Annotated in this window: 408 protein-coding genes, 1 tRNA gene, 4 pseudogenes and 1 riboswitch (2 of these 414 cut by a window edge); of the genes and pseudogenes, 112 read left to right on the top strand and 301 right to left on the bottom strand. The window is 51.4% G+C overall.

The genetic code is table 11. The features are described from left to right. Together K2F33_RS13020 and K2F33_RS13015 are read left to right on the top strand one after the other, a co-directional pair. Positions 1-22: the end of a hypothetical protein gene (locus K2F33_RS13020; protein ID WP_263881927.1), read on the top strand. The gene continues 413 nt to the left of window position 1, outside the view; the window shows 22 of its 435 coding nt (coding positions 414-435); its start codon lies off the left edge, out of view; the stop codon is at positions 20-22. Between the two features lie 38 nt (positions 23-60). Beyond that, the gene (locus tag K2F33_RS13015) at positions 61-192 is read left to right on the top strand and encodes a hypothetical protein (protein ID WP_263881926.1); all 132 of its coding nucleotides are present in this window, start codon (positions 61-63) and stop codon (positions 190-192) included. Positions 193-329: 137 nt separating this feature from the next. On the opposite strand, the gene K2F33_RS13010 is transcribed toward K2F33_RS13015, so the two are convergent. Then, a complete protein-coding gene (locus K2F33_RS13010) occupies positions 330-1,892 on the bottom strand; it encodes a sigma-70 family RNA polymerase sigma factor (protein WP_263881925.1) in 1,563 nt (520 codons plus the stop codon). Positions 1,893-2,163: 271 nt separating this feature from the next. Between K2F33_RS13010 and K2F33_RS13005 the strand changes: the two genes are divergently transcribed. Then, positions 2,164-2,790 carry a DUF3298 and DUF4163 domain-containing protein gene (locus tag K2F33_RS13005; RefSeq protein WP_263881924.1) on the top strand — a complete coding sequence of 209 codons (627 nt, stop codon included), beginning with the start codon at positions 2,164-2,166 and terminating at the stop codon, positions 2,788-2,790. 210 nt (positions 2,791-3,000) lie between these two features. Here K2F33_RS13005 and K2F33_RS13000 read toward each other — a convergent pair whose 3' ends face one another. The 8 genes from K2F33_RS13000 to K2F33_RS12965 form a co-directional block, all read right to left on the bottom strand. After that, positions 3,001-3,861, bottom strand: a complete 861-nt coding sequence (locus K2F33_RS13000; protein ID WP_084204199.1) for a carbohydrate ABC transporter permease — start codon at positions 3,859-3,861, stop codon at positions 3,001-3,003. Positions 3,862-3,966: 105 nt separating this feature from the next. After that, positions 3,967-4,839: a carbohydrate ABC transporter permease gene (locus K2F33_RS12995; RefSeq protein WP_089548644.1), complete on the bottom strand. Its 873-nt coding sequence runs from the start codon at positions 4,837-4,839 to the stop codon at positions 3,967-3,969. Between the two features lies 1 nt (position 4,840). After that, the gene (locus tag K2F33_RS12990; protein WP_263881923.1) at positions 4,841-5,923 is read right to left on the bottom strand and encodes an ABC transporter ATP-binding protein; all 1,083 of its coding nucleotides are present in this window, start codon (positions 5,921-5,923) and stop codon (positions 4,841-4,843) included. Positions 5,924-5,977: 54 nt separating this feature from the next. Beyond that, on the bottom strand, positions 5,978-7,294 hold the full coding sequence (locus tag K2F33_RS12985) for an ABC transporter substrate-binding protein (RefSeq protein ID WP_076175633.1): 1,317 nt from the start codon (positions 7,292-7,294) through the stop codon (positions 5,978-5,980). A 219-nt stretch (positions 7,295-7,513) separates the two neighbouring features. Beyond that, positions 7,514-8,110, bottom strand: coding sequence for a glycerol-3-phosphate responsive antiterminator (locus K2F33_RS12980; RefSeq protein WP_084204193.1), 597 nt, complete (start codon positions 8,108-8,110; stop codon positions 7,514-7,516). A 44-nt stretch (positions 8,111-8,154) separates the two neighbouring features. After that, positions 8,155-8,994 carry a metallophosphoesterase family protein gene (locus K2F33_RS12975; RefSeq protein WP_076175630.1) on the bottom strand — a complete coding sequence of 280 codons (840 nt, stop codon included), beginning with the start codon at positions 8,992-8,994 and terminating at the stop codon, positions 8,155-8,157. A 106-nt stretch (positions 8,995-9,100) separates the two neighbouring features. After that, on the bottom strand, positions 9,101-9,775 hold the full coding sequence (locus K2F33_RS12970) for a hypothetical protein (RefSeq protein WP_212985195.1): 675 nt from the start codon (positions 9,773-9,775) through the stop codon (positions 9,101-9,103). After that, entirely contained in the window at positions 9,748-10,755 is a 1,008-nt protein-coding gene (locus tag K2F33_RS12965) for an ROK family protein (protein ID WP_263881922.1), read from the bottom strand. Before K2F33_RS12965 ends, K2F33_RS12970 begins: the two co-directional genes overlap by 28 nt. 304 nt (positions 10,756-11,059) lie before the next feature. Between K2F33_RS12965 and K2F33_RS12960 the strand changes: the two genes are divergently transcribed. From K2F33_RS12960 to K2F33_RS12950, 3 genes are all read left to right on the top strand, one after another. Next, positions 11,060-12,193 carry a CobW family GTP-binding protein gene (locus tag K2F33_RS12960; RefSeq protein WP_263881921.1) on the top strand — a complete coding sequence of 378 codons (1,134 nt, stop codon included), beginning with the start codon at positions 11,060-11,062 and terminating at the stop codon, positions 12,191-12,193. 35 nt (positions 12,194-12,228) lie between these two features. Further along, positions 12,229-13,221: a permease gene (locus K2F33_RS12955; RefSeq protein WP_212971154.1), complete on the top strand. Its 993-nt coding sequence runs from the start codon at positions 12,229-12,231 to the stop codon at positions 13,219-13,221. A gap of 108 nt (positions 13,222-13,329) precedes the next feature. Next, positions 13,330-14,271, top strand: coding sequence for a TIGR03943 family putative permease subunit (locus K2F33_RS12950; protein WP_263881920.1), 942 nt, complete (start codon positions 13,330-13,332; stop codon positions 14,269-14,271). Positions 14,272-14,397: 126 nt separating this feature from the next. Here the strand turns inward: K2F33_RS12950 and K2F33_RS12945 are convergent, their stop codons facing one another. Together K2F33_RS12945 and K2F33_RS12940 are read right to left on the bottom strand one after the other, a co-directional pair. Next, positions 14,398-15,252, bottom strand: coding sequence for an NAD-dependent epimerase/dehydratase family protein (locus tag K2F33_RS12945; RefSeq protein ID WP_263881918.1), 855 nt, complete (start codon positions 15,250-15,252; stop codon positions 14,398-14,400). 57 nt (positions 15,253-15,309) lie between these two features. Further along, on the bottom strand, positions 15,310-16,248 hold the full coding sequence (locus K2F33_RS12940; RefSeq protein ID WP_089548652.1) for an aldo/keto reductase family protein: 939 nt from the start codon (positions 16,246-16,248) through the stop codon (positions 15,310-15,312). Positions 16,249-16,394: 146 nt separating this feature from the next. Between K2F33_RS12940 and K2F33_RS12935 the strand changes: the two genes are divergently transcribed. Then, positions 16,395-16,739 (top strand): winged helix-turn-helix transcriptional regulator, encoded by a 345-nt coding sequence (locus K2F33_RS12935; RefSeq protein WP_076175611.1) that lies wholly within the window; start codon positions 16,395-16,397, stop codon positions 16,737-16,739. Between the two features lie 43 nt (positions 16,740-16,782). Here K2F33_RS12935 and K2F33_RS12930 read toward each other — a convergent pair whose 3' ends face one another. Together K2F33_RS12930 and K2F33_RS12925 are read right to left on the bottom strand one after the other, a co-directional pair. Further along, a complete protein-coding gene (locus K2F33_RS12930; RefSeq protein ID WP_263881917.1) occupies positions 16,783-18,288 on the bottom strand; it encodes a serine hydrolase domain-containing protein in 1,506 nt (501 codons plus the stop codon). A gap of 187 nt (positions 18,289-18,475) precedes the next feature. Then, the gene (locus tag K2F33_RS12925) at positions 18,476-18,769 is read right to left on the bottom strand and encodes a hypothetical protein (protein WP_076175606.1); all 294 of its coding nucleotides are present in this window, start codon (positions 18,767-18,769) and stop codon (positions 18,476-18,478) included. 224 nt (positions 18,770-18,993) lie between these two features. Between K2F33_RS12925 and K2F33_RS12920 the strand changes: the two genes are divergently transcribed. Both K2F33_RS12920 and K2F33_RS12915 read left to right on the top strand, forming a co-directional pair. Continuing rightward, entirely contained in the window at positions 18,994-19,572 is a 579-nt protein-coding gene (locus tag K2F33_RS12920) for a TetR/AcrR family transcriptional regulator (RefSeq protein ID WP_089548654.1), read from the top strand. A gap of 281 nt (positions 19,573-19,853) precedes the next feature. Further along, a complete protein-coding gene (locus K2F33_RS12915) occupies positions 19,854-20,978 on the top strand; it encodes a cytochrome P450 (RefSeq protein ID WP_212985202.1) in 1,125 nt (374 codons plus the stop codon). 206 nt (positions 20,979-21,184) lie between these two features. On the opposite strand, the gene K2F33_RS12910 is transcribed toward K2F33_RS12915, so the two are convergent. Continuing rightward, positions 21,185-22,132, bottom strand: a complete 948-nt coding sequence (locus K2F33_RS12910; RefSeq protein ID WP_263881916.1) for an aldose epimerase family protein — start codon at positions 22,130-22,132, stop codon at positions 21,185-21,187. Between the two features lie 30 nt (positions 22,133-22,162). Next, a complete protein-coding gene (locus K2F33_RS12905) occupies positions 22,163-25,504 on the bottom strand; it encodes a DUF5107 domain-containing protein (RefSeq protein ID WP_263881915.1) in 3,342 nt (1,113 codons plus the stop codon). Positions 25,505-25,695: 191 nt separating this feature from the next. Here K2F33_RS12905 and K2F33_RS12900 point away from each other — a divergent pair, with 191 nt between their 5' ends. Further along, positions 25,696-26,826 (top strand): helix-turn-helix domain-containing protein, encoded by a 1,131-nt coding sequence (locus K2F33_RS12900; RefSeq protein WP_412973980.1) that lies wholly within the window; start codon positions 25,696-25,698, stop codon positions 26,824-26,826. Between the two features lie 252 nt (positions 26,827-27,078). Here the strand turns inward: K2F33_RS12900 and K2F33_RS12895 are convergent, their stop codons facing one another. From K2F33_RS12895 to K2F33_RS12880, 4 genes are all read right to left on the bottom strand, one after another. Further along, positions 27,079-29,205 (bottom strand): alpha-galactosidase, encoded by a 2,127-nt coding sequence (locus tag K2F33_RS12895; protein WP_412973979.1) that lies wholly within the window; start codon positions 29,203-29,205, stop codon positions 27,079-27,081. A gap of 131 nt (positions 29,206-29,336) precedes the next feature. After that, positions 29,337-30,962, bottom strand: a complete 1,626-nt coding sequence (locus K2F33_RS12890; protein ID WP_089548660.1) for an ABC transporter substrate-binding protein — start codon at positions 30,960-30,962, stop codon at positions 29,337-29,339. A gap of 139 nt (positions 30,963-31,101) precedes the next feature. Further along, the gene (locus K2F33_RS12885; protein WP_263881914.1) at positions 31,102-32,916 is read right to left on the bottom strand and encodes a cache domain-containing sensor histidine kinase; all 1,815 of its coding nucleotides are present in this window, start codon (positions 32,914-32,916) and stop codon (positions 31,102-31,104) included. Next, positions 32,885-34,432 (bottom strand): response regulator, encoded by a 1,548-nt coding sequence (locus K2F33_RS12880; RefSeq protein ID WP_263881913.1) that lies wholly within the window; start codon positions 34,430-34,432, stop codon positions 32,885-32,887. The genes K2F33_RS12885 and K2F33_RS12880 overlap by 32 nt, the downstream gene beginning before the upstream one ends. A gap of 265 nt (positions 34,433-34,697) precedes the next feature. Between K2F33_RS12880 and K2F33_RS12875 the strand changes: the two genes are divergently transcribed. From K2F33_RS12875 to K2F33_RS12860, 4 genes are all read left to right on the top strand, one after another. Further along, positions 34,698-35,669 carry an ABC transporter permease gene (locus K2F33_RS12875; protein ID WP_263881912.1) on the top strand — a complete coding sequence of 324 codons (972 nt, stop codon included), beginning with the start codon at positions 34,698-34,700 and terminating at the stop codon, positions 35,667-35,669. Between the two features lie 21 nt (positions 35,670-35,690). Continuing rightward, the gene (locus K2F33_RS12870) at positions 35,691-36,584 is read left to right on the top strand and encodes a carbohydrate ABC transporter permease (protein ID WP_076175584.1); all 894 of its coding nucleotides are present in this window, start codon (positions 35,691-35,693) and stop codon (positions 36,582-36,584) included. A gap of 1,554 nt (positions 36,585-38,138) precedes the next feature. Beyond that, positions 38,139-38,585, top strand: a complete 447-nt coding sequence (locus K2F33_RS12865; RefSeq protein WP_263881911.1) for an ATP-dependent metallopeptidase FtsH/Yme1/Tma family protein — start codon at positions 38,139-38,141, stop codon at positions 38,583-38,585. Positions 38,586-39,294: 709 nt separating this feature from the next. Further along, positions 39,295-40,194 (top strand): aminoglycoside 6-adenylyltransferase, encoded by a 900-nt coding sequence (locus K2F33_RS12860; protein ID WP_263881910.1) that lies wholly within the window; start codon positions 39,295-39,297, stop codon positions 40,192-40,194. A gap of 157 nt (positions 40,195-40,351) precedes the next feature. On the opposite strand, the gene K2F33_RS12855 is transcribed toward K2F33_RS12860, so the two are convergent. From K2F33_RS12855 to K2F33_RS12820, 8 genes are all read right to left on the bottom strand, one after another. After that, on the bottom strand, positions 40,352-41,521 hold the full coding sequence (locus tag K2F33_RS12855) for an SGNH/GDSL hydrolase family protein (protein ID WP_263881908.1): 1,170 nt from the start codon (positions 41,519-41,521) through the stop codon (positions 40,352-40,354). Continuing rightward, positions 41,508-42,152, bottom strand: a complete 645-nt coding sequence (locus tag K2F33_RS12850) for an HAD family hydrolase (protein ID WP_263881907.1) — start codon at positions 42,150-42,152, stop codon at positions 41,508-41,510. The genes K2F33_RS12855 and K2F33_RS12850 overlap by 14 nt, the downstream gene beginning before the upstream one ends. A 17-nt stretch (positions 42,153-42,169) precedes the next feature. Further along, positions 42,170-43,945 (bottom strand): right-handed parallel beta-helix repeat-containing protein, encoded by a 1,776-nt coding sequence (locus K2F33_RS12845; RefSeq protein WP_263881905.1) that lies wholly within the window; start codon positions 43,943-43,945, stop codon positions 42,170-42,172. A gap of 172 nt (positions 43,946-44,117) precedes the next feature. Continuing rightward, positions 44,118-45,785, bottom strand: coding sequence for an extracellular solute-binding protein (locus K2F33_RS12840; RefSeq protein WP_076175567.1), 1,668 nt, complete (start codon positions 45,783-45,785; stop codon positions 44,118-44,120). A 128-nt stretch (positions 45,786-45,913) separates the two neighbouring features. Next, positions 45,914-46,822 (bottom strand): carbohydrate ABC transporter permease, encoded by a 909-nt coding sequence (locus tag K2F33_RS12835; RefSeq protein WP_076175564.1) that lies wholly within the window; start codon positions 46,820-46,822, stop codon positions 45,914-45,916. A gap of 15 nt (positions 46,823-46,837) precedes the next feature. Continuing rightward, positions 46,838-47,779 (bottom strand): ABC transporter permease, encoded by a 942-nt coding sequence (locus K2F33_RS12830; protein WP_244169437.1) that lies wholly within the window; start codon positions 47,777-47,779, stop codon positions 46,838-46,840. 266 nt (positions 47,780-48,045) lie between these two features. After that, positions 48,046-50,337: a helix-turn-helix domain-containing protein gene (locus K2F33_RS12825; RefSeq protein WP_263881902.1), complete on the bottom strand. Its 2,292-nt coding sequence runs from the start codon at positions 50,335-50,337 to the stop codon at positions 48,046-48,048. A 273-nt stretch (positions 50,338-50,610) separates the two neighbouring features. Continuing rightward, on the bottom strand, positions 50,611-52,950 hold the full coding sequence (locus K2F33_RS12820; RefSeq protein ID WP_263881901.1) for a glycoside hydrolase family 95 protein: 2,340 nt from the start codon (positions 52,948-52,950) through the stop codon (positions 50,611-50,613). Between the two features lie 201 nt (positions 52,951-53,151). Between K2F33_RS12820 and K2F33_RS12815 the strand changes: the two genes are divergently transcribed. Continuing rightward, the gene (locus K2F33_RS12815) at positions 53,152-54,018 is read left to right on the top strand and encodes a helix-turn-helix domain-containing protein (RefSeq protein WP_263881900.1); all 867 of its coding nucleotides are present in this window, start codon (positions 53,152-53,154) and stop codon (positions 54,016-54,018) included. 87 nt (positions 54,019-54,105) lie between these two features. On the opposite strand, the gene K2F33_RS12810 is transcribed toward K2F33_RS12815, so the two are convergent. From K2F33_RS12810 to K2F33_RS12760, 11 genes are all read right to left on the bottom strand, one after another. Further along, on the bottom strand, positions 54,106-54,933 hold the full coding sequence (locus tag K2F33_RS12810) for an aldo/keto reductase (RefSeq protein ID WP_089548673.1): 828 nt from the start codon (positions 54,931-54,933) through the stop codon (positions 54,106-54,108). Between the two features lie 96 nt (positions 54,934-55,029). Next, on the bottom strand, positions 55,030-57,633 hold the full coding sequence (locus K2F33_RS12805) for a carbohydrate-binding protein (protein ID WP_263881899.1): 2,604 nt from the start codon (positions 57,631-57,633) through the stop codon (positions 55,030-55,032). 25 nt (positions 57,634-57,658) lie between these two features. After that, the gene (locus tag K2F33_RS12800; RefSeq protein ID WP_263881898.1) at positions 57,659-59,719 is read right to left on the bottom strand and encodes an alpha-galactosidase; all 2,061 of its coding nucleotides are present in this window, start codon (positions 59,717-59,719) and stop codon (positions 57,659-57,661) included. Positions 59,720-60,472: 753 nt separating this feature from the next. Next, complete coding sequence (locus tag K2F33_RS12795) at positions 60,473-61,144, bottom strand: ThuA domain-containing protein (protein WP_263881897.1); 672 nt, start codon at positions 61,142-61,144, stop codon at positions 60,473-60,475. A 53-nt stretch (positions 61,145-61,197) separates the two neighbouring features. Further along, positions 61,198-61,899, bottom strand: a complete 702-nt coding sequence (locus K2F33_RS12790) for an SDR family oxidoreductase (protein WP_263881896.1) — start codon at positions 61,897-61,899, stop codon at positions 61,198-61,200. A gap of 28 nt (positions 61,900-61,927) precedes the next feature. Next, on the bottom strand, positions 61,928-62,380 hold the full coding sequence (locus K2F33_RS12785) for a VOC family protein (protein WP_076175540.1): 453 nt from the start codon (positions 62,378-62,380) through the stop codon (positions 61,928-61,930). A 131-nt stretch (positions 62,381-62,511) separates the two neighbouring features. Then, the gene (locus tag K2F33_RS12780; RefSeq protein ID WP_263881895.1) at positions 62,512-63,549 is read right to left on the bottom strand and encodes a LacI family DNA-binding transcriptional regulator; all 1,038 of its coding nucleotides are present in this window, start codon (positions 63,547-63,549) and stop codon (positions 62,512-62,514) included. A gap of 354 nt (positions 63,550-63,903) precedes the next feature. Further along, complete coding sequence (locus K2F33_RS12775) at positions 63,904-65,637, bottom strand: allophanate hydrolase (RefSeq protein ID WP_263881894.1); 1,734 nt, start codon at positions 65,635-65,637, stop codon at positions 63,904-63,906. Continuing rightward, the gene (uca, locus tag K2F33_RS12770; protein WP_263881893.1) at positions 65,634-69,266 is read right to left on the bottom strand and encodes an urea carboxylase; all 3,633 of its coding nucleotides are present in this window, start codon (positions 69,264-69,266) and stop codon (positions 65,634-65,636) included. Before uca ends, K2F33_RS12775 begins: the two co-directional genes overlap by 4 nt. After that, positions 69,259-69,927 (bottom strand): urea amidolyase associated protein UAAP2, encoded by a 669-nt coding sequence (locus K2F33_RS12765; protein ID WP_212985225.1) that lies wholly within the window; start codon positions 69,925-69,927, stop codon positions 69,259-69,261. Before K2F33_RS12765 ends, uca begins: the two co-directional genes overlap by 8 nt. Positions 69,928-69,929: 2 nt before the next feature. Then, a complete protein-coding gene (locus K2F33_RS12760) occupies positions 69,930-70,652 on the bottom strand; it encodes an urea amidolyase associated protein UAAP1 (RefSeq protein WP_263881892.1) in 723 nt (240 codons plus the stop codon). A gap of 120 nt (positions 70,653-70,772) precedes the next feature. Then, positions 70,773-70,881: riboswitch (guanidine-I (ykkC/yxkD leader) on the bottom strand. A 260-nt stretch (positions 70,882-71,141) separates the two neighbouring features. On the opposite strand from K2F33_RS12760, the gene K2F33_RS12755 reads away from it, so the two are divergent. Then, positions 71,142-72,473 carry an APC family permease gene (locus K2F33_RS12755; RefSeq protein ID WP_263881891.1) on the top strand — a complete coding sequence of 444 codons (1,332 nt, stop codon included), beginning with the start codon at positions 71,142-71,144 and terminating at the stop codon, positions 72,471-72,473. A 132-nt stretch (positions 72,474-72,605) separates the two neighbouring features. On the opposite strand, the gene K2F33_RS12750 is transcribed toward K2F33_RS12755, so the two are convergent. The 14 genes from K2F33_RS12750 to K2F33_RS12685 all read right to left on the bottom strand — a co-directional run bounded on the left by K2F33_RS12750 (position 72,606) and on the right by K2F33_RS12685 (position 87,937). Then, positions 72,606-73,214, bottom strand: a complete 609-nt coding sequence (locus tag K2F33_RS12750; RefSeq protein WP_263881890.1) for a YdcF family protein — start codon at positions 73,212-73,214, stop codon at positions 72,606-72,608. Between the two features lie 154 nt (positions 73,215-73,368). After that, positions 73,369-73,442, bottom strand: a tRNA-Pro gene (locus K2F33_RS12745). 388 nt (positions 73,443-73,830) lie between these two features. Further along, entirely contained in the window at positions 73,831-74,322 is a 492-nt protein-coding gene (locus tag K2F33_RS12740) for a hypothetical protein (protein WP_263881889.1), read from the bottom strand. Positions 74,323-74,408: 86 nt separating this feature from the next. After that, positions 74,409-74,918, bottom strand: coding sequence for a metallophosphoesterase family protein (locus K2F33_RS12735; protein WP_263881888.1), 510 nt, complete (start codon positions 74,916-74,918; stop codon positions 74,409-74,411). A gap of 363 nt (positions 74,919-75,281) precedes the next feature. Beyond that, entirely contained in the window at positions 75,282-75,599 is a 318-nt protein-coding gene (locus K2F33_RS12730; protein ID WP_076175515.1) for a cupin domain-containing protein, read from the bottom strand. A 38-nt stretch (positions 75,600-75,637) separates the two neighbouring features. After that, positions 75,638-77,953 carry a DUF4962 domain-containing protein gene (locus K2F33_RS12725; RefSeq protein ID WP_263881887.1) on the bottom strand — a complete coding sequence of 772 codons (2,316 nt, stop codon included), beginning with the start codon at positions 77,951-77,953 and terminating at the stop codon, positions 75,638-75,640. Positions 77,954-78,155: 202 nt separating this feature from the next. After that, positions 78,156-78,923: an SDR family NAD(P)-dependent oxidoreductase gene (locus tag K2F33_RS12720; RefSeq protein WP_263881886.1), complete on the bottom strand. Its 768-nt coding sequence runs from the start codon at positions 78,921-78,923 to the stop codon at positions 78,156-78,158. After that, complete coding sequence (locus K2F33_RS12715; protein WP_263881885.1) at positions 78,920-80,773, bottom strand: sensor histidine kinase; 1,854 nt, start codon at positions 80,771-80,773, stop codon at positions 78,920-78,922. Before K2F33_RS12715 ends, K2F33_RS12720 begins: the two co-directional genes overlap by 4 nt. Position 80,774: 1 nt before the next feature. Next, a complete protein-coding gene (locus K2F33_RS12710) occupies positions 80,775-81,815 on the bottom strand; it encodes a response regulator transcription factor (RefSeq protein ID WP_076175506.1) in 1,041 nt (346 codons plus the stop codon). 106 nt (positions 81,816-81,921) lie between these two features. Beyond that, a complete protein-coding gene (locus K2F33_RS12705; RefSeq protein WP_263881884.1) occupies positions 81,922-83,493 on the bottom strand; it encodes an extracellular solute-binding protein in 1,572 nt (523 codons plus the stop codon). Positions 83,494-83,617: 124 nt separating this feature from the next. Continuing rightward, positions 83,618-84,490: a carbohydrate ABC transporter permease gene (locus K2F33_RS12700; RefSeq protein WP_263882349.1), complete on the bottom strand. Its 873-nt coding sequence runs from the start codon at positions 84,488-84,490 to the stop codon at positions 83,618-83,620. Between the two features lie 25 nt (positions 84,491-84,515). Continuing rightward, a complete protein-coding gene (locus tag K2F33_RS12695) occupies positions 84,516-85,442 on the bottom strand; it encodes an ABC transporter permease (protein ID WP_145141447.1) in 927 nt (308 codons plus the stop codon). Positions 85,443-86,471: 1,029 nt separating this feature from the next. Then, positions 86,472-87,284, bottom strand: coding sequence for an SDR family oxidoreductase (locus K2F33_RS12690; RefSeq protein ID WP_263881883.1), 813 nt, complete (start codon positions 87,282-87,284; stop codon positions 86,472-86,474). A 245-nt stretch (positions 87,285-87,529) separates the two neighbouring features. Further along, entirely contained in the window at positions 87,530-87,937 is a 408-nt protein-coding gene (locus K2F33_RS12685; protein ID WP_076173763.1) for a MerR family transcriptional regulator, read from the bottom strand. A gap of 183 nt (positions 87,938-88,120) precedes the next feature. Here K2F33_RS12685 and K2F33_RS12680 point away from each other — a divergent pair, with 183 nt between their 5' ends. The 5 genes from K2F33_RS12680 to K2F33_RS12660 all read left to right on the top strand — a co-directional run bounded on the left by K2F33_RS12680 (position 88,121) and on the right by K2F33_RS12660 (position 91,091). Beyond that, a complete protein-coding gene (locus K2F33_RS12680; protein WP_263881882.1) occupies positions 88,121-88,501 on the top strand; it encodes a carboxymuconolactone decarboxylase family protein in 381 nt (126 codons plus the stop codon). A gap of 146 nt (positions 88,502-88,647) precedes the next feature. Beyond that, the gene (locus K2F33_RS12675) at positions 88,648-89,406 is read left to right on the top strand and encodes a YheC/YheD family protein (RefSeq protein ID WP_263881881.1); all 759 of its coding nucleotides are present in this window, start codon (positions 88,648-88,650) and stop codon (positions 89,404-89,406) included. Between the two features lie 174 nt (positions 89,407-89,580). Further along, a complete protein-coding gene (locus tag K2F33_RS12670; RefSeq protein ID WP_263881880.1) occupies positions 89,581-90,063 on the top strand; it encodes a DUF2975 domain-containing protein in 483 nt (160 codons plus the stop codon). A gap of 10 nt (positions 90,064-90,073) precedes the next feature. Beyond that, entirely contained in the window at positions 90,074-90,298 is a 225-nt protein-coding gene (locus tag K2F33_RS12665; protein WP_076173767.1) for a helix-turn-helix domain-containing protein, read from the top strand. Between the two features lie 22 nt (positions 90,299-90,320). Continuing rightward, a complete protein-coding gene (locus tag K2F33_RS12660) occupies positions 90,321-91,091 on the top strand; it encodes a DUF817 domain-containing protein (protein ID WP_263882348.1) in 771 nt (256 codons plus the stop codon). A 122-nt stretch (positions 91,092-91,213) separates the two neighbouring features. Here the strand turns inward: K2F33_RS12660 and K2F33_RS12655 are convergent, their stop codons facing one another. The 10 genes and pseudogenes from K2F33_RS12655 to K2F33_RS12615 all read right to left on the bottom strand — a co-directional run bounded on the left by K2F33_RS12655 (position 91,214) and on the right by K2F33_RS12615 (position 105,319). After that, complete coding sequence (locus K2F33_RS12655; RefSeq protein ID WP_089548695.1) at positions 91,214-91,627, bottom strand: DUF6508 domain-containing protein; 414 nt, start codon at positions 91,625-91,627, stop codon at positions 91,214-91,216. Between the two features lie 208 nt (positions 91,628-91,835). Further along, the gene (locus K2F33_RS12650) at positions 91,836-97,112 is read right to left on the bottom strand and encodes a tandem-95 repeat protein (protein WP_263881879.1); all 5,277 of its coding nucleotides are present in this window, start codon (positions 97,110-97,112) and stop codon (positions 91,836-91,838) included. Between the two features lie 99 nt (positions 97,113-97,211). Further along, positions 97,212-97,745 (bottom strand): annotated as a pseudogene (locus K2F33_RS33715) (DNRLRE domain-containing protein); the annotation flags it as partial. 112 nt (positions 97,746-97,857) lie between these two features. Beyond that, a complete protein-coding gene (locus K2F33_RS12645; protein ID WP_212985242.1) occupies positions 97,858-98,385 on the bottom strand; it encodes a phage tail protein in 528 nt (175 codons plus the stop codon). Between the two features lie 26 nt (positions 98,386-98,411). Next, the gene (locus K2F33_RS12640; protein ID WP_212985243.1) at positions 98,412-98,906 is read right to left on the bottom strand and encodes a phage tail protein; all 495 of its coding nucleotides are present in this window, start codon (positions 98,904-98,906) and stop codon (positions 98,412-98,414) included. A 34-nt stretch (positions 98,907-98,940) separates the two neighbouring features. Then, a complete protein-coding gene (locus tag K2F33_RS12635; RefSeq protein ID WP_145140817.1) occupies positions 98,941-99,459 on the bottom strand; it encodes a phage tail protein in 519 nt (172 codons plus the stop codon). Then, a complete protein-coding gene (locus K2F33_RS12630; RefSeq protein WP_212985244.1) occupies positions 99,456-99,956 on the bottom strand; it encodes a GNAT family N-acetyltransferase in 501 nt (166 codons plus the stop codon). The genes K2F33_RS12635 and K2F33_RS12630 overlap by 4 nt, the downstream gene beginning before the upstream one ends. 255 nt (positions 99,957-100,211) lie before the next feature. Further along, positions 100,212-101,345 carry a response regulator gene (locus tag K2F33_RS12625; protein ID WP_212985245.1) on the bottom strand — a complete coding sequence of 378 codons (1,134 nt, stop codon included), beginning with the start codon at positions 101,343-101,345 and terminating at the stop codon, positions 100,212-100,214. After that, the gene (locus K2F33_RS12620) at positions 101,323-104,472 is read right to left on the bottom strand and encodes an ATP-binding protein (RefSeq protein ID WP_263881878.1); all 3,150 of its coding nucleotides are present in this window, start codon (positions 104,470-104,472) and stop codon (positions 101,323-101,325) included. The genes K2F33_RS12625 and K2F33_RS12620 overlap by 23 nt, the downstream gene beginning before the upstream one ends. A 346-nt stretch (positions 104,473-104,818) precedes the next feature. Next, a complete protein-coding gene (locus tag K2F33_RS12615; RefSeq protein WP_212985247.1) occupies positions 104,819-105,319 on the bottom strand; it encodes a CYTH domain-containing protein in 501 nt (166 codons plus the stop codon). A gap of 377 nt (positions 105,320-105,696) precedes the next feature. On the opposite strand from K2F33_RS12615, the gene K2F33_RS12610 reads away from it, so the two are divergent. Beyond that, a complete protein-coding gene (locus tag K2F33_RS12610) occupies positions 105,697-106,446 on the top strand; it encodes a class I SAM-dependent methyltransferase (RefSeq protein ID WP_263881877.1) in 750 nt (249 codons plus the stop codon). Between the two features lie 6 nt (positions 106,447-106,452). On the opposite strand, the gene K2F33_RS12605 is transcribed toward K2F33_RS12610, so the two are convergent. Both K2F33_RS12605 and K2F33_RS12600 read right to left on the bottom strand, forming a co-directional pair. Further along, the gene (locus K2F33_RS12605; protein WP_263881875.1) at positions 106,453-106,725 is read right to left on the bottom strand and encodes a hypothetical protein; all 273 of its coding nucleotides are present in this window, start codon (positions 106,723-106,725) and stop codon (positions 106,453-106,455) included. 97 nt (positions 106,726-106,822) lie between these two features. Beyond that, positions 106,823-107,416: a TetR/AcrR family transcriptional regulator gene (locus tag K2F33_RS12600; RefSeq protein WP_076173772.1), complete on the bottom strand. Its 594-nt coding sequence runs from the start codon at positions 107,414-107,416 to the stop codon at positions 106,823-106,825. A gap of 221 nt (positions 107,417-107,637) precedes the next feature. Here K2F33_RS12600 and K2F33_RS12595 point away from each other — a divergent pair, with 221 nt between their 5' ends. Beyond that, positions 107,638-108,513: an NmrA family NAD(P)-binding protein gene (locus tag K2F33_RS12595; RefSeq protein ID WP_263881874.1), complete on the top strand. Its 876-nt coding sequence runs from the start codon at positions 107,638-107,640 to the stop codon at positions 108,511-108,513. 295 nt (positions 108,514-108,808) lie between these two features. Beyond that, positions 108,809-109,786, top strand: a complete 978-nt coding sequence (locus tag K2F33_RS12590; protein WP_076173774.1) for a ring-cleaving dioxygenase — start codon at positions 108,809-108,811, stop codon at positions 109,784-109,786. Positions 109,787-109,822: 36 nt separating this feature from the next. Here the strand turns inward: K2F33_RS12590 and K2F33_RS12585 are convergent, their stop codons facing one another. After that, entirely contained in the window at positions 109,823-111,316 is a 1,494-nt protein-coding gene (locus K2F33_RS12585; protein ID WP_263881873.1) for an FGGY-family carbohydrate kinase, read from the bottom strand. 186 nt (positions 111,317-111,502) lie between these two features. Beyond that, on the bottom strand, positions 111,503-112,381 hold the full coding sequence (locus K2F33_RS12580; RefSeq protein WP_076173776.1) for a hypothetical protein: 879 nt from the start codon (positions 112,379-112,381) through the stop codon (positions 111,503-111,505). A 430-nt stretch (positions 112,382-112,811) separates the two neighbouring features. Between K2F33_RS12580 and K2F33_RS33630 the strand changes: the two genes are divergently transcribed. Further along, entirely contained in the window at positions 112,812-113,237 is a 426-nt protein-coding gene (locus K2F33_RS33630; RefSeq protein ID WP_318672441.1) for an exosporium protein C, read from the top strand. Between the two features lie 91 nt (positions 113,238-113,328). On the opposite strand, the gene K2F33_RS12575 is transcribed toward K2F33_RS33630, so the two are convergent. From K2F33_RS12575 to K2F33_RS12500, 16 genes are all read right to left on the bottom strand, one after another. Continuing rightward, positions 113,329-115,500 (bottom strand): Sip1-related alpha-galactosidase, encoded by a 2,172-nt coding sequence (locus K2F33_RS12575; RefSeq protein ID WP_263881872.1) that lies wholly within the window; start codon positions 115,498-115,500, stop codon positions 113,329-113,331. Positions 115,501-115,680: 180 nt separating this feature from the next. Then, complete coding sequence (locus tag K2F33_RS12570) at positions 115,681-116,694, bottom strand: ROK family protein (RefSeq protein ID WP_076173778.1); 1,014 nt, start codon at positions 116,692-116,694, stop codon at positions 115,681-115,683. Beyond that, positions 116,691-117,320: a D-sedoheptulose-7-phosphate isomerase gene (locus tag K2F33_RS12565; RefSeq protein ID WP_263881870.1), complete on the bottom strand. Its 630-nt coding sequence runs from the start codon at positions 117,318-117,320 to the stop codon at positions 116,691-116,693. The genes K2F33_RS12570 and K2F33_RS12565 overlap by 4 nt, the downstream gene beginning before the upstream one ends. Further along, positions 117,304-117,858, bottom strand: coding sequence for a nucleotide-binding domain containing protein (locus K2F33_RS12560; protein WP_263881869.1), 555 nt, complete (start codon positions 117,856-117,858; stop codon positions 117,304-117,306). The genes K2F33_RS12565 and K2F33_RS12560 overlap by 17 nt, the downstream gene beginning before the upstream one ends. Further along, positions 117,858-118,832, bottom strand: coding sequence for a four-carbon acid sugar kinase family protein (locus K2F33_RS12555; protein ID WP_263881867.1), 975 nt, complete (start codon positions 118,830-118,832; stop codon positions 117,858-117,860). Before K2F33_RS12555 ends, K2F33_RS12560 begins: the two co-directional genes overlap by 1 nt. Next, positions 118,829-119,494: a class II aldolase/adducin family protein gene (locus K2F33_RS12550; RefSeq protein ID WP_263881866.1), complete on the bottom strand. Its 666-nt coding sequence runs from the start codon at positions 119,492-119,494 to the stop codon at positions 118,829-118,831. Before K2F33_RS12550 ends, K2F33_RS12555 begins: the two co-directional genes overlap by 4 nt. 1 nt (position 119,495) lies before the next feature. Further along, the gene (locus K2F33_RS12545) at positions 119,496-121,925 is read right to left on the bottom strand and encodes an alpha-mannosidase (RefSeq protein WP_263881865.1); all 2,430 of its coding nucleotides are present in this window, start codon (positions 121,923-121,925) and stop codon (positions 119,496-119,498) included. 51 nt (positions 121,926-121,976) lie between these two features. After that, on the bottom strand, positions 121,977-122,906 hold the full coding sequence (locus tag K2F33_RS12540; RefSeq protein ID WP_263881864.1) for a class II fructose-bisphosphate aldolase: 930 nt from the start codon (positions 122,904-122,906) through the stop codon (positions 121,977-121,979). A 154-nt stretch (positions 122,907-123,060) separates the two neighbouring features. Continuing rightward, entirely contained in the window at positions 123,061-123,783 is a 723-nt protein-coding gene (locus K2F33_RS12535) for an aspartate/glutamate racemase family protein (RefSeq protein ID WP_263881863.1), read from the bottom strand. 7 nt (positions 123,784-123,790) lie between these two features. Next, the gene (locus tag K2F33_RS12530; protein WP_263881862.1) at positions 123,791-125,179 is read right to left on the bottom strand and encodes a sedoheptulokinase; all 1,389 of its coding nucleotides are present in this window, start codon (positions 125,177-125,179) and stop codon (positions 123,791-123,793) included. Positions 125,180-125,517: 338 nt separating this feature from the next. Then, a complete protein-coding gene (locus tag K2F33_RS12525) occupies positions 125,518-127,569 on the bottom strand; it encodes a YyaL domain-containing protein (RefSeq protein WP_263881861.1) in 2,052 nt (683 codons plus the stop codon). A gap of 54 nt (positions 127,570-127,623) precedes the next feature. Further along, complete coding sequence (locus K2F33_RS12520) at positions 127,624-128,877, bottom strand: amidohydrolase family protein (protein WP_089548713.1); 1,254 nt, start codon at positions 128,875-128,877, stop codon at positions 127,624-127,626. A gap of 98 nt (positions 128,878-128,975) precedes the next feature. Beyond that, positions 128,976-130,283 carry an ABC transporter substrate-binding protein gene (locus K2F33_RS12515; protein WP_076173786.1) on the bottom strand — a complete coding sequence of 436 codons (1,308 nt, stop codon included), beginning with the start codon at positions 130,281-130,283 and terminating at the stop codon, positions 128,976-128,978. A gap of 188 nt (positions 130,284-130,471) precedes the next feature. Beyond that, on the bottom strand, positions 130,472-131,293 hold the full coding sequence (locus K2F33_RS12510; protein WP_076173787.1) for a carbohydrate ABC transporter permease: 822 nt from the start codon (positions 131,291-131,293) through the stop codon (positions 130,472-130,474). Between the two features lie 14 nt (positions 131,294-131,307). Beyond that, positions 131,308-132,180, bottom strand: a complete 873-nt coding sequence (locus tag K2F33_RS12505) for a carbohydrate ABC transporter permease (protein WP_076173788.1) — start codon at positions 132,178-132,180, stop codon at positions 131,308-131,310. A gap of 22 nt (positions 132,181-132,202) precedes the next feature. Further along, positions 132,203-133,225: a LacI family DNA-binding transcriptional regulator gene (locus K2F33_RS12500; RefSeq protein WP_212985261.1), complete on the bottom strand. Its 1,023-nt coding sequence runs from the start codon at positions 133,223-133,225 to the stop codon at positions 132,203-132,205. A gap of 635 nt (positions 133,226-133,860) precedes the next feature. Between K2F33_RS12500 and K2F33_RS12495 the strand changes: the two genes are divergently transcribed. Continuing rightward, on the top strand, positions 133,861-134,295 hold the full coding sequence (locus K2F33_RS12495) for a ferritin-like domain-containing protein (RefSeq protein ID WP_263881860.1): 435 nt from the start codon (positions 133,861-133,863) through the stop codon (positions 134,293-134,295). A 241-nt stretch (positions 134,296-134,536) separates the two neighbouring features. On the opposite strand, the gene K2F33_RS12490 is transcribed toward K2F33_RS12495, so the two are convergent. The 3 genes from K2F33_RS12490 to K2F33_RS12480 form a co-directional block, all read right to left on the bottom strand. After that, entirely contained in the window at positions 134,537-135,310 is a 774-nt protein-coding gene (locus K2F33_RS12490; protein ID WP_263881859.1) for an SDR family NAD(P)-dependent oxidoreductase, read from the bottom strand. A gap of 260 nt (positions 135,311-135,570) precedes the next feature. Further along, positions 135,571-136,293, bottom strand: a complete 723-nt coding sequence (locus K2F33_RS12485) for an SDR family oxidoreductase (RefSeq protein WP_212985263.1) — start codon at positions 136,291-136,293, stop codon at positions 135,571-135,573. Next, the gene (locus K2F33_RS12480; protein WP_306433702.1) at positions 136,290-136,670 is read right to left on the bottom strand and encodes a MerR family transcriptional regulator; all 381 of its coding nucleotides are present in this window, start codon (positions 136,668-136,670) and stop codon (positions 136,290-136,292) included. The genes K2F33_RS12485 and K2F33_RS12480 overlap by 4 nt, the downstream gene beginning before the upstream one ends. Before the next feature lie 270 nt (positions 136,671-136,940). Here K2F33_RS12480 and K2F33_RS12475 point away from each other — a divergent pair, with 270 nt between their 5' ends. Both K2F33_RS12475 and K2F33_RS12470 read left to right on the top strand, forming a co-directional pair. Continuing rightward, complete coding sequence (locus K2F33_RS12475) at positions 136,941-137,873, top strand: copper amine oxidase N-terminal domain-containing protein (protein ID WP_263881858.1); 933 nt, start codon at positions 136,941-136,943, stop codon at positions 137,871-137,873. 98 nt (positions 137,874-137,971) lie between these two features. Then, on the top strand, positions 137,972-138,538 hold the full coding sequence (locus tag K2F33_RS12470; protein ID WP_263881857.1) for an AAA family ATPase: 567 nt from the start codon (positions 137,972-137,974) through the stop codon (positions 138,536-138,538). A 30-nt stretch (positions 138,539-138,568) separates the two neighbouring features. On the opposite strand, the gene K2F33_RS12465 is transcribed toward K2F33_RS12470, so the two are convergent. From K2F33_RS12465 to K2F33_RS12455, 3 genes are all read right to left on the bottom strand, one after another. Next, entirely contained in the window at positions 138,569-138,937 is a 369-nt protein-coding gene (locus K2F33_RS12465; RefSeq protein WP_076173796.1) for a sensory rhodopsin transducer, read from the bottom strand. A 162-nt stretch (positions 138,938-139,099) separates the two neighbouring features. Next, the gene (locus K2F33_RS12460; protein ID WP_263881856.1) at positions 139,100-140,260 is read right to left on the bottom strand and encodes an MFS transporter; all 1,161 of its coding nucleotides are present in this window, start codon (positions 140,258-140,260) and stop codon (positions 139,100-139,102) included. 122 nt (positions 140,261-140,382) lie between these two features. Further along, positions 140,383-140,934: a PadR family transcriptional regulator gene (locus tag K2F33_RS12455; protein ID WP_263881855.1), complete on the bottom strand. Its 552-nt coding sequence runs from the start codon at positions 140,932-140,934 to the stop codon at positions 140,383-140,385. A 317-nt stretch (positions 140,935-141,251) separates the two neighbouring features. Between K2F33_RS12455 and K2F33_RS12450 the strand changes: the two genes are divergently transcribed. From K2F33_RS12450 to K2F33_RS12430, 5 genes are all read left to right on the top strand, one after another. Beyond that, the gene (locus tag K2F33_RS12450) at positions 141,252-143,009 is read left to right on the top strand and encodes a cache domain-containing sensor histidine kinase (RefSeq protein ID WP_263881854.1); all 1,758 of its coding nucleotides are present in this window, start codon (positions 141,252-141,254) and stop codon (positions 143,007-143,009) included. Next, on the top strand, positions 143,002-144,567 hold the full coding sequence (locus K2F33_RS12445) for a response regulator (protein ID WP_263881853.1): 1,566 nt from the start codon (positions 143,002-143,004) through the stop codon (positions 144,565-144,567). Before K2F33_RS12450 ends, K2F33_RS12445 begins: the two co-directional genes overlap by 8 nt. Positions 144,568-144,685: 118 nt before the next feature. Continuing rightward, positions 144,686-146,026, top strand: coding sequence for an ABC transporter substrate-binding protein (locus K2F33_RS12440; protein WP_263881851.1), 1,341 nt, complete (start codon positions 144,686-144,688; stop codon positions 146,024-146,026). A 197-nt stretch (positions 146,027-146,223) separates the two neighbouring features. Next, on the top strand, positions 146,224-147,123 hold the full coding sequence (locus tag K2F33_RS12435) for a carbohydrate ABC transporter permease (protein WP_076173801.1): 900 nt from the start codon (positions 146,224-146,226) through the stop codon (positions 147,121-147,123). Between the two features lie 5 nt (positions 147,124-147,128). Continuing rightward, complete coding sequence (locus K2F33_RS12430; protein ID WP_373309615.1) at positions 147,129-147,968, top strand: carbohydrate ABC transporter permease; 840 nt, start codon at positions 147,129-147,131, stop codon at positions 147,966-147,968. Between the two features lie 90 nt (positions 147,969-148,058). Here the strand turns inward: K2F33_RS12430 and K2F33_RS12425 are convergent, their stop codons facing one another. After that, complete coding sequence (locus K2F33_RS12425; protein ID WP_076173802.1) at positions 148,059-148,493, bottom strand: Rrf2 family transcriptional regulator; 435 nt, start codon at positions 148,491-148,493, stop codon at positions 148,059-148,061. A gap of 154 nt (positions 148,494-148,647) precedes the next feature. On the opposite strand from K2F33_RS12425, the gene K2F33_RS12420 reads away from it, so the two are divergent. After that, positions 148,648-149,436: an alpha/beta fold hydrolase gene (locus K2F33_RS12420; protein WP_263881850.1), complete on the top strand. Its 789-nt coding sequence runs from the start codon at positions 148,648-148,650 to the stop codon at positions 149,434-149,436. Positions 149,437-149,577: 141 nt separating this feature from the next. Here the strand turns inward: K2F33_RS12420 and K2F33_RS12415 are convergent, their stop codons facing one another. After that, positions 149,578-149,955 carry a hypothetical protein gene (locus K2F33_RS12415; RefSeq protein WP_084204087.1) on the bottom strand — a complete coding sequence of 126 codons (378 nt, stop codon included), beginning with the start codon at positions 149,953-149,955 and terminating at the stop codon, positions 149,578-149,580. A 400-nt stretch (positions 149,956-150,355) separates the two neighbouring features. Further along, entirely contained in the window at positions 150,356-150,955 is a 600-nt protein-coding gene (locus K2F33_RS12410; protein WP_084204088.1) for a hypothetical protein, read from the bottom strand. 337 nt (positions 150,956-151,292) lie between these two features. Between K2F33_RS12410 and K2F33_RS12405 the strand changes: the two genes are divergently transcribed. Further along, a complete protein-coding gene (locus K2F33_RS12405) occupies positions 151,293-151,739 on the top strand; it encodes a DUF6843 domain-containing protein (RefSeq protein WP_263881849.1) in 447 nt (148 codons plus the stop codon). A gap of 213 nt (positions 151,740-151,952) precedes the next feature. On the opposite strand, the gene K2F33_RS12400 is transcribed toward K2F33_RS12405, so the two are convergent. Both K2F33_RS12400 and K2F33_RS12395 read right to left on the bottom strand, forming a co-directional pair. Beyond that, positions 151,953-153,449 carry a DEAD/DEAH box helicase gene (locus K2F33_RS12400; RefSeq protein ID WP_263881848.1) on the bottom strand — a complete coding sequence of 499 codons (1,497 nt, stop codon included), beginning with the start codon at positions 153,447-153,449 and terminating at the stop codon, positions 151,953-151,955. 365 nt (positions 153,450-153,814) lie between these two features. Continuing rightward, entirely contained in the window at positions 153,815-159,991 is a 6,177-nt protein-coding gene (locus tag K2F33_RS12395) for an S-layer homology domain-containing protein (RefSeq protein WP_263881847.1), read from the bottom strand. Between the two features lie 927 nt (positions 159,992-160,918). Here K2F33_RS12395 and K2F33_RS12390 point away from each other — a divergent pair. The 5 genes from K2F33_RS12390 (at position 160,919) to K2F33_RS12370 (ending at position 169,055) form a co-directional block, all read left to right on the top strand. Next, positions 160,919-161,818 (top strand): carbohydrate ABC transporter permease, encoded by a 900-nt coding sequence (locus tag K2F33_RS12390; protein ID WP_076173809.1) that lies wholly within the window; start codon positions 160,919-160,921, stop codon positions 161,816-161,818. A gap of 15 nt (positions 161,819-161,833) precedes the next feature. Further along, positions 161,834-162,709 (top strand): carbohydrate ABC transporter permease, encoded by an 876-nt coding sequence (locus K2F33_RS12385; protein ID WP_263881846.1) that lies wholly within the window; start codon positions 161,834-161,836, stop codon positions 162,707-162,709. Positions 162,710-162,824: 115 nt separating this feature from the next. Next, positions 162,825-164,177, top strand: coding sequence for an ABC transporter substrate-binding protein (locus K2F33_RS12380; protein WP_163881096.1), 1,353 nt, complete (start codon positions 162,825-162,827; stop codon positions 164,175-164,177). A 156-nt stretch (positions 164,178-164,333) separates the two neighbouring features. Then, positions 164,334-167,591: a carbohydrate-binding protein gene (locus tag K2F33_RS12375; RefSeq protein WP_263881845.1), complete on the top strand. Its 3,258-nt coding sequence runs from the start codon at positions 164,334-164,336 to the stop codon at positions 167,589-167,591. 306 nt (positions 167,592-167,897) lie between these two features. Next, on the top strand, positions 167,898-169,055 hold the full coding sequence (locus K2F33_RS12370; RefSeq protein ID WP_089548730.1) for an epoxide hydrolase family protein: 1,158 nt from the start codon (positions 167,898-167,900) through the stop codon (positions 169,053-169,055). Positions 169,056-169,186: 131 nt separating this feature from the next. Here the strand turns inward: K2F33_RS12370 and msrA are convergent, their stop codons facing one another. Continuing rightward, positions 169,187-170,161, bottom strand: a complete 975-nt coding sequence (msrA, locus tag K2F33_RS12365; RefSeq protein ID WP_263881844.1) for a peptide-methionine (S)-S-oxide reductase MsrA — start codon at positions 170,159-170,161, stop codon at positions 169,187-169,189. A gap of 156 nt (positions 170,162-170,317) precedes the next feature. Between msrA and K2F33_RS12360 the strand changes: the two genes are divergently transcribed. Beyond that, the gene (locus K2F33_RS12360) at positions 170,318-170,989 is read left to right on the top strand and encodes a YitT family protein (RefSeq protein WP_244879431.1); all 672 of its coding nucleotides are present in this window, start codon (positions 170,318-170,320) and stop codon (positions 170,987-170,989) included. Between the two features lie 66 nt (positions 170,990-171,055). Here the strand turns inward: K2F33_RS12360 and K2F33_RS12355 are convergent, their stop codons facing one another. Further along, on the bottom strand, positions 171,056-172,357 hold the full coding sequence (locus K2F33_RS12355; protein WP_263881843.1) for an MFS transporter: 1,302 nt from the start codon (positions 172,355-172,357) through the stop codon (positions 171,056-171,058). Positions 172,358-172,551: 194 nt separating this feature from the next. Between K2F33_RS12355 and K2F33_RS12350 the strand changes: the two genes are divergently transcribed. Further along, entirely contained in the window at positions 172,552-172,830 is a 279-nt protein-coding gene (locus K2F33_RS12350; RefSeq protein ID WP_076173815.1) for a hypothetical protein, read from the top strand. Between the two features lie 64 nt (positions 172,831-172,894). Next, positions 172,895-173,350: a LytR/AlgR family response regulator transcription factor gene (locus tag K2F33_RS12345; RefSeq protein WP_076173816.1), complete on the top strand. Its 456-nt coding sequence runs from the start codon at positions 172,895-172,897 to the stop codon at positions 173,348-173,350. A gap of 59 nt (positions 173,351-173,409) precedes the next feature. Here the strand turns inward: K2F33_RS12345 and K2F33_RS12340 are convergent, their stop codons facing one another. From K2F33_RS12340 to K2F33_RS12325, 4 genes are all read right to left on the bottom strand, one after another. Continuing rightward, the gene (locus K2F33_RS12340) at positions 173,410-176,574 is read right to left on the bottom strand and encodes an ATP-binding protein (RefSeq protein ID WP_318672440.1); all 3,165 of its coding nucleotides are present in this window, start codon (positions 176,572-176,574) and stop codon (positions 173,410-173,412) included. A gap of 178 nt (positions 176,575-176,752) precedes the next feature. Next, the gene (locus K2F33_RS12335) at positions 176,753-178,600 is read right to left on the bottom strand and encodes a family 43 glycosylhydrolase (protein WP_263881842.1); all 1,848 of its coding nucleotides are present in this window, start codon (positions 178,598-178,600) and stop codon (positions 176,753-176,755) included. Between the two features lie 310 nt (positions 178,601-178,910). Further along, the gene (locus tag K2F33_RS12330; RefSeq protein WP_263881841.1) at positions 178,911-180,308 is read right to left on the bottom strand and encodes a family 43 glycosylhydrolase; all 1,398 of its coding nucleotides are present in this window, start codon (positions 180,306-180,308) and stop codon (positions 178,911-178,913) included. Between the two features lie 57 nt (positions 180,309-180,365). Further along, entirely contained in the window at positions 180,366-182,117 is a 1,752-nt protein-coding gene (locus tag K2F33_RS12325; RefSeq protein WP_263881840.1) for a glycoside hydrolase family 2 protein, read from the bottom strand. 175 nt (positions 182,118-182,292) lie between these two features. Between K2F33_RS12325 and K2F33_RS12320 the strand changes: the two genes are divergently transcribed. Then, positions 182,293-183,207 (top strand): ArsR/SmtB family transcription factor, encoded by a 915-nt coding sequence (locus tag K2F33_RS12320; RefSeq protein WP_263881839.1) that lies wholly within the window; start codon positions 182,293-182,295, stop codon positions 183,205-183,207. A 96-nt stretch (positions 183,208-183,303) separates the two neighbouring features. On the opposite strand, the gene K2F33_RS12315 is transcribed toward K2F33_RS12320, so the two are convergent. The 9 genes from K2F33_RS12315 to K2F33_RS12275 form a co-directional block, all read right to left on the bottom strand. Continuing rightward, positions 183,304-184,263 (bottom strand): glycoside hydrolase family 43 protein, encoded by a 960-nt coding sequence (locus K2F33_RS12315; protein WP_263881838.1) that lies wholly within the window; start codon positions 184,261-184,263, stop codon positions 183,304-183,306. A gap of 175 nt (positions 184,264-184,438) precedes the next feature. Next, a complete protein-coding gene (locus K2F33_RS12310; protein WP_263882346.1) occupies positions 184,439-185,239 on the bottom strand; it encodes a helix-turn-helix transcriptional regulator in 801 nt (266 codons plus the stop codon). 287 nt (positions 185,240-185,526) lie between these two features. Beyond that, entirely contained in the window at positions 185,527-187,083 is a 1,557-nt protein-coding gene (gene spoVB, locus K2F33_RS12305; protein WP_263881836.1) for a stage V sporulation protein B, read from the bottom strand. Between the two features lie 286 nt (positions 187,084-187,369). Next, entirely contained in the window at positions 187,370-188,011 is a 642-nt protein-coding gene (locus tag K2F33_RS12300; protein WP_263881835.1) for a TetR/AcrR family transcriptional regulator, read from the bottom strand. Between the two features lie 215 nt (positions 188,012-188,226). Next, positions 188,227-189,060: a MurR/RpiR family transcriptional regulator gene (locus K2F33_RS12295; protein WP_089548746.1), complete on the bottom strand. Its 834-nt coding sequence runs from the start codon at positions 189,058-189,060 to the stop codon at positions 188,227-188,229. A gap of 72 nt (positions 189,061-189,132) precedes the next feature. After that, positions 189,133-189,897 carry a PHP-associated domain-containing protein gene (locus K2F33_RS12290; protein ID WP_089548747.1) on the bottom strand — a complete coding sequence of 255 codons (765 nt, stop codon included), beginning with the start codon at positions 189,895-189,897 and terminating at the stop codon, positions 189,133-189,135. After that, positions 189,894-191,042, bottom strand: a complete 1,149-nt coding sequence (locus K2F33_RS12285) for an ABC transporter ATP-binding protein (protein ID WP_263881831.1) — start codon at positions 191,040-191,042, stop codon at positions 189,894-189,896. The genes K2F33_RS12290 and K2F33_RS12285 overlap by 4 nt, the downstream gene beginning before the upstream one ends. Further along, a complete protein-coding gene (locus tag K2F33_RS12280) occupies positions 191,043-192,869 on the bottom strand; it encodes an ABC transporter permease (protein WP_089548748.1) in 1,827 nt (608 codons plus the stop codon). A gap of 42 nt (positions 192,870-192,911) precedes the next feature. After that, on the bottom strand, positions 192,912-194,210 hold the full coding sequence (locus K2F33_RS12275) for an ABC transporter substrate-binding protein (protein ID WP_256992968.1): 1,299 nt from the start codon (positions 194,208-194,210) through the stop codon (positions 192,912-192,914). Positions 194,211-194,648: 438 nt separating this feature from the next. On the opposite strand from K2F33_RS12275, the gene K2F33_RS12270 reads away from it, so the two are divergent. From K2F33_RS12270 to K2F33_RS12240, 7 genes are all read left to right on the top strand, one after another. Next, positions 194,649-195,443, top strand: a complete 795-nt coding sequence (locus tag K2F33_RS12270) for a DUF6492 family protein (protein ID WP_263881828.1) — start codon at positions 194,649-194,651, stop codon at positions 195,441-195,443. Continuing rightward, positions 195,440-196,558: a glycosyltransferase family 4 protein gene (locus K2F33_RS12265; protein WP_089548750.1), complete on the top strand. Its 1,119-nt coding sequence runs from the start codon at positions 195,440-195,442 to the stop codon at positions 196,556-196,558. The genes K2F33_RS12270 and K2F33_RS12265 overlap by 4 nt, the downstream gene beginning before the upstream one ends. A gap of 36 nt (positions 196,559-196,594) precedes the next feature. Continuing rightward, positions 196,595-197,935, top strand: a complete 1,341-nt coding sequence (locus K2F33_RS12260) for a sugar phosphate nucleotidyltransferase (RefSeq protein ID WP_179232051.1) — start codon at positions 196,595-196,597, stop codon at positions 197,933-197,935. A 110-nt stretch (positions 197,936-198,045) separates the two neighbouring features. Next, positions 198,046-198,504: a GyrI-like domain-containing protein gene (locus tag K2F33_RS12255; RefSeq protein WP_089548752.1), complete on the top strand. Its 459-nt coding sequence runs from the start codon at positions 198,046-198,048 to the stop codon at positions 198,502-198,504. A gap of 190 nt (positions 198,505-198,694) precedes the next feature. Continuing rightward, entirely contained in the window at positions 198,695-199,870 is a 1,176-nt protein-coding gene (locus K2F33_RS12250; RefSeq protein ID WP_179232052.1) for a sensor histidine kinase, read from the top strand. Then, the gene (locus tag K2F33_RS12245) at positions 199,857-200,501 is read left to right on the top strand and encodes a response regulator transcription factor (RefSeq protein WP_089548753.1); all 645 of its coding nucleotides are present in this window, start codon (positions 199,857-199,859) and stop codon (positions 200,499-200,501) included. The genes K2F33_RS12250 and K2F33_RS12245 overlap by 14 nt, the downstream gene beginning before the upstream one ends. Before the next feature lie 83 nt (positions 200,502-200,584). Then, positions 200,585-201,427 carry a CPBP family intramembrane glutamic endopeptidase gene (locus tag K2F33_RS12240; protein WP_089548754.1) on the top strand — a complete coding sequence of 281 codons (843 nt, stop codon included), beginning with the start codon at positions 200,585-200,587 and terminating at the stop codon, positions 201,425-201,427. Between the two features lie 78 nt (positions 201,428-201,505). Here the strand turns inward: K2F33_RS12240 and K2F33_RS12235 are convergent, their stop codons facing one another. The 6 genes from K2F33_RS12235 to K2F33_RS12210 all read right to left on the bottom strand — a co-directional run bounded on the left by K2F33_RS12235 (position 201,506) and on the right by K2F33_RS12210 (position 205,169). Continuing rightward, positions 201,506-202,075: a YdeI/OmpD-associated family protein gene (locus tag K2F33_RS12235; protein WP_089548755.1), complete on the bottom strand. Its 570-nt coding sequence runs from the start codon at positions 202,073-202,075 to the stop codon at positions 201,506-201,508. A gap of 49 nt (positions 202,076-202,124) precedes the next feature. After that, entirely contained in the window at positions 202,125-202,589 is a 465-nt protein-coding gene (locus tag K2F33_RS12230) for a VOC family protein (RefSeq protein ID WP_089548756.1), read from the bottom strand. Between the two features lie 226 nt (positions 202,590-202,815). Continuing rightward, positions 202,816-203,184, bottom strand: a complete 369-nt coding sequence (locus tag K2F33_RS12225) for a DoxX family protein (protein WP_089548757.1) — start codon at positions 203,182-203,184, stop codon at positions 202,816-202,818. 37 nt (positions 203,185-203,221) lie between these two features. Continuing rightward, complete coding sequence (locus tag K2F33_RS12220) at positions 203,222-203,623, bottom strand: SRPBCC family protein (protein ID WP_089548758.1); 402 nt, start codon at positions 203,621-203,623, stop codon at positions 203,222-203,224. After that, positions 203,620-203,949, bottom strand: a complete 330-nt coding sequence (locus K2F33_RS12215; protein ID WP_089550379.1) for an ArsR/SmtB family transcription factor — start codon at positions 203,947-203,949, stop codon at positions 203,620-203,622. Before K2F33_RS12215 ends, K2F33_RS12220 begins: the two co-directional genes overlap by 4 nt. A 266-nt stretch (positions 203,950-204,215) precedes the next feature. Further along, positions 204,216-205,169: an alpha/beta hydrolase gene (locus K2F33_RS12210; RefSeq protein ID WP_089548759.1), complete on the bottom strand. Its 954-nt coding sequence runs from the start codon at positions 205,167-205,169 to the stop codon at positions 204,216-204,218. Positions 205,170-205,355: 186 nt separating this feature from the next. On the opposite strand from K2F33_RS12210, the gene K2F33_RS12205 reads away from it, so the two are divergent. From K2F33_RS12205 to K2F33_RS12195, 3 genes are all read left to right on the top strand, one after another. After that, a complete protein-coding gene (locus K2F33_RS12205; protein WP_275541923.1) occupies positions 205,356-205,709 on the top strand; it encodes a winged helix-turn-helix transcriptional regulator in 354 nt (117 codons plus the stop codon). A 254-nt stretch (positions 205,710-205,963) separates the two neighbouring features. Continuing rightward, on the top strand, positions 205,964-206,326 hold the full coding sequence (locus K2F33_RS12200) for a MerR family transcriptional regulator (protein ID WP_089548761.1): 363 nt from the start codon (positions 205,964-205,966) through the stop codon (positions 206,324-206,326). Positions 206,327-206,349: 23 nt separating this feature from the next. Continuing rightward, entirely contained in the window at positions 206,350-207,333 is a 984-nt protein-coding gene (locus K2F33_RS12195) for an SDR family NAD(P)-dependent oxidoreductase (protein ID WP_089550380.1), read from the top strand. A 161-nt stretch (positions 207,334-207,494) separates the two neighbouring features. On the opposite strand, the gene K2F33_RS12190 is transcribed toward K2F33_RS12195, so the two are convergent. Then, positions 207,495-211,097, bottom strand: coding sequence for an Ig-like domain-containing protein (locus K2F33_RS12190; RefSeq protein ID WP_263881825.1), 3,603 nt, complete (start codon positions 211,095-211,097; stop codon positions 207,495-207,497). 339 nt (positions 211,098-211,436) lie between these two features. Further along, entirely contained in the window at positions 211,437-212,285 is an 849-nt protein-coding gene (locus K2F33_RS12185; RefSeq protein ID WP_263881824.1) for a copper amine oxidase N-terminal domain-containing protein, read from the bottom strand. Between the two features lie 202 nt (positions 212,286-212,487). On the opposite strand from K2F33_RS12185, the gene K2F33_RS12180 reads away from it, so the two are divergent. Next, positions 212,488-213,051, top strand: coding sequence for a GNAT family N-acetyltransferase (locus K2F33_RS12180; RefSeq protein WP_089548765.1), 564 nt, complete (start codon positions 212,488-212,490; stop codon positions 213,049-213,051). 87 nt (positions 213,052-213,138) lie between these two features. Here the strand turns inward: K2F33_RS12180 and K2F33_RS12175 are convergent, their stop codons facing one another. Further along, positions 213,139-213,771 carry a histidinol-phosphatase HisJ family protein gene (locus K2F33_RS12175; RefSeq protein ID WP_263881823.1) on the bottom strand — a complete coding sequence of 211 codons (633 nt, stop codon included), beginning with the start codon at positions 213,769-213,771 and terminating at the stop codon, positions 213,139-213,141. A 172-nt stretch (positions 213,772-213,943) separates the two neighbouring features. Here K2F33_RS12175 and K2F33_RS12170 point away from each other — a divergent pair, with 172 nt between their 5' ends. Next, entirely contained in the window at positions 213,944-214,531 is a 588-nt protein-coding gene (locus tag K2F33_RS12170; protein WP_076173848.1) for a dihydrofolate reductase family protein, read from the top strand. Positions 214,532-214,846: 315 nt separating this feature from the next. Here K2F33_RS12170 and K2F33_RS12165 read toward each other — a convergent pair whose 3' ends face one another. Beyond that, complete coding sequence (locus tag K2F33_RS12165) at positions 214,847-215,770, bottom strand: GNAT family N-acetyltransferase (RefSeq protein ID WP_263881822.1); 924 nt, start codon at positions 215,768-215,770, stop codon at positions 214,847-214,849. Between the two features lie 266 nt (positions 215,771-216,036). Beyond that, positions 216,037-217,191, bottom strand: a complete 1,155-nt coding sequence (locus K2F33_RS12160) for an MFS transporter (protein WP_263881821.1) — start codon at positions 217,189-217,191, stop codon at positions 216,037-216,039. Positions 217,192-217,310: 119 nt separating this feature from the next. Here K2F33_RS12160 and K2F33_RS12155 point away from each other — a divergent pair, with 119 nt between their 5' ends. From K2F33_RS12155 to K2F33_RS12145, 3 genes are all read left to right on the top strand, one after another. Continuing rightward, positions 217,311-218,219 carry a LysR family transcriptional regulator gene (locus tag K2F33_RS12155; protein WP_263881820.1) on the top strand — a complete coding sequence of 303 codons (909 nt, stop codon included), beginning with the start codon at positions 217,311-217,313 and terminating at the stop codon, positions 218,217-218,219. Positions 218,220-218,311: 92 nt separating this feature from the next. After that, the gene (locus K2F33_RS12150; protein WP_263881819.1) at positions 218,312-218,725 is read left to right on the top strand and encodes an RrF2 family transcriptional regulator; all 414 of its coding nucleotides are present in this window, start codon (positions 218,312-218,314) and stop codon (positions 218,723-218,725) included. Beyond that, positions 218,694-220,073, top strand: coding sequence for an MFS transporter (locus K2F33_RS12145; protein ID WP_263881818.1), 1,380 nt, complete (start codon positions 218,694-218,696; stop codon positions 220,071-220,073). Before K2F33_RS12150 ends, K2F33_RS12145 begins: the two co-directional genes overlap by 32 nt. A 113-nt stretch (positions 220,074-220,186) precedes the next feature. On the opposite strand, the gene K2F33_RS12140 is transcribed toward K2F33_RS12145, so the two are convergent. Beyond that, positions 220,187-220,348 carry a hypothetical protein gene (locus K2F33_RS12140; protein WP_263881817.1) on the bottom strand — a complete coding sequence of 54 codons (162 nt, stop codon included), beginning with the start codon at positions 220,346-220,348 and terminating at the stop codon, positions 220,187-220,189. Between the two features lie 47 nt (positions 220,349-220,395). Further along, a complete protein-coding gene (locus K2F33_RS12135) occupies positions 220,396-220,710 on the bottom strand; it encodes a hypothetical protein (RefSeq protein ID WP_263882345.1) in 315 nt (104 codons plus the stop codon). A 132-nt stretch (positions 220,711-220,842) separates the two neighbouring features. Here K2F33_RS12135 and K2F33_RS12130 point away from each other — a divergent pair, with 132 nt between their 5' ends. Continuing rightward, entirely contained in the window at positions 220,843-221,352 is a 510-nt protein-coding gene (locus tag K2F33_RS12130; protein WP_263881816.1) for a tetratricopeptide repeat protein, read from the top strand. Between the two features lie 142 nt (positions 221,353-221,494). Here the strand turns inward: K2F33_RS12130 and K2F33_RS12125 are convergent, their stop codons facing one another. Further along, positions 221,495-222,208 (bottom strand): class I SAM-dependent methyltransferase, encoded by a 714-nt coding sequence (locus tag K2F33_RS12125; RefSeq protein WP_263881815.1) that lies wholly within the window; start codon positions 222,206-222,208, stop codon positions 221,495-221,497. A gap of 181 nt (positions 222,209-222,389) precedes the next feature. On the opposite strand from K2F33_RS12125, the gene K2F33_RS12120 reads away from it, so the two are divergent. Beyond that, positions 222,390-222,563, top strand: a complete 174-nt coding sequence (locus K2F33_RS12120) for a hypothetical protein (protein WP_167372913.1) — start codon at positions 222,390-222,392, stop codon at positions 222,561-222,563. Between the two features lie 135 nt (positions 222,564-222,698). On the opposite strand, the gene K2F33_RS12115 is transcribed toward K2F33_RS12120, so the two are convergent. Next, a complete protein-coding gene (locus K2F33_RS12115; RefSeq protein ID WP_263881814.1) occupies positions 222,699-223,514 on the bottom strand; it encodes an alpha/beta fold hydrolase in 816 nt (271 codons plus the stop codon). A 26-nt stretch (positions 223,515-223,540) separates the two neighbouring features. Beyond that, positions 223,541-224,782 (bottom strand): YbfB/YjiJ family MFS transporter, encoded by a 1,242-nt coding sequence (locus tag K2F33_RS12110; protein WP_263881813.1) that lies wholly within the window; start codon positions 224,780-224,782, stop codon positions 223,541-223,543. Positions 224,783-224,897: 115 nt separating this feature from the next. Here K2F33_RS12110 and K2F33_RS12105 point away from each other — a divergent pair, with 115 nt between their 5' ends. Then, a complete protein-coding gene (locus K2F33_RS12105) occupies positions 224,898-225,770 on the top strand; it encodes a LysR family transcriptional regulator (protein ID WP_263881812.1) in 873 nt (290 codons plus the stop codon). A 77-nt stretch (positions 225,771-225,847) separates the two neighbouring features. On the opposite strand, the gene K2F33_RS12100 is transcribed toward K2F33_RS12105, so the two are convergent. Continuing rightward, positions 225,848-226,603, bottom strand: a complete 756-nt coding sequence (locus tag K2F33_RS12100) for a hypothetical protein (protein WP_263881811.1) — start codon at positions 226,601-226,603, stop codon at positions 225,848-225,850. A 195-nt stretch (positions 226,604-226,798) separates the two neighbouring features. On the opposite strand from K2F33_RS12100, the gene K2F33_RS12095 reads away from it, so the two are divergent. Beyond that, on the top strand, positions 226,799-227,593 hold the full coding sequence (locus K2F33_RS12095; RefSeq protein WP_263881810.1) for an SDR family NAD(P)-dependent oxidoreductase: 795 nt from the start codon (positions 226,799-226,801) through the stop codon (positions 227,591-227,593). Positions 227,594-227,734: 141 nt separating this feature from the next. Here K2F33_RS12095 and K2F33_RS12090 read toward each other — a convergent pair whose 3' ends face one another. Then, positions 227,735-228,526 (bottom strand): AraC family transcriptional regulator, encoded by a 792-nt coding sequence (locus K2F33_RS12090; protein WP_263881809.1) that lies wholly within the window; start codon positions 228,524-228,526, stop codon positions 227,735-227,737. A gap of 102 nt (positions 228,527-228,628) precedes the next feature. On the opposite strand from K2F33_RS12090, the gene K2F33_RS12085 reads away from it, so the two are divergent. Beyond that, positions 228,629-229,078: an SRPBCC domain-containing protein gene (locus K2F33_RS12085; protein ID WP_212985316.1), complete on the top strand. Its 450-nt coding sequence runs from the start codon at positions 228,629-228,631 to the stop codon at positions 229,076-229,078. Positions 229,079-229,163: 85 nt separating this feature from the next. Here K2F33_RS12085 and K2F33_RS12080 read toward each other — a convergent pair whose 3' ends face one another. Continuing rightward, the gene (locus K2F33_RS12080; protein WP_089548784.1) at positions 229,164-229,592 is read right to left on the bottom strand and encodes a MarR family winged helix-turn-helix transcriptional regulator; all 429 of its coding nucleotides are present in this window, start codon (positions 229,590-229,592) and stop codon (positions 229,164-229,166) included. A 161-nt stretch (positions 229,593-229,753) separates the two neighbouring features. Here K2F33_RS12080 and K2F33_RS12075 point away from each other — a divergent pair, with 161 nt between their 5' ends. Beyond that, a complete protein-coding gene (locus tag K2F33_RS12075; protein ID WP_263881808.1) occupies positions 229,754-231,049 on the top strand; it encodes an amidohydrolase family protein in 1,296 nt (431 codons plus the stop codon). Positions 231,050-231,141: 92 nt separating this feature from the next. Here the strand turns inward: K2F33_RS12075 and K2F33_RS12070 are convergent, their stop codons facing one another. The 6 genes from K2F33_RS12070 to K2F33_RS12045 form a co-directional block, all read right to left on the bottom strand. Then, positions 231,142-232,566 (bottom strand): hypothetical protein, encoded by a 1,425-nt coding sequence (locus K2F33_RS12070; RefSeq protein WP_263881807.1) that lies wholly within the window; start codon positions 232,564-232,566, stop codon positions 231,142-231,144. 120 nt (positions 232,567-232,686) lie between these two features. Further along, positions 232,687-233,859, bottom strand: a complete 1,173-nt coding sequence (locus K2F33_RS12065) for an MFS transporter (protein WP_263881806.1) — start codon at positions 233,857-233,859, stop codon at positions 232,687-232,689. Positions 233,860-234,088: 229 nt separating this feature from the next. Further along, the gene (locus tag K2F33_RS12060) at positions 234,089-234,367 is read right to left on the bottom strand and encodes an ArsR/SmtB family transcription factor (protein ID WP_263881805.1); all 279 of its coding nucleotides are present in this window, start codon (positions 234,365-234,367) and stop codon (positions 234,089-234,091) included. Positions 234,368-234,638: 271 nt separating this feature from the next. Next, positions 234,639-235,181 (bottom strand): DinB family protein, encoded by a 543-nt coding sequence (locus K2F33_RS12055; protein WP_263881804.1) that lies wholly within the window; start codon positions 235,179-235,181, stop codon positions 234,639-234,641. A gap of 66 nt (positions 235,182-235,247) precedes the next feature. Next, positions 235,248-236,195: a helix-turn-helix transcriptional regulator gene (locus tag K2F33_RS12050; RefSeq protein ID WP_212985321.1), complete on the bottom strand. Its 948-nt coding sequence runs from the start codon at positions 236,193-236,195 to the stop codon at positions 235,248-235,250. 43 nt (positions 236,196-236,238) lie between these two features. Further along, positions 236,239-236,853, bottom strand: a complete 615-nt coding sequence (locus K2F33_RS12045; protein WP_076173867.1) for a TetR/AcrR family transcriptional regulator — start codon at positions 236,851-236,853, stop codon at positions 236,239-236,241. Positions 236,854-236,989: 136 nt separating this feature from the next. On the opposite strand from K2F33_RS12045, the gene K2F33_RS12040 reads away from it, so the two are divergent. Both K2F33_RS12040 and K2F33_RS12035 read left to right on the top strand, forming a co-directional pair. After that, a complete protein-coding gene (locus K2F33_RS12040) occupies positions 236,990-238,186 on the top strand; it encodes an MFS transporter (protein ID WP_263882344.1) in 1,197 nt (398 codons plus the stop codon). 40 nt (positions 238,187-238,226) lie between these two features. Then, positions 238,227-239,186 (top strand): aldo/keto reductase, encoded by a 960-nt coding sequence (locus K2F33_RS12035; protein ID WP_263881803.1) that lies wholly within the window; start codon positions 238,227-238,229, stop codon positions 239,184-239,186. A gap of 111 nt (positions 239,187-239,297) precedes the next feature. Here K2F33_RS12035 and K2F33_RS12030 read toward each other — a convergent pair whose 3' ends face one another. Then, positions 239,298-239,948 (bottom strand): SDR family NAD(P)-dependent oxidoreductase, encoded by a 651-nt coding sequence (locus K2F33_RS12030; RefSeq protein ID WP_263881802.1) that lies wholly within the window; start codon positions 239,946-239,948, stop codon positions 239,298-239,300. A gap of 189 nt (positions 239,949-240,137) precedes the next feature. On the opposite strand from K2F33_RS12030, the gene K2F33_RS12025 reads away from it, so the two are divergent. Next, a complete protein-coding gene (locus tag K2F33_RS12025; RefSeq protein WP_256992972.1) occupies positions 240,138-240,998 on the top strand; it encodes a helix-turn-helix transcriptional regulator in 861 nt (286 codons plus the stop codon). Positions 240,999-241,146: 148 nt separating this feature from the next. Continuing rightward, entirely contained in the window at positions 241,147-242,019 is an 873-nt protein-coding gene (locus K2F33_RS12020) for an SDR family oxidoreductase (RefSeq protein ID WP_263881801.1), read from the top strand. A gap of 51 nt (positions 242,020-242,070) precedes the next feature. On the opposite strand, the gene K2F33_RS12015 is transcribed toward K2F33_RS12020, so the two are convergent. From K2F33_RS12015 to K2F33_RS11970, 10 genes are all read right to left on the bottom strand, one after another. Continuing rightward, positions 242,071-242,475 carry a pentapeptide repeat-containing protein gene (locus K2F33_RS12015; RefSeq protein ID WP_145141083.1) on the bottom strand — a complete coding sequence of 135 codons (405 nt, stop codon included), beginning with the start codon at positions 242,473-242,475 and terminating at the stop codon, positions 242,071-242,073. A 93-nt stretch (positions 242,476-242,568) separates the two neighbouring features. Beyond that, positions 242,569-243,504, bottom strand: coding sequence for a sigma-70 family RNA polymerase sigma factor (locus K2F33_RS12010; protein ID WP_263881799.1), 936 nt, complete (start codon positions 243,502-243,504; stop codon positions 242,569-242,571). 80 nt (positions 243,505-243,584) lie between these two features. Next, entirely contained in the window at positions 243,585-244,253 is a 669-nt protein-coding gene (locus K2F33_RS12005) for an FMN-dependent NADH-azoreductase (RefSeq protein WP_263881798.1), read from the bottom strand. Between the two features lie 150 nt (positions 244,254-244,403). Continuing rightward, on the bottom strand, positions 244,404-245,543 hold the full coding sequence (locus K2F33_RS12000; RefSeq protein WP_076173875.1) for a toxic anion resistance protein: 1,140 nt from the start codon (positions 245,541-245,543) through the stop codon (positions 244,404-244,406). Between the two features lie 28 nt (positions 245,544-245,571). Then, entirely contained in the window at positions 245,572-247,257 is a 1,686-nt protein-coding gene (locus K2F33_RS11995; RefSeq protein WP_212985328.1) for a vWA domain-containing protein, read from the bottom strand. A gap of 10 nt (positions 247,258-247,267) precedes the next feature. Beyond that, a complete protein-coding gene (locus tag K2F33_RS11990; RefSeq protein ID WP_076174015.1) occupies positions 247,268-247,996 on the bottom strand; it encodes a hypothetical protein in 729 nt (242 codons plus the stop codon). A gap of 505 nt (positions 247,997-248,501) precedes the next feature. Beyond that, entirely contained in the window at positions 248,502-249,650 is a 1,149-nt protein-coding gene (locus K2F33_RS11985) for an MFS transporter (protein ID WP_263881797.1), read from the bottom strand. Positions 249,651-249,754: 104 nt separating this feature from the next. Next, entirely contained in the window at positions 249,755-250,831 is a 1,077-nt protein-coding gene (locus K2F33_RS11980; protein WP_263881796.1) for an LLM class flavin-dependent oxidoreductase, read from the bottom strand. 93 nt (positions 250,832-250,924) lie between these two features. Continuing rightward, a complete protein-coding gene (locus K2F33_RS11975) occupies positions 250,925-251,203 on the bottom strand; it encodes an ArsR/SmtB family transcription factor (protein ID WP_076173879.1) in 279 nt (92 codons plus the stop codon). Positions 251,204-251,389: 186 nt separating this feature from the next. After that, positions 251,390-251,893, bottom strand: a complete 504-nt coding sequence (locus K2F33_RS11970; RefSeq protein WP_163880989.1) for a GNAT family N-acetyltransferase — start codon at positions 251,891-251,893, stop codon at positions 251,390-251,392. Positions 251,894-252,204: 311 nt separating this feature from the next. On the opposite strand from K2F33_RS11970, the gene K2F33_RS11965 reads away from it, so the two are divergent. From K2F33_RS11965 to K2F33_RS11955, 3 genes are all read left to right on the top strand, one after another. Beyond that, the gene (locus tag K2F33_RS11965) at positions 252,205-252,792 is read left to right on the top strand and encodes a GNAT family N-acetyltransferase (RefSeq protein WP_244879436.1); all 588 of its coding nucleotides are present in this window, start codon (positions 252,205-252,207) and stop codon (positions 252,790-252,792) included. A 225-nt stretch (positions 252,793-253,017) separates the two neighbouring features. Then, positions 253,018-253,602 (top strand): helix-turn-helix domain-containing protein, encoded by a 585-nt coding sequence (locus K2F33_RS11960; RefSeq protein ID WP_212985332.1) that lies wholly within the window; start codon positions 253,018-253,020, stop codon positions 253,600-253,602. Between the two features lie 21 nt (positions 253,603-253,623). Beyond that, positions 253,624-254,073: a VOC family protein gene (locus K2F33_RS11955; RefSeq protein WP_212985333.1), complete on the top strand. Its 450-nt coding sequence runs from the start codon at positions 253,624-253,626 to the stop codon at positions 254,071-254,073. 37 nt (positions 254,074-254,110) lie between these two features. Here the strand turns inward: K2F33_RS11955 and K2F33_RS11950 are convergent, their stop codons facing one another. Further along, on the bottom strand, positions 254,111-254,575 hold the full coding sequence (locus K2F33_RS11950; protein ID WP_263882343.1) for an EVE domain-containing protein: 465 nt from the start codon (positions 254,573-254,575) through the stop codon (positions 254,111-254,113). 316 nt (positions 254,576-254,891) lie between these two features. Here K2F33_RS11950 and K2F33_RS11945 point away from each other — a divergent pair, with 316 nt between their 5' ends. Next, positions 254,892-255,395, top strand: a complete 504-nt coding sequence (locus K2F33_RS11945) for a hypothetical protein (RefSeq protein ID WP_263881794.1) — start codon at positions 254,892-254,894, stop codon at positions 255,393-255,395. Positions 255,396-255,609: 214 nt separating this feature from the next. Here the strand turns inward: K2F33_RS11945 and K2F33_RS11940 are convergent, their stop codons facing one another. Continuing rightward, positions 255,610-256,026: a hypothetical protein gene (locus tag K2F33_RS11940; protein WP_263881793.1), complete on the bottom strand. Its 417-nt coding sequence runs from the start codon at positions 256,024-256,026 to the stop codon at positions 255,610-255,612. A gap of 170 nt (positions 256,027-256,196) precedes the next feature. Here K2F33_RS11940 and K2F33_RS11935 point away from each other — a divergent pair, with 170 nt between their 5' ends. From K2F33_RS11935 to K2F33_RS11920, 4 genes are all read left to right on the top strand, one after another. Continuing rightward, positions 256,197-257,018, top strand: a complete 822-nt coding sequence (locus tag K2F33_RS11935) for a helix-turn-helix transcriptional regulator (protein WP_263881792.1) — start codon at positions 256,197-256,199, stop codon at positions 257,016-257,018. A 107-nt stretch (positions 257,019-257,125) separates the two neighbouring features. Continuing rightward, positions 257,126-258,076 (top strand): aldo/keto reductase, encoded by a 951-nt coding sequence (locus K2F33_RS11930; RefSeq protein WP_263881791.1) that lies wholly within the window; start codon positions 257,126-257,128, stop codon positions 258,074-258,076. Between the two features lie 107 nt (positions 258,077-258,183). Continuing rightward, positions 258,184-259,611 (top strand): peptidase M56, encoded by a 1,428-nt coding sequence (locus K2F33_RS11925; RefSeq protein WP_263881790.1) that lies wholly within the window; start codon positions 258,184-258,186, stop codon positions 259,609-259,611. 264 nt (positions 259,612-259,875) lie between these two features. Next, the gene (locus K2F33_RS11920; RefSeq protein WP_263881789.1) at positions 259,876-264,405 is read left to right on the top strand and encodes a glycosyl hydrolase; all 4,530 of its coding nucleotides are present in this window, start codon (positions 259,876-259,878) and stop codon (positions 264,403-264,405) included. An 86-nt stretch (positions 264,406-264,491) separates the two neighbouring features. Here K2F33_RS11920 and K2F33_RS11915 read toward each other — a convergent pair whose 3' ends face one another. Further along, a complete protein-coding gene (locus K2F33_RS11915; protein WP_263881788.1) occupies positions 264,492-265,619 on the bottom strand; it encodes a beta-ketoacyl-ACP synthase III in 1,128 nt (375 codons plus the stop codon). A gap of 453 nt (positions 265,620-266,072) precedes the next feature. Here K2F33_RS11915 and K2F33_RS11910 point away from each other — a divergent pair, with 453 nt between their 5' ends. Continuing rightward, positions 266,073-266,567 (top strand): DUF1036 domain-containing protein, encoded by a 495-nt coding sequence (locus tag K2F33_RS11910; RefSeq protein WP_076174019.1) that lies wholly within the window; start codon positions 266,073-266,075, stop codon positions 266,565-266,567. Between the two features lie 186 nt (positions 266,568-266,753). Continuing rightward, entirely contained in the window at positions 266,754-267,284 is a 531-nt protein-coding gene (locus K2F33_RS11905) for a GNAT family N-acetyltransferase (RefSeq protein WP_263881787.1), read from the top strand. A 319-nt stretch (positions 267,285-267,603) separates the two neighbouring features. Here the strand turns inward: K2F33_RS11905 and K2F33_RS11900 are convergent, their stop codons facing one another. Next, a complete protein-coding gene (locus tag K2F33_RS11900) occupies positions 267,604-269,022 on the bottom strand; it encodes an N-acetylmuramoyl-L-alanine amidase family protein (protein WP_263881786.1) in 1,419 nt (472 codons plus the stop codon). 222 nt (positions 269,023-269,244) lie between these two features. After that, a complete protein-coding gene (locus K2F33_RS11895) occupies positions 269,245-269,760 on the bottom strand; it encodes a DUF4241 domain-containing protein (RefSeq protein WP_263881785.1) in 516 nt (171 codons plus the stop codon). A 138-nt stretch (positions 269,761-269,898) separates the two neighbouring features. Between K2F33_RS11895 and K2F33_RS11890 the strand changes: the two genes are divergently transcribed. Then, complete coding sequence (locus K2F33_RS11890) at positions 269,899-270,360, top strand: copper amine oxidase N-terminal domain-containing protein (protein ID WP_263881783.1); 462 nt, start codon at positions 269,899-269,901, stop codon at positions 270,358-270,360. Between the two features lie 190 nt (positions 270,361-270,550). On the opposite strand, the gene K2F33_RS11885 is transcribed toward K2F33_RS11890, so the two are convergent. From K2F33_RS11885 to K2F33_RS11875, 3 genes are all read right to left on the bottom strand, one after another. Further along, positions 270,551-270,730, bottom strand: a complete 180-nt coding sequence (locus K2F33_RS11885; protein ID WP_076173899.1) for a hypothetical protein — start codon at positions 270,728-270,730, stop codon at positions 270,551-270,553. Positions 270,731-270,965: 235 nt separating this feature from the next. Continuing rightward, positions 270,966-271,850 (bottom strand): SDR family oxidoreductase, encoded by an 885-nt coding sequence (locus K2F33_RS11880; protein ID WP_263882342.1) that lies wholly within the window; start codon positions 271,848-271,850, stop codon positions 270,966-270,968. Positions 271,851-271,939: 89 nt separating this feature from the next. Then, positions 271,940-272,182: an SDR family NAD(P)-dependent oxidoreductase gene (locus K2F33_RS11875; protein ID WP_263881782.1), complete on the bottom strand. Its 243-nt coding sequence runs from the start codon at positions 272,180-272,182 to the stop codon at positions 271,940-271,942. Between the two features lie 185 nt (positions 272,183-272,367). Between K2F33_RS11875 and K2F33_RS11870 the strand changes: the two genes are divergently transcribed. Next, positions 272,368-273,006: a TetR/AcrR family transcriptional regulator gene (locus tag K2F33_RS11870; RefSeq protein WP_263881781.1), complete on the top strand. Its 639-nt coding sequence runs from the start codon at positions 272,368-272,370 to the stop codon at positions 273,004-273,006. A 159-nt stretch (positions 273,007-273,165) separates the two neighbouring features. On the opposite strand, the gene sigJ is transcribed toward K2F33_RS11870, so the two are convergent. The 8 genes from sigJ to K2F33_RS11830 form a co-directional block, all read right to left on the bottom strand. Further along, positions 273,166-274,071: an RNA polymerase sigma factor SigJ gene (gene sigJ, locus K2F33_RS11865; protein WP_263881780.1), complete on the bottom strand. Its 906-nt coding sequence runs from the start codon at positions 274,069-274,071 to the stop codon at positions 273,166-273,168. Beyond that, entirely contained in the window at positions 274,049-275,356 is a 1,308-nt protein-coding gene (locus K2F33_RS11860; RefSeq protein WP_263881779.1) for a phytoene desaturase family protein, read from the bottom strand. The genes sigJ and K2F33_RS11860 overlap by 23 nt, the downstream gene beginning before the upstream one ends. Positions 275,357-275,559: 203 nt before the next feature. Further along, positions 275,560-276,252, bottom strand: coding sequence for an aspartate/glutamate racemase family protein (locus K2F33_RS11855; protein WP_263881778.1), 693 nt, complete (start codon positions 276,250-276,252; stop codon positions 275,560-275,562). Positions 276,253-276,450: 198 nt separating this feature from the next. Further along, positions 276,451-278,175 carry an outer membrane protein assembly factor BamB family protein gene (locus tag K2F33_RS11850; protein WP_263881776.1) on the bottom strand — a complete coding sequence of 575 codons (1,725 nt, stop codon included), beginning with the start codon at positions 278,173-278,175 and terminating at the stop codon, positions 276,451-276,453. Positions 278,176-278,346: 171 nt separating this feature from the next. Then, entirely contained in the window at positions 278,347-279,180 is an 834-nt protein-coding gene (locus K2F33_RS11845) for a carbohydrate ABC transporter permease (protein WP_089548820.1), read from the bottom strand. Positions 279,181-279,183: 3 nt separating this feature from the next. Next, positions 279,184-280,134 carry a carbohydrate ABC transporter permease gene (locus K2F33_RS11840; protein ID WP_076173906.1) on the bottom strand — a complete coding sequence of 317 codons (951 nt, stop codon included), beginning with the start codon at positions 280,132-280,134 and terminating at the stop codon, positions 279,184-279,186. Positions 280,135-280,210: 76 nt separating this feature from the next. Beyond that, the gene (locus tag K2F33_RS11835) at positions 280,211-281,524 is read right to left on the bottom strand and encodes an ABC transporter substrate-binding protein (protein ID WP_263881774.1); all 1,314 of its coding nucleotides are present in this window, start codon (positions 281,522-281,524) and stop codon (positions 280,211-280,213) included. A 134-nt stretch (positions 281,525-281,658) separates the two neighbouring features. Further along, positions 281,659-282,585, bottom strand: a complete 927-nt coding sequence (locus tag K2F33_RS11830) for a helix-turn-helix transcriptional regulator (protein ID WP_263881773.1) — start codon at positions 282,583-282,585, stop codon at positions 281,659-281,661. A gap of 96 nt (positions 282,586-282,681) precedes the next feature. Between K2F33_RS11830 and K2F33_RS11825 the strand changes: the two genes are divergently transcribed. After that, positions 282,682-283,878 carry an acyltransferase family protein gene (locus tag K2F33_RS11825; RefSeq protein WP_263881772.1) on the top strand — a complete coding sequence of 399 codons (1,197 nt, stop codon included), beginning with the start codon at positions 282,682-282,684 and terminating at the stop codon, positions 283,876-283,878. 414 nt (positions 283,879-284,292) lie between these two features. On the opposite strand, the gene K2F33_RS11820 is transcribed toward K2F33_RS11825, so the two are convergent. The 7 genes from K2F33_RS11820 to K2F33_RS11790 all read right to left on the bottom strand — a co-directional run bounded on the left by K2F33_RS11820 (position 284,293) and on the right by K2F33_RS11790 (position 288,563). Continuing rightward, positions 284,293-285,138 (bottom strand): Gfo/Idh/MocA family oxidoreductase, encoded by an 846-nt coding sequence (locus K2F33_RS11820; protein ID WP_263881771.1) that lies wholly within the window; start codon positions 285,136-285,138, stop codon positions 284,293-284,295. Beyond that, entirely contained in the window at positions 285,135-286,217 is a 1,083-nt protein-coding gene (locus K2F33_RS11815) for a Gfo/Idh/MocA family protein (RefSeq protein ID WP_263881770.1), read from the bottom strand. The genes K2F33_RS11820 and K2F33_RS11815 overlap by 4 nt, the downstream gene beginning before the upstream one ends. 216 nt (positions 286,218-286,433) lie before the next feature. After that, positions 286,434-286,817 carry a DUF302 domain-containing protein gene (locus K2F33_RS11810; protein ID WP_089548826.1) on the bottom strand — a complete coding sequence of 128 codons (384 nt, stop codon included), beginning with the start codon at positions 286,815-286,817 and terminating at the stop codon, positions 286,434-286,436. A 64-nt stretch (positions 286,818-286,881) separates the two neighbouring features. Next, the gene (locus K2F33_RS11805; protein WP_263881769.1) at positions 286,882-287,280 is read right to left on the bottom strand and encodes a rhodanese-like domain-containing protein; all 399 of its coding nucleotides are present in this window, start codon (positions 287,278-287,280) and stop codon (positions 286,882-286,884) included. A gap of 108 nt (positions 287,281-287,388) precedes the next feature. Further along, positions 287,389-287,700, bottom strand: a complete 312-nt coding sequence (locus tag K2F33_RS11800; RefSeq protein ID WP_263881768.1) for a rhodanese-like domain-containing protein — start codon at positions 287,698-287,700, stop codon at positions 287,389-287,391. Between the two features lie 297 nt (positions 287,701-287,997). Continuing rightward, on the bottom strand, positions 287,998-288,300 hold the full coding sequence (locus K2F33_RS11795; RefSeq protein WP_263881767.1) for a type II toxin-antitoxin system PemK/MazF family toxin: 303 nt from the start codon (positions 288,298-288,300) through the stop codon (positions 287,998-288,000). A gap of 32 nt (positions 288,301-288,332) precedes the next feature. Then, positions 288,333-288,563, bottom strand: a complete 231-nt coding sequence (locus K2F33_RS11790) for an AbrB/MazE/SpoVT family DNA-binding domain-containing protein (RefSeq protein WP_263881766.1) — start codon at positions 288,561-288,563, stop codon at positions 288,333-288,335. 183 nt (positions 288,564-288,746) lie between these two features. On the opposite strand from K2F33_RS11790, the gene K2F33_RS11785 reads away from it, so the two are divergent. Further along, positions 288,747-289,592 carry an alpha/beta hydrolase gene (locus K2F33_RS11785; protein WP_263881765.1) on the top strand — a complete coding sequence of 282 codons (846 nt, stop codon included), beginning with the start codon at positions 288,747-288,749 and terminating at the stop codon, positions 289,590-289,592. Between the two features lie 162 nt (positions 289,593-289,754). On the opposite strand, the gene K2F33_RS11780 is transcribed toward K2F33_RS11785, so the two are convergent. The 5 genes from K2F33_RS11780 to K2F33_RS11760 all read right to left on the bottom strand — a co-directional run bounded on the left by K2F33_RS11780 (position 289,755) and on the right by K2F33_RS11760 (position 292,695). Next, a complete protein-coding gene (locus tag K2F33_RS11780) occupies positions 289,755-290,300 on the bottom strand; it encodes an HAD-IIIA family hydrolase (RefSeq protein WP_263881764.1) in 546 nt (181 codons plus the stop codon). A 65-nt stretch (positions 290,301-290,365) separates the two neighbouring features. After that, positions 290,366-290,893 carry a GNAT family N-acetyltransferase gene (locus K2F33_RS11775; RefSeq protein ID WP_212985358.1) on the bottom strand — a complete coding sequence of 176 codons (528 nt, stop codon included), beginning with the start codon at positions 290,891-290,893 and terminating at the stop codon, positions 290,366-290,368. A 227-nt stretch (positions 290,894-291,120) separates the two neighbouring features. Then, on the bottom strand, positions 291,121-291,423 hold the full coding sequence (locus K2F33_RS11770) for a hypothetical protein (RefSeq protein ID WP_212985359.1): 303 nt from the start codon (positions 291,421-291,423) through the stop codon (positions 291,121-291,123). A gap of 83 nt (positions 291,424-291,506) precedes the next feature. Continuing rightward, positions 291,507-291,677: a hypothetical protein gene (locus K2F33_RS11765; RefSeq protein ID WP_263881762.1), complete on the bottom strand. Its 171-nt coding sequence runs from the start codon at positions 291,675-291,677 to the stop codon at positions 291,507-291,509. A gap of 40 nt (positions 291,678-291,717) precedes the next feature. After that, the gene (locus tag K2F33_RS11760) at positions 291,718-292,695 is read right to left on the bottom strand and encodes an AraC family transcriptional regulator (RefSeq protein WP_244879440.1); all 978 of its coding nucleotides are present in this window, start codon (positions 292,693-292,695) and stop codon (positions 291,718-291,720) included. Positions 292,696-292,901: 206 nt separating this feature from the next. On the opposite strand from K2F33_RS11760, the gene K2F33_RS11755 reads away from it, so the two are divergent. After that, positions 292,902-293,855 (top strand): SDR family NAD(P)-dependent oxidoreductase, encoded by a 954-nt coding sequence (locus tag K2F33_RS11755; protein ID WP_263881761.1) that lies wholly within the window; start codon positions 292,902-292,904, stop codon positions 293,853-293,855. Between the two features lie 73 nt (positions 293,856-293,928). On the opposite strand, the gene K2F33_RS11750 is transcribed toward K2F33_RS11755, so the two are convergent. The 7 genes from K2F33_RS11750 to K2F33_RS11720 form a co-directional block, all read right to left on the bottom strand. Continuing rightward, complete coding sequence (locus K2F33_RS11750) at positions 293,929-294,831, bottom strand: AraC family transcriptional regulator (RefSeq protein WP_263881760.1); 903 nt, start codon at positions 294,829-294,831, stop codon at positions 293,929-293,931. A 192-nt stretch (positions 294,832-295,023) separates the two neighbouring features. Further along, positions 295,024-295,899: an AraC family transcriptional regulator gene (locus K2F33_RS11745; protein ID WP_263881759.1), complete on the bottom strand. Its 876-nt coding sequence runs from the start codon at positions 295,897-295,899 to the stop codon at positions 295,024-295,026. Positions 295,900-296,194: 295 nt separating this feature from the next. Then, complete coding sequence (locus K2F33_RS11740; RefSeq protein ID WP_263881758.1) at positions 296,195-297,418, bottom strand: multidrug effflux MFS transporter; 1,224 nt, start codon at positions 297,416-297,418, stop codon at positions 296,195-296,197. Positions 297,419-297,616: 198 nt separating this feature from the next. After that, the gene (locus K2F33_RS11735; RefSeq protein WP_263881757.1) at positions 297,617-297,991 is read right to left on the bottom strand and encodes a hypothetical protein; all 375 of its coding nucleotides are present in this window, start codon (positions 297,989-297,991) and stop codon (positions 297,617-297,619) included. A 215-nt stretch (positions 297,992-298,206) separates the two neighbouring features. Next, complete coding sequence (locus K2F33_RS11730; protein WP_263881756.1) at positions 298,207-298,782, bottom strand: dihydrofolate reductase family protein; 576 nt, start codon at positions 298,780-298,782, stop codon at positions 298,207-298,209. A gap of 123 nt (positions 298,783-298,905) precedes the next feature. Beyond that, a complete protein-coding gene (locus K2F33_RS11725) occupies positions 298,906-299,829 on the bottom strand; it encodes a GNAT family N-acetyltransferase (RefSeq protein WP_263881754.1) in 924 nt (307 codons plus the stop codon). Positions 299,830-299,907: 78 nt separating this feature from the next. Beyond that, on the bottom strand, positions 299,908-300,252 hold the full coding sequence (locus tag K2F33_RS11720) for a winged helix-turn-helix transcriptional regulator (protein ID WP_145028534.1): 345 nt from the start codon (positions 300,250-300,252) through the stop codon (positions 299,908-299,910). Positions 300,253-300,357: 105 nt separating this feature from the next. Here K2F33_RS11720 and K2F33_RS11715 point away from each other — a divergent pair, with 105 nt between their 5' ends. Beyond that, on the top strand, positions 300,358-300,750 hold the full coding sequence (locus K2F33_RS11715; RefSeq protein ID WP_263881753.1) for a RidA family protein: 393 nt from the start codon (positions 300,358-300,360) through the stop codon (positions 300,748-300,750). A 245-nt stretch (positions 300,751-300,995) separates the two neighbouring features. Here the strand turns inward: K2F33_RS11715 and K2F33_RS11710 are convergent, their stop codons facing one another. The 17 genes from K2F33_RS11710 to K2F33_RS11630 form a co-directional block, all read right to left on the bottom strand. Beyond that, the gene (locus K2F33_RS11710; protein WP_263881752.1) at positions 300,996-302,060 is read right to left on the bottom strand and encodes an N-acetylglucosamine kinase; all 1,065 of its coding nucleotides are present in this window, start codon (positions 302,058-302,060) and stop codon (positions 300,996-300,998) included. Next, positions 302,057-303,568, bottom strand: a complete 1,512-nt coding sequence (gene argH / locus K2F33_RS11705) for an argininosuccinate lyase (RefSeq protein WP_263881751.1) — start codon at positions 303,566-303,568, stop codon at positions 302,057-302,059. The genes K2F33_RS11710 and argH overlap by 4 nt, the downstream gene beginning before the upstream one ends. Positions 303,569-303,725: 157 nt before the next feature. Continuing rightward, positions 303,726-306,272, bottom strand: coding sequence for an NEW3 domain-containing protein (locus K2F33_RS11700; RefSeq protein WP_412973999.1), 2,547 nt, complete (start codon positions 306,270-306,272; stop codon positions 303,726-303,728). 199 nt (positions 306,273-306,471) lie between these two features. Next, complete coding sequence (locus K2F33_RS11695; RefSeq protein WP_263881750.1) at positions 306,472-308,214, bottom strand: ABC transporter permease; 1,743 nt, start codon at positions 308,212-308,214, stop codon at positions 306,472-306,474. Between the two features lie 16 nt (positions 308,215-308,230). Next, positions 308,231-309,313 (bottom strand): ABC transporter ATP-binding protein, encoded by a 1,083-nt coding sequence (locus K2F33_RS11690; RefSeq protein WP_212985528.1) that lies wholly within the window; start codon positions 309,311-309,313, stop codon positions 308,231-308,233. Between the two features lie 334 nt (positions 309,314-309,647). After that, positions 309,648-310,727 carry an extracellular solute-binding protein gene (locus tag K2F33_RS11685; RefSeq protein WP_263881749.1) on the bottom strand — a complete coding sequence of 360 codons (1,080 nt, stop codon included), beginning with the start codon at positions 310,725-310,727 and terminating at the stop codon, positions 309,648-309,650. Positions 310,728-310,762: 35 nt separating this feature from the next. Beyond that, entirely contained in the window at positions 310,763-311,932 is a 1,170-nt protein-coding gene (locus tag K2F33_RS11680) for an ROK family transcriptional regulator (RefSeq protein WP_263881748.1), read from the bottom strand. A 528-nt stretch (positions 311,933-312,460) separates the two neighbouring features. Then, a complete protein-coding gene (locus K2F33_RS11675) occupies positions 312,461-315,574 on the bottom strand; it encodes an Ig-like domain-containing protein (RefSeq protein WP_263881747.1) in 3,114 nt (1,037 codons plus the stop codon). Between the two features lie 234 nt (positions 315,575-315,808). Next, positions 315,809-316,240, bottom strand: a complete 432-nt coding sequence (locus tag K2F33_RS11670; RefSeq protein WP_263881746.1) for a universal stress protein — start codon at positions 316,238-316,240, stop codon at positions 315,809-315,811. A 5-nt stretch (positions 316,241-316,245) separates the two neighbouring features. After that, the gene (locus tag K2F33_RS11665) at positions 316,246-317,475 is read right to left on the bottom strand and encodes a CynX/NimT family MFS transporter (RefSeq protein WP_145141189.1); all 1,230 of its coding nucleotides are present in this window, start codon (positions 317,473-317,475) and stop codon (positions 316,246-316,248) included. Between the two features lie 212 nt (positions 317,476-317,687). Then, positions 317,688-318,248, bottom strand: coding sequence for a helix-turn-helix domain-containing protein (locus tag K2F33_RS11660; RefSeq protein WP_094597087.1), 561 nt, complete (start codon positions 318,246-318,248; stop codon positions 317,688-317,690). 215 nt (positions 318,249-318,463) lie between these two features. Next, positions 318,464-319,627, bottom strand: coding sequence for an epoxide hydrolase family protein (locus tag K2F33_RS11655; RefSeq protein ID WP_263881745.1), 1,164 nt, complete (start codon positions 319,625-319,627; stop codon positions 318,464-318,466). Positions 319,628-319,804: 177 nt separating this feature from the next. Next, positions 319,805-321,736, bottom strand: coding sequence for a fructose-1,6-bisphosphatase (locus K2F33_RS11650; protein ID WP_263881744.1), 1,932 nt, complete (start codon positions 321,734-321,736; stop codon positions 319,805-319,807). Positions 321,737-322,009: 273 nt separating this feature from the next. Then, positions 322,010-322,900 (bottom strand): alpha/beta fold hydrolase, encoded by an 891-nt coding sequence (locus K2F33_RS11645; RefSeq protein ID WP_318672622.1) that lies wholly within the window; start codon positions 322,898-322,900, stop codon positions 322,010-322,012. 32 nt (positions 322,901-322,932) lie between these two features. Beyond that, entirely contained in the window at positions 322,933-323,547 is a 615-nt protein-coding gene (locus tag K2F33_RS11640; RefSeq protein WP_263881742.1) for a DUF2239 family protein, read from the bottom strand. Positions 323,548-323,716: 169 nt separating this feature from the next. Continuing rightward, the gene (locus K2F33_RS11635; protein ID WP_263881741.1) at positions 323,717-324,016 is read right to left on the bottom strand and encodes a hypothetical protein; all 300 of its coding nucleotides are present in this window, start codon (positions 324,014-324,016) and stop codon (positions 323,717-323,719) included. Positions 324,017-324,025: 9 nt separating this feature from the next. Then, positions 324,026-324,475, bottom strand: coding sequence for a MerR family transcriptional regulator (locus K2F33_RS11630; RefSeq protein ID WP_263881740.1), 450 nt, complete (start codon positions 324,473-324,475; stop codon positions 324,026-324,028). 172 nt (positions 324,476-324,647) lie between these two features. Here K2F33_RS11630 and K2F33_RS11625 point away from each other — a divergent pair, with 172 nt between their 5' ends. Then, on the top strand, positions 324,648-325,499 hold the full coding sequence (locus K2F33_RS11625; protein WP_263881738.1) for an aldo/keto reductase: 852 nt from the start codon (positions 324,648-324,650) through the stop codon (positions 325,497-325,499). 117 nt (positions 325,500-325,616) lie between these two features. On the opposite strand, the gene K2F33_RS11620 is transcribed toward K2F33_RS11625, so the two are convergent. Beyond that, positions 325,617-326,540 carry a DMT family transporter gene (locus K2F33_RS11620; protein ID WP_263881737.1) on the bottom strand — a complete coding sequence of 308 codons (924 nt, stop codon included), beginning with the start codon at positions 326,538-326,540 and terminating at the stop codon, positions 325,617-325,619. A gap of 117 nt (positions 326,541-326,657) precedes the next feature. On the opposite strand from K2F33_RS11620, the gene K2F33_RS11615 reads away from it, so the two are divergent. Then, on the top strand, positions 326,658-327,557 hold the full coding sequence (locus K2F33_RS11615) for a LysR family transcriptional regulator (protein ID WP_263881736.1): 900 nt from the start codon (positions 326,658-326,660) through the stop codon (positions 327,555-327,557). 125 nt (positions 327,558-327,682) lie between these two features. On the opposite strand, the gene K2F33_RS11610 is transcribed toward K2F33_RS11615, so the two are convergent. The 5 genes from K2F33_RS11610 to K2F33_RS11590 all read right to left on the bottom strand — a co-directional run bounded on the left by K2F33_RS11610 (position 327,683) and on the right by K2F33_RS11590 (position 334,525). After that, on the bottom strand, positions 327,683-329,992 hold the full coding sequence (locus tag K2F33_RS11610; RefSeq protein WP_263881735.1) for a helix-turn-helix domain-containing protein: 2,310 nt from the start codon (positions 329,990-329,992) through the stop codon (positions 327,683-327,685). A gap of 163 nt (positions 329,993-330,155) precedes the next feature. After that, positions 330,156-331,766, bottom strand: a complete 1,611-nt coding sequence (locus K2F33_RS11605; protein ID WP_263881734.1) for a type 2 periplasmic-binding domain-containing protein — start codon at positions 331,764-331,766, stop codon at positions 330,156-330,158. A 38-nt stretch (positions 331,767-331,804) separates the two neighbouring features. After that, positions 331,805-332,689 carry a carbohydrate ABC transporter permease gene (locus tag K2F33_RS11600; RefSeq protein WP_089548865.1) on the bottom strand — a complete coding sequence of 295 codons (885 nt, stop codon included), beginning with the start codon at positions 332,687-332,689 and terminating at the stop codon, positions 331,805-331,807. Then, entirely contained in the window at positions 332,683-333,681 is a 999-nt protein-coding gene (locus K2F33_RS11595) for an ABC transporter permease (protein ID WP_412973978.1), read from the bottom strand. Before K2F33_RS11595 ends, K2F33_RS11600 begins: the two co-directional genes overlap by 7 nt. 298 nt (positions 333,682-333,979) lie before the next feature. After that, entirely contained in the window at positions 333,980-334,525 is a 546-nt protein-coding gene (locus K2F33_RS11590; RefSeq protein ID WP_263881733.1) for a TetR/AcrR family transcriptional regulator, read from the bottom strand. 119 nt (positions 334,526-334,644) lie between these two features. Here K2F33_RS11590 and K2F33_RS11585 point away from each other — a divergent pair, with 119 nt between their 5' ends. From K2F33_RS11585 to K2F33_RS11580, 3 genes are all read left to right on the top strand, one after another. After that, positions 334,645-335,655 (top strand): NADP-dependent oxidoreductase, encoded by a 1,011-nt coding sequence (locus K2F33_RS11585; RefSeq protein ID WP_263881732.1) that lies wholly within the window; start codon positions 334,645-334,647, stop codon positions 335,653-335,655. 2 nt (positions 335,656-335,657) lie between these two features. Continuing rightward, a complete protein-coding gene (locus K2F33_RS33710) occupies positions 335,658-335,957 on the top strand; it encodes a putative quinol monooxygenase (protein WP_412973977.1) in 300 nt (99 codons plus the stop codon). Positions 335,958-336,157: 200 nt separating this feature from the next. After that, positions 336,158-336,562: a VOC family protein gene (locus tag K2F33_RS11580; protein WP_200632467.1), complete on the top strand. Its 405-nt coding sequence runs from the start codon at positions 336,158-336,160 to the stop codon at positions 336,560-336,562. A 75-nt stretch (positions 336,563-336,637) separates the two neighbouring features. Here the strand turns inward: K2F33_RS11580 and K2F33_RS11575 are convergent, their stop codons facing one another. The 4 genes from K2F33_RS11575 to K2F33_RS11560 all read right to left on the bottom strand — a co-directional run bounded on the left by K2F33_RS11575 (position 336,638) and on the right by K2F33_RS11560 (position 342,501). Continuing rightward, complete coding sequence (locus K2F33_RS11575; protein WP_263881731.1) at positions 336,638-338,878, bottom strand: helix-turn-helix transcriptional regulator; 2,241 nt, start codon at positions 338,876-338,878, stop codon at positions 336,638-336,640. Between the two features lie 103 nt (positions 338,879-338,981). Beyond that, entirely contained in the window at positions 338,982-340,616 is a 1,635-nt protein-coding gene (locus K2F33_RS11570) for an extracellular solute-binding protein (RefSeq protein WP_263881730.1), read from the bottom strand. 29 nt (positions 340,617-340,645) lie between these two features. Continuing rightward, positions 340,646-341,557: a carbohydrate ABC transporter permease gene (locus K2F33_RS11565; protein WP_076176628.1), complete on the bottom strand. Its 912-nt coding sequence runs from the start codon at positions 341,555-341,557 to the stop codon at positions 340,646-340,648. A gap of 11 nt (positions 341,558-341,568) precedes the next feature. Continuing rightward, on the bottom strand, positions 341,569-342,501 hold the full coding sequence (locus K2F33_RS11560) for an ABC transporter permease (RefSeq protein ID WP_076176627.1): 933 nt from the start codon (positions 342,499-342,501) through the stop codon (positions 341,569-341,571). A gap of 938 nt (positions 342,502-343,439) precedes the next feature. Between K2F33_RS11560 and K2F33_RS11555 the strand changes: the two genes are divergently transcribed. Both K2F33_RS11555 and K2F33_RS11550 read left to right on the top strand, forming a co-directional pair. Beyond that, positions 343,440-344,048 carry a hypothetical protein gene (locus K2F33_RS11555; RefSeq protein WP_212970968.1) on the top strand — a complete coding sequence of 203 codons (609 nt, stop codon included), beginning with the start codon at positions 343,440-343,442 and terminating at the stop codon, positions 344,046-344,048. A gap of 85 nt (positions 344,049-344,133) precedes the next feature. Then, the gene (locus K2F33_RS11550; protein WP_212970967.1) at positions 344,134-344,763 is read left to right on the top strand and encodes a hypothetical protein; all 630 of its coding nucleotides are present in this window, start codon (positions 344,134-344,136) and stop codon (positions 344,761-344,763) included. 265 nt (positions 344,764-345,028) lie between these two features. Here K2F33_RS11550 and K2F33_RS33705 read toward each other — a convergent pair whose 3' ends face one another. From K2F33_RS33705 to K2F33_RS11540, 3 genes are all read right to left on the bottom strand, one after another. Next, positions 345,029-345,175 carry a YolD-like family protein gene (locus K2F33_RS33705; RefSeq protein WP_373319056.1) on the bottom strand — a complete coding sequence of 49 codons (147 nt, stop codon included), beginning with the start codon at positions 345,173-345,175 and terminating at the stop codon, positions 345,029-345,031. 168 nt (positions 345,176-345,343) lie between these two features. Further along, positions 345,344-346,027, bottom strand: a complete 684-nt coding sequence (locus tag K2F33_RS11545; protein ID WP_263881728.1) for a hypothetical protein — start codon at positions 346,025-346,027, stop codon at positions 345,344-345,346. A gap of 29 nt (positions 346,028-346,056) precedes the next feature. Then, the gene (locus tag K2F33_RS11540) at positions 346,057-347,136 is read right to left on the bottom strand and encodes an endonuclease NucS domain-containing protein (RefSeq protein WP_212970965.1); all 1,080 of its coding nucleotides are present in this window, start codon (positions 347,134-347,136) and stop codon (positions 346,057-346,059) included. Positions 347,137-347,298: 162 nt separating this feature from the next. Here K2F33_RS11540 and K2F33_RS11535 point away from each other — a divergent pair, with 162 nt between their 5' ends. Beyond that, entirely contained in the window at positions 347,299-348,087 is a 789-nt protein-coding gene (locus K2F33_RS11535; RefSeq protein ID WP_212970964.1) for a hypothetical protein, read from the top strand. Positions 348,088-348,516: 429 nt separating this feature from the next. On the opposite strand, the pseudogene K2F33_RS33700 reads toward K2F33_RS11535, so the two are convergent. Further along, positions 348,517-348,678, bottom strand: a pseudogene (locus tag K2F33_RS33700) (helicase-related protein); the annotation flags it as partial. Between the two features lie 110 nt (positions 348,679-348,788). On the opposite strand from K2F33_RS33700, the gene K2F33_RS11530 reads away from it, so the two are divergent. Beyond that, entirely contained in the window at positions 348,789-348,923 is a 135-nt protein-coding gene (locus K2F33_RS11530) for a putative holin-like toxin (protein ID WP_244867736.1), read from the top strand. A gap of 254 nt (positions 348,924-349,177) precedes the next feature. Here the strand turns inward: K2F33_RS11530 and K2F33_RS11525 are convergent, their stop codons facing one another. From K2F33_RS11525 to K2F33_RS11500, 6 genes are all read right to left on the bottom strand, one after another. After that, the gene (locus K2F33_RS11525) at positions 349,178-349,639 is read right to left on the bottom strand and encodes an MEKHLA domain-containing protein (protein ID WP_263881727.1); all 462 of its coding nucleotides are present in this window, start codon (positions 349,637-349,639) and stop codon (positions 349,178-349,180) included. 900 nt (positions 349,640-350,539) lie between these two features. Then, positions 350,540-351,460: a hypothetical protein gene (locus K2F33_RS11520; RefSeq protein WP_212970961.1), complete on the bottom strand. Its 921-nt coding sequence runs from the start codon at positions 351,458-351,460 to the stop codon at positions 350,540-350,542. A 5-nt stretch (positions 351,461-351,465) separates the two neighbouring features. Next, positions 351,466-352,122 (bottom strand): TauD/TfdA dioxygenase family protein, encoded by a 657-nt coding sequence (locus K2F33_RS11515; RefSeq protein WP_263881725.1) that lies wholly within the window; start codon positions 352,120-352,122, stop codon positions 351,466-351,468. 906 nt (positions 352,123-353,028) lie between these two features. Further along, the gene (locus tag K2F33_RS11510) at positions 353,029-353,850 is read right to left on the bottom strand and encodes a hypothetical protein (RefSeq protein ID WP_263881724.1); all 822 of its coding nucleotides are present in this window, start codon (positions 353,848-353,850) and stop codon (positions 353,029-353,031) included. A gap of 442 nt (positions 353,851-354,292) precedes the next feature. After that, positions 354,293-355,090: a hypothetical protein gene (locus K2F33_RS11505; protein WP_212970957.1), complete on the bottom strand. Its 798-nt coding sequence runs from the start codon at positions 355,088-355,090 to the stop codon at positions 354,293-354,295. 300 nt (positions 355,091-355,390) lie between these two features. Then, positions 355,391-355,888, bottom strand: coding sequence for a hypothetical protein (locus tag K2F33_RS11500; protein WP_263881723.1), 498 nt, complete (start codon positions 355,886-355,888; stop codon positions 355,391-355,393). A gap of 202 nt (positions 355,889-356,090) precedes the next feature. On the opposite strand from K2F33_RS11500, the gene K2F33_RS11495 reads away from it, so the two are divergent. After that, positions 356,091-356,432, top strand: coding sequence for a helix-turn-helix domain-containing protein (locus K2F33_RS11495; protein WP_212971195.1), 342 nt, complete (start codon positions 356,091-356,093; stop codon positions 356,430-356,432). A 161-nt stretch (positions 356,433-356,593) separates the two neighbouring features. Here the strand turns inward: K2F33_RS11495 and K2F33_RS11490 are convergent, their stop codons facing one another. The 26 genes and pseudogenes from K2F33_RS11490 to K2F33_RS11370 all read right to left on the bottom strand — a co-directional run. Continuing rightward, positions 356,594-357,427, bottom strand: coding sequence for a hypothetical protein (locus tag K2F33_RS11490; RefSeq protein ID WP_263881722.1), 834 nt, complete (start codon positions 357,425-357,427; stop codon positions 356,594-356,596). A 213-nt stretch (positions 357,428-357,640) separates the two neighbouring features. Beyond that, positions 357,641-358,216, bottom strand: coding sequence for a hypothetical protein (locus K2F33_RS11485; protein WP_212970954.1), 576 nt, complete (start codon positions 358,214-358,216; stop codon positions 357,641-357,643). 211 nt (positions 358,217-358,427) lie between these two features. After that, the gene (locus K2F33_RS11480; protein WP_212970953.1) at positions 358,428-359,201 is read right to left on the bottom strand and encodes a hypothetical protein; all 774 of its coding nucleotides are present in this window, start codon (positions 359,199-359,201) and stop codon (positions 358,428-358,430) included. Positions 359,202-359,440: 239 nt separating this feature from the next. Continuing rightward, positions 359,441-360,586, bottom strand: a complete 1,146-nt coding sequence (locus K2F33_RS11475) for a TIGR02391 family protein (protein WP_212970952.1) — start codon at positions 360,584-360,586, stop codon at positions 359,441-359,443. A gap of 231 nt (positions 360,587-360,817) precedes the next feature. Then, positions 360,818-363,271: a restriction endonuclease-like protein gene (locus K2F33_RS11470; RefSeq protein ID WP_263881721.1), complete on the bottom strand. Its 2,454-nt coding sequence runs from the start codon at positions 363,269-363,271 to the stop codon at positions 360,818-360,820. Further along, the gene (locus K2F33_RS11465; RefSeq protein ID WP_263881720.1) at positions 363,243-365,393 is read right to left on the bottom strand and encodes an McrB family protein; all 2,151 of its coding nucleotides are present in this window, start codon (positions 365,391-365,393) and stop codon (positions 363,243-363,245) included. Before K2F33_RS11465 ends, K2F33_RS11470 begins: the two co-directional genes overlap by 29 nt. 91 nt (positions 365,394-365,484) lie before the next feature. Beyond that, positions 365,485-366,342 carry a restriction endonuclease gene (locus K2F33_RS11460; RefSeq protein ID WP_263881719.1) on the bottom strand — a complete coding sequence of 286 codons (858 nt, stop codon included), beginning with the start codon at positions 366,340-366,342 and terminating at the stop codon, positions 365,485-365,487. A gap of 211 nt (positions 366,343-366,553) precedes the next feature. Then, a complete protein-coding gene (locus tag K2F33_RS11455; protein WP_263881718.1) occupies positions 366,554-368,467 on the bottom strand; it encodes a DUF2075 domain-containing protein in 1,914 nt (637 codons plus the stop codon). Positions 368,468-368,478: 11 nt separating this feature from the next. Continuing rightward, positions 368,479-368,797: pseudogene (locus K2F33_RS11450) on the bottom strand (nucleotide pyrophosphohydrolase). A gap of 517 nt (positions 368,798-369,314) precedes the next feature. After that, a complete protein-coding gene (locus K2F33_RS11445) occupies positions 369,315-371,333 on the bottom strand; it encodes an AAA family ATPase (RefSeq protein ID WP_263881717.1) in 2,019 nt (672 codons plus the stop codon). Positions 371,334-371,435: 102 nt separating this feature from the next. Further along, complete coding sequence (locus K2F33_RS11440; protein ID WP_263881716.1) at positions 371,436-373,049, bottom strand: DUF2326 domain-containing protein; 1,614 nt, start codon at positions 373,047-373,049, stop codon at positions 371,436-371,438. Then, the gene (locus K2F33_RS33625) at positions 373,027-373,266 is read right to left on the bottom strand and encodes an ABC-three component system middle component 7 (RefSeq protein WP_318672408.1); all 240 of its coding nucleotides are present in this window, start codon (positions 373,264-373,266) and stop codon (positions 373,027-373,029) included. Before K2F33_RS33625 ends, K2F33_RS11440 begins: the two co-directional genes overlap by 23 nt. After that, complete coding sequence (locus K2F33_RS11435; protein WP_263881714.1) at positions 373,263-374,018, bottom strand: ABC-three component system protein; 756 nt, start codon at positions 374,016-374,018, stop codon at positions 373,263-373,265. Before K2F33_RS11435 ends, K2F33_RS33625 begins: the two co-directional genes overlap by 4 nt. Before the next feature lie 1,042 nt (positions 374,019-375,060). Beyond that, entirely contained in the window at positions 375,061-375,273 is a 213-nt protein-coding gene (locus tag K2F33_RS33695) for a hypothetical protein (protein WP_412974031.1), read from the bottom strand. 541 nt (positions 375,274-375,814) lie between these two features. After that, entirely contained in the window at positions 375,815-377,089 is a 1,275-nt protein-coding gene (locus K2F33_RS11425) for an alpha-L-fucosidase (protein ID WP_263881713.1), read from the bottom strand. Positions 377,090-377,129: 40 nt separating this feature from the next. Further along, on the bottom strand, positions 377,130-378,227 hold the full coding sequence (locus tag K2F33_RS11420; protein WP_263881712.1) for a mandelate racemase/muconate lactonizing enzyme family protein: 1,098 nt from the start codon (positions 378,225-378,227) through the stop codon (positions 377,130-377,132). Positions 378,228-378,257: 30 nt separating this feature from the next. Beyond that, the gene (locus K2F33_RS11415) at positions 378,258-379,019 is read right to left on the bottom strand and encodes an SDR family NAD(P)-dependent oxidoreductase (RefSeq protein ID WP_263881711.1); all 762 of its coding nucleotides are present in this window, start codon (positions 379,017-379,019) and stop codon (positions 378,258-378,260) included. 45 nt (positions 379,020-379,064) lie between these two features. After that, a complete protein-coding gene (locus K2F33_RS11410) occupies positions 379,065-380,234 on the bottom strand; it encodes an ABC transporter substrate-binding protein (protein WP_263881710.1) in 1,170 nt (389 codons plus the stop codon). Positions 380,235-380,256: 22 nt separating this feature from the next. Beyond that, the gene (locus tag K2F33_RS11405) at positions 380,257-381,927 is read right to left on the bottom strand and encodes a type 2 periplasmic-binding domain-containing protein (protein ID WP_263881709.1); all 1,671 of its coding nucleotides are present in this window, start codon (positions 381,925-381,927) and stop codon (positions 380,257-380,259) included. 51 nt (positions 381,928-381,978) lie between these two features. Further along, on the bottom strand, positions 381,979-382,881 hold the full coding sequence (locus K2F33_RS11400; protein ID WP_263881708.1) for a carbohydrate ABC transporter permease: 903 nt from the start codon (positions 382,879-382,881) through the stop codon (positions 381,979-381,981). Positions 382,882-382,895: 14 nt separating this feature from the next. Further along, positions 382,896-383,819, bottom strand: coding sequence for an ABC transporter permease (locus K2F33_RS11395; RefSeq protein ID WP_094597065.1), 924 nt, complete (start codon positions 383,817-383,819; stop codon positions 382,896-382,898). A gap of 110 nt (positions 383,820-383,929) precedes the next feature. Beyond that, positions 383,930-384,583 carry a GntR family transcriptional regulator gene (locus K2F33_RS11390; protein ID WP_263881707.1) on the bottom strand — a complete coding sequence of 218 codons (654 nt, stop codon included), beginning with the start codon at positions 384,581-384,583 and terminating at the stop codon, positions 383,930-383,932. A gap of 176 nt (positions 384,584-384,759) precedes the next feature. Then, a complete protein-coding gene (locus K2F33_RS11385; RefSeq protein WP_263881706.1) occupies positions 384,760-385,665 on the bottom strand; it encodes a fumarylacetoacetate hydrolase family protein in 906 nt (301 codons plus the stop codon). 23 nt (positions 385,666-385,688) lie between these two features. Further along, positions 385,689-386,462, bottom strand: coding sequence for an SDR family NAD(P)-dependent oxidoreductase (locus tag K2F33_RS11380; protein WP_263881705.1), 774 nt, complete (start codon positions 386,460-386,462; stop codon positions 385,689-385,691). 29 nt (positions 386,463-386,491) lie between these two features. Beyond that, complete coding sequence (locus tag K2F33_RS11375) at positions 386,492-386,767, bottom strand: hypothetical protein (protein WP_263881704.1); 276 nt, start codon at positions 386,765-386,767, stop codon at positions 386,492-386,494. A 109-nt stretch (positions 386,768-386,876) separates the two neighbouring features. Next, a pseudogene (locus K2F33_RS11370) lies at positions 386,877-387,044 on the bottom strand (DUF4317 family protein); the annotation flags it as partial. Positions 387,045-387,261: 217 nt separating this feature from the next. Here K2F33_RS11370 and K2F33_RS11365 point away from each other — a divergent pair. The 3 genes from K2F33_RS11365 to K2F33_RS11355 all read left to right on the top strand — a co-directional run bounded on the left by K2F33_RS11365 (position 387,262) and on the right by K2F33_RS11355 (position 388,608). Then, positions 387,262-388,011, top strand: coding sequence for a hypothetical protein (locus K2F33_RS11365; RefSeq protein WP_263881703.1), 750 nt, complete (start codon positions 387,262-387,264; stop codon positions 388,009-388,011). Positions 388,012-388,073: 62 nt separating this feature from the next. After that, positions 388,074-388,433 carry a PCYCGC motif-containing (lipo)protein gene (locus tag K2F33_RS11360; protein ID WP_263881702.1) on the top strand — a complete coding sequence of 120 codons (360 nt, stop codon included), beginning with the start codon at positions 388,074-388,076 and terminating at the stop codon, positions 388,431-388,433. A gap of 10 nt (positions 388,434-388,443) precedes the next feature. Then, the gene (locus tag K2F33_RS11355; protein ID WP_263881700.1) at positions 388,444-388,608 is read left to right on the top strand and encodes a hypothetical protein; all 165 of its coding nucleotides are present in this window, start codon (positions 388,444-388,446) and stop codon (positions 388,606-388,608) included. Between the two features lie 437 nt (positions 388,609-389,045). Here the strand turns inward: K2F33_RS11355 and K2F33_RS11350 are convergent, their stop codons facing one another. Together K2F33_RS11350 and K2F33_RS11345 are read right to left on the bottom strand one after the other, a co-directional pair. Continuing rightward, positions 389,046-390,227 carry a DUF4317 domain-containing protein gene (locus tag K2F33_RS11350; protein ID WP_263881699.1) on the bottom strand — a complete coding sequence of 394 codons (1,182 nt, stop codon included), beginning with the start codon at positions 390,225-390,227 and terminating at the stop codon, positions 389,046-389,048. A 196-nt stretch (positions 390,228-390,423) separates the two neighbouring features. Next, complete coding sequence (locus K2F33_RS11345; RefSeq protein WP_263881698.1) at positions 390,424-390,993, bottom strand: SF0329 family protein; 570 nt, start codon at positions 390,991-390,993, stop codon at positions 390,424-390,426. A gap of 475 nt (positions 390,994-391,468) precedes the next feature. Here K2F33_RS11345 and hcp point away from each other — a divergent pair, with 475 nt between their 5' ends. Beyond that, positions 391,469-393,157, top strand: coding sequence for a hydroxylamine reductase (gene hcp, locus K2F33_RS11340; protein WP_263881697.1), 1,689 nt, complete (start codon positions 391,469-391,471; stop codon positions 393,155-393,157). Between the two features lie 68 nt (positions 393,158-393,225). Here the strand turns inward: hcp and K2F33_RS11335 are convergent, their stop codons facing one another. The 6 genes from K2F33_RS11335 to K2F33_RS11310 all read right to left on the bottom strand — a co-directional run bounded on the left by K2F33_RS11335 (position 393,226) and on the right by K2F33_RS11310 (position 400,915). Continuing rightward, positions 393,226-395,262, bottom strand: coding sequence for a DUF5054 domain-containing protein (locus K2F33_RS11335; RefSeq protein WP_263881696.1), 2,037 nt, complete (start codon positions 395,260-395,262; stop codon positions 393,226-393,228). A gap of 479 nt (positions 395,263-395,741) precedes the next feature. After that, the gene (locus K2F33_RS11330) at positions 395,742-396,611 is read right to left on the bottom strand and encodes an aminoglycoside phosphotransferase family protein (protein WP_251678614.1); all 870 of its coding nucleotides are present in this window, start codon (positions 396,609-396,611) and stop codon (positions 395,742-395,744) included. A gap of 327 nt (positions 396,612-396,938) precedes the next feature. Beyond that, a complete protein-coding gene (locus tag K2F33_RS11325; protein WP_263881695.1) occupies positions 396,939-397,475 on the bottom strand; it encodes a hypothetical protein in 537 nt (178 codons plus the stop codon). Between the two features lie 660 nt (positions 397,476-398,135). After that, positions 398,136-398,561, bottom strand: coding sequence for a hypothetical protein (locus K2F33_RS11320; RefSeq protein WP_263881694.1), 426 nt, complete (start codon positions 398,559-398,561; stop codon positions 398,136-398,138). A gap of 234 nt (positions 398,562-398,795) precedes the next feature. After that, positions 398,796-399,734, bottom strand: coding sequence for a phosphotransferase family protein (locus K2F33_RS11315; protein WP_263881693.1), 939 nt, complete (start codon positions 399,732-399,734; stop codon positions 398,796-398,798). Positions 399,735-399,934: 200 nt separating this feature from the next. Then, on the bottom strand, positions 399,935-400,915 hold the full coding sequence (locus K2F33_RS11310; RefSeq protein WP_212985435.1) for an aldo/keto reductase: 981 nt from the start codon (positions 400,913-400,915) through the stop codon (positions 399,935-399,937). Between the two features lie 193 nt (positions 400,916-401,108). On the opposite strand from K2F33_RS11310, the gene K2F33_RS11305 reads away from it, so the two are divergent. From K2F33_RS11305 to K2F33_RS11295, 3 genes are all read left to right on the top strand, one after another. Beyond that, entirely contained in the window at positions 401,109-401,732 is a 624-nt protein-coding gene (locus K2F33_RS11305; protein WP_263881692.1) for a CGNR zinc finger domain-containing protein, read from the top strand. Positions 401,733-401,863: 131 nt separating this feature from the next. Further along, positions 401,864-402,784: a pyridoxamine 5'-phosphate oxidase family protein gene (locus tag K2F33_RS11300; protein WP_263881691.1), complete on the top strand. Its 921-nt coding sequence runs from the start codon at positions 401,864-401,866 to the stop codon at positions 402,782-402,784. A 23-nt stretch (positions 402,785-402,807) separates the two neighbouring features. Continuing rightward, positions 402,808-403,176: a hypothetical protein gene (locus K2F33_RS11295; protein WP_076176581.1), complete on the top strand. Its 369-nt coding sequence runs from the start codon at positions 402,808-402,810 to the stop codon at positions 403,174-403,176. Positions 403,177-403,303: 127 nt separating this feature from the next. Here K2F33_RS11295 and K2F33_RS11290 read toward each other — a convergent pair whose 3' ends face one another. The 4 genes from K2F33_RS11290 to K2F33_RS11275 all read right to left on the bottom strand — a co-directional run bounded on the left by K2F33_RS11290 (position 403,304) and on the right by K2F33_RS11275 (position 407,134). Next, a complete protein-coding gene (locus K2F33_RS11290; RefSeq protein ID WP_263881690.1) occupies positions 403,304-403,600 on the bottom strand; it encodes a hypothetical protein in 297 nt (98 codons plus the stop codon). 328 nt (positions 403,601-403,928) lie between these two features. Next, positions 403,929-404,468: a GNAT family N-acetyltransferase gene (locus K2F33_RS11285; RefSeq protein ID WP_263881689.1), complete on the bottom strand. Its 540-nt coding sequence runs from the start codon at positions 404,466-404,468 to the stop codon at positions 403,929-403,931. 384 nt (positions 404,469-404,852) lie between these two features. Then, entirely contained in the window at positions 404,853-405,953 is a 1,101-nt protein-coding gene (locus tag K2F33_RS11280; RefSeq protein ID WP_263881688.1) for a WG repeat-containing protein, read from the bottom strand. A gap of 281 nt (positions 405,954-406,234) precedes the next feature. Beyond that, positions 406,235-407,134 (bottom strand): LysR family transcriptional regulator, encoded by a 900-nt coding sequence (locus K2F33_RS11275; protein ID WP_263881687.1) that lies wholly within the window; start codon positions 407,132-407,134, stop codon positions 406,235-406,237. 195 nt (positions 407,135-407,329) lie between these two features. Here K2F33_RS11275 and K2F33_RS11270 point away from each other — a divergent pair, with 195 nt between their 5' ends. Next, positions 407,330-407,797 carry a DinB family protein gene (locus tag K2F33_RS11270; protein ID WP_263881686.1) on the top strand — a complete coding sequence of 156 codons (468 nt, stop codon included), beginning with the start codon at positions 407,330-407,332 and terminating at the stop codon, positions 407,795-407,797. Positions 407,798-408,081: 284 nt separating this feature from the next. Here the strand turns inward: K2F33_RS11270 and K2F33_RS11265 are convergent, their stop codons facing one another. The 10 genes from K2F33_RS11265 to K2F33_RS11220 form a co-directional block, all read right to left on the bottom strand. Continuing rightward, positions 408,082-408,618, bottom strand: a complete 537-nt coding sequence (locus K2F33_RS11265; RefSeq protein WP_263881685.1) for a dihydrofolate reductase family protein — start codon at positions 408,616-408,618, stop codon at positions 408,082-408,084. Positions 408,619-408,793: 175 nt separating this feature from the next. Then, entirely contained in the window at positions 408,794-409,462 is a 669-nt protein-coding gene (locus tag K2F33_RS11260; RefSeq protein WP_263881684.1) for a Type 1 glutamine amidotransferase-like domain-containing protein, read from the bottom strand. A 24-nt stretch (positions 409,463-409,486) separates the two neighbouring features. Beyond that, positions 409,487-410,128, bottom strand: coding sequence for a dihydrofolate reductase family protein (locus K2F33_RS11255; protein ID WP_263881683.1), 642 nt, complete (start codon positions 410,126-410,128; stop codon positions 409,487-409,489). A gap of 190 nt (positions 410,129-410,318) precedes the next feature. After that, positions 410,319-410,933: a YdcF family protein gene (locus K2F33_RS11250; protein ID WP_263881682.1), complete on the bottom strand. Its 615-nt coding sequence runs from the start codon at positions 410,931-410,933 to the stop codon at positions 410,319-410,321. A gap of 146 nt (positions 410,934-411,079) precedes the next feature. Beyond that, a complete protein-coding gene (locus K2F33_RS11245) occupies positions 411,080-411,520 on the bottom strand; it encodes a C2 domain-containing protein (RefSeq protein ID WP_089548909.1) in 441 nt (146 codons plus the stop codon). A gap of 151 nt (positions 411,521-411,671) precedes the next feature. Then, a complete protein-coding gene (locus K2F33_RS11240) occupies positions 411,672-412,127 on the bottom strand; it encodes a ParB N-terminal domain-containing protein (RefSeq protein WP_263881681.1) in 456 nt (151 codons plus the stop codon). Between the two features lie 106 nt (positions 412,128-412,233). Continuing rightward, entirely contained in the window at positions 412,234-412,731 is a 498-nt protein-coding gene (locus tag K2F33_RS11235) for an AAA family ATPase (protein ID WP_263881680.1), read from the bottom strand. Positions 412,732-413,075: 344 nt separating this feature from the next. Then, positions 413,076-414,068, bottom strand: coding sequence for an NADP-dependent oxidoreductase (locus K2F33_RS11230; protein WP_263881679.1), 993 nt, complete (start codon positions 414,066-414,068; stop codon positions 413,076-413,078). 39 nt (positions 414,069-414,107) lie between these two features. Next, complete coding sequence (locus tag K2F33_RS11225; RefSeq protein ID WP_263881678.1) at positions 414,108-415,007, bottom strand: oxidoreductase; 900 nt, start codon at positions 415,005-415,007, stop codon at positions 414,108-414,110. Positions 415,008-415,099: 92 nt separating this feature from the next. Next, positions 415,100-415,858 carry an SDR family oxidoreductase gene (locus K2F33_RS11220; RefSeq protein ID WP_263881677.1) on the bottom strand — a complete coding sequence of 253 codons (759 nt, stop codon included), beginning with the start codon at positions 415,856-415,858 and terminating at the stop codon, positions 415,100-415,102. Between the two features lie 259 nt (positions 415,859-416,117). On the opposite strand from K2F33_RS11220, the gene K2F33_RS11215 reads away from it, so the two are divergent. Further along, complete coding sequence (locus tag K2F33_RS11215) at positions 416,118-416,702, top strand: TetR/AcrR family transcriptional regulator (RefSeq protein WP_076176557.1); 585 nt, start codon at positions 416,118-416,120, stop codon at positions 416,700-416,702. 251 nt (positions 416,703-416,953) lie between these two features. Here the strand turns inward: K2F33_RS11215 and K2F33_RS11210 are convergent, their stop codons facing one another. The 13 genes from K2F33_RS11210 to K2F33_RS11150 form a co-directional block, all read right to left on the bottom strand. After that, positions 416,954-417,754, bottom strand: a complete 801-nt coding sequence (locus K2F33_RS11210; protein ID WP_263881676.1) for an SDR family NAD(P)-dependent oxidoreductase — start codon at positions 417,752-417,754, stop codon at positions 416,954-416,956. A 101-nt stretch (positions 417,755-417,855) separates the two neighbouring features. Continuing rightward, positions 417,856-418,188: a chaperone CsaA gene (csaA, locus tag K2F33_RS11205; RefSeq protein WP_263881675.1), complete on the bottom strand. Its 333-nt coding sequence runs from the start codon at positions 418,186-418,188 to the stop codon at positions 417,856-417,858. A gap of 45 nt (positions 418,189-418,233) precedes the next feature. Next, entirely contained in the window at positions 418,234-418,557 is a 324-nt protein-coding gene (locus K2F33_RS11200) for a putative quinol monooxygenase (protein ID WP_076177137.1), read from the bottom strand. A 116-nt stretch (positions 418,558-418,673) separates the two neighbouring features. Beyond that, a complete protein-coding gene (locus K2F33_RS11195) occupies positions 418,674-419,762 on the bottom strand; it encodes an FAD-dependent monooxygenase (RefSeq protein ID WP_089548917.1) in 1,089 nt (362 codons plus the stop codon). A 14-nt stretch (positions 419,763-419,776) separates the two neighbouring features. Continuing rightward, on the bottom strand, positions 419,777-420,628 hold the full coding sequence (locus K2F33_RS11190) for an SDR family NAD(P)-dependent oxidoreductase (RefSeq protein ID WP_116233630.1): 852 nt from the start codon (positions 420,626-420,628) through the stop codon (positions 419,777-419,779). A 273-nt stretch (positions 420,629-420,901) separates the two neighbouring features. Then, positions 420,902-421,477, bottom strand: coding sequence for a TetR/AcrR family transcriptional regulator (locus K2F33_RS11185; RefSeq protein ID WP_089548919.1), 576 nt, complete (start codon positions 421,475-421,477; stop codon positions 420,902-420,904). A gap of 279 nt (positions 421,478-421,756) precedes the next feature. Continuing rightward, entirely contained in the window at positions 421,757-422,119 is a 363-nt protein-coding gene (locus tag K2F33_RS11180; RefSeq protein WP_105444790.1) for a Rieske (2Fe-2S) protein, read from the bottom strand. Beyond that, the gene (locus tag K2F33_RS11175) at positions 422,116-423,210 is read right to left on the bottom strand and encodes an amidohydrolase family protein (RefSeq protein ID WP_263881674.1); all 1,095 of its coding nucleotides are present in this window, start codon (positions 423,208-423,210) and stop codon (positions 422,116-422,118) included. Before K2F33_RS11175 ends, K2F33_RS11180 begins: the two co-directional genes overlap by 4 nt. A gap of 32 nt (positions 423,211-423,242) precedes the next feature. Then, positions 423,243-424,805 (bottom strand): extracellular solute-binding protein, encoded by a 1,563-nt coding sequence (locus K2F33_RS11170; protein WP_263881673.1) that lies wholly within the window; start codon positions 424,803-424,805, stop codon positions 423,243-423,245. A gap of 65 nt (positions 424,806-424,870) precedes the next feature. Then, the gene (locus tag K2F33_RS11165; protein WP_145141318.1) at positions 424,871-425,731 is read right to left on the bottom strand and encodes a carbohydrate ABC transporter permease; all 861 of its coding nucleotides are present in this window, start codon (positions 425,729-425,731) and stop codon (positions 424,871-424,873) included. Between the two features lie 13 nt (positions 425,732-425,744). Then, positions 425,745-426,602, bottom strand: a complete 858-nt coding sequence (locus tag K2F33_RS11160; protein WP_263882338.1) for an ABC transporter permease — start codon at positions 426,600-426,602, stop codon at positions 425,745-425,747. A gap of 295 nt (positions 426,603-426,897) precedes the next feature. Beyond that, positions 426,898-429,219, bottom strand: a complete 2,322-nt coding sequence (locus tag K2F33_RS11155; RefSeq protein ID WP_263881672.1) for a helix-turn-helix domain-containing protein — start codon at positions 429,217-429,219, stop codon at positions 426,898-426,900. 249 nt (positions 429,220-429,468) lie between these two features. After that, the gene (locus tag K2F33_RS11150; protein WP_263881671.1) at positions 429,469-430,083 is read right to left on the bottom strand and encodes a TetR/AcrR family transcriptional regulator; all 615 of its coding nucleotides are present in this window, start codon (positions 430,081-430,083) and stop codon (positions 429,469-429,471) included. A gap of 147 nt (positions 430,084-430,230) precedes the next feature. On the opposite strand from K2F33_RS11150, the gene K2F33_RS11145 reads away from it, so the two are divergent. Further along, positions 430,231-431,523: an FAD-dependent oxidoreductase gene (locus K2F33_RS11145; RefSeq protein ID WP_263881670.1), complete on the top strand. Its 1,293-nt coding sequence runs from the start codon at positions 430,231-430,233 to the stop codon at positions 431,521-431,523. 171 nt (positions 431,524-431,694) lie between these two features. Here the strand turns inward: K2F33_RS11145 and K2F33_RS11140 are convergent, their stop codons facing one another. From K2F33_RS11140 to K2F33_RS11125, 4 genes are all read right to left on the bottom strand, one after another. Then, a complete protein-coding gene (locus K2F33_RS11140) occupies positions 431,695-432,519 on the bottom strand; it encodes a copper amine oxidase N-terminal domain-containing protein (RefSeq protein WP_212985465.1) in 825 nt (274 codons plus the stop codon). Between the two features lie 140 nt (positions 432,520-432,659). Beyond that, a complete protein-coding gene (locus K2F33_RS11135; protein ID WP_263881669.1) occupies positions 432,660-433,628 on the bottom strand; it encodes an SDR family oxidoreductase in 969 nt (322 codons plus the stop codon). 216 nt (positions 433,629-433,844) lie between these two features. Beyond that, the gene (locus tag K2F33_RS11130) at positions 433,845-434,783 is read right to left on the bottom strand and encodes an AraC family transcriptional regulator (RefSeq protein WP_263881668.1); all 939 of its coding nucleotides are present in this window, start codon (positions 434,781-434,783) and stop codon (positions 433,845-433,847) included. Between the two features lie 133 nt (positions 434,784-434,916). Next, the gene (locus K2F33_RS11125; protein ID WP_263881667.1) at positions 434,917-435,375 is read right to left on the bottom strand and encodes a hypothetical protein; all 459 of its coding nucleotides are present in this window, start codon (positions 435,373-435,375) and stop codon (positions 434,917-434,919) included. Positions 435,376-435,461: 86 nt separating this feature from the next. Between K2F33_RS11125 and K2F33_RS11120 the strand changes: the two genes are divergently transcribed. Beyond that, on the top strand, positions 435,462-435,635 hold the full coding sequence (locus K2F33_RS11120; RefSeq protein ID WP_167372965.1) for a hypothetical protein: 174 nt from the start codon (positions 435,462-435,464) through the stop codon (positions 435,633-435,635). Positions 435,636-435,824: 189 nt separating this feature from the next. Here the strand turns inward: K2F33_RS11120 and K2F33_RS11115 are convergent, their stop codons facing one another. After that, the gene (locus K2F33_RS11115; RefSeq protein ID WP_089548934.1) at positions 435,825-436,676 is read right to left on the bottom strand and encodes a helix-turn-helix transcriptional regulator; all 852 of its coding nucleotides are present in this window, start codon (positions 436,674-436,676) and stop codon (positions 435,825-435,827) included. A gap of 149 nt (positions 436,677-436,825) precedes the next feature. Here K2F33_RS11115 and K2F33_RS11110 point away from each other — a divergent pair, with 149 nt between their 5' ends. Beyond that, the gene (locus K2F33_RS11110) at positions 436,826-437,620 is read left to right on the top strand and encodes an SDR family NAD(P)-dependent oxidoreductase (RefSeq protein WP_263881666.1); all 795 of its coding nucleotides are present in this window, start codon (positions 436,826-436,828) and stop codon (positions 437,618-437,620) included. 354 nt (positions 437,621-437,974) lie between these two features. Here K2F33_RS11110 and K2F33_RS11105 read toward each other — a convergent pair whose 3' ends face one another. Further along, entirely contained in the window at positions 437,975-438,844 is an 870-nt protein-coding gene (locus K2F33_RS11105) for an aminoglycoside phosphotransferase family protein (RefSeq protein ID WP_263881665.1), read from the bottom strand. A gap of 357 nt (positions 438,845-439,201) precedes the next feature. Beyond that, positions 439,202-440,215 carry a membrane protein insertase YidC gene (yidC, locus tag K2F33_RS11100; protein ID WP_263881664.1) on the bottom strand — a complete coding sequence of 338 codons (1,014 nt, stop codon included), beginning with the start codon at positions 440,213-440,215 and terminating at the stop codon, positions 439,202-439,204. Between the two features lie 573 nt (positions 440,216-440,788). On the opposite strand from yidC, the gene K2F33_RS11095 reads away from it, so the two are divergent. From K2F33_RS11095 to K2F33_RS11085, 3 genes are all read left to right on the top strand, one after another. Further along, positions 440,789-441,592 carry an AraC family transcriptional regulator gene (locus tag K2F33_RS11095; protein ID WP_263881663.1) on the top strand — a complete coding sequence of 268 codons (804 nt, stop codon included), beginning with the start codon at positions 440,789-440,791 and terminating at the stop codon, positions 441,590-441,592. Further along, complete coding sequence (locus tag K2F33_RS11090) at positions 441,526-441,735, top strand: helix-turn-helix domain-containing protein (protein ID WP_263882337.1); 210 nt, start codon at positions 441,526-441,528, stop codon at positions 441,733-441,735. The genes K2F33_RS11095 and K2F33_RS11090 overlap by 67 nt, the downstream gene beginning before the upstream one ends. A gap of 205 nt (positions 441,736-441,940) precedes the next feature. Next, positions 441,941-442,891, top strand: a complete 951-nt coding sequence (locus K2F33_RS11085) for an aldo/keto reductase (protein WP_263881662.1) — start codon at positions 441,941-441,943, stop codon at positions 442,889-442,891. Positions 442,892-442,949: 58 nt separating this feature from the next. Here the strand turns inward: K2F33_RS11085 and K2F33_RS11080 are convergent, their stop codons facing one another. From K2F33_RS11080 to K2F33_RS11065, 4 genes are all read right to left on the bottom strand, one after another. After that, the gene (locus K2F33_RS11080; protein ID WP_263881661.1) at positions 442,950-443,591 is read right to left on the bottom strand and encodes an HAD family hydrolase; all 642 of its coding nucleotides are present in this window, start codon (positions 443,589-443,591) and stop codon (positions 442,950-442,952) included. A 325-nt stretch (positions 443,592-443,916) separates the two neighbouring features. After that, positions 443,917-445,101 carry a serine hydrolase domain-containing protein gene (locus K2F33_RS11075; protein ID WP_263881660.1) on the bottom strand — a complete coding sequence of 395 codons (1,185 nt, stop codon included), beginning with the start codon at positions 445,099-445,101 and terminating at the stop codon, positions 443,917-443,919. Positions 445,102-445,310: 209 nt separating this feature from the next. Continuing rightward, positions 445,311-445,988: a pentapeptide repeat-containing protein gene (locus tag K2F33_RS11070; protein WP_263881659.1), complete on the bottom strand. Its 678-nt coding sequence runs from the start codon at positions 445,986-445,988 to the stop codon at positions 445,311-445,313. Between the two features lie 114 nt (positions 445,989-446,102). Continuing rightward, on the bottom strand, positions 446,103-446,768 hold the full coding sequence (locus K2F33_RS11065; RefSeq protein WP_089548946.1) for a TetR/AcrR family transcriptional regulator: 666 nt from the start codon (positions 446,766-446,768) through the stop codon (positions 446,103-446,105). Between the two features lie 353 nt (positions 446,769-447,121). Here K2F33_RS11065 and K2F33_RS11060 point away from each other — a divergent pair, with 353 nt between their 5' ends. Continuing rightward, positions 447,122-448,483: a DJ-1/PfpI family protein gene (locus K2F33_RS11060; protein ID WP_212985474.1), complete on the top strand. Its 1,362-nt coding sequence runs from the start codon at positions 447,122-447,124 to the stop codon at positions 448,481-448,483. Positions 448,484-448,707: 224 nt separating this feature from the next. Here K2F33_RS11060 and K2F33_RS11055 read toward each other — a convergent pair whose 3' ends face one another. The 13 genes from K2F33_RS11055 to K2F33_RS10995 all read right to left on the bottom strand — a co-directional run bounded on the left by K2F33_RS11055 (position 448,708) and on the right by K2F33_RS10995 (position 460,684). Next, positions 448,708-449,304, bottom strand: a complete 597-nt coding sequence (locus K2F33_RS11055) for a chloramphenicol phosphotransferase CPT family protein (RefSeq protein WP_263881658.1) — start codon at positions 449,302-449,304, stop codon at positions 448,708-448,710. Positions 449,305-449,487: 183 nt separating this feature from the next. Next, positions 449,488-450,021: a GNAT family N-acetyltransferase gene (locus tag K2F33_RS11050; RefSeq protein WP_263881657.1), complete on the bottom strand. Its 534-nt coding sequence runs from the start codon at positions 450,019-450,021 to the stop codon at positions 449,488-449,490. Between the two features lie 102 nt (positions 450,022-450,123). Then, positions 450,124-450,867 (bottom strand): nucleotidyltransferase domain-containing protein, encoded by a 744-nt coding sequence (locus K2F33_RS11045; RefSeq protein WP_263881656.1) that lies wholly within the window; start codon positions 450,865-450,867, stop codon positions 450,124-450,126. 68 nt (positions 450,868-450,935) lie between these two features. Continuing rightward, on the bottom strand, positions 450,936-451,211 hold the full coding sequence (locus K2F33_RS11040) for a hypothetical protein (protein WP_076177101.1): 276 nt from the start codon (positions 451,209-451,211) through the stop codon (positions 450,936-450,938). A 153-nt stretch (positions 451,212-451,364) separates the two neighbouring features. After that, the gene (locus K2F33_RS11035; RefSeq protein ID WP_263881655.1) at positions 451,365-452,348 is read right to left on the bottom strand and encodes a tRNA dihydrouridine synthase; all 984 of its coding nucleotides are present in this window, start codon (positions 452,346-452,348) and stop codon (positions 451,365-451,367) included. 738 nt (positions 452,349-453,086) lie between these two features. Continuing rightward, positions 453,087-453,728 carry a peroxiredoxin-like family protein gene (locus tag K2F33_RS11030; RefSeq protein ID WP_263881654.1) on the bottom strand — a complete coding sequence of 214 codons (642 nt, stop codon included), beginning with the start codon at positions 453,726-453,728 and terminating at the stop codon, positions 453,087-453,089. 100 nt (positions 453,729-453,828) lie between these two features. Then, complete coding sequence (locus K2F33_RS11025) at positions 453,829-454,347, bottom strand: hypothetical protein (RefSeq protein ID WP_263881653.1); 519 nt, start codon at positions 454,345-454,347, stop codon at positions 453,829-453,831. Between the two features lie 509 nt (positions 454,348-454,856). Continuing rightward, the gene (locus tag K2F33_RS11020) at positions 454,857-455,435 is read right to left on the bottom strand and encodes a TetR/AcrR family transcriptional regulator (RefSeq protein ID WP_263881652.1); all 579 of its coding nucleotides are present in this window, start codon (positions 455,433-455,435) and stop codon (positions 454,857-454,859) included. A gap of 322 nt (positions 455,436-455,757) precedes the next feature. Then, on the bottom strand, positions 455,758-457,293 hold the full coding sequence (gene rlmD / locus K2F33_RS11015) for a 23S rRNA (uracil(1939)-C(5))-methyltransferase RlmD (RefSeq protein WP_263881651.1): 1,536 nt from the start codon (positions 457,291-457,293) through the stop codon (positions 455,758-455,760). A 466-nt stretch (positions 457,294-457,759) separates the two neighbouring features. Beyond that, on the bottom strand, positions 457,760-458,641 hold the full coding sequence (locus K2F33_RS11010; protein WP_076176778.1) for a diacylglycerol kinase: 882 nt from the start codon (positions 458,639-458,641) through the stop codon (positions 457,760-457,762). 48 nt (positions 458,642-458,689) lie between these two features. Further along, positions 458,690-459,469 (bottom strand): sirohydrochlorin chelatase, encoded by a 780-nt coding sequence (locus tag K2F33_RS11005; protein WP_263881650.1) that lies wholly within the window; start codon positions 459,467-459,469, stop codon positions 458,690-458,692. A gap of 1 nt (position 459,470) precedes the next feature. Continuing rightward, on the bottom strand, positions 459,471-459,761 hold the full coding sequence (locus K2F33_RS11000; RefSeq protein ID WP_076176780.1) for a YerC/YecD family TrpR-related protein: 291 nt from the start codon (positions 459,759-459,761) through the stop codon (positions 459,471-459,473). A 686-nt stretch (positions 459,762-460,447) separates the two neighbouring features. After that, a complete protein-coding gene (locus K2F33_RS10995; protein ID WP_263881649.1) occupies positions 460,448-460,684 on the bottom strand; it encodes a hypothetical protein in 237 nt (78 codons plus the stop codon). Between the two features lie 237 nt (positions 460,685-460,921). Between K2F33_RS10995 and K2F33_RS10990 the strand changes: the two genes are divergently transcribed. Beyond that, positions 460,922-461,373 carry the 5' portion of a hypothetical protein gene (locus tag K2F33_RS10990; RefSeq protein WP_089548960.1) on the top strand. 142 nt of this gene lie beyond the right edge of the window, so 452 of the gene's 594 nt are visible here — the first part of the coding sequence; its start codon is at positions 460,922-460,924; its stop codon lies beyond the right edge, outside the window.

The raw sequence follows: 461,373 nt of genomic DNA, 5'->3' as shown, positions 1-461,373 counted from the left end.
CAAGATAAGGAATACAGTGTAGGGCGCAACGGTTCCCGCGGTGGTGGTGGAATCAGCTCCATGTCCTTTCTCGTCGAACCGCGCCTGCCGGAGCAGCTGGACACCGTTCACTTTGCGCTGATCCCGTTTGAGGAGCCTATGGATTTTAGCCGCAAGGAGATCTTTCTGGATCAGGAGGTTCGTTTCGAGTAAGCCGCTGTGGATGAGCAACAAAGGAAAGGGTCAGGCTCTAGAAAGAACCGAAACAAAGAAGCAGGCAAAATGCCTGCTTCTTCGTCATGATCTGAACCTATGGCCGGTAATACGGCGTCTGCCTCCGATGGCCGTTCCTACTCACTGCATTCCACCAGCCTTCTCCGATCCTGATCCCAACGCCACACAGGCTGGTCACCGCGCAAATGAACGCCTCCGTACCACCGGTCTATACCGCACCGTTCCAGGTAATCCTCACCGCGTAAAACCCGGGTCCCCCATTCCGTGATCTGGACCTTGCTGTCCCGAAAAGACGGAGAAGGTCCCGCATAGCCGGGAAAAGCTTCCGCCCCCTCCAGCGTCAGCAGCGGACTTGGGCCCTGACACAGGCTGCGCAGAACATCCCAGTACTGCAGGTCGCCCATGCCCAACCCGTGCAGCCGGTCGCCGATCTGCCTGAACAGGTCCAGTGGCGAGTGAATCCCTTCGCTTACCTTTTCCAAAGTCATCTGCTCCACGATCCCCAGTCCGTTATAAACGGAAGGATAACGGGACAGATGCAGCTCAAATGCCTCCCGCACGAACGGAAGCGCCGAGGTATCCTCCTCCAATAGCTGCTGGAGCTTCATCGGATCAGGTGAGGTGTATGCCTCCCAAACCCTGCTGCCCAGCTTCAGCTCTTCCGCTCCGATATGATGCCACGTTCCGGACAATGTCTTCAGCTGGCTGGCCGTTAACTGACCGAGTCCACGGAACAGGCCGACTCCCGGATAATCTCCGATACAGAGCAGATTCAGCTTCGTCCCGCCAAGGGACTGCCGTCCAAACCAGTGCAGCAGATAAGACAGCATCGTTTGGTCAAACAGGTCATGCTCGAACCACAGCACGATTTCGTCATACTGCCGGAATCCGGCCAGTTTTTGCTCCTGCTCTTCGCAGTTCCGGATATATTCATCAGCCGGGATGCCCATGTCTTTCTCAAGGTATCCCGCGCGGACCGCACGGCTCTCCGATTCCGCCGGCTCCAGAAACACCGGGCCTTCCGAATATACCTCGCGCCATACGAGGATATCCCCCTGAACGACTCCCTGCTTGAGCGTCTCGGCGACCGTATCGCCGTTAACAATATGCAGCACGCGTTTTCCTCCTTCGTGTAAATGCTTGAATACATGCGCGAAATCAGCGACCGGCAGCGAGCCCTTCAGCTTGCGGCGTGCGTCGAACAGCCGCTTTTTCAGCGTCGTCACCGGCGTTCCCGCAAACTCCGAAATTTCCTGCAGACTATAGCCGTGAAAATAAAACAGCTGGACCGCCTCCCGCATGCCGGGCGATAAGGCCTGGACCGAATCGTGAAGCATCCGGTACAGCTCCTGCCGCGCCACGACCTCTCCGATATCCGGCTGGTCGGGTGCAGTCACTTCCCCTTCCTCCAGCGCGGAAGTCTGCGGCTTTCTGCGAATCAAGCGATAACACTGGCGATGCACAATCGTCCGCAGCCACCCCGGAAAGGCGTCTGCCTGCTGCAGCCGGCTAAGGTGGACGAATGCTTCCGCAAACGCCTCCTGCACCGCTTCCTCCGCCAAATCGTGATCCTGCAGCTTTCCGTATGCGGCCGTATGCGCCATCGCATAATACTGCCGGAAGAGACGGTTTAGCGCATCCCCGTCTCCCTGCCGGGCTTGTTCAATGATCTGCCGCACACCCACTCTCCTCCCTTTGATCATGGTTTCAACCCTATAGTGCAATATCAGATCCGTAAGGTTACATGAGCCTCGGAATATTTTTTAAATATGCTGAGCCTTTTCAGACAAATCGCCTTAACGCGGCGTGACTGCTGCTCTCGTATTTACATTATATCGATTAGATCGGCTGACCTCAGGTGGAAGTAAGCTCCCGTGCTCCATTCCCGTCACCGAACGCCCAGGCCCGGAATAGGCTGGTGTATACCATTCAACGATTGGAGCGAACCGCATGCCTCAATACGTACCGCCGGTCACCATCCATACCGTCACCTTTACGGCCCCCGGCACGGTGATCCACTATCCGCAGGTAACCGGGCTCGCCGACAAAACGGCCGAAAACAAAATCAACCACACGATCATCCGTACGATCCAGGACATGCAGCGCGCCCAGCAGGCGGTCCAGACGGGAAGTCAGCCGGAAACGACCGGAAATTTCGAGATCAAAACGAACGAGCGCGGCATTCTCAGCCTCGTGCTGAGCAATTACACCTATTCCACACCGATGGCGCATGGATACACGATCGCCAAGGGATTGACCTTTTCCAAGCAAACGGGGAACACCTATACCTTGTCCAGCCTGTTCAAACCGGGCTCCCCTTACCAAGCGGTCCTGACCGCCGCCGTCAAGAAGCAGGTGCAGGAGCGGAATCTTCCGGTACTGGATGCGGGGAGCATCACGGTCGCGCCTAACCAGGAATTCTACCTCGCCGACAAGGCGTTGGTGCTCTTTTACCCATTGTACGCGATCACACCCTATTATGTCGGTATTCCGATGTTCCCGATTTCGGTCTATGATCTGCAGGACATCGCCGCCGAAGACGGCCCGCTTACAACACTTGCCGCAGACGTCGTGTAAAGCGGCGCCCCAGGTGACAGGAGCTGAGCGGCCGGCCGTGATCCATTTTCGCAGCCTAAAGTCACCCCTATCTATAGACTGGATAACTCCAAAAAAAGCAAAGAGCTGCATCCATATCGTCTGAGAGACGAAGGAGCAGCTCTTATACACGTAAGCCTGCGAACATGGTCACTGTGGTACACGTGGTACACGTGGCACACAGCATACCTCTTACTTGACACCGTTGTACACAAACGCTTTGATGATATGCTTTTGCGCCAGGAAAAAGGCGGCCAGAATCGGCGCGACCAAAATGACGTTGCCGGCCATCAGGATGTTCCAGGTGCCGCCGCCCTCAACCTCGCGGATTTTGGCGATTCCTATCGGCAGCGTCCGCGCGGTTTCGTTCGTCGTCATGACGAGCGGCCAGAAATAATCGTTCCAGTGCGCGATGAAGCTGAACAGGGCAAACGTCACAAGCACCGGCTTCACCATAGGCACCATGATGCGGACGATGATTTTCCATTCCTTGGCCTGATCCAGGCGGGAAGCTTCCACCAGCTCCTCCGGGATCTGCCGGAACGCCTGCCGGAGCAGGAAGATGCCGAACGCGCTGGACGCGAACGGGAGGATCAGCCCGAGATGGGTGTTCAGCAGCTTGAAGGCGCTCAGCTCCAAATATACCGGCAGAAAGATGAGCTGGGTCGGGATCATGAGCGTCACCATGACCAGGCTGAACAAAAAGCCGGAGCCGACAAACCGGTATCTGGCAAATGCGTACGCAGCCGGAATGATCGTCAGCATCTGCAGCAGCAAAATGCTCACCGAAATGACGGCGCTGTTCGTGATGTAATGCAGGAACGGCCCGGTTTGCCACGCGGAGGCGTAATTGCTCCATACCGGATTCCGGGGAATCCATTCCGGCGGGAAGATCATCGTCTCCGGCAGTGTTTTGAGGGATGTCGAGAGCATCCAGACAAACGGCATGGCAAAGATGAGGACCAGCAGCAGCAGCGCCGCCACATTCAGCGCCTTCAGCAGCAGGACGGCCGCGGAGCGCAGAAGGGCAGGTCTGCCCGGTGTTTCCAGCATGCGTCCTCCGGGAACGGCGACGGTATGCCCGTCAAAGGCACGGTTTGCGGGTTCCACTCGGTTTTCCCCCTTTTTTAAGATCATAGAAGCAGAAGTTGTTACCGGTTAACGGTAATGAACGCGGCTGGACAGCAGCCTGAAATAGACGATGGTCAGGATGCCGACGATGAACAGCAGGATCACGCCGGCCGCCGAGGCATACCCGATTTTGAAGAAGCGGAAGCCGGCCTCGTAGATGTAATACACCAGCGTATTGGTCGAGTTGACCGGACCGCCCTGCGTCATGATTGCGATCGTCTCGAACACCTGGAACGACCCGATCAAATTGATGATGACGAGGAAAAAGATCGTCGGCGACAGCATCGGCAGAATCAGCCGCGTGAACGTCGTCCACGGCCTGGAGCGGTCCAGGGAAGCCGCTTCGTATATATCCTGCGGGATGCTCTGCAGCCCCGCGATAAACACGAGCGTGTTATAGCCGAGCCCTTTCCACACGGCCACGATCACCAGGGAGATCAGCGAGGTGCTCGGATGGGACAGCCATTCCAGCTTGCCGAAGCCGAACAGGCCGATCACCCAGTTCAAGAGCCCGTATTCGGGGTCCATCAGCCAGCTCCACAAGAGCGAAATCGATACGAGCGAGATGATATGGGGGCTGAAGATCGCCCCCTGCACCAGGCCGTAGAAGAAGCCGCTGCGGTTCAGCCAGATCGCCATGAACAGGGAGAGTCCGGTCGTCAGCGTAACCGTCAGCACCGTATAAAGGGTCGTGTTCGACAGCACCTGGCGAAAATCGGGCTCCGACAGCAGATCGACGAAGTTCTGGATGCCGACGAACGTTTTTGTCGGGCTGACGAAGTTCCAGTCGAACAGGCTTAAGTACATCATGTAAAAAATCGGGTAGATAAAAAACATGGCAAAGACGACAATTGCCGGCGCGACCATGCTGTACGGGCGCAGCCGTTCCCAGACGGTCATGCTACACCCCTCCCGCTATCAGCTGCCGCGAGGAGGTCTTCTCATTCGCCGCTCCCGCTGTCTGCACCCGGCTGCCGTTGAGGCTGAAATAATAGAGATGCCCGTTCGGTACGGCGATGCTTACGCGCTCCGCCGTCACCAGCGGCTTCAGAAATGTTTTGACAAAGAACACGCCCGCCTTGGAACGGATCTGATAGATATGCTCCGCCCCCAGGCTCTCCCGCGTCAAGATGTCTCCTTCGAGCACAAGCCCTTCCACCGGGGCGTCCGGATTGATCTGTGCATGCTCCGGTCGGAAACCAACATGGTAGGCTCCGGACTCGGGCTGGACGCGCAGCCCCTTGATGTCGCCGACCTTCATGATGTTCATCGCCGGCGTGCCGATAAACTGGGCGGTGAACAGGTTGGCAGGCTGCTCGTACAGCTTCATCGGCGAGTCCGCCTGCTGGACCGCCCCTTCGTTCATGACGACGATCTCGTCGCCCATGGACATGGCTTCGACCTGATCATGCGTCACGTAGACGAAGGTCGTGCCAAGGCGTTCGTGCAGCTGGATCAGCTCCGTCCGCATCTGGTTCCGCAGCTTCGCGTCCAGGTTGGACAGCGGTTCGTCAAGGATAAACACCTTCGGCTGCTTCACCATCGCCCGGGCGAGCGCCACGCGCTGGCGCTGGCCGCCGGAGAGATTCTGCGGCTTCTTGTCGAGGTATGGCCCAAGTCCGACGATTTCCGAAATGTCGGAGACCAGGCGCTCCCGCTCCTTGCGGGAGACGCCGCGGTTCTTGAGACCGAACTCGATATTGCCCCGGACCGTCATGGTCGGGTACAGCGCGTAATTCTGGAACACCATCGCCACGTCCCGCAGGCCGGGCGGCGTGTCGTTCACGCGCTGGCCGTCGATGAGAATATCTCCTGCGGTCTGTCTTTCCAGACCGGCCACCATGCGCAGCGTCGTCGATTTGCCGCAGCCGGACGGCCCGACCAGGACGGTAAACGAACCGTCCCGGATCGTCAGGTTAAGGTCCTGAATTACGGTTTCTTCCTTGTATTTCTTGCAAATGCCGATCAGCTCGATTTGGGCCATGCCGAATGCCTCCTTGTTTGGCGGGTCTGTTTCATTGCCTGACAGGCGCTAAGCTTACTTGCCAAGCAGCTTATCCGACTTGGCCGCGGCTTCGTCCAGCGCCTGCTGCGGCGTCGTCTTCGGATCGATAATCGCCTTCTGGATCGCATCGCGGACGATCTTGGCGACTTCCGGATATCCGTTCTCCATCGGGCGCGGTCTCGCGTATTTCAGCTGGTCGACAGCGACTTTATACTGCGGATACTGGGTAAAATGCTCCTTGAGCTCTTCGCTTTCCACCGCCGACGTGCGGGTCGGCAGGTATCCGACATGCTTATGCTGGTAAATCGTGTTTTCCTGGGAGGTCATCCATTTCATGAATTCCCAGGCCGCCGCCTTCTCCTCGGCGCTGCTCTTCGACGTCATGACGAGCTGGCATCCGCCTGTCGGCACGCCGTAATCCTTGTTGGCCGGCATGAAGGCCGTCTCCAGCTCAAAGCCGTTGCCTTTGGCGATTTCCAGGCTTTGCGACACGCCGGCCGTCGAGGCGAACTTAAACGCGGAAATTTGGTTCGCCCAATCCTTGTCCGCCGTATCCCCGGCTTCGTCGCCGACCGGCATTTTGATCAGGCCTTCGTTCACCAGCCGCTTCCAGAAGTCCACCGGCGCCACGCCGGCCGCGTTGTTGAAGGTTGCCTTTTTGCCGTCCTCGCTCAGCATCGTGCCGCCGCTTTGGGCCACCAGCGCCTCATAGAACCAAATATCGACCGGCACGGTCATGCCGAGCTTGCCTTTCTCTTTGAGCACTTTGGAGTACTGCTCAAACTCATCCCACGTTTTAGGCCCGGACGGATCCAGCCCGGCATCCTTCAGCATCGTCACGTTCTTGTACATAATCGGAGTACTGCGCATGAAAGGCAGCCCGTACAGCTTGTCGTCCACGTAGGCGTTCCCCATCAGTCCGGGGATAAAATCGTCCAGCTTCAGCTGATCCTTGTCCTTCTCGGCGTATGAGGTCAGGTCTTCGAGCATGCCGGAATGGGCGAACACGCCCGTGGAGGCAATTTCCAGATCCGTGACCGCCGGGGCGTCCCCAGCCGCAAAAGCCGCCTGGACCTTCGCATGAAGATCATCGTAATTCCCCTGATGCTCGGCGACCACCTCGATCTTGTCTTGGGACTCATTGAACGTTTGGACCATATGCTGCTTGGCTTCCTCGATCTTGTCGCCGAAGGCGTACCAGTACTTGATGACGATTTTTTTATCCGGCTTGGCCGCTGCTGCCTCCGCTGTCTCGCTGCCGGCCGCCTTCTCGGCTCCGCCGCCGCATCCGGCCAGCATGCCCGTCATTACCGCGGACAGTGTAAGCAGTGCGATCTTTTTCTTGAACATCGATTGATTCCTCCACCCTTGAATTTGGTTTATGTCTGCTGTACAACGACGGCTGCAGCCAAAAAAATAAAGAAACCCGAATACCGCCGAGCAGGAACGCTGGCTTAGCGCTCTCTCGACAGATCAGGTTTCTCCATAACTCCAACCGTTCTATTTACTTGTCGATTTCATCATAAGGGACAACTATTAACGCGGTTTATGCGGAATATTAACGGGACATCAAATGATCTTTCTTCTCCACAGCTCGGGACGGGAAGCGGAAATGGCGGTCGCTCCCTGGTCCAGGCACTCCTGTGCGTGGCTGTGCTCATACAGCAGGCCGCCGGTGATGATCGGGAGTTCCGTAAAACTCTTCACCCTGCGGATCATGTCCGGAATGCGGGCAGGCATCAGCTCGATGATGTCCGGCTCGGCCTGGGACAGGCTCTTCGCGATGTTCTCCAGCCCTTCGCTGTCGACGAGAAAGAAACGCTGCACCGTGAGCAGCCCCATTTTTTTGGCGGTTTTGATGACGCTGGTTTTGGTCGAAATGATGCCGACCGGGCGGATGCTCTTGGCCAAATAATCCAGGCCGTAATGGTCCGTGCTGAGCCCGCCGATTTTTTCCAAATGCATGAACACCGGCAGACCGTGCTCCCGGAATACGTTCACATAGCCTTTGGCGACACCGATATGGCCCATCAAGAGAAAGACGCCGCTCAGCTCATCCCGGTGCTTCAAGGCGATTTCAATATGGCGGGGGTCTTTGATGGAGGCAATCCGTTTATGCTTGGCGAGACCTTTGAAAAAATGCTCCCGGGTCATAACGTCATTCATGCGTGTACAGCCTCCCTTTCACGAAGGTCGTGATTACTCTATATTCAGATTTGCGGCGCAATCGGCAGCGGAACGAGGAGAGCCCGGTCGTCCTCCATCCCTCTGGCATCCGGATTCGGGCTGAAATGCTTCATATGCTGGTGAAGGAGCGCCATGTGATCCGGCAGCGTCGGGTCCATCACTTCGACCGGTGTGATGCGGATCGCGTCCTCCGCGATATCGACGATCCGGAAGCCCGGCTGATCCAGGCAGGCAGACAGCTGCACGAACGACCAGTCCTGCCGGTGCGCGATCGAGTCCATATGCGTATGGCCGTTGAAATAGATGCCAATGCCCTGCTTTTGGTTCAAAATGCTCCACATGTCGATAATGGGATGAATCGAACCCTTATCCTTCTCCGAACCCGCCGTCGTATTGTACACGGGGTGATGGCCGAAGACGAGGAGCGGCTTGTCGCCTGACAGTCCTACCTGCTCCTCAAGCCAGCCCAACTGTTCGGGATCGAGCCAGCCGCCCCAGTCCTTAAAATCCATTTCCTTGGCCGTGTCGAGAAACACGAGCATCGCTTGATCCGTGTCGATGGCATGGTACCTCTCCTGGCCCGTCATCTCCAGCACCTCGGCTCTGCGCTGCGCATACAAGTCATGATTGCCCAGCACGTGTATGAACGTCTTGTCCTGGCGGCGAAGCAGGTCGTACACTTCGCGAAGCTCGGAGGCCGTGCCGAAGTTGGTGAGATCCCCCAGCGAAATATACAGGTCCGCTTCCTGCTCCAAAAACTGCTCCAGCACCGTTTGATAGAATGCACGCCGTGCTTCCTTCAGACCCGGTACCGACTCGTCGATTTCGTGGTAATGCAAATCACCCAACAGCGCCAATCTCATTATTTCTCTCCTCCCGGCTTGTTCGAATTGGATTTTTCCTCCTTCATCTTATCGATGGATTGTTTCCGATCCGTTAATTGGGAAGGCTGATTATGTAAAATTACGATTAATCGATTCGTGTCGTCCCCGTGTTGTTGGGGTTAGCCTCGTCCTGAGTCACCTGCTGGATGATGTTTCCGCTCTGGTCGTAGCCCGTAATTTCGAACTTCGTACCCTGTGACGCATCCAAAAACACGTAAAACAATTTGAAGTTTTGCTCGATGGGAATGATCTGCGCCTGCTTCTCATAGCCGGTAGGGTCCTTGACCACGATGCGGCTGATGTCGGGATGCAGAGCGATGCCATAATACATGGGAAAGGGAGAGCTGCCGAATTCCGTACCCTCCGTCCCGGGTAAGTACACGGCATAGAAGCCCTCCTTCCGAGCTTCGGCGTCGGAAAGTCCGGGGTGATAGTTGGAGGCTCCGAAGCTTCCCCCATAGCCCCACTTCCAGCCTTTTTCGAATTTCCTTACATATTCTGCAGCGATGGTGTACCCACCACTGGGTGTCTTCCGTAGGAAAAATGCCACCTCCCCGTCAGCAACCGGACGCTCATCGATCATATAGGACACGTACTCCTCGCCCCGGATCTTCTCAATCGCCTCCACAACCGTCGGGCTCCCTTCCGCTTTCCTGTCTTGAAGGCCGAACAACTTTCCCTCGAAAGCGTAAATAACGACCAGGATGACCGCAGCCAGCACCAGCAGCATAATCAGCCTGTTAGCCCATTGTCTGACCATGAATTCCCTCCTTTCAAGCGTCCGTCTGCGTACACAGCGGCGCCCAGCATCCCTGCCCTGTCCCCAAGCTCGGCCTGTACGATGCGGCAGACCCCGGCGGACAGCTGCAGCGCATGGCGGGCTACCGTCTCGCGCACCGGGCGCAAGAGCCGCTCCCCGGCCGCGGCCATGCCGCCGCCTACAATGATCAGCTCGGGATTCAGCAGATTGATCGCGTTCGCTAGTCCATACCCGAGAAGCTCTCCCGTCTCGTGCATGACTTCAATAGCGAGCGCGTCCTGCAGGTCATAGGCGTCCGAAATGAGCTGTGCCGTCATTTGCGAGGAGTCGTTGCCCGTCCATTCCTGAATGACGCTCTTCCGTCCTTCCACTAACTTTTCCGCAAACGTTCGGACCATACCCACCGCGGACACGTAGCGGCCGAGGCAGCCCGAGCTGCCGCAGCGGCACGGCCGCCCTTCCCTGTACATGTTCATGTGGCCGATCTCGCCTGCGCTCGAAGACGTGCCGTAGACAACCTTCCCCTCATAAATCATTCCCGAACCCAGTCCGGTTCCCAAAGTAATGAGCATCAGGTTCCTGCAGCCCCTGCCGGCGCCAAACCGCCACTCCCCGTACATGTTGACGCGCACATCATTATCGATGAAAACCGGAAAAGCGAACTCCTCCCGCATCCGGTTTACGACGTGGATATTTTCCCATTCCGGAAAGTTGGGAGACAAAATCGACAGCCCTTCGCGCGGATCCAGGAGCCCCGGAATGCCCATCCCCATGCAGCTCACGTCCATCGGCCCGATCCCCGCTTCCTTCTTCAGTTCATGAACAATCCGCTTCATCCGGTTCAGCACATGCTCCGGTCCCTTGTCCGCTTCGGTGGCGTCCATTCTTTCCGCGGCAATCCTCCAACCGGCATCCGCGTCAAATACCGCCGATTTGATCCGGGTTCCGCCGAGGTCCATGCCAATGACAAATTTGCTCATGCCTTCCTTTTCCTCCTCCGGAAATCCTTGGTCGCTGACATAAACCTATCATAAACGACTTCGCTCCGGATATGAATGGATCTATAGCATTCTTTTCCAGATTTCTCCTCAGCAGGCTGCCCGGTAATGGCATCAATCGCCGCGGTTCTGAATCTATCAGCACCTTCCGGACCGCCATATTCATAGGCATTAAATCGTAATCTTTACGTATAGATAAAATGGGAGAAAAATTCACGCTTGGTACAGGCCGTATCGCTGGGCCTGCTCTATATTCGACAACGAGGATAAAGGAGATGAATCGCGTATGAAAACGCCAGTCATCATATTAAGCGGATTTTTGGGAAGCGGCAAAACGACGCTGCTACTGTCCTTGCTCAAGGAGTGCTCGGCCCGGGGGCTGACCCCCGGCATCCTGATGAACGAGCTGGGCAAACGGGATGTAGACGGAACGATTCTCGAGGAGCAAGCAGGGGTTCAGGTGCAGAAGCTGTTGGACGGGTGTGTCTGCTGCAGCCGGAAAAGCGAGCTGCCGCAGGGTCTATCCACCCTGCTGGAACGTTCGCCGGACGTAATCGTCATCGAGCTCACCGGCGTGGCCGATCCGGAAGAAATCCGCCGCACCCTTCAGGAGCCGGGGCTTGCCGGCCGGTTACGGCACCATTATACGGTGACGATGCTCGACGCGGAGAACGTGCTGGAGTTCAACAGCCGCTTCTCCGCCGACAAAGAGCTCGTCCGCACGCTGCGCAAGCAGATCGAAAGCGCCGATCTGGTCGCGGTCAACAAGCAGGACCTGGCCGCCCCGGGCACGATCGGCAAGATCGAAAGCATGATCCGTAAGCATAATCCCGAGGCGGCGATCGTATACACAGAATATAGCCGGATTGACCTGTCCAGCCTGCTGGACGGGGTTAACCGCCGCCAAGGGTCCAAGGCCGCTGCTGTCCGGGCTGGTGCACAGACCCCGGCGCAGGAGGCGCTGAGCAGCCAGGCGCAGCACAGGTTCGGTGGAGCTGTTGACCCAGCCGCTTCGCATGCTCGCCACCTTGCCCATAACGGTCACGGTGGGGGATCTACGGCCACGGCCCACACTCATGAAGGGCATGGCGGCCACGGCGGGCATGAACATCATGACGAGGCGGCCTCTTTTTCCAAAGTCAGCACCGTCACGCTGACCTTTCCCCCGGCGGAGCAAAGCCAGGCTTCCCTGTCCAGGGAGCGGCTGGAGGCGTTCTTCCGTGAGTGCGGAGACGCGCTTCTTCGTGCCAAGGGGCATGTGGCGCTCGCCCGCCATGAACCGGTCCAGCTCGTCCAGTATGCCGGGACACGCACATTCTGGGAAACCTCCCGTTACCCCGGCGCACCCTATCTCGTCATGATCGGCCTGAATTTGAACGAGGCAAGGCTGAAGGAACGCTGGTCCGAACTGTTTCGTTAAGCTTCATCATTTCTGTGGAAGGAGCTGTTCCCGCCATGACCACCCTCTCCCCTTTTAAAATCATCCCGCTGCTTCTTCCCGCCGCCTTTCTGATCATCCTGCTCGTCCTGTGGCTGCCGGAGCGCATCGAGCTGCTGGATAACGTCTATATGGACACGTTCAAAACCAGCTTTGTCGGCATTCTGCTGGAGGCGCTGCCGTTCGTGCTGGCCGGGGCGCTGCTCTCATCGCTGCTGCAGGTGTTTGTGCCGGACGAGGTTCTGTCGCGCTGGATTCCGAAGAAGCCGGTTCCGGCCATCCTGTTCGCCTGTCTCCTCGGCGTAATCTTCCCGGTGTGCGAGTGCGGCATGATCCCGCTCGTCCGCCGGCTCATTCATAAGGGCATGCCCGTTTATGTCGCGATTGTGTTCATTTTATCCGGACCGATCATCAATCCGGTTGTCTACGGAGCCACCTTCATGGCGTTCCGCAGCCACCCGGATCTCGCATACGCCCGGATGGGACTGGCCTTCGCCGTCGCTTTCCTGATCGGGCTCATCGTCTACGTTACGGTAAAAAAATCGCCGGTGAGATGGTCGATGGAGCGGGAAACCGGCGGGAATGCTCATCTCCATGCCGCACGCGGCGGCCGGCTGGCGTCGGTATTCGTCCATACGTCGGACGAGTTTTTCGACATGGGCAAATATTTGATCATCGGCTGCCTGCTGACGGCGGGCATTCAGACGTTTATGGTCCGGGAAAGCCTCTCCGCCATCGGCGGCCATCCGCTGGGCTCGTATCTGTTCATGATGGGGCTCGCCTTTGCGCTCTCCCTGTGCTCCACGTCGGACGCTTTTGTCGCATCCACCTTCCTGCACACCTTTCCCGCCGGCTCGCTGATCGCGTTCATGGTGCTGGGCCCGATGCTGGATTTCAAAAACGCCATGATGCTGATGGCGCTGTTCAAAACCAAGTTCGCCCTCTATCTGTTCTTCCTGATCGCCGCCTGCGTCTTTGTCGGTTCGGTTCTGATTTCGGTCTGGCTGTAAACTTTTTGGCGGATGTAACATTCGATCTGGCTGTGAACGCCCATGCCAGGAACACGCCCGCGCAAGATGCGAGAACCCAACACATAATCCGACTGGAGGTAGAGCCAAGTGAACGACTCCCGCAGCATCCGGCTGCATTACCTGTTCCGGGCGGCCGTGCTGGCGGCTTTCGCCCTCTATATTCTGCACCTGATGCAGCAGGACGCGCTGCATTATTACGTCGCGCCCGCCTTGGCGAGATGGATCCGGCTGTGCCCGGTTCCGCTGGGCCTGATGGCGCTCAGCCTGGTGATCCAGGCGCTGCTCGGACGCAGCCAGGTGCTGTGCAACTGCGATCACCGCCTGCCTGCCGGCTTCTTGAAAAGTACCGGCCTGTACGGCTTGTTCGTGCTCCCGCTGCTGCTCGGGTTCCTCCTTCCGGATAAGGCCCTCGGCAGCATCGCCGCCGCCAAGAAGGGCATCTCCCTCTCCTATTCGGCGATGGAGCCGGAGAAGGCTATTTCCAGCGCATCCACAGGGCCGAACAAGTCAATTACCCGCGCTCCCACAGATCCGGATACCGCCGTCACCTTCGAGACCTCCGATCCGTATGCCAAGGAATTCGCCGAGCTCGCCAAACTGCTGTACGCCCAGCCCGTCATCCCGGTCTACCCGGCGATTTACTCCGAAACGTTCGGGGCGATCGAGATGTTCAAGGAGCAGTTTGAAGGCAAGGAAATCGCCGTATCCGGCTTCGTCTATCGCGATCAGACGGGCGGAGCAAGCGGCCCCTTTGCGGTCAGCCGCTTTCTGGTGCAGTGCTGCACGGCAGACGCCACCCCTTTCGGCATTATGGTCGATCCGCAGCAGAAGCTGGCCCTGCCGGCCGATTCCTGGGTCAAGGTACAGGGTAAACTGAAGATCGTGTCCCAAGGGGGCAAGAATCTGATCGAGATCGAGGCTTCGCAAATCACGCCGATTGCCCAGCCCCAGACCCCTTACATCTATACGAGCGCCGACTCGGTCGCCGCCTGGAAAGAGCTGCAGAAGGACGCCGCCAAGGCAAAATAGCAGGAAATGACCGACAAAAAAACCAAGAAGACTCCGGAACGATGCCCGGGTCTTCTTGGTCTGGAGTTTGCATAGGAGTATCTCTTTCTAAGGTCCATGCTTCTTGTCGGGTACTCCCAGCTGCGTTCAGCGAAGCTTTGCAACCTCGTCGCGCCAGCGGTGCTGCGGCTGCCAGCCGAGCAGGCGCTTCGCCTTCTCGTTGCTGAGCAGGGTCTCATGCCCCGCCAGCGGCGCGCGGATGTCCGTCACGCCGGGATACCTGGCGGCCAGCAGTTCGCGGCTCGGAACCGCCATGCTGGAATCGTCGGCGGCCACGTTAAGGGCCACCGCACCGAGCCCGTCCGCCTCGACGGCCAGCCGGATGGCCGAAGCAGCGTCGCGGGTGTCGATGTAGCTCCACAGAATGCGGTCCCGTTCTTCGGGCTTGTCGATGAATGAGGGAAAACGCTCATACCATTCCGGAGGGATGACATTCCCGAGGCGAATGGAGACGACCTGCATGCCGGTGCGCCGGTGGAACATGTCGGCCGTCAATTCATTGACCACCTTGGATAGTCCGTAGCTGTCCTCGGGCAGCTGCGGATGCGCCTCGTCCACGGGCACGTATTGCGGGCTTAAGGGACTGACTGCAAATACGATGCCGTAGGACGATTCGCTGGATGCGATCACTGCTTTGCGGATTCCGAGACCTGCGGCGGCCTCCAGCACGTTGTACGTCGACATGACGTTGTTCCGGAACGTAACTTCCGACGTGCGGATATGCGCCGCCGGGATCGCCGCCAAATGAACGACGGCATCCGCCCCGGCCAGCGCGCCGTAGGTCTCTCCCAAATCCTCAAGATTCGCAATCAGCGTAGGGCAGAGGTTCTCGTCGGGACGCCGGAAGTCCACGTTCAGCACCTCATACCCCTGCTCGATAAAATGACGCACGACCCACTGTCCAAGCATGCCGCTTCCGCCTGTAATGACGACTTTGGCCACAAGTAACGCCTCCTCTTCGCTTCAGTTCAAACCTGGCCGAACCCTTGGCCGGTCCGATTATTTCAGAATGTCTTCGATCCGCTCCTGCACGTCTTCGCTCAGGACGATGCCCGAAGCCTTGGCATTCTCCGTCACCTGCTCCGGACGGCTTGCGCCGACCAGCGCGCTGGCCACGTTGTCTTTGCGCAGAATCCACGCAAGGGCCAGGTTGCCGACGGAAATGCCGAGCTCTTTGGCGACGCCTTCAAGCTGCTGCACTTTGGCGATCTTTTCTTCGGTGATGCCTTTACGCATCCAATCGAGCTTCGCCGCGCGGCTGTCCTGTGGAATGTCGGAAGCCGACGTGTATTTGCCTGTCAACAGGCCTTGAGCCAGCGGGGAGAACACCACTTGTCCGATCCCTACGCGTTCACTGAGCGGCATGACTTCCTTCTCGATGTAGCGCTCAAACATGTTGTAAATCGGCTGGTTGACCACAATGCGGTCCAGCAGATAACGGTCGGCCACGCCGATCGCTTCGGCGATCTGCGATGCCTGCCATTCGCTCACGCCGACGTACAGCACTTTGCCCTGGCGAACCAGGTCGTCGATCGCGCGCAGCGTTTCTTCCAAAGGCGTCTCCGGATCATGGCGGTGGCAGTAGAAAATGTCCACATAGTCATGTCCAAGCCGCTTCAGGCTGGCATTCGCCTGCTCCGTAATATGCTTTCGCGACAAGCCGCGGTCATTCGGGCCTTCGCCCATCGGCCAGAACGCCTTGGTCGCCAGCACGTAAGATTCGCGCGGATACGCTTTCAGCGCTTTGCCGACAAGCTCTTCCGCCGCGCCTTTTTCATAGACATTCGCCGTATCGAAAAAGTTAATGCCCAAATCGTATGCCGTTTTGATCGAATTCACCGCATTTTCGCGTTCTACGTAACCGCCATATGTAAGCCAGCTGCCCAAGCTGATTTCGCTGACTTTAAGCCCGCTTCTTCCCAGTCTCCGGTATTTCATTCCATCTACCTCCTTGTTGTCCTGTTACCCTTTTCATTCTATAAAAGTTCATATATGATTTAAAGAAGTGAAATGTTTTTCACTTAATTATATCAAGGGTAGATACTATATAGAGTATAGTTATATACATATAAGGAGGAGAGTCTATGGAAACAGTCAAAAAAGCGAGCAGTTACATTCCGAAAAACCCGACGCATATCGAATGCAACATTGAGAAAACACTGGATGTGCTGGGCGGAAAATGGGCCTTTCTCGTCATCCGCGAGCTGTTCTGCGGCACTCTTCGCTTTGGTGAGCTGCAGCGCCGTATCCCCAGCGTAAGCCCCCGTGCCCTGACCAGTACGCTGCGCCATTTGGAGGAGCAGGGCGTGCTGGAAAGGGAAGTATTCCCTACCGTACCGGTGACGGTGGAATACTCGCTCACGCCTAAGGGACAGGACCTGCATGTCATCTGCCATGAAATGAAGCTGTGGGCGGCCCGCTGGACTTAAGCAGCTCACGATCCGGAAATGTCATCAAAAAAAAGCTCAGGCACTAGGCCTGGGCTTTTTGGTGTTCCCGTAATATCGCAACCATGCAGAGGGCCTTGCGGACGAAGCTGATCGCGCCAAACGCCGACAGAAGTGCCAGCCAAATCACGACGCTCGGCATCAGCAGGAAAATTTGCTCCCATTTCAGCACTCTCCCGCCGCCAACGAAGGTCAGGATCTGCGGCAGGCTGATGAAAATCGCAAGCGGGATCAAGGTGGCGAGCATCCGCAGCGAAATCAGCCAAACGCGGCGCTGCCGGGCCTTGTGTTCCCACCGATTCCAGCGGAAAAAGAATCCACGCACCCACAGCAGGACGGTCAGCAGCGTCAGCAGCGCGATCCCCGCTTCGATCATGCCTACGGAGATCGCTGACTTTGGCGGCTCCTCCCCGTTCAAAATGTCGGCAATGCCTGAAGCAAAGGTGCCATAGTTAACCAGCGCATTCAACCCGCTGCCAAACAGGATGACGATCCCGTAGCCGCTCTCCGGCATCAGCAGCTGATCCGCCTGATACGTCCACAAAATACCGTTATGACTCAACCTTGCACCGTCCACTGTCCATCCCATACCGTAACGGCTCTCCACACCAGCGGGAACCTCGCGCATTGCCGCAATACCCTCCGGGCTGAGCAGGCGTGTTCCCCCATAAGTCCCCCCGCCAAGCTGCAGCATCAGCCACCGCGCCATATCGTTTGCGGTCGAGACATTCCCTGCCGCTCCCTCCACGAACCAATCCGGTTCCTTCAAAGCGACCGGCTGGCCATAGAGCAGCATGTGGCCCGGTTCTTTAAAGGAACTGGTCAACGCGGCGTCCGTCGTACGGTCCATGTGCATCGGAGCAAAGATGTGCTTTTGCAAATAGTCCGGAAAAGGCTCCTTGCTCACCGTCTCCACGATCAGCGCGAGCAGCTGATAATTGGTGTTATGGTAATGAAACGCCGTTCCCGGGTCGCTGGCGAGCTTGACCCCCTTCAACCGGGCGATCGACTCGCCGAGCGAAGCGGGCTGCGCCGAAAACGCCATTTCCGGAAACACGGTATCGGCCAGACCGCTAGTCTGGTTCAGCAGCTGCCGCACCGTGATCTCCTTCCCCCTCGGATCGTCCATCCGAAAGGTTGGGAGAAGGTCCACCGCCTTGTCTTCCAGCCGGATCTTCCCCGCTTCAACCAGCTGCATGACGGCCAGCGCCGTGATCGACTTGCTCAGGGAAGCGACCGGAAACGGCGTGTCCGGCGTGACGGCTGCTCCGCTTCCGGTTTCCCCGTACCCTTTTGAATATACAATTTCGCCGTCGTGGACAATCGCGACAGACAATCCGGGAATCCGGTTCTGATGCATGCGGGTCTCGATGAACCGGTCAATCTGATCCTCCCGGCCTGTCTCAAGCTTGGGAGCCGCTGACGCCAGGCTGGTGTAAGCTCCTGAGAAGACGGCTGCCAGGAGCAGCACGAGTATCATTTTTCGGGATATGAAGGCTATGGACCTCCGCTTTTCTTTACTCTTCATCATGAATTGAATTCCTCCTCTTGTATCGTAAGCCCAGTTTAGGAGCCAAAACGAAAGAGAAGTTAAAGACAATCCTTAAGAAAGAGTTAAGTTGAACACGACGAAGCTGCATGCTGGAATACCCACAAAAAAGAGGAGCAAGCGCAAAGCTTGATCCTCTCTTGATCTATCCACGCGAACGCAGGATAGGCTACCCGTTATTCGCGGCATAATCCGCATTCGCTTGTTCCAGCATGGTTTTCCAATCCTTAAAGTCGGTCTGCCGGGACACATGCCGATCCAGCAGCTCATCCGGTATTTTATTCAACTCTTCTTGGGTTTCCGCTTGAAAATTGCCATTTTCCAAAAAATCCTGAAAGCTGGCAAACGACGAATGCTTGCGCATAAACGAGCCGTTTAAAAGCTTGTCGAGGGCAATGCGGCCGGATTCTTCCTGCGCCGACTTTTGGCCTTTCAATTCCATCAGCAGATCGTCAAAGGACATGGATTTATTCTTTCTCAGAAGATCACTCCTAAATTGAATTTGTGCTCAGTATAACATATCAGGTTTCATTCTATCTCATACCTTTAAAAATCGGGCGTTTCCCCACCCATCGATGCGGGTCCGGTTGACTAAATATTCCCAGCATGTTATGTTGTTTTTGAACTGACCAGTCAGATTAATCCCGTCCAACCGACGAATGAGATGGAAAGGACCGATACACCACCGTGAGCAAAGAAAAGATTCTGCACGCAGCCACCCGCGTCTTCTCCGAATACGGCTACCACCGGGCCAGCATGGATGAGATCGCCCAGCAGGCGCAGGTCGCCAAAGGCACCTTGTACTACAACTTTCCGGGAAAGTCCCAGCTGTTCAAAGCCGTGGTAAAAGCCGGATTCGAGGACATCATGGAGCGGACGAAAACCGACCTTAGCTCCGCGCTTCCGATCAAAGAGCAGATTCTGCGGGTTCTCCGCCACCATCTGGACTTGTTCCTCGACTCCCGCCATTTTGCCCATATCGTGTTCAACGAAATTTCCAACGGCATTGAGCCCGATGTGCTGGATGAACTGAAGCAGCTCCGGCGCGAGCATTTAAGCTTTCTGGCCGGCATTCTTAGAGAAGCCCAATGCGAGGGCGGCATTATGCGCGACGTTGACGCGGACCTGGCTGCAGCCAGTACGATCGGCATGCTGGAAAGCACATGCAATTATTATTTGAGCCACCAGGAGGAGTACAGCCGCGAGGACTTGGAAAGCTTCGTATTCACGGTCGTCGCCGAAGGTCTGTTTAAGTCGCTTGATTAAGCAGGACCTTTTTTTGCCCACATCAAACTGACCAGTCAGTTCAAAAGACAGCAGCGTGTTAAACAGAAGAACTTTATTAGGAAACAGAGAGAGACCTAGACACAGAACCTATTTTCAGAAATTCATCCCATCTAGAAAAAGATCAGCTCTAGCAGACAAACCTCGTTTACTTGTAGACAGACCTCATGGATCGGAAGTTCTCCAGCGTAATGATCGATAAGCCGGCTTTGCCCAAAATTCAGGTTGTTCTCATCTAAAAAAGAAAGCGACGGTGTTGCTTCATGGAATGGAATGCAAATGGACTGCTGCCTTTGGAATGGTATAAAAAGATGCGCCGGGATTCCCCCGTTGTCCAGTCCAACGACGGGCAAGTTTGGGACGTATACGGATATGACGATGTAAAGACGGTATTTACGAATCACGACATTTTTTCCTCGTCGGCCTTCCCTGACTCCGAGGACCCGCTCGAGCACAGCATTCTGCGGCAGGATCCGCCCAAGCACCGGCAGCTGCGCCGGCTGGTGACCCAGGCGTTCACGCCGCGCGTTATCGAGTCGCTGGCTCCCAAAATCCAGTCGATCACCACCTCGCTATTGGACGAAGCGGAGAAAAAGGGGCGGATGGACGCCATCGCTGACTTTGCCAGCCCACTGCCGATCGTCGTCATCGCCGAGATGCTGGGCGTGTCGCTGGACCACCGCGAACAATTCAAAGCCTGGTCCGACGCCCTGGTCGGAGACAGCGGCGAAGATTTCTATCAGTGCCAGCGCGAGATGAGCGAATACTTCTCCGAAATTGCCGAGGACCGCAGACGCCATCCGCAGGACGATCTGGTCACCAAGCTGGTCGAGGCTCGAATCGACAATGAGCATCTGACGGACCTCGAGATCATCGGCTTCTGCATCCTGCTCCTCGTGGCTGGCAACGAAACGACGACCAACCTGATCTCCTCGGCGATGCTCGGCATCGACACCCTGCCGGACGTCCGTGCGCAGCTGCTTGCTGACCGCAGCCTCATTCCCGGCGCGCTGGAGGAAGTGTTCCGCTATTTCTCGCCGGTGCAGGTCATGTTCCGCCGCGTGAAGCAGGATACCGTCCTTGGCGGCCAGGAGATGAAAGTAGGTCAATTCGTCCATATCTGGATGGCGTCGGCCAACCATGACGAGAAGGTGTTCGAACGTCCGGAGGAATTTAATATCCACCGCAATCCGAACCCGCACCTGGGACTGGGCAGCGGCATCCATTACTGCCTCGGCTCCCAGCTTGCCCGCCTTGAGTCCAAAATCGCGATCGAAACGCTGCTTGCCCGTTTTCCCGAATACCGCCGCGACCGTTCCGCTGAGCTGGCGCGAATGGACAGCATGATGATGTTCGCGCTGAAGGAACTGCCGATTATTTTGACATAGACTTTGGGCCATAAAAAAAATCCTGCATCCCTGGAGTGGGTGCAGGATTTTTGTCAGATGATGCAACGGACTCGCGGATCGGGAATTCACAGCCCTCGTCTGGAACCTGCTGCTCCCCGGCGCGGGGTTTTCGTAGGTTGAACGCCCTGCCGCAATGGTCCGGATTTCGATCGGCTTGTCGTTCAGCCACCCGGTTTCGTTTCATCTCACTGCTTGGCTTCCATCCAGCTCACTTCCAAATGCCACGCATACGTTCGGAAGCCCTCTACGACAGCAGCGGCATCCCGCTTCATGGCATGCGCCAAGTCGTCCAGGAAACCCGTGGCCGGCTCCAGTGCCAGATGATACTGCCCCTGGTAGCCGCCGTAATTCGCCCACACCGACAGGTAAGGCACCTTCTCATTCGGAAAGGTAAAGGTGATTCCTTCCTGCTTGACCGGATCATAAACGGAAGCCTTTCCTTCCGGCAGCTCACCCGTAAAGTAAAATTTCTCGGCCGTCCGCTCCTCACGGCGTCCCGTGCGATCCAGGCGGCATTCCGGTTGGTTCGAAAAGGGCTGCGGCCACGCCCGCAGATCCCCCCTTTTTCCAAGCCTGTCACGTTCCGAATAGGAGATTGCAATCTCGCTCAACCCTTCCGGCACGATGATCTGCATCCCTTCCCTGATTTGCAGCAGCGGATGGGCCGCCCACAGGAACGCAAACGGGAACGGGCTGAGATTGGTCACCTGATAGTCGATCCGGAGCCGGTCCTCTGCGGCAAAAGAATACGTCTTCTCGAGCCGGTATGGCATCCTCACGCCGTGCACGCTGCACGAAAGGAGATCTCCATGTCCCTCAGCCTTCCAGGGAATGGACCAGACCTCACCGTGATCCGGAAGCTCCGTCCCTCTCCAGGGGTGCTCCGGATATCGGCATACGTTGATGGTCGGGAACATTTCATCCCAGCCGCTTCCGTCGCTGTCCGCGAAGGAACTGGCGTAGCCCCCGTTCCCCAGCGGTCCGTCCGCCGGCGCGAGCCATTCCCGGCCGGTCAGACGGTTGCGGAGGGAGACCATTTTGCTGCCGAGCTCCGGCAGCAGCGTGACCTCCATGGCGGAGGTCCTTCCCGTCCAGGCGTTAAAGCCGTTAATTTGGTGCGGTGTCCAGCTCATCTTTGGCCCCCTTTCCATCGGCCTGAGCCGTCATATTCCCGTCCGGCATAATTCAAGGTGCTGCGCGGCTCCCTGATGATGCGGCTCCAGCGCCAGCGCCTGCCGGAAATGCTCCTCAGCTTCCCGGATTCGGCCCAGACCCAGCTGCCCAAGTCCCATCATGTAATGGCAGTGGATTTCGTTGCGCTGGTGCAGATCGTCCTCAAACACGAGGAAGTCGGGAAGCGACACGGCGAAATAATCGATTTGCGGCCGGTCGAACAGATGCTTTTCCCCGTAGTCGACCAGCTTGTTGAAGCGGCTCCGCGCTTCCGCTTCCCGCCCCAGCCTGCGCAGGGCCGCGCCCTGGTAGAAAATCATGTGCGGCGGCTGGTCGTTGTAGTACATGGCGCTGGCCGGCTCCTCCAGCCCTTGCGATGCCTGAAGCAGCGCATTTTGCGCTTCCTCCTGCCGGCCGAGCAGGCCGTACGCAACGCCGAGGTAATAGTCAATGTTGTTCTCCTGGGCGCCTTCCAGCTTGCCCTCGCCGATGTTCAGCGGGTACTGCTTCGCGAGCAGCAGCTGCTCGGCGGCCTCCTCCGCCCGGCCTTCGTTCAGCAGCCTTTTGGCGATTTCAACACGGGCGGTCACGTATTGTGCCGGCACTTTGCCTTCCCCGCCTTCCCATGGATGGAAGTTGCGGGCGAGAATAAGGCTGAGCGCCTCCTCATGGCGGTTCAATGTATTGTGCAGCGTTAAGTATTCGAGGTACAGGTCATCCCGAAACTCTACCAGCTCACGGTGCGCTTCCAATGCCTGCAGCCGTTGTTCAGGCGAGCGGCCGGTTTTTTTGTACAGCTGGTCCAGCTCGTAAAAGACGCGTGCGTCCGCCGGGTTCAACCGGAACGCCGTCTCCAGCGCCGCTTGCGCGTCGTCCGGGCGGTTCAGCTTGTTGTAGTAGGCGAGCGCCAAGTTGCGGTAAGGCGTCGCAAAGCTGCCGTCCAGCGCCACCGAAGCTTCCCAGCACGCGGCCGCCTCGGCATGACGCTTTTTGTCATAGAGCAGGTTGCCCAAGTAGTACCTTGCCTTAGCGTCTTCTGGGTGCAGCGCCGCCGCTTCTTGGAGCACGGCGTAATCGTGCAGCGTGTTCGGGAAGCAGTACGCCGGGTCCGCCGCCGCAGCCAGTCTATCATAAGCGGCAGCCTGCTCATCCTGTCCGTTCTTCCGGCTCCAACTCGCCTGGTAATAGCGGACCATCGGATAGACGTCCGGCTGTTCCGGTGCTGCGATGCGGCCCAGGACCTCCAGCGCGTCCGCGTATTGGCCGGCTTCGGCGTAATCCTGAGCCAAGGCGATGTAATTGTGCGCATCGCCGCGCATGAGGCCCGCCAGGCTGTCCAGCGCCTCCTGCGCCTCAGCCGTCCGGCCGGTATCGCGGTAGACGGCGATCAGCTCGTTACGGGCCGCGAATTCCACCGGATCGATGCGGATCGTCTCCCGTACGAGCGTCTCGGCCTCCGCGGCGCGGCCCAGTCTCCGCAGGATGACGCTTTTGAGATGACGGGCCTTGTAATGGCGGTATTGGACGTTCAGGGAACGGTCCACCAGCTCGAGCGCCTCGTCGTACTGCCCCTGCCCGCAGGCGATCTGCGCGAGGGCAAAGTATCCCGCCGCCTGCCACGCTCCCGTCCACACGCTCTTGTAGAAGGCGGCGTATGCCTCTTCGAGCCGGCCCTGCCATTTGAGCGTTTGGCCGAGATGATAGAACGGCTCGCTGTCATACGGCCTTGCGTTGTGGCGCGTCAGGGTGTCGATCGCTTTTCGGAAATACACTTCGCTCTCCTCAAAGCATCCCCTCCGCAGCAGCAGCAGTCCGTAAGCGTTGTTCAGCCGGATGTCGCCGGGATCCCGCTTCAGTCCCTCCAAATAATAAGCTTCCGGCTCACGGGTTGAGTGCCGGTACTGCTCCAGATGCAGTCCCGCCAAATATAGCGCTTCGGTGTTTGGCAGCAGCTCCGGCGCCTCGATGGCTTTGGCCGGGTCGGGAATCTGCTCGATTTTCTTCGGCATCGGCCGGTAGGAGACCAGCTCCCTTCCCTCCGCGTCCAGTACGATGACCCGCAGCTCCTCTTCCCGGACTTCGGCGCCAATACTCACCTCCGCCTGGAACACGTCGCTCGGCGACAGCCTCACCGTTTTGTCCAGAACGATCTGTCCGGCGCTCTTCAGCAGTATGCGCGCTTGTTCAAATACCGAGGTGGCGTAGACCTGAACTAATGCCTGCCCGTCCGCCGTCTCCAGGTTTACGGCCGCGTCGATGGAGGCGTTCTTCACCAGACCGATCTTTTTATACGGCATAAAATACTGCTTGAAGCTCTTCTCCTCGTACGGCGCGAGCCAGCTGAAGTCCGGCTGGTTGTCGGTGTAGACGCCGGTCATAAGCTCGATGTACGGACCGTCCTCGTCCGTCAGATTGCGGTCCCATGCCTGGCCGAACTCCCCGTGTCCCCAGGTCCACTGCTTTTTCCCTGGCGACACATGCCTGTTCGCAACATGCAGCAGCCCTGCGCCGACGCCGTGGTCGTAACCGCCGACAAAATTATAGTCCGAGTGATAGGCCATGTAGGAGGTGGGCACGGGAATGTTGCTGTATTTGGAAATGTCCACACCGGCGGAGTAGTCCATTTTATAATACGTGCCCGTGGCGATCGGAAACTTGGACACGTCGCGCTTGCCGTGGTCGAACACCGCATGCACGTCCGGCGGAAACACAGACTGCGTGTGGTCGTTGACCGCGACCGCCGGGTTGGCCCACCACAGAAACGTCTGCGGCGCCGCTGTCCGGTTGTACAGCTGGGCCTGAATTTCGAGGTAAGCCTTGCCCGGATGCAGGGTGAAGCCGGTCGTCACCTTGGTGCCGTACATGCGGTCGATTTCCCCGACCCATACCGTCGCGCTCCCGTCCGGATTGCGTTCGATTGTATACTCCACCTCGCCGAACGTGTTCGGGCGGTGATGCTGCGGCCAGTTGAACTCGATCCCCCCGGAAATCCACGGTCCGGCCAGGCCCACCAGTGCCGGCTTGATCACCTGGTTATGGTAGACAAAATCATATCCGTTCGTCTTGTCGACCGCCCGGTAAATCCGTCCGCCGATCTCCGGCATGACCTGGATTTGCACGTATTCATTTTCCAAAAAGATGATACGGTACGATTTCAGAACTTTTTCGTCATAAATCTTATCGATGACCGGCAGCGGATAAACCCGTCCCGAGCTTCCTTGGTACACGCGCTTCTCCAAAAACATCGGGTTCGGATCGGGCTTGCCTGCCTCGTAAGTCGGGATTTCCACCCGCTCCTCCCATACCTTTACTTCTTCAGGCGCTTTGGCCATGCTGACTCATCCTTTCTTTCGCTTGCCGCTTGTATCATTGGCAATGGCGATGTCTGCATTCGGAACCTTTCAAAACTCTATCCTCATCTTAAAAGGAAGCGGCGACGCCCTCCATTCACGATCTCATGGGAATGATGGATTATATTATGATTTTTCAGTGTTGATAGGGATTGTTGAGACGGAAGTTTCCATTGACAAAGGACACGGCCCAAACCATAGTAAATACTATGGAAAAGATACGAAAACCCGACGGATTCAAATCCGAGAAACTCATCGTCCTGCCGGATCATATTCTGATGGAGGCGTCGTCGCATCCGCTGGTCCGTCCCCTCTACGTGACCGATACCGGATACTTCCCGCGCGCCCTGCATCATTACCGGGAGCGGCCCGAAGGCAGCGAAGCGGTCATCGTCATATTTTGCATGGAAGGAGAAGGCTGGTACCGCTTGGGAAGCGGCCGGGCGCAGCCGGTCGGCCAGGGCCAGGCCATCGTGATTCCCGCGCGGACTCCCCACGCCTATGGCTCGTCGGAGGAGCATCCGTGGAGCATTTACTGGTGGCATTTCAAGGGGGAGCAGACGGAGGCGTTTTTTGAGGGATTTGGTCTGGGACCCGGTCCAGGGCACGAGTCAGGACACGAGTCCGGGCATGAGCCAGGACACAAGTCAGGGCACGGGCCAGAGGCCGAGGAAGCCAGTATGCATGTTAGCGGGTCCGATGAATGGAATAATATCGGTGCGGGTGCACCGGGAACCTCGGACAGCGGGGACCTGACAGAGCCGCCTTCCCGTCCGGTTAAAACCGCCGCCGCATCCCTTTCCGTCACCCTGCCTCCGGACAAAGCGCGCCAGCTGACGGAGCTGTTCCAGGAAGGGTATGCGCTGCTGGAGCAGGGCTATACGCTGAACCATATCATTTATGTGTCGCAGCTGGCGCATCACCTCGCGGCGATTTTGAGACTGTGCCGGCTGCAGCCGCAGGATGGGATTTTCCGCCACAGCCAGCACGATATCACGCAAACGGTGCGGTATATGATGGACCGCCTGGAGGGCACCGTCACACTGAAGCAGCTTGCGGCCCAGGCGCGCGTGTCGGTTCCGCATTTTACCCAGCGCTTCAAGGAGGCGACCGGCTATTCGCCGATCGACTACTACCTGCGTCTGAAGGTCCAGCTGGCCTGCAGGCACCTGGACCTCACCGGGCAAAGCGTAAAGGAAATCAGCCATCGTCTCGGGTTCCAGGACCCGTATTACTTCTCGCGCTTGTTCAAAAAAATTATGGGCAAGTCGCCCTCCGAGTACCGGGGGACGCGGAAGGGGTAAAGTAGGGGGGCCAGGTGTCTTCTTTGTCTAAAGTAACTTGGCCGGTACTACGTCCCTCCCCTTTAAGAAAAAGACGCCCCCGGGCAATTTCCCCGGGAGCGTCCTTTTACGTCCACTCTTTTCAGTTCGTGCGGCTGAATGGGTCATCGCCTTTTGACCCGGAACCGCCTCGCAATCTACCGCCGGTGAGCTTTATCAGCTGGGGCGGCCTACAGCCTGCCGGCCATCTCCCGGCCACCAGCCACCATCCGCCTACTCCACCGCCGTCACCCGGTACAGCAGGCTGTCAAAATCGCCCCGCAGCGGCAGCTCAATCCCGATGTTCATCAGCGCGCGTCCGCTCCAGCTGCCGGGCAGCCCCTCGATGGCGTACGCCTGGTCCGCCTGCAGCCCCTGCAGACGCAGCCGCGGCAGCGGTTCGCCGAGGCGCTGCGAATGCAGGAAGGCAAACACGGCGCTGTCCGTGCCGGCTTCATCGACGTACTGCACGGCGGTGACGCCTTTGTGCTGGAGATCGGCCAGCCGGTACTGGCGGCCGAACTGCACAAGCGGGCGGATCGCCTTGTACTGGCGGATGAATTCGCCGGACTGCTCGATCAGCTCGTCGCTCCACTCGTTCAGGTTGGAGCCGATGCCGAGCGTGCCCATCATCGCGCTGTGGAACCGGTACTTCAGCGACACATTCCGCTTGTTCATGCCTGTCGGCGATTCTGTCACCCAGCAGGTCATCATCCGCGGCGCATACGTGTACGAGAAGCCCTCCTGGATGCTTAAGCGGTCGAACGCGTCGGTGTTGTCGCTCGGCCAGGACTGGTCGGCATACCGGAAGATGCCGAGGTCGATCCGCGCGCCGCCGCCCGCGCACGTCTCGAATTCCACATGCGGGAACCGGCGCCGCAGCTCGGCCCAAATCTCGTACAGGCTGCGGACATGGCGGATCCACAGCTCCTTGTGCCGGTGCAGCGGATGGTCCTTCATCCCCGGCTCGGTGACCGTGCGGTTCATGTCCCACTTGATGAACTTGATGCGGTGGTTCTGCAGCAGCTCGGTCATGAACTGAAGGATGTACGCCTTAACCTCCGGCTTCGAAATGTTCAGCAGCAGCTGGTTGCGCAGCTCCGTCCGCGGCCGCGTCTCAAAATGGTACACCCAATCCGGGTGGGCCCGGTACAAGTCACTGTCCGGATTGACCGCCTCCGGCTCGACCCAGATGCCGAACTCCATGCCAAGCTCGTGAACCTTGCCGATCAGCTCGCCCAAACCGTTCGGAAACTTCTCCTTATTCACGTACCAGTCGCCAAGCCCGGCCCGGTCGTTGTTCCGCTGGCCGAACCAGCCGTCGTCGACGACAAATAGCTCGACGCCCATCCGCGCCGCCCGCTCGGCCAGAGCCATCTGGTCTGCGGCGTTCACGTTGAAATACGTCGCCTCCCAGGAGTTGTACAGCACCTTGCGCGGCTCAGAGCTTGGCAGCACGTACGCGTGCTGGTACTGATGCAGATTCCGGCTCATGCCTCCGAAGCCGCCGGCCGTGTACCCGCCGACAAACCACGGCGCATCGAACGACTCGCCGGCTCCCAGCACCCACTCGCTGTCGAAATCGTTGATCCCGCCGGTCACCCGGACATGATTGAACACCGTTTTCTCCGTGGTAATCTTCCAGTTGCCGCTCCAGGCGAGCGCCCCGAACCAGACGCGGCCGTCCGTTTCCGTCGCCTGGCCTTCATCGACGGCAAACCACGGGTTAGCGTGGCTGTCGGTAAAGCCTCTGCGCGACTCCAGCACCTTTTTCCCCTCGCTCAGCACGTTGCGGCGGAGCTGGAATTCGCCCGACCATTTGCCGGTCACATGCGTCAATCGGTAATCCCGCAGGTCCGGCAGGCTCCAGGCGGCCGACTGGACGCTCTCGAGGACGATGTCATCCCCGCCGGTATTGACGATACGTGCGGAACGCTCAATCAGGTCATATTCCGGGATGACCCGATACAGCAGATGGGCTTCCAGCGGGTAAACCCGGTCCTTCAGCACAATGACCAGCGTCTGCCGGCCGTCCTCCTCGCGGATTTCATGACGCACATAGCCGGCCAAAAGGTCCCGGACGCCGTCCGGCATGCGCACCCTCAGGGAAGGCTCGTCATAGTTGACCCCGCCCCAGAAGCTGTACTCTTCGGCCTCCATATCCACTTCGGCGTCAAAGGAGCTGTGCGACCGCCCTCGCAGCAGCGGCGCGCAGTCGTCGATCGTGACAGGCTCGCCCCAATACAGATGCTGCAGCCGGTCCCGTTCATTGATCCCGAACACGTAGGAACTGCGCTGCGTATGAATCGCAAAGATCCGGCTTTTTTCCTCAAACTCAAACTGCATGTCTACATTTCCCATCGTCCCTCATCCTTTACCGTTTGAAAATGGATCGTTTCCCGCTAACTTCGGGCGTGCAAGCCATCACAGCCTGCGCCCCGGCAAAAAAGGGAGGCCAAAGACAAAGGCCGTCTTCTCCTCCCCCGCTTGCGTTATTTAGACTCCGTCCACAGCTGCTGGCGCTTCTTATAGTTCTCGGTGTAGATTTTCTCCAGTTTGGAGAGGCCAGCCGCCTCGACTTCCTTCATCATTTGGTTGTACTGTTCGGTCACCTGTTCTTCGGTCGGAGCCAGGGCCATCTTCAGGAAATATTTGTTGATCGTATCGTTGACCTTCGTATCCATGATCGCTTCCGGCGTACCGCCCGCAGGTCCCAAATTATCGTATGGGGCTGTGTCAAAAGAGGTATCGGCCAGGTTTTTAATCGCCAGATCGGTCACCGGATCGGACTGGAAGCGGCCGATCAGGTCGTAAGGCGTGCCGTCGGAGCCCGGTCCGTTCTTGATCATCCACGTCCATTTGCGGATGCCCGTCGTCCGGGATGCCTCATCCCAGTTTTTCTTGAACGCATCGAGCACTTCCGGACGCGGCACATGCTTGCCGTCCTTCATGTCCCAGTCCTTGCCTTCCACGCCCCACATCAGGAGGTACTGTCCCTCCTCGCTGGCCAGGAAGTCCAGCAGCTTCATCGTACGCTCCGGATCCTTGTTCGAGCGGGTGATCGCTACGCCGTCCCAGCCCAGGGAGCTTTTCGGACCGTACGTCGTCTGGTCGGCGCTCACGCCCGGAGCCAGCACTTTATATTGATAGAACTGGCGCTCGTCGGCTTTGGCCGGATCGGGCGCTTCCGATTTCAGCAGCGAGTTGGGGTTGCCCACGTTCCACAGCGCTTCGGCTGTAGCGAACACGTTGCCGCCCGCCAGCTTCTGCTCGAACTGCTTCGTTTTCATCGTCGCCCATTCCTTGTCGAGCAGTCCTTTACGGTACAAGGAGTTCAGGAATTTCACCATCTCCAGGTAACGCGGATCGCGGATGTCCTTCTTCAGCTCGCCGTTCGTTTCATAATACGGCATCATGCCAAACATGCCTTTGAAGGTGCCGGATACACTGCCGATATTTTCACCGTTCAGCGTCATCGGGATCGATTCCTTGCCGTCGATCGTCGGATACTTCTCCTTGAACTTCACCAGGAGGTTCTCGAACTCTTCCGCCGTAAACGGCTCACCGTTGTTCACTTTGTCCCCGACGCCGAGCTCCTTCATAATGTCCATGCGCATCATAAAGCCGAAGACCGGGTATTTCTCCAGACCGTACCAGTTGGCAAAATAATAGTTTTTGCCGTCATCGTTTTTCGTTTTGGCCAGGGTGTCGCCGTACATTTCTTTAATATGCGGACCGTACTTGTCGATCAGATCGTTCAGCGGGATAATCGCGCCCGATGAAATATATTTGTTCATGATGTCGCTGCCGCGGTCCAGCATGACGACGTCCGGCAAGTCGCCGCTCGCCAGCATCAGGTTCAGCTTCTCCACCGGGTTGCCGGTCGGCTGCTGAATTTCGACCGTGACCCCGGTCTTTTCCGTAATCGCTTTGGCCACCGGGTTGTTGAACGCATCCCCCGTATTTTTATCGAACCACGTCAGCGTGATCGGCGCATTGCTGTCCGCGGCCGCGCCCTTGTCATCGCCGGATGCCGCTTTCCCGCCTCCTCCGCCGCCACAGCCAGTAAGCGCTGTCATAACGAGGGCTGCCGCGAGAATCCCTTTGATCGTTTTCATTGCCTGAACCCCTTTCTGAAGTCGTCATATTCTTGTTCCCGAATACATGTCTAATTGTAAAAACGGGGAGTTCAATTAGCTATAACGCAATATTACAATTCATAATGGAAAACGTCTTTCATCGTTTCAAGGCAGCTCCTCATCCTGGTGCTTTTGCGGCAGATGGAGGCGGATCGAGCGGTATCCGGATCGTGACGGCGGTGCCGATGCCCGGTTTGCTGAACATGGACACTCCGTATTCCCCGCCATAAGTGAGCTTGATGCGGTCATCCACGTTTTTGATACCATATCCGGAAGCTCCGGAAGGACTGTCGCTCTTCTGCATCGCCTGGTCCAGCTGCTCCGCCGTCATACCGGCGCCATCGTCAATGACTTGGAGCAGCATGTCATGCCCGTCCCGCTTCAGCTTGACGTTAATGTTAACGCCCGACTCGTCCCACATCGCGTGGTTGATGCAGTTCTCGATAAAAGGCTGCAAAATCAGCTTGATCGTCGTCCGCTGGAACAGCTCTTCATCGAGGTCGTAGTGCATATGCAGCTTGTCCCGGAAGCGGATGTCCTGAATCGCCACGTAATTTTTGACGAGATTGATTTCCTGCTCCACCAGAATGATCCGCTTTCCCTTGTTCAGCGACACCCGGTAGTACTTGGCCAAATAGTTGACCATGCGATAGACCTGCCCCGCCCCCTCTTTCAAGGCCAGCGAAGAAATCGACGACAGCGTATTATACAGAAAATGCGGATTGATCTGCGCCTGCAGCGTGTTCAGCTCCGATTCCTTCATGGCGATTTCCTTCACGTACACATCCTGAATCAGATTCTGGATCGTTGAGGCCATTTTATTGAAGGCAAAAGACAGCTGGCCGATCTCGTCATGCCCCATCGGTTTGATGGAGAGGCGGAAGTCGCCCCGTTCCACCTTGCGGATCTGCTGCAGCAGCACCTCGATCCGTTTGGTCAGCACCTTGGTGGTAAAATACAGCAGCAGAATGGCGATGCTGATCGTGATCGCGGAGAACCAGATGATTTTTCCCGTAGCCTTGTTCGTGTTGGACAGCAGCTCGTCATACGGCACGGTAATGACCGTACTCCAGCCGTTGCTCAGCTTGTTATAGGTGAAAAAGCGCTCCTGCCCGTTCATTTTCAAGTCAAAATGACCCGATTTCCCGCTCAGCTCCTTTTGAATGGGATAGAGGTCGTACAGCAGGCTGGAAGCCAGGTTCTGATCCCCCGTGCTGATGATCCTTCCGTTTTCGTCGATAATGTAGACGCTTTTGTTGTTGTTTTCCATCTTAATGAGGGAATACAGCTCGTTGTCGCTAATGTCCAGCGTTAAAATCCCGTAGGGATGCTGGAGGCTGAAATAGCTCAGCGAACGGGCCAGCGTAAAATGCGCATCCGGCGCCGTGTAGTCGTCCGTATGGGTATACACGGTGCTTCCGGCGGCTTTCAGCGCCTTTTCTTTGATTTCGGCCGGCAGCTCCTCCATATATTTCACGTACTGGCCGTCGGAGTACAGCGTTTTGTTGCCGGTAAAGATCGTGATGTTCTGAATGTTGGAATTCAGCGTCATCAGCGAGGGCAGCGTGCGGTTGATGTATTGAAAAGCGTCCAAATAATAAAACGCCTGCTCGTAATCCGTCGATAAATAATTGCGCAGCTGGGCATCCATGTACAAAATGTTCGACAGCTGGTTATAGTAATCCAGCCGCTTCTCCACGTTGGTGTTGATCTGGGCCAATGTCACATTAAGCGCGGTATACGTCTGCTTCGTAATCGTGCTGCGGGTCGACGTATACGAATAGTAGATCAGAATGGAGAACGGCAGAATAATGACGATCAGAAAGATGAAGAAAAATTTGTGCCGCAGGCGCGGGCGGGCAAGCCTGCCTGTCCGGGTGAACGGAATGCGCGCGGCGATTTTATCCCAGAAGGAGATGTTTTCGGTATTCATTCGGCGTGACTCCTTGGTTTTTCACGAATAAGGAAATAAAGTAGGACGTGCTCTCGTAACCCACCATCTGGGCGATGTCCTGCACCTTCAGCGATTCGTCAGCCAAGTAAGCCCTGGCCTTGTCGAGGCGGATTTGGGTCAGGTAGTCGTGAATCGTCATCCCCGTTTTCTCTTTAAAAATGGACCGCAGGTAGTTCGGCGACAGATACACCTGATCCGACAGGCTGTTAATCGTAATCGGCTGATGGAAGTTCTGGTCGATCATCGTCCGCACCTGATGCACCAGCTTGGCGTTCTTGTCCGCAAACCGCTGCCGGACCGAATCCGCCGCCTGCTTGGCGTAGTCCATCACCAGCGCTTCAATCTCGTAAATGGTTTGACAGCCGTACACGGTATGGTACAGCTCGGCACGCTTATGGCTTTCCGCAATCGGCTCGTGAATGTGCTCCAGCAGGTGCTCGATCCAGCCGATGGCCGCGCCGCACACCTCGTTTTTCGCAACCCTAAGCGCCACCAGCTTGGCGATTTGCTCACTTAAAATCTCACCCGCCCGTTCCAGATCATGCCCGTCCAGCGCTTCGATCCACTCCTTCTCCGCAAGCGCGGGCGTCTCCCCACCCTTGGACTGCTGAACGTCCTCCGGCCCGATGACTTTTCCCTTTCCCGTGTAAAATAGCTCCGCTAATATGACCCTTGTTTGCCGGTACAGCGCCTGAATTCCCGTCAACGATTCCTCCTGCGGTGCCGTGGCGACCGTTACCGTACAATGCAGCGATTGCCGGATACGCTCCAGCAGATCGTTCCAACCATACTCACCCGGCTTGGCCGCAGCGTCCATAAATAGGCCCATCTCGCCTTCCTTGAACAGGACGATGTCGGCGTCTAGCCGTTTCTCGGCCAGCCATTCCCCGATCAGCTCGGACACCTGGTCGCGTCCGTCTTCCACGGATACGCTTTCTGCCTCAGCGCTGATCCCGTCCAGCTGCAGCAGGGCCAGCGCATACTTCTGCCCCTCCGGGTGGCGCGACAGCCGGCGAAAGCTGGCGGCCAGATTTCCGGTGCGCTCCGCATCGGATTCATGGACGAGCTCCTTCAAAATATGGGAGCGGGTCACGCGGATCGAACGGTTCTTCATCCGCACTTCCTCGCATTGATGCTTTACTTTTTCGATAACGCTTACAATTTCGCTGAGATCGAGCGGTTTCAGCAAATAACCGACGGCCCCCACGTTCAAGGCCGATTTGACGTAATCAAATTCGTCGTGCCCCGTCAGGAACACGAGCTGCATCCAGTCATAACGCTCCCTTATATGCCGCGCCAGGTCCAGGCCGTTCATCAGCGGCATTTGCACGTCGGTCAGCACGATGTCGGGCTGGATCGCCTCGATCTTCTCCACGGCATCCCGTCCATTGACAGCCGTGCCTGCAACATAGAGCCCCATTTCTTCCCAGCGAATATAATCCCTCATCATCTCAAGCTCCAGCTCTTCGTCGTCCACGAGAAAAATGCTGTACATGGTCTACCCCTCCAGTCCCCTTTTGCTTAACGTTATATAGAAATGAACTAAAGAAAGTCCTTTTCTGACACGGAATGCCCCGTGAATCAAGTGATAACGATAGAAAACTTTAGTTCATTCTATATTATAGTGGTTTCCCGTTACTTAACTAAGGGTCCTCACAAATGTAAGTCATTTTCAAGCATCTTTCGTTACAATGGCGTATCGACACTCATTTTTTGCGGGTTTTATAATTTGAGTTAACTTAAGATGCGAGGTGCCCCCTATGAAAACCGAACTGGCTTTACAGAAAAGATCGGAGCTCCCGATCCCCCGGCGCAAGCTGTGGGTGACCGTCAAACAACAGAAGTATCTGTTCCTCATGATGCTGCCCGCGATCGTCTGGGCGCTCATCTTCGCTTATACGCCCATGGTGGGGCTGTACATGTCCTTTGTCAATTACCAGCCGACGCTGGGCGGCTTCTGGCATACGCTGTTTCACAGTGAATTTGTTGGATTCAAGTGGTTCCAGTACTTTTTCAACAACGGCGACTTTCTCATCGTCATGCGCAACACGCTGGCGTCGACTTTAATTACACTGCTGTTCTCATTTCCGATGCCGATCCTCATTGCCATCGCCATCAACGAAATCCGGAGTGTTCGCTTTAAAAAGACGGTGCAGACCGCATCGTATCTGCCATACTTTATTTCCTGGGTTATCGCGGCCAATATTATCGTGACGCTGCTGTCCTCGGACGGCGCCATCAACGGTATATTGAAGTTTCTGCATATTACGCGTGAGAGCGTTTTATTCCTGCAGCACGGCTCCTACTTCTGGTGGATCGTCGCGATCGGCAACACGTGGAAGGACATGGGCTACAACTCGATCATGTATCTGGCCGCCATCTCCTCCATTAACCAGGAGCTGTACGAAGCCGCCAAGGTCGACGGTGCCAGCCGCTTCAAGCAGATCCGTTACATCACGCTGCCGCACCTGAAGCCGACGATCGTCATTTTGCTGATCCTTGCCCTCGGCGGCATTCTAAATGCCGGCTTTGACCAGCACTTCCTGCTCGGCAACGATTTGACGCGCGACTACTCCGATGTGCTGTCGACCTATTCGTTCCGCTACGGTATTCAGAACGGCATGTTCTCTTACGCCTCGGCCGTCGGTATGTTCAGCTCCGTCGTCGCTTTTATCATCGTCATCATCGTCAACAACATCGCCAAGCGGCTCAACGGCCAGTCTTTATTCTAATCGACCCGGGAGGTTTACGATATGAAAAACAGCAAAACGGTCCCCGAGCATCTGTTCGATGCCTCACTGTACGTCTTTTTGGCCATCATCTTCCTGGCGACGTTCTATCCGTTCTGGAACATCTTCGTCATTTCCCTGAACGACGCGACGGACACGTTAAAAGGAGGGCTGTATTTCTGGCCGCGCGTGCCGACCTTTGAGAGCTACATGACCATCTTCCGTAACCCGGAAATTTGGAGCGCCATTAAAATCACCGTGCTGCGAACGGTCGTCGGCACCGCCGTGTCCATCTTCTGCATCTCCATGCTGGCCTACGCGCTCAGCAAACGGAACCTGATCGGCTGGAAGTACTTCTCCTTCTTTTTCGTGTTCACGATGTATTTCGGCGGCGGCCTGATTCCGACCTATATGGTCATCAAATCCGTCGGGCTGATCGATTCGTTCTGGGTGTATATTTTCCCCGGCCTGATCGGCGTATTTCTGATGATTCTGGTCCGGACCTTTATCGAGCAAATCCCCGGCGAAATCGAGGAATCGTCCAAAATCGACGGTGCGAACGACCTGCAAATCTTTTTCCGTATCATCATGCCGCTCTGCGTTCCCGTGCTGGCCACCATCGGGCTGTTTCTGGCCATCGGCCACTGGAACTCGTGGTACGATTCCTACGTGTACACCTACAAGCCAGAACTGAAGACGCTGCAGGCCGTGCTGGTCAAAATCCTGAACCAGTTCCAGACGGCCAGCATGATGTCCGACGCCCAGCAGCTGGCCCAAAGCTCCAAGCGCATCCCGGTATCGAGCGAGAGCATCCGGATGGCGGTGACCATGGTCGCCACCCTGCCGATCATTCTCGTATATCCCTTCGTGCAGCGGTATTTTGTGAAGGGGATCATGATGGGGGCGATCAAGAGCTGAGGAAGGACTGAGTGTATGGGGATGGCAAAACGGAATGTGGTGTGTCGACGAAGCGTGTATTTGTGAGTGGCTTGGCTATGGCCAAGCTGTCTAGATGACTGGCGAAATCCAGACGTTTGGCGCGTGGGGTAAGTGCGAGGGGTGATTGGAGGAAACCCATACGTATGCGCGTGGGAGGGGCGGGATTGGGGTTTCAGCCGCTGTTGAGACCGGGTTCCTTGGAATCGATAAAGTGGTTGGAACCCGGTCTCAAAGGCGGCACGTAGACTTTCCACCCCAATTCCCGCCTCCTCTTGGTGCCACTTTTCCGGTGACTTCCACGTTTGTGAGGCCTTTCCCCATCTCTTGATGGGGAAGGAACAGGCTCGTTCCGGACGGCTTTGGCCGGGAACTCGCCTGAGAATAATCAGACATCAGCGCCTGGCCTTGGCCAGGCTGCTTCGATTTGGAGAACCCTCCTAAGTTTTGGCGTGGAGTTAGTGGAGGCAACCCAGACGTTTGTGCGTGGGAGGGGCGGGATTGGGGTTTCAGACGCTGTTGAGACCGGGTTCCTTGGAATCGATAAGGTGGTTGGAACCCGGTCTCAAAGGCGGCACGTAGACTTTCCACCCCAATTCCCGCCTCCTCTTGGTGCCACTTTTCCGGTGACTTCCACGTTTGTGAGGCCCTTCCCCATCTCTTGATGGGAAGTAATAGGCTCGTTCCGGACGGCTTTAGCCGGGAACTCGCCTGAGAATAATCAGACATCAGCGCCTGGCCTTGGCCAGGCTGCTTTATGTTTGGTACGGCGAACTTGGCTGGACTCGGAAACCACAAGTCCGGAGGTTGATTGGCGAAACCCAGACGTTTGGAGAGTGGGATAGCCCTCTTCCCCATCTCTCAATGGGAAAGGAATAGGCTCGTTCCGGGTGGCTTTGGCCGCCGTGAACTCGCCTCAGACATCAGCGCCTGGCCTTTGGCCAGGCTGCTTTGATTTGCTTAAAGCCATTGTTTTATTGCATCCATGTATAAAGCCAAGTTTGAAAGATATCATGTCATCTTGGATTCGCTCCCTTTGGTTTAAAATCACCGGCCCGTTAGGCTTGCCACCTGGAACATGCGGATCATATCGATCACCTTCTCGATCATACTTCCCCTGTTAGTTCAACTGGAGGCTCCGCCAGGCGCACCGCGCCGCCGGAGTAGTTGAACTATCCGAACAAGGAGGAACGCCAGCGGCAAATCCTTGTTCGGATATCAGGGTATGATAGGCTTGTGTAGGGGGGCATGTTCAACCCCAGGGCCGGGATTTCGGAGTAGCCGAAATCAACCATGCCTTTAAAAAAGCCAATGGCTGCAGGCTTTTCTTATTGAATGTTTCCCCGAAACAGATACGGCTCAATTAGGCGTTCCGTTGGTAGCCCTAGGCAACCTGACTTATATTGAAGCAATTTATAAATTTTGATTATCGCTTGATTTATGCCTCTCGTTATTTATAGAATTGGGAGTAAAAGTAAATTTTCTAATCCGCAGCATACTTTACATGAGTTAGTCAGAACGAAGGGGGATGAAGTGATGAAACGACTAATATACCTTGCGGCCGCCGTCCTCATCGTGATCGGCTTGGGGATTTTCTACTTTTCACCAAAAAACTTTACTTTCAAAGAAGCTGTACTGGATAAGCTCGATACCAACAATGTTGCATCCATTGAAATCATCAAACGCGATCAGCAGGGTGAGCACACCAAAAATGTAACGAATTCGGAAGAAATCCATGAAATATTGAACTCACTTTCTGCGGCGAATTTAAAAAAGTCCGGACCATCAGACATTCAATTTACCGAATCCTACTGGATAACTGTGAAGACAAACGACGAAGGGAGAGCGTACGGAATCACTCTCTATGATAGCGACTATATGCATACCTTTGAATACGATGCAGCAGCACCTAAAAATGCATCCAGGTCATACAAAATTACGAACGACTTCGATGCTGCGGCTATTCGGAATGTATTTAAATAACTGTTGTTTGCAAGTCTGGTTTCTTTTGTGAAAAGCATTCGCCTACTGGCCACCTCACAGTCAGCACAAAACCTGTCCTTCCACAACGGACAATTTCATACTTTGTCTTACAAAAGAAGGACTCGATATACTATATTCTCCTGCAGGCGGATCGGCTCTAAAGTCCCTGTATCTAGTAGTAATCCTAATATTTTTTACTATATATAGATCTCAACAGTTTTGGAAAAGATATGTTCTTCTGTCCACTATTTAAAAGACAAAACTTCAATTTGTTCATCATATGTAGACACTCTAAAATAACTGTGAACTCGCTTTATCACAGACCATCAGCTATCCCCTGTATAATCCAGACTGATTTTTGAACCATCCGTTGACCACCCCCGACGGTCCGGTCATCCAACGGAATGTTACCGATATTTGCTTCAAGAAAATTCACCTAAGTTGAGCAGTACGCTTTCCCGCCCTCCCCCAACTTGTGGTAAGATGTCAGTAATTATGGTATGGGCGGATACCGCCTGTCATGATCCTTACAATTCCGTTCTGCAGATGATGCACCCACCACTAAAAAGGAGGACAATCATCATGAAGAAGCTGCTTGACCACTTGTAACGTGAACTCGTCGTTCGCTGGAGTATCCGAATTCGTGGACCGCCTCTTGTAAGCATGACCCCATTCCAAATGAATATAAAACAGGGAGGCTGTACCCGGGATGAGAAGCGAACGAGAAATGTTGGATTTGATATTAAATGTAGCCAAAAGCGACGAGCGTATCCGGGCCGCTGGGATGAACGGCTCGCGGACGAATCCGAATGCGCCGAAGGATGTTTTTCAGGATTACGATATTGTGTATGTCGTGACTGACGTGGGGTCTTTTATCCAGGATCCCGACTGGGTTAACGTATTCGGCGACCGGATCGTCATGCAAAAACCGGAGGAGATGAAGCTCGTTCCTCCGGCTATGGACGGATTTTATCCGTATCTCATGCTGTTCACGGATGGCAATCGGATTGACCTGACCCTTTGCCCGATCGATAAAAAGGATGACTGGAACGGCGGTGACCGCTTGGCCGTGGTGCTGCTGGACAAAGACCAAAGCCTGCCACAGCTGGTAGAGCCTACGGATCAGGGGTATTGGGTACAGCAGCCGACCGCCAAACTATTTGCCGACTGCTGCAACGAGTTTTGGTGGGTCTCGCCTTACGTCGCCAAAGGCTTGTGGAGACAGGAGATCCTGTACGCGCTCGACCATTTGAACATCATCCGGGAGATGCTGGTCAAGATGCTCGAATGGCAGGCCGGCGTCCTTACCGGGTTCTCGGTGAGCACCGGCAAAAACGGGAAGTACTTAAAGGGATACATTCCTGAATCGAGCTGGGAACAGCTTTTGGCCACCTATCCAAAAGGCCAATACGAAGATGCTTGGAACGCGCTGTTTACTATGACCAACTTATTCCGCAGCACGGCGCAAGAAGTGGCGGCGAAATTCGGCTTTGCCTATCCTAATCAAGATGACCGCCGAGTGACGGCTTACCTGGAGCGTGTCCGAACACTAGAACCCGGGGCCGCTGAAATATTCCCGCCAGGTCGTGAGCCAGGTAATGAAGCGTAGGTACAGCACATACTAACGTTTTCCCGTAACGGTCGTGAATAACACCAAAACCAGCCGGAACCCTGAAGGGGGCCTGGCTGGTTTTTCTTAGTGAATAGTGGTCTTTGGCCCAAGTGTTACGATTGTTACGACCAGAGCGAGACATGCTATCCCCTTTTTAATGGCTCAGGATTCGCAGCACCTGCAGTCGCGTTCCCAGACTCTCCATGTCTTTTCGTCCGGTGTTTCTGACCTCCACCTGCATTTCGGCCGGTTCGGAACCGCTGGCCAACACGATGATCACGGGTCTGTAAGCCAGCTTGCACCAATCGTCGAAAAGGTTCACCTCTTGAAAAGGGCCCCCGTTCACGGCGTATTCCAGAATGCCGGAGTCGGGGCCCATGAACAGGCAGAGTCCCGTTCCGCGGCCGGTCACGATATAACTGAGGCTTGCTCCTTCGTTCAGCGCCTCCAAGTGTCCGTCATCGTACCGCCAGTTCATAACAGGCCTATGCTGAAGCCCGTTGTAGTCAAATCCTCTTTGGCTTAAAATGCTGTCCGCCCGGATCATCCGTCCGTACTCGTAATTCCCCGCTTCCAAAGGCGGGAGGGAAAGGACATCCCTCCCCATGCTGGTGACATGACCGGCTTCAGCTATCGCATCCAGTCCTGTCTCTAAGAAAGGCTCCAGGAATTCCCGGGCAAAGCGGGCATACAGCGCGTGTCCCTCGTCATTCGGATGGACGCCATCCGGCGCGAGTTCTCTCCATGTCCAGCGCCCCTCCTCGACGCCCTGCTGAATGGCGGAGGCGTAGTTGACGGAAGGGATACCATAATACGCAGCGACCTCCTCGTGTACGGCAATGTTGAACGGGACGCCCGGTCCCAAATTTTTGTCCGCTGCGGTATAGACAAAGCAAAGGTCCGTCTGCGGCGAGCGCCGCTTGCAGCCGCGGACGATCCCCTCCATGCCGCGGATCGACTCGCTGCGGTCCGTCCCGTCGTTGACGCTGAATTCGACGAACAGAAGATCGACCGGCCCGTGCTCCAGAACATGCTCCTGCAGCCGGTGTGCGCCGAAGGTCGAGTCGGTGCCGCCGACGCCGGCGTTGATGCAGGCCACCCGGCCGGCGCCGTGCCGATCCTCGAGCCAGGCCTGCGTCAGTCCCCGCCAGCTGGTCTTATCTGCGTCCGAAGCTCCCGCTCCCTCCGTGATGGACCCGCCAAGAAAAGCAACGGTTACGGGCAGTCCCTTACGTATCTTATCCTGAAATGCGGGTAGACCGCTCCGGGTATGGATGATGGGCTGGGGATACGCATGCGCATGAATCGGCTTAGAATCCGACATGGTCCCCGGCCCCCTTTGCTTGGCGTTCCTGCCGCTCCTGCCGCTCTTGTCGTACTTTCCGGGGTTCGGAACTCTCGCCTTCCGTTTCCGCTGCCCCAAGCTCCATTTCCAGCCGATTGACAAGTTCGATGAGCTGCATCGGTTCGCTGATCGTATAAGCGGGCTGCTCGGATTCGTCTGCCGGCGTATGGGGGTACCTTGGCGTCCAGCTTTGAAAAACGCTGATGATGCCGAGGGCGTTCGCGCCTTTAATATCCCTGCTCAAATTGTTGCCGACCATGACGGTGCGGGCAAAATCCGCTTCGGACCCGTTCAGCGCGCCGATCGCTGCTTTAAACATCCGCGGGCTCGGCTTGGTGGCCTTGATCAGCTCGGAAATGATGAGCGCATCGAAATAATCGTGCAGGCGGTGCTGACTCAGCACGTTTTTGAAGGATTGTGCATCGCCGTCGGCCACGAGCGCAAGCGTAAAGCCAAGCGAATGCAGCGTCTTCACCATCTCCGCGGCCCCCGGAATCAGGTCGGCGCTGACCACGATTCCGTCTTCGTCACGAACCTCGGTAGACTCGTCCACGAGCGTATCCCCGCTGTCCAAAAATACGATCAGTCTTTTCTTGTCGATGACGTCCATCTCCTTTATTCCTCGTTCTATTCGTCTGTCGGAGCCACCATGAATCCGACCGAATTGTCGGCCATTGTAACTCCGCTGCAGCGTTCCAGCTTAAAAAGTCCGTCAGGGTATTGCCTATGAAAGACCCCGCCCGAATACAGGCCATCTTTGCTGCCAGCCTTCACTGCAAGCAAAATATCGTTACGGCAAAAGGCCAGCCCTTCCGTGCTTCGCGCCGACAGCAGCATGGCATGAGCCGTTCTGAACCGGTTATCCTCGATCCGGATGTTGCGGTGGACTGGTACGTCCGGCACTTCCAGCACGGAAGACTCATTCTCGGGAGCGATCCGGATCACGGGATGCTCCTCTCCGCCGCAGTCGATAAATTGGTTGCCCGAAATGCGCACATCCGTGACAGCGCCTGATTCGTACCAGGAATTCGCGTCGCCCGCAACCAGAACGGCACTCATGTTCATGCGTTCAAACCTGTTGCCTTCTATGACTGTCTTCCGCAGCGACGACACCAGTATGCCCCGGGTCGGTATTCTGGCAAAATGGTTCCTCGCAATCAGGACCTCCGGTGTCCACGTCACGTTCTCGATGACATCGTAATCCCCTATCGATGCTGGGGCCGGCTGCTCCAATGTCAGAAGCAGCTCGCGGGGATCGAACATCTTCACGGTGGCGATCCGCCCGAAAGCATAGGACGCAAGACTGCGGGCATCGACAAAGGCTATTTCGTCCCCCGGAAAGAAAGCGCGAAATCCATACGTTTGCGGATGCATGAATCGAACCCGCACTTGATCGGGCGCCGGCTGGCCGACGATGCGGAGGTACGTTCCGTGAACGTTGACCGCATCGTCATGGGCTCCGGCAAACCGGCTGTCCGTGATCGAAACGCGGCCCCGGCACCCTGAACAATGGATAAAATCGGCGAAGCCCGCCACCGTTCTCCCCGTCTCAGGGCGCGGCGTTACATCCAGATCGGCGAAGGTCAAATCCGCGCTAAACTGGCCGACGATGCCCAGCCCATGCATAAAATGAAGCCCCATGCCGATCAGACGGATCCTCTCGCATTCCAGGATCAGCACGCCGACCTGGTCACGAACACCGTCTCTCATTTGTACGGTCATTCCAGGCGAAACATGCGGAACGGGTTCCTCCCCAAAATGAAACCGCAGCCGCCGGCTGCCGATTTCCTCAATGCGTTCAGCCCGTGACGGCCAATCTTCCATACGCCAGGTGGCATTTTGGACCAAGTCGCAGTGCTGTACCGGCCCTTCCCGGAGCCTCCATCCTTCGCCGACCCAAGTGAGACGTCCGTCTTCCAGTTCATAATGTGAATCCGGATGCACGCAAACGTCGAGCTCATGCTCTCCGCGCCGCTCCACGGTCATCTCGGTCACAGTCGGCACCGCATAGTCGAAGTGCAGGTTGCGGATTTCGATATCCGCGCAGCCATCCAGCAGCAGCATCGTTTGCTTGCCGTGGATCACAAAAAGGGAACCGTTCCCCTCCAGCGTCAGCCGGCGAAGCCCCTTCAGCAGCAGCGCGACCGTTTTCGTAACATCCTGGTTTTCCTCCTCGCTGGCCGTATTGGTAATATGATAAGCCGCCCGGACGGCATGCTCCGGATAAAAATGATACGTTCCAAGTGGGATGTCCAATACGACAGGGCCATCATGCGAACCGGCTGCCTCTAGCGCAAGCCGCATGGCCGCCCCTGCATTGGCCTGTAAGCCCTCAGCGTCGCCAAAGTCCGCCAATGATATCAATTTGAACAGCGCCGGACCCGGATTTCCAGAATCAGTCATGCCTTGCTCCTTTCGATGCGTTGTCTGCTCCGTTCACTGATTAACTGATTTTACAAATCGCCCTTGTTCTTAAAATGAACGGAAATGCCGAAGATGCCAGTCTGTTATAGAACCGGCATCCCGCAAAGGAACCAGCAGGCTTTGCCGGCCGCCGGTTCCTTGTTATATCGTATTATTTTGCTAACTTATCATAAGCCGTCTGCAAAATTTCCAGGTAACGGTCCAGCTGCAGGTCCTTCAAGCCTTTCACGTAAGCGTCCCAATCTTTGTCCAGGTCTTTGTTGCCGGTCACGAACTGCAGTTCATTTTGCTCAATGTAATTTTTCAGGTTGGTCTGCAGCATGCTGGCTTCGTCGATTTCGGTTGGATCGATCCAGACGGACCAAATCGGGAAGATTTCTTTAGGCTCATGTCCTTGGTACAGAAGCGTAGCGTTGTACAGTCTGCGCTCATAGCCGTCCGAAGCGTAAATATCGGTGCCCTGTACCCAGGTGTCGCGGTATTCTTTCGGCATGTAGAAATGCCCCATTCCGCTCCATCCCGCATTGTGCGGCTGCTCGCCTTCCTTCGTCGGAATCGTTTTGACCATCGGCTTGACGCCTTCACCAAGCGCTTTGTCTCCCGGCTCCGGATCCGTCCAATCGATGCCCTTCATACCGGTTCCGGCATTGGTTTGCCCTTCGGGCGTGAACATATAATCCACCATTTTAATTAATGCGATCTGCGCTTCTTTGCTTGCTTTATTCGTAATCACGAATTTGGCTCCGGAAGTGACGCCCCCGGCATCATGCGTGGCATACGAGATGCCGTTCGGACCAGTCAATGGCGGCAGCGGGTTGTAGTGTGCGGAACGGGTGTTGCCCGGGTCGATATTGACAAAGATGGCCGGGTGCATGCCTGCTCCTGCGCCAAGAATTTCAGCACCGGCATTTTCGCCGACTTTTTTGAAGGCCTCAGCATTTTGCGTAAATGCGCCCGGGTCGATCAGTCCTTCATCATAGAGGGACTTAACGTATTTCAATCCTTCCTTCCACTCCGGCGTAATAGCGGCGGACTGCACCTTGCCGCTGCTCATCGTCAAATAGTTCCGGTCATCGTCATAGATAAAGCTGTTCATCAGATAAGGAATGATGCGGACGCCGAAGTCCTCTGTCGAACCGCTGAGCGGAACTTCGTCGGCTTTGCCGTTGCCGTTGGGATCCTTCGTTTTAAAAGCCTTCAGAACCTCTCTGAATTCCTCCGTGGTCTTCGGCTCTTGAAGATTGAGCTTTTTCAGCCATTCGGTATTGAGCCACATTTTGTTCGGATAGGAACAGTGGAAGCATTCGGTGTAGGCTCCAAGCCCATAGATATTGCCGTCAGGGGCCGTGACAAGAGCTTTCATTTCAGGACTCTCTTCCATCGCCTTCTTGATGTTGGGCCCATACTGGTCGATCAGATCGTTCAGAGGAATCAGCACCCCCTGCTGCCCGTATTTCAGGACGTCAGCCTGTGAAAATTCATCGATGTAGGCTGTCAGCAGATAAGCATCGGGGTAATCGCCGCTTGCCAGCGAAATCTGGCGTTTCTCCTTAGCTCCGTCGGAAGGGTTAATCTGCCATTTAAACTGAATGTTAAATTTGTCCTCGACGAATTTGGTAAACTTGTTCGTCGGAATGTCGATTCCCGATTCCTGGACAGCGAACACGCTGACCTGTACGGGCTTCGACGATCCTCCGTCGGCTGCGGTACCGCCTCCCTGTGCGCTGTCCGGGCTATCTGTCTTTTTGCCGGAGCAACCGCTGATGACGACGAAGGTAGCCATCAGCAGGATAAACATTCGTATTAGGCTCTTTTTCAATCGAATCGCTCCCTTTTTAATAGTTCTTCAGCAAGCTTCTTATGCCTTCCTCATCTCAAAAAAGGGCACCACCTCCATTTGAAATGGAATAAGAATCAGGATGGCGTGCCAAAATCAGCACCTCAAGGTTATCCTTTGACCGATCCGACCAGCATCCCCTGCACGAAATAGCGCTGCACGAACGGGTAAATGACAAGCACCGGAAGGGTCGCCACCACGATCAGCGCATATTTTAACAATTCGGCCAGCTGCTGCTTCTGCACCATCGCCATAGCGTCCATCGTTCCGCCCGAGCTGTTGTTCTGGATAATAATACTCCGAAGGACTAGCTGCAGCGGGAACAGGTCTGCGCTTCTGAGATAGATCAACGCATCGAAATAGGCATTCCACTGCCCAACGGCGTACATCAGCACCAGAACGGCAATGATTGGCTTGGACAGTGGCAGCACGACGCTGCGGATAAACCGGATATCGCTGCAGCCGTCGATCTCGCTGGCCTCCAGCAGTTCCCCCGGAATCGACGATTGAAAAAAGGAGCGGGCGATAATCACCTGCCATACCCAGATGGCGTTAGGAATGAGCAGCGCCCACCTTGTGTCGATCAAGTGCAGCTCTTTCACCACCATATAGGTGGGAATTAACCCGCCGCTGAAAATCATCGTAAACGTGATGATCATCATGAATACGTTGCGCCCGAAGAGGGACCTCCGGGACAAAGGGTAGGCAATCATGACCGTCAGCGTGACGCTGATCAGGGTGCCTGCCGCCGTATAAATAATTGAGTTTAAATAGCCCGTCATAATTTCCTGCCTGCTGAAAAGCACGCGGAAGCCCTCAAACGAAATGTCGACCGGCCACAGCCATACCTTTCCGGAGGTAACCGCCGCCGGACTGCTGATGGAGCTGCTTAAAATGTAGACGAGCGGATACAGAACCGCCAGGACGACCAAGATCAAAATGGTGTAGACGATGCCTAAAAACAGGCGGTCGCCCTTCGACTCCTTGATTGCTTTTCTTCCTGCAAGTTGAATGGTCATACCTTTGCTCCTTCCTTACCAAATGCTGTTGTTCGTCAGCCTCTTCGCCAATCCATTTACGGTCAGCAGCAGGATGAGGTTGATGACGGAATTGAACAGGCCGACGGCTGTGGCAAAGCTGTAGTTTGCGTTCAGCAATCCGATCCGGTACACATAGGTTGCGATAATTTCCGAATTCACCTGATTCAGCGGATTTTGCAAAAGATATACTTTTTCAAAACCGATCGCCATGACGTTGCCGACATTCAAAATCAGAATGATGACGATGGTCGGAACGATGCCCGGCAAATCGACATGCCAGATTTTCTGGAACCGCGAAGCGCCGTCCACCTTTGCCGCTTCGTACAAGGTCGGGTCGATGCCCGCCAGCGCCGCCAGATAGATGACCGCACTGTAGCCGGCCGTCTGCCAAATGTCGGACCAGACATAGATGGAGCGGAACATGCCCGGGTCGCCCAGAAAATTCACGGATTCAAGCCCGAAATAATTCAGAACGACGTTGGCGAAACCCAGCCTTGGGGACAGGAACAGCATGACGATCGACACCATAACCACCGTGGAAATAAAATAAGGGGCAAAGGTGACCATCTGCACGAATTTCTTAAATCTCTTCCCGCGCAATTCGTTAATCATCAGCGCCAGGATAATCGGAATCGGAAATCCGGCAAGGATCAAATAACCGCTCAGCAGCAGCGTGTTTTTGAGCAATGTCCAAAACAGCGGATTTTTAAAGAACAGCTCAAAATGCTTGAAGCCTACCCATGGACTGCCCCAAATCCCCTTAATGACGTTATAATCCTTGAATGCAAGGACTGCGTTAAGCATCGGGTAGTATTTGAAAATAAGGAAAAATAACAGCGGAGGAATCACGAGCAGATAGAGCTGCCAATGCTTCTTCATGCTTTTACCGGCAATTTGCCAGTAACTGACCTTGCGCGTACTGCTGTTGCGCTTCATTGGAATTGCGGCTTGCTTGTTCAGAATAATAATCCCCCCTATGCCATCAGCGTGGATGCGTGATGAAATGACAGCGTTTTCTTTCTTGCTTGAGCATAGTGGATCAAACGGGCGCTTGAACAGGTACACTTCGGTCGTTTTGCATCCAATTTCCCTTTTTTCGGGGGTCCATCGCTCTAAGCGCTGTACATATTTCCGCTTCGGCTTCCGCACGCACAAAAGCCGCATCGTCCTCAAACGGATCCTGCGGCTTACAAGAGCTGGTGCTATTCGTCGAGCGTTTGCCTGTAAACGCTCGGCGTCACGCCGATCAATCGCTTGAACGCCCGGCGGAACGAATGGGAGCTGTTGTACCCCACCTGGGCGGCGATATCGTCGACCGTATGATTGCTTTCTTTGAGCAGTTCAGCAGCTTTCTCCATGCGCACCTTAATCAGATGGTCCGAGTAATTGACCCCGGTCACTTCTTTAAATAACTGGGAAATGTATTTTTCCGGACGTTCCACATATTCGGCCACCCGGTACAGGGTCAAATCGGGATTGGCGTACATCTCCTCCGTGTACTGGTACATTCGCTGAACCAGTTTGGCATGGGAGTCCTTTTTCTTGTTGGCGATATAACTGCACAGCGTGGCGGTAATGCTCTTGATTTCGGCCTGAACGGAATCCAGCGGCTCGGCGGGGCCGATGTCGATGACCCTCCGCTTCACAGTTTCCAGCATGTTCGACTCCTGGAAAACCTTCTGATCGAGCAGCTTGAGGAAAGTTCCTTTGATCTCGCCGACGAGCTGATGCCTCATCTCGACAGACAACTCGCGCCTTGCGATATTTTGCTCGAAAATGCCGTCGATGATCTTGCCGGCCTCCTCCTCTTCCCCGGCCCGGATCGTACTTGCGAGGCGCTGCTCCGCGTCGAGCGGGTAATAATACGTCGTGTTTTCGATGCGGGCTTCATGATTCCACAGCATGCCCTTGGAGTTCACAAACACGGCATATTCCAGCGCCTGCTTGGCCTGCTCGAACGATTGGCTCACATCCATCAGCGTCTCAAAGCCCTCGCCGAAACCAGCCTGGATGGAAACCTTGTATTCCTGGAACAGATGCTGGATCAGCTCTTCCATCAGCGCGGTTATCCGCTCCTCCTCGTCCTGCCCGGGTTCCCGGTTCTCGTGCGAGAAAAACAAGACGACAAGCTTATCGGATCCAAGGTCGGATACCGGCAGCGGACCCGCGATTTCCAGCAGCGCTTGTTTCACAAGGAGGCGTGTGGCGCTGAGCTCATTCAAAATTTCCACGCTGTCCATACCCGAGTATCCGTTAATGCAGAGAATGCCTGCATAACCGCTCTCCTTTTCGAGCGAAATGTTGGCCTGTTTGGCCGCCGCCACGATGACATCGTGCGATTCGAATTCGCCTGCAATGAGGCGCTTAATGAAAGCGTCGCGGACCAGCGGAAGCTGAAGGGTCAGCTCGCCTTCGAGCTGTTTGTTAGTCTTGATCATATTGGCGATATTGCCGCTAAGAAAATCATACGCATTCCTTTTCTCCAGCTCGTCCCGGCCGAACTGTTCTTTGATAATACCGATCATGCTTTGGATCGGAACGCTGTGACGACGCGCCAGCAGCAGCCCGACCAGCAGGCCGATCAGCATCGTCCCTCCGGTAAGGATAAAGGTTGCGCGCTTGATCTTGTTGGCGTTCTCCATGAGGGTGGTCCGCGGAATGCCGGCCTGGTACACCCAACCGTTCTTGTCCGAACGGGTTGTGATGACCAGGTCATCCTTATAAAATTGGCTCGTTTTATTGGCATCAAAAGCCGGGTCATCCTTCAATCTGTCCACATACGACGGAACGCTCCCTTGGAGCGCAAGCGTATTTCCTTGACTGTCATAGATATGCACCCATCCGCCAAATCCTTTGGTCAGACCTGACAGCAAACCGGTAATGGTTTTTTCGTCGATCATGACCACCACGCTCGCCGGCGAGGAATCGTTGAAGCTGTCGAGCGGCAAGGACTGCATAAACGTAATGACGGAAGTACCCATTCCCCTCTCCGTATAGGCCGTCAACGGCTTGATTTCGCTGCGGTGGGTCTTTAGCAGCACTTGGGTCTTCCATTCGTCAAACGACATATCGTCATAATGAAAATATTCATAATAATGCTCCGGCCGAAAAGTGGAGCCTGAAGTCAGGATCAAATCATAATTGGCCAAATAAATGAAATAGTTTTGAAGAAAATCGTTGGTTTGTCCAAAGGTCAGCACGTTCCGCATCGCCTTCCACAAACCGTACACATCCTGCACTTGATGGCGGTCGTTCATCAGCATATTCACTTCCTGGCTGATGGCGATTTGCCGGGTCATGCCTTCCACCTCCGCCATCCGGTGCTCCAGCAGCTCCTGGCTCTTTTCCAGCTGAATCAAGCTGTTGTCGATCGAGATGGACTGTGTAACGGATATCGAGGTGAGGTAAGAAATGTAACCGCCCACACAGGGGATCAGAAGAATGACGATATAAGAAATCAGAAAATTTCGAAAAACGCTGGAACGTTTCAGCATGATATCCCCCTTATTTTGATAGCGCTATCATTTTGTGGGTTGAAAGATGTATGGCCTGCTCATGCAGCGTACATTCCATAATAAAGCCTTGATCGCAAATTTGTATAGGTACACTCCAGCCAAAAGGTACATTTTTCCCTGTTTTGCGGTTAGAATGCAGGATTACCGGTACTGAGGAGGCCGTAAATCATGATTTGTATATAGAAAAGGCAACCGCAGCCCGAACGGCAGCAATTGCCTTTATGCCTAAAGTTCACCGAAGCTCGTCGCGGCTCAGCTTGTTCGTCCGGCAGCCGTATTCGCGGCGAGCGCTCCGTCCAGCGTATGCACCTCGCCGGCGGTTAAATTCAGCGTCACGCTACGATCCCCGCAGTATACCTGAACGGTTCCGCCCGACAAGGCCTGTATCCGGGCCTGGACAAGCTTGCCGTGCTTCCACGTCAAGTCGACTTCCATGTTTCCTTTGGCCCGAAGCCCACGAACTTCCCCGTCCGGCCAGCTGTCCGGCAGCGCCGGCAGCAGATGAATTTCCCCCGCATGGCTCTGCAGCAGCATCTCCGCGATCGCGGCCGTCCCGCCGAAGTTGCCATCGATTACGAAAATATTCGTCTCGGCCCCGGCGATCCCCGACTTGGAATAGGTCAGCATGTTGTCCAGGCACAGCTCGCCGATCAAATGGGCGATATGATGCTCAGCCCGGTCCGCGTCGTGCAGTCTGGCGAAGAAGAGACCGAATAAGGCGGCGGTAAATTCCACGTCCTCAAGATCGATGCGCTCCATGCGGTTTTGCAGCGTTACCCGCGCCGCCTCCGCCAATGCTGGCGTATGATGCGGCGTAATCTGGCTGCCGGGATACAGGGCAAACAGATGGGCCAAATGGCGGTGCTCCGGCTGCGCTTCGCCGTAGTCCTTCAGCCACTCCTGCAGCTGGCCGCGCCGGCCGACCTGCAATGGAGGCAGCAGTGAGATGGCGTGCTCCCACTTCCGCTGCAGCTCGGCGTCCACGTCCAGTTTTCGGGCTGCATTCAGGCAGAACGTGAAGAGATCCCGAACCAATACCTGGTCCATCGTCGGACCCATGGAGAGCTGCTGCGCTCCTTCCTCCGGAGACCCGGGATAGAAGCTGTTCTCCGGCGAGTTGGAAGGCCCGGTCACCAGCCAGCCGAATTCCGGATGCACGGTCATGTAGTCCAGGAAAAAGGCCGCGGCTGCTTTGAGCACCGGGTACGCCTCTTCCGCCAAGAACTTGTCGTTAATGCCGTATTCGTAGTGCTCCATCATATGGGTCGCAAGCCAGAGGCCGCCCGTCACGTTCAGGCCCCACGACGTCTCCCATCCGGGCGAACAGAAGCCCCAGACGTTGGAGAACACGTGGGCCACCCAGCCTTCTGCGCCGTAATACTGCCGCGCGGCCGACCGGCCGGCCTGGGCCAGCTCCCGGACGTAGCGCATCAGCGGCTCGTGGGAATCGCCGAGATTGGCAATTTCCGCCGGAAAATAGTTCATCTGCGTGTTAATGTCCAGATGATAGTCGCAGCTCCAGCCCATCCGGCACGCTTCACCGTCATTCCAGATGCCCTGCAGGTGCAGCGGCAGCGGTGAGTCTTGGCGTGATCCGGCGATCATCAGATAGCGGCCGTACTGGAAGAAGAGCGCGAACAGCGCCGGATCATCCGTCTGGCCCGCGCGGAATCGGCGCATCCGCTCATCGGTCGGCAGGCCGGCCGCCGCTGACGTGCCGAGATCCAGCTGCACCCGCTCCAGCAGCGGCCGGTAATCGGCGGCATGGTCCGCCTTGAGCCGGTCATAGCCTTTGCCCAGCGCCTGCTCCAGCTGGCCGAAGCCCGCTTCCTTCCATGCATCGTCCTGCTGGCGATAATCCGTGTGGACAGCGGTGTACACCCACACTTCTTCCGCCTGCTCCACCCGGATCGTTCCGGACGAGGCCAGCACGCTGCCGCCGCGGGCCTGGACACGTACCGCTCCGCTGCAGGACACCCCGCATGTTCCGTCGCTGTGCACGGTTTCGACCGCTTTGCCAGCGAAGGCAAGCATGTCCGGCTCCCGGGTTTCGCTGCCGAACTCTTCCGTGCGGCCCTCGAGCCGGAGCGTGAACGTTAGCCCGGCCGGGTCCTCGGTCCACAGCCGGGACACCATCAGATCGTCCGCATGGGAAATGAACGTCTCCCGTTCAAACCGGTATCCGTTCATTATACCGGCGGAGCGCGCCTCCGCCTGCAGCAAATCCAGCTCCCGGCGCATTTCCGCTCCCCCTTCCGAGGCTGCCGCAGGCCACTCCAGGATGATGTCGCACAGGCTCAAATTCGTGCCGAAGTTGCGCTTCGGCGGCTGCAAATGCTCCTTCGCCAGCTTGTCGCCAGCGGCATAATCGCCCGCAAAAAATCGCTCACGCATCCGCTCCAAATCCTGCTTCGTATTGGAGCGGCCGTGGCAGGGCTCCGCTTGTCCCGACCAATATGTGACCTCGGTCAGGCTCCAAACTTCCTTGTGCGGAGCCGATATAATCACGCCGCCCATTCTGCCGTTTCCAAGCGGCAGCCCCTGTGCCCAGCCTGCCGCAGGGCCCTCGTACCAGAGCTTCAAGTCATTCATCCGATATCCTCCACCAAAAAATTTATTTGCGAATTCATCCGCTTTTCTTACTGAATTCTATTCCGGTACCGTTGATTTTATCGTATCATTTTGATGTATAATCCGTCTTTGTTAACGCATCCATTGATTTATCAATTCATCCGCCAATCTATCGTTTTGAATCTGCAGACATACACCTTCTAAATGCGGGGGAGACATGATATGAACAAAAGCTTATCCGAGATAACTCCATTCGTAGGCGACTCCATGAGTTATCTGTACGACGGCAGCAGCAACGAGCATCTGCGCGCAGGCAGCGTGTATGCCCTTCACTTGTTTAATGAAGGCCCCGGGGAAATGGAGGTCGAAGGGGTCAAATATCCGATCGAGCGCGGAACGCTCATTTTTTTGCGTCCGGGCCAGCCGCATGCTTTTCACATCCGCCCGTCCCATCCGCTGCCTTCGTATAATCTGTATTTCGATTTATGGGATGACGCCAACCCGCTCTCTCCGAGCCGGTCTTTCATCCATGCGCCCGAGCCTTTCGTTTTTGAACAATTGTCTATCGAACTGCCTTGCGATGAACTGGACCGGCTTCCGAGCGTCTTCTCCCTGCGCGCCCATCCCCATTTGTATGATGGAATCGCCATGATCGCCAGGATGTACAGCGAATCCAAGTTTTACCGCAGCGAAACGGTGAACAGCTTTCTGTACGGCTGGATGCTGTCCTGGCACAACGCCGTGAACGTGCAGCACCCGAGCGATTACCGCATCGTCCGCCTGCTGGAGTATTTGAACAGCCGTCCGGAGCATGGACAGTCGGTTGAAGCCTGGTCCCGGTTCTGCGGTCTGAAACGCACTTATTTCCATGAACTGTTTCTGCGCGAAACGGGGATGACCCCGAAGGCCTACCATCATCAGCTCGTGATGAAGCGGGCGGCCCATATGCTCGTCGAAACCGACCTGAGTATTACGGCGATTGCGGAAAAGCTGGGATACCCGTCCATCCACCCGTTTTCCCGGCACTTCAGCAGCTTTCACGGCACGACTCCCAGCCAGTACCGGCTGAATCCGCTGCACCGGATATGAGTCCGGGGAAGGAATAAAAAATCGCGCATCCGCTGGTCAGCCGGAATACGCGATTGGGTTGGTCATACTTGCTCTGATAGATGCTGCTCAGAAATTAAAATTGTCCGGGTCCCCGCCGGTCCGTTGGTTCCGGTTCAACCCGTCGATCTGCTGCATTTCGTCCGCCGTCAATTCGAAGTCGAACACATCGGCATTTTCGATGATCCGGTGCTCCTTGACCGATTTCGGAATCGTCACGATCTCGTGCTGAAGATCCCAGCGGATGATGACCTGCGCGGTGGATTTACCATATTTGGCGCCGATGCCTGCCAGCACTTCATTGTCCAGCAGCTGGCCCGCAGCCAGCGGCGACCAGGCTTCAATCTGAATGCCCTGCGATTTGCAGTAGCTGCGCAGTTCCGTTTGGGAGAGCAGCGGGTGCAGCTCCACCTGATTGACGGCCGGTTTCACCTCGGCATCCTGCATCAGATCTTCCAAATGATGAACGTGGAAGTTGGATACGCCGATAGTACGGACCCTGCCGTCCTTTTGCAGCTTTTCCAGCGCACGCCATGTATCCTTGTATTTGCCTTTGACCGGCCAGTGAATCAAGTACAGATCCACATAGTCCAGGCCTAGCTTGCTTATACTTTGTTCAAACGCCTTCAGGGTAGAGTCATAACCTTGATCCGAATTCCAAACTTTGGTGGTAATGAACAGCTCCTCACGCGGAACGCCGGATTCCCGGACCGCCTTGCCGACACCTTCTTCGTTACCGTACAGCGCAGCCGTGTCAATACTGCGGTAGCCGTGCGCAATGGCCGCTTTCACCGCGCTAACGACCTCATTGCCTTCCTGTGCCTTGTAGACGCCCAGCCCGAGCCATGGCATGGCATATCCGCTGGACAAGGTTGTGGTGGACTGCAGATTGTTCATGAGTAAGACGCCTCCTTCGAATCAGGTAAATGTCGTGGATGACTGAAAACCACCCATCCTGTCCCAAGATAAACCAGCCTATGGGCAAAGTCAAATTCATGGACTAATTTGGTACAGCTTGGATTCGGCGCTTTTCAGCGTAACGTCCAGCGTTGCACCTGCAGTTACCTTTTCCCCGGTCCACAAATCGGTCACTTGAACGGAAGCCCCCGCTTGGACAGGAATGCCGGCACGCTTCAGGTCGATCTGGCGCTGCTCCGGATTTTGCGTGTAATTGAATACGGCCAAGTAATACGTGCCTTGGTCTTCAAGCACAAACAGGTCCGCCGCTTTCGTTCCGGTATTTCCTTCCACCGGCTTAAAGGCTTTGCCCTTCACCGCCAGCGCGTTCACTTCCGGGTTGGTGAGCAGGCTCTCCATGTATTGGCGCGCCGCCGGGTCGTTCACATCGTCGGAGTTCAGGAAGACCGTACCCGAAATGGCCGCCGCATTGACACGGGTCTGCGCTCCTTCATACGAGCCGCCCTTCACCAGCGTCATATAGTCCGGGTCGGTGTAATGATAAATCGTCCCGTTCTGCCACCAGCCGTAAGTCAAGTTGTTCAGCTGGTATTCCGTGCTACCCAGGCTTCCGTCCACGTCGCAGGAAATGCGGCGGCTGTGCGCATATTGGCTCGGGAACAGCGGAGCGATTGATTCGCTGATGAACATCGTACCGCCGATAGCCTGATCGAGGTACGCCATTCCCTGATTGTACGCCTGAATGCCGGTTTGCACTTTCGAATCATAATGCCGGCCTTCCAAAGAGCCATGGGACAGGAAGTCTACCTTAATATACTCAAAACCTTCCTTTTTGAAACGGTTCATATAGTAGTCGATCCGGGCTTTCACCGCCGGATGGGTCGGGTCCACGGCATAAGCGCCGTCCAGCTTCGGCAGAACGTTGCCGGATGCATCCCTCAGCACGATATCCCCGTATTTGTACTTGCCGTCGGTCCCTTCAACTACCTGGTCCATGTTGTCCCCCCAATAAACGAACGGGGAGTAGTAGATGCCTGCCTTCTGGCCGTTGCCGTGAATCAGCTTCACGAGATCGGTCAGCTGCTGGTCGGTCATGTTGTCCCAATACGAATCGAGGTTAATATACACGTTCCCGTTGTTCTCGAAAGAGTTGTTCTGCAGATGCTCCTTCACATAATTGGAGACGGCTGCCGCGTTGTCGTAGCTGAGATGATCGGCATAAGCGCCCCAGCTGTTCCAGCCGACCGGTACGCCTTCAGGGATGTTTTGGCCAAAAGCAAGCGGCGGCGCAATCGCGGCATTCACCTGGCCGTAACCCTCCATGCCTTTGCGGTAGTCGTCGTACAAACCGATGAACACCTTCGGCGAAGTCACGCTCTTTCCGGACACGCTTCCGTGCGGCAGGCTGTCATGCGTGGAAGCCTGGGAAGTAAAGCCCCCGTACACGCGCAGCTCGTTCAGCTTATTGTCTGTGCCGCTCCAGTGGATTCCCGTTTTCCATGTGTCATGCGTAACGGAACCGACCACCAGACCTTTTCGGCTTGTATTGTCATAAATGGCTGTTAGTTCGGAACTGACATAGTTATCCGTATTTAACCGGGTATTGATACTTTTCGCCTGATACCGGGACCAGCTGTCGTTATCAAAAGGCGTCACGAGCACCCGGTTGTCGCCGTAGCTGCCGATATCGATTCCTCCCCGGGCCTCCACAGCCAGCGGCGTAATTTGGTTCGTCGTCAGCCCGGCGGCTTGGGAAGCCGTCACTTCCGCCAACACATACGGTCCATTGTTATAAATGTAAAAGACCTGGCTCAGATCCGGCAGCCCTTTTTGCTCGCTGCGGACCGTAACCTTGATGCCTTCGCCCGTGGCGTCACGGAAGGGAGTCACACCGTTCTTGGCTTTAAACGTATGCTTGCCGTAATCCTTGCTCGCCACGGTTTTGTCGAGCTGGATTTCGCTATAGGCACCCTTGATCACCGGCTTATGGTTCCAGTTGTACTGGGACAGGCCGGTTGAAGTGTTGTACAGCAGTTCATACGACGGATTGGCTACACTAAATCCGCGCTGATACTCAGTCAGCGTAATGGGGCCGTACTTCGTGACATAGAGCTGTTTGCCCAGTTCGCCAATGCTGCCGTCATGGTCCGGCACGCCGTCGCCGGCCGATGCCAGCCGCAGCTCGATCAGGTCGATATCCGGCGAGTATCCGCCGCCATCGTCGAAGAGGATCGTATTGCTGCCCTGCTTCAAGTCGATCTGGATATCGTAGGTGCCGACCGTATTCCAGTCCGCCGTTTTGGGAAAGTTGAAATTTTCCCCTTCCGCCCCGTTGACCGAAATGACGGCGGCGCGGGGGTCGCCGGAAATGTAGTGCACCGTCATCGTATAGACGCCGGCCTGATCCGCGGTGACGCCGTTAAACTGCAGGGTGGAGCCGCCGTACAGGTTGCCGGCTTTTTTGCCGCCCGAGCAGGTTCCGCAGTCCGCAGGACCCGCATTACCCGTAAACGTGTTGGCGCCAGCTTCCGCCTCGTACGAAGCTGCTGCTGCATTGGCTCCCGTTCCGGCAGCCGTTTCAGAAGTTGCGGCCCAGGAAGCCCCGGGCCAGGACAGGGCCAGCAGCCCCGCCCATACCATCAGCAATATTTTCGGGATAAACCGGGTTCGTGTACTCATCGGTAATCCTCAATCCTCCTTGAAATTAGGGTTGGATGCATAACTTCAAAATGGTGGACGCCGCCGGGTCAAGACTTAAGCGGACTTCCCCGCTGGCCTCGCTCTCGGTCCCTTCCCACAGGTCGGTTACGCGGTAAGCTGCGAGCGGGTCGAGTCCCAAGCGGTCCAGAGGGACTGTCTTGTCCGCCGCCTGTTTGCCGTCGAAGTTGAACACAGCCAGGTAGACCGTCCCCTCCTCGTCCGGATCAGCCAGCATAAAGACGTCCGCCGCACGGCCGCCCTGGGCGCTTTCCACCGGAACGAACGTTGTGCCCTTCCGTGCAAGCCCCATGATGCTGCCGTTCCGCAGCCAAGCCTTGGCGCGGGAGGCTGCTTCTTCTTGTCTGAAATCGTCTCCGAGCAGCAGCACCGTCCCCGCGATCACGGATGCCGTCAGCCGGCTCCTCCCCTCATGGCGTGTGGTGGCCTCCTGGTTAAAGCTCTTGTATAGCACGGAGTGGTCGGGGTCGTTGAACCGGTACAGCGTATTGTTCATCCACCAGCCGTAAGTAAGCGAATTGAGCAGGTACTCGGTATCCCCGATCATGCCGAACACGTCGCAGGAAATTCTCCGGCTGTGTGCAAAGGCATACGGGAACAGCGGCGCGATCGACAGGTTGATGAAGATCGGCTTTCCGGCGGCTTCCGGAGACAGCTTTTTCGCCAAATAAGACAGCCCATAATGATAGGCAGCAATACCTGTCGTGATTTCAGGGCGGTAATGCTGCCCCTCCAGCGCACCGTGCGCCATAAAATCGAGCTTGATGTACTCGAAGCCCTCCCGGATGATTTTGTCCGTAAACCAATCGATGCGCTTCAGCGCCCCCGGATGGGTCGGATCGATCGCCAGGCCGCCGGCGATGTCCGGCAGGATTTCGCCTTCAGCGTCCCGCAGCAAAATGTCGCTGTACGTGAACTCGCCATCCGTTCCCTCCACGGGCTTGTCGAATTGGGACGGACTGCCCCAGAAGGCAAACGGCGTCCAGTACGTCCCCGGCTTATGGCCGTTTTGCCGCACCCGGTTCAGCGCATCCTCCATCTCTTCATCCGTCAGACGGTCCCAGAACGCGTCGAAGTTGATGTACAGCGTGTCGTTATTTTGAAAACCATCCGCCTGGACTTCGCGCTTCAAAAAATCACTCGTCGATGTGTACAGATCGTAATCCAGCGTACTCATGGCGGCAGACCAGCTGTTCCAGCCAACGGGGACCCCGCCTTCCCATGGAAGCGCCGGCGACAGGGCAGCATTAGCCCGTCCGTAAGCCTCCAGGCCGCGGCGGTAATCGTCGTACCCGCCGACGAATACGACCGGCGACGCCACGCGCGTCCCATGGACGTAACCGTGCGGCTGAAAATCCCGGGTCATTTCCCCGGCAGCGCCGGCGTACAGCTCCAGCTCATCCAGTGTTCCCGGCTGTTCGCCCTGGATTTTGATGCCGGTTTTCCAGACGTCATGACTCAGTGAACCGGCAACGATCCCTTGCCGTCTGTGCGGCCGGAACAAGGCCGTAACCTCGTAGCTCTCGGTGCGCAGCGGCGCCGTCTGTGTCTCATAGCGCACCCACTTGTCGTTGTCGTAGGGAACGCGGAGCACCATAAGCTCGTCTTCCTTGTCCATGGTCGGCCCAAAGGACAGCTGCCCGCACCGCAGCACCGTCATCCGGTTCAGCCGGATGCGCGTCTTATGGACGGCCACCAGCTGCGTCAGGTAAAACGGCGCACCTTCATAAATCCAGAAATGCTGCTCCAGCGTCGGGAGCATGTCGGATTCATGCACCAGCGTTAAGTGAAAGCCGGACCCGAAGGCATCCTCGATGCTCTCCGGCTCCCCACTCATGCTGTGGCGGTCGTAGCTGCCCGTATGGTATTCGCGCCCGTTCCACCGGATAGCGCTGCGGATTTCTTTCCAGTCCCACAGCGTACCGCCGGCAGCGCTGTAATGGCCCTGTTCCAGGTCGATCTCCAGCGTCATCCGATCCGTGGATACGCGGATCAGGGAGCCGGTTTGCCGGACCTGGACCGCGTCCGTTTGGCTGTTAGTGATCATTCGCCTCATTTTCCTCCTGTCTCTGCAAGTCTCTGGCTGCACGGGCAAAAGTCAGTAATGCTTGGCATCCGCTTCCGCCCCAGCCGTATGATTTCATTATAGAAAGCGCTTTATCGGCTTGCTATAGAGCGATCTACCGATTGATAGCGGGAATTAACGCTTCTGGATGATGGGCGGGCTGTTAAAATGCGGCATGGGGATGGCCGATATTGAACGTTGTGCTGCGATGGACGCTCCGTGTACGAAACATTCCTCCAATCGCTGTTGCCCCCGAATTTTCGCGGATTAGATAGAAGGATAAAATTCGGGGACAGCCTGGGCTTCCGAAGTGAGCTTTCCTGCGGAAAGCTTTCAGGCGACCGCTCCGCTTCTCCGGAATTGTTTCGTCCCCTCCGCTGCGTTGTGCTGGGAGGGCATGCGGTGCAGGGCAACTCAAATCAAGGGCGGAAACTCCACGATTCTCAAATCACAAACACCAACAGACATGGCAGGCATTAACCATGCTCCTATGGCGGATTGCATCGCTTGCAAACCTCGCCATACCAATCGATTGTCAAACAAAAAAGGCAGACGCATCCGTCTGCCTTTTCCAACTTCCTTTTCATCTCTTCCCCAACCAATTTGGTCTCAACATCTCTGCCGACTCTACATGCCAAGAGAATCCTCAGTCACTCAGGCATCTAGGCCTCTACAAGCTCGTATGCCCCGCCCTCGTCCTCAGAACCGACTTCTCCTCAGGACCACTTTTCTTCCCTACGCATCCACCGGCTCGAGCTCCAGGCTCCATGCAATCACCCGCTGCATCAGCCGGATGAACCCTTCGTCCAGCAATCCCTCAGGCAGATGTGCCGGCGTCACGCAGGCTACCCGTCCCTCGCCGTAAGGATGCAGCCAGCCGGCAATGGATTCGCCGTCCCGCGATGATGAGCGCAGGAACACCTCGGTCTCCGGCTCGGAGCAGGCGACAAAGTAGTGTTCGTCCTTAAACCGGAACGTACCGTCCAGCTCGCCCAAGGCTGATCCGCCGACCGGTGTATAGGTCACCTCACTGTGCTCCTTCGGATGGGATAAAAAATATCCCCGCAGCATGTTCACATACGCGCCGTGCTCGGGATACGACGCCAGCCCGGAATGCCATGCCAGCCAGGCACCGCCGTCACTTACGTAAGCTTCGATCTGCCGGCCGATGTCCTCGGTCATCCAGGCTGCCTCCGGGTCGCTTTGCGGCTCAAGGCGGTTCTCTGCAAATAAAATAACGAGGTCCGGCTTCTGACCAAGCTGCCCGGCGGCGAGATCGGAAACTTCCTTGTACAGCAGCCCAATTTGTCCATTCGCCAGGAAGGACTCTAAAACTTGTTCAAGAGACTTTTTCGCCGGCTCGGCTTCATGATAAAAGTCGCCGACAACCGCCCAAATCGTTTTCATGTGGCATCCTCCTTATTGTCGAATGCAATACGGTGGTCCAAAGATCGCGACCGTTAAAAAGGCATCGCTTCCCCGCGATGATTCACCATCCAGGCATTCGGGTCAGGAATGACGGTTCGTTCCACGATGCGCAGCAAGCCCTGCGCGGTATCCGCCGGGTCGCCCGGCGCTTGGTCGCCGCCCATTGGAGTCCGGATCCAGCCGGGGTGCAACGCATAAACCGCAAAATTCTGAGGAGTCAGCTCCTTGCGGAGCTGCGCGGTAAAGTAGTTCAGCCCGCTTTTGGATATCGCGTAGGGATAATCCCCGCCGTAGGCCCCGGTAAAGCTTCCGGCCTCCGAGCTGATGTTGAGGATGCACGGCTGGGCGCTCCTGCGCAGCAGCGGAAGGAAATGCTTCACGGCCTTCATCGGTCCGTACAGGTTCGCCAGCATGGACCGTTCCATATCGGCAAAATCCAGCTCCTCCAGCTTATGCTCGCGGCCGATCAGCACGCCTGCGTTGTTAATCAAGGCATCGAGCACATCCGTATGCTCCAGCACGGCCGATTTGGCGCTTTTCACGCTCTCTTCGTCAGTGACATCCATTGCGATCAGCGTGAGCCGGTCCGGATGGACTGCACGCAACGCACGAAGCGGCTCGGTATGCCGCTCCATATCCCGCACGCCTGCAAACACGGTATGCCCAAGCGCAAGCGCCGCTTTGACCGTTTCAAAGCCAAGCCCCCGGGCCGATCCCGTAATCAAAATATTCATATCTTCAGCACCTCACCTGCTTATCAGATTAATCGTTTTCCAGCAGCTCGATCAGAACTTTCAGCTCGTTGCTGCTGTCGATGTATGCGTAGCGCCCGCCGGTGTATTCGCCTTTTTGAATCAGCGGCATGTGACGGCCTTCCAGTACGGCGATCTTGTCCTTCATTCCTTGAATCCCAAATGCGATATGATGCACGCCTTCACCATGCTCATCCAAAAATTCGCGCCAGGTCGACGGATGCTCATCCGGCTCGATCAGCTCGATCTGCAGCTGCCCGCAGTCAAAAAAGGCCAGCTTCGCACGCGCCTCCGAAGGCTGCCCGTTAAACTCCGTCTGGGCGACATCCACGGTGTCGGTCCAGGACCATTTCGGCCGCTCCACCCCCAAAAAATCCGCATAGCTCTGCGAAACAGTATCGATGTCTTTCACGACAATCCCGATTTGTGTAACCAGCTTAGTTCCTAATGCGCCTGCCGTCATATAAAAATCCTCCTTAACAGTGCTGAATTGGAAAAGCATTTTTCACTTCGAACCCCAAGCAGCCAATAGATTCCCTCTTCTGTTCCCGCCAAACACTTAATCCGACGCACATTTCATCCTTACTGTTTAAATCACACTTTCCGGCACGAGTCCCGGATGACCAGCTCCGCGGTCCCTACGTATTTTTTGAACATCTGTGTCTCGTCCTCAACGGTCTCGATGACCTGCCGCGTCAGCATGTCGATCATTTCAGAAAAGTTCACGCGTATCGTGGTTAGCGCCGGCTGTATTCGGGAGCTTAAGAGATGATCGTCAAACCCCATCAGGGAGATGTCTTCAGGTACCCGTAGTCCGGCCTCGTTCAAGGCCCGAAGCGCCCCGAATGCCACGCTGTCGTTACAGGCGAAGATGGCTGTCGGCAGGTCAGAGATGCTTTGAAGCCAGCGCGCGGTCGACTGGTATCCGCTTCGTTCGGAGAAATCCGATGGCAGGACCCAGTCCGGGTTCACCTTTAGTCCGTGAGTCGCCATTGCATCCTGAAAAGCCTCCATTCTCTCGGGACCGGAGCAGCGAAGCGGATCCCCTGCAATGAACGCAATGTTCCGGTGTCCCAGGCCTACCAGGTAATCAACTCCCTGCTTCATGCCCAGCTTGTTGTCAAAATTGCAGATCACCCGGTTCGGCTCCATCCGCCCCTCCAGATGCTGGTCCACGATTCCCGCCACAAATCCTTTTGCAATGAGCTCCTCGATAAACGGTTCATGATTCGCCGCACCGATAAATATGCCGCCGTCAATCCGCCGCTGATAAAACGTATCCTTCACCTTGCGGACAGTCTCCGTGTCCCCTGTGCTCCGGATAATGTGGGTCAGGACGTAGTAGCCGCGACTGGACGCGCTCTCGATCACATCGCCGATCAGCGCGTGGGTCAGCGTGTCGTGAATCGCCTCCGGCGAAATCAGGAACAGACCAATGGTAAGCGTTTTCATACCAGTCATGATGCGTGCCGAGAAATTAGGAGAATAGCCGTACCTCTCGATGACCTGCATGACCTTCTCCCGCGTAGCCTGCGGCACGTTTGGGTAATTGTTGATCACCCGGCTGACGGTGCTTCGCGAGACGCCTGCGATTCTGGCGATTTCGATGCTGTTGATGTCGTTCTTCCTCATCCTGCACACTCCAAATTCATTAACACGTGTTCACAAAAGGCGGCGCAGCTGCAGTATCCGTGAGCTCCGCTTCACCATGCCCTGTATGTACAATCACGAATCCGGCATTCGCCATCCATAAAATAACGCCTTTAGGCATAAACACGTGTTTATGAGTTCAATCTATCCCCTCTTCCACATGTTGTCAATACATTTTCGAGGAGGCGGAGGAGCATGCGTTAATCGTGCTCGCAATTTGAGCCGTATGGGAAAAAGAGTTGAAGTATGCTCGTAACAATCTCTCAGTTTTTGTTGCCATAAAAAAAGGCCAGAACCGGTTGAGACCGGACTGGCTGGCTTTCTATCATAAAAAAATTATACTTCGGCCATCGCGTTTCTCCAGCCACCGGACACGGTGATGTCCAGCGCCCCTTCTGCGGCGTACGCCTCGCAGACAAAACCCGGGACGCTCCGCCCGTCCGCTAGCTCCACCCGACCGATCCCGAGCGGCGCGGGAATCGAGGCTGTGAACCTGCCGAAAGACTCCACCGGCATATCCCACAGCTCCACCGCGATCGGCGCCCCGCCTAGAGGCGTCCGTACCAGCCCAGGCTTCGGCGGATCGGTCTCCAGTTTGTACAGCCGGTACACCGGGGCGGTTTGCGCCTCTTCCGCAAATACCGCGCCGAGCCCGGTCATCTGCGGTTCCAGCGGCATGCCGCGCATATGCAGCCCGCAGACGCCGACGCGGATGGTGTCCTGCACCCGAAGCAGGAAGCGCGCGGCTTCAGTCAGGTTCGCTTCTTCTTCAGGAAGCGCAAACAGCGTCACGCCGAAGGGGAGCTCCGGCCCCGCCTGCCCGGCCGGAATCGCCAGCGCGCTGAGATCCAGCAGGTTGCAGTGGTTCGTATAGAGGCCCATCTTGCTGTTCGTTCCGATAGGGTCGGCTCCGACCTGCTCCCTCGTCCACGTGCCGCCGCAGGTCGGCAGCACCAGAACAGCTTGCCGCAGCCAGGTACGGACAGCCCTGCGAATCTCAGCCAAACGATGCTGGGCGCGGAAGAGGGCTGCCGCCGTATGCTCGGCCTGGGCCCCCGAGCGCAGAATCGTTTCCGTCACCGGAAACGTCGACCCGGGATGCGCCTCGATGAAGCCGGCGAGCGCGCTCCAGCGCTCGGCCACGAGCGGCCCCTCGTACAGCAGGGCCGCCGCTTCCTGCAGCAGGGACACATCCACCTGCTGCACGCGGACCCCGGACCGGGCGATCGTCTCCTTCGCCCGCTCCCAGGCCGCCTCGTATTCGGCCGCAAACGGGCCGAAAAACTCGGGGCGGCCCTGCGGGAGCAGCCACGTCTTCGGCTGCTCGCCGCGGTGCAGCGGACGGTCCGCGGAGTACGGATCGTCCGCGCACCACCCGCGTGCGGCCGCATCCACGGCGACCGCGTCGTCCACGTGACGGGCGAACACCGTCACGCAGTCGATGCTGCGGCAGGCGGGAACGACGCCCGCCGCAGGCCAGGCGCCGACGGCCGGCTTGTAGCCGACCAGGCCGTTCAGCGCCGCGGGCACCCGGCCCGAGCCGGCCGTGTCGGTGCCGAGGGCGAACGCAGCCTGCCCGCGGGCGACGCTGACGGCCGAGCCGGAGCTCGAGCCGCCGCTGATCAGCTCCGGACGGAGCGCATTATGCGTCTCGCCGTAGGGGCTGCGCGTGCCGACAAGGCCGGTGGCGAACTGGTCCAGGTTCGTCTTGCCCACCGGAATCGCTCCGGCTCGGATGAGCCGCTCTACCACCGGCGCGTGCCGTTCCGGCACATACGCATAGTCGGGGCAAGCCGCGGTGACCGGCCAGCCGGCCACGTCGATGTTGTCCTTCACCGCAAACGGGATGCCCCATAACGGACAGACCGCCGGATCCAGCCACTTCAGCCCTTCGAGATAAGGAGCAATTCGTTCCTCCTCCGGCGGCATGATCCAAATATTCATCCCGCTGTCCCGTTCCGCACGCCCGATAATGGCCGCGATCACCTCTTGCGGCGTAAAGCTGCCGCTCCGGTAACCCTGCTGGAGGGCATGGATGCTCAGTTCAAAAGGAACCGCCTGAATGCTCATGACGCCGCCTCCTTTTCCAACGGAAAGATCGCTGCGATGCAGTCGCCTGCCCGCACCTGATCGCCGGACGCCACAAAGACGGAGGCAATGATGCCATCGAACGGGGCAGGCTGGGAAAACTCCATTTTCATACTTTCTTCTATTATAATAGTCTCGCCCTTACGGACCTCCTGGCCCGGCTCTACGAGCACCTTCCAGACGCTGCCCGACATCGAGCTGTTCACGCCGAGGCTTCCTTCCGGAAGCGCCCCCTGCTCTTGGGTCGCGGCTGCCTCCGGTTCGGATACATGCTCCGCGATGCCAAGCTCCTTCCAGTACGCCCGCTCCTGCTGAAACGCGGCCTGCCGGGACGTCCGGAACACCGCTGATTCCTCCTGGATCGTGCCCAGCCAGGCCAGGTACTCGCCGAGATTAAACGTCGTTTCTTCGACGTCGACGGTAAACTCCCCGCGCGGGAAGTCCTCCCGCATTCGCAGCAGTTCCTCCTCCGACACCGGATAGAAGCGGATCTGGTCAAAAAAGCGCAGCAGCCACGGCTTCCCCTGCTCAAAGTTAACCGTCCGGCGGAATTTGTTCCACATCTGTACCGTTCGCCCCACGAACTGGTAGCCCCCTGGCCCTTCCATGCCGTATACGCACAAGTAGGCTCCGCCAATGCCGACGGCATTCTCCGGCGTCCAGGTGCGGGCCGGATTGTATTTGGTCGTCACCAGCCGATGGCGGGGGTCCAGCGGAACCGCAACCGGCGCTCCCAGGTATACATCCCCGAGCCCCATGACCAGATAGGAAGCGTTAAAAACGATTTCCGCCACCTCCTCGATCGAGCCCAGCCCGTTCATGCGGCGAATAAACTCCAGGTTGCTCGGGCACCAAGGCGCATCCGGACGCACGTTTTGCTGATAGCGCTCGATCGCCAGCCTTGTGGCCGGATCGTCCCATGATAAAGGCAGCTTGACGATCCTGGAAGGGACCTCGATGGAATCAAGCGGCGGCAGTGTCCGGTCGATCTCCATCACTTTCGCCGCCGCCTCCTTTACAGACATGCGGGAGGCATCGATATGAATTTGCAGGGAACGGATGCCCGGCGTCATTTCGATATACGGGATGCTTCCGCTGTCCGTGACCGCCTGCATCAGGACATACACCTGAAAGCGGTACAACAGGTCGAGTTCGCGTTCCCCGTATTCCACCAAAATATTTTCGTCCCCGGAGCAGCGCACCGCAATCGGAAAGCGCCGCCCTTCTTCCTCGTATGCGAGCAGCGGCATGTAGTCGCCGCGGGATGTATGTGGAAGCTCAGGCAGCATCGGCACGGACGCTCCGCCGGAGAGCTCACGCAGAAATGCTTCCTGGGCTGCTCTCAGCTCTTCGGCTTCCTCTACGGTGATCAGCCGGAAACGGACCTGATCACCCGGGCGGAGCTGCCCGATCTTCCAGAGCTCCGCCGTCGCGGTCGTGACCGGGCACACGAACCCGCCGAGACTCGGCCCGTCCGGTCCAAGCAGAATCGGCATGTCACCCGTCAGGTCCAGGGCGCCGACGGCATAGGCATTGTCGTGGATGTTCGACGGATGCAGCCCGGCGTCGCCTCCATCCTCCCGGGCCCACAGCGGCGCAGGGCCGATCAGGCGAACGCCGGTGCGCGAGCTGTTGAAATGCACCTCCCACACCGTGGAGGTCAGCTGGTCCAAATACGCCGGAAGCAGGTATTCGGCGGTACAATGCGGTCCGGGAATGACGCCGAGGGTCCATTCCCGCGTCAGCGCCGGCTGCGATGCCGGTGCAAGGAAGCTTAGAGACTCGGACTGGCGGTCCGGCGAGTCGCTGCGGACCCGGAGCACCGCCCCCGGCCGCAGCGCGCTGCCGGTATGGCCGCCGAAGCCGCCGAGCGTAAACGTCGAGGCGCTGCCCAGCGTCAGCGGCATATCCAGCCCGCCAGCGACGAGCAGGTAAGCCCGCATCCCGGCGACGGCTTCGCCCAGGGTCAGCACCGAGCCGGCGGACGCCGTCACCGGGGTATACGCCGGCACCGGTTCGCCGTCCAGCTCCGCCTGCATATCGGCCCCGGTCAGGCAGAACCGCATAGCGCCGCGGAAGCGGTAGCTTCCTCCGCGCAGCGTCATTTCCAGGCCCGGCGCTTCCTCCGGGTTGCCGAGCAGCCGGTTGCCGATGGCAAAAGCCAGCCGGTCCATCGGCCCTGATGGAGGTACGCCGATATCCCAGTACCCCGTTCGGCCGGGAAGGTCCTGTACGGTGGTTTGAACGCCGCCGTCCAGCACCTCGATCGCCAGCTCGACCGGCTCAAAACCGGCCAGCATGTTCGTATAGACCCGCCCTTCGCGGAACGCTTCGGTATCCAGAAAAGCTTCGATATAAGACTGGTTTGTCGTCACACCGTACACGCGCAGCGCCTGCAGCGCCTCGATCATCCGGGAGACGGCTTCCTGCCGCGTCTTGGCGTGGACGATGATTTTGGCCAGCATCGGGTCATAGAGCGTAGTCACTTCGAGGCCCGGCTGAATCCACGTCTCGATCCTTGTGCGTTCCGGCCAGACCACCGCGTCGATCCGGCCGTCCGCCGGACGGAAAGCATTGACGCAGTCCTCCGCGTACAGACGCACCTGCAAGCTGTGCCCCTCCGGTTCACGCACCCGCTGCGCGAGTCCCGGCAAATCGCCGGCCGCCTCCCGGACCATCCATTCCACAAGGTCGATGCCGAGCACCTCCTCCGTGACGCCGTGCTCCACCTGCAGCCGGGTGTTCACCTCCAGGAAGTAGTACTTCTCCTCCTGCGGATCGTACAAAAACTCGACCGTGCCGGCGCTGCGGTAACCTGCGGCTGCAGCAAGACGCCTGGCGCTTTCGTGCATTTCCCGGCGCACCGGTTCCGCCAGCAGCGGTGCCGGCGTCTCTTCGATGATCTTCTGGTTCCGGCGCTGCACGGAACAGTCGCGCTCGCCCAGAGCGACCGCTTCGCCGTCGCTGTTGCCGAAGATCTGCACCTCGACGTGGCGCGCCCGCGCAATATACTTCTCCAGAAAAACGCCCCCGTCATTGAAATTCGCCGCCGCCAGCCGGGTCACGGATTCGAATGCATCCCGCAGCGCCGCTTCGTCGCCGCAAATACGCATCCCGATGCCTCCGCCGCCGGCCGTGCTCTTGAGCATGACGGGGTAGCCGATCGTTTCAGCCTGCCCGGCGGCTTCGTCCACCGACGAAATCAGCCCTGTTCCCGGCAGCAGCGGCACCCCCGCTTGCTCAGCCATCGAGCGCGCGGTATGCTTCAGGCCGAACAGCTCGATATGCCCGGGGGACGGCCCGATGAACGTGATGCCGTGCTCGGCGCATGCTCTGGCGAACCCGGCGTTTTCGCTTAAGAAGCCGTATCCGGGATGCACCGCGTCCGCCCCGCTTTCCAGAGCCGTACGCAGGATCAGCTCGGCATTCACGTAGCTCTCCTTCGCCGGTCCATCCCCAATGAGCACCGCTTCATCTGCCTGCTCCACGTGCTGGCTGTCCCGGTCCGCTTTTGTGTACACGGCCACCGACGCAATGCCCATCGCGCGCAGCGTCCGGATAATCCGTACCGCGATCGTTCCGCGGTTGGCAATCAGCACCTTTTTAAACATTGCCTTCGCCTCCTTCCGCATTCCAGACCAGCACCTGCGCCGGCGTCGGGTTATAGGCATTGCAAGGATTGTTCAGCTGCGGGCAGTTGCTGATCAGGACGGTGACCGGCGCCAGCGCCGTCAGCTCGACGTAACGTCCCGGTCCGGATACACCGTCCGCAAAGGTGAGCTCCCCTTCCGGCGTCACCGGCACATTCATGAAAAAATTGACGTTCGGGGCCAAATCCCGCTTCGTAAATTCATCCCGGCCCGCTAGCATCAGCATGAAGGTATCCCGGCAGTTATGCATCGGGAGCGTGTCGTGGGAATACCGCACTGTATTGCTCTGGGCCGAGCAGGCACCGCCAAGCGTGTCATGCCGGCCGCAGGTGTCGGCCGTAATCTGCAGCAGCTCCCGCCCCGATTCGGCTACGAGCACCGAGCCTGTGGTCAGATAAATGTTATTTTGACGGGTAATCGTACGGACCGCACTGTAATGATCGCCCGGATCTTCCTTGGAATAAAACAGGGTGTCCACCGCCTGATTGCCCTCCACATCGACGATGCGCAGCACCTGCCCGGGGAACAGGTCATAAATCCAGCCCTCTCCTGCAGCTATGATGTGGTTGTACACGGCATCCGCCGCGTTTCGTTCGCTTGCCACCGCTTGAAATGTGCTCATTTTCAATTCGCCCCTTTCATGAGTGCATAGGCATTCCATGTGTTTTCAAAAGCTCGCCGGTTCTCACCGCAGTGGTTCACGCACAGATCGTCTTCCGTCATTGGCGCGGCATCCGTTATACGGATCTCCACCGCTGCCCCCGGATACACCGCCGAGGGGTTGAGTGGATGCGGCGTGTTCGACACGACCAGCAGCACATCCATTTCCGTCCGGAGGGTGACGGAGCGCCCACCGGTTGGCTGGGGAACATACCTCATCGTCCCGTCCAGCTCGCATACCACTTTCGAAAAGAAATTCACCGGCGCGCTCAAATCCCGCGGCGTCAAGTTATGGCGGTACAGCTCCACCGTCAGGTTTTCCTCGCCGCTTCGCAGCCAGGCGTTGCGCTCCTGCTGGTACGAAGTCGGACCATACTTGCCGTCCGTTCCTTTACGGGTCGTGTATCCGCCCAGGGGATCATGCCAGCCGGCAGTGTCTTCAATGATGGATGCAAGGACACGGCCCTGATCGCTCATCAGCACGTGACCGGCCGTATAAAAAGCGGTATGCTGCGCCTTGAGCGAATCCGGCATGTTGTACCTCTCCGAAGGATACGCCGCATGATACAGCAGCGCAGACACATTCGCTGAATCGCCCGCGGCCGTCAAGGTGACCGACTTACCTTTGCCAATATAGGCGGACCATTTACCGCCGGGACCCATCGTTATCGAAAAGCTTGCTGTCATTTTCATTCCTCCTATGGAGCAGGCCTGCTGCTGGCCGGACGTAAACCGCCAGTGAGCCCCAAGCCCGCCAATTAAAAATAAAAAAAGCCCGGGAGAAACATCAAAGCGTGCTTTGATAGATTCTCCCGGGCTTTTTTCCCGCCGTGTACACCAGGTTGCCCCGGTGCGCCTTCTCTCGGACCAGCCAGCCGATGACTTTCATCGACCCGGAACCCTAGAAGACATTTCGTATGCGGTTGTTTATGTTATGAATACTAACATTATTTCTTGGCGGCATGCAATAAAAACTTACAAAAAAAATTTAGAAATGCGAATATTTAGCTGTAAAAGGCGGTTTAATGTGAGGTTATAGGCCATGATGGAACATATGTTTGCATGTAAACTTAGAAAAAAGACTTGATTTTTCGGAAATAGCCTGCAAAAATGTGAGATGTCATGACATATCGAATCGCCGTCAGTTGCTTTATCCCTTTGGAGGAGGAATGTCATATGTCAAATAACATAACATTAAAAAGAGATTTATCCTTGTCCCATGTCGTGACCATGGGCCTGGCCTGGATGTCGCCCATGATCTTTTTCACCAGCTTCGGCGTGCTTCACGAGGGCTCGGGAGGCATGCTCCTGGCCGCTTACATGATGGCGTTTGTAGCCATCGTCTTCACGGCGGCAAGTTACGGGCAAATGGCGAAGGCTTTTCCCGTCTCGGGTTCGGCGTACACCTACGTGACCAAAGCGATGAACCCGTTTCTCGGCTTTGTGGTGGGCTGGGCCGTCCTGCTCGACTATTTATTTTCGTGCATTATTGCTGTGCTTATGTTCGGAATTAATTTGAACGCGCAGTTCCCGTCCGTACCTCCGGCGGTCTGGATCATACTCCTGACGGCTGTCGTCATGGCGATCAATATCATTGGCATCAAAACATCGGCCAATGTCAGCAAAATCTTCGTCCTGATGCAAATTTTGTTTATCGCCGGCTTCTGTGCGCTCCTGGTATACAAAGCGCTGCAAGGCGGGATTACCGCGGGACTCGACCCGTTTGCCGCAGGAAAAGGCGTCTCGTTCTCTTCCATTCTGGCCGGAGCCTCGCTGGTCTGCTTCTCCTTCCTCGGATTCGACTCCATTACGACGATGGCCGAAGAAACGAAAGACCCGAAGAAGACGATCCCCCGCGCCATTATGGTCATTGTCGTCCTGGCCGGGCTGATGTATTTTGCCACCGCTTATTTAATCCAGCAAATGTACCCTTCCTTTTCGTTTGCGAGCGCCGACTCCGCCGGCTTTGAGCTGATGCAGTCCATTGGAGGCAGCGTGCTGGCCTCGGTGTTTACGTTCGTCATCATTTTCTCCATTCTGTCCCAGGGCATGTCCTCCATGACGACCGTCACCCGGCTGCTGTTCGTCATGGGTAGAACCTCTCTCCTGCCCAAGACATTCGCTTCCATCCATCCCAAGTTCCGTACGCCCGTGTTCAATATCGTGCTGGCCAGCGTTATTTCCTTGTCCGCCCTGTTCATCAGCCTCGAAACGGCGATCAAATTCGTGAATTTCGGTGCGCTGACGGCGTTCCTGTTCGTCAACCTGTCCGTGATTTTCCACTACATCGTCCGCGAAAAGGGCCGCACTCCCAAAGACCTCATTTTCCGTCTTTTGTGCCCGCTACTCGGTGCCGGCTTCGTGCTGTACCTCGTCACCCTTCTGGACGTTTCCTCACTGCTGCTTGGCGGCGGCTGGCTCGTATTCGGACTGCTGTTCTATGCGCTGCGGCGGGCCAAACCGGCGGTACATGAAGCGCCGGGTGCGGAAGTGGAGAGCGCAGTTTAAGGGAAAATGACTGCTCGCCATCCTGCCGTTCACGCAAGAGCAGCGGATATTTCGAAAAAAAAAAGAAAAAGGACACGGCCCGCCTGAACCGCTTAGGCGCTGCTGTTGTCCTTTTTTAAATAAAGCATAGAACTATCCCAAATCCAACATATTGTCCGCAATGATTCCGTTTTGCACATACCGGACCAGCTTGCCGGCTTCATTCGAAGCCCGGTTGAACCCTTCCGGCGTCAACCACCAGTTGTCCTCCCGGGTCGACGCATCCTCTGCGGCACACATCGAGTATTCGATCCAGGAAGGCATGTACGTCTTTAAGGTCAAGTACGCCCGCCGCATATGGTATGCGGAAGTAACGATCAGAATCCGGCGGATACCGTGCAGCGGAATGGCCCGGTCCAGGACAAGCAGCGAGGCGAGCACATTCTCCTTCGTATGCCGTGACTCCTGCTCCACCAGAATTTGTCCGGCAGGGACGCCCAGTTCCACCGCCCTTTCCTTCATCATCAGCGCCTCGGGCAGAGGCTGCCCCTTCCAGATCGTACCTCCCGAAAAAAGAATCATCGGTGCCCGGCCATCCTTGTATAATTGAACCGCTGCGGGAACGCGGTACTTTGCGCCCTTGTTGCTTCCGAACACGAAAATGCAGTCGCCTGGCCGACCGTCGTCGGAAATTCCCTTGTACAGCAGTGCGGTAATTTGCTCGTGCGATAATTGGCCGGGATTGCATTCTGAAATCATCATCTCCGGCACCCCCGTTTTCCTATGGATTTCTTAGCAAATCTTGCAATAAATGATAGAACCACTTCAATTGTATGAAATAACAACTGAAATGGTTCTCAATTACGCCGTATATGATGACGATGCCCAGGCATCGCCGCGCTGATAAAAGGAACTATCGGAGTAGCGGGATTCGAACCCACGGCCTCACCCACCCCAAGGGTGCGCGCTACCAGACTGCGCCATACCCCGATATATGAACCGCATAACGCGGTAAATCAACCGCATAACGACACCGCTTCAAACGTTCAATGTGCTTAGTCCATGGAAATGGTTGCATTTTCCATCACCGTATTTAACGCTATTATAGCGTATTCGCCCGCACACCCGCAATACTTTAGGTACGCAGCTTTGCGGATAAATTTTTGATCTCAGCAATCGGTCAGAGGTAATCTTCGCTTAATCGCCGTGACCACGATCAGATGCAGATGATGACTTTTCCTATATTGCAGGATGAAGTACGAACTTTGCAGCGGCTTGATGACGGGCACAAGAAGAAAGAACCGCAGCAAAGCGGTTCCTTCTAAATGATGTAAAGCAATGCTATTTAAACGTATAGCCGCGTTTCAGAAAACGTAATTTATGCCCGCATTTGAACCAGCGCCTGCCCTGGCGCAGCCTTTTCCCGATTGCCCAGCAGCGAGGAAATTTCGTCCACGGTATAGTATCCGGCGAACCGCTTTTTCCTTACCGCCTTCGTCAGCCAGCTAAAAAAATCCCATACCGGATCGTCGACCCATCTTCCGCCATGGTTGATCAGAACGGGCGTATACGAGATTTTTAACGCACAAGCGCCCTGCCATTCGAAAAAGAAAATGTTCTCCGTATTTTTTTTCTGCAGTAAAAAGGAGTAGCTGCCCTCCTGAAGAAGATATTTGTCCTGGTTGTGAAAGAAAACCGGTCCTTCCGCCGTCGCCACGATCCCAATCAAGTCGCCGTTGTGATGAACGTAAAAACCCCGGGTGTATTCGATGTTCAAATCGGGTGTGAGCCGAACTTCCTGAAGCGAGTAGGGTTCGACTCCCCGGTGTCTGGTTTGCGCTGCGTCCTGAAAATGACTAATGATTTTCATGATTACACATAACCTCCCTCTTCGTACAACGCTTCAATGAGTATACCGCTTGATTCTATACCAATTCTGAACATTGCGGGGCATCCCTATCCTTTATCCTCATAAAAAATATGCCGGGGGAAGACTTGGCCACCTTTGATTTCAAGCAGTCCAAACGAATACAGCTTCTCCCTGCGCTTGTCCGTAGGAGAACCGGGGTTAAACATCAGCACGCCGTCGTCCATCTGCAGGTGAGGCTGGTGAGAATGGCCGAACAGGATGCAGGAAACCGGCTCGCCCTCAAAGGCCTTCCTGGCCTTCTGTGGAGTGGTTATTCTTGATGAATAAGGCTCATGTCCGTGAACAAGCCCAATCTGTACCCCTTCAAAGGAGAGTATCTTTTTTTCGCCAAAACGCTCCATAATCTCGTATCCGTCATTATTTCCGGCAATGCCGTCCACAGGAGCTAATTTTGACAGCTGATCGTACACCTCCAGGGTCATCCAATCGCCCAAATGAAGAATATGGTCAACCTCCCGGAACGCTTCCGTCAGCTTTGCGGGGAGCTTTACTCTGCCTTCTCTTAAATGCGTATCCGAAACAACACCGATAATCATGGTCGTTCCTCCTTTTTTTCAATCTGATCACTTTTCCGCAGATCACTTTTCTGTAGATCACATTTCACACGAAAATTGCATTTTTGCAGTTATTCCATCTATGCCCTGCCTGACTGATGATCATAAGTGCAATTGTACAGCTTTTTTCCCTAGTCCAACTATTATAGCAACGCCACTGTCTGTGGTCCCGCGCAAAAAAACTGCCCCGCGGCTTCCATATGGACGGTTCAACGTCCAAAAGGTGCCGAGAGGCAGTCTAGGAACAGCCTTTGTGATGGCAGTCATGGTACTTCATGGTACTAATACTTGGCCTCGCTTAACTTCGTCTAAACGAACCTGAAGCAGCGACCGTCGTGCCGTCAATTAATACTTGATCAAGTCGGCACGCAGCGGCGTGAAGCAGTCCAACAATGCACTGGCTTCCAGCGCCTTCGCCCCATGCCTGGCGCCCATCGGAATGACGATGTGCTCGCCCTGCGCGATGACCGTCTTCTTGCCTTCGATCGTGAACTCGACGCGCCCCCGCAGACAGTAGGACATCTGCTCATGCGGGTGGGCATGCTCATATCCTTCTGCACCGGCTTCAAAATGTACTTCCATCATCATCAGCGACGCCCCCGGCTGCAAAATTTTGCGTTTTACGCCGGGCTCCGCGTCCTCCCAAACTCCGATATTGCTCATGCTTTTGCTCCGCCTCCTTATGCTTGTCATTTCATAAACTAAAACGCCTTCGCGATTTCGATCTTCTGCGTTTGCCCGTTGTCCGTCAAATACAAATTATAACTGAATCCTTGATCGTCCATAAAATAAGAAATGTATTTTACGCCCTCATTTAGCCGCTTTGGAAGGAGCAGCGTAGCGATCCGGTGCGAGGACGCGTCCTTCGTCTCGGCCGACAGATGCCAATGCGTATCGAGCCCGGCGATTTCCTCGGGATCCACGCCCTCGAATCCGCTCGTCTGCGACAGCGCAAGCTCTCCGGACGTGCTGAAGATGAAGCGCCCTTCCATCAGGGCTTTCTTGCCGTTCACGTGGAAGGACTGGCCCTTCAGCTCCATCTCGTACAGCGTGTGGAATAGCCACTGCACCCGTCCCGGCTGCTCCAGGTCGATCGAATCGACAATAACGAAGTAGCTGTTTTGCACAAAATAAATCTCGCGCTTATACTGCTTCAAATACGGTACATACTCCCGGTAAGCAGAGGTTGGATTCAAACGAGTGTAGGATACGCCCTTGTCATGCCAGGCGTCCTCGACCTCCCCTTTAGCCGCCAGGTTAAGCGCCTTGTTCATGCCGGCGAACTGCCCTTGCCCGTCGATGAGGACGGCGTTTTTGGACTTGGTCTGCCTGCGCCAATTCAAATGCATCGAGCTGTTAAACGCGACATAATACCCGCACTCAATAGCCAGTGGCTCCCCGTAAGCGTGCAGCAGGAATGCGCCCTGATCGCCGTGGCTGTGGCTGACCGAGCCGTACCGGCTGCTCTTGGCGATGAGGGAAATCTGCTCCGCAGGATCGTGCAGGCGGTGATGCATCGCCACCCAGCCGATGTCGCGGAACCATTTGACGGGCTCGATGCCGGAAGGCTCTACCGGTTCAACCTGCGGATAATTGTGCCGGTACACGAGGTCATCGAAGGCAAAATCCCACCAGCCGTAGTTGTAAAACATACGGTCGGCCTCCGGATTCGCGTCCTTCAGCTGGTCGAAGTACCATTGGTACCATCCGTTTCCGGTCACGCCGGCAAACTCGCGCATGTTGTAGCCGACCTTTTTGATGATATCGTCCCCGAGCGTCGAGTTGTCGCCAAAGGCCATGCGCGTCGACGTGGTGGGGCTGTAGCAGTAGAGGGGAAAATCGCCTGTACGCTGAAAAAAAGGCCGCCGGAACACGTCGAGCTCCGAAAAGTTTTTGAGCAGGTTCAGGCCCTCTGTCAGGTAAGCCATGCCCGTCGTCCAGTAGTGGGGCCCTTCGGCCCAGCCGCCGTCCTTGCCTCCCCATGGAGAGAACAGCGTGTAATAGTACTCCACCGTGTAGTTCAGCCATTCCCTGGCCTCCGGCTCCTCGTCGAACAAAGCGATGCAGCAGGGCACGAGCACCGAAGATAAGGAGCGGACCGCGTGGCTGTCATAAGGGACATGATGGATCTTCGAGCGCTGGATCACATGGTACGCCACCTGCCGGGTCCGGGCGAGCAGCGGCTCCCGCACCGCTTCCCGCTCATCCTCCGTCAGCTCGCCATGGAGCCAGTCGTAGCCCCAGGCCAGCGCCGCGGCGATCCGAAACGCCGCTTCGTCGTTATAGTCGCGGCTGGTCGGGCCGTCCGGGTCCCAGGACGCGGCGTGCAGCAGCCAGGCTTTCGCCTTCGCGAGCAGCTCGGCGTCCTGCAGCACGGCACCGGCAACGCTCAAATGCCGGATGGCGTACAGCACCTCCTGGCAGGCCAAATAGCTTCCGCGCCACAGCGCTGCCGTCCGGCGGTTCTCCGGATAGGGCTTCGGCTCCTCAATCAGCTCCCGGGTCAGCCAAGGCTTGACCGATTGCTCGAAGAAGGCCTGCCATCCGCTGCCTGCCGCATCCTCCCTTACTGTGCCGCGGTAAGCCTCCAGCTCATCCGGCTGCAACCACAGCCGGGGATGACCGGTGCGTACCCGGCTGTAGCGCTCGCTCCGGGACGGGAGCGCCGTCTCCGGCAGTCCCTCCGGCACCCGGAATTCTCTTACGGTGCTCCATTCGGACTGCTGCTCCCCCGGCCCTTCCCCTTCGAGCAGCGCGTACCGCCAATAATACGTTCCCGGCCTCAAGGCCTCGGAAGGTGTAAAGAAATTGTAGGAGATTGGCCCGTAGGTCCGGGTCGTCTCCCTGGTAAAATCCGGCGCGGATGACACCTCCAGCACGTACCGGTCATCTTCCAGCTTCGCCGGGATCCAGGTAAACCTCGGCGGGTTCTCGATCAGCTCCGTTTGCGCCGAAGGCGCATACTGCACCGTTAAATCGCCGCTTTGCGGCTGATACAATCCGTTTGCCGTTGCCATTGTCCGTATCCCTCCAGTTTGGGTGACACTGTAGCGAGCTTGTTGCCTTGATATCCTTATCTCGCTGTGCTCCTAGATCAACGTTCTTTGTCCATCGTCAGTTGTTCATCGTTAGTATCATGTCAGCTTCAGCTGTCCATTTCCGTTTTTAAAAGTATTTCTGGGCGCTGTCCTTTGACCCTTACTGCCTTGGACGAAACCCTTACCGCATGAACAATCCGCCGTTCACTTCAATAGTCTCACCCGTAAGATAGCGGGACAGGTCCGAAGCTAGATACAGCACCGTATCGGCAACATCCTGCGGCGTCCCTTCCCGGCCGAGCGGGATTTTGGACACCGTGGCGGCCCGGCCTTCATCCGAGGTGAAGGTGGCGTGAAAGGCCGTCCAGCCGATAAAGCCCGGCGAAACGCAGTTAACCCGGATGCCCTGCGGGGCAACTTCCTTGGCCAGACCCTTGGAGAAGGAAATGACCGCCGCTTTGCTGGCCGCATATACCGATGCTCCCGGCCCTCCGCCGTCATGGGAGGCGACCGAAGTCATATTGATGATGGACCCGCCGCCGCGGGTTGCCATGCCTGGAATGACCAGCTTGCTCAAAAACACGCAGGACTTGAAATTAACATCCATGACGTGCGTATAATGCGCCTCGGTCATTTCGGCATTCGGTACCCGCTTCACCAGGTGGCCCGCATTGTTCACCAAAATATCCACCGGGCCGCCCAGCTCCCGCTGGACCGTGTCCAGCATCACCGTCAGTTCCTCGATGCGGGTGACGTCCGCCTGGACGACGGCGGCCCTGCCGCCCGACGCGGCGATTTCCGCCGCAAGGGCTTCCGCCTCCTCCCGGCCCCGGTTATAATGAACCGCCACCGCGGCTCCCGCGGCCGCGAGCGACCTGGCCGCTTCCCGGCCGATACCTGAGCTGGCACCGGTCACCAGCGCCATTTTCCCCTGCAAATCGATCTTCATCCCACGTTCTCCTCCTCATACATGCAAGTGATGCTGCCGTCGAACGGCAGCGACATCCGAATCGTCGTTCCGTGATGCAAAGCGCTGTCAATCGTCAAACCGTACGCTTCTCCATAAACCATCTGAATCCGCCGGTGCACGTTCATAAGACCCAACCCGCCTTTGTGGTAAAGGGAGCCCGAATCGGACTCCGCGAGCCGGTTCAGCTCCAGCTTTTGGCGCAGCGAATGAAGCTTCTCCTCCGTCATGCCGGCGCCGTTATCCTGCACGGTCAGCCGGAACCCTCCTTCGCGGACCTCCGCGCTGATCCGGATCCGGTGATGATCCTGAATCCCGTCGGGAAACGCATGCTGGAACATGTTTTCGATCAGCGGCTGCAGCGTCAGCCGGACCATCTTGTGCAGCAGCAGATCCGGAGGAACGTCAACATCCAGCTCAAACTGCCGCTGGGTCCGGTACTGCAGGATCGTCATGTAATTCAGCACATGCTTCAGCTCGTCGACGACCGTAATCTCCGACAGGTTCGTCTGAATCGCATATCTCAGCATGGCCGCCATCGCTTCGACCATTTCCATGATTTCTTCGGAATCTTGGACGACGGCGTAGCATTTGATGGTCTCGAGCGTGTTGTACAGAAAATGCGGATTGATCTGCAGCTGCAGCGCCTGGAATTCGGCCTTATGCTGCTCCAGCGCGATTTTCTGCAGATTCAGCTCCGTCTTGTGTGAGCGGATTTCCGCCTCGTAGACGCGCTCGATCATCTCCGACAGCCGCGTCAGCATCAGGTTGTAGCTCGAGATCAGGAACCCGAACTCATCCTGGCGCTGCTCCTCACCCTCAATCGTCTTCCACTCGCCTTTTTCCATCATGCGCATGTTGCGGACGAGCTTCTTGAGCGGCTGCACGAGAGACCGGCCGAACCGGCCTGCAATCCACATCGCGACCATTAACGTGATGAAGCCGGCAATGACCGTCGTATAGCGGATGTTCATGATCGGTCTCCGAAGCTCCTTCACCGGGACCGAAATGACCATCTGCCAATCGGCGGCGCTGAGCCGCTGCGACACATACATCCGCTTTTCCCCGTTGACGACGGCCGTGAAGGTGCCCTGCCCGCTGAGCAGGTTCTTCTTGACCTCATCGTCCATGAACTCCGGGATGACGGCGTCCTCCGGCTTATCGACGAAATTGCCCTTGCTGTCCACGATGAAGGAGTAGCCTTTGTCCCCCAGGTCCATTTGTCCCCACAGCTTGGATATCTCCCTGGTGTTAAGCTTCATGCCGAGGATGCCCCGCGGCTGGTGCGACAGAAGCCCGCGCACGCGGCGGATGAACGTAATGTACTGCTCTTCCCCCGGATCCACCGTTGCCGAGTTGATGATCGCGCCTAGACCGTTCTTCGGAATATTTTGCTCGATTAAACGATAATACGATTTATAATCCTTAACCTCATCCTGGATGATGTCCTTCGTCGTGATCGCCTTGCCGTCCTGATTAATGACGTAAATCAGTTCGATCTGCGGATAAATGATAAAGGCCGAATCGAACACCTTGCTCTGAATCCGCCGCGACAGCTCGTAATACTGAAAACTGTTGTCCGGGTCCATCTCCATGAACTTCAGGACGTCCGGGTCGGACAGAATGATTTTGCTGGCATTGTCGAACGTCTGGAGGTACAAGTCCGTATGATAGGCCGCGTGGGTGATCATTTGGGACAGGTAGCGTTCCAGCTGGCGGTCCAGAAGTTTGGACGACTGCACGTAAGTGATGGTGCCGACCACCGATAAGGAAATGACAATTAATACCATGAAGTAGCCGAATATGCGGTGGGAGATGCTTCTGCGGAACATGTCAGATCCCCAGCCGCTGCCGGTATTCCGAAGGCGAGATGCCTTCGTATTTCTTGAAGGTTTTCGTGAAGTTGGAATGGTCGGCATATCCAACCGCGTATGAAATGTCGGTGATCCGGTGCGATTCCTCGCCGAGCATCCGCTTGGCGTATTCCATGCGCCGCTTCGTGCGGTACTGGACGAAGGTTTCTCCCGTCGCCTGCTTGAACATGACGCTGAAATAGTTGGGATGCAGCCCCAGCTGATCCGCTACTTCCTCCAGCGACACCTCGCTGGCCAAATTGCGCTCGATGTAATGCTTGGCTTCCTCGATCGGGTCTTTCCATTTCCCTTTCCGCTTCCGGTACAGGCGGTCCAGCGTCTGGCCGATCCGCTCGGCGAACCGCCCGAAGGCCTCTTCCCCGGTGGAGTCCGGGCTGAGCTCCAGGCTGTCGTCCAGTTCGATGTTCATCTCCCTGGCTCTTAGCTTCTTAACGAGCAGGCCGTGGAATTCCTCCAGCATTTCGGCCTTTTGCCGCTCCTGAAGCTGAAAAGCGGAAGTCTCCCGCCGCCACTCCTCCAGCAGTTCCTGAACCTGGCTGCGGTTCATATAGTAGATGGCCTGGTCAAACCGCTCCAGCCATGCATCCATCTTGGCGACGGAAAGGTAGGCGGAGGCCGGCTTCTGCTTCTCAGCCCGCTGCACCAGGCGCCGCAGCGTATCCGCCAGCTCCCGTTTGGCCACCGGCTTCAGCAGGTATTCCCTGACGCCGAAAGCCATACAGGCCTGGGCATAGGAGAAATCGCCATAACCGGATACGACCACCGTCTGCACCGGGTACTCCTGCTTGGCGATGGCCTCACACAGGGACAGGCCGTCCATGACCGGCATCCGGATATCCGTAAACACGAAATCGGGGAGCTCCTCCCCGATCGCCTGCAGCGCCTCGCGCCCGTTGGCGGCGAGCCGGATGGATGAAATCCGGATCCCGGACTGCTGAATGAATACGCTTAGTCCTTTCAGAATCATAGGTTCATCGTCAACGAGCAAAATCCGATACATCCTCAAGAGCTCCTTTCGATTTCGTATTCAGGATTCATATTTGGGCGGCGGGAACCGGTGCGGGTCGCCGCCCCAACATCTCTAGCAGGTGAAGAACCGTCAATTCCTACTTCCGCGGCAGGAAGATGCCCTCTTTTTTCTGGTAGCGTTCATTGGCTTCTTTCAGTACGGCATTGCCGCCCTTGGACTTCCATTCCTCGATTACCTTCGGCCAATTTTCGATCGGCTCCTGGCCGTAGACCATTTTGACCATGTGGGTCACAAGCACCGGTGGCGGCGTATCCGAAAGCGGGGTGATGTCCGGGTTCTTTTTAAGCGCTTCCAATCTGGGGTCGAATTCGATGCCGTCACGGCCCTCGTTCGCCAGAATGTTATCGAACACGCCCATCAGCTTGCGCCCGTCTTCCGTCAGGCTGAGCGATCCCTTGTTGTAGGTCGTGTCCTGCACGAGCCACAGGAAGGATTGGCGGTAGCGCTCCTCGTCAACCGCTTTGGAGTCGGTCGGCTGCTTGTAGTTGATTTTGTCCCCGGCCATCGTGTACGTTTCGCCTTCGACACCGAAGGTGAAAAACTTCTCGGCTTCATCCGATACCATCCAATCGAGGAATTGAACGATTTTCTCCGGATGTTCGTATTTGGCATTTATGAAATAGGAACGGTTTACGTCGCCATACAAATAATATCCGCCCTTGCCGTCCGGTCCGGTCGGGGAGGGGATCACTTCGAGCTTCGCGTCCGGAACCGTATCCTGAAGCTGGGTCTGCCATTGGAGCAGCTCGTTGGCGTTCATCGACCAGATGCCGGCTTTTCCGGACAGGATCGTGTTCTTGAACGTCGTCGGGTTGATCGTGGCAAATTCCTTGTTGATCAGCCCTTCGTCATACATCGTTTTGTAGGTGGACAGCGCTTTCATCATATTGTCTGCATCGAAAAATTTGGGCTGCACCTGGCCGTCCACTTCCTCAAACTGGCTTAAATAAGGAAAAACATCGTAAGCTCCGAAGACCGTATCCGCATATTTGAAGTCCTGACGGCCCATGTAGGGATTTTCGACGCCCATCTTTTTAAAAGCGCGCAGCACTTCCATAAAATCGTCGATCGTCTTCGGCACCGGCAGGCCTGCTTTGTCCAACAGATCCTTGCGGATCCAGGTCGCGCGGCGGGAAGGGTTGCCGAGCCACTCCGGAATACCATAGATTTTACCTTCATAGGTCATGCGATTCCAGGCTTCTTTCGGGATTTTTTGCAGCAGGTTCTGCCCGTACTTCTGCAGCAGGTCGTCCAGCGGCATAAAGACCCCCGCCTCCACCGATCCCGCCATCTCTTTCCCGGTTACTCCGCCCTGGCCCTGCACCACGTCCGGAATGTCGCCCGTAGCAAACATTTGCGCCATCTTCTGGTCGTATTCGCTGTGCGGAACCAGGCGGATGTCCATGTCGGTATTCGTCAGCTCCTCCAGCTTCTTCACCCACTTATCCGCGTTGATGTCCGGCGATTTTTCCACGTGGCCGAAATTCAGCGTCCGCAGTGAAATCGAAAACTTGGTGACCCCGTTGTCCTCCGTGCTCGTCCCCGCATCCTTGCCGCTGGCGGATGAATCATTGTCTTTGCCGCCGCACCCGGCGAGCAGAGATGCCGTCACTACAGTGGCCAGCATCAGGCTTACCCATTTTTTCATCGTATCCCCTCTTTCCCCGCTTTGATTGCTCTTGTGTATGCTCTTTGTTGGAGTTGGCAAGTTGATTGTATCGTTAACGTTTGCCCGACTGTGAGGTGGCAACTTCAGTTCGGGTAGTTCATTTTTAAGATTTGACCGCGCCGAGTGTAAGCCCTTTCACAAAATGCTTCTGCAGGAACGGATACAGCAAAATGATCGGCAGCGTCGCAATGACAATGGTCGCCATCTTGATCCCCTCCGGGGAGGTAAACGCCAGCTCGCTGAACTGCGAGGCGCCGGGGTCGATGCTGAGATCGTCGGTCTCGAACATCTTTTTCAGCAGCACCTGCAGCGGCCACCACTTCGGCTGATCGATGTAATACAGCGCGTTCATATAGGCGTTCCAATGTCCTACCGCGTAAAAAATACCGAGCGAGGCCATCACCGGCTTGGAGAGCGGCACCACCATCTTCATCAGGATACGTACCTCCCCGCAGCCGTCGATGCGGGCGGAATCGATGACCTCCGCGGGCAGCTGCTTGAAGAACGAATGCATCACGAAAAAGTTAAACGCGCTGATCGCGCCGGGCAAAATCATGGCCCACGGGGTATTCATCAAATGCAGATTTTTCATCAGCAAAAAGTTTGGAATCAGCGGCGCGCTGAAAATCATCGTGATCAGCACCATCAGCATGATCAGCTTGCGCCCGACATACTCCTCGCGGGACACCGGGTAAGCCAGTGTTGCCGTCGCCACCAGGTTGATCAATGTTCCGGCCACCGTAATGAAGACGGATACCGCGAACGCGCGCCATATTGACGTGTCGCTGAACACGTACCGGTAATTGATCGTCGTAGCGTCCACCGGCCAGAACGTTACCTTGCCCGACGTGACCGCTTCCGATGAGCTGAAGGACTGGGCGATGACGTTCAGAAAGGGCAGGAACATGGCGAGCCCGAGCAGGCACATGAACAGGATGTTGAACGCGTTGAATAGTTGATAGCTTCTAGACATCATTCGGTGCAACCGTCGTTCCTCCCTTCTAGTACAGGCCTTCGCCCGTCGTTTTCTTGCTGAGCAGGTTGCCGATCAGGACCAGCACCAGCCCCACCACCGATTTGAACAAGCCCACCGCCGTCGTGTAGCTGTACTGCTGCGACAGGAGGCCGGAGCGGTAAATGTATGTGTCGAGAATCTCCCCATTTTCCGTATTGAGCGCGTTCAGGAACACCCACACCCGCTCAAAGCCGAAGTCGAGAAACTTGCCGATGTGCAGCAGGAACAAAATCATGATCGTCGGCAGCAGCGCCGGCAGCGTGATCCGGAGCGTCTGCTTCCACCGGTTCGCCCCGTCGATCTCGGCCGCTTCGTACAGGTCGGGATTGATTCCCGCCAGAGCGGCCAGGTACAGGATCGTGCCATACCCCATGTCCCGCCAAATGCCCGAGCCGACCAGCACGCTGCGGATGTAGGCGTTGTCGCCGAGGAAGTACACCGGCTCGATGCCGAACAGACCGAGCAGCTGGTTCAAGATGCCCGTGGACGGGGACAAAATGGCCACTGACATGCCGGCGATGACGACCCAGGACAGAAAGTGCGGCATATACACCACGGTTTGGATGACCCTTTTGAATACGACCAGCCTCAGCTCGTTGAGCAGCAGGGCCAGAATGATCGGGGCCGGAAACGCAATGATCAGGTCGTAGAGCCCGATGAGCAGCGTATTTTTCAAAATCCGCAAAAAGTCGTAATGCTGGAACATCATCGTAAAGTTGGCGAAGCCCACCCACTCGCTGCCCGTGAAGCCCTTAAAAATGTTGTAATCCTGAAACGCGATGATTGAGCCGCCCAGCGGAATGTACTTGAAGATGAGAAAATACACGATCCCGGGAAGGGAAATCACGTACAGTGCCTTGTACTTCCACATGAGGTGGATCAGTCCGCCACCTTTACCCGGCCTTCGGACCATGCTTGGGGGCGTCAGCTCGGCTGCTTCCGTTTTGATCGTCGACATATCGGTCCTCCTTTTCGCGCACGTCGTATAGCTGTGCTTATTTTTCATAGTAACGGTGGAGGGGCGGGGGATGCTTGGCATGAACAGGGGTGGGCTGGTTATTTTTTAAGGTTGGGGGCGTTGATTGAAAATAAGGACAGAAGCCCTTATGCCGTATCTGCGATTGCATCATTGGGTCGATTCGAAGGAGCAGCAACGAAACCCAGACTTTTGTGCTCGGGGAGGGACGCATTTGGGATTCCAGCCGCTGTTGAAGCCGTGTTCCTTGATGAGACAAGGAGGTGGGAACACGACTTCAAAGGCGGCACGTAAACTTTCCACCCCATATGCTTTCCCTCTTTGGAGTTCAGGTCGCGGGGACTGCTGCTCTTGGGGTAGCTGCTAGAACGCCCCTATCTGCTTCTTACTGCTGCTTAGCCAATTGTTTCTCCTTCGGTTACCGCATCAGCACAACGCCTTCGCTCGTGACCTTAACAAATACCCAGCTTGTGGGGAGGATGCAAAAAAGAGGCGTGTCTCCTTGCGGCACGCCTCTTTCTGGTTGGCTACTGGTCTCCTCGAAGAAGGAATAACGAAACCCATACTTCAGCGCTCGTGGGAGGGACGCATTTGGGGTTCCAGCCGCTGTTGAAGCCGTGTTCCTTGATGAGACAAGGAGGTGGGAACACGGCTTCAAAGGCGGCACGTAAACTTTCCACCCCATATGCTTTCCCTCTTTGGAGTTCAGGTGGTGGGGACTGCTGCCTCTGAGGGGCTTGAGGAGACTGACCTCGTCTCCTTACTTTAACTGCTGGCCATTTGTTTCGCGATCGCCGCCACCAGTACTACTCCCCCCGCTCGTGACCTTTAAAAATCCCCAGCTTGTGGGGAGGAAACAAAAAAAGAGGCGTGTGGCCTTACGGCACGCCTCTTTCCATCATCGAATCGATTCAAAGGAACAATAGCGAAACCCATACTTCAGCGCTCAGGGGTGAGCCCCTCCTATCACCGGAACTGCTGAGCAATACCGGCCATAAATTCCCCCTCCGGCACCCTGCTGCGCATGTCCAGCAGGAACTCGGCGTCCGGACCGGCGATATACCGGAACCGGGGAGAAGGATCGGCCGCCGCCTCGTAGATCGTCTTGGCGATGTGCTCCGGTGAGGACGACTGGGTTTCGAAGCTCTCCAGCTGCTTTTTCATTACAGTGCCGGTATAGGCGGCGTATGCCTCCAGCGAATCGTCCTTCAGCACATCCAGCGAACGTCCGGTAAAATCCGTCGCCACGTTGCCCGGCTCTACGAGCTTCACCCGGATGTTGTGTTCAGCCAGCTCATAGTAGAGCGATTCGGAGAAGCCTTCCACCGCCCACTTACTCGCGTGGTACAACGACAGCAGCGGGAAAGCCACCCTGCCGCCGGCCGACGAGACGTTGATCACCGTTCCGCCGCCCTGGGCCCGGAAATGTGGAAGAAGCGCCCGGGTCGTCTGCATCACGCCATGGACGTTGACATCAAACTGTTTACGTACCTGGGCGTCGGTCGCCGCTTCAAAAGCGCCGAATGCCGCATAACCCGCGTTATTCAGCAGGACATCGATCCGCCCAAACCGGTCAATCCCCTCTGCTACCGCCGCCTCGATGGTATCCTTCCGCTCCACATCCAAACGGGTCACCAGCACCCGCTCCAAGGACCGCAGTCCGGTTTCCTGTTCCGGCGAACGCATCGTCGCAATGACATTCCACCCCTGCTGCTGAAAAAACTGTGCCGCCGCTTTTCCAATACCCGACGAAGCACCCGTAATCAAAATCGATTTCACGCCAATTCCTCCTCGTTTCTCATTTACAAGGAGATTATAGCGCGTAGAACGAACTAAGTAAACTGATATTAACTATTTTAGTTAAGTTTATATAAAATAATTTATATCATTTGTCTTCACAGCAGACTAAGACGAGCACGGATGCGGGACGGACAAAATTACCTCGGAATGAGATTTAGTGTATTCCCTCGGAATGAACGATATGGTGCAGACAACAAAAAGAGGCCAGCGCGGCCTCTTTTTGCTCATTTCCCAGACGGCACGTTGGGTGGCACCGCCTGGTTTTGTTCTTTTTCCATACCTTTGTAATGATCGATCTTATCGTCAATACTTCGCAAATGATCCCGGAGCACCCGCATTTGCTCATGAATGTGCGCCTGGTGGGCCTCCAGCATTTCCCGCCTTTCCGTTATCGTGGAATCGCCTTCGCTCCGCAGGTCCGAAAACCGCTTCATCTCGCTGATCGGCATTCCCGTTCCCCTTAACCGCATCAAAAATTCAACCCATAACAAATCGAACTCCCGGTACAGGCGGTAACCGTGCTCATCCCGGGGTACCCCTTCCAACAAGCCAATCCGCTCGTAGTAACGCAGCGTATGCACGGACAGACCGGTTTTTTGGGAAATCTGCTGAATCGTGTATTGGTTCTCCATGGCTGCATTATATCACTAAATCCCCTGCACAGCGGGCCTTTTGCTTCGATCTTCTTTAATTCCTTGCGTCTCCTTGGAATGGCAAAATTCCATGCAAAAAAAGCCTTGCTTTAGAGCGCGCTCAAAGCTGTAGCATATAACTCACGAAGCGGTTAAAACATCATTTCAGGAGGTCAAAAAACAATGACAAACGAACGTTACGAACGCGGATGGGAAAAGCTGCTGGAAGTCGATGGCGACGGCGGGCAGCGTGTTATAGACTCGCTCAGCGATATCGCCCCGGACCTGGGGAAATACGTCATCGAATTTGCCTTTGGCGACATTTATTCACGGGAGGGGCTGGACCTGAGGCAGCGCGAACTGATTACGATCGCTTCCCTAACGACGCAAGGGGGATGCGAAGCGCAGCTGAACGTGCACATCAACGCCGGGCTGAATGTCGGGCTGACCGCCGGCGAAATTGTGGAAGCCATCATCCAATGCGCGCCGTACATCGGCTTTCCCCGGGTGCTGAACGCGGTATTCGAGGCAAAACGGATTTTTAAAGAACGCCAAATAATATAAATGGGCGAAGGGGCGGCGGATGAGCCGCCTTTTTTGATCTGCTAGCGGATAGAACTTTAACTTTTTCCGTTCTTATCACAATAGACAGATATCGTTGCAAGCACATCGCTGCATTCATATGTTAGGTCAGGAAGGTGGTGGTATGTATGGCTAAGTACAAAAGCAGCTCGATCAGCGATAAATGGAAGAAAACGAATTGGTTATTAGAGCAGGGCGATTTACGGAAACATGTCCCCCACACGGAAACTTTTGATAGAAATAACCTGTTCTCCATGCTTTCCAAATATTCAACCGTTTACTTCAAACCAACGCATGGTTCCGGTGGAGCGGGCATTATTCGGATCAATAAAAAGAACAATGGGTACCAAACCCAATTCAAGAAAGAAAAATCCTTCTTCGCAACAGCTGACGAGCTATATCATATGCTTTCCCGCTTTTCTAACAAAAGGCCGTATTTGTTACAGAAGGGGATCCCATTAGCTAAAACGAACGGAAAGCTGTTCGATATTCGCGTGATGGTGCAGAAAACGAAAAAAGGGGAGTGGATCAGTACGGCCGTCTTCGCAAAGATCGGGAGTCCTGGGAAGATTGCAACGAACTATAACCAGGGAGGAAGCCTCGGTTTATTTCAGCCAACGCTGACAGGCGCGGGATTTCATTCGGCCTCCATTCAAAATACGGAAAAAGCGCTGAAGCAGTTAGGAGTTTCGGTAGCGAAAAATTTTGACCGCCATCTCAAAGGATTTCAGGAACTGGGTTTGGATGTAGCGGTGGACAACAAGGAGAAGCTGTGGATATTGGAGGTCAATACACGGCCCCAAATTTATCCGCTAAAATTTTTAAAAGACAAAAAGTTATACCATCGAACCCTATCTTATGCAAAGCAATATGGGAGGCTCCAATAACCGCCATCAAGACGCCATGAGCAAACATGGCTTTTTTTGTTTATACATCATTCGTTTGAGGAGATCCTTAACTCGACTAACAACAAAATGATAATATTATTCATTAATTATTTATTGTAAAACGATAAATGATGTGCTAAATTCGAGGAACAATAATGATTAAGAGGTGTTTTTATGAAACGGGTGTCGACTCTCTTCTTAAAGGTGGCTGTGTTTCTGATCGGACTGCCGATCCTTGCTTTGTGCATCTTTGTGGTGCCAGAGATCGCGGATTTCGCAGCAGAATTGTATCCGGATCATGCCTATCTCAAATATCTTGTGTTTGCTGACTTGTATGCATCGGCAATCCCTTTTTACCTCGCTCTGTATCAATCCTTTAGACTGTTGATTTATATCGACAGAAATGAAGCCTTCTCGGAGTTGTCCGTAAGAGCGCTAAAGAATATCAAATACTGTGCCGTCGCTATCAGTATTTTGTATGTGGCCGGCTTGCCCCTCCTGTATCTGATTGCGGAGGCAGATGACGCTCCGGGTGTCATTTTAATCGGACTAGTCATTATTTTTGCATCCATGGTGATCGCTTTCTTTGCCGCCGTTCTTCAGAGGCTCCTGAAGGAAGCAATCGATATCAAATCGGAAAATGACTTAACGGTCTGAGGTGAAAACAATGGCTATCGTAATCAATATCGATGTAATGCTGGCGAAAAGAAAAATGAGCGTAACCGAGCTGTCGGAACGGGTAGGAATCACCATGGCTAACCTGTCTATATTGAAGAACGGGAAGGCGAAAGCGATTCGATTATCGACGTTAGAGGCGATTTGTAAGGCGTTGGATTGCCAACCCGGGGATATTTTAGAGTATCGGAGTGATGAAGATCATGATGGATCATAGCCGAATAGTGGAGTCACCGGTCATCAGAGCGTTCAAGCAGCTCGTTCGATTCGGTTGGGAGCAGGCTTTATCCTGTTTGTTCCCGGTCGTGATTTTTGCCTCCTTGGCTTTGACAAAAATCTTACCCCTCCCCTTTCTGCCCAGGTATGATTGGCTGCTGATCATTTGCCTCCTGATGCAGTGGTGGATGGTTCGCTCCGGACTCGAAACACGGGACGAACTCAAGGTGATCACGATGTTCCATCTGATCGGGCTGGCTCTTGAACTTTTCAAGGTACATATGGGCTCCTGGTCATACCCGGGAGAAGGATATTTCAAAATATTCGGCGTCCCTTTATACAGCGGGTTCATGTATGCCAGCGTAGCGAGTTATCTTTGCCAGGCGTGGAGAAGACTCAAGGTTGAACTGATGAATTGGCCGCCGTTTGCGGTCGTTGTCCCCCTTGCGGCTGCGATCTACTTGAATTTTTTCATACACCATTTCTGGATTGATGTCCGTTGGTGGTTATCCGGACTTGTCATCCTTGTCTTTTGGCGGTCCTGGGTTCAGTATGAGGTGAACGGAACGCGTTACCGTATGCCGCTTGCCCTGTCCTTTGTGCTTATCGGATTTTTTATTTGGATCGCAGAAAATATCGCCACGTTCTTTGGCGCCTGGCAATACCCGAACCAGGCCGAGGCCTGGAGTCTCGTTCATCTTGGCAAAGTAAGTTCATGGCTCTTGTTGGTGATCGTCAGTTTTCTGATCGTAGCGACGTTAAAGCAGGTAAAGGGAAAAATCCCATCAGAGTAGGCCGGGGACATTTAAGCGATGATTATCGCGAGCCCGGAAGTGAATATAAAAAAAGAAAGGCGGCCAGATGGGCCGCTTTATCTATTCCAGCGTATGTTTTTCGGATACCCCGTCGTTCCCCGTTAGGTTCCCGGCCTTGATCCCCGCTCAGCCTCCCGCAGCTTATACAGAATGCTGAGGAAAATGCCTTCCCGGATCGCCTTCTCCCATAACCCGTCGCAAAAGCGTTCCTGCCGGACGAAATAGGTCAGCACCGCCCGCAGCAATTCCATATCCCGGGGCATCTCCAGCCCGCTGATCGCTTCCGGCGCAAGAGCATCCCCCTTCTCGAGCTGCTGCAAATAATCCTTCATCATCAGTCCGCTGCCGCTGACGGCTGCGATGAAGCGCTGAACCCCGGCGTCGTATACCGGATAAGGCATCGTTATCACGCCTTCCTCGCTTTGGGTGCCTCCGGTCCATGTGCAGAAGGAAGTATTTTTATTTTCAAAATAACGGATCCATTCCTGCAGCTCCTGCTCCTGAAAACCCACCATCGCCGATCCCTCCTTGGTTCTAACATATCACAGCTGCCGTAAGCTGCGCTTCCCGAAAAGGATAACGATTGGGCGATCATACAATCTGGTCATTGGGCGCGCCTATATCGGTCCGAACGTGAGGTGTAGCTGTACGGCTAGTCTGTTTGTTGGCGACAAAAAAGGCCTGGTCCCCACTTTGGGGGACCAGGTCTTTTAGTGTGCTAAATTATTGTACATCCTTGGCATCCGCATCCTCGATACGGACGCTGCCGTCTTTCAGGACTTGAATGTCGTTTGAGGCCGATTCGATATCCGCCGCAGCCCAATTGGACGCTGGAACGTCAGGCCAGACGGATAGCTTCTGACCTTTCAGCAGAGGGCGTCCGAACAGCCGGTTCACGACCGACACCGCCTCCGCCCGGGTGAGCTGCTGGGCGGGACGGAACGTGCCATCATCAAACCCGGCCATCAATCCGGCCTGCTGCATGGCGTTAATCGCCTGACTGGCCCAATGGCCCCTTGCGACATCCTTAAACCCGCTTCCTACGGCCGATGGTTCGAGCCCTTTCAAACGGGCGGCGATCGTCGCCATTTCGGCTCTGGTTACGCCCTGCTCCGGTTTGAAGCTGCCTTGATCATCGCCGGACATAATGCCCGCAGCGGTCAACTCCAGCACCGCTTTGGCCGCCCAATGCGTCCCCGCCAGGTCCGGGTAAGCGTCCGCCAACGCCGAATCGCTCAGCTGCATTTGGCGTGCGATCAGGGCCGCCATTTCGGCGCGGGTGATCGGAGCCGCCGGACGGAACGTGCCGTCCGGGTAACCGGAAATATAGTGGACGTAAGTTTGGTAGTCCGCGTCCGTCGAGATAAACGTGAACGTGCTGAATTTTTCCACACGGATCTCGAGTCCGATCGGCTTGCCGTTTTCATACACCAGCTCCCCGGTCTTCACTTCCTTCTGCCCGTCACTGTGCTCCACGAAGATCGCTAAGCCGTTCAGAAAAGCAGCCTGCTGCTGAGGATCCGCCGAAATATCGATACCGGTGAGCGGAAACATGACTTTGGTCTGCCGGTCGGCATAGTTCGTTTCGATCGTCATCGGCTGTCCCACCGCACGTGTGCCGCTATTGCGAACATACTGCTGGAGTTCCTTGGCATCGATGACACGGTCCTTGATCTCTTGAGCCGCCCCTGACTGACGGACAGGCACGACGCGGAAGTACAAATCTTTGCCGTCCGAGTTCAGCTGGTTCACCGTCCCTGCTGGCAATGTAATCCGTGCGCCTTCCGCTTCGATGACAAGGCTCAGCCCCGCCTTGTTCAGCTTGCCTACTGCCTCAGCCGACACGCTCACGGCGACTTCGTCCGCCGGTTGGCCCGGAATATCGTCGATGACGATGCGGGCAACCTTCGACTTGTCCCCGGCTGCATTGGCGACAACCTCGTCGACCTTCGTCCCTTTCAGGGCCACCGAATCAACGACTTTCCCGCTTGCGTTGGTGGCTCGGGTAATGTCGACCTGGACGATGCCATTCGCATTATCCTGGTCAGTGATGACCTTGGCTTGGCGGGTTCCATTACCATGACCATTACCATTGCCGCCGCCATTTCCGCTCCCGTTACTGCTGCCGTTACCATTGCCATTGCTGTTCCCATTTCCATTATTACCGCTGCCATTGCCGTTGTCGTTGCCATTGCCGCTCGCTTGGCGGTTAATTTGCAGCGTATACGTTCGCGTCGACCCGCCTTGTGCCGTCACGACGATGGTCACTTCGTTGCTGCCGACCTTGAGGTTGACCGTTTGCGATCCGCTGCTGCCTTGTGGAAACCCGTTCATGACAAGAGTAGCACTTGGATCGGCTGCAATGGCAGCAACCGTAACCGTCTTTTCGCTGCTCGGCACGTTTAGAGTGTATTCCCGCTTGTCCGGATCAAACGCCGGAGAGATGGAATACCCGCCAACCGTCAACGACGAAAGATTGCTGGAAACGACCTGAACGGTGCGTGTCTCCTCAGGCGCCGGATTTCCGCTGCTGTCTGCGACGTTGTAATGAAGGATATACGTTCCAAGGGTGTCGGAGTCGACCGAACCGGTTACCACAACCCCATCCGTCAGATCCTTATCCACTTCATCGTAAGCGGAGTAGCCCGGTTCGTCATATGTTTGACCCTTCGGCAAATAAATCGTCGAGTCGCCATTCAGCGTAATGACCGGCTGGTCTTCATCCAGAATGTCAAAGCTCGCTTGGGCGGAGGCGGTTTGAAAGTCATCGGAACCGTCCGTTTGGCCGTTGTCTACCACGACGTACGTGAAGGATGCCTTACCGGAGAACGCAGGATCCGGAATAAATTTCACATGATCGTCCACGATCGATACATCACCTCCGACCGGATCTGCGACGTCGACTACGGACAGCGTCTGGTGCTGGCTTTCATCCAGCGGACCTGCCGAATCGTTGCCGGTCAGATCGGGAAATGGAATGATGACCTTTCCCGTCCCTTTTTTCACCTTTGGCATGTTGTCATCCTGAGCCACAGGCGCGTCATTTACTTCAGTAACCGCAACGGTAGCTGTAACCGCATCGCTCAGCAGCGACCCGTTGGTATCCAGTGCGGCCTGTATCAGGAAGCCAAAGCCGGTCGTACCGTGCGCATCCGGATTCGGTGTGAATTTCAAACCGGCTCCCCCCTCGGACACGGTGATAAAGTCACCGTCGAGAATCGGAGTCTGGCCATTTTGCTGGTACAGGGTGCCTCCCGTAATGCCGCTGATTTTAAAATAATTAGTTACGGCTCCGCCAGCCGAAGTCGGAGTGATCACCAGCCCATTTTTTGTTTGTGTATCTTCGGCAGTTGAGGCCGGCGTAACCGTCGGCTTGTCAGCCCGGGCATTGACGGTAAGATTCACGGTCGCTGTTGCGGACTGCGGATCCAAAGCTCCGTCCGTTTTGCCGTCATCCGTAACCGTGTATTCAAAACTGGCCGCTCCGCGGTAATTGATGGCCGGCGTAAAGATAATCGCCGACTTGTCATCATTGAAACGAACCGTACCGCCGGTCGGATGACCTACATCCGTAATCTTCAGCGTCTGGCCGAATTCATTGTCGGCTCCCTTTGTGTCATTAACCAACAGGGACTCAAAGGAGATGACCTTCTCACCCGAGTTCTCTTCAATGGAACCCAAGTCGTCGTCCTTGAGATTCGGCTGGTCATTCACTTCCGTTACTGTGATATTTGCCTGAGCAGCCTCGCTGAGTCCGGTCCCTTGGTCATCCAGCGCTGCTTGGACCCGGATCGAAAACGTATCAGCCGCAGCCGAGTTCGCATCCTTGGCAGGCGTAAACTTTAAGCCCGCTTCTCCCGCGCTCACCGGAATAAAGCTGCCATCCTCAATCGAGGTAACGCCGTCATTCCGATATAACGTTCCGCCGTTGATGCTGGAAATTTTGAAAAATCGGACATCGGTCCCGTCCGCAGCATTGGGTCTGATCTCCAGACCGTTATCCGTCTGTTTGTCTTCCGTTGTGGAAGCATCCGTCACAATCGGTTGATCGGCAACCGATTTGACGTTGAAAGATACGTTAGCCTCGGCTGATTTGTAATCAGGAGCGCCTGCCTTGGTTCCGTTATCGGTTATTTTGTAAGTAAACCCTGCGCTTCCGGAGTAATCCTTGGTCGGCTTAAAGACGACAACTTTGCCTTCTAGAGTAACCGTCCCGCCTACAGCAGTGTTGACGATCGGTTCGAGCGACAGCTCCTGATCGTCCTCATTCGATGCACCCTTACTGTCGTTGGCAAGCAATTCGTCGATCGGAATCCGAACCTCGCCCGCATCCTCATTGATATCCGGCCGCACATCATCAACGGCAACCGGGTCATCGTTCTCCTCGGACACGGTAATGTTAGCCGATACCGCTTCGCTCAGCCCCGCATCACTTTTGTCCACCGCGGCCTGTACCATGAACGAGAACTTGTCTCCGTACGGTGAGTTGGCATTTTCTCCAGGGGTGAATTTCAAGCCGGCCTGCCCTTCACTTGCCGTAATAAAGTCGCCATTCGAGATGGGGACCGTGCCGTCGTTTTTGTACAGCGTCCCGCCCTGAATGCCGGTGATCTTAAAGTAATTCACTTCGGCGCCATCCAAGGAATTGCCCGAGATGACCAAACCGTTGGAAGTCTGGTTATCCTCTGTTGTCTCAGCGTCTGTCACTGACGGTTCATCCGCTACAGGTTGAATTGTGAAGGATACCTTGGCTGGAGCCGTCTTCGGATCAGGCGAGCCGTCTGTGGTTCCGTTATCCGTCACCGTATAACTGATCTCTGCCGGACCGAAATAGTTCGGTGCAGGGGTAAAGACGATGGAGTCGCCGTCCAAAACGGCTGTGCCATGAGCAGCCGTCAAGCTGTCCGGCACAATGGACAACGTTTGTCCGCTCTCATTTGATGCGCCTTTGCTGTCATTGGAAAGCAGTTCGCTAATCGGAATCTTGACAACCTTGTCCTCCTCTGCAATGTCCTGCTCCAGTACATCATTAACAGCTACCGGCGGGTCGTTCACCTCGGATACCGGTATGGACACCGTCACCGGATCGCTTAATTTGTTGCCATCACTAAATGGAGCGGCTTGGACCGTAAAACCAAAACCGGTCGTCCCGCTGGCATCGGCATCCGGTTTAAATTTCAATCCGGCCGCCCCCTCAGCAGTGGTAATGAACCCATCATCATTGGAAATGAGGGTTGTACCGTTGGCTTTATATAGCGTCCCGCCCGTAATGCTTGTGATTTTATAAAAATTCGCCGTCGCGCCGCCGTCATTCCCCGGCGTAATCACCAGGCCCGTCGATGTCATCGTATCTTCCTGGGTGCTGGATCCGATGACTGAAGGCTTGTCCGCACGTGCCTCAATGTTAAAAGAAACGGTCGCTTCACCGGATTCCTTAGGGTCCTCAATAGATCCGGTTTTTCCATGATCCGTCACCTTGTATCTAAAGGAAGCCTCCCCACGGAACCCCGGAGTAGGTGTAAAAATCACATTGCTGTCGGATAAAACTGCCGTTCCGCCAACTTCGCTGTCCGGTATTAGGCTGAGGCTCAATTTTTGATCGGATTCATTGTCCGGGCCCACCGAATCGTTACCGGTTAAAGCGCCTACCGGAATCGTGATCGGACCGGAACCTTCCTCAAAAGGTGAAAGGGTGTCGTCACTAGCTGTTGGAGCATCATTGACCTGGTTAACGGTGATGTTGACCGACGTGGCTGGACTTAGCCCAGTGCCGTTAATATCCTGGGAAGAGTAGGCGTTGAAAGAGAACGTGCCGTTGCTGCTGTTCGCATTCGGGTCTGGAAGAAATCTCAAGCCAGCCTCACCCTGTTCCCTGGTAATAAAACTGTTGTTTGGAATTTCTGTTGTACCATCCTGCAGGTACAGTTTACCGCCTGTAATGCCGCCAATTTTGAAGTGCGTAACTGGAGTTTCAGCCGGTTCGCTTGGATCAGGCGTCAAGACCAGCCCGCCTGTCAACATTGTATCTTCATCAACGGTAAGTGAAGGGTTCGATACGACCGGCGGCTTTGAATTCGAAGATAGCTCAAGTGTCAGCTGGGGCTTATTTAAAGAAGCCTCCATGGTTAGAAACGTAAACTCCATTCTCGATTTCCCGTTACCCTCTAGCAAAAATGTCAGACTCGGATGATTCTCCCGCATCTGTTCTTGAACGAACGGAGTCACGTCTATTTCCAACGGTCCAGTATCTTTTTGAGGATCCAAAACTTTGGTGAAAATCTGAACTTTATCATTGTCCTTATTAAGGCCAGGGTAGTCGGTACCCCATGAATCTGGTTTTGTAGAATCCTTCAATCCATAAAGATTGATACTTGGAACGGAAAGGGTATCCGCATCCGTATCAATGACCTGATTAATGTAAATCATTAATTTCGCCGAGCCTACATTCATTCCCGCATAACTTGATAAATCAAAAGCGATTGCCGCCCTTTCATCACCAAACTCCTGATCGCTATTTCCAACGAAAAGTTCAGCCAAGTCCGGATAGTAACCAGTTTGATCCCAGAGCGCATCTGCACTAGGAGTAAGTGAAACAGGCCCTGCATCTGCGCTTACACTATGAGGGAGCGCCATTTGTGGCGAAAGTAAAAGCATGGTGGATACGGCGAGCATCGTGGCTCTTTTTTTCATCGGTTTTCCTCTTCCTGAGTCACTTTTTTCTTGTAAATACAATTTAATTACCAGCTTATTGTTGCTTTGGAGGAAAAACCCCTTCTAATGCGATGATGAAGTTGAGCATAACATACGGCTGCATATTGTTATGCGGCTGGTTTTCACCTTGAGCCCCTACTGCAACCGAATTCATTTGTACGGAAGGTGTAGCTGAATAGATAGAACTTCCTCCCCGGCCTCCCGTATAAGCAGGCACAGCCCCTGTTGGATCCTGCGTCGTTAGAGTCGCTGTAGAAACGCTTTTGGCGGTATGCGTATGATTCGGCATCTGTGTCATGTCCAGGGTTACGGTAGCATCCCCGCCCTTCCCGGTGAAGCTTCTTGGCGTTAGGCCTGGGCCCTCTCCTTGGTGCATTGGTGCGCATCCGCGCATATCCGGCAAAGCGAAATTGGTTGTCCCATTCCCGCCGAATTGGGCGCCAAGGACAGAGAACAATAAGGTATTGCTTTGAATGGGCAGCAGACTGCCGTCACAGATAGCCCAGCCGCGCGGGGCGTAATTGCCGGCGAACAATCGAATTTCTCCTACATAGGGATCCATGTAACGTACCTCTCTCTCATAAAATGCTAATTTCGGGGTGGGAAGGTTCCTATTATTGCAATACAGTAGTTGACTACGGTGTAAGGCTGCATGTTGCTGTGTGGCTGGTTCTGCCCGCTGGCGGCAAGTGCATTCGGGCTCATCTGTACATTGGGCTGAACTTCGAAGTCCAGTGTAGCCCCGCCTCCCCATACATTACCTGCAGGGGTTGCTGAAGTGGCGTTCGCTCCAGCCGTCGCCAGATGCGTATGCTGCGGCATCTCGTTTACGGTCAGCGTATGCGTTTCTTCTCCTCCGGTTTGTCCAACCCTTGTCCCTGCCGCATTTTGAACCGGTACCTTTCCTTGCAGATTCGGCAGGGCAAAATTTTTGACCCCATCGCCCCCAAATGAAGTTCCTAATATGGCATATAAAGCTTGGTTCTGTTGGATCGGAAGCAGCTGCCCATTGCATAGAGCCCAACCTTCCGGGGCGTAATTCATTGCAAACATCCGAATTTCACCGATAAACGGTTCAGCCATGATTGTTACCTCCGTTGTAGATATATGACTTACATTAACCCTGTGATGGATACAACCCTTCGGTTGCGATGATGAATGAAACCGTCAGGAACGGCATCATATTGTTATGAGGCTGTCCGCCCCCCTCAGAGCTTATCGCTGCCGCATTCATAGCGCTGTCCGGCTCTGCTGTGGAATATTGTTTTAAGGAGCCCTTTGCCCAAAACGCATTGCTCGGATTGCTCAACGTCCCTGGCGCCGATTGCGCGTTCAGCATATGGGTATGCTGCGGCAGCTGCCCCTCGGTTAAGGTCACCTTTTCCGTGCCTCCCTGCTGCCCAAGGTTGTATGTTGTTTGTGTCTGCGGGTTTTTGCCCATATGAACGGGAAGGCGCCCTCGGAGGTCCGGAAGCTTAAAATTAGTTTGACCGTCGCCCCCGTACGTGGTTCCAATCAGGCTGTACAGCGCTTCGTAACCATTGATCGGCAGCGTCGTACCGTCACAAAATGCCCAGCCTACAGGTGGATAGTTTCCGGCAAACATCCGGATTTCGCCTACGTACTGATCACTCATTTGTCATTGCTCCTTTGAATATGGTAACTTGATTCAGCATGCCGCCACTCCATCGTGATATAGGGAAACGACTCGCCAATCAAACGAAAACCAAGCCTGTCATATAACTGCCGCGCGGGGCTATGCTCCAGCACATGAAGGCGCACCTTCTTGTGCTCCCGCTCTACTGAATTCTGAAGGTTCCGGATTAGGAACGTTCCGATTCCTTGATTTTGGAAATCGGAGTGAAGCGACACGTCGACAAGTAAATACGCATCCTCCGTCATGTCCGTAATCATTCGCCCCACAGGAGTCTCGTTATACATAACGATCTGGTGCACAGCCCTGGGGTACTGATGAAGATAGGAATGCTTTTGCGCTGCATACTGCATCTTTAAGAAAACATTCCGCTCCGCTTCTCCCCAGCCGAAAGTCGAGATTTCTTCTGCCCGCGTGTCCGCGTAAACCTCGAACAAAAACGGCCCGTCTTTTTCGGTGACCTCTCTTAATCGAATCATTTCATGTACGACCTCAGTCCCAAAATGTAATAGAACACTCAGAATTCCTTGGAATCGTCTTAATTACCCAACACATGCCGACATGATAATTGCATCATATTGCCGAAACGGCGAATTATTTTTAGCAGGAATATTTTTTTGTCGTTTATACAAATGTTTTATCGAATTTTGTCATTTCACTCCCGAATATTTTCCTTTATTCCTCTGAACCGATTCTGAACAAAAAACTTCGGCCTGATTAGCCACCACCTCCTCTCATCCAATCCGAAAATACTTCTCCGCCAGCATCATCGTCTCCATCTCCGGCTCGGCGTCCAGCTCCTCGGACAAGACCCGTACAAACGCATCATAATGCCTCTGTGCCTCGCCTGTTTCGCCGGCCTGAAGGTAACTGAGCAGAACCTTCCGGCAAACCTCATCCGAAAAAGGCTCAACGCTCTGCAGGCCCAGCAGCCGGTCCAGCGCCTTGCGCGCCTGTCCGACGGCTTGTTCATATTCGGCGGCCAGCAGGCTGGAGCGCACGAATTGGCGCCGAAGCTCCTCGCGGGCCGACATCGCCCAGCCGTAATCATGCTCCTCAAGATAGTCGCCCTGATATTGGGCCAGTCCGCTCTGCAGGCGCTGCAAGTCGCGCAGGTCACGGATTTCTTCCATGGCGGTATCCCTCAGGAACCGGTCCACGTCCACCTCGACTTCCCGCTGTACCAGACAATAGCTCTCATGGGAGTAATCCACGGTGGAGCCCAGTCCCCAGGCTTTCAGCATTTTGCGGACCTGGTACACGGAAGTATGCAGCTGGGTCACCGCTTTATCGGCGGAGAGTTCCGGCCACAGGGTCATTAAAATCTGGTCCTTCGCGACCCACCGGTTGCGGTGATGCACCAGCAGGGCGAACAGCTCCTGCGCTTTCTGCGTCCGCCATTTGAGCCGGCTGCCGCTCCCCGTGCCATCCAATACCTCAATCCGCTTAAAGCAAATGACTTGGGGATCCTGCCGGACAAGGACAGGTGCCGCCGTCTCCTGCTGAGGCGCCAAACGCGCCTCGAGCCGGCTTACGGTTTTGGCAAACCGCTCGGGATCAACCGGCTTCAGCAGATAGTCGATCGCGTTTACCTCGAACGCTTCAATCGCGTACTGATTGTACGCCGTCACGAACACCACCTGAATACCGGGATGTATAGCGTGCAGGCGTTCCGCCGCCTCCAGCCCGTTCAGGCCGGGCATCTCGATATCCAGAAACGCGATGTCCACCGGAATTCCCTCGGCATGCTCCAGTGCCGCCCGGACCTGCGTAAATTTGCCGGCGATCTCGATTCGCCCGTCCCCTTGAATCAGCCGATCCAACTGAAGCAGCGCCGGATTTTCGTCATCGACCAATATCGCTCTCATGCTTGTCCTCCTCTTGTGTCACCTGAGAGTCACCCTGCTTCTGCTTCGGCACATGGAACCGGACCACGGTTCCCCGCTCCGGATCGCTGTCGATCATAAGCTCCGTACCAAAAAGCGTCAGCAGGCGGGCGTTAATATTTTTCAGCCCTACGCCGTTCCCGGCTCTGCCTTCCCGCACAGCTTCCATCCGTTCCGGCGTCATGCCAATCCCATTGTCCTCGACGGCAATTTCCACTCGCTCTTCCAGCTCTCGCACCGATATCCGAACCCTGCCGCCCTCTTCCTTGCGCATGATTCCGTGCCTGACCGCATTTTCAACGATCGGCTGGATCGTGAGCGGGGGCACCAGACGATTCATATCCGCCTGAATGTCGTAGTCGATCTGCAGCCGGTCCTCAAACCGGGCCTTCTCCAGGTTTAAGTAGGACGTAACCAAGGCCATCTCCTGACGAAGGACGGTCAGCTGGTCCCGGTTGCGGAAATCGAAGCTCCCCCGCAAGTACCGGCTGAGCTCGTGAAGCAAGCCCGCCGTCTTCTCCGGGTCGATAGGCAGCAGGGCGATCATCGTATTCAGCGCATTATACAGAAAATGCGGCTTAATTTGGGCCTGCAGAAAGGCCATTTCCGCAGAAATGGCGTTCCGGACCGACCTGCGCAGCTCCAGCAGGGTTCTGACCCTGGCCCGCAGCTCTTCGGCATCAACCGGCTTGCGGAGAAAATCGTTCGCCCCGGCCGACAGCCCGATGCGGACATCCTCCGGCAGGCTTCTGGCCGTCAGAAGAAGAATCGGAAGGGCCGACAGGGAAAACTGCCGGCGCACGCTTCGGCACAGGTCCAGGCCCGACATGCCCGGCATCATCCAATCGGCAATGACCAGATCGATCGACTGCCCGGATTGGATCTTTTCCAGCGCTTCCTGACCGTTGCTGGCCGTCATCAACCGGTAGCCCTCGAGTGCCAGCAGATTGCGCAGCACCTGAAGATTAACGGGATCGTCGTCCACCATCAGGACGGTTGCGCGTTCCGCCCCGTGATCAGGCATCTGCGGATCGGTAAGCGCCAGCGCCGCAGCCGTTTCCTCGCGGATGGGCTCCGAAGAGATGCCGGCTGCTGCGCGATCTGCCGTTTTCGGTCTTGGACCGGCGGCAGGAACGGTGAAATGAAAGGTTGAGCCCCGTCCCAGCTGTGATTCGACCCAAATGCGGCCGCCGCTCAGCTCAACGAGCCTTTTGGTAATGCTGAGCCCAAGGCCGGTGCCGGAAGCTTCGTGCCCCTCCGGCATGTCCAGCTGATCAAACGGAGTAAAAATAGCCTCCAGCCGATCCGCCGCAATGCCAATCCCGGTGTCGGCCACTGAGATATGCACGGCGTCGCCCCGTTGGCCGGCCGCAATCCGGATACTTCCGCTGGAAGTATTCTTCACCGCATTGCCAAGGAGATTAAACAAAATCTGCTGAAGACGGTCCTCGTCCGTCAGCAGGAAAGGCAGATCCTCCGGCAGGCTTTCCTCCAGCATGATTCGTTTGCTCCCTGCGAGATTACGGATGATCTCCAGCACGGAACCGGTCACCGAAGCCAAATCAACGGACTGCCGCCTCATGACGATCTCCCCGTTCTTCAGCTTGGCAAAATCCAAAATATCGTTGATGAGGAGCGTCAGCCGCTTCCCTGTCGTCATGATCAGCTTGAGATTGCCGCGCTGCTCCCGGTTCAGTTCCCCGGAGGCCCCTTCCAGCAAAGATTGGGCCATGTTGACCATGCCGTGCACGGGTGTCCGCAGCTCATGGGAGGTGTTCGCCATAAACTCATCCTTCAAACCATCCAAGGTCAGGAGCCTGCGGGACAGCTGCTCCACTTCATTAAACGTCCGGTCGTAGCGCCGGGCGAGCAGGGCCGACTGAGTCACGACGAAGATCAACATTTCTGCGGGAGTAAAAACCATGCCTTCGTAGACCCCGATCAACGGGAGCAGGTTGGTGATAATAACCATGAGGATGCTGATGATGCCGAGAATCGTCAGCAGGTATTCTCCCGAATTTCGCCGCCGACGGAGGTCCCGCAGCATGATGCCGATAATGTAGGCGATGCATAACGCTGAGAAGGCGACCAGCAGAGGTTCAATTTTTGAGAACAAAATACTTGGAAAAATAATCGCAACCGCGATGGATGCCCCGCCGAGAAACGCGTAAGAACGCATGACGATGGGATGAACACCGCCGCGTACCGAAGCGGACACAAACTTTAATAAAAAATAGTAAATCAGCGCGGATATCATCAGCTGGCTCTTCAGGACCCACTCATAGGATAGGCCCGGCAAAATGCCGGCAATCAGCTTCTCCCCATGCAGCAGGACATAACCAATCGCCGTCAGGCAAAACAACCCCAGATGCAGGGAGGCCGGCTCCTTCTTGCGGATTTGCTGAAATCCGAGAAAATATATGGCGGCGGTAAAAAATCCGGCGATCGTCATCCAGTCGGCGAACAAATACATCTCTTTGCTCTGCATAATCGCGTGCTGCTCCCCGAACAGGATCGGCGTAAATACGCCGCCGGTGGTATACAAGTAATTGGCGACCTGAACGATAATTTCGATCCGTCCGCCTGAAAGGGTGGCAAAACCCAAGAAGGGAACGTTATTCTGAACGCCGTCATCGGCGGTACGCCCAGGATTTCCGCTGGCTCCAATCTCGTAACCGCCCATGAACACCCGGCTGGCGGAACGGATATTGTTGGTCTGCAGGCCGTACGTCAGCGCTTGCCCCGGCTTGACCTGAACGATCAGGCGAAACGTCCCGTAGCCCGCGGCCATTCGCTGCCCTTCCTCCGCAATATAATCGTTCCAGGCGCCCGGCAGGCGTGCCATCCCGGACAGCCTTGGACGCTCGTCTTCCTTCACGGTGACGCTGCGGTCAAAATCCTTTGGAGTCAGCAGCTGGCTCCGGTAAAATTCCCACTCCCCGTTCAAGCTGATCGCTCCGTGATGCCCGAGATCTAGCTTGCTGAGGTCAAGCACCCCTTCCACCGCCGTAGGCTGCCTGTCCATCACGAACTGCTGCCAAACGGCGTACACCGGCAGAAACAGCACCAGCAGCATGCCAATGATAAAAATAATCCATTGCCTTTTCATCCCAACGCTCCCCGGGCTTTACGCAGGGTAAAGCCTATATTCAAGCCGCTTTTCGCGCGCTTTATTCTATCAAAGCAACCGCTATACTTTATGTCGGCGCCGTGAGCCCAAAACGTAATAAAAAGCCCCCTCCAAAAAACATTTATTTTTAACCATCAAAATAAAAAAACATCTATCGGCGTCATTCAAGGAAGCCAAACCGTTGTACTATGGCAGCTTTTCTTGCGCTATAAGGAATCCGGGTATTCGAAGCATCCACATCCTTGGACAAAAAAAGAGACCTTTCGGTCTCTTGATTCCGGCCCCAACTTGATCCGTCTCGTGGCCAATGGAGCTCCATAATTCCCTAACTTCGCCGGGACTGAAGCTCACGCCAAACCTTCTTGTTGCTGTATTCCTTATCTGTGCTGATGTCCTTCCCGAACCATTCTGGTGGAACGAAGCTTTCGGCCTCCTCCTCGGAGCCGAACTCCACTTCCAGCACCATCAGCTGGATTTGATCGTACTCATCGATCTCCACCTGCAGGTTATCCCACAGCGCGGTAGAACGCTTTTTGATCAAAGGGACGGCTCCATGGGCCTGAATCATCTGGTCATACAAACCGCCGGCGATAGATACCTCCACCTCTTCCCGGGCGATGCCGAACCCCCTCTTGAACGTATGCGTATACTCTACGTCTCCGCTGACGGCATCGGTTATTTTCCGAACCCTCAGTTCCTGATCTTCATACAGCGCAAGATACGTCTGCTCGATCAGCTGCTCCTTGACGATCCGCAGTTTTCCTTCCTTAACCTGAGCCGCCGGGAATTCCGGCAGCAAAAATTTGCGTTCAATTTCTAGCGGCACCCGCTGTTCCCCCTTGAAAATGGTTAAGCCGATACCCGGCTCTATCCATCCATTCATTTTGACTTAAGACTTGCCCCTTACATTTCATCCACAACATAGCATTACCCATTATACGAACGAAACCATAGGAGGACAATCATTGGATTGCCGTTTGCCCTTGTATTCCGGGATTAAGGCCTTTTATAATGTAACTATTCTTTCAAAGGGGTGAAGCGAATCGTGGCACTGCATTTCGTTCGAGGTATGTAATTTCCGGGCTGGGTCAAAACGCGTACCAGCTATCAAGGGACACGTCTGTCCTTTGATCCATTTGGAAACGAACCGGCAACGTCTGCATGCGTCACTATTCTCTTACTTTTTGAAAGGTGGAATCATCTATGGATTCTTTTGATTATAAAAAATTTTACAATGAAGTCGGCCAAATGAACGGCTGGGATTTCAGCCGATTGAGCGTGATCGTTGAAGATGCCCTGTGGAATTTTTGGAGCGAAGTTTCCTCCCGCTGTAAGGCCGGAGATATTTTACTGGATATCGGCACCGGAGGCGGCGAGGCTCTGCTGCGCATGACGGATGCGGCCCTGCTTCTGATCGGCATCGACCATTCGGAAGCCATGATTCACACCGCCAACCGGAACCGGGAACGATCCGGCAGGTCCAACATCCGCTTCTTGCCCATGGAGGCGTCCGAGCTCCATTTTCCTGAACGATTCTTTCAGGTGATCAGCTGCAGGCATTCGGAGTTCAATGCGGCCGAAGTCGCCAGGGTGCTGGCCGATGACGGGGTGTTCCTCACCCAGCAGGTCGGCGAAAGCGACAAACGCAATCTGGCGCAAGCTTTCGGCAGAGGCCAATCCGGGAATACCAAGCGGGGAACGCTTATGGAGCGGTATGCCGCCGAACTGAAGGAAGCCGGATTCCGGCAGATCGATTGCCGGCAATACGATGCGGTGGAGTATTATGCGACGGCCGAAGACTTGATCTTTTTGCTGAAGCACACCCCGATCATCCCCGGCTTTGGGCAGACGGAGTCGGATTTTCAGACGCTGCACCGCTTTATTGCCGAACATCAGACGCCGAAAGGAATCCAGACGAATGCCGACCGGTTTATGATCATCGCTTATAAATGACTATTATTACTCAACCTTTTCAACACTTAACACCTTGATATGTTTCGGATCATACACGTCCTGACTGGTATAGCGGCTCTCCAGCCTGAGGATCACGCGGTCATGGACTTTGAATTTATCAATATTCTTCGATACTGGAACACAGGTACCCTTAACGCAGATCTCTTTAAGATCTGAATTTATGGTATCGATCTCTCCTTCAACAGTAAAAATATTATGCTTTGCCGTGCAGCCAACCATAAAGCCAAGCGTCAGCATGGCTAGAATCCGTTTTCTCATCTTCATAGCCTCCTTAGCGCACAGACAGCAGCTGATCTTTATGGTCGGCTGCTGTCTTTTAACATCGTATTCATCCCTTCCGTTAACGATCATCCTTTTAGGATTGTTCCAAAACGGGAGCCAATCCCGCCGCCACGACCACCAGCATTTCCTGCACCATCTCCTCCGCCGGGCGATGCTCAGGGTCTCGGCTCCACTGAATGGCTGTCCCCAATATGCCCCAGCTTATGAGGAGAGCCGTGGATTCCACCGCTTTTTTTGCCTCCGGCGCCTTCGCTTCTTCGCTCAACCATGTGAACAGGAGTTGATAGAGTTCTTTATGAATGGCGCTTTCAAACAGCGGCTCATACGGACTGTTCTCCGGAGTACGAATCATATATTGCCGGGTAAGGGCAAGAAAATCAAAAACGATTTGAATCAAAGACCGCAAGCTGCTCATATTGGATATGGAATGATTAGGTAATTCCCTCTCCAGTTTCTTTTGGAATTTTTGCCTCATCCAACACTCCAGGAAAGCATACTTATCTTCGAAATGCGCATAAAATGTGGCCCGATTAACCGTCGCGCGATCGGTAATGTCCTGCACGGAAATAGAGTAAATATTTTTCTTTTGCTCGATCAGCTCCATAAAGGATTGCAGTAATAATTGACGCGTGCGCTTGACGCGGGGATCGTTTGGGTTTACTGGCATGCTATCACTCCTTGGACTTATAACCTAATAAACAACAAAATCGTGCAGATGTTGCCTACACAACGAAAACGGCTTGCTGCTGATTGCCTGCATGGCTGAACCAAACTAATATCATGTATACAGTATAGTTTAGCCGAAAATGACGCTTAAACAACACTGTTAATTAGTTGCTCTCTCTAATAAGTTGGGCCAGCCATAACCTATGAAAGGATGAATTGTTCATGATCGTTATTACGACTCCCACCGGTCAAATCGGCCAGCAAGTCCTTGAACGCATCGTTGATAGCGGGAAGCCGATCCGTGTCATTGCCCGGGACCCTTCCCGGCTGCCGCAGCGGGTGCGCGACCGTGTCGAAGTCTTTCAGGGATCACACGATGACATGGATGTCGTCTCGAAAGCATTCGCAGGTGCAGAGAGTGTTCTTTGGCTGGTGCCTCCGAACCCTCAATCGGGGAACTCCACGGAATACTATTTGAATTTCACCAGACCGGCTTGCCAAGCCATCCAGAGCCTTGGAGTGAAAAGAGTGGTGGGCGTGTCCAGCTTGGGGCGTGGCTTCGGCAGAAATGCCGGGATATTAACCGCAGCGTTTGAGATGGACGCGCTCATCGAAAGCACAGGTGTAAGCTATCGTTCACTGCGTATGCCGTACTTTATGGAAAATATGTTTCATGATCTGGAATCCATCAAAAGCCACGGAACGTTCTATATGCCTACGGCTGGAGATCAGGTGCTCCCGCTCTGCGCAACCCGGGATATCGCCTCGACAGCAGCAGCACTCCTGCTCGATGAATCCTGGAGCGGTCAAGACAGTGTCCCGGTCGTCAGCCCCGATTCTTTAACACCCAATGAAATGGCGCATGTCTTGTCTGAAGTGCTCGAGCGTCCGATTCGCTTTCAGCAGGTTTCCATTGCTGAGTATAAAGCTACCCTATCTCGCTTTGGATCGGAGGCTTGGGTCAAGGATTACATGGATATGGTCATTGCCCAAAATGAAGGCATCTACGACGACGATTTACAAAAGGCACAGCCTTCTGACACCAGCTTCCGCACATGGTGTGAAGAAGTGTTCAAGCCGGCTGTACTAGCCCCCTGATGTCCCTTGAAAAATGACCAAAAGGAATCTATGCCTGTGAAACCCGGTGTCCAGCGATACCGGGTTTTTATTTTGGGTTCCGGTGGACGATTAGTTCAGGCCCCATACTTTATCCCGATAATTTGCCATAGATCTCTAGGTTTTTGCCGATGAATCGCCAAACGTTTGACACATCGGCAACAACGTGCTATATTTATCTTAAATTAAAGATTCTTTATAACAAGGAATTGACGCAAGCCATTTCATTCATGGAAAAACAGTTTTAAGGGAAGCTTAATTATAAGGAGGAATTATCATGAACGGATTAAAAGGAATTCACCACGTGACTGCGATTACGAGCAGCGCGGAAAAAAACTATCAGTTTTTCACCTATGTGCTGGGCATGCGCCTGGTCAAAAAAACGGTAAACCAGGACGACATCCAGACTTATCATTTGTTCTTTGCCGATGACAAAGGAAGCGCGGGAACCGACATGACATTCTTTGATTTTCCCGGCATTCCGAAAGGCGTTCACGGCACCAACGAAATCGCCAAAACGTCGTTCCGCGTTCCGAGCGATGCGGCACTGAGCTACTGGGTGAAGCGCTTTGACCGCCTGAACGTTCAGCATTACGGCATTAAAGAGATGTTTGGTAAAAAGACGCTCTCCTTCGTCGACTTCGACGACCAGCAGTACCAGCTCATTTCCGACGAGCATAACGAGGGTGTTCCTTCCGGAACGCCGTGGGAAAAAGGGCCAATTCCGCTGGAGTACGCCATCACGGGCCTGGGCCCGGTCTTTGTGAGAATCGCCAATTTTGATTATTTCAAAGAAATGCTGGAGAAAGTATTCGAGTTCAAAGAAATCGGCCAGGAAGGCTCCTACCACCTCTTTGAAGTCGGCGAAGGCGGCAACGGGGCTCAGGTCGTCGTGGAATATAATGCCGTGCTGCCGCCAGCCCGCCAAGGCTTTGGTACGGTGCATCACGCGGCGTTCCGTGTTGAGGACCGCGCCGTGCTGGAACAATGGATCACCCGCCTGGACGAATTCGGGTTCTCGACTTCGGGTTACGTGAATCGTCACTTCTTTGAGTCGCTGTATGCGCGGGTGGCGCCGCAAATTCTGTTCGAGCTGGCGACCGACGGCCCTGGCTTTATGGGCGACGAGCCTTACGAAACGCTGGGCGAAAAGCTGTCCCTGCCTCCATTCCTGGAGCCGAAACGCGAGCAGATCGAAAAGATGGTGCGTCCGATTGACACCGTGCGCAGCACGATTGAATTTACAAAAGAATAAGACGTTAGTTTATAAAAAAGCAGCTCCTGATTTCGGTCAGGAGCTGCTTTTGTAATAGGACAGCAAGGGCTGGAGCAGGCCGAGAAAGCCTTGCTCGTACAGCTTCCGGTACATCAGATGGCGTTCCGGATCAGGTTCGTACACCTTCGCCTCGGGGTAGGTTACGGCAGCAGCCGCTTCGCGGAAGGACGGGTACAGGCCGGCCCCGACGGCGGCGGCCAGGGCAGCCCCGAGCAGAGAGGCCTCCGCTGCGCCGGTCATGGTCAGGCGGACGCCTGAGACGTCGGCCTTGATCTGCAGCCAGTGGCTGTTCCGGGCTCCGCCGCCGACCACGTGCATCCGACGGATTGGACTGCCGCCGACCCGTTCGGCGCGCTCCCGCAGCAGCTCCAGCTGATAGGCGTTTCCTTCCAGCACTGCCCGGATCAGGTCCCCCTTCTTATGCTTGGCGTCCAAGCCGATGAATGCGGCCCGGGCACCGGGCTCGGGATGCGGGGCGCCGCTTCCGGTCAAATACGGATAATACAAAATGCCGGTGGGCTGCCCGCCCGCCTCATCCAGCAGCCGCATCATATCCGGGTAGGACATGCCGGCATCCGATAAGGCTTCGCGGGCCCACTCTACCGAACCGCCGGACGAAGAATGTCCTCCCATCCAGTACATGCGGCCCGGCACCGGATGAATGCCGAAAGACAAGCCCGATGCATCGTCGGCATCCCCCAGGGGACGCAGGAGGAACGTCCCGACCAGCGTTTCGGCGGTCCCCATCGAATTGTACGTGCTGTCCGGGCCGTCCGGGCAGGCCAGCGAGGCGCACACATGGTCATGTCCAGCCAGGATGACCGGCGCATTGCCGAGGCCGAGGCCGTCCATGGCCGGCAGTACCGTGCCCACTGGCGTTCCCGCCGGGTGAATGGGCGGAAACAGCTGCGGATCCAGCCCGAAGCTGCGGATCAGCGGCTCATTCCAGGCGCGGCTGTCAATCCGGTATGCGTAAGTTCTGGCCGCCAGCGTCTCATCCTCGGCGATCCTGCCGGTCAGCCGGTAAGCGATGTATGACGCGGCGGACAACCATACGCTGCCGTCCAAGGCGTCCGGGTACGCTTCCCGCAGCCACAGCAGCTTCGGCAGGCCGTGTTTGAACGACGGGCGCAGTCCGGTCATGCGGAAGAGCTCCCGTTCATCCACCTCCTGCCTGATCCGCTCCGCCTGCGGTGCCGAGCAGGTTTCGAACCAGGGCAGCATCGGAGTGCGCGCTCTCCCATCCGCTGGATTCAGCAGCAGGCCGCTCTCCGCCATGCTCGTAATCCCGACGGCATCGATCGCTTCGTCCCGCTCTCCAAGACGCTCTACCGCCTGCTGGATCAGACCGGCCGCGGTCTCCCACAGCACATCCGGGTCATAGACAGTGGTACCGGAGGGGCCTTGCGCCTTCGGGTTCGGTGCCGAGACGACGGCCATTTCCGAGCCATCGTTCCCGAACACCCCTGCTTTGATATGAGTCGTGCCGATATCCAAAGAAAGCAGCATCCCGATTCCTCCTCTCCAAAAAGGGCTCCTCTACGGGAGCCTTATGTATATTTTTTTATATCCCAATCGTAGCATGTAGGATTTGAAGATAACACCCTCCCAGCCCGGGACGTGCATCACACAGCCCCACTGCCCCCAACAGCATATGCTGCCGGGGTATCCAGCATCCGCCGGGGAGAGCAGTCCTTACCAGGACGAGAGTTCCGTCCGCTTCCAGTTGTCTTGGGCAACGCACACGTATACGTACTGGTCGTCCCAGGCCATTTGTCCCTGACTGCAGGGCTCGGTGGATGATTTCGGCGTATGCTTCTCACGGATGCGGAGCTTGTCTCCGTTTACATCCAGCTTGGTGTCCGGTTCATCGGTGCCGATTCCGACATTGCCGTCGCTCCGCTGCATGGTCAGCGGGGAATCGACCACTTCGCCGTCGTCGCCATAGCGGACGAATTGGAGGTCGGACCCTGTGTTGCCGCCCTTCTCTTTCGTGCTGTCCGCCCGAACGGCCCATCTCGGCGTCGTTTTGTTGTCTTCGCCGGCAACGCTGAACTGGAGGTCCCGGTTCGACCCGGTTTCGCCCGCAACCCGCAGGATGCCGTTCATCACATTAAAATTGGATGATTGGGTGCGGATTTCGCTGACGTCCATGTCGTAGGGAATTTCCAGCCGCGTGAACAGCTGGTCCGCATATTGACCGTCCGGCGACATCGTCGTCTCAAACGAGAGGTGTTTATGGTCGTGCTGCTCGGGATTATTCGCTTTGTCGTGGGAGATGATGGCGGTCTTATCCTTCCCGTTTTCGTCGGCCCAGGCAATCGCGGGTTTGGCGCGATCGGCCGTCCACTGCAGCCGGATCAGGTCGGACTGATGCCCTTCCTCATTAATCCACTTCTTGTCGGTGGACAAAAACAAGCGCTCATTATGCGGAACGACGATTTCGCTGCCGTTCTGTTTCGTTTGATCCAACACGCCATCTGCCGAGCTCAATGTTCGGTCGGTGCATCCGATGCCTACCAAGCAGACGCCCCCAAGTATTATCTTTGCGATCATCGACTTCGATATTTTCATTGCTATCCCTCCGTTATCATTTCATTCGACTTTATTTATGGAATCAGCCAAAAGCTCCGTTTGATCGTATACTAGACCGCACACTGCGTACATCCATTTCATCAAATTTCCCGGAAAAATGATTCTTTTCGTCTATAAAATTTTAAATCCGATGTGCCGACAGCGGTTTTCAAAATAGGTCTTGCTGGTAATATTTTTCTAAAAGTTACCAATACACTGCAAATTACCGCAGCTCCTCCTATTTATATGAATATGTACCTATGCGGCAGTCAACGAGTCCAGCGGAGGGTGATCCATAAATCCGGAAGATAAGGAGGCAAGGAATATACCTATATATTGGCATCAACTTAAAATCTCCATATTCATCGTCCAATCGTTCTCTCATTGTTCAACATATCGTAGAACTATCAAACCAAAGGAGTTGATATGATTGGCACGTATTCTCGATAAAGCCACCTCTCAGCCGCGCCGCAGATTCAGTCTGACAAACGCTTTTACGATTCGGCGTTCACCGGCAAGATCCCGGCTTGCTTCGATCACGTTACGGATTCCGGCGAACGCTCAACCTAATAGGGTAGATTTAGTAGCAACCGTAGGCGTTCGGGGTGTCACAGGGATTGCACAAGTTCTGTTTAGAGTCTTCCGAGATGGAAGAGAGATTTTCAATACACTGCAAGGCATTGAATCCGTTGGCTCTGAACAAAACTATGTTGTGACGTTCCAAGCGGAAGATCGAAATGTAAGATCGGGTTCCCATGTGTACACGGTTACCGCCGAAAATACAACGGCAAATACAAGAGTCGATGTTGTAGGGCCGATATCGTTCAGTGGTTTAGCCGTTAAAACTAGAACTTAATATTGCAGCGAAAATAGTTAAAGCAGCTCGTTTGTCATCAGATGAACGAGCTGCTTTTGCTATTTTTTTCATCAAAGCCTTCATGCGGATTTTACGACGAGACGATTTCGATCTGCACCGGTTGGCCGGGCTCCCCGCAGAGAACCTCATAAAAATCGCCGGGGTCGCCCCCGACCGGAGCGGCCTCTACCATCAAGCCGTTTGCGGTAACGCTTAAAGGCGCCGTTCTGGAAGCAAACACGAACCGGCCGCCTTCCCGCAAGCGGACGTTTGTCACCTTGCCTACCTCAGTACACCCGGCAACCGCCGCCGGCGAAATGTATTTGTCGGCCAGCCCAACCGGGGTAACGCTGCCCGTAACCGGGACGACCGCATAGAGGGCGCAGCCTCCTTCCTCCAGACGGATCGGGGTCTGCTCGTCGGCGCGCATCAGCCAGCCCTTGCCGGCAAAATGGTCGTACACGGCGAATTCCCCGCCGCCGAGTCCCGGCACATCGGCCGGTCCGATCGAACCCATAACCTGAGCAGAATCCCCGCTGATATGAAAAGCCGCCACAACCCCTGCGCTGCCCGCCCGGTTCCACAGTTTAAGAGGAACATGCTCCTCGGCCGGATTCAGCAGCAGGCAGTCCGGGGTCGGATTGGCCGTCTCGTCGCAGCGGATGACGGTGCCGTCTGTATAGATCAAAGGCCAAATGCGCGACGGATCGGTATTTCCCGGAGCGTCGCTGATATAGACCGGACCTCCGCTCACCGCGCGCAGCACCGCACTCTGCACGTCGTCGTGGTTTTTGGACCAGTACATATCCCAGTCTCCCCAGTAAAAAGCCCCATGGTAAAAGGAATTGTAGCCGTTCTGCAGCGCATGCTCCGGAAAGCCGCGCTTCTCCTGCGGCACAAAATCGTCGCTGTTGCGCGAAACGGCCGACTTCGGCCGGTGCCATATATTTTCGGACGCCATGCCCATGCAGTTGATGATCGTCCCGTCAAAATGCAGCGCAACCGAAGCCTCCAGCGCCTCGTGCGCAGCCGCGGCAGCTTGGCCGATAGGCATACGTCCCTGCAGGTAGTTCAGAACCGCGCTTTGGCTGTCCACCTTGACGAAATCGACGCCCTGGCGGCGCAAAAATCCGTGCCAGGCATGCCAGAAGGCAAAGCCTTTGCCGGCTTCCGGATAAGGGATAAGATTGCCCCGGGGCACCCGGTACAGATGGTCCGCATACGTTCTGGCGATCGGGCTGTCCTCCAGAATGCCGCCCCAGTAACCGGCGATGGTGTGCCATACCCCAACATGGCGGATGCCGTACCGCTCCTTCAGTGCATGCACGGCACGCTTCAAACCGCCGGGAAATTTGACGGGATCCGCTTCAAAGGAAGACAGCTTGCCTGCAGAAATATCGGACCAGCCGTCGTCGATCATCACCCAGCCGACCGGCAGCCCAAGCTGCTGCAGCTCGGCGGCTTTGGCCAGCAGCCCTTCTTCGCTGACCTGGTGGTAAAAAGCGTCCCAGCTGCACCAGCCGAGCTTGTCCAGCATCGCGGGAAACGGCTTCTGTTCCCGCGGCAGCGTCGGATAATCCAGCTCTTTCAGCGCGGTGGCCACATTGCGCTTGACGAGATCGTACGGATCGCTCCCGGCCGCAAAGGCAAACACAAGCGCTTCACAGCGGGTATGCCCTTCCTCATAAGCGGATAATCGAAGCGTAATCCCTTCCTCGGCTCCGGCGGCATCCGCACGCCACATCGGCCCCGTCACCGGAAGCAGGTGGCAATATTCGCCTGCTGTCTTCCACAGCAACGACTGCATTTTCTCCGGCAAACCGGACAGATCGGTGCCAAAATGTGGGCGGGTCCACCAGTCCTTATGCTGGTAGTTGGCCATCAGCCCCTCGATTTGCCCAGCGGGCCGCAGCGTCAGCATGACCGCATGCTCCCCTGCGAACGAGCGCTGCTTGCCGAAATCATTTTCATTGGCGATGCCGGCTTCCACGGAGACCAGCATCGTGCCGCCTGCCTTCTCGCGCACAAAAATCCGGGCCTGAATGGACTCATCTTCGCTTCGGTAGTGAAATGAGGTCTCTTCAAAAATCCTCTGTTCCGTCGAACCTTTCTCTGTTTCTGACCCTGTCAGCTGCAGCCGAACCGCTTCCGTCCCCGACTGAAGCCGAACGGAAAGGCCAAACGGCCGGAGCAGAGCTTTCTCCACGCCGTCCGCCCCAAGGTTTTCACTGGAATGAAACGCACCTTGCCCTTCGATACTCATCAACGATTCCCCCTGCTGCTCCCAAAATGACGAACATGTCAATTTCCAACTATCTATACGTCAAAGGCCTGAGGGCTCTGCACTTCCATGCCTTCAGGCCGCGAATCTTGTATCACAAACGTTATAATGAACCTGTTATCATCTGTTAAAAGTTCGCCGATCCACCTTCGGTTTCCCGGATCAATTATTCCCTCGTTCATGCTCCCCCAGCGCGTGAAGCGCAACGGACAAGCTGGCCGCATCCCCGACATGCTCGCCGAGCTCCGACGGCAGAATCCGGCAGGCGGCAAGCGTCCCCGGCAGCGCTTCACGCCGCAGCTCCTCCAGCACGATCGGCCGGAGCACCTGTTCCTGGCGCGCATAGATGCTGCCGATTACGATCCGCTCCGGATTGAGCGTATCGACGAGGACGGCCAAGCCCCGGCCGAGCTTGCGGCCGATGATGCCCACCGCTTCGCGCGCCAACGCGTCCCCGGCGGCAGCCGCCTCAAACACGTCCTTCGCCGTCCATGCAGCCTCCCCGCTCCCTCCGGATTGCGGGGCCATCCCTCCGGCGCCGGCGGAGAATCGCGCGGCAGTCTCTGCCGCCGCTTCCTTCAAACCGGCAAACAGGCGGGCGATGCCCCCGCCGCTGCAAAAGCCCTCAAAAGAGCCGGCCTTGCCGTAGCCGACCGGCCCCTCCTCCGCCAGGCGGATATGGCCGACCTCACCGGCCATGTCACTTGCGCCGGCATACAGGGCTCCGTTCAGGATCAGACCCGCGCCCATTCCTGTCCCGAAGGTCAGGAAGATCATGCTGGACGCCCCGCGCCCGGCCCCCCACCGCCATTCGGCGAGGGCGCAGGCGTTGGCGTCATTCTGGAGCGCGGCGGGTACGCCGAAGCGCTCCCGGAGCGGCGTGAGGACGTCGATGCCGTCCCAGCCGGGCAGGTTCGGCGGGGAGAGAATCCGTCCCCGCCGGCTGTCAAGCGGGCCGCCGCAGCTGACGCCGACGGCAGCAAGCGGCTCGCCCCCGCCGGCCGAAGCGGCCAGGCCGGCCAGCTCACCGCACAGCGACGCCATCGCTTCCTCCGGCGTGTCCGGCGTCGGGAAGCTGCGCTTGCCCACGATTTCGATCCGGTCTCCTTCCGCCCTGCCAAGCACGGCCGCGCATTTCGTTCCGCCGATATCGAGGCCTCCCAGCAGTGTGCTCATGCGAAAAATGCCTCCTCCAGCATCATGCACAGCGTATGGTAAATCGGCAGATGCCTTTCCTGGATATCCGGCGTGCCGTCGTAAGGAACGCAGACGGCAATGTCGCACAGCTCCTTCAGGCGTCCGCCGGTGCGGCCGGTCAGGCCGATCGTGGTCATCCCGAGGGATTTGGCCACCTGAACGGCACGAACCACATTCGCCGAGTTGCCGGACGTGCTGAACACGACCAGCGTATCCTCCGACCGGCCATAGCCGTACACCTGCTGGGCCACCGCCATATCGGCGGCAACGTCGTTGATGAACGCGGTCGACAGGCCGCTCTGGCTGACGAGGGAGATGGCCGGCAGCGCACCCTGCAGCCGGTCGGCGATATAAGCGCCTTCCTCGCCGTGAATGAGCATCTTATCGCGTTCGGCCGGCGGCAAAGTCCGCTTCAGCATAAAGCCCTTCATCAGCTCGCCCACGACATGCTCGCAGTCGGCGGCGCTGCCGCCGTTGCCGGCGAGGAGCATTTTGCCTCCCCGGCGAAAAGAAGCCTCCACCGCCTCATACGCCTGCCAAACCTCGTCCCGGCACGGCTGAAGATCCGGATATTTCGCAAACAGCTGCTCAAAGATCGCGCTCATCGCAGTCACTCTCCCCATGGATGTTCATTCCCTTCAAATGTTCGATGGCTTTGACGATAAACTCCGGGCTGCCAAAGCTGCCCGATTTCAATACCAGCAGACGCGCCTTGCCGTCCAGCGACATACAGGAGGGCAGCCCCGGCTCAATCTCTTCCAGCACCCGCAGACCGGTGATGCCCAGCCGGCCGCAAACGGCAGCAGAGGTTTCGCCGCCGGCGATGACGATTCGGCGCTGCCTGACACGCTCCGCGACATCGGCTACAGCGCCGGCCAGCTCATCCGCGACGATGCGCGAGAGCACCGTCCCCGACAGGCCGAGCTCCTTCGCCCGCTTGCGGGTCGCTGCCCGCTTGCCGGCATCGTTCGATGCATGGATCAGCACATCGCGTCCGGATGCCAGCTCCGCGCCGGCCCGCCGCACGACATCGGCGATGTGCCCCCCTTTGCGCGCTGGTTCCAGCAGCAGCAAGGAATCGAGCTCGATGATCGTAACGCCCGCCTCCCGGGCGCAAGCAATCTGCGCTGCGGTTTGCGGCATCAGGCTGCCCGCCGCGAGCAGCACCCCTTCCCCCTGGTGGCATGACCGGCTGAGCCTGCGTTGTCCTGCGGGGCGTCTGCATCTTTGCTCAGTAACCGGCTATTTTCAATAAGGTCAGCAGCCGTCCTATCAACTTGCCCGCCATGCGGCCCGGTCCCGGCAGAGGCCAAGTTCTTCCCTGTTCGTTCTCCTTCATCTGCTCCCAGGTCAGCCCTTTTGTACAGCGCCTCATTTTCCACATGCCCGGTAGTGAATCGATCTGAGCTTTCCGGGTCCGCATCCGCATGCTTCAACAGCAGCGCGAGCTCCTCATAGAGGCCGGAACTGCCGCACAGCAGCGGCTCATCCAGTACCGCCTCGGCGATGATCCGCAGCGACTGCTGATCGCGGACGTCGAGAATCAGGTAGGTACATTCGCCCCGCATCCGGTTGATTTCCCCGCGTAGAACCTCGGCGCCCTGCTCCACCACGCCGATCGGGAGCATCGCCACCTTCCGCTCTGTCTGCGCCTGCAGGATCGCCGTCAGCTCCGACTCCTGCATCGGATGCACCGGATCATGCCTGAATTCGGACTCGGCCAGCGGCTTGCCGTGCACGTAATGGATGCCGTCCAGCGTGACGCGGCCGTTCTTCGGAAAACCGAGCACGACAACCGCGAACGAAGCATGCATCGCATCCAGCATGGCGTCGAATTCCGCTCCGATGTTGCCGCGGAAGACTGAGCACGTTTTGTTGACCAGCCGCGTGCATCCGGCGGCGCGCAGGGCGACCGTCGCTGCATACACCTTGGCATAAGCTTCATCCGCGGTATCGAGCCGCGAGTTTGTGTCCACTACGAGCACGTCCGGCTGCGGATCCGACAGACCATGCCGGAGCTCAACCGCCGGATACACATGCGTCGTCAAGCCCACTTTGGCGAACATGATACCGATGTCGTTCGCGCCGGTAATGTCGTCGGCAATGACGCCGATCATCCGTCCCACCTCCTCCGTGGACGGTAGCCGGAGCGCTCCAGGAAGTCCTGCCGGACCGGATCCGGCAGCTCCTGCAGACGTACGCCCGCGCTCCCGGATTCAATCACCATCCGGCAGGCCATTTCGAGCGTCTGCAGCGCCATCCGCGCTTCCTTGATGCTGGTGTCATAGACCAGCACCCCGTGGTGCTCCAGCAGCAGTACGTTGGCCTGCTTCGCCTTCTCCCTGACCGCTTCCCCCAGATCGAGCGAGCCGGGATGGGCGTACCGGACGCGTTCCACACGCTCCAGGTAGTACATCGTCTCCACGAACAAGCCGGAAGGAAGCGGAATATCGGCACAGGCGAACAGCGTGCTGTAAAAAGGCGACGCATGCAGCACGGCCCCCACGTCAGGCCGCAGGTCATATACGGCCTGGTGCATCGGCACTTCTTTGGACGGCTTAGGCCCGGCTGCTGCCGGCGCCTCTCTGCCGTCCAGAACGCACTCGGCGAAATCTCCTTCGCCCAGTTCTCCCAGAAACGTCCCCGTGGCCGTGATCAGGAAGCTTGAATCATCCAGCCTGGCGCTGATGTTGCCCGCATTGCCCCAGGCGAGCCCCGTGTCCATCATGAATTTCCCGGCCGCCCGCAGCTCGGCGGCCGTCTCTTCGCGGCGGCCCATATTACAGGTCCCACTCCAGAAGGCTGGTTTCCGTCACGGGAAGGCTTTTGTCCGCCGGCACGCGGAACGTTTTGATTTCCGACGGCTTGAAATCGGCACGGATGCTGCGCTCCCATTTCGGGAGACTGATTTCGGCCGTCGTCGCCTTTTTGTCCGTCTCATACACGCGCAGGATCAGATCGTCGTTATCCTCCGCTTTTTTCACCGCGCTGACGATAATGTTGTCCCGGTCCACCGACAGGTACGAATCCGTCTGCGGCAGCTTTCCTTCGTGATACGTTTCGATGATGGCTACCGGCTTGCAGTTCAGCTCCGCGGCCCGGCGCACAGTGCCGGCCTGCTCCCAGCCCTCTTCATGAGGAAGAAGCGAATAGTTGAACTGCTGAATGCCCTGGTCGGTAAAGGCATACTCACCGTCCGCCTCCGGCACGTATGGATCATGATGGGCATAAATCGGGCTGCGCAGCACGGTCAGTGCCAGCTCCTTGTTGTGGATGCTGTAGCTGTACTTGGCGTCATTCATCAGGCTCAGCCCGTACACGCGGTTCGATCCCGGAACGATCCCCGTATAGTCAACCCAGCTCTGACCCGGCTCTTCCTCGCCGTTATGCTCGCGCTCGATCGTTCCGTAAGGAATTTCGTACGTATGCCGGCTGAAGACGCAGTTGACCGGGAAGACGAGCTTCAGCATTTTGAACTTTTCCCGCCAGTCCACGGTCACGCGAACGTCGATTTGGTCCCGGTCCGGATACATTGCAAAATCCTGCACCAGCCGCGAGCTGCCGTATTCGCTTACCACGCGGATGACCGATTTGACCGGCCCGTGCTCGATGCGCTGCACTCTCACCGCCTTGAACTGCCCTGCCGTCCGGTTAAAATGCAGCACGTCGTGGCTCCACGTATCCGAGGTGTCGTCGATGACGACCGGCCGTGCCCCTTCGCCCCGCAGCACTTCATGATCCAGCTTCTTGTCCCGCAGGCTTTTGATAAAGCCCGTGTCCTTGTCGAACTCCAGCCGCAGCCGGCTGTTTTCCAAGACGAGATCGCTGGCCGTGATCGGCTCCCCGACCGGCTTCAGCGAAGCCGATTCCAGGAACAGCTTGTAGACCCGATATCCGAGCGGCGGCAGTTCGGCCATAAAGCTCAGACGGTAGCGGCCTCTGGCTGCGGCCTGCGACTTGACGGTCTGGAACGGCACCGGCTTGCCGGTATCGTCGACCAGCACGCTGTTGTCCTTGATTCCGCCAATCTCCAGCTCGACGTTCACTTTGCTGGACCAGGCATGTGGGTTGAACACGACGATCGGGCGCATCGTTTCATCCTGCTCGATGCCGATGTTCCAGGACAGCGACTGCACCGCATAGTTCAGCGAGCGGTCGGCGATCGCCATCGCCTCTCCGAACAAATATCTGGCGTCCTCATATGCCGGCTCCAGGCTCGTTCCGGCCAGGATGTCATGGAATTGGTTGAACAGCACGTTTTTCCAGGCGCGCGTGAATTCCTCAGGGTACGGCTGCCCGGTGATCCATGAAGCGAGCGCGGAGAACTTCTCCGCCGCAATCAGCCGGTTCTCCGCCTGGCGGTTCCACTGCTTGATGCCGGAATGCGCGGCATAACAGCCGCTGGCGTGATGCTGCAGGTCGTCGTGCACAACCGGAAAATCAAGTCCGGAAGCTTCCATGTCCTTGAAGTACCGGTCAGGCGTAGCGAACTCGAGCTTCGGCAGATCGGGCTCCTCGTTCAGGCGCCGAATGCTCTCGATATTTTCCTTGGTCGGCCCGCCCCCATGGTTGCCCACGCCGTAGAACAGCATCAAGTCGTTCAGCGGTTCCTTGAACTCGCCGAGACAGCGGCGTACGTGATTCTCCAGATCTTTGCCCCAGGACAGGTACTCGAACATAATGCGGAACGTCAGCACCTTGGACCCGTCGTCGGACTGCCACCAGAAGAGCCGGCTGGGCAGGCCTTTTTCGTTAGGCATCGGGCGCATCATCACGTAGTAGTCCATCCCGCTCTTCTTTAAAATTTGCGGGAGCATAGCGTTGTGGCCAAAGCTGTCAACGTTGTAGCCGACTTTGGCGGTCACCCCAAACTTTTCTTTAAAATAACGCTGGCCGTACAAGCCCTGGCGGACGAAGGATTCGCCCCCCGGAATGTTGCAGTCGGGCTGGATCCACCAGCCGCCGACGATGTTCCACCGGCCTTCCTTGACGCGTGCGCGGATTTCTTCGAACATGGCGGGCTCGTTATTTTCGATCCACTCGTACATGGCCGCCGAGCTGGACGTAAAAATAAAATCCTCCGATTCCTTCATCCGGTCGAGGGCCGAGCGGAAGGTCGCTTTTGCTTCCTGGAAGCCCTCCTGCCACTGCCACAGCCATACCGGGTCAAGATGCGCGTTACCGATCATGTACAGCTTTTTGTCCTTCATACGTGGTTCAGCTCCAATCCATGGTTACTTGGGTGTAAGGATGAATCCGGTTTATTGGAAAAAGCGTCCGGCCTTTCCGGCGCTCAGCACGAAATCCTTCATCTTGTTCATGACCGTCTGCTTGACGGCTTCGCGGCCGGCAGCCAGCTGATCCGGCGCCAGTGCCCGGCACTCCGCGTCCGTCATGCGCTCCTCCCGGCCCAGTGCCGCGAGCAGTGACAGTTCCAGGTCGGTCGCGATATTCACTTTGCTGACGCCGCCCCCGTTCAGGGTGAACGCCTGCTGCATCATATCGGCCGGAACGCCCGAACCGCCGTGCAGCACCAGATGCACCGGGGTCAGTGCCCGGATCGCCTCTAGGCGCGCATAGTCGACCTTCGGCTGCTTCACGTTGTAGACGCCATGCGCGGTGCCGCACGATACCGCCAGCGCGTCCACGCCGGTCAGCCGAACGAACTCCGCCGCCTCATCGGGATCGGTGTACAGCTCTTCGTCGGTTTCCGTCTCGACGAAATCGGTCGTGCCGATCATGCCGAGCTCGGCTTCAACCGAGACGCCTCTGGCATGGGCATAGTCGGCCGCTTCTTTGGACTCGCGGACGTTGTCCTCGAACGGCTTTTCCGACGCGTCGATCATGACGGAGGTAAAGCCCGCTTCGATGGCCTCGGCGATGACCGCCATGTCCTTCGTGTGGTCCAGGTGAAGCACCACCGGAACGGTGATCTGCTGCTCCTCTAGCTGGCGGTAGAATTCCTCCGCAAATGCCTTCGGCGTAATGCCGTACCGGATCAGTTCCTTCTGCGAAATCTGGACGATCAGCGGTGAATCTGCCTCCTGCCCTGCCGCCAGAACGGCGGCGATCATGGACGTATAGCGCGGTGAAAACGAACCGATCGCGTACTTTCCGGCTTCGGCGGCTTTAAGGGCCTGCTTCAGCGTCAGGACGTTGGACCGTCCCGCAGCTCCTGCTTGGGTCGTCATAGGGTAAAAACTCCTCTCGCTACTCTCTTGTAAATCTGAAAAACGGACCTTGCTTCCGTCCATAAAGTCTGTTGTTCAGTTAAGTCTGTTCTTCAGTTAAGTCTGTTGTTCAGTTAAATCCGTTCTATAGTTAAATCTGTTCAGTGAAGTCTGCTCAGTTCATTCTGTTCGCCGACAATTGCTCACGCACGCGCCCCATTCCGAAGGCGGGGCTGGTCAGAAAGCGGCTGCGTTCCTCCGGAGGCAGGCCTTCCACCGCCCGCGCCATCGACGCCTGGGCCAATACGACGATGTCTGCCGTACCGGCCATCCGGGCCAGCGTCTCGGCCAGCACTTCGTCATGGCCCTGCCGGTCGCCGGCCAGCAGGCGCTCGTACGCGGAAGAGATCACCTCCGGCACCAGCCGGACTTCTCTTCCGAGCCGCTCCGCCAGCTGCTGCAGCAGCCGCTGCGTCGGCCCGAGCGTCGTGGCCAGCGTGGCCGCCACGCCGATGGTGCCGGCGGAGCGCACCGCATGCTCCGCCATCGCTTCGTCGATGCGCACGATCGGCACCGCAATCTCCGGCCGTACGGCAGCGCACAGCTCCCCGATGGAGGAGCAGGCGTTCAGAATACAGTCCGCGCCCTGCCGCTCCGCAATGTGCGCATACTGCCTCCACCGCCCGGCGATGGCTCCGACGTCCCCGCCGTTCTCCGCGAGCTCCGGCAGAATCGAGTCGTCCACCAAATTGATGACGCGGAGGCCGGGCATCAACTGCTGCGCCAGGTCCCTTAAGGGACCGACCGTAACCGGGGTCGTATGAATGACCGACAGTTTGAAGCGTCCCCATTCCTGCGGCTGGCGCGTTGTACTTGTCTCGACTGTATCCATGTCCATCGCAAGTTCACCCTTTCCTCATTTCGCTAAGCGCCGACCGGACATCGGGATAATATCCGGCCGCCGCTGCGCCGTACACGGCCGCTCCATAGGCCGCCTCTTCCTCCCCGGGCGGAAGCTCAAGCGTCAGCCCGAGCTTCGCTTCCAGCATCTCTCGGAGGAGAGGGTTCCGGCGGATGCCGTTGCCCGAACCCGCCGCAGCCGAGATGCTGCCGCGCAGCCCCGCCGGCAGCGCGCCGACGTACTGCATCAGCTCGTCAGCCATGCCCTGCAGGAAGCCTGCGGCCAGATGGCCGGGCGTGAAATTGTCCGGCCCGATGCCGCGGATGGCCCCCCGAAGGCCCGGATCCTGCCGGGTTCCGTAGAACTGGGTCTGAACCTGAAGCGGTGCATCCCCGCGCCGAATCGCCTCCCGGGCCCATTCATTCATCCGCGCGTAGATCTCGCCTTCATCCGGAGACGTGCCGAAGGCTCTGCCCACCTCTTGAAAGAACGCCAGCAGCATGGCGTAGGACTTGCCCCCGCTAAGGGGGGCGCCTACCAGCAGCGAGCCTCCTCCCGGAAACGGCCGGATTTCAAGGCCGGCCGCAGCATCCAACTCCTCCGGAGACACGTCGTTGTCCGTGTAAATGGAAATTTGCGATCCGGTTCCGACGTTGACGAGCAGCGTCCGCTCCAGCTGCGATACCGAACCGAGGAAGCTCGCCTGGTTGTCGCCGATCGCGCATGCTACGGGCTTGCCGTCCGGCGTTCTCCCGGCCGGCTCCGTGCCCTGGCATACGGGCGGCAGGATGGATGCATCCATCCCGGCCCGCCGCAGCGCTTCTTCATCAAAGCAGCGCTTGCTTGCCGAAAACAATCCGATCCCGGCCGCGTTGGAAGGATCCATGAGCGGTTTGGCGGCGCCCGTCAGCTGCATAGCCACGTAATCGCCGATCGTACATAAGTAGACCGCATCTTTGGGAACGTTCCCGTTTTTCACATGATGAAAGTGCGTCACCAGTCCATAGCCGCTGGCTGCCGGATAACCCGTGATTTCCCGAAGATACCGTGCGTAAGAAGCATCCCGGTCCTCCACCCGCTCGTCTCCCCGCCCGTCCTGCCAGGTATAGAGCGGGCTGACGCTTTGGCCATCTCCGTTAACATAAAGAATGCCGTGCATCTGGCAGGAAATTCCGACCGCGGCCACGTCCGGCCATTCCTCTTGGCATTCCGCAACCAGCCCTCGAACTTGCTCCATAATCCGCTGCGGATCCTGCAGCCGTTCCCAGCTGTGATCCCCCCGAACCGATGCATCGTTCGCGCAAGTTGCCACGCGGACCGCCCGGCCTGACGCAGCCGAAATCAGCACGGCGCTGATCGATGTCGTTCCGATATCAATTCCTGCAAATAACATACGTTGTCCCCTCCCGTATTCGTCCTGCATCTCATCTCGCCTAAGCGATTTCATGGATTTCCTTATTCTTTTTCGCGGGCATAAAGCTAGGCACCTTCAAGCCATCCGCTTTTGGGTTATGAAATCCTTGTCTCGCTGGAAGGCGGTTTCGATAGGATGAAGAACGTCTACCGGCGTATTTTCATAAAGAACAGACAGCGTTTTTTTGTCTCCAGCAAGCAGCTTACGGTTTTCGATCTCTTGGTCTTCGAATCTGTTCTCGATCCATCAGTCTTTAGATCTGTTTTGATCCTTCAGTTTTTGATCCTTCAGTTTTCAGTCCCTCGGTTTCCGATCCTTCAGCCTTCAATCAGCTCGCTCAGCCCCAACTCCGCTGCGTATTCCACCGCCTCCTGGGACGCGTACAGAATCAAGCCGATGCACCAGGAGTGTGACAGGGTCAGCATCATTCCTTTGGGCTGGAAGCAGTTCGTGTTGTAATAACGCTCGGTGACCATGCCTTTATAGGCATTGAAGTCCCCGTCCTCCCGCGCGATAAACTGCAGGAAGCAGGCGATATGGTCGCGGGTGCGTTCCAGGTAATACCGGTCGCCGGAATGCTTCCACAACCGCAGCATTTCCGGCACGCAGAACAGGCCGTAATTGTGCAGATGCTGGTTCGACGTGGACGCCTGATCCGCGCCGCGCGAACGGAAATCATACTGCGCCAGCAGGGTGTGGCGCGGGAAGCACAGATTATACGTCCAGCGGAACGTCATCATCCAGTCCGCCGCGCTGGATGCGAGCTCCAGCCACTTCGGCTGTCGGTCATACTCGTACAGCAGCACATAGGCGGCGACGGCGTTATAGGCGTCTTCCGAGGTCGGTGTCAGATGCACATCCTCCGGAGCGCCGTAAATATATTCATCCCTGATAAACTTCTCGTAATAGCCGCCGGCACGCACGGCGGCTTCCGCAAACCGCGGTTCCCCGAACAAGGCCGCGCCTTCAAGCAGCGCCGCGATCCACAGCATGCCGCCGGCGCCGTCCCATTCTTCGACCTCCCCGGTCTCCGCATGGTAATAGGAGCCGAAATTGCCGTCGCTTCGCTGGCAGGAAGCCGCAAAGTTCAAGTTCGACAGGGCCGCCGCTTCCCAGTCCGGATGGGATGCTCCCTGCCCGCGCTCAAAATCCAGCGCCCGGACCATGAACAGCGTCGCTTCGGCCGCCGTTCTCGCCTGCAGCCAATCGGGCTTCGGATTCCAGCCGGCGTTCCAGCCCCGGCCTTCGATCCAGGACGCCCAGAAAATGCCGCTCGGCGACAAGCCTTCGGCTATTTTGCTCAGCACATCCATTCCGGCCGATGTGTATTCGGCAATGCCCTGTCTGCGTCCATATTGGAGCAGCGCATGCGCGTAAGGAGCTCCGCTGACCCAGCCTACGTGCATATGGGGGCGGTCCCCCTGCCCTTTAACGTTGTTGTTCAACTCGCGGTCAAACGCCGCCGTTTCGTACAATATGCGGTGCTCCGGACGATAATGCCACGTAAACAGTCCGTGGGCGGTCAGCTGCGCCGCCTCGTCCAGATCCATCCATGGCCGGAGCGGGTAGGTCTCGGCATGGAGCCGGTACATCCGACGCACAAACGGATCGTACGCATGAGGATCGCCGGCCGCCGTATACACCCGGTAGCGAAGCGTTACCTGCTGCCCCGGCTCAAACCGTGCGGACGCCAAATCCGCCAGCGCCGGAACCGGCTCGCCGACGAACGTCACCGGCTCCTCCCGGTACGGAAAGTTCAGCCAGACCGCCGTTCCGTCCGCGTTACCCCGGAAACCGACGCCCGTCAGGCCCAGCTCCGACATTTCTTCCGTGCAGAGCGCCCCGCACAGCGCGTCATTCCAGGCAAACACAACCGGCAGCGCCGCCCGGTCCGAGCGGAAGGACCAATAATCCGATACCATCTGCTCCGGGTCTCCGCCCCGGTAGTCGTAGCGGGGATAGCGCCGTAAATTTTTCTCAAAGCGGTTTTCCTTGTAGAAGGCGCCGGGGATCATCCAATCCGGCTTCCCTGGACCGATTACCTCTGCCCGCAAAGTCAGTCCCATATTTTTGGGAACGTTCCCGTTATACGTTAAACGAAGGGCTACGTCGTAGCCGCCGCAGCTGTCCTTCACCGCTTCCCATTTCGCTTCGGCAGCAAATTCGTCCGAAGAGCCGGACATCGTCAGCCCTCCATCCGTCAAAGCATCCACCCTTTCGATCGGAACCTCCAGGGTCGACCCGTCCAGAGGGCTCCATGCTTCGATCAAATGACCGAACCGCAGCGCAGCCTCCCCCTGTTCCTCACCGGGCCGATACACGTTCAGTACGTAACGCTCACCACCGTCTGCCTCTGCCTTCCATCCCACGATTGACTCCCGCCTTTCTTCCAATAGCCTGCTTTTTCCGGAAATTTTTCTACATTACATATCCAGCTGGTATATCTCGATCAGGTTGTCCCGGAAAATGCGCTTGGCGAATTCCATTGCTGCCTGTTCCGTCATGCTGTCCTCCTGAACTTTCTCGGTTAACACGTCGCCCACTAGGTTCCGTACCAGCTTCAGATGCGCGTAGGTTCCTTCGATATGGTTGTAGTCGCCACCGAATCCCTGGATCTTCGACTGCGGCACCATCTCGATCATTTGATGCAGAATCTGCTTGCCGATCGTCGGTGAAATGATATGCACCCAGGTAAAGTCGGTGTACACGTTCGGATAATTTTTCGCGATGCTTAAATACGATTGATGGTAAGGAAAACCGCAGTGCAGCAGGACGAATTTGGCGTCCCGGTACTGCGCCAGCAGCGGCAGCAGCAGCTCTGCGTTCGAGTTGGTCAGGATGTTGCCGTTGCCGGACACGCTAGATTCATGATGGCCGGTGTGAATCTGGATCGGCAGATCATAAGCGATGGAACGCTGGATGATGAAATGAATGAGGTAGTCCTGCAGCGCCAGCGTCTCTTCCTTCGACAGCCCGTCCTGCAGCGTATAGCCCAGCAGCCGGTTGAAGACGATCTCCGCTTCGTGGAACGTCGGGTTGGTGCTGGCGAGGCTCCGCCAATATGCATGGCCCAGCTTCGTTGCGACCATTCCTTCCTGTTTGTATCTATGCAATAAGGCATCCACTGCTTCGAGATAGCCCGGGAACGAATGTACATGCACCCCTGCGGCGTTCTCCACGTCGTGAATATCCTTGAGTGTTCGAAGTTTAAAGGTAAAATCCAAAAACATGATCGGCCGGAACAATTCGTAATCCAATTGCGTGGTTTGGATCAGCGTGAACGCCAGGTCGATTTTTGAGCGTTCGTACAGCACCTCCCGGTACCAGTCCGGGTTATTCGTCGCCGCCTTCACTTTATCATTAACCTCCAGAATGCCTTGGACCGTCCAATCTTCAAAGCCGTACAGGTCCTTCATGGCCGTCCGGAACATGTTCGCATACGTGGTGTTGTTCGCGCGCTGCCAGTACTGCAGGAAGGTGGCCGCTTTCTCTTCGTCACTGCGCACCCGGCCGCTTAAAGCCCCGCGCTGCATCCCCGCCGTAATGAAGTCGGAATCAAGGTAATGCATCAGGGAGAAAAAATCCTGCTGCTCTCTTTGTCTGATCTGCGGAGTCGCCAAATGCTCGTGTCCGTCGATGATCCGTAGTTCGCTGATATAATCATGTATGCTGCTCATCGGGCCTTTCTCCTTCCAAAAATGGAGCGGCTGCTCCTCTTCTCATCCGAACAGCAGCCGCGTCTATTTATCTGTCGTTTCTGCTCTTGACCGGGCGATCAGTCCACATTCAGCTCAGGGAAAGCGTTCTTCACTTCTTTTTTGAAGTCTGACACGACGTCGTCATAGCTGCGGTTGTTGGTGACACCGTCGCCTGCGACCTTTCTCCACTTGCTCATGATGTCTTCGCCGTATTTATCCGGTTTCGTTGCTGGAATTTTCACGACGGTTTCGTAATAAGGCTTCAAGACGTTTTCGTCGCCGAACAGCGGGGATTTGTACGTATCCAGGTTGGCCTCGTACACTTTGCTGTTGCCCGGCATGTTGCCCGTTTTCTCCAGGTTGTGCTGCTGCCATTCCTCGCCGGCGATATATTTGATGAACTCATACGCCAGGTCTTTGTTTTTGGACTTTTCGTAGATGCCGCGGTACGTTCCACCCGAGTAGAAGCCTTCCGGCGTTTTGGCTACGCCGTACTTGCCTTTGGCTTTGTCGTCCTTGTTGTCGACCATAAACCCGGCCCATGCCGGCATGGAAGTCAGCACGACGCTGCCGTCGTTCAGTGCGTTGCCCCAGCCCGCCGACATGAACGGAAGCTTGGCATCCACGTTGTTTTTGCGGATATCCAGCTGGGTTTGATAGACCGTCTGCCATTTCGGATCGATGTTCAGCTTGCCGTCCTTCACCCACGGCTGGGTGTTGTAGGCTTCAATGTCGAACAGGTCGCCGGCGTTTTGGATCAGATGCACTTTGCCGCCGCTGTCCGCTGCCACCTTTTTGCCGAGCTCAATGATTTTGTCCCACGAGCCGACCATATCGCTGACTTTGTCGGGATCATCTGTGCCGAGGTACTTCTTGGCCGTATCGCGCAGATACCAGAAGCCGCCCGGAGAAGAGTGGTCGGAAATCGCCCGCAGCTTGCCGTCCTGGGATCGTCCCAGCTCCTGAACGTAAGGGACGTAATCCTTCACCAGATCCTCGGCGCCCATCGCCGACAGGTCCGTCAAAAACTTCGAATCGATGAATTTGCCGATATACCCGCGCTCCAGGTCGAAAATATCGGGAACGTCGCGGCCGGACTGCAGCGCGGTCAGCAGCTTCGTCTGGTATTGGTCGCCCGGGAACATTTTGACGTCTACCGTGACGCCGGGATTTTTCGCCTGAAACTGGTCGGCCATGTCCTTCACCTGGTCAAAGAACGTCCAGATGACCAAATGACCTTTGAGCTCGCCGGATTCGGCGGCCTTGCCGGAGTCGTCTCCGCTTGCCGTACTGCTGCTGTCCGAAGCTTTGCTTCCGCATCCGGCCAGCATGCTGCCGACCAGCAGGACGGACAGCACCATCATCAGCCATTTCTTCGTTTTCAAAACCGATCTCCCCTTTTTGAAGACGTTTTTCTTATTGTGATTGAAGTGCATGCGTAACAGATGTCCGCAATTTGTAGAACGCTTTCAATTGACTTTGTTTTCGTGGCGGTCCACTGCGCCGTTTCCCGGTCATCACCTCTTTCCCTGGAGTCTGAAAGTCAAGCCGTCTTGATGTCTGCTTCAATCGGTCAGCCTTTGACCGCTCCCGCCGCCACCCCGTCGATAATCCGTTTGGACATGAACGAGAAGAAGACGAGGATCGGTACGACCGCAATCACGATGCCCACATACTGTGCGCCAAAGTCTGATGTAAACTGGGATTTCAGGCTCGCGATCATGACCGGCAGCGTCTGCAGGTTGTTGTCGAAGAGGACGATCATCGGCGTGAGAAAATCGTTCCATTTGCCGATAAAAGCGAAGATTCCCAGCGTCGCAAGCCCCGGACTCATGATCGGCAGCACGATCCGGTTGAAGATCTGCCATTCGCCGTACCCGTCCATCCGGCCCGATTCAATGATTTCCGTCGGTACCGAGGAATCCGCGAACTGCCGCATCAGGAAAATCCCGAAGGCGTTGTGGATCGACGGCAAAATGAGCGGCCAGTACGTGTTCAGCATGTTCAGCGAATCCATCAGCTTGAAGAAACCGATGATGCCGAGCTGGCCCGGAATCATCATCGTGCCGAGCACAAACATGAACAGTACGTTTTTGTACTTGAAGTTGTATTTCGAGAAGCCGTACCCGGCCAGTGCCGCAAAGTACACGTTAATGATCGTCGACGTGACGGTGATCAGGACGGTGTTCCCGAAGCCCCGCCAAATGTTGACGGTGTCCTTCAGCCTCGCATAGTTGTCGAGAAACTGGTCTCCCGGAATGAGCAGCAGCTTCCGCGCAATATCCGAGTTGGCATGGGTGGATGTAATGATCATGCTGTAGAAGGGCAGCAGGCATGTCGCCGCCACGGCGATGAGAAAGAGGTACAGAATGCCTCGGGTAAGTATTTTAGCCATGAAGGTGGACCTCCTTAATCCTTCAGCTTCGACGCTTTGGCCGTAATGGCCGTAAAGAACATGACCACAAAGAATATTCCGTAGGCGACCGCCGCCCCGTAGCTGTAATCAAAGTTTTTGAAAGCCGTTTCATATAAGTACATGACCATCGTTCTGGAAGAGTTGCCCGGCCCGTCTCCGAGCATGAGCGGCGCATCAAACAGCTGCAGGCCGCCGATGACCGACGTAATGAACACAAACAGGAATACCGGGCGGAGCAGCGGCAGCGTAATGTGCATCGCGGTCTGCTTTTTGGTCGCCCCATCCACTTCGGCGGCTTCATACACTTCTCTCGGAATGCCCTGAAGTCCGGCGATAAAGACGATCATGTTAAACCCGAAGTACTGCCAGCAGATGACCCCCGATGCGATAATTCTGGACCACCATGGGCTGTTAAACCAGTTGACCGGATCGTGAATGATCCCCAGACTCATGAGCAGCTTGTTGATCGTCCCGGTCTGCCAGTCGAACATGAGGGAGAAGATGACCCCCAGCGTGACCGGCGTAATGATGTGAGGAAAGAAATAGACCGCCCGGAAGAAATGCTTGCCCCGGATAAAGCGCTCGTTCAGCACCAGCGCGAGCAGCACCGATAAGATGAGCTGGGGAACGTTGGATAGAATCCAGATAATAAGCGTGTTGCCTATCGTCTGATAAAAGAAGCTGTCGTGCAGCAGGCGTGAATAATTCGCCAGCCCCACATAGACCGGATCCGAAAATCCGTCCCATTTCATGAAGCTGAGGTAGAGCGTGTACAGAATCGGCATCAGCCCGAATACGGCAAAGCCGATGAAGAAAGGCGCCACAAAGATGTAACCGTAAAATGACCTGTTGACCTTGGAGCCCATCGTTTTCACCCCTTTTTACACTTTACTTGGTTCCACAAGAGTCCCGGACGATGAGCTTCGGCTTCAGCAGATGGATCGCTTCCTCACTCTTGTCCTGGATGCCTTCGATTTGCTGAAACAATCCTTCCGCCGCTTTTCGGCCGATGGCTTCAAAGGGCTGGCGCACCGTCGTCAGCGACGGATACACCCATTCCGAGATCGAAATGTCGTCATACCCGACGACCGACATCTGCTTGGGCACGTTGAGCCCGTGCTCCTGGATGGCCCGCAGCGCCCCGGTTGCCGCTTCGTCGTTGGAGCCGATGACCGCCGAGAAGCCTTTGCGCTCCAGCAGCTGCTTCATCGCCTGATATCCGCCCTGGCTGCTCCAGTCCGACTCCACCACCCATTCCGGTCGGTAGGTTAACCCAAGCGTTTCCATCGCCTGCAAATATCCGTTAAAACGGTGCTGGTTCGCTGCGGCATGCTGCGGTCCGGAAATGTATGCGATTTCCCGGTGGCCCAGGCTGTGCAAGTATCCGACGATATCGTAGACCCCCGCCGCATTGTCGACGTCGACCGCGAAAATGCCGTCCTTGCCGCCGTGATCGCCGATCAGTGCGATCGGATACTGCGAGTCCCTGATTCTCTCCAGGTCTTCGTCCTTGCGCTTTTGGAAGCTCACCAGGATCACTCCGTCGACCTGCCCTTCATACAGAAGGTTGAGGAAGGATATTTCTTCGGCATAGTTGGAAGTCCAGCTCAGGAAGGTGCAATTGTATCCCTTCAGATTGGCTACTCCCTCAATGCCCCGGATGATGCCGGAATAGAAAATATTCGAAATGTTGTCGACGACGACGGCGATGCTGTTCGTCCGGTCAAGCACCAGCCTGCGGGCATTGGCGTTGCGGTGGAAATTCAGCTCCTTGATGGCTTTATCCAGCGCTTCCTGCGTTGCTTTTTTAACCTGCTGCCCGTTCAGGTAACGGGACACGGTGCTTTTGCTTGTTCCTGCCAATCTGGCGACATCGTGAATGGTTGGACCCACTGTTATCACTCTCTCCATGTATCGTTTCCCATGTTTCGGCCCCTTCACTTGCCTATCCCGCTGATACGGAATCGATGGCAAGATACAGCACGAATACCATTTTTGGGAACGTTCCCATTTTACCAGACAGCCGAGGTCCAAGGAAAGGACTTGTTTGGCAGGAGCTGCCATTTCTTTACCGGAAGGATTCACGGCACTAGCAGTTGGTTGTCTGTCCCCCGTCTTAGAGCTATCCATACAGCCTCTATGAGGTTCCCGTCTTGACAAGTTTCCGTCACGGTCCTCCAATCATCCGCCGCCAACTTCATTTTGGGAACGTTCCCAAAATGAAGGAAATGCCTCTCCCAGCTTTGCTGCATCAGAGTTCATGTGAACGGGAAAGGATCTAACAGGAAGCCAAATGACCGAATCAAAACCGATGAAATTTTTGGGAACGTTCCCGTTTTGGTGCAACAACTTGATTAAGATGGGTCTATAATAGCGCTTCCAGAATGGGGTGTCAACGGATATTTCAAAAATAAAAAATAACCATTTTATGGGTGGCGGCTTATCTTTGTCCCTCCCCACGATTTTTTCGTAAATGAATGACATTTGCCCAAGAAGCTGAATAGGGTGAAGAAAAGCCTATATTTGCGAAGGGAGATACACCAAGAATGTATTACTATACGTGGGACTATCGGGCTCCGGCCTCATCCATCGCCGATCTTGAGAAAGCCATCAACGGAGAATACTCCGCCATCGCCTGCTATGAACGGCTGGCGGGTGCGGCGCCAAGCGAAGAAGAACGCACACAGATCATGGAGATCCGTAAAGACGAAATCAGACACTATCAAACGTTTGCCGGGCTGTACACGTCCCTGACCGGAAGACAGCCGGCACCTGTCATCAATGAGCCCTGCCCCTCCGTCTACCGCGATGGCCTCCACTTTGCCTTCAAGGACGAACAGAACACGGTGGACTTCTACCATGAAGCCGCCGACCGGGCATCCGATCCGGCCGTGAGGCAGGCTTTCCTCAGGGCAGCCGCCGATGAGCAGAACCATGCCGTTTGGTTTTTGTACTTTCTTACACAGCAGGCCAGGGAATAACCGTTGGGGCGAAAGGACACGGAAAGATAAGCCAAACGTTTGCCGGGTCTGTAGCCCTCGATCAGAGCGCACATAACACTTTCATAGGCCTGCTAGATGCTTTAAAGTATCGCAAGCCAAAATGGCGCCACAGGGATCCGTCCCTATGGCGCCATTTATATTTATTAAAATCACATGCCAAACTAGATGCGAAATTGGGATTGAAGGATATTTGTGCTATCCGGCCAGTCCCTTTGTACTCCTACACCCCGTAATGCGTAACGCCTCCATCAACAAATAAATTTTGCCCCGTAACGTATCCCGCTCCTTCGGAACAAAAAAACAGAACGGGAGCGACCACTTCCTCCAAACGGCCATACCTCCCCATTGGCGTCCGCTGTTCAATCATCTTCTGGTTATCCGGATCATCGAGGGCTTCTGCGTTAAGAGAAGTCCGGATAAACCAAGGACTAACCGCATTGACGGTAACGCCATATCGGGCCCACTCGCTGGCAAGCTGTTTTGTCAATTGCACGACGGCCGCTTTGCTGGGCCCATATGCCGTTGAGAATGACAGCGTTAGTTCCGATGCCACGGAAGCGATATTTACGATACGGCCGCTTTGGCGTTCGATCATATGGCTTCCTGCCGCCTGAGACATCAAAAAAACAGATTTTAAGTTGGTATCGACCACAAAGTCCCATTCTTCCTCACTGAGCTCAAAAGCGGAATGGCGAATGTTTGTCCCGGCATTGTTGACCAATATGTCGATTTTCCCGAATCTTTCCACCACTTGTTGAACGGCCGAGTCTACGGAACGCTTATCGGTAACATCACAAGCGATGCCGAGCGCACGCCGCAAGGTAGCAAGGCTAATCTCATGAGCCGCTGCAAGTACCTCGGCCTCGGTCCGGGCAGTCAATGCGACATCCGCCCCCGCCTGGGCAAGCCCCTCAGCAATCGTTCTTCCGATCCCGCGGCTGGCACCTGTAACGATAGCCACCTTTCCGTTCAAATCGAAGTTGACGTTGACCACTTCATATCCCTCCATGAAAATGCATATTTTTCGAATCAGGATGATTTCCGTTGCTCGACTAGCCTTTCGTAACCATAGCATGACCAGGTGGCCGCCTTCTGATCATAAAACACGCACTAACATAAGTAAAATGCATATTAATCATCATAACCATATCAAAATTGTTATATAAAAATCATATTAAAAATGATATGACATTCATATGATGCATTTGATAAGCCATCGGAAAACCATCATGACCATTCCGTTTCAACAAAGGGCTACCAGGAAATGGCCTTCCGTTCCCGGAAATATCCACCGCTGGGGCCGTCCTCTCCCGCAGTAGCCAGCCACACAGCCGTATCGGCCCCCTCCGCCACCGAGAGCGGGGCATCCGTCCCGCCCATATCGGTCTGCACTCTGCCCGGGCAAACCGCATTCGTTTGAATACCGTACGCCGCGGCTTCCTGGTCCACCAACACCGTCAGCGCATTCAGCATCGTTTTGGAAATCCGGTAAGCAGAGGATGAGCCCTTAAGCCCGAGGAGACCCTGCATCACCTCAAAAGAACCGAGACCGGACGACATGTTGACGATCCGCCCGTACCCTTGCTCCTTCATCAACGGCACCACCGCCTGGATCATGCGCAGCGCGCCGAAGAAGTTGGTCTCCAGCGTTTCTTTCATCACATCCTCCTCCACGTCCAGGACAGATACGCCTCGATCCAGAATGATGCCCGCGTTGTTAATGAGAACGTCCAGCCTGCCATGTTCCTGCCGGATTCGATCCACTATCGCATCGATGCTTCCCGGGTCCTGCAGATCCACCACCTGGACCTCCAGCTCAAGCCCCTCCGAACGCAGCTCGAATACGGCTTGCCGCCCCTTCTCTTTGCTCCTGCAGCCAATGATGACATGCAGCCCTTTTTGCGCCAGTTGTCTGGCGATTTCCTTTCCGATCCCGCGATTCCCGCCGGTGATCAGTGCAACCCGCTTGCTATTCATTCCCAATCTTCTCCTTTCTCTAGCTCACGTCTCCAAGTGGTCAGGCATGCCCGTAAATGGTCTTCCGCTTTTCGAAGCGTGTCGATCCGCTCCCCAATCTCCGCCAGCTTGGCTTCCCCTACCCGGATCGCTCCGGGCAAGCATTCCCGCCGAACCTCCTCCGATCCGGCGCACGGATAGGCATCGCTGATTTCTTTGGCGCTTAGTCCAAGGCTGAAGTACAGCTGGATGATCCGGACGCGCTCGACATCGGACATGCTGTACTCCCGGTACCCGTTATCCAGCCGGACGGGATGAAGCAGCTCCTTCTCCTCGTAATACCGCAGTGAGCGCAGGCTCACGCCTGTGGCCCGGGACAGCTCGCTAATATGCATCATCGTTACCCCCTTTCATCGGCCTTGCAGCCATCTGTTAAAGCAAGTGTAAACCCTCACATCATGTGAAGGTCAAGCGATGTTTTGCGGGCGGATTTATCATTCACCCTGATTCAATGGGCTGTCCGTTAATTTTTCTGGTAAGTGCATTGGAAAACGGGGCTGGTTGAGGCCATGACCTCGGTCTTATGGGGGCTGGTTAAGATGTAATGAAGTCATACTTTCTCGTTTATAGGACGTCTATATATAGGAATATCTAAACAGGAGGGACGAATGATGAAGAAAATCACCATGGCCTCGATTCCATTTCTCTGTGCAGCAGCTCTCATGCTGCCGGATCACAGCATCGGTACAGCAGCAGCCAGAACCAATAGTGGAACTCATGTCATCATCAATAAACAAGATCTGGCACCCGAAGATGTCCTTATAAAAAACAACCAAATATTTATTAGCTTCACTGAAGCTAAAGCGCTAGATAATCTAACTTTCCAATGGAATCACGCTGCAAAACAAGTGACCGCAAAAGGCAAGGGTACCAGTCTATTGCTTACCATCAACCAAACAACCGCCCTGAAAAACGGAAAAGCTGTGAAGTTGAACACAGCTCCGTTTATCTATGATGGAAAAACGATGATCCCCCTGCGATTTGTCACGGAAACCATGGGCGGCTCTGTTACCTGGAATCCATCCACTCAGACAGCATACATCACAAAGGCAAGCTCATATTTGACCAGCGATCTCCTGAGTGATGAGTTAAGCGTTGCAAGGAATGCGGCGATCAATCTTCCAAGAGTGTCACTGCTGCCTAAAATAAATACTCCCACTTACGAGACTTCAAGTATCCAGTATTATTTTCCAAAAAATGTGCACGATCAATTTTTTGAAAAAAACAACAATGCCATCAGTTATTTTGAAATTTCTGATGATATCGCTTATTTGAAATGGCAAGGCTTAATCACCAAAAAAGCAAGTACTCAAAAGCAGCTGTATTTTATTTACGGAACGATAACCAACGAAATTGGAACACTGCCATCAATTAAAGACTCCACATTCGCCGCCTTCCATTGGATGCCGCATATCGGATCGACCGGCTATAGCTTGATTCATAAGGACAATTGGAACGATGTTGTGTTCAAGGAAACGGAAGTGGATCAAAATAACGCAAAACCAAACTATATTATTGTTCAGATTCCTGAAGAAGAATAGAAACTGGCCCAGTTACCCGGTGGATCGAAATGTTGGACTGATCAGGCAGGATCTCCCTTCCGGAAAATCGAATTTATCGTTAACGGGAGGCGAGGATCATGGCAGTTTATGGACCAGAAAGTGCGAAGACACCGGACAAAATTCGCATTATCGGCTCGGTCGGCAGCGGCAAATCGACTTTGGCAAGAGCGTTGTCCGACCAATTAGGCATCCCTTATTATGAATTGGATAATATGGTGTGGAGGCGCACGGGCCATGGAGACGTGAAGAACAGCTTCGAGGAAAGAGACCGCATCCTGAACGGCATTCTCGAGCAGGACCGGTGGATTATCGAGGGCGTCCATTATCAGTGGGTGCAGCGGAGCTTCGCGGACGCGGACCTGATCGTTTACGTCGATACGCCGATCTGGGTCCGCAATTACCGCATACTGAAGCGTTTTACCGTGCAAAAGCTGGGGCTTGCGCAGGGGAACTACAAGCAGACGTTCAGCATGCTCCGCAAAATGTACCAATGGAACTACCGGCACGCGAAAAAGGAAAAGCCGGAAATCATGCAGATCGTTGAGCCATACCGAGGAAAGCTGCGGATGATCCGCAATTCGTCTGTGCGGCAGGCTTTAATGCTGTCCGAAAAGCCCGGCCCTAAAGGGATTGAAGTACCCTAAAGGGCCTGAGGGGTCAAAAAACCTGAATCTCTATTCCTTCACCGGAAAGGCCATGACGCTCATCAGCGCGTTCTCTGCCTGCGTAGAATCCAGCCGGCTGTACTGCACAAAAATCGGTGCGCTGCCGGTGACCTCCATGGCATAAGGAACCCCTTTCGGTATGTACTTCCCTTCCACATTTAAATGGGCTGTGCGGATATGATGCGTCCGCTGCCCCCCCACAGTCGCCGTCATGCCCAGGATCGGTTCCCGGTCTTCGAAAAAAGCGTTGACCGTCACCGTCACTTCTTCTCCGCTTAAGTTCAGCACGCAAATCGATTCGTGGCTTTCCAGCTGGCCGCTGCTCGTCGGTGGAATGTACCCGTCGGGAATAATCCACTGTAACTGACCTTTGGACATTCGAATCCCTCTTTTCGAAAAAAGTTTTGCCGTGCCTCCTTAGCTAGGCCCATAAGACGGAGACGCGGCTTTTTTCCATTATAAACCTCTCAGGGAAGCGATTACATCCAATTTCCCTTACTTTTTGGTTAAAAAACAGGGCGGCCTGCTAAGCCGTTCTTATTACTCTACGGCCGCCTGCTCCACCTGCCGCTTTGCCAGCGGTTTGCGGACGAATGCCAGAAAGATCAGCGCGGATACGGCGACGGATGCGGCACAGACGCCGAACAGCGTATTGTACCCCGTATACTGCGACACCCAGCCCAGCAGGATGGAGCCCAGGCCGATGCCGAGATCAAAGGCGGTCATGTACGAAGCGCTGGCCGCGCCCCGCCGCTCCGGATCCGCAAGCCGAAGGTTCACCGCCTGCATGGCCGGCTGAGCCGAGCCGAATCCGATGCCGTACAGCACGGCGGCGGTGATGACGCCCGCAAGCCCGCCGGCGAAGGCAAGGACGAGGAGCCCAACCGCCGTAACGGCCAGCGCCGGCACGATCACGTAAGCTTCGCCGAGCCGGTCGGCCAGCTTGCCGGCCACCGGCCGCGCCAGCGTCAGCGCCAGGGCGTAGACGAGAAAGAAGGTGCCGGCGTTCACCCGGACCGATTCGGCAAAGAGCGGCAGAAACGTCGTGATCCCGCCGTAAGCCGCCGACAGGAAAAACAGCGACGAGGTGACGGGAAGCACCGATTTTTCGAAAAAGACGATTTTCCGCCGCTCCGCCTTGACCTGAAACGGAATCCGGGTCAGAAAGACGAGAATGAAGGCCGCGGCGGATAAGCCGGTCGCCAGCAGAAACAAATCGTGAAATGAGCCGCTCTGGTGCACCCAGGTCCCGAGCATCGGTCCGACCGCCATGGCGATCGTCATCGCCAGGCCAAACCAGCCCATGCCTTCACCGCGCCGCTGGACGGGAATAATGTCGGTAACCGACGTGCTCACCGCCGTGGTAGAGAGCGCCCAGCTGGCCCCATGAAGAATCCGCAGTCCGAGAAGAACGGCGATCCCGCCAACCCAGTCATACAGATACATGGACAATACGAAGAAGATCAATCCCCAAATCATAAAGGGCCTTCGGCCGTAACGGTCGAGCAGCCCGCCGACAATGGGACGAAACAGAACGGCGCTCAGCGTGAACACGCCGGTTACGAGCCCGACTTGGGATTCGTCCCCGCCCATCTCCTTGATAAAGAGCGGCATCGTCGGCAGCAGCAGATAAAACCCAGTGAACAGCACCAGCATAGCGGCCGTGATTTGAATAAAAGACCTCGTCCAGAGCCTTTCCATAGATGAATTCCTCCCTAACCATAAATTAAAGTGGTTTCATGTGCTCCAAATCTTCTGGAATCATCGTGCTGGTTCAATCCCTGTGGCGATATTCCTGATCGTCATCTTTCACGACATTTCCATCAATCTTCCTCGGCCTGGATTCGCTCGATCTCTGCCGTGATCCAGGCTTCATCCGCCTCTCCCAGCCGTTTGCGGTAATCAAACATCCGGAGCAGCTGGTTCCGCTGCTTGGCGGGTTCCGGCTGCTGTGATTGCAGGTACGCCTCAAACCGGGACACATACTCCCGGCTTCTTCGGATGATCTGCAGGTAATCCTCCAGACAGGCCAGGCGGACCTCCTTGGTCACGTAGCCGAAATACACCATTTTAAACCGGAAAATCAGCGCGGCCTCGGCTTCCGGGTTCGGCTCAAGCGTCTCCTTCATCAGCTCTTCGAACCGCTCCCGCCCGGCATCGGTAATCGCGTATATTTTCCGGGTTCGCCCGCCCTTCGTCTCTTCTTCGATCCGCAGATGAATCCACCCGGCCTCCGTCATCCGCGACAGAAGCGGATACAGCGTGCCGGAGCTAATCTTACGGCCAAGCCCCACCGCGTTATTCAAGACGTCCTGGAGCATATATCCGTGCTTCTCACCTGTCATCAGCTCGCCCAGAACGAACAATTCGTACACCTCTCTCACCTCCGTTAAATATGTCGTTTCGATATATATTATATGTCGGATCGACATATTTGCAAGCCTCTATTTTGAAAATTTCCCCACCTTTTTTACATAGAAAAAGACGTTTTCAGCAGAGAATCCCATATTAGGCTTCGGTCTAATAAACATGCAAAATCACGACATCAGACCATCCTAATACCGATATCCCAAAGGTCTCCGAATCGTCCCTTGGTCCCGGTCCTAGGCCTCTCCTGCCTGTTGACAGCGTTTCCAAAGCGATGACATAATGTTGTACAAAAATCCCGCCTAGGCGGGCGGAGGGAGTAGCCGTGCAGACTTGGAAGAGCCGTTTCAGGCATATGAAAATCAAGAACAAGCTGTCCATCCTGATCGCTTTTATCGTTGCCATGACCTTTGCCTTTGCCCTGATTGTGCAGCAGTACGCCTTCTCGGTGTACGACGAGCAGCTGTACGTGAAGTCCTCCCGCGTGCTGTACCTGTCGTCTTCTGCGATTGAAAAGGAGCTCGAACGCCTCGAGCAGCTGTCCTTCAACATTATCACCGACACGCAGATCCAGTCCCAGCTCAAATCCATCGCCCAAAGCGACTCCGATTACGATCGCTTGACCCTGCGCAAGCACATGGTCGACAGGCTCCTCACCTATGTCGGGTCCGAGCCCTCCCTCTACTCAATCCATATGGTCGATGCGGCCGGAGCCCAACAGGATGTCGGCAGCCTGGTTCCCATCCAGGCCGGAAAGCGGGACGTGATCCTCAGGCTGGCGGACAACGCCGAAGGCCAGGCGCGCTGGACCTTCCCCGACGCATCCGATCCGGCCCTGATTCTGACCCGTCAAGTCCGTTCCTACTCGGGCACCATGTTCGACTTGCAGGATATCGGCACCATTTTCATGCGGATCAACATGGAGCGGATCGTGCACGAGCTTGGCGCCGGGGAAGGCGACCTCATCGTGACCTCCGGGCCCGACGTGATCTATCCCTCGCAGCCGCATTTCGATCCCGCCCTCATCCAGAGCTCCATCACATCCGAGACCGGATATTTTATCAAGGAAATTCAGGGAAAAACGTACTTTGTCGCCTATAACCGTTCTTCCGCCACCGGGTGGACCTACCTGAATGTGACCCCGTTCAACCAAATTTTCCGGCAGATCGTCCTGATCAAGGAAATCGTTATCGGTGTCTTCATTCTGATATTTGCCTTCGCCATTCTGTGGGGCATCCGCTTCTCCCGGGGGCTGACCCGCCCGATCGAGAATTTGATCGCCCGCATGAAGCTCGCGGAGAAGGGGAACTTCGCCGAAGCCAACATCCTTGCCGGCGACCAGGAGCCGCCCGCGATGGACGAACTCGGCCTGCTGCACCGGACGTTCCGCCTTATGGTGGAGAGGATCAACGACCTGATCACTGAAAATTACGCCAGCCGCCTTCTGATCAAGGAGACCGAGTTCAAGGCGCTGCAGGCGCAGATCAACCCGCATTTTCTGTACAACACGCTAGAGTCCATCAACTGGATGGCCAAAATCAACAAACAGACGCAAATTTCGCAAATGGTGCAGGCGCTGGCGTTTCTGCTCCGCAATTCGGTCAGTCTGAAGGAGCCGATCCTGACGCTGAAGGAGGAGCTGGAAATGGTGCAGCATTACATCACGATCCAGAAATTCCGGTTTGAAGAGCGTCTGTCCTTCCACATGGACGTTCCCGAACGGGAGCACTTCCGGAAAATTCCGAAGCTGACGCTCCAGCCCCTGCTCGAAAACGCGATTCATTATGCGCTGGAGCCTTCCGTCGGCACGTGCACCATTTCCTTGACCAGCCGGGAGGAAGCGGACGCGTTTGTCCTCATCGTCGAAGACGACGGCCCGGGCATGGCGTCAGATACGCTTGAGCTGCTGCGGGAAGGCAGGCTGACCACGGCGGGGAACGGCATCGGCCTGCTTAACATCGACGAGCGGATCCGCTTTGCGTTCGGCGAGAATTACGGGCTATTCATCAACAGCGCCCCCGGTCAGGGGACCCGCATTCATATCAGGTTACCGAAAGAAATGGAGGGATCCGAGCATGTATAAAGTGCTATTGGTGGATGATGAACGCATCATATTGGACGGCATTTCGCAAATGGTCGACTGGCAGGCCTTCGGGACAGTGCTGACGGGAACGGCCCAGAACGGATTGCAGGCTTACGACCTGATCGCAGCTGATCCGCCGGACATCGTCATCAGCGACATCCGGATGCCCGGACTCGACGGGCTCGGGCTGGTCGCCCAAACCTATGCCACCCACCCGAACGTCAAATTTGTGCTGCTGTCCGGATTCGGGGAATTCGAATACGCCAATCGTGCCATGCAGTACGGGGTCAAGCACTACCTGCTCAAGCCGACCGACGAGACCAAAATCGCCGAAGCGCTGAAGGAAGTGACGGCCGAGCTGGATCAGGAACGCCGGCGTGAAGCTTTTACCCTGGACATGAAACGCCGCTTTGAGAAAGTCATCCCTCACGTCAAAGAACAGGTGCTCCGCGAATTCGTCATCAATAAAACCTACGGACGGCGGGATCTCGAGGAATACCGCAGCCTGCTTCCCTGCGACTTCGGGCGCCCCGTCCGGCTGCTGCTCTGCCATATTGAGGGCGAAGCCGATTATGAGCACCAATTTGCCGTCAAAAATATCGCCGAGGACCTGCTGCAAACGGCGCTGATGAGCACGACGCTGGGCGACCACGCGCTGATCCTTATCTCCGACCCGGAGGATCAGGAGCTGCTTCACAGCCGGCTGCAGGATATCCGCCGCACTTTCCGGCTGTATTACAAAATGAACGTGACCGTCGCCGTCAGCGATCCCGGTCCGATCACGTCCGCGCGGAAGCTGTACCGCGAAACGCTGCAGTGTCTGAACTACCGCTTCTATCTGGACGAGAGCGGGATCATTACACGGAAGGACACGTTTGTGCCCGACGGCGGCGTCAGCGAGTTCGCTTTTGACGAAGAGCGCCTGATGCTGCCCGTTCGCTCGGGTGACCGCGAAGAGGCCTCGCTCGCCCTTTCCGAGTTCATCGCCGAGCTCAAACGGGCCCAGCTCGGCATCGAAATGACGAAGTCGTACGCCATTTCGATGTATGCCGCGCTGGTGCGCCTGGACGGACCGGAACGGATGGCGGAGGCCTACAAGCGGATATCCGAGATCGCCGACATGGGCTCGCTGCAGGCGATTCAGTCGTTCCTCGAAGAGACGGTCCGGGACATGGCCGGGCGCAACTACGAACGGAATGCATTTAAATACAACGCCATCGTGCGGAAGGTGATCGACATCGTGGAGGAGCAGATCGGCAACGCCTCCCTGTCGCTGAACCTCGTCGCGCACGAAATGCTGTACATGAACGCCGACTATCTAGGCAAGCTGTTCAAAAAGGAGACCGGCGAGAAGTTCTCCAACTACGTCATGCGCATCCGGATCCAGCGGGCGACCGAGCTGATGGCCGAAAACCCCGATGCCAAAATATTCGAGATGGCCGAGCAGCTCGGCTTCGGCGACAACCCGCAATATTTCAGCCAGGTGTTCAAAAAACAGATGGGCTGCACGCCGTCGGAATATATCCGGAAGCTGACGGGCGGCATCTCTGCTTTTTAAACAAACAGGTCGGTTTTTTTCCTTACCCGGATCGCCGCAAGCGTTGATAATTGGAAATGTAAGCAGTATCAGATAAAGCACATCAATCTACCGTTAATCCTATGGGGGAGGAAATGACATGAGAAAAGCGTTAAGCGCCGTTCTTCTTTTTTCCTTGATCACCGGCCTGATCGGCTGTTCCGCAGGGGGCAGCAGCGACAAATCGGCCAGCGGAGGCGACGCCGCGCCTGCGACGACTACATCGGCCGGCGAGAGCAAAGATCCGGTCAAGCTTCGCATCGCCTGGTGGGGCGGCCAATCCAGACATGATTACACCCTGAAAGTGATCGAAATGTACGAGAAGCAGCATCCAAACGTTACGATCGAGCCCGAATACGCCCCGTTCGACGACTATTGGAAGAAGCTCGCGCCGCAAGCCGTCGCCGGCGGGCTGCCGGACATCATCCAGATGGACATTTCGTATTTGAGCCAGTATGCCAGCCGCAACCAGCTGGCCGATCTGAAGCCGTTTACCGACAGCGGTGCGCTGAATGTCGCCGACGTCAGCGAGAACGCCCTGAAGGGCGGCGAGGTCGACGGCAAGCTCGTCGCCATGAACCTCGGAGTCAACGCTCTGCAGACGACCTTTGATGTCGAGACGATGAAGAAGAACGGCATCGACATCCCGTCCAAAGACTGGACCTGGGACGATATGGGCAAGCTTGGGGAGCAAGCCAAGGCCAAAGGCTTCCAGATCGGCGGATTCGCCTATCATCATGAGGTGTTCTTCCCGTATTACCTAAGAACGATCGGCCAGAAAATGTACAGCGACGACGGCAAAACGATCGGCTATGCCGACGACCAGGCTTTTATCGATTATTTCACGCGATATCAGCAATGGTATGACAAGGGCTACATCCTCTCCCTCGACAAAGAAGCGCAGAAGAAGGGCGTCGCCGAAGAGGACGAAATCGTTCTCGGCCACTCCATCTCCGGCATCGGCTGGTCCAACCAGTTCCTTGCGGTGGCGAATCTGGTCAAGGACCGTCCGCTTGAGCTGAATCCGATGCCGGGTCCAGGCACGAAGGAAGGGCTGTTCCTGAAGCCTTCTATGTACTTCTCCATTGCGGAATCGTCCAAGCAGAAGGAGGAAGCGGCCAAGTTCATCAGCTTCTTCATCAACGATATCGAAGCGAACAAGCTGATCAAAGGCGAACGCGGGGTGCCGGTATCCTCCAAAGTGAAGGATGCACTGAAGCCGATCCTGACCGAGAACGAAGCGAAAATCTTTGATTATGTTACCTGGGCCGAGTCGAACAGCAGCCCCGCTGACCCGCCGAACCCGATCGGATCGGTCGAAGTCGAGAAGCTTCTGCGGGATTTGAGCGAAAAGATTCTGTTCAAGAAAATTCCGATCGACCAGGCGGCTGCAGAATTCCGCAAAGAGGCCAATGCCATCCTGGCCCGCAGCCAGAAATAACCTTAGGGGAATCCTCATACTGCCTGAAGGAGCCGGGCCCCGGTCGGGTTCGGCTCCTTTCCTTGTGGCTTAGGTGAGAGAACGTGCCCTATAAACTCTCCAGTTTCAGAGGAAAAGCCGCGGTTTCTTCACCGGCTGGCTACTTTCGCTCACAATACCGTACGTATCCAATTTTGTAAGCTTAGGGGTTGACGATAATGAAAAGGCTGCGGGATAACGAGCACCTCACCGGTTACGTATTCACGTCTCCGTTCGTGCTGGGCTTTCTGATCTTTACGCTGTATCCGGTGCTGTCTTCGCTGTATTATTCCTTCACCGACTACAACCTGATGGAGGCGCCGAACTGGCTCGGCCTGGACAACTACAAGCGGATGTTCATGGAAGACGACAAAATCGGCAAATCGTTTCAGGTCACCTTTACGTATGTGCTGGCCAGCGTGCCGCTCCGTCTGATCTTTGCCCTGTTCGTCGCCATGATCCTGAACGTAGCGACGAAAGCCGTGGGCCTGTACCGTTCGGCCTTCTACCTGCCGTCCCTGATCGGCGGCAGCGTCGCGGTGTCGATCATGTGGCAGCAGATCTTCGGGGATCAGGGGCTGGTGAATTCCTTCCTGAACCTGATCGGCATCCACACCTCGACCTCGTGGATCGGCAATCCGAGCACCGCGCTGTGGACCTTGATCGCCCTGTCCACGTGGCAGTTCGGCTCGTCGATGATCATTTTCCTGGCGGGGCTGAAAAATATACCGAAAGACTACTATGAGGCAGCGGGCGTGGACGGCGCCAATGCCGTCCGGCGGTTCTTCAACATCACGCTGCCGATGCTGAGCCCGATCATCCTGTTCAACCTGACGCTGCAGACGATCTCGGCATTTATGACGTTTACGCCGGCCTACATTATTTCCCGCGGAGAAGGCGGTCCGCTCGACCAGACGCTGCTCTATTCGCTGTACCTGTACCGCAAGGCGTTCTCGCATTTTGAGATGGGCTACGCTTCGGCACTCGCCTGGGTAATGCTGCTCATCGTCGGGTTCCTGACCCTGCTCATCTTCAAATCCTCGACCCGCTGGGTTCACTACGAGACGAAGGGAGACTAACGGCCATGACCATGTCCACACCCAAGCGCGTTTTGTACCATGTGCTGGTCGGCATCTTCGCCCTGTTCATGATCTATCCGATTCTATGGCTGGCAGCCAGTTCCCTGAAGCCGAATGACCAAATTTTCTCGACCGCCTACAGCCTCATTCCAAGCCGGCTGGAATTCGCCAACTACGTCTCGGGCTTCAAGGGATTCGGCGGGACGACGTTTGCGACCTTCTTCAAAAATTCGTTCATCATCGTCATTCTGTCGACAGTCGGCGCCGTCGCCTCTTCGGCCCTCGTAGCCTTCGGCCTGGCGCGCACAAAATTTTTCGGCCAGAAGTTCTGGTTCGCCGCCATGATGACCACGATGATGCTGCCGCAGGACGTCGTCCTTGTGCCGCAATACGTCATGTTCGCCAAGTTCGGTTGGCTCTCGTCCTTCAAGCCGCTGATCGTCCCGCATTTCTTCGGCACGCCGTTTTTCATCTTTCTGATCATGCAGTTTATCCGCACCATTCCAGGCGAACTGGACGAAGCCGCGAAAATCGACGGCTGCAGCAAATACGGCGTGTTCTATCGGGTGGTGCTGCCGCTCATCGGACCGGCCTTGATCACCAGCGCGATCTTCTCTTTTTACTGGAGATGGGACGACTTCATCAACCCGCTCATCTATTTGAACAGCCCGGATAAATTCCCGGTCTCCCTTGCGCTGAAGCTGTTCCTCGACGGCGAATCGCTGAACAACTGGGGCGGCATGTTCGCTATGGCCACACTGTCGCTTCTGCCGGTCGTGATCGTATTTTTCATCTTCCAAAAATACATCGTCGAAGGCATCAGCACCACCGGTTTGAAAGGATAACAATAGAGTTTTCTATAGCATGCCGCCCATGGTGCTCAATATAAAACAAAGACCGGATTCCTTAAGTAAGGAAATCCGGCCTTTTTCATGTTAACTTTCAATTTCTACGATTCCGCTCTTCACCATCGAATCAATCGTAATGCCCGACAATTCGTTCTCCATCGTCGTTTGGACCTTCGTGTAAACTCCGTCTAATAAATACGGCATTTTACTTCCTACCGGACAAGTCGGGTTAGTATCTCGATGAATCATAAAAATCTCCTGGTTATCTTCCATCGTAGCACGGTATACATCCAGCAGCGTGATTTGATCCGCCTTTTTGGCCAGACTTATCGCGGCATTCGTTCCAAGAGTCGATGTAATAAGACCGGCTTTCGTAAGCTTTCTCATGATTCTTCTAATCACCGCCGGATTGGCGTTCACGCTCATCGCAAGCAATTCGGACGTCGTCCGGCCATTTTTATTAAATTCAAGAAAGCATAAAATATGAACCGCTACAGAGAACTGTTGGCTTCGATTTCCCATTTTTGCGAAGTCCTTCTTTCCGATTAAAGCTTATGTTTAGTGTATTGATTTTTAAAAAGCAAATCAAACTTAAAATAATATCTTGACTTCTAGATCGCTAGTTTATAATATGTAACAGTAACTGTTACTGATACTATTATTGGGAGTGGATCATATGCATTATCATGTTAACGGCGTCGAACTTCATGTGGAAGAGCAGGGCCAAGGAGACACGGCTCTTGTGTTTTTGCACTTTTACGGCGGGTCAGCACGAACGTGGACGAAAGTGGTTGACGTTCTCAAGGAGGATTACCTTTGTATAACCTATGACCACCGCGGATGGGGAGACTCAGATAAGTCAGCTGTATCTTATACCATTCAGGATCTTGCCGATGACGCACATGCGCTTATTCAAGAGCTTGGTTTGAAGCGTTATGTGCTCGTTGGTCATTCCATGGGCGCTAAAACGGCGCAATTGTTGGCTTCACGTCATCCGGCCGGTTTAGAAGCTTTGGTCTTAGTTGCACCATCTCCCCCGACACCTCAAGATATGCCGCAAGACATGAGAAATGCCATGGTTCATTTTTATGATTCGCGTGAAGGAGCAGAAATCGCTTTGGGCAATATCGCCCTGCTTCCCCTTGAAGAGCATATCCGAGAAATGGTGCTTGAGGATATGCAAAGGAGCGCACCTTTAGCCCGTGCGGCATGGCCTGAAGCCGCAATGCTTGAGGATATATCCGCAGAAGTGAACAACATCCGTGTTCCTACCCTTGTGCTCGCCGGGGAATCTGATCCGGTAGACCGGTTGGAAACACTAAAAAGCGAACTGCTGCCGCGCATACCTCATGCAGAGCTACGCGTCATTCCCCAGACCGGCCACCTTTCTCCCTTAGAAGCACCCGGCGAAATCTCAGAGGGAATCTCCCATTTTTTGGCCAAGCAGAAATGGGGTAATGGCTAATAATAAATGGAAAACGGCAGGTCAGCTGTAAGCTGAATCCCTGCCGTTTTTTGCGCTTACACTCCTTGTGACGGAAAAACGGAAGCTGCGCATTTATCATGCTGTTGTATGGTATGAGGTGCCTCTGCCGAGGCCTGCCGTTTACTTTTTCTCGAACAGACCGAGACGGTTATTGGGCCGGCCGTTCAACCGGATCCCATCGCCATTCTTGCTGTTCTTGCGCTTGGTACCGTTCAGGCGGTCTGTCAATTCGTTAAACCAGGCTTCGTCATAGGTGGCCAGTGCTATGTCAATCAGGCTTTCGACGTTGTTCTTATCGGCAAGCGGGTTGACCGGCAGCGATCTCAGCCAGGATTCACGTACACCGATCACGCGTCCAACCGCTTCCTCGTTGTCGGACTGAACGACGCGTACTCTCGCGATGCCTTTCTGAGCGTCCACCGTCTCAATGTATCCGTGAATAAACTCACCGTCTACCGTCTTCCCTTGGACCCAATCGCTAACTTCGAATCTCATCATTCCACCGCCCATCTTTAAGTATATACAAACTGTAACCAGAAAAATCACAAAATGAATATACTGTAATGATACTAAACACAGTTGGGAATGTCAAATCCGCCAACGACCATTTCGCAAACGACCGATTACATGGATGAGAAGCCACCTGCCGCCATATCCCCCATCTATAGTATATGCAGCTAACGGGCGATAGGTTCGTTACCGCCTTTGGAATGCGACCTTTAAACCTAGTCCGATATACAGCGCTCCTACAACTTTGCCGCTAAGTCGGCCCAAACGACGGATCCATGCCGTCCGCCTGAAAGCCGTCCTTGCAGGCTGACCTGTGGAACACACCGGGCTGTTGCACGCTAACTGCCGATTCCCAACGGATCCAATGTGTGCATGAGCTCTCAGTTTTCTAATGAAGATCATCGCTGCGGCTCTGCAGCCATTGCTGGAATTCAGCGGGTGTACTCACATCATCATCCAATACGGCCGAATAAATATCGAAGCTTTTCACTTGATTTCCATATTCGGCCCGCTTTGCCCATTCGGTTTTGATGCTTAAAATAGCAGCTGTCTTGGCAGGGGTAAGGCGTGCGGGCATCGTTTGAATATGCAGCAAATCGGGCTGTTTGTCAGGCTCGTCTACAAACCAGATATCCAGCTCCCACCGGTGGCCGTTTGCGGACCCGTAGGTCAATCCAAGAAAATAACCGTCTGGGTAAGCCGGATCGGTGTTCCATTGGCCCGTATCGTTAATAAATTTCATCTCCCGTACTCCCGGATTGGACATCAGCTGCAAAGCAATTCCAGAGACCGCAGCCATATCCAGTTTGGAGCAGACCACCGTCACATCCAAGTCTCTCCAAGCCATTAAACCTAGCGCAGCGCTCCCTACGATTACGGGCTTACCGGCTGCTGCCAACAATGGCATCAAGTTCATTTCTTCAGCAACCGAACCCGCCTCAACCTGCAGCTGCTTTTGGCGGGCAAGCAAATCCTCTTGGTTCATCATCGTCCCTTCACCCTTTCGATATCCGCTAAACTGGTCTTATTTCCTCCGGCTTTCAAATTCGCCGCTTCCAGCAGCATCATGTTCTTCGTCCTCTCAGGAAAAGATAGCCGGGTATCCTCCAAAATGTTCTCTTAGCATCATTATAGTGTTTTTAGAGAAATTTTAAGAGGAAATCGATAGATGAACTGCATGATTTGGTCAGCACGAGATATGGGAGGTTGATCCTTGGCATCCTCTTTTTGATGAAAGTATTATTCGGTTTTTCCGTCGATCATTATGGAAAGCTGTTGTAATATAATGTAAGAACTTTAATGAACGAATCAAAGGCGGTGAAGATTTGAAAGGTCTGATTAGAGCATATAAGGTATTCATTGTCGTGTTTGCCGTCATTGTGGTTGCTGCCATTGTGATTGGGTCAAGAGGTCTGAATGGGCAGGAAAATCATACTTATGTACTGCCGGCCGGGTACACAGGATGGGTAGCGGTCATTTACAATCAAAAGGGTTATCCCGAGCTCCCGAAAGAGGGAGACGCCATTGTAAACCGCATTCCGAAAAACGGAGTTTTGAAGACGTCGAGCGCACCGACAGCCGGCGGGATGACATTTTTTTATGCAGATGATCAAGGTCAACGGACTGAAGTGGGGATGGGAATGATTCAAGGCCAGCACATGGGCACGGATACGATCCCGCGTCCGGACGGTACGAAAGAAGAAAAAACGATCAATGCGTTTTATGTCGGCACCGAGCAGCAGTATTACGCTCATTTACAGGAGCAGCCATGATAGATCAAACTTAAAGCCACACTGCTGTTATCCTCCAATCATCCACTATTAATAGCAGCTGTAGCGCCCCGTCCACTGAACCCCTCCCTCAGACTCCTTCTTTTATGGAAAATACAAAATGACCCACAGGAGGGTCACGGGCAAAGTGTCCTTCCTGTGGGTCATTGATCACAGATCATCTGTGGTCAACGCGTAAAACGTCTAAACTCCATATTAATGAGACGAACTTACCTTATTTCTAGGGTCCGCCCCACTTGGTTTCGGTCTGCGGTTCGTGCGTCCGTTGGAATTTCCATTTCCATGCCCCTTGGACTTGTCGTTCGCATTTCCCTTCGAATGGCCTCCCGCATCACGCTTCAAGCTGCTGTTCGCGTTCCGATCAGGTTTGCGGGCACCGCTCACCGCCGCCTTTGGGGCACGATCCTGCTTCGGTTTGCCCCGCTGCTGCCCATCGTCCGTCCGCCCTTTACGGGCATCTCCAGCCTGCGGCTTGCGGGAATGGCCAGCTTGCGTCTTACCCGGCCGGTTTGCCGCGGAATTCCCCAATGGGCGATTTGCCGCTGCCGCTTGGGGCTCCATCGGATAGTCATGCCCCTTCACTTCAGGAATGGCCTTGCCGATCAGCTTTTCGATGTCCTTCAGGTACGGCAGCTCGTCCGCTTCGCAGAAAGAGATTGCTGACCCGCTCATCCCCGCCCGGCCCGTGCGGCCGATACGGTGAACGTACGTCTCCGGGATATTCGGCAGATTGAAGTTAATGACATACGGAAGCTCGTCAATATCGATCCCCCTGGCGGCAATGTCGGTCGCCACCAAAATGCGCGTCGTCCCGTTTTTGAAATGGTTCAGGGCGTTCTGCCGGCTGTTTTGCGATTTGTCGCCATGGATCGCCTCCGCCGTAATGTTCGCCTTCTTCAGCGCACGCGCCACCCGGTCGGCTCCCCGTTTGGTGCGGGTAAACACCAGGGCCGACTCGATCGACGGATCCTGCAGCAGCTGGTTGAGCATCTGCAGCTTGCTTCCTGCCGCCAGCAAATAAACCGACTGCTCGATTCGTTCGGCGGTTGAGGAGATCGGCGTCACTTCCACTTTTACCGGGTTGACGAGCAGCGTTTGGATCAGGCCGCTAATTTCCGGAGGCATCGTTGCCGAAAAGAACAGCGTCTGCTTCCGCTTCGGCATGACGGCGATAATCCGCTTCACATCATGGATAAAGCCCATGTCCAGCATCCGGTCGGCTTCATCCAGCACGAGCATTTGAATATGCTGCAGATCGATGTGCTTCTGATGGATCAGATCGATGAGCCGGCCCGGGGTGGCGATCACGATATCCGCGCCCTGCTGCAGCGCCCGTTCCTGCGGCTTTTGCGGAACACCGCCGACAATGACCACCGCACGCAAATCGGTATACTGGCTGTACGCCTTCACGTTATCCATAATCTGAATGGCCAGCTCTCTCGTCGGCGTCAAAATAAGCGCGCGGACCCTGCGGCCCGCCCCCGGTTTGCGGGGCTCCCGGCTCAACAGCTGTATGATGGGCAGGGAAAATGCAGCGGTCTTGCCGGTTCCCGTCTGGGCGCAGCCCAAGAGATCCCGTCCGGCCAGCACGGCAGGAATGGATTGTGCCTGAATCGGCGTCGGCTCGGTATAGTTCTGTTTGGCCAGCGCTTTTAAAATATTCGGGTCAAGCTTCAAATCTTTAAAGTTCATATATGCTCCTTTTACTTTAAACCTGTATTCTTTAATCACGAAACCTGTGTACTTTTCATCCAAGTCACCACAAGCCGTTCTTTTACGTCGTAATACATAACGATACCACATCTGGACACCAAAAAAGAAGCGGAATCTTTCTCCGCTTCCTTAAAAATGATGTATATGGACTAAAATGGCAATAAGCTTCACGGAACTGAGCACGGATCCAGGGAATGAATGCGCAATGAAAGTGTTCCGCCAGCAAATCATACGGATGATGGCAAAAGAGACCGGCAGGGTCAGCTCACAAGCTGTTCCTGCCGGTCTTCTTATTGCTGGATCAGTAACTGAGTGGATCGTAAATTACCGATCGTTACCTTCGTTTATTTCCCTGCCTGCCCCAGCTTGGCCAGGATGTTATACAAGATCTGGGCCGTTTCGGCCCGGGTGGCCTGGCCGTCTGGATGAAACCGGCTAGGCCCCTGCCCTTGAATCAGTCCGGCGGCGTACGCAGCCCGGACGGCTTCCTGCGCCCAGGCCGGCGAACCGGCGACGTCCGTAAACGGCGCCGTTTCCCCGCCGGCTGCGGCGGTTCCGCCCGCGGCCCGGTAGGCGCGGACGATCATGGCCGCCGCTTCCTGGCGCTTGATCAAGGCGTCCGGCGCGAAGCTTGCGCCGCTGACGCCTTGGACGATGCCCGCCTTGGCGGCGGCGGATACGGCTTCCGCGTACCATGCCGCGGAAGGCACGTCGCTGAAGGGCGCGCTGCCGTCGCCCTTCAGGTGCAGCAGGCGGACCAGCATCGCCGCCATTTCGGCGCGGGTCACCGGCTGATCCGGCGCGAAGCTACCGCCGCCGACGCCGTCGATGAGATGCTTCGCCGCCAGCTCCCGGATCACGCCGGAAGCCCAGTGCCCGCTCGTATCGGCGAAGCTTTTGGTGTACTCCAGAACGGCGTAAGCGGCATCCAGCGAGCTCACTTCGGCTTTCAGCTTGCCGTCTGCGGCCGTTCCGCCGATATACGTGAGCACCCCTTGGCTGTTCAGGCCGTACAGCCCGGACAGCTTGGCATCCAGCCCCGAAGCGACGGGGAGCTCCAGCGTTATCGGCTGCTGCAGCGCCGTGATCGGGTGAACCTGGCCCTCCTTCGATATGAGGCTCAGGTTGAGGGTAAAGAGGCTGCTTCCTGTGCGGAGCACCGCGCCTTCCGCCTGCCCGGCCTTCGTCACCCGCTCTGCGGCCTCTGTCTCCGAGGCGCGGGATGCCGCCAGCCGAATCGTGCTGCCTTCGAGCTGATCGGCGGGCACCTGGCCGCTGACCGCCTGCAGGATGCCTGCGGGCACCGTCAGCTTCAGGTCAGCCGCGTTCACCGTCAGCGGCTGTCCCTGGAGCAGCGAGGCGGCGCTGCCCGGCAGAATCAGCTCATTGAACGGCTGATCTGTGTCCAATACGGCTCCGCCTTTCGCCAGAATCGACGTCAGCTGCGCGGCGTTCAGCTTCCATTTGCCGCCTTGGCCCGGCTTCGGATCCGGCTGGGCGGGCGGAGTCACCGGCGGCTGCACCGGTGCAGAGGAGTTCCCTCCACTATTGCCTGAATTCCCGCCGTTATTTCCTCCGCCGTTGCCCGGGTCGCCTCCGCCAGGGTTCTCACCATCTCCCCCTCCCGGCTGCTCCAGAGCTTGAACGGTAAGTTCATACTCGGCCGACAACGAGCCGTAAACGGCTGATATCACCGTCTTCCCTTCGGCCAGCGCAGTCACTACGCCCTGTTCGCTCACCGAAGCGACGTCCTCATGGCTGCTGCTGAAGGTTACACCTTCCAGCACCTGAATGCGCGTGCCGTCCGCGTAGACCGCTTCCGTTACCGTCTGATCGGTCTCCCCTTCCTTCAGCATCTCTTTGCCCGTCAGCGACAACGATTCGGGCTGGCCTTCCGGCGCCGGATTCACGGTGACGATCGTCTCCGCGAACAGATCCGGGTTCACCGTGCTTGCCGCCCGGATGACGGCCGTTCCCGTGCCGGCCGCCGTCAACCGGCCTTCCGGCGATACCGTCACCACTTCGCCGCCCTCCCCGGTCGGCTCGGTGCTGTAGACGGACCACGTGACGCCGGGGTCCGCTCCATCCGGCTTCACCTTGGCGGTCAGCTGCCGGGTTTCGCCGACGGCCAGCTTCACGTCCTGCTGCTCGATCTCGACTGACTCCGGAGCCGGAGCCTCTGTCTGCTTCGACAGCGTAAACTCGTCGACGGTTCGTCCGCCGACCGTCTTCGTCACAAAGCGCAGGCTGTCGCCGTCCACCTCGACCGAAGCGTACATTTGCGTCGCTTCATCATCGGTAATTCGCTGCCAGTCCCGCTTGGTCAGCGAGTAAAACTTCGGTCCTGTCGAGCCGGCCACGACATAGGTCGTCCCCTGCCCGTCCGGGACGATCTCGTTGTTCATCATCGGGAAGGTCCGCAGATAAATATGATCATGCCCGTTCAGGACGAGATCAACCCGATGCCGCTCGAGCACCGGCGCCCACAGCCGCCGGATGTCGGCCGTATCGTAAATGCTGCCGTACGGGCCGCGGTGGAAGATGGCGATCTTCCATTTTTTATCCGTCTTGGACAAGTCCTGATCGAGCCAGTCCTTCTGCTCCTCATACTGGTATTCGCTGTTCAGGACGGCAAAATGAATATTTTTGTAATCAAAGGAAAAATTGCTTCCCGCCAGGCTTGGCACACCGTTGCCCGGCTGGTTGAAATGGGCCAGGAAATCGTTGTTTTCCTTCGTTCCCATCACCTCATGGTTGCCGATCGCGCCGACCAGCGTCGTGTTCAAGAACGCCTCCTGCGCTTCGCTGAACCACCACTTCCATTCCTGCTCGTTGAAGCCTTTGTCGACCATGTCGCCGACGTGGACCATAAACTCAGCGTCCGGCGAATCTTCCACCGCCTTCTTCACCGTGCTGCCCCACAGCTTGAACCCTGCCAAATCTCCCGCCTGGGAGTCGGCGAAATACAGGAACTTGGTATGATCTCCGTCTGCCTCAGCGGTCTTGAACGTGCCCTGCGGGCTGTAATGACTGCTTCCGTCACCGACTCGGTACACGTATTCGGTGCCCGGCTCCAGGCCGTTCACTGTCGCCTTGTGCACCCGGACCGCTCCCAGATCGAGTGTCTGGTACAGATAGCTTGTTCCTTCCGTTTTTATCACACTGGGGTCGTCAAACCCGGTAAAATCCGCCTTTTTCACCACTTCTACCACAGTCTGCTCCACAGCCGGGCTCGTATGCCAGATGAAACCGCGGGATGCAGCCGGATCCTCGCCCATGCCGACGTTGATGTTGTACGGCGTTTCGGTACCGGACAGCGGCGACACCTTAAACTCCGCCACCGGGCTGTACTGGTCTCCCTTCACCGCCTGCATCTGATACGTCTTAACCTCAGCCGTCAGCTGCTTGGTGCTCAGCTCGCCCTGTGCATCGGTCGTTCCGACCAGGCTGCCGTCCGCGGTAATCTGCGCGCCTTCTACCGGCTCCCCCGACTCGTCTTTGACCGAAAAGACCGTTTCGTAGCCCTGGATGTTGCCGTTCTCGTTCCAGGACAGCGACAGGGCGCTCTTGATATCGGACTTCAGCGGCAGCCCGAAGAAGGGGTACACCACGCTGCCTGTGCCGGCAAAAGTAACGTTACCGGACTCAAACCGGATTTCATTCGTTCCGGCGGCGTCCTTTTTCACGTCAAAGCTGATTTGTCCGATCAAATCGCTGTCGGTCAGCCCCGCTTGGTCCAACTGGCTGAAGGTCAGCGCAGCCGTGCCGTCATCACCGATAACTGCGCTTGCCTGGGTCTCCTCCAGCTTGCCGCCCGGAATAAACTTGAGATTCTCCACCTTGCTCAGGTCAAAAGCAAGCCGAAGCTGTCCTCCCTGCAAACCGGAGGCCTTCACCCCTTTGATATCCACCGTGTAGGTACGGCCCCCGTACAATTCCTTCGGCGTGTCATACGTCAGCTTCGAGCCGCCCGTGTCCACGTTGAAGGTCCACGCCTTGGTCGTCCGGTTGCCGGCCAGGTCTGTCACCGACACCTTGGCCTGATGCAGTCCGTCCGCCAGCGGCGTCGCCGGGGTGTAATAAATCCGGCCTTCCGGCGGATACAGCGTGTGCTGCACACGCTGGCCGTCCAGGTCAAACCGGATCGAGTCCGGATCAATCAGCGTCGTGCCCGGATGCTGCGCCGGATCATATCCCGCGTCTTCGCCGTACACCTTGATCACCGGCTGGTTGCTGCGGATCGTCTCCCCGTCCGCCGGCGAGAAGTCCTTCAGGACCGGCGGCTCCATGTCGTCCTGATTCGGACCGTACAAGGCTCGGATCTGATCGACGTAGATCGCCCCGGCATCCTTCTTGGCCGATGAAGTTTCCATGTAGCGCACCGGCATGTCCATGATCAGAGGAAGCATCCGGCCTTTGGGCACATCTGCCTCCAGGTACTTCCACCCGGTCCAGTCGATGCCGATATTCTGGTCGGTCAAATCGAGCGGTATCGTTCCCTTGCTGTCGCGCAGCTGTGCACGCAGCCAGTGGGTTTTGCCGTCCCCGTACACCCACATGCTGATCTTCTCCGGATAACCCGGAATTTGAATGGCCTCCGCCTGCGTCTTGCTCTGCAGGTAGGCGCCCGAAGTTCCCGGTGTGCCGGTAAAATCATACTCCAGCTTCAGCGAACCGCTGCCGAAACGGACCAAATCTTCATTCGTCTCGATGCTCACCTTGGACGTCTTAAACTGCGCGCCGGCCGACGGCAGATACTTGTCCAGGCCGTTTTCGAAATCCTCCAGCACCACCGGAGGCTGGCCGATGGTCACATCCATCTGAGCTTCCACCCCCTTGTAGCTCACCACAATTTTGCCGCTCAGCTCATTGCCTTCCGCCGCAGTAAAGACGCCGGCTGCGTCGATCGAGCCGATCGGCCCCTCGACGCGCCATGTCAGCAGGCGGTTGTCGGCCTGCACCATCTGGCCGTCACGGAGCGCCGTCACCTTCAGCGTCTCCGACTGGCCCGGCGGGAAGCTGCGCAGCTGATCGCCAAACTTCAGCTCGGTCAGCGTATCGACTACCTCGACTTTGCCGGCTCCGCTTGCGCCGCCGGACGTGACGGCGATATCCGCCTGTCCGGGCGTGGAACCCGCCGTAAAGACGCCGTTGCCGTCGATCGTTCCGATCGCCGGGTTGACGCTCCACTCCGGCGTGCCGTCCATCGCGGCCGGATGCAGGTTGGCATCGACGCCGGCCGCCTTAAAGGCCGCCGTGGAGCCGGCCAGCACCCTCGCCAGCTGCGGCTTCACGACCAGCTTGTCCACCGGCCCTTCCGCCGCCTTGTTCACAAGCAAGAGCCCGTTGGCCGTCTTGCGCTCCCCGCCGTCCGAGGGGGAGTTCAGCAGCGTACGGCTGGTGTCGCCCGGCATGCGGGCGATAAATGTCGACGAGCCGCCGCCATCCAGGTTGATGGCGTTCACGACGCCGATCTCCGCCATGATCTGCCCCAGCTCGGCCAGCGTCACGCCTTCGCTGAAGCCCGGCTGGCGCCCGTCGATTTCCAGCATGACGACGGAGCCGTCCGCTTTCGTCCCGATCGCCGTGCGCGGATGGGCCGCCGGGTCGCTGTTCGGCTGCGCCGCCCCGTCCTTGACGAGCAGCGCGGAGCCGCCGATGGCCATCGTCACGCCGCTCCAGGCCGGCTCAAGGCCGAAGGTGACCGATGCCGTATCGCCTGCCTTAAGGCCGGCGAGCACCGCGCGCTGGCTGCCGGAAGCCGACAGGATGACCTGCCCCGGGGCTAGCGGCGTGCTGCCTTTGTCTTTATGGACGTCGGCTACCTTCAGCTCCAGTGTCTCCCCGCTTTTGACCTCTCCCTTCACGACGTCAAGAACGACTTCGTCTCCTAAATCATTGGTCATGGTCGAGCCGTAGAAGTCGTTCGTGTACAAAACGAGATCGTTATTGCCACGCGTCCGGTTGATGGACGTCAGCTCGGTCTTCTGTCCGCCGATCTCCAGCGTCCGCGCAAGCTTCGGGCTCGGCCCGTACATCGTCGTGCCATCCTCCTTGATGCCAAACGCGTACCAGTCATTTGGCGGACTCGTCAGTATTTTTCCGCTGCCCATGAAGTAACCGAGCGGGACGCCGGAGGACATATCATAAAAGTCTCCGTTGATCCCGGCGATCACCCGATTCCCCGCTCTGTCGATATCCGCAGCCATTTTGCTGACCGGCTGCATGCCGTATACTTTGCCGTCCGTCATGCCGGGCTCAAGCACCAGAGCCGGATTGGACGGATCGAACTCCACCATGTGCAGCTTCTCCAACCCTCGGTCCAGCTTCATGTCCTTCCAGGTATAGACCGCGCCCGGTCCGATCTGGACCTGCCGCTCGTCGACGATGCTTCCGGCTGCCGCAGCCTGTGCGCCGGCTTCCGCCGCCAGTACGGGCCGCCCGCCGGGCAGAGCCAGGGTCAGAACCAGCGTGCCGGCCAGCAGCGACGCCCATAGGCTCCTCGTCCGTTTTCTTATCATTCCATCCTTGCCTCCCATTCGATCTGACAGAATTCGGGTCCTTCATAGAACGCCTCGACAGCAAAGTATAGCGGTAGCGTGTAAAGCCATCTCCCCTCTCTTCGTAAAATTTTGTCAGATTAATGTAAAATAAAATTAAATATTCACTAACAATATAAAATTATATTTCACGATTGGATAGGAGCTTTGTAACTAAGATCGAGACAAAACCAGAGGTTTGAAGCCCTGTTTTAGCAGCAAATTTCGACAGTGAACATGAATCCGGCAGGCGCGGCGCCCCGCGAACAAAACGAAAGCCCTTACGCATAAGCGCAAGAGCAGCATTGTCTTTTACATAGCATGATATATCATATTTTTTCTACCGCAGCTTCCTCCTCTCCGGACTAGATTATAAAAACAGATCCGGTGTCCACACTTGTTCGCCGCATGCAATAAAAAGCTCGGCCCTCTACCCAAATTTGTCGGCTATACCCCAGTTTTGTCAGTTATATCTCATTTCGGCACGATCCCGTATCCGATTCACACGGCTGCCATGACGAACGCCAAACCACTTTTTCAGCCTCCTCCCCATTCGCCTCATATGATATGCGCATTGAATCTACAAATAATATAACAACAATTATAAAAAACTTAATTTAGTATATTGACACTATACTGTTATGTCATTATATTGAGAAATGTAAGCGGTTTATTTGCGTGATCTTGATCTAAAGAAGCAGATGAAATTGAAGAAAGGAGAAAAAACAGGGGGCCGGAGTGCAGTCAGGACGGACCAATCAACGGACTAATCTACGAACCGATCCACGGACCGCCTGCAGTCCGAATGCAGTTTACACCGTACTTTACTTTTACGCACGGGGCCGGGACATAACGGCGGGTACACGCACCGTTCCTGTCCGGATGCTGAATGAGGGAGGTATATGAAAAATGACGGTAAGCAAAAAGAAGCTTCGCGGCTGGGCCAAAGGCTATCTGTTTATTCTGCCTTCCATTATTGGCTTCAGCGTGTTTGTCGCCTATCCGCTATTGTCGTCCATTTATTACGCCTTAACGGAATGGAGCGGCTACGATAAGCCTCGTTTTGTCGGCTTCGACAACTTTAAATACATGTTCACGGAGGACCCGGCCTTCTGGCCTTCGGTGCGGGCGACGCTGTATTTTGTCATCATGAGCGTTCCTTTATCGCTGATTCTGGGCCTTTTGCTGGCCATGCTGCTGAACAAAAGCCTGCCCGGCATCAAATGGTTCCGCACGATTTATTACCTGCCGACCGTCGTGCCGTCCATCGCGACACTCACGCTGTGGCTGTTTATCTATCAGCCCCAGTACGGGCTCGCCAACTCGCTGCTCAGGCTGCTCGGACTGCCCGAAGGCACCTGGCTGACGAGCGAAACGACCGCGCTTCCCTCCATCGTGCTGATCGGCCTGTGGCAGGTCGGATCCGGCGTCATTATTTTCCTGAGCGGTCTGCAGTCTGTTCCCCAGGAGCTGTACGAGGCGGCCGAAGTCGACGGAGCCGTCCGCTGGCGGATGGCCCTGCACATTACGATTCCCATGATTACTCCTATCCTGTTCCTTCAGCTTATACTCGGCATCATCGGCGCCTTCCAGGCCTTCAACCAGGTACAGGTTCTGACCGGCGGCGGCCCGAACTTCTCCACATCCCTGCTCAACTTCAAAATTTATAACGATGCCTTTAACGGCCGCATGTTCGGCTATTCGATCGCGGAGGTCTGGGTGCTGTTCGTCATCATCATGATCTTCACCGCGCTGACTTACCGGTATTCGAACCGGTTCGTGTATTACGAAAGCGACAATTCGAAATAAGGAGGCTCCCTGCTGATGGTGATGCAAACGGAAGTACGGGCAACAACACGCAAACCCAGACGGAAATTCAGCATCCTGGACACCATCCGGTTTATTATCCTGACCATCGGTGCCATCGCCATGCTGTTTCCGCTGCTGTGGATGGTGACCATTGCCCTGAAAGGCAACAACGACGTGTTTAAAATCCCGCCCGAGTGGTTTCCCCGGGAGCTGCACTGGTCCAACTTCGTAACCGGAACGCGGGAGATCAACTTCTGGCAGACATTCGGCAACTCGATGTTCATCGCGGTGCTGTGCACGATCGGCCAGGTCGCCAGCTCCGTGCTGGTCGGCTACGGGCTTGCCCGATTAAGCTTTCCCGGCCGGAAGCTGTGGTTCTCGCTGTTCGTGGGCAGTCTGATGCTGCCGGGCTTTGTCGGCATGATCCCGCTCTTTAACCTCTACACGAGCCTGGGCTGGTATGACTCCTGGCTGCCGATCATCGTGCCTGCTTTTTTCGGGAACGCCACATTTTCATTCCTGTACGTCCAGTATTTGAAGACGATCTCGGTTTCCTTTGACGAGGCGGCCAAAATCGACGGTGCTTCCGACTTCTACATTCTGATGAAAGTGCTCGTACCCATGACAACGCCGGTCATCATGACGATGGTCATCTTCTCCTTCCAGGGAGCATGGAACCAGTACCTCGAGCCGCTGATTTATATTATCGATCCGAGCAAATGGACGCTGTCCCTGGCGATGGCTTCCTACAAAGGCACCTATGCGACCGCCTGGAACCTGTTCATGGCCGCGGATCTCATCTACATTCTGCCGATGCTGCTCATCTTTTTCTTCGGCCAGAAGTTCTTCATGCAGGGGCTTGGCTCCGTCAATTCCGCTTCATTGAAATAAATCGGCCGCCCCGGGCGGATAGGAGGTGGTGCCTGCCGGCGGTGGGATCAAGGAAATGATATATCAGGTACAGGTGTCAATTGTATTCGAAATGAGATATCAGGGAGGTCTTTCTATGACAAAGGGTGCAAAAAAGTGGTTTAGCGGCATGCTCACGTTACTCCTGTTCTCCAGCCTGCTCGCCGCGTGCGGCGGTGGCGGGTCATCCGATTCCGCCGGTTCGGCGGGCACGTCCGATTCGGGTGGTACTTCCGGTTCGAAATCGTCCGGCAAGAAGGTCGAAGTGACGATGATCACCTGGGAATCGAAAGAAATGAACGATAAAATCATGGCGGCCATGAAGCAGTTTGAGCAGGAAAACCCCGACATTACGGTGAAACTCATCCCTACCCCACTCGACAATTACGGCGTCAAGGTCAACGGGATGCTGACCGCCAAGAAGGCTCCTGACATTTTTATGACAGGCAACGATATGCTGCTGGACAACGCGTCCAAGGGACTGCTGTATGACTGGACGTCCCAGGCGGAGCAGGATAAGGAATTCATGGACGGCTTCTACAAAGGCGTCGTGGACAGCTGGCATTATGACGGCAAGCTCGTCGGTCTGCCCGGCCTGCTGAATACGTATGGCATTTTCTATAATAAAAAAGCGTTCCAGGACGCCGGTCTGACCGAGCCGAAAATCGGCTGGACTTATAACGATCTGTTCACAGCTATGGAGAAGCTGTCCAGCAAGCAGGGCGGTGTGCAGCAGTTCGGCTATTACGCTCCGCTGGATCCGTTCTATCTGTCGCTCTATTCGGTCTCCTCGGGCGCAGCTCCGTTCGCCGACTCCATCCTTAATCCGACCAAAGTGGAGATCAGCGACAAGTTCGTGGAAGGCGTGGAGAAATACAAAACCGCTATTGCAAACGGTTACATGAATCCGCCGACCTTCGATTTGACCAACGTCATGAGCTCCTTTAAGCAGGGCAAGGTGCCGATGACGCTTCAAGGCCAGTGGGTTGCGGACGATTTGATCCGTACGGCGCCGAAAGATCTGCAGTGGGGCTTCGTGCCGATGCCGGTCGTGAACACCCAATCTGAGATTTACGACGCGGTGGGCTGGTGCAGCCCGACAACGGTCAAAAATCCGGAAGCCGTCTGGAAAGTGCTGAAATTCCTGGACTCCAAAATGTACGAAGAAGTGCTTCCGCAAACGCCGGTCGCTCCGGCAGCGTACCAGGCATCCTCTTCCGCTTACTTTGAAGCGCTGAAGACGGCTGGCCATGCCGATGTCGGGGAAGGCATCGACCACATTTTGAAATCGCCTGATACGCAGCCGGTCCGCTTCCTCTCGTCCTGGGCAGGCAAAGCGAATCCGTTCATCGAAGCTTCCTGGAAGAACGTCCTGATGGGCAAAGCGCCGATCAGCGAGCTGAACACGATGGCGGATAAGATCAACAAGGTCATTTCGGAAGCCAAGTAACAAGTCGCGGGATTAACGGTCCCCTCTGCCCTTCAGGCGTGTATACTCCTGCAAAACTCCTGCCTTTTATGAATCCGGACGCCGGATGCAGGCGGGGACCGTTCATATAATCCATCGTTGCAGCGTTCCACAACCACCATAAAGGAGGAGACTTTAATGACTAAGAGCAATCGCCGCATGAACCGGCTGTTGAGCGTGCCGCTGGCGGCCGCCCTCACCCTCGGCTCCGTCACCGTCTGGGGGCCGGGCACAACCTATGCGTTCAGCGCCGAGGACGGCGACACGGCCATCGAAGCGTTTAACGCCAAGTTCTGGGATCCGGCGGCCAATATGTTCTGGAGCAGCACCGATCACAAGGATCACCAGGGGTTCTGGGTGGAAGCCGAGCTGTGGGAATTGGTGATGGACTCGTATCTCCATACGTCGGATCCCGAGCTGAAGGCGCAGCTGCGCAAGCAGATCGACGACGTGTATACCGGCACGGTAGCCAAATACGGCAGCAACTGGACGAACAACCCCTTCAACGACGACATTATGTGGTGGGCGATGGGCAGTGCGCGGGCGTACCAAATTACGGGTGACCAGAAGTATTTGGACGCGGCAAAGTACCATTTTGACTGGGTATTCAATACGCAGTGGGACGAAGACTTCGCCGGCGGCGGCATCTGGTGGCTGAACAGCGAACATAACACCAAAAATGCCTGCATCAACTTCCCGGCGGCTGAGGCGGCGGTCTATCTGTACAACGTCACCAAGGATCAGCATTATCTGGACGCCGCGAAGCAAATTTTCAAATGGGGCAAAACGATGCTGACCGACGGCAACGGCAAAGTGTTTGACCGGATCGAAACGGAAAAAGGGCCGATCCCGGACGCCACGCACTACAATCAGGGTACATACATCGGGGCGGCCGTAGGCTTGTACCGTATTACCGGGGACACCTCCTATCTGGACGAAGCGGTCAAGGCGGCGGCTTTTACCAAAGACCATTTGGTCGATAACGGCGGCGTGCTGAACTTCGAAGGACCGAACGGTGACCTGAAGGGCGGCAAAACGATCCTGCTCCGCAACCTGTCCTTCCTGCAGAAGGCGCTGGACGAGCGGACCGAAAGCAAATACAAGGACTTCGGCGCGCAGTTTGACGCCTGGGTCTCCTTCAATGCCGAGCTCGCCTGGACGCACCGGAACGCCGACAATATCGTCGACGGCAACTGGGCGGGACAGCTGCTCTCCGGCACGTACGAGTCCTGGTCGTCCGCCGCAGCCGTGGAAGCGCTGAATGCGCTGAAGCCTCAGGATGCCGAGATTCATTATCCGGAAAAGGACCCGTACAGCAAAATCGAAGCCGAGCGTTACAACATCGGTCAAGGCTTTATCCTCGAGGGTGCGCTGGAAGGAACGCTGCAGCTGGGCGGCATCGAGGCCGGTGACTTTGCGGCCTATAAAAACGTCAACTTCGGCACATCCGGCGCCAAAGGATTGATCGCGAGAGCGGCCAGCGGAACCGGCGGCGGCAACATCGAAGTCCACCTGGATTCGCTTGACGGGCCGAAAGTCGGAACGCTGAACGTCGAAGGCACCGGCGGGTGGAACAACTACATCGATGCCGTCACCGTGCTGAAGGATGACCAGGGCAATCCGGTTACCATTACCGGCACGCATGACGTCTATCTCGTTTTCACCAAAACGAAAGACCAATACCTGTTCAACCTGAACTGGTTTAAATTCACTACCGGCGACCCGACCCGCACCGACGCTTACGCTAAGCTGAAAGGCGTGAACTATGACAGCAGCGAGGGCCTGAGCAAAGCGCAGGGAGGTTTCCTCGACGCGATTCACAACAACGCCTATGCCTCTTATAAAGGCATCGATTTCGGCTCCGGCGCCGCCGGCATAACGGCCCATGTCGCCAGCGGCAATCAGGGCGGATCGATCGAGGTGAAGCTGGATTCCTTGAACGGCCCTACCGCAGGCGTCGTGGAGATTCCGGCCCTCGGCGGCTGGGATCAATGGGTGGACATCATGGCGAACCTTGATGATAAGCTCGCGGTTGGTGTGCATGACGTGTACCTTATTTTCCACGGAAAAGATGGCAGCGACTTCCCATGCAACCTGGACTGGTTCACCTTTACGACGATGAAGGGCACGGCGAGAGATGCTTACGCCAAGCTGGAAGCTGAAAACCGGACGAACGGCGTCGGCTTCGGCACGGAAAGTGGCGGCGGCCAGACCTATCTAGCCGGCATTTACGGCCCGAACAACGGGTACGCCATGTACAACTACGTTGACTTTGGCAGCACAAGCCCGACGAAGTTCCACGTCAACGCGGCCAGCGATACGAGCGGCGGAACGGTCGAGGTGCGCATCGACAGCTTGAACGGTCCGGTTATCGCCAGCAACAAGGTCACCGGAACGGGCGGCTGGCAGAACTTCAAAGTGTTCTCGACCGATGTGACGACACCGGTGACCGGCAAACATATCGTGTTCCTGCTCTTTAAAGGTTCGGACTATCTGTACAATCTCGACAAGTTCACCTTTGGCGACCCGTCCGTCTTTACGAAACCGAACCCGCCGACGGAACCGGTGGAAGATCACGTGCCGCCGGGCGACGTGGAGAACGTGCTCGTCAGCCGCGGTAACGGCCAGCTGACCCTGACCTGGGACGGTCCGTACGATTTGGACGCGGACAAAATACGGGTCACTGTGACGAGCGGCGGCCAGCAGGTCGGTGACGTGCTGGAAGTGAAACGCGGCATTCAAAAGGCCGTCATCCCTGGCATCGAGGACGGCAAGGACTACAGCATCCTGCTCAAGGCCGTGGACAAATCGGGCAACGTGTCCAAAGGCGTCACGGTGGACAGCAAGGTTGAGCCAGCCTTCGCCCTGACGGTGAACGGTACGGCCGTGAAGGACGGCGATACGCTGGACGACAGCGCGGTGCTGTCCTTCCAGGCCGGCGGCGGCCTGGCCGCAGGCGGATCGGCGGTGCTGACGTTGGCCGGCAAGGAATACAAGGTCGATGCGCAGCAGGCTGGTGTCGACGTGGCCCTGGCCGGTAAGCTGGGCGACCAGACGGTTACCGTCGACGTGTACGTCGGCTCAGGCGAGCCGGCTCGGACGACGCTGCAGCTGCATGTGACGACCGGCCCGGCCTCCATCCAGCAGCTGATCGACCGCTACAGCGCTGCCGGCGACCTGGGCGGCGGGCTCGTGCCGCAGCTGACCAATGCGCTGAAGCAGGCGCAGCACCAATGGGACGGCGGCAAGCCGGACCAGGCCGTGAAGCACCTGCAGGACTTCCTGAAGCATCTGGACAACAAGGGCCAGAGCGGGAATATCAAGGATGACGCCAAAGCTGTGCTGACCGCGGATGTAAACGCGGTGATCGCGCAGTGGCAGGGCGCGGGAAAGTGATTTGCGCTTAGGTTGTGGATCGTGGTAAACGAGGGGCTGTCTTTCACGGAATCATCCGTGAGGGGGCAGCCCCTTGGTGATTTCGGCGAGAGAACGAAGTGGAAATAGCTGCAATCGTGCAGCTATTTTGTGCGGGAGCCCTAGAGGTAACCACTTCGAAATTACGCAATGTCCGTGCCAGTATTTTTGTTCAGTATTTTTGTGATCCAGCCCGCTCTAATTTTGTTGACAACTCAACAATGTAGATGCTATATTCCTCATACAACGTTGATTTATCAACCATATAAAGGGAAGGAGCATATTTTTATGAATAGAATGGACAGCTCAATTATACAGCCGTTTCGCATCGAAATTGCGCAAAGTGCACTCGACGACCTGCGGGACCGTCTCGCCCGTATCCGTTGGCCTGACGAGCTGCCGGATGCCGGCTGGGATTACGGCGTGCCGCTCGGCTACCTCAAGGAACTGGCGGAGTACTGGCTCCATTCATACGATTGGCGCAAGCACGAAAAACGGTTAAACGGGCTGCCACAGTTTACTACAACCATCGACGGGGCCAACGTTCATTTCCTGCATATCCGTTCCCCGGAGAAAGATGCGCTGCCGCTGATCCTTACCCACGGTTGGCCGGGCTCGATCGTCGAGTTTCTCGATCTCATCGGACCTCTCTCTGATCCGCGGTCTCACGGCGGCGATCCGGCTGACGCTTTCCATCTGGTCATTCCCTCGATCCCGGGCTTCGGGTTCTCGGGCCCTACCCTGGATAAGGGATGGAATATGCGCCGGGTTGCCCGGGCTTGGGCGGAGCTGATGAGTCGCCTCGGGTACGGCTGCTATGGCACCCAAGGCGGCGATTGGGGCGCAGGCATTTCCCGGTTGCTGGCCGAATATGACAGTGAGCATGTGTGCGGCGTCCATGTGAATTATTTGCATACCGTTCCAGCGGAGGACTTCGATCCGAGTGAACTGTCTAAAGAAGACCGAGAAAGGCTCGAACGCGCGCAGAGTTACCGGTCCGCACCGGCAGGGTATGCGAGGCTCCAATCCACCAGGCCCCAAACTTTGTCCTATGCGCTCACGGACTCGCCGGTCGGACAGCTGGCATGGATCGCCGAGAAGTTTTACGAATGGACCGATCCCGCCTGCAGGGTGGACGCCGACCGGCTGCTAACGAATGTGATGCTCTATTGGCTTACGGCAACCGCCGGATCATCAGCCCGATTGTATTACGAAAGTTCGAAATCGAAGGGGCCTCTTCGGTGTCCCGTACCATTGGGCGTGTCCGTGCTGCCTTACGACTTGGCATTACCGGTATATTCTCTTGCGCAGCGCCAACATCCCCTCGTCCATTGGACCGAGTTTGAACACGGCGGGCATTTCGCCGCCATGGAGGTTCCGGATCTGCTCGTTGAGGATATACGCAACTTCTTTAGAAGATTCCGTCATGAACTTCATCGGGCTTGACCCAGCCACAGGCTTTACACTTTAACGAACCATGCCCTTATTAGGCCGTCCTTGAAGTTTGCACTTTAACGAACTATACCGTAGGCCATCCTCAAGGGATGGCCTACGGTTGCTCCCCCTACTCTCTCACCTCACTCCCCCTCAAACAGCTCCGTATACTTCCCGTACCCCTCGCGCTCCAGCTCCTCCCGCGGCACAAAGCGCAGCGCCGCCGAGTTGACCTGGTAATGCTGCCCGGCAGGCGACGGGCCGTCGTGAAACAGGTGACCCAGGTACGAACCGGACAAGCGGCCGTACAGAGCGGTACGCGCTTTGCCGCTGCGCAGGTCGGCCTTTCGGCGGAGGAAGCCTTCGTGGATCGGCCGCGTGAACGCCGGAAGGCCGGTCCCCGCATCAAACTGATCCCGCGAGCAGAACAGCGGATCTCCGTTCACCACATCCACGTAGATCCCTTCGCTCTCGTTATTCCAGTACGCATTCTCGTAAGGCATCTCATCCGCGCCGTGCTGCGTAACCTCGTACTGAAGGCGGGTCAGCCTTTTACGAAGCGCGGCATCATCCTGCTTTCTGCGCCAATACTTTTCGGCAAACGTTCCCCGCCCGGAACCTTCATGGTAGAGGTTGTAGTCGTAGCGGTGCGTTTTATAGTAGTCCTGGTGCTCGTCCTCCGCCGGATAGAACGGCCCCGCCGGCAAAATTTCGGTGACGATATTCCCCTTAAACCGCCCGCTTGCCGCAAGCTCCTGTTTGGAAGCCTCTGCTTTAGCCCGTTGCTCCCCGCTATGTACAAAAATGGCCGTCCGGTAAGAGTTCCCCCGGTCCATAAACTGCCCGCCCGCATCCGTCGGATCGATCAGCTGCCAATAGATGTCCAGCAGACGCTCATACGGAAACACAATGGGGTCAAAAGCGATCTGAACCGCTTCATAGTGCCCCGTCGTTTCGGTCCCAACTTCTTCATAAGTCGGATGCTCCGTATGGCCCCCGGTATAACCGGACACGATCGAATGGATCCCCGGCAGCTCGTCAAAGGGCTGCACCATGCACCAGAAGCACCCGCCCGCAAACGTAGCAAGTTCCCACCCCTGATGTTTGTCCTGCTCCATGCTTTCCTCCCCTTTCTTTTAAAAGTAAACATACCACAGTTCTGCATCCCTTGCCCGCCCGGCATGAAGTGGCATCCTTGTCCGCAGACAAGCATATATTTTAGTAAGGCTTGACCAGCTTATGACCACCAAACTATTCTCCAAAGGATGATCGGGTTGAAAATACAGTTAATTCCCGGCCGTTACCGGCACCACCGGCACCTGTTTTACCGCCGCCTCGGCAGGAAAGTCTCCCTCATTACAGCGGGAGCGGTGCTTCAAGGCTTTGCGATGGCGGTTTTTTTATTCCCGCACAGCATCCCTTCCGGGGGAGGTGCCGGTATTGCCGTGCTGCTGAACCACGGGTTCGGCCTGCCCATGAGCCTCGGCTTCTGGGTTGCCAATTTCGCCTTTCTCATTTTTACCGCCCATCATTTGGGCATATTCAGTGCTATTGGCACCATTTACGTGATCACGGCCACGTCCGTATCGGTCAATTTTTTTGAAGTATATGTCCGGCCGCCGCTGCTGAATGTGTGGCTCGATCTCCTGATCGGTTCCCTTATTCTTGGTACAGGCGTCGCCATGCTGATGAGGCAGCGGGTATCCAACGGAGGCATCGGCTATACCGCCTTGGTGATATATAAGTATAAAAAAATAAAACCCGGCACATCCCTTTTCTGGATGAACGGGGTTATCTTTATTCTGGCGGCTTATGTCGTCAATTGGAGAATTATCCTATTTGCCATCGGATGCCAAATGATCTCCACACGCGTCATCAACTACATCCTCGGCCGCAAGCCGCAGCGGAGATGGACGGCCGATTTCGCCTGGCGCAGTAAAAAATAGCAGCTTGCTCCTGCCCATCTGCGCCTGCGCACAAACCATAGGATTCATCCAACAGAACAAGCCGGATCAAGATCCGGCTTTTTGGCGTCCGCCGAACGGCCGAATGAGACCCGCCGGCTTGTTGCGGTAAGCTTTGGCGTGTTTGCCGCCGGATGGCTTGCCTTCCCCGGAATCGACCCGGATCAGGAAAAGGGCCAGAAGCCCGATCACAAACGTCAGTCCGGCAATGGACAGAAACATGCCCGGCCGCGACCATCCCGTCATCCACCCGAACAGCGGTGGACCGACGGCCACCCCGAAGAACCGTACCGACCCGTACAAGGAGGTCACAATGCCCCGTCTTTCCTTCCCGACCGCTCTCGTAATAAAGCTGTTGACGCAGGGCAGGATCAGGCCCGTTCCCAAACTGCTGACGGCCAGAATGGAGATGAACAAGGTCAAATGCCCGATAAAGGCCAGCAGAACGTAGGCAATCGTCATCAGTACGAATCCGATCACGATGAGCCGTTTCATCAGCTTCTTATTTTCCCCGATTTGGCTGCCGGTCACATAGGATGTCGTGCACATCACAAGCAAAGGAATGGCCAGAACCAGCCCTTTGACGGCTCCCACGATATTGTGTTCCTTTTCCAGCATGTCGGACAGGTAAAAAAGGATGCCGAACAGCGCAAACAAACAGGTGGCGCCGGCCAGATACGCAGGGATCAGCCATCGGCCCTCATGCTTAAACACGCTGCCAAGACCATTAACGTATTTCTTAAAAGGCATCGGTTCCTTCTCTTTTTTCTTCTCCTTGATCAGGAGCCAGGTGAGCGCGATCGAAATAATCACGACCGCCGGAAAAGTGAAAAATACGCTGTACCATACGATCAAGGCCACCAGCGATCCGAGAATCGGCGAGATGACTTTACCAAAGCCGTTGGATGCCTCGACCAATCCAAGCACCCTGCTCTCCGCGGATCCCTTGAACAAATCGCCCGTGAGCGCCATCGCGATCGGGGCTGTCCCTGCAGCGCCTATGCCTTGAAGCGTCCGGCCCACCATAATCCAAAGGAACGGTTTGGGGAACAGAGCAGCCGCGAATCCTGCCAGCAGACCACCGATTCCGTACAGGATCAGCGCCGGCACGATGACAATTTTCCGGGAGAAACGGTCGGACAAATACCCGAGGATGGGAATAAAAAAGGCTGCAACCAAAGAGAACACGGTGATCGTCAGGCTTGTTTGAAACGATGAAATATGAAGCTTCGACTCCATTTGGGGCAGGATTGGAATCAGCATGGAATTGCCGAACGTCATGATAAAGGGAACCGAGGCAATGGCCGCGATCGTTTTCCCCGACGGTTGTTTCTGCTGTTCTTCAGCCATCGCAGGAGTGCTCCTTTCTAGGAAAGTACACCTTTTCTGCTTAGATTGTCCCTGGAAACGTCAAGTTATGCTCAATCCTGTTGCCTGGAGATTATTCAGAACGTATTCAGAGCCGTGTGGTCTAATGGGGGTATCGCTTTAAACGGAGGCATAAGTATTGTTATCAATTCATGGATTTGCTTGGTGGTGAAGGAATGTTATCGAAAATACAGCAAGAAGCTTTAAAACAAGCCTGGAAGCATGGAGGTAAGCTCGTTCGTTGGAATGAAGGAGGCTTTTGGACGTATGAAGGCGTACTGCCGAAGGCAAGAAGTGGCTCGACAAGGCTGCCTGATGTCGAATGGTGCTGTACGACAAATACGATTTTTGCGCTGGTCCGCCGCGGGTACATGGCCATGGATGATTGGCATACGTGTTCGGTCGTACAAGAAGAAACGTATGAGCAACCGGGTAAAAATGGAGCGTTAGAATAGTTTCAGAATACATAAGTATACCGCATCCGAGAAAACAAGGGTCTGTTAGGGGAGAGAAAGCCGCTTGAAGGTAATTATCGTCGATGATGAGCATCTGGCATTATTAAAAATGGAAAAACTGCTTCAGACACAGACTGCTGTTCATGTTCCGTGGAATGTGATCGGATCCTATATGAATCCGCACGATGCGCTGGCGGCATGCCGGATCGAGATACCCGATGTGGCCTTTCTGGATATCGAATTGCCGGAGATGTCCGGCATGGAACTGGCTGAGCAGCTGCTCGCGATTCATCCGCAGATGCACATCGTTTTTGTGACTGCCTTTCAACAGTTTGCAGTTCATGCATTTCAGGTGAATGCCCTCGATTATTTATTGAAGCCCGTTCAACCCGCGAGATTGGCTGTCACGCTGAAACGAATCGCACAGTGCTTGAGCCTGAAGGCTGCGGGTTCCGGAACGATCCTCGTACCACTGGAACAAAGCTTTTTGGCAAGACAAACCAAATACGCCAGGGAATGAACCGCTGAATACGATGAACAAAACCACAAAGCAGCCTGCTGAACAGGCTGCTTTGTGCTTTACTCTATGCTTTGAGGGGGCTCGAATTCCCGATGGTCCCCGGAGCCCTGGCTCGGAATCACGAAGGACATCGCCGTCCCCTGCCCCAACTGGCTCTCGATCTGAAGTCCTCGGCCATACCGCTGCAGAAGCCTCCGGTTCGTATTCTTCAGTCCAATGCCACCGGATGACGGTTCGCTCGTGGAATGCGGTTGAAGCAGATTCTGTACTTCCTCTGGAGTCATGCCCTTTCCGTTATCCCTGACTTCAAATCGAGTGCCATCCTCTTCCCGGCGGATGATAATCTGCACGGTTCCTCCTTGAATCCGGCTCAGCAGCCCATGCTTAACTGCATTCTCGACAAGTGGCTGCACCGTGAGCGGCGGTATAAACAGCGATAATTGCGGATCGATATCCCAAATGACCGCCAGCCGCGGCCCGAAACGTGCCTTCTCGATGTATAAATATGCCCGGACAAGCTCGAGTTCATGGGAGAGCGGCACCGCTTCCTCCGAGTTAATAAAATCGATGCTGATCCGCAGATAGGAAGTAAAGGCATCAGCCAGCTCCCGCATTTGATCCAGGTCGATATCGCTTAAAGCCATAATCGAATTGATCGTATTAAACAGAAAATGAGGCTGAATCTGTGCCTGCAGATATGCCGCTTCAAGCCGGAGGCGCTCTTTTGCCGATTTTTTAAGCGTCGCCAAGGAACGTACCCGGTATTTCAGCTCAAGCGCATCCACCGGTTTCGCTACATAATCGTTGGCGCCGGCCATAAATCCGGCATAAATATCCTCCGGCCGGCTTCTTGCGGTCAGCAGCAGAATCGGCAGCTCGAAGCTGTTGTACCGTTCGCGGACGATTCGCGTCAGCTCATAACCCGACGTATGCGGCATCATGACATCGGAAATGATCAGATCCCAGGTCGAGGATGAGAGCTGCTGCAGCGCTTCCTTCGCCGATAAAGCGGTTTGAATCTCATACGGCTCCTCCGCGAAAATGCCTGCAAGCACCCTCAGGTTTACCGGATCGTCCTCGACGACTAAAATTTTGATTCCACCAGATATCGATTCGTCCAGCGATCCACCGCCATGGCCAGCATAAACCGTCTCCATGGAGACTGCCGCCTCTGTGAAGTGCAGGGGATCCGATGGGGCATTCTCCAGCTCAGGCTCGGTACGGCCTCCTGCGGAATTCTCATTCTCTAGATCCGCCTGCAGCCAACCCTCAGCCTTAGGAAGCGTGAAGCTGAATACCGCTCCTTGTCCAGGGGCCGATTCGGCGGTCAACCTCCCCCCGTGCAGCTCGACCAGCTGCTTGCAGATGCTGAGGCCAAGCCCGATCCCCCCATGATCGTCTTCATCCTCAGCCTGCTCATAGGGAAGAAAAATCCGTTCCAATGCGCTCTGCTCCAGCCCTCGACCCGAATCGGCCACATGAATGACAACCGCCTCTTCCTTGGCCTCGGCCGAAATTTCGATGACGCCTTCATCGGTAAATTTGATCGCGTTGTGCAGCAGGTTGAACACAATTTGGGTCAGCCTTTGTTCATCCGCATCAACCGGAGGAAGCTTGTCCGGTATCGACAGGACCACTTGAACGGGTTTCCCCTCCGTCATATGAGCCAGCATGCTGACCACGCCGGACACGACCGATTCAATTTGCAGGGCTTCCTGGCGCAGCACGATCCGCTGATCCTTCAGCATGACGGCGTCAAGGAGGTCATTCAGCAGCTGTGACATCCGGCGGCTGATGGTGACGAGCAGCTCCATATTTTGCTGGCTTGCTTCCGACATGGAGCGTCCCTCGCGGGAAAGGACCGATTGCGCAATGTTAATGATCCCGTGCAGAGGTGTCCGCAATTCATGCGAAGTGTTCGCCAAAAATTGATCCTTCCGTTCGTCCGCCCGGCGAAGCTCGGCGTTCAGCCGGGCATTTTCCGCCGCATTCCGGAAATACCGCTTAAACCAGTACACGGAGAAGCCGACGACCCCAGCCAAAATATCGACCGGGTAATAAATCGGGGTGAAATTCCAGTCGAAATTGACAAATCCCCATACGATATTGGAAATGACGCTTGTTGCCGCCAGCAGAATGATAAAGGCATCTTTCCGCTTTTGATACACCATCTTACCGATGAGCGCAAAGAACCAGATGCTCGGAATCAGGTATAACCAACCGAAGACATGATGGGTCCTTGTGATATGAACCAGATTGGCGGGGGCTGCAAGTATAAAGATCCAGTACAGCGCAGAGACGCTCAAATACGTAAGAAATACCGGCCCGCGCCGGACTTGCCCGGTAAAACCCCTGCCCATCAGCAGCATGCAGAACGGAACACCCAAATAAGACAACAGCCGTATTTTCAGCATCCAGGTATAATTCAGGGGAAACCAGCTCATCAGCACATACTCGTGATCCGAAACCACCGTCAATCCCGCGAAAATGAGCAGGAACACAAAGGCAAGCAGCAGCTTCTCCCGCGGGTTGATCAAGAACATAATACCGGCGTACAGCGCATGAAGAAGCAGGATCGTAAACACGACCACCTGAAAAACAATCGAATACCACCACTCAAAATCAATCGCAGCCTGCGTTCCGAACCGCATGGACTCGATGATGCCCCCGCTCGTGGGATCATGATAATTCGCCGATTGCACGAAAATATCAATCACGTTCTGCTCGTTCGGAGCAGCGTCCTTGGCGAAAGACTGGATGACCGGAATATACGCTTTAGCACTCGCCGCCGGTTTGCCGGCTTCGCCGACGATGTTCCCGTTGACGATCAGAACGGATGAAGCTTTAATTTCTCTAATCCATAATTTATAACGCTCGTCCGGCTGCTCATCGACAAGAATCCGGAGCCTGTAGGTCCCGTACCCGAACGACGAACCGCCTTTGTCCTGCCAAGCCGGGCTCCAATCTCCAGGAACATGGATCATACGCCTGTCCTGATCAGCTTCGTCCGCCTGGCGGCTGTCCGAAATCAACCGATTCGGGTAAAACTCCCAGTCCCCATCCAACAAGATGGAATGCTTGTCATCCATGGGGTGCCCGCGCAGGTCAAGAATTCCTTGCACAACCTGGGGCTGCTCGTCCGTGCCGAACGTATCCGACCAGAACCATCTTGCCCCCAACATGAGGGCTAAATATGTAATGAATATGATGATTTTCTTAACCAAATTCTCCTGAGCCTCGCTTCACTTGAAGTCATCCATATTCATAGTAACGGAAACCGCCGCATCCCGCTATTGCAATCTTGGAGCGCCGGAAAAAGGAGGCTGGAACGTACGAGGCGTCAGTAACAAAAAAGACAGCTTCCTGTAACAGAAGCCGTCTTATATTGGAACTCCTATATCTTCAATCCAAACGATACAGCAGCCAAAACTGTGCGGTTCCGCCGGGAATGTCCTGCCACGTTCCTACATCCGTACCGCTATTAATGCTTGCTCCGTTAACGTCAAGCGCTTTTCCCGTCTGTACATTAAACCATTTGCAGTAACCGTTGCCAGTATCCACGAGCTTCCACTTTTGCGTATCCAAGCCTTGATCCTCGGCTAAGCCCGCTCTCCCCCAAGCGGCCGCAGGATCGATCACGGTCAAGGCTTTGCCGGACTCCGGATTCACGAATGAATAGGTTCCGTCCTCATTTAGGGTAACCTTCCAGCGCTGAGCCGCCCCTCCGTCGGAATCATCCTTCATTTGGGTCCATGTCTCGCCCGCTGCATTGGGGTCGGCCACACTGAGAGCTTTGCCGCCATTCGGGTTAATCAGTTTGTACTCGGCCCCAGGCTTAATCGAGAATGTATTGCTGCCGGCAAGTTCAATGTAGTCGATGTCAATGGCATGTTTGCTTTTCGCAAATTCGATGACGTTGTCGTAGCCTTTCTTCAACTCGACCTGGATCGAAGCCGTTGCATACTGCTTGCTTCCCGTGTGAGGCAATGCCACCGTCACGGCTGGGCTACCGTTCACCGACACCTGTTCCGTGGCATCGGGACCTGCGGTATTCGAATACCTAATGTTTAAGGTATAGCTCCCTTCTTCGGGCACAATGACATCCTTGATCGATAAGGAACTGTTCGTGTTATTGAGCCGCACGACTTTGCCGCCGGACGCGCCTTCCTCCTCCTTGATTAATGCCTTGGCTGGTGTTCCATGCTCCGCCTCAATCCGATAATCGCCGGACGGAACCGCAAGCGGACCGTTAGTTGGAACTCCGAAATTCGGGGAACCGTCGTTATTCCAGGTAAAAGGCTGTACCCTGGTCGGCCGGGCGCCGCAGCCTTGGCCGGGTCCGCTGTTGCCGTGGTACACGATCAAATCCTGCGTCCCGTCCTTGGATGGGACAAAGGAGTTATGTCCCGGAGCGTAGACGCCATTGGCCGCAGACTTGGCGAAAACCGGCTGATCGCTCTTCGTCCATGACGCGGGATTCAGCAAGTCGCTTGCAGCATCCGCGCTCAGGATACCAAGCGAGTAGTCATCCTCCCAACAAGCGCTTGCAGAAAAGACAAGGTATATTTTCCCCTGGTTTTTCAAGATGACAGCGCCTTCATTAACAGGCATGCCTTTCATTTCCCAGTCGTATTCGGGCTTGGTCAGGATACTGCTGTCTCCGTCCAGCGTCCACGGATTCGACATCGGTGCGATGGCAATCGCGCTGCCGTGGCTGCCCGACCAATCCCCATATGCCGCATACAAAAAGTACAGCCGGCCATTATGGTCGAATACGGTGCCGTCAAGTCCCGCATACTGTGTATTCAGCTTGCCTTTGTCCGTCCAGCTGCCCTGTAAAGGATCCGGGGAATCGTTCTCCAGGACGTATACTCCCCGGCAATCATCGCCACAGCCGGTATTCGCCGTATAGTAAATATACCATTTGCCGTCGATATTGTGGATCTCAGGCGCCCAAATATCCTTCAAGCCGGTAGGGGGCGTCCATACCGTCTTTCGTTCTCCCAGATCGATCGCGGTCAGTGATCTGGATTTCCAAATATCCAGCCTGTTGCCTAACGTGCGTGTAAAGTAATAGTACCCATCCGAATGCAGCATCACGTACGGATCTGCTCCCGCCGTATTGATCGGGTTTGAATAGTTCATCGTTGACGCAGCTGACGTTGGGTAAGCCCACAGCGAAGTCCATGTCAGCATAAAGAGAAGAATGAGCGATGTGCATTTAAAACCGATTCTTCTGGCAGCATACATTGTTCTGGCACCTCCGGTATGTATAGTGGTTTTGTTGATCGCGATCACGCAAAAACCATTATAGGCCAGGAAAGGCATGTAAAGTTCCGGAAAGCGGCATATTTCTGCCGGACAAATAAACATAAGATAAACCGGATTCGACGGTCGAAAGCAAGAAAAACGTGCATCGACGTACATTCCTAGAAGACAGACCGCGCGCCGCCCAAAAACCAAAGGCCGGCTCAGGAATGAGCCGGCCAATGATAGGAGTCCTTTACAACGCTAACGTTCGGATTAAATTCAGCCTATGATTACATGCAGATTCAAAATTCTATTTGGCGCGCTTGATGTCAAAAAAGTCGATCTCCCCATAGCCTGCACCCTTGGTGAAGCGGATCGTGTTGGTGCCTGCATGGAGCTGAATACGCGCCGTGGACAATCCCCAGTTCTCCCAGCCTTTATTCGTGATGTAAAAGGGGCTCGGCATGCCCGAATTGACGGCCAGCTGAAGATGGGACCAGTCCCCTCCGGCCGTTCCGTTCGCGGTTCGCGCCAGCAATATATATTCGCCGGCTTTCGGCACCTTCACGGCATATTCCACGTAGCTGTCCGGCGTATCGATATGTCCGGCCTTCATGCCGCCAGACCCGTTCGGACTTTGCGAAGCGTACGCGGCTCCGCCGAACGTCCCTTGTTCCCCTTCGACGCGGATATGCGGCGTTTCACCGGAAGGCAGCGGAATCGGGACATTGGGATCGGCCGGTACGCCCAGATTGGGCGTATGGTCGGCATTCCACGTAAATTTCTGCATACGGATCTCCCGGTTCCAACCGGCACCGTCGAATTTGGCCGTATGGTACACAATCCAGTCCTCGGTTCCGTCGGGCGATTGGGTAAACGAATGATGTCCCGGACCGTAAAGCCCGTTTCCGGACGCGAAGATCGGCTGACTGCGTTTCGTCCAAGAGGCCGGATTCAGCAAATCGCTGGAAACGCTGGCTGTGATGAGCCCAAGACAGTAATCGTTCGTCCAGCTTCCGCTCGCCGAGTACACCAGGCTGATGACGCCGTCCCGCACAACAACTTGCGGGCCCTCGTTGACATAAGGCGAGTGGTTGGTCTCCCACGGATAGGTCGGCCTGGAAATTTCAACGCGGCTCGAGTCGATCGTCCAAGGATTGCTCATATGGGCGATGTACAAGTTCTGACTTACGTTGACATCCCCCTCCCAGCCAGACCAAATAAAGTAGAGCTGTCCACCAGTCTGCAGCACGGTACCGTCGATAGCCCATTTATTCGTAGGGTCGGTGATCTGCCCCTTGTCCTGCCAGGTTCCCTGCGTCGGGTCCGCCGACGTATTTTCCATCACGTACATGCGGTGATTCGCGTTGTCGCCGTCATCCTTGGCGTAATAGATGTACCAGGCCCCGTCAATATAATGAAGCTCGGGAGCCCAAATATTGCAGCAGCCGGTTTCGACGACTCGGGTCGGGGCCGCGTCGATCGTCGTCAGCTCGGCCGATTTCCAGATCGTTACGTTGCCGCCCGTCGTTTTCGTGAAATAGTAATAACCGTCCGTATGTTTGTAAACCCAGGGGTCCGCTCCATCCTGCATGACGACGTTATAAAAATTGTTCCGGCTGGAAGCCGCGTCCGTGACCTGCCCCATGGGGACGAGCAGCAGCATGCATAACGCAAGCAGCAGTGGATTACGCACTATAGCCTTCATGTACAGGCATCCTCCTCTTCGGGAATATCAACTCGTACCGTCACCTTCACCTAACCCTTAATCTTCAATGGCCGCTTTGCGGGAATTAATGCGGCGAATTACTTCCGGATCAAACTTCTGGCGTCTGTCGTAGGTGTACAGTCCGTTTACTTCCTGTTCCACGTCATACAGCTGGGTATAACAAAATCCGAACATCATCGGGTGCTCCAGCAGAGCGCTCGTCAGCCCTTCGTACCGCTGGAGAAACGCCTCCTCGGATGTCGGCCGGTCGCCGTAGCCCCAAGCCTTGTCGTCCTTCTGGTCGGGGTTCCACCAGATGCCGCCGTATTCGCTGATAAAATAAGGCTGCCCGCCGTACGTCTGCCGGTTCGGAAACGTGTTATACACCTCACCGCCCGTTTTCATCGGCTCGTATCTGGCCCGGAACGTCTCCGGATTTTGATCGTAATCGTGCAGGTCGAAAATATCCGTCACGACGTGGAAGTTGCCGCTGGTATCGATCACCGGGCGGGTCGGATCCAGCCGTTTCGTCGTCTCGTACACGATGCGCAGCACTTCGTTATCCTGCTTGGCGCCGTCCCGGTCCCACGTCTCATTGAACGGGCACCAGCCGATGATCGCTGGATGATTGTAATCCCGCTCCACACCTTCCAGCCATTCGGGCAAAAACCGCGACAAGCTTGTGGGAGTAGTAATATCCAGCCCCCAGTTGGCATGCTCTCCCCAGACGAGGTACCCCAGCCGGTCGGCCCAATACAAGAAACGCGGTTCGAACATTTTCTCATGTAGTCTGGCGCCGTTGAATCCGAGTCCCAGCGAAATCTCAATATCGTTCCGCAGATCCTCGTCCGTAGGTGCGGTATAGATACCATCCGGGTAAAAGCCTTGATCCAGCACGAGCCGCTGGAACACCGACTTTTCGTTGATCCGGAACGCCAGGCCGTCCAGCCGCACCGTCCGCAGGCCGAAATACGAATCAACCGCATCGGCATCCGTCAGGTCCGGCCGTTCGAGCGACAGCTTCAGGTCATACAGCCGGCCGTGGCCCGCCTCCCACAAATGGACTTCCGATACAGGCATGGTCACCTTGACGCATGGCCCTTGCACCACAGCCGTGGCCTCGCCGACTTCCTTTCCTTCATAGAAGGCGGACGCCTTCAGCTGCGCTCCCGCGGTATTTCCGCTGACCTTCACTTCCAGGTGCACGCATGCATTCGCCGGATCGGCCACCACTTTCATGTCCGCGAGATACGTCTCAGGGACCTGCTCCAGCCATACGGTCTGCCAAATGCCCGTCGTGCGCGTGTAGTCGCAGCCATGCGAGTGGAAGCGTTCACTTTGCTTGCCGCGCGGCTGGCTTCCCGAGCGAACGTCATCCTCCGCATAGACGGTCACCACGTTGGTCCCTTCCTTGACATGCGGGGTAATATCGAAGCTGAACGAGGAGTACCCGCCGCGATGCGTGCCGACGGAGGTTCCGTTCACCCACACCTCGGTTTCGTAGTCGACCGCGCCGAAATGCAGCAGAATTCTGCCGCTGTTCCAATCCTCCGGCAAGGTGAATTCCCGCTTATACCACACGGCGGCCATGAAGTCCTTATATTCCACGCCGGACAGCTTGCTTTCCGGACAAAACGGAACGGTGATCGTTCCTTCGAGCGCATGCTCCGGCTGGTGGTAGCCGCGCTCCTTCCCGCTCTTGCCGTGATCGATTTCGAACTGCCAAGGGCCGTTCAAATTCAGCCAGCGGTCCCGCACCCATTGCGGACGCGGGTATTCGGGACGGGGGATGCTGAGGTTCGATTCCATAGAATAGCTCCTTTTCGGGTTGATTTTTAGTTAACTAATTAGTTAATGATTAATCCTAAAATACTCACATAGATAGTAAAATACCCGTGATATTTAGTCAATAATTTCTTGTTTAGTTAACCTTTTGGTTATACAATAGATAGACAACACCTATCAGACCGATTCGGAGGCATCTATGGAAATCAAGGTAAGCCAGGAAAATCTGCCGTTATTCGTTGCATTGGCGTCGGAAACGCGCATTCGGATGGTCGAAATGCTCAGCAAAGAAAACCTCAATATTAGGGAAATGGCGCAAAGGCTGAATCTCTCCTCCGCCATCGTGACCAAGCATGTTCAGCAGCTGGAAGAGGCGGGCATTCTCCGTACGGAAATGACTGCGGGCAAGCGCGGTATGCAGAAGCAGTGCTCTCTTCGTATGGAACAGGCATCGCTGGTGTTCAAAACGGACGGCGTCCTGCCGTCCGAGCCGCATCAAGACGGCTATGACGTCGACATTCCCGTCGGCCAGTACTCCAGCTGCCAAGTCAAGCCCACCTGCGGACTGGCTTCCGAAACCAAGCTGATCGGCATGCGCGACGACCCGCGGTATTTCGCCGAGCCGGAGCATGTCAAAGCCCAGCATATTTGGTTCGCCGCCGGCTATGTCGAATACCGGATTCCGAACTACGTCTCCGGCAAAAACAGGATCAGCGAGCTTCGCATCTCCCTGGAGATCGGCTCGGAAGCACCCGGCTACGCCGAAGATTGGCCGTCGGATATTACGTTTCTGCTCAATGACGTTCCCGTGTGCGTCTGGACCTCTCCGGGCGACTTCGGCAGCGTACGCGGAAAGCTGAACCCTTCGTGGTGGGATCCCGGAAGCTCCCAGCACGGCCTGCTGAAAACGCTGCTGGTGACATCTTCCGGCACATATATGGACGGCGTGCGGATGTCGGATGTATCGATACAGGATATTCCGGTCCTGCCCAGAGAAGAAATCCGATTCCGGATTCTGTCGCCGGAGGATGCGCGGAACGCCGGCGGCGTTAGCTTGTTCGGCAGGCACTTCGGCAATTACGGGCAGGACATTCAAGTCCGAATCCGCTACTAAGCCAAAGGCTCAGGCCAAACGGTTCTGTTTGCAAGAACATGCCGCTTAGTCTGAGCCTTTTTTGATACCTTTTTCATATACTTGGCCTTCCTTCGATCATTCCTCTCCAGACGGCACAGGGAGATAATGCGTATCGCTCCAGGGAACGCCGAAATCGGGCGTACCATCCGGATTCCAGCCGAACTTCTGTATGCGCGTCGAGCGGAGGCTCGTATCGGAGCCGGGCGAAGGAAGGGCATGATAGACGATCCAGTCCTCCTGATCATCCGGAGACTTCGTAAAGCTGTTATGGCCTGTTGCATATACTCCGTTTTCTACACTTTTGCGAAATACAGGCTGCATCGATTTTTGCCATGAAGACGGATCCAGCGGATCGGCATCTTCATTCATCGTGAGCATACCTAAGGCATAATCCTCAGACCACGTGGTGCTTGCCGAATACACCAGAAAAATCCGGCCGTTGCGATGCAGTGTGACGGGACCTTCATTAATGGCCATTCCGCCTTGCTTTTCCCACGGGAGTGTCGGGGCAGTGAGCAAGTGATGTTCCCCTGTCAATGTCCAGGGATTGGCCATTTGGGCAATGTATATCGCAGATCCATAATCGGGGAAGTTTCCGTAGCCGGCATACAGAAAATAGAGCTCGTTCCGCAAGGACATCACGGTGCCGTCCAACCCCGGGACAGGCGTCTCCAGCGCCCCTTTCCAGCTCCAATCGCCTTCCAGCGGATCAGCATTTTCGTTCTCCAGTACGCATATCCGGCGTGATTCATCGCCTCCCCCATCGTTCGCTGTATAGTAGATGTACCATTTGTGATCCAAATAATGTATTTCCGGCGCCCACAAATTACAGCTGTAGGGACCTCCCGGTTCGGGCGTCCAGATGGTCTTCTTGCGCCCCCAGACCAATCCCGTCAAGCTGGAAGATTGGGTAAGCTCCAAGCAGCCTGATCTTGTTGCCATAAAGTAGTAGCTGCCATCCGTGTGCTTAAGCACCCAGGGATCGGCGGCGTTGGCTACGATGGGATTGCAAAACGTCTTCGTTTTGGTGGACATCTTCTCACTCCTTTTCCCTGAACAAAGCAGTCATCCCTCTAATTATCCCGTGCGATCCTAAGGTAAACAATGTTGAAAGCGATTTACTTTTTGCGCATAAAAAGGAATAACCGAATCGTTTTCGACCGACGAAAAAGAGAACCGTCCTGCCGAACGGTCCCCACCATCATTCAATTCATGGATTCTGTTTGCGCCATTCCAGCGGAGTGACTCCAGTCGATTGGATAAAGAACTCATAAAACCGGCTGGATGAAGTAAACCCAACCTCAGAGGCAATCAAATCGATCGCCTTGCTCGTTTGCTGTAACAGCCGTTTGGCCTCCATCAAACGAAGGCTGATGATATATTGCTTGGGCGAGACGCCGACCGATTCCGTAAATTTCTTCCGAAGGTTGCTTTCGGACAGAAAATGACGCGCTGCCAGCTCGTTAACGGTAATACGGGTATGATAGCTGCTGTGAATTTCTTTTAACACTTCTTCTATGACCCCGTGACTGATATCTGCTCCTGGCACCGCCGATTCGATGTTACGCTGGAATACCAGCAGTGCTGTCTCAAAAGCGATCCTCATCATGTTGTAGGAGTCGATCGTTTTCCTTTCGGAATTCCATTCTTTCTCCAACTGCAACAAACTGATTTCCACCCAGCGCGTATCGTCAGCGTCAAGATGGCTGCTCCGGATGCGCTGCGACTCACTCTCCGCTTCATGAAAGAGATATTGGCAGTGGACCGGAAGCTGATCATGGAAAAAATGAACGGAAACACCCTTCCAAGGTTTTGTACACACGAAGCCATGATGAAGCCCGGAAGGGATCAGGATCAGGTCGCCGGCAGCCACCTTGATATTTTGCTCGGAAGAGCTGTAGTATCCATCCCCTTCCAAAATAAGCGTTAACTCATCATATTCATGGGAATGCGACATAAAGAGGCCTTCACCTTGACTTGCCTGAAAGGTATGAGGTTTAAAGCGCTCCATACTGACTACAAAACTCTTAACACGGTTTCCCAAAGTTAGCATCCTCTTTCCCTTGACGCTTCTTTCTCCCTTTCATTCTATGAAGTCCGCATCGCTCCGTCAATGATCACGCTAAGCCGATGGCTGAGCCTATCGGGTATTTTGTGATCGCCGTGAGCCGCCACATTAAAAAATGCACCCTCCGACCGGTCCAATGAGCACAAGAAAATTGCATCATTTGATCCTATGGAAAGATGCATATGAGAGTATACGACCCACTCTTCTGCAGAAGGCGGAAACCTGCCTCCTCAGGACACCGGAATCGTCGGAGCCTTCGGCCGGCTGCGCAAAGCCCGGGTCGCCTGCAGGGTGATGGCATACACGAGCAGCGATACAAGAATGGCCCCAAGCAGCGCAGCCGTCGCCCCCAGCTGAACATGCTGCTCCAGGAAACGATGCGCGGCCAGCCCCGTCACCGTCATGACGACCCCTCCGATGCCCGCTTTGATCACCATGCGGAAGTCAAAATAAAAGCCGATCGAACCCGCCACCGCATAGAAATTGAGCACGGTCAGCATCAGGATGCCGAGCCCGAACCCGAGCGCCACGCCGCGGATTCCCAGGTTCGAACCGAGCACGAAGATCAGGCTGATCTCAAAAATATTGGTCATGATATGGTTCCACATGACGGTGGATGCTTTGCCCAGTCCGAGCAGAATCGCTTTCAGCGGCGCCTCAAAATAATGGAGGAAAAACAGCGGTGCCAGCAGCTGCAGCAGCACCCCCGCTTCCGGCGAATGGTACACGACCGTCGTCAGCGGCACCGCCCACATATACAGGATCACGGTGCAGGGCACGCCGACCAGCAGCCCCGTGCGCATCGCCATGTCCATGCGGCTGTGCATGAGCCGGGTGTCGCCCTCCGCGCTGGCTTCGCTGATCGCCGGGATCAGCGCCGTCGACAGCGACTGGGTAAAAAAGCCGGGGAGGAACAGCAGCGGGATCGCGTACCCTGCGAGCATGCCGAACTGCTTCGTGGCCATCTCCACGCCAACACCGGCAAGAACGAGGCTCTTCGTAATGACGAGCGGCAGAAATGCATGATAGATCGAATGGATGAAGCCGCTGCCGGTCATCGGCAGGCCGATGCGCAGCAGGTCCCGCAGCGTGCGGTCCCCCTTGAGCCGCATGCTCGGAACAAACCGCCGCTGCTCCTTCGATTTTCCCCGGTTCGCCCACTTGAACACGGAGAACAAATACAGCAGGCCGACGCCTTCGCCGATCACCGAGGCCCCCATGGCTCCGGCAGCCGCGTAGGCGATGCCATAAGGCAGCAGCATGTTGACGACGCCGATGATGACGATGATCTGCGCCACATTCTCCAGAATGTCGGATAAGGCGAGCGGGTTCATGTTCTGCCGGCCGCGGAAATACCCCTTCAGCACGGCAGACATAGCGATAATCGGGATGATCGGCGTAATCGCCACCATCGCATAATACGCCCGCTGGTCGGCCAGCACGATCGAAGCGATCCACTTGGAGCCGAACAACGCGGCCAGCGTCAGCACGACGCTGAGCGTTCCCGTTACCGACAGCGAGACGGCGAGAATCCGTTTAATCCTCGCCTCGTCCCCTTTGACTTCCGCCTCGGACACCAGCTTCGAAATCGCAACAGGCAGCCCGAGCTCGGTCATCGTAATAAACAGCGGAAGCAGCGGATGGGCAATCATCAAGAGCCCTACCCCTTCCGCTCCCAGAAAACGCGCCAGCACAATGCCGTTCACAAACCCAAGCCCTTTGGTAAAAAAAGACGACAGGGTCAAAACGAACGTTCCACGGATAAAGCTTTGCTTGTTTAATCCCATTGGTCACATCCCACCCACTGTTTGTCCTGATCTCTCTTTTATTAGCGTATTCGGACAAGGGGCAATACATGCAGACAACCCTGACATCTTCGAATGCCTTTCCGGCTCTATGCAGCCAAAGAAAAACATAAAGGAAGCCAAATGGCGACGCATTTCTCGCCATTGACTTCCTTTGAAAGAGAGTATGAACTAAAGGATTACTTGTAAGTTCATAGCAGTTCATTACATAGGGGACAGTTTACCAAAGGGACGGATACGGATTTTTCGTCTTGCTCTATATGACCTTTTAATACGATATTTTTTGGATCGTCTGCAGCAGTAGCTCTTCCATCTCATCATCATCCACGGAATCGAGCATGTCCGGGACGAACAGCTGGTATTTTTTCATCTTATAAAATTCAAACAGCGCCTGCTTCAACGAGAAGTCATGCCTCACAGCGAACGAAGGCTCTACCATCTGGCGGAGCATGAGATCGTCTTGTACAACAGACAAAGTGGAGTTAACCGGATGAAAAACATTCTTCTCTACGCCTGCCTCATAAAACCGGCGCAGATTCCGGTGTCGCTCCAGTTCCGCTGTGCTCAGCCTGTCATATAGAACCGGGTATACCGACTTGAGGTCCTCCAGCAAAATATCGGGCATGTACAGCACGCATTGCAAGGATTGGATGTATAACATGTGGAACCTCTTGCCCCACGAGAGCTCCTCATCCTGCAATTGGACGTCGGCATTTTGCAGAAAGGCGATGCAATGATCCACAAACATTTCAATGATTTCGTCTTTGGATGAAAAATATTTGTACAGCGTCACTTTGCTGATATCCATATGGCGGGCCATGTCGTCCATATTGATGGTGCTGAACTTGCTTTTTCTCAACACCGGCTTGATTTTATCCAGGAATAAATTTTTGTTCTCTATCTTTTTCATGTTGCCCTCCGCTCCGAACGCTTAATATTCCTATTATATCATATTGAACTCCTTTCATTCCGTGCATTAGCTTATATGAAAAGAACTAAGTTAACGGTTTTTCAGTAAACCAGTTAATATTAAGACGACCGGACCCGTACTGTCGGCTCTTTACACCACGGATCATATCCTTAACATCTTAACTTTTTACCGCACAAAAAAGCTGCCAAGCGGCTCTAGACCCGCTTTGGCAGCACTTTCTGATATCTGCGCCGCAGCTCGTGCAGCTCCTCACTTCCCGCAACCGCCTGCTCCTCCATCTGCTTGCCGACCGCCACGATCAGCGTCTCGAGCAAGGCCACCGGCGCCACCATGGAGTGGAACTCCCACAGCTGACCGCGTGCGGTGTACAGGGTCACATCGGCCTTCTCCAGCATGCCGCTGACCGCCAGATCGGTGACAAGCAGCGTGCGGTAGCCCTTCACCTTGGCGTGGTCCAGCAGCACTGACAGCTCCGGCGACTCGGACACGAAGCCGAAGATGACGATCACGTCCTGGGGCTGCACATGCACCAGCAGGTTAAACAGCTCGTGCCCGCCCCGGTCGAGCCGCTTGACCCGCATGCCGAACCGCGTCAGCCGGAAATCGGTCAGCGCGGCCAGGCTCTCCGCGGAGCCGGGCCCATAGATGTACACGGTCCCCGCGTCGCGCAGCAGCGACGCCGCCCGGTCGAACGACTCCTGGCTGAGCCGGTCGGCTGTCTGCTGCAAATAATCCGCGCCGACGAGCAGGCTCGCAGCCGCGTCGTTTTCGTTCATTTTCGAAAAGGCCGATTGCAGCTTCTGCGAGGGGGACAGCAGCATTTCGTCCTTCACCTTCTGCTTGAATTCCTTCAGGTTTCGGCATCCCACCTCGGACCAGAACCGCGACACCGTCGACGTGCTGACCTGGCAGGCGGCGGCGATGTCTTCCTCCACCATAAACGGGATGTCTTCCATGTGCTTGCTGATATAATCCGCGATCCGCTGGTGTCCGCGGGACAGCTTATGGCCTTCCAGCGCAAGGTTCATAGTTCTTGCCACCTCTCTATAGCGGGATGAATGATCAACGGCCTTAACGATACAGGGAATGAACCGTTAACGTTACACGGCTTCCACTTCGACCTTCTTCTTCAATAGCTTCTTCACTGCGCCCGCCGCGCGCACCTGCAAGTGCAAGCTCGGAGAGATGACCCGTTTGCAGGCCCCCGCCCGGATAGCCGCCTTCAGCTCGGCGACGGTCTCATAATCGCCCGGCAGGACATTGTAGACGCAGCCGACCTGGAACATCTGGTGGGCGTCGCTGCCCGCTACGACCGGCACACCTAGCTCCGCGCCGAGCGGCAGCACCAGGGCGATATTTTCCTGAATGCCGATCTCATGCAGGTCCTTGCCGTTCAGGTCGAACGCGTCGAACCGGCGCAGCAGCTCGCGGTCCACATGGTACAAATGGTTGGACTCCCGGAACGGGTGGCCACCGATCACCATCATGCCCCGCGGCTCGCACAGCTCGAACAGCCCGGCCAGCCCGATAAATGAACCGGCTGCGGTGTGCGGCTCAAGCAGGGCGCGGATTTCGAGCAGGGCGTCCTTGGGTCCGGAGACGAGAATATGTCCGCCCTCGGCTACGTCCACTTCCATGCCTGTAAAGATTTTAAACCCGTCGCGGTCGTAGTAGTGGTTGTTCCCCGGCAGCATCCGGTCGAGCGTCCCGTAGACCTCGTCGAAGCGGCGCGTATTGAAATGCTCGGTCAGCGTGATCGCCTGCAGCCCCTGATCGCGGGCTTCATCCAGCATCTCGTTCAAGTGGTCCATGGAGAAATCGGTCTTCTTGGACAATTTAACATGAAAGTGAAAGTCAATATTCATCGGTGTATTTCCTCCAATATGGGTGTAATGGTCGTCACGCCGGTCTCCAGGCGTCTGCCCGTCTCCCGGTCGTACAAGTTGATGCGTTCTTCGCGGAAGGACGCGTACAGCATGCGTCCCGGCGCGTAATCCGGGTCGCCGATGACACGCGCGCCCAGCTTCTCCTGGCCGTAGGCGACCCTCACCAGCGTCTCGCCGCCGGCGGGCAGCACGTCCTCCACCTTCACCGGGATGGAACCTGCGGTGCGGGTCTCGTGCAGCACAACGTCTTCCGGCCTCACCGTCAGGACGACCGCTCCCGCTTCCGCCGCTCCACCGTTCATTCCCGCAAGCCGGAAGCTTCCGAGCGCCGTGCTGACGGTGCATTCGCCTCCGCTCGTGCGGCACATTCCTTCCACCCGGTTCAGCGGATGGTCCGAGCTGCCCATGAACTCCGCCACCTGCAGCGTCCGCGGATGGCGGTACAGCTCGCGCGGCGTATCGGCCTGCACCAGCTCGCCGCCGAAAAACACCGCGACCTTCGTCGACAGCGTGATCGCCTCATGCTGGTCATGGGTCACGTAGACGATCGTCGTGCCCAGCTCGCGGTGCAGCCGCTTCAGCTCGGCACGCATCTCCGTCCGCAGCTTGGCGTCCAGGTTCGAGAGCGGCTCGTCGAGCAGCAGAATCGACGGGGATGTCACGATCGCCCGGGCGATCGCCACCCGCTGCTGCTGCCCGCCGGACAGCTCGCCGGGATAGCGGTCCGCCAGCTCCGGGATGCGCATTTTGTCCAGCGCCGCCATGACGCTCTTGCGGATCCCGGCCTTCGGCTGTTTGCGCACCTGCAGGCCAAAGGCCACGTTGTCAAAGACGGTCATATGCGGCCACAGCGCATAGCTCTGAAACACCAGGCTCACGCCCCGCTTGGCGGGATCCAGATGGTAAGCCAGATTGCCGTCGGCCACCTTGTTCCCGGAGATGACGACGGTTCCTTCGTTCAGTTTCTGCAGGCCGGCGATCGTGCGGAGCAGGGTCGTCTTGCCGCAGCCCGACGGGCCGAGCAGCGTCACGAAGTCCCCCTCCTCGACGGTCAGGTCGATGCCCTTCAAAATATGCTTTTGCTGCACATGCACATGAATCTGCCGCAGTTCAATCGCGTTCATTCATTGCCCTCCCAATCCTTTGGTCAAATCGGCCTTCCCGAACTTCACCGCCAGGGCGTAGACCGCCACGACAATCGCGATAATGATCATCAGCACGACGTTGGTGAGCTGGTCATACCCTTTTTCCACATAATAAAAGGTGAGCGTCGTCAGCGTCTCCGTCCGCGGTGTTACGAGCATGATGATCAGCTCCATCTCCTTCATCGCCCCGATGAACACGAGGATGAAGGCGGACAGCAGGCTCTTGCGGCTGAGCGGCAGCAGCAGGCGCCGGAAGCGCGTGAACCAGGAGGCACCGCCGAGCACGGCCGCTTCCTCGAGTTCCGGGCCGATCTGCATCATGGCGGCGCCGCCCGCCTTGACGGTAAAGGGCAGCTCTTTGACCACCGTGATCAGAATAATGATCGTAATGGTGCCGTACAGCGCCGGAATGAACAGCACCGGCTTTGCAAACATTGTAATATAAATCGCCGCGAGCGAGATGCCCGGGATAAAATACGGGAAAAACGACAGCTGATCGACGAGCCTGCCCATGGCCGTGTTTTTGCCGCGGGCCACCGCGTAACCGAACAGAAGACCGATAACCGCAGCCGCGACCGAGGCGATGCCGGCGATGATCAGCGAATTTTTCAGCGCGAGCAGGAAAATCGGGTTCTGCAGCACGCCCTTCTCCCCGGTGTTAATGTCCGGATCCGAGCCCCCCGTCCAGTAATGAAGCGTAAAGTTGTCCGGGCTGAGCGAGCCGTCCTTCAGCAGGAACGTCTGCAGCAGCAGCACGATAAAGGGTACGACTGCAATCAATGCCATGCCGGCCACCGTTACCGCCGCTGCCGGAAGCCGCCATTTGCCGAGCGGCACATGCGTCACCGCGCTGCCCTTGCCCGTCACTGTCACATAGCTGCGCCGGCCGCCAAGCAGGCGCTGGTTGAAATAGATCGCCAGCATGGTGATCAGCATCAGCGTCAGTGACAGCACGTTCGCCTCGGTCGTCAGCCGCGACCGCATGCTGGAGTACAGCATCGTCGAAATCATGTAGAAATTCACCGGGGTGCCGAGCAGCGCCGGCACGCCGTAGGAACTGACCGCTTTCGTAAAGATCAGGATGAATCCCGACAGCACCGACGGCAGCATCAGCGGAAACACGATCCGGCGCAGCACCTGCATCGGCCCCGCGCCGGCCATTTCGGCTGCCTCTTCCAGCTGGCTGTTCATCGAGCTGAGCGCCGCGCCTACGAGTAGGAAGAAATACACGCTGTCGTGGATCGACAGGGTCAGCACGATCGGCACGAAGCCGTACGCCAGCCAGTCCGGCGGCGTCACATGCAGCACCGACTGCAGAATGCCGGGCGTGCCGCCGATTTTGCTGTTTTTGAAAAAGGTCAGCCATGCCTGGGACAGCATCCATGACGGCAGCAGGTACGGGATGATCGCCAGAAACGTAATCGTCTTCTTGAGCGGAACGTCCGTCCTCGTCACGAGCCAGGCAAGCCCGCAGCCGAACACCATGGACAGCGCCGAGACGGTCACCCCCACCGCCAGTGCGTTCAGCACGGGCTTGTAGAAGAGGGACCAGCTCATATCGCTTGCCAGTACGCGGCTCCAGTGGTACAGCGTCAGGTGCCCCGGGTCCGCCGCGGGCGTAAGCCGGGCGTCCTGGGTTTTCCATACGAACGTCGACCAGATCAGGTTCAGGACCGGCCAGACGATGGTGTACGCCAGAAACAGCAGGGCCGCCACCCCGATCAGGTACAGCGGATTCCGCAGCGCGTCCCGGCACCGGTTCAGCCACCTTGCTTGCGATGTATTCAGCACGGGCTTATGCAGCATCCCGTTTCCCTCCTGTTTGTGTCATCTCGGTCTTTCGGTCCGTCATTTCTGCTTGATCCAGAAGTCGCGGACCTTCGGCGCCTCGAAGTACAGCTTCTCCCCGTCAAACACCCACAGGTTCAAATCCTCGAAGGCCACCTCGTTTTTGGTCTTGACGTCGGAGCGCGGCACCCAGGAGCCCACTTCATTGAACGGCGCCATGCCCTCGCCCTGGCCGTCCTTCTCGCCCATCATCCAGCGGATGAACAGCTTGGCCCCCGCCGGATGCGGCGCTTTGTTCGCGAGGAACAGGTAGCCCGAATCGGGTACCGACGTTTTCGGCTTGATGTCATAGATCGGCAGGATGCTCCAGTCTTTCTCCTCAACCTTGGATACGTCGCCGGATACCGCCAGTCCGACCGCGTCGCTGTTTGCCTTGCCGATCGCATCCAGCACATCGTCGCTTCCTTTTAACACGACCAGCCCGTTGTCGAACAGCTGCTGAATGAACTCGTACCCCGCGTTCTCCGTGCCATGCAGCTCGATGTCCTTGCCGAACTTCTCCTTGTACGCCGCCGCCATATCGTCGCTGTGGATGACCATTGTCGTAAACAGGTCCATGAAAGCCGGCGAGCTGAGCGGATCGGCCGTATAGACCTTGCCTTTGAATTCCGGGGTAGTCAGGTCCCACCAGTTGGTTACCGGCGCGGACTTATAATGCTCGGTATTGTAGAAAATCGTGCGGAACTCCAGGTAGTTGGCATACCCTTCGGCCTGCGTGCGGTACGGCTCGTCCACCTTCTCCGCCAGATCCTCCGGCAGGTACTTGACGTACCGTCCCGGCTTCACCATCTCCTCCTCGACAGCCCCGCTCACTTCCTTCGTGATGATCACGTCCGGGTTGAACTGCCCGGCGTCCTGCTCCTTCGTCACCTTGTCCATCATCTCATCGGACTTGACTTTGCTTACCTCAATCTTGATGCCAGGGTACTGCTTCATGAACGTCTCCGCGGCGTCGTTGGCGCGTCCCGATGTCGAGTAGACGATGACCTTGCCTTCCTTCTTGGCCTGCTCGTACAGCGCTTCCGGCGTTTCGCTGCCGGACGCCTCTGCCGTATCCGTGCTCTGTACCGTCCCCGCCGGCTTGGCCGATGCGTCTGAGCCGCCCGCCGTGCCGCCTTCTCCTTGCCCGCATGCGGTCAGCAGCAGGGCTGTGCCCAAGATGAGCGCCATCGCTTTGCCTGGCCAGGACCAGGGGGTCCGTTTTCCTTTGGGCGCATATGTATCCCGCACGATCTCCGTTTTTCCGTTGGCATGTACCGTCAAGATGGTCCTCTCGTTTCCGTTTCCTTTTGACCTCATATCCCGTGGCCTCCCCATCGTTCATTCAGAATTAGTGAAGCGTGATTGGTATCCGGATGTTTCGCTTGCCTCTTCACTATAGGGATGTAGTGTCAACGGAATGTTAGGCGGACGTGCGATTTCGGTAAAAAATTATCAATAACTTAAAACAAGATAAAAAATTTTCATTTTCCCCATGATGCCGATTCCTTTCTGAAGTGGTCCAAGTTTCCTCAGCCTTCTCCTGCGATCGGCATGCCCAAGGCGCCCTTCGGTCTTCTTGTATCCTATGCTTTTGATCTATAAAAATCATTTTCATAGCCGTGACTGCGAACCCCCACGTTTGCTCCAATGCGGCAAATCCCTTGATTATTGTGCGTTTTATAATCTCTCTATGCCCATTCCCTTTCTCTCTTCCAGCATATGATACTCATACATTTGATATTTGGAGATGAGCAGATGACAACCCCCATTGATGTGTTCATTCCGGCGATTGAGAAGGACTTGGCTACCCTCCCCCATGTCATTGACGCCGTCAGAAAATATGTACGGCACCCGATTCACGAAATTATCATCGTGGCCCCCCGGAAGCAGCGGATTGTGGATTTATGTACGAAAAAGGGCTGCCGATTCGTGAACGAAGACACGGTTCTGCCCATTACGAAAAAGGACATACACTACCAGTCCAAAACGTGGGACCGGTCCGGATGGTTGTACCAGCAGCTGCTGAAGCTGGGCGGCGATAAGGTATGCTCATCCAAATACTATTTGGTAATCGACGCCGACACTGCGCTCATTCGCCCCCATATGTTCAAGACGGGCGACAAGACCGTGTTTTACTGCCGGAACTGGAGCCAGCCCGAATATTTCAACACGTACAAGAAGCTGATGGGCAAAAGCCGCGCTTCCAAGCGCTCCTTCGTCACGCATTACATGCTGTTCGAGAAGGCCAAAGTCAAACAGTTAAAGCAGGCGATCGAGTCCAAACATCATACGAACTGGTACTCCGCCATTATGAGAAGCATGAACAAATCGAAGCAGTTTGCTTTTTCCGAGTTTGAAACGTACGGCAACTTCCTGTATTCGTCGGAGCCCGGCAGGATGATGCTGAAACAGGCCAACAACAAAAGTCTGCATACGAGCTTTTCCCAAATCTCGCCTTCCAAAATGTCGTCCCTGCAGCAAAAATACCGGTCTGTTTCTTTTCACGAACGAAAAGGGTATTCGAAAGCTTCCAAGGTGAGACCCAAATGAAGCCCTATGTCGTTGTCTGGAAAGGCCCCGTCCACAAAGCCAGCGGTCTTGGCCGTGCCAGCAGAGCCTATGCCAAATCCTTGAAGCGGCAAGGGGTCGCCGTCCGGTTAAGTCCGCCAGACCACCGCAAGCCTAACGCCGCCCATGTCAAAAAGGTTCTCATATACCACCACATTCCCAGCCGCATGCAGTGGAAAAAAGAGCGAAACACGTATGACTTCATCCTGTTGAACACCGTTTGGGAAACAAGCAGACTCCCCAGAAGCTGGCTGCCCCATATGAACAAATTCGATGCCGTGTGCGTGCCGTCCCAGCATAATCGGCGGGTTCTCAGGAACTGCGGCGTCACCGTCCCGATTTTCGTCGTTCCCCATGGGGTGGACGCCCGGGAGTTTCGTCCGAACCATCCGAAGCTATCGTTGCCGGCAGCCGCCGGAAAGTTTACGTTCGTATCCGTCTTCGGCTTTCAGCACCGCAAAAACCCGGAGGGACTGCTCCGGGCGTATTGGGAAGAGTTCTCTTCCAAAGATAACGTCATCCTGGTCATCAAAACGAATGGATATGCGGCCAATGAGACGGAGGCGTGGATTAAGCAGCAGGTCATGCGGTACAAAAAGAGGCTGGGCATTCAAAAGGATACGGCCCCTGTCGTCATCATCGGCCGCCATATGAGTGAAAGCCAGCTGAAAGGCCTGTATGCGCTCGGCGATGCCTTCGTCCTCCCTACCCGCGGCGAGGGTGTCGGGCTACCTTATTTAGAAGCGCTGGCAAGCGGCATACCGGTCATCGCCACCGGCTGGGGCGGGCAGATGGATTTCCTCACGCCTCGCAACTCCTTCCTGGTCCCCTATCAGCTCAAGAGCCCGGCGAGCAGCATGAGCCGCGCCATTTCCAGAAGGTTCAGCAACCTGTTTGCGCAGAAGGGCCAGCGGTGGGCCGAGCCGGATTTAAGCAGCCTCAAAAGGCTTATGAGGCAAGCGTACGAAAATCCCCGGTTGTGTAGACAGAAAGGAAGCCAGGGTCGAAAAGATATGCTCCAGCTGTCATGGGACCAGGCCGGAAAGCTCATGAAGCAGGCGATTGAAGAGACGATGCGTTCCAAGAGATCAAGATGAAGGGTGATGGTTTTCGAAGGAAGGAGGATGAGAATCATGCGTATTGTACTGTTGTGTGGGGGATCGGGAAAAAGGCTGTGGCCTTTATCCAACGATATACGCTCCAAGGTATTCTTAAGGCTGCTGACCACTGAAGACGGGGTCAAGGAGTCGATGATCGAACGGATCTGCAGACAACTGGACGAGGCGGGGCTGCTCCAATCCACCTGTATCGTCACCCATCACAGTCAGGCGGAGATTACGCGCCGCTATGTCGGCGACAATATCCCGATCATCAGCGAGCCTTTTAAAAGAGGTACGTTCACGGCCGTCGCATTGGCCGCCAGTTATCTTCATGAAAAGCTGCAGGCCGATCCGGACGAAACCATTTGCATCCTTCCGGCGGATACGTTTGTCGACACCGCATTCTTCCGGCTGCTGCACCGGTTTCCCGACGTCTTGGGACGCTCCAAGGCGGAACTTGCTCTCCTCGGCACAAAGCCGGTGCAGCCTTCGGATCAGTTCGGCTATATCGTCCCGGCTCTGCCCAAGGCGGACGGCGAGTATGCTTTCGTCCAGCGGTTTATCGAAAAGCCAAATACACGCACGGCCCGCCGCCTCATGGCGCAGCAGGCGATGTGGAACTGCGGCGTCTTCGCCTTTCCCTTGAGGTTCATGCTGACCTATTTGAAGGACAAGGGCCACCCTGTCCGGATCGCGGAATGGCTGGCAAATTACGAACAGCTCCCCGAAGCCAGCTTCGACCGGGAAGTCGTCGAGACGACCCTCCCTGTCGTAGCCATGGAGTATGGAGGGCACTGGACCGATCTGGGCAGCTGGATGGCGCTTACCGGCCATATGAAGGATCGAGTGATCGGACTCGGGCACATATCGGATGATTCCGCGGATACCCATCTCATCAATGAGCTCCCTTATCCTATTGAAATTATCGGCGTACCAGGTATCATTGCCGCGGCCAGCACCGACGGCATCCTGATCGCAAGCAAGGAGCATGCGCATCGGATTAAGGAACGGCTTGCCCTGGCGCCTCAGATCCCGATGTACGAAGAGAAACGGTGGGGCACCTGCCGGATCCTGAGTTACGGGACAGATACATCCGGCGTGGAGACGATGATCAAGCAGGTGCGACTTGCCGCCGGCAAGTCTACTAGCTATCACGTTCATCACCGCCGGCAAGAATTGTTGACCGTGGTGACGGGCAGCGCGGAAGTTATCTTGGAGGAGCAGCGATACCGCCTGAATGCCGGTGACGTGCTGAAGATTCCGGCCGGCGCCAAGCATGGCATCAAGGCCATTACTCCTCTGGAGCTGGTGGAAGTCCTGCTCGGCTCTGATCTTGCTCAGGAAGATATCACCCGCATTGCTGTGGACTGGTAAATGGCGTTTCGGTCCAAAATGTCGTAAATTTGCAGTAGGAATTGTGACCGGCCGAGCCGAAGTAATCATCGATCGAACATGATTCCGCGAATAGCGGAAAGAGGAGGCCGATGATGGAACCGATGGTGGAGCCTGTGATCAAGACGGAAAGAAAGGCGTTTACCTTGTTCGGATGTTCCAAAGTTCATGATCCGGGCAAGCCGTATAGTGAGACGATTTTCGAATTGTTTGACCAGGTCTGGCATGAAGTACGCAGCAAAGAACTCGCTCACAGGGGGATCAATCACGTCGTCTATGAGCAGGGAAACATGGTGTTTGCGGGAATCGAGCTGGTGACACCGCCTGAGGACAATTCCGTCTTGAAGAGGAAGGACGTCGTGCTCGAAAAATACGCCTACGGCAAGCACATTGGGCCTTACAGCGAATTGGACGCAACGTACCGGCGTATTGATGCGCTTCTCCAAGCTGCAGGAGAACACAAAGAGCTTCCCCTGATTGAGGTGTATGGCCACTGGAACGAGGATGAGTCCAAGCTGGAGACGGAAATTTACCACAACCTCATTGGATAGATCCCTGTGTGCAATGAGGCCGTGCAAGTTTCTAGTTCGTTAGGATAATATGATTAATCTTAGGAGCAGTTTGTCTACTGCTCCTTTTGCTATATAAAAGTTCGGCAAGAACATGGTTCTATTGCTGTTTTTGGTCAACTTCCTTGTAATTTTCATGCAAGTTTTTTTAGATTTCCTGTATGATGATGCTATGAAAAAAATATTATCTTTCATGGATTGGGGTATATTCGCTCTTCGTTTATACCATTATATTTTGCTGTTGTCCCGGGTTCTGGCAGTAAGCGAGTTTTCGAACCGGATGTTACTAAACGTGATCTGGCTGAGCATAGCCCTTGTCGCCCCTTTGCTGTTCTGGTTTCCCGGGCGCCGGATGAACAAAGTCTGGTTTTGCATATTAGAGCTATTGCTTGGCGGTTCTTATTATGTGAATTCGGTCATTCATCCGGACCTGACTTCAAAAGCGGACTATTTGCTGCCGAGTCTGACCATCGGGTACTTATTAACCAAGCAAACCCTTTGGATCATTCCCTTACTTGTTTTCATTCCTTTCTCCTTCCAGTCCTCCCTAAAATTATCTTGGGAGCAAACCCTGGGTATCGGAACAGACAATCTGCTGTTCTGCTTTATCGGCATGTGGGCAAGCTCCGTAGCCAATGCGTATGATCAGAAGAATAAATTGGCAGCCGAAGTGGAGCATCAAAACAAGCTCTTAACTCACTACTCCGCCGAGGTCGAGAAAATGACTTTGCTTGAAGAACGCAACCGCATGTCCAAGGAGCTCCATGATACACTGGGGCATTCCTTTATCTCACTCATCCTCGGCCTCGATGCTTCTATTGCCCTGATGGATAGCAAGCCTGCCGAGGCCAAAGACCGGTTAATTCGCTTAAGAGCATTGGCTGAGAACAATCTGGAGGAAATGAGGAACGTCGTGCACGAAATGGGCGAAGAAGAGGAATCCAGTCTGATCCGGCAGGTTGAATCCCTTGCAGCCCGTTTCCGGGAGCATACGGGTACGGCACTGACCTTGAGTCTGCCGGGGACAGAGCGGTCCATACGTTTTGAAGTACGGCAAGCGATCCTTCGGGTCATCCAGGAATCTTTTACGAATGCACTAAAACACGGAAAGGCAACCGAACTGCATCTGGAGCTTACTTATTCCGAGAGCCATCTGCAATTGTCCGTTCGAAATAACGGCACGCCGATCGACAAGCTGGATTATGGCTTCGGCTTGACCACGATGAAGCATCGGGTTGAGCGGTTGGGAGGCAGCTTACAGATAGCATCTGGGGAGGGTACTCCTGTGATCACCGAAGTTAGATGCGAAATCCCGCTGAAAGGAGTCATGCCGCATGGAGAAGATTAAAGTGCTGCTTGCTGATGATCAAGAGTTAATTCTCGAGAGTTTACATATCGTGCTGTCCATGGAACCGGATCTGGAAATCGTCGGTTTAGCCCGGAATGGGGAAGAAGCCGTAAAGGGCTGCGAGCAGTTGATGCCGGATATGGTGTTGATGGATGTCAACATGCCGGTCATGGACGGCGTCGCCGCAACGGCCTTGATTAAAGAGCGAATGCCTGCAACCAAAATCATCATGCTGACCTCCTATAAGGAAGTAGAGTATGTGTTAGCGGCGTTAAGCCACGGAGCGGAAGGTTATCTGCTCAAAGCCATTCATCCGAAAGATCTGGCGGCAGGCATACGGGTGGTTCAGGCGGGAGGGACTTTAATTTCACAGGAAATGGCGAGTAAAATGATCAAGAACATGAACAGTGCCACCCCTGCGAAACATAATGAATTCGGGCTCACTGCCCGTGAAATCGAAGTGCTGCATAAGCTGGCTGCCGGCCTGCGTAATCAGGAAATTGCCGAGGCATTGTTTCTTAGCGAAGGGACGGTCAAAAATTATATCTCAACGATTTATTCAAAGCTTAATGTGAAAGGACGCCGGGAGGCCACCCAGAAAGCCCGGGATTCGGGAATGATGGATCGTTAAATGATGACCAAACGGCACTGTCTCTTTATGACTTTTTCAGCCTATACTCAGAGCATCAAACAACAGAGGTGGCGATGTAAGACATGAAGAACAAAGTGTCATTTTGGCGTTTTCCAATCATCTGGATGATTGCGGGGGCTATGGGTATTGTTCTCATAAATATGATATTCCAGCAATTGACAGAGCAAGGAGAGGGGATCGTCTCTCTTATTTTCACACTGGTGATGGGATTTCTGGCCCTCTTGGTTTATAAGCTCACGCTGACATACCTGGCCCGGCGGCCCACACCAGAGATATCAAGAAAGCGCGCAGGGATTGAAAGTGTCCTAGGCATGCTAACCGGGACCATCTTTATCGCAGGGTCCGCTTTTATGATTATTGCTCTGGGAGGTTACTCCTTTCAGTGGGCAAGTTCTGCGGATACGAGTTCCGTTCTAATAGCCTCCATTGAATCAGCTTTAGGAGGAGCCATTGTCGAGGAACTTATCTTTCGCGGACTTATGCTTCAAGCCATTGATCAATTGGGGGGGAAACCACTCGCACTTGCAGTAACCTCTCTATTCTTTGGAGTTGCTCATCTTGGAAATCCAGGGGCGACATTATGGAGTGGGTTCGCCATAGCCCTCGAAGCAGGTGTTCTCCTTGGATCCGCCTTCTTGTGGCGGCGGAACTTGTGGTTTGCCATAGGACTGCATTTTGCTTGGAATGCTATTGAAGGCCTGCTTGGCATTCCTGTCTCTGGACACCCTGCTACCGGTCTATTTACTGTAAAGGTGCACGGTGCCGCACTTCTCACAGGGGGCAACTTTGGACTTGAGACCTCTATTGTTCCGGTTGTAATCAGTCTTCTGATCTCCATTCCTATGCTAATCGGGGCCGCACGGAATCAAAGGATTGACGTCGGAAACCTTCCTGTACCAAAGTAAACGACCGACTTGCCAAATTTTCGATAGAAAAAACTGCCGACACTTTGTCGACAGTCTGGAGCATCCACGTTGGATGACTTAATAATCTAGTAGACGGCCATTATCGTTCCATTGACCGTACATTTTGTTTTCTCTCGTATTGGTTATGAATTTGTCCAATCTGCTGTGAAATAATTCGGGCTGATTCTTATAGCTTTGGATCGTGTCGATCCGGACTCTCGTATAAAGATCTGGAAATGCCATGAAATTCTCATACACTTGCTTTTCCTCTTGCAACCTTTGCTCTATCACCGGATCGATTCGAAAAGAATCGTAATTCATATCAGGAAGGACCTTTCTTCCTTCGTCTGTCATCAACCCCAACTTTTCGAGGCGGCGGACACGCTCCTTATTCAATTCAGTCCATGAGCTTTTTTTGCTTCGAGGAGACAGTCTCTGAGCCAGCTCCGTTTCAGATATTTTCTTCTTGACTCCATCGATCCATCCAAAGCATAATGCCTCCTCGACCGCGTCCAAATATAAGAGCGTATCCGATTGGGGCGACATACGAACCAAGACCCAACAAGATTTTTCAGTCTTGCTATTTTCCTGCAGCCAAACCCTTAATGCTTCTCTCGAAATGACCGGAATTAAGCGATCTACTTCCATGTTTGAAAAAATATCCTTTCAATCCGTTGCAGGACTTTCTCAGCATGAGTTACTGTTTGTTGGAGATGACGTTATCAAGAAACTGATCTGCATCGCTATTAAATTTCCAGGAAACTCCGAACTTATCGACCAGCATTCCGAAGCATGAAGACCACGGCGTATTGGATAACGGCATGATGACATAACCGCCCTCAGATAAATGAGAAAAGTAATTTTCCAATGTCTGTTGATCCTCATTAACGATACTAATCAGTATGTTGTTGCCTTTAACCAACTCGCCCATGACATTCTTCATTGAAGGCAAAATATCCGACATCATGATGTTCCCGCCTGCAAATGCTATGGAAGACTCCATGACCATGTTTAGTTCATTTTCCGGCAATGGATCGTTTGGATCCTGCGGGAAATCCTTAAATTTCACTTTTTTTACTTCCGTTGCGCTTAAAGCTTTCGCATAAAAATCAATCGCTTGTTCAGCAACTCCATCAAAGTTTAAATAGACTACAGCTGACATATAGTAAAACCTCCTTCTTGGGATAAATGTAGTATATTGAATAAGAGGTGACAGCTGTATGTCACCATTTATAAATAAAGTACATGGCGTCCGAACGGATCTATCCAACTGCCATTTTATGATCGGGAGGTTGGAGTCTGTATTGGATGGGTTTGTATCGCAAAAAAACTCCACATGTTCATCGCGAACATGTGGAGCTTTTTATTCCTGGATGCAGCTGGTTTGATTATGCAAAAGGCTGGAGCATTTGGCTGGCATTCGCAAGAATCAGGGCAATATTCAGTACGGCAAAGAACAAAGCCGGCGCCGTTTTGCCAATCGGATCTTTCGTGCGGATATGCACCAGGCTCGCCACCAGCATCGTAACGCCAAGCCACACTCCTGCCCATGCGACCAGTCCGGTATACCAGTAGCCGGCGATCAGCACGGCCGCACCTGCCAGTTGGACCAGGCCCGTTACTTTAAGGAACCATTGCGGCAGGTGAAGGTGTTCGAACATGTCTGCCCAGTACTTAGCCCCTATCATTTTGGCGGTACCCGAGAAGAGGTAATAAGCAATCAGCAAAGATTGAAGAACGATAGTAAAAATGGCCATTTCGATCTCCTCCTATTCGATCAGAAAATCATTTGGATTACAGCCCAGCCAACACCACTTCAAGCTGATCGGCCATCTTGACCCAACCGAGTCTGGCTCCGTTATACGACAAGCTCTCACTTTCAAATCCGGTATGCTCAAGATGAAGGCGGGTTGCGCCATTGGATGAATGGAGCGTCCATGTAACAACCGTACTTACCCCAGCGGTTACCCAGGTGTAGGATAGGCGGTGAGGTTCTTCCACGGCCAGCACTTCTGAATCGACGATTCCGTCCCACACTTTCGACGGTTTGGCCCGAAATTGAAAGTGATGGCCGACAACCGGCTTAAAGTCATTGTCCATCACCCATTTTGCAAGCATGTTGGAATCAGTCAATGCAAGCCATACTTTCTCAATCGGACTATCGAATTGAAAATCCAGCTTCACTTCCGGTTTCATTCCTCTTCCTCCTTCAACAATTGACTCAGCTTAGCCGATCCTTGGTTCCAAAAAGCCGTGTGAAAAGTGACCCAATCTTCAATTTCTCGCAGGGGCTCTGCGTTCAATCGATACCTTGTTTCCCGCCCGGCCTTGCGGTGCCTGACCAGATCGGCGGCTTTGAGGATCGCCAGATGTTTGGAAACGGCTGTCCGCCCCATCTCGAAATGGACTGTTAATTCGTGTAAGGGCAATTCTTCCGCCTCGGCCAGCAATCTAAGCAATTTGCGCCGCGTCGGATCGGCAACCGCGGCATATACATCCCTCGCTTCATGGTTTTCATCCATTCCCATCATCCCTATTCTGCTCGATGATAGGACACCAACTGGTGTCTTATGAGCTTATAATAAGACACCAGTTGGTGTCCTGTCAAGCCATAGTTTGGAAATAAAATTATAATGGCTTGTCAACGAACAATTGGCCTCTGTATATGCCAGGCATGATGCAGTAAAAAGTTTAGGGCATCCCTGAAGGATGCCCCAATGCTGAAATATTGAAGTGTTACGGATCAACTGAATATACATTTATCGGAGCGGCTTTATTCCCGCACACTTTATATTGCTGTCTCTCCGCCTCTCTCCTGTCCATGCAAAGCCTTCCGCAGTGCGCTTACGGCATGCCGCACCGCTTGTCTTCCTTGGTCATAACCGCCGGTCTGGAGCATGAAGCCGTGGACCATGCCGTCATAGCGCTTCGCTTCCACCGGAATGCCGGCAGCTTTTAATTTCGCTGCATAAGCCTCCCCATCATCGCGCAGCGGATCAAATTCGGCCGTGATTACGAGAGCGGGCGGAAGGCTGCTGAAATCGGCAGCCAATAACGGCGAAGCGTAGGGGTTCCTTCCGTCCTGCTCCTCCGCCAGGTATTGGCCCCAGAACCACCGCATCGTGTCCGTCGTCAGGCCGTACCCTTCGGCATTGTCACGGTAAGAATCCGTATCGAACGCGTAGCGGGTCGCCGGATTGAACAACAGCTGAAACTTGATGAAGGACAACCCTTGGTCCCTTGCCATCAAGGTTACGGCAGCGGCCAAATTTCCGCCCGCGCTGTCGCCGCCGACAGCAATCCGGTTGGGATCCGCTTCTAGCGAAGAGCTATTCTCCGCAACCCAGGCTGCAGCCGCATAAGCATCTTCGATGGCAGCGGGAAACCGATGCTCTGGTGCCAAACGGTAATCTACCGAGACCACGATCACGTTTGCCCCATTGGCCAACTGCCGGCATAACACATCTGCTGCATCCAGGTCTCCGACGACCCAACCGCCTCCATGATAGTAAATGAGAACAGGGAGCGGGTATTTGCTTTGAGGACGATATACCCGAACCGGTATGTGACCGGCCGGACCCGGGATCTTTCGATTGTCGACTTTCCATACTTCTTCCGGATGGGCGGCCATGGAGCTTAAGTTGACGGTTCTGGCCCTCTCCACGGATAGCGTGTGAAGAGGCGGGACCCCTTGCTTCTTCATATTTTCCAACACAACTTGAACTTGAGGGTCAAGCGGCATGATGGTTCCTCCTTAGGGATCAAATATAATGGATACGAGTCTTCTTATACCCGAAATAAACAACCATTCACGAGCAGCGTCTTTCGGTAAGACAGCTACCATTCCGGTCAAAATGAAGTATACTAAATGGAGAATAACCCTGTAAGTACGCACTTTTGCGTGACATAGTACCCATTTGGTAACTTCATGGACGGATTGGATGTGATGGATATGGGCGGTTGTCCGGTAGAGGCAACATTGTCTGTCGTTGGAGGAAAGTGGAAGGCTGTGATCCTATGGCGTTTGGTTGGTGGGACCAGGCGCTTTAACGAACTCCAGCGTTCGATTTCGCAAATTACCCGTAAGATGTTAACGGAACAGCTTCGGGAACTGGAGCAAGATAACCTCATTATTAGAACCGTCTATCCGGAAGTCCCGCCGAAAGTCGAGTACTCGCTAAGCGAATACGGCAGGACGTTTATTCCTGTTTTGAATGCCATGGCCCAGTGGGGATTGGTCCATCAGGAACGCGTGTCTGACCCCGTTCGCTCTACGACGTAGATTACCGTTCTAAAACAAAAACCATAGCCTCGATATGGAGAAGGCGCAGGGAAGCTGCCATTCAAACGCCTCCCAACACCAAAAAACAGTCCGCAATACCGGCGGTCTGCTTTTCTTCATTTTTATGTCATTTATGCGCCAATCCAAACTTTCGGTTCATCTAAATAAAGGAAGTTTCAGGCGCTTGACTTGGAGTTCACTCCAAGGGCTATCCTATAGTTGTCCGGACGACAAAGGAGATGAAAGGAGAAGGCATGTCGCGACAATATTCCATTTCCGAAATAGCTGAACAAACCGGTTTGACTTCCGATACCCTTCGGTATTATGAAAAGATTGGACTGATTCCGTCCCCCCAGCGCGGACCAGGTGGGTCCCGTTTATATAGCCAGGAAGACATCGGCAAAATTCATTTTCTACTGCATCTCAAACATACCGAGATGCCGCTTAAACACATTCAGGAGTACATTCGGGCGTATGACGACCAGGATGAGGAGCTGTGCTATCGGCTGCTTGACGAGCACCGGATCCGCATTGAAGCCCAGATGGCCGCATTGAACGAAACGCTCGTGCTCGTCAAGTATAAGCTGGATCATTTTCAGGAAATTAAAGACGGTTGAACGAAAGGAAGATCACTTTGAACATGCAGAAAACTCCCCAAACACCGATCGGGTCCGGATTTGGACCCCGCACTACAGCCATGGAAGCACTCGGACAAGCCGATTTGACCGGACAAACGGCAGTCATTACCGGCGGACATTCCGGATTGGGGCTAGAAACGGCAAGAGTGCTCGCGGAAGCGGGGGCCAAGATCATTGTCCCGGCCCGATCCGTTACAGCTGCTCAAGCGGCCATTGCCTCCATCCCAGGCGCAGAGGCGGAGCTGCTGGATTTAACCGATCCGCAGTCCATCGATTCGTTTACGGAACGGTGGATCCGTTCCGGACGGCCGATTCATATGCTGATCCACAGCGCCGGAATTATGGCCGTACCCCAGCAGTATGACAGTCGGGGCAACGAGCTTCACTTTTCCACGAACTACTTGGGCCCTTTCCAGCTGACGGCGCGGCTGTGGCCAGCACTCCGGCTGGCCGCTGGTGCACGCGTTGTCGTGCTATCTTCCCGGGCTCACCAGTTCAGTCCAGTCGTGTTCGAAGACATCCACTACAAGGAGCGCAGCTATGACAAATGGTCTGCCTATGGGCAGTCCAAAACGGCGGACGCCCTATTCGCGGTGGAGCTGGACCGGAGAGCACAGGCCTATGGCGTCCGGGCATTTTCGGTGCACCCCGGTTCGATAGTCACCTCGTTAGCCCGGCATTTGTCGGATGAGGAGCTGATGACCATGGGTGCGATTAACGAGCAGGGACAACGGCAATACACCGAATACGATAGGGAACGAAAGACCGTGCAGGAAGGGGCGGCCACCATCGTATGGTGTGCAGCCAGCCGGCAGCTGGACGGGATGGGAGGCGTATACTGTGAAAACGTTGACGTCTCTCCGCTCATTGATGAGCATCAGACCGGCATGGCCGGCGTGCATCCAAGTGCCGTTGATGCGAAAGCCGCTGAACGTCTGTGGAGCATTGGCGAAGCACTGACAGGCATTCATTTTGATATTTCATAATTCGATCAGAGGATAAAGCGCAACGCTCAGCTTGTCCCACGAATAAAAATCCTGAACCGGCAAGGTTCAGGATTTTTATTTTTTGAGACGAACATCATACTCTTGTATGCAGTTTTAGTGTTGCGGGATGCGCAGTGACCGAAAGCGGCTGCCTCACATCATTACTTAGAGGGCACTACGTTATAGCTGACAGGCTCGGCCGTATTGCCCGCCCGATCCGATGCCGTGACTTCGATCCGGTTCATGCCCGGCTGAAGGTCGATATCCGCGCTGAACGTCAGGTCATCCTTCACGTCAGCCTGTACTCCATTCACGAGAACAATGCCGGGCTCGCTGATTTTCCCCGTAACGCGCAGCGTTCCCTTTTCCACATTGTAGTGATTGCCCGTCAATTTCCCCGGTTCATCCAGCATGATGATCGGCGAGGTCGTATCCAGCACAATAATGCGGGCGGTCGCGGTATATTCGCCGCCAGCGGCTGCAGCCGTGATTACCGCGGTCCCCGGACTTTTGGCCGTTACCTTACCGGTGTCGCTCACTTCCGCTACGCTGGTGTCGCTGGATGTCCACGTGATGGTCTTATCTCCCGCATCCTCCGGTGTAACGACCGCAGTGAGCTGCGCAGTTTCGCCTTCCTTCAACTCTACTTGTTCCGGTGTTACGTTGATGCCGGTAACGTGCGGCTGATCCGTCTTCACGGACACCACATCCGATGGAGCTGATTCCCCGGCCGCGTTGACGGCTTTGACGATGTAGAAATATTCCGTCGAAGCCAACAGGCCGGTGTCGGTATGCGTCGTACTAGACAGTACCTCGTCGTTAAGTTTGACAAATTCGCCGTCGGCCTTATCGGACCGGTAGACGCTGTACCCTTCCGCCTGCTCTACCGCGTTCCAGTTCAATTCAATCGCGCTGTCGCCTGCCGCCTTTGCCGTCAGGTTGGCTGGAGGCGCAGGGACGGTATCGTCATGAACGGGTTCCCCATACACCTTGAATTCGTAGCTGGAAGCACTTCCTCCGCTGTAGTTGGATCCCGTCACTGTTACGCGGAGATAGCGGTACGCCGCATCGAGGGCATCCGTCGTCAAGCCCTGCGTTTTATTGTCCGTTCTGTCCAGGAGGGTCGTGTACGTGACATCGTCATTGCTGCCTTCAATTTTGTATTGGTAGTATCTCGGGTAGGTCGCGCTGTTGTACCAGTAGCTCTCGAGTTTCGTGATATGCATGACGTCACCAAGGTCGACTTTCCACCACTGCGGGTAGGAATTGGTGACGGCCGCCCAGCGCGTGCCGGCTTTGCCGTCATTCGCGTACTCGATATTGTTCCCCGTTTGGAATGAGCTTGCCGTTGCTGTCTTGCCTTCCGAAATGACCCCCGACGTCGTCGTGGCTTGGACCGGCAGGCTCCATAGACTCGATCCCGAGCTGCTGCGGGCTCTTACTTGATACGTATGCGTTGAGCTCGCATCAAGCCCCGTATGCTTGTATGGGCTGCTTACTCCGCTGATCAGCGCGCCGTCCACGACCAGATCATAGCTTGCTGCCCCATTAGCATCGTTCCAGGTGACGTCGATTTGGGACTGGCCTGCTGCCTTGGCGGTCAACCCGGTCGGCGCAGCCAGTCCTGCAGTCGTCGGCGTAATCGTCAGCACCTGCGCATTGGAGGCATCGAACTTGATCCCCTGGATGGACGCCTGACCCGACACGAATTCAACAGCACGGTTGCTGGCCCGGTTGACCAGCCTGTACTTGGTGATCCCGGTTAAACTCGTATTCGTTGCGGCCTCGATCTCCGACGCCGAAGAATCCGGGGATAGGTCAGCCGGCTTCGCGTTGCCGACCGGAAGAAGATACCACTGATCGCTTCCGGCTGCAGCGCCGTTTCCGCCGTTGCCGTTCGGATCGGCATTCGGATCCGCAAGCCCCGTGGTGACTGCAGCGCCCATCGCCCGTGTCTGTGCCGGCGTCGATCCGGATACCTTCAGATTATTTCCGGTCTCTACATTTTGCAATCGGTAGAAGCCGCTGTTCTTCGACGGATCGAATTCGTCAGGTACGGGAACGAACTGCCACTGGCTGGCCGTGCCGTCCTTCAGGTCGCTGCCGCCAACGGAGACCGTATAGGCAGACAGCGGTGAGATATCCGTTCCATCGTTGTCCTTCGGCGGATTGTAGGAAGAATAGTAGGTATGGCCGGCATCGGGTTCTGGCAGGGAATAACTGATCTGCTTGCCGGACAAGTCGGAGATCGCCCGGAACGAATAGCCGCTGACTTGTTGGTTCGTCAGGCTTCCGGAATCGATCTGGGACATATAGCTCCCCACCGTGGCAGGCAGCTTGCCGACGAGGCGGAAGGTGTCCGGCTTGCCGAGATCGTCGGTTTCGTAAACGTAGCCATCATAGCCGACAGAGCGGTATTTGCCGCTGTACACGTTATACGAAAAGGCGTTTTCGTACTGCGTATTGACCGGAACAAAAAGCCGTTCCGTCACGGCATCTTTAAAGATCGGATTGCCTGCGCTGACTTTGACCGAGGTCACATAGCCGGTAGCGTTGTTCTCTTGCTTGATCCATACCGCGCCGCTCTCGACATAGACCGTTACCGTTGCATCCAGTGCGGGATCAGAGTACGTCACCGAAGGAACGCTGCCGCCAGGACCGGTGATCGTTCCGCTCACCGTATTCGCCGTATATGTGCTGCCTGCCGGGTCTTTGAAAGTGAAATCACCGCTGCTCGGCACTTTCGTATAGCCGATATCGAGCGAAGAGTTATCCATCCCGATGCCGGTCAGCCTCAGGTCATCCGTCTCTGGCGTATAGTTGACTGTGAGGTTATGATCGCTGCCTGCGCCCATCGGACTTCCGATCCAACCGGCGTACCCTTTCAGGGCAGAGCGCGTCCACGTGCCGTTGTACCATACGTCCCACGAGCCTTCGGCCATCTTTGCGCTGATTGGCGAGCGGGCGAGGTGGAAGTAGGTGAGGACATTGCTGTAGCCCGTTTTCCAATTAATATGGTTGTTGTATAAAACGTAAAAATAACCGTTAACGTTATCGACGAAGAAGCGCGTCCCGGCCACCCCGTACGACCAGGTCTTCCCCGGAAAACCGTTCGCGGTGACCGCTTCGTCACTGTCGTTCCACGGCGAGGTCGCCACCTGTCCGATCAGGTTCCATGTTTTGCCTTTATCGGTCGAGTACATGGAGAGAACGCGGTTGTTGTGCACGCCCGTGGCGATCCGCTGGTTATTCGTCGGGTTCCCGGTAGCAAATGGATTAAATTGATACTCATCATTGGTGAGCGAGTACCAGTAACCGGTATCCGGATCGACCCAAATGCCGATACCGTCGTTGTGATCATCCTGATAAGGCGTCGGAATGCCGTACGTTTCGTCGATTTTGTAATTGATCGTCCCCGGCCGGTTCCAGTAAGAATTATAAGTCACAGGGGTGCCCCAGTTCGTGTTCAGCTTGCCCAGATCTGTGCTGGTGTTGTACTTGATCCAGGATCCCCCGTCGTCCGCCTGCTCATAGTTGGAGACGGAATACATCCAGTGAAACTCCCCGTCCTGATCCACAAACGCGGTGCCGGCGATATCGGCCGTACCAGAGGTGAGACTGGGGACAGCGTGCTGAACGAAGGTCGGGAATTTCTCCGCGGCTGCACTGGCCGGCTGCGTTCCGAACGGAACCGTACCGGCAGCCAGCACGATGGCGGGAATGGCTCTAAGCACCGCGAGCTTTGCTTTCCATCTTTTACGCATCAAATTGAATAACCTCCTGTCTAGGTATGGTACACACCTCCTCCCCGTCCCGGGAGACTTCCCCACCTCCTTTTGGCGCAAGATGAACTCGACTGTTTGCTCATGCTTTGAATGCTGTTAAAGCAGTCAGAACCTTTCGCCAATGAATAAAACGCTTTCAAAAATGAGTCTAAAGCGGTTCAGCCGGCAGCGTACACTTCCATTTTTTCACATAGGCAGTACTTTCGTAAGAAACACCCTTGGGAATTAAATATCGTTCATAAAACTTAATAATTGTCGGAGGAGCATGATCACGCAAAAAAGCCACCCTTTGCAGGATGGCCCTATGCTTGCCTCTGTTTATACTACTGTATTGCTAATTACGGTCAAAAAGCCGTTCTTTCCGGCCGTCTCCACCATCGATTGAATGGAGTCTCTTGCTGCACCGCTGAACAGGTACCATTGATCCTCGGTAGCATCATACAAGAGAACTTCCGGGTAGCCCGTCAACAGCTCGTCGGGAAAGGCGCTAACGAGAGAATAGACATCAAACCGCTGCACGCTGTTCCCTTTCTCATCCAGAAAATCATACTGCGAATTTTTGTAATACGACCCGGGCACGTCGATGTTTACCATCCACGAGTAACTGGCTGGGGCATCGACTTTGGCGCCTTTGTTACGCACAAAAGCATCATAAATGGCTGCGTTATAAGCATTTCCTTTAACCTGCTGAACGACGCCGCCCATCGTCATGTGGTATTCTTCCTGCAGTGCTTTTACTTTCACGTTGTGAATGACAAGTGGCGCGGTTTCGACCGTAACCTTCGAATTGCTGTAATTCACTTTACAGCCGAACGTTTCGGCGATAAAGCGAAGCGGAACCATCACGAGATTGTTCTTGATGTACGGCTTGACATCCAGCTGCACCGCTTCACCATTTTTTACGGCCGCCGTGCTGTTCGTTTGCAGCGTCACTTTCATGCTGCTTTTGGTAAGCGTCACTTTCGAATTCGACCAATCGACCTTGGCCCCCAAATTCTCACTGACCACGCGCAAAGGCACCATGGTACGCTTGTTTTTCGTCTCCGGCTTCACATCGGACGCCACCGCGACGCCGTCAATTTGGATGGGATGGTTCGCTGCATAAGCAGGCGACGATGCGATCGCAAGAATGAATGCAAAAATGATGCTTGGGATGATCTTCTTCATGTTTTGTCATCGCTCCTTCTATAAGTTTCTATCTTATCCAATCCCCATCCCTTATCCTACCAATTTCCATTATTAATGTTAAGTGTACACAGGCAATTCATCCGTACAGTCATTCAAGAGCATTTGTCCCTCGCTCCCCTTTCTGTAATAATTAATTCATCAAGATGGCGACGATCAAAAACAGGTATGGAGGTAGATCCCATTGATTACTGGTGAAAAGGTCGAACTGCGCCCCGTCTCTCTGGATGATTACAGACGGGCATACGCCTGGAGGAATGATGAGGAAACAGCCAAGCTGGAAGCGGGTTCGGCCCTGTTCTTGTTCAGCCATGTTCCACTGGAATATTTGGAGGATGCATACAGAAAGGAAATCCTGGAACTGGATAAGCGGGAAAAAGGACGATTCTCCATTTATACGCGCGGCGAACAACCCGAGCATATCGGTTTCATTGAGTACCGGGACGTGAACATCGTCTCCCGCCGCTGTACCGTCGGCATCGGTATTGGAAACAAGGACTTCTGGGGACAAGGCTGGGGATCGGATGCCTTGAAAGCGCTGATCCGGTATGTGTTCCAGACGATGAACCTGCGGCGAGTTCAGCTCGAAACTTGGGGCGGCAACCCAAGGGCTATCCGCGCCTACGAGAAGTGCGGCTTCGTTATTGAGGGAAGGCTGCGCGAGCATTCCTATATTGATGGACAGTACGTTGACAACATCGTGATGGGGCTCTTGAAAGAGGATTTTCTGAATTTAGATAGGGGATAAAAATCTTCCGTTCACCAAAAAAAGCCGCGGTTCCTCATGACGAGGACCCGCGGCTTCCTACTTAATCCTTGCCTTTCAATGGCATACTCACCGGGCGATCGGAACCATGAACCGCTCGCGATGGCGGAATATGGCCCATTCGCGGTAGCCAATGTCATACAAATGGCCGGCAACTGCCGCGAAATGCTCGCCTACGCGCTCGGGTTCGTGCGCATCTGAGCCAAAGGTCACCTTCACCCCGTAACGGTGCGCGCGTTCCAGCAAATCACCGTCCGGCACCCAGTGGTTGTCGGAGGAATTGATTTCAATCACTACATCGCTTTCCGCAACCGCCTTCAGCATGACGTCGGCCGCTTCGGTGCGCAGCTCCGAGTATCCGTTGAAATAGCGGTTCAAGGAATCCACATGGCCCAAAATGTCATACAAACCGCATTTCGCGGACTGGGCGATATAATCATAAAACAACTTTTTCACTTCCATTTTTCGTGCCGCGGTCAGGCTTTCCCAATACGCCGAGTCATAAATGCCAATGCCGGCGAACTCATGCACGGAGCCAATGACGTAATCCAACGGATAAGCAGCGATCAACGATCGGTACAATTCCAGATGCTCCGGCAAGAAGTCCGCTTCGATGCCTAGCAGCACCTCGATTTTCCCATGATACTGCTTCTTTAGCTCCACAACCTCCCGAATATACTTTGGAAACTCTGATTTTGCCATACTCCCCGTTAAGGATGGGCGGTCTTCGGCCGATGCGAAAAACGGCGTATCATATCCAGTTATTTTCCCGATTTGGGCTTCCTGCACAAATACACCGATGAATATCGTAATCTAATTTCGTCTAAATAAATAAGAAACTAAATTACGATGATCAAGCAGAAAGGACGATCGCATGCGTAAAATTATTCTATTCATTCACAGTACTTTGAATGGAGTTGTCACTGGCGACCCAAGCGAGGACAAAACCGACTGGGCGGCCTGGAGAAATAGCGCTGGCATTGAGGAAGGGTCTCAGTATCTATTAAATATTTTCGAGACAGCTGATACCATTTTGCTTGGCCGCGGAACCTACGAAGACCTCTCTAGAAAGTGGCCGAATACTCGAGGTTCAGGCCTGGGTGATAAGATAAACAACGCCCACAAACTCGTTGTAACAAGCACCTGCCCACACGAAAATCTAAAATGGGGAGAATTTCAAGCTCCAAAACAATTAACTGGCAGTAATATAGAAGAGCAAATTAAGGACCTAAAAAATGGGGACGGTGGTGACATCGTTATTTTCGGTAGTCCAACGCTCGTGCGATCACTTGCAAACGCAAATCTTATTGACGAATATCAGATAGTCATGCATCCGGTTGTGGTCAACGTAGGTGAGCATTTGTTTGACAATCTTAAGGAACAGAAGGAATTCCATCTCGTGGACACCAAAACACTTAAGGTGGGTTCCCTCTTGGTAACCTACAGACCCGCCACAGCTTAGCTCAACCGGGCAGATCATTACTGACAGCACGAAATGACGACGTGCAAGGTCATCATTTCAGCGAAATTGTACATGATCATTCTTGCGAAAATCTCTTCGGGTGATAGACTCCTGTTTCTTTGCGTGAAAATTCGTCAGACCAACGGTAGGGATGTCCACGTTTCTTTTAGCGAATTCGCGTACTCATTCATTGCGAAACCTCCTTTTTTCGCAAAAAAGGAGCGGGCTATCTTTTCGACAACCTGCTCTTTTCTTGATTTTTGGACCGCAGCCTTAACTTAATGACTTTGTGCTTAGCCCTCCTTTTTGTGCTGCCTACTCTAATGGTATGAAGTATCTTACCTCTTCCAGCTCCGTGTAAAAACCTACGGATTCATACAGCGATAATGCTGTTTTGTTTGAAGTTAGTACCATGAGATTCGCGTTATTCAATTGATTAGACCGGAGATATCTCAAAGCCTGTGTTAACAAATACTTGGCCATGCCGCGATTCCTCCATGATTCACGGACAAATACGTCCTCAATCACGCCATGTTCTTCCTCCTGCCATGTCATCAACCCACCAACAATAATGTCCGACTCGCGTATGACCATAGACGTCCAAATTTTATTTTTCTTATATTCGGAAAGTCTATTCAGTCCCAGCGGCGTATCTGGCCAGATTTCAGCTTCTACGTCCAAATATTGTTGTTCCTCGGAAGGTGTCTCCATCTGCCAATACGCAAACTGATACCCATCTTGAAGCTCTAACTCAGGAATGGATTCAGTCAGGTTTCGATTCATACGGTATAGACTATTTAGATGGAGGTATCCTTTTTGGATAAAAAACTGATTGTTTGCGGTTTCTGATGAATCGTTCCCTACACAAAGCATCGTTCTGTATTCATCAGACAAAGTCTCTTTTAATTGATGGGCTCTGGCCAGGAGATACGGATAGACTTTTTCAAGCAGATCCATGTCATTGTTTCTTTCCGGAATGGTTTTAAGATTCATATAAAAGGAATGACGGTTCTCCTTGGAGCGACCCGGAGGCACAACGTTTATGATGCTCACTTGACCCTTTGCGACCATTTTCCCCTTTTCAAATGCACAATACACGTTATTCCAGTTGTCTTCATCTCCGACCCACCAAAAGACGGCATTTCCCTTGGCTGTTACCGATTGGTACAGATCACCCAGTAAAGGCATGTCTGCATGTTGAAAATTACGGATGACCGTCTCGGGCGATAATTGGCTCAAATATACCCCTCTTTCCACGGCAGGGCATTTCGCAGTTTATGGAGCTAACTAATACGAGTTCCCTTTAATCTTATCGGTTTGACCATTCAAACGCTGCAAGAACTACAACTATATTACTCGAAGAAATAGGGAACGGTATGGTAGAAAATGACTATGATTAAAGTATCCTGTCCGCTAACGCTAAGCTGCGGTTGTATTACTAATATTAAAAGAAGAACCGGCGCGAGGCCGGTTCTATCATCCCTAGTCAATCTCCCTAATAGCCTTTAAGAACCTGCCCAATCCTCAGCCTCTTTGCCTGCGATCAGCAGCTGCACCCCGATCATCGCCACGATGATGACGAGCATCGCGAGAAGCGCAGCGTGAAAGCTTCCGCTGTAATCATGGATCGTTCCAACCAGCAGCGGACCGAATGCGCCGATAATGTAACCTCCACACTGAGACATCGCGGCCCATGCCCCCGCTTCCTCCGAAGTGTTCGTCTCGACAATCGGCAGCATCAGCGCCAGCGGAAATAATCCGCCTGCCCCGATTCCCAAACAGATGATAGCCGGCAGCATCGGCAGGTGGAACAATAACATTACAATACCGATCAACTCAAACACGCTGCACAAAACCAGAAACAATCTTCTTTTGCCAAAGCGGGACACCAGACCCGGAACGATTAAGGAGACAGGAACTTGGATAATCGTAAACAAGGTAAGGAACACCGCCGAGCTCGACGGACTGTACCCGAAGCTGTGCGCAATCGGTGATATCCATGCGGTAATGGAATAGAACATGCTCGCCATAAAACCGAAAAATAACGTTAATAATATCGCTCTTTTATTACGGATGGGCAGCCTGGAACGAACCAATCTCTTCCGCTCGGCCTTGTTCCGGAGAAATGCCGACCAGATCAAGAGGGCAATAACACCCAAAATAGCCCAGCATGACAAGGTCAACGTTAAACTGTGATGACTCCGGTCGTATATCGGAATGGAGAAGGCGGATGCTAATGCTGCCCCCACAGTCATCGATGCGGAGTAGATGCTGACGATGCCGGGCTTCGTCGGGAAATATTTTTTAATAAAACCGGACAATAAAGGCCCTGCCAAACTGATCCCGATCCCGCCTACCAGCGCTGTAACCACCAGGATCGTGACGGAGCCGACGATTCCTCGCAAAGCAGTGCCTCCTGTAATAAGCAGCAAGGCTAAGGCAATCGTGCGTTCCAGCCCCAGCCGATCACTCAGCGCCGTCGCTGCAGGAGCAAAAATCCCCATACATAATACAGGCAGCGTCGTGAGCAGACTTGCGGTCAACCCGCTCATTCCCAAATCGCTCTGTATGGTACCGAGCAAAGGGGCAACAGACGTAAGAATTGGCCTCAGGTTCAACGCCGCGATAAATATAGCTAATAATAAATAGAACTTTCTCATCGATTTCCTCCACCCATCTGCTTTATGTACATTCAGTATATGGAACCACCTTTCATTGTTCAATCCTATAATTTATATTATTATGATAGTAAAATACTATTGAAATCAGGAGACCTTGCATGGACACTCGAAATATACAGTACTTTATGGCCGTATATGAGCATCTTCATTTTACGAAAGCCGCCGATGAGCTAGGCATCTCCCAGCCCACACTAAGCCAGCAGATTCGCATCCTTGAAGCGGAGTTCGGCATGCCGCTCTTCGACCGCATCGGCAAGAAGGTGGTTGCGACGGAAGCCGGTAGGCTTCTGCGGGAGTATGGAACGAAAATGCTGCAGGCGGAACGGGATGCCAAAAATGCCATCAAAGAGCTCCAGTCCGGCAAACAAGGCACCGTTCGGCTGGCCGTGCTTCCTTCTGACCTGGATTTTCAGCTCGTTCCGCTGTTTGTCCAGTTCAAATCCACCTATCCTGACATCCAGCTGCAGGCCTTCTCAACGATCTTCGTCCAGGACGAAGTGCTTAACCATAAAGTAGATCTCGGCATTGGATTGCGCGGGCAGGTCGATAAGAGGCTGACCCAAATTCCGCTTGGATGCGAGCCCTATCATCTATTCGTGAATTCGGCAAGCGAGCTCGCCGACAGGAAGGAGGTCACGCTGGAGGAACTGAAGGAGCATGCCTTAGTGATGTATCCAAAAGGGTATCTCGGCCGCGACCTGGTTGACGATGTATGCAGACAAGAGGGCTTCGAATTAACGACGGTGATGGAGGCCAGTTCAGCCACTTCGCTGCTGCAATTAGTATCAGCAGGGGTAGGCGCGACGATTCAACCGGCTGGATTGCTAAGACAAAATCCGGAGCGGCCCGAAATTGCATCGATCCCAATTACTGGACCGACGCCGGTGCGTTATCTTGAGCTGATGTATTATGCGGATCGATATATTAGCGGCTCCCAGCGGCAATTGACGAATTGGCTGATCGATTACTTTAACGCCAACATAGGGCAAAATCCGCATGACGGTTAGGCTGGAGGCACATCATAGCGATCCCAGGCTCCCAGATGGCACTTACGTTGACAAAATAAATGTAATAATTTATATTACAAATGGTGATGCAAATGAACAGCGATTTTATCGTGGCTGTGCACAGCCTTGTATTTCTGGCTTATGCGCCGGACAATCTGAAAACCAGTGATAATATAGCCAAAAGTGTGGCCGTCCATCCGGTGCGCGTTCGCAAAGTACTGTCTTTGCTCAGAAAGCATGGCTTCATTCAATCCAAGCATGGAGCTAAGGGAGGCTTCATCCTCATCCAGGATCCGCGGACAATTACCCTGGATAAGCTCTATGTCTTGACCTCAGAGGGATCCCTGAAGCCCAAATGGCCCGACGCCAATCAAAAATGTGCCATCGGCGCGAATATCGAGCGAGCTATGGACGGTATCTTTGAAACGACCGAACAACGGGTCGTGGCCAATCTGAAGGATTATACGATTGCCGATGTGTTGCACAGGATCGGAGAGCAGGATTAGGAACAGCCTGCTTCTTTATTTTTCGGATAATTGTAATAAAAAATATTACAATAATGCTGGAGAGGCAAAAATCATCTATTATATTTTAATTCTTTTACGTATATATGTAATAAAAATCATTACATTTTTTATTAAAATTACTACTATGATTAACATAAGGAGATTTTCTATGTCTAAATCACGTACAGTTAATCGCATGTCATTTTGGTTTGTGGCTTACGCCCTTTTGATTATTATGATGGGTACGAATATTCCGGCTCCCCTTTATAGCCTTTATGGGCAATTGTGGCACTTTTCAACGGGAGTGACGTCCTTTCTTTTTATTATGTATGTCCTTTTTTTGATACCCGCAAGCTTCGTGTTTGGTCAGCTCTCGGATCGTATTGGACGTAAAAAGGTGCTGCTGGCCGGCGTGATCGCAGCCGGAGCGGGTTCGCTCATGTTCTCGGTATCCCATAACCTCGCCATGCTGCTTGCTTCACGGGCGATTCAGGGCGTTGGCGTCGGTATCATCAATGGGACAGCTGTTGCGACACTGTCTGAGCTGCGCCCGGCAAGCAGCAAAACGGCCTCGCTGGTGGCATCGGTGTCCATCGCAATCGGGACGGCCATCGGTCCGCTATATTCCGGTCTATTGGGTGAATATTCATCCTCCCCCATTCGGCTTCCCTATGATTTGCATTTAGTGCTTTTAGGATTTGCCTTCCTTGGGTTATTAGCCGTACCGGAAACCCGCAAAATTGCAGGCGCACCCCAGCGGCTGAAGCTGCCTAGCGTGCCGGCCGTGATCCGGAAGCCGTTTACGATCTCGGTGTTGGCGTCGATCATCGCATGGGCGGTAGCCGTGTTTTTTATGACGCTGGTGCCGACGGTCATCGCCACCCAAATGAATCTTCATAATTTGGCCTTATCGGGCGCTGTTGTTTGCTTAATGCTCGGATTTTCAACATTATCCCAGATTCTGTTCAAGTCCTTGTCGGCATCGTCAGCCATCTATACAGGTTTTGCTTTGCTTACGCTCGGCATCGTGGGCGTTGTCATTGCAATTCCTACGCAGTCGGTTTTCCTCCTTCTATTAAGCACCGTGTTGGCGGGAAGCGGGCATGGGCCGGCCGCGTCAGGAAGTATGTCTTGGATCAATGAAATGTCCCCATCCGGAAGCCGGGCGGATATGATGTCGATCTTTTATGCGGTCACCTACCTGGGTGCCGGTATCCCGGTGCTTGCACTAGGCATCGGCGCCGAGTGGATTGGCTTTTATCAAGCGATTTCCATCTATTCCGGACTTATTGTCGTTTTTGCCGGGGTAGTTGCGCTCATTGTCCGGGGTTATCATACCAGGGCGTGATGAGCGCTTAAATCCTACATCCTTCCCTTCTCTGGCCTTTCTACCCAGTCTGATTGGCATGAGGTACTGAAAAAAGCCCGATTCACCTGTTGGTGGAATCGGGCTTTGCATGCTTATTCTTCGAAAAAATGATTTTTATCCACTCCAGAAACGGTTAGCAGAATGTCCGCCGAGTTGGCAACCAGCCTGAACTGATTGGCGTTCACCGTTTCCGCCGCTGCGGCTACAGATGCACCTTGCAGCTGACGATTAATGGCTCCAACTAAGGCATCCATGGTGGCATACCGCGAAACGAACGTGACGACGGCCGTATGCTCCCCATCTATTTCTCAGGGATATCCGTCTTTGAGTAATACCGAACCGTCTTCCCGGTTCTTTCAGCATACTCAATTTCTTTTTTTGTGCTGCTCCCCATATAACCTTCGACATCAATGACAAAGATTTCATCGGAAAAATCAATTTTTTTAAAATGAAGTTCGCCAAGCAGTTCTGCCTGTTCTGTCGTCAATTCGATTCCTTCACTTTGCTCAAAGAACGCTAGGCTTATCACAATATTTCCTTTAAGTGTTAAATAAGCGTTGGCCTGTTCAAACTGCCTTTTGAATTTAGTAGACCCGCATAAAGTAATTACTCGCATCATTTCACCCTCTCTAACCCAAAGAGCAAGCTTTCTATTCGTCATCATACCATTTGAACCAGACTTCAAATAGACGCCCTTCAGATGCTGTGTTAGAATTCCCTCATGTGGAAAAAAGAGGAGTGAAGCAACGTGCCAAAAGACCAGCTGCAGCAATTAATTGCTCTCCGTGAAAAGGGGCGCGCCAACCAGGATCAGGAGCTTCTGGCCGATGTGCGCGCCCGGCTGTTAGAGCTGCTGAACGAAGATCCGAATGATGCGCAGGTGAACTACCAGACCGCGATCGCCCATGACAACTCGGGATTGGGGAAAGAAGCCATCCCCTACTACGAACGCGCCCTGCAGCTCGGCCTTTCCGGTAACGATCTGGAGCGCTGTCTGCTCGGTCTGGGGAGCACCTACCGGTACTGGGGCCAATATGAGAAGTCGATCGCAACGCTCCGCAGGGGCGTTCAGGAGTTCCCTGACAACCGGGCACTCCAGGTTTTTCTGGCCATGGCGCTATACAACGGCAAGCAGTATAAAGAAAGCGTCGAACTCCTGATTACCAATCTCATGGAATCGACTACGGATGAAAAGCTGCATTATTTCAAGCGCGGCATTTTGGCCTATACGGAAGACTTGGACGAAACCGCAGAGTAAACAGCTCTTTCGTAAAATCCGGGGCGGTTCAGCATCTAACCCTCGGCGTTCTCATGAATCTCGCACGTTAGCAGAACAGCCTGCCGGCTTATGCCGACAGGCTGTTTCATTGCAGAAACCATGCGAGTAATTCTGTTTCTTTTTACTTTTTAGCAGCAAAGATAAAGGATTTGGCATGGAGCCCCGCCTGCTGGAATTCCCAGTCTCCGTATATATTCACCTGCTGAAAGCCTGCAGCAAGCAGATCCTGCCTGAGCGTCTCCCTCTCCCTAAAAATTAGCGTGTCGTCTTCGTTCCGAACTTCATGGGTATCCAAATTTTCATAAAAAGTATCGTACGTCACCAGAGGCAGATGAACCGAGGTCGTCTCATGCCAGGTTCTGATGTTCGCCTTCGTTGCCGGATCCACGACTTCACGAAGAGAGTGTTCCTTGGTCCAGCGTTCCCAAGCGCGTGCGAGAGGATTTCTGGTGTCAAACAGAAGGTACCCTCCCGGCCTCAAGGACTGAAAAATGTTGTGCAGCGTGGCTGTCCATTCCGTGTCCGTCACAAAAACCTGTGCCACGTTGGACGTCATCATCACTACATCAAACCGCTCCGCCCCCAGTTTCTCGGACGTTCCAATCTCCCATAGCACAGCGTTCTTTGTGTCCTTCTGCTTGGCGATCCGAATCGACGCCTCGTCGGGATCCAAACCGGTCACGTGATAACCTTTACCCGCCAAATGCAGCGTCAGCCTTCCGGTTCCGCAGCCTAAATCAGCTATTCCGTCAGGCTTGATCCGCTCAATGATGCGCACGAAAAATGTATCGTCTTTCCCCCATCGGTTCAATTGATCGTAAATCGATTCGAACATCTTTTCCCTCCCGATTCGCTTCCTGAATTTTCGTTATTCTGATCATAGTTCATTGGCCTTTAGGGGGATAGGGAAAGAAAAAATATAGCCGTTTAATATCCGTGCAAGGATGCATAGACGCAGACTGGAAGTTGCATCCTAATGATAAATGGATGTTAGACAAGGGAGGCATCGAAACGAAATGGAAAAGGATAACCACTTAGCCAACGAAGCCGAAGCGAAAGAACAAGCGGCCAAAGCAAACCGTAACAAGGGTTCGGAAGCCCCGGACACCGAATTCGCCGGAGAACTCAGCCGCAGCGACATCAAGTCCGCGTTCAAAAATCCAATAACCGGCGAAGAACGGTTATATTAATTCTGCTTTACCGTGAATCAACGTTCGGTGCAATAGTTTGGGTGTCGTAACCAAGTAACAAAAAATAAGGTTAATCTTAAAGCGCAAGAAGCGCTCCTAAGGTTAACCTTCTTGTGTTTGGATGCCGGCGCTTTTTCAGTTGCTATACGGGTCAGCCAGAAAGCCGCTCACCGCTTGAGCATAACCGTTTAAATCATCGGAATGGACACCGTGACCGCATTGTTCGAAAACGACAAGCTTGGTGCCCGATCTTCTTGCCTGCATGCGTCTTGCCTGTTCGGTATCCAGGATAAAGCTCCTGCCGCCATGAATCAGGAGGATCGGGCAGCTTGAGCGCAGCCAGTCGTCCCACCACACCCCGTTGGATTGGGGGACGGATACCTGTAGCCCTTTCAAATCCGTTCGGAAGCCCCAACCCCATTCATCCTCCAGCACGCTTTCGGCAAAGTAGTCGATCGCCCGGAGTCCTGCGCTTGCAAGCGATTCCCTCAGCTGCTTCAAGGAAGGAGACCGGAACGGAAGCTTGGCAGCAAAGGAAAAGTCCGCATTAATCTCAGCGCCGATATCCTCCACGATTAAGGAGATCACCAGTTCAGGATAACGGGCTGCGAATTGATAAGCATTTAATCCACCCAAAGAATGCCCCAAAATCGTAACCGGCTGTCCCCCAAGCTCGGACTGGATCAGATTCCAAATATCCATTACATAATCTTCCCTGGCGTATTCCTGTCCGGGAGGATGGTCGCTCCATCCATGTCCCCGCTGGTCCAGAGCAATCACCCGCCAATCCTTGAATCGGGCCGCCAGCTCCGAGAAGGTCCTTGCATTAGCCATGTACCCATGCAGCATCACCAGCACCTGCCTGCTGTCGCCGCCAAAATCAAGATAGGACAGCTGAAGATTTCCCGATTTAAAATATTTTCTTTGTGCCCATGGAGTATGCTCCGTCATTGTACTGTTCCTCCTTTATATACGATTTAGGCGCCAAGATGCAGGTCGCGTGTTTTCGTTTTTCGCTGCTTCTGTCCATACAAGCCCGCCAACCCGGCGGATATTCCCATAAAGATCGCGCCTGACGCCGCGCCGAATTGCAAACCGTACTGCTGCACTCCTACCCCGCCGACGATGGGCCCCATCATTTGTCCTGCCGCGAAAAAGGCGGTGGCGATGCTGAGGCATGCTGCATAGGCACGATGTGGGACGTGGCGCCGAAGCAGCGAAGTCGTCATCAGCGGCGGAGTAATAAAAGAAACAAGCCCGATCGTCACCGCGCCTAGTGCGGTAAAGAACAAATTCCCGGTCGTTATGCCGAGCACCCCGACGGTTCCCAAGGACAGCCCTGCCGCCAGCGTATACCCGCTCGGCCACCGGTCGATAGCCCTGCCGCCGACCCAGCCGTTAAACATGCCCGCCAAGCCGATACCGGACCAGATTAATCCGGCGAAAAGGGCCGGTATGCCCCTGCTTACCAGATAAGGGATCAGATACGTGAAGTAAATAATGTATCCCGCACCAAAGAAAAAATAAGAACCGATTAAGAACAAGAGCTTCTCGGGGCTGAACAGAAGCCGGTATACTTTGACGCGTTGTTGATCCGGGGTTTTCACTTCTGCCTGGGACGATGAACTTCCCTGTCTCCGCTTGCTCGTGACCACCGCAAAACCGAACGCCGCCGCGATGCCAAATACGCCCATGGCTGCCCAAGCATACCGCCACCCCTGTAAATGGGACGGGTCAATCGTAAAGGGTGCGGATAAACCCGTGAGCAGAATGCCGGCGGAGCCGCCCAGCCAAATCAAGCCCGAAGCCGCTCCCTGCTCAGCCGGCCGAACGGCGTCCATTGCGATAGACAAGACGAGCACCGTGGCGAGAGCTGATAGAAATCCTATGGCAAAACGCCATAAACCGAGTTGGGCCAAATGATCACTGAATGCCGAGCCGATCATGGCCAATCCGAGCAAAAAGCATGTCGTTCGATTGATGCCATGCTTCCGGTCCGGAAACCGCGAGATCAATGAAGGCAGGCACAAGGTCCCAGCCAAGTAACCGATAAAATTGATTGTCCCCAACATACCCAATTGACTGTAGCTCCCCCCGATTTCCCGCTGAATTCCCGGCAGAAACATGCCGTAAGAGAGCCGGGAAAAACCGAGGATCACGACAAATAACAGTGATGCCCACAAGGTGATCCCGTTCCATGCCGATTTTTGGCCCATCATTTGATTTTCCTTCCATTGTTTGGTTTGAAATTAGTTTAAAAGAGCGCGATTATTTTGTAAAATTGAATTATATGAATGAATTGTTTAATTATCTTAAACTAAGGAGGGGACGAAGATGGATTTGCGAGCCTTAACAACGTTCGAAGCCTGCGTACGTCTCGGCCACTTCCAGAAAGCTGCCGAGGAGCTTCAGTATGCACCTTCTACGGTAACCCTTCAGATCCAGCGTTTGGAAGCCGACCTGGGTGTTTCTTTATTTATTCGGGATCGCAAACGTGTGATCGTCACCGAGGCTGGCCGATGGCTTCATCAAGAAGCCGGGACTTTGCTGAAGTCCGTCCAATCCATAAGGCAGACCGTCTCCGAAATCGCTTCGGGAGAAGGCGGGACCGTTCGTTTCGCCGCGATCGAACCCATCGCAAGCCAAAGATTGGCGGCGGTCGTGGCCGATTATTGCAGGCTGCATCCGAAAGTGCAGTTAACGATGGAAGTGAGCGGCAGCCAGCCGATTGCGGACAGGGTTCGGTCCGGCGAACTGGACTTTGGGATATGCTCGGTTCCCTCGGCGAAATTCATGCTGGATTTTGAACCGCTGTTCGAGGATCAACTCGGGGTCATGATGCATGTGGATCATCCGCTTGCCAAACGGGATGAGATTGCGGTAAGCGACCTCGCGGGACTTACGGTTCTGGTCAAAGAACCGACTTGTATCTATCGGAAGCTTTGGGAGAGGGCGGTGAGCCAAACGGAACCCCACCCTTTTGCTTGTATGGAGGTAGGAAGTTTCTTTGTCATTCAGCAAATGCTTAAGGAAGCATCCAGCGTGGGGGTCGTTCCGATGTACAGCGGACTCGAACTGGAGGGTTCTTTGGTCATCCGTCCATTTTCTGACATCCACCCTATCGTTCCGCTAGGCATCGTTTATAAAGATAAACACCTCTTGGGCAAAGCGACGACATTATTAATGGATGCGATCAGGGCGATTTAATTGCTGCACTATAGAAATAACTTGATGTAAAGTACGACGCCAAGAAGAAGCTGACCAATTGGAGCCAGCTTCTTTTTTTATTGATCAGAGGTAATTTGTATTTGATCTGCAGCAAACTCATGTAGGTCTTGATCATATTTATACGTTACATGAACAGTGCATACGTAGTCTGGAAGCACGTCATCAATGGGTCTAACAGATCCGACTATATCAACGGTCAGTTTCTGATCTTTTACATTGTTTAGAATGACATTACCAAAGTAAAGTTTGTTTTCATATTGACCATCTGAATTATGCATTAACGCTAACTCGCTGACTTTTTTACTGAATTTGTATTCTTTCCCTTGAGCCTTAGCCTTCACTAGCAGTTCATCGCCCTTTTGGCTAACTTCGGTTTCTATACCCGCAAGAATCTCCTCCACACGTTGTATCTTTATTTCCGAAAGGTTTTTCCCGTTTAAAATATGGGCTTCATTCGTATCTAATTCAGTACCATAGCCCGTAACCAGAATGATGACCGCTTCTTCTTTGCCATCCCCTGTCAGATCAACATAGGACACTTGTGGATTAGAAACACCTTTAAGTATGTTCCAATCGAATTTCTTTTGGCTGCCGTTAACGTCTACAATGACTCCATCTGTAGTTTCAAAAAGTTTTACCTCTCCATTTTCAGAAGCACTGAGCAGCTTAGATGGCTCTTGCTCTTTTTCAATCGAAGAAATTGCGGACTGTTCGACGTCTTGTGAACCACTCTCCGGCTTGTCCGAAGCGCATCCTGAAAACACAAAAGCAGCAGACAAAAACCATGCAGCAAATCCTATTCCCTTTTTCAATCCTAAGGCCCCTTTCCGGTCGTCTACAAATCATGTTAACAGAGCAAATCAAAAACTGATTTACTAAATTTTAATAATTAGCCATGACTTTCCAGTCCTGCGGGCGCCCTAAACTTGCCTGCCCCAATAAACTTTGATATTATTTAGATGTCTAAATATTAATGTTCTAAACAAAAAGGCAGGTGTTCATTTCATATGGCAAGAGTAGAAGGAAAAGTTGCCCTTGTTACGGGAGGAGCTTCGGGAATTGGGTTGTCCTCCGCAAGACTGTTGGCTAAAGAGGGAGCCAAGGTGGTGATTGCGGATTTCAATGTGGAAGGAGCACAGCAGGCGGCTGCTGAGATCAACGCACAAGGCGGAGAAGCCTACGGCCTGTTCCTCGATGCAGGCGACGAGAGCTCGATCCGGGAAGCTGTCGAGTTTACCGTCAAGCACTTTGGCACAATTACGGTGCTGTTCAATAATGTAGGCTTAACCAATCTTCAGAAGGATTTGGATGTTGTGAACATGGATTTGATGGAGTGGGACCGGCTCATGAATGTCAATCTGAAAAGCGTGCTGCTCGGCAGCCGCTTCGCGATCCCCCATATGATCGAGGCGGGCGGCGGATCCATCATCAATACGGCTTCCATGGCAGGGTTTACGGGCGATTCCATTCGCTCGGCATACGGTGCTTCCAAAGCCGCAGTCGTGAACCTAACGAGATATATCGCCACCCAATACGGCGCCTCCGGCATCCGCTGCAATGCGGTTGCACCTGGCTTAATTCTCACTCCCGCCGCTAAAAACAACATGCCGCCGCAAGTGCTGGACATTTTCGCCAAGTACAACAAGCTCCCGTACCACGGAGAACCGGACGATATCGGATACACCGTCCTATTCCTGGCTTCGGATGAATCGAAATTCATTACGGGCCAGACCATTCAAGTCGAAGGCGGGCACTATATCGCGAATCCGAGCATTCCTGATTTTGCTGACTTCATGCAATAAAATTCCAAGCCACCAAAGCGCATACTTTCATATATCTGCAAAAACGCCGGTCAAGACAACGTCTTGCCGGCGCTTTACGTTTGCAGGCTGAACAGACCTGTTCAATGATATTTCAAAATCTGTAAATAAAGTGCGACTACCTTAATCCCCCCGCCGGTAGGCATGAGGAGACGTTCCTACGATCGCCTTAAAATCTTTGCTGAAATGCGCTTGGTCAAAATAACCGAGCTCCAAGGCCACCGTCGTGATATCAGCTCCATTTTCAATCGCGTCGCTGGCCTCGTGCATGCGGTATCGCTGAATGACCCATTTGGGGCTTACCCCTAAGTACTGTTTAAACATGCGCTGCAGCGTGCGTTTGGATGCGTTGAACCGGTTCACCAGCAAATCTACGCTGGTCAACGAACGATCTTCCATGATCGCCCTGACGATCTTGTTCAGCTCGTCCACTTTGTCATCCGGCTCCGGAATGTTAATGGACAGCAGTCCTTCAATAAAGGCAACCCTCTCTTCCAGACGGTTCGACGCAAATATCCCCTTCTCTGCCGTTTCCGCATCAAACGGAAAATACCTGGAGATATCCACTTTACGGTCCACCAGTTCCGACATGGGCTCTGACGTATAACCGTAAAAAGCACCTGGACGATAAAGAATTCCTACAATCTGCCCCTTTCCCTGCAGCGTATAAGCCGCTTTCCTGCTTTCGATTCCGCAGACGTACGAACTTCCTTGTTCAAACACGATGTTGACCCCGGGATGCTGCAATACCTCCTGCGTATACGGCAGCTGCCCCTCTAAATTCCATTCGACGAACCAGTAATGCTGGATCAAATGCCGAAGCTGTTCTGATGGCAGATGACGTGTAATTCTAACGTTCGTTTGTGCCGGGTCAAAATGCAATATCCCTCGGTTAGGGTTCACCTGATAGCGCATCGAATTCCCCCTAATGACGCGTTTTTACAAGAAACCTGAAGGACGGAAATGGTACGTTACATGTATACAACGTAAATATTTTTGTTTCAAGGAGGATTCGACATGCAGTTAGAGTACACCTTCTACATTGGAGCCAGCCCCGAGGAGGTTTGGGACGTGCTGTTCAACCCTGAGAAATCGTTCCGCGCTTTTATGGGAGGCGTCATTCAATCGAATCTGCAGGCAGGCGACCCGATCCGGTTTGTCGGCCCTGGGCCTGACGGGGAAAACACGGTGCACATTTACGGAGAAATTTTGGCCTATGAAAAATACAGGGTACTCAGCTACACCGACCATCCCGGCCCCTCCCACTTCGCCGAACACGAGACGATGCAGAGCCGGGTAACGATCCGGTTAGAGCCGGTGGGATCGTGCACCAAACTGCACCTCATCAATGATCAATGGACCGACAGCAACCCTTTGTTCCTGAAAACCGAGAAGTTCTGGTGGATGATTCTAAGCAACATCAAGTCCATCGCCGAGACGGGCAGCCCCCTCGATTTCGGTTTTTAAACGCGCAGCCTGCACCAAAAGACGATCGTCCTTTAAAGGGGATGATCGTCTTTTTTGGGCTGTCCGATTGGTTCTCGCATACGGATTATAAGCGTTCATTAATTTTGACCAGCAGTCCCTTTAACAGCTGTTTCTCCTCTTCGGTCAGGGTCTGAACGATTTCGTCCTCCACCTTCTGAAAGGATTCGTTAAAGGCATCAATCAATTCAACGGCCTTTGGTAAAACATAGATGTTTTTCTGCCGTTCATTATTGGCCGGAATTTTCCGCTCAATATATCCTTTTTTCTCGAGGCCTTGGAGCATGCTTGTTATGCTGGCCCCCTGCAAATGAAACCGATCGGCTAAATCCCTTTGAATGATATCTTTATCCTGGTTTTTATGAATATAATCAAGGACTTTGCCTTGCTGCGCGTTTAATCCCAGCTCTTTAATGCTTTCATCCGCCTTTTTCTTCAACTTCAGGCCGATAATCTGAAACAAGTCCAGATAGAGTGTATCCTTGCGAGGTTTCATGATCGTTCCTCCTCAAAATGTTAGGAGACTAACTTTTAACATTTAAACTATACGGGGATTCCAGAATCTTGTCAATTTAAATATTAGTTTATTGACTGTTAGAAAACTAACTGTTATACTTCGAACTGTCATCAAGCACACATCCAAGGAGGAATAACGAAATGAAGAATACGCTGGACAAGGTTACGGCCATTATAAATGCACGGATTTTCGACGGGGAACAAGTGATTGAGGCAAGAAATGTGCTCATTCAAGGGGAGACCATCATTGCCGTGGGCACTGACGTTCCGGAGGATGCAGTCATCGTGGATGCAAATCATGCTACATTATTGCCGGGCTTGATTGATGCCCATGTTCACACTTCCATTGGAGGATTAAGGGATGCTGTAAAATTCGGTGTGACGACCGAACTCGAAATGAACGGTGATTTTACGGAAAGAGGACGGGCGATTCAGCTGAAAAATGTGGAAGGCGCCGCCGATGTCCGTTCCGCCGGAACGGCGATCACCGCTCCGGGCGGTCATCCGGATGAATTGCTGCCCGATGGAGACGAGATCCCCGAGTTCGTGTTAAAGGAATTGGAGAAGTTATCGAAGGAAGACCGGGAAGCGATGCTGGCGGCTTACGCCCACGATCACGAAGAAGTGCCCCAGGTGACGACGGTGGAAGAAGCGATCAAACACGTGCATACCCAGGTGGAGAATGGCGCGGACTATATTAAAATCATGATTGAAGAAGGCACGGTCATGGGTGCCCCCGGCCTGCCTGTCCTGAGCGACGAAATTCTTAAAGCTGCCGTGGAAGAGGCTCACAAGTTTGATAAAATCGTCATTGCCCACGTCCTGACGGCTCGTTCTTCGCAGACCGCCATCGCTCTCGGAGTGGACGGATTGGGCCACCTGTTTATCGACAGACCTGAACTCACGCCCGATTTGGTCCAATCTATTGCAGATTCTGGCGCGTTCGTAACGCCATGCCTCGTATTGAACTCGTCCATCCTTGGAAATCCGGCATCCGATTTGGCCAATGATCCGCGGGTGCATTCCAAATTAAGCCCGGAATGGATCGATATTCTGAACTCCAGCTTCAATACGTTCCCGCAAGGCGATATGGAGAACAGCTTTAAGAACGTGATGGATCTTCATCGGGCCGGCGTCGACATTCTGGTTGGAACGGATGTCTCCCCTGTTCCCGTTCCAAATCTCGGCGGCCTTGCGCATGGTGCCAGCGTCCATCATGAAATGCAGCTGCTCGTTCAAGCCGGGTTCACTCCGATCGAAGCGCTCCAGTCCGCCACCTCGAAACCGGCCCGCCGCTTCGGGCTTCACGATCGCGGACGGATTGCCGCAGGTTCGCGCGCAGACCTTATTCTGGTGAATGGCGACCCAACAAGTCATATCTCGGATACCTTGTCGATCGAATCCGTGTGGCTCAGAGGCGTGCAGCAGCAATGTTAACCTGAAGGAGCATTCGATACCGGAAGCTTGTTATCGCCGCGCTGACCCGTAGAAAAAAAGGCTTCCCCTTATTGGGAGAAGCCTTTTTGGACTTACAACACTAAAAACTGCGTCCCAAAGCCCTTGCCGGAAACATAGGCTTTTTCCAATTCTTCTGGATCGCCGTTGTCTAATATAACCACATTTTCGGGATACAGCTTACCAAGCAATGCCCACCGAACAAGCTCGTTTCCATCGGTTGGAATGAAGTGGATTCCGTCTGTATTTGTCACCAATCCGGAAAGCGCAAGGATGTCCGCTGCCGAATGCAGGCTGACAGAGGTACGCTTCACAATAGCGACATCGGCGTTGTCGTTTCCTTCGGGCCGGTACATAAAGCGATGCCCTCTAAAGAGCTGACCGAGATCCACCGAAAATTCACGTCCGTCCACTTCCAAGCTCAATCGCAGGGTCGTTCGATCAGAAGCCGTAATCGGCAGTAAACGCGCGACGTTCGGACCAGCGATCTCCCCTAAAGAGACAGGAAGCGTATCCTTATTCCCTGGCGTACCGCTTCCCGCATCGGTGCGCGGTGCCGCATAATAATCGTCATATTCGTAATCGAACGAGATCGCAGCCATATCCTGCGTTTCTTCTGCCTGTATCGTTTGTACCGGATGCCATTTCAGCAGGTACCGAGCCGCCGTCCCGGCCGGCTCTCCCAGCCCGGCAGGCAATACGGTGCCCAGACGATATTGGAATCCGTAACCGGCTTCGGACAGACCCGAGCTGACCACACTTTGCGCATACTGGACAATCGACTTGTGTGTCAACTTTTTCCCAAGCAGCTGAGTTAAAAAGACCTCCCGGGCCGGTTCCAGAAAACGGAGCCCTTTAAACTCCTTATGTTCCTTCACTTCAAACGGAACCTGCTCCCAATTGGCAAACGGAAGCAAGGCATCCCGCAGCAAAACCATTTGGTGCAGGTATTCATTATAGATCTGCATGATTCTTGGGCCCCCAAAGGGTCCCCAAACCTGTGCAACAGCGTCAGGGATCAGGGCATGACCGTAGCAGTGGCTTCTAAATTCCAGCTGGCCAAGCGTTTCCGGCCCATAACTCGCGAGCGTCCTCTTCTCCGCATTCATTTCCCGCGCCCAGCTTACCAGCTGCTCGCCGATGCGCACCGCCTGGGCTGTCAGTTCGACGCCGGCTTTATCCTCTAAAGCCAGGGGACCAAGCGGCAAAGATGACACGCGTCCGGAAATCGCCAAGTTGGCCTGAAGGCTGTCCAGCAGCACCGCCGGATCGCCGTTTACCGGTTCGCCAAGCTGGACCAGCATCGCCTCAAGCAGGGGATCGAGCGCCCTGACGACCTCTTTTGCCCGATATATACCGGCAGGCAAGTTCCAATCCAAGGCGCTGCCCGCCCCTTGCCGGATCGAGTCATTCGGAGATTTTCCAATTCGCGGCTCCACATCGATTTCCTTTCCCCATACGATACGGTTATCATTCAAAATAAGTTGATAATCAGACATATTTTCCACCTCATTTTAAAGTTTTGTGGTTGCATACGACAGCAATTTGTTCTGTTCAAATGATCCCTGCAGGCATTTTTCAAGGCCGGGCATCCCCCCTTTCACAGTGAGCTCCAGAGGTTAATTGCTCAGTACCGATTCTTCTTTTCTGCTTTTGAGCGAAAAAGAGTACAGCGCAGTGATCACGCTAAGCAGAATGCTTACCGCTCCTACCCATCCCAGCTGCATCAGGGACGTCTGATTGGCCACCCATCCGCCTACCCCGGCGCCTACCGCCATTCCAAGCTGCAGCATGGAACTGTTCAGTCCCAGCGCAAGACCCGAAGTCTTCGGGGAAAGGGAGATGAGGTAATATTGTTGAGCGGGAGTCGTCATCCAAGCCGCTCCGAACCAGACCGCCAGAATGATCAGCGCGCTCACCATCGTGGCTGCGGCAAGCGGAAGTACGGCCAGTGCGGCTGCATGAAGAAGCAGGCTGATGAGCAGCGTTTTGCCAATTCCCCACTTATCCGCGCCGTACCCGCCAAGGCGTGATCCCATGACAGCGAACAGGCCGCATACGAAGAGCGCCGTGCTGATCATCGTCGTATTCATGCCCACGGCTGTCTCAAGAAAAGGTGCAATGTATGTAAACATCAACTGATACCCGGCAATCCAGAAAAAAGTGATCATCAAGCCGCTGACCATTCGGCGATCCTTCAGCGCAAGCAGCTGGTCCCGAATCGAAGTCGGCTTCTGTTCTTGTACCTTCGGCATCCACGCGGCGATTCCGATCATGGCAAGCACACTCAATGCCGCAATGAGCATAAACACCGGCCGCCATCCCCAATATTCGCCGATGATGGTTCCGAGCGGAGTGCCTGCAACCAAGGCAGTACTAAATCCCATATAAATGATGCCGATGGCATTCCCTTGCTTTTGGGGCTCCACCAGGCTGGAGCCGACCATGAGGGCCACCACCGTAAAAACGCCTTGACTGGCTGCCAGAATCATTCTGGAAATCATCAGGACGGTAAAATTCGGACTAAAGAAGGCGACCAAATTACCAATGACAAACAAAGTAAAGGTCAGCAGCAGCAGCCTTTTTCTCTTCATTTTGCCGGTAAACGATACAAGGATCGGGGTTCCGATCGCAAATACAACGGCATACAGCGTAACTAATTGCCCGGCTGTGCCTACGGATACGTTCAAATCATTCGAGATCATCCCCAAAATCCCCATGACGACCATTTCAGCCGTCCCCATGACAAAGGCGCCGAAAGCAAGCAGATAAACGAGTCCCATTTTATTCATTGATTCCTCTCCTTTTAGGTTATTACCATGAATATCTTGATGTTTTTATACTTATCGAAATATTGATCATAAAAATACATACATGTTAAACCACATCCTTCTTGTGTTCTTATAGATTTAAAACTATCAATCTATTGGTCAAAAAAGAAACTGCCGCTAATGACAGCACACTCATTTGGATCTTATCTTAATATATTTAAATTTATCGAAATATGGGACCGAAAAAAAATTAATCTGGCTGAAGCACGACATGACGATCTAATGTATCCTGATTGACCCGATAAAAGTGATAAGTCCCTTCCTTGCGCGCCAGCCTCAACACCCCGCACTCCACCAGCTGTTTCAGATGATGCGACAGGGTGGAACCTTTATAATTCAGCTGCTCCTCAATCTGGCTGCAGCTTAATTCATCATGCTTGCATAAGAGCTTGACGATATTTAACCGGGTCGGCTCTCCGAGTGCTTTGTATATTTTTACAGCTTCCTGATGTGACTGATCCTTGTTCATAGGGTTGCCCTCCTTCCATAGGTTTATAATTCTATATTTATCGATATACTAAGCGATGAAATTTCCTTTGTCAACAGCGATCTAGAATAAATATGATTCCTTCTGACCAACCCCCTTTCCCTAGAGCAAATGCCCCGCTGGCTGTGGTGTTTTTAAATGGAGCAACCGTTAAGTAAAAAAACAGCCGCAGCCAGGGAAGATGACAAGCCCTGGACTGCGGCTGTATTTTCTGCTTTTGGGGCCTCAGAATACAGGCGGCAACGCTAACGGGCTAAACCAGGCTTAACTCGCCTTTCAACCGCTCCAGCTGCATAAAATGGTGCCGGTAATGCATCTCAACCAGCAAAAACCATTCCGCGGCGGTTAAAGGACCAAAACGCGGATGCGGGATCTTAGATTGCTCAGACGCTCCGGCCAGAGCGGGCTCCGTCAGCTTCATCCGTTCCACTACACTCCGGAGCCCTTCGATAATCTGCTCCTTGCTCTCCGGCTGCTGCGGAGTGTACTGCGGTGATGCCGGGACCCGGACGCGGACAGGCGGAAAGCTACCCAGCTCGTATACCTTCCTGCCAATCTCCGTCTTGTCCTCCGCGGTGGCGAGTGCCGGCCCGTTGCCGGCCAGACAGCTATCGACATGCTGCAGATGCATGAACTGCGCCGTTTGAATCAAATGGATATACATCTGCCCAATCGACCATTCTTCCTCGTTCGTTTTTATCAGCAACTGCTCCATATCAAAGTTCTCCAGTTCAATCAAATACCGTTCTACCGACGTCTCCAAATCCTGCAACGCGTTCGCTGTGCTTTTCAACATGGGAACAACTCCTCTTTATTTATGGATTTTCTCCCATTATAAAAAACCGCTCCTGACAACAGCGTGTCAGTAGCGGTTTAATATGTTTTCGGCCTCGGTCTGAATTTGGCGGCGGAAGGATTCCGGCTCCAGCACGACAACCGCCCCGCCCCAACCGAGGATATAGGGGAGCAGCTCCTCCGGCTGACGCACGCGAAAGGTGACCCGCAGTCCGTCCTCCCGTTCTTCCATTTCCTCCATATAAAAATGCGTGGTCTCGGCGATTTTGTCGGCGATATCCGGATTCGCCCGAACCACCACCCGTAAGTTGCGGTCATCGGGCGGCTGGTAACGCTTCAAATCGAATCCGGCCGGCATGGCAAAGCCCTCCTCGAGCACAGCAAGCTCCGTCATCCGCGACAATCGGAAATGGCGGATATCCTGCCGCAGGTCGCAGTGCGCGACCAATGTCCAATTCCCCTGAACGAGCGTCAGTCCGTATGGAGCCGCCTCCCTTATATTCATCCGGCTCCCGTCCGTTTCCGGGTATTTTTTTAAATACGCAAACCTGATTTTGCGGCGCTCCAGAATCGCACGCCGAATTTGTCCGAGATAGTCCTTTTCCTTCCGGCTGGTTACCGGCTCGCCGGCTTGGAGAAGGCGCATCGTTTCCCGCACTCGCATCGACTCAGCGCGTACCGGCTCCGGCAGAACCGCTTCAATTTTGCGTTTGGCCGCCTCCGCCACCGGGCTGTAGTCCGCATCCAACCTTTGCTCGATAAAGTCCGCGCCCATCAGCAGGGCCACGGCCTCTTCCGCCGTGAAGCTGACCGGAGGCAGGAAATAACCCTCCATCAGGGAATAGCCCTGCCCGGGAGCCCCGGCGATCGGAACCCCCGCTTCGCTTAGTGCCTGAATATCGCGGTAGATCGTCCGGACGCTCGTCTCGAACCGGGCCGCCAAATCCTCTGCTCTGACCAGCTTGTTTCGCTGCAGCTCCAGCGTAATGGCGAGCTGCCGTTCCGTTTTGTTCATGTTCTCTCCCCCGTTGCTATCATCAGACGATTTGTATTCCTTGTCATCCGTTTTTTCGAGACAGGGCATCCCAGATGCTCATCAACTGAGTGATAGCTGCATCAATTTGTTCGAACGGGATACCGTCTCGCGCCTGCGTCGATATGCCAAGGAGAAAGGTGTTGAACAAAGACACCAGCATGGGAACATCGACCGTGTCGGGCAGCTCACCATTCGCAACTGCCCGTTCGATGCAGTCCTTAATCCCGTCCCGGTTTTTTTCCCGCTCCTTGGCCAGCATTTCTTGGATATGCTGGTTCTCGGGCGAACAGCTTATACCGGATAACACCACCAAACAGCCCAGGGGATGAGAGCCTTCGGTCTGCATTCGCGCCGAGCGGCGCAGCCCTTGTTCGATGGCAGCCTTCGGTGCCAATCGTTGATCATGAAAGCTCTCCATCACCCGGCCGTAAGTTGCTTTATACCGTTCCACCGTCTCGCGAAACAGCGCCTCTTTCGATTCAAACGCCGCATAAAAGCTAGCAGCGGATATATGCCCCATCGCCGCGCGCAATTGGGCCAGCGAAGTGGATTCAAAGCCGTGCTCCCAGAACAGAAACATCGCAGCAAGTACGGCCTCGTCCCGATTAAACGCACGGGGGCGTCCTGTTCGTGGCATACGATTACCCCCTTCATGAATTTTATACTAATCGATCCATAAGTTCTTGACAAGTCAGCCCAGCTGAACTTAGTATATGGAATGATCGATCCAGAAATTAGGTTACCATTCGAAGGAGGTCACTCACTTGTCCCATATGTCATCTTCCACGGAAGTGGTCCAGCCGGTATCCGTCCCATCCAGGCTTCCCTGGCTGGCGCTGCTGGCGCTTGCCATGACCGGTTTTATCTGTATTCTCACGGAAACCATTCCGGCCGGGCTGCTGCCGCACATCGTGGAAGGGCTGAATATTTCCAAAGGAATGGCGGGTCAGCTCGTCACCCTGTATGCCATCGGCTCGCTTGTGGCAGCCATTCCGTTCGCCATGTTTACCGCCGGGATGAGGCGGCGTCCGCTGCTGCTCGCCATTATTGCCGGATTTTTGGTATTCAACACCATTACCGCTATTTCGAGCAGTTATGCCCTGACGCTTGCAGCCCGTTTTTTTGCCGGTGTGGCCGCCGGCGCGGCGTGGGGCATGATCGCCGGGTACGCGCGGCGAATGGTACCGGATGCTTTAAAAGGCCGCGCCTTGGCAGTCGCCATGGTAGGAACGCCGATTGCTCTTACCTTCGGCGTACCGGCTGGAACCTTGCTCGGCGACCTGATCGGCTGGCGGGCCGTATTTGGGCTTATGTCCCTTCTGACCCTTGTTCTCATGGTTTGGGTGCTGTGGAAGGTGCCGGATTATCCCGGGCAGCCCGCAGACGAGCGCATGACGATGGGTCAAGTGTTTGTATTGCCCGGCATCCGCCCCATTCTTATGGTGGTACTCACCTGGATGTTGGCCCATAATATCCTATATACGTATATTGCGCCGTTTCTCGAGCGTTCCGGGCTGGGCAGCCGCGTTGATCTGGTCCTTCTGGTCTTTGGTCTCGCGGCGATTGTGTCGATCTGGATTGTCGGTTTGCTCATCGACCGCAAGCTGCGCCTGTTGACGCTGCTCAGTCTGCTCGGTTTTGCGCTGGTTTCGGCCGCATTATGGGTGGGCGGCACATCGGTACCCGTCGTCTATGCCGCCGTCGCATTGTGGGGACTTACTTTCGGCGGAGCAGCTACGCTGCTGCAAACCGCTCAAGCGAATGCAAGCGGCGAAGAAGGCGTGGACATCGTGATGCCCATCAATACGACCGTATGGAATCTGGCCATCGCTGGCGGGGGCATCGTCGGCGGAGCCTTGCTGGAGCTCATCGGCGTCCAATCGTTTCCGGCCGTGCTGCTGATTCTGCTGCTGATCGCTTGGATCATCGCCTGGAGCGCGAAGCGGCATGGCTTTCCCGGAAAAAGATAATCGTCTTTGTCCTATCCCACTGTTAAAGGAGAAATAAACGATGAAAACTTTTCAATTAAAAAACATAACGATCCCGGCTGTAGCCCTCGGTACCTGGTCCTGGGGGAACGGCGCCAACGGAGGAGATGCGGTTTTCGGGAATAACCTGACTGCCAAGGATCTGAAGCCCGTATTTGATGCGGCGATGGATGCCGGATTAAATCTTTGGGACACGGCCGCAGTTTACGGCATGGGCGCTTCGGAGACGATTCTGGGCCAGTTCATACGCGGGAGAAATGACGTCCTGATCTCAACAAAATTCACGCCCCGCGGCGAGCAGACGGATGAGGCTGTTGAAGAATTTCTCGCCGGGAGCTTGCAGCGGCTTGAAAGGGATCATGCCGACGTGTATTGGATCCACAATCCGAAAGACGTCCAGCGGTGGACCTCTAAGCTGATCCCGTTGATGAAGAGCGGAAAAGTTAAATACGCCGGGGTCTCCAATCATAATTTGGAGGAAATCAAGCTCGCCGCGGACATTTTGGCTCAAGAGGGGCTTCAGCTCTCAGCCGTTCAAAACCATTACAGTCTGCTCTATCGTTCCTCGGAAGAAGCCGGCATTATTGAATACTGCAATGCCAATGATTTGATCTTCTTCTCCTATATGGTGCTGGAGCAAGGGGCGCTGACCGGGAAATATGATACAAAACATCCTTTTAAAGCAGGGACCCGCCGAGGAGACGCCTTTGATGAGAAGGTACTTGCCGAGCTGGAAGATCTGATCGGGGTCATGAGAGAAATCAGCCTCCATCACCATGTTGAACCTGCTGAAATCGCCATTGCTTGGGCGATCGCCAAAGGAACGGTGCCGATTATCGGTGTGACGAAACCGTCCCATATCGCCAGCGCCGTGTCGGCTATGGACGTCCAATTATCGGATGCTGAAATCGAAGAACTGGAACGGTCCGCCAAGTCAACCGGCGTGGAAATTCGGGGTGCATGGGAAAAGAGCATGATATAAGCTTGGTCGGTCTATACTTACCACTATTGAGGTAAAATAAAGGACAGCTGCGAGCGCTTTGCAGCTGTCCTTTTTATGAAACGATCCTTGCCCATGAATAAGCGCCTATGATTATTCCTTAAATAAATATTCCTTCCGGTCTCTATTGGTATACAATTCCCAATATACATCGGCGATCCGGTCCGGATCGTAAAAAGTCCCTCGCTGAACATGATCGGCGATTAGAACCTGGCCCACATAAATTCCATGGGGCCCCAGCGTCTCGGCCAGGGAAAGCGCAAGTGAGCGGACCGCGGCTTTGCCAATGGATAAAGAAGCATACAGTGGATTCGGGTTCAATGCAATACCGCCCCCTGTGAAAAAGAGCGTCCCCTGTTTCCGTTCGACCATGTCCGGAATGACTTGCTGCGCGCTGGTCAACGCGCCGACCGTATTTACTTTCAAATCATCGATCAGCTGCTGTTCCGTTAACGATAACGCATCTCCTGGCGCAATGTGCGCCGCATTATATACCAGAACATCGGTGATTCCATATAAGTTTTCAATCTGTGTAAAGGCTGCTTTGATGGGATCCGGATCTGAAGCATCTGCAGTTATTCCATACGATTCGATATGCACCTGACGAAGATCCTCCAAGCTGCGCTGCAGCGAAGTCTCGGTTCTTGATAGAAGAACCACCCGGAAGCCATTGCTCCCGAATTTGCGGGCTATACCCGCGCTTACGCCATCCTTACCACACCTTCTTTCAGATATTGGCTTCATTCGTGATCTTTATTTCTATATTTCTAATAATATAAATATAAAGATTTTTCGTCAAACCCTTTAATTCCATTTTTTTCAATGCAGTTAAACCGTCCAGAAGCGGAAGATGGAAATCAACAGGTTGAAAGGATTACAATGTTCTAAATGGCTGTTGTCGGCCTACTTGGAAACGCAAGGATGGTGGCGTACATGAAAATGAAAACAACTCGTTCTTCTTCTCCATTGGGCGATTTCATTAAATCGCGCAGGGAACGGCTGCAGCCTTCTGAAGCGGGGATCCAGCCGCTGCCCGGAAGAAGGCGTACCCCAGGGCTTCGGCGGGAAGAGGTCTCGTATCTTGCCAATATGAGCGTGACTTACTACACCTGGCTGGAGCAAGGCAGAGAAGCTAATCCTTCGCCGGAAGTGCTGTTAAATATCAGCCATGCGCTGCAGCTCGACGAAGACGAGCAGAAGCATCTGTTCGATTTGGCCCATGTGGACCCGGCAAGCGCCGGCGCCGTTCCGAACAGCGAGGAGCCGGATTCCGGCGTGCTGCAGCAAATCGTCGATCAACTGTGGTACCCTTCGTTCATCACGGATGCGGGCACGGATGTGATCGCCTGGAACCGCGCCGCAGAACTGATCATCGCCGACTTCGGCCGTATGCCGGAGAATGAAAGATATATGCTGAACATTATATTTTTCAAGGAGGATTACCGTAAACGGCTTGTGAACTGGGAAAACTTCGCCCGCTACTCGGCGGCGGTGCTGCGGGCAAGCTATGACCGAAGCCAAGACAACCCGTTGTATATGGAACGTTTCGAACGCTTGAGACGGGAAAGTGAGGAATTCGAGTACTACTGGAACCTCTACGAAATCAAGCAAAAGCGTGTAACCACCGCTTTGTTCCGCCTTCCGGACGGTCAGGAAATGGAGTTTATGCTCCATTCGGCGGCCGTCATTGACGGCGACCCGGACCTTCACTGGTGTTTCTTCGTACCGGTACCCGGTTCAGGCACGGAGGAGAGGTTAATGTCTATGCTGGAACAAGACCGGCTGCCTCAATAGAGCAGAACCTATCTCGCCTGGATTACAGGTGGACATTGGCTTATGATCGTAGACTGTTACTCCCGTTAATAGTATAAACATGCTGTGGCTAGTGCCCTTCCACTGCTCGTATGATACAGAGGAATACAGCGATTGGAGGGCATTTAGCATGCAAACATGGTTTATTACAGGAGCGTCAGGAGGCTTGGCTTCGCGCATCACCCGCCGGTTGCTTGAAAGAGGCGACCGTGTAGCCGTAACGGTGCGCAAGCCGGGCGTGCTGGACGATCTGAAAGCTCAATATGGTTCCCGATTATGGCAGGCTCATTTGGATCTGACGAACCCGCAGCAAATTGTTGAGGTGATCGAACGGGCATGGGAGGAACTCGGCACGATTGATGTGCTTGTCAATAACGCAGCCTATGGATTATACGGTGCAGTGGAAGAAGCAAGCGACGGGCAGATCGAGCATCTGTTCATGACCAACGTCCTCGGATCACTGCGCGCAGCCCGTGCCGTCCTGCCTTTCTTCCGCAAACAGGGCAGCGGGCACATCGTGCAGATATCGAGCATGGCGGGGCATTATTCCACGCCGGGAATGGGGCTGTATTGTTCTTCCAAATGGGCGGTCGAGGGCGCCTTTGAAGCGCTGGCCAAGGAAGCCGCACCGTTCAACATTAAGACGACTATCGTGGAGCCGGGCGGAATCCGTACGAATTTCATTACGAGCAATGCGGTATTCGGAGAACGGATGGACGTATATCGGGACAAGGAGGCAGGCCAATTCGTCAGCCTGATGAAAGGGGAACTGCCAGGCATCGATATGAACATGTTCAATCAAATGGTTGTCGGCGATCCGGATAAAATGGCGCAGCAGATCATCCGCCGCGTCGATCAGGGAGACGGTCCGATCCGGATGGCACTGGGCAGCGATGCCTATGAGCAAATCCGGGAAGCTCTGCTGGACAGATTGGCCGCGCTTGACGCGCAGAAAGAACTCGCTTATTCCACGGACGCGGATGATGTGGTACGGCAGGCATAACCATGAAAGCCACCCCAGGTCTGGGGTGGCTTTCGTTGTTTTATCTGTATCCTACTCTCTCTGTTCCACAGGAACATGCTTTTGGATTAATTCTTCGATGTTGATCCCATTGATGACCAATCCTGATATGTCGCAGTTTTGAAAATTGGCGTTCGTAAAATTACAGTCGGTGATCCGCCCGTTCTGGAAGCTGCAGTCTGAAAACCGGACGCCCTCCTTGTTGTGTTCTGCATCAGGCTGGCTTGGATCTCCGTAGCCGATGGATTGAAAATGTGCGCCGCCCCATTGAGCACCGTCAATGGCAAGTTCGCTCAAATTCGCATCGGAAATATGCATTCCCGTCAAATTCACATCGTTCATACTCATCCCGCTGCCATTGCAGCATTGAATTTCTGTTTCACTGAGGTCGCAGCAATTGAAGCTTGAATGGCTTAAATTTTGTTGTTCAAATTTCAAAATGCATACCTCTTTCCCATCTGGAATTTTTAACCATATGGGATATTCTACATGTTGTTTCCGAAACCCTTTTTATGTCTGCCAAAAAAGCCGTTACGGGGTCACATGCTGCAGTTTATCCGGATTCGTGACCATAAACATACGGACAGGCCGCGAGTCGCTGTCAAACTGGAAGGACAGCACCGCAAAGAGCTCGTCGCCACGGTTCAACCGCAGGCCGGGCTGCCCGTTGACGTCGATCAGCAGCTGATTCTCCGGCTTGATATTTCCCGGGGCAATCCCTTGAAGGAAGGCCAGGATACGATGGCTGCCGATGATCGGGAAGATCGCCGAGCGAACCTTGCCGCCGCCATCCGTGTACAATCGGGCATCATCCGCAAGCATGCCGACAAATTCCCTGAAATCGCCGGAATTCGCCGCTGCCATAAAAGCGCGGGATAGCATTTCCGCATGCTTGGCCTGGTCGGAAGTGACGCGAGTGCTTTCTACAGGCACAGCAATCGGCGGCTCGGCGGCCGCTTTCTCCTCCCGCTCCGAAACCGGCGCGATGCTGACCTTCTGCTTCGCCCGGCTGTACAGCTTCCGGCAGTTCGCATCGCTTTTGTCCAGCAGCTCGGCGATATCCCGGTAATCGTAATCGAGCGTTTCCCGGAGAATGAAGACGGCTCTCTCCACCGGCGACAGCTGTTCCAGAAGGACGAGCAGCGCATAGGAGACCGATTCGGCTTGGATCGCTGCCGTTTCGGGAGTCTGACCTGCATCAGCCGTCTCAGGTTCCGGCAGCCAAGGGCCGGTATATACTTCGCGTGTTTTGCGGGCCGACTTCAGCACATTGATGCTCCGGTTGGTCACCATTTTAAGCAAATAGGCCTTCATGTTTAAAATATGATCGGTCTGTATCGTTTCCAGCTCAGCAAAAATATCCTGCACAATATCCTCGGCGTCCGTGAGCGACCCCAGCATTCGGTAGGCGATGCTGCTCAGCAGCGGCTTATACTCTACATATAAACTGGATGTATCTGTTGTCATCTATCCATCTCCGTCCCCGCTCTTTTCCGCTTATTGTAACATAGCCTACGTGAATCCGGGGCTGACGCCCTTACGATGAATTACTTGTTCCCTGCCTGATTGGACACTTGCATCCCCTGATGTGCCAAAGAAGCCGCCGCAGAATCGGCTTCTTGAAATGCCTTAGCCAGCACCTCCTCCCTCTTCAAGGAATGATTGCCCTGTGCCCGGATGATTTGATAGTCGACGCCCATAAAATTAAACATCGATTTCAAATAACGATGGGAGTACTCAACTTCCGTGTACCAGTCCTGGTTCGTATAAATCCCGTCGCTTGCCTGAATGACGACAACGTTCCGTCCGTCGGTCAGCAGGCCGATCGATCCCTTGTCCGTATAGGCGAAGGTCTCTTTGGCGATCAGGATGTTATCCATATAATCTTTGAGCTTCGAAGGAATATTAAAGTTATGCAGCGGCATGGCGATGACGTACCTCTTGGCGCTCTTGAACTGCCGAAGGATATCCGACATCCGGGAAGTGAGCCGCTGTTCTTCTTCCGTTAAGCGCTCATTTTTTTGCATTTTTTCCTGTGCGCTGAAAAATAATCGATCAATGCAGGGCACATCTTCCGAATACAGATCAATTTGTTCGATAGGTCCCTCCGGATTCAGATTTCGATAAGCTTCTAAAAAGTGCCGGAGCACGGTCAAGCTTACGGATGAAGCGTCCTCCACTTTCGGATGCGCATTAATGACAAGCAGCTTTTCCATAAATTCTATCTCTCCCTCCTGGTTTCAACACTATTGAAGACAATCCACAATTTGATTTTGTGACAAGATGGAGAAATTATTCAAAAAAAAAGCAGCCGGTCACAAAACCGGCTGTCTTCGCACTTTCAATATAGAGTTTATGAAAACCGGTTACAGCCCCAGCGCTTTCCCTTTTTCCAGACGCTGAATGTGCTTCTCCCCCTCATCGGACAAGGCACGGAACTGATTGATCGTGTCCCGCATTTTCGGAAGCGCCGCCTGTTTGTAAGAGCTGATCGCTTCAAAGGCGGAGATGGCATCGGAGAAAGCCTGCTTGAGCGTATCGACGGAGACGCTGGTTTCGATGGCCTGCTTCTGGATCGCTACGCCTTGGTCCTTTAACATCCGGGAGGTGCCGGCAATGATATTGTTCGTCGTTTGATTCAGCAGCTCGATCTTCTTGAGCACAATGCCTTGGTTGTACAGCGCACTGGCCACGGTCACCGCGATTTTCAGCGCCGAGATCGTGACGGTTTTGGCCCGGTCCACGCCCCGGATCAGCTCGCGGTTGTTGCGGATGACCACTTCATAGGCCATGATGCCCTGCTGGTTAACCACCAGCATCTGCTGAAGATCCATCACGCGCTGCCGCATTGGAAAAAGGACTTCCTCCGTAATAAAACGGACTTTTTCCGGATCTTCTCCCCTTTGCTTGGCCGCTTCAATCTGCGCCTCGATCGATTCGTCCATCATCGTCCCCAGCTGAATTTCTTTCTTCAGCGTCTTCGTCAGCTCCCGGATCGTTTGCTGCTCCAGCTCCAGCGTCGTGTTGTCGTTTTTGAGCGTCGTTTTCCCTTTGTCGAGGGATACGACAATGTCAGCAATGACGTCGTCTGCCTTCTCAAACTTCAAAAAGTATGCCCGCAGCGGGTTGAACAGCTTGCCGAGGAATCCCTTTTTGGCAAAGTCGATCAGACTGGGGTCCAGATCCTTCAGCTGCGTATGCAGTTCCGTCAGCCCTTTGGCAACGGCTCCCCCTTCGTCCCCGCCTTTGGAAAGATTGCCGACGGACACCTGCAGCAGGTTGTTCTTCTCGGAAGAAAGCTTCATCGTATCCAGCCCGAAGCTGTCGATCGATTGCAAAATCTCCTTGCGTTTGTCCAGCGACTCCACATCCAGCTCCATAATGGAAGCCACATTCGCATCGGCGATTTCTTTCAGCTTCGCTACCTCTTCCGGTACCGGCTTAACTTCCTCCTCGATCACAGCCTGGATCTGCTCCGCACTTGAGACACTCATCGTAAACGCCATATCTCATCCTCCCCCTTTGACTTCACCCTTACATTTGAACGTTGAACAGATTTCCGATCTTGTACACGACGTCATCGGTATCCGCATTGATGCTGGCGGCTTCGTTAATGCTGGAAATGCTTTGCAAAGCCTTAATGTTGGCGTTATAGCCAATGGTATAAATCGGAACCTTATAATTCTCAATCAGTGCTTTGATGTCGCTGAGCGAATTGCCTTTGTTCGTTTCACCGTCGCTTAGTACGAAAATAACAGGTTTCATGTTCGGATCGGCCGCCAGCTGGTCCTGCAGCATCTTGAGCGCAACCACGATGCCGTCAAACGTCGCGGTCTGGCCGCTGGCCTGAAGACTGTTCACTGCGCCCACGAACATCGACTGCTGATTGACGTCGTATTTTCCGATCGGGAGCTGGATGGTCACGTCGTCGGAATAAGAAACCATGCCGATGCTGTTGTCTTTGCCCAAATATTTTTGACCCTTAATGAGCGATTCCTTCAGGCGGTTCAGCGGTTCACCATCCATGCTGCCTGACGTATCCGCCACAAATACGGCTACAATCGGCTTGCTTCCGTTCTTCTTCTCTTTCCATACCTTCTGGGCGGATGTCAGCAGCTTCCCGTCAATCGGGGCCATCTCGGATTTGTAATCCTCCAGCCCGTTGAAGCCTTTGTCTTTCGCTGCTTTAGCGTACTTATCCTGGGTTACGAATTCTGCGAACTTTTTCAAAATGGCCAGCTTCTCCGGCTTCGTATCGCCAAGCGCGTAGAGCGGACTGTCGTGACGCACGCCAAAAGGTGTGAAGACATAGCCGCTTTTCAGGTCTGGTGCGTTGACGAACGTCTGGTACTCCAGAATGAACCCGTCGAGGGAGCCCGATGTAGCCGCATCCCGCATTTGGATCGTCGTCGAGGCAATGAACGGTACGTTGGCTTGGAATTTCTCAAACCCTTGAACCGCTTTATCGCTTAAAATATTGGAGCTGTCGAACGTATTCAGCGAGGTCACCAGGAAATTCAGGCCGGTCGAACTGGCAAAAGGATCCGTATAACCCATGACAAGCTCGTTGCTTGCGATCGCATCCGTTACCGTTTTGACATTGATGGAACCATACTTTTCGACAAGTGCATCGTATTTGGACTTCTTGATGACGATCCCTGGAACGTTGCCTACGAGGCGCTTAGACACCAATTGGGTTTTGACGCCGCTGGACTTGACCATCTCTCCCCATAATTCGTTGGATGGCGTGAAGGCATCCGGTACGTATTTACCTGACATGATATAGTCTGCTGCCGTACCGGAAGCGATGTTGCGGACCTTAACCGATACGGGAGTTCCGTTTACAGCCACATTCGCTTTATTGAACTCCGTCGCCGCCTCCGTGAGCCAGCCGTCCACGCCGGTTCCCGACTTCTCGGTCGAAGAGAAAATCTCGACATAATGATCATTGGTGTTCGGCACCGTGATCGGAAATTTGCTGATATCCGGAAGGGATGAGGCCACATCCACCGGGTCCAGGTCAATTTGTCCTTTTACAGGGGTTGCCGTTGCGGGTGAAATCTTCGAATACAGTTTATCCAGCCGTTTGGCTGCGTCTTCCGCGGTCACCTGGTCTTTCGATTTCCCGAGATTCGAGGTTACCGTAATTCCCCCGTACACGAGCGCAAATACAAAAATCAACACGATCACTGAAGTCAGAATAAACCTGCCCTTCTTCACTTGAACACCTCTAATTCTTATAATATTTGGTTTGATTAATTAACAGATCGATTTCCTGCATGCAGGGCATCTTCTCGATGTCGCCGGCTTCGAAGCTGTCCAGGCGGGATATTTCCAGCAGGAGCTTATCCAGCTTGAGCAGGATCTCTTCATTGGTCGCCAGGGAGTTCTTGGTGAATGTTAAATACTCGTTGTAGATCTGCTTTCTTTCTTGGAGCAATTCTGGAGGTAGATGGGAGGCTTTAGATCCACTAAGACTTTTAAACTCGGATTCGTCGAATGCGCCCAGCCGGTTCAGGATGCTTTTGAGGTTGAGGTAAAATACGTTTTCTACCGCCTGGACCGTCGACATGAATTTTTTGTAGCTAAGCTCGCTCGGATCGAAACGCTGTGTCAACACGCCGACCAATTTGTACTTCTTGCGTGCGATGCGGTCGAGCTGATTTAAAGCAAGGGATATATCCGCTTCTAACGCTTTTACTTTCTTGTAGTACTGCAAGGCATTTACGTAGTCATCATGCGTCTGGATCTGTTTGACCGGCACGGCAGCCGGAGTCTTGGCGTTAACACTGTAAACCGAATAAATGAGGACCAGAACACTCGCCAGAAGGAAGGTAATCCCGAATGCCGTCGAAAAGGCGCTGCCGCCGAGGTTAAGACCGATAAACCCCGGGGAGAACAGAACGATGTTCACGACGATGACCCCCAGAGTGATACCCAGCAGTTTTATGTATTTCATTCCCAATTAGGTTCGCACCTCCTTCATCACTAATCTCATCCTTTACCATATTCTACATGATGATGTTTTGGGATGTCATTTTTTGTAACGATTTATTTTTAATACGGTTCGATCTCCGTTTTGGCTTCATTTATATAGATTGAACTAAAGTTTGCATTGAGCTTCCTTTTACGGCGGCTCACTAGAGGCCTATAACACGTTCATTTCTTTAGTTCATTCTATGTTAACTGGCTACTTATTTTCCTTATGCTCGGCAAGGTGGCAGTATGAACGAGAACGAATGGAAGTCCCCTTAACCGCAAAAAGACAGCCGCTCAACAAGCCGGCTGCCTTCATTTTGGACGGAGCTATTGCACTTACGCTAGATGATGAATCACTCAAGTGGATAATGGGGGCAAGTACGTAAAATGTTCCTGCGACCGCTCTTGTTTTCGGACTTCTTAATGTATAGAGCCTTCTTAAGTGGGAGAAATCCGAAAATCAAAGCCTATGCTTCCAGCTCTTCTCATGCAGCCTGGCGGCGCATTGTCAAAGAATACACGGCCGGGATCAGCCCAAGGGCGACCCCTATTCCACCCAGCCAGCCGGCTGCTGTCAGAGAGATGCTGTCCACAATAATGCCTCCGATGACAGCCCCAACAGCCATCCCCAACTGCACGATGGAGTTGTTCAAGCTTAAGATGATCCCCGAAGCCTGGGGAGCCATACCGATTAAGTACACTTGCTGAACCGGACCCGTCGACCATGCAAAGAAGGACCACAGCATCAGCAATGGGAGCACAAGCATGGAGTAATGGGCAAACGCTGCCAGCAAAAATAAAATACCCGAGTGAAAGATCAGACCGCCTACCATCGTGCGGGGGATCCCCCATTTGTCTGCACCGTAGCCGCCGACTTGGGAGCCCAGGAGACTTGCCAGCCCAAATGCAAACAGCCCGATGCTTACCATCCGTTCGCTCATCCCCGTAATGGTCAGAAGAAACGGCGTGATATAGGTATACAGAATGGTATATCCCATTATCCAGAAAAAGCTGATGGACAGCGCAGCGGAAATCCGGGGCGTTTTGAACAAGGCGAGCTGTTCCCGAATGGGAACGGGAGCCTCTCCCTCTGATTTGGGAATCGCCAGCAGAAGAACCAACATGGCGAGCAGGCTGAGCACGCCGATTCCCGTGAAAATAACCTTCCAGTCATACGAGCCCGCAATGACCCGTCCCAGAGGAACCCCCAGAATGAGCGCGAGATTAAAGCCTAAGAGAACGGTGGCGATCGAACCGCCCTGCTTTCCAGGATGGGCGATTTTGGCCGCAACGGTAAGGGCGACAACCATGAATACCCCGGTACTGATGGCCAAAATGATTCTTGCCCCCATCAGCATGCCGTAACCGGTAGATGTGATGGTGATCAGGTTACCTATGAAAAACAAACCCAAAGCCAACAGCATAAGCTTCTTCCGATCCATCCTTGCCGTGAGCGCAACCAGAATCGGAGTACCGATCGCATAGGCAAGCGAGTAGACGGTAATCAGTTGGCCGGCCGCCGCTACCGACACGCCAACGTCCTTTGCAAGCATATCCAGTATGCCGGCAATCACAAACTCAGAGGTTCCGACTAAAAAGCTCGCAATCGCCAATATATAAATTTTCCATCTCATATCGTATCTCTCCTAATTCAATCAATTTCATAGTTCTAAATCTGTAGAAATGGTGGGTAAAAAAATAATATCTCCGCCCTTAGGCATCTAACGCCCCGATCGGGTCACTGCGCTCCATCCTTACTGCTTGATGCTTGACGGTCGAGCTCTTGACGGACTATCGGTGCTACCTTGGTGCCGAGCAGCTCAATCGTTCGCAGCAATTCGCGATGGGGGAGCGTGCTGAAATCCACGTACATGAGAAATCGGGTTAGGCCCAGATTCTTGTGCAGCAATAAGATTTTCTCCGCCACATATTCAGGGTCCCCGACATAAAGAGCGCCATGAAGGCTGCAGGATGCATCGTATGATTCACGTGTATAAGGAGACCAACCGCGTTCCCGTCCGATCCGGTTCATTTGGGCCGCCATCACAGGGTAATACCGCTCTGACGCCTCTTGTGTCGTATCGGATATAAAGCCATGCGAGTGCGTAGCAATCTGCAGCTGATTTGGATCATGCCCGGCTTTGACAGCCGCTTCCTTATAGAGCTCCACCAAGGGTGCGAATCGCTGCGGAGGTCCGCCAAGGATTGAGAAGACGATCGGAAGTCCCAGCAAGCCGGCCCGTATGGCCGATTCCGGGCTGCCGCCCGTGCCGATCCAGACCGGTAGAGGCTGCTGCACAGCACGAGGATAGATGCCCATATTGTCAATCGCAGGACGATGTCCGCCGCGCCATGTCACCCGCTCTGAAGCGCGGATCTTGAGCAGCAGTTCCAGCTTATCTTCGAACAATTCCTCGTAATCCTTCAGGTCATAGCCGAACAGCGGGAACGATTCGATGAACGAGCCTCGTCCGGCCATGATCTCAGCCCTCCCGTTCGACAGTCCGTCAAGCGTCGCAAAGCTCTGGTACACCCGCACCGGATCATCCGAAGACAACACCGTCACCGCGCTCGAGAGCCGGATGTTCTTTGTTGTCGCCGCAGCAGCAGCCAATATGACGGCTGGCGACGAGCTTGTATAGTCGATACGGTGATGCTCACCGATGGCAAAGACGTCAAGGCCGACTTGATCTGCTAATTGGATCTCCTCGATTGCTTGACGCAGCCGCTCGGCATGTGAGACACCCCCTTTTTCGGGATCTGCATGAAGAAACGTACTGATTCCAATCTCCAACGTATTAGCTTTGTCGCTCATAAGAGTGCACTCCTTCTTCATAGGGTATAGAGGATGACTTGTACAATCATCAATTCCTCAGTTCTAGAACTATCGAAATGTTGGTTAAAAAAATTACGCCATTAAATAAGGCGCAAATTTTTCCGCCACATCCCGATTGACGTTATAGTGAATATACGATCCGCTTTTCCGTGAATCAATCAGACCGGAATCCGTCAGCTGCTTCAGATGATGCGACAGCGTCGAACCCGCAACTGATTCAAGCTTCTCACCGATGGCCGTGAAGCATAGATCGCTTTCCTTCGAGAGCAGCAAGGCGATCTTCAGCCGGGTTGGTTCCCCCAGAGCTTTATATACCTTAACGGCCTGCAGATCTGTTTGATGATCACCCATGATGATGCTCACCTCCTCCATCTATTCCGCAGTTCTATAACTATCGAAATCCAGTTTAGCATGATGCCGTTGGAAAGTAAAGGGCTTCACCTAGGAGCTGCAAATGGCCTGCTAGATCAATGAAAAGCAGCCGGTCCTTAGGCCGGCCGCTGCCTTGTTTTAGTTTTGCGTTTGACGTGTCTGTCCTCAGACACAAGTAATAGAAGCCTGTGAGTTGAGCCGCAATACCGTGATTTGCTCGTCTCCGATCACTTCACCACTGTCACGGAAGCCGAAGCTTTCATACAGCTTTTTGGCGGGCGCGTTATCAGCCTTGTAAGAAATCCAGCAGTATTGTGCTGGACCTGCCGGAAAAGTGCGGATAAACTCCAGCACCTTTTTCATGGCTTCCCGGCCATAGCCTTTGTTTTGGTGCCGCTGATCCATCATCAGCCGCAGAATACAATAGCCGTCATCTGCGATGGACGGGGTATCGTAACCGGTAATTTTATACGTGATCATCACAAAGCCAACGGGCTGCTCATCCGCGTAAATGGCAAACGGAAAAGGATGTCCTCCATTGGTCGCAAGAACATAACACGAAGCTACGCTGGACAAATTGGACGCAACGAAGCGGCGCTGATCTTCCGAAACCTCTAGTTTAAATATTTCGCGTCTGTTTTCGAGCGTGATTTTTCTGAGTGTAATCATGCAGGATTTCTCCCTTCCTTATCTTCGGCAAGATCACCGATTCGTTTTTGCGCCGCGGTCGCTTTAATAACATACAATCTATGCAAAAAAAGTAATAGACTTATATTGAATTTTTTTATAGACTATTCTGTATCCATGGCATTTTTAGGAATATGTCTATATGGGCATTTCGTGAACCGGCGCGTCGTTGTGCCGGTTTTTTATTTTTATAACGATAATAAAAAATTAAAACCATTCATTATCCCCAGAATTAGGATATCCCGTGCTAATATGGATTTTAACTAAATTCATGCTTATCATCGGAGGTCGTTATGATGCGAGAGATCGATTACAGCCATTATTTTTGGCAAGATGATAAAATTAGATTGCGTGCCATAGAACCTGAAGATTGGGAAAGTTTTTACATAGGTCTCTATGAAACTCCCGCACGCCTCCTACTGGAATGTGCGATGGAATTACCCCCTACCATTTCAGGAGCAAAGAGGTTTACAGAGGAAAATGCTGATTTCACCTCTACGAACGGACGCATCATGTTTACGATTGAAACATTACATGGGGAGAGTATCGGCGGAATCAATTTAAACAGCATCGACGAGAGAAACGGAACGTTTAGTATCGGGATCGTCATCGATAAAGAGCATCGTGGTAAGGGTCATGGTACCCGGGCAATGGAAATCCTCTTAAAGTATGCTTTTTTGGAACGAAGGCTTCATAAATTTAATGATTGTGTTCTTGAAGGAAATGAAGGTTCTTCGAGGATGATGCAGAAACTTGGCTGCGTTCAAGAAGGTGTGCGGAGACAAGTGGTATATATCAATGGTAAATACATGGATTTTATTTTGTATGGTTTAACCAAAGATGAGTTTATTCAAAAGCAAAACGAGAAACTCAACATATAAACGGAGAAGGGGCTGCCTAGCGCAGCTCCTTTTTTTCTATAAATTCACCAAAGAAGAAAAGTACAGAGCCGTCGATTTTTCACAATACTCCTGATGGTGTACTCTGTTATGATCTCGTTAGAACTTCCATAAATGAAGACACCTAAATACAAGTGAAACACTGGTGTGTGTGAAGCTCTTTCTAAAACCTGTTCTCGTTGAACTCATGAGGAGGTGAGTTGCACGATGGAAATACCCGGTACTATTTATCCAAAACAAATGCCATTGCTTGATCAGAAGACTATGCCGATCTATGTCCCACGTGATGGAATTTGGCTCCGCCTTGCCCTCACATTGGAAGGAACGGTACGCCGCAGTTCTTATGCCAAGCAAATCCTTTGCTCACAGCAATTTAACGCTGCACGAACGCGCTGGACTCTTGCCGATTTGACTTTTCTGCAATCAGCACTTGAGCTGCTTTACAATACACAGGGACAGATCCGTATGAGTACCCTTGCCGCTGAGTGCGATCTTTCATTGCGCCAATTTGAGCGACGATTTAAGCAGTGCATAGGCGTTTCGCCCAAGGTGTTCGCACGTCTCCTCCGCTTCGAGGCGCTGCTAACCTCATTGATACAAGGGCCAGCCACTTCTCTCGCTGACGTCTCTTCCCATCTTGGCTATCATGATCAAGCCCATGTCATCCATGAATTCAAGACATGGGCAGGCTGCACGCCAACGGCGTTTCTCGCACGGGCAAAACAGCGGATGATGCAAAAGCCTATTGTTCCCGACCCTCGTAGTGCCCCTATTCCCTTATATAACGTCTAAAAAAGAAGGAGCTGATGTAGTATGTCTCACACAGAGCAATCTTTTCAAATTCCCTGGCAAAGTATTCATCACATTGCCTTGAATACAGCGGATCTGGACGCAACGATTCGCTTCTACCGAGACGTGTTGGGGATGCAAGCCAGTGATATCGCCCCATCCCAAGAAGGGCGCGGCAGGCATTGTCTTATTTTGGTTAAACCCAACGACGACAACGTATGGGGCTTCCATTTCTTTGAACGACCGATAGCAAGGACAACGCTGGGTGCTTCAGATACCCATCCGCAGAGTTTCGTCCCCCATGTGGCCCTGCGACTCCCGAACGGGAATGCAGCACAAGCCTTGCGCGAGCGTTTGAGCCATGCTCATGTATCCGTCACAGAGATTCCTGAACTGGGGACATTTGTGTTTTTTGACAACAATGGTCTATGTTTAGAAGTCACTTGGCCCAAAGGCGAACATATCTCTTTGTGAAGTTGAAGGTCCGGTGCAAGCTTGTCGTCACCAAAAATTAGGATTCCAGCACATCTTCGACATCACCTAACATAATGCCGGCAATCGTCTGGAAATCCTCAAACCCGATCTCAAATTGCCCATAGCGAAAAGCATATCCCCAGCTGCGCTTCCCGCGGGTAAAGGTAAGCCGGTCCAATAGAGGGGCAATCTTCACTTCACGGCATGGATGGTAACGAATATCCCGGCGAAAAGGCACAAAGGATTCGGACATCGGATACTCGTAGACCCTGTCACCGGTCACCTGCCCAATGGCGGTAAACGCTTGAAGCGGCTCCCCTTTCGACATGTCGGTTCGTGGAGAGTAATATATGAGCCAATCGCCGGGACTCATCCGGCGCAAAGGCGCTGCTTTTCCATGACAGAGCTGGGCAAATCCGCCTTGGACCCCCCGCTTCACGTGAGAGGCAGATACAACGCCAATCCAATAGCGGCTGTTTTGCTCATCTGCGGTAACCGGCATGATTTGATCTTCGTTTTTCTTTTCCAATATGGGTGCCTCCTTAATAAATCATCTCCTATGACTATATAAAAACGCTGCTGACAACGGTCTGTCAGTAGCGTTTTAGCATCTGGGTACAAATCTTTGTTCTGGCGCACGAACGGAATGACATATCAATCTAAGACATAAACCTTGCCGCATTGAGCAAGGATCCAAGCTCTAACTAGAATTCTAAAAAGGTAACAAATTGATATAGTTCCAATTACCCTATTGCTTTTGAACTATTTTCCATTATAATGTACTAGAATAAAGGTATTTTAGACTAGGAGGTTTTCTTTTGAAACAGTTAAAATTTCTTATCGGAGCTGTGCTGCTCTTTACTGTCCTAACGGGGTGTAGCAAAACTGATCCGGTAACAGAGGAATTACTATCTTACATTAACGAACAAATGTCTCCTCTGGAGAAAGAGGAGCAGGAGTTAGTTGATACCTATGATAGTATAACAGGAGCAAATTATACGGATGACGAAACATCTTACAACGTTTTGATGGACGAAGTAATACCTGGTTACAACGAGTTCATTGGGAAAGTAGAAGGAATTAATATTGAATCAAAAGAGTTAAGAGAAGTACATAATATTTATATAGACGCGTTAAATCTTCAGAGCTCAGCGTTCACAACGATAGCTTCTGCTATAGAACAACAGGATATGATGACTGTTACTGAAGCGAATGAAAAACTTTCAGAGGCTAGGAAGATGATAAGAGAATATCAAGCTGGATTAAAAGAACTAGCTGAAAAATATAATGTTAAACTAGAAAATAACGAAAATAACTCCTAACCTTTTGGGAGTTATTTTTTATTAAAAAGGAGCTGCGTTTTCATCTCTTTACATCTAATCTCCATAAACATTCCTGTCTCATCTACCCAGTTTATCTGACTATTTATCATGTTTGTTAGAGATTAAATGAAGTCCTGCTTTCATCGAGACAGAGAATTGCTGCTGACTTTTTGGATGAATTTTAGGTGAAATCATCCAGATTATTCATTCCTCATTAGTCCTGAGAAAACCGAAAAAACTTGCTAAGCAGAATGGTGTGAACCTCCGGGTACCCCTTGGCTTGCAGCAAGCGGCTTAAAGCAAGATCATAATCGTCCTCCTGCTGAAAGAGTACCGTGACATGGCAGTGTGCTAGTGCCGCATGATCCGTCAGATGTTCGGCGATGTGGTACAACATGCGTTCTTCACTTTTCTCCAAACTTTTAGATGAAAATACATGAGCCGTGATATGATTTTCTCTCTTGTCCTCCCCTATTCCATCCTTAAGCCATGGAAAATCCTCATCACGGCTTGGCCGCCCCTCATCCACAATGATAATCTTGCAATCTTTACCGTTCATGGCAACATCCCATGCTTCCAAATCCTTTAATCTTAGGATTCTTTGAAGTTGTCTTAAAAAATCGATGTTCATGTTAAGCTCCTTTCAAAACAAAACTTACACCTGAGTGACGGCTACTTGATTCAGTCTATACCCTTCCTATCGTCACAGGTCTCTATGGTATACTTGTATCGTAAATCAGCCTCAATGATCATGCTGATACCTTGAACGAAACCCAAACCAACAGGTGGTGATCGACATTAATGACGGTACATAACAGTAGGGCCAAAACGATGGGAGCGTTCCTCAAATCGCGCAGGGAACGTCTCTCGCCAGAGGATGCGGGATTAAACTTCTCCAGCGGTCAGCGCAAAACACCCGGCCTTCGGCGGGAGGAGGTAGCCATCCTGGCAGGCGTAAGCGCCACTTATTATACGTGGCTGGAGCAAGGAAGAGAGCTATCCGCCTCCAGGGAAGTCATCGAGAGCATTGCCAATGCGCTTCAACTGTCTCCGGACGAGAGAGGCCATTTGCTTCAGCTGTGGAATCCTTATGAGCCCGATCCCAATGCTGCGGGTTCGGCGCCTCCCGCTGCCTTGGATCCACAGCTGCAGAAGATCATCGATCAAGTAGCCTACCCCTCATATATCACCAATAAGAGAACTGAAGTCCTCGCTTGGAACGAGGCGGCCAGCAGAATGTTAACCGATTTTGCTTCCATTCCAGCCGAGGAGCGTTCATTAATTCGGTTGGCTTTCGGAAATGAACAATTGCGCCGACGGATCGTGAATATCGATGAATTCGCGAGTTATGGGGTTGCGGTATTCAGAACCCATTATGATAAACACCGGGACGATCTTTGGTTTGAAACAACGGTGGAGCATCTGATCCAAAGCAGCGAGGAATTTAACCGCTTGTGGAAGCCGTACGAGATTCGACTCAAGAAATTAGACCGGGTTATTTTACAGCCTTCGCCCTCTGATACCCCTGTGGCTTATGACATCCGGCCGCTCGCGAATCTGTCCGACAGCCCGGATCTGCACATCTGCGTCTATATGCCGGCTGCAGTGGATAAGAAAGACTGACGGGTAATATTTTTACTAGTAAAAACGCTGTGTGGTTGCCTCAAGTTGGATCGCTTAGAATTGGTTCATGTTCGAGCGATACTAACGAAGGAAACGAGGGAATCTCTATGGTACAGAAAAGAAAACTAGGTAAAGAACTTGAAGTGTCAGCCATCAGTCTGGGCACGATGACGATGCCGAATAACGAGGAATCCGTTCGCACGATCCAGGGAGCGTTGGATCTGGGCGTAACGATGTTCGATACGGCCGATTTTTACGGCGACCCGGAATTCCGCCGGTTCGGTGAAAACGAGAAGCTTGTCGGACGCGCCCTGAAAAGCCGACGCGGCGAGGCGATTATCGCTACCAAATTCGGGATCACACACGGCCAAGGCCCGAAAGGCGACCCCGCCTATATAAAAAAATCCGTCGATGCCAGCCTCTACAGCCTGGGCCTCGATTACATCGACCTCTATTACCAACACCGGCCCGATCCCAACACTCCCATCGAAGAAACGGTCGGAACGCTGGCCGATCTCGTTCAGCAAGGAAAGATCCGCTACATCGGGTTATCGGAGGCACCCGCGGACATCACCCGGCGAGCCCATACCGTCCACCCTATCACCGCAGTCGAAACCGAATATTCGCTGTGGAGCCGGGAAGTGGAGGATGAAGTCCTCCCTGTTCTTAAGGAGCTGGGTATCGGCCTCGTCCCTTACAGCCCGCTTGGCCGCGGCTTTCTAACCGGTCAGATCAAGAAGCCTGAGGACTTGCCGGCGGACGATTACCGGCATCGTTTTCCAAGGTTTCAAGGCGAGAATTTCGTCAAGAACGTCGAGGTTGCCTCCTTGGTCGAGAAGTTAGCCGCGCAAAAAGGCTGCACCCCCGCCCAACTAAGTCTGGCATGGCTCCTGGCGCAGGGTGAGCAGATCGTTCCGATTCCGGGAACGAAACGGCTTGACCGTGTGCAGGAAAACCTTGGCGCGCTGAATGTAAAACTAACGGCCGACGATTTGGCGGAGATCGAGCGAATCTCACCTAAGGGCATTGCCTCCGGCAGCCGCTTTCGTCAAGCCTGACTCATATAAAAACCGGTGAGAATATGATTCTTAAACAGATGAAGGGCGCCCAATTGGGTTGCCCTTACTTTATTTCTGCTGGCAAGCACTAGGAGCCCTTGAACGTCTTGAATCCTAACCCCTTTCCCTTGCATCAAAAAGAAATTCGTAACATCCATTCATTCGATTACGTTATACCAATGTGGAATGCCCAAGCTGTAGGCTATCTGCACTTTTTGATGTTAACAACGAAAGGAAGATATTGCATGATCCCCAAATACAATAAGGGCCGCTACATGGTCTCCGTTGCGGTGATTGTTGTCCTGATCATAGCCGCAGGCGCCGTATTGCTGACACAAGGTAACAAAACCGGGGAACACAACTCATTGGATCAAAATACTCAGACCGCTCCCCAGGCCCACAGCGCCTCATTTAAGATCGAAAGACCGATGGACTGGTTCAAATGGTTTCACTGCCTCGACCGGGCGGCCGATTTTTCCAAATTCGAATACAAAGTCCCGGATTACTTGCCCGATGGTTACCAGCTCAGAAATGTAGATCAGAATATGCTCTTCTCCACTCCTGATCGGAGGGATCTCTTAGATGTCGTAACCATCAGCTTTGTATCCCAATTCGGGAACAACAACGAACAAAATATTGAAATAGTGGCCTCCAAGGGGCCAGGTAATATGCTCGAGCAGGGTTTATTGTGGGGCGCTCCCCGTTCATCTTCCTCGGAAACAGCCGAGGCTCCTTCTTTCCAGGAAGAACAAGTGACGCTCGGACATGTTACAGGCGTACAGTACACAAAAACGCAGGGCACCGAGCGCAAGCCGAATGGAGCCACAAGCTTCGTCTGGCAGGATGGCGGAGTCTCTTATGCAATCAACTACTATAGCGGGAAAGAGACTTCAAAAGAAAAACTTCTGCTGCACCGCGGAACACTCACGCAAGAGGATCTGGCGCAAATCGTTCAATCGTTCGTTCTCCCGCAGCAAGTCCAACACATTCGCTACGACGGAGAGGGGAATTCCTTCCCTCTTTACGATGAAACGGATTTGACCGAGGCGCAGAAGATTCTCGGCTTTCAGCCGAAATTTCCCATGAATATGCCGGACACTCAGCTTAAGCTAATTGACTCGACTTTGCTGCGTCCGAAAGATCAGAACACCGGTTTCGATCTTAGACCCTCTGCAGACACACTGTGGAATATTTATAGCCCACCCTATGATTCAACCATATATGATCTGAACGACCAACTATGGCTGTATGAGAGTAAACAATATCTGGTCGATCCGGCGAAGCTGCCGCTCCTGCGCAAGCTGGAGATCGATGGCGTGGAAATCATGGCATATAACGACAACGCCCACGTCTATTTTGGGCCATTTTATTCCGGAAACGGTGCGGACAAGACAAAAATAAAAACCCAAACCTATTATTTATGGAAGCGGGACGGAATCTGCTATACCGCGGTCTTCATAGGCCTGGATAAATATCAGGAAGAGAACCTCAAAACGCTCATTCTTGCTCCCTCCCCTCCATTGAAAAGCGCATAATCCCTCAGCCTCCTCATTCTTTTGGAATGTGGAGGCTTTTTCTTTTGAACGATGATTCAGCTAAAGATAACTATTTTATAATTTGTTATTATTTTATTAGTTAATTAGTATAACTTGATATTGCCAACAAAACCACGTTATGATAGTATATTGACTCGAAAAGGGATAAATAAGGCGGTTACATAATTTCTAAATATGATCTCCTGTTAGCTTAAAAAACCGCTTTGTTAGCCCTTTATCTTCTATCAATCAAGGGGAGTTTTCATGAAAAAGTCATCCAAATGGCTGGGCACTACCCTATCGGCAGTATTGATCGCTTCACTATTGTCTCCTGCCTACGGATCGGCAGCTGTCCAAACGGACCCCAGCGGCATGACCGCCAAGGACCTTACAGGGCACTGGGCACAGGCCAGCGTGCAAAAATGGCTGAGCAGCGGGCTGATCCAGGGCTATCCGGATCACACCTTCCGCCCCAATGCAGAAATCACACGTGCAGAATTCGTATCTCTCTTAAATCATTTGTTCGGCTTTACGGCCCAGTCGGAGGAAGCTTATGCGGATGTCCCTGCCGACACCTGGTTTGCAAGCGCTTTCTCCATAGCCAGGGAAGCCGGCTACTACACCGGATATCCCGGCAACGCAGCCAAACCGGGTGAACCGCTAACCCGTCAGGACGCTGCAGTGCTGCTGGCACGGGCGTTTGAATTCAGTGGAAACGAAACAGCCCCCTCCCTTCCCTACTCAGATCAAGAGAATATCGGGGCGTACGCATTCGAAGCGGTCCGGGCGCTCTCCGGTTACTTCCAAGGTTACCCGAACGGGACCTTCCGCCCCGAGGAACCGATTACCCGCGCGGAAATCGTTACCCTGATCGATAAGCTGGTCAGCGCGTACTATCCGGCTGCCGGTACTTATACCGCCGGGAAGATTCAAAGCAGCGCCGTGGTGAACCACGGGGGTGTCGTCCTGAAGGACGCCGTCATTCAGGGCAATTTATATCTGGCGCCAGGAATTGGCGACGGCGAGGTCACCCTGGATCATGTCACGGTTCAGGGCACCACTTTCATCGAAGGCGGCGGCGCCCATACGGTCATCGTCAAAGACTCCGACCTCGGCAGCGTTCTCGTCAACCGCCGCGACGGCCAGGTGCATATGCAGCTGGCTGGCACGACCCATATCGGGCAGCTGACGGCAAACAGCCCGTCCCAACTGGACGCGGGTGACAGCTCGATCATCGACAGCGCCGAGTTCAATCAGCAGGTGCAGCTGGCCCTCGGCGTCAGCGCCTCCATCGCTTCCCTGACCGTGAACCCGTCGGCCGCAGGCACCGCAATCACGGGCACGGGCAGCATCAAGCAGGCGGTGATCCAAGGCAGCGGCGTCACGCTGAACGGCAAGGCGCTTCCGCCTGGAACGACCAGCATCTCAGGTGGAGCAGCCAATGCAAGCCCTGCGCCTTCCGGAAGCACAGGCACCACAGGCACAGGCGGCAGCCCTTCGGGCAGTACAGGCGGAGGTTCCAATTCCGGCGGGAACGGAAACAGCAGCGGCGGTGGCAACGGCGGCAGTCCGGTGGAAAACGTCACGACCGTCAACCTGACGGATGCAGCGGCAACGGACCGCACCAAATCGCTGTTCGTCTATTTAAACCAGCTCCGCGGCAAGAACATCCTGTTCGGCCAGCAGCATGCCACGACCGAAGGTATGTCCATCACGGCGAAGGACGGAACCCAATCAGACACCTTCAACAGCGTCGGTGCCTATCCGGGGCTGTTCGGCTGGGATACGCTGAGCTTGGAAGGCAAAGAAAAGCCAGGTGTGGCCGGCAATGCCGAACAGAGCCGCGACAACCTCGTCGCCGTCATGAAGAAAGCCTACGCCGACGGCGGCGTGCTGACACTCAGCTCTCATATGCCGAACTTCGTCACCGGCGGGGATTTTTACGACACCAAGGGCAACGTCGTATCCCACATCCTGCCTGGTGGGGACAAGAACGCAGCGTATAACGCTTTTCTCGATCAGATCGCCGACTTCGCCTTGCACCTCAAAACCGATGACGGCAAGCCGATTCCAGTCATCTTCCGGCCGTTCCATGAGCAGAGCGGAAGCTGGTTCTGGTGGGGGGCCGCTTTTACAACGACCGACGAATACAAGGAAATCTACCGCTACACGGTCGAGTATCTCCGCGACAAGAAAGGCGTCCACAACTTCCTGTACGCCTACTCGCCGGGCGGCGGTTTTGGTGACTCTGCGGATACCTACTTAAAAACCTACCCGGGCGACGACTACGTCGACATTCTCGGGTTCGACAGCTACTACAACGGCGAGGGCGACTCCTGGTTTAACGGCGTCAAGACGGAAGCCAAAACCGTGTCCAACATCGCGGACAGCCGCGGCAAAGTCGCTGCCTTTACCGAGTTCGGCTACCAGAAAATGAAGGTCTTAGGCAATACGACGCCTAACTTCTACACGAAGCTGGCGGACACGCTCAAATCCGATCCGGACGCGAAAAAGATGGCGTTCATGCTGACCTGGGCCAACTTTGGACCGGACTCCATATACGTCCCTTACCCAACCGGCGATCCAAATCAGGAGCATGAAATGCTGCCGGATTTTAAAAAGTACTACCAGGATGCGTACACGCTGTTCAGCGACGGGGTCATTGGCGCCTATGATAAAAAGGTCAACACCGCCTCCGAACAGCGTTTCATGCATATCGCTTCTCCGACGGACCAAAGCACCATTAAGGAGGCTTCAACGACGATTCGCGTCCGCGTCCTGAACGAAACGCCGGATCGTGTCGTCTACAGCGTGCAGGGTTCGGATACCGAGTATCCGATGACCCTCAACCCCGACAGCGGCTACTACGAGGCCCAGTGGATGCCGACGGCGGAGCAGAACGGCAAAACCGCGGACATCACCGTCAAAGTGTATGGCAGCAGCGGGGCCATTCTCCATGAGCAGACAAACACGGTGTTCGTGAAGATCGGCGAGGTGCTGGCCGCTTCCTACACTTTCGATACCGCCGCTGACACGGAAGGCACCCAATACAACGGCGAATATACCAGTTCTTCGGAAGAAACGAATGACGGAAGCGCGGTGTACAGCGATTTTAACGGCGGATCCCTGAAGATCAGCGCTCCGCATTTGAACGGAACCGATTCATGGCAGGAGCTGAAGCTGGAGTTGAAGAACGCCAAGGCTAAAGCCGGCGCCGGCTCGCTCGCGGGTATCCAACGGGTCAAAATGGACGTGTGGGTCCCCGCTGCAGCCGGGGCATCCAGCGAGCAGGCCAGCCTGCGCGCCGTAGGGCAGCTCCCACCGGACTGGACTAATAAGTACGGCATGGACACAACGTATTCGTCATTTGCGTCCCTGCCCAAAGAAACGATCGATGGCGTGGAGTACGTTAAATTCAGCCCGACGATCGATTTTACGAACGCGGATGCGCTGGCGGCTGCCGACGACATCGCCTTGTCCATCGTGGGCAGCGCGCTGCAATCGGATGGAGATACGCTCCCGGTCTACGTCGATAACATTAGGCTCTACAGCGCCTATGCCGAATCGGCGGGCGACCCGTCCGTCGTCGACGACTTCGAGAGCTACCTGGGCAGCAGCGACGCGCTGGCCAGTAAGTTCGTGCACGCCGGCGGCGACCCGGCCAGTGCTGCGCTGGACGGCACGCACAAGCACGGCGGCAGCTACGGGCTGAAGTACACGTACACGCTGGCAGGCAGCGGCTACGCCGGCATCACCAAGGCGATGAACGGCGCCGATTGGTCCGGCTTCAACGCCCTGCAATTCTGGTACCAGCCGGACGGCCAGGGCCAGAAGCTGGTGATGCAGATCAACGCGGACGGCAAGACGTACGAGTACTACCCGGATACCAAGACGACCGAGCCGGCGCTCATCACCGCTCCGTTCAGCGAGTTCAAGCCCGCCAACGGTGCGACCGGCACGTTGACGAAGACGAACCTGAAGAACGTCCAGGCGTTCTCCATCTATACGAACGCGGTGCCTGACGGCAACCGGCTGACGTCGTCGATGTATTTTGACGACATCCATGCCCTGCTTGATCCGAACGCAGGCACCGTGCCCAGTGGCAGCGCAGGCGGCGGCACCGCACCCGGCGTGCTGTTCGACTTCAACAGCTCCATCACCGGCTGGTCGCTGAACGACGACACGCTCGGAGCCGATAACCTCGCCAATCCGGAGGACGGCGGCAGCAAGGTGCTCAGCGCGGACTTTCCGTCTGCGGACGCAGCCGACAAGCACTTTGAGCTCGCCTACATGAGCGACCAGGACCTTAGCCAAGGCAGCACGCTGATGGTCCGCGCCCGAGTGGCTGGCGGTACAGCTAAAGCGAAGCTGTTCATCAAGACCGGGTCGAACTGGGCATGGGCTTCCACTGACGAAGTCGAGCTGACAGGCGAATACCAGTGGATCAAGCTGAACCTGAATGGTAAAGACATTAGCGGCGCCGCCATCGATAAAACGCTGATCAAGGCCATCGGGCTGCAGATCGCCTCGCCAAGCGGTGAAGGAACGATGACCGTGTATGTGGATGATGTGACACTGGATGAGAAAACGCTGGATGCCGTGGTCAATGGCGACGCTGAGGTCAGTGGGGATGGCGCTGACAGCGGCACAGGAAGTGACGTCGCAGATTCCAGCGAAGCCGGTAACGCCACTGGTGAAGGCACTAACAGTCAAGGTACTGTGGATGAAGGTAATGAGAATGAGGGGACGATGAATGAAAGCCTGGAATCATCTTCATTACTAAATTCTCCTTAATCAACGATACAAAAAGGACCCTCCGCTGAGGGTCCTTTTATGCGAGTTATGGAAATCGCAATGAATACATTGTTACAAGAAGGCTGTCAAGCCCCAACCACCGTCAACAGCATCGTCGATGCCTGAAAGCGGCCGCTTTCCGGAACGACGCACACGATCTGCTGCCCCGCGGAGAGGCGTCCGGAATACAGCAGCTCCTCCAGCATGATGTAAATCGAAGCTGCCGCCGTATTCCCTTTGGTGTACAGATTTGTAAACCATTTTTCCTCAGGGATCGTCACGCCGCCCTGCTCCAGCAGCTGGAAGATCTCTTCCCTGAACACATGCGACGAATAATGGACCACCATCCAATCGACCGCGTCCGGGTCAATCCGCCCTTCTTCCACCAGCTCCAAAAACCGCCGCGTCCCGACCTTCGTAATTTCATTCACCAGCCGGACGTCCTGTTTCAAATTCAGCGCGCCGTGATCGGCCGCTTCATGAATCGAGGCGTAGTCCAGCCACGAACGGCCGCCATCCTCCTTGCTCATGCCGGAATACATGCAGGTCTCGTACTCATTGGCATACGACTTGTTGTCGATCCACTCGATGCGCAGGGAGAGCCCCTGTGCAGAGGGTTCATTTTGCAATAGGGCTGCCCCCGCTCCGTCTGACAGCATGAACCGCAGAAAATCCGTGTCAAACGGTACCCGGCCGTTGCTGTAAATGCCCTGCGCCTCGAATTTCGTATGTTTGAACTCGCGGCTCAGAAACTCGCTGGAACAAGCGATGGCGGTCCGGTGCTCACCTGACTTGATATGTAGAAAAGCGTTCTTCAGCGCATGCATCCCGCTCGCGCATAACCCCGTGTGCGAAGAAATCTCCATCACCGGCAGTCCCGTCTCGGCATGCACCATACTCGCGAAACCCGGCAGCAGCAAATCCGCTCGTGTCGTACCGGTCGCCAAGAACTCGACGTCCTCCGGACAGACACTGGCGCTGCGCTCCAACGCCTCGCGTATGGCCAGGGCCGCCATCTCCGCGTTGGTGTACAAGCTTTTCTGCTCCTTGTCCATCGCGTAATAGCGCTGCTTGATCTGATTCTTTTCCAAAATGATACGCTTCGTCTTGGAGGATCTGCCTCCGATTTTACCAAGGTAATCTTCCATTTCCTCATTGCCCACCGGGGCGCCGGGAAGGAACTTCCCCATGCTCGTGATATAAACGGATTTCATATAACACCTCACTAAAGATATGATTACTAATTATGATATTAATCCCACTAATTGTAAAGTAGATGAAAAATTAGTAGATTCAAATACTCTCCATGTATGTTTTTAAACAACAAAAAAACCGCTTTATTCAGGCAGCGGCAGCCTCTGCGATCCACTCTTTTACCGTTGCAGTCACGGGATGAAGGAAGCCGGTTCGAATGCAGCGCAGACAATGGAGATAATCCAGGAAGGCTCAATCAAGAATGGCATACCACATCTTATTGGAAAAGCGTTCATTCGTGTTGGGTAAAGGCGGGATTCAGATCAAAATGGTTGTCTGCCTTCACAATCGGTCCCATGCGGCTGTCTTCAATTTAGACTCTTTCATCTTCCATTTGTCTATGACCCTTTCAAAAATACTCACATAGATTAATAGTGCAGTACCGATTCTTTGATCAGAATGGAGTGGATGCTATGAGTTTTTATGTTAGAAACAGTACGCCGAACCCCGTATGGGTCGCGGTGGGGTACTATGATCCGGATTGCAGCCCGATCACTTATTCAAAAGCTGGCTGGTACCGGATTTCTCCGGGAAGACGCCGGCTACTGGTAACGGGATCCTCTGTAAATCAAACGTATTATTATTATGCCTATGACCTATTCGGCAATACGTGGAGCGGAGATTTCCCCACCGATGTTCCGAGTACCGCCTTCAACATGTGCTGGATCGAAAGCTGCCAAGGGACGGGCTGTAGATTGATAGAGTTCGATGAGATTAATGTCGGCAATTTCCAAAACTACACCCTTACCCTTGTAGAAGCAGCAGGCGCAGTGAAATCAAGAAATATGAAAGCACCGAAAAAGGGTGCGCGGAAATTTAGATTAGGCAAATCCAGCCTGAGAAGAATCCCTGGAAAACTGGGCAAACTGGGCAAAGTTAGAAAGCCGAGAAATCGTAAACGGAAATAACGCTTCATCCCAAAGCCGCAATGATTCTGATCGAGGATCGGCGGCTTTTGCTATTTTTCACACATCATGATATAGTCATTAGTCTGCTTAGATTCTTTTACATAATAATTAAGATAACGACGAAGGAATAGGCCACCCGTATTCAGAATGATTAGTATCCATATCAACCGGTAGGAGTGATGAGTGATGAATCAACACGAGTTTGATATTGTGGTCAAACCAGCCGAGGATTCTCAATTGGATTTGCTTGAGGAAGTGTTCAGCCCCGGGAATCTGACGTATCCCCAGCATCGGCGATTCGAAGTACAGAGGAAAGGTGAGGGCGTATTTCTGATCGCATGGCATACAAATCAACCGATTGGACATTTCTTACTGCGATGGAGTGGCCCTGAGGATCCTCGTGTAACTCAATATATCGATGTGACTCACAGTGCCTTTCTGGAGGGAGGACTCACGAAAGAGGGCTATCGCAAAAAAGGTGTAGCAACGGCGATTATTCGCGAGGCTGAGAAATTAGCAAGCGAAAGAGGCTGCACTCATATCGGCTTGGAAGTAAGCAGCAAAGACAATCCCGAGGCAAGAAGGCTGTATGAACACCTGGGTTATATCGACTGGGGTTACGGTGAATTTCAGATCAGTTGGGAATACCATGATAAGCACGGAACAAGCACTCGCTCCGATATTGTTATTTTTATGCAAAAACCACTAGTCTATTGATCAGGCGAAAGCCCACCGTTCCAGCCAAGGATATGGGGGGCTTTTCTATCGAATGATCTCATAACCTATCAAATTGTGCCTGTTTGTCCAGTCAAATCTATTCGTAAAAGCATAGATTGTTAATATAGGAGGTGATCATTATGTGTTGTAATCGAAAAAAAGTAATCGTCGTCAAGCTGCACCCCGGTCAAAAAGCTGTAGTCATCTGTAAGAAAAAGAAAAAGCATCGGCATGATCATTGGAAATTCTATTAATGCTCTCTGAAAGAACGCTCTTCGAGCGTTCTTTTTTGTTTCTCTCTCTCCCTGCGATGTTCTCCCTATGTAATGCTTAAGTACTCTTTGATGCCATCAACAATCGCTTGTGCTGCCTTATACTGAACGGTGTCCGACAGCATGGCTTGTTCATCCGAGACATTGCTTAGAAATCCGACCTCTAATAGAACCGCAGCCATATGGGTCTCACGAATCACCTGCAGGCTGGTGTTTTTAACGCCGCGGTCTTTCAGACCCATCGCCTGGACCAAACGCTTGTGGATCGCATCGGCGAGCTGTTTGCTGCTGCTCCGCTGATAATAATGGGTCTCTGTACCGGTTGCTTGCGGCGATTCCAGTACGCTGTTGCCATGGATCGATACAAAAACGTCCGCATTTAATGAATTGGCCAGCTGCACGCGTTCTGTCCGGGTAGGGTACACGTCGCTGTCACGGGTCATGATGACTTCAATTTCGGGTTCCTTAAGAAGAAGTTCCTGCACTTTCAGAGCAAGCGCGAGGTTAAAGTCTTTTTCATGTTTGTTGCTGATGCTCGTCGTTCCCGGATCGCTGCCACCGTGTCCCGCATCAATGACTACGATTTTTCTTTCATTCTCGTCGCCTGAAGACACGGGAGTCTGGGGATCGCTGCCCGTCCCAGATAGATCTATAATGAGCTGATCGCCGATAAACTCCTGATGATAGGAAGCCGGGTTACCCTGGCTTAACTCCACCACGACCCGGACTTGCTCGGGGTCCCTGCTAAATAGAGAATATCTGACTTCAGATACATCCGGCTGTCCGCTCACGTCCAATTTCCCCATCATGGCCGAATCCAGCGGCTGAGTCAGAGCCCCGAAGGTCGTATTGGGTAAATCAACAACGATTCGGGCGGGGTTGGCTAACGTTGAAATCTTGGGCGTCACTTGGCCATCCATACGAATGACGAGCTGTTGGTTTAAATAATGGATCTGACTCACATGCGTCAACGGCTCTGTATTGTCTGCTTCGGACTCGGAGATCGGATCTTTGCTTTGATCCGGGTTTTGAGGCGGGCTTGTCAGGTATACCGTTTTATTCCGGTTGTCCCAATTGACAGCCAGTCCCATTTGCTCGGTGACGAACCGGATCGGGACGACCACGCTTTGATTCATATTCCGGGGAGCCGCATCCAGCCGTACGAGCTGATCCGCGACCTTCGCCTCTTTTTTGCCGACGGTTAACAACATGGCTTTGGCGTTTTGCTGGATTGTAACGCTGTGGGACCGTTGATCCCAGTTCACCTGAAACTTTAAATTTTCCGCCACCACCCGAAGTGGAATCATCATGGATTGATCAATGATCGAGACCTTCACATCAGCCGGCAGGGCCAGTTCCTGGCCGTCTAATACAATCTTGGATGGCTTGGATGCGGCACTGATTGAATTGGGGAGCAGGATCAGCAGAAACAAAGACAGGAACAGCAAGGACAAAAATTTCTTCATTGAGCACCTCTGTTATCGTTTGAACTTTCTATCGGATTCTAGTAAAAGCGACAAATTACCATTTACAATATATAACAATAAAAACGGAAAATAGTTGCGCTCAAAGTGAAAATGAAGTGAGTTCCTTCTATAGATAAAAAAAGATGACCCCCGAGAGAGTCATCTACCTGTAAATCTATTTAAAAACTCTAGCAACCGTAATGATATCTACTTCAGAACTAACTAGCCCTTAATAAACACAATCTTTACGCCAACTATTTGATTATCCGCATTTACAGCTTTATACACCCCATACGCCCCGTCGCCCATGCCTGTCCGTGATACGACGCCGCCATCCATGACACCTGCTTCCTCCCCGCTCTCGGTGAGATCGCAGCAGGCGAAATACCATTCGGTATCTTGGTCCTGCTTACCATCAGGGGCATCCGCATCCGGAATCCGGTGCTTGTCGATATCAAAAATCCCGGCCTGCCCGCTGTCCACTCCCGCCACAAAAGAGCACTTGATCCATTCCAGCGACGCTGCCTGTTCCGCCACGGAGTGATGGTAAGCCGTCAGCTTGGCATTGGCTTCGCCCCAGTCGCGAACCTCGACCTTCTCCACTTCTCCTACCCATGTACCAGTTAAGGCCGATTCCAGCACGCCCATAATAATCGTATCCCGATCCAATTCGTAACAAGGATCCGCTACGACCAATTGCCCGGAATTCACTTCAAAATTGCCTAGTTGAATGACCACTGAGGATACCTCCAATAACTGTGATGATTTGGGTTTATTGTAACATGTGTGGTGGAAAAAGCGTCTGTACTGATAGGATTTGTCCAAATGAAGCGTCCTGTTTGATGCTATTAAACTTAAAAAAGGAGATGGTATTTGATGAAGCGCCGTTCTTTTCTATCCCTTGCTGTGCTGACTGTTTACATCTTAGTCTTTGGTGCACAAGCTGTGTTTGCTTCAGCGGGCCCGGATTCCCGTGGAGTATACCGTCCTACGATATACATTAATGGGGACAAACAAACCTTAACTGCGGCAATTCCTCCGAGCGGATCAACCTTGGTTCCTTTCAGGGCATTTTTCTCGGCGTTAAAGATGGACGCTCAGTTTGATAATCAAACCAAAACTGTTACGGCTAAAAATAATGATACAACGGTTACGTTAACTGCCGGAAAAAAGATTGCTACTCTAAATGGCAAGGAAGTACAGCTTTTACAAGGTCCAGAACTTGTTGATGATGGTCTTATGTACGTAAATCTTCGGTTTATTGCTGAAGCTTTTGGTGGAAAGGTTCAATTTGATAAAACCAACCTAACGATACAAATTGATTTCCAGAATAAATGAATTAGTTAACAAAACCGCCTTCAAGATAATCAACCATATCAAAAGATATGTAGATTAACTTGAAGGTGCTTTTTTGTGAGTTAGAAGAGCAACTCACCTAGAATGATTGTTAAGGACAACTGAAATGACTTTAAATTAGAAACAATAAATAGAGTAATGGTCTACCAATACCCATTTGATTGGAGAAAATTTATTCATCGGAAGAAGATCCCGGACTATTCACTGTCTGAATGTCACCGTTTGCAAATTCCTTAATAATCCGACCGCTATTTGTCTTGTATACAATGTAAGTCCCATTCACTTTAGCCTCTAACCTTGCACGTTCACCTGTAAGTTTAATTAACTTTTGAAGATCTTGGATAATATCCATGGTGTATCTTCCTTTCGATAGGTTATTCATATTAACGCTATCATATCATAGCCTTCGAGATTCCATAGACGGTTTGGAATCGTTTCCCTACCAAAAAAGTCTTGGCCTGTACCCAATACTTCCATGAAGGAGGTACAGAGTCACAAGCCAAGACTTTTTATTCACAAATGTTACCGTCAGACGATTTCATTAGTTAACCTTTAAAAAACCTCTTCATTCACCCAATCCATCAATTTTAGCGGTTGAAGTAGTGCCCCTGTTCCAGATCCGCGATCAAACCAGGGTTCACGGGCTGCCATCCCAAGCGTTCCTGGGTCAGGGCGCTCGACGCCAGATTGTCGGTCGACGCGGCGAAGGCGAGCCAACCGAAGTAAGCCTCCGCCTCTTCGCGGGAAATGCTGCGTACCGGCAGGTTCAGGTGGCGGCCGATGACCTCAGCGATCTCCCGGAAAGGCACGCCCTCATCGCCAACCCCGTGGTACACGGCGCCTGCTGCACCTTTTTCCAACGCCAGTCTGAACAGGCGCGCCGCATCTAGCTGGTGAACCGCCGGCCAGTGGTTAAGCCCCTCATCCACATACGCCGCAAAACCTCTCTCCCGCGCGATGCCGATCAGAGTCGGAACAAAGCCCTGCTCGCCCGGGCCATGCACGGACGGTGACAGGCGGACGACGGAAGCTCTCACTCCGCGTCCAGCCAGCGCAAGCGCAGCCTTCTCGGAGCGGCGCGGCGTAGACTGTGTCGACGCCTCTTCTTCCGTCCCGAGCCGCCCCGGCGTAAGCATCAGCGTTCCCGAGGTCGCCACGAATGGCTTTCCAGTACCCTCAAGTGCCGCCCCGATCGCCTCGATCGCCTTGCTGTCCGCCTCAGCGGCTGCCGCAAAATCCGCGAAGTCGTGTTTAAAAGCCAGGTGAATCACGCCGTCCGCTGCGGCGGCTCCTTCCTGCAGGCTGCTAAGATCATCCAGGGAACCACGGTGCACTTCAGCCCCGGCAGCCGTCAGCGATTCGGCAGACTTATCCGAGCGGGCGAGCCCGACGACTTGATGTCCTGAAGCAATAAGTTCGCGAACAACAGCGGTGCCGACAAACCCCGTTGCTCCTGTTACAAAGACGCGCATATTTCTTGTATTTTCCATATTGATCACTTTCCCTTCCTTGGTTCGTTTATGAAAATTGGATGGTCAGCAAAACGCGGTTTTAGACGTACTTAGATTTGCGAGCCGCCTCCGTCTAGGGGGAACTCGGCCCCCGTGGTATAGGTCGCATCGAAGGCGAGGAACAGGACAGCTTGGGCCACCTCGCTGGGCTCCGTGGACTGGGTGCGGCCGGTAACCAATACACGCGCACCTTCATCCACCAGCATCTTCGCTGTCTTCAGGCCGAAACCGCTGCTTCCTCCTGTAATGACGACCCGCTTGCCCTCGTACTCCCCTTTTTCTACAGTACTCATCTTTTCACTTCCTTCCTTGGCTTAAAAGGCTCATTTATTTTTGCAAGACCGATTATAACTCTGTAAATTAATAAAGTAAACTAAATTAATAAAAAAAGTTAATTTATTAATTTTCGTAAAAATTGTTTGTGATCACAGCAAATTCGTTATAATATGTTGTATAAGCACAAAGGAGGCTTCATTTCGTGAGAAAAGCCGTAAGCGCCGGTCATTATATCGAGAAAATAAAACCGGTCATCCGAAAGAACAAGTTCAGCCAACTCAAAATAGACGATATCGCCAGATATATGGACATCAGCAAAGTGACGCTGTATAAGCATTTTTCATCCAAAGATGACATCATTCAGCAGGTTGTAGAGTATGAGATGAACTATTTGCAGCAGGCCGATGTCGTTGTGAACGACGAAACCGTTTCTTATATCGAGCGTTTTCAGCAAACGTTCCTGCAATCGCTGATCTGCGTCATTTATATATCCGATTTGTTCCTGGAGGACCTCAAGGAATTCTATCCGCGGTTATTTGAAAGTCTTGTTATTGCCCAGCAGAATCGGAATAAAAAGCTGGAGAGCTTTTTTGAAGCCGGGATGGATCAGGGCATTTTCAACCGGATGAATGCGGTGCTGTCTTTGGTTCAAGACGACGCTACGCTGCGGCGGATTATGGAACCGACGTTCAGCATCCAGTGGTACGACCTCACCTTGAAACAAGCCGTTATGGAGTTTTACCGTATGAAAAAATATCAAATGATTCGCCCTGAGCATTGGGACAAGGTTGATGAATCCCAGATTGAGGATGAGGTCGTTAGAATTTTGCAAACCATATAATTCATCATTTTGTTCATCGTTCCAGCACGACCTGATCCATGAACGCCAAAAACCCCGCTGGCTCGCGCCGGCAGGGTCTTTTTCACACTTTCTTCTATTGTTCCTCTAGGTTAACGATAATCGCGGTTGAGTCATCGTTTGGTTTGCTATCCGTGGATGTCACGGCGTGCCAACTTCATCATCCCTCTGCTCGAATGCTGGCAGGTGCCTTATTTTCTCTGGATTTCCTACGGCATAAATCGATTGAATCTTGTCATCCTTAAAAGAAAAAGAATAAACGTACTGATCCCCATTATCCATCGCAAGCCGGAAGCCCGGTATGCCGTTGACAGAAACGAACGAATACGCAAATTTACCCTCATGCATTTTGAGCAGATTAAGCAGCAGCTGGATGACCCGCTCGAATCCAAGGACAGGCACCCGTGCCGCCTTGACCTTGCCGCCGCCATCGGAGATCATGACAGCGCCCTCGCTGACCAGTTCCAGTAATCGGCTTGTATTTCCTTGCAGAAGGGAACTGACGAAATCCCTCAGCTTCTCTTCGGCTATGTGAACCGGCAGGCTTTGCTCAGGATCCACCTGGATGCTCTTTTTGGCCCGGTGGAAAATTTGCCGGCAGTTCGCGGTGCTCTTGCCAACCATCCCGGCAATCTCGTCGAACGAATAATGAAAAATTTCGCGGAGGAGAAAAACGGCTCTTTCGACGGCACTCAGCTGCTGCAGGAGCAAAAGGTATGCTGTTGATATGGATTCGCGCCGCATATAGATCTCGGACGGGTCGGCCTCGGCGGCATCCAGCAAACCCATCAGAGGCTCAGGAAGCCAGGGACCGACGTAGAGCTCCCGTTTCTTCGCCGAGGAACGGAGCAGATCCAAGCAGCGGTTGGTGACGATTTTGTACAAAAAGGATCGCTCATTTCGTATCGCATCAGGCTCCTCCAGCCGGCCATAACTTATAAAGGCCTCCTGCACGATATCCTCCGCATCCATGACACTGCCCAGCATCCGGTAGGCATAGGATATCAGCGGTTTTCTATAGGCTTCATACAATTCTTCTATGCTCATGGGTCGCCCTTTCCTCGCTCTCCAGGGAGAGGATGTGCCGAACGGCTCTTTTCGCGCTCGCTGTCGCGGCGTCGGTTAGTAATTCCCCGTGCGAAGCCCAATCTCCTGCCACATACAGCCCCTTGATTTCCGGGACGGCGGGCCCCGGGTTCTCCTGACGGTTCAGGTGCATAAAATCATGGCAAACCGTAATCTTCGGCAAATACTGCCGGACGACTAACTCATCCCTCCAGCCTGGCTGCACGAGATCCAGCGTTTGTTCGAGGTCTTGCAAATCCCGTTTGGGATCGCTTTCCAGCCCCTTGTATTTCATCACGGAAACGACCTGGTATCCATCGTCGCTAAGATCAGCAGCACGCGACTGGTTGGAAAGAAAGACCGTCCTGTCGATGCCGTACACGAATTGCTGATTCGGCTTCGGCAGGCGACGGAGCGCGACATCCAGGCACGCAGCCGTAATTTCGACCGCCTGCTCCTTCCAGGTATGAAGGGCGGTCGTTTCAGCTCCGGGTACCAGCTGGTGAGCGATCGTGGGCGATGCGGCGACGATGATGGAATTCGCTTTGATTGTCGTTCCGTCTTCGAAGAGCACATGCCGTACGGAGCCTTCAGCGTGCCCAATGGACACGGCATTGCTCTTCGAGAGCAGCTTCACGCCGCCATTCTCAGCCAGCTTGCCTAGCTCGTCGACCATCGCGCCCCAGCCCCGGTCAAGATACAGCACGCCCTTCAGGGAGTTCTGAAGCTGCCGCAGTACTGGACCCGCCGCCTGCAGATCCGGCGCTACCACGTAGCTTGCCGTGCGAAAAAGCGAATAAAACAAATGCCGCAGCATGGGGTCCTTGATGTTCCCCTCAAGCCATTCCCGGAGACTGACCCGCTCGTAACGGAGCGTATCCAGTTTGCCAAGCTTCGCCAGCCAGGAGGCCAGCTCCACCTTCCCTTTCCAGGACAGCAGCGGCGTGGTAAAGAGCGATTTGACCCCCATCGGCATGGTCACCAGCTTCCCGTTCCAAATGCCGAGTGCATCGGTGGAAGGCTGACCTCCCTGCAAACTTAGCCCCAGCTCGCGGAAGGTCGCAAACGCATCGCCGTGATACAGGGCGTGCCCGCCCAGATTGAAGTATGCTCCCTTCTTTTTCACCGTGATGGCTCGCCCGCCGAGGCGCTCCTGCTTCTCGATTAGAATCGTCCGCTTTCCCGCCTTCGCCGCATACACCGCTGCCGTCAGACCTGCTATGCCCCCGCCAACTACCGCCACATCATAATCGTATTCCATCTCCATCTCGATCATCCCTTTCGGTGATTTTACCCGTATGACGGGGAGTGAGGATGGGATGTGACAACATCGGCCGGGAAATTTCTTTAAATATTTCTGGGCTCTACTGGCGTTCTTCAGACCCTATATCACATTAAAAAACGCACCCTGGCGGGCGCGCTGCGGTGAACTCCTATTTTAATTGATCCGTACGGGATTCAGCTCCAATTTTACGCTTTCAAAGACAAATTTACAGCCTCGCAAGCATGGATGTAGGTTGTGTCAAACAGAGGAACTTCTGCGTCCTCCGGCTTCACCAATAGTCCAATTTCTGTACAGCCTAATATAATCCCTTCGGCTCCAGATTCGATTAAGCCCTGAATAACCTTTTTATAATAATCTCTGGATTCCTGATGAATCTTGCCCAGGCATAACTCATCGTAGATGATCTTGTTTACGGCCTCTCTGTCATCCCGATCTGGAACGATCACTTGAATCCCGGTCAGCTCCAAGCGTGATTTATAAAAGTCCTGTTCCATGGTGTACTTCGTGCCAAGCAGCCCAACCTTCTGAATCTGGCTTTCTTTGATTTGGACTGCTGTAGCATCCGCTATATGCAAAATGGGGATCTGGATCTGGGACTGAATATCATCGACAACTTTATGCATCGTATTGGTGCAAATGACGATAAAGTCAGCGCCCCCTTTTTCCAAAGTCCTTGCGGTTTGGCCTAGCACTTCTCCCGCCTTTTCCCAGGCTCCTTCCGCTTGGTAACGTTCAATTTCTTCAAAATCAACGCTATATAACAGGCATTTCGCAGAGTGCAGCCCGCCTAACCTACTTCTTACTTCTTCATTGATCATTCGATAGTACAAAGCAGAAGATTCCCAGCTCATTCCGCCAATAAGACCGATTACTTTCATTTTATGCTCATCTCCATTGTCCTTGGTTTATCTTTAAAAATCAGCTCCGATTAACCTTCAATTCTGTAAAGTGAATGTGCAAAAAACGGCGGTCATCCCGCCGTTTTCAGTATACATTAGGCTGCTTAAGGACAATAGGAATTTTTCCATTCGTTCGGTGTTCCTTACTCCTGCTCTAACCTCAAGGAATCGTCAACCTTATTTCGTGGCAGCCGCCTTGGTTACCTCCACCGTACGCTTGCCGGCGTTCCATTTCACCTGCACGCCCAGCAGATCGCCGAAGTCCTTGATCGGCACGTAGAGCGAGCCGTTCAGCGTCGCCGGGGAGTAAGACAGTGCGGCTTGCTTCCCGTCTATGAGAGCAAAAGGGGAGCCGTCGGCGATCGAGAAAACGCGCGTTCCGTAGGTCACGGTCGTCCGCTTCGTCTTGGCGTCGTAAGCGACCTTGGCTCCGAGCGCTTCCGTCAGCGACCGGAACGGGATGAACATCCGGTTATCTGCCGACATGACGCCCGCTCCAACCCGCAGCGGAAGTGCCTTCCCATCCAGCGTGACCTTGGCATCCGACTTCGCGAAGGCTCCCGCCGCGCTGCCCCCAGCAGCGGGCTTCGCCAATTCGGAAGACAGCGGGTACGCATACAGCTGGCTCTCCGCCTGGACGAGCAGCATGCCGCCCTCAACCTGAAAAGCTCCGTAACTGCGCGCCTTCGTCTGCGCACGGAACAAAGCCTTCCCTGTCGAGACGTTCAGCGCATAGACGGTACCGTCACTCTGCCCGACGTACAAGCCGGATTGGATCATATCGACGCGGCTGGCCGGATTATCGGGGCCGTTATAATTCACATACGAACGATCCACGATTTTGCGCGCATGAATCCCGCGGCTGTCCTCGTCCAGGAAAAACAGCTTGCCGTTATAGGGGCCCGCGATAAACTCCCCCCGATCCGGTATCAATTCCGGCTTCACAACAGCGGGGTCGGCGTCGTAATTGAAGCGGAAGACGCCCTCGCCGGCAACGGCCGCATAGATGTCATTCCCTTCCATCACCACTTTGGATGTGGGATAGACCGGACTGCCATCAGCCTTTAAGGCAACAAACTTCTTGCTTGCCGTAATCTTGCCGGTCTTCACATCCACCTCGTCGATGTTCGCCGCAGTCTCCACATAATCGGAATCCGGCCATTGGTCCTGGAAATAAAGCTTATTCCCTTCCGACTTGAGAAGACCTGAATGGTCACCCGACAGCCGCCACAGCGTCTTGCCCGTGGCGGGATCAATCGCGTAAGTCGTATTGACGGTAATCGCTCCCGACTCCACGGCGCCCGAGAGCAGCGTCCCGCCCACGCGCTGAGGCAGGGACTTACCGTCCTGATTCCGCCATTTCTCCTTGCCTGTAGCAGGATCGACCGAGATGAGTGAACCGGCGGCAAAGACGTACAAGGTTCCACCGTCCACGGATATCTCGGGCGCATGCCCCGATGGAGCACGGTAGATGCGCGCGCCCTTGCCGGTCGCCTTATCGACCCGGTAAACCGAGCCGTCTTTGGCACCGACGTAGAGTTTCGTTCCATCGGTACTCGTGAGGGTTGCATAGCCAAGTCCCGTCCCGAACGACCACAGCGTCTTCCCGGTCGCGGCCTCCTTCGCGATCAGCTTGCCGCCCGCGATGTAGTAGACCTTCCCCTGCCCCGCTATAACGACGGAAGGATTGGAGGCGGACGAGTCCTTCGGCGCATCAAGCGCCGCCGTCCATTTCGGCTTGGCGAGCGGTATCGGATTCGTCAAATAAAATTCCGAGCCCGGGCTCGAATAACTTGCGTTCGGTCCGGAGGTTTGAGCCCACACGGACGGGCCTGTCCAGGCGCTCCCGAGCGTCCCGGCAAGCAGCAGCCCGGCAGCGGCCATAGTCCATTTTCGCATCATCGATATCCTCCCAGCTTTTAACGAAATTTACCTACTGTCTTATGGACGCTGCGAGCCGGGGCAAAGTTACAAGGTTGGAGAATTGAAAAAGGCTGATTGGGGTTTCCAACCAGCCATTATATGCGCGGCACAGACTTGCCTTCCCTTTGAGATCGCCAAGGGGTGCATGAATCATTTGAACCCCGTAAAAGCAGATCCGGATTGCATATAGTACTTCTGCCCGAAAAAATAGAGCAAAATCATCGGAATCGCCATGATCGTCGACGCGGCCATCAGCTTTTCCCATTGCGCCCCGTGATCCTGCTGGAATCCCTGCAGACCGAGCGTCAGCGTCCACTTGGCGGCATCGTTCAAGTAAATGAGCGGTCCCATAAAGTCCGTATAAGCACCCACGAAGGTAAACAAGGCCACCGTCGCCAGCGCCGGCTTTAAGGTCGGCATAATAATTTGCGAGTAGATGCGGAACTCTGAGGCCCCATCCATTTTCGCGGCTTCGGACAGCTCCTTGGGGATGCCTAAGAGAAATTGCCTCAATAAGAAAATGTAGAACGGCGCGCCGAAAAAGGCCCCGATCGTCAGCGGCAGGATAGTGTTGATCCAGCCCAGCTTGGCGAAAATGATGTACTGCGGAATCAGCTGCACCTGTGAGGGCAGGATCATCGTTGCCAGGACGATCGCGAAAATGATCTTGCTCCCCACCCACGGAATCCGGGAGATCGAATAGGCCACCAGCGGGGAGGCAAACAATTGCCCGATAATGCAAACGACGCAGATAACCAGGGTGTTCAGCATATAGTGCCCGAACGGCACCGTTTCGAACGCGGCCTTGTAATTCGACCATTGAAACGATTCCGGCAGGATGCGCGGCGGCAGTTCAAAAATTTCGTTCGACGACTTGAGCGATGTGAACACGAGCCAAACGAACGGAAAGAGAAAAAAGAATGCAAACAAAATCAGCATCGTATGCGGAAAAATTTTCGTGCGAAACAGCTTGCCAGCGCTCATCCGCTATTCACCCCCGTAGTAGACCCAGCGTTTGGACGTTTTCAGGACCAGCAGCGTAATCAGCATGACGATCACGAACAAGATCCAAGCCAGCGCCGAGGCGTATCCCATTTTCAGATTGATAAAGGCTTCCTGATACAAATTGACGGCATAGAACAATAACGACTGCCCCGGCCCGCCGAGAGCGCCGCCGCTTGACTTGCCACCTGCCAGAATGTAGGATTCCGTGAAAATTTGAAAAGCCCCGATGAGTCCCATGATCAGCTGGAACAAAATGATCGGCGACAGCGCCGGTACCGTGATTCTCCAGAACCGGTGCCACCAGTTGGCGCCGTCGACCTGGGCCGCTTCGTAGTAGGTTTGCGGAACCCCTTGCAGCGCCGCGAGAAAAATGAGCGCCCCCGCGCCGGAACCCCAGAGCCCCATCAGGATCAGGGAAGGCTTGGTGAACCGGGGATCAAGCAGCCAGGCCGGATCGGGAAGATGCAGCCAGCGCAAAAAAATGTTGACTAGGCCGAAGTCCGGATTCAGCATCCAGGTCCAGAGCAGGGCGCTCGCCACGCCGGGAATAACAGCCGGAAGATAAAAGATCGTGCGGTAGTAACGGATGCCCTTGACCTTGAAGTTCAGCAGCAGCGCAATGAGCAGCGAGCTGAACAGCGTTACAGGAACGGATATGAACGCCATGAAAAGCGTGTTGCTGATCGATTTATAGAAGCTGCGGTCTTTCATGATCGCGGCGTAATTGTCCATACCCACCCATTTTGGCGGATTGAACAGATCGTATTCCGTCAGGCTGAAGTAGAGGGAGCTGAAGAAAGGATACACGGTAAAAATCAGAAACCCGATGATCCATGGGGAAGCGAAGATCAGCCCCAGCCAAAAATAATGCCACTCCTTCCTCGTCCAGCCCTTTCTCCGCCTAGGCGCCGCTGAGGATATCGTTTCAATCATCTGCACGTCCTCCTCGTGATTGTTGGAATGCGGGCCCGGCCCAGAAGCGGACCGAGCCCGGATGTAAAGAACCGGATTATTTGACTAAAGGCTGAATTTTGTCCTTCACCCGTTTCAGCCCTTCGTCCAAGCCGACTTCCCCGCGCAGAATCGCGTTATACTGGTTCGAGAATTCGGTCATGTACTCCGTCGAAAAGGACGTAGCCGGGAAGGAATGCAGGTTTGGGCTGGAGGAATACTGTAAAAACTCCTGGAAGCCCGGTACTTCCTTGTAGATTTCATGTGACTGCAGTGAGGTTCGGGTCGGCAGGTTGCCGATGGCCGCGGTGAACTCCGCCATCTGCTCCAGTTCGGTCATCCATTTCAGGAACTGCCACGATTCTTCCGGATGCTTCACGCCTTTCGGAATGTAAAATACGCTGGTCGAGACGTTGCCTGGGTCCTTCAGGCTCGGGTTGCTCTCATCGTACGGAATGGGCGCAATGCCGTATTTCAGGTTCGGGGCGTACTGCTTAATGAACGTCGGCAGCCATTCGCCGTCGATCGTCATCGCGTATTTGCCTGTAAAGAATGGATTCTGCGGCGACATGTACTGCCCCAAGCCGGACGCGAAGCGATCGAGCTCCTTCGATCCGAATTGGTCCCAGATTCCTTTTCCGAATTCTACGGCCTTCTTGACCCCCGCATCGTCGGGCGTGACCTGCTTCTTGTCCGCATCGTAATAGGATCCGCCATAGGCATAGCTGAACGTATAGGCATCGACGCCCGGCCACAGGCCCAGCTGCTGCAGCTTGCCTCCATCCTCCTTGACACTCAGCTTCGCAATGTACTCCTTGAGCTGGCCCATCGTCTCCGGCGGACCGCTAAAGCCCGCCTTCTCGAGCAGCTCCTTGTTATAGAAAAGCATTGAGACGTGCATCGCGATCGGTAAAGCGTACGTTTTTCCATTCGATTGGGAAGAGCTCAGTGCAGCAGGCACGAAGTCGCCGAGGTCGACGTTGTCCTTCTTGATGAAATCGTCCAGCGGCATCATGGCCCCGCGTTCGCCCCACGGCACGACGTCCTGACCGAAGTTGGACGCGACGTCCGGCGGGTTACCTCCGGTAATCGCCGTCAGCTGCTTCTGGTAATCGCTCTGGGACAGCCCCTTTACCTGAATGTCCGGGTTGGCGTCATTCCATTTCTTGATCAATTTCTCGAGGGCTTCCGCCTCCATGCCAGTCCAGCCGTACCAGAAGCTCAGCTGCACTTTTTCTTTCGGGGCATCGCCGCCCTTCGCTTCGCCGCCTTCCTGGCCACCGCTTGCCGCATCTTTGCCGCCGCAGCCCGACAGGACCGCGACCAGCAGGAAAACCATCATGAGCCCCCATGTACTCCCTTTTCGCATCATGTCTCTTCCCTCCTTAATCTTGGGGCGGCAGCGCCGCCAATGCGCGCTTGCCGCCGTCAACTACCCACATGTTATCATGTAAGCGTTTTAGTTAATTTCACTATTGTCTCTAGTAATTGGATTATCGTTAAAACTTAAAATGGCTTGCCCATCACCTGTTTTCGGAACTGGTTTGGGGAAATGCCCGTGTATTTTTTGAAAATCCGGCAAAAATACGCGAGCTCGTTGAACCCCGTGGCATAGCATACGTCCGTGATGGACATGGACGGCCGCTGCAGCAGGACGAGCGCGTTGGATATCCGTAAATCGACGAGATAGCGGTTGAAGGTCTTGCCCGTCCACTCCTTGAACAGCCGGCAAATCGTCGGCTTCGACATGTTGGATATGGCGCAAATATGCTCCAGCTTGATATCTTCATGCGCATTCCTGTCGATGTATTCGACGACCTTGTTCATCGTGTCGCGGTACCTTTCGATTTTTTGGAATCCGGCCTTCACCAGTTCCCCGTTCACCTGGCGGATAATGATCGACAGCAGCTGCAGGAGACTGGCCTTCAGCACAATTTCAAAAAAGGGCGTCCGCTCCTCGTATTCCCCGAGCATATCCTGCAGCAGGCCGCGGATTCTGCCGTCCGTGACGCCGTCGAAGGCGATCTGCGAATGCGGCGTGCAGTCCGACTGCGAGAAATGCTTCAAATACTCGGCGTCGAAAAATCTCCGCTCTCCCGAAGGATCCGCGAAGCGCTCGTTAATGAAGGACGGCATAAATTCGCAGCCGAGGATCTCCCCCTCTGTCTCGAAAGCCTGCACGCGATGCAGCGTAAAGGGGGGAACGAGGAACAAATCGCCTTGTCGGATCCAGTACTGCCGATTGGAGATCGTGTGCACAAATTCGCCTTTGGATACGTACCAGATCTGATAATAGTCATGGAAATGGGTGGACAGGCTGACGAGGGTGTTCATCCGGTACATCTTGCAGTGCAAATTCTCCAGCATCTCGAGCTTCGAATTGAAATAGATGACTCCGGCGCGGGTCAATCGATCGATATCGAGCTTTTTCATTCGGCACGACTCCTCTCATTTGATACGGAAGTACAATCTTTCCCCTCGCGAATCGCCTAGAATGGGATTCAAAAATCGAGGGAGGCTTGCACTTACATGAAGACTAAAATCGCTTATTTGGATGGTTTAAGAGGACTGGCGGCCTGCGTCGTCGTGGTGTCCCATTTTTTTCAGGTCTTCGCGCCGTCTGTCTTCGAAGGAAAACCGGAGATCGCCCACTTTCCCTTTGAAGGCCTGGCCGCGCGAACGCCGATGAACCTGATGTTCAACGGCAACTTCTCGGTTTGCGTCTTTTTCGTACTGAGCGGATACGTGCTGAGCTGGCGCTATTTTCTCACGAAGGACAAGATGCATATTTACGCGTCCGCGCTGCGCAGATTTTTCCGGCTCGCCATTCCGGCTTCGCTGTCCGTTTGCCTCGCTTTCGCGGTTATGCGGCTGGGCTGGGGATTTTATGACGACATCCGCCAAACGACCCAATCGTCGATGCCCGATCCGTTCACGGCCAGCCCCCGTGTACTCGACATGATCCGGGAGGCGCTGTACCACACCTTCTTCACTTATGGATCCGCTTACAATCCTGTGTTATGGACCATGACCTACGAGCTGCTGGGTTCCTTCCTCATCTTCGGGTTTCTGTTGACCCTCGGCCGCTTCAGGCTGCGGATCATCGGTTACGCCGCTCTTGCGGTGCTTCTCGCCGATTCCTATTACCTCGGGTTTGTGCTCGGCATGGCACTCAGCGACTTGACGTACAGCGGCCGCAACCGGCTGACCGCCGTTCTTCCGCCCTGGAGCGCTCCCCTGTTTCTGGGGGCCGGACTGTATCTCGGCTCTTTTCCTTACGTGGGGACCGAGAACACCATCTACTCCATCCTGGTATGGAAAGGCTCGTCCACCTTTTCGTTCTTCGTGTTCTACCATACGCTGGGCGCTTGCCTGACCTTAACGGCCCTGCTCATCTCGCCCCGCCTCAAGTCGCTGTTCGACCGGCAGCCCTTCCTCTACCTCGGCACGATATCCTTCTCTTTATACCTGGTTCACTTCACCATCATTTGCTCGCTGGGTTCCTATCTGTTCTATCAGTTCCACCTCCTGTTCTCTTACGGCCTTAGCACAGTCCTCACCGTTATCCTAACAACTCCTTTTATCTTTGCATTAGCCCATCTTTTCTGCCGGTTCGTCGATGCTCCCACGCTGGCAACGCTTAGTCCGTGGAGCAGGCGGGTCATGGATCGGCTGGTTCGGAAAAAGCCCGGCGGCATGCCAGTTGAAAAATCGAAGGGGATATAGCATTAGCTTCTGGCGTTTATGCGACGGAAAAAGGGAACAAAATTCTTAACATTGTGCAAGGTGGCCGCTGCGGTTACGGATCGTTCTTCCGATCGCTGTTGTCTCCAAATTTCTTGATTTTATATCACCAAAAGGTAGAAATTCGCAGACAAAGGCGAACGCTAACGCTTCTACAGATCGATTCCGTCCCCTCCACTGCTTTTGCTTACCAAGACTGCCAAAGCCCGTGATCGTTCGCTGGCCAACCCGTTCCAATGCAAAAAAATCTCCGGAGACTCGTTTCCAGTGCCATCGTGCGCTAGGGCGAGTCTCCATGGAGATTGAATACTGCGCCCTATATTAATGTTCAGGCGCAACGCAAAGCAGCCATTCCCGTTCTCCGCGAAAATGGCTGCTTTGTTCTGTTCCTGCCGCTTACCGGCTCTCCGGCAGATCGATCCAGCGATACGGCTGCTTGGCGGCGATCCTGCCGTTTTCGATGATCGACATAATGGCGACCGTCTCGGCAGGCGGCACGCTCACCTGTCCGTTCTCGAAAAACGCCACCAGATCCCGAATGAAGCGCTGAAAATAATCCGAAACCGGCTGCACGACGCGGCAGGTACCGGAATCGTAGTTGACGGCCATCATGAACGGACAGCCCGGACCCGGCTGCTGGATCGTGGCCTGCCGGCCGCCCGCGAACTCGATTAGCAGTGCCGGCGCAGCCTCCGTGCCGATGAACATGATGCGCTTCGCGTCTGTACCCATAAGCGCGACAACCGGCTCGATCTGGTGGATCGAGTAGTTCTCGAATGAGCCCGGGCCAAGGCTCGCAATCACCCGAATCCCCGCGCGCTCAATCTCCTCGTATTCGTCGGCATAACGCAGCGCGGACGAGGAATACAGCGGCGTGCGATGCTGCCTGGCCCTCTCGAACAGGCGCATGGCGGCTGCCCGGTCAGGGGCAAACGTCTTGTCCACGTACGTCGGTTTCCCCGAGGCGAGCGGCAGCTCCGCCAGCGCCTCATGCTGCTCCGGGTTGTCAGGCGACAGCACGATCAGATAGTCGCTTTGGGCGATCACCTCTTCGATCGTGTCGCACCATGCCACGCCATGCTTTGCGCACCATTCCCGATTGGTCATCCCATGCTCCGCGTCCTTAACCGCATACGCAAAGGCGACCTCCATCTTCCCGCGTGAGGCGTCCTTGATCCATCCGGGATATTGATTAGCATGCCATTCGTCCAGGAAGTAGTCGATAAAACCGATTTTCTTCATGCCTGCGCCACTCCAGCTTCCGTTAAGGAAATCTCACGGCTTTCTTCGGAGGATTGATAAATAGCCTCGATCATTTGCGCAGTCAAAATCACCGTGTCAATGTGCGACGGCAGCTTTTCACCGGAATGGATACCCGCGATAAAGCCGTCGATCTCCTCCTGGAACGCATTGGTCTTCGGATAGTTCGGCGTGCTTTCGATCAATGCGCCATGCTTCGCCGAATACAGGGTAAACTCTTGGCCGTACTGGAGGCGAATGCCCGCCTTGTCGCCGAGGAAATCGATGTACGTTTCTTCGACTCCGATGTTTTGCGCCCAGGCGCCGTTGACCGAAATCGACGGGCCTTCGGTCCGGATCATCGCCGTCACGAAGTCGTCGACGTCATAGTTGCCCGCATAGTTTGGAGGACCCGCCCACATGTTCAGGTAAGCGTAATTTTGCATGTCTTTGCCCAGCTTGGAGTACGCCTGCCCCGTCACCGTCTTCGGCCGCGGATCGCCCGCACAGTACATGACGATATCCAGGTAATGAACGCCCCAGTCGATCAGCGCCCCGCCGCCGGCGACCGCCTTGGTCGTAAAATCACCGCCGAGCCCGGGAATGGATCGATGCGCGCGGAAGCTTACGACGACGTGGTACAGTTCGCCAAGCTCGCCGCTTTCGATCATCTGCTTGATGATGTTGACGCCTTTATTGAAGCGGTTGACGACGCCGATGTTCAGCGTCATACCGGTTTCGTGCTGCACCTTCTGCATCTCCAGCGCCTCCCGGTACGTCCGCGCCGCCGGCTTTTCGCACAGCACATGCTTGCCTGCGCGCATGCAGTCGATCGCGATCTGAGCATGAACGTTGTTCGGCGTGCAGATTGATACCGCCACCACGTTTGTGTCCTCCAAAATGACCTGATAATCCTCCACCGCCGTGCCGCAACCGTACCGCTCGACGGCTTTCTCAGCCCGCTCCTTGCGAATGTCGCAGAAATACTTGATCTCAGCATCCTTGTTCGCCATGTACGCCGGGATGTGCGCATTGTTGGCAATGGTCCCGCAGCCGATCACGGCTACAATCGTTTTTGACATAACCTGTTCCCTCCGATGGTCCTGAACCCGGTTAGGCAGATCCGGATTGCAGAGAATAGTTTGACCGATATACGATTCATAAAAAAAAGCCATCAGCCTTCTCAGCTGACAGCATTTCATTTGTCTATCGTTCACGGCCAACTTACCGACATGTTATCATGTAAGCGGTTTAGTTGATTTTACTATCGTATGGGAAAATAGGATTATCGTATCCGTTTATATACTCTTATCCACACATGCCGTCAGGCGCTTTTCGATATCCGATGCAATGCTCATCAAGGCGTCATTCTCTGCCAACCCGATCAATGCCGTTGGTTTCGGCATGCCGATCTTGGTTGTTCCGTTCTCCACGTACACAGCCAGCTTGCACGGCAGGAAATATCCGACCAATGCATCTTCAGACAATACCCGTTTAGCTTCAACCGGATTACAAACCTCCAGGATCTCATACGGCATATCGAACTCAACACCCTTTTCGTGAAGCTTCGCCTTCATGTCCAACCGCCAAAGGACGCCGAACTTTTCCGCCTTCAGGTTTTCCGTCAGAGCTTCAATCGCTTGTTCAATCGTTTTGTTCGTTTCAACCGTGTAATGAAACATCGCATGTCAGCCTCCCGTTTTTATCTCACCATTAGGTTAACTTAACCAAACATAAACATGGATATTACTTACGCGACAGTTTTCCGTTCCAGGCACCCAGACCGCCCTGTAGATGCGCCAGTTCCTTGTGCCCGTTTTTGAGCAGCATCTTCGCCGCGTTTTTACTGCGCATACCGCTGCGGCAGTAAAGGAGCACCGGTTGATCCTTCGGGATTTTAGTAAGCGATCCAGGCAGCTGGGACAGAGGCATGTTTTGCGCCCCGGCAATAAAACCTCCCTTAAATTCACCCGGTTCACGGACATCGATCAGCAGAGGTTTACCCGGTTTTTTCATTTCGTCACTAAACTCCTGTGCGTTCAGGCTCCGGAGTCCCTTAACTGGTTTTAACCTCGAAAATATAAACCATCCAAACAGTGCAATGATAACGAAATTAATGATTGTTCCCGTTTGCAAAGTTTTCACATCCTTTAGCTTTCGCTTGTTTCAGAAAAGCATGGGCTTGTACCGTTAACAGCTGCCGGAACCCACACTTATGCTGAATACGGGCCATTTATATGGTTTTGCCGGAGGTCAGCGGACAACATCATTCCAGTCGTTCATGCCTCCCGTCATATTCACCACGTCAAATCCTTTTTCACTCAGCAATTCACAGGCAAGGCCGCTGCGATTGCCGCTGCGGCAAATCACGATAATCTCCTTCGACTTATCAATCTCATGCAGACGTCCGGAAAGCTGCCCGAGCGGAATATGCTTGGCGCCTTCTAGATGACCCGCAGCCCATTCCTCAGGCTCGCGAACATCCAGCATATACAACTTCTCACCACGATTGAGTCTTAATGCCACTTCCTGCGGTGTCGTTGCTTTGGGAAATTTGAATGCCATGCTGTTTCACTCCTTATCGATGTTATACATATACCCCTATGGGTATATTAATTGTGATTTTCCCCTTTGTCAACTTTGGTAAGTCCCTATGAAGGAATTACCAGTGCTTAGAAAGCAAAATCAATGCCAGCTCATCAACTGAGCTGGCATTTTTAAGCGGAACCATAACCTTCAATCACCTATTTTACAATTAATCGGGTAAGCAATGCTTAGTGGTGACAAGACAACAAAAAAAGCCCGGGATCGTCCGTCCTCTTGGCTTATAACATTCATTTCTTTAGTATATTCTGTTTATCATTATTGGATAAGTAAGTTCAGTTTGGAGATGACCTCCGACAAGGTCGTCTGCGGAACTTTACAAATGAACACGGCATTCCGCGATTGCCAGTCAAGGCATTTGACCTGATCGGCAAGGATTACCCCCTCAATCGGCAAATCCTGCGGAATCATCACTTCAAAAGGGTAGCCCTTCCGTTTTGAAGTGATCGGACAAAACAAGGAAAGTCCAACCTTCTCATTATAAGCTGCTGGAGAAATAACGATTGCCGGCAGCTTACCTGCTCGTTCATGACCAGCTTGCGAATTAAACTGCAGCCACACCAAGACCCCACGGTCTGGTACTTATTCGTTGGCTACCATGCTTCCCGACCTTCCGGATCCCCCGTGGAGATCTCTTTATGAATATTCTCAGGAGTAACTGAGATAAGGAGCGCCTCCAATGAAGACGGCTTCAGTTTGATGATCAGATGTCCGTTTTCTACGTCAAGACCGACCTTGGAGCCTTCCTCCAGACCTACCTTCAAAGCAAGGGATTTCGGTATGCGAATACCCAAACTGTCCCCCCATTTTTGAACCTGAAACATGGAAAACCGCCTCCTATGCTTGTATATAAAAAGTATATACTTTGTTTCGTGACAAGTCACAACGTGGATTAGTTATCCAGAAGTGTCATCAAGTCCTGTACCTATGACCCATTCATCCATTGGGTTGGATTCATATTCAGTTCATAAAGCTGCTTTATGATCTTCCTACAAGGAGGAGATGAAATGAGTAGGATAAAGACGGATATGTTAACTGTGCCTGGAGCAAGTATCCACTATGAGGTGCGCGGGGAAGGGCCTATACTTCTGATGATCCATGGAGGATGCGGGGACGCCGATGTATTTCTGGAGGTTGCGGATCAGCTTGCCGATCAGTACACGGTCGTCACTTACGACCGCCGGGGCCACTCCCGCAGCAAACTCACCAATCCGGCTGAAGATTACCGGATCGAGACGCACAGTGACGATGCTCACCGACTCTTGGCCGCTTTAACCGATGAGCCGGCATACGTTTTCGGAAGCAGTTCCGGGGCTGTCATTGGACTTGATCTGACGATGCGCTATCCCGGACAAGTGCGTGTGTTGATTCCGCATGAACCGCCTTTGCTGGATCTTTTACACGGGGATGAACGATTACAGGCCAAGACGATTATGGAGGACCTAATCGCAGATCACCGCAAGTTAGGCTTATTTCCGGCTTTTATCAAGTTCACTTCAGCCATTGGACTTCGAGATGATGACGGCCCCAGCCCTTCTTCGCCGCCGAGCGATGAGCAAAAGGAACGCATGATTGCAAATATGGAATACTTCATGGCGAAGGAAGCTCCGGGCGTGCTCGGATATGCTTTCAAGCTGGAGCAGCTCCAAACTGCGCTATCTCATTCTACGGCACAAGTCCGCCCCGCTATAGGCAGTACCTCCAGACATTACTTTCCCGCCCGCTCCGCCGAAGGATTGGCAGAACGTTTGGAGGTAGACATTGCCGAGTTCCCGGAAAATCACATTGGCTACCAGGTTCAGCCAAAGTCGTTTGCCGAGCGGCTGAAAGAGGTTTTGAGCTCACTAGGGTAGTGTACGAGAACTTATTTTAAAACCCGCCCTCTATCGCCACTACGCAAGAAAAGCCAAGAAGGTGATGTTCTCCCTCTTGGCTTTTCCCATATCTCATAAAAACAGAGGAATGTCAGCGACAATAACGTTGGTAGCTGCGCCAACGTTGGACTAACTGAATAGCTATTTTAAGAGCCAGTTAACAGCCTCTAGTACATTTTCAGCTACGAAATCTGGAGCAGCTTCAAGCCATTCTCCAAAAAATTGATTATTGCGATATTTGGCCAAATCCTTCTCGCCAGAACCTGTTTTTACTAACACCTTGATACACCCTGCTCTTTGGGCAGCAATCATATCGGTCCACCTATCTCCAATAACAGCACAATTCTTCAACTCCAGATTGTTATCTACTGCTGCCTGAATGAGCAAAGCCGACGAGGGTTTGCGGCAGGTACAGCCCTCCTCATGTTGGTGCGGGCATATGTATACATGATCAAAGCCAAAGGAAGTTAGTTCATCCTGAAAGTCGCCAATCGTTGCATCTCCACGAGATATACCGGGTTGATTTGTAAAAGCGTATATTGGTATCCCAGCACTCACAAGGACTTCAAACGATTGTTTGGCGAAAGGAAATAATTTAAAAGTACCGGGGTATATAACCTCTTCAGAACCACCAATAGTCCCATCCCTGTCAATAAATACAGCCTGAATTTTCCTCGAAGTTGACATGTGATCACCACCAAATTGTTATATATAACGTAATCCTGGTGTATCGATTATCGGTTTATTCTAGACTATTTCAAATAATAACGATAATACTTAAAATCATGTCGCTCATTCATCATATGTATCAGCAAATTTTGCTCACCAACGAGCTGGAACCCGCAGTATTCAAGAACCCTTTGAGAAGGGATGTTGTCAATTTCAACTGTTCCAATGATATATGGAATATCATACTTTTTCTCTATCCATCCAAGGGTTGCTTTTGCAGCCTCCTTAGCATACCCGTTCCCTCTTGCGCACGGGAGAATCCCATAGCCAAATTCAGGTTCATGCAGGTCATTATGTTCTTGTGCAGCGACCTGACCAAGAATACCACCTGTTTCCTTTTCAAAAACACCTAAGCATAATGCTCCAGTTATAATATCCATCTTCTTATAATTAGAAAGGTGCCACTCAAAGAACTCTTTTGCTCTTGGCTTTTGCATTTGCCAACCCCCATACAAATCCATAAGCCTTTTAAATTGCTCCAAGTCCTTCTCCTCAAAAGTTCTGACGACCAGTCTTTCTGTCTCGATATAAACAGTATTTAAATCACCCATTAATAAAACCTCACTCTCTGAGTGTCTGTGAATTAATAAGTATACAGCTTAGACGTTAACATATGTATTTTTGATTTGTCTGTTTTACATTAATCTGCCCATTAACATAAGGACGGCAACCGCACATTTTTGCCGGCTGCCGTCCTGTCATCGATCTATAGTTTTCCTTTAGTTTAGTACAGTAGCAAACGAACCCTCCATTTCGGTAATTTACTTTGGAATCAAGGCTATTCAAAAAGTACGTAAGAATTGTCCAAGCCAACCGCATCCTTTAGTGATTTACCAAGCGAATAGTGATATGGCTTCTCCTTTGGAATCACACATAGTATATTCCCAGCTTCTCCTTGAGATAAATTGGTTAACTGAAGAAGGTCATTATTGTCGTATATATAAGATACTAGATAATCATAATAGTCGTACTCTTTATCTGTTACATTTAATCCGGCATTAAAGAGCCTTATCTTGGTCCCCACCCATATTTTTTCGTCGTTGCTTATGTTTATTAAAGGAATCCATCCCTTAGATTGCATTAATCCTTCTCCCTCTGATTACCTGTATTTTCTAGTGATATTTCCGTTAGTTTGGCTCACTTTGTAAAGTACATGTTTCTCGTTCAGATAATGCCCTTCATATAATTAGCCGTGATTGTATGATTATTCCCCAGGCACAGCGGCGGTTCGAGCAGGAAATCGTTCTCCCAGAAGCTGTAGGCGCGGATTTGCCCCTTCGCGGCATCTTCAAAGATATAATTGACGACATAAATTCCTCCGTCCTCGAACTGCACCCAACTGAATAACCGAGATCGGACACAGGACTGCATATACCTAACGACGAAATCTGTCCTCTTCTATTTCCTCTACACCGGGGCTATTCCTGAAAGCTTTGATATCTTTAGATGGTGAAGATCCAAAAAGCCTGCGATATTCCCGGCTAAATTGCGAGACATTTTCATAACCAACTTCCATAGCTGCTGCAGTCACATGAATTGCGCCACCCAGCATAAGACGCCTGGCTTCATAGAGCCGAAGCTGCTTTTGATATTGTATAGGTCCTAATGTTGTTACGGCCTTAAATTTATGATGCAGCCCGGATACGCTCATGTTCGATAATTTTGCTAGTTCCTTTATAGTAATCGATTGAGCATAATTCTCTTTGATCCATGCGATGGCTTTGCCGATCCCCTCGTCTTGCTGATCCATCATGACTTGTTGAAAAAAAATATGCCCTGAATCCCCAGAAAGCAGCCGAAAGATCATCTCGCGTTTCATCAGAGAAGACAAGTAACGATTCGCATCCGGTTTCTCAATTAGCTTGAGCAGGCGGTAAAAAGTTTCCACCAAACCTTCGTCGGCTGTCCCGACGTATGCTCCGGTATTCAACTTTTTATTTCTTGGTTTAAAATTAAGGCCAGCCTCCATAACCACAGAAGCGATCTCTTCCATCGTAAATTCAACGCGCAGACCGAAATAGGGTGATTGCTTGGTAGCCCCAATAATTTCTGCGGATGCCGGAATATCAATAACAGATACCAAGTAATCCCCAGCATGATAATCGATGACCTCATGGCCGAGATGAAGTTTTTTGGCACCCTGTAGAATCAGACAAATCGAAGGCGTCAAAACACCAGAAATTTCCGAAGTCTGCCGACTATACCGCATCGTCGTTAGAAACGGAATCATCGTTTGGGTACGCCCCTCGTCCAGGGTAATCCGTTTCGCGATCTCCAGCATTTGATCCAAATACATTTTGGATTGGGGGCTTTCTGAATATAAGTGGTAGTACTTGATTTGCCGCTCTCCCACAATACTCACCAACTTTACTTTGATAGATCCTCAGATGCTCGTTGAATCCTTTCTTGTAATCGTAACTTAATTCTGGATAAAGGCAAAGAACGGTTTCTATCATTTGCAGTTTTGAGCAAGTTTTAAGCAGAAACGAACTATTTCCATATATCCATTCAAGTCATAATGACCTTGAGATTAGAAAATCAAGAAAGAAGGAAATCACAATGTCGGAATCCTCATTAATTACAACCCCATTTCATTCAGAATCGACAGCAAGCGATGTCGTTGCAGGGATCAACCTTGCGGGTCGCAGAGCTGTCGTGACGGGAGCTACATCCGGAATCGGCCTTGAAACGGCCCGGGCTTTGGCTGAAGCGGGCGCCGAAGTGACACTAGCTGTTCGCAATCTCAATGCGGGAAAGCTCGCAGCCGAAGATATTGCTGTAACCACGGGCAATCCACTCGTTAAGGTAATGCCATTAAATCTTACCGATCGATCCTCGATAGCCTCATTCGTTGCTTCATGGAGAGGGCCGCTGCACATCTTGATTAACAACGCTGGTATCATGGCAACGCCCGAGACGCGAACTCCTGAAGGCTGGGAGCTTCAATTCGCTACCAATCATTTGGGACATTTCGCTCTAGCCACCGGACTTCACGATGCTCTAGCTGCAGCAGACGGCGCTCGCGTGGTCTCAGTTAGTTCTGCGGGGCATCTCCGCTCGCCGGTGGTGTTCGATGACATTCACTTCCTGCGCCGTCCCTATGACCCGTTTCTTGCCTACGGCCAATCCAAAACAGCTAACATACTATTCGCCGTGGAAGCTTCAAAACGTTGGATCAATGAGGGTATCACAGCAAATGCTTTGATGCCTGGCGGTGTGCGAACTCCGGGAGTTGACCGTATACAGATCACTCCCGAGCAGATCGAAAAGCTGAACGAGACTAGAACAGGCTATCCGGAAATCATCTGGAAGACCCCTCAACAGGGAGCCGCTACTTCCGCGCTATTGGCAACGTCTCCCTTGTTAAACGGTATCGGTGGCCGATATTTTGAAAACTGCAACGAGGTCAGACCTCGTGTTGGAGAAACTCAGTCAGGGCTCGCCTCTTACGCAATGGATCCCGGTGCGGCTGAACAATTGTGGAAAGTGTCTATGGCATTAATGAACAGCTAATGAGTCACTAACCTATTTCATACAAAAAGACCCCTTTACGAGGGGTCTTACGCTACGTTATTACATAATCAGCTTATATCTTTTTTACCGGCCGCAGCACAGCATAACCATATCCCTCTGGGTAATGCCGTTGGTAGTCTTGTTTGATCCCTTCATCCCATTCGTAACCCATACCTTTCGGGTCGAAGTTCCATGCCACTTCTTCAACGGTTCTCATCACAGCGCCATTATCCTTCAAATAATCGAAAGGCGGGTGAAAAAAGACCAAATACTCCGATTCCGGAATTTTCCTGCACTCCATCCCTGCCGGAATGGGCCCCTTGTACTCCAGTGAAACGGGGATTCCATATAAGTACCCCTTTTGACCATTTTGGTAAAACCACCCCGCCGTCTGACCCATTTGTCCAGGGAGGGCGTGGTTGGACATACTCTCCAGCGTGCCACAGATCTCGTCACAAGAATGTCCCCTTTCCCAGAATTCCCCAAAGTTTGCTGCGGAAAGGTCCCAAATCCCGATAAATTTGTGCGCCGGAATGAACTCGACTTTGATCTCCGCTGGTTGCAAATGCACCTTGCTCATCTTATCCCGCTCCTTGATCAAATAATGATAAGGCGAGAATACCTCCTGACGAATAGCCAACTTAATAGGTCGGGGAGCTTTTTGGTAAGCTGCGGGGGTGAGTTGAAAAGCTTTGTTGAACGCACGCGTAAACGACTCTTGGGATGAGAACCCGTACTTTAAGGCAATATCCAGAACCCGCTGGTCCGTGTCACGGAGCTCCAAGGCGGCTCGACTGATCCTTCGAGTCCAGACGTAATCCCGTAGTGTTATCCCAGTCAATTGGTTGAACTGCTTGGAACAATAATAAGGGGAATATCCTAACTGCTCCGACATCTTCAATAAAGACGAACTCTCCGTTATATTGGCTTCGATCCAATCCACCATAAGCTGGACCATCTCGTTCCATTCGTACATGGAAGTCCTCCCTCCTTTCCCTTCGATCATAGCACCGGCGATCTTCGTATATTTGATTCGAGTTGCACAATAAAAGCCGGGTGTTTTTTGTGATAGGGTTCTCCGCGCTGTTTGTATCGGCAAGTTTTAGGGCCATCCTTTGTGGGATGGCCCTTCCAGTAAGCATGGTCGTTCTTTTAGATTCACCTATTTCTAGCGAACTTTAACAACAGGAATCCATAACTCAACTTCTTTTTCTTCGGTATACACCTGTTTTTCTAACCCTACCTCGATTTCAGGGCCCACTTGTATCATTGGACCTTCAACTTGCTCGTATCCTGAGGAAGGAAACCATTCTCCATAAATGCGGTGCCATTTCTCCTTTTCCCAAGGAACCTTTACTTCAAATACTACCCAAGTCATAGCTGGCACAATTAACTCCGAGAGGTTTTCTGGACAGGGTTCCGTTGAAGCAACTGCCATGTAATAATCATAATCACGCTTTACACGTACTCCTTCACCGAAGCTCACATGCAAAATTCCGAACGGTTCTACATTGTTACGTGATTTCAGTTGGGCATACGTTTCGTTATCAGTCAATTTCCAAACCTGTTCCACACCAGGATGTTCACCAGAATCTATTGGTGTAACTCTATTACTTACACCAACCACTCGAAAAGCGTCCTTTTGCTCAATTCTAAACTTCATTGGCTCGCTACCTCCTATTGATAATCGAAAGATCATTGGAGGAAATGCTTTTAGTGAGCGGTTGGTAATTCTCGCTTCTGTTGGTGTAATTCCATGTAACGCGTGAAAAGCGCGAGTAAATGCATCAGGTGAATTGTAACCGTACTTAATGGCGATGTCGATCACTTTGAGAGATCTATCCTGCAAATCAAATGCCGCTAGCGTGAGACGTCTGCGACGAATATATTCTTGAAGAGGAATACCTGCCAAGTAAGAAAACATCCTTTTGAAATGAAAAATCGAACAGTATGCACGTTTTGCTAACTCATGTTCATTAATCTCATTCTCAAGATTCTGTTCGATGTAGTCTAATGCTCCGTTCAAATTTTCGAGCATATTCATCCAACGACCTCCTTTCATCTATAGAATAGCAGGCAATTTAAGCAAACATCCGGCACATCTTGTTCAATTTCTGCAGGGTTGTGCAATGCATAATTTCCCATTCAAAGCGATTCAATTGAACTTTCAGTCATATATCATATTCGTGAACTAGACCAAGACCCCTCTTCCAGGGGTCACTCCGCGGTTGGTCTTAAAGTACAAATACAGCAGCCGACTAATTGCCGGCTGCCGTTGTGTTGTTTGTGGCTATTGTTCTCGTTTAACTTAGCTTTACTTCCTCAATCTGATCTAAAAATCAGGCTCGGATTTGAGCTTGTTGTGATGCCTCACGCGGAGCTTTTCTTACCAGTCCGAAATAAGCGAGCATGGCTGCCGTGCTCGTCGCTAAAATAATCAGGCCGAGCGGAACGGCGGTATTTTCACCGGCAATCCCAACCATAGGAGCAACCACCGCACCTAGCAGAAAAGGGATGACCCCCAGGAGCGCGGCAGCACTCCCCGCCATATTCGCCTGTCTCTCCATGGCAAGCGGAAACGCCGCAGTGGATGTAATGCCTATGGAGCAAACAAAGAAAAACAGCGGAATGACCAAGGCGAACAGCGGACCATGGAATACAGCGACCACTAGAACAACGATACTTGCAGATAAGGCTACCCATAGGCCAAACAGCAGAAAAGCCTGTTCAGATATGCGATGCGCCATCCGCCCGACCAATTGCGATCCTATAATCAAGCTGATGCCATTTGATCCGAATAGCAAGGCGAAAACGGCTGGTGTGACCCCATAAATATTTTGATAAATAAAAGGTGTTCCTGAAACATAAGCAAAGACACCCGCGATCATAATTCCCTGTGCCAGCATGTAGCCGACGAACTGGCGGTCACGCAAGAGCATTCCGTAGCTGCGCAGCTGGTTCGCGAAGTTGGGTTTCTCGCGTCTTTCCGTTGGGAGCGTCTCTTTCAAGCGCCACTTGGTCATCGCCCACAAGTAAATCCCCAGCAAAGACAGCGCGATAAACACGCCGATCCACGTTGTGAACGAAAGAATGCCGCTGCCTGCAATCGGTGCAGCAAGTGGACCCAAATTACCTACGAGCAGCAGCAAAGAGAAAAATTTAGTAAGTTCGTGGCCGCTGTACAGATCGCGGGCTATGGCTCGCGAGATAACGATTCCCGCGGAAGCGGAAAACCCTTGGGCGAATCGGAACAGGATCAGCAAGCCAATATTGGGCGCGAATGCGCAAGCCAACGAGGAGATGATATACACGGCCATGGAAATCAGCAGCGGATTCCGCCGGCCATACACATCGCTTAGCGAGCCCATAACGAGCTGACCTATGCCTAATCCAAGCAAACAAGCCGTCAGGCTAAACTGGACGAGTGACGCGCTCGTATTGAAATTCTGTGCGATTTCAGGAAATGCCGGTAAATACATATCAATCGTAAACGGGCCTAACGTCGAAAATAAACCCAGCAGCAAAGCCAGGCCGAAAACACTTCTTGCATTATTTTTGCTCATTATGAATTGAATCTCCAATTCTAGTATGGTTTCTATTTTCTAAGATCATTTTCAGACATGCCGATGATGCAGATCACATCTTTTTCTCCAATCTCCTTTCCTAGTCTTCGTTAGATCTTCTGTATTTCTTGCGTGTTTAGTTGAAGTATACGGCCTAGAGTTAACTGTAGGTCAAGGATTTTCGCTTATAGAGTTTTTTCATTGAATCACATCCGCCGTCGGCAATGTAATATACACGGCATCAATTTCACTTTTGTCATCCATTAATGCTTTTGCAATTCGATGTCCCCCATCAATTAATTGTCCGTCTGAACACAATAATATGGGGTACTCCATGTTGGCGTTGATAATCCGCTGACAATGAAGCGCAACATTGCGTATCGTTGGAATTGGGGTCCTCCTGCTATCTTTAAACCAACAATCCTGATCCAGTTCCTTTATTGAATCAATCTTGATGGTATGAACGGGTAAGTCCTTAGATAACTCCCATAGTTTCTCTACGTCCCAGAAATGATGCCTTCCGTCAATCATCCTTCCGTGAATATGTTTCATTCGTGAAAGTAACTCTTCCACAATCATCACCTCGGTTTTTCATAATAATCAATGACACATAACTCTACATGTTTAGTTCGTTCAGAATAGGCAAACATGCACTCATGGTGCCTGTTTTATTCATGGTTTAACTGCCCGTTTACGGAACGACGGCAGCCGAGCAATTTCGCCGGCTGCCGTTCTGTCTGATTGAGCTATTTTTCTTCATCTACGCATTCTAATTTACGAAAGCAAGGTCATTTTACCGCCTGGTAAACGAGACCAATGGCACCAGAATCAAAAGTTTTGTTTTCGATAAGTTTAAGATTGATCTTCTCTTTGATGCCTTGGAATAACGGTAACCCACTGCCGATCAGGACTGGAGAAACTGTGATCTTATACTCATCAATTAAATCAAGCTCCATAAGGTAATGCGCGAACCTAGGACTGCCGAGGATGACCATATCTCTGCCTGGCTGCTGTTTAAGGTTCATGATCTCTTCTTTTACATTATTTTTCACCAGTCTGGAATTGTTCCACTCAACCTTCTCCAACGTTGTGGAAAAAACGACTTTATTGGTCTTTTCGATCCACTCGGCATGATCCAGTTCATGCTGCGAAGCTGATGGATCCGATGGCACAGATGGCCAGTAACCGTGCATCATCTGATAAGTCCCACGTCCCCAAATGACAGTGTCGGCAGTACTCAGAATTTCTTTCGCGAGTTTCTCCAAATCAGCATCGTAGGAAACCCAGCCAATGTCCATTTCGCCGTTTGGACCTTCTACAAATCCGTCAAGCGATGAATGCAAAAACAAAACAAGTTTTCTCATTTACAGTTCTCCTATTGTTGATGTGGTGTACTTCCATTGACTACACTTTACAACATTTCCATTCAGTCCGTTTATTATGGATTGCTAATTTAAACCATCCTCTTGACCAGCGTTCGTCCATTTTTAATTTTGTGAGAAGATCGCTTCATAATGAATTCTTTGATATTCCTCCTGAAAACCAAATTTTGTATAGAGCCCTTTAGCCGCATCGTTGCTACTGTCTACACTTAACCGAACATCAACTGCACCTGAATGCTGAAGCCTTTGCAGTATTTCGGATAGCATCGCTTCCCCAATACCCCGTCTGTGCCATTCACGCTTTACTGCAATAGTCGGTATTCTGGCATGAATTCCTCGAAATGTAGCACAAAGGAGGCCAACCGCTGTCCCCGTTTCATTGACACATAGCATATACAGGTTTTGCGAAAAACCAGTTCCCTGAAATTCGTGAATGACACTCTCGACCGTTTTGTTACCATCGAATGCATTGTTATAAATCTCTGCCCAAATTGGAGCATCTTCTAGCGTAGGGGGACGGAATTCAAATTCTGATGGAGGGCTCGAAACTTTGATGTGGTTTAGGTCGTTTAAGCACAAAATATTCAGGCTGTTTTGCACCTGCATGCCAAAATTAGCACCAAGAGCGGTTTCTCCAGAAATACTCGTGAGTGCACGATGAATAAAGTGGATTTGTTTTGCCTCTTGCCTTGCGATTGCTTCCAGTCGAGCGAAAATGAACTTAAACATTGCCGTACCAATGCCTCGCCTGCGCCAATCCATGTCCACCGTCCCGTAACAATACACGGAAATGTGTGTAGTCCGTTCAACGAAACATAATGAAAAATAACCGACGGTTGTCTGTCCAAGCTCAACAACGAACGTGTTATCCCGAATTCGTTCCCCGGGTTCATCTAAATCCTGCTCAAACGCTTCGGCCGTTAGCCCGTTCAACATATGAAATGGGTCACGATTGATCATGGTTACAATGTTTGCTGTATCTGACCGTTTATGTAATCGAATTACCAAATCATCATCCGAAAGCTTCATATTTTGCCTCCAATGCATATTTACGATTTATAACAATGCTGCCGGCGTTGAACTAACGTTTCCCGTTAATAGAAAGCCTCATGTCTTCGGTTGATTTTTCACCCCCCACTCGCATAACCCTTCCAAAACGGGTAAGAGTGTCTCCGCTTTCTCCGTAAGACTGTACTCGACTTTTGGAGGAACTTGAGGATACTCTTTCCGTTTCACCATCCCATCCGCTTCCAATTCTTTAAGTTGTGAACTCAATGTTTTAAAAGTAATAGCCCCGATCTGTCTCTTCAGATCATTAAAGCGAACCGGTTGATTTTCTGCCAGAAGGTAGATAATCACCATTTTCCATTTGCCGCCAATAACGGATAATGTGTACCCAAATGGGGTGTCCTGAATATTTTTCACTTTGCCTTTATACTCAGCCATGCTCATAATTGCGCTATCCTTTCTGATAGTACCTATCAATAAAGTGCGTACTATATTTTTATTTTTTCTCATCTTATACTTGCCTTACTTTGAAGTAAAGGAGAGAAAAAAATGACTACAGTGAAAACCTACAATCACGATCTTTGGGATCATGGCATTACCCAGGGCTATAGCGTCAACGGCACGATTTACATTTCGGGACAATTTTCCCACGATACAGAGGGAGCATTTGTTGGCGAGGGGGATATCGAGGCACAGACCCGGCAGACGCTGGAAAATCTGGATCGAGTACTGGCAGAGTTTGGTGTCACAAAGTCGAATCTGGCTTATGTTGAGATCTATCTGACAAACGCGCAAGAGCACTTCGACCTATGCATTCGGCTGTTCAAGGAATACATCGGACAACACAGGCCGGCCGGCAGCTGCATCGGCGTAACATATCTGGCGTCTCCCGAGCAGCTGATCGAAATCAGAGCCGTCGCACACACGGACGAACTCGGCTAACGTGGTTGGCCGGACTGCAAGGCGCAGCATTTACGAAAAAAGACTGAACGTCCTATTCCGGGCCTCAGTCTTTTATTGACGATCGACAAAGTATTGATTGCAGTAAGCGGAGCGTCGGTGAACTAGAGAACGGGGAAAAAAGCGCCTTCTATGCTAACAGTGACTGCATTAGCAAAGGCGCTTCAAGCTAGACCATTGGTTTTTATGGAAGAGTATGGGACGAGAAGGAAGACCTCGGCAGTCTACTACGAAACACTCCCCTTCCCCAGCAGCCGCATCCCCTGCGCAATCACCCCATAAATCGGCTCCATCTTTGCCTCGTCAACGCTGGCCAGAGGCGAGATGGAACGAATTCGTTCCGCCAATCGGCTTCGCACAAGCGGAATATTCTGCAGCACACCTCCCTGCAAAATCAGGGCAAATGGCTCTTCCGCTGCAGCCAATCCGATTCTTTCGATCACGGCCCGGGCCCCTAGAAACAACTCGTCGGCAGCAGCCTCGAGAATTATACGCGCAGACGCGTCTCCCTCCTGCTCCGCTTCACTCACGAGCTTGCTGAGCCCGGCCGTTTTCTCCACGCTGTATGCCGCGGAGTAGGCCCAGTTGAACAGTTCCTCTTCCGTGCGCAGCTTCAGATGATGCAGCAGCTTACCCGTTAACGCCGTGGCGCCGCTCCTTCCGTCATATCCACGCAGTGCGGCGATGATGGCCTGCTTACCGATCCAATAGCCGCTGCCTTCATCGCCGACACGGTGGCCCCAGCCGCCTGCACGGGCGCTTTCCCCGCTCGCATTGATCCCGTACACGATTGAGCCGGTGCCGGCGATGACCAGAATGCCGGGGGCACCGCCTGTTGCACCGAGTAGAGCGGCCACGCCGTCATTCTCCACGATGATGCGGTCGGCCTGCACCTGCGTGTTTCGAAGCGCTTCATGGACAAGCTCCTCAATCACCTGACGGTCATAGTCAGTATCCAGGCCGGCGAGGCCGAACACCGCACAGGCAACATGCAGCGGTGATTCTACTGTTACGGCAGGTGAAGGATCTTCGGCCTGAGAAAGGAGAGGAGCAGCATCCCCGTCAAATGCAGACTGCGTATTCCCTTGAACATCCAGATCCGCCAGCTGCCTCTTGGCTTCCTCGATCGCACGCATAAGCTCAAGCGCCGCGGCTTCGCGCCCTACTCCCTGGTAGTTGCATGATCCCGCACGCCCGCTCGCCAGCACCTGGCCCTCGGCATCCGCAAACACGGCCAGACACTTCGTCCCCCCGCCGTCTACGGCCAGCAGAGGAATTGTTGCCATGTTCATCGGCTGCCGCTCCAGCCGGCCAGGATGTCATCCAGGTTCTTTAAGGCTCCTTCCGCCTGTTTGCGGGCTGCGTCCAGCCATTGCTCCTGAGTCTGCTGGGCTCCTTTCCGCTTCGTGATCACGCTCTGAATTTCCGAAGGAGCCGGTCCGCCGGGGAGCGTACGGATATTCACAAAATGAACCGGATCCAGCGCCATTCGCAGCTGCTCCTCCGTCAGGGAAAGCTTGCGGCCGATGACCTCCAGTGCGATCTCATTGACAAGCTCGAGCGTAATCTGGTTAGCGGCAAGTCCATCGGCGACGGCACGCTTCACGAGACGGCTTACGATATGATGGGAGCCGCGGAACGACAAACGGTCGGAGCGCACCAGCGTATCCGCAAGCTCGGTCACCGTGGCAAAGCTGCCCTCGGTCCGCTTCCGCAGCACCTCCTTATTAACGTCCACGGTTCCGATGACGCAGGAGAGCAGACGATACATCCGTTCCAGCACCTTCAGCGCCTTCCAAGCATAAGGCTGCATGTCGTCCTCGGTATCGACGATATCGCCGAATGGCGTGTTGTGCATCATGGTCAGCACGGTCTGGGTATTGCCGACGCAGCTGGAGAGCAGCGCACGCATATGCTCGAACGATACCGGATTTCTTTTCTGCGGCATGATCGAGCTGATCTGCACGTAAGGATCGGCCACGCGCAGCATGCCGAATTCCTGTGTGCACCACAGCAGGAAATCCTGCGACGACCTGCCCAGGTTAATCGCGGCCAGCTGCACGGCCGTCATCATCTCGCCGACGTAATCGGCACCGCCAATCGCGTCGTAAGAGTTATAGATCAGCTCGTCGAAGCCCAGCAGCTCCTTCACCCGCTCCCTGCTGATGGCGAAGCCGGATGTGGTCAGTGCCGCCGCTCCCATGCTGCTTCGGTTGTTGTTGGCATAAGCCGCCTGCAGCCGGCGGATGTCGCGATCCAGAGAGTCAGCCATCGCCAAAATATAGTGGGCCAACGTCGTCGGCTGTGCCTGCTGCGTATGCGTATACCCGATCATGATCGTGCCTTTATGCTCCTCTGCAAACGAAAGCAGCTGACTCTTGAGTGCAAGGGCTCCGCGAAGCGTTACGAGCAGCTTCTCCCGCAGCACGATCCGGTAAATCGCGATCCCCATATCGTTACGGCTGCGGGCCAGATGCAGATTGTCGGCAATGTCTCCGGCCGCTGTATGCAGCTCATGCTCAACCTGAAAAAACAGGTCCTCGAACTGTCCCGTATATTCCGCTTGGCGCAGCCCCTCCAGGTCAAGGCCGCGGATGGCCGACGCGATTTGGAGGGCTTCTTCCCCGCTTACGAGTCCCTGCTCCTTCAACATAATCAAATGCGCTTTGTTGATCGCCATCATCGCCCCGAGCAAGCTGTTCTTCGCTTCATCGAAAGCAGGCTCGAGCACGGCTTCCGTATAGGTACGCCCCGGAAAATGTCCGCCTTCCCGTTCCAAAATCTGTTCCCGATTCCTCATGTTGCCCCAGTCCCCTCCATAGTTTGTTTTTATGTACGAAGCCAAAGTCTTTATCCGTTTGAAAATCCAGGGTCCGGCGCGAAGCCTATCGCTCCGCGCCATTCCCTTTCAAGCTAATCCTTCAACGATTCATCCTACATTCCGGCCCGATCATCCATTACTTCTGGGGAGTGGTTCCGGTGGAAACCGTCCCTTCCTGCTTCAGGCTGATCATGTTCACGAACATGCGAATCGAGCCTGGAACAAGGCTTGGCATTTCGCGGTACCAGACAATGGAGCTGTACGTGTAATTCCCTTTCCCATAAGGGGCTGTGAGGAACGTGCCCGTAAACTCTTTCTCACCCGGGTCACCGTTCGAGATCAGCTCCGTGTACTCCTTGCCCCATTCGGACGGGTTGTAGGCGGAGCGGTCCTGGATCCAGTTCTCCCAGTCGGCCGATGTAATCTTATTCGGCGTGTTGAAGATCGGATGATCCGGCGCAAGCATCGTCACCTTGGAGTTTTCGTCCGTGACGCGCCATTCGATCAGCGGCGCGCCAATCTTGATCGGATACGGAGCGAGGTCCGGCGACCATTTGTCTTCCGGTTTGTGATACTGGACCACCAGGTTGCCGCCATTTTTGGCGTAATCGAGCAGGCGCTGATTGCTAGGAATCAGTTCCGGCCGGAACGCATAGGCCCGAATGCCGAGCACAATCGTATCGTACTGCGACAGATCGCCGAACTGAATCGTTTTGGCATCCAGATTCGTCACATTGATGCCCACCTGGCGCAGCACCTGATCAATGTTATCAAACCCGCTGGACACATAGCCGACCTTCAATCCCTCCGGCACCTTCAGATCGAACGCTTGAATGGCCAGGTTGGCCGGCTTGACGTAATAGGTTTTGCCGATATGCGGATACTGGATGACCTGTACCGTTCTGCTGCTGTCCAGCGTTCCAATACTCGATACAGCCGACAAGCTGTAGCTTCCCGCCTTAACGCCCTCCGGCGCCTTGACCGTAAATTCAGCCGTCTTGGTTTCGTATTTGGCCGCGAAGCTCAATTCCTGCACCGCGGGCTCCACTGTCCAGCCCTCCGGCGTTTTCAGCGAAACTTTCGTCTTCTCTGCACCTGGCGCATAATTCGTTGCGGTCACCTTGACCGATACGGCGTCTCCCGGTTTCAGCGTATTCAGAACCGCCGCTTCCGGACTTAGGGACAGCGCAACCGGCGGCAGCACGGCTACCGCATTATCCGGAACCGCATGCAGCGTTGCCGCCGTTCCGAACGCCTCATACCCGATATCCGCGGAAATCAGCGGAAGCGCATAGGGATTGAAATCCTCTACCTGTTTCGGCACGTTGACCTCAAACTCGGTTTGGACCGTCTTATTTTTGTCCAGCTTGGCAAAGGTCGCCGCTCCCGCCGCTTTCGCATTCCAGCCTTCGGGAACATTCAGCTTCAGGCTGACCTTGCCGACATTCACGTCTCCGCCGTTAAAGGCCGTCACCGTCACCTTCGTCGTTTGCCCCGGAATAAGCTCTCCGGTCTCCGGCTTCACCTTGACGACGACGGAAGTCGCCTCCTGACTGGCTTTATTGAGCTGTCTTTCCTTCACGTCCAAGCGGTGCAGCAGATCATTTTTCGCCGATGAATCTAAAGATGATGACTTCACAAGCTCCACAGCGGTTTGTACGTCCGCTTTCATCTCGTGAACTTCGCGGGCGACTTCCGCAAATGCGGGATAAGCCGCAATCACTTCGTTGGCATCCTTTTGCAGCGTGTTCAGCTGCTTGGCGACTTTGTTGTCTTTTCCTTTGGCGTCTATTTCTTTGGCCAGATCGTCAAACGTAAAGGCGATCCCGCCGAACAAAGACGCTGCCGGCTTTTCGTCCTTCTTACCGTCCGCCGACGCCTGCAGTGTGTAGTAGGCCGTTCCTTGGCCTTCGTCCACTTGCCGGCCCATACCCTGGCTCTTGTGCATATAGCGGGATTCTTCTCCGAGCTGGGCATAGGAAGCGCCGTACAGCTCATTGTATTCGTTGACCGGCAAAGAGACATCGTATGCCTTCTCCGTTCCTGGTACATAGAGCTTCTTCGGCTGCCAAGGCTGCAGCCCTTCCTTCAACTGCTCCGGGAAAATCTGCGGATTGCCGGCATCCTTGAAGGCACGTACGGTCAGCACGTTGATCGCGCGGTGATGCCCGTGCGTCGAAGGCTCGTTCAGGAACGCCGGAATCAGCACATCCGGACGTTTCTCACGGATTTGGCGGATCAGCCGCTCATAAGCGACGTCTTCGCCCCATTTTTCCAACGTTTCGTCAGGGCTTTTGGAGAATCCGAAATCATAGATCGGATCGTCCAGCTTCTGGCTCAGGTTCGCCAGCGTCACATTCGTAATCTTCGACGCTTCCTGAAGCTCCCGTGTGCGGATGATTCCGAGGGCGTTGCCAAGCTCGCTGCCGATTTCGTTCTGTCCGCCTTCCCCGCGGTTGGCGATGACACTGTATGTATCCACGCCAAGTCCGAGCGAAAGATACGCAAGTGTCGCACTGTGCTCATCATCCGGGTGAGCTCCCGTATTCATCGCGCTGGCAATGGTGGTGAGGGGCTTGATGGCTTTCCATAAATCGACCACCCCCCTGTCAGCAGATGCCTTTCCAGGACCGGCTTGAAAAGCAAGCGTTCCTGCCATCACCAGGCTCATCGATGCCGCCATCCATTGTTTCGCCCTGCGTTTCTTACTCCGTTCACGTTGACTCAAGTTACTTCTCCTCCTTCAAGCGTGAGTGTTGGCTTGGCATCGGCAAATGCCGCTGCCTGCCTGTATCATTATCGCAATCGGCTTGTATTGGACAGGTCGCCGCGTAATGAAAAAAGGTGTTCTTTTACCGCTTCAGGTTCAGGGAAATGGATCGTCAAATCGCGGAGCCGGCATTGCCGCCGGTCAGCCTCCGGGAAACGTAAAGCACGAGAATAATCATGACGATTTGCAGCACGCCGTACGCGCAGGCGGTTCCGAATTCAAAGGCGTACATCCGCTGAAAAATCTCGACCGAGATCGGCGTCGTCTTGTTGGTATACAGCAGAATCGAGGCGACAAACTCGCCGATGCCTTCCACAAGCGCAAGCAGCGTGCCCGCCAGGATGCCGCTCAGCGCCATCGGAAACACGACGCGGCGGAAGGTGTACCACCAGGACGCTCCCAAATTTCGCGCCGCCTCCTCTACCGAGCGGTCGGTTTGCATCAGCGTGGACGAGGTCGAACGGAAGATCAGCGGCAGATGCCGGACGAAATAAGCCAGCGGCAAAATCCAGAAGCTCCCGATCAGCACCTGTCCAAAGGAAAACGCATTGGGCTCGCTGAACGCGGTAATGAGGTTCACGGCCACGACCGTGCCCGGAAGCGCCCAAGGCAGCATAATCAGAATGTCGAGCAGCGTCTTCCCTTTAAAGTTCATGCGCACGATGGCATAGGCGGCTGCGACGCCGAACAGCAGGTTGCCGATCGTCGCTGCGATGCTGATTTTGAAGCTGTTGGCGATGGGACGCCATGTTTTGCTGTCGGTGAAGAGATCCTTGAAATGGTCCAGCGTATAAGACGGCGGCAGCACTTGGGTCGTCCACTTTCCGTCTTCGGAAAAAGCAAGCAGCACGATCACAAGGATCGGCAGCATCAGCACGAGTACCCCGATGAAAGACAGCACCATCGCGGTGTTTCTGCCCGCTTTGCTTTTCACCTCGGTCCGATGAACACTGACACCTTTGCTCATGTTCTGGTAGTTTCGCGCGCCTTGGTACCACCGCATCAGAATGAGAAACAGAATGGACACGACGGACAGCAGCGTCGACTGCGTCGCCGCCATATCCAAGTCGCCGTTGGTGCGGGACAGATAAATCTGCATCGTCATCGTCCGTTCAATGCCGAAGATGAGCGGCGCGGTATACGACGCCATCGAGATCATAAAGACGAGCAGCGATGCCGCAACGATGGCCGGCGTCAGCATGGGCAGAATCACCCGCCGCCAGATGGTGAACCGGTTCGCCCCCAGATTCGCTGCGGCTTCCTCAAGTGACGGATCAAGACCCTTGATCGCTGAAGACGCCGTCATATAGAAATAGGTGTACATCGTAAACGTATGGACCACAAGCACGCCCCAGATTCCTTTTAGCGTAAAAGGCGGCTTGTCCAGATGAAGCAGATGCTGCAGTCCCCGCGGAATAATCCCGCTGGAACCGTACAAAAATTCAAAAGATAACACCCCGATCAATGGCGGCAGCGCCATCGGCACGAGGACAAGCACCGACAAGAGCTTGCGGCCGGGGAACTCGTACCTCTCGAGCAGGAATGCCATAGCCACCCCCACGATGCCGCAGGTGATCACGCTGAGTACCGAAATGTATACGCTCGTCCACAGGGCCTCCAGATTCGCCGTATGTTCCAGACTGAAGAAACGGGAGTAGTTTTGGAGTGAAAAGCCGCCGTCCAACTGCAAACTCTGCCGGAACGTCTGGAAGAACGGATAGATGACATATGCCAGTAGGATAAGAAATAACGGCGCAATCAGCACATATACAAAATGCGGCGATCTCGTCAGCGAATTCCAGCGGCTGCTTGAGCGAATAGGCGGCGGTGCCAATTGAGGCTGAGGTTTGTTCATCGCTTCGGGTCACCCCCTATTCCAAAAAATAAATGCTGTCCGGCGCCACGGTAAACAACACTTCCTCGTCCCGCTCCCTCATCCGGTGCCCCTGCCCGACAAACATCGCCTTCACGGACAACGGGCCGGCCTGAGCCATATAATTCACGCTGATCCCGGTGAATTCCGATAGCAGCACCTTCACGGCCATTGTATTGGCCTCTCCGCGTTCGGACGCGGCGGCCTCCCGGACCGCCTCCGGGCGTACCGACAATGTAACCTTCTGTCCCACCGCCAGCTTGCATTCGGGCGAGGCGTTTTTGGCGAGGCCGGTCAGCCGCAAATCCGGTGCCAGCCGAACGTCTACCATCCCGCCTTCCAGCCGCTCCACCGTGCCTTCCCACAGATTGGACTCCCCGATAAACGAGGCAACGAAACGGTTGACCGGGCGGTTGTAAATTTCATGCGGCGTGCCGATCTGCTGCACGACGCCATCCTTCATGACCATGATCCGGTCCGACATGGACATCGCTTCCGATTGATCATGCGTGACATAAATCGTAGTAATGCCCAGCTCCAGCTGAAGCCGCTTGATTTCCTGCCTTGTCTCTTCCCGCAGCTTGGCATCGAGATTGGACAAGGGCTCATCGAGCAGAAGGATATTCGGCTCGATCACCAGTGCACGAGCGAGCGCAACCCGCTGCTGCTGCCCGCCGGACAATTGATCAATGCGGCGCTGCCCATAGCCATCGAGATGCACCAGCTTTTGAGCGCGCGTGACCTTCTCGTTAATTTCAGCCTTTCCCTGTTTCCGGACTTGAAGACCGAAAGCAATGTTCTCGAACACAGTCATGTGCGGAAATAAAGCGTAGTTTTGAAATACCATGCCCGTGTTGCGCTTATTGGGCGGCATGTTGGTGACATTATGCTCACCGAACAAGATTCGTCCGTCGCTGGGGTAATAGAAACCGGCGATCATGCGCAAAGTGGTCGTTTTGCCGCAGCCGCTCGGACCTAGAAAGGTAAAAAACTCGCCCGGATTGATATGTACGTCAACTTCCTCCACACCTTTGGCCCCACCGAATGTTTTGCTGACGCGGTCCAGCGTGACTCCGATCATCATTCGTCCTCCTTCAAGTCCATTCACGTATAGATGCAAGCATGACCGTCTTCATGTAATAAGTAGCTACATAAGTTGATCTATTGAAATGGATGATGGGGGCAAGTACGTAAAATGTTCCTATGATCGCTCTTGTTTTCGGATTTCTTGGTTGTATTGGACCTTTAAGGTAGAAATCCAAAAGCCAAAGCATATGCTTTCGATGTCAGCTTTCCTTTGGAAAGCTTTTAGACCGCTCCGCTTCTTCGGAATCATTTTTCTCCCTTGCCTTCATCGTATTTTTTGATTTAACTTATATGGTTGTAGAACCTCTGCTCATCAAGCCGCAATCCCGTTATTTGCCGCCCTTGCCTTTGATATTCTCATCCCAATACTGCATCCATTCCTTCTCTTTATCCGCAAGGACTGTCCAATCCAGGTCCAGCGGCTTGGTATCGAGGTTTTTGTACCAGTCCGGGAACTGGCTTTTGTCGATATCGGTCCGGGTTGGAATCTGGAACAGCTTGTCCGCCTTTTCCTTAAGCTGGCCTTCATCAAAAATAAAATCAAAGAACTTCTTCGCCGCGTCCAGGTTTTTGGCACCCTTGATAATACCGACGCCATCCACCAGAATCGGTGCACCGCTGGTCGGATAGATGTAGTCAAACGGTTGCTTCTGCAGTTCCTTCTGGATCAGAATGTCCTGCAGGTTCCACAGCGACAGCTTTCCTTCCTGACGGGCCAGCTTCAAATACAATTGGGTCGGGTCCTGCGTATACTCTTTCGTGTTGGCATCGAGCTTTTTCAGCCACTCATAGCCTTTTTCCGGATTCGCGGGATCTTGGCGGTAAATCATGGCATCATAGATCGTTCTCATCGTGCCGGACGCCATGACGCCGCGGATCAGAATTTGATCCTTCCATTTCGAATCGAGCAAATCATCCCAATCCTTCGGGGCATCCTCTTTCTTCACCGCCTCGGAGTTGTACATGATGACCTCGGGCAGCAGCATCTCCCCGTACCAACGGTCCTGCTCATCTTTGTATTCGGCCGGAATGCTGTCCGCATAGCTCGGCTTATACGATTCCAGCAGCCCTTCATTCGCCGCCGTGATAAAAGAGGACTGCGTTCCGCCCCACCAGAAGTCAGCCTGCGGGTTGGCCTTCTCGCCGCGTACCCGCTCCATGATCTGCTGGGCGCCCATCGTCATCACTTCGACGTCGATATCCGGGTTCAGCTCCTCGAACTTCGGCAGAATCTGCTCAACGACGTTTTTGTCACGGGCGGTGTAGATGACCAGCTTCTGTGATCCCTTGTCCCCGCCCGCTTCACCGGAGGCGGCCTGTTCCTTGTCTCCGCCGCCGCAAGCGGTCAGACCGACCGTCATTGTCAGAGCGATGGACATCATGCCGAGCTTGAACCATTTCTTTCCCATTGTTAATCCCCCTAATTTATAATTCGAAATGTTAACTATCTGGATGCGTACGAATGCGCTTCAAGCACGCTGTGCACCGCACCCATGAGCCCCGCGCGCTCTCGCAGCGCTGCCAAGCGGATTTCCGGCATCACCGGCACCCAATCCAGCAGCAGCTCGCGGATCCGGTTCAGCCCGGCTTCGTTCAAATGGACCATCTCGCCGCTCAAGACAAGCATCTCTGGATCGAGCACGCTGACCGTATTGGCTATTCCTGAAGCCCAGCCGTGATAGACGTCATTCAGCAGTCCCTCCGCCTGCGAGCTGCCTTCCTCGCTCAGCTGGATTAACTGCCGGAGAATGCTCGTCTCTGGATCGACCTCAAGCCCGAGCGCCTTCGCTTTACCGTGTATGCCGTTCACCGAGAAGTTTTTCTCGAACACACCGAATTCGCCTTTGCGTCTTCCCGGCGAGTCACCGATCCGCATATACCCGATTTCACCGGAGGCTTCCTTGCTTCCGCGGTACAGTTGCTTGTCAAGGATAATGCCGGCGCCGATCCCCGTTCCGACGTACATATATACCAGGCTGGATACGCCAGACCCGGCCCCGCCGAAAAATTCGCCCTGCGTCATCATGTTAACGTCATTATCCAGCACTACCGGCAGCTGAAGGCGCTCTTCAATCTCCCTGCCTACGGGGAGGTCCATCCAGCCCGTGCTTGGAGCATGGCTGACGGTGCCGCTTCGGCGCTGCGTAATGCCCGGAAGCCCAACGCCGATTCCGATCACCCGGCCCCGGTCCGTCCCGCTCATATCCAGCAGACGCTCCAGCGTCTCTTCGAGCGCCTGAAGCGCGGATTCCCCATCCACCGGCTGCTTCAAACGCGTATGCATTTGGGCGATCAGCTCGCCCTTCATATCGGCTACCGCCATTTCAAGCTCGCTGCCTTCAAACACGGCGCCTACGACCGCGTACGCCTGCACATTGTATTCCAACAGGATCGGCCTGCGCCCCCCTCTGGATTCTCCTGTACCCACCTCACGAATGAGCCCTTCATGAATCATCTCTTCCACCAATGCCGAGACACAAGGACGGCTAAGCTTCGTTTTTACTGCCAGTTCGGCTCGTGACAAGCGGGGCTCCTGCCGGAGCTGATGCAATATACCTTCCCGGTTCATCTGCTTGACGAATTTGGCGTTCCCGGTTTTCCCCCTACCGATCACGATGTCATCCACCACCTTACTTTGTTAAAATAACTAACAAATCCAAATTTAGGCTCAAGTATATGAATGCGCTTTTAATCAGTCAATGCGGTTTCCCGAAAATGAGGAATCATGCCTAGTCGTCGAAAAAACTCGAAACTCATGCTCACCTCCTCCTCTTTCCAAACGTTCAAATTCTCGCCTGCCCCGAAATGACACGCTTTTTCCAGTCTCCACCATCTGTGGAATATCCCTTTTCTTAGGATCGAATCAGAGTTAAACCGTTTTTGTGGGATACGACTTTCTTCCCGCACCCTTTTTTCCTATGTTGAAATTAAATTCCCACTAAATAACGAGAAAAAGCCGGACGACAATCAGGCGTAAATACCTGGGTATCGACCGGCTCCTCTTCGGGTAACTTTTACAAACTTTTAGCATGATACCTTCTGATAGAAAGTCATTTTTCAAATCGTCACAAGAAAAGGCCCCCAGCGTTTATGCCGGAAGCCTTCTTCATGACATCAATCGTTCATAGGATTAAAATTTCATCTACCCTCGAAGTACGAACATATTCAGCAGGACCGTCACAGCCTCAGCTCTTGTAGCAGCTTCTTGGGGAGCGAACCGGTTGCCGTCTTTCCCAAGCATAATCCCGTTTTGTTTCAGAAATGCAGCGCTGCCCTTGGCCCAATCCGGAATTTCGCTGTCATCCGCGAAGCCTGCTTCCGGAGTGCCCTTGCTGATCTGGCCCACAGCATTGGTAATGGTGACGGCTATCTCAGCGCGTGTGATTTCTGCGTTCGGACGGAAAGTACCGTTTTCGTATCCGTTCATCATGCCTAGCTGCACCACTTGTGCGACCCCATTTTGTGCCCAAGCACCGATACTGGCTGAATCGATAAAGGTCAGCTCAGCTCCTGTCTTTTTGAGGCCTAGCGTATTGACAAGCATTACCGCGAACTCTGCGCGGGTGACCGTTTTGCCCGGTTTAAACGTGCCGTCAGGATAACCGGTGACGATTCCGGTGCCTGCCGCCTGCTTGATGCTGGCTTCCGCCCAGTGTCCGGAGATATCGCCAAATTCCGCTGGGTTGCTGATGACGGTTAACCCAGTTACCTGATCTATGGCAAGTACTGCAAACTTTGTGAAGTGATCGACAGTGACAGCAATGCGGTTTTCCTGTAACCTGCCGGCCGGAACCATGAGCCAAATTTTCTTCGCTTCATCATAATAAAAAACAGCCGCCGTTTGATTGCTTTTCAAGCTTGCCGGGTCAAATGCAAAAGTTAGTGTTACCGATTTATCGAAGTATGCCGGTACATTTTTTGAAAGCTCAAATACCGGGCTAAGGAAAACTTCATGATGAGTTATAAATTGATGAGTGTCCGGTATTTTTTCGATCGCTAATTTCAGCTCTTGCTTTGTCGCACATGCTGGAACAGAGATCGAGATGGCATCTCCTAATCGAACCTCTCCGGCTTTACCTGGAGGAAGGGTTAATTGACCATCCGTAGAGATTATTTTGTTATCGTTCGGGATTACCGGTGTGGTTGAACAGCCGCTGCTTACACTTCCACCACTACTGACGCTGCTACTGCCACCATTGTCGCGGCTCCCGCCCTCATTTGTCTCGCGATTAGCACGTGTAACGGAGATCGTGTAGGTCTTAGTCGAATGATCCTCAGCTATTACAACCACCGTAATGGAGTTTACACCTACGTTTAATGAAATATCCTGACTTGGTTGCCCGCTGGCTACCGGACTTCCGTTCACGGTCATCGTGGCGCTGTTATCCTTCATTGTCGCGTTTACTTTTATGCTGGATACAGCATAAGGAACATTGGCGGTATAGCTTGTCGTTTCGGGTACAAAAGAAGGGCTTAATGTGCCGCTCGATATGGTCAAATGGCTCAATGCCGCAGATGGCAGCACCGTATCGACAGTATAGGGGTTTGATTTTGTCACTCCCTCCCCTACTGAATTTCCGGCCGCATTATGCACCCTACTGTTGTCGAGCGTTATGAAATTGTCAGCCGCATTAACGTTGGCTTTAGGCGTCAGCGTAACATTCCAAGTCCTTCCCCCGTCGATCGAAGTGAGATTACTTAGTGTCCCGTTACTCGCCGTAAGGCTGGATAAGTTAAAGTCTGACACCGCCTCCGAGAAAGTGATGGTCACAAGTGAAGTTTCGCCTGTCTTTAGCTCATTGTCGGCAACCACAATGGTGGCTGTTGGGCGTACAGTATCAATCTCGTAGTTGGCGGAATTGATAGTTCCTTCACCTACATTGCCGGCGAGATCCGCCACTCCTGTATAATCAAGCGTGATAATATTAGTGTTATCCTGTATACCCGAGGCCGGCGTCAGGGTCGCCGACCACATCTTGCCACCGTCACTCGAACTGAGGTTACTTAATGTACCATTAGCCACCGTCAGGTCATATAAGTCGAAACCCATTACCACTTCTGAAAACGTAAATGTCACGGTTGTAGTCTGGCCGGCCATCAGTTTGGAATTGGCAATCGTAATCGTGGCCGTTGGCCGCTTTGAATCCAACTCGTAGGGGTTAGAGGCGATTGTTCCCGTTCCGAGGTTGCCTGCGCCATCTATTACACCCGCTAAGGCGAGCGTTATAACATTGTTCGTGGCGTTTGTGCCCGTGGTGGGTGTCAGCTTCACCGTCCAGGTAATGTTGTCTGAAGTGCTTAGGTTACTTAAAGTGCCGTTTTGTACAGTCAGATCAGCAATCGTGAAACCCGTCACTGCTTCCGAGAACTTGATCGTTACCAATGAAGTCTGATCGATCCCCAGCTTATCATCGTCAACCACAACGGTGGCCGTTGGGCGCTCTGAATCCAACTCATAGGGGTTGGAGGCGATCGTTCCCGTTCCAAGGTTGCCTGCCTTATCTATTACACCCGCTAAGGCGAGCGTTATGACATTGTTTTGGACGTTGAGACCCGCTGCGGGCGTCAGGGTCACCGTGTACGTGATGTTGTCTGAAGTGCTTAGGTTACTTAAAGTGCCGTTTTGCGGAGTCATGTCGGCTAGATCGAAACCGGTCACCGCTTCCGAGAATTTGATCGTTACCGTTGAAGTCTGACCGATGCCCAGCTTATCCTTGTCCGTCATAACCGCAGCCGTTGGGCGCGATGTATCAACCTCGTAATTGTTGGAATTTGTGGTTCCCGTTCCCGGATTGCCTGCAGCATCTTTTACACCCGTTAAGTCGAGCGTTATGACATTATCCTTGACTTGGCTGTTCGGACTAGGAACCAGCGTCGCCACCCAGGTGATGCCGTCATCTGAAGAGGTTAAGGGATCTAATGTGCCGTTACCCACCTTCAGATCATCATTCGTAAATTCGGTCACCGCTTCCGAGAACGTGATCGTAACCGTTGAAGAATCCCCAATGATTAACTTATCCTTGGCCACCACAACGGTAGCCGTTAGCGGTTCCGTGTCAGATTCGCTCGTTCCCTGAGAGGGGGATTCGGCCAAACTAACCACATCGTCGCTGGCTGGCGTGTTCACGCTCCCCGCCGACTGGACAGCGACTGCTTCATCACTGGCGGACGCTTTATTGATAGTTGTTAAAGGAAGCGCCCCCGCTATAATGATCAAACAAAGAAATAACCTCCACATTTTTTTTACATGGTACACATAGACCTCTCCTTGTTCTTCAATTCATCTATCAAACTGTTGTTTTATTCCTTCCATGTCACTCTCCATTATAGGTTTTAGCAACGAATCTAACAATCGACTTGCCAGCAATCTAAACATAATATTTTTGATAGAATCGCCCGATCAGCCTTATGACGACGACACCAAAAAAGCCAAGAAGGTAATCTTCCCCTCTTGGCTTTTCCCATATCATCTCTGCAGTTCCCGAAGGAGTCAATGCATAATGAGGACTGGACATTTGGATAGCTGTGAAACCTTGTGGCTGACGCTTCCAAGCATCATTTCTTTGATGCCTCTTAGCCCACGGCTTCCGATAATAATAAGCTGCTGCTCGGTATCCCTTGCATAATTTAATATTTCATGTGCAGGATCACCCTTAAGATGAACGGTTTCCGGGTTAATCCCCGCAGATTTCAATTTAGATTTGGCTTGCTGCAGCTGTTCCAAACCCGCTTTCTCCATTTCGTTCAATATTTCTTCCAAGAAATTCTCTGGTACATAGGTCATGCCATTCGACACATATTCCTGGCTGACATGAACCAAGGTAACTTGCGTTTGTTTGTTTCGGGCGATTTCAACGGCTGCATCAAGGAGCTTGTTCGTGATTTCAGCTTGATCAATGGCCACCATCATTTTGTCAAACATTCCAATCATCCTTTCCGTGGCAGCTCGTAACGATTTCGGCTACCGACATAACGGTTTTTTGCTGCGCCTAAACCGACTAGAAAGAGTAAGACCGAAGCGCCAAGCAGAATGAAAAGCGGCAGGTTCCAACTATTTGTCGTATCATGCAGATATCCGATAAGGGCAGGACCGATTGCGGCAAGCAGATATCCGATCGATTGCGCCATGCCGGACAGTTCCGCTGCCTGATGCGCATTTTCAGTACGTAACCCGAAAAACATCATGGACAAACTAAAGGCGAAGCCTCCACCAATTCCGAGTAAGATGATCCATAACAGAATGATATCGGAGCTGCCGTAAAGGATCCCGAGCGTTCCCGTCAAAAGCAAAATGGTTGTGATCACTACTAACAAACGTTGGCTGGACATGCGCCCAGCAATAACGGGGACAATAAAGGTAAATGGAAGCATAGCCAATTGCATGATCGAGAGGTACCATCCGGATTGGCTGGAGTCAATTCCTTGCTGCTTTAAAATTTCAGGCAACCATGCGATCAACACATAGAAAACCATGGACTGTATCCCCATAAACAAGGTTACTTGCCAGGCAAGCGGGGATCTCCAAACATTCACCTCGTTGCCGGCCACCTGTTGACTCGTCGTGGCCGTTTGCTTCGTTTGATTTCTTAATTGGGGTAACCAGCAGAGGACCGAAACAAAGCTTAGCATCCCCCATATTCCCAAGGCTCCCTGCCATTTTAGACCTGCGTTCACGGCTACCGGTACACTGATTCCCGATGCGATTGCTCCGCATAAACTCATTGAAATGGAGTAAACACCTGTCATGGAGCCAATTTTATTCGGGAAATCCCTTTTGATGATACTTGGCAGTAATACATTACATACGGCAATGGCGAATCCAAGAATGGCTGTTCCAATAAACAGATCAACTGCGCCAGACAAAGAACGTATGACAATACCAACGGTCAGGAAGATGAGGGCCATCAAAATGATCCGTTCAACCCCATATTTTCGTCCTAATTTCGGTACTAGAGGAGATAATAAAGCAAACGCAAGCAAGGGTACCGTTGTGATCAGGCCCGCTAATGTATTTGAAATATGAACGTCATCCCTTATGAGACTCACTAAAGGACCGACAGAGGTTAAGGGAGTACGTAAATTAGCTGCAATAACAATAATGCCGAGAATGATCAGCCCTATAGAGGATGGTACCCCTTTTATATTTTGTTTCGGCATTCTTCCATTCTCCTTCCTGAATTCATGCCTATGATTTGTTTCCTATCGATTGAAAAAAATGCATTCGCGCGAACAACAAAAGTATATTATAGTATACTATTTTTAACAAGAAGTATTTTATAGTAGACTAAAACTCATGTAAAAACAAAAATACAACTCTGAATCCCTATCATGGAATTCGGAGTTGTATTTAGTAAGTGGAATTTCGACTTTTAGAAACCATACTTTAAGGAGATATGGAGTACGGTTTCACTATTCGTAGGATTCGTATAAGAGTGAGCATAGTCTGCACGAAAACTCATCGTATCATATTGATTCAATGTGTAAATCTCTCCGTTGACTTGTATTTCAATGGAACCCGTCATGACTGTCGCAATTTCCGTTGTATTCACATGATGACCTTCCGGGTAATACGAGCTATTTGGCTGTAAGTATGCCCGACACATTTCAATATCGTTGCTTTTAAAGACAGGTTCAATGATCCAGTTTTTTTGACCATTAGAAAACCGCAGTCCTTCCCCAGCTCGATACAAACTAACAGGTTCTTCTGATTTGAACAAAGCCAATAGCGGTAAAGATATGCCTTTTGAAATTTTCCATATCATCCCCAAAGTTGGATTTGTCTCGCCACGTTCGATATTCCCCAGAGTAAGCTTGCTGACGCCCGTTAACTCCGCTAAGTCGTCTAAGCTCATATTTTTTTCTTTTCTGTACTTTTTCAAGGCACCGCCGATTTGTAATACAATTTGTTTTGAATCATCGATTTCTTCCATATTGATGTTCACCTCAATAAAAAACAGTTATAGGGATATAGATCTATGACATTCATTTCTTTAGTTCGTCCTATACAGTATATTGTTTATCTGGATTCTTTTCCATACGGCTACCCGGAGCAGCCCAAGCTGTTTGCCGAGCAGCTGAATGGCGTTTGATGAAAAAGCCAAGAAGGTGAACATCACCCTCTTGGCTTTTTCCCATATCTCTGGTATCAGCGGTATCGGCTGAAGAATGACCGGATGTCAGGAATCAGAAGATCCGGCGCATCCATAGCGGCAAAGTGGGTGCCGCGCTCAAACTCCGACCAGTGCACAATATTGGTATTGTCGCGTTCGGCGAACCGTCTTATCGATTTGAAATCATCTCCGAACACGGCCACTCCTGTCGGAGTCGGATTTGGTCCTTGCGGCTCCTGCTGCTGATGCGCGTTCTCGTAATATAACCGGGCGGACGATTCCGCCGTATTGGTCAGCCAGTACAGCGTGACATTCGTCAGGAGTGCATCCCTGTCAATAAAATCCACATGATCGCCGAATCCGTTAAATAACTCCGCGATCCAAGAGAGCTGACCTGCCGGCGAATCCGCAAGCCCATAGGAGAGCGTCTGCGGTCGGGTGGATTGGATCGAATTGAACCCCGCCCGTTCATGAAAATTCGCCAGAAATTGAAGCCGCTTCTGATCATCTTCCGATAAACCCTCCATCTCCGCAGGATCTCCAGAAGGGAAAGAAAATAGCTGCAGCACATGGATACCGCGCAGGCCTTCCGGCTTTTGTATACCAAGCTCTCTGGATACAAGAGCGCCGCAGTCGCTGCCGTGTGCTCCGTACTCGGTATATCCCAAACGCTTCATTAACGTATCCCACGCCTTTGCAATGCGGGCAATATTCCATCCGGAGCCGAGCGCCGGACCAGAGAATCCAAATCCGGGAACGGAAGGGATAACGAGATGGAAAGCGTTCGCCGGATCGCCGCCGTGGCTGCGCGGATCGCTTAGCGGTCCGATTAATTCCAGAAACTCGACGATCGAACTGGGCCAGGCGTGGGTAAGCAGTAAAGGAAATGCATCTGGCTCTGGCGAGCGAACATGCATGAAATGGATCTGGGCTCCGTCGATTGTCGTTGTAAATTGCGGATACTCGTTCAATTGCGCCTCGTATTTCCGCCAATCATACTCATTCTGCCAGTAGGACGCCAACTCTTTGATGTAGTCAAGTGAAATGCCGTATTTCCAGCCGCCCCCGTTCATTGCTTCAGGCCACCGCGTCCGGGACAGACGATACCGAAGATCATCAAGATCATCCTGGGGCACGGCGATATGGAAAGGATGGATCGCTTCACTTACCTCGTAACAATTCGGGTTAACTGTAGTCATTTCATTTTCCTCCTCAAATGGGTTGGCGTTTGTCTTGCTTACATTACTAATATTAGACCACCCACCTTGACAGCATTATGTCAGGGTACAGCAGGAGGCAAAACATTTTTAAAAATAAAAAAGCCGCCCTCGGGCGACTCCTTTTACCTATAGCCATGGTTCCATTTCGCAGCTGTTTCATTTCATATAGCGATATTCCAGGAGATTTTTCAAATTGGATATTTTCTGCTGCAGCTTCTCCCCGACGTTGGTTTCCCTCACCAGCTTCCGCTCCAGTTCTTTGTCCACCAGTCTTTTTACAGACAATACGTCCGTCCCGTTGCATAACACATCTTCTCTGGAATTGAATTTCTGATGAGCCACAAGCTGCATGCCAAAGGAATTGTACAGCAAGGTATATCCGGCAATGCCGGTTGTAGACTGATAAGCTTTGGAAAAACCGCCGTCGATGACGACCATTTTCCCGCCTGCTTTAACCGGGTTCTCTCCACGAATTTCTCTAACCGGCGTGTGGCCGTTAATGATATGTCCATGATCCGGATTCAGTCCGAAATCCAGCAGGATTTTCCGGCAGATCTCCTCCTGTTCACGCAAATGGTAGTACGGGTTCTTTCTCTCCTTATGGGTTTCTTTATCTTGGATAAAGTAGCGTTCAAAGGTGGTCATTTCTCTTTTTCCAAAGAGCGAGGAACATTCCCCTGTCCAGATGTACCACACCATATCCGTAGCCAGATCATCTGTCTCTTCCGGATGCGCAAAGGCGTAACGTAAATAATATTCAAAAACATCGAGCAGCTGACGGCCCGAATACAGTTGGTCTTCGATCTGCATTTCTTCCATGTTTCCTTCTTCGTCCAAAGGAATACAGCCGTGGATGAGCAAATTCCCGTTGTATTTTAAATAAAGGCTGCCCTTTTTCATCAGAAAATTCATATGTCTGGCCAGCTTTTCGGAATGCTGAACGGAGAACAGCAGCTTTTCCAGCACCTGCTGCTCTTCCTCTAACAATTGTTCAGGCTGCTCCGGGTTTACGGTTGCGAAACAGGTGTTTTCCAGCGGGTAAGTTTTTCCGCCAATGTTGATTTCATTCTTGTCGTAATCGATTTTCTCCAGCAAAAGCCTTTCAGACATATTAAAGTAAGGGCGTCTCTTAATAATCGGGATTTCAAGCTTAAACTGGATCATGGCAATGGCTTGATGAATTTTGGTAATCTGCAGAATTTCCGGCTCCGACACGTTGTGTTCCGCTTGCAGCTTCGGTCTGAAGGCCGGATTGTCATCATAGTACTTCTCCGCCAAGTTCAGCAGTGGGCGAAGATTGATTCCGTATACGTCTTCGATGATGTCCAGGTTGTCGTATCTGGCGCAGATCCGGATAATATTCGCAAGGCAGACCAGGGAACCCGAATAGGCACCGATCCATAAGGCATCATGGTTCCCCCACTGGATGTCTACAGAGTGGTAATTAATCAACGTGTCCATTATTTTATCCGGTTCCGGCCCGCGGTCATAAATATCCCCGACCACATGAAGATGGTCAACCACCAGGCGCTGGGTCGTATAAGCAAGGCCGATAATGAGCTTGTCCGCCTGCCCCAAGGAGATAATTTGCCGGTATATTTCCTCATAATAAGGATCCTTATTGTGGGTCAAATCCGTTTTGTACAGAAGCTCTTCGACAATATATACAAACCGCTCCGGCAGAGCTTTACGCAATTTCGAACGCGTGTATTTGGAAGAGGCATAAGAAATGAGCTTAAGCATGTGTTCGATCGTTTGCCGATACCACCGGTTCAAGGCTTGTTTATTGCACAGGTCTCCTTTAACCAGCTGTATTTTTTCTTCCGGATAATAAACTAATGCCGCAAAATCACTGATTTCTTGATCCGTCCATTCCTCACGGAACAAATCTTTGATTTTCTCTTTGACGGTACCCGAACCGTTTCTGAGCACATGCTGAAAAGCCTGGAACTCTCCATGCAAATCACTGACAAAATGCTCGGTTCCCTTGGGGAGGTTGGAGATCGCTTCAAGGTTGATGATCTCGGTGATCACTTTTTCTTCCGTATCATATTGCTGGGCCAATAAATCAAGAAACTGCGCATCCAAAACAGATGTCCCCCTTCAAGGAAAGATGGTGATGTATAAGATTTTTAAGCTAGCGGTGTACCGTTATGCTTAGTGTAGACAATAAAAGGAAAAACATGACGGTTTCCTTGTTCCCCTGGTATTATGCTAACAGCTTTGCCTTTGGTGGATCAAATTTGCATGAAAAAAAATAGACCGCCCTTTACAAAGGTTTGCGGTCTATCTCTTGTGATCAGCACTGCGCCCCTGAGCCTGCTCAGCCCTCTGGGCATTGCGGACTCACAGAAACGCGTGTCAATTGCGGCGAGCCGTCCGCTCTATGCCATCAGCGATTTCTTCATACAGTTGATGCGGCAAGTCGTGTCCCATGCCGTCAACCAACATGAGCTCGGCGCCCGGGATGGCCGAAGCCGTGTCCTCGCCACACGCTGGCACGAACATGGGATCGTCCGCCCCATGAATGACAAGTGCGGGTACTTTGATCGTCGCCAGCCGCGGACGACGGTCACCGGAGACAGCGATCGCAGCGATTTGTCGTCCGACACTGCCTGGATCGTAGGCTCGCCGGACTTCCTCCAGAATAAGCGCCCGATAAGCGTCCTCTTCAAACGGATAGCCAGTGCCGGCAATGCGTTTGGCAAAAGAGAGGCTGTGCGCCAAAAATCCTGCTTCATCCTCAAAGGGGTTCGGCGCCGGTTGAGTCATCATCGCCATGACATCCGGGGAAGTTGGTGGAAGGGCGGGATTACCGGAACTGGACATGATGGAAGTGAGGGATAAAACCCGGTCAGGGTACTCACTGGCTGCAATCTGGGCAATCATGCCGCCCATCGACCTGCCAACGAAATGTGCCCGGTCAATGGAAAGGGCGTCGAGCAGTCCGATAGCATCGTTGGCCATGTCGTCGAGAGTGTAAGGGATGTCCGGCCGCTGTCCCGACATGAGAGCAGCCGCCAGCGCGTCAAAATCCAGCGTCCGGTAATCGCTAAAGTGTGTCGAGCAACCAACGTCGCGATTGTCAAAGCGGATCACGCGAAAGCCCCGTGCTGCCAATAGTTCACAAAACGGATCCGTCCACCGGATCATCTGGGTTCCAAGCCCGGCGATTAAGATGATCGCCTCGTCATTTTCGTTGCCAAAACTGTCATAGGCCAAATCAATGCCATTGACTTTCAAAGTGTTCATCATCATGTTCTCCTCCATCCGCATGCTTTCATTCAGAAGCTCTCTTCTGGGAACGCATTAGCGGATAATTTTTTGATATAGTCTCTGATATCAGGTGCCCAGTCATCGATATAGTGGTAAAAACGATCCACATCACCAGCATACAGTGCCCGCAGCGCTTCTTCGTAATGATGAAAGTTCCCGGCCATGGCTGTCATAAAGTAATATGTCGCTTCTTGGGACTCTCGTCTTTTGCTCTGTTCTCCACCAGCATGGCGAGCTTCATCAATGAGTTTTCGTAATGTTACCGAAGCCCCTCCAGGTTGACTCTTGAGCCATTCCCAATGCCGCGGCAATAACGTAACCTCACCGGATACAACCCCCAGCTTGGGTCGGCCGACCCGCCGTGCAGGCTGATGATCCACTTCCGTATCGGGAGGCAGGTCACCGAACTGTTCTCCTAATCGATGGAGCACGTCGTCTGTCTTCCCGCGAAAATCAACATCGATTTGCTTCCCCGAGGTATCGTCAAATATAAGCAGCTGTGTGAGGTCCCTGTCATCCAGAGTATCCTTTACCGTAGAAACAACGTGCTGCAGCGAACCACTGGCGACGACTCTCACACCCAAAAATGCCGTGCTGTAAAATCGCGTTAGGTCATTTCCCATGCCTGTATCTCCTTCTCTGATTTCTTCACTAATTATACCCGGGTAAAAATAGATAAGTCAATATTACCCGGGTAAAATAAATTTTGTCGCTCGCCCTGGTCGTTTATCCAAACACGAAGAAGCCAAGAAAGGTCAAACTCCCTTCTTGGCTTTATCCATTTTTTAAGCATTATCTGATTTCCGATTTCAGCTTATCAATATATTCTTTACCTTCTAACAGGGAAAGGCCTAAAGTTTCTCTTGCTTTTTTAATGGCTTTTACGTCTTCGCCCTCTTTTATGAGCTGACGCAGTTCATCATTTATTGGATGTTCAGGCAGTCCCGATTGTTGAGTTAACTGGTTTATGGTATATTGCATTCCTTTTATGCGACCTTCTAATTTACTCACCTTAGCCCATAAATTTATGATGATCAGGAGAGATATGATGATGAGAATGACCCCCTCGATTAACGCCTTTGACCAGCTCAAGAATATCTCTTATGCCTTCCGAGCAGAAGGCGAGTAGAATACGTCGCCATGCATATGCTGAATGTTGTCCCAGTTGCCCGGATTGGTCGTGTCTGGAGAGCGGTGCTCCAAAATGGCCTGATAGAGTTCCGTTTTTTGTTCCAAATGGGCAATGTGCCGCTGGGCTTCTTCGAGCTTAACGCGCGCGGCTTCTTTATGTTCCATGATGAGTTTGTAGCGCTGCGGAATAGACGAGTCTCCTTCGAGACAGAGATCGATGTACGTTTTGATGACTTCAATCGGCATCCCGGATTGCTTAAGGCATTTGACGCCAAGCAGCCAGTTGATCGATTCTTCGTCGAACATCCGGATGTTATTTTTATCGCGCTGTACGCTCGGCACCAGACCTTTATCCGTATAAAAGCGCACGGCGTGCTCGGTAAGTCCCGTGATCAAGGCGGCTTCTTTGACCGTATGCATGGTAATCCCCCTTGGAAAATAATTTTTGATCGAGGCTTGCCTTCGTGTTACACGAAGGTAGTAGGCTTATTGTAAAGCAAACCGGCCGTAAGCGGAAGCCCCGCTGAGGTACCCGATTCCCGGGATTCGCGGCCGTTTGCCGTTTTACACTTAACCCATGGGAGGAATGACAATGCAAACCGTGACTTTAAATAACGGAGTACAAATGCCGATCATCGGCTTCGGTGTCTACCAAATTCCCGATGCAGAAGAATGCGAGAATGTGGTATATGAAGCGCTGATGGCCGGTTACCGCCTGATCGACACCGCCTCCGGTTATCTGAATGAGGAAGCAGTCGGACGCGCGATTAAGCGCAGCGGCATACCGCGTGAGGAGCTGTTCATCACGACCAAGCTTTGGGTTCAGGATGCCGGCTACGAGAGCGCCAAACTGTCTTTTGCCAAGTCCCTGAAGAAGCTCCAGCTTGACTATCTCGATCTGTACCTGATTCACCAGCCGTTTGGTGATTACTACGGCGCTTGGCGCGCGATGGAGGACCTGTACCGCGAAGGCAAAATCAAGGCGATTGGGGTCAGCAACTTCCTGCCCGACCGTCTGATGGACCTCATTATTCATAACGAAATTGTGCCCGCCGTCAATCAGATCGAAACGCATCCGTTCTACCAACAGATCGAGAGCGCCGCTTTTATGAAGGAACAGGGAGTACAGCACCAATCGTGGTCACCGTTCGCTGAAGGACTGAACAACTTGTTCGGCAACGAAGTGCTGGCCTCCATTGCAGAAAGACACGACAAGTCCGTCGCTCAAGTCGTGCTTCGCTGGCTTGTCCAGCGTGGAATCGTTGTGATTCCAAAATCAGTGAGAAAAGAGCGTATCGTCGAAAACTTCAACATTTTCGATTTTGAGCTCCATCCAGAGGATATGGAACAAATTTCGACCCTGGATACACGGGAAAGCCAGTTCCCGTCGTACCTTGATCCGAATACCGCCAAAAGAATGGGCAATTGGAAATTGGATCTGTAACCCTTAGTTTAGACTCCCCTCTACCGCCACTACACCACAAAAGCCAAGAAGGTGCTATCCACCCTCTTGGCTTTTCCCATTCCTCTTACGGATTCTGTCACGGTATCGATAACCCCTTTAAACCACGCTTGTACGCTGCTCGCCCACCGGTTTCGTTTCGGCTTTACCCGATTTAATGAGGTTAGCAGACAGCAGCATCCCCGCAATCACGATAACGCCGCCAACGACCTGAGAGACCAGCAATGCCTGGCCGGTCATCACAGACAGGATCGCGGTGAAAATCGGCATCAGATTCATCGTGATCCCGGCTTTGCCCGGTCCGAGCACCTTGACTCCCTGGTTCCAGAACAGGAACGAACCGATGGATGGGAACAATCCCAGATAGATGACCCCGGTAATGCCGATTGCAGTAATATGCCCGGTTTGCAAAGGCTGCATAAACAGCAGCGGAACCATACAAATACCGCCGATGAAGGCTGTAAAGGCTACAAAAGTAATCGGCGGCAGATGCTGCGCCCTTTTGTTGACAATGGAATAGATGGCCCACAGGAATACGGCTATGAGTAAAATGCCATCTCCCTGGTTATAATGCGTGCTGAACACGCCAAGAAGGTGCCCCTTCGTCAATACCGTTAATACGCCCAGGAAAGATAAGACGAGTCCCACTCCCTGCCACACCGAGATCTTGTCCTTCAGGAACAACAGCGACAACACGATCATCACGGCCGGAGTCAAGCTGTTGATCAGACTGCCGTTTGTCGATGAAGTATGCTGAAGTGCTGTATAGGTAAGCAGCGTGTAGAATACAACGCCCACTAGCGAAAAGAATAATAGAAGACCCCAGTTATTTTTCCATACCTTCAGCCAATTGGGTTTCTCCACCAGCTGGGCCATCGGAATTAATACGACAGCTGCAATCGCCCAACGCAGGAAGGAAGCCCAGACCGGTGGAAAATCGGCCGTAACCGCTTTGCCGAAGATCAAATTCCCTGCCCAGAACAGATTAGCCAATACTAGAAAAAGCCATGCTTTAGCTTTCATTACCAAACACCTCTCCCCACTCGATTCCAAGTCTTTCTCTTGTTCTATAGTCATGTTACAATAAACCATATCATAAATAAAATGAATATAAATCATGAGGGAGATATCAAATTTGGTATGAACAAATCACTTCTTCAATTGATTGTGGCGATCTCGGAGACCCGAAGCTTTACGTCCGCCGGGGAAAAGATGAATATGACACAGCCTGCCGTCAGCCGTGCGGTCACCGCTCTGGAACGCGAGCTTGGGGTAACGCTGCTGATTAGAGACCGGCGTCTGGGCGTTGCCCTCACGCCAGTTGGAGAACGAATCGTACGTATCTTCCGCGAGATTCTTCAAGGGTATGATAAGGTCGACCAGGAAATCGCCAGCGAAAAAGGAATGGAAACCGGCAGCGTCCGAATCGGCGCATTCCCGGTTGCCGCTTCTTATTTTGTTCCGAAGATCATCAGCCATATCAAACAACAATATCCAAAACTCGAATTCAGCATTCTTGAAGGGACCATTGCGGACATACAGGAATGGCTGGATAACCGGGTCATTGATGTCGGATTGCTTATCCCCTCGGATAAAACGACTCACTCTTATCCCCTATATCGAGAAGGCATTTATGCCGTGATGAGAGATGATCACCCTTTGAGCGAAAAGTCCATCATCAGCCCGGAAGATTTGCGGGAAGAACCTATGCTGATCTGCAAAGCCGGTTACGAGCCTCCTGTCCTGCAATGGTTCGACAGTGCTGGGGAAGAGCCTCATATTAAGTACATTCTCTACAACTACAGAACGGCTCTTCAAATGATTGCTGCAGGCGAAGGCTTGGCCGTCATGTCTGAGCTGTCCCTGTTGGACCTGCCTCCTGGCCTTATCCTCAAACGCATCTCACCAGCAGCCTACCGTGATATTCACATCGTCTCCGGTCCTGTGGAGGACTGTACCATTGCGGTCAAAACCTTTATCGAGACCGCTCAGAAGTTGTTTCCTATCCAAGCTGAGCATGAACCCTTGATTAAACTATAGGATTTTGTCACCCAACGTTATCGTGAACTTGCATACCGTCCCTACACTACAAAAGCCAAGAGGTGATGTCCATCCTCTTGGCTTTCTCCCGTATCTCTTCGTTCGGCGGCCTGCCGTTTTGCAGTTTAACTTTTGGCAATATTGCGGTATTGGATCGGCGTGATGCCTTCGGCTTTTTTGAATTTGCGGATGAAGTTCGTCGAGTCTACGTAGCCGACCTCGTTCATAATGTCTTTGAGAGGCAAATCTGTTGTTTTCAGCAGCTTTTTCGCCTGATCCATCCGGATCGAATCAATATATTTCATCAGCGGACAGCCCGTATGATCTTTGAAAAATCGCGTCGCGTAAGACGGCGAGACGCCGAACCGGTTCGCGATCGATTCGAGATCAATCGTCTGATCCGAATACTGCTGGGCGACGTAAGCCTTGATATTCTCCAGCAGCTCGATATTCTTGCTCTCTTTCTTCGCTTCTACGTACCGGCATACGTTGCGGCATATCGAGACGACGAGACGTTCCAGTTCCTCGATCGTTTCGAAGCGCGGAACGAACAACTGCTGCATCGTTTCCCCCAAATCGTCGTCGATTTCGATTTCCAGCTCGATAAGCGTTTTCATCATATTGTTGACGATATCGAAGCAGATGCATTCCGCCGCCTCGAGCGACACGTCCATTTCCACGATATGGCCAAACGCCTCGCGAACGGCCGGTTCAACCTGAGACATGTTTCCTTGCTTGATCGCCTTCACGAGCCGGTCTATCCGTTCGACGGGGTAGACGTACTCTCCGCTTGAGCGGGGCACGATCTCGGCAAACAGAAACACCTGGTCGCCTCCCTTCACGAACCGGTACCTTGCGGCATGACTTGCTTCTACGAACGATTGCGGAACGGAGGACAAATCGTCGTAAATTCCCCCGATGCCGACAGTTACCGTAAGCCGGAAATATTGCCGGAAAAACGCCTTTGCCTTCACGGCCAGTTCCCGCAAAACGTCGGTATCGTCAAAGCCTTCGTTCAAATTGACCAAAAAAGCGATGGTACGGCCGTCCATCAGCTCGGCTCCATATCCTGCCCCAGACTCCAAGGCGAGCTCCTCGACCACCTTCATCAAGCTGAACGTCAGCACCTCCTGCATCTTCTCTGAATTGTCCTGCCGAAAGCGGTTGTAATCGTCAATCAGCACAATCATGACGGCGTAGTGGGGTTTGTCGAGCTGGATATTGGAAAATTGCAAAATATCACTCATTTCCGCTTTCGTGCTCAGCTTCCCCTTGAGCAGCGTCAGCAGCACCTGCTCGCGGAGGGTGCGGCCTTGGTTGCGCAGCTGATGCTGCAAGCTCTGCTTCTCGCTGGCCATGAGGCCGACAGCACGGGAAATGTAATCGATCTCGTCGCTCGAACGTACTAGCGGCTCAGACCGCGCTTCGCTGGAAACGATCCCGGCCAGACGCTTGAGCGGCCGGTAATGCTGGACCGAGAAGCCGAAGGCGATGGCGACCCCGATTAGGAAAACGGCCGCGATGGTTATGCTGAATATGCCGCGCTTCTCATTCACTTTCCGCATCCATTGATCGGTTGGCAGCACCGCCACGTAAGACCATTGACGGTTGCTTGACGAATGGATAAGCACCGAATATTTCCGGCCGTCCACGGACAACTCGCTGAAGGGAGACCGGTTCGGAATATCGTTGATTCGTTCGAGCAGGCGTTTGCCGGATTCGGGCGGTTCTCCTTGCGATTGACTGAAGACGATTTCGTTGCGTTCGTTCAGGATGAACAGAAATCCGTTCGACTCCGTCAGCACGCCTTGGGCCAAATCTGTCAGCGCCTGCTCGCGAATGAGGAAAAGCGCGACACCGTAAGGGACTTCCGCGTTTAGCGGGATCGGCACCATGTAGGTGGCATACCGCCGTTCCTCAAGCCGGTTGAACAGAACCGGTTCAACCCCCCGCATAAGCGGAGCGGACAACGTAACGGCCGTTTGCATAAACTCCGATGGGCTCCAATTGCGATAATGGTAGATCGAATTGAAAAACAGATCGAGTTTGTACGTTCCGCTTGCGGCATAAAGCTGTTTGGTGCCTGATCCGTTGAAGGATAACACGACATCCTCGATAAACAGGTTCGTGGACAAGTATTGCTTCAGCTCGGCAACCGCTTGCAGAGAACCGTATCCACCATCCGAGGCCATGTAGGGGGTCAGCACCGGATTGTAAGACAGCTGGGAGGCAAGCCGGTTCATTTCGTTCATGCGCAGATCGACCGCATCCCGAAATTGGCCGAGGGCGCCAACGGTCGTATGCTCCACTTCTTTGCGGAGCGTATCGAAAAAGTTTTGGTACACGACGCTGCTGACGGCAACGAGCAGAACGACGACCAGCACAATATAGGAGAACAGGAAGTTGTAAAATCGTTGGCTGCGGATCATGTTCATCGGGCGCTCCTCCATACCGGTTCCGGGAGTAGTCGGTACCCGGGCTTTCCAGCCGGGCACTGCTCTCCCGTCTACGATCCCTAACACTTTCGCTGTGCGGCCGTGTTTTCCGCTCGGTAATGGTCCGTTTTACCCGGCCCCACCGCTCCGGCGCCGCGTTTTATTAGTTCTTGTACCGATCATACGCGGCTTGATAAATTTGCATATAGTCGTCGAGCCGCATTTTTTTCAACGTGGCCACATAGTTATCCCACTCCGAGAATGGCGCTTTGCCGGAGACGAATTTGGCGGCCATTTCGGTTACGTACGTATTGATGTCGGCGGTTAGGGCGGACATTTTTGTACTTTCCTCGGCGGTATAGCTGAATGTCGGCCAAACCTCCTTCGGCATGTACTGCTTGAACTTCTCCGCCGCCTGGATCGATTCCGGCTGCGATTCGGCACCTTTGAAAAACTTTTGCTGCACCATGTTCGGGTAACCGCCACCCGGCCATACGACGTATTTCACAAGCGCCTGCTCGAACGTCAGGCCATTCGGATTGGCCGTAATTTCTTTTGTATATTGAAGCTCGCCGGAGGCGGTTTTCTCGTACGACTTTCCTTCGAAGCCCATGAAGAACATTTTGCTGCCTTCCTCGCCGTACAAGTAATCCATCCAACGAACCGTTGCTTCCGGACTTTTGTTTTTGTCGGTAATGACGAACGCGCCCATACCAGCGAGAGGGGAGCCGACGGCGGAATACAATTGGTCGCCATGAGGACCTTTAAGCGCGCTTGCGCCTATATATCCCGTCTGGTTCATCAGCGTGTACGGACTTGTCGTGATGGTAGCTCCGTATAATCCTTTTGCGCCGGTTGCATAAAATTGATTCGCTTGGATCGTAAAAATATCTTCCGCGATCAGCTTTTCGCTGTACAGTTTGTTTAAATATTCCAGCATTTGCTTGTAGTTCGGATCGGTAGGGATGAATCTGAGCTTCCCGGCGTTGTCCATATCTACGTTAGCGTGGCCTGCCCCCCGGGTACCGAGCCCCCAAGCGCCCTTGAAGTAGTTCATTATGACCGGCAGCCCAACACTCTCGAACGGAATTTCGTCCGCTTGGTTGTTGCCGTTCGGATCTTTTTCTTTAAACGCTTTCAGCATGTTGTAGAAATCTTCGGTCGTCTCCGGCTCCTTTAAGCCAAGCTTGTCGAGCCATTCTTTCTTGATCCACATTTTTCCTCCGGCGAGCACGGAAGTAAACTGCGGGTCGTAGATGGTCGGGAAGGAATAAATATTGCCGTCTGGCATTGTCAGCCCTTTGCGTACCTCCGGGTATTGATCCAATAGCTTTTTGAGATTCGGGGCATATTGGTCGATCAGGTCGTTCAGCTTGATAAATACGCCTTGCGAACCGTATTTGAGCAAATCGGTCGAAGGGATGACTGCCGTAAAGAAGGCATCCGGATAATCGCCGCCAGCCAGCATAATGTTACGCTTTTCTGTTAAGTTGTCGTTTGGCACCATCTCCCAGGTGACATGTATGTTTGTCAGCTTCTCATATTCTTGCCAGAGCATCACTTCGTTCCAGTTGGAGGCGGTCGTCGGCGCTTTCCCGGCCACCATCTTCAGGTTGATTTTTTCGGCTACGATCGGCATTCCCGTCTTATTGATGCCGGATTCTTTCGGTTTGTCGCCTACCGCTTCATTCGATCCACCCCCCGAACAAGCCGAGAGCATGCTAAGCAATACGAAGAGGGATAGCAAAGCCGCTGTCGTTTTTTTAGATTTCAAGAAAAAACCTCCTTTTTCTTTTCACTTCTTGGGTAGGATTAACCTTTTACCGCGCCGATCACAAGTCCTTTGACGAAATAGCGCTGCAGGAACGGATACAGCAGAAGGACCGGCAGATTGGCGATGATAACGACCGCGTATTTGATAGATTCACCTTCCATGACGCTTTTGGCAAGCGATTCCTCGTTTGTTTCCACCATATCCTTCAAATTACTCTGAATCAAAATCTCCCGGAGCACGAGCTGAAGCGGGTATTTGCTCCGGTCGGTCAAATAAATAAGCGCGCTGAAAAATGAATTCCAATGGGCGACGCTGTAAAACAAGGTCATGACGGCCAGGATGGGCATCGACAGCGGAAGGACGATGCGAACCAAGATTTGCAGGTTGGAGCAGCCGTCAATTTGCGCCGATTCCTGGACTTCGATGGGGATGTTTTGCTGGAAAAAGGTGCGCATAATGATGACGTTCCATATGGCGAGCGCATTCGGGATGATAAGCGCCCACATCGTGTTGACCATGCCGAGATTTTTCACCAGCAAATAGGTCGGAATGAGCCCGCCGCTGAAAAACATCGTAAATACGAAAAAGGCGGTAAAGTAGCCGCGTCCGGCCAAATCTTTGCGCGACAGCGGATAGGCGGCGAGTATCGTCATAACGATATTGATAGCCGTCCCGATAACGGTGTACAGGATCGTATTCCCGTAGCCCTGCAAAATGTCGTTGTTTTGGAACACTTTCTCGTATCCGCGGAACGTGATGCCCTTCGGCCACAGCCACACCTCTCCGCCCAAAACTTTGGAAGGATCGCTAATCGAGGCGGCCAGCACGAACAACAGCGGATACAGGACGGCGATCAGGGCGAGAACGAGCAAAGTGTGGATGATGAAACTGAGCACTCTGTCGCCAAACGTCTCTTTTACCATAAGCTCGTTTCACCAGCTTTCCGTGCAATGTAGTTGACCGTAATGAGCATGATGAAATTAACGACCGAATTGAACAGCCCTACGGCGGCAGAGAAACTGTATTGTGCTTCCAGGATGCCGCTTCGGTATACGTAGGTCGAAATGACGTCCGAGCTTTCCATATTCAGACTGTTCTGCATCAGAAACACTTTCTCGAAGCCGACACCAAGAATGGATCCGACATTCATAATGAGCAAAATCACGATGGTAGGCAATATGCCCGGCAGGTTAATATGCCAGATGCGGGCCAGCCGGCTAGCTCCGTCAACCTTGGCCGCTTCGTGCAGCTGCGGATCGATGCCGGTCAAGGCGGCCAAATAGATGATCGAGCTCCAGCCCATCTGCTGCCATACCCCGGAGAAAACGTAGATCGTTTTGAACCAGCCCGCCTCCGTCATGAACGAAATGGAATCCCCGCCCAACCACCCGATGAACAGGTTCACGATTCCATGCTGCGGCGACAAAAAAATCATCAGCATGCCGACGAGCACGACAGTCGATAAAAAATGAGGGGCATACGTTACCGTCTGAATCGTTTTCTTGAACCATTTCGCCCTCACTTCATTGATGAGCAGCGCGAGAATGATCGGGACGGGAAAGCCGACAACCAGCTCATATATTCCGATGCCAAGCGTGTTGCGGATGAGCCGCCAAAAATAGTAGCTGTCAAAAAAACGCTGGAAATGGGCGAAACCGATCCAAGGGCTGCCGGATATCCCTTTGGAAGCTATAAATTCTTTGAATGCGATCTGCACCCCATACATCGGGATGTAATGAAAGATCAAGTAATAGGCGACGACCGGCAAAAGCAGCATATACAAATCCCAGTTTTTCTTGAGCGAACGGCCTATTGCCGATCGGCGGCCAATGGCGGTCTGCGCGGAAGCCGCTTCCGGAGGAGCATGCTTCAAGAGTGCTTCACCTTCCTTCCAATTCGGGAGTGTCGCTAACATTTCTTCAAGGGGCCTCTTTGCCGTTATGGTATTTTAAAACGCTTTCATCGTCCATCAGCAATTTTTGCGGCGACCATCTATTCTTGACATCGCTGCAAGGTGATAGGCCGACATAACGAAAAACTCCCCTTTTCATGATCGACGGGGAGCAAATATATAGATTATTTTGGCCTTAAAGGGGTCGTACCCCATGCCCTTCAAGCTAGGGTTAACGTAACGACGGCAGCCGGTTTGGCCGGCTGCCGTCGTGTCATGATGGAGCTATTGTTCCCCGTTAGTTCAATTTTTTGCTGCTCGATCAATTCGTCAAGATCGCGCTCGCGATAATACGGAAGAGATGCTCAGCCCGTGGCGCGGACGAGGGCTGGTTGCTGAGCCACGCAAGCGCAGCAGCTAGCGAGAACAGGTCATCCCCATCCATGTCGGTACGCGCCAGACCTTCGGCCTGAGCACGAGTGAGAAGTCGGGTGCCTGCCGAGCGCATCGTGACGCATGAAGCGTGTAGTGCGGACTCCGGGTCCTCCTTGGCTGCCATCATCACGTCCACAACACCATGATAGTTGCCCGTAAATGTAACGACGTCGCGCAGCCACGATACGAGTGCATCATCGGGTGAACTCGCAGTTTCGAGCTCACGTGCCTTTGTCGTAAACTCGTCGAAGCTTGAGCGGAGCAAAGCTTCGAGCAGCGCCTCTCTCGTCGGGAAATGACGATACAGTGTGCCTAGCCCGACACCAGCTCTGCGAGCGATGTCGCGCAGCGATGCATCGACACCCTGCTCGGTTACAACGACGTTCGCGACTTCGAGTATGTGCTCATAGTTTTTCATTGCATCGGCTCGCATAGAATTCCTCCTTGACAATCGGAGCAGTGCTCCGTATAGTTATAAACGGAACAGTGATCCGATTATTCGGAGCACTGCTCTGGTAATTATAACTCATCTACTTGAAAGGAGAAAACAAGATGTCTATAGATACAATGAAGGCGATTCGTTTGCATGAATTCGGCGGCCCTGAGGTGCTGCGTTACGAGGAGGCGCCGCTTCCCGAGCTGAAGCCAGGTGAGGTGCTTGTGCGCGTTCACGCGGTTGGCATGAATCCCCCCGACTGGTACCTGCGTGACGGGTATAAGTCGCTTCCTCCGGAGTGGCGGCCGCCTGTGCCCTTTCCCATCATTCTGGGGTCGGACGTGTCGGGCGTCGTCGAGGCGGTAGCCACGGATGTGAAGGATTTCTCCGTCGGCGATGAAGTTTTCGGCATGGTTCGCTTTCCTAGCTTTGGGGAGAGCGCCGCTTATGCTGAGTACGTCGCCGCGCCAGCGTCGGACCTTGCACTCAAGCCGGCTGGCATCGATCACGTGCACGCTGCTGGGGCGCCGATGGCTGGCCTCACCGCGTGGCAGTTTCTGATCGATCTGGGGCACAATGAACCGAACCCGCTTCAACCGGAGATGCATCGCCCGGTGCCGCTGGACGGCAAGACGGTGCTCGTCAATGGTGCTGCGGGCGGCGTGGGGCACTTCGCGGTACAGCTGGCCAAATGGAGGGGTGCGCACGTCATCGCGGTGGCATCGGGGACGCATGAGTCGTTCCTGCGTGAGCTCGGTGCCGACGAATTCATCGACTACACCAAGAGCCTTCCCGAGGACGTCGCGCATGACATGGATCTCGTCCTTGATACCCTCGGCGGTCCGACCACCGGTCGTTTCTTGCGTACGCTCAAGCGTGGCGGCGCTTTGTTCCCGGTGTTCCTAGGCTTCTCCGACGCCGAGGAGGCCGCGAAGCTGGGCGCCACGGTCTCGATGACCCAAGTGCGCTCAAACGGCCCGCAGCTGGCGGAATTAGGGCGCTTGCTTGATGCCGGGACGGTTCGCGTCGCTATCGACAGCACGTTTCCACTTGCCGATGCTCGTAAGGCGCATGAACGTGCAGCCGGTGGGCACATTCAAGGCAAGATTGTGCTCACGGTCGTGTAACCATGATTATACTCATGGGTTACGTTCACCTAAATCCGTCTGATGTGAATGAGTTTACTGCAGACGTTCAGTCCGTCGTTTCCAGCACGAGAGCTGAAAAGGGATGTCTCTTTTATGCCTTTACTATGGAAGATGCTCGCGCCGGACGCATGCTGACGGTCCAGCGGTGGCAAGATCAAGAATCGCTGTCGGCCCATGTTGATAGACATGAGTCGGCGCCGTTTTTAAATAAATGGGGAAACCGAATGAAAATGGACATTCTAAAATACGATATCACGAACGAGCGCTCGTTCATGGAATAAAAGCCCCATCGGATCAATGAACATTTCTGCCTGTTAGTTCAAAAACGAATGTTAAAACGCTACTGACATACTGTTGTCAGTAGCGTTTTTTTATACTCGGAGTATGTAACCGTAAGAAATGGGAGATCAATGCGAAGGTTTATGACCCAAAATGATAATATACGGTACTGTATCATGGATTATAGGAAGGATGGTATTTCATGAATTTTGCTTCTGTACGCATCATTACCGACGATGTAGATCGTCTTGTCGGGTTTTATGAGAAAGTTATGGGCGTGTCGGCGGAACGCCCCGCGCCCGTCTTTGCCGAAATCGTTGGGTCATCGTGCACCCTGGCGATCGGCCACTCCCAGACGGTGCAGCTGTTCGGTGCTGGTTCCGCCGTGGCGGCCGACAATCACACAGTCATCCTCGAGTTCCGTGTCGACGATGTCGATGCCGAATACGAACGCTTGAAGCCGTTTGTGACCGAGTGGGTCAAGGAGCCAACCACGATGCCGTGGGGGAACCGTGCGGTGCTGTTTCGGGATCCCGACGGCAACCTGATTAACCTTTTCACGCCGGTGACGGAGGAAGCGATCAAACGGTTCAGCGGCAGGTCGTAAACGGATAGTTGAAGTGAGTGAGACGATAAAGAGACCAGAGACCATGGTAATGAGCTATGGTCTCTTTATTTTAACTCACCGGCATTCCGCCGACTCCACATACTCGTCTGGCTTGATTCCTTCATACCGCGCAAAGGCGCGTTTGAAGGAATACACATTTTCGTACCCCACCGTGCGTGCGACGTGATCGATGCCGCAGCTTCGCTCCCGGAGCAGCTCTTTCGCCTTCTCCATGCGCAGACGGCATACATAATCATAGAAGTTAATGCCGGTTACCTCTTTGAATATTTTAGACACCTTCGATAGGGACATATGGTACATCTCCGCCAGCTGCTTTAACGAGATGTCCGCGCTCGAATAGTTGTCGTTCACGTATTGCAGCAGCTCGCTGCCGGCCGACACCGCCGAGGACGTATTGGCATACCGCTTCCGCTCGCAAATGAGCGTGCCGACTTCGAACATATAGCTCCACATTTCTTCGATGTTCGCCGCTTTGGCCCGGCTGCAAAACTGCTTCGTGTAGATATCCGTATCCAGATTCAGCTCATGCAACACCCGCAGCATCGTCTCCATCAGCAGGGAGAGCAGCCGGCTCACGCTGGCCTCGGCCAGCTCCCGCTTGTCGTTCTCGGCATGAATTTCATGCAGAATTTGCAGGGACGTATCCAGGTTCCCGATCTTGAGGTTATTGATCAGCTGCACTTCCCAATCCGTCGGATAATAGTAATCGACACCGGCCTGAATCGTCTCCTCCTGCAGCACCTGAAAATGCTCCCGCGAGAATATGGTGTAACGCAGCCTTTCATTGGCCGTGTAATACGATTTGCTGATGCCGACCAGCCCTTGTTCAACCCCTCCGTATAAAATATCCGGATGAAATCCGCTCAGCCGCTCGATTTCGTCAGCCATCTCGGCAGCGATGCGCTCCAGCATATCATCGTCCCCAAACGGCTGCCCGGAGGACACGATCATTGCCTTATCCGCATTCGTGACCTCGAACAGCGCATAATCCAGCCCGTAACGGCTCATCGCTTTCTCCACGATCACCATCATCAGCATTTCGATCTTCCGGATTTTCTCGAAGTCGGAAAAATCGCGAATAGCGTGGAAGCTGACAAGCATCGTGCAGTAATACATCTCTTCGGTATAACCAATTCCCAGTTTCCCGAGCTCGTTCTTCTGCTGATCGTCCATAAAATATCCCTTGAGCAGGCGAAGATACAAATTCGACTTGGCGGCGTTTTCGTAATCCTGCATCGACTGCTGAAGCTTGCGGTTTTCGTGCAGCAGCCGGTCGAACGATTTTTCGATAAAATTGTATTCGGAACCCGTCACCTTGCCGTTTCGGGAGTCCTCGACCCGCGCCGCGGCGCTCAACTTGCTTAGCAGAGCCCCAAGAGGACGGTAGCTGATTTTGGCCAGCAGATAAGCCATTAACGCGCCAATAACGATGGAAATCAGGATGGCCGCCAGCGAGCTGAACAAATTGCCGATACCGATGACGCTGCTGTCCGCGTAGGAGATCGCATACTGCACATCACTGGCCTCCGAAGACAAATGAATGGGGTAGGAAGCCGCACCGCCGCGGGCTGCCGGATCATTTCGGACTTGGCTGTAAATCAGCGCATCCCGGGACGTCATGACGATCTCCTGCGATTCGATCCCCCCAAACCGGTGCATATACTCCGAAAAGTAAGCGCTATCAATAAACAATACCAAAACCGCTCGCGGATGATTCACCACCTCCAGGCTTTGCAGCACGGGGATCACGCGCTTATCGCTCCCCCACAGCTTCATGCTGACCGGAGGCATCATGGTAAAATACTGCTGCTGCGCAAAGGAGCTCTGCAGCTGCTGCTCGGCAGCTTCGTCGAATGCGACAATCGATTGAAAAAACTCCTTCAGCGGGAACATCCCCCATGAAGTCATCGCCTTCTGCTGCTCCGGAAACACCACCATGCCAAAAGAGAGAATCCCCTGTGAACTCACGCTATTGCCGAGACTGGTGCGAATGTCCAGCATCTTGGTAATATCGAATTCCTGATCGTATACATTCGTATCCTGCATCAGCTTCTTCACCCAGGATTCGTTGCTCAGCGTTTTGCCCAAGGTTTTGAGCTCATTCAGTTTATTGTCGACCAGATCGGCGATCCGCTTGGCGTCCAGAGCATGCGCTTCATGCTGCCGGCGTTTCTCCTCGACGATGTTCCGCTGCACGTTTAATGCGCTGAACACAATAATCGGGATGATCAAAATCGCGGTATAGGACAACAGAATTTTACGAAACGTGCCGCTTCCGAAGCTGCCATTGCGCACAGACTACCCCTCCCCATTAGATATGCAAAAACAGGAAAACAGCAGAGCCTCCAAAGCGAAATGGAGCCTGCCATTTTCCAAAGTCATACGGTTACAGTCAACGTTACTGGATGCTGTTGTATCTGTCGAGCAATTGCTGGTCGATCTCCAGCAGCTGGTCCAGCCCCAGCTTTTTCAGATCGGCCATATATTGATCCCAGTTGTCGAGCGATTTTTGCCCTAAAGCCAGCTTGGTCGCAAGCTCCGTGGAGTACGTGTTCAGGTTGGTCAAAATCTTCGTTTTCGCTTCCAGCTGCTGATCGTCGGGAATCGCCAAATAGTTGTCGTTCATATTGACGAAATACGGCTTGTATTTCAGAATATTGAGCTCGTTGTCGGCTTTGTATTTCGGTACGCCGGACAGCTCAAATTCGAGGTTGGCGAACTGAACCCGCGGGAACACCGTATCGCCGAACAGGCGGAGTCCGGGAACCTGGCCCGTTTTGGCCAGTTCTTCGTCCGAGGCGTTATTGATGAATACATTCGCGCCGCTCTCATCCTTTTTATAGGTTTGTCCTTCGATGCCCCAATACAGAAGCTCCGCATACTTATCCGAATAGATCGTGTCAAAATACTTGATCGCCGCTTCTACGTTTTTGCTGTCTTTCGTAATCGCGTATTTCTGCCACACCAGAAACGGCGGCTCAATTTGGGCTGCTGGGGCAATGCCGTCTACCGCTTGAAGCGGCATGAGAGGAAGGTATTCCCCGCCCCCCTTGATCGTCGGCTCCAGATACGTCTCCAGATTGTAATCTCCTGTGGAAGCAACCTGGTTTTCCGTCATCTTCTGCTGCTTCTGCTCTCCTGTCGCCCCGATCAGGCTGGTATCGAGCACCCCTTCCTTCACCAGCTGCTGCAGGTAGCGGAAGTAATCCTTGATGCCGTCCTGGTACCACGGGGATACGACCTTCTTGTTCTCCACATCCACGGAAGAAATGCTGGTCCCCAGCCCGAACCACTGCGCGATCGGTCCCGAGAAGGCACCCGGATCGTAGACGAGCACCTCATCCTTTTGCCCGTTGCCGTTGGCGTCCTTGTCGCGCATCGTCTTCAGCGTTTGCAAGTATTCCTCCGCACTTGTCGGAACCGGAAGGCTCAGCTTATCGAGCCAGTCCTTGCGGAGCAGCATCGTTAAGGAGACCGGAGCCGGATCGGTGCCTTGATACGTTTTTTTGTGCAGATCGCTGAACCAGTACATTTTCCCGTCCGACGTTGTCGTCGTCTTTTTCGCATACGGGAACTCCTGCTCATACATCTTCTTGATGTTGCCGTTGCTGTACTTCTCGATCAGCGGATTCAGGTCCAGCAGCACGCCCTGCTTCGCCAGATTGAGCACCGTCGTATTGTCCAGCGCCGAAATGTTGACGATATCCGGAAGATTGGAGCCGGACGCCATCCGCGTTTTGATGACGACATTGTACTGCTCGTTCGGAACGAGTTCGTAATCGAGCTGCAGGTTCGCATCGGTCAGCAGCTTGTCGACTTCCTTCCAGACCGGGTACTTCTCCCTGTCCTCGAATTTGATGAACTTGTTCGAACCGGTCGGCCCGAGAAGCCGCAGCTTGGCGGACTGCTGCCCGGCCGGGGCGTTGCTGTCAGCTTTCTCCGGTTTGCTGTCTCCGCCGCTGCAAGCGGTTACAGAAGTGATGAGAACAACGGCGACGATGGCGGACATGAACGGTTTTTTCCTTTTTTTCATACAACTCTTCCCCCTTCGGATGGCATAGCCTATTCCTTTAATGAACCCAGCAGCGCTCCCTTGATGAAATACTTCTGAAAGAACGGATATGTAAAAATGACGGGTAACGTCGTAAAGACGATGATGGCATATTTCAGCTGGATGTTTGAGAGCATGTTGGCGACTGCATTTTTTGCATCCTCCATCGACAGCATCTTTAAATCAACCGACTGCTGGACCACGACCCGGTACAGGTACATTTGCAGCGGATGCAGCTTCTCATTCGGCAAATACACGAGCGCGTCGAACCAGCTGTTCCAGATGCCGACCACCGAATAAATGGCGATGACCGCCAGGATCGGCTTGGATATCGGGATAATGACTCGGAACAACAGCTGCAGATGGGATGCGCCGTCGATAAAAGCCGACTCCTTCAGCCCGTCCGGAATGTTGGCAAAGAACGTTCGCACCAGGATGATATTCCAAATGCTGACCATCCCCGGAATGATGACCGCAAACATCGTGTCGTACAGTCCGAGCTTGTTCACCAGCAGGTAGGACGGAATGAGACCGCCTCCAAAATACATCGGGATCAGCAGGTACGACACGACCCATTTCCTGCCCATGAGATTACGAACGGTGAGCGGATAGGCGCCGAGCACGGCCGTCAGACAGTTTAAAATTGTCCCCGCACTCACATAGATCAGCGTATTGGAATAAGCCCACCACATTTTCGTATCGCTGACGATCAGCTTGTACGAATCGAGGAAAAATCCTTTCGGGTACCAGAACACATTCATGGCCGCGACTTCCGTCGGATTGCTGATGGACATAATGATCACGAAATAAAAAGGATACAGCGTGATTAAGCAAAGGGCGAGCGCCAGCGCGTACAACACGACGTCGACGACAACCGAGCCTTGCTTGATGGTGTTCGGATTTCTTTTGACCAAGGCGGCCATGGGACTCCCCCTTACCATAAGGCGTAATCGGAATATTTACGGCTGAGCGTATTGGCTGTGTACAGCAGCGTGAAATTGATAATCGAGATAAACAATCCCACGGCCGTTCCTGCGCTGAAATTGCCGCCCAGCAGACCGTCGCGGTACAAGTACGTGCCGATGACGTCAGCCGTCTCGTACACCATCGGGTTGTAGATGAGCAAAATAAATTCGCTGTTAGCCGACAGCAGATTGCCGATCGCAAAAATCAGCAGAATAAAAATCGTCGGCCGGATGGCCGGCAGCGTAATATGGAGCATTTGCTTGAAGCGGTTGGCCCCGTCCATCTTCGCGGCTTCGTACTGATGCGGGTCCACGGAGGACATGGCGGCCAAATATAAAATGCTGCTCCACCCAAACGACTTCCAGATGCTCGTAATCGTATAAATCGCCGGAAAATACCCCGGCTCCGTATTCAGCGCCACCGGCGTGCCGCCGAACAGCTTGACGATGGCGTTCACGATGCCGTCCGTATTGATAAAAGACAACACCATCCCCGCCACGACCACATTCGAAATAAAATGGGGCAGATAGCTTGCCGTCTGCACGTATTTTTTAAATACGCCGCTTTTGAGTTCATTGAGCAGCAGGGCAAACAGGATCGGCACCCAGAAGCCAAACACCAGAAAATAAAAGCTGAGCAAAAACGTGTTCCGCATCAATCGCCCGAAATACGGGCCGTTAAAAAAGTCGATGAAATGCTGAAAGCCGACCCAATCCGTTCCGTGCAGGGATAAAAACGGCTTGCCCGGGTAGTAATTCTGAAAAGCGATCAGAATCCCGTACATCGGAATGTAGCTGAAAATAAAAATGTGAACCAGAACGGGAAGCATTATTAAGTACAGCTGCAGATTGTCACGCACTCGAAAAGATTTTCGCTGATTCGGCTGACGAATGGCTCTCATGATCTTCCCCTTCCCTGATGATCTCGACGGAACTAGCAGGCCCGCTTCCGCATGGACTCATGATATGCCGAGCCCCGGATTTCAGGCAAGCAACATTTTTTGATGGGGTGCGCAATATTTTCGGGGGTGAGGGAAGATGGGTGGATGGTAAGGCAATGGGTGTTGAGGTGGGGTTTGCCAGGATGTAATGGGGTTTCAGGGAAGTGTAAAAATTGGATTACAAGTAAGGCGCATTTTTTGATTGGTTGCGCAATGTTTGAGGGGGGGGTGAAAGGATCGGCTGGGGTGCGTGAAAATGCATCGTCAGTGTGGGAAGCTTTGATGGAGTAGTGTTTAAAAAAGGACCCTGAAAAATAGGGTCCTCTAGCCGCCATTTGTATTTAGGTACATCTGTTGTCATTGATCCTTGGTTATAAATGAATCTCGTTTGATTCGATCATCTTTACCGCGTTATGTTATGTGATGTCATCAACTTCTTTTAGAAATCTTTCAAAGTACTTCTATTAGTAGAAACAAATCTTCTTTCTATAACTTCTTCCTAGTTGCTCTTATTTAAATTTTTACATATTTTTTTGAAAGCGCATAACTTTCCATCTTATTAATTGTTATTAAATATATAAGTGGAGATCCCTAACCGGTCCTGATTTATATGAAGGGAAGCATTTGCAGAAGTAAGTAGCATAAGAATATCCGAATGTGTCCCCCAAAGAGGGGAAATATACAACAACAATTGTTCTACAGTTCAGTCGTTGTCGCTGCGGGGAGAGAAAAAAACGCAGACGTATGCCAACATTTTTTACTGATGTGAAAGCCCGCTTTGTGGACGCAATTCTCCTGTAACACACGAGCAATTTATACCAATTATTTACTAGGTATATATATACATATAAAATATATTGTGTTAACATTAACAAGAAAAGTAAAAAGGGGGAATTATTTTGAAATTAAAAACAAAGCATTTCGCTCAACTTGTTTTAGCTTTGGGATTAGCGTTCTCAGTAGCTCCCTTGTATTCGGTAGCTTCTGTATCAGCTGAGAGTATTACAGACGCAGGCTCTGATTCTGTTAATACACCTTTGTTGGATTCACCTTCTGTATCAGCTGAGAGTAATACAGAAGAAGGCTCTGATATTATTTTCAAACCTATGTTTGATGGATATCTCTATTCAAAATCTTCTGAAACATTAAGCAAAAATCAAGAATTTAGTTACATTGCAACTAATAGTGTTCAAAATACGACCGATTCGGTATCTCGTTCAGTAACCCATAGTCATTCTAACTCAACAACCTTGGGGGGATCAGCAGAGTTTAATGGACTTATGGCCAAAGCTACCTATAAGGCAGATACTTCATTTGGAAATAGTTATTCGGAAACAGTTACCGTTACTTGGAGCATACCATATGGAAAATATGAGTGCGTCGCTGGAATGGAACTGGACAAAGTAACAGGAACCAGGGATTACTATATCAGTGGTAGTCTAATATATAAGGAACCCATGACAGTAAATTATACAGTTAGACCTTATAGCGACAAGAAACCTGTGTAATTGTTTTCTTGTAGAAAGTTAATTAAAATAAGTCTAGCTCGATGATATATCAAGCTAGACTTATTTTGTTTATTCTAGGAGGCGAATGATGAAGTCATTACAAGTATTCTTGCTATGTTTTTGTTTGCTAATATCTGCCGTCGGTTGTCAAAATAAAGAGAATGTACAACAACCATCTAAGGACACAAAAAATAGCCAAGAGAATAGTCAAGAGAATAATCAAGAGACCACTTCAAAAAATGAGAATGTTAAGCCAGAACGACCGACTTACGAAAGTATGTTTGTGCCACCCAATTTCTTAGTAACGAATTTTGATGTCTCTTATAAAGAGCAAAAAATAACATTTATCATGAATTATGAATTTGATGAGAGTTTATATAACGAATTAAAAAAGAATAATGCTAGATATTCATTCATAATTGATTACCCTGATGAAATATCCGATATCATTGACAAAGATAACTCTGACGTTATTAAAACCCCTGAAATAGATAATGCAGGTTCTGGGACCTTAAATTATCAAGTTAAGTATAACTACGAAGTAACAAAAAAATTAACAGAAGAACAAGTAAATAAAATAGTTAACAGCATGTCTTATGGATTGCTAATCTTGAATTCAGAGGGTAAAATATTTTCTATTTTTAACGATGTCAGATATCTTAAAGATTACAAAAAGGGAACTTCTCAAAGTACCATACTTCCTCCTGTGAAGTGAAAACCGCCAAACAATAAATATAAAGATCAGCTGCACGTCAGCCGAGAACATGTACTACTAACCGGTTTCAAAATCGCTAGGAAATGTTCGCAACATTGAGCAAATCTAATCGAGGAAAAAAAAGGACCTTCGGTAAATCCGGAAGTCCTATTTTATGTACTGGGTGCGATGATATCGCCGAAATTAACCCATTCCCAATGGTAATGGTCAATAGATAAGTTAATTTCTTTTCGGAACGTATTAATGATAGTCACAAATCCGGAAACTACCATGTACTATACGAATCAAATACACTTAGGTTTACTTTGGTATGGTTGTTGAATGAATCCTGAAGTACCTGTCCGATCAGCTGCCACTCCTGCTCATCAATGACCGGCTTTGCGAGATGATAGAGATCTTTATGATGAACCAGAATTGCTTATGTTGTAGCAGCATCATGCGTGAACTGTCAAACAGTCCGTTATCGGTTAGCTTCTCTCATGGTTCGTCCCCTCCTCAATACGTGATCCAGTAATCAACTCCGCGGCTTATGCTAGGGCTTTTAGTAGGGGCAGTCCCTCTCTCCAACGCCTTTTTCAGTTCAGAGAATCTTCTGAATTTCCTTCATCAGATAGGTGTAAGACATGGCTCTTGGAAAATAGGCGTTAGGGTGATGATAGCGAATCAGAAAGGTCTGCGCTTCTTCCCACCAAATGTATTCCAGTCCGCCGGAAGTTTGCTTCCGTTCGTATGTCCAAGATCCTGTATTTCTTAATACCTTTTGGACGCCATGAAAAATCACATCTCCACAGCATAAGACCATATGCGGATTCAGGATCCGGATTTGTTGAAGGAGGAGCAGCCCGGTCGACTGGATATGATGTTCAATATCCGTATGTACCGCCTGCGAACCACCAGCGATCTTCTTCACGTTGGCAAAATAAACCTGTCGTAAAAACTGATCCGCCTCTTCCTTGATATTCGCATAACGATTTTCAACTTCGAGGAATTCAGGATACCCATGCAGAATCCCATACGTCCACCGAATAAGCGTCGGCCAAGTGCTACTTTCCTTGAGATAACCCTTCTCTCTAACAAACTGCTGCAAATTCCACCCAGCATCAGAAGAGTTTACCTCTTTCAGTAATACCATCAGTTTGGGTCGAAAACCGGACCACGCTTCCTCGTCCACATGACCGTCTGGGATAAAAAACCCCTCTACACACGCTTCGTGCATCTTCCACTGTTGAAATAGTTCGTCGAGCTGGCTGTTGATGTCCATCATTCATACTTCCCTCTATGTTTTCAAATCTATCATTCTTCTTCAAGTTGAAAATGTTCCGCTAGACGTTCAATCGTAAACTGGTTTCTCAACTTACATGCAGAATTCTGGTTCGCAAACATACCCTTCTCCCAGACGGCCTCCTGCTTAGTAACCGTCTTGATCCATTCCACGCGTACAACGTACTCGCACAGATCTGGATCATCGACGTCCTTATCCATTTTGACATGTAAGTCCGTTTCCAGCAGCGGCACGTTCTCGCCATCGATCTCGACCTGAAAATCCTTGATCGGCACGACTTCATCTGTAACGATACCGACGCCCACGTATCCCACTTTAGGAATACACACAAAAACTCTGGCGCCTGGCTTCAGGAGGTTCAACGTATTGCTGTACCACTTCCCTTGCCCTGCCGATATAAAGCCATATCTTCTACAATCTTCCCAATTCCGGTGAATGCCATCTCCTAAGGAAACATAATAATCTTTGCCGTTCCATGGGGCTTTTCCCGTTTTCCGAGTGGTCACGCTGGAAGACTTAGCCTCCACTTTGTGGGGATCAATGAGCCAATTTCTGGCCAGATATTCGTTATCCCCGTCTTTAAAATAATGAAAAAAGAGTGCATTTACCGGCACGCCAAAGCTTGTGAGGTAGTCGATGATTCTTTCCGTTGCCGGATCCAGCTCAGCAGAAACGATAATCAATTGATGAGATTCGTTTAAGGCTTCCGGAAAGTCAGTCTCAAAATGATCCACAAAATCCTGCTCCAACTGCCTACCTGGATTTTTCTCGCTATAGATTTCGATGATTTTCGTGTAAGTTAACTGTTGAACCCACGAAGCATAATCCAACGTTTGGGCCACAACTTCCCGTGGGGTTTTGTTACGCTTGAGCTCGATCACGACCAGATTTCCTTCGGAGTTCATGGCTAGGATATCAATGAATTTGCCAAACCCTGTGAGGATCTGTCTCCCTATTAGCATTAAGGACGGATCAATAATGCTAATATCATGAGTAATGACATCCTCAAGTTTACGCTCGGTCTCTATACTGGAAAAATGAACTCTTTCAACCGCTCCGTTAATTTTCCAAACTCCTAGTTCGATGGGCATGAGAATGCTCCTTTCGTTTTTAATAATAGATAAAATTAGATAGAATATTTTTCATGTAACACTACACTAAGTACGATTTTTTACATATAATAGGAGTTGCTGACTCAATAAACTTTTGGGCAATTATACCTATTATATTACCAGAGAGGAAAAATCTAAAGAATGAAAAAGGTGGCATTATTAATTGCATTGATTAGCACCGTACTATTATCGTCATCTTGTAATATCTCACCAGACCAATCAAATACATCCCAACCACTACATACTACAGATAAACAAGAAGGAGTGAAGGTAAGTAACGATGATGCGGCCAATTCGCCTGACAAAGAGACCGATATGGCTGCGTCACGAAACGATCAGCAAGAGATTGAAACGTCGGATAGTGAATCACAAACAGAGAATACTTCCATGGATATTTCCGCCACTGACTCATTAATCCGATCTCCTGAAGGAAAAAATTTATCTCAAGTAGAATGGACTCCCGGTGCGCCCGATGTATCTTTGCCAATGAAATTTGGTAAAACGAAAGCGGAATTAGTAATTGGTCGGGATCACCCCAATGGAACTAAAGCCATTGTTTACTTCCCTTCATCTTCGGTAGGTTGGTCTCTTGATATGTCTGGTGCTGATAACTCTGAGGCATTCGAAGATTACGGTGATTTGCAGGAGGGTTACAAAATGCAGGCTGCTCTCCATGACTTTGACCAAGATGGTATTAATGAGTTAATTGTTGCTGCCGGTAACTCTCTGATTGATGAATGCATTTGGGTGTATTCCTTTACTACCGTTGGAGACTTAAGGAAGATTAATCCTATAAACCAAGAGCTTTCAATTACTGGGCAGGCTTATATAGTACTAGATGGTAAGGAACTCATGGCACCATATGGATCACAAGGGCTATTCGACTCTTATAAGTATGTGGATAAGCAGTTTATGCAGCCAGTATATTGAAGTTACTTTACTTTCAACGTTGACATCAAGCTTTATTTGGACATGGCACACACTGAATAAATGCCGCTTCCTCAATGAATGAAGAAGCGGCATTACTAGAACTTGTAGGATTTTCTCACTAAGCTTTCCTTATTTTTTCTTTTCTTCCCCTCCTCTATTATTCGCATCACTGAACTCCTGGTAAATCCTATGAATATCCCAATCCTTTGGAACGACGTCGTTCCAACACTTACAGCGTACTGCTATTTTATAGCCCTCTTACCTCGAAAGATCAGATTAACCTGTCACGTTAAAGTTCGGTTCTGGTGGAGGGGTATGATTAAGAGTTAGAGGAATAGTAGATTGTTCGTATTGTTAGCCGTTCAAAAAATCTTCTGAACTTCATTTATTGGATAACTTCTTAATAGAAAAGAAAAAATCATCCCGGGCCGTCAGGGATTCCGTCGTCCGCACGAAAAGCAGCGTATCAACAGTCGGGATATCCACGCCCTCGTTGAACAAATCCACGGTCAAAATCAACTCCAACTCCCGCGCCTCAAGCCACTGAATGGCCTCCGTGCGCGACATCTCCTTGGTGTGGGAATGAAGACTATTCGCACATAGAAAAAGGACTCTCGCAATGAGTCCTTTATGGTATAGTCTGGATTGTACAGCACAATTTGTGGTGGGTACACACAAGCCTCCAGAGGGAGGTGATGTGTATGAACCTCTCTTTTTCCGATATGATCGTGTTTGCAGCGTTCATCGTTGCTTTGTTGACGTATATCGACAGAAAAAAAAGTAACCCGCCACAGGTTGACGGCCTGACGGGTTACTTCTTGTTCAGTTACACCTGAGGAGGTAATCCCACCACAAATGCTGTATTGGGGAGCAGTTGGCCGCTGCTCCTTATTTATTGTTATCTTAGCATATGGAGAAATATACCTCAAGCTACTTCTGCATCTTAGCCTCAAGATCAGCCTTTTGCTTGGCTTCTCCCAAAATCATGCGAAGTCTTTACGTATAATTATCCGTTTCTCCCAACCATGATTTCGAGATGGGCGCTAGTTAAAAACCATGTCTGTTCGTATCCTTGGATCAAACCGTATCCTTAAACGTAACGATACTCTCGGAATGCAGCGGCCTGCCCGTGAATCTTTCCGGTTTCGTCCGTCAAATTCCATACGGTTGCCTCCAAGATATGAAACCTCCGGCCTGTGCTGGATACGCGGATTCCCGTGTAGTTATCGATATAGCCTTGTTCACCTACCGTTCTTAGAAAAACCGACCGCGCCTCCCGTTCCATCGGTTCCGCGGTAAGTCTTGACGGCGTGCTTGTGAACTTGTCCCAATCCATTGCCCATAGCTCCAGCGCCGCCCGATTGCCGAAGTTCAGGACCGGGTCGGTCTCTGTTCCGTGGGAAAGCACCACACAGGGTGCGTTAAATAATTGTTCGAACGGGTGGCTGTCTGAGGCCGGCTCACTCAGAAGCGATTGTCCGGTCAATCTTTGATAGCTCTCCATGATCAATCTTGCATGCTCGTTAGTGGCTCCTATTCCACTGTAATGCATAACTGAAATCCCCCTTTGTCCTTCTCATGTTCATATTATACGTATGTATATCTCTTTACAAAGAAGAGCCCGAAACGCCGTCGATATTAATCGATGTTCCGGTTACATACGACGCTGCTTCGGATGCGAGGGATACGATGACTTTCGCCGCCCCGTCTGTGTTTCCGATCCCGCGAGCGGAATGTCATGTCCGGCTCCAGCGCGTATTGCTCCCATGTCAGATCCGGTTTGTCCCGTTTCCACCAGTCCTCCAGCTGCCCGCTTCGGATCAAACCTTTTGGACGCCATGGAAAATTACATCTCCACAGCATAAGACCATATGTGAATCCAGGATCCCGATTTGTTGAAGGAGGAGCGGCCCGGTCGACTGGATATGACGTTCAATATCCGTATGTACCGCCTGCGAACCACCCGCAATCTTCTTCACGTTGGCAAAATAAACCTGTCGTAAGAACTGATTCGCCTCTTCCTTGATATTCGTATACCTATTTTTCAACATCGAGTAATTCAGGATACCCATGCTGAATCCCATACATACACCGAATGAGCGTCGGCCAAGTACTGCTTTCCTTGAGATAGCCCTCCTCTCTAACAAACTGCTGCAGATTCCATCCAGCATCAGAAGAGTTTACTTCTTTCAGTAATACCATCAGTTTGAGTCGAGAACCGGACCACGCTTTCCGTCCATATGACCGTCTGGGATAAAAATCCCCTCTGCACACGTTTCGTGCATCTTCCACTGTTGGAACAGTTCATCGAGTTGGCTGATGATGTTCATCATTCATACTTCCCTTTATGTTTTCGAATCTATCATTCTTCGAGTTGAAATTGTTCCGTAAGACGTTCAATGGTAATTGGTAAAGTTATGTCCTTTAACCTTGGTTATAATCATACATAAAGTTAGTCATTTCCATAATCTGGTTCATAGTAATCCATAGGGTCAAAATGAATATCATAATAATCTTTTGGTTCATGCTCTTCTTCTATAGTAAACTGGTCACCAAACCCGGCAGCATGTAAAAGTGAATGTCCATCAATATGTAACTTGCATGATTGACACTGTAATGATGTAGGCAAGATAATTGATTTTTCAATGATGTATTCGTCGCTTGCTTTTGGTTGTAAATAACGTACAACATCCCCTTTAATAACTGCTCGTGATCCACAACTTGGACAATCAGTTAGCTTTACAGAAGAGTACACATGCCTTTCTGCCCACTTAATTCCCACTTCAATGTTTTTTTCTTGTTCCCCTAAACTAAGAAGTTCAAATTGTTCTTTTGCTTTTTTAATAATATTGAATACTTCTTTTTGTTTCTTATCGTTAATAGCTTGAATAACTTGACTAGCAGTGTCTGCCTCTTCTTCTCCAAGTAACTCATCTAGACTTTTTCCTTGAAAAGTAACTAACATATTTGTAATTCGAATAAATTCCGGGAACCAAGAATTCAAAGGAAAATTAAAAAAGGATAACTCTCCCGAATGAAGTTCTTCATTTCTTTTTTCCATCATCATTGTAACATGCTTAAACTCATCTTCAGTAAATTCAGGAACAATAACTGAACACCTGTTAAATACCGTTTTAACTGGTACTGATTTTGGAGCCTTTGTTGTCGAAAATCCGCAAGCGTAAAGAATATTATCTCCGGATTGTGGATCCGCAAGTAAACTAGGATGAATAAATGCTAGAGTAGATCGACCTAATAACTCTAATCCAAGAGATGCCCAAAAAGGGAATGCTTCACTTTCACGTTCATTTTCAAAAGCCCTAGAGTAATAAAGTTGTGTCTTCTTCCATAAATCCTCATGATTCCAAATCAATGTTCTCAGTCCCCCAATATGAGAATTCTTTCTAAAATTCTGTCTTCACAATCAATATTATTAAAATTTTCCCCTCTTGCATGAAGCATTCTCCAATTATCAAAAACGATTGTCTTTCCGCTGCTCCAACTTATTTTAACTGTAGGTGAATATTGCAATGCATTATAAACCAGATCCATTGCTTTAGGGTCTCTCTTAAGAGGAAAAGTCATACAATCTTTATCAAATCGAGTTATTATTTCGTTGTTTTGTGCTTTAGAAATAACCGTTGAAAGGAATGTCTCTTTGTTGTCAGAATAAATCCAGATTTCATTTTTCAAAATATTTAAAGAGTCATCATTTAAATTAGAGTACAACTCTTTTAATAAAGTTGGTCTTGAGTCATTTCCTCTTTGCATTCGCAAAATAACATACCTGGGGGGGACTTTTCTGTAAGCAGCTTCTGTATGATATGGGAAAGCGCCCTTCCCATAAATAGCAGAAAGAGAATTTACCTTAGCCTCTTCTTTATTTAGTACCTTTATTAATGAGACAACGCTTTCGTTTCTCCTTGAAGGTACAGGTGTTCCTAGTTGCTTAGCTAAATATAATAAGTCATTATAGTAATCAAATTCAAAGAAACCATTCAATTTCACACTTTCAATAATATCTTTAACATTCATGATTTATACCTTCTTACATAGAAAGTGCCCTCATTATGGATGGAACAACATAATATTTCATTGTTTTCCGGAAATTGGGTTCATTTTCCTCCGTAGCTCTTTCTCAACCTCACTAACCAGAGGATAGAGATCATCTGCACCTAATTCCCATAATGCAGAACTCGATACTTGGAGCGTCAAATCTCTAAAACCAATCCTTTCTTTCAAACGAAGTCCGTAGGTGCCGTCATAAAAGCCATCATAATGAGTCTGGATCCGCTCGAACACATTCTTACTTTTTCCTAAGTACAATGGAATAAATCCATTTTTATATCGATTAAATTCATTAATATACGAGTAATGCTCCTTCGCTCTATTCAAGTATAACAATGGCGAGAATTCTACAGATCCCCATAATTGTTTCAATAGACTGAACCAACTAATCATTTTATCTTTTTCAGAACCAGCATATGATAATTCCCAACTTTTATAAATATTTGAAAATTCAGCCTCAAAAAGGTAGATGCCCGCCCCTTCCGTATGTCGGACCCGACATTTCTCATAGTTGACGATATTGTAAACTGATATGTGCTACGCCGAGAAATCAATTCATTTTCGGTCCTTATTGATAAGTAATTAATCAGGGATTTTTTCCTCTCCCGATAAGCTTTAACTTCCTGGAGCAGTTCTTTTTTATTCATATTCATTTTAGCTACCTTTTAGCATATAAAATATTTACTTTTGCTAATTTTCCCTCTATCGTTCTAACTCAGATTCAGCTCTCTTATATTTCCAACTCTCTTATATTAACTCCAACCAAGCAAAATATAAGTCCGATACCATAAAGAAAATTTAGCAAATTTCTTATGATCTGATAAATTAATAATTATTTCAAAAAATGACCGGGAGCCGAATCTGGCAATGCGATTATAATGTCGGCATATTAAAATAAAACAGTTTCTTAAAATCTTGTTTCGAATCGAATGTATATTTAATTATATGTTCTTTATTAACCTCAACCGTTTGACTCCAAAGTCTAAAACCCAAACCAGTTGTATCTAATTCCACGATTATATAATCGAGATTTAATTCATAACATTCTTTATATTCATGCGTCTGTAACGGGAAATTATTTTTAAATTTATCGTTATACGGGGGCTTAAAGTAGTTGATTAAAGCCGCCTCAGCAACAGCAATGTTTTGCTTATCAGATATTTGTAAAAATCGGGTGTTATTCTTTTTGGATTCAACTAAATCTTCAATGTAACTACTTAGGTCATCAGTGTTGTCGTTGGGATCAAAGAATGCAATTGAATTGGGAGTAAATCTCCAAGCCGTCAGCCAGATATCGCTGTTCCAGCTTTCTTCGCTATAAATTTTCTGTACGGTTTCATGATGTTTCAGCCGGTCGAAAACATTGCGGGTAGGTGTCTCCTTATTACCAAAAGCGCGCCCAATGTATAGCACTTCAAGATCCATGACAGATAAGTCCAAGTTAGACTGAGCTAAAAATTTTTGTAACACTAAAGCGGCGTGAGCCTTATAAACTGGACCATTAGGAGTTTCAATTATAATGTATTGACCACCCATCTCGAAGCTCACTTTAAAAATCTTGTCTTCCATAGGAATTTGTATTCTGACATTCTTAAAGGAATCATTATAAGCAATACGGATGTTTCCTTTGAACACTCCCTCTGTAATATCGTAGGAGGATGTGTCAAAAATGATAAGAGGTCGTCTGCCAACCATATAAATGTGAAAATTCCCCTCGACATTCTTGTAAATTTCCTCGAGCGTACTGAGCTGATCCTGTTTGAACATGTATGTGTAGTTTTGAACCAGCGAAATTCCTTTATTATTTATTGTAGTCATTCCTTTCGAATAGAGAATTTTTCAGGCTGTCAATAACGAGTACAATATAAATTCCTTGGCTGCAATCGCTTGGATATGGCCGTAATTTTCGCATGAAAGAATTGCATGATTTATCCTCACTCGTACCTTTAATCTCCCAAGTATAGATCTTGGTCTCGATAACAAATAAACCTTACAGGGTGAATAAGTGAACTCTCAGAAGTGAGGTATCAGATAAACCTCCTTAATTATGTTAAATGACGTTCCCGCAGGTATTGCCCTGCCCCGCGAGGACAGTGAAATCCATAGGAATGTTCAGGAAAATGTATATGTATTAATTCTACTTTTTTTTGAAATATATTTGATTAGTATCATTCAGTATCACAAAGTAGTTCGCATTTTTCGTTTTAATTACTTTCCCAAACACTATCACACTATTGCTTTTAACTACATCAAAGAATTTGTTTCTATGACGATTATTAAACTTGTCAAGAACAGTTTCATCTATTAAGATAGATACTTTTTTAGAATTTTTAATGTTTATAAAGTTATTATTTAAACTTTTCATTTCTCCCCAGTAAAAAGAACTTTTATTTATATGGGAATCATCTAACTTATTAAACTCAAATACTAATTTAGATAGTTCAATCTCTTCATTATTGATATTAATTAATATCTCTTGTTCATCAATAATGTTAGCTTCTGCATAATTCAATATCTGTGATAGTGAAATTGATGCTTGTACAGATATTGCTGGCTTTTTCGTATACTTCTTCTTATTTTTAGTTACTTCTCTTTCTTCCCCGTCTTCAGATAGGTTTTCACCTTTACCCTTTGTACTTTTGTAGTTCCATCTAACATTAAATGTACTCGTATCTAACTCGATTTTATTTGTTTCTTTATCTCCTTCTTTACTATCATTCTTTTTTGATGATCCATTATCACAATTCCCAATGTGTTTTGCGGAAAAACACGCTTGCCTTCCGTTTCTACCTTCCTTACGATAGAGCGCATCAGCACCGCATTTTCCACACTTAATCTGTCCCCTCAGATTATCACGTTCTTCTTCTGTCATTCTCATGAATTGGAATATACTATATTTCCTGCTTTCATTAATTTTTAAAACTACTAAATCCATAGTTTATATTTACTCCTTAAAATAATTATCCATATTTTTTTGCCTACCGTTCTTGTATTGAAGGCGCCTCACCGACTTAAGATCTTTCTTCAAGTTGCTTCCAAAATTTCTTTTCATCAACGATATTAAAGAACTCTTTGGAATCACCTGAACTGTAGTTTTGCATTTGAGTATAGATGGTCATATCCAGAGTAAAAACTGGTATCTTAACCTTTTGTATTTTTATTTTTTAACCTCCCCCCAAAATTTCTCTTAACAATTATAACATTAAGAATTGCACTTGAGAGTTTATGGAACATCTTATTTGGAAAATATGGACCGGTCCTCTTCCGAGCTATAGGTTGAGATTCTTCGTGATAAGTGATTTAATACATCGTCCACTCTACTTAGCACTCTCTTAAGATGAGTAATTTGGATTTGTTGAAGGAGAGCAGTATCTTTGAAGCTTGCCAGAAAATGAATAGACTGAATAAACATCACAGTATCCAAATCAGGGCCAGTCTTATCGTCTGTAAGCCGAGCTAAGTCCTCAAGGGATAGTGAATGAGGAAGAGAAGTCAAATTGTTTTCTTTTATATACAGCGCCATCAACATGGACTCCAATGCTCGATAACCTAACACAATGCAAATATGAGCTGAGGATTGGTGTATCAAACGAAATGCCGAATCCATATAAATCTGTGAGCGATCAAGTAATTTATTAATAATTCTCGCCTGAACAGCCACGTTTCTCTGTAAGCTTGACGTCTTATTCATCGTATCCGTGCCATTATCCATTGAGGTTGAATGCTTATCCACATATTTCAGCTCCCAACTCGGTTATTGAACGACTAAAATTGAAAACATTGCCTCGGATGTTATGATTTCGTGGATCGTGGAGATACTTATATTTACCATTATACACCAAATTAATATCTATAAGTATTATTTTCAATATTCAAACACTGGTGTATAGGTGTTGTAATTTTATCTACACTTTTTAGTAGAGAGGTGTGGAATGATGACGGATAAAGAGATCCTTCTTCGGTTAGGTGCTCGTCTACGTGATTTGAGAAAAGAAAAGGGATTAACGCAAGAAGCTCTCGGAGAAAAAGGAGGGTTTCATTTCTCATATATCGGACAAATTGAGCGAGGAGAAAAAAACGTGGCTCTGTTAAATCTTGCAAAGATTGCAGAAGCGTTAGAGGTAGATATATCTCAACTCTTCACCTATACCAGTGTAGAGAGTAACGAAGAGTCGCAAGCTGATCTTCAAGAAATAATGAATATGCTCGAACAACAAAATCCTCAGCAGATCGCTATGGCAAAGAATGTGCTTAAAGCGATTTTTAATCATAAGTGAACATCTTACATAGCAAAAAGGCTGATTGGAATTCCAGTCAGCTCCTTGTGTAAAGATCAACTATTAGGTCATGAATTGATAGCCGCGTATATATTGATATCAGATGTATGGCTCTTCTTCGGGAATCTCTTGTCCCCGATGCGAATTGTTATCCGATGGTCTTAATGATTCACTTTCAAGAATATTAGAGTAGTAGAGAAATAACTCTCTAACAAACCAGATATTTCTTGTAGTACTTCACGTGTGTTATTATTTGATACCTTTGGTTTATAGATAATTTTTTGTTCCTCAAGCGCATTAATAAGTAGCTGATGGATCCTAATTATGTATGAATCAAGAGAATACTTTCCTAACTCAGGCTCTAGACTCAACTGATCTTGATATCGATCATTGTTGTGTTCTCTATTTGGTGCATCTTGAATCCGATGTTTAATCAAATCATCACTTTGATTCCTTATATAATATAAGACTTGCTCCCAGTTTTTATATAAGTTAATCTCCACGGGGTTTGAACACCAAAAAGCAGTCGTTCGAGTTGGATTGTATACAATATGATGCCAGTAAGAACCTGAATTATAAGGTAATTCTCTTAAATTTATAAATGTACTTTGTGACATTATTCTCCGATCCTCATGTAATAACCGATAATCCGAGTATTCAAAGAAACATGAAGAACAGTAAAAAACAAATGGCTGACTAACTGATAGGCTTTTTAATAGATTGTGTTGCGGAGATTTATCGGCTGGATATATTGGAAATCGATAATGATTAACATTGAACAAATCCCAATATTTGGAATTCCTTCTTTGTAAATAGTCAGCAACTTTATACTGTAAAAATACTGGAGCAACTATTGTATCAACTCGAACATCGAACCCAACAGACGCTTCCTCTACTAAAGATGGAAAATATGGTACGCCACATGAGAGTAAGATGTCTTCTAATTCTCTTGTACATGAATATGCATACTGCAATTCACTAAAATATGGTTTCATAAAATATCTCCAAGACTTTCGGATAACGTTTGGGTATTCAGAACCCGAGAACCTTAAGGCAGCTTCAGATGCCTTCCGCGACTGCGGGTAGGTTCGCAGAGTTGTCCTCCTGATTCTACTTCCCCGAATTGCCCCTATCAGACCGAGGAACGGCGCAAGCCGTCCCTCAGCGTGAAATTAATGTTAGCAGAAGTTCTCGACTTCTTGAAATAGCTAAGAATGGGTTCCGATATAATCTTTAATTGCCTTCATATTCATAATCCTAATTTCATTACTTCTACTAATATAGTTCACCAAATCAAGCGCTGGTTTTTCGATATTCTTATTAGGATTTGGAATAGATTTTAGGGATTTTGTTTCTCTATAGCTTTGAGTTGTTAAATTATAAATATCAATTGTTTTGCTGTATATATCGAATATCTTATTGTCTATATCCTCAGGTAATTTATTATTTAAACCAGTTCTTACTAAGTCTTCATAATGCAAAAAAGAGAGTGAGTTATTAATTGATAGGTAATACTCCCATTGTTCATCCTTCGGGTAGACTCCAGTATCTCTCATCGTATTCCATAATTGTTCAATCATCTTTTGATTGTATTCAAACTCTATAAAGCATCTTTGAAGTTTTAGTTTTAGAATCCTCTTTTCTTCATCTTCTTTATTTTCATTTTGTTTTTTCATTTGCCATTTAGCCAAGATATAAGCAAGCAAGCCACCTATCATAACTCCAACGATATTAATAATTAGATCTATAATCTTATCTATAATCTTATCTTTAATGTGATCCATTAGTTTCTCCCTTAGTATTCGAGAATTTCTGCTAACGCCTCCCCGAGAACCTTTAAGCCCCAACAGGACGGCCACGACGCGGTTAGGTTCGCAGGGTTGTCCACTTGAATCAACTCCTCCGAAAATCCACAGGAGGACCAAGGAGCCTTAAGGCTCAGCAGTGTGAATACAATGTTATCAGATGTTCGGTTCATCCCGAGTTAACTAAAATTCACTTGTTGTTATCAGATTTAAAATATTCTTCAACCAATAAACCATAGCCTATTGTGTCAGAAAAGAAGTCCATTTCTTGATTGAGATAGTATTCAGGTATCACAAAGCTTATGATCTCTTCAAAATATTTAGAAAAATGCCAATGAAATTTAATTAAAATCTCAATCCATTCATTAAGATCAAATTCATCACGTGTAAATTGTTTTAGATCATAATTCTCAAAACTAAATGGTAGATTGCTAAAATTTTCTCCTAAGCCAGGAACATAAAATGATCCTCTGTGTTTGTAGTAATTATACTTTTCTCTTACTTTCTGTGTTAAATCACTATTAAAAAATCCATTAACGTAGTCTTTTATTTTATTTTCTTTCGCGAGAGTTAATTGATAATTTAGCGTAGTAAGATTACAACCGTTCAGATATCTATCGAAAAGCTTTTTGTTATAAATTAAGTCTAAGCCAAAGTCACTTAAATAAAGCCAAATTACCTGCCACGATAAATCTATACATATGTTGTAACAGGAAAGGGCGTTATACATTAATATTGATTTGAAGTACAATGTACTTATTTCATCATCACTATTTACTAATTGTCCAAATTCATCACACTCAAAATAAACAAAACTGGCTCTTCCAGTACAAAAAGTTCTATCGACATCTGCTATTTTTATCGCGGCAGCTGTAATATTAGTTTTAAAGTTACTGTAATGTTGAATCTGTGGTTCATATCTATTCCATCTTGGAATTTTTCCAATTCTTCTAATAAGATCCATGGCTACTGTCACATCTTTCAATAGTTTATGTTTAACCGAATTTCTGATAACGTTTCCGTGTTCACGACGTCCCACCACCTTAAGCGAACATAGTGAGCGGCCGCGATGTGGTTGGGTGATGCGGATGTGTCCCGGCCATCGCCTCTTCAACTACTCTTCCGGGACCGAGGGGGGCTTGTCCCCCGATACGTGAACACATTGTTAGACGAGGTTAATGACCTCTTAAGATGCCTACAAATTTAAAATGGTAAGTCATCATCATCAATAAATAGTTCTTGTGTTTCTTCTTTCTCTTGGAAGTTGTCAAATTCTTCTTTAAAAGTTTTATAAATCTCATTTTCTTGATCTCCAAATATAAACTCATTTTCTAATTTCTCATAGACTCTTTTATCCCCATCTTTAAGTCGTTGCTTTATTATACGATTGAAATAATAATTAGGATGTTCTATATTTTCTAAAATATCATCCCAAAAAAACCTTAAGACATAATCAACTTCAGTTTTCTCTGTGGACTCAAGTTTTTTTATGAGAATACCAATAGTATCTTTAATAAATGTAAAATGTTTAAGTTTCCCCCAAGCTACCCAACTTCCAAGTGCACCACCCATACACTTATTATTCTCTATGTTGTATTTTCCTTCTTTAATTGATTCCATAAGTATGTTCTCAATACGAATCCTAGAAATTTCACTGATCCTATGCCATAAATCAAAGGGTATGATTTGCAAGTTAGATCGTATAACTTTATCCTCTGTAACTTTAGATAATTCGTCTGATACAACTGTAAAAAACTGTGTTAGTTCATCTCCATTGAATTGATTTATAATGGCTTGTACAAAGAAGCCTAATTTTTTACCATCACCAGTCTCTTTTTTCTTGTAGACCTCAATGGCAAAGTTAAGTCGTTTTCTTTTGGGTATTTCCTCCACTAATAATTCCGCATACCTATTATTAGGAACGAAGTTGTTATCAAATACTCTATTTAAAAATTCAACTTCTGAATATTGTGTCTTCGATTGATCAATTACTGTGCATAGATAGTCTATAAAAGTAATGATTGCATCTGCTTCTTTCTGTGAATCTTCGAATCTATCATGACTTCTTGGATTTCTAATAGCCTGATAAATTCCCCTTAATATTTGTTCTAGTCCTTTCTGTACATTAACTTCAGATTCTGTTTGTAAAGCATTTACTTTAATTAAAGGTTGTGTACCTCCAAAAGCTTGTCCAATAAGTGCCGCTCCATCACTTTCTAGACCAGTCTTATCTCGAATAAGATTGCTTAAGAAATATATTGCATCAATTATAGATTCAGAGAAACTTCTCGATTCATAATTCTTCTTTATTGAATTCCATAATTTCATATCAATTTGTGTTTCAATCACAATAAATACACCTCGTTTTATATTTCTTATCATTAATTTCGTTTAACTCCAATTCTATGAATGTCGCACTCGCTCTATCCAACGAGTTTATGACATTCGTATTACCGCCTGATTTTCCATAATAATCGCATGCTACTAAAGAAAAAATTCTAACATTTTTGAATTCTCGATTCGACTGATGCAAGATAATTTAAATAATGCACACAAGCTTAAACAATACAGCAATGTTAATTATTCATTCTTCACTTCGCTTTCCTCCAATAAATCAACTTTCACCTGTTTCGCCAAATCCACATACGGATGATCTAGTTTAACCTTCACTTTCCCGGCACGCCGTTTCTCCCGCCATTCCTGTAGCTTCTCTTCCGTCTCTAGCTTTAATTCAGCAAGCTCACGGGCCCGGTCCAGCATGTATTTCGACGTATACAAAACCGTATAAATCCCTATCCCGCCTAATTGAATAGGCTGCTCAAGCTTCTCCCAGGACTCTAAGGTGAATCTGACGTACAGCTCATTTTCTTTACCCGGCCGAGCCGGACGTTCCTTGATCTCCCCACGACGGACGACCTGCCAGTCTTTGATTTTGCCATAATAGTGAATTCCCGTATGGCCTGTATGATCGAAATTCTTCCGAGACTGGCACATTGCGATGTACTCCAGCTGCGTCAAAATTTTCGCGTCGGTCAGGTTCCTGAGCGGCATGTGGTAGATGCTATGATCCAGCATAACCTGCAACTGGGAGACGTCTCGTAGGGAGCCGACCAAGACATTTTTTCCACTTAATTTATTTACAAAATATTCCTGGGTTCCCCGCGGCTTCGTAGATCGTTCAAACGCTTTCTCCGGACTGTCTAAAATAATCTCGTCCAAAAACTGCTCTACCAGCCTCGTCGATCCCGGCAAAAAAGGGAACGCCCCCACGTTCATCAGCTCAATGCTTTTATAGAACCGGTGCTCCTTGAATCGTTCTTCATCATGATAAGGGAACAAAACATAAGCCCCAAACATATTCCTTTCATATTCCTGAGAAGAAGCATTCAGGCTGACTATCGCATCCCGGTAACGATGCATCGTATTGATGTCCTCTTCCACTGGCCCCGGCGCCTGATAAGCATTGAAGTAAGCATCACCTTCATAAGCCGGATTCAAACGATATTTTGCATCAAAGATATACTGATACACCTTCTCCCGCCCGGCATCTTTTTTACTTAAAGTCAACACATTGTCGGGACGCTGTGAGAGCGTTGGGCTTTGGCTTTTTCCGAAACTTAAATTGTAGTAGAGGGTGAACACTTCACCCGTCCTTGGATTCACATATTCCATCTTGGCTGTCGGTTTCTTATCTAAAGTTACATATATACCGTTCCGATTTACCGTTACGATATCCTGGCTCTTGAGATTGTACTTTCTACCGAGAATTTCATTGAGCTTAAGAAAACACCAATATTCATAAAGCTGCGCCACGTCCTTCATCGAGAGGCGGAGCAAATCATTTTGAATGGACAAACCCTTCAGTAGCATTAAATAATACCGGTACACATCCCTATATCCTGGCGCCATTTGCATAACTAAACTGACCGTAAAATGCTGTAGCTTCCCCACCTCACGCAAAAAGCTCACATGCAGCACCTGTTCCACTTGGCTCGCCATTTGATCTAAGCGACGTAATAGCAAAACATCTTCTTTCCGCTGCTGCATCCCTTGCGGTTCTTGCAAACGACGTCTTAGCTTTATTAGGTTCTCTTTGACCCGTTCCAGCATCCACTTTACAAACCGATTTTCATTCGTATCGTAGGAAACTTGCTTCTTGGATTCGATCAAATGCGTCGCCTTATAAAGCCGATTCTCAATCCGGACATATCCATGCGTTGGATCTTCAAGAAGCCGGCCTGCCCTCTTGTTCAAAAAAGCGATATTCTCCTTCCCCGCCTTCCGAACCTTCTCAGCAGGTTTTACCTGACGGTCGGTCACTAAACGATGATGCGGCTGCAACGTAACTCGTCTCACAGCTTCCAGCAAACGCTCAAACACAAATTGCAGAATCGTATAATACTCCGTCAAGCTTTGATTCTGCGTCTCTCTTAACCCGGTTAACTGGTAAGTCCTTCTCATAAAATCAAACGAAAGGTTATAAATTTGGCTGTTCACTTCGTGCAGCAGCGTCATATAATCATGCTTGTAATCCAGCTTAACGGGGAATATTTCAAGTTCAAGCCGAAACACCGTTTTTCCCGCTAAGCGGAATTCAAGCTCCGTGTAGCCGACTTCATTTTTAAAGTTCAAGATGCCGGATAGAACCATTTTCCCTACGGGTTTAACGCTCTCCCGCAAGCTAACGTTGTCATGGTAAAAAGTCAGGTCCAGCGGTTGCTGCTTCTTTTCCACAATGAGCTCATAGTTTCGAGTCTCGTAAAAACAAGGAAAAGCCGGCATGCCCTCATGCCAGTCTACTAATCCCCCGTCTAAATGGGAAAAAATCTTCACTTCCTCTATTTGCAATTGAGAAGTTGGGCTTGAAACCTTAAGTAGGGCATTGATCCATTGCCCTTCCTCATCCCTATGCAACACTAGCGTTTCGACCGTAGGATGAGTTGGACGTCCTTTAAGATAAAGCGTAAAAAGATTAGTCTCCACGCATAACAACTCGATATCAGCGTTAGGAGAGCCAGAAGGAGGTAAATCCATCTTCTTCTAACCTCCTCAGCATAAACGCCAGCTTCCGTGCACTTTGGCGATATTTCGCGGCTGGGGCTTCTTTGCCGGCTTCCCATCTGGAGTACAAGGGGGATGCGTCATCCAATAAATCGTTGACCTTAAGTGATTCCCCTTCCAAACAAACTTTTAGAAGCTTTAGGAGCACTCTTTTTACAGAGGTATGACTGCCTTGGATACGAGGTAGAATCTTCTGAAGCAGCTGCAAATCAAAAGCTTCATCCTCCGTCAGCAATCCAAAACGCTCCGCATAAATGCTATAGAAGCTGATCGTATCCCGGATTCTAAACCCAACCTGTGCATGAATTTCCTCAAGTATTTGGTTTATCGCGACTAGCCTGTTTGTTGTACGCTTCACCAATTCTTTATTTTCGGCATCGACGTTCACTAGATTCAAATAATCGGCACGAAAAAAACGTTGAGAAACAGGCGCGATTTCCACGATTTCCTGTTCTTCATCGCCTTCTGACCATGGCAATTGTGTTAAGTCGATATGATTAAATTCTAAGGTATTGGCTCGGTCGAGCACCTTTTTACTGAACGGGTAGGTCGTCTCATCCATGTTCACCGTGCCTATGAGATAGACATTTTCAGGAATGCCAAGGTCCCCATAGAACTCTTGATCTTCAAGCCGATCCAGAGAGGTATATGGAATGAGCGGTTCGGTTACGATTTGTCCATCCATCCAACGCTGACTCTCCAGCAAGCTAAGGAGGTCGCTGAAATAATGCTCCACCCGAGCCAAATTCATTTCATCTAGACATATAAAATACGGCTTATTACGGTTCTCAGGCAGCGAAGCGGTGACCATAACTTCCGTTAACCTGCCTGGCTTAAAGCGGCCGGATAAATCCTGATAACCAATGAGATCCGAAGGATCGTTCCAATCCGGACGTACGGGGATCAGCGTAAATTGACCGCTTTCCCCTGTAGCTCCTACACTCTCTGCGAAAAGCTTCACGAGTTTAGTTTTACCTGTCCCCGAAATACCTGCCAGGATGACGAATGGTTTGGTTTTTAGGGAGAGGTAGAAGTTTTCGATGAGAGGGTCGGAGTAGTGGAATCCGTTTTGTTTTATAAATGCTTTAATTTGATTAACCGTCTCTCTGACATCTTCATCCTTGATTTCAGGCAAAGTAATTGTCTCTTCCATAACAGGGTTCGCAATTTCAAATTGAGTAAAAGTAGGCCAATTGACGTCTTTAGATAAGTGTTGAATGAGCTGAAGTCCAGGAATCGTAAAACGGTACAAATAACCTTGGTTCACTCCACCTATAGAATTTAAAGGGCCTTGAGTAATATTCAGTTTCATTAATTGTTGATTGAATAGCTCTAACGGAATAGCTGGCGAAATTTCATAATAATCCGTTCTAACCAACCGTCCCTCTTCTTCCCAATTCGAGTTGGCAAAACTGCTAGGTCTTGGAGCAATTTGGGCTGGGTCTATAACTCGGCTAACGTATCTTAAATGCTTATTGGCATAATGGAGAATAATATCTCCCCTTTTCACTTCTCTCATGGTTTCCCAATGGTGGACGGAGTTACCATTGGAATTTTTCAAGGGGGCCCATATGACACCTTCAGTTTTTCCTGCATAGATCGTGTTACCTTGATTTACCCACCAGACATTAGGTGTCCCTTGTTGGGTGATTAGCTCAATTCGATATTCGAACGGTGATCCGGTGGCATAGAACTCGATATATTCGGCTTGAGCATCAGGAACAACTATATTCTTCTTTCCAGTGTTCTCCGCTTTCTTGGCTGTAATATACTGGTATGTAGCTTGGAACTGAGAGATCATGAACTGCTTGAGTTCTTTGTTAGAATCATAGCGGATTTGAAGGGCTTCACGATCTGCTGATTTTTGATCCACATTTTGCAGCCTAGCCTCGAACGTTTGATTTTTATAGATGAATACAATCTTTTGACTTGTTCCTAATGCCGGAGCTTTGCCCTGGTTAGCTTCACTAAAATCAACATGAAATTCAACAGGAATTTGCGTACCATATTCAAAAATAGAAAAATCGACCTTTTTACGTCCGATCAGATTCGGGATTTCGGAATCTTTCCACCAGCTTCTGAGAGTTTTGATCATAGCGCCTCCTTAGAGCGAATAGCTTCGTGATGGTATAAAATTTACTGACCGAATAAGTTGTGTAGTTTCTGAACCTGCAAAACTGTTTTGTTTATATTGCTTTGGTATTTCGGCACTTCGGAAAGTTACTACAACCCCAAAATTCCGTACCTTGTTTTCCTTTTCTTCTAACCATCGGGGCACCACATTTGCATGTTATACCGCTGGTTGCCGTCACCTCTCTTTTTGTCCTAACTATTTCAGATTTAGCCGTGGCTACATTTTTTTCAATTGGGCTTCGTTTTTTACTAGGCTGCCACTTTCCCCAAGCTTTGAGTTTATGCTCAACAAGACCGCCATGCCAATAATCCACTTTAAACTGTTCTGCTTCCTTCTTCGCAGGAGAAGTCAGGTCGGAGGTGGTGACAAGCAAGGATAAAATACAATCATGATTTCTTTTTGCTGCAACTAGTTCGCGTACGGTCATAACGGGAACCAGGTTATGGTCCGCATAACATTTGGCTTGCACTGCGGTCTTTTCACCGCGTCGGTCAATAATGACTAAATCCACTCCTCCGTCGCTCCCTCCCACACCGACCTCCTTAACGGTATAACCTTGATCGCGGAAATAAAGAGCAAGTAATCTTTCGAATTCAGCTCCAGTTAAATCGTCTAGTCGGCTTGTAAGGATAATCTCGTCTGATCTCACTGAGTTGCTGGCACGTCTTGTTTCGGTTGAGCTTTTCTTTTGATTTGGTTTAGCAGAGTATTGCTTTTTGCTCGTACGTCTCTTCCGTGTCCACATCGCACCAAGAATTTCTGCTGCTAGAAAAGCAACAAGAATAATGCCAAAGAAGAAACCCCAATGTAATCCTGGAATACTAAAATAAAGCGCGAGTCCACCGATAATAAATAAACCTCTCAAAACGTATGCAATCTGCCTGCCTTCTGCTTTGTATGTCCTAGCCATTCATTACTCATCCTTCCGGTTATGTATATATCCATTTTTCGACAATTGCTCCTATATTCCCTCTAATTTAGGTAAAAAGAAATGCACCCTTCAATAGGTGCATTAGAACTACTCATATGGTTCAACAGATCTATCAACTTATACATCAGTAATTTAAGAGTTGGTAAGTTGAATTCTTTCCAATTGATAGTTATCAAGGTTATCGATTGAACTATTGTTCCGTATAAGACGACACAACCGCATCATACTCCTTAGTTGTTTCTAGCAATATTACCTTACCTAACTGCCCTATAATGTAATTTCGTAGCTCCGGGTTTCGGCAATACAGGAAACAGCCTTTCATGCCTCTAGAGATTAACACTTTGTATATGTTTTTAATTAGCTTTGTCAGTTGGTCATTATCATTTTTAAGTCCCTTTTTTCCCTGTTTGTCCTTATACTCTTCAAAGTCAGCATAAATACGCATCGATTGAGGATCATATTTTAAATCATTACCGATGATGACGCCAACATAATCAAATTCCAACCCCTGGGATGTGTGAACACAACCAATTTGTTCTAATCCTCTTTCGTCAAGCGCCCAAGTAGAAAGCGAACGTCCATTCCAAGGCATCTTAAAATCATGTTCTAGAATAACAACATCCTCGATTTCTCCATTTGGATTACCATCTTTGGCATTCGTCCATTCCCATGCGTACCCCGCTAACATTCGAGCTTTGTAGCCTTCACTTACCTTCTCTTTAATTAATTCGTAAACAGAATTAGGGTCATCCATCAATAAGAACTGAAACGCATCTTGATCCCATCCATCAAAGTTTCCTGTCTCTCTAATCTGGAAAATATGATCAATCCAATTCAGAAATCCTTCTGCTCCCGAGCATCTAAATTGTGCAGACAAGGTGTACTCAAAGACTTGTGAATGATTTATTTCTGCGATACGCTTAATTTCCTCAACTGTACCAATATCATCGGGTCTAATACGCTGATTATCATCAATGAAAAATACATTTACTTTGGATGATTTAATAATATCCTCGATTTGATTCACACCTTGATACATATATGCACCCTTCCCCTTAAGCCGATGAGCTTCATCAACGACTAGGACGTCAAAGAAATCGGCAGGAGAATTATAAAATTGGCCAGAGCCAGCGAATAGTCCTCTAGCTCTTGATTTATTTTTAGTCTGTTGTTTAACTAAAGTCTCAACCATAGCTGTCCTAAATGAGGCATTGGGAGCAACGAACTTTACATTCAGCTTTTTCTTTAGAAGGCCACCTAATGCATTCATCGAAATGACAGACTTCCCTGTTCCTGGTCCGCCTTTTACAATCAATGTCTTCTTATTCGTAATTTCCGTAGCTTCACTTATAATCGATTCATATGCAATTTTCTGCTCATCTAACAAGATGAATTCAGAATTCCCTTTAAATAACCCGTCAATATGTTCAATTAGCTTCTTGGAAGGGCGAATTTTCCCGTTTTCAATTAAATAGAGTAGGTTTATCCCATTTCCTTTGCCTGTATGCTTGTGGATAAACTCTTGAAGCTTAATTGTATCCTCTGACAGAAATAAAGGTGATTTCTTGATAATAGAATGATATTGCTGGTTCTGGAGTGGGTCTGGTTGTGGAGTTCTATAATTATGTAGATATGAACACGAATAACTATGAATATTTTGACTTTGAATTGCCTCATTCATATCCTCTAAGTGCTGTCGATAAGACCATGCCTGATAGGAAGGATGTGTCATTTCTCTTTCTTTTCCTCCAACATAAGCAAGCACCACATCCTCACGGTCTGTTGCTTGTGCTGAATCCCATTGCTTCAACTCTACGATTATACAATTATTATTTCCAGCATCATCCTGCCCGGTTACGATAAAATCAACTCGTTTGCTCGTAGCTGGAATATTATACTCAATCATAATTCCGCAATCATCCGCTATCCCTGAGTTACGAATGACACGCTCCATAAATTGCATGGAATTATTCCATGCTCTAATTTCACCACGACTTGGACGCATTCCCATCTTTCTGATAAATGCCTCTTCGATCGATATAGTCAGTAAATTACTGTCGACTTTTTCCCGAAATTCAAGAGCACTGCTGCTATATATAATCATTAGTTGCACCTCTACAAGTCAGTATACTTATCCTTCTTATCATACGCCTTCTCTACAGGGTATTTTAAGCTTATTTAGAATAAGATCTTCAATGCTTAATTCTAATGTCTCCGCCATATATATCGAATAAATGAGTACATCCGCCAACTCGTCAGCAATATCATCTTTGTTCAAACTTAAGGCTTCCTCTGGTGATTTCCATTGAAAATTCTCTAGGAGTTCAGATGACTCTATGCTTATTGAAATAGCCAAATCTTTTGGATTATGGAACTGCTCCCAATTACGGTTTTGACGGAAGGTAAGAACCTTTCTTATGATCTCTTCATTCATTAGATAAACTCCTTTCGATAAAAATATTTTAACAGTAAATTATTGTAGTAACACAGATATCATTAGTGGAACTAATTTACAACAAGCAAGTATATCGGATATATATATTTGGGATCCAATTTTCCGCGCTGTCCGTAAAGCTTTCATACCGCTAAACAATTACTTTTAAAGATGTTGTTAACTGAGGATAGAAAAAATCGATATAAAATCTCACTACCATACACACCAGTTATGGACTTACCCATCTCGATTGAGAGTCTCATTTATCACAATAAACTTATGCAACTTTCCATTCGTTCTTCCACTTCTATTTGTCAGCGTACTTCTATGGCTGTGTTGGAAATAGCTATATCAACAATCGAAATATATTTAAATGATTTAAGTATCTTGTCTCAGAGAATATGGAACCGAGGATATTTAACAAATCTTCACCTATTATAGATATACAAGTGAAAAATTATAGGGATCCCAAAATGAGTGTCTCTTACCACAGTATAAGTATTGGGTTTGCGTTTTATTATGCGAATTCTGGTAAAGCTATAAGTACATCTTCTTTGAAAAATTCATTAATGCTTTTGAAGACAGGAGGGGGCGGAACTGATTCAGTTGATACCATTTTATTAAATTCTTCTATATATCTAAATGATAGTTCTGTCTTCTTGGATTCTATAAATGATATGAAAGCAAATTTTCCTTGACTTGCTTCGATTGTTTTGCAAAACAAAAAATTGGTATCACCCCGAAGATTAGTAAATAATGAGTCCCCTCTGAACTCATATTCATCAAAGCGTATATCTGTGTAATCCTTTTTATTTTCACTAATTATATGATCTATTGCTTTAATGTATATCTTTGGGTTCAAAACGTCTTCTATTCTAGTAACAGTATATGCTGCGCTAGGGTTAAAGTTATCTAGACTCATTAAATCAACTCTACTATTTTCATGATTTATTTGAAGCCGTTTTAACTGTATTTTTCCACAGGGGTCTTTTCCTATATCCGAATTATCAGACAAGCTAGGATCCGTATCTGTTAAGCAAAGAACTCTTCTTACACTATTTGCCCTCTTATCAATCTTCAAAGGCATAACCAACAAATTATAAATATTTCTTACATTATTGAATCCACCTACTGGAAGAATCCTCACTTTTTGAGTATCTATTAATGTCTCTAGATATCTTTTATCAGTCCCTCCCTCACACAAAATTAAATGCTTGGAAGATTCTTTCCTAATGTATGCCGATAGACTAATCGCCAAATCATAAATACTCTTTAATTGTATTTCATCAGGAAAGTATGCTTGACTATCGAGATAATTATAAAAATCAAAAACTGAAAACTTACCATCATAATCTGATTCTTCTGTTTCAGATAAATGCAATAATGTTCCATTCTCTATTACTGGAAGTACGCCATACCAATGGGTTGAAACCAAGACCTGATTCCCGTATACATTTGAGAGCTTTTCCAACCTTTCAAATTGTTCAAAACAATGGATCAGATCTTGTGAAATTTCTGGTTCATCAATAGCTAGTATAACGTTCCTACCTTTATACTCTTCCTCTATTCCTCTATTTCTTAAAAAGGCATATATTATATCGATAAGTGCCCTTCTTTGTTCACCGGAACTTAACTCTTCAATTTCTTTTTGGGAACTTTTTAAAGTTCTTCTGGAGAAGTATCCTTCTAAAATATTATCAACTATATCAGAAGGTGTTAAATTTTGCTTCTTATTCCTAACAGCTTTAAATTCGTACTCAGGGTTTACAGTTTTAATAACCTTATTAATATCTTCAATAAAGCGATTTAGTTGGCCATTTATATGTTCTATTAGTGATTGATTTTTATCATCTACATTCATTTTCTCCTTTAAGAGCTGTTCAATCGTTACAATAACATTTTGGTTCATTATTTTCTGCATTTGCATATTTTCAATGCGAAGCGTTGAATTGGCCTGCTGTTCTACAGGGATATAGATATAGTTATAGTAACTCTCTATTACGTTGTTTATTTGATCTAGTGTTATTGTGCCTAGATACTTATCAATATTAGAAATAGGTTTACTAATGCTTTTAGCATCGGCACTTTTTCCAATTACTAATAAATAATGGGTTTCTGAATATTTATCCTTCATCTTTTCTACCTTAAGGAAAAATTCCTTAATATAAGCCCTTCTAGTAGCACCTTTAAAAGTAGCGTTTGCGTCCTCCCAGAGAAAGTTACTTACACGTTCTAAACTAGATTTAATATCGTCCGCTTTAGTTTTAAAATCAGAGTTCTCGAGCCATCGCTCTAAAGAACTTTTCTCTATGAGGAAAACAGGAGATATAAATAAATCCTCCTTATTCTTGCTACCTCTATTAATATTCCAACTTCCCTGTTTAAAATAAAAATTTAAAGCTTCTAGTATTGCACTTTTCCCCGTCCCGTTCTTACCTACAATAGCGGTAAACTTGTATCGATCATTTCTACTTATTTGAATATAAGCTGTCTGAGCATAGGATTTGAATCCATTAATAAATACTCCCTGTATCATCTCACTACAACTTCCTTTTTTTATTTTTAGTCCCTTGTTTTCATTAACATAGGTTAAATAACGTATGGGTCTTCTAAATTTGAGAAATTTAGTACATTACCATCACAAATTATTCTTCCAATTTTTTATGAATAATATTTTATTTTCAGTTAGTTGTAGAACAGTTCTATCTGAAATAATCTTCCCCGTCTCCTTCTTATAAGAATTAACTTTATCTATCGCTATAAAAATTTGTTTTTTGTTCTTATTGTAAATCTCCACAATATTCTCAAGCGCTATGTTCTCAATATTTTTCAAGAGGGGTAAGTCGTGTACCAGCGCTGGCAAGCATGTTAGTTCCAAGAGAGCTAAATCAAAAGTAATTAAATTGGCAAATGCAGTACCAGTACCAGTATCTCCAAAGGTATTAAATGAATACTTATCTCCTTGAATCGTTAAAATTGGCGCGCGTCTATTGTCTGAATAAATTAGTTTATTTAATGTACTCATTTGGATGTTAATTTGGCTACATATTTCAGCCAAAATTGCTTCTTTGTATGTATCCAAGTTTTCTTTTGCAGTTTTTAATGAAGTTTCAATATTTTTCTTCTTTGTATAAAATCCATTCTCATCAGTAAGTTGTTTTATTTTTGATGCAACCTCAACGACTTTTTCAATTGTGTATTTGGGTGCATTTTTAATGCTAAGTTTTTCTATGACAAGTTTATCAATATCTGCGATTTCATTATTTAGTATAGATAGCTTCGTATTAATTTCTTTTGCGGTACTTTTTAGTTCCTCTTTTAAAATAGAGGTAATTGATGCATGGAAATTATCAACCATTTTCACACGTTCAATATTGAAATTCGGAAAATACTCAATCAGTTGTTCTAATTCAGAGCCTGCATTTAAATTCTTGTTCTCAATATTTGTTAGTGTTCTTTTCAAACGGCTCTCAAAAATATTCCTTTGTGTTACGAGACTGCTTTTTTTCTTTTTAAGATCAAGAATATCCTTTGATACAAGTGCTTCAATATCTAATGCAGCGCTGACTATGCTTTCTTTCAATTTTGTCAGTTCAATATTAAGTGCTTCAATACTTTTTTGATTTTGTCCGAAAAGGGTTTTATTAATATTCGGCACTAACTCTTTTTTTGCAGCTGCTGCTAAGACATTCTTCTCCTCTGATAATTCCGTGATATGTTTTTCAAATCCAACAATTTCTTTGTATTTATTGAAGAGCTTTACTAATGCAACAATGGAGTCCTTTTGTCTTTCTTTCTCAAAATATTGAATTGGCTTTCTTTCATTTAGATTTTCCTTCAAATATATTCTGAAGTATCTTCCAACAATACTTCGAAATGATAGTTCCTCAATCTGACAACCATACCTCTCTTGTAAGAGATTGGTGTACTCATCAATTTTAATAGTATTCTGAGCCTCAAATTTTTTATTGCATACTGTTACAAACTTATATTCAGCGGTAGTACGATAAAAGAAGTATTCATCTTCATCAAAAATAAAAGAAAATTTAAAGACATGATGACCTAAGTTCTCAACAGCATCGTAGTTTTTCTTTACATAATCATCGCCACCAAAAACAAAATCTATAATCATTAGCATTGTCGACTTACCAATGGAGTTTGAAGCAATCTCATCACCAGCTATAACATTCAAGCCTTTATGAAAAACCACGCGCTGTTGAACAAACTTATCACAAATAATTTGCTTTAACATATCGAATCACCTTCAGTTCCTCGTCAATTTCAATTTTTTCAAGAGCAAACAACACGTCTAAAGCCACTATAAATTGGTTGACATCTTCAAAATTATGAGATGTTTTTTCAAACAGACTTTCCACACTGTCATCTGTTACGCTTAGAATATCCAATATATAAACTAGTTTAGATATAACGCTGACTTTAAACGGTATTAATTTATTAGGAAGTATCAAGAAAACACCTCACAATCTTGAACAAAAAAAGCAATCACTATTTCACATGCTCGTCTAGAACAATGATCTGTCTTTTCATCTATCCATTTTACAAGCGCATTATATATGTATTCTTGATTGTTATCTGTTTGCATGCATTTCCAATAAAAACTTTTAACTTGCGATGCAAGGGTATCAAACTTATGTGGAGTAACTTGATCCATGGCTACAAATATATTTCTAACAAAATCAAAATAATCAACAGCGTCATTTTTAATTTTTCGTTTAAGAATAAACGGAAGTGAATCGTTTGTTTTTTCATCGATTTTTAAAGATTCATAGCTTAGAGTGGTAATATCCCCATCAATAGTTTGCAGTTTTTCTAATACTACAGCAATTTCAGATTCAATATTGAACAAATAATACGTACTTCTCAGTTGAGCATCTTGCAAAAGTCCCTTTTTTAATTTAACCCACTTATTATACTCTTCAACAGTACGCGGGCTGTCAAAACGACCATGACATTTTGAACAAACTGCAATTACGTTTTTTATATCGTTAACATCATCAGACAGCCTCTCCTCAAATTTCAACAACTCTACCTCACTAGGTAACGGATTAGCTGGATAGATATGCGCCACTTCAAAGGACTTATATATCCTACCCTTTTTTTTATGGATAAGCCCATCCGTACAAATAGGACAGTAGCCGTCAACTTCGTTAAATAAAAGCATTTTTTCGTTATCAGTAAACAATCGTCTATTATCCTGCATTTATTAATCCCACCTACAGTCTATAACATTGTCTGCATAACCATATCACCAAATCATTTTGGTGATATCACAGAACAGTCTCGATTTCTTTGTAAAACCCAACAATCGACCCGCTTAGAAAAACAAATGAATCTTGTTAATCATTGCATTAAATCTAAATTTTAAAACAATTATTTATGTGATTTCACACACGGTTGGTTATATAGACCTATTCGACATAATAGATCGTAATTCCTTGTTTTTGGTTATTAAAATTGAAGGATTTCCCAGATATATGTCGAAACTCCTATTAAGAAATACCTTATTTAAGGAGTGACAACCGTCATCCTTAACAGGTTCATCAGGCACGATCATTGGAGAAGGTATACCGAAGTTTGGCGTAATCTTGGAACGGTAGGTCTCTCTGTCTTCGAAAGTTTGTTTGGAATCATCCGTATATTTCCACCAAGTACCCTCCGGTCCTTTATCCCACATCATTTGTCCATCAAGGCTGTACATGTAGTCGACCCAACGGATCGATTCTCGGATCGCCGCCATGTGCCATGTAAGCATTCCAATCGGAGAACAACAGAACAGAACCCGGTCATTTTTGATCTTGGCTTTCTTCTGGTCATCGGATTGCGAGAAGGACTCATGGTCGATCAAATCCTCTTTCCACAGCTTGTTGAGGAAAGTGATGTATCCTTTGTATGCATCCATTGCAGGCGCATAGTGAACGGCATCATGATCATCTACATAGAGCTCTTCATCGTACGCTCCAAAGACGCACCAAGATCCATGTTCTGATATCTCTCGACTTGCTTAGGATCCTTTTCCTTAGCAGCTTCAACAGAGTATACAGCTCATCGGTCGTCTCAGGCAGCTTGGTAACGTTAAGCACCTTCAGCATTTTACCGTTATACCACAACGGATTTCTATACCATGGCTGATAAGGCTGAATGCGTGGCAAAGAATAGATGTGTCCATCGGGAGCCGTAATCGATTTACGGATATCCGGATTGTCATCAAGGCGCCTTTTTAATGTTAAGCGCATATTGATCAATCAAGTCTTCCAAAATGGAAGGAGGATGCCTTGACTGCCGTAAGACAATTCTTCTGCTTGATTCAAATTGGCGGCAAAGAAGATGTCCGCTTCATCATTCCTCGCCTTGGTCGGTCGGTAATATTGTCCGCATACGAACGTGATGACCGTGTCCCGTTCATACGTCAGTCCGCCAACATTTTGTTCACGAGCAGCAGCGTTAGATCCTGCCACTCCTACGGATCTCCCGTCTGCATCGCTTGGTGAAGCAGCACCTTCGAGAGGTCTTCCGCTTACGATATTCTTAACATGTACATGATGAAGGAAACGAACGAATTTATCACTTGAAGCGGAATTTCTTTGAGTTAGTGAACCTGGAGAAACATGAACTATACATAGGCGGCTGCCTGAGCCGGATAGCCATGTCGATTTTATCAATACGATCATGCAATGTGTCGTCTCCGACAGAAGCATCGTCAAAGCTGAGGATATTGTCAAACGCTTTCCCATTCCAATAAGACAGCCTCAACCGTTATTCCGCCAGTATGTAGGTATCAGTCCCAAATGGATGATTCAACGCTATCGGCTCATAGAGCCGTAAAAAAATGACCACCCGGGATATTCCCGATTGGTCAAAACTTGCTTTGGATCTTAGTTATTAAGATCGAGCTCATTTCATTAAAGATTTCAAAGTCATTACAATAAATTGCGATTATAACTTTGCTTAAACTATAAACTCCCCTCCGTATTAAACCATGAAGGGGAGTTTTTCCACCTATTTGCGCACAGGCCAAATGGGTTCTTGATCAAATTCTACAGCAATGACCGTGTTCCATTCGTCGCAGGATTCGGCGGGGACATCGATCCAGATCCGATTTACGCTGTACCTTCCTTCTGTCCCGCTTAAGTGCCCGAATATTTCTTCTACATTGTAAGCGAGTTCTTCTCCCGTCTTCAGCAGCCTCACAGACTTCACTTGGCCTCCCAGTTCACGCACTTCCACAGGGAATCTCGGAATCTCTCTTAGATGCAAATAGATCGTATTTCCCTTTCGGGTCATAGGTCCATAAAAACAAGGAGGATAATGTTCTACAACGCGTTGGGTTCCATAAATACTATCACCCGAGTGGCCAAGCCACGCTCCGATTCGCTGTAATCGTTCGATCGCTTCTTCGGGCCAGGTGCCATCGGGCCCGGGACCTACATTTAACAGCAGGTTTCCCCCTTTGCTTGTCACTTCGAGCAATGTATCTAATAGTCGTACTTCGCTTTTATAGGTCGAAGCATCGGAATGATAAGCCCATTGATGATTCATGGTCATGCAGGTCTCCCACCATCCATCCGGCGGATGTGTCGGTACGAATTGTTCTGGTGTCTCATAGTCTCCTACGTCCGGCAAACGATCGTTAATGACGAGATGCGGCTGCAAGTTCAACATCATTTGCTTCACTTCGCTGCTCCGCCAGCGATCCGCGCCGAATCCCGGAACATCGAACCATATCAGATCAATTCGACCGTAATTGGTTAGTAATTCACGCAGTTGTTCCATAAAGCGCTTATGGAATTGCCACCATCTCGCAGGATCATATGTATTCGGCTGGGGCGATTGAATCCCCTTGCTAATGGGGATGGTAGCGAAGTCAGGATCATGCCAGTCAATGGTCGTAAAATACAACCCCACTTTTAACCCTACTTCTCTCACAGCCTCGACGTAAGGCGCGATCAAATCTTGTTGCGGTCCTCTCTTCGTCGCGCAATAGTCGGTTGTTGCCGTGTCGAAGAGGCAGAATCCATCATGATGCTTCGCAGTGAGCACCACGTATTTCGCACCGGCTTCTTTCGCGCGCTGAGCCCATTCTCTCGGATTATAGTTCGTAGGATGGAACTCATCTGCCAGACTTTCATAGGTTTCAACATCCAAATGCTGACGGCTATGGGGCATTAAAGGCCAAGAAGCCTCAATTTCGCGTAAAGCATACGGACCCCAATGAATAAAAACGCCGAATCGAGCTTCATCGAACCATTGGGCTTCGGGATGAACTGCTTTCATGAATATCCAACTCCTCGTGGTTTAATCGTGAAATAGCAAATTACTGAACTCGGTATTCATCAAAATAACGCGGAATGATTTCGGTCGATGCTCCTGGCATCTGCGGCAGCACATAAAATCCGTCCTTTACCGTTGCTGGCTCTTCGAAAATATGACGAATCCAAGGAATATACTCTAACAGAACCGCATTCGGCGTGGATGCAACCAGATGCTGATGAATTTGCCCCATATCGCCGACATGCGGGCATATCGGTAAATCGTATGCGGCGGCTAATCCGGCAATTTGCAGCCATTCGGTAATACCCGCAACACGCGTGACATCCACCTGCACATATTCGACTGCACCCTGATGGATGTAATCACGAAACGCATATTTGGAATACACATGCTCGCCGAGTGCAATCGGTACGTTCAGCTCATCTGCTAATTTCCGGTGATTCATGATGTCATCTGGATTCAGCGGTTCCTCGAGCCAGAGAAGGTCGAACTGTTCCAATTTCTTGCCCCACGTCATCGCTGTCGTGATGTTCCATTGCTGGTTCACGTCAATCATCAATCCGGCTTGATCCCCGATCGCGCGACGTACCGCCTGTACCCGAGTAAAGTCCTCACGTGGATCTGACTTGCCGACTTTCATCTTTACTGCAGTAAATCCCTCTTCAAGAATGTTGGTCATATCGGCAATGAGCCGATCCTGACTCCAATTCAACCAACCGCCATTCGTATTATAAGCTTTAATCTTCTGTGATTTATGTCCTCCGAGGAGCTGCCACAACGGTTTGTTCAAAGACTTCGCCATGATATCCCATAAGGCAATGTCTACTGCGGCTAAGGCCATATGCGTGACCCCTGCGCGACCAATCCAATGCATCTCCCCGTATCGCAGCTCATCCCAAATTTGCTTCACCATGAACGGGTCCTTGCCGATCAGCTTCTTAGCATAATAGCGATCAATGGTCGCTGCGATCATCTCGTCTCCTTGTGCGCATGTGCCCGTATAGCCGTAACCCGTTATTCCCTCATCCGTATAGATGCGAATGCCTGTCACGCCCCAATGAGTAGCGACATTAATCGCATCTGTAATCGGCGGAGCAATGGGAACGTGCAAAATAAAGCTCTCTGCCTTTATGATCTTCATGATTCAATCTCCCCTGTTCCCTCGATGTCTTCAATAGCCTAACGAAGCACCACCATCTACTGGCAAGGCAATGCCTGTTATGAACTGCGATGATTCCGAAGCCAGAAATACGACGGCATCGGCAATTTCCTCTGCACGTGCCGGTCTGCCAAGTGCATGCATTTCATTAAGTGAGGTGCGTACCTGCTCTGGATCGGCCTGCTCCATCGTCCATTTCTCAAGAAGCGGCGTCATCACGCCCGCTGGGCAGATACAGTTCACCCGTACCTTGTCAGGGGCATAATCGATGGCAAGAGCTTTCGTCATGGCGATGATGGCGCCTTTGGTCGCGACGTAGACAGCGTTCTGCTTCTGTCCAACCAAACCATTCAACGAGGCCATATTGACGATACTCCCACACGTGGTCCTTAAATGAGGTATCGTATATTTAATCATCAGATATACGCTCTTCAGGTTAATGTCGATTACCTTTGTCCATTCGTGCTCCGATACCTCTTCCAATGGTTTAGGCAATATGGTTGCGGCATTATTGAATAAGACATCGATCCGGCCGAATTGCCTGACAACATCCGTGACAAGCGCTTGAACCGCCATACCATCGGATACGTCCGTCTGTATAGCCACTGCTGATCCGTTATAGCGAATGATCTCATGTACGACCCTTCGCGCCTCTTCTTCATTCACATCTGCAATGACCACGATTGCGCCTTCGGAGGCGAATCTTCTGGCTGTCACTTCACCGATACCGGATCCGCCTCCCGTTACAATGCACACTTTCCCTTCAAAAGACAACGCACTTCCTCCTCTCAGCCCTTATCATGAATGCTTGCTTCTTGCCTAAGAACGGATAAGCTCTTGAATTTGCTCCGATGCAAGGGCTAACGCTTGATGTTCTGACAATTCACCTATGATGCATCTGCGAAGCGCTTGCCATAGAATGTCCTCAGCCACAGGGTACGTTGGAAACTTAGGTGGTATAATGACGCTCGTAGCGATTGTCTCCTCTAGTAGAGTCCAGCGTTTAGCGGCAATGGAATTCGGTAGAGCCTCCCGTTTCAGGCGTTTCATGATCGATTGTCTTACAGGAACATGACCTTGATCCGCATCCACGGCTTGCGCTTCCGGCGAAGTTATAAATTTCAACAATAAAAGTGCCTCTTTCACGTGCTCGCTGGACGCTGGAATCGCGAACGAATGACTTCCGCAATAGACCGCACGACGGCCGCTTGCCGATTTCGGGGTTAACGCCAGATCGAATACGTTAGCGACGGGTGATTCGAAGAGTAAGCCGAAATAACCTGGCCAATCGGTAACCATCGTACTCTCCCCCTGCCGAAAGGATGCCGATACTTCATCATAATGCATATCCGGCAGCCCTTTCGGTGTCCACCCCCATTGATACCATTGTCTGAGCTTCTGAAGGGCCTCGACTCCCGCTTCACGGGCAAACATAGGCTGTAATTGCTCATCGAATAGCTGTCCGCCGCCACTGATCAATAATTCGAAGAAGGTCCCGAATAACCCGGATTCCATCCCAGGGAATACGAACCCCGTGTAGCCGGCTTCAGTTACACTGGACGCAACATGAGCTAGCTCCTCCCAGGTCTCCGGAACGGATAACCCCAACTCCTCCAATCGATCGCGCCGATAGAACAGCAGCCTAGCATCAAAATTACGCGGAATACTCATCAATTTACCTTGCACGCGAGCAAGATCCAGAAGAGCGGGAGAGAAATCCTCCAGCTCTTCTGCGGTGAATTCTTGATCTAATTCATATAAATAACGGGCTTGCGAGGGAGCATATTTCGTATGCGTCGATATCAGATCATAGGATGGTAAGCCGTTCTCCATACATTCTTGTACATGGCGATTCAGCTCAGGATGTGTTCCCTTGAACCCAATATCCACTTGAATCCCGAACTGCTGACTGATTTGCGGCAAACATGTGTATAGCGGAGCATAGGCAGGACCGTCAATGAGCGCAACCCGAAGCGTCTTGGAATTCATGCCGTACGTACACCTCCGTGTTTTATTTCAGGGATGACAAGAACTCAACCGTCTTCGGATCGGACTGGAATGCGGATGTATCGAACGGCTCGGTCATCGCTTTCTGTGCCATCTCCAGATACTGCGGCAAGCCTAGTTTCTGCAATCCCTCTACATATGTCTGCCAATCATTCTCGATGGATTTCGATCCATTAATAAATTGGGCCATGGATTGTTTGACATACTGTTCAATATTCGTCTTTAGCAAGGCGAAGTTCTGGTACTCCTGTGGTTGAATCCAAATCACCCCTGGATACACTTGCTTCGGCTGATGACCGGCATAATTCTTCATCGTCTCCAGCATCAGGAGGGATTCCAATCCATCTGCCGAAAATGGCGCCTTCGCTTCTACAAATCCGTTTCTCCACGTCGTATTCTGGAAAATGGGCCCCATTTGGTTCCAGCCTTCATTCTGCTTCGCGCCAGCAGAGTAGAATTTGTCAGACTGCGTAATGAACAGCGCTTGTTCCCCGCTCAGCCCCTTGACCCCATCACCTGCTTTGGTCCAATACTTCCCTTCCTGCCCGAAATTCATCATTTGGGTGCCTTCAGGCGTATAGATGAAGTCGACGAGTTTGATCATTCGCACAATTTGCTCTTCCGTAGCGTTTTTTGTAACGACGAATGTCAGGGACTTAGGCGTATTTCCGCTGAATGCTGCATATTGGGTACCATCCGGCCCTTTCAAAGGGGGTACAGTACTCCAGTTGGGATAATTCGGGTTAGCGGTATCAATGAATCCCGCGCTGTACAAATACGGTACGACGCCTACTTTGTTCTGCGCAGCCAGCTGCTTGATGACCTCGCCCTTTTGGCTGAAAGCTTGCTTATCAAGGAGTCCTTTCGCGTACAAATCACGGATATAGGTAAGGCCCTTCTTCCACCCTTCTTGTACAGGTGCATAGCTCACTTTCCCATCCTCTACGTTGAAGAAATCGGAGCCATTGTCATAGATGAAGGCGTTCATGAGGAAGATTGTCGGATCAAACCCGTCGGAGGTGCCGGACAACGGTATGAGCCCGTTATCTTTAAAGGTCTGTAGGACATTCGTCAGCTCATCCGTCGTCGTCGGCATGGACAAGCCGAATTTGTTCAGAGCATCGGTATTAATCCAGAACTTCTGTCCCCAATAGCAATGAATGCATGAATTATAGCTTGGCACGCCATAAATATTCCCGTCCGGTGCGGTCATCGCTTGCTTCAGACCTGGCGCGGTCTCCATTGCTTTCGTCAAATTAGGAGCATACTTCTCGATATAAGCGTTGAGCGGGACGATGATTCCTTGCTTTGAATATTTCAGAATATCTGACGGTGAGAAGCTGCCCGACCAGAAGGCATCCGGATAGTTGCCGCTGGACAGCAGAAGGGATTGCTTCGCTAAATAATCACTGGATGGCGCGATATTCCATTGGATGTTCAGTTTGAAGGTATCTTTCACATAACCGGTGAACCAGTTCGTTTTGAGGTCTATGACATCGGAAGAAGGAACCGCGAAGAAAGAAACATCGACCACTTTGTTCTCGTCAACCGCTCCATTGCTATTCGTCGATGCATTCTTGTTCGTAGGTTCTGTCGAATTGCCTGAGCAAGCGGATAATATGATCATGATGGATGCCATCATGACCGCCAATACCGTTCGATTGATACGAATCATGCATACCCCTCCAAAATTCGAAATGAAAATCACCCGATTGCCCCTCCGTGCTCATTCCTTGATGGAACCCACCATCACCCCTTTTACGAAATATTTTTGAATGAAAGGATACAGGATCAACACCGGAATGCTAGCAATTACAATCACGGAATATTTCAGGAGTGTCTTCATATCTTCGAACTGCTTGAGTTGTTCCGGAGATAACGTAATGGAGTTCGTCGAGACATTGTTTAAGACCAGAATTTCACGCAAGATAAGCTGCAGCGGGTAGAGATGCTCACTGTTCAGGAAGATCAGCGCGTTAAAATAGGAGTTCCAATTGCTCACGGCAGCCCAGAGCAGCAATACCGCAATAACAGGCTTGGATAGCGGGAGAACGATTCGTGTTAAGAACTTCGTATCATTGCAGCCATCGAGCTGAGCAGCTTCATACAAATCATTTGGGATCGAGCTTTGGAAGAATGTTTTGGCGACAATAATCGAGAAGATGTTGAGCGCGCCTGGAAGGATCATCGCCCAACGTGTATCTAGCAGATGAAGAGATTTGATCACGAGATAGTAAGGAATTAATCCCCCGCTGAACAGCATCGCAAACAACAGCGCCCACATGAGGATTTTCCTGCCCATAAACGTCTTACGTGATAAGGGATAGGCCATCATGATGGTTAGAGCAACGCTAATGATCGACCCCGATACGGTATAGATGACGGAATTGAGGTAACCCGTCCAGATTTGCTGATATTGGAACACGGCTTGATACCCGTACCACGTAGGTTCTACCGGGAACAACCATACTTTACCGGACATGACGGCAGCCGATGAACTGAACGATGAGCTGACAATATAGATGAGAGGGTACGCGACACATAATAGAATGATACTTAGAAAGATATAAATAACGACGATGCTCACTCGGTCGCTCCAAGGCTCGCGAATGTGTTTGGCTTTCTCCATGGCTATCCCCCTCATCAGAACAGACTCGAATCCGAAAATTTTCTAGCGAGCACATTCGTTGTGAAGATCAGAATGAACCCAACAACGGAGTTGAACAAGCCGACGGCGACCCCGAAGCTGTAGTTGGTGTTCACTAACCCAATTTTGTACACATACGTGGATATGACTTCGGACGTGCTCAGGTTCAACATGTTCTGAAGCAGGAAGACTTTCTCGAATCCTACGCTCATCAGCCCACCAACGGCTAAAATGAATAGCACGATGATCGTTGGGCGAATCGCAGGCAAATCGATATGAATGATTTTCTGAATGCGGGATGCACCGTCAATTTTAGAGGCTTCATAGAGCTCTGGGTTCACGTTCGCTAATGCTGCAAGATAAATGACGGCGCCATAACCCGTCTCCTGCCAAACACCTGACCAGACATACAGAGATGAGAACGCTTTCGATTCGCCTAGAATATCATAGACATTTTCTACGCCGAAGAGATGGGATAATTGACCGTAAAGTCCTGTTGTGGGGGATAAAATAATGTTAATCATGCCGACTAACACCACGGTGGAAATGAAGTATGGGGCATACGTAAACATTTGCACGATTTTCTTAAAACGTTGATTCTTCACTTCATTGAGCGCGAGTGCGAGTAGGATGGCGGCAGGTGTTCCGATACATAATGCGTAGATACTAAGAAGGAGGGTGTTTTTGATGATTGGCCAGAAGTAAGGTGAACTGAAAAACATCTCGAACTGCTCCCCCCCGACCCATGGACTGTGCCATATGCCTTGTGTGGGGTTGAACTCTTTAAATGCAATCTGGATGCCGATCATCGGGACGTAATTAAACGTGATGAGGAATAAAACGGGTAATGCCACGATACAATAAAGCTGCCAATGCCGATAAATGTTTTTCCTCCACAAACTCACTGTGCGAACAAACATGATTATCGTCCCCTCCGCTATTATGTAACCGCATTCAAAACTATAAATCGTGTATGATTTATTTTGAATAATATCATACACGATTTATGGTGTAAAGCGGAATATGGAAGTTACTTAAAGTTGTCTCGCAACCGTTGATATGCCTGGTGAAGATGGACTCTGGAAGCTTCTACTGCTTTTTCTGTATCCTTCTCGAGCAGAGCTAACACGATTCTTCGATGTTCTGCGATCTCCGCACTCATGTCGATCTTGTAATGGGCCAAGTTCAAGTAGCGGTGAACCCGTTCGATTAAAGCCGTGACCATCTGTTTCAGGTTCTCATTGCCTGCATAAGCCAATATCGTCCCATGCAGATCATGGTTCATCTTGGAGATGATATTCTCTTCGTGGCTCGCTTCCCACATTTGTTCTACAGCATCGAGCTCTTGCAGAATTTGTTCGAGTCGAAACTTGGGGATATGCGGAGCAGCCTTTCGAACCGAAAGTTCTTCTAACGCATAACGAATTTCGAAGATTTCGTCGATATCCGTCATATTCATTTCTGCGACATACATCCCTTTAAACGGTACGACTTTGACAAATCCATCGGAAGCCAAGCGGAACAATGCCTCTCGAATTGGGATATTGCTGACGCCCAAATCTCTCGCTAATTGATCGATATTGATTTTGTTTCCTGCGGATATGTCATGGGACAGGATTTTTTTCTTCAACAAATCGTAGAGTTCATCCGTTAATACATGGCGGCTCAATCGTTTATCTGCCAAAGGGCTCATCTCCATTTTTTACGAGTTGCCCCAAGTATATCATGTATCATATATGAAATGTACGATTGAAATGGCAAATTAACCCAATACTTGATTCAAACGTTTAAAAAACGACATCGGAAGCATGAGCTCCGGTGCTGAAACCGACCTTTTTAAACACGAATTTTTACGGATATTTAAGACTCGGCTACCATCGTATTGGTGATGGATCCCAGCTTTTCGATTTGTATGGTGACTTGATCGCCGTTTTTCAGATACACCTGCTGCTCTGGCGGATAACCGAGCACAACCCCTTCTGGCGTTCCAGTCAAGATCATATCGCCGGGAACAAGGGTCATATGCTGGGAAATATAGCTGACGATCTCATCGCAGTAAAAGATCATATCCGACGTATTGGAATGCTGACGCACTTCTCCATTGACAAGGCATTGAATATCCAGATCATTCGGATTGCCGACTTCATCCGCCGTGACCAAATACGGCCCCAAAGGCGAAAATTTATCGCAGGATTTGCCGAGCAGCCACTGATGGGTGCGAAGCTGCAAATCACGGGCGGATAAATCGTTCACATTGCAATACCCGAATACATGGGAAAGTGCGTTTTCTTTGGAAACATACTTGGCCGTTTTGCCCATGACGATGACCAGTTCTGCCTCATAATCTACTTTCTGTGAAACTTTCGGAAGCGGAATCGGTTCGCCGGCTCCTGCCAGGGTGTTGTTAAATTTATTAAAAAGAATCGGGTATTCCGGAATCGGTGCATTCGTTTCTTCCGCATGCTTCCGGTAATTCAAGCCTACACAGATGATTTTATTCGGATGGGTCACACAGGGCCCAAGCGTTAGTGACGACTCCTGCAGCATAGAAGTGCGGATTACATCATCGGATTGCAGCACATGATCCACATATTCGCTAAGGGCAGCCAGTGCTATATCTCCGCCATCCAGCACCTCATGGATCGTTGTTGGAATCGCCTTTTCAGGTGGGATCAAGGATAGCGCCCCTAGGACATCCAGGACTCCATCATCCGTTTTCACTCCAAGCCGATATTGGTCATTATGAATAAACGTTAGTAATTTCAAGAGATCACCCTCCTATTCAAATGTTAAGCATCCTTGCCGAATACGACGCCGCCATCGATATACAGCGGAGAGCCCATCATAAACTTCGATTCATCCGAGGCAAGGAACAAAGCCGCTTTAGCGACATCTTCCGGTCTGCCCAGTTCGCCGCTAAGCTGGCGTTTTTTAAGGGACTCTATTGCAGCTTCGGGATTCTCGTAGCTGGTATTCAAATAATTCTCCACAAAGGGTGTCAGAATGGTTCCGGGGAGCAGCGCATTGACACGAATATCATAAGGCGCATAGTCTACCTGCATCGATTTTGTCAGTGCCAAAACAGCACCTTTCGTTGCCGAATAGGAGGCGCGCTTCGCCAAACCGATTTCCGCGATGCACGATGACATATTAATGATAGAACCCGATTTGCGCTGCATCATATGAGGCAGAGCAAATTTGCTTGGCAAGTAAACGCCGCGAATATTCACGCTCATTACCCGGTCCCATGCATCCGGTTCAACCTCATGCAAAGCGCCGACCCCGCTAATTCCGGCATTATTGAACAGAACATCGATATGGCCGAAAGCAGCAATAGTCTGCTCTACCATCGCTTGGACTGAGGCCGGATCCGTCACATCCGCTTGTATGAACATCCCTTTACTACCCATTTCAACGATTTCCTGTACGGTTTCTTCTCCCTTCTGCGCATCCAGGTCGTTGACAATGACCGTTGCTCCTTCTTGGGCAAAGAGCAGTGCCGCAGCTTTTCCGATTCCGGATCCGGAACCCGTAATAAGCGCTATTTTTCCTGCCAGTCTCATTTTGACTCCTCCTATTCAATTTTCTTCGCCTAAACAATCGCAGACCCGGGAATAAGCTGGATGGATGACTCTGATGAAGGATGATCCAATGAAAAAGTTATGCCTTTCTTATCATCAGAATCTAATATCACGTTCTCTATTTCAGTACTCCAATCCTTCTCTTCATAGAAAAAAATTACACTGTTCCATGCGAATTGACCTGGAGCGATTTGCTTCGGTTTTACAATGCTGATGAGCATCTGCACCTTCGCCGGATCTGAGTATCCCCATGACCAACAAATGAACAGACTCAATAAACCAAACACAAAAAAGCCCCCTCACGTAAACAGATCAAAACCTGTCTCCGTAGGGGGAGCATATTAACAAGCTACCGATATGACGTATGAGAAATCCAATTCAAAAGCTCTTATCACTTCATTCCGCCTTCTCCAACAACGTCTCCGTGGTCAGCGTGAAGCCCTCAATAACAGCATCCTCGTCAACCTCAATCATAATACAGCGCTTGCCTTGAAAGCTCACCTGTTTGATATACCTTAAATCCTGTGGACTGATCGTAATCGTGGCTACCTTGGTATCGATTCGATCGATCACAACCTAAAATAAGGTAATTTTGTAAATATAATTTTTTTTATAAAATATTACCCAACTTTTGGATCTTAAAGACGTTCTTAATTAATAATGTCTAAATTTACCTGAAGGGATGGTGAATTTTTTAAAAAAAATGTAGACATTATCAAACTCCTTTTATGTAAATAGGAGGATCACGAAGGGGAAATTCAACTCAAGGAGGAGATTAACAGTGTTTTCGAAAAAAGTGCTTTTTTCAAAAAGCAACTTAGCTGTAATGATTGCTGTTGTGTTTTTGATTGTTAGTATTTCCCTTAATTTTTCTAAAGTTAATGCGGCTACATCAGATGATTCACCTACTTTCAGTAGAATCACTGAGAAAGAAGCTGAACAAATTGGAATTAACCAGTGGACACAAAATTTCACTGATTCAGCAGAAAGCGAACTCTTATCATACTCGAATGAACTAAAACTGGACTACGAGAAACAACATATCATGAAGGCAGAGAAAAACGGAGAAACTGCTATTTTTGTGTATTATCCTATTATCGGAGGGGAGTCGCAAAAAGATAGTCAATACATCATGGTTTTTGATAATAATGGAAAAAATCTTGATAACATATTAATGCTTGGGCTAAAAAACAAAAATGGAGATATCCAAAGCTTTGCAAAGTCTGGAGGCAAAGAGGTATTAAATGCAGTCATCAAAAGTGATGGAAAAGTAATATCTGGAACCTCTATCCATTCTAATGGAGAGATTCAAGATCTTTCTAAGCCGACTATGCAGGTTTTTGGGTTCTGGTCATGTCTCAATGACTGTCTTGCTTCACAAGGGGTTGCTGCATGGGCTATAACTGCTCTCGGTATCATTTGTGCTGCGGGCTGCGCCGCTACAGCTGGTCTTGGATGTTACGTCTGCTTGGCTGGAGCCGACATCGCCGCTGGTTCTGTTGTGGGATATTGTTGGGGACAGTGTAAATAAATAAAATATAGGTGCTTTGTGAACATCACAGAGCACCTTATATTTTATAGAAGGGGATTAAAATGAAAAAAGTTTATATATATATTCCAATTGTATTAGTCTTAGTCGCTTTCTCACTCTATAATATTACTAAGCCTCTACCTGTCCTTAATGCAAATCAGTTGCATAATAAAGTTCCCAATGTAATTTTAGCTTATGAATATGCCAATAAGTATAAAAAAACTTTTAAAAAAGCAAATTGTTATTGTGGATGTATGAGCGGAAAAAAAGCTCATGAATCACTGCTTGATTGTTTTAAATCTACCCATGGAGAGAATTGTTCGGAATGTATTGAAGAAGCACTTATCATTGGAAAGGAAAAGGATAAAGGCACCTCGGATGAGTTGATCATTAAGATTTTAGAAACAAAATATAGCTCTTAGGAGGTTTCTAATGAAGAGAATATTCTATCCTTTATTAGTAGTTGCACTGCTGTTTATGGCTCTTGCTTTAACAGGAAAAAGGATATTTGAGTATGCACCCACTGTTGGTTGGATCGGTGCAGTCGTTTTCATATCCCTGAGTTTGATAATTGCCGTCAAATTTCGTAGTAAGTGATGGTTTCAATTGCAGATCTCACCAGTTGCGGAATAGTTAGGCTTGTGTTTCGGTGATGTTGTAAAAAATGAAAAACTCGAGATACATTTACTCCTGTTCCATTTAAAGAAGGCCCCGAAAATAAAAATCCGGAGACTGCCGGCGATCAGCTGGCAGTCAACATCGAATAATTAGAATGCGAACAGAACACAAAGTAGTTCTAACAAGACCCGCTGTTATGAAAGGAATAAACATCCTTTCCTCTTCTTTTGTCTCTAAGGGCTCTTTCTGCACACTCCTTTCCAGAAGTACACATGATAAATACACTAAATAATAAGCATGAATAAACCCCTCACGTTATACAGGTGAAATCTTAAAACCTGTCTACCGTGAGGGGAGCATCTTAATAAGCTACCGATATGACGTATGCAAAATCCAATTCAAAAGCTCTTTTCACTTCAATCCGCCTTCTCCAACAACGTCTCCGTCGTCAGCGTAAAGCCCTCAATAACAGCATCTTCGTCAACCTCAATCATAATGCAGCGTTTGCCTTGAAAGCTCACCTGTTTGATATACCTTAAATCCTGTGGACTGATCGTAATCGTAGCTACCTTGGTTTCGATCTTGATCGATTTGGACGTGAATTTCGGGATCACGCTGTTCGCCTTCAGTTCATAGTTCTTATCGTCAACGATGGTCTCAAAGGCCCGTTCCACGGCTTCCTTCGTCACGTTATCTACGCCGCTTGCGGTCAGCACGCGTTCCACATCGGTGTAATCCAGCTTCGCCGGTTCTTCCTCATCCTGGTGGGATTCAATCACTTGATGAATCTCCTCGTACACGTATGCGATCGTGGCGGAGTCCAGCTGTTCACCCGCCACTTCCTTCACGATGTCTTCAAAGATCTCTCGCTCTTCCATCGCCGTCACAGACCGTTCCGCATTCAACACATCAGAGATAAAGCGCTCATTCGGATCATTCGATTTCCCCGTAGCATAGAGAACCCGGTTCACGTCGGAATAATTGTCCGTCACGCTGGGATAGAAGAACCCTTGCTCCGGTGTGCTGAGCTTGATAATCGGATCCACAATAACATTGTACTTAAACTCTCTCTCCATATAGTCGAACAAGAGCGCCTTCCGCTGCTTTTCCGTAGAGTTCACGCTGCATAGAATGAACGGATGTCCGAACACTTCGTCGTTCCCGGTCTCCTCCGCTGCATCATTCCTCGCCTTGGTCGGCCGGTAGTATTGTCCGCGAACGAACGTGATGACCGTATCCCGTTCATACGTCGTGTCCGCCAACATTTTGTTCACGAGCAGCATCATCAGATCCTGCCACTCCTCCGGATCTCCCGTCTGGATCGCTTGGTGAAGCAGCACCTTCGACGGATCTTCCGCCTCATCCTGAAACTTAAGCTCGAACAGCTTATGATCCAATTCACCGGTCAGCAGCTTTTTGAAATTGCCCATGTACAGCTCCTGCTTCTCCCGGTCCACTAACTCAAAGGGATTCCGCTCCCAGTGATAAATCTCGTTCGTTTCTTTCATAATGTACACGTTCAGAATATCGAAAATCTTCATCAATTCATTATCCATCTTAAACTGCTTGCGGATGTGCGCGATTTCTTTCTTGTTCATAGTTCGTCAGACAACTCCTAGAAAGTAAAATTGGCTTTATCAGTATAAACGAAACAAAAACCCTTCGCTATATCGAATGAACTAAAGCCATGTTATAGGCCGCGATCGGGCGCTTACAACAAGGAAGTTCCGATACAACAACTCTAGTTCAATCGATATAGACGGGGTTCTCGTCAAATACGAAGGTTATAGATTCTCAACATGTGCTGCGCCGCAGCTCATAAAAATACTGCACAACAGGATGCTTTAACTTCATTTTCTCGGACATGTTTAGAATCCGCTTTTTCCCAACACGTCTGTCCACCAAAGCCAGAATATTCAGTAAAATATCTTTGCTCTCGATGTTTTCTTCTATAGAAGTAGATAAAAATTGATTAGCTAGCGCGACAAAATTGGATTTGCTTAATGAAGCCTGGGCTGACATAAGCTCCTTGGCATACCCTGTTATCTTTCGGTTTCTAGCAATGACTTTTAGACGATCCTCCGGAACGGTACCCTTGGTATCCTTTCGGACCGCTTCCATTTCCTCATCGCTGATCGGAATTTGGATATCCGGGTCATTCTTAATTTCCAGCTCCGTCTGATACCACCTGATTGGACTCGCTTTATCATTCATTCGGAGGACGTCCTTTTTATCGACCGAAATATAACAAAGCCCTGCTTTATCCGGTAAATAACGATAACCCGTTGCACGGTATTCTACCCTTCCAACCAACGCAGGACTGAGAAAACTCTCCAGCTGCTGCTTCAATTTACTCCAGGACATAGTTCCTCCTATATTCTCAAACCAAGCTATCTTTTATTTAAAAATCATATCTCGTTTCATTGTGCCTCTGTTCAGTATGAATAAACGCATGCTAAAAAACAACCCACAAAGTCTGCACTTTCATTCTCCTTCGTTTCGGTGTCACACTTCTTTCCGTAGGACCGGAACAAATCATCAAGGTCCTTCGTTTCAAAATCAACCAATGCCGCTCCACTTCTTTTTCAAATTGGCCGAGCATTTCTTTATCTTGTTCCCTTTAGTAGGTGCCTTGATTTGCCCATATATTTCGGCCAGTCGCCGATCGGTCACCGTTTGTTCTTCGCCTCCGGATCGTACGTCATGTTCGTCTGTCCTTTAGTGATGTTCATCACTTTTTCGGTGATCGCAGCGGAGTATACTGTTTCTGACAGTCCAATGACAACGCGGAGGTATGTTGACCTTAGGCGACCAATCACTCACGAAACGGGGGAGAATCATGAATAACAACGCGACAGAGCCGTCCTTGAATCATCAGCCGTCCATGTTCTGCTTTCAATGCCAGGAAGCATCCAAAGGAACCGGCTGCACCCTTGTCGGCGTATGCGGCAAACCGCATGACGTAGCGAACCTGCAGGATTTGCTGATTTATCTGCTGAAAGGGATCTCTTTTCTTAGTCTGGATGTCCGGCTGCCTGTAGTGCTTGAACAGCGCTTATCGCTGTTTATCATGGACTCCTTGTTTGTCACCATTACGAACGCCAACTTTGACCGCGGGGTTTTTGTGGGGAAAATCCGGGAAGCGATCGCGCTCCGCGACGAGGTGCGTGCCTATTATAACGAACAATATCTGGACGGAACGGCTCATCTCCCCGATGCAGCCGTTTGGGAAGCGGATCAAGAAACCGCAATGGATGAAAAAGCACGTACAGTTGGTGTCCTCTCCACCCCCAACGAAGACATCCGCTCGCTGCGCGAATTGATTACGTACGGCTTGAAGGGGATGGCTGCTTATACGTACCACGCGCTTCATCTCGAGCGAGATGACATCGAATTGAACCGGTTTATGCGCCGTGCGCTTGCGGCTACGCTGGACGACAGCCTTGAGGTGCAGGATCTGGTCGCTTTGACGATGGAAACCGGAAAATACGGCGTAACCGCCATGGCGATGCTGGACGAAGCGAACACATCCGTGTACGGACATCCGGAAATTACGAAGGTTAATATCGGGGTTCGAAACCGGCCCGGTATTCTTATCAGCGGCCACGACCTGAAGGATTTGGAGGAGTTGCTGAAGCAGACGGAAGGAACCGGCGTGGACGTGTACACGCACAGTGAAATGCTGCCCGCCCACTATTATCCGGCTTTCAAGAAATATGAGCATTTTGTAGGCAATTACGGAAATGCCTGGTGGAAGCAGAACAGCGAATTTGCCTCCTTTAACGGGCCGATTCTAATGACGACCAATTGTATCATTCCGCCGAAGGACAGTTATAAGGACCGGATTTATACGACGGGCAACACCGGGTTTCCGGGCGTCCGCCATATCCCGGAGGCAGCGGACGGCGTTACCAAGGACTTCTCCGTACTGATCGAGCAGGCAAAAGAGTGCCCGCCCCCAACGGAGCTGGAAACCGGCGAGATCATCGGCGGCTTCGCCCATGCGGCTGTGATGAACGTGGCCGACCAAGTCGTCGATGCCGTGAAATCCGGCGCGATCCGCCGATTCTTCGTCATGGCCGGCTGCGATGGACGGATGAAATCCCGGAATTATTACACCGATTTTGCGGCTGCACTTCCACAGGATACGGTCATCCTGACTGCAGGCTGTGCCAAATACAAGTACAATAAGCTGGATCTGGGCGACATCGGCGGAATCCCGCGGGTTCTGGATGCCGGGCAGTGCAACGATTCCTACTCCCTGGTCGTCATTGCCTTGAAGCTGAAGGAAGTATTCGGCCTGGAGGATATCAACGAGCTGCCGATTTCCTACAACATTGCCTGGTACGAGCAAAAAGCGGTGATCGTGCTGATTGCCCTGCTGTATCTTGGCGTCAAAAATATCCACCTGGGCCCTACGCTTCCTGCATTCCTGTCGCCTAACGTGGCCCAAGTCCTCGTGGACAACTTCGGGATCGGCGGCATTACCAATGTGGAAGATGACATGAACCTGTTCCTGGGTGCCTGATTTCTGCATCCAAACTAGAAAAGAAGACACTCAGGAGGATCCTGTTGTCTTCTTTTCTTTTAGACTTTTTATCCCAGCACTAACTCAAACCGGGTGAAAATATCTTCTTCATACCACATCGTGAAATTCGTTCCCCATGTGGTGTTCAATAGTGTAAACGTAAATTTATGGTTGTCTGGATGGTATTTGTTGTTATAGCTTAGATTGTTATTAGTTCCGATTCCCAAGAGAGGGGCATCAATCGGTTTAATGTTGATTTTTTTATCGCTGCCATCGTACATTAACTCTTCAATCATGTGCTGCAGCTTATTTCCGTGACCTACCACTTCAAATGGTGAAATCACGGTATCCATTTTACGAATCTTCGTTAAGTACGGCGAATTCAGACGTGGTGTCATATCAAAAGAATAAATTTCCGGATAACGAATGGCATCTTTATCCTTCAATAAAAGTGCAATTTCAACTTTATCTCCAAATTGATATTTAACCTTTACCACTCTTGGAGCACCATACTCCTCCACAGCTCTTTGGCTATACTTTAAAGTGGCAATGATCGAATCATTTTCCTTAACTAATTTAATAACATGTGGTGTGAAATGTTCATTCCATTGAATGCGTTTTTGGATTTCCATTCCTGGCTTTAAGAAGTCAATGGCCCACCAATTATGTTGCAGCTCACGCAAATAGTTGTAACGCAGGTTATCATAGTCATTTTGCCCGGCAATGGTATAGCTCAGCACCCCGAGTTTGCTGTCCTGATCAAAGTAAAGGATTCCATCCTTTTCTAAGTGGTTGATAGAACCATCGCTCGCAAACATCACTTGATACCCGTTGATCGAAATCAATTCTTCCAAACCACATTCAGTCCCTTGGTTTTCAAAAATATGATATGGAACTTCGATCCGTTTTTTAATGTTATGTTGATCTTCAGGCTCCAAACAAGCGATTGCACGATCAATGTTCTTGCGTTGCTCTTTCCATGAAGACTCATAAAATTTGTACGAACGATCCGTCCACTCATTATAAGTGAATTTCATTTCGCCAACCGTTGCATCTTTAACAATGCCATAAGCGTAGGTTAAATCAGCATCGGTAATTTGGTCTAAACTGCGCGCTCGCTGGAAGTCTTTCTTTTCATAATTCGTATAGTCACTGAAATAGCGTTTGATATCCATTCCCCAAGTATGCTCTGGAACTAACATCGCATAGAAATTCGCTTCATCATTTTCGATTTGGTGATCAGACATGTAATTCGTTAAAATCCGGTAATCACGAATGATTTTCGGATCAGACATCGTTCCGTGAATCCATGTGTCCCCAATCTCCTCTGTAATCACTGGCAGTTGGTCACGTACTTCCCAAAGTTCATTGGCAAACTGATCCATGGAAGTCATTTCAAGCTCATAGTCCGGATACGCATTCGCCATTTTTGACAAGTAAGCGTTAATTTTCTCTTTTGTTCCTGGACCACTATTATCATGAGTATGCATAAACGCCAGCTTGTTATCCATGCAATCCACTCCGATGACGCCGCCATAGTCGTCTGAATAAGAGACAATGATCTCACTTTCGCCATGCTTCCATAAAAATGTATCTGGAACTTCTGGAATGGAGCTCGAGCCATTTACACCAATGTGCAGGAATTTAACTCCTTGACGATATAACTCATCCACAATCCCGATCGTATGTCCTGGGACGTCCGTCATTTTTGAGCTTGTTGTTGTGTATCCATAACGAGCATCTAACTTCTTTGAGATTGAAATGATGTAATGTAAAGTTTGAGGTGTCATCGCTTCAGAGTGAAACGTACACGGGATGGCGTGCCAGCGTATGTAACCTTTCTTGATGGCGTCGTCCAGCTTTTGACAAGCTTCTTCATCCATGTTTTTGAAGTAATATTCAATAATAAAGCTGCCTGTTGTCCAAACAAAGTCTTTGCCCTCTTTTCTTAAGTCTTCCGCTAAAGTGATTGCGTTTTGAATGTATTCATGGCAATACTTGTGCAGGACATTTTCTGCTAAATCGGTAAAACCAATGTCCAAATGAGTTTTGTTGACCACATAGATTTTTTTCATTGCTATCATCACGCCTTTCTTAGTCATCATACGTCGTGAATATCTACTAACGAGAATATGAATTTGGATCGTGTTATCTGATATGATAAACGCCCAAACGACATCATTCTTTGAACGAACGAGACAACATTTTGTATGGTGTGGACATGATGATGAATAAATGATCATTGTACCGGCGATGTGCTCCATATCGAAATGTGTAATTGTGGTTCTCCCTATTGAGGTTATAACGTCATCGTTTGCTGACCAGTTCTTACTTTCACCAATAAATAAAATAAAGGAGTTATTAAGAGGAATGTTTAGCGTAGCAGGGCTGCCGACAATACATACATTGCCGTATTATATGCTGTCTCCGGCAATAATTTGGTTTATTGTTCTATGCTGCCCGTTTACTTCAATAAAAAAGGAGCAGCTGCCGGCCCACGGCATTCTGCTCCCTTATGTTGAACTATCGTTTTCCGATAGTTCAATGAGCGTTAGAAGTTAGTGATTCTTTTCTTAATCAAGTATTACTCTGATAGTACTAGATCGAGCCAGGATCTCGCCTCCTGATACAGAACTGGATTGTTTTCCGGCGTGTAGTAAGCCAGTACTCCCACTGCCTGAGAAACGACCCATCCTTTGGCTCTTGCCCACGTAGCATCGTCCGTCGGAAGATATTCACGGAACGCATCACGGGCCGCCGGCGAGTGTAACTTCCAAGCGACCATGACATCGCATGCAGGATCGCCAATGCCCATTGTAGCCCAATCGATCACACCGGTGATACGTTTATTTCGCACGAGCCAGTTACGCGCGTCAAGATCACCGTGATGCCAAACCGGCGGGCCTTTCCACTTAGGCGCAGCAAGCGCCGATTCCCAAACAGTAGACACCGAGGGATCGCCATCGAACCGCGCCAGCCAATAGCGGAACTCCTCATCCAGTTGAGCCAAAGGAATGCCGCGGCCCGGCGGCCCGCCCGATGGATCGAGTTGTTGCAGCGTTGCAACGAACGCCGCAAGATCACGCGCGGCCTGAATCGCATCAATCTCCTCTATCGGTACAGTCTCGCCTTCAACCCAAGTATGGATCTCCCAAAACCACGGATATTCACTATTCGGATGTCCCTGAGCGATAGGTACGGGGATTTCAAGCGGAACCAATGGCGCCAGCTTAGGCAGCCAAATAAACTCGCGACTATCTGGTGTCGAAGGCCCCTCCCGCCGCGAGAGCCGAACAGAAAATTCGTCGCCTAGCCTGAAGACGGCGTTCTCTGTGCCAGCAGGCTCGATCCGTCGCAGTGACAGCCCTGCCCAGTGGGGAAACTGGGCGACAAGCAGTCGGCGCACGAGCGCCTCATCAATTTCTATTTCGTCGTCGTGCATCTTCTCACCCATTAGTCGACTCCTCCTCGTCCGCATTCACGTTTGTAATTCGAGTCCTGCATCATGTGATCAAATGTTGTTCGCACCCTAACACCTCTTTAGTTCGTTGCTCTCGTATAACGAGTCCTCACAGCCGCTTGTTCCTGAATCACTGCGCTGTTATCAATAAACAGAACTTGACCACCATCGAAATGGTATCAAAAAAGAGTCAATTAATCTGATCATACCTAATTATAGTTAAACTATGCTGCCCGTTAGCTTAACATGAGCAGGCTGCAACAGCCTGCTCAACATTAAGTTTTATTCAACTAACGTTTCCCGTTATTCAACATGTGACATTTATTTTTTAGTTTTTCCATGATAGTATTTTCCATCATAAACCCCATCTTTCCATACGATATCACCATTACCTGCTAAAGCCTCAATTTTTAGGTGGTCTGAGGATTCTTCCAAATTATCGAAATAGGTAAACCAAAATCGTCCTTGATCTGTTGAAACCATTTTTGCTTGTTGATTTACTGTCGTTTGTCTTACGATCACATTTTGTATTTCGTCATCGATAATCAACCCTGCGAATGTCAGTTTTGGAATGTTAGGGTCATTTGTCATTCCCCAAGTAAAACCATCTATTGGGTTTAGCTCGGCATTTCCACTTATATTCCAGTATTTTGTTTTATTAGAAAAGTAAGCATGCCGAAATCCCGATTCGTCTTTATACAAGACAATCATTCCATTTTCTACTTCTTCTTGATACAGTAACTCAAATGGTTTACCTGTCTTCTCTAATAATTTGTCAATTTTATCCTCAGTCGATGAGCAACCTGTAATAAGAATCATTAGTAAAATAAGTAAAAAAATCCTTCTCACCAAAATCACCACCATACCTTCTTATGAAATACAAATTCCAATAAACAAACTTCTCCTGCATGTTTTATGTATTTAGACGTTATCAAATGATTAAAGTTCCATATTTTAACAAAACACCAAAACTACCCTTATTACACTAACCTGCCCGTAAGCTTAAGGCGATAATGCCAAATAAATTAATGCCTTGCCTTCAACCCTTCAGTTTCTGCTCTTGCGCTTCCTGACTAGCCTCTCTATGACTCGTCGGGAAAAAGTTGTCCTTTTCATTTCGATCTGTCGCATAGCCTCGATTGCAGTTATCAGTCCGTCTTCCACTCCTGATACACCCGAAGAAAACGATCATCGATCTCCTTCTGTTTGTGCAACCTCAATACCTTCCGCCTGTCATTGCCAGTTTTTCTTACGCTCCTGTTCAGTTACGTATGCCAGGAGGCTTAAAACTGATCCTCCATCCTCTTACCGAAGTCAACCATTGTTTTGAAATTCCGTCTGTCGAACAAGATTTCATTATCCAGGCAGACAATGTCCGCCAACGAGAACTTAAATGAAGCAACAGATGGAATGGGTGGACAAATATCAATTGAGTCTGATCATGTAACTTATGTTACTAATGAAAAAATAAGCCATTGTTTCGCCGGATCGGGGCAATAACAATGACTTATTATATTATTATTTCATTTCATTAATATATTCTTGAACAAAACTATCAATCTGTTTTTTGGTAACTAGTAAACATAATGCCGGTCCAGTTTCAGTAGCTATATATTGATTTATTTCTCCTGCATCTAGTACAAATATTAGCCTATAAAGAACATCATCTATACCGTTTCTTGTTGATTCAGGAATGTAATATACAGAAAGGCCAGGATCTTGTGTTGTAAATACCTTTGGAGTGATTGTATCTATATTTTTCATATCCAAAAAAGCAGAAATTAGATCCTTCTGTAAACAAGAAATATCGGCTTTCAATTCTGGAAAGCTAGTACCAAAACGAAAAAAGACTGTGCTGATTATCCCTTCTTCTTCTTTTTCTTTTAATATAATCTCAAATTCACAACCATTAATTGGGTACGCTGCATCCGTTAAGATGGCCATACTTCTCCTCTTTTCTCGATAATTTTACCAACTCCAATTACTAAGTTGCCAAACAACCTTTGGAGCGTTTTGAAAGTATACAGTCGAAATAATAAACCCGTAGATTATGGAATAGTTTTACTTTTCGATCCTTTTACTGATCTATCCTACCCGTTAGATGAGGAATAAGGCAGCCGCTTTGGGGTCGGCTGCCTTCAAATGTCTTCATTAAGCTATCGTGTTCCGCACAATCTGCTAATCCATCGTAATATCTACTACTTGTTTCGCGAATGCAGCATAGGGTTTGACTAGATCCGGCCTTTGATCAATAGACCACCTAAGGTTATCAAAAGCCCGTAATAACAGATAATTCCTTATGCCAGAAAGGTCTTCTCCAATTATTCCGTATCCATCTATAAACGCTTCGAATTCTTCAGCATTTGGGCTTTCATCCAGCCCCAGGATTTGGTAATGCATCAATTGAGCAACAGTTGCATGTGGTACCACGCTTACTTTTGCATTCCAATCCAGCAAGATCACTTGGTTTTCCTGATTGATAATCGTATTCTTTAAGGAGATATCACCATGGATTAATCCGAAACGGAACGGTTCACTCTTTATATCCTCAAACCGTTGTTTTATTCTCTGTGATTCCGCCTGATTGATTACTCCAAGTTCAATCAAGGGATCATGCTCAGTCAAACTATTTATATTATGCTGTACATACCCTTGCCATGTACCGTCTGATCCAGCATGAGGTGGTGACTGAAACTCTCCGTGGACAGGATCAATCAGATTTTCCCCGTATCCCTTCACTTGAATAGAATCAATACGCTTGGCATATTCGCCCAGTCTTCTCCAAATAATAGACTTTTGTACAGTACTGTCTCCCCCGTTGACTCCCTCAATAAAGCCTTGAATCATATATGCTGTCTCATCAACAATGCCAATGGACATGACCTTAGGTCCAGGAACGCCTACTTCAGCTGCTTGCTCGATACACCATTTCTCTTTGATAAAGCTTTGATATTCATCCTTTACGTTCATGCGGACAACCACTTTATTGATCTCTGTTTCAACTACGCATACCTGATTTGTGATGCCTTTTCCTTCGATCTGATAAGAGGTTTTAACTTCTTCCTGAAGAAAATGGCCTGCAATTCGTGCTGCTTGTTTAACTAAAGACTCTTTCATGGTGAGTTGTATCCTCCCTCAAGTACCCTGCTTTGAATAGTTTACCACGAACTTATTTGGGAGATCGTTTGATGAACTATACTGCCCGTTAGCTTAATAAAATGAGCAGGCTGCAGCAGCCTGCTCAACATCAAGTTTTATTCAACTAACGTTCACCGTTAGTTTATTTCAATCAACACTTTCCTATCGAATATTCCCTGCTACAAGTTTACGCTTCTCATATCCGGATATCGGGTTCCGAAGGCCGCTCCTTTGGGAGCAGTTTCGTCAATTCGCACCAAATCCTCTTGAGTCAGTTCGACAGAGATAGCACCGATATTTTCCTCCAGGTACTTCCTGCGTTTGGTTCCTGGAATGGGTACGATGTCGTCTCCTTGTGCCAACAGCCAAGATAAAGCTAATTGGGACGGCATGACACCTTTCTCGGCGGCTATTTCTTTTACTCGTCTTACGAGTTCCAAATTTTTAATGAAATTATCACCTTGAAACCGGGGTGAGAACCGTCGATAATCATCATCCGCCAAGTCTTCAAACTTTTGGATTTGACCTGTAAGAAATCCGCGTCCGAGCGGACTGTATGGCACAAAGCCAATACCGAGTTCGCGACAAACCGGCAAAATCTCATCCTCCACATCGCGGCTCCAGAGTGAATACTCCGTCTGCAGCGCCGTGATCGGGTGTACGGCGTGCGCTCGCCGAATAGTCGCAGCGGCGGCTTCTGACAACCCGATATAGCGGACTTTGCCCTCACTCACCAGTTCGGCCATAGCGCCGACCGTCTCTTCGATCGGCGTATTTGGGTCTACCCTGTGCTGATAGTACAGGTCGATATAGTCAATGCCAAGGCGCCGAAGGCTGGCGTCACAAGCTGCTTTTACATATTCCGGACTGCCGTTGATCCCCAGAAATTTACCATCTTCACTTCGCACATTGCCGAATTTCGTTGCCAGAATGACTTCGCTGCGCCGGCCTTTCACCGCTCTGCCGATTAGCTCTTCGTTTTTCCCGACGCCATACATATCAGCCGTGTCCAGAAAAGTAACTCCCACTTCTATAGCTCTATGTATGGTCCGAATGGCCTCTTCTTCATCACGACCGCTGTAAAAGTCGGACATGCCCATACAACCGAGTCCGAGCGCTGATACCTTTAAGCCGCTGTTACCTAACGATCTTTGCTTCATTATTCATTCACACCTTTCCATCCAAGAATTGGAATATATTCATCTTACATCTTAAAGTACACTCTAAGGCAAGCATTATTTATCTTCCCCTCACTTGATCGCAACCTTATCGACGGGCCATGGCGACGTTCTAGGCGAATAACAGCAGAAAGACTATAATGATGAAGAATAAGTTTGTAAGGAGTTCGGTAAGATGCCTAAGAAAATTGCCCCTGCTTTTCAATTTATCGGGAATCATCCAGCACTGGATTTTATCAATACGAAAATTGCGGTGGGCGGACAACCCGTAGAATTACTGTGTAGCTGGGAAGACGTGCTTGAATGGTTATCCCTAATGAATTTCTACACGAAAGAACAACTCAATGCTGTGATACAGAAATGGGAGTACGGGAAAGGAGAATCGCTGGTTGAGGAAGCAATAGAGCTTAGAAAAAGTATGCTCACGATGGTCCAGAATAGAACGCGGAATATGGAAGTCTCGGAAGAGGACATGTCATGTATCAACAAGGTACTTCAAGAGCAGGTCATCACCACAAAACTGATCAGAACCGATCACCGATTTGCTGCCGAGAAGCAGGTAGCCCTTCGGAAACCGAGCGATTTACTCATTCCCGTAGCAGAGGCTGCCGTCGATCTATTCTGTCATTATGATATTCGTCTGATCAAGAAGTGCGAGAACCCGGCATGCGTACTTTATTTTTATGACAATAGCAGGAACAGCACCCGCCGATGGTGCAGCCAGAAAACGTGCGGCAACCGCATGAAAGTCACGGCCTATTTGGAGCGGCATAAAAATAAAGATACCAAGGAGTCCTAGATTCATAATTGTCTAGGACTCTTTTTTTTGCAGTCATTTATTAATACTCATATTTAATATTTACAGGTTAAATAAATCAATATATAATACCCATAAGAAGTTTATGATGGTTAAAAAAGGAGGTGTAATACGTGATTAGTGTGTATCATGCCGGGGAATTGGCCGTTCAAAAGCTGGCGGGTGAAGAATTTCTCGCGGAACAGAACAGTAAAAGCATAAGGTCTGTTATTTTTAAGGGTGCCATGGCATTTATCCAGACACAATCCATGATCATTGCTTCCACTGTTGGTGAGAACGGGAAGGTATGGATATCCTTTTTAACCGGTGAACCAGGGTTCATCAGCGCTGCATCGGAGACTATGGTAACCATCATGGCCTGTCCTCCTGCAAGCGATCCCCTCATCAAAAATTTGCTTTCTAACCCGGAGATCGGATTGCTTGCGATCGATTTCAACCGAAGAATCCGAATGAGAATAAATGGAAAGGGAGAAATCGATGAGAGCGGACGATTGACGGTAACAACGGAGCAGGTATACGGTAACTGCCCCAAATACATACAGAAGCGATCGCTCCAACCGAGTGGGGGGTTCCGCCGGACGCAAAGATATGCACAACACAGCAACAAGATAAGTTCCGAGCAACAGGAATGGATTCGCCTAGCGGATACTTTTTTTATTGGCAGCGCAAGTTTGGAAGGGAAAATGGACGCCTCTCATCGTGGAGGTCATCCTGGGTTCGTAGAATTGTTGGATGAGAGTACCCTTCTTTTTCCGGATTATTTCGGGAATTCCATGTTTAATACGCTTGGCAATCTTTACAGCAATCCGAACACCGGTATGTTGTTTATTGACTTTCAAGCGGGACATTCGCTTCAACTGACCGGGCGCTCCTATATCATTTGGGATAAGTGCCAGATTGCTCTTCATCCGGGGGCAGAGCGGCTGGTTCGGTTTGAGATCGATGAAGTTCTGTATATTGAAAATGACACGCCGATTATCTGGGACTTTCACGAGTTTTCCCCTGCAAATCCATCTCTTGTACGCCATTATTAAAAATGAAATTGGAGGTATTCAAAATGTCAGTTTCCAATAAATTTGTCATCATCATTCAAGCGAATCAACAGGATCTCGGTAAGGCAGTTCATGGTTTGTTGTACGGGCAGGAGCTGCACGAAGAGGGCTTTGAGGTTGCAGTTCTCTTTGACGGAGCCGGAACGGAGTGGCCAAACGAACTCAGCAAGGCGGATCATCCATTTAACGGTTTGTATAAGCAGGTGTTGAAATCGGGGATCGTGAAGGGCGGCTGCCAAGCCTGTTCGGGATTCTTCGACGTGGAGGACGAAATCCAGGAAGCTGGGATCTCTTTGGTCGGAAACGAATTGACCGGGGGACATATTCCGTTCGCACAATATATAAAGGATGGCTTTTTCCCAATCGTTCTGTAAATGAGCGGGATAAGGATCACGCGTAAAATTTATAGTATTCTGCCTGTTAGTTTAAGAAAAAGGCAGCCGGCTTTTGTGGCGGCTGCCTTCAAATGTCTTCATGGAGCTATCGTTCCCCGATAGCTTATTACTTCAAGTCTTTCATCACCCTTAACTCAATCTCAGCACCTGATTCAACAAGAAGATAGATATGCTCGTTGCGCCTAGGGTCTGTACAATAATTCTCAAACGATTGGGAAGATGGAAACCAGATGATATGAATCTCAATGAGACGATCAGGGCTTTGGAGTCTTCTTTCCAATTTCGCGCCGTGCTCATGAAGTAAAGGTAGTACATGACTTTCATATTCATTAAATTTCTCTACGCCTTCTTCCGGAATCTTTGCCGTCATTACGTAAAGCTGAGCAATGGACTTTTCATTCACCGGAGCACCTCCAACCTGAAGCATTTGATCCAGCTTCGCAAACTGGGTCCCTTATACCAAACCATTTCGCATATTCATTATACAGCAATTGGAAGTATCCTCCCCGTTAGCACAACGCGGCTGCCGATTATACGGCAGCTCGCGTATTTGTGTATTTATTGAGCTATCGTTTCCCGTTAGCTTTATGTCTACAAATTGCCTCTGGCACTAGGCTCATCAAGAAGCTTGGAGCATTTTTAATTCGATCCGTAAAACGAGCGTTTATGGCTGCAGATCACCTGAGACAATATCCAATTACAAATGGTCCACGGAGACCGTGGACCATTGCTTATTTTCTGTAGCTTCTGTAATAAAAGTAACTATCATTTTCCATATAAAATTGGTTATCCCTTATAGGCGTTCGTTTTTCAAGCAATTTAAATCCACATTTTTCAGCCAATTTGTTCGAGGGAACATTGGCACAATTAATTGTCAGGATTAAATACTTAACATCAGATACCTCAAAGCACCATTCTGCCAAGGCACTTATCGCTTCTCTGGTATATCCGTTCCTTTGGTGCTTTTCTGACATGAAATATCCCAGTTCGATTTCATTTAGCTTCTCTTTAAGCCCCACTCCTATGCTACCAATCATCTCATCGGTGTTTGGCAAGGCAATCGCGTAGGAACGGCCAATGGAAATATCCGTATTATCCGATTGCTTTTGATACTGATCAATCAATCCATAATAATCCTTCGGATGTGCGCGTCCGTCAGCCCAATCTGGCATATAGCGGTATACAGCCGATTCCCTGGCTATTGAATAAAATCTTTTAGCATCTTTTTTTTCCAATGTTCTTATAACAACATTTTGAGTTTCTATGCGCATGGCAGATACTCCTCCTAATACAAATTTTGTTCGCTGCTCATTTGTTTACCTATTAACATACACAAAATTGACAGGGGGGCACTTTACATTCACTAACGGCTTTCGTCTTCAAGTCTCCTCGCCAATTCTTGTTTCAATTCTGCTGGACTCATGTGAAGTAAAGAAAAGAGCTTTTCATCGTTTAAAAAGTCATCCGCAGTATAGTCAGGCTTGTGCTTCAAACAGTTTATCACACACTTTTTTGGAAAGTACGTTTATAACTAAACTATACTGTCCGTTAGCTTAACGAAAAATGAAACAGTTGCCAACGGCAAGTTAGTTTCGATGAGTTAGCTGTAATGCGCTCTTTTTCCGATACAAACCGTGAAGCTCGGTTGTTCTGCCTTACTGTGGCTTTGTCACTCCGTTCGGAAGTTCGGAAGCCGGCGGCCAGACGATCGCTCCGCTGCGGTTCACGTACCCTCTGATTTCCTCGCGCGAATTCGGAACGAGCAAACTGATCACCGCCAATTCGCCTTTAAAATCGTCAGCCCAATAAAATTTCGACTTGATCACAAAACGGCCGGATGTATTGATATAGCCGTACCTCTGCCCCTGGCTGGCCGGAGCCAGGCCGCCCTTGAACAAACCTCCGGCTCTAATGCCCTGGATGACTTTGGTGCCCTTCTTGTTGATATAAAAGGTGGCTCCATTACGCTCGACAAAAGCCAGTCCTTCTGAGAACGGCTGCGCCATGCTGAACTGCGGTGTTAGCAGGTAATTGCCGTTTTTATCGATGTACCCGTATTTTCCGTTCACGTAAACTACTGCCGCCCCGTTTGAAAACGGCATGGCGTGATCATACCGGGGTGTAATGCGGAGCTTGCCGGTGGTGTCGATATAGCCGTATTTGCCGCCGTACGCAAGCATTACGGCCGCCATACCTTCGGAGAAATCGGACGTCGAGCTATACCGATATGGAATGACCAGCTCGCCCTCCGTGTTGATGTACCCCGCTGCTTTGCCCACATTGACCCGAGCCAGACCTTCAGAGAAATTATACGCCTTGGCGTAGATGGGCTGTATGCTCACCTTGCCATGGCTGTCTATATATCCGTACCGTGTCGCCGTAGATCCGTCAGCGTTCTGAACCTGCGTCGTATACAGCGCACGGTCATTAAAAAGAACGCTGGCACCTCTCAGCTTGTATTCGAACAGCTCACTGCCCGCCGAACTGAAGTAATATTGCTTTTTAGCCGCATGGTCCTCGACATACACCTTCCCTCCGGATACTCCTGAATATCCGTATCCGTCGTACAACGGCTCGATAATCTCCTTGCCTTTGCCGTTGATGAAACCGTATTTTCCGTTAACTTCAATCGGATACAGTTGATCGCCTGTCTGCGCCTGCATAACGGTCGCACTGGCAGCTTGAGATTGCCCCGCCACGTTTGTACTGAATACCATCGTCGTAAATATAAGAGTAACAGCCATCTTTTTAAGCAACTGTTGTCCACGCTCCCTCAGAGACTATTTTCCATTCTTTAGTATTGACGACGCTTGTACCAGTTTTGTTGTGAGTGACTGGGAATAAATCACAAAAGCATTCGCTTAATCCCACATGTCTCCCGCCCACATATTGCTGATCAGAAAATGCTGTTTCTTTCCGGAGGCTTACGGACACAGGAGCTGCTATTTGGTGAAATATGATGATTCCTTACTTATAGGACCCAGTTCTCTTAGCTGTAATTAATCATAGGCCCGATCAGGTCAAACCCTATGCTGCATTAGGACTTCGATTCATTGACAGCGGTCTCGATGTAAGATTTCAAAGTCTTGATGAACGTGCGCATGGCGTATCCGACATATCTGTCGTTGCGGTAAATCAGACAAAAGTCCTGAGATGGCGTAGGATGCCTCAGGTCCAAGACTTTGATGTCTGAATGGTGAAGATTGTCCAGCAGCATTTTCGGCAGAATGCAGGAGCCAACTCCGCTCTGCACCATCTGGAGAAGGGAGGATAACGTTGTCGTCACCATATGCTGCTGCAAAGTAAACCCTTGGTCCATGCAAAAGCGGTCAATCAGCATGCGGTATTGATGATCGGGCGGGAACATGACCATCTTCAAGGTCTGCAGTTTGTTTAAGGGGATGAAGCATTCCGTGGCAAGAGGATCATTCATGCTTACCGCCAATGAGAACTCCTCGTGATACAGGGGAATAGACGTGATACGTGTATCGATAACAGGGCCAACGGTAACGCCGAAATCGATGCTTCGGTCCAGAACTTGTTCTGTTATTTCCATGGTTTCCAGCAGAGACAGTGAGATGGTGGGATAGGTCTGATGGAAATTCAGTATAAAGGCTTTAAACATGAATTCCGCGTCACCGGGCAAGACACCGATGGATAACGATCCGCCTTGCATATGCTTCAGATCAACAATAGCGTCGGTCGCTTGTTGTAGATGCCCGAACATGGCAGCAGCATGTTTTTGAAGAACCGTTCCGGCTTCAGTTAGTACTATTTTTTTCCCCACGCGATCGAATAATAGCACCCCTAACTCTTCTTCCAATCTCCTGATCTGCTGGCTGATGTTGGGTGGGCTGACTCCCATCTTTTCGGCTGCTCTCGTGAAGTGAAGCTCCTCACAAATCGCCATAAAATACTGTAGTTGTTTTAACTCCATGACTAACACCCGCTCTCACATTGCATGGCTGAATGAATATTCAATGATTATTGTCTTGCCATCTTATTTGTCTGTCAATGAACAATCGTTAACTCATACTTAACGTTTCGGTAATGCCCACTGCATTGATGGTAATCTTCATGAGACCTAAACTAGGAACGTATCAAGCGTCTCACTATAAAGGAGGGAATCGACGTGTCTGAAATGATTATCAACACGGCAAAAACCGGACGTCAATTGGTGCTGCAGCAGGTAAAAGCAATCCCTGAGGAATTGTTCGATATTCAAGCGGCAGGTTTCAACAATACAATCCGTTGGAATCTCGGCCATATGATTTATTGGATGGATAAATATTCTCCTTTGATTTTTGGCTCCCCATCGGCCATACCGGACTCGTATGAAGTGCTGTTTAACACAGGAACAAAACCCTTGGACTGGACGTTTAATCCTCCATCGAAGGAAGAGCTGGTCGAAATGTTAACAGCGCAGCTGTCCCGCATATCTGATCTGGTGCCTGAAATGCTGGGCGAGAAGCTTTCTACTCCGTTTTCCTTGGGGCCGTTCCAATTCAGCACCCCAGGCGAGCTGTTAAACTTCACTCTGATTCACGAAGCTTTTCACCTTGGAACGATATCAAGCCAGTTAAAGGTCCTGTCGCGCTAACCAAGGAATTTTCCGTCATTGGTATCCCGACTTTTGGCCCCCCTATCTTTGCTAACCTATAGGTTGTTGAACAAAAAATGTAAGGAGCACTTCACCGTAGCGAAATGCTCCTTGCAGATTGAACTATCGTTTCTCGTTAGGTCAATTGTCAATTCCTTAAATAACTATGTCATTTCGCATAACTGAACAAATTTTAAAGAATAAAGGATCCTCTGACTGCCTCTACAGCCGGAGAATCCCTATTTAAGTAACGTGCCCTTTAGGCCGCTGGGCCAACCGCACAACTAAACTGGAACGTAGGTCAACCTGATCACGTTCTCGCCAATTCGATCGCTTGCCACGAGGCGCAGCGGCGGACGCGGACCGGCGAAGAACGGCTTGCCGTGACCCAGCACGACTGGATGGAGATAGAGTCGATACTCATCAACGAGACCGAGCTCCGTTAGACTATGGGCCAACTCCGGCCCGGCAACTTCAATCTCCCCTTCATGCTGAGCCTTCAGCCCACGTATGGCCGCTGCGAGGTCGCCCTCGATCAGAGAAGCGTTCGGGCCGACGGTTTTTAATGTCCTCGACACCACCCACTTCGGTTTGCTTTGCCACGCCGCTGCGTATTCCCGTTCCGGCGCATCCCATTCAAGATGGTCTCCGTCCCAATACCGCATGGTCTCGTACATGCGGCGCCCGTACAAGCAGCCCGCCAGACCGCGCACGTCGTCGATGAAATGACGGAATAACACGGGATCGGGCTGAAATGCCGGGTGGTCGTGGTCGACGAATCCGTCCAGAGACTGGTTCAATGCGAAAACGATCTTTGCCATGCGACTGACTCTCCTCCCTGGTTTTCTCGCACATTCATCATCAAGATTGCACGTTCCCTATGCAGGGCTCCTTTATGTCTGCATCTTATCATCCAACAGCATGTCCGGATTCTCATGGATTGCTGATGTGTACAGGTCCTGGCCTGACCCAATACAAATTTAATTTAATGAAGGATCAGGGTGAAAACAGTTTCCAATGCCCTTCGGAGACAACTTCGACTGCTCCGTCAATCACTTTGATGGCGGTCTGGTCATCCATCGCATACGATGGCCCTTGCATCCCGGCGGCCCATCTCTCAGCAGCAGCCATGGTGTTGCCCGGCAGCATCTCGTGATCCAGGTGCGGAAACATAGCAAAATCAACCAGTCCCAGCGTTTCATCACCACCGTTGGGTGGAGTCCAGCCAACGAAGTCTTCCCCAATGTTAGGGGCCATTACCATGCTCCCCGCACTCATTCCCACATAGACTGCGTTCAGCGACGGCAGGAGGTCTGCCAGCCCGGATTGCCGCATCCAGTGACACAGGTAGAGGGCGTCGCCGCCAGCCACCAGCAGTACGTCCGTCTCCCGGACCAGCGGCACCCAGCGGTCTTCGGCGATGCTTGGCAGCGCTGTGAGCTCCAGCACGCCGACGGACTTCCAGCCCAGTTCGACCATGGAATTCTCGGAATTCCCGCTGATGAACTGCCAGGCTTTGACGCCGGGGCCGACCCAGGGGTGTCCGTACATCGCGGTGGGGATGCACAGGGCGCTAGACTCGGCAATGGGTTTGCCCAACATGTCAACCAGCGCGTCCTGTATGCTTTTATTATTGATGCCTGCAGATGTGAGCAGAAATTTCATAATCTCACTCCTTTGTGTATCATCTCACGCCATGGTGCCAAAAGACGGTTTTCCCGCAAGCGCGTAGCGCAATAGAACCGTGCCTTTGGAGAACGCTCTGGATTCAAGTAATTCCAGATTCGCCGGTATCGTTCCATCGCCGAAGAATCGTTTTCCCTCTCCGAGTATTACTGGAAACTGCCAGATGTTCACTCGGTCAATCAGCTCGTGACGCAATAATGTCTGGACCAGGTCGCTGCTGCCGACGACATGCACCTCCTCGTAACGCTCCTTCAACAAAGGCACACTTGTGGTCACGTCCGCGTCGAGTAGTTTTGTATTATTCCAATCGACGCTGGTCAATGTCCGGGATGCGACATATTTCGGTTTCTCGTTCATCAGCTTGGTGAACGGGTTGGTGTCTGGAGCTTGCGGCCAGTACGATGCAAAGATTTCATACGTTTTACGTCCGATCAACATAGCGTCGAGGCTCGCATAATCATCCGCGATCCGTTGTCCTGTCACCGGATCCCCAAACGGTTCCTGCCATCCGCCGTAGCCGAAACCGCCTTCACGATCTTCATTGGGCGACCCGGGGGATTGGACTACGCCATCCAAAGTCATGAACATGTGCACAACAAGATTTCCCATTTTGCTTTTCATTCCTTTCATATTAAATCTGTTCACAGGTGGGTTGTCTTCTTAAACTAAGTTTAGGACATTTCAGTTCGGATTGTTTCTTACAGATTGCTAATCTAATCTGCCGTTGGCTTAATAAATAAAAGAAGCAGCTGCCGCCGGCAAACTGCTTCTTCATTTAGTTACATTAACGTTTACGTTAGTGAAATTCTCACTCGTTTAGGTGACTTCAAAATAATCAACGCTCTAACTCCACTTCGTCGTCTACGAAATATTTCCCTTTCACACCGATGATGACTTTATGCAGTTCAGCTCTGACCCTGATAACTTCCTGCTCATCCTGCCACCAGTTGTTAGCCTGCCCTATAACTCGATCATCAGGGCACCACACATATTGATACCATGGTGGCATAAATGTTTTTAACATCAGTAGGCATCTGCGCATGTGCCCAGGCGAACTAACTAACAACAACCGATTGATGTTTTCTAAGCCGATTGCTCGATCAAGAACGGTGAGTGAACACAGTATATTTTCTTTCGTATGATTAGACTGTGTCTCTATTAAAATTGATTCATTAGGTACGCCCAGTCTTCTTGCCTCGTTCTGCAGGACAATTGCCTCTGGCGGATGTATTTGTCCAAATTTATCCCCGCCAGTAAACAAAATATAAGGGGCTCGACCATTCTTAAACAATTCAACCGCCTTTACCGCTCTTGATAAATACGACCCACCAAAAACAAATATGCAATCTCCATTCGCAGCTCCGTCATCGGTGTACTTACCATCACCAAACACCACTTTGGTAATTTGATCTATAGTTAATTCTGCTGGGTTCATCTTGGAAATAAGCATGGAACTAACCCCCAATGTAAGCTGCCCCATTTCACACTTCATTGCTCCTTTTGAAATGGCTATGATCATTTTAGCAGCAAAATACCTGCTGCCTTTGAAATGTTTTCATTGAGTTATCGTTGCCCGTTAGCTTAATGATATTAATCTCAGTTATTCTTTGCGTTAAGGAAATCATCAATTAATTCAATTAGATGGGGATTCTTTGTATGTCGACGATAAAAAAGAATTGATTTGGACCATATGGTCCTGTTTCCCTTTTGGATCGCTGTACGTTCTCTATCTTTCTCAAGACAAGTTATTTGTTCTGAAGACATAATATGTACTTCCATTCCGTCAACAAAGAAGTTGAATTGCCAAAACCCGCCTTTATTTATTGGACTAGGATTATATTTTTGAAATAACCTGTGGGCAATCTCAAAGTAATCCCACTGAATCATAATATCTAGATCATCCATTTCAAAATCTTCAATACCATGTACAAAAAGTGAAGTTGAAGCATCGAAGCTATACGGAACGTTTCCTTCATCAAGGTCTTTAACGACTCTAAAAACTAATTCCCACCACTTATTTGACAATGCATGATCCATTTTAACTCTCCTATTCGTTAAAGAAGGCCTCCTCAGTTACCTGTATTCTCGAACTTTTTTGCGTAATCCTGCCCGTTAGCTGAGAAGACGGCAGTCATTTCACGGCTGCCGTCTCTTCTTTCTTATAGAGCTATCGATCTCCGTTAGCGAGTCATCCAAGATTCATTCCCATAGATGAGGTATGCTCGATCATATAACGAAAATATTCCTCAGTATCGGTCCAAAAAATAACCGGTACTTGTTTTATGTTCATTTGTCGAAACGCTTCATTGCGGTGACGCCCATCAGCGATTTCATATTTGCCGGCGGAATAAAAGACGATTAGCGGCGGAAAGTCCCAATCACCATAGGCGATTTTCATTTTATCGACGACATGGAAAAACCATGCTATATCATTCTCCTTAGTCAAATACGATGGAGCTCCCTCTTCAATTCCAAACTCCGATATATCCGTTACGACAGGACCGATATAGTATCTCTTCTTCTCCAATAACCCGTCTGCCAATGCAACATTGTCTCCGTCATTTCTAAGAAATAACTGAATCCACTCATCAATGGCACCACGTTGGGCATATTCAATTGCACATTTTGTACTGCCGTATAGCATTAGGTTCACACTCTCCTCGATTGGGCTAGTACAACCTATTGTATACCACTTCTAAATGGGACAAAATGGTACTTAACAGATATAACTAAACTGTCCGTTACTTACTTCAAGCGTATTGAAGAACCCACTCTTTTATCCGAGTAGCAACTTCGGTTACATCAGTATCCGTTGTATCAATAGTAGGCATAGGCGGGTCATAGACCTCCTCAGCAATTTCAAGCAATCGTTTAGCAAAGTTTTTATGGTTTTGGATCTCTTCCTCTGACCAATTCCTTTCACGTAGACGTTTCTCGCGAGTTTCTTCATCACAATGTAGGTTCAGGTAATACACATGCTGAAAAAAAGGATAGTCCGCACATTGTTCAATATCCCAAGGCATCATGGTTCCGCATATGATAGTCATGCGTCCACTTTGAGCGATATTTCGTGCAACCCGAAGCCAAATATTTCGAATTCTCTCCCAATCATGCCCAAGAAATTCAACGAGATCATCAGGGTCAAAAATATCAAAGTCAGGCATCATTCTCCGTAGCTCCTTAATGACATATGTTTTCCCTGACCCACTTGCACCTGTTACGATAAACAAAGGAATGTTATGATCCATTAGTTGTCCCCCACCTATGCTTATTTTTTCAATTATAGCAACAATCCTGAATAAGGCTGCGGTACTTCCCACATGCTTATTTTGCCACAAAAAAACCGGAAAGCCCCAATAAGGCCTTCCGGTTCATTATTCACCATATCATTCGCCTAATCCTCGGCACCAGTAAGCTTCCATCCCTCTACCACAGCGCCCGGCCAATTCCTACACATAGACTAGGTCCTTGCAGATATCAGGTTACAAACGTGACCTCCTCGTACATCATCAGCACATTTGCGCACCGACTATATCCATCAATCATGAATTCGATAAACCGAACCAGAGGTGTGGTCCCGATCTTCTCTACATCAGTCGCCGGCAGGCAGGAGGATCAGTTTACCACGGGCATGTCCGCTCTGGCTGATGTCGAGTGCTCTACGCCAGTCCTCTAGGGCGAAAGTCTGGGCGACCGGAACGGTGAACTTGCCGTCTGCAGCATACTGGGCGAACTTGCCGAGAACATCATAGCGTAAGGTCTGGTCTTCTCCGCTGCTGGTGCGGACGCCGAGTTTGGCCGCTGCGCCGAAGTCGCTGATGGTTAGAACACGGCGGGGATCACCACCGGCGATCCGGATAAGGTCGGGCAATATGCCGCTGACCGGAGCAGTGTCCAGAACCAGGTCCACCGGCTGTCCGGCCAGCTCAGTTACCCGCTCGACCATTCCGTCACCGTACGAGGTCACCGCCGCCCCCATCGAACGGAGCCGGTCGGCGTAAGTGTCACCGGCGGTAGCGATCACGTTGGCACCGTCCATGAGGGCAATCTGGACGGCAGCGAAGCCCATCATTGTGCCTGCTCCGTGCACCAGCAGGGTGTGGCCCGACTTAACACCAAGTGCTTTAAGGTGGTTGTATGCAATGGTGACCGCCATTGGAAGCACCGCTGCTTGGACGAACTCGAGTCCTGCAGGGATGCGGATCCAATAGTCCATGATCGCCCGATCCGCTGCGCCGGCGCTCGGGGCGCCGACAAAGTCGGCGGAGCCCAGGACGGCGTCACCGATAACGACATCGGTGACCCCCTCACCGACCGCTTCCACAATCCCGGACACTTCCAGCCCGATACCGCGGGGCAGCTTACCAGGATATAACCCTTTGCACAAGACCCAGTCGACCGGATTCAGTCCGCAAGCTCGCACCGTTACACGAATGCGTCCCGGGCCTGGGGAAGGGATCTCGACCTGTTCCATGCGCAGGACATCAGCTGGTTCGCCGTAGTCGTGGAGGCGGATCGCCCGCATAGTAGCAGGGCTGGACGTCTGATTGTTCCCATCTTTGCTTGACGTATCTAAATTCTCCAATTGGATATCCCCTCCCGTTTGTTATAGCAAATCGTGTTTTTACATAAGTGTATACTTCACTTGTGTCAACTCCTCGGAAACCGTCCACAACCGCCGCGCAACGGCTTCGTCATGCGAGCTCGCACTCGAAACGACCTTCTTGGGGTAGCCGCGCAATTCGAGATTCGTTGGCCCGTAGTAATCTCCACCTCGGACGCCTGGCGCAGTGGCTGCATAAAGAGTCGGCAAAACACCCATTTTCGGGGACTGCGCGAAAAACGGATTCAGGCTCCGCATCATGCTGGAATGCCGCAGCGCATTGGTCGCTGACCAGCCCGGATGCGAAGCTACTGCCAGCGTTGATTGGCCTGCTGCAACAAGCCGGCGCTGCAACTCATAGGTGAACAGCAGATTCGCCAGCTTGCTCTGAGCGTAGGCGCGCGCTGGATGGTAATTCCGCTCCCAGTTCAGATCATCAAAGCGAATCACTCCCGACCGATGCGACAAACTGCTTACGGTCACAATGCGTGCGCCCGGCGTCGCGTCGAGCACTTCCAGCATCAAACCGGTCAGCGCAAAGTGCCCAAGGTGATTGATCCCAAACTGCTGCTCGAAGCCCTGCGCTGTCTTCCCGTAAGGCGGCTTCGCCACGCCGGCGTTGTTGATCAGGAGATCCAGCCGATCGTAGTGCTGGCGAAAGGCCGCCGCAAAAGAGTGGACGGACTCCAGATCACCCAAATCGAGCTTCATGACTACGACCTTGCCCGACGGCTTAAGTGCTTTAATGTGGTCAGCGGCCGTGTTGGCGTTAGCGAGACTGCGGCAGGCCATAATGACCGTCGCCCCTTTGGTGGCTAGCACTCGCGCCGCTTCCCAACCAATCCCGCTGTTTGATCCGGTTACAATGGCCACTCGACCGGTCTGATCTGGCATGTGGTCTTCTGTCCATGGTGTTGTCATGTGGTTTCTTCCTTCCTCTGTTCAATCCAAAAACTAGTGGCATGCTCGATCAGGTACAACTTGTTTATCCAGCTGCGAGCTTGGACACGAACTTAGATCTGAGAGCCGCCTCCGTCCACGGGAATTTCGGCTCCGGTTGTGTAAGTCGCGTCGAACGCAAGGAATGCGGCTGCTTTGGCAACCTCGATGGAGTCACCGAAACGCAGCATGGGGATCTGCTGACTCATCTGTGCCTTGGTCTGTTCTGCAGCTTCCTTCGGCATCGACTTCTCCATGATGCCGGTGTCGATAGGGCCTGGGCTGACCGCGTTGACGCGAATCTGCTTCGGCAGCAGCTCACGGGCCAGACTGCGCGTCATGGAGCGAAGCGCTGCTTTACTGGCCCCATAAGCATTAAGCATCGGGATACCCACTGCGTTCGCGATCGAGGTGGTGAACACCACGCTGCTTCCTGCGTTTAGCAATGGGGTCAGTCTCTGCACGGTGAAGTACGGGCCTTTGGTGTTGATTGTAAATAACTCGTCGTACACTTCCTCAGTCACCGACTCGAAGGGGATAAAGTGCGTGATGCCGGCGTTTATGAACAAGGCATCGATCGTTCCAAACTCAGCCTTTACCCGTTCAGCCAATTTATCAATATCCGTTAAAGACGCGGCGTCGCTCAGCACGGCGACCGCGTTGCTCCCAATTTTTTCACGAGCTGTATCAAGCTTAGCCTGGTTACGACCAGTGATCAGAACACGCGCTCCTTCATCCGCCAGCAGCTGTGCTGTTACGAGGCCGATCCCGCTGCTGCCTCCTGTGATCACTACATTCTTGCCTGCGTATTTACTTCCAGTATGGTTTGCCATCTCCATCGTCCTCCCTTGGTTTATGTGCTAAACTAACGTCAAATGTTGGATAAGAAGCCTTTACTTTGAACCAACGATTGACCCAACAGTGTAGTAAAAGCAACACTGTCTGTGCTAATCTTATCTAAGCGGTTTGGGTTATACAACCAGTAAAAAACCGTTTTTGTGGGTTATCCAACACACGTACTTATTTGTTGGCCTTTAGTTTTCCTAAACGCATGATAACCAATATATCCTGAGAGAAAGGGTGGAGCATAACATGCTGACTAACACAAACGATCCCCGTGTGAAACGGACGCGTCAACTATTGATGCAAGCTTTTATGGAATTGCTTGAGCAGAAGAGGAATGTCACTTCTATTACCGTACAAGATATTACGTCTTACGCGACCGTAAATCGCTCTACGTTCTATGCGCATTTTGAAGACAAATTCGCATTTCTTGAAAGCTGGATGCGGGAGAAATTTCTGGAGAAGCTGAAGGATGAGCTGCCTAATGCTGCTTTATCCGATATAGGGAGCCTGCGAACGCTTATTTTAATCGTTTTTGATTTTCTTTTCTGTACTCGTCCGTATATGACTTTAGCTGATCGTCAGTATGAACCGTTATTTGAGGTCGCGATGCAAAAGGAACTGTATGACCTATTATTCACCTGGTTAAGTGAACAATCGGAACCATCCGTTTCACGAGAGACGGTGGAGACTGCCGCCCGGATTGCTAGCTGGGGCATATTTGGATCAGCCCTGGAGTGGAGCAGACATCCGGAATATCGATCGGCGGAAGACATGGCGCGAGAAGTTTTAGTGGTCGTTGCTGCAGGTATAGCACCCGTAATAGGGGAATAATTGGTGCCGCGTACAGGCGGGGCGGTCATATAGAGTGCCTGAAGCAAATATTCGTCAAGATGCGGGGCGCCTTGAGAGTCGGTCTGTAACCTTTGATTGAACCGTAGATTTATCACGCGTTTATCCTTATATCAATTAAGAAAGGACAGGCGGGCCTGTCCTTTTTGTGTTGATCCACAAAGAGTAAATTTTGTTCGTTCCTAATTGTCTATGGCTTGAATACACAGTACCTGTTTTTCGTCAATTTTGGTTTAAATCGTTTTAATCATATTTCCATCAATAACATAATCCGCTCCGGTAATCATTGAAGCTCGCTCCGAAGCAAGGAACACTGCAAGGTTCGCAATATCTTCGGCTTCTGCAAATTTCCCCAATGTTATACCAGCCATTTTAGGCAGCTCTTCAAAAACTTTTTCGGAATCCATCGCTGCAACCGAACCGATCGTTTTGGCCATTCCGTTTTCAGGGTCTTGCCACAAAGGGGTTACTACCGGTCCAGGTGAGATCGAGTTAACTCTAATATGACGAGGTCCAAACTCACCAGCCAGCATTTTTGTCAAATTATTAAGTGCCGCTTTGGTGGTGCCATAAATAGGCAATAACATTTCGGGCATCCGTGCATTTACTGAAGAGATATTTACAATGGCACCCTCATTGTTCTCTAGGATATGCGGTAATGCTGCTTGAGTAAAACGAACAACGCTAAACAGGTTTAAATCATAAAGTTGTTCCCATTCCTCATTTGGCGTAGCCAAAAAACCTTCTCCTCTTCTCTTGTCAACCGCCCCGATACTATTGATTAAAATGTCGACTCTGCCGAACACTCCACCGAGTTTTTTAGAAAGTTCAGCTGTATTGCGTTCCATATTGACATCAATAGGTAGATGTTTGACTGAATTTTTTTCAACAAGATCAGCCAATTCCTCCGTTAAAGTCCGACTTACCGCGACGACACTTGCCCCTTCCTCGACAAATTTCCGAACGATAGCAAGACCAATTCCTTTACTTGCTCCGGTAACGACAGCTACTTTGTTGGCTAATTTAAGATCCATGTTTACCTCCGAAAGCTAACGCTTTTAAAATTTATGTCCCTATATTAAATACCAGCATCACTATTCCCAAAACTTCGCCCAATTTGGGTAGATCCTTATTTTTACGCAATAGGCGTACCATTAGGCATTTCAGTATCCGGTTTTAATAGAATAACATCTCCTTTTTCCGGGACTCCTCCCAACACTAATACCTCCGATTTGAATCCCGCAATGCGCCGAGGAGGAAAATTGACGATTCCTATAATTTGCTTCCCTACAATATCCTCAACCTCGTATCGCTTAGTAATTTGTGCACTTGAGGATTTCATCCCGATCTCCGGTCCAAAATCAATCTTAAGCTTTATCGCAGGGACCTTCGCTTCTTCAAAAAACTTCGCTTCCTTAATCGTTCCGACACGAATATCTAGTGCTGTAAAATCATCGATTGTTGCCAACGTTTTGCCTCCTCCACTAGAGTCCTCAACCCCTCGGCGTTGCTTTTACTGCGCTGGGCGGAACGGCTGCAGGAGTCGAATCCCTTCCTCAATGGATCCCTCCATCAACTCTAAGAGCTGGGGTACCAGTTCCTTCATTCGGGGGGCGTTCAGGTGCCGATCAAGGGCATCCCGGTTTTCCCAGCGCTCGTAGATGATGAATGTGCCAGGCTGGCCTTCTACTTCGTGAGCCTCGTAGTCAATGTTGCCCAGGTCGTTGCGCGACGGGGTGACGGCAGCAGTCATGAATGCCTTCATCTCGGCTTCTCTCCCTGCTTTAGCTCTCGCCTCCCAGAGTACAGTAACGTAACGGTTCTTTGTATCGTTCATGCTAATTCCTCCTATTTTATAAATACTTCGTATTTTTGCTTTACCGTTTTCTCAAATGGGCAAATTCCCCGTTTATACTTGAAATTCCAGTGTATCAATGGCCCAGCTTAATGCTGTTATAAGCGTCCAAAAGAACGATTAAAGCCTTGGCCCGCTAGAACATCTTGACGAACCACATCTAAACGGCGTGTTTGGTATTCACTCAAAGCTTTTGTTATCGAATTCGGATACTGTTTAATAGAGTCTATAATGGCAACCGTATCATCAAGTGAGTCATTAAAGCCTGCGCCCGTCATTGGTGACATGGTATGAGCTGCGTCGCCGATCATGGCTATTCTTCCTTTTGACAATATATTAGGGATGTATTCATTAACAGGTGCCCCGATTAAACTGCGGTCCTTAATCGCGATTTGCAAAATGGCATCATCTTCTTTGCTCCAGTGGGCTTGGCTGGTTTGTGATAGTTCTTCCAGCAGCGAATCCGGAATAGCTTCACCGTATAAGGAATGCTGGGCAACCCCGTCCTTTAACACCCCTAATTCAGACAGCAATGGATTATGCGAATGATCAAACCAGCAAAAACCTATCCATCGCTGGCCAGGATGGGTCCCCCCCTCTTTCCCTGGCATCACCGCAGTTGTCAATTTACCGGCAGCACTATCGTTGAAATAAGCGCTCGAAAGTTGCCGTTTTTTCCAGTCTTTCTTGGGCAGCAAATGTTCATCCACTTTCCCTACCCAAGCCAGATAGCCAGCATAATCTGCAAATGGTTTGTCAGGGCTTAAATAACGGCGGACAATACTGCGATATCCATCTGCGCCAATTAATAAGTCTCCTTTAAACGTCTCCTCTTCACTGGTAGCCCAAGCAGATGATTCATTTTGCCCAACACTAACAATTCGTGTTTGGTGCTGAAGGGTAATGCCAGGTTCTTTAGCGACCGCATTGCGCAAACGTTCTTGAATGGCTGACCAAGCTTCAACATGGTTGCTACCATTGGATGCCAAGTGTCTTAATTCACGTTCAATTTCACTGTTACGATAAGGCTTTGTGTGTAAACGAATAAAAGCGCCATTTCTTAATGATGAATCTGCACGTTCAAGAATGGTCACGGTATAACCAGAACGAGATAACGCAAGCCCCATCATTAGACCACCTAAAGATCCACCTACAATAATGGCATGTTCAAACTGTTTTTGTGACATTATTCATTCTCCCGTTACTGCAATTTCATCTGGCTGCGGAGCATCCGATCGAGGAGTTTGTCTGGGAGAATTCGGACCAGTCGGGTCAGCAGCGCGGAATCGCGACCGACCGTATAGCGGGTGCGCGGCTTACTTACGTGGATGGCTCGTGAAACCACTGCTGCCACTTTCTCGGGGCGGATACCGTCCGTTGCCCATGTTTCAGCCTGAGCCTTCACGGCATCAAAAAGACGATCATGGCGCCTGTGCTGATCCGGCGTCATCAATTTCGCCAGCCGCTCTGCAGTCGTAATCCCTTGCTCCGACAGGCCTGTGCTGACGCCACCCGGAGTGATCATGATGACCTTGAGGCCAAACGAGGACATCTCCCTGCGGAGACTGTCATTGATCGCTTCCATAGCATACTTTGCAGCCGAATAAATTCCGAACCCAGGCATGGAAACTTTGCCCCCAAGCGAACCGATATTGACCACGCGTCCGCCGCTGTTCAGCAAGGCCGGGGTAAGTGCCTGAATAACCGCGACCTGTCCGATCACGCTGACTTCGATCTGGCGGCGAAATTCATCCAGCGGAACCATCTCGAGAGGGGCATTAACGGCGATGCCGGCATTGTTGACCACGGCCCGCAAAGGGCGACCCAGCGGATCTTGCTCCACCCGTTCGGCCAGCGCCTTTAGTGTGTTGATATTGGTAACATCGACGATCACCGGTTCGATATTTTTGCGTTTGATTTTGTCGGCGTCTTCCTGACGACGAACCCCTGCCAAAACATGAAATCCTTCAGCGGCGAGCTGCTCCGCAGTAGCCCTGCCGATGCCGCTGGACGTACCTGTGACGACGACCAGCTCTTGAGTTTTAGATGGCATAGTAACCCTCCTAGGTTTGATAAAATGTGGATCACTGTCACGTTATAGCACTGCTATACGGGTATTATAGCACCGCTATACAGAACTGTCTATAGCGGTGCTATATATTTTCTCGAAGTGTTGTCCTGCGGTTCGAACATCGTTTGACTCGCATCCTCCAAACATAAAAAAGATCGCCATCCTCCTGGAGGTCCAGGTTGGATAGGCGATCTTTCTTATGCGTCTCTAAATTAGGGCTTTGCCTGGACTCGCCAGGCTCTGTCACCGAATTCCTCATTTTGAATCGTCTTCCGGCCTTTGGATCAAAATGATCTGCATTACGCTTTCCCGAATGAGATCAACGACGTCGGGCTGGGGTGGGGGTGTCTTACGAACCTGGGCCGTCACATACAGCCAAGAGGCCGTATTCGCAGAAGCCCAGACCAGATCTGCCGCAGCCTGGACTGACACGGCCAGTTTGCCTTCGTCGGCGACTCTCTGAATATTTTGCACCAATGCTTGGTACGACTGATCTGCCGCCGCGATATGGGCTCCCTCGAGCAACCGCCCCATCATTGCTGCATAAATCCGAGGACGGGCTGCCGCGAAGCGGACATAGTCATCCCATCCTTGACGAAGAGCCATCTCTGGAATGGCGGACTCCACAGCGGCAATCTTGCTTTCAAATAACTGTTTGAACGCTTCCACTATAGCTGCACTCAGGAGTCCATCGGCACTGCCGAAATGATGGTAGAGCGTAGGAGCCGTAACCTGTGCGATCGCCGTTACGGCTCGCGTCGAAAATTGGGCTCCGCCCTCCTCTTCGAGTACCTTAAGAGCAGCTGCCAATATTTTGTCATATGTGTTCATACGCCCATTATAGCAGTGCTATATACGAATGTCCATAAGGAAGGTTGTACGCTTAGGGCTTTTATTGTTTTAAAGATACGTCCTACCCGTTAGCTTAATGAAAAAAGCAGCCGGCTTTTTGTCGGCTGCCTTCAAATGTTTTTCTTGTTTGTTCTGCTTGTTTTTATGTCTTCTAGTTCTGACAAGTACTTATATTGTTAAAAGAAAAAAAAGCCGCCGTGACGCGGCTTTTTGTGAAAAAACGGCTAAGGAATCATATCCTTAGCCGCAAACCAAGCTTCAATTCCTCTTACGTAACACAACATATACCCCGGTATCGTCGGTTTCCACCGGATAACCACGCAGCTTCGCGTCGCTGCCTGGAGCCAGGTGATGACCGCTCTTCAGGTCAAATTCCCAGCCGTGCCATGGGCATCGCAGCACTCGATCTTCCAATCCGTAACAATAATCGTAAACATCGGAAGGAAGCCGGGTCCCTCGAATCGCCCCCGCGCATACCGGCGCCGCCGCATGCGGGCAAACGTTACGCCATGCATAGTATTTACCTTCGATCCGAAACAGGCCGATTTCCATCTCTTTCACTTTTACGATAAGTTTGCCGCCGTCGCTGATCGCATCTGGCTCCGCCACTTTCACTCTCATGCGGGACCCGCCTCCTTAGACCTCTCCGGGATCGGGAAGCCGTACAGCTCTGCCGCGTTATCCCCTAGAATACGCTCTTTCAACTTCTGAGGAAGGTTTCTCAGCACGACTTTCGGATTGTCGAAGTCCCAATGCGGGTAGTCGGATGAGAACATAGCGATCTGTTCAGCATGCATCATCTGAAAGATTTGCAGCAGATGTTCCGGCTGCTTCGGTTCTTCGATCGGTTGCGTTGTTACCCGCACATGTTCCACAATATACTCCGATGGTAGACGCTTGAGCCATGGCGTGGTATCGCGTAGCGCTTTATAGTTTTTGTCCATGCGCCACATCAAATGGGGCAGCCAGGATATACCGCCTTCGATCGCTACAAATTTAAGCTTCGGATATTTTTCGAACACCCCTTCGCATACTAGGCTATTGATATGAGTCATAAAATTCGCAGGTAGAATATTGTGCCATTCCATATACCGGGTCGGGTACCCGGCCGGTGTCGGGGCGCCGGATATCCCCTTCCCTTCCGTGCCCGGATGAATGGCGACCGGCAGTCCATTCCGTTCAGCTGCTTCGTAGATCGGATGGTAAAAGCGGTTGCCGTACGGCATACGCGCTCCGCTTCCCATAACGACCTGCACCATGCCCGGATGCGGCCCCATCCTGTCGATTTCTTTGACGGCTTCCGCCGGATCGGAATGGTTAATCTGAATGGAGCCTTTGAATTTTGGACTGACGCTAAGCCACTGATCCGCCAGCCAATCGTTGAAGGCGGCAGCTACGGCATTCGCATAGTCCGGATCGGCGTGAAGAGAAAGGCCCTGTTCTCCCCCACCCGTTAATATGCCGTAATCGATTCCGAACGGTTCCATATAATGCTGCAGGACAAACTGCGGATCGCTTCCGGGGGTTGCGCCATTGTCGGGCTTTGCATCCTGACGCAATACACCTACGGGCGAATAATACTGCCCGTGCACACCGATACCACTTTCGAGCCATTGTTGGTGCCATACTTTTGGTAAATAAGGCAGCAAGTCCTGCAGTTTGTCGATCGCATTGTGGATGTCAGCATCAACGATAAACGATGCGGATCGCATTCCATGCCCTCCTTTGATTTGAATCTTACCGCTTACTTGGAACCATACGTGCGCTGATATGCCGTATTGTACATCTCCAGCAGTTCATCGGAGCCGAGCTTCTTCAATTGATCCAAGAACTGCTGGTAGTTTGCGTCGGTAATCGGTGTCTTGCCTGTGACGAATTCGGTAATTTTCTGCTCCAAAAACTTGGTGAGCGGGGTCAGCTTTGATTTTTCGAGATCGAGCTCTTCCGTAGTCTTCACGAGTGCCTTAGGGGCGGGAATGATGAACTTTTCATAGCTGCTGTTGATCGCTTTGCTTTTGTCGTCGAGACCTCTCTCCCACGTTTGACGTGCCAATGCGTTGTTCAGCGAAATGTTGTCGTACCATACGCCGAAATCGCGGCGCAGCGGCACATAGGGGCTAGCTCCGAACTCTTTCATGTAGACCGGCTTCCCGTCCTCAAGGGTATAAGATTTGCCTTCAATACCGAGCGACAAATAGTTGGTGCCCTCTTCACTCACTAGATAATCAAGAAATTTGACGGCTCTTTCCTTATCTTTGACTTTCGCCGAAATGGCCCGCCCCACCGATCCTACGACCGGACGGGAAAACTGGTAGGTCTTTACGCCGTCTGCGGCAAACTCGGGAAGCGCATCCAGATCGTAATCGGGCGTGCCGGCTTGCTTCGCTTTGTCGATCGTCGGGTTCACTTCCGCCTTCCAGTAGTAGGTTACGGACGACTTCCCTTTTAAGAACCGTTCTTCCCACTGATCCGGAGTCAACAAATAAAATTCGGGGTCGAGCAGCTGTTCCGTATACAGCTTATTCATAAATACAAGTGCATCTTTATATCCGCTATTGTACGGCGCGAATTCGTACTTCTCTTCCGTCGGACTTTGATTGAAGAAGCCTGTAATACCTGTGAAAATCCTTCCGAATACGGTATACATTCCGGTATCCGCCGTGACCGGAGTATTGAAGCTGAGCGGGTAGCTGTCTGGCTCTTTAGCCTTCAAGTCTTTCAGGAATTGATAAAATTCATTAATATTTGTCGGGGCTTTCAAGTTGTATTTATCCATCAAATCTTTGCGCGCCATCCAAATATAATTGAAGCCTTTCCCAGCAGGGTCACCTTCGAGTACAGGAACGTCGTAGATACCGCCATCTGCTCCAGTTGCCACAGCTTTCGCTTCGGGATAAGTTTCATAAAACTTTTTGAGATTGGGCGCGATATCCAAATAATCGTTCAAATTCAGAAACACGTTCTCCGGCCCGTTCTCCCTAGCCTCTTGATTTGTCGGCTGACTAAAATCCGTGACCGTGTTGGTAGCGATCATAATCTGCCGCTTCTCTGTCAGGCCTTCTTGGCTGACGACCTGCCAATCCACTTTGACGCCCGTTTTCGCTTCGATTTCCTTGAAAATCTCCCAATCATTCTTTACCTTTCCTTCCGGGCGATCATAAACTAGCCAGGAGAACGAAATTGGCTTTTGCGAGTCTGTCCCTCCTCCATTTGCCCCTTCTTGCTTCCCTCCTTTTCCACTGCAGCCTGCGGTCAGAACGCTCAGCATAACGGCAGAAAGGATGATGGCCATCATTCTTTTACTCACTTGTTTATACCCTCCTTATATTGACATCGGATATATATAGGAATAAGTTCCGGTGGAATCTGCATCTACCCTTTGATTCCGCCGATCATGGTGCCTTGTACGAAATATTTTTGAATGAACGGATACACGCATAATATCGGTACCGTAGCAATCGTAATCATGGCGTATTTCAGCGTCTCTATATAGTCCGTGTTGCCTTCGCCCTGGACGTTCGAGCCGGCGATAATAATGTTGCGCAGCATGATTTGCAAGGGGTACATGCTCCGATCGTTCAAATAGATCAGCGCATCGAAAAACGAGTTCCATTGATTAACGGCGGTGAACAGACCAATGGAGACGAGTACCGGAAGCGAAAGCGGAAGTACAATCTTTAGGAACACCTGCATCGTGCCACAGCCATCAATGGTGGCCGCATCTTCAAGCTCTTCCGGCAATCCTTCGAAAAAGGTGCGCATGATGAACAGATACCAAGTGCTGACTAGCGACGGCAGCACGATCGCCCACATCGTATCAAGCAGTCCCAGTTTCTGTACAACAAGGAAGGTCGGGATCATCCCTCCTCCGAACATCAGCGTGAAGGCCGCCAGAAACAATATCAGCGGACGGCCAGGGAGCCCCTTTTTGGCAAGCGGATAAGCCATGGCAGATGTAACGGCGAGCGATAAGAAGGTTTGAACGGCGGTATAGCGAATCGTGTTCCAATAGCTGATCCATAGATCCGGATTGCCGAGGAGCCGTTCATAAGCAATCAAGTTGATCGCTTTGGGCCAGAGAACGACCCGCCCGCTCATGACCATGGCGTTATCACTGATGGAAGCGGAAAACACATATACGAGTGGATAGACCATGACGATAATGAGAATGGTCATGAGGAAGATATTTACAGCATCAAACAACTTCGAGCCGAAGCTTTCCTTGATTTTCATTTATCGGCCTCCTTCACCAGAGACTAGTGTCCGAAAATTTCTTGACGACACGGTTCGCTGAGACGACTAGCACGAATCCGATCACCGACTGGAACAAACCGACAGCCGTAGCGAAGCTGAAGTCGGCGGATAGGATGCCGCGGCGATAAATGTATGTGTTGAGGACATCCGCGGTTTCATAGGTCATCGGATTGTACAGCAAAATAATTTTTTGGAAGCCGGTTTCCATAAAGTGGCTAAGCGTCAGGACAAACAGGACGATCATTACCGGAATCATGCCGATGAAGGTCACATGACGCATTTGTTGAAACCGATTGGCGCCATCAATTTTAGCAGCCTCATACAACGTCGGATCGACGCCGGCAATAGCCGCCAAGTACAAGATGGTACCCCAGCCGATCGTCTGCCAAATTTCCGAGCCTACGTAGATCGTACGGAACCAACCTGGCTCGCCGAGAAACATAATTCGCCCGAAGCCGAGCCAGTCGAGGATATGATTGACGATTCCGGTCTGCTGCGACAAAAAGGTAACCATAATGCCGGCGATCACGACGGTAGATAAAAAGTGAGGCATGTAGCTGACGCTCTGCACGAACCATTTGAACTTCCGGCTTCGGATTTCATGGAACAGCAAAGCAAGGATGATTGGTGCCGGAAAACGAAATATCAGGTCGTATACATTGAGCATGACCGTATTCCGGACCAGCTTCCAGGCATCCGGCGTGTTGAGGAAAAAATCAATAAAATGCTGCAGGCCGACAAACTTGCTGCCCAGGATACCACGGCCGATCGAGAAATTCTGAAACGCGATGATCACCCCGTACATCGGCGCGTACTTGAAGAGGATGTAATACAGGATGCCAGGCAGCATCAGCAAATATAACGTTTTGTATTTCTTCAGCTTGAATCGGAGAGAAGTGCCCTTTCCACTTTGATCTCGGGCTGGTATTTGTGCGTTCGCGGCGTCGCTTCGATCCAATGACAACGGTTTCACCTCCTTTGGCAGGCGTTTGAACGCCAGCCGAATCTTGGCTCTGACTATATGTGGTGGCACGCCGCGGGTAAAGCACCATGTTTTCGGGATGTCTCCATTTTTACAAACCGCATAACAACGCCACTCGCATGATAAGCAGGTGAAAAAAATGAGACTTCGAAAAAAAGAAGACTCATGATTGATGGATCGTGCGATATTTAGCCGGGGTAATTCCTTCGTAACGACGAAAATTACGGATGAATGAATTCCTTCCCCAATAGCCAATTTGTCCGGCAATATCGTCGATCTTCATATCCGTTTCGAGCAAAAATTGCTTCGCTTTGGAAATCCTGTACTTGGCGATGTATTCCACATACTTCTCACCCACCTCTTCCTTGAACATGCGGCTGAAATGCCCGGCGGACATGTTCATTTGCTCCGCGAAATGCTCAATGGAGAGCTCTTCGTTATAATGGGCCCGAATATAGTCCAATATTTCAGCAAACTGTTGTTTCCGATCCGGAGCTACGGTCGTCCGGAACAGTACGCCGTGTATTTCCCGGAACGTTCGTCTCATTTCTTCCCAGGTTACACAGCGGTTGATGGAGGCAAACAACTCGGAATAGACCGAGATGTCAAAATCGTTTTGCTCACTTTCGATGGCCCTGGCCCAAGTATTCAGCACATCGGTGCCCAAGTTCTTCATCTGATCTGCGTTCGCATTACTTCGCATTCCTGCGTCCAGCAAGTCGAACACGGACTGAAGCAAGTTTTTGTAATCGCCAGCTTTGTACCTATTGAAGATCCGGTTCACTTCTTGAGCAGACAAGAAACTATCCCCTGACGATCGCTCCTTCCATACCCTTTGTTCGCTGCAAATCTCGGCACCAGGGTGCAAGCTCTTATAATGGAGCATCGAATGCGCATGGTTATAAGACTCATGGAGAGCGGCGACGGAATGGATTGTTTCCCCGATCCCAATGGAAGCCTTGTAATAAGGATGTTCCAGGAGCAGCTTTATAACATTCGCTGTTTCCATGGGGTCGCAAAGCTGATTCTCCTCGTGATGCAACACACAGGACAATTGTTCGGAACGTGTTTGACATACCCAAATCATCGCCGGGGACAGCTTGCGAATCTTCTCCTTTAGCTCGGCCAGCGTAAATGATTTGGACGTTTCAGACAGCTGTTCCGCGAATGGCGAATAGTATTGGATATCAATGCAGAGGACGGTTGCGGCTGATACCGGCTTGTACGGGAAGGCAATTTCTTTTGCGTAATATTCGATGGACAAGCTGTCGCGGTATTGACCAAACAACACTCGAACAATAAATTGCTCCTGAACGATCGGGAACATGCCGTTTACGGTCTGTGTCAGCTCTTTGTTCTTAGAGATTAGCAAATGCGAAAACCGTTTTATCGTATCGAACTCGTTGCCGCTGTGGGAGCCGGGTGCGTCGTCCAGATGCGGATGCTGCGATTCCAGCCCCGTTTTAATTTCGCGAATCGGGTTGTACAATTTTCGGCTCAAATAATAAGAAACCAAGCCGCCTACGATGATAAACATGCCAAGCAGTACGAACGTCATCGTGCGGATCGTGCTTGCCGGCTTCATTAGGGTGGGCAGATCGATCATGCTTACGTAATACCAAGTATCGTTGAACCGGGATTTGGTAAATGATAGCGCTTTCCTATTCTCGTTTAAAAATAAAGTCTGTTCCGGATTCATACGGATCATCGCTGCAAATGAATCAGGCTGTAGCTCGGACGATCCGTTCGAGATCAGGACAGAGCCGGACGAGTTGACCAGCATCGTATCCGTTACCCACTTCTCCTGAATGCCCAATCGCCCGCGAAGCTTATCTAGATCAAGATTCACGACCAAATAGACTTCGGGATTGCTATTGTTGAATGGATAGCTCATCAGCATGGCGGTGTTCGAATGGGTTGAGACAATGTCCCGAGTGAACGGCGGCCTTTCAAATACGGTATGCGGTTTGGTAAAAACCATCGATTTCTTGCCAGTAAAATTGGCAAAGTACGATGGCATATCCGTATCTTTAATCAGATACTGTTCCCGGAAATACTCGTCTTTGTTGTTGTATGTATTGCCGTCGATGACAAGATCTTCGCTCGCAAAGTACAGGAACGATTTGTACACCAGATCTTCCGAATCCAGTTTATTCATTTGTTGCATGAGCGAGTGAATCCATTCATAGTGCTGCGTGAGGTCGGCCGGACCGCCGGACGTTCCGGGAAAGTTCTTGAGGCTTGCAGTTGACAGCATGTTCACCATATCACGTTCGAGAGAGGCGAAGGTGTCATCGGTTTGCTCCGAGAAATGCTGCATGATGGTATTGTTCAATCTTTCCGCATCATGCTCAATCAACCGGACGACAAAAAAATTGGTCAGTACGGCGGCTACGATGACTGGGATGAGAATCAGTGCGAAGTAGTTAGCGAATAACCGACAAAACAGCACTGTGCGATACGTTTGCCAGAAACGGTTCACCATGACAACCCTCCAATAAAATTTCATAAATACAAATTAATTACAAAATATTATTTCATCCCTATCTTAAACTATTTTCACTAAATTTGTACTTGTTTACTTTGCAAAATATCACCGCTTCTGCCTGAAAGGCAGCCGGACCTCGCTTTTGGGTTACATGGCCATGAGTGCAACAAAAAAAAGACTGGAGCATATGCCCCAGTCTATGATGGATCAACAAGTGTGTAAGCTAAGCTCCGGTACCCAGCTTATTCACTGTTTAGAAAAATACAAAATTGCCGGCAACACCACATGATCAACAATCTCTTCCAATTTCTGATCCGACACCAATCCATTTTCAAGCATAAACGTATAACGAATTTGCTCAAAAAGAATTAGTTTGGTCGCTTTAGGTGGGAATTTTGTGATTTCTCCCCGTTGTACGGCCCGTTGAAGAACGTAATCCATCATCTTAATATTGGCACCCGTTGCTTTGGCCAACATCTGGCCTGTCCGTTCTCGCTCCTGCTGGTTAATCATCTCGGAAAACAGCATTTTAAACAATCTAAACGGTCCATTGTTGGACTCCAGAATAAAATACTGACCAACATATACTAAACTATCACGGAGACTGCCTCTGTCAAAATCCAAATTGTTGAGTTCCTCTTCCGATTGTTGCATCCGTTGTTGGACAGCTGCAAACACTAAATCAAACGGGGTATCCCAATAACGATAAACCACCGAACGACTGGTGTTCGCCTCACGAGCAATACGCGAAAAATTAATCGCACTGTACCCTTCCGTCTCCAGCAGACGATACGTAACTGCATAAATATCATTTTGTAATTGGTCGCCGCGGCGGCGGCTTTTATTTGATTCGATCATCATTCTTTCTCTCCTTGTACGTTCATTATATATCAAACTGTATCTTAAATGAATAAGATTCACACATGTATCTAATTGACTTTTTAAGATACAATAATGTATCCTAATTATAAAATAAGATACAATGATGTATTTAAAGGAGAGGTCATCATGAAAGCTATTGTTTTAGGAGGATCGCACGGAGGTATTGAAGCGGTTGAAGCGTTACGATTGATGTACCCGAAAGCGAACGTTCAATGGTATGACAAAGGAGACTTCTCCTCCATTCCGGCCAAGGATCTTGAATCCATTCAACAACAAGGAGTAACCGTCTTCGGCAACACTGAAATAACTAAAGTAGAACCTGGCAAACACCAAGTGGAAATATTCAATCATGCGACAGGGGAAACGCGAACGGAGGGTTATGACAAAATCATTTTAAGTCCAGGTGCAAAGCCATTTATTCTTCCTGTCCCTGGACATCATTTAAAAAACATCGGTACGATGAGCAGTCGACAAGATATATTCAATATGAGAAAACATGCTGCAGATCCAGATATTAAAACCGTTGTTATTGTTGGTGCAGGGTACATTGGGACCGGAGCAGCTTCCTTATTTGCCGAGTCAGGGAAAAAGGTTACGTTAATGGACATCAACGATCGTCCTTTAAGCTCCTACTTAGATCAAGAATTTACGGATGTACTTGAAAAAGAAATGAAAGATCGCGATGTCGAATTGGCACTGGGCAACTCGATCATCGAATTTGTCGGTGATGAAAATAATAAAGTCATCAAGGTTGTAACTAAAAAAGGCACCTATTCAGCTGACCTGGTCATCTTGTCTGCTGGCAATCGTCCCAACACGGAATGGTTGCGAGGAGCAGTGGAATTATTGCCGGATGGCAGAATTAAAACAGATGAATACATGCGTACAAGTGATCCCGATATTTTCGCCATTGGGGATGCAACAACGGTTTGGTACAATCCCGGTAAAATGCGGATGAATGTTTCATTAGGAACCAACGCGCGTCGTCAAGCACATTATGCAGTGAAAAACTTATTCGAAGCCATTCATCCGCTTCCTGGTGTACAAGGCTCTTCAGGTGCGCATATTTTCGATTATTATTTCGCTACAGCGGGTTTGAATGATAAAACGGCAAAAAAGCTTGGCATTGAAATAAAATCCGTTTACTTGGAACAAGAGACGTCCCTGTTTTCTCCGGAGACAAACGTTATGTTCAAACTGGTTTACGATCCAACAACTTTAGAGATTTTAGGGGGACAAATCATGTCTAAAGTTGATTTGACTGCTAATATCAATACGGTCTCCCTTGCGATTCAAACCGGATGCACATTAGAACAATTGGCATATGCCGACTTCTTCTTTCAGCCAGAATTAAACACACCATGGAATGTAATAAATACGGCAGGATTAAAAGCATTGCTACAAGAGAATTTAATATAACAGGCTTTCATTTCGCATACGAGGATGTAGAAAGGGCTTTTCCTACCTCAGGAAAAAGCCCTGAAACTCACGAGACCATTGCATCTCCTGATGAAGGATGTCCCCATAGAAACGGCAATTCAAGCCGATATCAGCCGCCTACATATATGAGAATGCTGCCTCTTTGTTGCCTTATGGATTTGTATCACTGATCGTCGTCAGAAAACCGTTTTTCCCGGCAGTTTCAATGAACTTATCAATCGATTGAAATGCTGGGTAGGTAAACGAATACCATTGTTTTTCAGTCGCATCATATAACATAACACTGGGATTGCCCTCGGAATGAGATAAAGTATAGAGATAAAATTGTTTCATGCTGTTCCCTTTTTGATCCAAAAAATCAAACTTTCCACTCATGTAATAATCCCCCCTTGTAAGCTCTATAACACTCGAAGTGTAACTGGCAGGGGGATTCGACTTACTTCCTTTGTTGTCAAAAATATGATAAATCGCTTCGATATAGGCACTCCCATTAATTTCTTTTACTATGCTGCCCATTGTATAGTTAACTTCGTACTGCAATGCTTTGACTTTCACTCCATCTAGAACAAATGGGGCAGGTTCAACAGATACTGTCGAATTTCTGAATCCGACGCTGCAGTTAAACGTTTCTGCAATAAAGCGAAGCGGAACCATGATGCGATCATTCTTGATATATGGGGTTGCATCGAGTAGCGCAGGTTTACCATTTTTCATCGCCGTACGGCTCTTCAATTTTAAGATTACCAGCATATCACTTTTGGCGAGCGTAACTTCCGAACCCGACCAGGTGACCTTGGCTCCCAAATTTTCACTGATGAAACGCAAAGGCACCATCGTTCGATTGTTCTTCATTTCGGGCTTCACAGCGGAGGCAATAGTAATTCCTTCAACTTTTATTTGCATATCTGCCGCGTATGCAGGTGAAGAGATAGATAAAATGAATGCAGCGAAAATTCCTGTTAGAACCTTTTTCATAATATTATATTCCTTTCTTGGCATATTTTAGTGAACTAATATTATGACGAGAAGTGTGAAGTAATGTTGCGCTAAACTGCCCGTGATCTTTATAAATAAAAGGAGCTGCCGCCGGCAAACCGCTCCTAGCCAAGATCAAATTATCTGCGGAAGTAGTGCCCCTCATGAATGTCCTCAATAAGGGATGGATGTACGGGACGCCACCCCAGGCGCTCTTGAGTTAATGCGCTTGATACAGGATTGTCCACCGACGCGAAGGCTCCTAGCCATCCGAAATGTGAACCCGCCTTGTCCACGTCAATGCTATCTATCTTGAGGTTCAGATGTTGGCCGATGGTGACGGCGATTTCTCGAAATGGCACTCCCTCATCTCTCACCGCATGGAGTCGCGACCCTGCCGGGGCTTTCTCCAATGCAAGCTTAAACAATTGAGCCGCATCTAGGCGATGCACAGCCGGCCAGCGGTTGGTCCCCTCGCCCACATAGGCGGAGATACCTTTATCACGAGCCGTGCGAATCAGAAGCGGTAATAAGCCGTTCTTATCACCGCCAGAATCATGTACAAGCGGAGGAAGACGAACAACTGAGGAGCGGACTCCCCGTTTTGCCAATGCCAGTGTAGCGATCTCCGACGGAACCCGTCCGCTTCCTAAGGAGTTAGGATCGGGTGCATGCTCTTCTGTTGCCAGTCCACCCGGTGAGAGGCTCATAGTTGGAATAGCGACGACTAGTGGACAGTCGCGGCCCGAAAGCGCAGTACCGAATGTCTCAATGGCGCGTCTGTCAGCCTCTGCAGCAGCCTTCGTGAACCTCAAAGACGCACGGCGGGGATTGCCCCCGAGCAAAATTCGAAGGCGTGTCCGGAGACTGGCATGCGAGAACTTATGGAAAAAGGCCAAGTGAATAACACCATCAGCCTCTGCAGCTCCTCTATGCAAGCATTCGATATCCTCTATTGAACCCATTTGCACCTTTGCACCTATAGCAGTGAGCCTCCTGCCAGCCTCTTTGGAACGAACCAGACCGACTACATGATGGTTAGCATCTATTAGTTTACGAACAACCTCTGCTCCGATGAAGCCGGCAGCCCCCGTAACAAAAACATGCATGTAAAATCCTCCTCAAATTTTTAAACAGATTTCTTGAACCTCGCTTTAACCATAGTATAGGAGTTTGTTCATCCCGGAGTTTGCCTTATTCGCTTAAGTTTTTGCTTGATTCAACGAAATCTGCTCTCCAGAAAAGACAAAACCCGCTAAGCCTTATGGCCGCGGGTATATATGGAAAAAAGCGATGATGCCTCCCGATCCGTTCAAATACTGTGTTTATTTGCGCCATTTGGCGATATCTCTGCTTGGAGGACTTCCAAAGAAGCTGCTGTAATCCCGGCTGAATTGGGAATCGCTCACATATCCCACAGCCCGGGCCGCAGTCGTCGCATCCAATTTATTGGATAACATCCGGCGTCTTGCTTCTTGAAGGCGCAGAGCTTTCTGGTATTGTATGGGGCTCATTGCCGTAACCGACTTAAAATGCTCACGAAACGATGACTCGCTCATATGGACCATCTCTGCCAAATCTGCGATTTTTAATGGCTGGGAGTAGTTGGCCTGCAGCCAGTCAATTGCTTTCACAATCCGCTGCACACCGGAATCTGCAAAAACCGTCTCGGCAACGTTAACGCCGATGGGGCTGCGGAGAAGCCGGATGTAAATCTCGTCCATGACGAGCGGCGCAAGCAATTTTTCATCACCCGGATGGGATAGACAGTCTACAAGTCTTACCACGGCATTCATAATGGCCAAATCAGCATCAACCACGTAACCCGCACTACGATTGCGGACTTTAGGCAACCCCTGCGGAAATACTTTCGGAACCAAATCAGCGAGCCTTTGTGGATCAAGGTACAGTCCTACTCCCAAGAACGGTTCGGCAGGGCTGGCTTGTATGGTTTTCATCGCAACCGGTAAGGCAACGGGAGCAATAAAAATACGAGACCCGCCATACTCATGTACCTCCTGCCCCACGGTTAAGATTTTTTTTCCTTGCGCGGCAATGCCGACGGCAGGCGAGTAGATGGTATGTAAGTAATCCGCTGCTTCTACATGTGAGTAACGAATGACATACAGCCCAGGGATCCGCACATCATAGGTCCCGTCATGCGAAGTATGAGCGTAAATCAGACTTGCCAGTCGGGCCGTTTCCGCATCAAGTGATCTCTGGGCATTATCGGATACTCGTATAATCTCGTGATTTTCCAGCATTTTTTCGAAAGCACCTCCTTCTTAACTTTTCATATCGAACGATGTGGCGGACTCCTCTGCCCCCCATTTCCGTTGCTTCTTCAAGTTATTTTTCTCAATTCTTTTTTGCTGGCAATTATGGTTGAAGAATTCTTTATTTATAAAGACTTGCAACAAGATTGTTTAGTTCAGCTGTGGTTTCTATATCTGTTGGATCTAGATTTAATTTTATGAAGATATTTCTTATCTTTTCAGCCTTACCTATTACTATTTCTTTCTTGTCTCCATTTATCATTGCTTTGTATAAACCATCAAGTCCTACATCTATCAAATCGTTAGTGGCTTCATAAGACGAGGGTTTAGATACAGCTGAAGCGGCAGCTACTGTACCTACATAACTTTCATAATTAGTGTTGTTTCCACCGGTAAAATCCCTACTAAAACATGCAGCTGATTCACCTAACTGATATTTAAATTCCATATCAATCATGTTTTGTTTGTATTTTAAAATCTCTTTATTGTTCATTTGTAAATTCATAGAATATATTAGAAAAACTACCAGAATAATAACTACAACTGCTAATACAGTTATAATATTTTTAGATTTATTCATTTCAGGCTCCTCTACTTATGCTCTATTCAGCTTTCGGTTAACGTCTAATTCACGATCTTCGTAAATAATCCATTTGTAGGGTATTCGTGAAAAACATTGAACTCCCCTGCCCGTTAATTGAGGAAAAGGCAGCCGGCTTTTGGACAACATTATTGCTGGGCAAAGACACATATGCGGTAGCAACCGCAAAATTGGGTGACATGCTTAACGACATTGAAAATTGGAAAGAAACGACGGTGAGTACCGATTTCGAGGAATAAGAGGGGAGATTATGGCCGCAGGCTTCTCTAAATAACGATGCAAGTTCATGTCCCTAGCTGAGGGCAAGAACTTGCATCGTTAAAACAAAAAAAGCCGCGGATCCCGCGACTTCTTATGTGTGTGCGTTCTTGTCCTCCGACATTATAAAACTCCCACATCGAAAGCCCCCCGCGCTTAGGATAATGATGTTATCCTTTACTTTCTTTTGCAGGTGATCCCTTTGGCAAATATTTTTCCAGCTTTGATCTTGTTGCTGGTAGAGGCATGTAAATCATCACTCTCATATCAGGATCATTGGGGATTTGCAGGGTAATATGATCAAACTCAAGCAGCCCCATGAAGGGATGCTCCACTTCTTTAAATCCTTCAAGAGAGCCGGGCGTTTCATGCTGCAGCCATAGCCGGTCAAATTCAGGACTTATTCGTTTAAGATCTTCTATTAATTCGGCAAACGACGAATCCTCAACGTAGCGGGCGGATGCCGTGTGGAACTCCGCAATCATTCCCGTAGCCTTTTGATCGAAATTTTTGAAGCGCCTCTTCCATACCGGGTCCGTGAAATACCGCCAGATTAAATTGAATTCATGAGGCGGTGCTGCCGAGGAAATAGAGAAAACCTCATTTGCAGCATCATTCCAGGCCACAAAATCCCAACGTCTTCCCAGAATATATACAGGATTCGGAGTAAGGTCATCCAGCATCCTTTGAAATGCTGACCCGATACTTTCTTTATGAGGAGACAAGTAAGGAGGCAGTGATTCTCCTGCAAGAAAAAAAAGATGGCGTCGTTCATTGGGATTAAGCTTTAGAGCCGCAGCTAGGCTTTCCAACACTTGTACTGACGGACGGACATCACGTCCCTGCTCCAGCCACATATACCAGGATGTGCCGATATTCGACAGCTGTGCGACCTCTTCCCTGCGCAATCCGGCTGTCCGGCGGCGCGACCCAGTCGGCAATCCCAAATCCTCTGGAGAAAGGCTTGACCTCTGTTTACGCAAAAAATCACCAAGAGCCAAGCGGCGCTCGCGATCGTTCATCTCAATCCCTCCTAACCTATTACTCGGAAACCTATGATTAAGCAACCTCTCGTTAAAAGTGTATTAGAAAATTATACTCAATCGTAGAAATCGCTTCAACTCAGTTTGAAACGATTTCAAACCATTACCGACTTTAAAGGAGACAGGCCATGCAATCAATAACACAGCACAAAAATTACAATTCTCAGGGAATGCTGATCAATAAAGTAGCTCTGGTTACAGGGGCCAGCCGCGGCATCGGAGCAGCGGCAGCCAAACTCTTCGCCGAAGAAGGAGCAGCGGTTACTCTCGTCGCAAGAACAGAAGCAGCTCTACGCTCTGGAGTTGAGGAAATTATCGCGAAAGGCGGTAAAGCCGATTACATTGTAGCCGATCTAGCCGATTCCGCCAGCATCGAACGGGCGGTTCAAACGACCGTTGAGCGTCACGGTCGCCTGGATATAGCATTCAATAATGCTGGAATTGGGGCTTCCCTTTCGCCCTTAACAGAGGTCTCAGAAGAGGATTTCGACCTTCTTCAAGCTGTAAATTACAAAGGAATCTGGGTGGCAATGAAAGCGGAAATCAAGGCAATGCTCGATACTGCAGGTACCGGTGCCATTGTCAATAACAGCAGCGTCGGCAGCTTCAGAGGTAATCCCGGGTTGTCTGTCTACGGAGCCGCCAAACGGGCTGTTAATAGTCTGACCGAGACGGCTGCCATTGAATACGGGCCTTCGGGTATCCGCGTAAACGCTATTGCACCTGGCACCACCATGACCGAGATGATCGAGGGGTTAGTTGCACAAGTTCCAGATATTATTGAAAAAAGCAGCTCTGTGACGCCTCTTAGGCGTCCTGCCGATCCTCATGAGATCGCACAAGCAGCTGCCTGGTTATTGAGCGATCGCGCTTCTTACGTGACAGGCGTCGTTCTACGGGTGGACGGCGGAGCAAGAGCGTAGTCCCTAACGGAGAGAGTATCCCATAGGGTCCATTGACCCGGGGATACTCCTTCCGCATGTTATGAAACGCTCCGACAATTGCTGTCGTCCCTAAACTACAATGGAATTTCAGCCATCCCACGGCTGAGTACATTACATTTCCTGTTAATTGAACAAAGGGTGAAGCAGTGGCCCGCCAGCAAACTGCTCCAAGATCATTAAAATATCGCACCTCAGTAAAGTTAGTGCAATGAAGGCAGCAGGTCAATTGACCTGCTGCCTTTCTTGTAATGATTGAGCTATCGTTCCCCGTTAGCTTATTAAACGATGTTAATGTCATAAAACGCTATAAAGCACAAATTGTGAGGTCAAAGATTAATTGATGGGGAGGGCCTTCCAGTACTTCCACGCTTTTAGATAGCTTTCTAAATCATGCGGATGGAATTGAATACAGATACCAATACGGCAATAAAGTTGAAAGATAACTTCTTCAATAAGCCTTGATCTCTCCAAAGGTTCATGATTCAGCAAATTGAATGCAGGCAATATGGTCTCTAGGTTTAAATCTTCTGGAGAAGAACAAAAAGCATACGTAAAATCGTATAACAAAGGGCCAATCATTGGCGAAGGGTCGATAACACCAACTAGTGAGCTTTCATGAAATACAAAATTATGGACACCAGTATCTCCATGGAGTAAAAATTTTGCTTCATTCTCCGCACTTTTGGATATTCTTTCAAAAATGGATTCCAATCTATAATAATCCTCAATTGGTAAAAGGCTTCCCCAATTATTCCTCGTATCTTCTAAACTCCGAATGTTCCATTCACGCCAGGATTGAACCGGTGACCCCAGTCTTCCCCACTTATCTGTATGTAGACGTTTTTCGTAATGATTGAAGAGTTCTCTCACCAAAGTTGTCAACCAATTGATTTTCAAACCGTTGGCATTATGAGTTGTACCCTCAATGTATGAATATACGATATACTCTTTTGCTGGATCAGTATAGAGAATTTTAGGCAAAAGATTAATGTGCCGATGTGTATTAAGAAATTGTTCCGCCAAGATAATTTGGTTCGAGTGATCTATTTTTAAAACGTATTTCGATTCGCTGTGCTCTGAAAGAATATAAACCCGCCCATCTGTAGAACCAGACTTATTTTTAGTTGCAATAACAGTGTTATCCATTAAGCCTTTTTCATGAAGATCGTTGAGGATACTGTTTATATCTACTTGTTCAAACATTTAATTCCCCCTTAACAATCGATTAGGCGAATATGTGACTAAATAACTCTTGATAAAATTCCTTTTTTTATAACTTCATCTATAAAGATCGTATAGTTGACCTGGAGGAAGTTCAAGGTAAAGTTTTGTTTAAATCAACTAACCTGCCCGTTAGCTTAACTGTTATTTATGATACGGTTCCACGTGTTGCCTGTAAGGCAAGATTAAGGGCATCCTTTTTGGGGATTTAGCCCTCTCATTTCTCTCATTTTGTTGGACTATGTTCCCCGTTAACGAGCCACCAACAAAAATAACAGAGCATCTGAGATTACGCCTCAGATGCTCTGTACTCAGTATTATTTTATGACTGGTTCGATTTTATAAATCATCTGCACCAGTAGGTAGGTTTTTAATCGCTGCCTTTGGCTTCATGTACATTTTATTGAGTATGATCGTTTGCACGATAATGAATATACCGCCAACAGCCCAATATAGTGGTAACGCGGCGGGCATCCCAAAAGAAAATACACCCATCATGATCGGTGATAACAACCCGATAAAAGCCATTTGGTTATTTTGATTTTGCTGATACTGCACTGAAACAGATTGAGACACGCGAAACTGAACGTAATACACCGCAGCGGCAATAAACGGCAAAATCATATCTGTTTTCCCCAAGCTAAACCACAAAAAATCGTGAGCTGCAATCTCTGGGGTACGACGAATGGCGTAGTAAAATGCTAGGGTGATTGGCCATTGGAGAAGCATCGGTAAACACCCCATGTTTAAGGGAATAAATTGATGCTTCTGGTAGAGCTGCACCATCTCGGCTTGCTGTTGTTTTTTTGCATCCGCACTGACATCGTTCTTATACTTTTCCTTAAGTACAGTTAACTCCGGTTGGAGGACGGCCATCTTTTCTTTCATGTCCATTTGTTTCTTGGTTTGATTCATCATGAGTGGCATGATCGCAAGTCTGATGATGAAAGTCATCAGCACGATCGATAATCCGTAATTTCCGTGAAAGGCATTCGCGAAGAATTTGATCAAGATCGAAAATGGATAAATAAAAAAGTGGTTAAATATTCCTGATGAATCGGCATCAATCGAGTTTAAATGGGATGCTGTCGAACACCCGCTGAGCACAATGATCGGAATAACTCCTATCAACATGACGAGAATGGACTTAGCCCATTTTTGGAGCAACATAATCTTTTTCATCGTTGTCCTCCCTAATTGAAAGTATGGAATATCAATGTGGGGAAGGACTATTCTCGTCTTCATCAGGTGCTTCTCTTCGTCTGGCGATACGTACGATCCACCGCTGAATGCTGCTGGGTTGTGACAGTCTGACAGCCACAAACCAGGTTGAACCGGCTGCAGCAATTTCATGCCCCCAGTGTATCTTTTGTGAAGAAAAATAGGTGAATGGAAGTAACACTACGGAAGAGATGAGAGCAATCGAGAATGCCAATTGAACCAAGTCATAAAAATGCTCCAGTCAAGTTCACCTCCGCAAAAGCGATATGGTTTTTTTATAATAATTATACGTTAAAAAAAACTGTGTAGTTTCACTAACCTGCCCGTTAGCTTAATGCATGAAGCCAGTTTAGCTCTGTAACTCCGTTAGGTTGTAACCGTTGCCCTTTAACAGTCATAACAGCGAAAATTACGAAAGGAGTTGGAGCGGCCCTAACAGGCACGATCTTCATAGTCGAAAACAGTATCCAGGAAAATTTGCTCGTTTGGAGCTAAATGAACAAGTCGTTTGAGCTTTTCAGCAAAGTATTCTCGCCGGGTTCCAGTTATACTAAACGTATAAGTGTTGAAAAGTTTGTTAAGAAACATAGAGGATGGTTCCTTTGAACATCGGCCAAAGCACATCGTTAGCAGGCACCGTCCAAACGCCTTCTAATTATTCTACAGGTAAGCGCAGACGGGCATATCCGAAAGGATGATTATGAAATGGAAACTAGAGCAATCGCAGGAACAAGTAAGGCGGGGGCATCCACGACTATGAGATCAAGCAAAATGGTCAGGGTGCCTCATGAACTGGTAAAGTCTCCGAATAAAAAAGGGAGCTTGAAGCTGGATGGGATGTCCGTTATCGAATTCTGTTTTTACACACAAGGCATAAAAGGAAGCTTTTTTTTGCAGGATCATCTTTTGCTAATCGTCAAGTCGGGTGTCTATACCATTCGCTTCGGTGATCGAGAATACACGATACGGAGCAACGAAATGATGTTTATTCATAAATCAACTGGAGTCGAGTACGAGAAAACGGGTGAACCCGATTCCGATTATATTCTCGACTATACGATGTTTTTCCTGAACGAGAAGATCGTAGATGAATTCCTCAAGTTCGCCGGTTTAAGACCCATTTATCCCGTGAATGATGTTGTTCCGATAACCGTCTTTCCGATCAATGACCGCATTGGAAGCTATATTGAGTCGTTAAAACCCTTTTTCGAGAACTCTGACGAAGTCAAAGAAGGACTGGTTCGTGTGAAGCTGATGGAATTGCTGTTTCACATCGCCGATTCGAATGATCGTTTGCTGCATCAAATGATGCAACCCATAAGCAAGGAAAGAGGCAGCATTGCAAAAATCATGGAGGAGAACTTCATGAATCCCGTTTCCCTTAACGACCTGGCCTATTTGTCCGGCAGAAGCCTGCGGCGTTCAAAAGGGATTTTCAAGCAATATACAACACCTCCCCGCTCAAATGGGTTCGCAATCGAAGGCTGGATAAAGCCAAGGAACTGCTAGCGGAAACCGTGTTATCTGTTACGGATGTCTGTTTTTCGACCGGATTCGAAAATATCGCTCACTTTTCCAAAGTATTCAAGGAAAGATTCGGACTCCCACCCTCAGAGTTTAGACGGCAGCTGAGGTTGAAGGAGGATGCCTAAAGGGGCTAAAAAATGGCTGCACAGGCACTTGATTTGAAGATACCGTTTCGCGGACAGCGGAACGGTATTTTGTTATGTACAGAAACCAAAATGAGCTAAATAAACAAATAGAAATGAGCTTGTAGGCAAAGAAATTCATTCGTCTCCCTGATATTCTTATCTCATGCGGTAAACGTTTCACTAATACAGAAAGGTGTTGAAACCAATGAAAAAAGTAAAATTACAAAATGAAATGATTCCTCCGATCGCTCTTGGTACCTGGTCATGGGGGACCGGTCAAGGCGGCGGGGATGCTATTTTCGGGAATCATCTTACCGCGGAAGACTTAAAACCGGTTTTTGATGCGGCGATGAAAGCCGGACTCCATTTATGGGACACTGCGACGGTGTACGGAATGGGAGCCTCCGAAAGCATTCTGGGCGAGTTTACCAAAGGCCGCGACGATGTGCTGCTCTCAACGAAATTCACTCCGCAGCTTGGCGGGCCTGTTGAAGACCGCTTGAACAGCAGCCTGGATCGGCTCGGCGCAGACCAGACGGATATCTATTGGATCCACAATCCTCTTGATGTAAAAAGATGGACTCCAGAGCTGATTCCGCTCATGAAAAGCGGAAAAGTAAAATATGCAGGCGTCTCCAACCACACTCTGGAGGAAATCCAGCTAGCACAAAGTATTTTGGCTGAAGAAGGGCTGAAAATCTCTGCTGTACAAAATCATTACAGCTTACTGTACCGTTCGTCCGAAGAAGCCGGAATTATGGATTACTGCAACGAAAACAACATTGTGTTCTTCTCCTATATGGTATTGGAACAAGGCGCATTAACTGACAAATACAATGCGAAAAATCCTCTCCCCAGCGGCACCAGAAGAGGAGAGGCGTTTGATGAAGAGGTGCTTGCGAAACTGGAAGGCCTGATTCATGTTATGAAGGAAGTCGGCCATAAGCACAATGCGAATTCTGCACAAGTTGCCATCGCTTGGGCCATTGCAAAAGGAACCGTTCCGATCATCGGCGTTACGAGAACTTCCCAAATTGCTGATGCTGTAAAAGCCGCCGAAATCACGCTGACAGCACAGGAAGTCCATGATCTTGAAGCAGCGGCGAAAGAGACAGGAATAGTCATCAAAGGTGAATGGGAAAAGCCGATGCATTAATTACTATAATCCTTCTTGTGCCGGCCTTATCAGGCCCAAACGAAGGTTCTAGGGTCTCTCAGTTTACTTTCAGGATGATGTCCTTTAGTTCAATCAGCGTCTTGATTCGATAGCTGGCCTGTGAGAAGTCATGTGTTTTGGTGAAGTCGTTATGGACAATAGCACAGTCGATACCAGCCGCCACAGCTGAGTTCAACCCTCTGTTTGAATCCTCTACAACCAGGGTCTCTTCTTTGCTAGCCCCGAAGCGCTTTAGGCCGGTCAAGTATGGTTCAGGGTGCGGCTTGGTGTGCTCGTAGTCTTCCCGAACAAGGACGAATTCCATGAACTGTATAATCTGGCGCTTTTCATGAATAAGTTGAAAATCCGCACGTTTTGCAGTCGTCACGATAGCCATGCGGACGTACTTTGACAATTCGGCTAGAGTTTCAACGACACCTTCAATCTCTATGGCTTCTGTTCTAAGATATTCCTGATAATAGACGTTGCGGACCTCACGCTGCTTGCTGATGGTCTGTTCATCAATACCTGCCGCCCTAGCTTGGGACCAAGTGCCCAATGACTGGGTCATGTCGCGGAGGTACTGATCTTTATCCAAGGTAAATCCAATGTCAGCCAGAGCGCGTTCTCCCGCTTTGTAATACCAGAATTCAGTATCTACCAGAACACCATCATGATCGAAAAGTATGTACTTCTTCATTGTTTGGTTCTCCTTTGGCAGCTGTGGTAACCATTCGTGCCATCACGCGCTGTTGATCACTCCAAATAGACGGGGCCCAATATGTTACTGAAGAAATAAGTTATTAAATAATTCGGTTCTACAATGACTCTATCCTGCCCGTTAGTTGAATAAAGCCAGCCGATCAAAGTAATCGGCTGGCTTCTTGTTCATTATTGAACTATCGTCTCCGTTAGCGTAACATCTCTATAAATTTGAGCTTTACTCAACTTGGTCATCCCGGCGATCGCTCTACCCCATGCACAACCGGAAGGAGTCCGGCCTCAAGGCATACGTGCCACAGTGCTCAGTCCTGTTTACTGGCTGGCTCGGCCGCGTCAGCCGACCCGGCCTGCCCGCCGCCGAAGACCTCCTCGAGGAGCCTCTGCGTCGCCTTCTGGAACGCCACTGCCAGGGACATTGTGATGTCGTCCACATAGTTCAAGGAGGCGGTCAGGGTCTTGCTGCCGTCGGGCGTGCTGTACATCAATGCCGCGTAGCCCGAAATGCCGCCGTTGTGGGTGATGATGGTAATTTCGCCGTTCGGTCCGGCGTTCTGCACGAACACCCCCAGGCCATAGCCGATTTTGGGATACGGCTTGCACATCTCGGCCAGCAGCGGGGCCGGGAGGAGCTTGCCGCCCATCAGCGCGGAGATGAACGTGTGGAGATCCTGGGTGGTCGAGATCATGTCACCGCCGGTGGAGATCCAGGAGGGGTTCTGGCGGGTGACGTCGACCGTCTTCTGCTCGCCGGCCTCCTCGTACCGGTAGTAGGCGTGGGCGTGTGGTTCGGGGATCTCCGGCTGCGGTTCTGGTACCACAGTACCCGACAGCCCAAGCGGCCCCAGTATCAGCCGCTGCATCTCCTCGGCAAGCGAGCGGCCGGTGACCTTCTCGATCAGCAGCCTGGCCAGCACGTAGTTGGTGTTGGAATAGCTCCAGTCCGTTCCCGGCTCGAATCGCGCCGGCTTGGATAAAGCCAGCCGTACCAGCTCCTCCGGCCGGTAAGTCTTGAACCGGTTGTCTACCCACTCCTGGCCCTGCCAGGGGATCCCTGGAACGACCGTCCCGTCTTCGTAGTACTCGCCGGTGAAGTTGAACACCCCGCTGGTGTGTTGCAGCAGCATCCGCACTGTGATCCGCCGGTCCAGTCCGAACTCAGGCAGGTAGTCTACCGCCGGGTCGTCCAGCCCGATCCTGCCCTCGGCAACCAATTGCAGCACCACGGTCGCGGTGAAGGTCTTGGTGTTGCTGCCTATCCGGAAGTGCCCGTTTGTAGGCGGCTTCGCCTCCTCGCCCAACCTGCTCACCCCGGCGCTGCCGACCCACTCGCCCTGCTCATCGTTCACGCGCAGCTGCACCCCGAGGAAACCGGAATCGACGATCTCCTGGATAGCCTTCTGCAGCTCCGGTCGATCCTGCCCGGCAGCGATTCCTTTTTCCTTCATATTTTCTGACGAACTAAAATTTTCTGTTGTTTTCTTTTCCATTTCGTTTCCCTCACTTTACTTTTTTATCAGTCCAATTGGTTTAAACTACAAACTCTCTCCCGGCTTGGCGTTCTCCTTTATCAAAGGATCCGCTTGTGTTCTTTCACTATAGAAGGCTCCGAAACGTTACCTTTCAGCACTTGGAGCTGCTTGTTGGTTTTTTGCAGTCCTTTGTTTGAATGGTCTTGGTTTGCATCGGATCCCTTCCCTTAAATGACGGTGACTTTTGACAAATTGGCATCCATGCCTTTGAGAGCAGCAAATGTCAGTTTATCCATCGTCGCGCCGTCAAAGCAGATCGTTTTGATCATGCGATAGTACTTCTTCGTAAAGGTAAACCCCGGTTGGAAAGAAACATTATTTAATGTAGCGCCCCTGAACGAAGCGTTGCTTAAATCCGCTCTGTCAAACTTCACACCGATAAACGTCTGTCCGTCGAAACGCTGCCCGCTCAGATCGGAGTACTTGAAGTCAACCCCGTCAAACCAACAGCCCTCAAATATCGTTGTTTTCAGATCCGTTGTCGTTAACGTGACGTCGGTCATCCTTACGCCCGTGAATTTGACTCCGTTAAGATTCGCGCTGCTGAAGTTGGTTCGTACAAGAATCGACTTATTGAAGCTTGCATTGGTCAGGTCAAGCGCAGACAGGCTGCAGTCCGTCAGATTCGTGCCGTCAAAGTTGGCTTCGCGTACGTCGCTTCTATTAAACGTACTGCCGGTCAAATCCGAGCCCGAAAAGTCGGAACCGGCGAGCGCGCTGCCCTTAAACTGTCCTTTATGGGCCGTAACGCCCGCTAAGTCACTCTTCACCAGATTGCTTCCACTAAAGTTGGTCACGACTTGCTGTTCCAGCGAGCGGGTGGTCATTGTCAATTTCTGATTCATTACATTCACATCTCCTTATAATTAAGTTTTCTAACAAGCACTTTGAATCCGGATCACCTATTCATACCAACCGTTGGTATGAATAAGCTTAAAAATAAGCTGCCTCTCGGCAGTTTAGTTTTCTTTGCTGACTTCTCTAGCTGACATACGCAACAGTTCCTCGTACCGTTGAATCATTTGCTCATCGAACAGGTCAAGCCCCAGGCCTTTCAATATTTCATCGAAAAACTTTACCTTGCGCAACACTACCTCGGGCGAAGCTGGAATGATCGCCGGGTTTAGCCAAATGTTGGTGAGTACCATCAGCACTTCGCTAAGCTCCCTAGGATAGTCAGTTTGGATCGATCCGTCTCGCATACCCTGTTCGATAATGGGCTGGATATAGATGGGTACGGCTTTATCGATGATGTTCTCGATCAGTGCCGCCAGCATCTTCGGATTGCGCAAGAGGTTCGGTGCCACCGATGCCAATTCGTCTTGGGCGGGATTGTCGAGAGAGACGAGGGAAATCTTGCGAAGCTTTTCCCGTCCGTTCAGCTCCTTGTCGTCCCGGACACTGGACAGCATATCATCAACACCTTGGAACAAATGATCGGTGACAGCCTGCAGGATCTCCTCCTTCGACTTGAAGTGATGGTAAATTGCCCCTTTTGTCAGCCCGCCCAGCTCGTTGATGATATCCTGAACGGAAGTCTGCTCGTATCCCTTTTGAATGAATAGGTTAAGAGCCACGGTTAAGATCTGGTTGATTGTTTCTTCAGGATATTTATTCCTTGCCATACGTCTCCTCTTTTCATACATTCGGTTGGTATGTAACAAATATATCCGATCATCCTTTTAATGTCAACACCAAAAAAAAATCATTTGATAACTTATTTACAACTTTATTTTTTCGATCCAACATCATGCTTCGGTAGCGTTGTCGCATAGCCCTTTTGAGTCATATTCAGAAAAGGCCCGGTCAGCTATTATGGTAATGTAACGACATGCGTTATCCGGATATAAACTCTGCCTGGACCTAAGTCGGGGAAAATAACCGTCTTCGGATGGTTTTTCAATTTTTCTTTTCTTAGTACCCTTTAATTGGGAAAGTTAATAACAAATATTTACTTACTGATTAAAGGAGAGAGAAAATGAAGAAAGTATGGCGTTTCGTTGTATATGCATGCGTCACGATTCTCGTAGTAGGAGGAACCGGAGCGGTCGGTTACATGCGTACGATGCAGGAGTCTATGTCGGTTTACGATAAGCCGGTTCCTACTTCTTTACAAAGCGTCCAAGCTCCTGCCTATGATTCGAAAAAGCCGACAGTAGCCGTGATGTTGGCGAATGAGGTGACCGAGGTGTTCGATTTCCTTGTACCTTACGAAATGTTCTCCATGACAGGCTCATACAATGTGTTTGCAGCTGCGCCCGACAAAAACGTCAAATCGTTGACAGGCGGTCTTGATATCGTGCCCCATTATACTTTTGATGAATTAGATCAATTGACGAGTAAAGGTCCGGATATTATCGTCATCCCTTTCATGCCGATTTTGGATGAAGCGAAATACAAGCCTGTCCGCGATTGGATAAGGAAGCACTCGGGCAAAGAAACGACATTACTGTCCATCTGCAATGGTGCCGAGAATTTGGCCGATACCGGCCTGCTGGATGGAAAATCTGCAGCGACGCACTGGGGAGATATCGGCAGGTTAGAAAAGAAATATAGCGAGGTTACTTGGAAGAGAGACCAGCGTTATGTGGCTGACAGCAATTTGGTCTCGTCTGCCGGGTTGACATCGGGGATCGATGCAACCCTGTACGTCATCTCCCAGCAAATGGGTGAGCCGACTGCTGAGAAAGTGGCGAAGGATATGAATTACCCTTCCTACCATTTTGTTCAACATCCGCAAATGAAGCCTTTCACAGCCGGATTGAGCGATGTCGTATATATTCTGAACAACGCCTTTCAATGGAGCAAGAAAAAAGACGGGATCCTACTGTATGACGGTGCCGACGAACTCATGTTATCCTCTGCTTTTGACACTTATGGAGCTTCTGGAACGACGACAACAATAACGGTATCAAGTAAACGCGAACCGGTCGTGACCCGGCATGGTCTCAATCTCATCGCCCGATATCAAATTGCAGATGCTCCGAAACTCGACAGAATGATTTTCGTAGGCCCGGACGTAAAGACGGTCGCTGCGGGCGATATACGAAACTGGAACGAAAACGGTGGAAAGGCTGAACAGCTTTACCTGCACACCGATTCGCCCGGGCGGTTCGCGATGGAACCAGCGTTTGAAGATCTGGCAAGGCAGGAAGATGTCCGGACGGCCAAATTCGCCGCTAAGCGGCTCGAGTACCGTGCCACGAGCCACTTTAAACTTGAAGGAGCTCCTTTTTCATATGAAGCGTTCGGCATTCCGATCGGTGTCGGCATGGTGTCTCTGTTCGTTCTTTATTTAGCAGACAGACGTTTCATAAGAAGAAAGAAACTTTCCGCATAAATTGGGATGCAGAAGAAGCATTTAAGACGTCAGGTCTGAATGCTTCTTTTGCGTTAGAGAGATTTGTTTTAATTAAACTATCCTTGCCCGTTAACTTAACGACGACAGCCTATTATTTTGTCCGGCTGACTTCAATGATTGAGCTATCGTTTATTCCAAATCCCCCGCCAGACAGGGGCAATAGCCCCCATCTTGAATATGTTGTTATCTGATGGATTCGCCTTCTATGAAACAGTGACCTCTCTTTTACTTAATTTCTTAAATGCAGAGAAATCCTGATCGGACTTCATAAAATTTAATATTTTTTCGGCACATTCTGTCGGACTCAACTCTTCAGTATTTACTTCAAGGTCATATTCATTAAAGGAATATACTTTGTCGAATTGGGAAGCTGCTAGTCCAATCTTGCGATCTCCTCTGATTTGTTCTCTTCTTGCGAGTTCTTCTTTCGAACATATGACACCTACGAATAATGTAGGATAATCAAAAAGTGCATCAAGATAATCATTAAACCACTTATCATTTTCGATTACGGTATCGACGATTACATTCAGTCCCATTTCGGAAAACAATTTAATTGTCGCGTAGTACATGGAGATTATGGGATCAAATATGATTTGTCCGATACCTTCATCATCCAATTTTCTTACAGGTTTTAAATCTGGAAATTTATTATTAATAAAATCATTGTAATTATGATAAAAATCATCAATGGATAAATGATGAAAAAGAATCTCTTTTTGGTTGGTCAGTTCCATGGAAATACTCGTCTTTCCTGCACTTGAAGTTCCGTTCAACAACACAATAAGTCCTTGCTCCAAACGAACCACCCTTACCTATAAGATTTGCGTATCTTTCAGATAAACGTTATCTTCACAAAGTTCAATAAATTATCCAGCTGATAAAATATTCGAGAAACAATTGAATGATCCTGGCCTTTAGGTTAATGAAAATAACGTTTCCCGTTAGCGTAATAGCTAATGAAATATATTGGATTCCATCAATTATTTTATCGACCACGGAATAGGTGTAACCTGATTGTTCTCCCAGTCTTCCCTAATCACCGCGTAACCGACGGAGTCAAACAATAGCCCGGCTTGTCTCCAAGATTTACGATGATACGCTTCCAACACGAACAACGATTTAGCAAACAGAGCTTGCATAGCCGCGTTATCCACTCGGGTATGTCCTTCAATGCGGATCGCTTCCGGGTATTCAGAGAACACGTGCGAGACGATCCAACTCAAAGCTGACTTTCCAATACCCTTGCCCCGATACTCGCCTCGGATTCTCAGATCGAACATAACAATCGGATCTGAGACGTCAAACAATCGGATCAGCCCGATTTTCTGATGGCCGCCTTGATCAATGATCCAGAACGTTCGAGTATTCTCATTGTGATAGGCGCCATTTTCATAAGCCTTTCTGATATCGGATTCAGCAGGGTTCTCAACTCCATGATAAGGCCAGCTATCTGATGTTAGGAACTGTACGAGCTCCTCAACTTCCTGTTTAATTGATTCAAAAGTGATACTCACGTTAATAACCCCTTTCTGTGGCTATGTGATATTCCACAATTCCAAAAAAATTCCTCTTATGCCGTCCGCTGCAAAGAGGCTCATTTCATATCACTCAATCATTTACTTCCTAACGGACTGATCTTCAGCTTCCCAGTAATTCACTTCATTTTCCAGCTGGTCTCCCCATGCCTCATACACTTGATTAAACCCAGAAGATCTCAGCAATTTTTCGGTAGCTCTAAACAATATGATTTGATCCTTGGGGTTAGCGGTTTTGGATATCGCTGCAAACCGTTCACTTAAAGCTGTCTTCTGCATTGGAAGATGCTCCAAACGATCGAGTAAGATATCCACTCTATCCAAATAAGGGGGAATAAGCTTATTCATACTAAACAAGCAATGGATTAAGCACATGATAGACGAAGAAGCCTGCAGTAAAGCCCCAAGTTCATTAGTTCTTCTTACTGCCTTCATAGATCGGTAAAAAGCATTCAGATAGGCATCCAACCATTCCGTGACTTGTCTTTCAGATTCTTGATCAGATAGTGTACAGATTTCATGAATAACCGATGGCAGCCATGTGGTATGGTCAACGATGATTTGAGCAGTTAAAAAAGCGTTCGCTCGCCAATCCAAACATTTTTGAAGCCCTTTAATCTCCTCTTCGCTTATGTAGGATACATCCCATGTCCAAGCCGCGTTGGGAAGACGCAACACGGGCTCGGACTGTTGATAGACGACAAGTAAATCGACATCTGAGAGCTGGTCATGGGCGTCAGCTGAAACCGAACCCATTAAAAGTACACCTAATACATTGGGCTGACTACAATTTTCATATACTACCTGTTTGATTTGATCAATCATACGAACACCCTCACGATTGTATACTTTTTGTTGTCACTATGAATACAAGTTCTTCTCCCTTCCTGCGGCTACATATCCCGAAGCAGTGAAGTATTCAGCTCCGCTCTTCCCAGGTAACCGCTGCAGATGACAGGGCGGTTAATGATTTCATAGAGTTTTTTAAGGTCCGTAATGTACTCCTGGCTCCAAGTTTCAAACGATTCGAATTCCTCCTTGGAAATTTGGTGGTACTCCGGGGTGTCGGCGATCCCCGTTAAGACCTCATATGCGTAGATATCGCCGCCAAACTTTCCTGCAGATTGGTACCTGCCTGTTTTCAGACGGATGTAATCGGTGTATCTCAAAGTCATCACTCCATAGAGATCATGATTATCGTACAATTATCATAATCTGCCCTTCAGTACAACACAATCGCAATCGAATAAGACTAAATTCGTCTATCGTAGAACGCAAAAAAACTCCATCCCCTAAGGGACGGAGTACTTCGCATACCTTATTTAACTGTCTGCACCCTCATCCATACCCTGTGCAAATTCGTCCAGAAGCGCACGCACTTCATCGGTAGACGCCGTGCTCATCAATTGATTTCTAAGTTCGCTTGCCCCTCTGAACCCTTTGACATAAATTTTGAAAAAGCGGTGAAGAGCTTTGAATGGACGTGCCTCTAATTGTTGGGAATACTGATCATGAAGATCCAGCTGCAATCTTAAAAGATCAAGGTATTCGGCGCTGCTATGTTCCCTCGGTTCTTTTTCAAAGGCAAACGGATTTTTAAAAATGCCACGCCCGATCATGATCCCGTCCACACCATATTGCTCAGCCAGCTTCAGGCCCGTTTGACGGTCAGGAATATCTCCATTAATGGTGAGCAGCGTATGTGGCGCCACACGATCCCGAAGCGCCTTAATTTCAGGAATCAGCTCCCAATGCGCATCGACTTGGCTCATTTCCTCTCGTGTACGCAAATGAATCGAAAGATTAGCGATGTCCTGCTTCAAAATATGGGTCAGCCAGTCCTGCCATTCATCCACCCTGGTAAAACCAAGTCTGGTCTTTACACTTACAGGCAAACCTCCTGCTTTGGCGGCTTGGATGATTTCAGCGGCAACCTCTGGGCGGAGAATTAATCCGCTTCCCTTCCCATTGGATGCTACATTAGGAACAGGACAACCCATATTGATATCGATCCCTTTAAATCCTGCCTTCGCCATCCCGATACTCATCTTTTCAAAATACTCCGGCTTATCGCCCCATATATGTGCTACCATCGGTTGTTCATCCTCGGTAAATAGCAAACGGCCGCGCACACTATGATTGCCTTCTGGATGACAGTAGCTCTCCGTATTCGCAAACTCGGTAAAAAACACATCCGGTCTTCCTGCTTTACTCACGACATGACGAAAAACAACATGCGTCACATCTTCCATTGGTGCAAGTATAAAAAAAGGCCGGGGTAAATCAAGCCAAAAATTATCGTTCACTTCAAACTCAATCCTCTCGTAATAATAAAGCTTCAGCCGTTATCCAAAAATATAACGCCTCATATTTGACTTCTTATCCACTTATATCATGCTTCATAACTTAATGATTAAACCAAAGTACACTTGGACTTCCAACCCTTCTGACCATATTATATATCAAATTACTCCGAAATTTTTATATTGTCAGATATAAGAAAAACTCTATCGACGTACCTTCCCAGAAGACAGACCGCGTTTAAAGTTTTTCTTGCAATATCAGGAAGCCATGGCTCTGGAGTTTATACTTTCTGATATTATAAGAAAAACTCTATCGATGTACCTTCCCAGAAGACAGGCCGCGTTTAAAGGAAGTTTTTCTTGCAGTATCAGGAAGCCGCCACGGCTCTGGAGTTTATACTTTCTGATATTATAAGAAAAACTCAATCGACGTACCTTCCAAGAAGACAGACCGCGTTTAAAGGAAGTTTTTCTTGCAATATCAGGAAGCCGCCATGGCTCTGGAGTTTATACTTTCTGATATTATAAGAAAAACTCTATCTACGTACCTTCCAAGAAGACAGACCGCGTTTAAAAGAAGTTTTTCTTGCAATATCAGGAAGCCATGGCTCTGGAGTTTATACTTTCTGATATTATAAGAAAAGGAACGAACTCTCCAATCAGAGAAATTCGTTCCTTATTCCAATCATTTAATCATGCCACTCCTATGAAACACAGATATAGCAATTATTATCGTAGGGTTTACAGCTTTCTCAATTCCTGCAAAATATTTTCCGGATCCAACCGCTGCATAAAGTCCGGATTCACGTAGGCAGAACGGATGATGCCGGATTCGTCGATCATAAAGGTGGAAGGAATCGGCAGGATCCAACGGTTCGTCGCATTGTATTCCGCCAGGTCCATGCCCATTTGTTTCATCATGTTCTGGATATAATCCGGAACGTCGTAAAGGATGTTATAGAAAGCAGCCACGAGACCGTTGGTGTCGCTCAGTACTTGGAAGGTCAGCTCTTCTTTCTCCTGCTGGGAAAGCGTGTTGTCGGGGCTTTGCGGGCTGACCGCGATCAACTGGCCCCCAAGGGCTTCGATGTCCGGCAGTAGCTTCTGATAAGCCTTCAGCTGACTGTTGCAGAAAGGGCACCATCCGCCCCGGTAGAAAGTGAGGACAACAGGTCCTCTGGACAGTTCATCATAAAGATTCACCGTTTCTCCCAAAGCATTCTTGAGTGTAAAATCTTTGGCCTTTTCCCCCTCCTGCCGGCCGTAAGGAATACCGGATTCCTGCTGCTCCCGGATCTGACGGAACATCTCTGTTTGAATCTCTATAGGGGTATGCGCGATAAATTGCTGTTTGGTTTCCGCTAAAGCTTGAGTTAATGACATGTTTCGCTCTCCTTTTTAATTAAAACTTTCTCATAAAAGCGGCTATAAATTAGATAGACTTGCTGGTTATTTATCAGGCTAAATCTCAATTCATGAAGCTTCATTCCGCAGAAATCTCGGCTGGTGAGGCGAATGCCGCGCGCTTGCCTTGCCTGCGCAAATGGATGATTTGGGCTGTCAAGCCAACAATAAGAATGACGAAAAGAATGCCTTGAGCGCCGCGGAGAATGGGCGAACTCAGATCGGTGACGAAGGGATGGCCGTTAGGAACACGGGTCAGGGTTTCGGTAATGGTCGGCAGCATCAGCAGAAACGCCGTCAGGCTCAGGAAGATGGTTTCGAGGTATTTGCCCGCACGCCCAATGCTCGAAATACGCCCGACGCCGTATCCGGCGAGCAGCAGCAGGATCGTTGCGGTACCAATGGCATAGCTAGCCGACTGATGTGCGATGGGGAATACGGTGATCGCGCCAATCAGCATCGAAATGAAGTAGACGATACCGGGCTTTGACCGGGGCACAATCCGTCCGTAACGAGCAAACATATAGATAGCCAGCGGAATGGCGGGCAAGCTGCTGAGTGTATGCACCCAGCCGAGTGATGAAATTCCAAACATCATTGTCTCCTTCCAGTCCATAAGGACAAGGTTGATTTGTTTTGTCTTGGCGCGAGCCGATACTAGCGGCTGACAGCACTCCTGATCAAAAATTCATTTGGTCGTAAACCACTACCTACTAATAGGTAGGTTAAAAAGACAAGACTCCGCCGGCTGCTTTAAACGTCCCCCGTGCCTGTCGTGAAAAAACATCACGCGCGGACCACTCGACGGGACCGGCCACAACCGATATCCCATACTCAGCAGCTCTGGAGGTATGTCTGATCAATCGACGGGCAGCAGGGGCCATTTAGCAATCATTCAGCGACAAGAATACGCCGTTCTCACTGTAGACTGACGTTATGTAGACGGCATGCCTCGTATCTGCAATTGGCGGATGAGATGCGACTCGTTCGTAATATAGCGGACTGATCCTCATTAGAACATAGCCTGCTCTCAAGATGGGTAAAGCTAAAGGTTTCACCTCTTTTCTTCTAGATCATGACTACAAACCATCGCCATCGCGGCTTTCATCACGAAGAGAATCGCTCCAAGAGCGAGCTTGTCACGACGCCGAATATTTTCGGATCGCCATAGGCCCGCGCCGAGAGCATCGCGCCGTGAACCGTCGCCATGAACGCTTCGGCCTCATCATGAGGAGTACCCATCAGTTGAAGCTCCCCTTGCCGTGCACCGCGCTCCAGCACAGCTGTCAACCAAGCCGACAGGGAGCGGAAATGCGCCCGGACCTCTAGGCCAACTTCCTCGGGCAGAACGGGGAGCTGGCTTGCCAACAGCGCGCAGACACAAAACGGAGCGCTGTCGTCCATGATGCAGGCTTCCCAATAACCCGTGTAGAACCGAAGCAGTTCGAACGGATCGGATACCTGATGCTCGAGATTCGCCATCCCCTCTTCGGCTTCTTTCCGATACCGCGCAACCAGCGTTCGGACCAGATCGACCTTACTTGGGAAATGGTGATGGATGCTCGCCTTGCGAATCCCAACCACATCAGCGATGTCAGCATAACTGAAGCCGTTGTAGCCGCCAGCGATGATCAGAGAACGCGCACAATCCAGGATTTCGTCATAGGTGTTAGATAAATTGTTCATATCGTCATTCTACCTTCTGGTAGGTAGTTTGTCAAATGATGGCATAGGGGCAAAGCTGGATGGAATCATCAGTAGGCTATATGCAGGCGGGGCAAAGGTTTTGGCGAGTTCTGGGATCAGGGTCGAGTGGAAACGGTATGCATGTATCCTGTCCCGCTCCCTAAAAATAATATTCCTTGCCCCTGGGTTCTCCCGGCGGATATCGATTGGGTTAAAAAGCCGAGGAAAAGCAGGAGTGAATACCTGAATTTCTTCGGCTCTTAGGCAGACTATTTATGCTTTAGGCAGACTATTTAGGCTTTGGGTGAACTTTGATTGCTGTTTACAGACTATCCTTCACCAACCAAGCCACGCTCTCCACGTGCACCGTATGCGGGAACATATCCACCGGCGTCACTTCCACCGTCTTGTACCCGCCGTCTTCCAGCACCCGCAAATCCCGCGCCAGTGTGGATGGATTACAGCTTACATATACCACCCGCTCCGGCTTCATCTCCAGGATCGTCTCCAGCAGCTTCGGATCGCAGCCCTTGCGCGGCGGGTCGACGACGATGACGTCCGCTTCGATGCCCTGCTCCTTCCAGGCAGGAATGACATCCTCGGACGCTCCGACCTCGAACGTGACGTTGCTCATCCCGTTCAGTTCCGCATTGCGGCGCGCATCCTCAATCGCTTCCGGCACGATCTCGACGCCGTACACCTTGCCCGCATGCTGGGCCAGAAACAGCGAAATCGTCCCGATGCCGCAGTACGCATCGATGACCGTTTCCTTACCGGTAAGCTGCGCATACTCGACCGTCTTTCCGTACAGCACCTCGGTCTGAGCAGGATTCACCTGATAGAACGACCGCGCCGAGATGGCGAATTTCACGTCGCCGATATAATCATAAATGACCTCACTACCCCACAGGACACGAGTCACGTCACCGAAAATCACATTCGTCTGCTTCGTGTTGACGTTCTGGCAGATGCTGACGACCGACGGCAGCTGCTCTCGGATCTCCGAGATCCATTCATCCTTATGCGGTATCTTGTCTCCGTTCGTAACAAGAACGATCATCATCTCACCGGTGCGGAAGGCCACCTTCACGACAACGTGACGAAGCAGGCCTTGGCCGGTTTCTTCGTCGTACGCGGTGATGCCGAGCTTCCGCCCGATGGCCTTCACACGGGCAACGACCTCGTCGTTGTGCTCGTGCTGAATGAGGCAGGTCTCCATGTCGATGATGCGGTGGCTGCCGCGGGCGTAAAAGCCGCCCACCAGGCCGCCTTCGGTGACGCCGATCGGCACCTGGGCCTTGTTGCGGTAGCGCCACGGCTCGTTCATGCCCAGCGTGGCATGAACCTGGATGCCCTGCTGCGCTGCACCGCCCGCTCCTGCAGCGGACGCCGGCGCAGCAGCGTCCGCGCCTTCCGCCCCATCGGCGGCCTGCGGCCCGCGCAGCTCGGGCTCGCCGAGCACCTGCAGCTTGCCGATGCGCGCCAGGTTGTCCACGACCAGCTGGCGCTTCCACGCGAGCTGGGCGGCGTAGTCCATGTGCTGCAGCTGGCAGCCGCCGCACTGGTCATAGATCGGGCAGGGCGCCGCGATCCGGTCGTGGCTCGCCTGCACGATGTCGAGCAGCTTGGCGTAGCCGTACTGCTTCTTCGTCTTGAGTACCTTCACGCGGACCTTCTCGCCGGGAAGGGCGCCCGCGACGAACAGAGTATAGCCTTCGGCGCGGCCTACTCCTTCTCCGTCATGGTTCATGCCGATGATGTCGATGACGGCCTCATCGTTTTTCGCTACCGGCAGGCCGGCAATCGCTGCAGGTGTGCTGCGGCGGCCGGAATTCCGGCGGCTGTGTCGCTTGTTCATGCTGCTTGAGTCACTTCTTTCGAGTATATTTTGAAAGGGATAGCCCCGATGCACGGCGGCTTGTCCACTTGTATTCGTCAAAGTTATATGAGGAATGATATTCCGTTACTTGCTCTGCAAACTGATCCATGACTATCCTTGTACCGCATATACTGCTCTATGATTCATCCATGTTCCGCATACTAATCCTTGCTCATTCCTTGCTCCACACACTAATCCATCTTTATCCCGCGGGTCATAAGCCCCACACCCTCTGGCTTCATTTCTTCCCCGCATCCTTCCCATTATAACAGAAAAGCGCACAAAAAAAGTCAAGATGCCCTGCCCCCATCCCTGGTGGATGAGCCGCATGCCGACACCTTAACTCCCCTGCGATGATCCACCGCCTGCTCAGCTTCCCTGCGGCCGGACGAACCATCCTGTTCCTATCCCTGTTGTCTATATCGAAGTATGTCAAAAACAAGCTTTACGCAAAAATCCGCAAGTGCTGCGGCAGCACCGAAAACTGCCCCGGCAGCGTTCCGCCAAGTTCCCCGTCCAGGTTCAGCAGCACCTTGCCCGGGGACGTCACTTCCATCGACCTCGTGCGGAAGTAGACGACCTTCTTGTCGTTGAAATGCTCGCCGCGCAGCGCGAGGCTGACCAGCCGCACGAATTCGGCCAGGTTGCATTTCTTGAGGGCGATCACATCGAGCAGGCCGTCGTCGATCCGCGCGCCCGGCGCGAGCTTCTCGAAGCCGCCAACGGAGTTCGTGTTCGTGATCAGGAAGATCATGAACTCGTCATGAATCGTCTCCTGGCCCTCGGCATTGATGATCAGCTCCTGCGGAGACAGGCTGACCATCTTCTCCACGCCTTTAATATAATAAGCGAGCTGGCCGATCATCGTCTTCAGCCGGCTGGGCACGTCATACGTCAGCTCTGTGAGCGTGCCTCCCCCGGCGATGTTGATGAAATACCGGTCATTCGCCTTGCCCACGTCGATTGGCCGGGTCTGCTGCCGGATGACCAGGTCGCAGTAGTCTTCCCAGTTCCTTGGAATGCCCAGCCCCCGCGCAAAATCGTTTGTCGTTCCGACCGGGAACACGCCGAGCGGCGGCAGGTTATCCCTCTCCGCCATGCCGTTGACGACCTCGTACAACGTGCCGTCCCCGCCCGCGGCGATGATCATGTCGTACCCCCGCTCCACGGCGTCGATGGCCGCCTTCGTGGCGTCCCCTTCGCCCATTGTGGCATGGCAGGAAGCCTCGATGCCGCCCTGATCGAGCCGGTGCAAAATGTCCGGCAGACGCCGGCGCATTTCCTCCCGGCCTGAGGTGGGATTATAAATCAAACGTGCTCTTTTCATACATACGCCACCTAATAAGTTGATAATTTCCGAATAAGCGCCTGTTCCTTACAATGACGCGTCAGCATCACGCGCAAGCCAGCTCCGGATCTGCCGTTCCATCCAATGGGTCAGCAGCGGGTGCGGCAGCAGCGCTTCACCTGAATACCGGTAATTTAACCCGTCCAGCCGCTGCGGAATCACCGTCCGGGTGAAATAGCCGTCACTCAAAAAGAGCGGAGCTGCAATCACCTGCATTCCGCGTTCCTTCTGCCAGTATTCCACCTTCGCCCGCACGCTGTCGGGCCGAAGCAGGCCATAGTCCGCCGCGGCCAGGCCGCCGATCGCCCGGGCGCTCTCCGCCAGGCGCGAGAGACCTTCCTCCCAGCGCTGGCGGAAGCCGTCGTGGCTGCTGCCGTGACCAACAAGAATAAGAACCTCCTCGCCGGGGTTCTTCGATTCCGTCTTCACTTTATCCCACACCATGCGGGCCACGTCCGGATCGTTGTCGATCGGCTCTCCGTACAGAATATTCGCCCGGATGCGAAATGGCTCCAGGTCCGTGTCGATGGCCGGGGCATCAATGACGCCGAGCGCATATGCGATTTCATTCACATGGGTGCTGCCCGAAGAGACAAACAGCGGAATCACCAGTATATCCGTAACGCCCTGACGCTCCAGATCATCGATCCCGTCCTGAATCAAGCGGCCTTCCACGATCTCCAAGAACGAAGCCGCCACAGGGAGTTCTCCCCGCAGCGGCAGCTGTCCAACGGCATCGTCGACCAGTTGGACCCAGGAGGATTCCCTGGAGCCGTGACTGATAACAAGTACCCCCGGTTTGCGCATATTAACGCCCGAGACGCTCTAACGTCATTTTATACCCTTCGTTGCCATAATTCAAACAGCGCTTCACCCGCGAAATGGTGGCCGTGCTGGCTCCCGTCTCCGCCTCGATCTGATTGTACGTGCTGCCCTTGCCGAGCATGCGCGCCACTTCCAGACGCTGGGAGAGAGACTGGATTTCGTTGACGGTACACAGATCGTCGAAAAATACGTAGCATTCCTCTACATCTTTAAGAGTTAAAATGGCTTCAAATAGTTGGTCGATGCTTTTATCATTAAGTTTCTTCAGCTGCACTGAAATATCATCCCCTATTGTAACTATTGCCTATTCAGGATTTTGCTCCCGTCACAGGGTCTTTCCACATTTAATATCGGTCAATCCGTGTTCAAATGATAGTCCTCTATGTACTCCCATTGTACCGAGCCGGTATGAACTTTTCAAGCGTTAACGGATTCACGCACTGAAGAGTTGCATGGCAGCAGGCCAAATAAAGCGACATGGATCCGCCGCCCGGTCCCCGATGCCCTTCCACGGTTAAAATGCATAGAACACCACCTTCCACTTGAAAGCGCTTAAATTATACATCATCCAGACGGGCTTGTACATGTTTTGGTGGATCATTTCCAATTCCCGGCATTGGACTCCGGGTTGTGATCACAAGTTAGCGATATTCCTTCTCCCGGATCCTCCCCCACGCACCAACTGGGCCTCCGCTGAATCTTGTAGGGTAAGAGGTCTGGGATCCTTGAATGCCGGCTTTTGTGCAAAAGAAAAACCGCCCGATATGGCGGCATGGCGCGTCGCTCTGATGTTGGTGTCCACTCATTCCGAACTCGATGGTCGTTCTCTATGTCGTGCCCATTCATTCCGGAATCGAAGCTCCTTCTCTATGTAGTGCCCATTCATTCCAGACCCGAAGCTCCTTCTCTATGTGTGTCCATTCATTCCAGACCCGAAGCTCCTTCTCTATGTGTGTCCATTCATTCCGGAATCGAAGCTCCATCATCGGCTTGTGCGTTCTTCTCCTTATGATAATCCTCCCAGAGCGGGGCGATGTATCGTTCCAACGTGCTTACGATCTCATTTCTCCGGCCTTCTTCGATATTGACCGTGTCATTTAAAATATCGTTCCGAATCCGGATGAGCACAAATAGTGGAGGTAGTGCCACCTCACGCAGCGCCTGAATCATGTGTTCTTCTTGGGACGAAATATCCATCACGGCATCTTCCTTTTCTGTTTGGGATGAGCTCATTATAAACCGTGACATTAGTGTCAGGGTCAAGCAAAAATAAGCCGCATTCCAACGTTGCCGACCGTTTCAACCGCTGCTTCCGCATCGGCTGGGCATCCGCCCGTTTCCGCTCCTATCCCTGTCTACCGGGCTAACGTCCATACATTATGTTTGCCCAGCACATACAGTATAGTAAATCATTCCAAAAAGGAAAGTGATATCATGCCTGAGCATTACTACCATAAGTCAAAGGCAAAGCCCAAAGCTGACCACCGCTCGCTGAACGAATTTGCCTCCCCATATCCACCGTCCCCGTATCCCGGCATTCAAGGCTATCCGGACTTTGGAGCACCCGGCGGATTACCCGGAGGCGCTCCCGGGTTTGCGCCTTATTACGGACCTGAAGGGTTGGCAGGTACGGCGGAGATCATCCCGCCAGTATCCGCAGCCGCCTCTGCTGCTCCCGCGGCAGCAGCAGCCGCAGCCGCCGCACCGGTCGCGGCCGCAGCCGAAACCGCCAAAACCGGCTTCTCCCTCGCCCAGCTCGGCGATCTCAAGGGACTGATCGACCGGGTGGGCGGCATCGACGGCATTGTGAACTCCGTCGGCAAATTCCAGAAGGTGATGACCGGTATGCAGCAGATCGCCCCGATGTTTAAACTGTTCGCGGGTCT

The sequence above is a fragment of the Paenibacillus sp. PSB04 genome, from assembly GCF_025809195.1.
GTDB classification, from domain to species: domain Bacteria; phylum Bacillota; class Bacilli; order Paenibacillales; family Paenibacillaceae; genus Paenibacillus_AQ; species Paenibacillus_AQ favisporus.
Note: the sequence above shows the minus strand (reverse complement) of the source record. Positions and strands in the feature narration are given on the sequence as shown.

Bases quoted from the DNA above. Each gene is read 5' to 3' on its own strand.
- K2F33_RS13015 (WP_263881926.1), top strand. From the start codon at position 61: ATGTCCTTTCTCGTCGAACCGCGCCTGCCGGAGCAGCTGGACACCGTT.
- K2F33_RS13005 (WP_263881924.1), top strand. From the start codon at position 2,164: ATGCCTCAATACGTACCGCCGGTCACCATCCATACCGTCACCTTTACG.
- K2F33_RS13000 (WP_084204199.1), bottom strand. From the start codon at position 3,861: ATGCTGGAAACACCGGGCAGACCTGCCCTTCTGCGCTCCGCGGCCGTC.
- K2F33_RS12995 (WP_089548644.1), bottom strand. From the start codon at position 4,839: ATGACCGTCTGGGAACGGCTGCGCCCGTACAGCATGGTCGCGCCGGCA.
- K2F33_RS12990 (WP_263881923.1), bottom strand. From the start codon at position 5,923: ATGGCCCAAATCGAGCTGATCGGCATTTGCAAGAAATACAAGGAAGAA.
- K2F33_RS12985 (WP_076175633.1), bottom strand. From the start codon at position 7,294: ATGTTCAAGAAAAAGATCGCACTGCTTACACTGTCCGCGGTAATGACG.
- K2F33_RS12980 (WP_084204193.1), bottom strand. From the start codon at position 8,110: ATGAATGACGTTATGACCCGGGAGCATTTTTTCAAAGGTCTCGCCAAG.
- K2F33_RS12975 (WP_076175630.1), bottom strand. From the start codon at position 8,994: ATGAGATTGGCGCTGTTGGGTGATTTGCATTACCACGAAATCGACGAG.
- K2F33_RS12970 (WP_212985195.1), bottom strand. From the start codon at position 9,775: ATGGTCAGACAATGGGCTAACAGGCTGATTATGCTGCTGGTGCTGGCT.
- K2F33_RS12965 (WP_263881922.1), bottom strand. From the start codon at position 10,755: ATGAGCAAATTTGTCATTGGCATGGACCTCGGCGGAACCCGGATCAAA.
- K2F33_RS12960 (WP_263881921.1), top strand. From the start codon at position 11,060: ATGAAAACGCCAGTCATCATATTAAGCGGATTTTTGGGAAGCGGCAAA.
- K2F33_RS12955 (WP_212971154.1), top strand. From the start codon at position 12,229: ATGACCACCCTCTCCCCTTTTAAAATCATCCCGCTGCTTCTTCCCGCC.
- K2F33_RS12940 (WP_089548652.1), bottom strand. From the start codon at position 16,248: ATGAAATACCGGAGACTGGGAAGAAGCGGGCTTAAAGTCAGCGAAATC.
- K2F33_RS12935 (WP_076175611.1), top strand. From the start codon at position 16,395: ATGGAAACAGTCAAAAAAGCGAGCAGTTACATTCCGAAAAACCCGACG.
- K2F33_RS12930 (WP_263881917.1), bottom strand. From the start codon at position 18,288: ATGATGAAGAGTAAAGAAAAGCGGAGGTCCATAGCCTTCATATCCCGA.
- K2F33_RS12925 (WP_076175606.1), bottom strand. From the start codon at position 18,769: ATGTCCTTTGACGATCTGCTGATGGAATTGAAAGGCCAAAAGTCGGCG.
- K2F33_RS12915 (WP_212985202.1), top strand. From the start codon at position 19,854: ATGGAATGGAATGCAAATGGACTGCTGCCTTTGGAATGGTATAAAAAG.
- K2F33_RS12910 (WP_263881916.1), bottom strand. From the start codon at position 22,132: ATGAGCTGGACACCGCACCAAATTAACGGCTTTAACGCCTGGACGGGA.
- K2F33_RS12905 (WP_263881915.1), bottom strand. From the start codon at position 25,504: ATGGCCAAAGCGCCTGAAGAAGTAAAGGTATGGGAGGAGCGGGTGGAA.
- K2F33_RS12895 (WP_412973979.1), bottom strand. From the start codon at position 29,205: ATGGGAAATGTAGACATGCAGTTTGAGTTTGAGGAAAAAAGCCGGATC.
- K2F33_RS12890 (WP_089548660.1), bottom strand. From the start codon at position 30,962: ATGAAAACGATCAAAGGGATTCTCGCGGCAGCCCTCGTTATGACAGCG.
- K2F33_RS12885 (WP_263881914.1), bottom strand. From the start codon at position 32,916: ATGAATACCGAAAACATCTCCTTCTGGGATAAAATCGCCGCGCGCATT.
- K2F33_RS12880 (WP_263881913.1), bottom strand. From the start codon at position 34,432: ATGTACAGCATTTTTCTCGTGGACGACGAAGAGCTGGAGCTTGAGATG.
- K2F33_RS12875 (WP_263881912.1), top strand. From the start codon at position 34,698: ATGAAAACCGAACTGGCTTTACAGAAAAGATCGGAGCTCCCGATCCCC.
- K2F33_RS12870 (WP_076175584.1), top strand. From the start codon at position 35,691: ATGAAAAACAGCAAAACGGTCCCCGAGCATCTGTTCGATGCCTCACTG.
- K2F33_RS12865 (WP_263881911.1), top strand. From the start codon at position 38,139: ATGAAACGACTAATATACCTTGCGGCCGCCGTCCTCATCGTGATCGGC.
- K2F33_RS12860 (WP_263881910.1), top strand. From the start codon at position 39,295: ATGAGAAGCGAACGAGAAATGTTGGATTTGATATTAAATGTAGCCAAA.
- K2F33_RS12855 (WP_263881908.1), bottom strand. From the start codon at position 41,521: ATGTCGGATTCTAAGCCGATTCATGCGCATGCGTATCCCCAGCCCATC.
- K2F33_RS12850 (WP_263881907.1), bottom strand. From the start codon at position 42,152: ATGGACGTCATCGACAAGAAAAGACTGATCGTATTTTTGGACAGCGGG.
- K2F33_RS12845 (WP_263881905.1), bottom strand. From the start codon at position 43,945: ATGACTGATTCTGGAAATCCGGGTCCGGCGCTGTTCAAATTGATATCA.
- K2F33_RS12835 (WP_076175564.1), bottom strand. From the start codon at position 46,822: ATGACCATTCAACTTGCAGGAAGAAAAGCAATCAAGGAGTCGAAGGGC.
- K2F33_RS12830 (WP_244169437.1), bottom strand. From the start codon at position 47,779: ATGAAGCGCAACAGCAGTACGCGCAAGGTCAGTTACTGGCAAATTGCC.
- K2F33_RS12825 (WP_263881902.1), bottom strand. From the start codon at position 50,337: ATGCTGAAACGTTCCAGCGTTTTTCGAAATTTTCTGATTTCTTATATC.
- K2F33_RS12820 (WP_263881901.1), bottom strand. From the start codon at position 52,950: ATGAATGACTTGAAGCTCTGGTACGAGGGCCCTGCGGCAGGCTGGGCA.
- K2F33_RS12815 (WP_263881900.1), top strand. From the start codon at position 53,152: ATGAACAAAAGCTTATCCGAGATAACTCCATTCGTAGGCGACTCCATG.
- K2F33_RS12810 (WP_089548673.1), bottom strand. From the start codon at position 54,933: ATGAACAATCTGCAGTCCACCACAACCTTGTCCAGCGGATATGCCATG.
- K2F33_RS12805 (WP_263881899.1), bottom strand. From the start codon at position 57,633: ATGAGTACACGAACCCGGTTTATCCCGAAAATATTGCTGATGGTATGG.
- K2F33_RS12800 (WP_263881898.1), bottom strand. From the start codon at position 59,719: ATGATCACTAACAGCCAAACGGACGCGGTCCAGGTCCGGCAAACCGGC.
- K2F33_RS12795 (WP_263881897.1), bottom strand. From the start codon at position 61,144: ATGAAAACGATTTGGGCGGTTGTCGGCGACTTTTATCATGAAGCCGAG.
- K2F33_RS12790 (WP_263881896.1), bottom strand. From the start codon at position 61,899: ATGAATATTTTGATTACGGGATCGGCCCGGGGGCTTGGCTTTGAAACG.
- K2F33_RS12785 (WP_076175540.1), bottom strand. From the start codon at position 62,380: ATGACGGCAGGCGCATTAGGAACTAAGCTGGTTACACAAATCGGGATT.
- K2F33_RS12780 (WP_263881895.1), bottom strand. From the start codon at position 63,549: ATGAGGAAGAACGACATCAACAGCATCGAAATCGCCAGAATCGCAGGC.
- K2F33_RS12775 (WP_263881894.1), bottom strand. From the start codon at position 65,637: ATGAGCATTCAGGCGGTTCCTTTTGAACTGAGCATCCATGCCCTCCAG.
- uca (WP_263881893.1), bottom strand. From the start codon at position 69,266: ATGTTTAAAAAGGTGCTGATTGCCAACCGCGGAACGATCGCGGTACGG.
- K2F33_RS12765 (WP_212985225.1), bottom strand. From the start codon at position 69,927: ATGAGCACATTTCAAGCGGTGGCAAGCGAACGAAACGCGGCGGATGCC.
- K2F33_RS12760 (WP_263881892.1), bottom strand. From the start codon at position 70,652: ATGACAGCAAGCTTTTCGATAACGATGGGTCCCGGCGGTAAATGGTCC.
- K2F33_RS12755 (WP_263881891.1), top strand. From the start codon at position 71,142: ATGTCAAATAACATAACATTAAAAAGAGATTTATCCTTGTCCCATGTC.
- K2F33_RS12750 (WP_263881890.1), bottom strand. From the start codon at position 73,214: ATGATGATTTCAGAATGCAATCCCGGCCAATTATCGCACGAGCAAATT.
- K2F33_RS12740 (WP_263881889.1), bottom strand. From the start codon at position 74,322: ATGAAAATCATTAGTCATTTTCAGGACGCAGCGCAAACCAGACACCGG.
- K2F33_RS12735 (WP_263881888.1), bottom strand. From the start codon at position 74,918: ATGATTATCGGTGTTGTTTCGGATACGCATTTAAGAGAAGGCAGAGTA.
- K2F33_RS12730 (WP_076175515.1), bottom strand. From the start codon at position 75,599: ATGAGCAATATCGGAGTTTGGGAGGACGCGGAGCCCGGCGTAAAACGC.
- K2F33_RS12725 (WP_263881887.1), bottom strand. From the start codon at position 77,953: ATGGCAACGGCAAACGGATTGTATCAGCCGCAAAGCGGCGATTTAACG.
- K2F33_RS12720 (WP_263881886.1), bottom strand. From the start codon at position 78,923: ATGAAGATCGATTTGCAGGGGAAAATGGCGCTGGTGACCGGTGCCAGC.
- K2F33_RS12715 (WP_263881885.1), bottom strand. From the start codon at position 80,773: ATGTTCCGCAGAAGCATCTCCCACCGCATATTCGGCTACTTCATGGTA.
- K2F33_RS12710 (WP_076175506.1), bottom strand. From the start codon at position 81,815: ATGTATCGGATTTTGCTCGTTGACGATGAACCTATGATTCTGAAAGGA.
- K2F33_RS12705 (WP_263881884.1), bottom strand. From the start codon at position 83,493: ATGAAAAAATGGGTAAGCCTGATGCTGGCCACTGTAGTGACGGCATCT.
- K2F33_RS12700 (WP_263882349.1), bottom strand. From the start codon at position 84,490: ATGATGTCTAGAAGCTATCAACTATTCAACGCGTTCAACATCCTGTTC.
- K2F33_RS12695 (WP_145141447.1), bottom strand. From the start codon at position 85,442: ATGGTCCGAAGGCCGGGTAAAGGTGGCGGACTGATCCACCTCATGTGG.
- K2F33_RS12685 (WP_076173763.1), bottom strand. From the start codon at position 87,937: ATGGAGAACCAATACACGATTCAGCAGATTTCCCAAAAAACCGGTCTG.
- K2F33_RS12680 (WP_263881882.1), top strand. From the start codon at position 88,121: ATGACAAACGAACGTTACGAACGCGGATGGGAAAAGCTGCTGGAAGTC.
- K2F33_RS12675 (WP_263881881.1), top strand. From the start codon at position 88,648: ATGGCTAAGTACAAAAGCAGCTCGATCAGCGATAAATGGAAGAAAACG.
- K2F33_RS12670 (WP_263881880.1), top strand. From the start codon at position 89,581: ATGAAACGGGTGTCGACTCTCTTCTTAAAGGTGGCTGTGTTTCTGATC.
- K2F33_RS12665 (WP_076173767.1), top strand. From the start codon at position 90,074: ATGGCTATCGTAATCAATATCGATGTAATGCTGGCGAAAAGAAAAATG.
- K2F33_RS12655 (WP_089548695.1), bottom strand. From the start codon at position 91,627: ATGGTGGGTTTTCAGGAGCAGGAGCTGCAGGAATGGATCCGTTATTTT.
- K2F33_RS12645 (WP_212985242.1), bottom strand. From the start codon at position 98,385: ATGGATCCCTATGTAGGAGAAATTCGATTGTTCGCCGGCAATTACGCC.
- K2F33_RS12640 (WP_212985243.1), bottom strand. From the start codon at position 98,906: ATGGCTGAACCGTTTATCGGTGAAATTCGGATGTTTGCAATGAATTAC.
- K2F33_RS12635 (WP_145140817.1), bottom strand. From the start codon at position 99,459: ATGAGTGATCAGTACGTAGGCGAAATCCGGATGTTTGCCGGAAACTAT.
- K2F33_RS12630 (WP_212985244.1), bottom strand. From the start codon at position 99,956: ATGATTCGATTAAGAGAGGTCACCGAAAAAGACGGGCCGTTTTTGTTC.
- K2F33_RS12625 (WP_212985245.1), bottom strand. From the start codon at position 101,345: ATGAGAGCGATATTGGTCGATGACGAAAATCCGGCGCTGCTTCAGTTG.
- K2F33_RS12620 (WP_263881878.1), bottom strand. From the start codon at position 104,472: ATGAAAAGGCAATGGATTATTTTTATCATTGGCATGCTGCTGGTGCTG.
- K2F33_RS12610 (WP_263881877.1), top strand. From the start codon at position 105,697: ATGGATTCTTTTGATTATAAAAAATTTTACAATGAAGTCGGCCAAATG.
- K2F33_RS12605 (WP_263881875.1), bottom strand. From the start codon at position 106,725: ATGAGAAAACGGATTCTAGCCATGCTGACGCTTGGCTTTATGGTTGGC.
- K2F33_RS12600 (WP_076173772.1), bottom strand. From the start codon at position 107,416: ATGCCAGTAAACCCAAACGATCCCCGCGTCAAGCGCACGCGTCAATTA.
- K2F33_RS12595 (WP_263881874.1), top strand. From the start codon at position 107,638: ATGATCGTTATTACGACTCCCACCGGTCAAATCGGCCAGCAAGTCCTT.
- K2F33_RS12590 (WP_076173774.1), top strand. From the start codon at position 108,809: ATGAACGGATTAAAAGGAATTCACCACGTGACTGCGATTACGAGCAGC.
- K2F33_RS12585 (WP_263881873.1), bottom strand. From the start codon at position 111,316: ATGCTGCTTTCTTTGGATATCGGCACGACTCATATCAAAGCAGGGGTG.
- K2F33_RS12580 (WP_076173776.1), bottom strand. From the start codon at position 112,381: ATGAAAATATCGAAGTCGATGATCGCAAAGATAATACTTGGGGGCGTC.
- K2F33_RS12575 (WP_263881872.1), bottom strand. From the start codon at position 115,500: ATGAGTATCGAAGGGCAAGGTGCGTTTCATTCCAGTGAAAACCTTGGG.
- K2F33_RS12570 (WP_076173778.1), bottom strand. From the start codon at position 116,694: ATGAGCACACTGCTGGGAGGCCTCGATATCGGCGGAACGAAATGCGCG.
- K2F33_RS12565 (WP_263881870.1), bottom strand. From the start codon at position 117,320: ATGAGCGCGATCTTTGAGCAGCTGTTTGCGAAATATCCGGATCTTCAG.
- K2F33_RS12560 (WP_263881869.1), bottom strand. From the start codon at position 117,858: ATGCCGCAAACCGCAGCGCAGATTGCTTGCGCCCGGGAGGCGGGCGTT.
- K2F33_RS12555 (WP_263881867.1), bottom strand. From the start codon at position 118,832: ATGATCGGCGTCATTGCCGACGACATTACCGGCGCGAACGACATCGGT.
- K2F33_RS12550 (WP_263881866.1), bottom strand. From the start codon at position 119,494: ATGGGCCGCCGCGAAGAGACGGCCGCCGAGCTGCGGGCGGCCGGGAAA.
- K2F33_RS12545 (WP_263881865.1), bottom strand. From the start codon at position 121,925: ATGAAGGACAAAAAGCTGTACATGATCGGTAACGCGCATCTTGACCCG.
- K2F33_RS12540 (WP_263881864.1), bottom strand. From the start codon at position 122,906: ATGACGACCCAAGCAGGAGCTGCGGGACGGTCCAACGTCCTGACGCTG.
- K2F33_RS12535 (WP_263881863.1), bottom strand. From the start codon at position 123,783: ATGGACATGGATACAGTCGAGACAAGTACAACGCGCCAGCCGCAGGAA.
- K2F33_RS12530 (WP_263881862.1), bottom strand. From the start codon at position 125,179: ATGTTATTTGCAGGAATTGATATCGGAACGACATCGATCAGCGCCGTG.
- K2F33_RS12520 (WP_089548713.1), bottom strand. From the start codon at position 128,877: ATGAGCAGCATACATGATTATATCAGCGAACTACGGATCATCGACGGA.
- K2F33_RS12510 (WP_076173787.1), bottom strand. From the start codon at position 131,293: ATGGCTAAAATACTTACCCGAGGCATTCTGTACCTCTTTCTCATCGCC.
- K2F33_RS12505 (WP_076173788.1), bottom strand. From the start codon at position 132,180: ATGGGCTCCAAGGTCAACAGGTCATTTTACGGTTACATCTTTGTGGCG.
- K2F33_RS12500 (WP_212985261.1), bottom strand. From the start codon at position 133,225: ATGGAGAGAGTGATAACAGTGGGTCCAACCATTCACGATGTCGCCAGA.
- K2F33_RS12495 (WP_263881860.1), top strand. From the start codon at position 133,861: ATGTATTACTATACGTGGGACTATCGGGCTCCGGCCTCATCCATCGCC.
- K2F33_RS12485 (WP_212985263.1), bottom strand. From the start codon at position 136,293: ATGAATAGCAAGCGGGTTGCACTGATCACCGGCGGGAATCGCGGGATC.
- K2F33_RS12480 (WP_306433702.1), bottom strand. From the start codon at position 136,670: ATGATGCATATTAGCGAGCTGTCCCGGGCCACAGGCGTGAGCCTGCGC.
- K2F33_RS12475 (WP_263881858.1), top strand. From the start codon at position 136,941: ATGATGAAGAAAATCACCATGGCCTCGATTCCATTTCTCTGTGCAGCA.
- K2F33_RS12470 (WP_263881857.1), top strand. From the start codon at position 137,972: ATGGCAGTTTATGGACCAGAAAGTGCGAAGACACCGGACAAAATTCGC.
- K2F33_RS12465 (WP_076173796.1), bottom strand. From the start codon at position 138,937: ATGTCCAAAGGTCAGTTACAGTGGATTATTCCCGACGGGTACATTCCA.
- K2F33_RS12460 (WP_263881856.1), bottom strand. From the start codon at position 140,260: ATGGAAAGGCTCTGGACGAGGTCTTTTATTCAAATCACGGCCGCTATG.
- K2F33_RS12445 (WP_263881853.1), top strand. From the start codon at position 143,002: ATGTATAAAGTGCTATTGGTGGATGATGAACGCATCATATTGGACGGC.
- K2F33_RS12440 (WP_263881851.1), top strand. From the start codon at position 144,686: ATGAGAAAAGCGTTAAGCGCCGTTCTTCTTTTTTCCTTGATCACCGGC.
- K2F33_RS12435 (WP_076173801.1), top strand. From the start codon at position 146,224: ATGAAAAGGCTGCGGGATAACGAGCACCTCACCGGTTACGTATTCACG.
- K2F33_RS12430 (WP_373309615.1), top strand. From the start codon at position 147,129: ATGACCATGTCCACACCCAAGCGCGTTTTGTACCATGTGCTGGTCGGC.
- K2F33_RS12425 (WP_076173802.1), bottom strand. From the start codon at position 148,493: ATGGGAAATCGAAGCCAACAGTTCTCTGTAGCGGTTCATATTTTATGC.
- K2F33_RS12420 (WP_263881850.1), top strand. From the start codon at position 148,648: ATGCATTATCATGTTAACGGCGTCGAACTTCATGTGGAAGAGCAGGGC.
- K2F33_RS12415 (WP_084204087.1), bottom strand. From the start codon at position 149,955: ATGATGAGATTCGAAGTTAGCGATTGGGTCCAAGGGAAGACGGTAGAC.
- K2F33_RS12410 (WP_084204088.1), bottom strand. From the start codon at position 150,955: ATGATGAACCAAGAGGATTTGCTTGCCCGCCAAAAGCAGCTGCAGGTT.
- K2F33_RS12400 (WP_263881848.1), bottom strand. From the start codon at position 153,449: ATGAACTTTAAAGATTTGAAGCTTGACCCGAATATTTTAAAAGCGCTG.
- K2F33_RS12395 (WP_263881847.1), bottom strand. From the start codon at position 159,991: ATGATAAGAAAACGGACGAGGAGCCTATGGGCGTCGCTGCTGGCCGGC.
- K2F33_RS12390 (WP_076173809.1), top strand. From the start codon at position 160,919: ATGACGGTAAGCAAAAAGAAGCTTCGCGGCTGGGCCAAAGGCTATCTG.
- K2F33_RS12385 (WP_263881846.1), top strand. From the start codon at position 161,834: ATGGTGATGCAAACGGAAGTACGGGCAACAACACGCAAACCCAGACGG.
- K2F33_RS12380 (WP_163881096.1), top strand. From the start codon at position 162,825: ATGACAAAGGGTGCAAAAAAGTGGTTTAGCGGCATGCTCACGTTACTC.
- K2F33_RS12375 (WP_263881845.1), top strand. From the start codon at position 164,334: ATGACTAAGAGCAATCGCCGCATGAACCGGCTGTTGAGCGTGCCGCTG.
- K2F33_RS12370 (WP_089548730.1), top strand. From the start codon at position 167,898: ATGAATAGAATGGACAGCTCAATTATACAGCCGTTTCGCATCGAAATT.
- msrA (WP_263881844.1), bottom strand. From the start codon at position 170,161: ATGGAGCAGGACAAACATCAGGGGTGGGAACTTGCTACGTTTGCGGGC.
- K2F33_RS12355 (WP_263881843.1), bottom strand. From the start codon at position 172,357: ATGGCTGAAGAACAGCAGAAACAACCGTCGGGGAAAACGATCGCGGCC.
- K2F33_RS12350 (WP_076173815.1), top strand. From the start codon at position 172,552: ATGTTATCGAAAATACAGCAAGAAGCTTTAAAACAAGCCTGGAAGCAT.
- K2F33_RS12335 (WP_263881842.1), bottom strand. From the start codon at position 178,600: ATGTATGCTGCCAGAAGAATCGGTTTTAAATGCACATCGCTCATTCTT.
- K2F33_RS12330 (WP_263881841.1), bottom strand. From the start codon at position 180,308: ATGAAGGCTATAGTGCGTAATCCACTGCTGCTTGCGTTATGCATGCTG.
- K2F33_RS12325 (WP_263881840.1), bottom strand. From the start codon at position 182,117: ATGGAATCGAACCTCAGCATCCCCCGTCCCGAATACCCGCGTCCGCAA.
- K2F33_RS12320 (WP_263881839.1), top strand. From the start codon at position 182,293: ATGGAAATCAAGGTAAGCCAGGAAAATCTGCCGTTATTCGTTGCATTG.
- K2F33_RS12315 (WP_263881838.1), bottom strand. From the start codon at position 184,263: ATGTCCACCAAAACGAAGACGTTTTGCAATCCCATCGTAGCCAACGCC.
- K2F33_RS12310 (WP_263882346.1), bottom strand. From the start codon at position 185,239: ATGGAGCGCTTTAAACCTCATACCTTTCAGGCAAGTCAAGGTGAAGGC.
- spoVB (WP_263881836.1), bottom strand. From the start codon at position 187,083: ATGGGATTAAACAAGCAAAGCTTTATCCGTGGAACGTTCGTTTTGACC.
- K2F33_RS12300 (WP_263881835.1), bottom strand. From the start codon at position 188,011: ATGAAAAAGATAGAGAACAAAAATTTATTCCTGGATAAAATCAAGCCG.
- K2F33_RS12295 (WP_089548746.1), bottom strand. From the start codon at position 189,060: ATGAACCTTGCGCTGGAAGGCCATAAGCTGTCCCGCGGACACCAGCGG.
- K2F33_RS12290 (WP_089548747.1), bottom strand. From the start codon at position 189,897: ATGAATATTGACTTTCACTTTCATGTTAAATTGTCCAAGAAGACCGAT.
- K2F33_RS12285 (WP_263881831.1), bottom strand. From the start codon at position 191,042: ATGAACGCGATTGAACTGCGGCAGATTCATGTGCATGTGCAGCAAAAG.
- K2F33_RS12280 (WP_089548748.1), bottom strand. From the start codon at position 192,869: ATGCTGCATAAGCCCGTGCTGAATACATCGCAAGCAAGGTGGCTGAAC.
- K2F33_RS12275 (WP_256992968.1), bottom strand. From the start codon at position 194,210: ATGAGGTCAAAAGGAAACGGAAACGAGAGGACCATCTTGACGGTACAT.
- K2F33_RS12270 (WP_263881828.1), top strand. From the start codon at position 194,649: ATGACAACCCCCATTGATGTGTTCATTCCGGCGATTGAGAAGGACTTG.
- K2F33_RS12265 (WP_089548750.1), top strand. From the start codon at position 195,440: ATGAAGCCCTATGTCGTTGTCTGGAAAGGCCCCGTCCACAAAGCCAGC.
- K2F33_RS12260 (WP_179232051.1), top strand. From the start codon at position 196,595: ATGCGTATTGTACTGTTGTGTGGGGGATCGGGAAAAAGGCTGTGGCCT.
- K2F33_RS12255 (WP_089548752.1), top strand. From the start codon at position 198,046: ATGATGGAACCGATGGTGGAGCCTGTGATCAAGACGGAAAGAAAGGCG.
- K2F33_RS12250 (WP_179232052.1), top strand. From the start codon at position 198,695: ATGAAAAAAATATTATCTTTCATGGATTGGGGTATATTCGCTCTTCGT.
- K2F33_RS12245 (WP_089548753.1), top strand. From the start codon at position 199,857: ATGGAGAAGATTAAAGTGCTGCTTGCTGATGATCAAGAGTTAATTCTC.
- K2F33_RS12240 (WP_089548754.1), top strand. From the start codon at position 200,585: ATGAAGAACAAAGTGTCATTTTGGCGTTTTCCAATCATCTGGATGATT.
- K2F33_RS12235 (WP_089548755.1), bottom strand. From the start codon at position 202,075: ATGGAAGTAGATCGCTTAATTCCGGTCATTTCGAGAGAAGCATTAAGG.
- K2F33_RS12230 (WP_089548756.1), bottom strand. From the start codon at position 202,589: ATGTCAGCTGTAGTCTATTTAAACTTTGATGGAGTTGCTGAACAAGCG.
- K2F33_RS12225 (WP_089548757.1), bottom strand. From the start codon at position 203,184: ATGGCCATTTTTACTATCGTTCTTCAATCTTTGCTGATTGCTTATTAC.
- K2F33_RS12220 (WP_089548758.1), bottom strand. From the start codon at position 203,623: ATGAAACCGGAAGTGAAGCTGGATTTTCAATTCGATAGTCCGATTGAG.
- K2F33_RS12215 (WP_089550379.1), bottom strand. From the start codon at position 203,949: ATGGATGAAAACCATGAAGCGAGGGATGTATATGCCGCGGTTGCCGAT.
- K2F33_RS12210 (WP_089548759.1), bottom strand. From the start codon at position 205,169: ATGCCGCTTGACCCTCAAGTTCAAGTTGTGTTGGAAAATATGAAGAAG.
- K2F33_RS12205 (WP_275541923.1), top strand. From the start codon at position 205,356: ATGGACGGATTGGATGTGATGGATATGGGCGGTTGTCCGGTAGAGGCA.
- K2F33_RS12200 (WP_089548761.1), top strand. From the start codon at position 205,964: ATGTCGCGACAATATTCCATTTCCGAAATAGCTGAACAAACCGGTTTG.
- K2F33_RS12195 (WP_089550380.1), top strand. From the start codon at position 206,350: ATGCAGAAAACTCCCCAAACACCGATCGGGTCCGGATTTGGACCCCGC.
- K2F33_RS12190 (WP_263881825.1), bottom strand. From the start codon at position 211,097: ATGCGTAAAAGATGGAAAGCAAAGCTCGCGGTGCTTAGAGCCATTCCC.
- K2F33_RS12185 (WP_263881824.1), bottom strand. From the start codon at position 212,285: ATGAAGAAGATCATCCCAAGCATCATTTTTGCATTCATTCTTGCGATC.
- K2F33_RS12175 (WP_263881823.1), bottom strand. From the start codon at position 213,771: ATGGCAAAATCAGAGTTTCCAAAGTATATTCGGGAGGTTGTGGAGCTA.
- K2F33_RS12170 (WP_076173848.1), top strand. From the start codon at position 213,944: ATGCGTAAAATTATTCTATTCATTCACAGTACTTTGAATGGAGTTGTC.
- K2F33_RS12160 (WP_263881821.1), bottom strand. From the start codon at position 217,191: ATGAGAAAGTTCTATTTATTATTAGCTATATTTATCGCGGCGTTGAAC.
- K2F33_RS12155 (WP_263881820.1), top strand. From the start codon at position 217,311: ATGGACACTCGAAATATACAGTACTTTATGGCCGTATATGAGCATCTT.
- K2F33_RS12150 (WP_263881819.1), top strand. From the start codon at position 218,312: ATGAACAGCGATTTTATCGTGGCTGTGCACAGCCTTGTATTTCTGGCT.
- K2F33_RS12145 (WP_263881818.1), top strand. From the start codon at position 218,694: ATGTGTTGCACAGGATCGGAGAGCAGGATTAGGAACAGCCTGCTTCTT.
- K2F33_RS12140 (WP_263881817.1), bottom strand. From the start codon at position 220,348: ATGGATGCCTTAGTTGGAGCCATTAATCGTCAGCTGCAAGGTGCATCT.
- K2F33_RS12135 (WP_263882345.1), bottom strand. From the start codon at position 220,710: ATGCGAGTAATTACTTTATGCGGGTCTACTAAATTCAAAAGGCAGTTT.
- K2F33_RS12125 (WP_263881815.1), bottom strand. From the start codon at position 222,208: ATGTTCGAATCGATTTACGATCAATTGAACCGATGGGGGAAAGACGAT.
- K2F33_RS12120 (WP_167372913.1), top strand. From the start codon at position 222,390: ATGGAAAAGGATAACCACTTAGCCAACGAAGCCGAAGCGAAAGAACAA.
- K2F33_RS12115 (WP_263881814.1), bottom strand. From the start codon at position 223,514: ATGACGGAGCATACTCCATGGGCACAAAGAAAATATTTTAAATCGGGA.
- K2F33_RS12110 (WP_263881813.1), bottom strand. From the start codon at position 224,782: ATGATGGGCCAAAAATCGGCATGGAACGGGATCACCTTGTGGGCATCA.
- K2F33_RS12105 (WP_263881812.1), top strand. From the start codon at position 224,898: ATGGATTTGCGAGCCTTAACAACGTTCGAAGCCTGCGTACGTCTCGGC.
- K2F33_RS12095 (WP_263881810.1), top strand. From the start codon at position 226,799: ATGGCAAGAGTAGAAGGAAAAGTTGCCCTTGTTACGGGAGGAGCTTCG.
- K2F33_RS12090 (WP_263881809.1), bottom strand. From the start codon at position 228,526: ATGCGCTATCAGGTGAACCCTAACCGAGGGATATTGCATTTTGACCCG.
- K2F33_RS12085 (WP_212985316.1), top strand. From the start codon at position 228,629: ATGCAGTTAGAGTACACCTTCTACATTGGAGCCAGCCCCGAGGAGGTT.
- K2F33_RS12080 (WP_089548784.1), bottom strand. From the start codon at position 229,592: ATGAAACCTCGCAAGGATACACTCTATCTGGACTTGTTTCAGATTATC.
- K2F33_RS12075 (WP_263881808.1), top strand. From the start codon at position 229,754: ATGAAGAATACGCTGGACAAGGTTACGGCCATTATAAATGCACGGATT.
- K2F33_RS12070 (WP_263881807.1), bottom strand. From the start codon at position 232,566: ATGTCTGATTATCAACTTATTTTGAATGATAACCGTATCGTATGGGGA.
- K2F33_RS12065 (WP_263881806.1), bottom strand. From the start codon at position 233,859: ATGAATAAAATGGGACTCGTTTATCTGCTTGCTTTCGGCGCCTTTGTC.
- K2F33_RS12060 (WP_263881805.1), bottom strand. From the start codon at position 234,367: ATGAACAAGGATCAGTCACATCAGGAAGCTGTAAAAATATACAAAGCA.
- K2F33_RS12055 (WP_263881804.1), bottom strand. From the start codon at position 235,181: ATGTTGAAAAGCACAGCGAACGCGTTGCAGGATTTGGAGACGTCGGTA.
- K2F33_RS12050 (WP_212985321.1), bottom strand. From the start codon at position 236,195: ATGAACAAAACGGAACGGCAGCTCGCCATTACGCTGGAGCTGCAGCGA.
- K2F33_RS12045 (WP_076173867.1), bottom strand. From the start codon at position 236,853: ATGCCACGAACAGGACGCCCCCGTGCGTTTAATCGGGACGAGGCCGTA.
- K2F33_RS12040 (WP_263882344.1), top strand. From the start codon at position 236,990: ATGTCATCTTCCACGGAAGTGGTCCAGCCGGTATCCGTCCCATCCAGG.
- K2F33_RS12035 (WP_263881803.1), top strand. From the start codon at position 238,227: ATGAAAACTTTTCAATTAAAAAACATAACGATCCCGGCTGTAGCCCTC.
- K2F33_RS12030 (WP_263881802.1), bottom strand. From the start codon at position 239,948: ATGAAGCCAATATCTGAAAGAAGGTGTGGTAAGGATGGCGTAAGCGCG.
- K2F33_RS12025 (WP_256992972.1), top strand. From the start codon at position 240,138: ATGAAAATGAAAACAACTCGTTCTTCTTCTCCATTGGGCGATTTCATT.
- K2F33_RS12020 (WP_263881801.1), top strand. From the start codon at position 241,147: ATGCAAACATGGTTTATTACAGGAGCGTCAGGAGGCTTGGCTTCGCGC.
- K2F33_RS12010 (WP_263881799.1), bottom strand. From the start codon at position 243,504: ATGACAACAGATACATCCAGTTTATATGTAGAGTATAAGCCGCTGCTG.
- K2F33_RS12005 (WP_263881798.1), bottom strand. From the start codon at position 244,253: ATGGAAAAGCTGCTTGTCATTAATGCGCATCCGAAAGTGGAGGACGCT.
- K2F33_RS12000 (WP_076173875.1), bottom strand. From the start codon at position 245,543: ATGGCGTTTACGATGAGTGTCTCAAGTGCGGAGCAGATCCAGGCTGTG.
- K2F33_RS11990 (WP_076174015.1), bottom strand. From the start codon at position 247,996: ATGAAATACATAAAACTGCTGGGTATCACTCTGGGGGTCATCGTCGTG.
- K2F33_RS11985 (WP_263881797.1), bottom strand. From the start codon at position 249,650: ATGAGATGGAAAATTTATATATTGGCGATTGCGAGCTTTTTAGTCGGA.
- K2F33_RS11980 (WP_263881796.1), bottom strand. From the start codon at position 250,831: ATGAGCGACAAAGCTAATACGTTGGAGATTGGAATCAGTACGTTTCTT.
- K2F33_RS11975 (WP_076173879.1), bottom strand. From the start codon at position 251,203: ATGGGTGATCATCAAACAGATCTGCAGGCCGTTAAGGTATATAAAGCT.
- K2F33_RS11970 (WP_163880989.1), bottom strand. From the start codon at position 251,893: ATGATTACACTCAGAAAAATCACGCTCGAAAACAGACGCGAAATATTT.
- K2F33_RS11965 (WP_244879436.1), top strand. From the start codon at position 252,205: ATGATGCGAGAGATCGATTACAGCCATTATTTTTGGCAAGATGATAAA.
- K2F33_RS11960 (WP_212985332.1), top strand. From the start codon at position 253,018: ATGGAAATACCCGGTACTATTTATCCAAAACAAATGCCATTGCTTGAT.
- K2F33_RS11955 (WP_212985333.1), top strand. From the start codon at position 253,624: ATGTCTCACACAGAGCAATCTTTTCAAATTCCCTGGCAAAGTATTCAT.
- K2F33_RS11950 (WP_263882343.1), bottom strand. From the start codon at position 254,575: ATGCCGGTTACCGCAGATGAGCAAAACAGCCGCTATTGGATTGGCGTT.
- K2F33_RS11940 (WP_263881793.1), bottom strand. From the start codon at position 256,026: ATGAACATCGATTTTTTAAGACAACTTCAAAGAATCCTAAGATTAAAG.
- K2F33_RS11935 (WP_263881792.1), top strand. From the start codon at position 256,197: ATGACGGTACATAACAGTAGGGCCAAAACGATGGGAGCGTTCCTCAAA.
- K2F33_RS11930 (WP_263881791.1), top strand. From the start codon at position 257,126: ATGGTACAGAAAAGAAAACTAGGTAAAGAACTTGAAGTGTCAGCCATC.
- K2F33_RS11920 (WP_263881789.1), top strand. From the start codon at position 259,876: ATGAAAAAGTCATCCAAATGGCTGGGCACTACCCTATCGGCAGTATTG.
- K2F33_RS11915 (WP_263881788.1), bottom strand. From the start codon at position 265,619: ATGAAATCCGTTTATATCACGAGCATGGGGAAGTTCCTTCCCGGCGCC.
- K2F33_RS11910 (WP_076174019.1), top strand. From the start codon at position 266,073: ATGAGTTTTTATGTTAGAAACAGTACGCCGAACCCCGTATGGGTCGCG.
- K2F33_RS11905 (WP_263881787.1), top strand. From the start codon at position 266,754: ATGAATCAACACGAGTTTGATATTGTGGTCAAACCAGCCGAGGATTCT.
- K2F33_RS11900 (WP_263881786.1), bottom strand. From the start codon at position 269,022: ATGAAGAAATTTTTGTCCTTGCTGTTCCTGTCTTTGTTTCTGCTGATC.
- K2F33_RS11890 (WP_263881783.1), top strand. From the start codon at position 269,899: ATGAAGCGCCGTTCTTTTCTATCCCTTGCTGTGCTGACTGTTTACATC.
- K2F33_RS11885 (WP_076173899.1), bottom strand. From the start codon at position 270,730: ATGGATATTATCCAAGATCTTCAAAAGTTAATTAAACTTACAGGTGAA.
- K2F33_RS11880 (WP_263882342.1), bottom strand. From the start codon at position 271,850: ATGCGCGTCTTTGTAACAGGAGCAACGGGGTTTGTCGGCACCGCTGTT.
- K2F33_RS11875 (WP_263881782.1), bottom strand. From the start codon at position 272,182: ATGAGTACTGTAGAAAAAGGGGAGTACGAGGGCAAGCGGGTCGTCATT.
- sigJ (WP_263881780.1), bottom strand. From the start codon at position 274,071: ATGAGCATAGAAGAATTGTATGAAGCCTATAGAAAACCGCTGATATCC.
- K2F33_RS11860 (WP_263881779.1), bottom strand. From the start codon at position 275,356: ATGGAGATGGAATACGATTATGATGTGGCGGTAGTTGGCGGGGGCATA.
- K2F33_RS11855 (WP_263881778.1), bottom strand. From the start codon at position 276,252: ATGAAAGTAATCGGTCTTATTGGCGGAATGAGCTGGGAATCTTCTGCT.
- K2F33_RS11850 (WP_263881776.1), bottom strand. From the start codon at position 278,175: ATGATGCGAAAATGGACTATGGCCGCTGCCGGGCTGCTGCTTGCCGGG.
- K2F33_RS11845 (WP_089548820.1), bottom strand. From the start codon at position 279,180: ATGAGCGCTGGCAAGCTGTTTCGCACGAAAATTTTTCCGCATACGATG.
- K2F33_RS11840 (WP_076173906.1), bottom strand. From the start codon at position 280,134: ATGATTGAAACGATATCCTCAGCGGCGCCTAGGCGGAGAAAGGGCTGG.
- K2F33_RS11835 (WP_263881774.1), bottom strand. From the start codon at position 281,524: ATGATGCGAAAAGGGAGTACATGGGGGCTCATGATGGTTTTCCTGCTG.
- K2F33_RS11830 (WP_263881773.1), bottom strand. From the start codon at position 282,585: ATGAAAAAGCTCGATATCGATCGATTGACCCGCGCCGGAGTCATCTAT.
- K2F33_RS11825 (WP_263881772.1), top strand. From the start codon at position 282,682: ATGAAGACTAAAATCGCTTATTTGGATGGTTTAAGAGGACTGGCGGCC.
- K2F33_RS11820 (WP_263881771.1), bottom strand. From the start codon at position 285,138: ATGAAGAAAATCGGTTTTATCGACTACTTCCTGGACGAATGGCATGCT.
- K2F33_RS11815 (WP_263881770.1), bottom strand. From the start codon at position 286,217: ATGTCAAAAACGATTGTAGCCGTGATCGGCTGCGGGACCATTGCCAAC.
- K2F33_RS11810 (WP_089548826.1), bottom strand. From the start codon at position 286,817: ATGTTTCATTACACGGTTGAAACGAACAAAACGATTGAACAAGCGATT.
- K2F33_RS11800 (WP_263881768.1), bottom strand. From the start codon at position 287,700: ATGGCATTCAAATTTCCCAAAGCAACGACACCGCAGGAAGTGGCATTA.
- K2F33_RS11790 (WP_263881766.1), bottom strand. From the start codon at position 288,563: ATGTTTCAGGTTCAAAAATGGGGGGACAGTTTGGGTATTCGCATACCG.
- K2F33_RS11785 (WP_263881765.1), top strand. From the start codon at position 288,747: ATGAGTAGGATAAAGACGGATATGTTAACTGTGCCTGGAGCAAGTATC.
- K2F33_RS11780 (WP_263881764.1), bottom strand. From the start codon at position 290,300: ATGTCAACTTCGAGGAAAATTCAGGCTGTATTTATTGACAGGGATGGG.
- K2F33_RS11775 (WP_212985358.1), bottom strand. From the start codon at position 290,893: ATGGGTGATTTAAATACTGTTTATATCGAGACAGAAAGACTGGTCGTC.
- K2F33_RS11770 (WP_212985359.1), bottom strand. From the start codon at position 291,423: ATGCAATCTAAGGGATGGATTCCTTTAATAAACATAAGCAACGACGAA.
- K2F33_RS11755 (WP_263881761.1), top strand. From the start codon at position 292,902: ATGTCGGAATCCTCATTAATTACAACCCCATTTCATTCAGAATCGACA.
- K2F33_RS11750 (WP_263881760.1), bottom strand. From the start codon at position 294,831: ATGTACGAATGGAACGAGATGGTCCAGCTTATGGTGGATTGGATCGAA.
- K2F33_RS11745 (WP_263881759.1), bottom strand. From the start codon at position 295,899: ATGAATATGCTCGAAAATTTGAACGGAGCATTAGACTACATCGAACAG.
- K2F33_RS11740 (WP_263881758.1), bottom strand. From the start codon at position 297,418: ATGAGCAAAAATAATGCAAGAAGTGTTTTCGGCCTGGCTTTGCTGCTG.
- K2F33_RS11730 (WP_263881756.1), bottom strand. From the start codon at position 298,782: ATGAGAAAACTTGTTTTGTTTTTGCATTCATCGCTTGACGGATTTGTA.
- K2F33_RS11725 (WP_263881754.1), bottom strand. From the start codon at position 299,829: ATGAAGCTTTCGGATGATGATTTGGTAATTCGATTACATAAACGGTCA.
- K2F33_RS11720 (WP_145028534.1), bottom strand. From the start codon at position 300,252: ATGAGCATGGCTGAGTATAAAGGCAAAGTGAAAAATATTCAGGACACC.
- K2F33_RS11715 (WP_263881753.1), top strand. From the start codon at position 300,358: ATGACTACAGTGAAAACCTACAATCACGATCTTTGGGATCATGGCATT.
- K2F33_RS11710 (WP_263881752.1), bottom strand. From the start codon at position 302,060: ATGAACATGGCAACAATTCCTCTGCTGGCCGTAGACGGCGGGGGGACG.
- argH (WP_263881751.1), bottom strand. From the start codon at position 303,568: ATGAGGAATCGGGAACAGATTTTGGAACGGGAAGGCGGACATTTTCCG.
- K2F33_RS11700 (WP_412973999.1), bottom strand. From the start codon at position 306,272: ATGGCGGCATCGATGAGCCTGGTGATGGCAGGAACGCTTGCTTTTCAA.
- K2F33_RS11695 (WP_263881750.1), bottom strand. From the start codon at position 308,214: ATGAACAAACCTCAGCCTCAATTGGCACCGCCGCCTATTCGCTCAAGC.
- K2F33_RS11690 (WP_212985528.1), bottom strand. From the start codon at position 309,313: ATGATCGGAGTCACGCTGGACCGCGTCAGCAAAACATTCGGTGGGGCC.
- K2F33_RS11685 (WP_263881749.1), bottom strand. From the start codon at position 310,727: ATGGGAAAGAAATGGTTCAAGCTCGGCATGATGTCCATCGCTCTGACA.
- K2F33_RS11670 (WP_263881746.1), bottom strand. From the start codon at position 316,240: ATGTTTGACAAAATGATGGTGGCCATTGATCAAGCTGAAATCACGAAC.
- K2F33_RS11665 (WP_145141189.1), bottom strand. From the start codon at position 317,475: ATGCCGAAACAAAATATAAAAGGGGTACCATCCTCTATAGGGCTGATC.
- K2F33_RS11660 (WP_094597087.1), bottom strand. From the start codon at position 318,248: ATGGAAGAAATCGATGATTCAAAACAAATTGTATTACAAATCGGCGGT.
- K2F33_RS11655 (WP_263881745.1), bottom strand. From the start codon at position 319,627: ATGACTACAGTTAACCCGAATTGTTACGAGGTAAGTGAAGCGATCCAT.
- K2F33_RS11645 (WP_318672622.1), bottom strand. From the start codon at position 322,900: ATGAACACTTTGAAAGTCAATGGCATTGATTTGGCCTATGACAGTTTT.
- K2F33_RS11640 (WP_263881742.1), bottom strand. From the start codon at position 323,547: ATGGGAAATGACCTAACGCGATTTTACAGCACGGCATTTTTGGGTGTG.
- K2F33_RS11630 (WP_263881740.1), bottom strand. From the start codon at position 324,475: ATGCATACGGTCAAAGAAGCCGCCTTGATCACGGGACTTACCGAGCAC.
- K2F33_RS11625 (WP_263881738.1), top strand. From the start codon at position 324,648: ATGCAAACCGTGACTTTAAATAACGGAGTACAAATGCCGATCATCGGC.
- K2F33_RS11620 (WP_263881737.1), bottom strand. From the start codon at position 326,540: ATGAAAGCTAAAGCATGGCTTTTTCTAGTATTGGCTAATCTGTTCTGG.
- K2F33_RS11615 (WP_263881736.1), top strand. From the start codon at position 326,658: ATGAACAAATCACTTCTTCAATTGATTGTGGCGATCTCGGAGACCCGA.
- K2F33_RS11610 (WP_263881735.1), bottom strand. From the start codon at position 329,992: ATGAACATGATCCGCAGCCAACGATTTTACAACTTCCTGTTCTCCTAT.
- K2F33_RS11600 (WP_089548865.1), bottom strand. From the start codon at position 332,689: ATGGTAAAAGAGACGTTTGGCGACAGAGTGCTCAGTTTCATCATCCAC.
- K2F33_RS11595 (WP_412973978.1), bottom strand. From the start codon at position 333,681: ATGTTAGCGACACTCCCGAATTGGAAGGAAGGTGAAGCACTCTTGAAG.
- K2F33_RS11590 (WP_263881733.1), bottom strand. From the start codon at position 334,525: ATGCGAGCCGATGCAATGAAAAACTATGAGCACATACTCGAAGTCGCG.
- K2F33_RS11585 (WP_263881732.1), top strand. From the start codon at position 334,645: ATGTCTATAGATACAATGAAGGCGATTCGTTTGCATGAATTCGGCGGC.
- K2F33_RS33710 (WP_412973977.1), top strand. From the start codon at position 335,658: ATGATTATACTCATGGGTTACGTTCACCTAAATCCGTCTGATGTGAAT.
- K2F33_RS11580 (WP_200632467.1), top strand. From the start codon at position 336,158: ATGAATTTTGCTTCTGTACGCATCATTACCGACGATGTAGATCGTCTT.
- K2F33_RS11570 (WP_263881730.1), bottom strand. From the start codon at position 340,616: ATGAAAAAAAGGAAAAAACCGTTCATGTCCGCCATCGTCGCCGTTGTT.
- K2F33_RS11565 (WP_076176628.1), bottom strand. From the start codon at position 341,557: ATGGCCGCCTTGGTCAAAAGAAATCCGAACACCATCAAGCAAGGCTCG.
- K2F33_RS11560 (WP_076176627.1), bottom strand. From the start codon at position 342,501: ATGAGAGCCATTCGTCAGCCGAATCAGCGAAAATCTTTTCGAGTGCGT.
- K2F33_RS11550 (WP_212970967.1), top strand. From the start codon at position 344,134: ATGATGAAGTCATTACAAGTATTCTTGCTATGTTTTTGTTTGCTAATA.
- K2F33_RS11545 (WP_263881728.1), bottom strand. From the start codon at position 346,027: ATGATGGACATCAACAGCCAGCTCGACGAACTATTTCAACAGTGGAAG.
- K2F33_RS11540 (WP_212970965.1), bottom strand. From the start codon at position 347,136: ATGCCCATCGAACTAGGAGTTTGGAAAATTAACGGAGCGGTTGAAAGA.
- K2F33_RS11535 (WP_212970964.1), top strand. From the start codon at position 347,299: ATGAAAAAGGTGGCATTATTAATTGCATTGATTAGCACCGTACTATTA.
- K2F33_RS11530 (WP_244867736.1), top strand. From the start codon at position 348,789: ATGAACCTCTCTTTTTCCGATATGATCGTGTTTGCAGCGTTCATCGTT.
- K2F33_RS11525 (WP_263881727.1), bottom strand. From the start codon at position 349,639: ATGCATTACAGTGGAATAGGAGCCACTAACGAGCATGCAAGATTGATC.
- K2F33_RS11515 (WP_263881725.1), bottom strand. From the start codon at position 352,122: ATGAATGTTAAAGATATTATTGAAAGTGTGAAATTGAATGGTTTCTTT.
- K2F33_RS11510 (WP_263881724.1), bottom strand. From the start codon at position 353,850: ATGGTTGGCAGACGACCTCTTATCATTTTTGACACATCCTCCTACGAT.
- K2F33_RS11505 (WP_212970957.1), bottom strand. From the start codon at position 355,090: ATGGATTTAGTAGTTTTAAAAATTAATGAAAGCAGGAAATATAGTATA.
- K2F33_RS11495 (WP_212971195.1), top strand. From the start codon at position 356,091: ATGACGGATAAAGAGATCCTTCTTCGGTTAGGTGCTCGTCTACGTGAT.
- K2F33_RS11490 (WP_263881722.1), bottom strand. From the start codon at position 357,427: ATGAAACCATATTTTAGTGAATTGCAGTATGCATATTCATGTACAAGA.
- K2F33_RS11485 (WP_212970954.1), bottom strand. From the start codon at position 358,216: ATGGATCACATTAAAGATAAGATTATAGATAAGATTATAGATCTAATT.
- K2F33_RS11480 (WP_212970953.1), bottom strand. From the start codon at position 359,201: ATGGATCTTATTAGAAGAATTGGAAAAATTCCAAGATGGAATAGATAT.
- K2F33_RS11470 (WP_263881721.1), bottom strand. From the start codon at position 363,271: ATGGATTTACCTCCTTCTGGCTCTCCTAACGCTGATATCGAGTTGTTA.
- K2F33_RS11465 (WP_263881720.1), bottom strand. From the start codon at position 365,393: ATGATCAAAACTCTCAGAAGCTGGTGGAAAGATTCCGAAATCCCGAAT.
- K2F33_RS11460 (WP_263881719.1), bottom strand. From the start codon at position 366,342: ATGGCTAGGACATACAAAGCAGAAGGCAGGCAGATTGCATACGTTTTG.
- K2F33_RS11455 (WP_263881718.1), bottom strand. From the start codon at position 368,467: ATGATTATATATAGCAGCAGTGCTCTTGAATTTCGGGAAAAAGTCGAC.
- K2F33_RS11445 (WP_263881717.1), bottom strand. From the start codon at position 371,333: ATGATACAGGGAGTATTTATTAATGGATTCAAATCCTATGCTCAGACA.
- K2F33_RS11440 (WP_263881716.1), bottom strand. From the start codon at position 373,049: ATGTTAAAGCAAATTATTTGTGATAAGTTTGTTCAACAGCGCGTGGTT.
- K2F33_RS11435 (WP_263881714.1), bottom strand. From the start codon at position 374,018: ATGCAGGATAATAGACGATTGTTTACTGATAACGAAAAAATGCTTTTA.
- K2F33_RS11425 (WP_263881713.1), bottom strand. From the start codon at position 377,089: ATGAAAGCAGTTCATCCCGAAGCCCAATGGTTCGATGAAGCTCGATTC.
- K2F33_RS11420 (WP_263881712.1), bottom strand. From the start codon at position 378,227: ATGAAGATCATAAAGGCAGAGAGCTTTATTTTGCACGTTCCCATTGCT.
- K2F33_RS11410 (WP_263881710.1), bottom strand. From the start codon at position 380,234: ATGAATTCCAAGACGCTTCGGGTTGCGCTCATTGACGGTCCTGCCTAT.
- K2F33_RS11405 (WP_263881709.1), bottom strand. From the start codon at position 381,927: ATGATTCGTATCAATCGAACGGTATTGGCGGTCATGATGGCATCCATC.
- K2F33_RS11400 (WP_263881708.1), bottom strand. From the start codon at position 382,881: ATGGAGAAAGCCAAACACATTCGCGAGCCTTGGAGCGACCGAGTGAGC.
- K2F33_RS11395 (WP_094597065.1), bottom strand. From the start codon at position 383,819: ATGTTTGTTCGCACAGTGAGTTTGTGGAGGAAAAACATTTATCGGCAT.
- K2F33_RS11380 (WP_263881705.1), bottom strand. From the start codon at position 386,462: ATGAGACTGGCAGGAAAAATAGCGCTTATTACGGGTTCCGGATCCGGA.
- K2F33_RS11360 (WP_263881702.1), top strand. From the start codon at position 388,074: ATGAAAAAAGTTTATATATATATTCCAATTGTATTAGTCTTAGTCGCT.
- K2F33_RS11355 (WP_263881700.1), top strand. From the start codon at position 388,444: ATGAAGAGAATATTCTATCCTTTATTAGTAGTTGCACTGCTGTTTATG.
- K2F33_RS11350 (WP_263881699.1), bottom strand. From the start codon at position 390,227: ATGAACAAGAAAGAAATCGCGCACATCCGCAAGCAGTTTAAGATGGAT.
- K2F33_RS11345 (WP_263881698.1), bottom strand. From the start codon at position 390,993: ATGTCCTGGAGTAAATTGAAGCAGCAGCTGGAGAGTTTTCTCAGTCCT.
- hcp (WP_263881697.1), top strand. From the start codon at position 391,469: ATGAATAACAACGCGACAGAGCCGTCCTTGAATCATCAGCCGTCCATG.
- K2F33_RS11335 (WP_263881696.1), bottom strand. From the start codon at position 395,262: ATGATGACTAAGAAAGGCGTGATGATAGCAATGAAAAAAATCTATGTG.
- K2F33_RS11330 (WP_251678614.1), bottom strand. From the start codon at position 396,611: ATGGGTGAGAAGATGCACGACGACGAAATAGAAATTGATGAGGCGCTC.
- K2F33_RS11320 (WP_263881694.1), bottom strand. From the start codon at position 398,561: ATGGCCATCTTAACGGATGCAGCGTACCCAATTAATGGTTGTGAATTT.
- K2F33_RS11315 (WP_263881693.1), bottom strand. From the start codon at position 399,734: ATGAAAGAGTCTTTAGTTAAACAAGCAGCACGAATTGCAGGCCATTTT.
- K2F33_RS11310 (WP_212985435.1), bottom strand. From the start codon at position 400,915: ATGAAGCAAAGATCGTTAGGTAACAGCGGCTTAAAGGTATCAGCGCTC.
- K2F33_RS11305 (WP_263881692.1), top strand. From the start codon at position 401,109: ATGCCTAAGAAAATTGCCCCTGCTTTTCAATTTATCGGGAATCATCCA.
- K2F33_RS11295 (WP_076176581.1), top strand. From the start codon at position 402,808: ATGTCAGTTTCCAATAAATTTGTCATCATCATTCAAGCGAATCAACAG.
- K2F33_RS11285 (WP_263881689.1), bottom strand. From the start codon at position 404,468: ATGCGCATAGAAACTCAAAATGTTGTTATAAGAACATTGGAAAAAAAA.
- K2F33_RS11275 (WP_263881687.1), bottom strand. From the start codon at position 407,134: ATGGAGTTAAAACAACTACAGTATTTTATGGCGATTTGTGAGGAGCTT.
- K2F33_RS11265 (WP_263881685.1), bottom strand. From the start codon at position 408,618: ATGGCAAAGATCGTTTTCGCATTGAACCAGTCTCTGGACGGATTCGTC.
- K2F33_RS11260 (WP_263881684.1), bottom strand. From the start codon at position 409,462: ATGAAATTTCTGCTCACATCTGCAGGCATCAATAATAAAAGCATACAG.
- K2F33_RS11250 (WP_263881682.1), bottom strand. From the start codon at position 410,933: ATGCTTATTTCCAAGATGAACCCAGCAGAATTAACTATAGATCAAATT.
- K2F33_RS11245 (WP_089548909.1), bottom strand. From the start codon at position 411,520: ATGGATCATGCATTGTCAAATAAGTGGTGGGAATTAGTTTTTAGAGTC.
- K2F33_RS11240 (WP_263881681.1), bottom strand. From the start codon at position 412,127: ATGCTATACGGCAGTACAAAATGTGCAATTGAATATGCCCAACGTGGT.
- K2F33_RS11235 (WP_263881680.1), bottom strand. From the start codon at position 412,731: ATGGATCATAACATTCCTTTGTTTATCGTAACAGGTGCAAGTGGGTCA.
- K2F33_RS11225 (WP_263881678.1), bottom strand. From the start codon at position 415,007: ATGACAACACCATGGACAGAAGACCACATGCCAGATCAGACCGGTCGA.
- K2F33_RS11220 (WP_263881677.1), bottom strand. From the start codon at position 415,858: ATGGCAAACCATACTGGAAGTAAATACGCAGGCAAGAATGTAGTGATC.
- K2F33_RS11215 (WP_076176557.1), top strand. From the start codon at position 416,118: ATGCTGACTAACACAAACGATCCCCGTGTGAAACGGACGCGTCAACTA.
- K2F33_RS11210 (WP_263881676.1), bottom strand. From the start codon at position 417,754: ATGGATCTTAAATTAGCCAACAAAGTAGCTGTCGTTACCGGAGCAAGT.
- K2F33_RS11200 (WP_076177137.1), bottom strand. From the start codon at position 418,557: ATGAACGATACAAAGAACCGTTACGTTACTGTACTCTGGGAGGCGAGA.
- K2F33_RS11195 (WP_089548917.1), bottom strand. From the start codon at position 419,762: ATGTCACAAAAACAGTTTGAACATGCCATTATTGTAGGTGGATCTTTA.
- K2F33_RS11190 (WP_116233630.1), bottom strand. From the start codon at position 420,628: ATGCCATCTAAAACTCAAGAGCTGGTCGTCGTCACAGGTACGTCCAGC.
- K2F33_RS11185 (WP_089548919.1), bottom strand. From the start codon at position 421,477: ATGAACACATATGACAAAATATTGGCAGCTGCTCTTAAGGTACTCGAA.
- K2F33_RS11180 (WP_105444790.1), bottom strand. From the start codon at position 422,119: ATGAGAGTGAAAGTGGCGGAGCCAGATGCGATCAGCGACGGCGGCAAA.
- K2F33_RS11175 (WP_263881674.1), bottom strand. From the start codon at position 423,210: ATGCGATCCGCATCGTTTATCGTTGATGCTGACATCCACAATGCGATC.
- K2F33_RS11165 (WP_145141318.1), bottom strand. From the start codon at position 425,731: ATGAAAATCAAGGAAAGCTTCGGCTCGAAGTTGTTTGATGCTGTAAAT.
- K2F33_RS11160 (WP_263882338.1), bottom strand. From the start codon at position 426,602: ATGCTGCCTGGCATCCTGTATTACATCCTCTTCAAGTACGCGCCGATG.
- K2F33_RS11155 (WP_263881672.1), bottom strand. From the start codon at position 429,219: ATGGTGAACCGTTTCTGGCAAACGTATCGCACAGTGCTGTTTTGTCGG.
- K2F33_RS11150 (WP_263881671.1), bottom strand. From the start codon at position 430,083: ATGATGATCGAATCAAATAAAAGCCGCCGCCGCGGCGACCAATTACAA.
- K2F33_RS11145 (WP_263881670.1), top strand. From the start codon at position 430,231: ATGAAAGCTATTGTTTTAGGAGGATCGCACGGAGGTATTGAAGCGGTT.
- K2F33_RS11140 (WP_212985465.1), bottom strand. From the start codon at position 432,519: ATGAAAAAGGTTCTAACAGGAATTTTCGCTGCATTCATTTTATCTATC.
- K2F33_RS11135 (WP_263881669.1), bottom strand. From the start codon at position 433,628: ATGCATGTTTTTGTTACGGGGGCTGCCGGCTTCATCGGAGCAGAGGTT.
- K2F33_RS11130 (WP_263881668.1), bottom strand. From the start codon at position 434,783: ATGCTGGAAAATCACGAGATTATACGAGTATCCGATAATGCCCAGAGA.
- K2F33_RS11125 (WP_263881667.1), bottom strand. From the start codon at position 435,375: ATGAATAAATCTAAAAATATTATAACTGTATTAGCAGTTGTAGTTATT.
- K2F33_RS11115 (WP_089548934.1), bottom strand. From the start codon at position 436,676: ATGAACGATCGCGAGCGCCGCTTGGCTCTTGGTGATTTTTTGCGTAAA.
- K2F33_RS11110 (WP_263881666.1), top strand. From the start codon at position 436,826: ATGCAATCAATAACACAGCACAAAAATTACAATTCTCAGGGAATGCTG.
- K2F33_RS11105 (WP_263881665.1), bottom strand. From the start codon at position 438,844: ATGTTTGAACAAGTAGATATAAACAGTATCCTCAACGATCTTCATGAA.
- yidC (WP_263881664.1), bottom strand. From the start codon at position 440,215: ATGAAATTGCTGCAGCCGGTTCAACCTGGTTTGTGGCTGTCAGACTGT.
- K2F33_RS11095 (WP_263881663.1), top strand. From the start codon at position 440,789: ATGGAAACTAGAGCAATCGCAGGAACAAGTAAGGCGGGGGCATCCACG.
- K2F33_RS11085 (WP_263881662.1), top strand. From the start codon at position 441,941: ATGAAAAAAGTAAAATTACAAAATGAAATGATTCCTCCGATCGCTCTT.
- K2F33_RS11080 (WP_263881661.1), bottom strand. From the start codon at position 443,591: ATGAAGAAGTACATACTTTTCGATCATGATGGTGTTCTGGTAGATACT.
- K2F33_RS11075 (WP_263881660.1), bottom strand. From the start codon at position 445,101: ATGGAAAAGAAAACAACAGAAAATTTTAGTTCGTCAGAAAATATGAAG.
- K2F33_RS11070 (WP_263881659.1), bottom strand. From the start codon at position 445,988: ATGAATCAGAAATTGACAATGACCACCCGCTCGCTGGAACAGCAAGTC.
- K2F33_RS11065 (WP_089548946.1), bottom strand. From the start codon at position 446,768: ATGGCAAGGAATAAATATCCTGAAGAAACAATCAACCAGATCTTAACC.
- K2F33_RS11060 (WP_212985474.1), top strand. From the start codon at position 447,122: ATGAAGAAAGTATGGCGTTTCGTTGTATATGCATGCGTCACGATTCTC.
- K2F33_RS11045 (WP_263881656.1), bottom strand. From the start codon at position 450,867: ATGATTGATCAAATCAAACAGGTAGTATATGAAAATTGTAGTCAGCCC.
- K2F33_RS11030 (WP_263881654.1), bottom strand. From the start codon at position 453,728: ATGTCATTAACTCAAGCTTTAGCGGAAACCAAACAGCAATTTATCGCG.
- K2F33_RS11025 (WP_263881653.1), bottom strand. From the start codon at position 454,347: ATGATGTTTGGAATTTCATCACTCGGCTGGGTGCATACACTCAGCAGC.
- K2F33_RS11020 (WP_263881652.1), bottom strand. From the start codon at position 455,435: ATGAACAATTTATCTAACACCTATGACGAAATCCTGGATTGTGCGCGT.
- rlmD (WP_263881651.1), bottom strand. From the start codon at position 457,293: ATGAACAAGCGACACAGCCGCCGGAATTCCGGCCGCCGCAGCACACCT.
- K2F33_RS11010 (WP_076176778.1), bottom strand. From the start codon at position 458,641: ATGAAAAGAGCACGTTTGATTTATAATCCCACCTCAGGCCGGGAGGAA.
- K2F33_RS11005 (WP_263881650.1), bottom strand. From the start codon at position 459,469: ATGCGCAAACCGGGGGTACTTGTTATCAGTCACGGCTCCAGGGAATCC.
- K2F33_RS10995 (WP_263881649.1), bottom strand. From the start codon at position 460,684: ATGGATATTTCGTCCCAAGAAGAACACATGATTCAGGCGCTGCGTGAG.